Source organism: Variovorax sp. LjRoot84 (assembly GCF_964254305.1).
GTDB lineage: Bacteria > Pseudomonadota > Gammaproteobacteria > Burkholderiales > Burkholderiaceae_C > Variovorax.
This window is the reverse complement of record NZ_CAXUTE020000002.1, coordinates 1,170,736-1,554,292: the sequence shown is the minus strand read 5'-3', so window position 1 is coordinate 1,554,292 and position 383,557 is coordinate 1,170,736. Positions and strand designations below refer to the sequence as shown.

The window sequence follows — 383,557 nt, the reverse complement described above, 5'->3', positions numbered from 1 at the left end:
TGCGCGGGCCTGGACCTGCTCGCGCTCGTGATCGGCAGCGAAGGCATGCTGGCCGTGACCACCGAGGTCACCGTCAAGCTGGTGCCCAAGCCGCGGCTCGCGCGCTGCATCATGGCCAGCTTCGACGACGTGCGCAAAGCCGGCGATGCGGTGGCGGCCGTGATCGCGGCCGGCATCATCCCGGCGGGTCTCGAGATGATGGACAAGCCGATGACGGCCGCGGTCGAGGACTTCGTGCGCGCCGGCTACGACCTCGACGCCGAAGCCATCCTGCTGTGCGAATCCGACGGCACGCCCGAAGAGGTCGAAGAAGAGATCGGTCGCATGAGCGCCGTGCTGTGCGATTGTGGCGCCACCGCGCTCTCGGTGAGCCGCGACGAGGACGAGCGCCTGAAGTTCTGGAGCGGCCGCAAGAACGCCTTCCCGGCCTCGGGCCGCATCAGCCCCGACTACATGTGCCTCGACTCGACCATCCCGCGCAAGCGCCTGGCCGACATCCTGCTCGCGATCCAGCAGATGGAGAAGAAGTACAACCTGCGCTGCTGCAACGTGTTCCATGCCGGCGACGGCAACCTGCATCCGCTGGTGCTCTTCGATGCCAACGACCCCGACGAGCTGCACCGCTGCGAGCTCTTCGGGGCCGACATCCTGGAGACCAGCGTCGCGATGGGCGGCACGGTGTCGGGCGAGCACGGCGTGGGCGTAGAGAAGCTCAACAGCATGTGCGTGCAGTTCACGGCCGAGGAGAACGAGCAGATGTTCGGCGTCAAGCGCGCCTTCGATCCGGCAGGTCTGCTGAACCCCGGCAAGGCCATTCCCACACTGCAGCGCTGCGCCGAGTACGGCAAGCAGGTGTTCCGCGGCGGACAGATGTCGCATCCCGATCTGCCGAGGTTCTAATGGACCGACTGGATCCAGCCCTCAGCCAGATCATCGAGCGCGTCCGCACTGCCGGCGCCGATGCCACGCTGCTGCGCATCCGCGGCGGCGGCACCAAGGACTTCTATGGCGAGCCGCCGCAGGGCGAGCCGCTTTCCACCGCCGCGCTCTCGGGCATCACGAGCTACGAGCCGAGCGAACTGGTCGTCACCGTGCGCGCCGGCACACCGCTGGCGCAGCTCGAAGCCCTGCTGGCCGAACAGGGCCAGTGCCTGCCATTCGAGCCGCCGCATTTCGATGAAGGCGCAACGGTCGGTGGCATGGTCGCGGCGGGCCTGAGCGGCCCGGCGCGGGCCAGCGTCGGTGCGGTGCGCGACTATGTGCTGGGCGCCACCTTGATCAACGGCCGCGCCGAACTGCTCAGCTTCGGCGGCCAGGTCATGAAGAACGTCGCCGGCTACGATGTCTCGCGCGTGCTGGCCGGCTCACTGGGGACGCTGGGCGTCATCGCCGATGTCAGCCTCAAGGTGCTGCCCGTTCCGCCCGCCGAAGCCACCCTCGCATTCGAATGCAACCAGGCCGATGCGCTGCGCCTGCTCAACGGCTGGGGCGGCCAGCCCTTGCCGCTCAACGCGAGCCGCTGGCTGGAAGAGGGCGATACAGGCCGGCTCTGGCTGCGATTGCGCGGCGCGGTGGCGGCGGTGGCGGCCGCCTGTGCCCACCTCGGCGGAGAGCGGCAAGACCCCGCGCAGGCCCAGGCCGACTGGCAGGCTGCGCGCGATCAACGCCTGCGATGGTTCGGCGCGCGCGCCGCGCGCGATCTGTGGCGCCTGTCGGTGCCGCAGGCCGCACCGGTTCTGGCGCTCGAGGGCTCGCCCCTGATCGAATGGCATGGCGCACAGCGCTGGTATCTGGCGTCGCCCGACGAAGGCCCGAAACTGCGCGCGGCAGCCCGCGCGGTCGGCGGGCATGCGACGCTGTTCATGCCCTCGGCCGAGCGTGGCCACCGCGTGCTCGGCCGCTTCGACGCGCTGAGCCCGCCGCTCGCGCGCATTCACCGTGCGCTGATGCGAGAGTTCGACCCCCACGCCGTCTTCGATCGCGCACGGCTCTACCCCGCGGACTGACGCGTAGCCTCATGCAAACCGAACTCGCTCCCGAATTCCAGGGCACCGCCGACGGCCGCGAAGCCGAGGCGATCCTGCGCAAGTGCGTGCACTGCGGTTTCTGCACCGCCACCTGCCCGACCTACCAGCTGCTCGGCGACGAGCTCGACGGCCCGCGCGGACGCATCTACCTGATCAAGCAGGTGCTCGAAGGCAAAGCGCCGACGCGCAGCACGCAGCTGCATCTGGACCGCTGCCTCACCTGCCGCAACTGCGAAAGCACCTGCCCGAGCGGCGTGCAATACGGCCACCTGGTCGACATCGGCCGCAAGATCGTCGACGAGAAGGTGCCGCGTCCGGCCATGGAAAGCGCGCTGCGCTGGACCTTGAAGGAGGCGCTGCCTTCGCCGCTCTTCGGCCCCGCGATGAAGCTGGGCCAGTCGGTGCGCGGCCTGCTGCCGGCCAAGCTCCGGGCCAAGGTGCCAGCGCCTCAACCGGCGGGCGTTTGGCCCATGCGCACGCATGCGCGCAAGATGCTGATGCTGGCCGGCTGCGTGCAGCCCTCGATGGCGCCCAACATCAACAGCGCCACGGCGCGCGTGCTCGACGCGGCCGGCATCGAGGCCGTGATCGCGCCCACCGCGGGCTGCTGCGGTGCGGTGAAGTTCCATCTCAACGACCACGACGGCGGCAAGGCCCAGATGCGCGCCAATATCGATGCCTGGTGGCCCTACGTCGAAGGCGGCGTGGTGGAGGCGATCGTGATGAACGCCTCGGGCTGCGGCGTCACCGTGCGCGAGTACGGCCACATCCTGCGCGAGGACCTGGCCTATGCGGCGAAGGCCGAACGCGTCAGCGCGCTCACGCGCGACCTGAGCGAGCTCTTGCCCGAACTCGTGCCGCTGTTGAAAGAGCGCGTCAACGCACCGTCCGGCGTCGTCGCCTACCACCCGCCATGCACGCTCCAGCATGGACAGAAGCTGCGCGGCGGCGTCGAAGCGAACCTGCGCGCACTGGGCTTCGACGTGCAGATCGCGATGAACGAATCGCACCTGTGCTGCGGCTCGGCCGGCACCTACTCGGTACTGCAGCCCGAACTGGCCTACCCGCTGCGCGACCGCAAGCTTGGCCACCTGAACCAGTTGAAACCCGAGACCATCGTCTCGGCCAACATCGGCTGCATCACGCATCTGCAAAGCGGCAGCGAGATCCCGGTGCGGCACTGGGTGGAACTGCTCGACGAGGCGCTGCGCGACAGCAGTTCCATTCAAGTTTGACCCGCCTCATGAAGGTCGCCTTCGTCAACTGCGCCAGCCTTCGGTCACCCTCCGGCTTGGAAGACCGCACGCCTCCATATTGAAGCCGAATCCCGTGAGAAACGTATGCGACGAGCCCCATGGCAAACCGAAGGACATGAGCCTGACTACAGGTTCTCCCTGGCGAACGAGCGGACCTTTCTCGCCTGGATGCGCACCGCGCTGGCACTCTTGGCGGGCGCGGTGCTGTTCGATCAAGTGGCGACTCGTGTTCCAGATCAAACCTACGTTCCGGCGCTCGCCGTCGCCGCAAGCATCGTTTCCTCGGGAATGTGTGTTCTGGCATTTCGTCGCTGGAAAGCCAATGAGATCGCGATGCGTCATGATCGACCGCTTCCGTCTTCGATTTTCCTCGCTGTGATCGCATTCGTGTTCATGATCGCAGCAGCGATAGTCGCGATCATTCTCGCAAGGCACCTATGAGAGATCCGGGGCTCCAACCAGAACGAACGGTGCTGGCCTGGGGCAGGACTGCGCTCTCGGTTTTGGTGAATGCAGCGCTTTACCTGCGGCTGGGTTTGGAGGGGCACCGATGGGGGCTCACGCTGAGCGGCGTCTTCTTGCTCTTGGGCGCCTGCTTGCTGCGGTGGATTGCATTGCGGCGCAGGAACGAACTGGACGCGGGGGGCGTCGCGACGGCACCCTCCAGCGGATTGATGTCCGTCACCGTCTGTTTGGTACTCGTGAGCGCGGCGAGCGCCTTCGCCGTCGTTTGGCGATGATGGGCGCCATTCGCCATCACAGCAATGGCGCACGTCCACTGGCTCCTGAAATGGCGACTCTGCAGCGGCAGCCGGGACCTGCAAGCGCAAGTTGGCGCGCAGGCTGCGCCGGGTGTGCTGGGCAAGAGTCCACTCTTCCACGTGCAGGTCGTGGTGTGGAGCGCGGTCCATCTGCTCAAGACCAGGGAAAAGGTCGGACCTGCCCTGGGCGCGCCAGAACAGCTCTTAGATTCCAACCTCCGACACCGGAAGTAAATACGCCTGGCACGCTTCCATGCTGGGCTCGACGCCCAGCCCCGGCCGGTCGCCCAGGACGACAGCGCCGTCCTCGAGCACGAACTGCGGTGCGGCCAGCAAGTCGCGCAGCGGGTTGGGATTGGCATCCACCTCCACATAGCCGGGGCCCCCAACGGCGGCCTTCAGATGGAAGGACGCTGTCAGGCCGATGCCGGCACCGAGCCAATGCGGGCAGAAGTGCTTGCCGCTTTGCAGCGTAGCGCGGCCTACTTCGAGGCAGCCACTGAAGCCACCCCATTTGCCGATATCGGGCTGGAGGATGGACATGCCTTCTGCCACGATGAATCTCTCGAACTGCGGCAGGCCTGCGAGGTTTTCCCCGCCTGCGAGCCGCAGTGGCTGCGCGGAGGCCAGTTCGCTCCACTGGGCTGGCGCGGAGTCCGCAGTAATCGGCTCTTCCAGCCATGCCAGGTTGTGCTTCGCCATTCGCCGCCCGGCCTCGACGGCCTGCTCCATGTCCCACGCCTGGTTGGCGTCGACCATGAAAGGCGCGTCGTCCCCGATCACCTCACGCACCGCGCGCAAGTTCGCGTCGTCACGCGCGTGGCCGAAGCCGACCTTGAGCTTGAAGGCGCGGAAGCCCTCCTTGAGTTTCGCCGCCGCGAGCTTCTCAGGATTTGTGGGATTCAGGCCGGACGCATAGACAGGGACGGGCTTAGGTCGGTCCGCATCGTCGGCAGATAGCAGCTTCCAGAGAGGCATGCCGGCACGGCGCGCCACCATGTCCCACACCGCGACGTCCAGCCCCGCGACGATTTGTTGCAGCGGCCCTGGCTCACCCGTCTGGATCGCCAGCACGGCGAGCTTGGCGCTCAGCGCAGCAAAACAGGCTTGCGGGTTTTCCCATTCCTGCCCGTACATCAGCGGCCGCAGGTAGGCCAGCGCCAAGCGTGCACGGTGCTCGGCTCCGACAGTCGGAAAGTTGCACCAAATCTCTCCCCAGCCATGAATGCCCTCGGCACTGGTCACGCGCAGCAGCACCGCGGGCCGTTGGCGCATGATGCCGAACGAGGTCTGCACCGGTGGATCGGCCGGCGCGCGAAATAGGAAAACATCGAGCTCCCGGACCGAGAATGTGGATTGAATTCGAGAAATCATGACCATCTTGCCTTTTCAGAAAAATGAAACGCGACCCGACGGGCACGCTGCGATGAAGGGCTCGATTCGCCCCTCCGTCCGCAGCGGCACCGCGCCCAAATACGGCGTCGTCGCCGACACGCTGCGCCAGCGCATACGCCGCGGCACATGGCCTCCGGGCACCCGCGTCCCTTCCCTGCATTTACTGGCGGAAGAGTTCGGCGTGGCTCGCCTCACTGCGCGACAGGCCGTGCAGGTGCTTGTGCAGGAGGGGCTTCTGTCCGCACGGCAGGGGCAGGGCACCTTCGTGACCGACCTGCAGCCGTCGATCAAGAACATCAAGGTGCAGACGACCCTGCAGGCGCTCAGCGCGATGTACGTGGAGACGCCACCGGACATCCGCACCATCACCGAAACCGTTGGCCCTCTGCCGCCACACAAGGCGCAAGATGACACGCCGTACGTCCGCTTGCGGCGGGTCCACTCGGACAACAATGTGGCGTACTGCGTCATCACCGTTCACATCGACGCGGCGGTGTTTGCACGGGCGCCCAAGCGCTTTCGAAAGCAAGCGGCGATCCCGGTGCTGCTGTCACTCGACGGCATCAGCATTGCCCGAGCGCATCAGACGCTCACCGTGGGCACCGCCGACGCCGAGGTCGCTGCTTTGCTGGCGATACCCGTCAACGCCCCGGTCGCGTTCGTCGAACGAACCTTCGAGAATTCCGGCGGACACATCGTTTACTTCGCTGAGGTGATCTACCGGGGCGAGGCGGTTCGACTCGACATCGAGCTGACTGTCTGAGACGACCGACTACTGTTCGATTTTTGCGGCCTGCACGACCTTGCGGAACTTCTCGCGCTCGGATTTCACGAAGCTTTCGAATTCCGCCGTCGGCATGCCGCTCGGATCGGCACCCTGTTTGCTGAGGGTGTCACGCACTTCAGGCATGGCCAGCACCTCCGAGATGTCGCGCTGGATCTGCTGGACGACTGCATCGGGTGTCTTTGCCGGCACAAACACACCGAACCACTGGATCAGCTCGAACTTTTCGAGGCCCGGCGTCTGCGCGATGGGCGGGATCTGCGGCGCAGCAGCGGCCGCAGCCTTGGACGACACGCCCAGCGCGCGCAGCTTGCCGGCCCGGACCTGCTGCAACGCGGTCGGCAGGCCGGCGAAGCCAATCTCCACCTGGCCGCCCATCAGGTCAGTCATGGCCTGCGCAACACCCCTAAAGGGCACGTGCAGCAGAGACACGCCCGCGAGCTGCTCTACCAGAACGCCGGCGAGATGCTGGGGTGTGCCTGGCCCGGAGGAGGCGTAGCTAACCATCCCCGGATTCTGGCGCGCGTAGTTGAGCAGCCCTGCCATGTCCTTGTAGCGCTTTGATGGCTCCGTGACCAGCGCAAACGGCAGTTTCACCAGGAGGGTGACTGGCTTCAGATCGCGCTCGGGATCGTAGGCCATCTTCTTCATGAAGTGCTGGTTGATGACCACCTCGGCTGTCGCCGACATAAGGATGGTGGTCCCATCCGGTATGGCCTTGGCCACCACATTGGCGCCGATGGTGCCGCTGGCGCCGGCGCGGTTGTCCACCAACACCGGCTGCTTCCAGCGATCTGCCAACTTTTGCGATACCAGGCGAGCGACCGGATCTACGCCGCCGCCCGCCACGTACGGAACGATCACAGTCACCGGCTTTGCAGGCCAGGACTGCGCAAAAACTGGTGCGCTTGCCGCGGCCATCAGAACCAAAGATGCGGCTATTCCAAAAATGTTCATGGGGCTTGTCTCCTTTTGTGCATTGGTAATAGCCACTAGGTGTTGCGGCTGTGCTTTCAAACTGCCGCCAATGCCTCGGCGACCCGCTCGGCAATGTTCATGGCGACACGCAGATTGGATTCCTTGGTCAGCCCCGCCACATGCGGAGTGAGGATGAGGTTGGGGCAGCCGCGCCACGGGTTGTCTGCCCCGACGGGCTCGCAGTCGAATACATCGATCGCCGCACCCCCCAAGTGACCAGCACGCAGGGCATTGGCCAGCGCTCTTTCATCGACAATGCCGCCACGCGCCGTATTAATGAGGATGGCGCCGCGCTTCATGCGCGCAAGTTCGGCCGCATCCAGCATGCCTCTCGTGTGCTCGGTAAGCGGCACGTGCAGAGTGACGGCATCGGCCGTCTCCAGCAATTCCTCCAAGCTACTGGCAGGCCTGCACGGCATGCCAGCAACGGCGGCAATGGCAGGTGTACCCCGCTCGAAATAAACGATCTGCATCCCCGCGGCCATTGCCAGTTGCGCGGTGCGCTGGCCGATGGAGCCGAATCCGATCACCCCCAGCGTCTTGCCCGCGATCTCCGTGCCATTGATGAATGCCTGCCGCGGCCAAAGGCCATCCGCCACTGCAGCCGACGTTTGATAGATTCCTCGCAACAACAGCATGGTGCTGCACAGCACGTATTCGGCCACCGACCGCGCGTTCGCGCCGGCAGCGGGGATGACGGAAATGCCGCGGGCCTCGCACGCGGCGACATCGATATTGTCCAGACCCACGCCAAGGCGCCCCACGACGCGTAAGGCGGGGAACGCAGTCAGCAGCTCCGGATTCACCTGCGTGCGATTGCGCACGATCAACGCGTCGGCATCGCGTGTCTCGGTCAGCAACCGGGGCAGGTCATCTACCAGCTCGGGCGCGTAGAACACATCGTGGCACTCACGCAGTAGATCGACCGCCGGCTTGTCCATCCATTCGGTAACAACGATCCGCGGGGAGCTTGCAGGCATCATAATGTCCATAGGTATGTATCTATGTACCTATTGTAGAGCTGATCGTCGCTCTCCGGATGTATCCATGCCTAGGCTCTTTGCAAGTTTCCTTTAATTGACCAAACAACCCATCCAAGGAACCCATTCATGTCCGATCGACCCACATTGAGAATCGCACTCGTGACCGGAGCCGGCAGCGGCATCGGACGCGCAGTTGCCCAAGGCCTGCTGCAGGATGGCTTGCGGGTGGCGGCGACCCTGAGCAGCAACGACGGCGACGTCGTGCGGCAGTGGGCGCTGAAGGGCAAGGGCCTGATCATGCGCTCGGAATGGGACATCGCCGAGAGCCTGGCCTCTGGGCATCTGGTTCGGGTACTGGAGGACTGGAGCCTGCCGGCCGCCGACGTGGTGGCGCTGGTGGCGCAGCGTCTTGGCATGTCCGCCAGGGTGAAGCTCTTCCTGTCGTTCCTGCAGGAGCGCTTCAAGCCTGCACCACCATGGCGGCCACGGAAGTGAGTGTGCCGCGGGCAAGTAAGCTCGGGGCCCATGAAGCAGCAGGGCACCAAGAAGAAGTCCGGCAAGAGCGGCGCACGTTCCGCCGGAACAGCCGCGGCGCCGGCCCCCAAGACATTCGCCGTGCTGGCGCGCATCGAGTCCGTATGGCCTTCGCTCGGTCCGGTGGGCCAGCGCATTGCCGCCTTCATCGTCCAGAGCCCGCAGGAAGTGGTCCACATGTCGGTGAGCGAAGTGGCGGAGCGCACCGGATGCAGCGAGGGCAGCATCGTCGGCTTTTGCAAGAACCTCGGCGCCACCGGCTTCCAGCAGATCAAGATCGCGCTGGCCCAGGAAACCGTGCAGCCGGTGCAGTTCATCCACGAAGACCTGGAGCCGAGCGACAACGTCGACCTTGCCATCCGCAAGATCTTCCAGAGCAACGTCCAGACCCTGCACGACACCCAGGCAGCGCTGGACGTCCGCGCCATGCAAAAGGCGGTCGACCTGCTCAGGAAGGCTCGGCGCATCGAAATCTATGGCATCGGAAGCGCGGCCACCATTGCCGAGGATGCCCACTACCGCATGCTGCGCATCGGGCTCGATGTCAAGGTGGCGGTCGATTCGCACGTGCAAGCCATCAGCGCCTCGCTCACCGGACCCGGCGTGGCCACGCTCACCATCTCGCACTCGGGCAGCACGCACGAGACCGTGACCGCCACGCGCCTGGCGAAGGAGGCGGGGGCGTCCACCATCTGCATCACCAATTTCGGCAAGTCGCCGATCCAGGCCTTCTGCGACGTGCTGCTGTTCACGATGGCGCGCGAGACCAGCTTTCGCACCGAGGCGATGACGAGCCGACTGGCGCAGCTCGCGATCATCGACGTGCTGATCGCCTGCCTCGCGCTCAGCGACTACGAGAAGTCGGTAAAGACACTGCGGCAGACCTTCGACGTGCTGTCGCTCAAGCGGTACTGAGGCGGCGCGTCCGTGCGCAGCAGCGCGGCCAGCGTTTTCGCCTCGGCCTGAGGCGCGTTTCCCACGAGCATGCAGCGCATGCCCAGCTGCAGTGCGCCGAGCGCGTCGGTCGAGGGGTTGTCGCCGATCACGATCGTGCTGGCCGCCTGCGCGCCCAGCCGGCGCAGGCCTTCCTCGAGCAGCAGCGGCCCGGGCTTGCCGATGATCCGCCAGGGCGCAACGCCGCTCGCGGACACCAGGGCCGCCATCAGCGCCCCGGTTTCCGGCACCACCGTGCCCCCGGGACCGGGATGGTTGTCGTCGCTGTTGGTCACCAGCAGCCGTGCGCCGCCGCGCAGTTGATTGGCCATCGTGCCGAGGCGCGCACGATTGAAATGCGGATCGAGCGCCAGCACCACGAAGTCGGCTTGCGCCTTCACCAGTTCGCATCCGATCGAGAACGCATGGCGCTGCAGCACGGGACTGGCGGCCAGCAGCATGCGCGCATGCGGATGGTCACGGCGCATGTAGTCGATGGTCTGCTCGCCGGCCAGCACGATGTGCTCGGGCTCGACCTTCAGCCCCATGCGGGCGAGTCGCCGGGCCATGCCACGCGCGGTGTGCGTCGAGTTGTTCGAGACGATCACGTAGCGGTCGCGAAACCGCGTCAGCAGTTCGGCCGCGCCTTCGAGCGGCTCGTCTTCGCGGATCAGCGTGCCGTCAAGATCGACGATGAGGTGACGGGCTCGCGCGAGTGAGGCGCCAGCGGATGGGATGGCGCCGTTGCCATTGGACGTGGTTGCAATGCTCATGGTGTTGTGGGTTGCGCTCGCACCGGCCATCCGGTGATGGCCGAGGATTGTATTGAATATTTCTCAGTGTAGATGTCTATTGAAATGAGCTGCATTCATTCTCCTGTCATCTGCGTCTCCTAACCTCGTCGGGGTCGGGCCGGTCGATACGCCGGCCACAGCACCGTAACGAGGAACACCCCCATGAAGAAGCTTCTGACATTCGCCGCCACGCTCACGCTGGCGGCAACTGCCTTGACTTCGGCCGCCGCCCAGGGCGTGGCCGACGGCACCAAGGGACACCCGCTGCGCGTGCTCTTGATCCCGGCGGACGGCGGCACCGAATCGGGCACCAAGGCCGACTACGCGCCCGTCTTCAACGCGATCTCGCGCACCACGGGCCTGCAGTTCGATTTGAAGGTCGGCCAGTCGTACGGCGCCGTCGTCGAAGGCATGTGCCATCAACTTGCGGATATCGCGTTCTTCGGGCCTGTCTCCTACGTGCAGGCGCACAAGCGCGGCTGCGCGCAGTTGCTGGCGGTGGGCGTGGAGAAAGGCGAATCCGTCTACTACGCAGGCATGTTCGCCAAGGCCGATACGCCGATGGCTTCGGTCAAGGACGTCAAGGGCAGGCGCATGGCCTTCGGCGACGTCAACTCGGCATCGAGCTTTACTTTCAGGTTGCCATGCTGATGGATGCGGGCCTCGATCCCATACGCGATCTCTCGGCGATCCGGATGACGGGCAGCCATGCCAACAGCCTGGCCGCGTTGGCGCAGGGCCAGGTCGACGTCGCCTCGCTCTCTTTCGACTCGTACGAGAAGGCCGTCGAACAGGGCGCCATCGATCCGAAGAAGGTCAAGGTGGTTGCCAAGAGCATCGCTATTCCCTACCCGCCGCTGGCACTCAACTCCAAGCTGCCCGAAGGGCTCAAGACACGGCTCAAGACGGCCTTCTCTACCGTCCACAAGGCGCCCGGCGTGACGCCCGACATGATCCGCGGCTACGGCGGCAAGAAGATCGATGCCTTCGACACGAAGTTCTCCGAGGACGAGTTCAACGTCGCGGCCGAGAAGCTGGCATTGCTCACCGACGAGCTCAAGGGCCAGATCCTGAAGAAGGCGGCCGAGCGTTGAATACCTCCGAACCGCACGACACGGCCCGCCCGCCCATGCTGCGCTTCGACTCCGTCGGCATGAGGTATGCGGATGGCACCGTGGCACTCAAGAGCGTGTCGCTGAACATCCCGCACGGCGAGTTTTGCGTGGTGCTCGGGGCCTCGGGGGCGGGCAAGTCCACGCTGCTGCGAATGGCCAACGGGCTCGCGAAGCCAACCAGCGGCACGGTGCAGGTAGCCGGTGTTCACATCGAGGCCCGGTCGCTGGCGGAGATTCGCCCGCGCATCGGAATGATCCACCAGCAGTTCAACCTGGTGCTGCGGTCCACCGTGGCTGTCAACGTGCTCAGCGGCACGCTGCCGGCGCTGCCGGGGTGGCGCGCGATGCTGGGCCTGTTCCCGCAACCCGCGCGGCGCAAGGCCTGCGAACTGGTCGATGCAGTCGGGCTGCAGGAACAGCACCTGAGTCGCCGCGCCAGCGAACTTTCGGGCGGCCAACAGCAGCGCGTCGGCATCGCACGCGCCTTCATGCTCGACCCGCCGCTGGTGCTGGCCGATGAGCCCGTGGCGAGCCTGGACCCCCAGGCCAGTGTGGAAGTGCTGGCGCTGCTCAGGCGCCAGGCGCGCGAGCGCGGCACTACCGTGCTGTGCAGTCTCCACCAGGTGGACCTGGCACGCGCATTCGCCGACCGCATCGTCGCCCTGCGCGACGGTTGCGTCGTATTCGACGGTCCGCCGGACGCGTTCGACGTCTCGGCCTCGCGCGCGATCTACGGCAGGGGCGCCATGCGCCCGGTGGCCGCGCTCCCCGAACTGCATTCCGAGCCAGAGCTGGCGCTGAGAACAGCATGATGGAACAGACCCTGAACCCGACCCTCGGGAGCGCAGAGCGGCGGCCCGCATCCGCATGGGAGATGGAACGCCCCTTCGGAACGCGCACGGTGATCGCCATCGTGCTGGCGTTCATTCTGTGCCTGGTGACGGGCCACCGTGTGGAGATGGACCGCATGCTGGCGCTCAGTGGCGAAGGCATGCTTGCTGCAGTCGGCCTGCGCGAGAGCTCGCAGGTATCGGCCGGCATGGCGCAGATAGCGAACTCGCTGTTTCCTGTCCAGATCTCCGAGCGTACCGAGGTGGCGCGCATCGACAACTTCGATCGAAATCATCTGCCCTGGCTGGCCCATGTGGAGGAACAGGAGACCCGCACGCGTCGCCTCAACCCAGGAACGCTGCAGATGGAGGAAACAGTCGAGCACCGCGAGGTTTTGGTCGAACCGCTGGGCTACCTGTGGCACGTGTCCAGCAAGATGCTCGAAACGCTGGAGATCGCGCTGTGGGCGACGCTGCTGGCGGTGCTGTTCAGCCTTCCCCTCGCATGGTTCAGTGCACGCAACTACACGCTGAATCGGCTCAGCTATGGGCTCGCGCGTGGCCTGGTGAGCATGCTGCGCGCCGTGCCCGAGTTGGTGACCGCGCTCTTCCTCGTGCTGGCATATGGCTTCGGACCGATCGCCGGTGTGCTCGCGCTTGCACTGCACTCGGCCGGCTTTCTCGGCAAGTTCTACGCCGAGGACGTCGAGACCGCCGACGACAAGCCGCAGGAAGCCCTGCGCGCCATCGGCGCCGGCAAGCTCAAGGTGATGCGCTTCGCGGTGCTGCCGCAGCTGATGCCGCAGTTCATCGGCTACACGCTGTACGTGCTCGATCGCAACGTGCGCATGGCCACCGTGGTCGGCCTGGTGGGCGCCGGCGGCATCGGCCAGGAGCTCAAGGGGCGCTACGACATGTACAACTATTCGCACGTCGGAACGATCCTGATCGCGATCTTCCTGACTGTCTTCCTTCTCGACCAGATCGCAGCGCGCATGCGCCGCCGCTTCGCCTGAGGCGGATCCACGCCCCGGACCTCTGCACACCCTCCCCTTTTTCATGGACATCTCTCAACCAAGGAATCCCGCAATGGAACCTGTCTTCCCCACCCGCGGCGTCTGCGCCGCCGCTCTTCTACTGAGCCTCGCCGCGTGCGGCGGCGGTGGCTCCGGCTCCGATGCCGGCGCATTGGGTGCGACGGCACCCGGCAGCGGCCAGGCGCCGGCCGCGCAGAAGCCCAACGGCGCGACGGCCGATGGCTCGACCGCGGACAACGCCTCCTCGCCATCCGTGACCTGGGCGCCCTGATCCGCCCCCTCCTCGTCCCTTCCATCTTCGAATTGCCACCATGACCACGAACAATCCCCAACGACGCGACTTCCTTCGCAAGACCGCCGGCTCCCTGGGCGCCGCGACCGCCCTCACCATGCTGCCGCCCTCCATCCAGCGCGCACTCGCGGTCCAGGCGGACGTAAGGAAGCGCACCATCGAGGACGTCCAGCACATCGTCATCCTGATGCAGGAGAACCGCAGCTTCGACCACTACTTCGGCACCATGCGCGGCGTGCGCGGCTTCGGCGACCGCTTCCCGATTCCGCTGGCGAGCGGCAAGTCGGTGTATTTCCAACCCAACCCCAGCGGCGGCGCGGAGATCCAGCCCTTTCGCCGCGATTCCAGGACCGGCAGGGCGCTGATCGGATCCGGCACGCCGCACAATTTTCCCGATCAGCAGGCGGCGTGGAACCAGGGAAAGATGGATCGCTGGATCCAGTTCAAGAACCAGGCGACGATGGGCTACTACCTGCGCGACGACATTCCGTTCCAGTTCGCGCTGGCCGATGCCTTCACGATCTGCGACGGCTATCACTGTTCCGTCCTCACCGGCACCGACCCGAATCGCATCATCTTCTGGTCGGGCTCCAACTTCAACCCGGAACTGCGCAAGCAGGGCATCAACAGCACGCACGCTGATTCCGAGCCCGTCAACTCGCGCTGCTGGCCCAGCCCGTCCAGATGGGTCGCGGACAGGGCGCAGCAGGCAGACGGGTCGGGTCAGATCGATCCCGCAACGGGTACCTACAACTACAAGTACGTCAACAACGCCTTCAAATGGGCCACGTTGCCGGATGTCCTGCAGAAGGCGGGCATCAGCTGGCACATCTACCAGAACATGAACAACAACTGGACGGGCGCCATGCACGGCTGCCTGGCCTTCCAGAGTTTCCGCACTGCACAGCCGGGTTCGCCGATCTATGAGCACGGCCTGACGGGCGGCCCCGCGACGGCTGACGGCGCTGTCAATTTCCTCGCCCAGCTCAAGCAGGACGTGATGAACGACACCCTGCCGCAGGTTTCGTGGGTGCTGCCCACGCAGGCCCTGGCCGAGCATCCCGGCAGCAGCGAAGGCACTGCCGGCGCCGCCGACTTCATCTCGGACGTGCTGGACGCGCTGACGTCCAATCCGAAGGTCTGGAGCAAGACGGCCCTTTTCGTGACCTTCGACGAGAACGACGGCTTCTTCGACCATCTGCCGATGCCGGCGGTGCCGTCGTATGACGTCAATGGCAACCTGATGGGCAAGTCCACCGTGGCGTTGGACGGCGAGTATTTCGACGCCTCCGTGGGCAACTACCTGAACGTCAATGACACCACCAGCGGCAAGATTCGCCCGTGGGGCCTGAGTTCGCGCGTGCCGATGTACGTGGTGTCGCCGTGGAGCAAGGGCGGCTGGGTCGATTCGCAGGTGTTCGACCACACCTCCGTGGGCATGTTCCTGGAGAAGCGTTTCGGCATCACGGTGGACGCCATCAGCCCGTGGCACCGCGCAGTCTGCGGCGACCTCACCTCCTGCTTCGACTTCGTCAGCCCGAACGACCCGGTCTTCCCCAAACTGCCCGACACGAGCAACTTCCCCGCGATCAATGCGGCGCAGAGGCTGCTGCCCACGGCCCCCGTGACGACTGCGCCCGCCACGCCGCAGCCGCTGTTCCAGGAGACCGGCGTGCGCCCGTCGCGTGCACTCCCCTACGAGCTGCACACCAGCGCGCGGGTGGAGTCGCGCGGCATGCTCTCGCTGGTGTTCGCCAACAGCGGCAAGCAGGGCGCCGTCTTCCACGTCTACGACAAGCTGCACCTGGACCGCATTCCGCGCCGCTACACCGTGGAGGCCGGCAAGACACTGACCGACAGCTGGAACACCGGCGCCTCCGACAGCGGCAAGTACGAGCTCTGGGTCTACGGCCCCAACGGCTTCGTGCGCACCTTCAAGGGCGATGCGCTGTTCCACGACACTGCGGCTTTCAAGCCCGAAGTCCAGATCGGCTACCAGGCCCCCAGCGGCCATCTCTACCTGAGGGTGCACAACAGCGGCAGGGAAGCCGGCCGCGTCACGATCACGGCCAACGCCTACAGCAAGCATGGCCCGTGGACGATGGACATCAAGCCCGGCGAGGCCGAGACGCAGCAATGGAACCTTCAGACGAGCGGCGACTGGTACGACTTCACCGTCAGCGCCGAGAACTTCGAGCGCCGCTTCGCCGGCCGGGTGGAAAGCGGCAGGCCGGGCGTCAGCGATCCGGCCATGGCGCTGCATCTGCAGGGCTGACGCCGAGGGCGCCCAGGGAGGGCGGCTGTCGCTTGTCGCGCGCCCATGGGATTGCATAGGTCCAGACAAAGCAAAATGGCTTGCGAGAAGAGATTCTCGCAAGCCATTGCCTTGTTTGCCACCTTATGAGTCGAAGCGCATGGCGCCTCGCTCATGGTTCATGCAGTCATCGGGTTGCGGTGCCAATCGCGGCCGCCGCGCTGCGCCTTACGGGACGACGTTCCATCGTGAACTGCGGCGGAACCACGGTAGCCTGGAAAACCCGAATATTTCGCGAGCAATGAGGTACCTCAGAACTCGGTCCACTCGCCCGCCGCTTGGCCGGCCACGGCGAGGCGAGGTGAGGCGGGGCTCTTTTCTCGAGGGTTCGCCAGGGGGCTTGGGCGTGGCTTCGGTGCCGCCCCACGCGCGCCGGCCCCGGCGGCGTGCAATGGCTTGATGCGCCCCAAACTCAGTGCAGCGTTGTCCAGCTTGAACACGCCCACCGCTTCGACCAAGCTGCCGGCCTGCTCCTGCATCGACTGCGCCGCAGCCGCCGCCTCTTCCACCAGCGCCGCGTTTTGCTGCGTCACCTGGTCCATCTGCGTGATTGCCTGGTTGATCTGCTCGATCCCCGAGGTCTGCTCCTGGCTCGCCGCCGTGATCTCGCCCATGATGTCGGTCACCCGGCGCACGCTGCCCACGATTTCATCCATCGTTCGGCCGGCTTCACCCACCAGTGCGGTGCCCGCAGCCACGCTGCCGACGGATTCATCGATGAGCCCCTTGATCTCCTTGGCCGCAGCCGCGGAGCGTTGCGCAAGGTTGCGCACCTCGGACGCTCTCGTTGCTCAGAATGAGCGCCGTGCGGTAGGCTCCGCGCCCCGCCGCCTTGGCGTCTTCCACGAGTTTCTTGCGCCAGCGCATCCGCTCGGCGGGCGAATGAACGGGTGGCTCATGAAGCAGCGAGCGGCTGACGTCGAGCAGTTGACGCGACGAGACCAGGCAAAGTGGATGGCGGCCCGTTCGGGCTGAGCCTGATAGGCTTCCCTTTCATGGCGCAGCGCATCTTCCTGATCGACAGGCGACAGAGCATGCCGCCGTCGGCGATGTACGCTCTGGCCTTCTCCAAGGCTAAGGAGGCTGCCCTGAGCAAGGCTTTCTCGGTGCTGGCCCTGTCCAATTGTCGTCGTTTCAAGATTTTTCCCTTTTCAAGTTGGCTTCGCTAGGTGAGTCGTTCGATCGGATTGCAGAGAGAGGGCTGAGCGAATGAGCTTCCCTTCTGCAAAGACCCGAAGCGCATACCTGTGTTCACCTCCCTCCACTCCACCTCCGCCAAGCTTGCCCGGACAGCACCGGCAGCTCTCGTGACCGAGCCACGCTCCTGATCAACAGCTGCCCCAGCACCGCCACGGCGATATTGAGTGCAAGCGCGATGAGGCCTGTGTAGAGCGTGTAGCTGCTCCCGCCAAGCACGAAGGTATGCACCGGCTTGATGCCGTCAGCCAAGGCAAGCCAGCTGCCGCCGGCGATGCCGGTGGCCCAGCCCGCGAGCAGCGCGGGCGCGCGAAACCAGCCGGCGAAGAGGCCGAACACCACCGCTGGAAAGGTTTGCAGGATCCAGACGCCCCCGAGCAGCTGCAGGTCGAGCGCAAACTGCGTCGGCAGGAAGAGGATGAACACCAGCGCGCCGACCTTGACGACGAGCGACACGATCTTCGCGACCTTGGCTTCGCCGGCCGGCGAGATGTCGGGCCGCACATAGGCCTTCCAGAAGTTGCGCGTGAACAGGTTGGCGGCGCCGATCGACATCACCGCGGCCGGCACCAGTGCGCCGATGGCGATGGCGGCGAAGGCGAAGCCGCTGAACCACGGCGGGAACAGCGCGTTGAAGAGCGCGGGCACCACGTCGTTGTTGCTCTTGACCGTGAGATGGGCGGCATGCGCCATATAGCCCAGCAGAGCGATCAGGCCCAGTAGCACCGTGTAGGCCGGCAGGAAGACGGCGTTCTTGCGGATCGTGTTGGCGCTCTTGGCCGCGAAGATGCCCGTCAGCGTGTGCGGGTACATGAAGGCGGCCATGGCCGACCCGAGCGCCAGGCTCGCAAAGGGCAGCATCTGGCCGGGCTTCAGCGTGAGGCCGGTCGCTCCGCCCTTGGCCGTGAAGGCCTCGCCGGCGGCGCGAAACACGCTGCCGTAGCCGCCCAGCTTCATGGGTACCAGCACCACCGCCACCAGCACCACGATGTAGATCATCAGGTCCTTGACGAAGGCAATCAGCGCCGGCGCCCGCAGCCCGGCCGAATAGGTGTAGAGCGCGAGGATGGCGAAGGCGGCCGCCAGCGGCAGCTCGCCCGTCAGCCCCAGCGCCTTGATGACCACTTCCATGCCGACGAGCTGCAGCGCGATGTACGGCATGGTGGCCACGACGCCCGTCACGGCAATCGCGAGTTCGAGGGCGCGTGATCCGTAGCGGCCGTAGACCACGTCGGCCGCCGTCACATGGCCGGCGCGCTGTGCGGCGCGCCAGAGCCTGGGCATGATGATGAAGACGATGGGGTAGACAAGGATCGTGTAGGGCAAAGCGAAGAAGCCATAGGCGCCCACCGCGTAGACCAGCGCCGGAACGGCGATGACGGTGTACGCCGTGTAGAAGTCGCCGCCCACCAGGAACCAGGTGATCCAGGTGCCGAAGTTCCGGCCGCCGAGGCCCCATTCGTCGAGGTGCGCGCCCTTGGCCTCCCCACCGGTCTGCCAGCGCGAGGCGGCGAAACCCATCACCGTGACCAGCAGGAAGAAGAAGACGAAGACGGCCAGCGCGGTCCAATGAATCTGTCCTTCCATCATGCTTCTCCGCTCTCGTACTCGTGCCGATACACGATCCAGATCAGCAGTGCCGTGAGCGGTACCCACAGCAGCTGGTACCAATAGAAGAAAGGAAAGCCGAACAGCGCAGGCAATTCGCTGTTGTAGAACGGCAGCCACAAGAGCCCGATGAAGGGCAGCAAGAGCAGGACTCGCATGCGTGTTGTTCCTCTGTAGTGATTCGTTATGGGTGCGGAAGCGTTTGGGGCGAAGCGCACACCCTCCACGGCCGAAGCCATGGAGGGTGCGCGGCGGCAGTCATGCAGTCATGGGTTACCGATGCCCATCGCCGCCGCGGCACTGCGCGTTTGAGGACGATCGCCCGTGTACTGCGGCGGAATGACGCTGCCTGGGAAGGCTTCGCGGCGCAGGTTCTGATTCGGCGCATGCGCGGCGGCGACGGCTTCGGCCTGCACCTTGGCGCGGTCGGTCGAGGCGGTTACTACCGAGGGCTCGACGGCCGAAGCGCCCTCGGCATACGGGTTCGGGCTGTGTGCGGCGGCGACGGCCTCTGCCTGCACGTCGGCACGGCTGCTGGCCGTGGTCAGCGGATGCACGCCTTCATAGGTCTCGGCGCGGGCGCCGGCGGCAGCGAGAAGGAAAAAGCCGATCGTGGGGATGAGTTTCAAGGTCTTCATTGAACGTCTTTCACAAGTTGTGAGTGAATGCGGAAACGGGGGAGAAGACAGCGATCTCATCCGATGCCTCGTGCGAATGGCTTCGCTTGAGCGGACGATTCCCCGGCGGCCGCGGATGCTTGTTGTCGCACGCGCTGCGAGAGCGCCAGAACCGAGAAAGTCAGACCGCGGCGTCGCGCCGGATCACCCGCAGGAGATCGTCGATGCCGTCCTGGAGAAAGCCCAGCGTGGCCTCGTCGACGAGCCTGCCGTCCACGATCTTCTGGTGGGCCGAGCCGATGACCGTCTGCGGCCGGTGCACCAGCTTCGCCGCGATGGCGGTCAGCACCTCGGTCAACTGGGCCTGCGCGCGGACGCCGCCGGTGAACGCGGTGGACGAGGTCAGCGTCAGCACGGGTTTGCCGCTCAGTGTCGACTGACCGAAGGGGCGCGATGCCCAGTCGAGCGCGTTCTTGAGCACGCCGGAGATGCTGTGGTTGTATTCGGGCGATGCGATCACCAGCCCGTCCGCCGCGCCGATGGCGGCACGCAGGCGGGCTACCGCCTCCGGCGGGGTGGTGGTATCTGCATCCTGGTCGTAGGGCGGCAGGTCGTACAGCGGCAGAATCTGCAGGCTCGCGCGCTCTTCGACGGAGGCCCCGAGGCTCGCGAGGATGGCGGTATTGAAGGAGCCCTTTCGCAGGCTGCCGGAGATGCCGAGAAGGCGGGGCTTGAGAGAGTTGTCGCTCATGAAGCTTTGGCGTTGAGGGATGCGCATGTCGCGCTTTCATTCATTTGCTGCGGGATCGCATCGCTTGCGCGGCTAGCAGGACACCCACCGCGATCCACGGCAGCCCGCCCGCGAGCCATCCATATGAAGCCGGCAGCAGCAGCCCGATCAGGTCATCGATCCAGCAGCCGTAGCTGCACAGCTTCCGGCCGGAGGCAGTGAAGCTCAGGCCCACGAGGAAAGCAGCCGCGGCAACGACGAGTTGAGCCTTCATGGCCGGTTCACTGGCCTGTCCAGCCCCGCCTCGGCGAGTGCGCACAGTGCGATGGCCGACCAGTCGTGGCCATCGCCCGCACCGTGCGAGCGTGCCGCGAGGAAGCGGTCGCGCACCAGGCTCGCCAACGGCATTGGCACCCCGAGCGCTTCGGCGGCGGCCAGCATCAGGCGGTTGTCCTTCTGCCCGAGCGGCAGCGAGAAACCGGCGGGTTCGAAGCGCTGCGACGCGATCAGGGGGCCGTAGATCTTGTAGGGAGCCGCGTTGAAATTCGCGCTGGTCAGCAGATCGACCAGATGCATCGGATCGATGCCCGCCCTGCCCGCCACCGAGCAGGCCTCGCCCAGTGTCTCGATCACGACCGAGAGCATGAAGTTGCCGATCAGCTTCACCAGGTTGGCCTGCGACGGGTCCGCGCCCACGATGCCGACCGACTGGCCGAGCTGTTCCAGCAGGGGCACGGCGACCTTCAGGTCCTCGTCCGAGCCTGCCACCATGATGAAGAGCCTGCGCGCGGCGGCCGCGTCCGGCCTGCCGAACACGGGCGCGGAGACGAAGCCGATGCCTGCATCGCGATGCCTCGACGTGAGTTCTCGCGCGGCCGCCACGCTGATGGTGCTCATCGAAATGTGCAATGAGCCCGGCTTCAGCCCGGCGAGCAGGCCGGCCTCGCCGAAGCTGACCGCGTTCACGGCGGCATCGTCGGCCACCATCGTGAAGACGACGTCGGCCGCATGCGCGGCCTGCGCGGGGCTCACCGCGACGCCGGCGCCCGCGTCGCGCAACGGCTGCGCGGCTGCGGGACTGCGGTTGAAGACATGAAGCGCGTGGCCGGAATCGATCAGGTTGCGCGCGATGGCGGAGCCCATCGATCCGAGGCCGACAAAGCCGATCTGGGTGGCCATGCGATCAGTCCTTCCGCGTCGGCGGCGCCATGAACTCGGGTCCGACAGGGTCGGTGATGTGCCGCGCCAGCAGCGCATCGATGTCGCGCAGGTCGCCGTCGCTCAGCTTCCAGCCGAAGGCTGCATCGACGCCGGCGAGCTGGTCCGGCCGGCGCGCGCCCCAGAGCGCGATCGTCGGACCCTGATCGAGGATCCAGCGTATCGCCAGCGCCAGCACCGACTTGTCGTGGCGCTCGTGCGCGAAGCGCTCCAGCGCATCGACGGCCGCCAGGTACTGGCTGAAGCGCGGCTGCTGGAACTTGGGGTCGGTGCTGCGAAGGTCGTCGCCCGGAAAGACGGTGTCCGCACGCATGCGGCCCGACAGCAGGCCGCGGCACAAGGCGCCGTACGCGAGGACCGTCAGCCCGTGCTGCCTGGCATAAGGCAGCACGTCGTTCTCGATGCTTCGCTCGAACAGGTTGTAGGGCGGCTGTACCGTGGCCAGCAGCGTCTTGCGGCTGAAGCTCTCCATCTGCGACGGCGAATAGTTGCTCACGCCGATGGCGAGGATCTTTCCCTCGCGCCGGAGCCTCTCCAGCTGCGCGGCGGTCTCGTCGTGCGGCACGAGCGGGTCCGGCCAGTGGACCTGGTAGATATCGATGCGGTCCGTGCGCAGCCGGCGCAGCGACTGCTCGACCTCGGTGCGGATGCGTGCCGCCGTCGCGTTGCGCCGCACCGACCCGTTCGGCCAGTCCAGGCCCGCCTTGGTGGTGATCACGGTCTTGTCGCGCAGACCGCCCGCCAAGGCCTCGCCGACGATTTCTTCCGAGTGACCGAAGCCGTAGACCGGCGCGGTGTCGATGAGGTTGATGCCCGAGTCGACGGCAGCGCGGATGGTCGCGATGGACTGCGCGTCGTCCGTGCCGCCCCACATCCAGCCGCCGATCGCCCAGGTGCCGAGGCCCACGCGCGAGACAGGTTTCGCGATGCCTTCGATATGAAGTGTTTCCATGTGATCGTCATGCGTTGAAGGAACGCTTTGAATCTAGTCAAAAGGACGATGAATGGATTTCAACGGTCCATTAAACTGGGCACAACGATGCCCGCCTTTACCCGCTCCGAACTGGCCGATCTGAATGTGTTCATGGCAGTCGCGCGACGGCAAAGCTTTCGCCAGGCTGCCATCGAACTCGGCCTCACCACTTCCGCACTGAGCCACTCGATCAAGAACCTCGAGACGCGGCTGGGCGTGAAGCTGCTCAATCGCACCAGCCGCTCGGTGGTGCCGACGGTGGCCGGTAGCGCGCTCGCCGACAAGCTGGAACGCGGCTTCCAGGCGATCGGCGATGCATTGGCCGAACTGGATGTATATCGCGGCGTGCCCGCGGGGCGGCTTCGCATCAATGTGCCGCGCGACGCCTCCCGACTCCTGCTCGGGCCGATACTGCCCGAATTCTTCGCAGCCTATCCGGACGTCCAGCTCGAGATCACCGTCGAGGACCGCCTGGTCGACATCGTGGGCGACGGCTACGACGCCGGCATCCGCTACGGCGGCACCGTACCGCAGGACATGGTGGCGGTGCCACTGACGCGGCCCTTGCGCTGGGTGGTCGTCGGCTCGCCGGAGTATCTCGCGCGTCACGGCCGCCCTTCGCAGCCCATGGACCTGATGCACCATACATGCGTGCGCATGCGCATCGGCGACAACTCGATCTACAAGTGGGAACTCGGCAGCGGCGACGAAGCTTGCGAGATCGATGTTCCCGGCCCCGTGAGCGCCAACGAGACCGAGACCTCGGTGCAGGCCGCGATCGACGGCGTCGGCCTAGCCTATTGCCTGGAGCGGCGCGTGAGCGAGGAAGTCAAGGCAGGGAAACTGGAGGTCGTGCTGGCGGAGTGGACCGCCATCGGGCCACCGTTCTTCGTCTACTACCCCAGCCGCCGCCAGATGCCGCCGGGGCTGCGCCAGCTGATCGACAGCATCCGCGCAGCGAACCTGCCCTGAGGCTGCGCGAGCGAGGTCGCAGCGCTGTCCACGCGACGCGTTGCGCTCGCTTCGATGAAATTCTCTCAACGCCCCGTTGAATCGCAGCCCTTTGGCTGGAGGAGCGATGGCCGCAGAATTTCCGCTCATTCGAAGCTCGCATCGAAATCCACGGAGCACCATTGAGCGAACACAACGAATCCTTTTTCTCCGTCACCCGACGGGACCTTCTGGTCGCCGGCGCCATCACGGGCAGTGGTCGGTCCATCTTCCTCCGCGCCCCTCAACGAAGCCGCGCTGCCGTCTTCACAGGGCATGCCATCGGCCGTGCCGATCCAACTGGTCGCCAACGGCACGACGCACCAGCTCGAGCTGGACCCGAGGGTGACGCTGCTCGACGCGGTGCGCGAGCATCTGCAACTCACCGGCAGCAAGAAGGGATGCGATCACGGCCAGTGCGGCGCCTGCACCGTGATCGTCAACGGGCGGCGCATCAACAGCTGCCTCAGCCTCGCCGTGATGCACGATGGCGAGACGATCACGACGATCGAGGGCCTGGGCTCGCCCGAGCGTCTGCACCCATGCAGGCGTCCTTCGTCAAGCATGACGGCTTCCAATGCGGCTTCTGCACGCCGGGCCAGATCTGCTAGTCCGTCGCCGTACTGCGCGAAATTCGCGATGGCATACCGAGCCATGTGACGCGCGACTTGCTGGAGGTCGGCTACTCCGACGAGGAGGTGCGCGAAAGAATGAGCGGCAACATCTGCCGCTGCTCCGCCTACCCCAACATCGTCGCTGCGATACGGGAAGTTCATGAGGAGGGAGCGCGATGAGACCCTTCACCTACGAACGAGCGGCAACGGCCGCCGAAGCCGCCGCCGCTGCGGCCCGCGCGCCTGGCGCGAAGTTCATCGCCGGCGGCACCAATCTGCTCGACCTCATGAAGCTGCAGATCGAGACGCCGGCGCACCTCATCGACGTGAATCGCCTCGGTCTCAATCGCATCGAGCCGACGTCGGAAGGAGGACTCCGGATCGGCGCTGCCGTTCGCAACACCGACCTCGCCGCCGACCAGCGTGTGCGGCGTGACTACGGCGTGCTTTCGCGCGCCCTGCTCGCAGGCGCAAGCGGGCAGCTCCGGAACAAAGCGACGACCGGCGGCAACCTGCTTCAGCGCACACGCTGCCCGTACTTCTATGACACCACCAAGCCCTGCAACAAGCGCACGCCTGGCGCTGGCTGCGCGGCCATAGGCGGATTCAGCCGCAATCTCGCGATCATGGGCGTGAGCGACGCCTGCATCGCCACCCATCCTTCCGACATGGCGGTTGCCTTGCGTGTCCTCGATGCGGCGGTCGAGACGGTCGACCCCCAAGGCACCACCCGCTTCATTCCGATCGCCGAACTGCACCGGCTGCCGGGCGACACACCGCACGTCGAAGCCAATCTTCGGCCAGCCGAGTTCATCACCTCCGTGGTGCTGCCCAAGCCGCTCGGCGGCACGCATCTGTACCGGAAGGTGCGGGACCGCAGCTCGTATGCCTTCGCGAATGTCTCCGTCGCCGTCGTCGTGGCCGACGGCGTCCAGCGTTTCGCATTCGGGGGCCTGGCCCACCGACCGTGGCGCGTCGAGGCGGCCGAGCGCGAGACCAGCCCGGAGGCCATTGCCGAGGCGGTGCTCGCCGGCGCTCGCCCGAGCTCTCAGAACGCCTACAAGCTGAAGCTGACCCAGCGCACGCTCGCTGCGGTGCTGCAGGAGGCGCGCTCATGACCGACTACCACTTCGACCGGCCTGCCGGCCTCAACCCGATCGATCAACAAACCGTCGTCGGAAAGCCGCTCGACAGAATCGACGGGCCACGCAAGGTCTCTGGCCAGGCGCCCTATGCGCAGGACTACCGCGAGGGCATGGCGAACACGGCCTACGGCTTCGTCGTCGGCGCCGGCATCGCGGCCGGCCGCATCGCGCGCATCGACACCCGCGATGCCGAGGCGGCCTCGGGCGTGCTGCATGTCATGACGCATCGCAATGCACCCAGGCAGGGCCCGCGCAAGGATGAGCTGGCCCCGCAGCTCGTCGGGCCGCAGGTGCACCATTACGACGAAGCCGTGGCGCTGGTCGTCGCGGCGACCTTCGAGCAGGCGCGTCATGCCGCCAAGCTGGTTCGCGTCTCGTACGTGTCCAGGAAAGGGCGCTTCGACCTCGCGCGGGAAAAGCCCCATGCGGTCAAGCCGCCGGTCACACAGGAGCCCGACAGCGCCGCGGGCGATTTTGCGCGGGGCTTCGCGGCCGCTCCCGCGCAGCTGGACGTGAGCTACACCACGCCCGACCAGAGCCACATGATGATGGAGCCCCATGCCACCATCGCCCGCTGGGAGGGGAATCGCCTGACCGTGTGGACCTCGAACCAGATGGTCCATTGGGCGATTCGTGACCTTGCAGGAACCCTGATGATCCCGAAGGACAACGTGCGCGTGGTCTCTGCCTTTGTCGGCGACGGCTTCGGGGGCAAGCTGTGGATCCAGTCGGACGCGGTGCTCGCGGCGCTGGGCGCGCGAGCCGTCGGACGGCCGGTCAAGCTGGGGCTCGCGCGGCCGCAGATCATGAACAACACCGCTCATCGGCCGGCGACGATCCAGCGTCTGCGGATCGGCACCGATCCCCAGGGGCGCATCCTGGCCATCGGTCACGAGGTCTGGTCCGGCAACCAGGCCGGCCGGAATATCGAGAACGCGGCCCAGCAGACACGGCTGCTCTATGCCGGCAAGGACCGCATGACCTCGCATCGGCTCGCCGAGATGGACTTGCCGGTGGGCCACGCGATGCGCGCGCCCGGCGAGGCGGTGGGGCTGCTCGCGCTCGAAGCCGCGATGGACGAGCTCGCCGAGAAGCTGAACAAGGATCCGGTTGAACTGCGCATCATCAATGACGTGCAGTTCGATCCCGAGAAGGGACCGAACCGGCCCTTTTCGACGCGCAAGCTCGTCGAGTGCCTGCGTCGTGGAGCGGAAGAATTCGGCTGGTCGAAGCGCAATCCCAAGCCCGGCCAGGTCCGCGAGGGCAATTGGCTGATCGGCATGGGGGTCGCCTCTGCCATCCGCAACAACCTGGTGCAGGATTCGGGCGCACGCGTAACACTGCGCCCCGATGGCAGCGTCCTGGTCGAGACGCAGATGACCGACATCGGCACCGGCAGCTACACCATCATCGCCCAGACCGCGGCCGAGATGCTCGGCCTCTCGATCGACAAGGTCGAGGTCCGCCTGGGAGACAGCCGCTTCCCTGCCTCGGCCGGTTCGGGCGGCTCCTGGGGAGCCAACAGCGCCACGGCCGGTGTCTTCGCCGCATGCGAGCAACTTCGCCGGCAGATCGCGCAGAGGGCGGGATTGACCGGCGCCGACCTTAAGCTATCGCGATGGGCAGGTTCATGCCGGCGGCCGGTCGATGTCGCTCGCGCAGGTGGCGGGTCCGGTCGGGATCAGCGCCGACGGCACGATCGTCTTCGGCGATCTGGAAAAGCGATACGCGCAGGCGGGCTTCGGTGCGCATTTCTGCGAGGTGGCCGTCGACCGGTTCACCGGCGAGACGCGGATCCGCCGGCTGCTGAGCGTCGCCGCCGCGGGCCGCATTCTCAATCCCAAGTTGGCGCGCAATCAATGCCTCGGCGGGATGACCATGGGCATCGGCGCGGCGCTGATAGAAGAGTGCGTGGTCGACACCCGCTACGGCTACTTCGTCAATCACGATCTCGCCGAATACCACGTCCCGGTCCACGCCGACATTCCCGACATGGATGTGATCTTCCTCGAGGAACTGGATGACAAGTCGTCGCCGATGAAGGCTAAGGGAGTGGGCGAACTCGGCATCTGCGGCGTTGGCGCAGCGGTTGCGAATGCGGTCTACAACGCGACCGGCGTGCGGGTCCGCAACTATCCTCTCACCATGGACAAACCGCTGGACGGATTGGCCTAGGGGTTGAAGCAGCAGCCCTATCGACCCTACTTCTTGCGCGCGCGCCCCGCGCTCGCGAGCACGAGTGCGTCGCGAAAGCGCGTCACCAGCGCATCGCTTTCGCCTGTACGGCGCCAGATGACCGAGATCGACATGCCGGTGAGGTCTACCGAGACCGGCAGCTTGTGCAGGTGACCCGAAGCCACGTGCCGCCGTACCACCGCCAGCGGCGCCACGGCGAGCAGGTCGGTGGTGGCCACCATGTCCATGTTGGAGTGAACGGACACGGATTCGACGGTAGGCAGAGGAGGCGTCAGCCCGCGCATGAGAAACAGTTCGTCGAACAGCAGGCGCGACGACGACGGCAGCGGCGGCAGGATCCATTGCTGTTCGCCAAGCGTGCGCAGACCCACCGAGCGCTGCACGGCGAGAGGATGGCCGACGCGACACACCAGGCACCTGGGCTCGTCGAACAGCTTGGTCTGCGCGAGCTGCGATCTTCCCGCCGATCGGGCCCACGCCGAGCCGATCCGGCCGACGACGCAATCGAGTTCACCGCGCATCAGCTGGTCCGTCAGCCCGTCGACAGTTCCCTCGGAGATTTCGACGCGCACATGGCCAGCCGACGCGAGGAAGCTGCGCATCGCGCTGGGAATGAGCTCGACCATCGCGATCGTCAGCGCGCCGACGCGCAGGCGCTGCCGCGCGTGCTGCTCCGCGAACAGTGCCTCGTCGCGTGCCGAGTCGACCTCGGCCAGCGCAATGGAAAAGCGGCGCAGGGCCGCTCGGGCGCCCGGCGTCAGGCTCACGCCGCGCGGGCTGCGCTGGACCATCTGGAGATCGAAGATGGACTCGAGTTCTCTCAGCATCGCGCTCACGGCGGGCTGCGTCAGGTTCAGGGCTTCGGCGGCACGCGTGATGGACCCTTCGGTCTCCAGCAAGCCCAGCAGGTGCAGATGCCTGAGCTTGAGATGCCCGTAGGCGAACTGTCGCGTTTCCTGCGTCATGACAAGCCATCAGCTTTTTCTATTGCCTCATAGGAATTATGCGCTTTGACGCGCGCATGAGTTCCCAGAGACTGGGATCCATTCAGGATGGAAGCGCTCTTCTTTTTTCCTGGCCCCTACAGATGCATTTGGGATGAACCATGAGAAAACTTATTGCCGCAGTTTCTGCCCTCGGGCTCGCCGGCCCCCTGGCCCTGGCGCTCGCGCCTGCGCAGGCGGCTGACTACCCCGACAAGCCGATCCGGCTGATCACGCCCTTCCCGCCGGGAGGCGGAACGGACGCGGTGGCGCGCATCGTCGGCGACAAGCTCGCGGAGCTGCTCGGGCAAGCCGTCGTGGTCGACAACAAGGGCGGCGCCGGCGGAAGCCTGGGCACCGAACAGGCGGCGCGCGCGGCACCCGACGGCTACACGCTGGTGCTGGGCAGCAGTGCCACCCACGCGGTCAACCCCAGCCTCTACAGCAAGCTGGGCTACGACCCCATCGCCGACTTCGCGCCCGTGTCGCCGGTGGCGTCGACCCCGCTGCTCCTGATGGTCAGCCCCTCGATGCAGGTGAAGAACGTGGCCGAGCTCATCGCGCTGGCAAAGACGAAGCCGGCCGGCGCAGGCCTGAGCTATGCGTCTGCCGGACCGGGTTCGGCCCAGCATCTGGGCGGCGAGTTGTTCAAGACGATGTCGGGCGCGAACCTGCTCCACGTTCCGTACAAGGGCGCCGGTCCGGCCATGGCCGACGTGCTGGCCGGCCATGTGGACATGATGTTCGACACCATGCCTTCCGCGTTGCCGCAACTGCGCTCGGGAAAGCTGCGGGTCCTGGGGATCAGCAGCGCGGCGCGCAATGCCGGCCTGCCCGATGTTCCGGCCATCGCCGAGGCCGTGCCCGGCTACGAACTCGTGACGTGGTACGGCCTCTTCGCGCCCAAGGGCACGCCGCCCGCCATCGTGGAGCGCCTCAATCGCGAGGTCCAACGCGTCCTTGCGTCCAAGGAGGTGCAGGAGAAGTTCAAGACCGCCGGCATCGACGTCAACTGGTCCTCCTCGGCCGACTTCTCGGCGCTCGTGAAGCGCGAAGTTCCCAAGTGGCGCAAGGTGATCCAGCAGTCCGGAGCGAAAGTTGACTGAAGCGGAGATGCACGGGGCGTCGACGGTGGACGCCATTGCCTGCGAGAACATCGACCGCCTGATGAATGTGGAGATGCGCAGCCGAGGCCTGCCGCGCGGTGCCAAGTGGGCGATGTACCTGATGGCCCGCGAGGCCGCGGGCATGCCACTGGTGCATGCGGCGGCGCGCGAGTTCGATCGACCGCCCGCTCGGGTGCTGCTGGTGAGCGGCGCGGCGGTGCCCGGCCACATGCCGGTGGGCGAGAACGACGGCCCGATCGGCACGGTGGTGCTGGCCCGCGCGCTCGTTGCCCTGGGGCATTCGGTGCGCGTGCTGACCGACCCGGTGGCGGCCGAGCCGTTTCGCGGACTGCTGAGGGCCACCCGACTCGATGTCGAGGTGCTGGAGATCGGATTGGAGAGTCTCGCGATGCAGGAACGGCTGGCCGCGGAGAGCGACATCCTGTGCGCCATCGAGCGGCTCGGCGGCAACGTCAACGGCATCATCTACGGCGCGACCGGCGTCTCGCGCGCGGCTTTTCGCGCCAACCTGGATCGCCTGTTCCACACGGCGCGCGCCATGGGCAAGCGCACCCTCGGCATCGGAGACGGCGGCAACGAGATCGGCTTCGGCAACATTCATGCGCGGCTCTCGGAAGCCTCGCCGCAATTCGCCTTCAAGGACGTCACGCCGTGCGGCGGCGGCGTGTACTCGGCCGTCAAGACCGACGTGCTGCTCGTGGCCAACAGTTCCAACATGGGCGCCAACGCCGTGACAGCCGGCCTGGCGCTGCTGCGCCGGGACCTCTCGCTGTGTCACACGGCCGAAGAAGAGTTCGCGTTGGCGCATGTGGGTGTCGGCTTGGGTTTGATCGACGGCGGCAGCGGCCAGCTGCGGCCCTGGTGCGACGGCATTCCGCCGGCGGCCAATGCGGCCGTCGTCGAAGTGATGCGCACCATCGTCGCCCAGTCGCTGGCGCCGGAAGAAATCCGAAAGTTTTGACGCGGGCAGCCCGCCGCGTCGAGTTCCCGCAACAAGACAGGAGAGATTTTTCATGATTCCCCGCCGCAAGAGCATCGCCAACGTCGACCGGCTGCACACGCTGATGGATGAAGCCGGGCTCGACGCCGTGGTTCTGCGCTCCGGTCAGAACTTCACCTACTTGTCGGGCGTCGTCTACCCCGGCACCCTGGCGCGCCACCAGGATCTCGCGGACTCCGCACGCGCGGTGATGCTGCTTTGGCCCCGTCATGGCGAGCCGGTCATCATCGCGAACAAAACCGCAGCCGGCCTGGCTCAGCGCGATGCGTGGGTCGAGCGTATCGCGCTGTACGAGGGCTATGTCGAATCGCCTTATGCCAAGCTCGCCGACGTGATGCACAAGGTTGGCCTGGCGCACGCACGCGTCGGCTTCGAGAAAGACTATGTGAGTGCCCGCGATTGGGAGTACGTGCAGCACCGGCTGCAGGACCTCGACATGGTGGACTGCACCGAGTTGATGAACCGCGTGCGATGGATCAAGACGCCCGCCGAGGTGCAGATGATCCAGCAAGCCGCGGACCTGCTCGACGAGGTCTATCTGGAGGTTTTCAGCCGGATCCGCCCCGGCGACACGGAACGCAAGATCCATGCGGACATGATCGCCACCTCCCTGGCAAAAGGCTTCGAATGGGCGCATGGCATTCTGAACTCCGACAAGAACACCATCGCCTACGCCGGCGAAAGCGACCGGGTCATTGCACTCGGCGACGTGATCCGCACCGACTACGTGGCCTATCTCGGCGGCTATCCGGGCCACCAGTCGCGCAACGTGGTCATGGGCCCGCCCAGCGCCCTGCAGCGTGAGGAATACCGCATCAACCTGGAGATCTACCGCGCCACCATCGACCGTTGCCGCGCCGGCACGAGAGTGGGCGATCTGCACCAGTTCGTGATGGATGCGTTCGACAGGCGCCAGTGGGCCTACAAGTCGCTGCTGGTAGGCCATGGCGTGGGCGCCTGGTGGCACCAGCAGGAGCCGATCCTGCGGCGCGGCTCCGACATCGTTCTGGAAGCAGGCATGGTGCTCGCACTGGAGCCGCACAAGGACCACTGGCATGTCCAGGACATGATCCTGGTGCAGGAGCATGGCGCACCCCTTCTGCTCTCGTCCAGATTCGCGACGGACGAGCCCTTCATCGTGGGCGCGTGACTGGAAGGCCGCCGATGCGATTGAGCTTGATCGGGACAGGAGCCATTGCGACGCAAGTCCTCGGCCAGTTGGCTTCCCATACGGATGTCCGGATCGAGTCGGTGGTGCGCTCGACACGCGCTCATCAAGCAGGCGAGAAAGCCGAAACCTGGAACGGCGTGCCCGTGTTCAGGGCCGTGCCCTACGAAGCTACCGATCTGGTGGTCGAGATGGCGAGCGACACGGCCGTGACGCAGCACGTCGTGCCGGCGCTGAGGCACGGCATTCCATGCTTCATTTGCTCGGTCGGCGCTCTTGCCGCGCCTCAGGTGCTGGCCGAGATCCTGGCTGCAGCGAAGGCCGGCAGGACCTTCGCGCAGTTGATCACCGGTGCGGTCGGCGCCATAGATGCGTTGGCGGCCGCGGCGATCGGTGGCTTGGACAGCGTCCGCTACACCGGCCGCAAGCCGCCCTCAGCCTGGCTCGGCACACCGGCGGCTTCGGTCGGGCCTCTCGCAGACCTCAGCGCTGCAACGGTGGTATTCCAGGGCAGCGCGAGAGAGGCGTCGCTCGGCTTCCCCAAGAATGCCAACGTCGCATCGACGATCGCGCTGGCCGGCATTGGCCTCGATCGAACCGAAGTGACCCTCATCGCCGACCCAGCCGTGGACTGCAACGTTCACCACCTCGTCGCCCACGGTGCCTTCGGCAAGCTTGAGTTCACCTCGCACAACCTGCCGTCGCCCGACAACCCGAGGACCTCCGGCCTGGTGGCCCACAGCGTGGCGCGCGCGATTCTCAACCAGGTCAGCCCACTCAGATTCTGATGGGCCGACCCGCGGCGCCCGACAGCGGACCTTTGAAAACGCCCACGCCGACCCAGCATGACACCGGATGGTGGGAGGCTGTCGCGCCTCGCGCGCGGGACGCGGACGAAGAGGCCTTGTCCGCCGAGCGCGAGGCCTACGTGAAGCTTCAGCTCATGAAGAGTTTCATGGCGGAACACCGGGAGCGTCAGTTGGTTGCGGCGGGATCGACGCTCCTCCTCGCGGCAATCTCGTGGCGTTACAGTCGGCTCGCTCCCTTGCTCGCCTGGCTCGCAGCCGCCGCACTGGTTGCGCCCATGCACTTGATCGCTGCGACAAGCAATTCCAAACGCTTTTCAACCGCGCACAGGCAGGCGGCGCAAAGCGCCTTCAGCCGGCGTATTGGCCCGCTTTGGGTTGCGACCGCGGTGGTATGGGGAACATCGGTGCTGCTGTTCTTCGACCGAATGCCGATCGGCCAGGAATTCGTCTGCTGGATGATCCTTGCGGGCACGGTGACCTTTCCCATCTACCGCCTGGCGCTGCACCCGCCAGTCCTTCGGCAGTACGTGAACACGCTGTTTGTGGTGATGCTCGGCTGCGTGGCCTACCGGCTCGGCACATCCTCTGCGGACCATCGCTACTACGAACCCTGGTTCCTGACGCTGCCCATCATCCACTGGCTCCTCCTGTTCCGCATTTCCGGGCGCATTCATGCGAATGCCAGGAGGGGATTCGAGCTGGAGTTCCACAAGTATGAGCTGATCAAGACGCTTGGCGACAAGAGGCATGAGGCGGAAGCGGCGGTTGCCGTCAAGAACCGATTCATTGCCACTGCAGCGCACGACCTGCGCCAGCCGGTGCTTGCGATCTCCCTCTATGCCGATCACTTGGTGGAAATGCCCGAGGAGTACCGCACCATCGTGCCCAAGATCGCCAAGGCGGCCGCGGCCATCAACCGGCTGTTCGATTCGCTCTTCGACATGGCGAGAATGGAGAATGGCCAGACGAAGCTGCGCATCTCGACGATCGACATCTCCGAGATCCTTCATGACCTCCTAGTCCAGACGAGCCCATGGCGGCGGCAAAGTCTATCGAGCTGCGGATGCGTGCGGCGCACTTCGAGCTGCGGACCGACCCGGTGCGCATGCGACGCATGATCGGCAATCTCGTTTCCAACGCAATCAAGTACACCCCGCCCGGACGAAAGGTGCTCATGTCCGCTCGCGTCCGCTCTGCAGGCCTCGTGGTGGACATCTGCGATCAGGGCGTCGGGATTCCCGGGGAAGAGCTGGACAACGTCTTTCTCGAGTTCTACAAGGTGGAGAACGCATCGGTCAGCGCCGAAGGCTTCGGGTTGGGGCTGTCGATCGTTTCGCGACTCGCGCGTGCGCTCAACACCCGAGTGAGCCTGCGTTCGGAACTCGGCCGCGGCACCGTCTTTCGCCTTGTCATCGGACATGTGGACGATGACACCGGCAACAACAGCTCGCACTCGTTCGACTGAGGCTTGCTGCGGTTGATCCGCGGCCTCGCGCCTCAGTCCAAGCGACGTAGTGCAGTTTCTTCACCACGCGCCGTTCCCATTCGAGGCCGAGAAGATCGGCGATCGTCAGTCCGCCCAACCGGACCTGAACGGCCGCTGCTCGGAGCATTGTTCGACGCACCTGGTTGCGCCAGATCAGCGTTGGGATGCGACGATCAGCTTGCGCTGCGCCGGATCCTCGAGTGCTTCCTGAATGCAAGCGAGCTGTCCTGCATAGCAACTCCAGGAATCTGGATTCGAAAATATGGCTTCCCAGCTGCCCGGCTTGTGACAGATGTAGTTCTGGTGCGATTCTTCTGCGATGAGAATGCGGCCCGTCCGGAAACCGGACGTCCCCAGTGCCTGGAGCACTGCCAGTTACAACGGCGCATATCCATCAATAGGCAATGAAATCAATGACTTGAAGGGCCTCCCCCGGCCGGCAAAGCTTTGGCATGGTCGTTGCGCCTAGAGAGGCGAGCGACGCGAATCGCATGTCCATTGCAAAGCAAAGGTGCTTTGCTCGAACCGCGTCACTCCTCAGGACCTAAGAGAGGAGCACACCATGAATGCGTCACAACTGGCTTCACGCCCGGGCACCCACTACGAACTGCACTTCCGCCCGCTCTTTCGTGAGCGGCGCGGCTATGCGTTCCCATGCGACCCCGAGGGGCACGTCGACATGGACGCACTCAGCGACAGGGCCCGCAACAACTACCTGTATGCGCGGATGGGCGTTGGACGCGAGTTCTCGGTGCCCGCCGTGCAGCTTGCTGTCGTGGAGTGATCGCCCCAGCGCCTGCTGAATCACAAGTCCGATTTCCGTCGATGAAGCGCTGCGGGCCGAGGCCCGACAGCGCTTCATTCTTTTCGGGTCCTCCGATGCGACAGGCATCGCGCATGGCGGCCTTGAGCATGACCGCACACCGACCGATTTCCGGTCGTTCCGTCCGGCAGTCGAACGTTCCCCACATTGCAAGTTCGATCGCCGTCAGCTCCGCGTAAACCCGAACGCGCTCAACGGAATCAACGACTTAGGGCGACTCGGCCGGTATCCGCACGGTCGTGGCACGGCCGCTGCAAAGGAATGGGCGGGCGAATCGATCGCTCGGGCGGGTTGCCAACCCCAGCAACCCGAATCAATAGTCACCAGGAGACTTACACATGGAAGTGCAATCACAGGTACAGGTGATGGGCATCGATGCCGGGGGCACGATGACCGACACCTTCTTCGTGCGCGAGGACGGGCGCTTTGTCGTCGGCAAGGCACAGAGCAACCCGCAAGACGAGTCGCTCGCGATCTTCAATTCTTCGCAGGATGCGCTGGCGCACTGGAAACGCGAAGTCGATGAGGTCTACCCCGAACTGCTGACCTGCGTGTACTCGGGAACGGCGATGCTCAACCGCGTCGTGCAGCGCAAAGGACTCGACGTCGGCCTGATGGTCAACAAGGGTTTCGAGCATGTGCATTCGATGGGACGCGCGATCCAGAGCTATCTGGGCTACGCGCTGGAGGAGCGCATCCATCTCAACACCCATCGCTACGACGAACCGCTGGTACCGCTGCGGCGCACGCGCGGCGTGACCGAGCGCACCGACGTGCAGGGCGAGGTGGTGATCCCGCTGCGCGAGCACGAGGTACGCCAGGCGACGCGCGAGCTGGTCGCCGCCGGCTCGAAGGCCATCGTGATCTGCCTCCTGCAGTCGCACAAGAACGGTCGCAGCGAGCAGCGCGCCCGCGACGTCTGCCTCGATGAGCTGAAGAAGATCGGCGCGGACATTCCGGTGTTCGCATCGGTCGACTACTACCCGCAGCGCAAGGAGAGCCACCGCATGAACACCACGGTGCTCGAAGCCTACGCGGCCGAGCCCTCGCGCCAGACGCTCCAGAAGGTCAGCGACCGATTCAAGAAGCACGGCGCGAAGTTCGACTTGCGCGTGATGGCCACCCACGGCGGGACGATCAGCTGGAAGGCCAAGGAGCTGGCGCGCACGATCGTCTCGGGGCCGATCGGCGGCGTGATCGGCTCCAAGCTTCTGGGCGAGGCGCTCGGCTACGACAACGTCGCTTGTTCGGACATCGGTGGCACTTCCTTCGACATGGCGCTGATCACGAAAGGCAACTTCGCGATCGTGGCGGACCCCGACATGGCGAGGCTGGTGCTGTCGCTGCCGCTGGTGGCGATGGACTCGGTGGGCGCGGGTGCCGGCAGCTTCGTGCGGCTGGACCCGTACAGCGGTGCCATCAAGCTGGGCCCCGACAGCGCGGGTTATCGGGTGGGCACCTGCTGGCCTGAAAGCGGGCTCGACACGGTGTCGGTCTCGGACTGTCACGTCGTTCTCGGCTACCTCAACCCCGACAACTTCCTCGGTGGCGCGATCAAGCTTGACGTGGAGCGCGCGCGCCAGCACATCAAGGCGCAGATCGCAGACCCGCTCGGCCTTTCGGTGGAGGATGCTGCGGCCGGCGTGATCGAGTTGCTGGACGTGCAGCTGCGCGAGTACCTGCGCTCCAATGTCAGCGCCAAGGGCTACAACCCGATCGACTTCGTGTGCTTCTCCTACGGCGGCGCCGGGCCGGTGCACACCTACGGCTACACCGAAGGGCTCGGTTTCAAGGATGTCGTCGTGCCGGCCTGGGCAGCGGGCTTTTCGGCCTTCGGCTGCGCCTGCGCCGACTTCGAGTACCGCTACGACAAGAGCGTTGATCTCGCGCTCCCGCAGCACGCGGCCGACGGGGAGAAGGCGCGAGCCGCGACGACCATCCAGGCGGCCTGGTCCGACCTGGCCGCCAAGGTGATCGAGGAATTCCGGATCAATGGCTTCAAGCCCGAAGAGGTGATTCTTCGTCCAGGTTACCGCATGCAGTACATGGGTCAGCTCAACGACCTGGAGATCAGCTCGCCGGTCACCAGCGCGGCGACCGCACAGGACTGGGATCGCATCGTCGACGCTTTCGAGGAGACCTACAGCCGCGTCTACGCCAGCTCGGCACGCTCGCCCGAACTCGGCTTCTCGGTCACCGGCGCGATCATGCGCGGCATGGTCATCACCCAGAAGCCGGTGCTGCCCGAGGATCCGAAAGGCGGCCCGACGCCGCCTTCGGCCGCGCGCATCGGTACCCGGTCGCTGTACCGCCACAAGGTCTGGCACGACGCGGTGCTGTGGAAGATGGAAGCGCTCAAGCCGGGCAACACCATCACCGGCCCCGCGATCGTCGAATCGGATGCCACGACCTTCGTCGTGCCGAAGGGCTTTTCGACCACGCTCGACAAGCACCGCCTGTTCCACCTCAAGGAAATGAAGTAAGGAGAGATCACCATGAACATGATGTCCAGCAAAGAACTCGGCTTCGCCGACCTGCTCAAGACCGGCCAGACCTTGAAGGAATTCCGCGACGGCATTCTCGAGCGCACCACCAAGACCGGCCACTACAACGGCCTGCAGCGCCTCGAATTGCGCGAGAAGGACCCGATCCGCTACGAGAAGATGTTCTCCAAGCTGCGTGGCGGCCTGGTGCATGCGCGCGAGACTGCCAAGAAGATCGCCGCCAGCCCGATCGTCGAGCAGGAAGGCGAGCTGTGCTTCACGCTCTACAACGCGGCCGGCGACTGTGTGCTCACCTCGACGGGGATCATCATCCACGTCGGAACGATGGGCGCGGCGATCAAGTACATGATTGAGAACGACTGGGAGGGCAATCCCGGCATCCATCCCGGGGACATGTTCACCAACAACGACTGCGCGATCGGCAACGTTCACCCCTGCGACATCGCCACCATCGTGCCGATCTTCGCGCACGGCAAGCTGATTGGCTGGGTCGGGGGCGTGACCCACGTGATCGACACCGGCGCGGTGACGCCGGGCTCGATGTCCACCGGCCAGACCCAGCGCTTCGGCGACGGCTACATGATCACCTGCCGCAAGACCGGCGTGAACGACACGCCGCTGCGCGACTGGCTGCACGAGAGCCAGCGCTCGGTGCGCACGCCGAAGTACTGGATCCTCGACGAGCGCACCCGCATCGCCGGTTGCCACATGATCCGCGACCTGATCGAGGAAGTGATCGAGGACGAAGGGCTGGAGGCCTACGAGAAGTTCGCCTACGAGGTGATCGAGGAAGGCCGGCGCGGCTTGCTGACCCGCATCAAGGCGATGACGCTGCCGGGCAAATACCGCAAGGTTGCGTTCGTCGACGTGCCCTACAAGCACGAGGACGTGCAGACCTCCAATGCCTTCGCCAAGCTCGACTCCATCATGCATGCGCCGGTGGAGATGGAGATTCGAGCCGACGGTTCGTGGCGGCTCGATTTCGAAGGCGCGAGCCGCTGGGGCTGGCACTCGTACAACGCGCATCACGTGGCGTTCACCAGTGGCATCTGGGTGATGATGACGCAGACCCTCGTGCCCACGCAGCGCATCAACGACGGCGCGTACTACGGCACCGAGTTCCATATGCCGAAGGGCACGTGGATGAACCCGGACGACCGCCGTACCGGGCACGCCTATGCCTGGCACTTCCTGGTCTCCGCATGGACAACGATGTGGCGCGGCCTGGGCCAGGCCTACTTCAGCCGCGGCTATCTGGAGGAGGTCAACGCCGGCAACGCCAACACCTCCAACTGGCTGCAGGGCGGCGGCATCAACCAGGATGGCGAGATCCACGCGGTCAACAGCTTCGAGGCCTCGTCCTGCGGGACCGGTGCCGGCGCCATCAAGGACGGCCTGAACCACGCGGCCGCGATCTGGAACCCGGAAGGCGACATGGGCGACATGGAGATCTGGGAGATGGCCGAGCCGCTGCTGTACCTGGGCCGCAACGCCAAGGCCAACTCCGGTGGCTATGGGAAGTACCGTGGCGGCTGCGGCTTCGAGACCTTGCGCATGGTGTGGAAGGCCCAGGACTGGACGATGTTCTTCATGGGCAACGGCTACATGAACAGCGACTGGGGCCTGATGGGCGGCTATCCGGCGGCCACCGGCTATCGCTTCGAAGCGCACAAGACCGGTCTGAAGGAACGCATCGCGATCGGCGACAGCCTGCCGCTGGGCGGCGACGCCAACCCGGATCTGCCGGACTACGAGAACCATCTGAATGCCGGTGCGGTGGTCAAGCGCGACCAGCAATGCATGACCACCGAGGACTGCTACGAGAACTACGACCTTTACCTGAACTACCTCCGTGGCGGCCCCGGGTTCGGCGACCCGCTGGACCGCGAGACCGACGCGATCGCCAGCGACCTGAACAACAGCCTGCTGCTGCCGGAATATGCGCAGAAGGTTTACGGTGCCGTGGCGACCCGGGACGCCCAGGGCGTGTGGACCGTTGACGCCAGACAGACCGCGCTGCAGCGCATCGAGATCCGCAGGCAACGCCTGGCCCGTTCGATCCCGACGCAGGAATGGATGAAGCTCGAGCGCGAACACGTCCTGACCAAGAACGCCTCGCCGCAGGTACAGCACATGTTCGCAACCAGCTTCGGTCTGTCCAAGAAGTTCGAGCAGCAGTTCCGCGACTTCTGGAACCTGCCGGAGTCCTGGGTGCTGACCGAGGACGAACTCGACGTGCCCACCTACGGCTCCAAGTTCCGCATGGACTTGTCCAAGATGCCCGACGTGAAGACCGTCGTGCTGGTCGAAGAATGAACGCGGTCGATGAGACCCTAAAGGAGATTTGAAATGACTACTTACACCCGCGAACAAGTCAAGGGCCTGGTCGACGGCAAGCTCGACTGGGACACCACGCTGCGCATGCTCTCGATGCCCAAGGATCCGGACCGCTTCGAAAAGTACGTCGAAGCGCTGCAGAAGAAGCTGGATTGGGATGACCGCATTGTCTTGCCGCTCGGCCCGCACCTGCACATCGTCCAGTCGGCCAAGACCAAGAAATGGGTCACCAAGTGCGATTGCGGCCACGAGTTCTGCGGCTGGCGCGAAAACTGGAAGCTGCATGCCAACCTCTACGTACGTCAGACCGAGGAGGAGATGACCGAGGTCTATCCCAAGCTGATGGCGCCGGACACCAACTGGCAGGTCTATCGCGAGTACTACTGCCCTCAGTGCGGGACGATGCACGACATCGAAGCACCCACGCCGTGGTATCCCGTGATCCACGACTTCGAGCCCGACATCGATGCCTTCTACAAGGAGTGGGTGAAGCTGCCGCTGCCGGAACGCGCGAACTGAAAAGCAATTGACCGATGCCCCGCTCGCTCACTGCGATGCGGGGCGTCTTCATTGACAACATCCATCTCGCCCACCGTGGCGGAAAGGAGATCCCATGGGGCGTTGCCCCACCATGGCCATTGTCTCTATCATTCAGAGAGCAGCGCCTGCACCCACGGACGCGCCCACAAACATGCAGGCCGCATTGCACGGCCCGGCGGAGACAAGCATGGAACCACGGGACAAACAGATGTTCTCGACCCCTGGCGACGAGCCGGCCATCATGGCGGCGTGGGAATCCTTCGTCGGTGGAGACGTGCGGCCGACAGAGGCGCTGCGCTCGCTGGTGGACATTTCCTGGCAACGCTGCCAGGAGGCGCAGGTCGATCCGAACCGTCGTGTTGGGCCGCAGCCGTTGTCCGAGCAGGATCTCTTCCTGCTGCGCGAACGCCAGCGCGAGCTTCTGGAAGCCAGCGCCCCGGCCATGGCCTGCGCGCACGACTTCCTCTCGCAAACCGGCACCATGATGGCGTTGGCCGACACCCGCGGCACGATTCTCATGACGGAGGGTGACACGCCGGCGATGGGATTGGCCGAAACCATCCACCTGATGCCAGGCGCAACCTGGAACGAGGCGCTGTGCGGCACCAATGCGATCGGAACGGCCCTCGCCATGGGCCAGCCGGTTCAGATCCACTCTGCCGAGCATTTCTGTGCCGGCATCAAGCGATGGACCTGTTCGGCCGCCGTGGTGCGGCATCCGACGGACGGCGAGATCATCGGCGTGCTGGACGTCTCGGGCCTGTCGCAGACGTACAGCCGGCAGAGCCTGGCGCTGGTGGTCACGACCGCGAACCGCATCGAAAGCCGGCTTGCCATGGTGGAGATGGAGCGCCGCTACCATTTGTTGGAGCACGGCATGGGCCGCTGGAATTCGGGTCGGCAGGAGGGTCTGGTGTTGTTCGATCGGCGAGGCAGTCCGATCAAGGCCAACGAGCATGCGCACATCGCGATCGCGGCCGCTGGCGGTGAGATCGACCTGTCCGGCGCGCACCGGCTGCCCGAACTCGCTGCAGGTCGGCTGGGGCGCGGCGGCCACCGGCGTCAGCTGCCCCTGTGGATCAAGCCCGAGTGGCTCGAGCCGCTGATCGTCAAGGGGGAGCATCTGGGTACGCTTTTGGTGGTGCCGGTGCGCGGCCGCGCGACGCTGCACCCCTCGATGGCGACGCAAGAGGCAAGCCATGGCCAACGAGACAGTGCGGCAGCCGGCGACGCCTTTGCCACCGTCATTACAGCAGACCCGACCATGCTGCAGGTCATCGGCAAGGCGCGGCAATTGGCGCGGTCCCGGACGCCGGTGCTGTTGCAAGGCGAGACCGGCGTGGGCAAGGAAGAGTTCGCGCGAGGCGTTCACGGCTCCTGCGCGGGCCCGTACATAGCGCTCAACTGCGGCGGGTTGTCGCGCGAACTGCTGGCGAGCGAACTGTTCGGGTATGCCGACGGTGCCTTCACCGGCGCACGCAAGGGCGGCATGGCCGGCAAGATCGAGGCCGCCGACGGCGGCACGCTGTTCCTCGACGAGATCGGCGAGATGCCGATGGACATGCAGCCGCATCTGCTGCGGGTGCTGGAGCAGGGAGAGATCTACCGCCTTGGAGAGAACACGCCGCGCCGGGTGAACTTCAGGCTGATCGCCGCCACGCACAGGGACCTGCGCGAGGAGATCGCGGCGGGCCGGTTCCGCATGGATCTGTTCTATCGCATCGCTGTCACCAGCCTGCGCATTCCGCCGTTGCGCGAGCGCCAGGGTGACGTCGCGCTTCTTGCGCAGCATTTCCTGGAACTTTTTCGGAGCGAGCAGGGGACGGAGCCCGAGGTTCTGGATGTGGCGGTGCTCGCGCGATTGGCGTCGTACCGCTGGCCTGGCAACGTACGCGAGTTGCGCAACGTGATTCAGGGAGCCGTGATGATGAGCGAGGCGGAACCACTGACTTGCGAGGCACTGCCCCCCGAACTGTCGGGCCTTGAAACTTCGGGCGCAGCGCACCCCGAAGCGCTGGGCGCCGAGGTGCGCAGCATCGCCGAGGGCGAGGAAGCGTTGATCCGACGCGCAATCATCGCCAGTGAAGGCAACCTCACGCTCGCGGCGCGCCAACTGCACATCGCCAAGAGCACGCTCTACGTCAAGATGCAGCGCTACGGCCTGTCGCGCGAGGTGATGCGCATCGGCGAACCGGCCCACAAGCAGTCTGGCTCTGGCTCCTCATAGCCGTCCCGCGAATGGCCAAGGCTCCCGTCAAGGCCTCCGTCGGAATCGCGCCGGCGTGAGCAGGATCGCTCACACTTGGATGTGTGCATCTAACTGGTCAAGTGCACACATGGACAAGCGAGTCACCTCGAGCAAGGACATCCGGCGCCGGCACAGCGAGTCGCTCAAGCGAGAGCTGGTCGATCTGGGCCTGGAGCCTGGCGCATCCGTCGCGGCCATTGCGCAGAAGCACGGCATCAACGCGAACCTCCGGTTCAACTGGCGCCGGTTACGCCTGCGTTCGGAGAAGTCGAGCAACGAGGCCGAACCAAGCTCGATCCTGTTGCCGGTGACCGTGCAGGCGACTTCGACGCCGGCCGTTTCAAAGTCGTTGCCCACGGACCGGGCCTCGCAAAGCGTGATCGAAATTGACATCGGTCCTGCGCGCGTTCGACTGCGAGGTGCCGTGGACGAGGCCAGCGTACGCCGCGACCTCCGCGCCATCGGCTCGACGCCGACCGCGCTCTTCGCCGAGCGCCTGGAAGGCGTCACCGAAGTGCGCGCCGGCGTGTTCGTGTTCTTCGATCTCGTGATGGCCGGCCTGAACGTCTGCCGCGTGGACGACATCGCCCTGTCGGTGCTGGCCACGGTGATCGGCCACCAGCGTGAAAAAGGCTGGACGATTCTCGACGCCGAATGGATGGCGATGTCGCACGACCGCGGCACAGCCGCGCAGCCGGTGGACCAGGGCTGCGGGCTGGTCTGCGACCCGGACGGGCGGCCGCTGGACGCCAGGCCTGAAGTTCGGTGACTGGTAGAAGATTCATCGAGATTTCGCTCCGGCCTTACCTGTCCTTCACATTTCGCCCTCAGTATCGGAGCTCCTGAATACAACTCCTCGAAGGAGCTGCAATGAAGAAGATGTTTTTCGCATTCGGCGCTGCAGCCGTAGTCGCATTGGCCGCATTGAGCGCTCCTTCTCAAGCACAGCCCCACCATGGAGACCGCGGCCATCGCCCTCGCGTGGTCGTTGTTCCGCCACCCCCGCCGCACCACGTCACACGGCATGGCTATGTACGCCATCACGACTACCGTGCCGACTATCGTCACGACCGCCGTGCCCACTACCGCCACGCACGCCGGGACAGCGACCGCGATGGCGTGCCTGATCGTTACGACCGACGCCCGCACAATCCGTATCGACGCTGAGCGCGGCAGCGCCACCTGGCACAGGCTTTCGATGCCGCATCCCTCGTCAAGGAGTACGAAATGTCCATTCGAGCCGCTGTAGCATTCATGCTGTTTTCCGCCATCGCCTCCCCGTGCGCTCTCGCAGATGACGATGACTCAAAGAAGCGCTGGCGGCGCAACGACTGGCGTAGCGACTGGCGGGAGGACCGCTGGCCTAGGCCTTTGCGAAGTCAAGCAGGAATCGAAGCGAGGGGAGTTCAAGCGAGAGGTCAAGTGCAAGGATGGCATCGGAGCAACGTGGCGCGGGGAATGGAAGGATGAGTTCCGGGGATGGGCCATGCAAGGTCAAGCTCGAGGCCAGCCGCGAGGTGTTCAAGGAAGAGGTCAAGTGCGAGGGTCGCTAACGGCGGAAGACTTCGGGGTGGGACTTCGGAGAGACGATTCGCTCGTAAGCTCGATGCCCGCTGGCGGGCCACAGGCGGACGGCGGACCCGTTTTTCTTCAGTGTTTGTCGATTCCATCACGCCTGGGGAACACTTTCCATCTTTGGCTGTCGGATGAAGGGGGTGCGGAGTTCTTGCCCAGCCAAACCTTGGACAACGCGAACTGCTTGAGCGACCTCGCTCGTGCTGACCGCTACTTTCGCTCTAGCCTCGGCAACCGATGAAGGGCTCTCGCAACTCTTTGACGTCGCTGAGAGTCTTTCTCGTCGCTGCGCGCCAGCTGAACTTCAGCCGCGCCGCAGAGGACCTTCATCTCACTCAAAGCGCTGTCAGCAAACACATTCAGTCGCTCGAAGAACGGCTCGGGTCAGCGCTGTTCAAGCGAACTCCGACCGGGTTGCGAATCACACACGCCGGCGCGGTCTATCTTGAGAAGATATCCGCGGCTTTACGGCTTATCGACGAGGCCGAGGCATTGGTGGCCCGTCCGGAAACCCGCGTCAATCTGAACATCGCGGTATCGCCCTCGTTCGCGCAGTTCTGTCTCATCCCGCGCATGAGGGAATTTTTCGACCTACACCCGGACGTTAGGTTGAACATTCGACCGCGGCTCATGACTCCGCGCGACAGGCAGGAGGGCTTCGACGCTGAAATACAGCTGCACACCGGCCACGTCAGCGGCATGACAAGTTCCTACCTCTGCGGTCGCGAGATGGGATTGGTCATCGCGCCTTCGCTGGCAAAGGCTCATCGGCTCCGGGCCCCCGAGGATCTCTCCTCAGTCACGCTGCTCAAGCGCGCCCAGCGGGGCTATGGATGGGATGAATGGCGAGCAGAGATGGCACCGGGCTGGGACGGCCCAGGCGTCCACGCTCCCGAGTACGAGGGGTTCTCCGTGCTGCTGCCGGCAGTCCTGAATGGACTGGGGGCCGCAATCGTTCCGCTCTGCCTGGTCCGCGAGCATCTCGAGACCGGGGCGCTCGTGCGTCCGTTCGATGAAACGGTGTCTGGGCGGTATGGCTACTACCTCATGCTCCCAAGGCCGAACCAGAGTGGACCGTATCTGGACAGCTTCTGCGAATGGGTTGACAGCATGGCCAAGAACTTGTTGCCACCAGGCCAGGGCAAATCAACGAAGGCGAGACGGCATTCCAGAATGGAATAGCGTATGCCCATTCATCGCTTGGCGCAGTGGGCTTGGGCCAACCAGAATCGTGGAGTTCACCATTCTTGGACGACCATGCGACGCTCACTCATTTCCCTGGTGCCGGCTTTGGCACTTGCCCTCGCGGGCCTCGGCGCCGCTGCGCAGTATCCGGAGCAGCCGGTCAAAATTGTCGTGCCCTACTCTCCTGGCGGCAGCTCCGACGTGCTGGCGCGGGCCGTCAGCGACGAACTGGGCAAGGCCTTGGGTCAGGCGGTCATCATCGAGAATCGACCGGGTGCGGGCTCTCTACTCGCCACCCAGTTTGTCGCCGGCGAGCGTGCTGACGGCTACACGCTCTTGCTCGTCGATGTGCCCTTCACCATCGTGCCCGCTCTGTACCGGGACCGCGCCAAATACAACATCGAGAAGGACTTCGCTCCCATCTCGCTGATGGGTGTCGCTCCGACCTACCTGTTCGTGAACGAGACTTTTTCTGCGCGGTCTCCTGCCGACTTGGTCAGGTCGGCGAAAGCGAAGCCCTCGGCCATATCCATCGGGTCTGGAGGCAACGGCTCGCTGACCCACCTGATGGCGGAACTGTTCATGATTAACACGGGCGTCAAGATGGTCCACGTCCCGTACAAAGGCGCATCGGCAGCCGTGAACGACCTTGCCGCGGGCCAGATTGAGACGAGTTTCACCACGATGGCCAGTGCGAGCGGCCTTTATCGCGCAGGTCGCTTGCGCGCCATTGCGGTTACCAGCGCACAGCGGCAGAAAGCAACGCCCGACGTTCCCACGTTCCAGGAAAGTGGCATTCCGAACATGACCGTGGAGAGTTGGTGGGGGCTGGTTGCTCCTGCAGGCGTCAGCCAGGCGGTCCAGACTCGCCTGGGCGACGCGATGCGGCAGGTGATGAAGTTGCCGAGCGTGCGCATGCGCATGGAGTCGGCAGGCGTCGAAGTGCCAGCCGATACGAGCGCAGGAGTGTTGCGCAAGTTCATCCGCGATGACGCGGTGAGATGGCGAGATGTCGTCCAGCGGGCACAACTCAAGGTTGAGTGAGCAGCCGACAAACAGCAATTGCGCTCTACCATGAACATCTCTCTGAATCGGTGGCTGGATGAGGCCGCTATGGACCCGATGCTGATGCCTGACTTCGAACGCATCTGTAGTTTCGGCGGACGGCTCGCGGGAAGCGGACAGGATTCCGACGCATTGGATTGGACGATTGGCAGGCTGAATGAGGTACGCCGCGGTGCGCGCCGCGTCGAGGTTTCCTACGACGGCTGGGTGTGCGAGAAAGCCGAACTCTTGCTTTTGGGCCGCTCGGAGACCTTGTCTTCCCGGCCGCTCCTGCGTTCAATGGCAACGCCCCCCGAAGGACTCGAAGCGGCCGTCATTGACCTGGGGCAAGGGCGCCAGAGCGATTTCGATGCAGCCGGCGAACAGATTCGCGGACGCATCGTCCTCGTTCGCCACGAGTATCCGTTTTCGCCGACCCACCTGCACCGTCGCAAGAAGTACGACATGGCAGTCTCCCGCGGGGCTGCGGGATTCCTGATTGCGAACAATCTGCCCGAGCAGGGACTTCTATCTGGTTCTTCAGGAAGGGGCCGTGGCAAGCCGGGCATTCCGGCCGCCTACATCGACCGGGAGTCGGCGGACCGCATCGCATCAGCTGGCCCAAACGCACCAATCCGATTGACGATTGCCGGAAAGGAGTTGGAAGGCTCGACCGCGGGCGTCGGCGTACTAGACATCCCTGGGGAGTTCGAGGAACGTGTTGTCATCAGCGCCCACATCGATGGCCACGACCTCGGCGAGAGCGCGCTGGACAATGCCACGGGGGTGGCCACAGCCTTGGCCGCCGCCAGGGCGCTGGCCATGCGGGTCGGGAGAGGAACGAACAGCCTGCGCATCTGCTTCTTCTCCGCGGAAGAATGGGCCTTGTCGGGCTCTGCGGGATACCTGAAGAGTCTTGAAGCCAGTGAGCTCGCGACCTTGAAGCTGAACATCAATCTGGATACGGTCGCTGGCGATGAAAACCTGACTGCGCTGACCAGCGACTTCCCGGGACTTGAGCCCTTCGTGGAGCGGGCCAGTTCTGCTGCGGACCTGCACATCGGTTCTTATTTGCCCCTGATGGCCAATTCAGACCACGCGAACTTTGCAGCGCTGGGCGTGCCAGCAATGCGCTTGCTCGCCGGATTCGACCGGCCATCCTCCAGAGTTAACAACATTCTTTCAGCTGGAGACCGTATGCCGGCAGTGCGCGAGAGCGAACTGCGGCGGGCTCTCCGAGCCACCTCCGCGTTGGCATGGCTCGGCTTGACGGCTTCCAGTAGCGAGTTGACATCCCTTGCGGCACGGAGCTCCTGAACGGAGCACCAGGCGCCAGTCGCTGCGAAAAGACGCGGTCGTCGTCGCTCGATTCCTCAACGGTCGCGCTCGATGGAAGTCTGCAACGCGTTCGTTGTGACGACCGTGCCGCCTCCTATAACCGCCGGCCAGGTGATCATGTTTTTGTACGTTTCTATCGTCACTACCCATGAGTGAAGCTGCAGGCCCCTGTGGGCCAAATCGTTCCTCATCGGGAGCACCACCAGCGCACCATCGCAACGTCGCGCTGCCAAGAGGCATCGACCAGTCACCCTATCGACAGCGAATCCGACACGCTGACGAGCATGTTGCAGTCAGGGAACGCGGGAAGCTCGCATGGGACCTGGCCCTGCAAGTTCGTGCGCGCACGGCCGCACTTGGCTTCACCCGCGTTGGCCTCATTCGGAAGTCCCTCGGAGCTTCTGAGGAGGAAGTGCTTGATGCGCGCGCTGAGTACCGACTGGGGAGGGTACTGAAGGGGCTCGCGCTGCCCGACGAGGTTGAGCTGAAGTCAATTGCAGAAGCACTCGACACGACAGTTGGCGCCTTGCCTCACATTCCGCACATGTTGCGACGCAATAACTCGCAATTACCGGGACGTTTGGGGCCCGGTCAAGGCGCGGGTGGTTGCACGGCGTCGATGAGGCGTTCGGTGTTCTCCTCCCAGTCGCGCAGCATCCTCTTGACCTGACGATAGTTGTCGATCGCCTGGCTCAGGATCTGCGCCTGCTGTTCGCTGACGTAGCGGGCGGTCGGCTTGCCCGCGCGTGTGCGCACCCATTGGTAGTACGGGCCGTGGCGCGCCGCCGGATCGGTGGCGCAGCCGCAGTTGGGCTTGCCGCACTTCATCATGCGCTGGCTCAGCGTGCCCGAACACAGCAGCTCGAATTCACCCAGCGAGGCGCGGATGCCCTGGATGCGTTCGCGCGCGCGTTGCACGCTGCGCTTGGAGGGGATGGTCATGCGCTGCCTGATCTTGATTTGTTTCAATCTTACATATATTATGATGTAAGAAGGATGGCACTTCAACCTCCGCTCTCACCCTCCGCGCTGGGCGTGCTCGCCGAGCGGATGGGTCCCTTACCCTTGGTCAATCACTTCCTGTCGCGCATGGGTCTGCTCGAATTGCTCGAGCACCACGTCCCCACCGCCGACGGCCGCAGCACTGTCTCCCATGCGCAGGCGCTGGGCGTGTTGCTGCGCTCGATCATCGTCGAGCGCGAACCGATCTACCGCCAGCAGGAGAGCGCCAGCGGGTTCGCCGCCGGCCTGTTCGGCGTCGATGCCGCGCAGGCCACCCGACTCAGCGACGATCGCATCGGCCGCGCGCTGGATCGGCTGTTCGACGCCGATCGCGCCGCGCTGCTCACCGGCGTCGTGCTGGCCGTCGCGCAGCGCTTCGGCGTGCGCATGGAGCAGTTGCACAACGACTCGACGTCGGTCTCTCTGTGCGGTCAGTACCGCCAGGCCAGTGGCCGCGGCGTGCGTGGGCGCAGTGCGCCGGCCATAGCCTTCGGTTACTCGAAGGACCATCGCCCCGATCTGAAGCAGCTGCTGTTCATCCTCACCACCGCCGCCGACGGCGGCGTGCCGGTGCAGTTCCGCTGCGCCAGTGGCAACACCACCGACGTGCGCACCCATATCGAGACCTGGAACACGCTGCGCGAGCTGGCCGGGCGCGCCGACTTCCTGTATGTCGCCGACTCGAAGCTTTGCTCGTACGACAACATGCAGCACATCGCGCGCGCCGGCGGGCGCTTCGTGACGGTCATGCCGCGCTCGCGTCAGGAGGATGCGCAGTTCCGCAAATGGATCCAGACCGGCTCGCCGCCCTGGGAGCTGGTGTGGGACCGGCCCAATGCGCGCGAGGCCGACGGTCCGCGGGATCTGTGGTGCGTCTTCAAGCCCGAACTGCCCTCGGCGGAGCTGTACACCATCGTGTGGGTGTGGAGCACGCTGCTGACCCTGCACCAGACCCATCGCCGCCAGAAGCACCTGGCGGCGGCCATCGAACAGCTGAGCGATCTCAAGCGACGCTTGGCCGCTGCCCGCGCCCGGCTGCGCGGCGCCGCGCAGATCGACCTGCAGGTCGCGCAGATCCTGGAGCGCTACAAGGTCGCCCGCTATGTGAAGGTCTCGCGCGTGGTGCGCGAGGAGCACAGCTTCAAGCAGTCACGCCGCGGACGCCCGGGCCCGGACACCGCCTACCGCAAGATCACCCGCCGGCGCTTCGACATCGAATGGACGCTGGACACGCATGCCATCGCCTACGACCAGAAGAGCGACGGTATGTACCCGTTGCTTTGCAACGACCCCAGCCTCTCGCCCGCCCAGGTGCTCACCGCCCACAAGGGTCAGCCATGCATCGAGAAGCGCTTCGAGCAGCTGAAGTCGGTGCACGAGATCGCACCCGTGTTCCTGAAGAACGAGGCGCGCATCGAGGCGCTGTTCACCCTGTACTTCCTGGCCCTGCTGGTGCAGGCGCTCATCGAGCGCGAGTTGCGCCAGGGCATGCAGGCGGCCAACATCGATCAGCTCCCCCTCTATCCCGAGGCCCGGGCCTGTCGGCGGCCCACCACCGAACACATCCTGCGGCTGTTCAGCCTCGCCGAGCGCGTGTCGGTGTTGGCCCATGGCGAGGTCATTCGCGTCTTCCCGCCAGAACTCACCGAGCTGCAGCGCCGAGTCCTCGGCTTGCTGGGAGTGCCCGCCTCAGCCTATCTCGACAAGCCCTGAAGCCGCCTTCCGCTACGACGGAAATTCGGGTTTATTGACAGATTCGATGTGCGGAATGTGAGCCTTGCTGGGCGGGGTTTGCCCTTCCCGGTTGGAGTTGCTGCGCCTCGTGGGGCCATCAAGGCGCAAAGACTCATCGCCTGCCAGGGTACGACTAACAGCCAGCCGCCAGCCGCCAGCCGCCAGCCGCCAGTAGTCATAAAGTCATCTGGTGACGGCGCGGCCACACGACGCAGCGACCATACAAGCGCTGCGAAATGACCGGGAGCATTGGTTTCCAATGACTGCGCCCTTCCAATGAATCGCAGGCAGGGGTGCTGACCTGTCCAATCGAGCTGTCTTCGCCCCTGAGGAGCCCGGCGCTCAGCCAGGCTTGCGCGCAACGGGCATTGGGCAGAACGCGTTTTTTGGTTCCTCGCCACGCAGGTAGCCCGTTTCCTCTTCGTCCGTGGCAGGGCGCACCTCCACGAGCGTTGCCCGCTCCCCGTACAGGTCGCGCAGCTCCGCCACCATCGCCTCGTGCACGTTGACGTTAGGGCGGAACGCCCGAAACCAACGTCGCGGACGACCGTCGTAGTGGAAGTCAATCACCCACGTCACGGAAGTTCGGAGGAACTCAGCCATGGAAAATTGTAGTTCTCCGCCCGCGTGATTCGCAGTAATAGTCCGGCCAGGACCGTTGTTGTCGAAGCTGGCCTGACCTCGGAGCATGCTGACTGAAGAGTGCGTGCCCAGAGATGGTGTGCATCATCAGGAGATCGTGCACACCATGAAGAGTCAAGCAGAGGGCGGTGAACCGTCACGTCGCCATCACGACCGTGCATTCAAGGCGCGACTGATCGAGCTGAGCATGCAACCCGGCGCGTCAGTGGCGGCCATTGCAATGGCCCACGCCATCAATGCCAACTTGTTGTTCAAGTGGCGGCGCGACCGCCAACGCGAATTGACGTCGCTTCATCCGACGCCTGCCGTGCTGCTGCCCGTGCGCCTGGCATCGGCCGGCGAAGATTCGGGTGTCAATGCAAATTCGCCGCTTGCCGCCGACGCTCCGGCTTCGGCTTCGGCCACCGCACTCGTCTGGGCAGAGTTTTGAACACCATCCTTAGACCTCCCGCTCCGATGCCGGTGCGGTCACATGCGCGGCCTCGCGAGCAACGTCTCCCCGTCCAGCGGCTTCCGCTTCGGCTCCAGCGCGCAGGAGCTCGACGGTCTCGTTCGCTCCGAAATGAACCAGTGGGGTCCGCTGATCCGGCAGCTCGGGCTCAAGGCGGAGTGACTCGGGCGCGCCAGGTAGTCGCCCTGGGCAAGGCCCAGTCGGGCGGATGGCGCGACCACTCCTTGAGGAATTCCAGCAGGTGCCGCACGCGCGTCGGCATGTTGCGCCGCGTCGAGAACACGACGTTGATGTCGAGCTCTTCAGGCACGCAGTTGGGTAACAGGGCTTCGAGCGTCCCGGCCTGCAGTTCCTCCGACACCATGTAATAGGGATGCAGCGAGATGCCGGCGCCGAGCAAGGCGCCCTGCTTGATCGCGTCACCCAGGTTGGAACGCACCGTGCCGCGCACGCGCACTTCCTGCGGCGGGTTGCCGGCAAACTTCCACACGCCGGCGCCCGACTTGATGATGTGCACCAGGCAGTTGTGGCGCGCGAGATCCGCTGCGGTGGCGGGCCGGCCGTGCGCCTTCAGGTAGGCGGGCGACGCCACCACCACTTGCGGCGCCTTCAAGAGCGACTGGGCGACATAGCTCGCATCCTCGAGCGAAGGTGCGATACGGATCGAGAGATCGAGCGCCTCGGCGACCAGGTCGGAACGGCCATCGTCATGAACCACCGTCACTTCGATGTCCGGATAGCGATGGGTGAACTGCGCGATCAGCCGCATGAGGTGATAGGCGCCGAACGAGGGCGGCGTGCCGACGCGGATCGCGCCGCGCGGCAGGTGGACGACGTCGCGCACCTCGCCTTCGATCGCTTCGTAGCGCTCGAGCAGGTCGCGCGCTGCTTCTAGGACGCGCGCGCCGGCTTCGGTGAGGGCGACCTGCTTCGAGGTGCGCTTGAGCAATTGCGCGCCCATCGAGACCTCGAGCCAGGCGACGTGCTTGGTGATCGTCGCCCGGGAGAGTGAGAGCTGCATGGCAGCGCGCACGAAGCTGCCGCAGCGTGCGACTTCGGTGAATATCTGGAGGCAGCGAAGACGATCCACGATGGCAAGGTTTCCAAATCGCAAACCTTGGATTGTCAAACAGGGTGCGCCAGTGGGCAAGGCAGTTTTTAAACTGCAGATCACATGACCGCTCATCCATCTTCAATCGTCGCACCGCTGCTCGCCGGGCTGACACAGCAGCTGCACGCGTTCTTCCACGCACTCGACATGCGGCGCTACGACCGGATGCTCGAGCTGTTCACCGACGATTGCCGCTGGCTGCGCCAGGGCCAATGGCTGGAAGGCAAGAATGCCGTGCGCGCGGCGCTCAAAGCCCGCGCGGCCGATGTCGACACCCGCCACGTGCTGACCAACGCCTACGTGAGCGCATGCGAAGGCGAGTCGGCCGAGGTCGAGGCGTACATGACGGCCTATCGCTATCCGGCGGCGGCGCAGCCCGGCAGGGCACTCCCGCCCATCGCCGGCCCGCTGCGCTTCAACCTCACGACCACCGTGTTCCGGCGCGATCCTGGCCACGACTGGCGCATCGCCGAACAACGCATGGTGGCGGCCTTCGCCTTCGTCGAATGAGCACGCTCCCATCCTCCTTCACGCATCGCGGCGCGGCCATGCGGCTGGTGCTGCGCGAAGGCGCCATCGACGACCTTCGCGCCGAACTCGACGCGCTCGGCATCGCGCGGCCGCTGGTGCTGGGCGGCGCCCGCACGCAGCGCTCGGCGCTGTTCGCGCGCGGCGTCGCGGCGATGAATGGCCTGCCGCATGTGCTGGCCGAGCCAGTGCCCGCGCATTCCAGCGTCGAGCTCGTGGAGCGGCTGGCGGCGCGCGCGATCGCCGATGGCGTCGACGGCTTCATCGCCATCGGCGGCGGCAGCGCCTCCGACACCGCCAAGGCGATTGCACTCCTGATGGCCGAGGGCGGCCGCCTTGCCGACCATGCGGTGCGCTTCACGCCGCCGGCTTCGCTGGTCGCGCCGCGTCTCGCTGCGCCCAAGCTGCCGATCGTCGCCATTCCGCAAACCGCCTCCGGCGCCGAAGTCACCGTCTCGCTGGGCGTGCGCGACAGCGACGGCGCCAAGCTGCTGTTCACCGACATCCAGCTCGCGGCCCGCCTGGTGTTGATCGACCCGCTCGCCAATCTCGAGGTCCCGGCCGCGTTGATGTGCGCCACCGGCATGAACGGCCTGGCGCATTGCATCGAAGGCCTGTACGCGCTGGAGCGCTCGCCGTTGGCCGAAACCCTCGCGCTGGACGCGATGGCGCGCTTCGCGGAGGCCTTGCCCGCCGTGCATCGTGAGCCGCAGGATGCGTCGGCGCGCGCGGCACTGTTGTACGCCGCACACTTGTCGGGGCTGGTGTTGGTGAATGCCCGCACCTGCCTGCATCACGCGATCTGCCATGCGATCGGATCGGTAACCGGCGTCGGCCACGGCGATGCCAATGCCGTGATGCTGCCGCACGCCGTCGCCTTCAACGCTCAGGCCGCGGCCGGACCGCTGGCCCGCGCTGCCGCGGTGCTGGGCGCTGTTGAAGGCGCCGCCGGCCTCGTGCGTGCCGTGCGCGAACTGCAGGCCGCCATCGGCGTGCCGACCCGTCTGCGCGACATCGGCGTGCCGCGCGAGTCGTTCGACCGCATCGCCGCCAAGACGATACGCGAACGCGGTCTCTACTACAACCCCCGCCCCGTCGCCGGCGAGAGCGAGCTTCGCGCGCTGCTCGATGCCGCGTACTGACGGCGGCCAGGCTCTCGACGAACTTCACCCACACAAGGAGTCCCACCCATGACCATGCGCATCGTTCCCGGCGGCGCCACGCTCGGCGCCCGCGTTGAAGGCCTCGACCTGTCGCGGCCGGTGTCGGCCGAAGTCTTCGAGCAGTTGCTGCAGGTGCTCGGCCGCTATGGCGTGCTCAGCTATCCGAAGCAGGATCTGAGCGCGGCCCAGCTGCTCGACTTCTCGGCCAATTTCGGCCGACTCGAAGTCAACGTGGCGGGCGCCTACCAGGAGCCGGGCCTGCCCGAAGTCATGGTGCTTTCCAACATCGTCGAAAACGGCAAGCCGATCGGCCTTTCCGATGCCGGGCAGGACTGGCACACCGACATGTCCTACAACAGGATGATCGCGTTCACCAACGTGCTCTACGGTATCCAGATCCCGCATCGCGACGGCCAGCCGCTCGGCAACACCGAGTTCTGCAACATGCATGCCGCTTACGAAGGGCTGCCCGAGGCGTGGAAGACGCGGCTCGACGGCATGACAGTGCTGCACGACTTCGACAAGTTCTGGGAAATGATGCGCCGCGAGCGGGGCAGTACCCGCCCGCCGCTCACGCCGGCGCAGCGCGCCGCCCGGCCGCCCGTGTCGCACCCGCTCTTTCTGCGCCATCCCCTCACGGGCAAGCGCGTGCTGTATGCCAACCCGGGCTATGCGATCCGCATCAACGAAATGGACGAGAAGGAGAGCGACGAGGCGCTCAACTTCCTCTTCGCGCACCAGACCCGGCCCGAATTCCGCTACGCGCATCGGTGGGAGGTCGGCGACGTGCTCATGTGGGACAACATGGGCACGATCCACAACGCGATCCCCGACTACCGGCCCGACGAGCCGCGCCTCATCAAGCGCTGCCAGGTGATGGCCACGCGCTTCTTCCACGACGACGGCACGCCGCGCACGGTGGCCCACACGGAGCTCGAAGCCGCATGACGCGTGGCGTCGCCGCCTGCTACTCGATCGCCGACCTGCGCGCGCTGGCCAGGCGACGGCTGCCGCGCGCCGTGTTCGACTTCTATGACGGCGGCGCCGAGGACGAGCGCACCCTTGCGGGCAACCGCCTCGCCTTCGAGCGCTGGCACCTGGCGCCGCGCGTGCTGGTCGATGTCGCCGGCGCCTCGTCGGCCTGCACCCTGCTGGGCGCGCCCGCCGGCATGCCGGCCGCCATCGCGCCCACCGGCGCGGCCGGCTTCGGCTACCGCGGCGCCGATCTCGCGCTCGCGCGCGCAGCCGCGAAGATGAGCCTGCCATACACCCTGTCGAGCAGCGCCACGACAGCCATTGAAACCATCGCCGACAAGGCGCCCGGCCGCCTGTGGTTCCAGGCCTATGTGCTGCGCAACCGGGACTTCTTCTGGCAACTGATCGAACGCGCCCGCCGAGCCGAGTACGAAGCGCTGGTCATCACGGTCGACCTGCCGGTTGGCGGCAAGCGCGAGCGCGATTTCCGCAACCACTTCTCGATCCCGTTTCGCTTCACGCCGCGCAACATGCTCGACTTCGCCTCGCGGCCACGCTGGGCGCTCGACATGCTGTTGCGCGGCATGCCGGTGATGGAAAACCTGCGCGGCCTTGAAGCCGCTGCCACGAATGCGACCGCCATCGCGTCCTCGGTCGGCCGCAGCTACGACCCGGCCTTCGACTGGCAGCGGCTGGCCGAGGTGCGCGAGCGCTGGCCGCGCAAGCTGATCGTCAAGGGAGTGAGCCGCGGCGACGATGCGCGGCGCCTGGCCGCAATGGGCGTGGACGCCATCATCGTGTCCAACCACGGCGGCCGGCAACTTGACGGCGCCGTGCCCAGCCTGCTGGCGCTGCCCGAGGTGCTGCAAGGCGCGGCCGGCCGCTTGCCGGTGCTCGTCGACGGCGGCATTCGCCGAGGCAGCGACATCGCCAAGGCGCTGGCCCTGGGCGCGCACGGCGTGCTGCTCGGCCGCGCGACGCTGTTCGGCGCGGTGGCTGCCGGCGACGCCGGTGCACAGCGCGCGCTCGACATCCTGCACGATGAGCTGCTGCGGACGATGCGCCTGTGCGGCGCCCCGACCGTGGCGCAACTCTCGGCCGACTTGCTGCGGCCCGCCGAGCCGAACGCGTCGTGGCCCGCCTCCGCGGCCTCGCCGCCGGCCGCCCGCAACGCCGCGCCTCGCGCCAATCGAACGCCCGATCTCGTGAACCCGTGAACCCTTGAACCGTCAAAGGAAAAGACTATGAAGAGACACCACACCCTCCGCCGCCACATGCTGATCGCGACCGCCCTGTGGGGCGCTGCCGGCCTCCATATGCAGGCCCAGGCGCAGAACGACTATCCCAGCAAGCCGATCAAGCTCGTGGTCGGCTACAGCGCCGGCGGACCGACCGACGTGCTGGCGCGCGTGCTGGGGCAGGACATCGGCGCCACGCTCGGCCAGCCGCTCGTGGTCGAGAACAAGCCTGGCGTCAACGGCAACATCGCCACGGAGTTCGTGAAGCAAGCCGCGCCCGACGGCTACACCTTGATCGTCAACACCATCTCGCACAACGTCAATCCGCTGCTGCAACCCGACCGCATCAAGTACGACCCTGTGAAGGACTTCACGCCGATCAGCATGGTCGCGGTGCTGCCGCAGCTCATCGTCGTGGCGGGCGATTCGCCCTACAAGACGCTTGGCGACCTCATCAAGAAGGCACAGACCGGGCCGAGCGTCGTCAGCTATGGGACGGCCGGCGTGGGCGGCTCTGCGCATCTGGCGGCCGCCCTGCTGGAGCAGCGCAGCAAGACACAGATGAACCACATCCCCTTCAAGGGCAACGCGCCGGCCTTGACCGAGGTGATGGCCGGCCGGGTGGACTTCATGTTTTTCCCGATGATCGGCGTGTCTGAGTTCGTCACCAGCGGAAAGATCCGGATCTTGGCCGCGACCACGGCCAAGCGGCACCCCGACTATCCGCAAGTGCCCACCACCGCCGAGCTCGGCTTCCCGGGCTTCGAGGACTATGCGCAACCGATCGGCTTCGTCGGCCCCGCGGGCCTGCCTGCGCCCATCGCCGCCAAGCTCGACGCCGCCATCGTCGCGGCCCTGAACAAGCCCGCCATGCAGGCGAGACTCAAGTCGCTGGGCGCCGAGGTCAAGCATCTCGGGCCGGACCAATACCGCGAGTGGCTCGGCCAAGACCGCACGCGCTGGTCGCAGCTGATCCGCAGCGCCAACATCAAGGCCGAATAAGCCCGGAGCAGCGCATGAAGTGGATCCATTTTTCAGCCCACGGCGCGGCCAGCGCCTACGGAATTCTCGGGCCCGACGACCGCATCCGCGAAGTGCGCGGAACGCCCTTCGGCCCGCATCAACCGACAGGGGCAGTGCACCAGCTGGCCGACGTCAAGATCGAAGTGCCGCTGGTACCGCGCACCTTCTATGCGGCCGGGCTCAACTACGTCAAGCACATCCGCGAATACGCCGAGCTGACCGGCAATCCCGTCGCAGAACCCAAGCAGGCCGACATTGGCTACCGCGCGGTAAATGCGCTGGTCGCGCATGAGGAGGCGGTCGTCATTCCGTCGGACGCGAAGCAGGTCGAGTACGAGGGCGAGGTCGTCGTCGTGATCGGCAAGAAGGGCAAGCACCTGAGCGAAGCCGAAGCGCTCTCGTGCGTGCTGGGCTACACCATCGGCAACGACGTGAGCGAGCGTCTCTGGCAGGCATCGGACCGCACCTTCTGGCGCTCCAAGAACACGGACACCTTCAAGCCGATGGGGCCGTGGATCGAGACCGAGTTCGACCTCGACGCGGCCGAGACCACCGTGCGGCTCAACGGCGAGGTGTGCACTCATTTCCGGACCGCCGACATGCTGTTCGACATCCGCACCTTCATCAGCCGCATGACGCGCTACCTCACCCTCTATCCAGGCGACGTGATCTGGATGGGCACGGACGGCAAGTCGCCGCAGCTGAAGGCCGGCGACGTGGTCGAGGTCGAGATCAGCGGCCTGGGCCGCCTGCGCAACCGCTTCGTGGCGGAGGCGGACGTCCGGGCCGGGTAACCCGCGTCATTGGCGCTCGATGCCCAACGCGCGAATCAGCTCGGTCACCGCGGGCTTTGGTGCGGCGCAGCGCTCGACCGTAGGGGTAACGACAACATTCCCTTATCGATGAAAAATATTCCACGAGGGTAAGACGGTGAAACCGGAAAAGTACGAGGGTCCAAAATGGACGAGTTCCGAGAGATCCGAGCCTCCAAGAATGTCGCGTTTTGGCAAGGGTAGCAATGTCGCAAAGACTTGCGAGGCGGAATGGAGTCAGGCCCGCTCATGAACTCAGTCAAGACGGATCGCAACTCGGCGATCAGTTCGTCCGCCATCCTGTGGCCGGTGATCGTAGAGAAGCCGATGCGTTCGCACGCCTACGCAACGGCATCTGCGATGGCTTGCCTGTCGTCCAGTTATCCAATCGGAAGATATCAATGACGGGGTATCACCCTGAACTCGTGAACAAAAAAGGACGCAACATTCGCACCGCCCATGCACCAAGCAGACCGGGCCGATGGCACGTCATCGATTAAGCAGGCGGGCGATGGGTGTGGGAAGATTGCGGTACGGCTTTTTCGGCGGCGGGGCAAAACTGCCGCGCACCGCCTTGCCGGGCCGCAGCCCGACGAGCGTCTCGGCATGCCGCACCGCGCTCGAGACGCCGTCCACCACCGGCGCGGGCAACTGTCCGTGCAGCGTGCGCGCCAGACCGGCCAGCGGTGCGCCGGCGAGCACCAGCACATCGGCGCCGTCCTCGTCGACCGCCCGGTCGCACAGCGTGCGCAGCGCCTGCGCATGGTCGGCCTGCACGCTGCCGATGTCGGCAAGCGGACGCTCGAGCGCACGGATGCTTGCCAGCCTGCCGATGAGTCCGTTGGCCTCGACCATCTCCCGGTACCAGGCCTGGATGCGCTGCGAGATCGCGATGATCGAGAAGCGATGTCCCAGCAGGCAGGCGCTCGCGAGCGCCGATTCGCTGAGGCCCAGCACCGGCACGGGCAGCGCCTCGCGCAGGCCGGCGAGTCCCGGGTCGCCGAAGGCGGCGACGACGACCGCGTCATGCCCCGCATGGTGCTCGGCCGCGATCTGCGCCGTCGCATAGGCGCCGATCAGGGCCTCGAATCGCGTCTCGATGTAGGCCACGCCGAAAGCCGCGGTCTTCATCGTGAGCTCGGTGCCCGGCGACGCGCTGCGCCTGGCCTCGGCCTCGATCAGCGCCGTCACGCTCTCGGAGATGTTGGGGTTGATGACGAGCAGGCGCACGGCGCTCAACCCCGCTTCTTCGGCAGCAGCGTGGGCGCGGCGCGGGCGAGGAAGCGTCCTGCCCCGGCTCGGCCCGTGAAGCGCGAGCCGTCCCACACCACCTCGCCGCGCGTCAGCGTCATGCCGGGCCAGGCCGACAGGTGCATGCCTTCGTAGGGCGTGTAGTCGACCGCATGGTGCAGCTGCGCGTTGGTGAGCACGAAGTCGCGCTCATCCCAGATCACCAGATCCGCATCGGCGCCGACGGCGATCGTTCCCTTGCGTGGATGCAGGCCGTAGGCCTTGGCCGGGTTCGCGGCCGTGAGCTCGACGAACTTCTGCGGCGTAATGCGCCCGGCCAGCACGCCTTCTGACCACAGCAATGCCATGCGCGTCTCGATGCCGGGAATGCCGTTTGGAATATGGCGGAAGTCGACCTCCTCACCCCCCGGCTTCTTGCCCTCGGTCCCCTCGAACTTGAAGGGTGCATGGTCCGACGAGAACACGGTAAAGAGGCCGTCGGAAAGTCCATCCCATATCACTTCCTGGTTCGCCTTGTCGCGCGGCGGCGGGCTGCAGACGCAGCGCGCGCCGCCGTAGCTGTCGTCGATGCCGAGATCCTCGGCCGTGAGGAACAGGTACTGGGGGCAGGTCTCGGCAAACACCTTGAGCCCATGCGCGCGCGCCCAACGGATCTGCTCGACCGCTTCCCGGCCCGAGACGTGAACGATGAGGATCGGCACGTCCACCAGCTCCGACAGCGCGATGGCGCGGTGCGTGGCCTCGCGCTCGACCAGCATGGGCCGCGAATGGGCGTGGAAGCGCGGCGCGGTGCGGCCGGCGGCCTCGAGCTTCTTCGTCAGCCATTCGATGCAGTCCGCGTTCTCGGCATGGATCATCGCCATGGCGCCGTGCTCGCGTGCGACCGACAGCACGTCGAGAATCTGCCCATCGTCGAGCTTGAGGTCGTCGTAGGTCATGTAGATCTTGAACGAGGCGTAGCCCTCGCGGATCAGCTCCGGCAACTCCTCCTTCAAGACGGCCGGGGTCGGATCGCTGACGATCAGGTGGAAGGCATAGTCGACGTGGGCCCGACCTTCGGCGCGCCGGTGGTAGTCCTCCACCGCAGCGCGCAGCGACTGGCCCTTCTGCTGCGCCGCGAAGGGAATCACGGTCGTGGTGCCGCCGCAGGCTGCGGATCGGGTGCCGCTGTCGAAGTCGTCGGCCATGCGCACCGGCGGCGCCTGCGGCTGGTCGAGATGGCAATGCGCGTCGACGCCACCCGGCGTGACTGAGCGGCCGGCGGCATCGATCTCGCGCGCGCCGGCCGCCAGCCCCAGGCCGAGCTGCACGATGCGGCCATCGCTGATGCCGATGTCGCAGTGAAAGACGTCGCTGGCCGTGGTGGCCTGCGCATTGCGGATGACAAGGTCGAAATCTGCCATGGGTTTGTCTGCTGTTGTCTGGTGATTCTGTGAATGTGGGAGGGCGGTTCAGGCGGCCATCCAGCCGCCGTCCACCATGAGCTGCGCGCCTGTCACGAAGCTGGCGTCGCTGCTCGCGAAAAAGAGCACCGCGCGCGCCACGTCCTCCGGCCGGCCGAGCCGGGGCCAGGGCGTGCGGCGCACGGCGCGGTCCATGACGGCGGGGTCGAGCGCGCGGCCGCCCTGTCCCGTCTGGATCTTTCCGGGCGCGACCGCGTTGCAGATGATTTGCTGCGCGGCATAGTCCACGGCCACTTGGCGCGTGAGGTAGGCGATGCCCGCCTTGCTCACGCCGTAGGCCAGGTCTTCCGGCGCGGCGATCATCCCGTGCTGGGACGAGAGGTTGACGATGCGGCCGCGCACCTCGTCCACCGGCGCCTGCGCCACCATCTGGCGCACGGCGGCGCGGCAGCAGCGATAGACGCCGGAGAGATTGACGTCGAGCACGCGCTGCCAGTCGGCCTCCTCGAGCTCCAGCAAGGACCGCGCGTGGCGGATGCAGGCGTTGTTGACCAGCACGTCAAGGCGGCCGTAGCGCGACACGGTTTCCGCCACCAGGGCATCGACCTGCGCGCTGCTGGACACGTCGGTGGCGATGAAGGCGGCCTCGTGCCGGTCGGCGGCGATCAGCTCGGCGGTGGGAATGCCGCCCTCGATGACTTCGGTCGTCAGGTCGGCGATCACGACGATGGCGCCGTGCGCCGCCAGCAGGCGCGCGATGGCGCGGCCGATGCCGGAGGCGGCCCCAGTCACGATGCAGGCCTTGCCGGCCATGCGTTGTGCTTCAGGCATGTTGTTCCCGCCAGATGAGATAGTCCTGCGCGGCGGCGGGCAGGTCGAAGCGCGGTACGAAGCCGGTGTCCGCCTTCAGCCGCGTGATGTCCATGGGCGCCCGGTCATAGGGCGCGTAGTAGTCGATGGTGACCGGCTCGCCATCGGCGGCCATGCGCCACGCAAAGCCCGGCTTGCGCGCGGCCACCGCATCGCACCAGCTGGCCAGGGGCCAGCTGAAGCCGGCAGCGACGTTGTAGACGGCATGCGGCAGGCGGGGCCGCTCGAGCAGCAGCGCCAGCGCGGCGGCGGCGTCGCGCGCATAGAGCCAGTCCCGCAGGCCGGGCCTGGGCAGCACGGCCGGCATCCGGTCGTCGGCGCAGCGAAGCACCTGCAGCGGCGCGCTCAGCGTATCGCGCACGCCGGTCTCGGCCTCCCATGGACCGAAGCAGGTGGCAAGCCGGCCCACGACGAGATCCAGCCCGTGCAAGGCGGCCATGCGACGCGCCGCCGCTTCCGCGGCCTGCTTGGAGATACCGTACAGGCCTTCGGGCCGCAGCGGCGTCGCGTCTTCGCCCAGGGCATCGGCGCCCTTGCCGCTGGCCCCGTAGACGGAACCGGAACTCAGGTACAGCACGCGCTCCACGCCGCAGTCGACGGCAGCCGACAGCGCGTTGACCATGCCGCCGACGTTCACCTCGAAGATGGAGCCCGGTGCCGCACGTTCGCGCCGCGCATCCGCCGTCACGGCCGCCAGCATCGCCAGGCGCTTCGGTTGGTACCGCCGCATGGCGGCCCGCAACGCATCCGCATCGCGCACGTCGCCGCTCACCGCCGAGAAGCGGCCCGGCAAGGCACTGAACGCCTGCAGTGCCGATGCCCGGGGCGGCGCCATGTCGAAGCCGACCACCTCCCCGCCTTGCGCCAGCAGATGCTCCGCCAGCCCCAGCCCGACGAAGCCGCTCGCACCCGTGATGAATGTGGGCACCTCAGGCTTCCTGGGGCACCGGCTCGGCGCGCAGCAGCGACAGGATGTGCCGCTTGTAGTCGTTGAAGCGTGGGCTGGTCGGGTCGCGCGGGCGCGGCAGGTCGATCTCGATCATCTCGCGTATGCACCCCGGCCGCGCCGACATCACGGCCACGTGCGTGCCCAGCGCCAGCGACTCGTCGATGCCGTGCGTGACGAATACGATGGTGCTGCGGCTCTCGCGCCAGATGCGCACCAGCTCGGCGTGCATGTCCATCTTGGTCTGCTCGTCGAGCGCGCCGAAGGGCTCGTCCATCAGGATCACTTCCGGGTTCATCAGCAAGGCGCGGGCGATGCCCACGCGCTGGTTCATGCCGCCGGAGAGCTCGCTCGGGAAGTGGTTCTCGAAGCCGCGCAGGTTGACCATGTCGATGAAGTGCTGCGCCCTCTTGCGCCGCTCGGCCTTGGGCATGCCGCGCATCGTGAGGTGGAAGGCCACGTTCTCCCAGACGCTGAGCCAGGGCATCAGCGTGGGCTGTTGGAAGACCACGCCGCGGTCCGCGCCCGGCTCGCTCACGACATGGCCGCCGACCGAGACCGTGCCGCTGCTGGGCTTGTCGAAACCGGCGATCAGGTTGAGCAGCGTCGACTTGCCGCAGCCGCTCGGGCCCAGCAGGCACAGGAACTCGTTGCGTCCGACGCTCACGCTCACGTCGTCGAGCGCCTTCACGGCGGTGTTGCGCTTCGGATCGTCGAAGAGGCGCGTGACGTTCTGGATGGTGATGAGGCTCACGGTTTCAGCCCTCCTTGGCTTGCAGGGTCGAGCCGCGCTGCCAGCGCAGAACGTGCGCGGCAATGCGCTTGATGGCGAAATCGCTGAGGAAACCCAGAAGCCCGATGCTGACCATGGCCGCGATCACGATGTCGTAGCGCAGGAAGTAGTAGGAGTCCCACAGCACGTAGCCCACGCCGCTCTTCACGGCCACCATCTCGGCCGTCACCGTGAGCATCCACGCCGAGCCGATGGCGATGCGCAGGCCCGAGAAGATGCTCGGCAGCGCGGCCGGGAACACGATGTGCCGCAGCAGCTTGCCCGGCGTGCCGCCCGTCATCGCGCCGGCGCGCAGCAGGTTGCGGTCGCAGGTCTTCACGCCGTGGATGGTGCTCAGCAGCACCGGGAAGAAGGAACCCAGGAAAACCAGGAAGATGGCCGGCTTGTTCGCGATGCCGAACCAGATGATGGCCAGCGGAATCCACGACACCGGCGGCACCGGCCGCAGGATCTGCAGCACCGGCTCGATCAGCTTTTCGGTGGTGCGCGACCAGCCGATGGCCATGCCGATGCCCACGCCCAGCAAGGTCGCGAGGCCGAAGCCCGCGAAGACCCGGCTCGCGCTCGCCAGCGTGTCAAAGATCCAGTGGCCGCTGTAGGTCTGCGTGTTGCCGTCGGTCGCGAACACCCAGTCCGCCCAGGCCACCAGCACCTGAGATGGCGCGGGCAGCAAGGCGGGCGGCAGGATGCCGGAGCGCGAGAAGATCTCCCAGCCCGCCAGCAGCAGCACGGGTACGATCGCGCGCTCGATGCGGCTGTAGACGCGCGCCGGGAAGGAGCGGGATGCCATGGCCTGCGCCATTTCAGTAGCCCAGCGCGGACTTGGGCTTGCCCGTGACGGCTTCGAGGAAGCTGTAGTCCATGTTCTTGCTGATGCCCGCCGTCACGTCGGTGTTGATGTACTTCAGGTCGCGCATCATCGCGGCGATGGCCACGGCCGATGCGCGGTGCATCTCGTAGTCGGGGTACAGGTTGGCGACCGCGCCGGTGGCGACGGCCTTGTCCAGCCCGGTGACCTTCTGGATGGTGTCGACGAAGAGGCCCTTGTCGGCGGCCATCAGGCCGTTGACCTTGACAATGGAGCGCACGGTTTCTTCCACGCCTTTGCGCTTCGAAGCGATCACGTCGGAACGGGTGACGATCAGGTTGGTGAGCTTGCCGGCCGCCTGGTCATAGGGAAAGGCGAAGAACTTGGCCGCCTTGACCTCGCGGATCTGCGTGGCGAAGGGGTCGACCGAGCAGATCAGCTCCACCTCGCCGCGGCGCAGTGCCTGCACGTGGTCCGAGGGGTTGGGGATGTTGATGAACTGCACGTCCTTGTTGATGTCGATGCCCTGCTTGGCGAAGGCGCCGCGCATGTGGATGTCCTGCGCGTTGCCGCGCGAGGCCGCGACGCGGAAGGGCTTGCCCTGCGCCTTGTAGTCGGCGATGAGCTTCTTGAGGCCGGCCCAGTCGTTCTCGGCCAGCGGCAGGTGGTTGCCCACCAGGATCTGCGAGCCGCCGTTGATCTGGCCCGAGATGGCGACCACGTCGAAGCCCTTGTCCAGCGCGGTGGCGTAGTGCAGGTAGGTGACCTGCGCGACGTCGATGCTCTTGGAGAGCAGCGCCGTCAGCACGTCGTTGCCGGTGTTGAAGCCGATGGCCTCCAGCTTGACGCCGGTGGCGTTCTCCGGCGTCATGGCCAGCGGGGTGCAGTGGGCGCACTTGGCATAGCCGAGCTTGATGGACGGCACGTCCTGCGCCTGGCCCGCCAGCGGCAGCACGGCCGCCACGGCGAGGACGAGCTTCGCGATCATCTTGAACATGGAACTTCCTTTGGATTGAAAAAATGGATTCAGAGGGTGCGGGCCGTGCCTAGTAGCCCAGCGCGCCTTTCTTCTTGCCGAGCGCGACCTCGATGAAGGAGTAGTCCATGCGCTTCTCGAACTCGGCGGCGTTGTTGCCGCTCGTGTACTTCAGGTCCTTCATCATGGTGCCGATGGCCAGCGTGCTCTTGCGGTAGAGGGCGGTGTCGGGGAAGACGTTCTTCAGCGCCTCGCCGGCCACGCCGCGCTCGAGGCCGGTGGACTTCACGATCGCGTCCAGCCAGGTCCACCACGGGAATCTTGCTCATCGATCGTTCCTTGCGTGAAAAAGGTGGTTCAGTAGTGCTTGCCTTCGGCTCCCCACAGCGCGCGGCTCGCGGCCTCGGCTTCGGCGCAGACGGCTTCCATGTCGACGCGGGTGGGCAGGCCGTCCTCGACCAGCACCTCACCCTCGACCAAGACCATGCGCACGTCCCTGCCCTGCCCCGTGTGCACCAGGTTGCCGAGTGGGTTGACGTGCGGGCGCAGGTGCGGCCGGTTGGCGTTGAAGACGACCAGGTCGGCCGCCTTGCCGGGTTCGAGGCTGCCGATCTCGGCTTCCATGCCCAGCGCCCTGGCGCCGCCCATCGTGGCCATGCGGAAGACGTCGTGCGGCTGCCATTCGTCGTCGACGCGGCCTTCCTGCACGCGCGCGGTGACCAGCGCCCAGCGCATCAGCTCGACCATGTCGCCGTGCTGCGTGTCGGTGGCCAGTGCCATGTTGACGCCCGCGCGCTTGAGCATCGGGGTCGGCGCGAGGCGGCCGGAGGTGGCGTTGCACTTGGGGATGTGCACCGCGTGCGCGCCGGCCGCGGCCATGCGGCGTGCATCCTCTTCGCTCACGTAGATGCAATGGCCGCCCATCAGGCGTTCGTTGAGCAGGCCGGTCTCTTCAAGCACCTCGGTGGAGGTCTTGCCCGTGCGCTCCCGCACGCGCTGCACCTCGACCTCGCTCTGGCCCAGGTGCGTGCTGACGCGCAGGTCGTGCGCTTGCGAGGCCGCCGCAACCTCCTTCAGGAAGCCGTTGGAGCAGGTGTCGACGGCATGCGCCGCGAGGTTGACCCGCACGCGCGGATGCCCGGCCCAGCGCGCATGCAGCGCAAGCCCGGCCTCCAGCGTCTTGCGGCCGATGGCCGGGTCGTGGTGCCAGTGGCCGTCGGCCACGCGCGCGAAATCCACGTCATGGATGCGCCAGCTGGGTGCAAGGCGCGCTCCGAGCTCGGCCATCGCCTCCGTTGCGACGTCGGCATGCACGAAATTGTCGCCAATCACGGTCGAGCCGAACATCAGCGCCTCGAGCGCGCCGAGCCGCGCCAGTGCGCGCGCCTGCGCCGGATTCACTTTCGTGCCCTTGGGAATGCCGGACGTGTACGAAGGCGCGAAGCCCAGGTCCGCCGCCACGCCGCGCACCATGGTGAGGATGCCGTGCGTATGCACGTTCACGAAGCCCGGCGTCACGAAGTGGCCCGGCAGCCGCAGCGTGCGCTTTGCTTCCCAGCGCGTGGGCGGCGCGCCCAGCCAGGTGATGCGGCCGTCGCGGATGCCGATCGCGCAGTCGCGGATCTCGGGCTGCGCGGGATCGGCGGTCAGCGCGACGACGTCGAGCAGCAGCAGGTCGAAGAGGGGGTCCGGCATGTCCATGGCCACGGGACATGCAAGCGCCATGCCATTTTGTATCCAATCCCGAGACAAATCGTGTCCAGCATTTCTTCATGCGGAGCGCGGGCAAGAAAACGGCCGCGCGGTCACCCGGCGGCCGTGCAGGAGCGAAGCGTTTTAGCCGAGCAGCGCTTCGGCCAGCCCGATCTCGGCTTCTTCCTCCGCGTGGAGGTTGAGGGATTTCTCGATGTGGTGCAGGTGGTCGGTCATGAGCGCGGTGGCCGTCTTCTTCTGCCCCGCCTCGATCGCGTCGATCAGGCTGGAGTGCTCGTCGTTGGGGCAGGCGGCGCCCGTGGGTGCCTCGAAGGTGAGGATGGCCAGGCAGGTGAGCGGCGTCAGCTCGCGCATCATGCGCACCATGATGCTGCTGCCCGAGAGCTGGGCCAACTGCACGTGGAATTCGCCGGACAGGCGCACCGCCGCGCGGCGGTCGCCATTGGCATGCGCCTGCTGCTCGCGCTTGACCAGCGCGCGCAGCTGCTTGATGGCGCCCGGCGCCTTGCCCTCGGCGATGCGGTCGATGAGCCGCAGCACGATCGCCGGCTCCAGCGTGCGCCGCACCTCGAGCACGTCGTGCGCCTCGTCCGCGCTGGGCGTGGTGACGAAGGCGCCGCGGTTGGGAATGAGCGTGACCAGCTGCTCCACCGCCAGGCGCTGCAGCACGCCGCGCACCTGGGTGCGGCTGACCGAAAACAGCTCCGCCACCCGCTCCTCGGTCAGCTTGGTGCCCGGCAGCAGGCGGTGCTCGACCACGGCTTCGTAGATGCGCTCGTAGATGTCTGTCTTCGATGCGGCGGTCTTCGACGAGGGTCGAAGCGCGCGGCGGGGGGTGGTGATGGCCATGTCTGTGCAGGATGGTACCCGTCAATGCACCTCGGCGAAGAGGCGGCCCCAGCCTTCCACGCGGCGGGTGTCCACGCCGCAGAGGTGCAGCGCCTTCCACACGGCGGTGCTGACGGTGTCGTAGACGGGAACGCCCAACTCGGCCTCCAGCGCGGGCACGAGGTTCGCCGCGCGCAGGTTGGTGCAGAAGGTCGTGATGCATTGCGGGCCGGCGGCGGCGACCTCGCGCACCATCTGCCCGATCTGCTCGGGCGTGACTTCGGAGAACTCGAAGTTCACGTGGCGTCCGAGGTGACGCTCGGCGACGCATTCGAAACCATTGGCACCATAGTTCTGGACGATGCGCGCCTGCACATCCTCCAGGTAAGGCGAGGCCAGTCCGAAGCGCGTGCGCCCCGTCATCTGCATGACCTCGTTGAAGGCCAGCACCGAGGTGCAGGCCGGGATGCCGGTCTCCTGCGTGATGCGCTCACACAAGGCCGGTCGGTCTCGAAGCCGAGCCAGCCGGAGGAGGTGCCGTTCCATGCGATCACATCGACGCGGGCATCCGCCAGCAGGCGTGCCGCCCCGAGGATAGGCGCCATGTCGAACTGGCCGAGCGCCTGCGAGCGAAGCGAGATCTCCGTCACGCGGAAGCGCGCGAAGTGCGCGGAGACCTCGGGGAGGCCGGCCAGCATCGCCGAAGTCAATGGCTCCAGCGCGTTGTTCGACGACGGGGTCAGCATCCCCAGCAGCACGCGCTTCATGGGCTAGACCTTCACCTCGCGGTTGAAACGGTCGATGTACTCGGCGCGGCGCGGGTTGAGCTTGGCCCAGTCCACGCCGTTCATCGCCTCGATGTCCGCCGTGTTCTTTGCGTAAGCCTGCAGGCCCGGGCTGAACACGGCCTTGGAACTCACCGGCGCCACGAAGTACGGCGCGGCGGCCATCTGCGTCTGCACCTCCGGGCTCAGCGCCGCGTTGATGTAGGCTGCGGCCAGGTCCGGGTTCTTCGTGTTCTTCACGATGTGCATCACGCTCTTGATGTGGATCCAGCCTGTGTCCGGCTTCACCAGCGCCACCGGCACGCCCTTGCCCTGCAGGTCGCCGACGTTGTTGTTGTAGTGCACGGAGATGTCGATCTGCCCCTGCTGGAACAGCGTGGCGAGCGAGCCCGGGTTGCTGGCCACGGCGCTGACGTTGGGCAGCAGCTTCTTCACGAACTGGAAGGCGGGCTCGAGGTTTTCCTCGCTGCCGCCGTTCAGGCGCGCGATCTCCACCATCCAGGCCGACATCAGCGTCGAGCCCATGCCGGCCAGGCCGATGCGGCCCTTGTACTCGGGCTTGAGCAGGTCATTCCAGGACTTCGGCGGGTTCTTGATCTTCTCGGTGTTGTAGGCGATGCCGATGATCTGGCCCGAGACAAAAACGCCGAGGCCGCGCGGGTCGACCAGCTTGGAGGGCACGTCCTTCAGGTAGGGCATCTTGTCGACCGGGATTTTCTCGAAGATGTCCTGCGACAGCGCGGCCAGGTAGGGGCCCTCGTCCAGGATGATCACGTCGAAGGGCGGGTTGGCCTTGGAGGCCACGACCTTGGAGACCGTGTCCACCGCGAGCGAGGACACGAGGGTGGTCGAGGCGCCCGTCGCCTTGGCGAAGGCGGGCAGCAGGATGCTGCGGTGCGCGGATTCCCACGCGCCCGGGTAGGTGGTGGCGGAGATCGACTTGCCTTGCGCCTGCGCGAGGCCGGCCTGCGCGGCCCAGTGGGCGGCACCGAGGCTGGCGGCACCCTGCAACAGCCTGCGGCGGGACAGAGACATGCTCATGGAATTCCTTTCTTGGGACGGCGCCTGAGGTCCAGGCGGAGCTTGGGAGCGCAATCTCTGTGCCACCGGGCCTGCCCTCGTACGCACCCCACCGAGCTCCACACGCCCACCACGACGGTGCGCCGCCGCGCGCCAACATGGTCCGCTGCGCACCTTTTTGTGCACAACATGATTTGTGATTGTGTCCAATCTTTCTCCCGTTTGTGTCCATCAACGAGGCGGATCGAGCACGGTTCTCCGCGCGTGGCACGTTTCTTGAGTCGCTGCAGGCATCGCGGCGCATCCCGGCGCCTGCCAACAAGGGGCAACAACGCATGCAAGCTACCGACCGGGCACCCGGCGTCGACGTCGTTCTCGACCAGATCCATCACCGCTATGCCGGATCGACGGCGGTCGAGTCGGTGTCGCTGCAGATCCGCGCCGGTGAACTGGTCGCCCTGCTGGGCCCGAGCGGCTGCGGCAAGACCACGCTGCTGCGCATCGTCTCCGGCCTGCTGCGCCAGACGGGCGGTGCGGTGCGCATCAGCGGCGACGTGGTGGATGCCCTGCCGACCAACGAGCGCGGCGCCGGCATCGTCTTCCAGAACTACGCCCTCTTCCCGCACATGACGGTGGCGGCCAACGTGGCCTATGGCCTGCGGGCGCGCGGCGTGCCGGCCCACCGGGCCAACGTCACCGCCATCGAGATGCTGGCCATGGTGCGCATGAGCGACTACGGCAAGCGCTACCCGCGCGAGCTCTCCGGCGGCCAGCAGCAGCGCGTGGCCCTGGCGCGCACGCTGGCCGTGAAGCCGCGCGTGCTGCTGCTGGACGAACCCTTCGCCGCGCTGGACAAGAACCTGCGGCTGGACATGCAGATCGAGATCAAGCGCATCCAGCGCGAGCTGGGCATTACCACCGTGCTGGTCACGCACGACCAGGAAGAGGCGATGTCCATGGCCGACCGCATCGCGGTGATGAACGCGGGCCGGGTCGAGCAGTTCGACACGCCCGAGGCCATCTACGACCGGCCGGCCACGCTCTTCGTCGCCACCTTCATCGGCACCGCGAACCTGCTGGGCGGCCGGCTCGGGCCGCGCGCGAACGAAGGCTGGCCCGTCGCCTGCGAAGGCGGCGGCGCCCTGCTGCTGGACCGCGCCTCGCCCTGCTCGCGCGCCGGCGCCGTGGTGGTCGCCGCGCGGCCGGAGCACCTGAGCCTGGCCGCGCCATCCGAGGCCGCGCTGCCCGCCACGGTGGAAATGGTGCTGCCGCTCGGCCCCTCGCTGGTCTACGAACTGCTGCTGGCCAACGGCAAGACGGTGAAGGTCACGCAGCCGCGCAATGCCGAACTGCCGCGCTACGCGGCCGGCGACCGCGTGGGCCTGAGCCTCCGGGCGGGCTCGCCAGCTGGTGTCTTCGCGGGTTGACGACGATGGCCGCTTCCGCCCCTTCGTCCTCGCCATCCCTCCCGCTGAGCCTGCCGCTCGGCATCTTCTTCGCCGTCTTCGTGCTGGCGCCGATGCTGCTGCTCGCCTACGTGAGCCTGCACAACGATACCGCGATGACGCAGGCTGGGATCGGCCAATACGCCAAGTTCCTCACCGACGGCTTCAACCTCGGTGTGCTCGGCAGCACGCTGTGGCTGGGGCTCGAGGTGACGGCGCTGAGCCTCTTGATCGGCTTTCCGCTCGCCTACCTCTATACCCAGGTGCCGGGCCGCTGGCAGGGGCCGCTGATGCTGCTGATCATCCTGCCGCTGCTCACCAGCTCGGTGGTGCGCACCTTCGCCTGGGTCGTGATCCTCGGGCGGCAGGGCATCGTCAACACCGCCCTGCTGGACCTCGGCCTGATCGCGGAGCCGGTGAAGCTGCTCTACACGCAGGGCGCGGTGGCGGTGGCACTGGCGCAGATCGAGCTGCCGCTGATGGTGCTGCCGCTCATCACCGCGCTGATGAACATCGACCCGAACCTGCGCCAGGCCTCGCTGGCGCTTGGCGCAGGCCACTGGCGCACCTTCGTGCAGGTGACGCTGCCGCTGTCGATGCCGGGGCTCCTCGCCGGATCGCTGCTGGTCTTCGCCTCCAGCGTGAGCGCCTTCGTCACGCAGACGCTGGTGGGCGGCGGGCAGCAGATGTTCATGCCCTACTACATGTACCAGCAGGCCATCCAGGCCAACAACTACCCCTTCGCCGCCGCGGTCGCCATGCTGCTGCTGGTGTTCGTGCTCGCGGTGGTGGTCGCCATCAACGCGCTCGGGCGCCGCAGCCGGGGGTTCGTCCATGCCTGAAGAATTCGTCTCCGGAACGCTGGTGCCGCCCGCGGTGCCTTCACGCGCCGCTCCCGAATCCGCCTCGGGCGCGCTGGACCGGCGCTCCTTCTGGGCCGTGTTCGGCACGCTGGGCGTGCTCGCGGCCGTGCTGCTGCTGGCGCCGACGGTGGTGGTGCTGGTCACTTCCTTCACCAGCGGCTATTCGCTCAAGTTCCCGCCGCCGGGCTATTCCAGCCGCTGGTACATGGCGCTGTGGAACGAATCGCCGGAACTCATCGAGGCCTTCTTGCTGTCGCTGGAGCTGGCCTTCATCGCGACGGCCGTGTCCATCGTGCTCGCGGTCGCCGCGGCGCTGGCGCTGGCGCGGCGGCGCGAGGCCTGGGCGCGCGCCTTCGAATCGGTGCTGCTGTCGCCACTGATGCTGCCATCGCTGGCCATCGGGCTCTCGCTGCTGATGCTCTTCAACCTCGCGGGCTCCGGGCTCTCCTTCTGGACGCTGGTCATCGGCCACATCGCGATCACCACGCCCTACATCCTGCGCACCACCTCGGCCAGCCTGCTGCAGATGGACGGCAGCCTGCTGGAGAGCGCGCATTCGCTGGGCGCCTCGCCCTTCTACGTGTTCCGCACGGTGACGCTGCCGCTCATCGCGCGCGGCATCGCGGCCGGCGCCTTCATCGGCTTCATGTACTCCTTCGACAACGTGGCGGTGTCGCTCTTCCTGTCGGACGCGCGCAGCGAGGTGCTGCCGATCCGCATGTGGCACATCATCGAATCCAACCTCGACGTGCGCGCCGCCGCCGTGTCGGGCGTGCTGATCGCGGCGACGATGGTGCTGATGGTGGTGCTGGAACGCGTGGCCGGCATCTCGCGTCATTTCCGGTGATGCGCGTCACCGCCCCAGCGCAATCGCAGCGCGAGGTAGTCCTCCTCCAGGATGCCGTCGCGCAGTTCCAGCACGTAGCCGGTCATCGCGCAGAAGGCCTCGATGGAGTAGCCGCCGAGGTCGCTGCGCTGCATGCGCGAATGGCGCAGCGCCAGCACCAGGCGGTGCACGCCGGCCAGCTTCAATGCGCCGGCGCACATGGGGCACGGCTCCATGGTGCAGTAGAGCGTCGCGCCCTCCGCCGCCTGCGGGCCGTGCACCGCGAAGGCCGCGCGCAACACGTCGGGCTCGGCGTGGGCCGTGAGGTCGCCCTGCGTGTTCTGGCGGTTCTGGCCGCGCGCGAGCAGGCGGCCGTCCTTCACCAGCACGGCGCCGGTGGGCCAGTCGCCGCGGGCGTGGGCTTCGCGGGCTTCGGCCAGTGCCATCCGCATCCAGCACAGGTCGGCTTCGTCTTCCGTCATGCCGTTCATGGCGATCTTTCTCCGTGCGATTCAGGAGCTTCCAGATGAGCAAGAAACGAACCCTGCTGCGCAACGCCACCGCGCTGCTGGGCGACACGCTGTCCTTCGACCCGCAGCCGCTCGATGTGCTCGTCGAGGGCGAGCGCATCGCGGCCATCGCGCCCGCCGGCACGCTGGGCGGCGCGGACACCGTCGTCGATCTCTCGCACCGCCTGCTGGTGCCTGGCCTGGTCAACGGCCACCAGCATTCGCACGAGCACTTCCAGCGCGGACGCACCGAGAACCTGCCGCTGGAGCTCTGGATGCACCTCGTGCGCACGCGCATCCCGGTCGCGCTCACGCCGCGCCAGGTGTACCTGCGCACGATGATCGGCGCCATCGAGAGCCTGCGCACCGGTTGCACCACGCTGGTCGACGACATGGCGCTGGGCGCCGCGATCGACCGCGAACGCATCGACGCGGTGCTGCAGGCCTACGAGGACGCGGGCATCCGCGCGCTGGTCGGCTTCGCGATGATGGACAAGCCCATCGTGGACAACTTCCCCTTCGTGGAGGCGCACTTCCCGCCCGCGCTCGCGGCCGAGCTTCGCGCCGCGCCGCGCCCGGCGCCGGAGGACTGCCTGGCGCTGGTGCGCGATCTCGCGAAGGACCACCATCCGCAGCAGCGGCGCGTGGGCGTGCTGGTGTCGGCCTCGGCGCCGCAGCGGTGCACGGAGACCTTCCTGATGGCCGTGCGCGGCTTGGCGGACGAGCTCGCGCTGCCCGTCATCACGCACGTGCAGGAGACGCGGATGCAGGTCGTGACCGGGCAGCTCTTCTACGGCTGCCCCATCGTCGAGTACCTGGACCGCATCGGCTTCCTGAAGCCGGCCACCAGCCTGATCCACGCGGTGTGGCTCAACCCGCGCGAGATCGACGCGCTGGCGCGCGGCGGCGCCACCGCACAGCACAACCCGTGGAGCAACCTGCAACTGGGCTCGGGCGTGCAGCCGGTGCGCGAGCTGCTGGACGCTGGCGTCAACGTGAGCCTGGGCTCGGACGGCTCGTGCTCGACCGTCACGGTCAACATGCTCAACGTGCTGGGGAGCGCCGCCGCCGTGTCGAAGCTCCGGGGCGACGAGCCCTCGCGCTGGCTCTCGGCGCACGAGGCGCTGCATGCCGGCACGCTGGCCGGCGGCCGGGCGCTCGGCTTCGGCGAGGCGCTGGGCTCGCTGCGCGTGGGCGCCATCGCGGACCTGGTGGCCTACCGCACCGACACCGTCACCTTCACGCCCTTCAACGACCCCGTGCGCCAACTCGTGTATGCGGAGCGCGGCGCGGGCCTGGACTTCTCGATGGTGGCCGGCGAGGTCGCCATCGAGCGCGGCGCGCTCGCCCGCATCGACGAGGCCGCGCTGCTGCGCGAGATCGAGAACGAATTCCACACGCTCGCCGGCAAGTACACCGAGGCCGAGGCCTCGGTGGCGCCGGTGCTCGCGGCGGTCGAGGGCATCTACCGCCGCTCGCTGGCCACCGCCATCCCCACCGACACCTATGCCGCGCGGCTGCCCTGAGCAGCGCGGCCCTCCTCCCTTCTCTTCTTCATCTTCAACTCAAGGAACCCTCCATGTCCCAACTCTCCCGCCGACTTCTGCTGGCCGCAGGCGCCAGCACCCTGCTGCCCCGCTTCGCACTCGCCGCCGAAGCGACCACCCTCGCGCAGATCAAGGCTTCCGGCGAGCTGCGCATCGGCTGCGAGGCCGCCTACGTGCCCTTCACCTACCGCCAGGAGGGCAGGATCGTCGGCTACGACGTGGAACTGGCCGAGCTGCTGTGCAAGCCGCTGGGCGTGCGGCCGAACTTCGTCGACACCGCCTGGGCCGGCGTGATTCCCTCGCTCTACGCGAAGAAATTCGACGTGGTGATGAGCTCGATGAGCTACACCAAGGAGCGGCTGGAGCGCGTCGCCTTCTCCATCCCCTACACGGAGGCCTCGCAGTCGCTGCTGGTGCGCGCGGACGACGCGGGCAGGATCAAGGGCATGTCGGACCTCAACGGCCGCGTGGTGGCCGTCAAGCTGGGCTCGCCCGGCCAGATCCTGCAGGAGAAGATCAACGCCAGCCTGAAGCAGGCGGGCGGCGCCGGCTTCAAGGAAGTCCGCACCTTCGACGACCATCCCTCGGCCTACGTCGCGCTCGCGCAGAACCGCGTCGACGGCGTGCTCAACACCCTCGCGACACTGGCCATGGTGCTGAAGGATGCGCCGGGCAAGTACGCCATCGTCAAGGGCATGGGCGGCGACAACTGGGCCGGCATCGCCGCGCGCAAGGAAGACCCGGAGATCGTGCAGTTCCTCGATGCGGGCTTGCGCCGGCTGAAGGCCGACGGCTCGCTCTACAAGCTGCAGGAAAAGTGGTTCGGCTTCCGCATGGAGCTGCCCGACGCCGTGCCTTCGCTCGCCTGAGCCATGGTCTTCGACTGGGTTCTTGTCGAGAAGTCCATCCCGCTGCTCGGGACCGGGCTTCTCATGACGCTGAAGATTTCCTCGCTCGCGATGCTGATCGGGCTGGTGCTGGGCGGCGTGCTCGGCCTGGCGTCGATGTCGCGCTTCGCGCCGGCGCGCTGGTTCGTGCGGGCGTACGTGGACTTCATCCGCGGCACGCCGCTCTTGATCCAGATCTTCCTCGTGTACTTCGCGCTGCCGGTGATCGGCGTGAACCTGCCGGAGTTCTGGGCCGGAGTGATCGCGCTGTCGCTCAACGCGGCGGGCTTCCTGGCGGAGATCTTCCGCGCCGGGCTCGGTTCCATCGAGAAGGGGCAGGCCGAGGCCGCGCGCTCCATCGGCCTCAGGCACCACCAGATCCTGTTCCACGTGCTGCTGCCGCAATCGCTGCGCTCGGTGGTGCCGCCGGCGACCAACGAGCTGATCACGCTGGTCAAGGGCTCGGCGCTGCTGTCGGTGATCTCGGTCTACGAGCTCACGCGCGCGGGCCAGGCGGTGATCGCGGTGCATTTCGCGCCCTTCGAGATCTTCGTGCTGATCGCGCTCTACTACTACCTCACCGTTTCATCGCTCGCGTGGCTGTCGCGCTGGCTGGAAAGAAAGCTCCCCGTATGGTGACGACCGTCCTCGAGGCCACGGGCCTGTGCAAGAGCTTCGGCGCGCGGCAGGTGCTGCACGAAGCGTCGATGAGCGTGAACGAAGGGGAGACGGTGGTGATCATCGGCCCCTCCGGCTCGGGCAAGACCACCTTCCTGCGCTGCCTCAACTGGCTGGAGGCGCCCGACACCGGCCGCATCAGCCTGCGCGGCGAGAGCATCGGCCGCGACGCGCGGGGCCGGGCGCGGCCGGAGGCGGACCTGTCGCGCCAGCGCAGCCGCATCGGCTTCGTGTTCCAGCGCTTCAACCTCTTCGCGCACCTGTCGGCGCTGGAGAACGTGGCGATGGGTCCGCGCCGGGTGCTGGGCCTCACGCCGGCCGAGGCGCGCGAGCGCGCCCGCGAGGAGCTGGCGCGCGTGCACCTGCAGGACCACCTGGACAAGCGCCCGTCCCAGCTCTCCGGCGGGCAGCAGCAGCGCGTCGCGATCGCGCGGGCGCTGGCGATGCGGCCGGAGCTGATCCTTTTCGACGAGCCGACCTCGGCGCTCGACCCCGAGCTCGTGACCGAGGTGGTCGACGTGATGCGCGAGCTCGCGCAGGCCGGCATGACCATGGTCGCGGTGACGCACGAGATGCGCTTCGCGCGCTCGACGGCGGACCGCGTGGTCTTCATGGACGGCGGCGCGGTGGTGGAGCAAGGCTCTCCCTCGCGAATCTTCGATGCGCCGGAGATGGAGCGCACGCGGCGCTTCCTGGCGCACCTGCATGAATAGGCTGACTCGATGACAGGCACCCGCGCATTCGATCTTCTGCTCACCGAACTCACGATCGTCACCGTCGATGCGTGCATGCGCGTCATCGAGCGCGGCGCGCTCGGCGTGACCGGCGGGCGCATCGCCTGGGTCGGCCCGGCGGACGAGCTCCCGCCCGGTGCCACGGCAGCACGGCGCGTCTCGCTGGCCGGCCGCGTGCTGACGCCGGGCTTCGTCAACGTGCACACGCACGCCATCCTCACCATGGTTCGCGGCGTTGCCGAGGACCTGGGCTTCGCGCCGGCCTACACCCCCGGCATCCCTCACGGCCACGACGTGACGCCGGAAGAGGCCGTGGCGCTGGCGCGGCTCGGCACGGCGGAGGCGCTGCTCTTCGGCTCCACGCTGATCAACGACACCTATGTGCATGCGGACCTGACGCTGCCCGCGATGGCGGCGCTCGGCGGCCGCGTCTTCAGCTGCGGCCGCATCCACGACGCCGACTTCTCGCTGATCGGCGACGGCCACTGGGAGCATCATCGCGAAATCGGCGAGCGCACCTTGGGCGAGGCGCTCGAACTCGCCGCGCGCTGGCACGGCAAGTTCGACGGCCGCGCGGGCGTGCAGCTATCGGCGCATGCGCCGGACACCTGCTCCGACGCGCTGCTGCGCGACATCGCGGACGCCTCGCGCCGCCACGGCCTGCGCGTGAACACGCACCTGGCCCAGAGCCGCAAGGAGGTGGTGCAGGTGCTGCACCGCTCCGGTCGCACGCCGCCGCAGTTGCTGGAGGAGACAGGCCTGCTCAACGACCGCCTGCTGGCCGCGCACTGCCTGTTCCTGGACGCGGACGACATCGCCCGCTGCGGCCGCGCCGGCATCCACGTGGCCCACATCCCCAAGGGCAATGCGACGGGCGGAACCCGCGCGCCCACCTCCGCCCTTCGCCGCGCGGGCGCGAACTTCGCGCTCGGCACGGACAACATGCATGCCGACATGGTCGAGGTGCTGCGCTGGGCGCTGGCGATCGGCCGGCTGCAGGAGGACGGCGTCGGCGACTTCTGGCAGCCGGCGGACGTGCTGCGCATGGCCACCATCGAGGGCGCCCGCGCCATGGGCCTGGGCGACGAGATCGGCTCGCTGGAAGTGGGCAAGCGCGCGGACATGGTGGCTTTCGACTTCCGGCGTCCGCACCTGGTGCCCTGCATCAACCCCGTGGGCAACCTGGTCCACGTGGCGCAGGGCCGTGACGTGGAGCATGTGTGGGTCGATGGCGAACGGGTCGTCGAATCGGGGCGGCCGACGCAAGCCGACCTCGACACGATCCTGCGCGACGCGCAGAAAGCGTCGGTCGCGCTGTGGCAACGGGCCAGGGCCTCGGCATGAACAGCGCACGCGATTTCTCCGGCTATCGGTGGAACTACCCTTCGCCGCGCTGGCCGGGCGGCGCCGGGCTGGCCGTCTCCTTCGTCCTCAACATCGAGGAAGGCGCCGAGCTCGCGCTGAGCGCGGGCGACGAGCGCAACGAGAGCCGGCATGAAGTCAACCATGAAGTGGTGGGCGCGCCCGACTTGTGCATGGAAAGCCAGTTCGAGTACGGCGCGCGCGTGGGCTACTGGCGCGTCACGCGCCTGCTGATGGCGCACGGCATTCCGCTCACGCTCAACGCCTGCGCCCGCGCGCTGGAAGCCACGCCCTGGGTGGCCAGCGACGCCAGCGCGCAGGGCTTCGAGATCTGCTGCCACGGCTGGCGCTGGGAATCGCACGCCGGCATGGCCGAGGACGAGGAACGCGCACGCATCGCCCGCAGCGCCGAAAGCATCCGCCGACTGCACGGCCGCGCGCCGGTCGGCTGGCACACCAAGTCCTCGGCTTCGGTGAACACGCGCCGGCTACTGGTGGAGCACGGCGGCTTCCTCTACGACAGCGACGCCTACAACGACGACCTGCCCTACTACGTGCCCGTGGCAGGCAAGCCGCACCTGGTGCTGCCCTACGCCTTCGACACCAACGACATGCGCTTTTTCGACAGCTTTGCCTATGTGCGCGGCGACGACTTCGCGGACTACGCCATCGACGCCTTCGAATGCCTGCTGCGCGAATCGGAGGACGCGCCGCGGATGATGTCCGTCGGCCTGCACACGCGCATCATCGGCCGGCCGGGGCGCATCCAGGGGCTGGCGAAGCTGCTGGCCCACATCCGCCAGCGCGAAGGCGTGTGGTGCGCCACGCGCGAGCAGATCGCGCGGCATTGGCTGGCGAATGTCGAACCGGGAGCTGCGCGATGAAGCTGCTGCTGGTCAACCCGAACATGATGCAGGCCGTGACCGACGCGGTGCTGGCGGCGGCGCGTGCACGTGCCGCACCGGGCACGGAGTTGCTCGCGGTCACGGGCGACTTCGGGCCGCGCGTGATCGGCTCCCGGGCGGAGAACGCGCTGGCGCAGCACGGCGTGCTCGAACTCGTGGCACGGCATGCGGACGGCTGCGATGCGGTGGTGCTGGGTGTGTCGCTCGACACCGGCTTGTGGGCCTGCCGCGAGCTGCTCGACATGCCGGTGATCGGCATGACCGAGGCGGGTCTGCTGGCCGGCGCGACGGTGGCGCCGCGCATCGGCCTGCTCACCTATGGCGCGCGCATGGGGCCCCTCTACCGCGAGCTGGCGGATTGCTATGGCCTGGCCTCGCGGCTCGCGGGCATCGAGGCACTGGACGTCACGCCGCAGCAGACTTTCGACGTGCCGGATGCCGTGCGCGAGGCCGTGCTCGCAGGCGCGCGGCGGCTGGTGGAGCGGGACGGCGCGGAGGCGGTGCTGCTGGCCGGCGCCGCGATGGCCTCGATGGCCGAGGCGCTGCAGCCCGAGATGGATGTGCCGCTGCTCGACGGCGTGGGCTGCGCGGTGGCGCTGGCGCTGGCCATGGTCTCGCTACGGCTGCCCAAGGCCCGGGTGGGCAGCGTCGCCCCCACGGGCGGGCGCGCGGTGGCCGGGGTTTCGCCCGCGCTGGCCGGCCTCTTCGGGAGGACGGCATGAGCGAAGGAACGATGGCCAGCTGGACCGCGCGCGAGCTGGCTGCCCGCGTCTGCGCGGGCGCGCTGAAGGCAGTCGAGGTCGCGCGCTTCTTCATCGCGCGGGTCGAGCGGCTCAACCCGGGGCTCAACGCCATCGTGCAGTTCGACGCACGGCTGGTACTGGAAGAGGCTGAAGCGGTCGACCGCCGCCTGGCCGATGGCGAGGCCTTGCCGATGGCCGGCGTGCCCTTCACCGTCAAGGACAACCTCTGGGTCGGCGGGCGCCGCGTCTCGCAGGGCTCGCGGCTCTTCGACGGCTTCGTGGCCCCTCGCGACGGCTGGGCCGTGGCGCGGCTGCGCAGCCATGGCGCCGTCATGCTTGGCATCACGAACTGTTCGGAATTCGCCTGCAAGGGCGTGAGCTCCAATCTGCTGTATGGCGCCACGCGCCATCCGATGGATCCGTCGCTGACCCCTGGCGGCTCGTCCGGCGGTGCGGCGTCGGCCCTGGCCGCGAGCCTGGGCCTGCTCGCGCTGGGGACCGACGCGGGCGGCTCCACGCGCCGACCCGCGGCGCACTGCGGTCTGGTCGGCCTCAAGCCGAGTGCCGGGCTGATCCCCCACCCCTGGGGCTTCCCGGAGCCGAACTACGGGCTATCCGTGATCGGGGCGCTTGCGCGCAATGTTGCCGACTGCGCGTGGCTCTACGACCACCTGCTGGCTTACGACGCAGGCGATCCGGCCGCGGTGCCGATTGCCGTGGCGCTGCAAGCCGGGCACGCACTGGCGATGCCGTTCCCGGCCAGCCTGCGCATCGCGTGGAGTCCGCGGCTCGGCTGCGACTTCGCCGTCGATGAGGACGTGCTGCAAACGCTGCAGCAACGGGTGGATGCGCTGCGCGCCGCAGGATGGAAGATCGATGACGCGGACCCTGCCTGGCCCGCGGAAGCGCGCGAGTACCCGCTTCTGGCATTGCAGCAGGCCGGGCTGCACGCGCTCTATGGCCATCGGCTCGCGGATGCGCGTGACCGCATCGACCCCGACCTCGTCGCACAGATCGATGCGGGCGCGGCGATCACGCCTGGCGACGTGGCGCAAGCGCTTCGTCTGAGGGAGCGTATCGGCGCCAGCCTGCTGCGCTTCTTCGAGCGCTTCGACCTGTTGCTCTGCCCCACCGCGCCGGTGACCGCATGGCCGATCGATCAGCTCGGCCCTGCGGTGATCGGTGGCAGCCCTTCCGGCCCGCGCGGCCATGCGGCATTCACCCCGCTTTTCAACTACTGCGGCATGCCCGCCTGCTCGGTCCCGGCCGGTCTCGTGCGCGGGTTGCCGGTGGGGCTACAGATCGTCGGGCCGCGCTTCGAAGACGCGCGCGTCTTGCGGTGTGCGGCACAGGTGGAAGCAAGCCAAACTCACTGCGCGCTCGGACGCTCCCCAAGGAGCTCCTGCACCAGCGAGATCCAGTAGGAGGCGCCGATCTTGAGGTGCCGTCGTTGAAGTCGTAGTGCGGGTTGTGTAGCGCGGCGCCCGGCTTGTCGCTGTCCGCACCAAGCCAGATGTACGCACCTGGCTTGGCCTGCAGCATGAAGGCGAAGTCTTCGGAGGCCATGGAAGGATGCACGCCAACTCGAACCCCTTTCGCACCCGCAGTCGCCCTGGCTGCTGCAATGGCACTGTCGACCTCAGCGTGGCTATTCACGGTGGAGGGTACCGGCGCATGTAGTCGACGCTGGCAGTTGCCCCGTTGGCCGCGGCAAGTGAAGTGCTCATTGCTTCGACGCACAGCGGCGTCATGCCGAATGCTCAGCGCGATGCCATGTCGGCGCGAAGCCCGATGGCACGCCCCGATCCATTCACGATGGATGCCTTGCCGGTGCATGAGCTCAGCGGCGTGCCGCACGCTGATGGCGTTGTCGAGTTCTTGTTGACAGCTGCCGCGATCGGCATCCTCTACAAGCTCAATGCGTCGATCGCGGGTGCGGAAGTCGGATGCCAGGGCGAAGTAGGGGTTGCCTGTTCCATGGCGGCGGCGGGCTTGGCGGCTGTGATGGGCGGCACGGCCGAGCAGGTCGAGAATGCAGCGGAGATCGGAATGGAGCACAACCCGGGCTTTACCTGCGATCCCATCGGCGGGCTGGTACAGGTGCCTTGCATCGGATCGCAAGGCATGCTCGACGCGATCCTGAACCGCAGGATCGAAGCATCGAACCGTTTCTCATCTTCGCGCCGGCCCGGTACACCGAAGGAGATCGTCGACCGGCTCAACCGCGAGCTCGTTGCCATCCTCAAGACCAGCACGGTGCGGCAACGGTTCGCCGAACTCGCGCTGGAGCCGGTGGGCGACACGCCGGAAGAGTTCGGCCGCTTCCTCAAGAACGAGGTGGACAAATGGAGCAAAGTCGCCAAAGCGGCCGGCATCACGCCCGAGTAAAAGAGACTGAGGCGATATTGCGGGCCCATCCGAGTTACGCGCGGTCATGTCACCTGGCTGCCATGTCTATCGACAGACAAGCAACTCCTCCACGCGCAATGCAACGTTCAGCACCTTGTCGTCTCGTAGCGTGCCGTGCCAGACCATCAATCCGGCCGGCAACTCCCCCGGTGCCTGGCACGGCAGGGTGAGCGCGCAACCGTCGAGCATGTTGACCACACTTGTGTTGCGTACCAGCAGGGCATTGATGCGGAAGAACTGCTCGTCGCGCTCGGCACCAGGCAGCAGGTCTTCAATGGGAGGCGCGACGATCGGCACGGTGGGGGAGAGCATCGCGTCGAAGCCTTGCAGCGCCATTTCCACTGCAGTGATCCATCCGCGCCGGGCATGCACGAGTTCGATGTAGTTCTCGGCTGTGATCGAAGCGCCGCGCCGGATGCGGGCAACAACGCGGGGGTCATAGTCGGCCTCGCGGCGCTCAAGCCATTCGCGGTGCCAGGCGTAGCTCTCCGCCGCCGCAAAACCGCCGGTGGACTGAAGGCTGCCCAGATCCCGGATCTCGGGCAATGCAATGGACTCGATGCGCGCGCCGGCCCCGCGCAAGGTGTCCAGTGTGTCCTCGAAGGCCCGTGCGACGCCTAGGTCGAGGCCATCGAGCATGAGGGTCTGAGGTACGGCAAGTCGGTATGCGGCCAGCGGTGCGGCGCTGCGCGGCACCACGCGCCCTGAAAGAATCTCGTGAGCCAGGATGGCATCGGGCACGGAACGCGTCATGGCGCATACGGTGTCCAGTGTGGGGGACAGCGGGACCGTTCCATCCAGTGGCACAAGGCGCGCGGTGCTCTTGAAGCCGAGGATGCCGTTGAGGGCGGCGGGCGTGCGGATGGATCCACCCGTGTCCGAGCCCAGGCCGATGAAGGCGGCGCCTGCGGCCACCGAGACGGCCGCTCCCGAGGACGAGCCGCCAGGAATGCGCGCAATCTCCGGATCGCAGGCATTGACCGGCGTGCCATAGTGCGGATTGACGCCCACGGCGGAGAACGCGAACTCCGACATATTGGTGCGCCCGACGAAGGCTGCCCCGGCGGCGCGCAGGCGTGCAACCGCGACACAGTCGCACGCGGCGGGTGCCGTATCGGCGAGCACCTGCGACGCCGCGCGGCTGGGCTGCCCTGCCACGTCGAACAAATCCTTGATGGACACGCCGAGGCCGGCCAGTGGAGCCCGCTGCGCGGTCGGATTCGCCGCCGCGGCACGCGCTTCGTCAAACGTCGTGCTGAGAAAGGCGGCGGCGCATGCGGCCGACTGCGCGGCCGCAATCGATTCTTCGATCTGCTCCATCGCAGTCGTCGAACCCTCGCCTATTGCCCTGCGGGTACCGCAAAGATCTTGCGTCATGCGGCTCATTTGGCGGCCAGTTGCAGATCGGCCGGCAAGCTGCGGTAGTACTGCACCAGCTCGCCGGGCAAGGTCATCCACGCTTGGTCCTTGTGTGCGAGGATGTGCTGCAACGCCCGGCGCAAGCGCGCCAGCCGGAACGGCTGGCCCATGATGAAGGAGTGCAGCGAGATCACGCACACAAGCGGTGTCTCAGCCGAGCGCCGGAGCATTTCGTCAAAGTTCTCTACGATCATGTCGCAGTATTCCGCAGCCGAGTTGTGCCGGTAGGCAATGGCCGGCTGGTCGTTGAGTTCGATCGGATAGGGCACGGAAAGGATGGGTTGTCGGCGCGTGTCGACCCAGAACGGCTGCTCGTCGCAGATGCCCCAGTCAAGCACATACGAGTAGCCCGCCTCCACGAGCAGGTCGGTGGTCACCAGGCTCGGTGTGAGGTAGGGGCTGAGCCACCCTTGGGGCCGGCGGCCATCGGCCTTCTCCATGAGCGTGGTGACTTCCGCGATCATCGCGCGCTCGGTGTCTTCGTCCATCTCGATCTGGCGTTCGGCGTTAGACCGGCCATGTGCGATCAGCTCGTCGCCGCGCTCGCGGTGCGCGGCGATCAGTTCGGGACAGTGCTCGTAGTTCTCCGTATTCACGATCACGCCGACCGGCAGATTCAGTTCATCGAACAGGTCAATGAGGCGCCACGCCCCGACGCGGTTGCCGTATTCACGCCAGAGCCAGCTTCGCTGGCTCCATGGCTGCGTCTGGCGGTCGAGGTCCACGCCGCACTGCACGCCATAGGGAAAGTGTTCGATGTTGACCGCGATGTAGACGGCCAGCCGCTTGTTGCCGGGCCAATTGAACACCGGGCGCTGTTTGATGCCCGAGTACTTGAAGCGGTTGTGGGAAGGAAGCATGGAGGAGGCTTTCGGCTCGGGTCAATCCAACTTGACACCGCTTGCAGCGGCAGTTGCTTTCCACTTGGCCTGGTCCTTCGCCATGAATGCGGCGAAATCGGCGGACGTATTGCCCACAGGCTCGGCGCCCTGCGCTCTGATCTTTGCGGCCATGTCTGGATCGCGCACGCCTTTGGCGATGACGGCGTTGATGTTCGACACCAGCGCGGCTGGCATGTTGCCGGGGCCGAAAAGTGCATACCAGGCAGTGACATCAAAGCCAGGCACGCCGGCCTCGGCGATCGTCGGCACGTCAGGCAGGGCAGATGAGCGAGTTTTGCTGGCGACAGCAATGGCGCGCATCTTGCCGCTTCGCACAAAATTGATGGCCGATGGCATGTTGGCGAAAGTCATCTGGACCTGTCCCCCGACAACGTCGTTCATCGCCGGTGCATCGCCGTTGTAGGGAACATGGGTGATGTCGACCTTGGCCATGGTCTTGAACAGCTCAGCCGTCATGTGGGGGATCGTTCCCGCACCCGCCGACGCGTAGTTCAACTTGCCGGGCTGGCTGCGGACCAACGCCAGCAGTTCCGCCAGGTTGGTTGCCGGCACGGAAGGATGCACGACGAGCAGCATCGGAACTTCCGCGACGATGGAGATGGGCGTGAAGTCCTTGTTCACGTCATAGGGCATCTTGCTGTAGACGATCGGACCGATGGAGTGGGTCGAGATCGATCCGAGCAGAAGTGTGTAGCCGTCTGGCTTGGCGCGCGCCACAACGGTCGAACCGATGATGCCGCCGCCGCCAAGACGGTTCTCGACCACAGCGGTCTTGTCGTACGCGTTCGTCAGGATGAGGCTGCTCATCCGCGCCAGAAAATCGTTGGTGCCACCGGCCGCGTAGGGCGAAATGATGCGCACCGGCTTGGAAGGATATAGGTCGTCCGCGTGAGCGGGCGCGAGAGAAAGAACCGCCAGGCTGGTGACGGAGAGTAAGCGAAGAAGCCGGTTCATGGGTCCAGGGGTCTTGAATAAGTGGTTGCCGAAATGGCGGGTAAATCGCGGCTAGAAGATCGATTTCATGACGTCGTAGAGCGCGTTCTGGCCTTCGAAGCCGATACCTGGACGGTCCGACAGACTCAAGAAGCCGCCATCAACTTTCGAGTCATCGGCAAAGCCGGCAAACACGCCGAATACGTCGGGATAGGCTTCACATCCCCCCAAGCCGAAGCCGGCCACGATCGACAGCGTCATCAGGTTGCCGCCGTGGGGGAAAATGGATTCCCGCGACCATCCCAGTCTGCTTAGCATGTCCAAGGTTCTGGAAAACTGGACAATGCCGTACGACTGCGGTACGTCGATCTGGATGATGTCCCGGTCAGGACGAAGCCCGCCGAAGAGCACCAGATTCCGGATGTCCTGGGTTGAGAAGAGGTTCTCGCCGGTGCCGATGGCACCCGGATAGAACCCTGCGACTTCGGCGAGCAGCGCAAAGTCCGCGGGATCAGTGGGCTCCTCGAACCACCGAAGGTCGTAGGGTGCCAAGGCTTTGGCGTATTCGACGCAGCGCTCGGGCGTGAATCCCGCGTTCGCATCGACGGCGAGATGTTGGCCCCCGCCCAGCAATTCGATCGCCGCTTCGATGCGCCGGAGGTCTTCCGCAACGGACGCGCCACCCACTTTGATTTTCATGGTGGTGTAGCCCTCGTCCATGCGGGACTTGATCTCGGCCAGAAGCTCGGGAATGCCCTTGCCGGGCGCGTACCAGCCTCCCCCTACGTAGCAGGGCACCCGCTCCAGCAGCGTGCCGGCGTTGTACTTTTTGGCAAGCACGCTGTGCAGAGGTTCATCGGCAATCTTGGCCACGGCATCCCAGACCGCGACCTCGATCGTTCCCACCGGCACGGATCGCTCGGTATGGCCCCCAGGCTTCTCCCGCATCATCATCCGTGCGAGGATTTTTTCCGCATTCAGGTTGCTGCCATCGTCGGTCAGCAAGCTCTCGGCAGGTGCCGCGAGAATGCGCGGAATCAGGCGGTCTCGCATCTGCGCGCCGCATGCATAGCGGCCGGTGGAGTTAAAGGAATAGCCGATGACCGGTTTTCCATGGCGCAGCACGTCGGTCTTCACGGCGACAACCGAAGTTGTCATCTCGCTGAAGTCATAGACGGCGTTGCGCAGCGTGGAATTCAGAGGGATCGCGACCTCACGAATTTCAGTGATTTTCAAAACAATGTCCTTGGGTCGAAACGCGCGCCCTGCCGTGTCAGTCGATGGTGATGTTTGCGGACTTGACGATCCGCGTCATTCGGGGAATTTCCGTCTGCAAGATGCTTCGAAACTGCTCTGCAGTGCCCCCGGTGGGCTCGATGCCCAGGTCCAGAAGTCGTTGTCGCACGTCCGGCAACTGGATCGCTTTATTAAAGGCGCCGTTGAGCGTGCTGATGACGGCCGGTGGCGTCTTTGCTGGCACCAGCACGCCCCAGTAGCCAAGGATTGCGGCAGCGCCCAGGCCCGACTCCGCCAGCGTGGGAACATTGGGCAGCACCGGCGAGCGCTTGATGCTTGAGACCTCGATCGCCCTGAGTTTTCCAGCCTTGATCAGCGGCGCGGCGGGGCCGATGCTGGCGATCAAGACGGGCACATGACCCGCCAGGACATCGTTCAGAGCCGGCCCGCCCCCCTTGTAGGAGACGTGTGTCATCTGGATGCCGGCGACCTGCTTCAGCAATTCGCCCGCGATGTGCGTAGAGGTGCCATTACCTGACGACGCGTATTGCATCTCGCCAGGCTTGGCCTTGGCCAGCGCAACGAGTTCCTGGATCGTGTGCACAGGAACAGAGGGGTTGACAACCAGCACCGACGGCGCGGGACCGATCAACGCCACGGGCTGCAGGTCTTTCAGCGTGTCATAGGGAAGTTTGGGTTGCAAGGCGGGATTGGTCATCAGCGCCTGGTCGGACATCAACAATGTGTAGCCGTCGGGCTTGGCGGTCGCGACGAGGTCGGTGCCGATGATGCTGACGCCACCGCCCTTGTTCTCCACATAGACGTTTTGCGAAAGCAGCTTGGACAGCTCTGGCGCCAGGACGCGTGCCAGCGCGTCGGTCGCTCCGCCCGCTGGATAGGGAACGACGAGCCGGATCGCCTTGTTCGGAAAGTCTTGCGCGCTGGCCGGCATCGATACGCCCAAGCCGAGGCCGAGCGACGCGCCAAGCAGCCAGTGCTTGGCATGCACGGCAAGACGCTTTCCGACCTGTTTGGTCTTCGAAGCACGAGATATGTCAGGCATTGGGTTTCCTCGAGGAAGATGGAGACGGGGCCTTAATAGGTGTCGGCCAGCAGCTGCCACGGCGACGCGGATTCGTATTCCATGGCCAGTCCCAGCACCTGCAGGTCGCGTCCGAAGGCTCCCGCCAGCTGCAGCCCGATGGGGAGTCTCGATGCCCCCCGACCAGCGGGAAGACTGATCGCCGGTATGCCGGCAACGTTGACGAAAGTGGCGAACACGGCGGCGCTTCGAGGACCGGCCTCCCGTCCGTCGATCACTTCCGCAAAGGCCTGTCCGATGGCCCATGGCAGTGAGGCCGATGCGGGGCTGAGCAGGACGTCAAATCTGGAGAAGAACGCGTCGACTCCCCGTCTGACTTTCTGAATGGCATCGACCGCGTCCGAATATTCCTGGGCGCTGACCGTTGCGCCGCGCTGCGCAGATGCCCTGGAACTTGCAGAGACCTGAGCCAGCGACTCAGCGGAAAGGCCCACCACCCGCGCCAGGCTGACAGCGGTCAACGTGGACCAGATGCGTTCGATGTCGGCAAGCACGAACGGCATTGCGCCGCTTTCAACGTGATGTCCCAGCGCAGAGAACGTGAGGGCCGCCGCATGCACTTGGTCGTGGACCTCTCTGTCCACTGCGCATCCTTCGACATCCGGCACGTAGCAAATACGCAAACGCCTTTGTTGCCCTTCGGCCAATTGCATTGGCAACGGGTAGTCGTTGAAGGCAAGCGAGCTGCGATCTCGCGGATCGGGCCCGGCGATGAGTCTGAAGATCGAATAGGTGTCCGCAACAGTGCGGGCAGCCGGAGCGACGACCTGAAAATCCATCGCAAGGGCCGGAAACCCGGCACCGCGCGGGATCCGCCCCGTGGATGGACGGAACCCGACGACCCCGGCGTAGGACGCCGGTCGCCGGATGGATCCGCCGGCGTCAGTGCCAATCGCCAATGGGCCGATACCAGCCGCCAGCGCCGCCACGGCGCCCCCGCTGGACCCTCCCGGTGTGAGGTCGAGACGCCAGGGATTGCGGGTCGGCCCGTGCAACAGGTTGTCGGTGTGCGCTGCAAGGGCAAACTCTGGCGTATTCGTTTTCGCGAGCAGATTGGCGCCGCCGGCGCGCAGTCTTTCGATCGCGATGTCGTCGACCTCGGGACGATGGTCGGCGAACAGCCGGCTGCCCCATCTGGCGCCCAGGCCTCGCACATGGATGTTGTCTTTGACGGTGATCGGGAGCCCGTCCAGCGGACCCAGGCTCTCGCCTGCTTTGCGACGCAGGTCGGATTCCGTCGCCGCTTTGAGCGCTGCATCGGCATCGATTTCGATGATGGCGTTAATCGCAGGATTGAAACGTTCATATCGGGAGACAAAGTCTCCGACAATCTCTCGAGAAGACACTTCGCCGTCGGCAAGCAGCCCAATCAGATCCGACGCTGGACGTCGACCTAAATCAGTCATTCATCTGTTCCAGTGATTCAATTTGGCACCTTTACTCAGCGCCGGGTTGGAGATTTTACGTGTCGAATTTGAATGGACCAATGAGGAATTCAATCGAATTTCCATCAGAATTTCCTATCGATTGGGGTACTTATCCGTGCGGGGTTGGCGGGGGGCCTTCTCGCGCCTTGATGCGGCCCTCCGTCGAGGCGACTGCGCGCTCTGGCCCGGTTCCTGCGTACCCCGGCATCGGGGTTCCCGGTTCATCAACAGAATTTGAATAGCGGCTGTTCCGATCAATTTCGCGAATTCATTTTTTATGAAAAGATATTCAATTGCCCAGTTGGAGGCATTCATCTGGATCTGCAAACTCGGGACATTTCGGGCTGCGGCCGACCATTTGAGCGTCACACAACCCACGATTTCATTGCGCATTTCAGAATTGGAAACTGCACTCGGTATAAGTCTGTTTGAGAAATCCGGTCGCGGCGTGACGCTCAGCGCCGAAGGGGCTCTCGTGCGGCGCTATGTCGAGCACGGCATCGGGCTGCTGGATCAAATGGACGGCATGCTTCACTTGGAGCAGCCTTTTGACGGGTTGCTGCGGCTGGGCGCCATCGATGCACTGGCCATGACCTGCCTCCCGGAGGTCGTCGGCATGCTGGAGGCTTCCTATCCCGATCTGCGCGTCAACCTGACCATTGCAACCAGCACCGATCTCGTCGACCTGCTCGACCAAAAGAAATTGGACATTGCCTTTCTGGGGGAGCCGGCACGCAAGGAGAGCTGTTGGTTCGAGTTGATCGGCTCGCTGGAAACCGCATGGGTCGGCGGTGTCGGCAAGTTCGACCAGAAGGCCACGATCGCCCCGGAGGATCTGTATAGGGAACGTGTGCTCACGTTGCAGTCGCCGTCGCGCCTGCACCAGATCATCGACGACTGGTTTGCCAACGAGAAAGCGCCTTCGCCGACGCTGAGTGTGTGCAATGACATCTCGCTCATCACGCGTTTCGTAGCCAAAGGCCTGGCTGTCAGCGTTCTGCCGGTCTGCGTGGTCAGGCAGGAAATCGAAAGCGGGTTGATCGAGAGTTACGTGCCAACCCTTCCGTTACCGGCGTTGCCCCTGTACGTTGCCGGTCAGCCGCCGGCACGTGATGCGAGGGTGGTGGAGGCCGTCAGGAAAATGAGCGACGTGATCGCCGCCGCCGGGATCCTTGCCTGACCAGCATTCGAAGGCGGCGCCGGCATGCCGCGCCGCCGTGAAGATCGCCGTGCGATCGTTCTTCAGCACCTGCAGCCAGCTGCCTGCGTCAGTGCGGCGGCTCTGGTGCAAAAATTGGTCGTGGCCAAGTGACACTGCGAGAGTGCCGCAAAGGTCAGGCCGAAAGCACGGCGCTCCAGATAGCGGGCGTAGCTTGGCCTCGAAGGCGCAGCCTGCGGAGATTGAACTGTCCCTTGCGGATGCGATGTAGCAACTCCACGCCTGCGATCGTCACGGCAGCGCGAGCGAAGACCTGAAGCCGAGCATGGGGTTGATGCGCGACTTCACGCCCCGCTGATCCTGCTCAATCATGTTGTTGAGATATTTGGCTCTGTTGAAAATCAAGTGGGTTGCGGAGCATGCGGGTTGATCGCTTGGAAGTCGAGCTTCCCCGCGATCAGGAAGATGACCGTCTTGATAGTGGACAGGCGCACGAAGCCGGGCGCGCCGCTTGGCGGCCTGGAACAGTCCGTTGATGGCCTCGAGGAAGCCGTTGGTCCGGCGCGTCTGGGTCCAGGCCACGATGCCGTCCATGTGACGGCGCACGAGCGCGGCAACTTCCTTCATCGGTTGGACCTTCGATCGCATGACGCAGGTGCAATGCGCGACCTAATCGCGCAGCACACGGACCAGGGCGCGGCGCTGGTGCTCAGTCATCCATTGGAAGCCCAGGCACTCGCAGGCTTGCTGCTGGTGGTCGAACAGGGTGCGCCCGCGGGCGTACAGCGCGCGCAGCGAAACCAGGTCGGGCGCGGCGATGTCGAGCTCGCGGCCAAGGTGGCGCAGCAACGCGGGCGGCACGGCTCGAACGCTGTTCAGCGGCCGCCCGCTCATGCGCGCGAAACCGATGTGCAGCGCCAGGCCCAACTTGAGGCTATCGCTGCGGCGCCGCGCGATCAACTCTCGCTCGGCGCGGCTGAAGCTGAAGAACGCGTGCAGCTCGAACTCACTGAGCTCGCTTGGTAGGTCACGCAGGCCGAGGTAGGACGTCTGCCAGCCTTGCATTGCCGCGCTCCTTCGCAGTTCGGGGGCCGGACAGATACGCCGCTGCGAAGTGAACAGCAATGCTCGCGAAATCAACGACTTAGCGAACCGACCCCGCCGTTGCTCGAGATCCGAACCGTCAGTTTTGACACCGAAAACAAATCGACCCCTTGTCCTGCTTTTGCCGGCTTGATGGTTCGGGTACTTTTCATGAGGGCCAGTTTAGGCGATTGACATGGCTGTTGCGATAAGAAAGATTATCTCAATAGCATGATTTACCAGGAGCATTTCGTGGCTCAGCCGAGCCGGCCAACCCTTTGCAAGGGGTTTGCCAGTAATGTCGAACGGTCATGCTTGGCGACGGGATCGAACGCCCGCTATCGAGCACCTTCGTACTTCAGCTGTGTGCCCTCAGCTGACCTTCAGCCCGCCGATCTCGCGGCCGCAAAGCAGTCACCCAACGCCGATCAGCCGCAGCCGAAGGCCATCGGCTGGAGCCAATTTGAAGTGACTGACCCAGCGGCGCGCTGGACCGCCGCGCCGGGCGGACCAGCGTTTTGCGCCTACTCGACCAACTACTTGATTGGACGCCGGAATCATTGTCGACGTAGAAGCAACGCCTTCACATCGGACCGAAGAAGTCGAATCGACCAAGACGATGATTGATCGCGTGGAGGAACGCTTCGGCATGAAGCTCGTCATCATGTCAGCGAAGTCACTCGCGCAGGAGCGGCGGCCCAACAACTCAATCGCCGATCGCGTTTTTTCAACGAAATAGGTCGACCACGGTAGGTCACGAGCATAGTCTCAACGACTTCATCTGCAAGTGAGAGCTGTCATTCGAAGGTCGCATCGGGATTCCCGTAGTCGGCCAGTGGCTGGGCCTTCTGCCCTTGCCTGTTCGGTGTCGTGATCTCCTCCTTTTGAGGGGAGCCCGCCTCATGCGCCCATCAATCGACCAAACCGTTTCGCACCGCGTATTGCACCAACTGTGCGTTGCTTGTCAGTCCGAGCTTCCCAAGAGCGCGCGTGCGGTGGGTGCTGATGGTCTTGACGCTCAAGACCATGCTCAATCCGATTTCAGAAATTGATTGCCCTTTGACGATCTTCATCACCACCTGCATCTCGCGCGGTGTCAGCCGTTCATGGGATGAATGGGAGCCGATGTGGGGCAGCTGCTTAAGCACCGTACCAGCCACGCTGGGTAAAGGGTAAGTGCCGCGGCCGACTTCTCGAATTACACGCACGATCTCCTCGGGCTCCGCATTCTTCGACAGATAGGCATTCGCCCCTCCACGCAACGCCAATGCGGCGTAGTGCTCACCCTCGTACATGGACAGCATGATTACCGGCAATCTCGGTTGCTCGGCGCGAATGGCTGCCAAGGTCTCGAGTCCACTGTGCCCTTTGACATTGATGTCGAGCACCACCATGCTATGGGCATGACTTCGGATACTGAGAAGCGCACTGGCGCCGTCCGAAGCCTCACCCGTCACCTGCATGTCCGGCTCGTCCGACAGCAGCCGCTTCAATCCAATTCGGAAGATGCTGTGTTCGTCAACGACGAGTAGTTCAAGCATTGGGTTCGAGATCTTCAGGGGGAGTACAAGGAGCAACAATCGCGCCTCGGCCCGTATTGCCCCTGGCCTTGAGCTTGGAAGTGGTGCGCGCCGCTACCCCTGGCACCGCGGGTAACTTCCGGAAAAGGCCCTGCGCTTGGCTCAGCGCACCGTGGAGGCGTCCTGCCCGAACAGGAGGCTCTTGGACCGTTCGTCGACCACCGGCGCCGAGTTGATCTCGCTGGCGCGCTGGTAGGCCCGCGCAGTGGCCGGGCGCTCTTGCACGCGATCGAACCAGCGCGCGAGACTCGGGAAGTCCCCCAGTCGCTGGCGCTGGCGTTCATGCGGCACCACCCACGGGTAGCACGCCATGTCGGCGATGGAGTACTCGCCCGCAATGTACTTGCGGCCGTCGGCGAGATGCTTGTCGAGCACGCCGTAAAGCCGCGAGGTTTCCTTCACGTAGCGATCGATGGCATACGGCAGCTTCTCGGGCGCGTACTGGACGAAGTGGTGGTTCTGCCCGGCCATGGGACCGAGCCCGCCCATCTGCCAGAACAGCCATTGGAGCGCCACGTTGCGCCCGCGCAAGTCTTGCGCAATGAAGCGCTTCGTCTTGTCTGCCAGGTACAGCAGGATGGCGCCCGACTCGAAGACCGACAAGGGCTCGCCGGCATCGGCCGGCGCATGGTCGACGATCGCGGGAATGCGATTGTTGGGCGCGATGCGAAGGAACTCGGGCGCGAACTGCTCGCCGCGGCCGATGTGCACCGGCACGATCCGATACGGCAGGCCTGCCTCTTCGAGGAACAAGCTAACCTTGTGACCGTTGGGCGTGGTCCAGTAGTGCAGGTCGATCACCTCAGCCTCCCAGCGTCCCGGCTTCCAGCCTGGCGTTCTGCGGAAACAGCGCGCGGCGTGTTTCGTCATCGACCTCCGTCTTGAATGCGTGGCGCGCCTTCAGAGCCTCCGCACGCTGCGCCGCCGGCCGCGCGTTGATCTCGTCGAGCAGGCGCTTGACGTGCGGCAGTTTCTCCCACGCATCGTAGCCCAGCACATAGGGCGCCACGCGCGCCCAGCCCCAGACCGCCATGTCCACGAGGGTGTAGGTGTCGCCGAGCATGTAGCGGTTCGCCGCGAGGCGGTCGTTGAGGATGCCCCAGTGCCGCCAGGCCTCGAATTCGTAGCGGTTCACCGCGTAGGCCTTGGGCTGCGGCGCGACGTGCTTGAAGTGCACCGCCTGCCCCGAATAAGGACCGATACCAGTGGCCACGAACATCAGCCACGAGTGCATCGCAGCGCGAGCGGCGAGCGTGCTTTCGGGCAGGAACTGCCCGGTCTTCTCGGCCAGGTACAGCAGGATCGCATTGCTGTCGAAGACCACTGCGTCGCCATCCACCATGACCGGTGTCTTGGCGTTGGGGTTGAGGGCAGTGAACGCGGGGGCATGCTGCTCGCCCTTTCGGGTATCGACCGGCACCAGCTCGTACGGCAAGCCGGCTTCCTCCAGAAAGAGCGCCACCTTGGCCGGGTTCGGCGAGGGGTGGTAGTAGAACTTGATCACATGACTCTCCTTCAATTGGGTGACAGCAGGAGCTGCCACGACTCCTCGACGAGCCACGAATCTAGAGCACAATCCAAGACGAATAGCATCCATTCGTCCCAAAGAGTAGACTAATCGTCTCGTGTCCGACCGCTTGTCAAACCTGCTTCAGCGCTTCGAATTGAGCGCCCGCGTCTACCACACGGGGGCGCTGTGCGGCATTGCCAACTTCGACGGGCGTGATGGCGTCGGTCACCTGCACTTGGTGCGCCAAGGGCCGATCGAGGTGACCGATCGCAATGGGATCCGGCAAGTGGTGAGCGTGCCGAGCGCCTTGTTCTACCCGCGGCCATTGGCGCATCAGCTCCATGCGGATGAGCGCGCCGGAGCCGACGTGGTCTGTGCCGCAATCGAGTTCGGCTTGGGCGATGAGAATCCGCTCCTGCGGGGCCTGCCGGATCTGCTGATCATCGTGCTGGCTGACATGCCGTCGCTGGACTCGACGCTGCAGCTCCTGTTCAGCGAGGCCATTGCGCAGCGGTGCGGTCACGATGCGGTGGTGGGCCGATTGACTGAAGTGCTGGTGGTTCAGATGTTGCGATTTGCCATCGAGCGGCAGCTCGTCGACAGCGGGTTGCTCGCCGGTCTTTCCGACACCCGACTGGCCAAGGCACTCACGGCCATGCATGCGGATCCGTCGCGCGCCTGGACGCTCGAAGCGCTGGCAGACTCCGCAGGCATGTCCAGGGCCCGGTTCGCGGCACGGTTTGCGGAGGTCGTGGGCATCCCGCCCGGGGAGTACCTGATGCAGTGGCGTATTGGGCTGGCGAAGGCCTTGTTGCGCCGGGGCCGTCCGGTCAAGCAGGTCGCGCTCGAAGTTGGCTATGGCGGCGCGAGCGCTCTTGGACGTGCGTTCAGCCATCTGGTCGGCATGGCGCCAACGCAGTGGCTCGAGCAACAGCACCAGTAGTTCATTTGACGAGCTGCGTGTCCGGATGGCGAAGCTCAGGCAAGTTCTTCAACAGCTCATAGCATGTCAATCCGCAGAAGTGAGCGACGTAGTCCGCCGCCTCGGGGACAAGGACCGCGGACTGCGGCACCTCGCCCAGGCACATCTCGCAGGCAATGCGTTCGGTTTGGAAACTTGGTTGTAGCGTGGACATGCTGTAACTCCTTCCTTCGACAGAAAGCCGGCAAGAGCTTGCGAATCAGTCGCCGCCGAACTTCTCGGGAGAACGAACCGAATTCGTCCTCCCGACACCCGGCGTCATTGAACCGGTGGGAAGTCCACGTCGGTGTCGTTGATGCGATTGAAGGTGTTCGTGAACACCGTCAGCGCGACTGCCAGCGCGATGTCCGCCAGTTGCGTGTCGGTGTAGCCCGCAGCACGGATGGCCGCAACCTCGTCGTCGCCGATCGTGCCGCTCGTTTGCTGCAGCGTGCGCACGAACCTGGCCAGCGCGTCGCGCTTGGCATCGCCGGTGACCTGGCCGATGCGGATCTGCCGTAGCGTGTCCGGCGCGAGGCCCGCCATCCTCCCCAGCATCGTGTGCGCAGCGACGCAGTAGTCGCAGCCGGTCAGTTCGCTCACGAGCAGCTTGATCGTCTCGAGGTCCTGCTTGCTGAGACTGCCGGCCGCCAGTGCGCCTTCAGTGTTCAGCACGGCCTTGAGCGACTGGGGCGCAAGGTGGCCCAGCGCTGCGAACATGTTCGGGATGCTGCCTCCTGCGATCTTCCTAACCTGGGCATAGACCTCGACAGTGGCGCCGGTGGCGGAGGCAACCGGGGGGATGGTGATGCGGCTCATGGTGAAGCTCCGGGATGAAGTGGATGAAGCCCACACTGTAGGGAGCCGATGTGATCTTGCCGAGTCCAAATAGTGTCGATAAGATGCTCGAAAGTATCACATCCACCATCATGTCGTTGCCAACGGACTGGCTCAGCCACCTCCTCGAAGTCATTGCCGTTGCAGGTCGGGTCGAGATCCGATGCGCCTACGGTTCGCCGTGGCGGATCGTGTATGAGCCCTCGCCGTTGGGAGAAATCCCTTACCACGTCGTGCTCGGTGGTTCCGCGGTGCTGGAAGATCCGGCCGGCGGCGCATCGACACTGCTCGGTGCAGGCGACATCGTGTGGCTGCCGCATGGCTCTGCGCATGTGCTCCACGATGGCAGCGGCAAGCGTCCGAAGCGCGCACGCGAGCGCGAAGGACTCAACCTGACCGTCAGCGAGAACACCGGTGCAGGGGAGCGCCTCGACATGCTGTGCGGTCGCTTCATCATCGCGCCGCCGCACAATCTGTTGATGCGGGATTACCTGCCGCCGGCGTTGGTTGTCAGCGCCACGCGGCATGACGCCGCGGCACCAGACGAGACGCGCGCCCAATTGGCTCACCTCGTGCAACTGATGCGCATCGAGTCGTTCGGGGACCGCTTGGGCGGTCATGCGATGCTCAACGCTTTGTCGGCGACCCTGTTCACCTTGACCTTGCGTCTTGCGAGCGGGGCGAGCGATGCGCCAGCGGGCCTGCTGGCGCTTGCGGGCCATCCGCGCCTGGCACCGGCGGTCTCGGCCATCTTCAACGAGCCGGAAAGAGCGTGGACGCTGCCGGACCTTGCGCGTCGCTGCAACATGTCCCGCGCGACGTTCATACGTCAGTTCCAGGACAGCCTGGGGCGCACGGCCCACGACCTGTTGCTCGACGTGCGGATGAGCGTCGCGGCGAACGCATTGAAGAAGCCACTCGCGTCCACGGAGGCCGTAGCGGCAGACGTCGGCTATCAGTCGGTGGCCGCCTTCCGCAGGGCGTTCACGCAGCGCATCGGCATGACGCCAGGGCAGTGGCGTCGCTCCGCCGCCGTGGATCGACAAAGCGTCTGAGGCTCGGCTGTTGAAGGCTTCCCCTCCTGTCTGGGTTGAAGGCCTTACTCCTGCAGCAGGGCCTGGGCAACGTGCTCCGCAAAGGCCCGCACCTTGGCCGAGTGCCGCCGTTCGCGCGGGCTCACGAGGTGAATCGGGATCTCGAGCGCCGGCCAGTCCGGCAGCAGGCGCAACACCTCGCCGCTGGCGAGCTCTGCATCGAAGAGCCAGGCGGGCGCGTAGCCGATGCCCATGCCCGACATTACCGCGGCGCGGATCACCTCGCTGCTGTTGGTCTGCAGGTTGCCCTCCACGCGCACGGTGCGCGTCGTGCCTACCGTGTGGGGTGCTCCGGGGCCGGCCGTGAAGGGCCAGTCGTTGCGCATCGCGATCTCTGTGTAGACGATGCAATTGTGGTCCGCCAAGTCCTCCGGCGCGACGAGGCGCTGCCTCGCCTTGGGTAGCGCGCGCATATAGCGGCGGTGCGCAACCAGCATGCGATGCGTGGTGCCGGCGCGCCGCGCGATGAGGCTGCTGTCCTGCAGCTCGCCGATGCGCACGGCCACGTCGATGCCCTGCTCCACCAAGTCGATGAAGCCATCGCTCAAGCGCAGGTCGATCTTCACCTCCGGATGTTTCTCGAGAAAGGTCTGCACCAACGGCATCAGCTTGAGTCGGCCGAAGCCCACCGAGGCAGCGACGCGCAGCCAGCCGCCGAGCTGCCGCTCGCCGCGGCGCAGCGCCGCTTCGGCCTCGGCGATCTCGTCCACCAGGCGCCGCGCCTGCTCGAAGTAGCGCTCGCCTTCCTCCGTCAAGGCCAGCGAGCGCGTGGTGCGCGTCAACAGCCGGGCGCCAAGCGCCCGCTCAAGCGCCGCTACCTGCTTGCTCACCGCGCTCTGGCTGCTGTCCTGCTCGTGCGCAACGGCGGAAAAGCTGCCCGCCTCCACCACGCGCACGAAGGTCCTCATCGCCTGCAGCTTGTCCATCCTGACGCCTTATTTATGCCTAGTGGGAATCAATCATATGAGCGAAACCCCACTGAATCAAACGATCGGAATCAATCACAGTGAGGCCATCGCAACCCAGTACCCCTTGAAAGGAGCTTCACCATGAACCTGCCCGTCGTCCTCATTACCGGCGCGCTCACCGGCATCGGCCGCGCCACCGCTCTTGCCTTCGCCCGCGAAGGCCATCGCATCGCCGTCAGCGGCCGGCGCGACGAAGCCGGCCAGGCGCTGGCCGCCGAGCTGCGTGCGCTCGGCGCCGAAGCCGAGTTCATCCGCGCCGACGTGCGCTTCGAAGGCGAGGTGCGCAGCCTGGTCGAGCAGGTCGTCGAGCGTTTCGGCCGTCTGGACGTTGCAGTGAACAACGCCGGCACCGAGGGCCAGCTCGGCCCAATCACCGAGCAGTCAACCGACAACTACGACAGCATCTTCTCGACCAACGTGCTGGGCACGCTGCTCTCGCTCAAGCACGAGATGCGAGTGATGCTGGCGCAGGGCGCGGGCGCGATCGTCAACCTCTCCTCGATCGCGGGGCAGGTGGGCATCGCCGGTGCCTCCGTCTACGCGGCCAGCAAGCATGCGGTCGAGGGACTGACCAAGAGCGCGGCGCTCGAGGGCGCGGCGGCGGGCGTGCGCGTCAACGCGGTCGCGCCCGGCCCCGTGGCTACCGAGATGCTCGAGCGCTTCGTTGGCGGCGACCAGCAGGCCAAGGAGGGCTTCCTCGCCACGATGCCGGCGCGCCGCGCCGCGAGCGCGGACGAGATCGCCCAGACCATCGTGTTCCTCGGCAGCGACAAGGCGCGCTACCTCACGGGGCAAAGCCTGGCCGTCGATGGCGGCTACACGGCGCAGTGATGCGCTTTTCCTCACCCCACCCTTGTCTGAAACCTGAAGGAGAACCCTCATGACCACCGCCATCAATGTCCCGACCCGCGACGACGTGTCCCCCGCCAACCAGGCGATCTTCGACCAGCTCAAGAAGAACCTCGGCAAGGTGCCCAACCTCTATGCGACCTTCGCGCACTCCGAGCACGCGCTGGGCGCCTACCTCGCGTTGCAGAACGCCAAGAGCAGCATCACCGGCAAGGCGCGCGAGGTGGTGAACCTCGTCGTCAGCGAGGTCAACGCCTGCGAATACTGCCTGGCCGCGCACACCGTGATCGGCAGGATGCATGGCTTCAACGACGAGCAGATCCTCGAGATCCGCAGTGGCACGGCGGGCTTCGACCCCAAGCTCGATGCTCTGACTCGGCTCGCGAAGAACATTGCGCTCGAGCGTGGCCACGCCGACCCCGCGTTGGTGGATGCCTTCTTCGCCGCGGGCTGGGACAAGGGTCACCTCGTCGACACGATCGTCGCGATCGGCGACAAGACGGTCACAAACTTCCTGCACGGCACGACGCGCGTACCGGTGGACTTCCCGGCTGCGCCGCAGCTCTGAGCCAGGACAGAGGGAGCGCACCATGAACGCCTGCAATCCGGCCGTGCCCGCCACCGCGTCGACGGACGACTTCAGACGGCTCGTCCAGGGCATCGCCGTAGGCCTGCTGGCCGCGAGCATCGGTGCGCTCTATACGGTCTACGCCCGATGGGGCATCGCGCGGGGCCTGCAGTCGCAGGACCTGACCGCCCTGCGCTTCGGCGTGGCCGGCCTCGTCACGCTGCCGATCCTGGTGCTGGTCTGGCGCCGGAACCGGCAGCAACTCAGCGGCCACTGGAAACTGTGGGCCCTGATCTCGCTGCTGGCGGGCACGCCCTTCGGCCTGCTGATGTTCGGCGCGCTGCAGTTTGCACCGGCGAGCCATGCGGCCGTGTTCCCGTTCTCGGCCATGAGCCTGATGGGCATGGTGCTCGGTGCGCTGGTGCTGAAGGAGCGGATCACGCCGCGGCGCGCCGCCGGCATCGCGGCTGTCCTCGTCGGGCTGCTGCTCGTCTCGGGGCTTGATGTCTCCAGCTTCACCGCCCGCACGCTCGTCGGTGATGCGATGTTCATCGCGGCCGGCACGCTGTGGGCCGGGTTCGGCATCGTGCTGCGCAAGCATCGGCTGGACCCGCTGCTGGCCACCGCGGTGATCTCCTTCTCGTCCCTGGTCACCTATGTGCCCTTCTATTTCCTCGCCGTCGGTCCGACGCGACTGCTCGCGGCCAGTTCCGAGGTGTTCTGGACGGAGGTGCTGGTCCAGGGGCTCATCGCCGGCGCCGGCACGCTGTTCACCTATGCACGCATGGTCTCCTTGCTCGGACCTGCCCGTGCCTCCATCTTCCCGGCGCTGGCACCCGGCCTGGCAGCGCTGATGGCCTGGCCCGTGCTCGACCACTTTCCAAGCGCCGTGGAAGCGCTGGGCCTAGCAGTCGTGATGGCGGGGCTCGCCTGGGCGGTGACGGGAGCGACCCGCCGCTAAGGCGGTGATCGCCTGCCACACGCGATAGCTGGCGACGCAGTCCGGTACCGTAGGCGATGGACAGCGCGGTCTGGTACTTGAGGTTGGACGCCGCCGCGATCAGGCGCACGGCCTCGTCGCGGCTGAGCACGACCGGCAGCTTCTGCGGAACACGCACATAGCTCATCCTGGTCATTGCGTCGTCGCGCCCGAGCGTGACCTCGAAGAAGAACCGCAGGGCGGTGATGGTCGCGTTAATCGTGATGGCCGAGACGCCGCGGTCGACCATGTGTGCAACTGGAAGCGCCGCAGATCCTCCACGGTGGCTGTATCGTGCGAGCGTTGGAGAAAGGCTGCGAGGTAGCGCACCGCGCGGACGTAACTGGCCTGGGTTTGGGTCTGAGCTTGCGCATGCGCATGTCATCGAGCATGCGTTGGCGCAAAGGCGAGATGGCTTGGGTGGAAGCGGTCATGGTGGCGCTCCTGTCAAAGGACGAGGCCGATTGCCTCGCTCCTCAACATAGACAGGGGCGCAACGTTTGCCATGTGCCGCAGCCTTCGCGGCGGGCCACCGCGCTAGCGGTTTAGTCCTCGGGCCTCAAGCTCCCCGGACGCGGACGGTTTTCGCGGGTTTCAGGAGCGTGTGCGCACTGACCATGCGGCAGGCAACAATCGGCCAAAAGCCGACGGTCGCGGACAGCTTCTGCCTTCGCCACAAACCATGAACCTCCACTCTCAGCCTGAACTCGGGGCACGGCTTGTCGCCATGGTGCGCTCGTCGAGCAGCTTGATGGCGGCATTGAGGGTGGTGCGCTCACTTGGTTTGAACTCTTGGTGCATCGGCGCCCGGCGCCGTGCGTTCGCTCGTGTGGGACGCGCTCCATGGCTATGAACGGCCTTCAGCGATTGAAGACGTCGACGTCGTCTACTTCGACGACGCGGCAGACGGTCCCGGGCAGGACGCGGACCTTGAACGTCGCCTCCGCGAGGCGATGCCGGCGTTGCGTTGGGAGGTCACGAACCAAGCCACGGTCCACGACTGGTTCGCCAACAATTTCGGGCAGGTGGTACCGCCGGTCCGGTCCCTCGAAGAAGGCGTGGGCACCTGGCCGGAGTTCGCCACATGCGTGGGCGTCAACCTGAATGATGAGGAATCGATTGGGGTCGTGGCTCCACACGGGCTCGACGACCTGTTCGAGCTGCTCGTTCGGCACAACCCGCTCAGAGCGAGCGCCGCTACGTACCGCCAGCGAGTGCAATCAAAGCGGTTCGGCGAGCGGTGGCCGTTGCTTTCGATAGAAGAATGCTGAAAGCAGAATTCGCCCAACAGCCGTCACCGGCCAACACCGGTCGCTCGTGCCCGCCGTCCAGTTCGCGAACACCCTACTAAATTGACGGTAGCGCAGCCAAAACAGTGGACGCGGGGCTTGGACGCGAGCAGCGGCGAGCCCGTGATCGCGTTGCCTACATCATGCGCCCACTCGAAGGCCATTTGTAACGAGATCAGTGCCATAACGAACAGCACGACACCGCGTGGTGAGGTTCAAGATCGGGTCTCCGCGCAGGTTGGCGCTTGGGCGATCGCGCGCAGCGGTCGCATCGAGGGGCTGCGTTCAATGGAGCGTCAGCGGGCGCACGACGGGAGGCGAGAACTCGCGACCCACCATGGCCCGAGCAAAGAAGTAGTTATTGCGTGCGGCCTCGCTCGCACGGTCCAGATCGAGGCGACCGCTCTGGTCGCAGGGGAAGGCGAAGCCCCGGCCTGGCTTGAACAGGGACTCGAAGCGCACTTCATATTCGCTTTGCTCACGCGTCATCTGCAGCATGTCCGTCTCCTTGATGGGCCTAGGACGAATCGGTGTCCTGGTGAGGCAGACATTAAGGGGCCCGCCTCAACGCCGGCTGAAGCTCAACTGAAATCCAGTTCAGGTTGTCTCTTGGGTCTGGAGGGATCTCAACGCCTGGAGCCGAAGCCGGGCAGTAGCGGCGTGCCTTCCGCTTGCACCGCCCGAAGCGCCTTCGGATCGAGTCCAAGCGCGGCGAGAACCGTCGGCGCGACCTGGCTCACCTGGACCGGCGCCCTGTTGACCGTGGGCCTCGCACCAGGGAACGACACCAGCAGCGGCACGTTCGTGTCCTCGTCCAGCATTCCGCCGTGCTCGGCCAGCAGCCCCTTGGCAGCTTCGCCGTCCGCATTGTCCGTGTAGAACGCGCCGAGCACGGGCTGGATCAGGATGTCGGGCGTGCGCGAATCCCGGGCCGGCAGCAGCAGCTCGAGCTGCTCGCCGGCGTAGATCTTCAGGATGCCCGCTTCGTCGGCCTTCGCGCGCAGCGCCGCCACGACCTCGTTCGTGCGGCTTCGATCCTTGAGATACACGAGACCGATCGCGTCCAGCGACGCTTGGGCGAGCAAGCCCGGCGCGACGCTGTTCACCGCATTGCGGATCACGTTGCGATCGATCACGCGGCGCTGCTTGATGTCGATTGGCGACTGGCCGTGCTTCGCGGTCAGCACGATGAGCGTCGAGTCGAAACGCTTCTGCGACTTGAGCTCGCCGACGATGCGCCCAACGGACTCGTCGACGAAGTCGAGCGTCTTCTTCAGCGATTCGCTTGGCGACGCATCGCCATCCTTGTAGCCGTGCGACTTCTGGACGGCACCGAAGCTGATGAATCCCATGCCGAACACGGCGGGCATCCCGACGCGACGGGTGCCGGTGCTTTCCAATCCGCGAATCTGGTTGAGCAGCAGATCGACGCGCCGCGCATCCTGGCCCATGAAGCCCTCCAGCGTCTGCGGAACGCCCTTGCGCTCGAGTGCGCGGCTGTCATCGAGGCCCTTGCCCGAGGGGCCGTTGAGCAGGTCGTTGTACATCTCGTGCTGGTCGATCCATGCGGTGCGCCGGCCCGCCGCCTTCACGACCTCGAACATCGTGTTGACGCGCACGAGCTGATGCGGATAGACCGGCGTGCAGCCCTTGGAAGCATCGCGAGGCAGCTTGGCCGGATCGATGCCGCCACCCGAGTCCTCGCGCTTCATGTCCTTGACCCATTTCTCGTCGACGTAGTACACCGAGCCCCGCGTGCTGCAGTCGGAGCCGGCCGGCGACAGGTCGCGATCGTAGAACGGGCTGTAGATCACGCCGGCCCCGGCACTCGAGCCGCCAGTGGCGAGCGTCAGCAGGCCCGGCGTCGAATCGCCGAGCAGCGGCTGGCGTGCGTTGGTGTAGGTGATCGCGCGCTGCCCGAGCTGCTCCAGGTGCGACCCCGGGTTGTTCTTGACGTAGAGCGCCAGGTCGATGGCGTGCGCGCCGTCGATGCTGATCAGCAGGGCGTGCTTCGCGAGCGCCGGTGCGGAAGCCGATGTCCTTTGTGCGGCGGCGGGGCCGGCCGTCGCCAGCATGAACGCGGATGCGAGGGCTAGGGCGAAGAGTCGGAGTGTCTGCATGACGGGTCCTCGGGTCGATCAGTGGTCAAGCAATGCGCGGCTGCCCTGCACCTGCCACGCACGCAAGGGGATGTAGCTCGCGTGGTCGAGCGCGACCTGCTGTCCTTCGCGGCTCAGAATGAAGCGCAGGAATTCGTCGAGCGCCGGCGTCAGCGGCTTGCCGGGGGCCTTGTTGGTGTTGAAGTAGATCAGGCGGCTGAGCGGATAGCTGGCGAGCGCGACGTTCTCGTAGGTCGGCGCCTGAGGCGGGTCGCCCGGATTGGCAACGACTGGAAGCATTCGCACCGGCGCATCGATATACGCGATGCCGGAATAGCCGACGCCGTAGCGGTCGCCGGCCACGTTTTTGGCCATCGGGAAGACCACCTTTTCAAACTGGATGTCGTCGCGCCATTCGCCGCGCTTGTCGCCCTTGCTCATCACGCGCTGGCGCACGAACTCCTCGAAGCCGTTCCATGGCTTGATGCCGTACAGCTTGACCGGCTTGTCGGCCCATTCGCCGGTGAGCCCGAGATCGCCCCAGGTCGTGATCGCCTTGCCGCCACGATGCCGGGTGGTCGAGTACATCGCATCGATCTGGTCGAAGCTGATCTTCTCGATCGGGTTGTCCTTGTGGACGAAGAAACCTACCGCGTCGAGCGCGCCGTAGTGGCGATAGGAGCCACCCACGACCGGGACGGTGAGCGGGTCGTACCCGAACTTCGCCTTGAAGTTCACGATGTCGTCGGGCTTGAGTTCGCGCGACACGAACACGAAGTCGAGGTTCTCCTTCACCAGCTCGTTCGCGCCATAGCTGCCCGCGAACGGCGGCGCGATGCTCAGCGTGACGCCTGGGTGGTAAGTCTTGAACTTCTCGAACCATTTCTGCACCAGACCGGTCAGCACGTCGGACGATGCGCCCTTGAACGTGCCGGTCAACTTCTCCTTTCGGGGCTGATAGGCGGGAAGCGCCTTGTCGAGCGCCGGCTGTAGGACTTCGGGCGCCGGCAACTGGCGCCCGCGCTTCCTGCTGGCGTCGGCCTGCTCGGGCGTCTGCGGCGCGTTCGTCGGCAGGGCCGGGATGACCCACTCGACCATCGGACGGGTATCGGCGGGCTGTGCAAATGATGCTGCCGCGACAATGCAGGCAGCGACCGACAGCATCGTTTGTCTTGCATAAAGCAATGCATTCATGGGGGAGTCTCCTTGTAGGTCAACAACGACTTCTGCAGACGAGCGCGATGCGCACGCTATTCAACCTTGGCGCGCTGCGCCGCCGCGTCCTTCGCCGACATCGGCAGATAGCCTTGCGGCGAAGCGGCAATCGCCTGCTGACCCTCTCGCGAGAGCGCGAAACGAACGAACTCACGCGCGAGCGGCGTGACCGGCTGCGGCACGTAGATCAGCAGGTGCCGATCGAGCGGGTAACGGCCGGCGACGATGTCCTCGCAAGTCGGCGCGACGGCTTCGGCCCCCGCCGCCGCGGCGATCGGAACGGCGCGCACTGCCGGGGTTGCGCGCATGGCTGCCGCAAAGCCGATCGCCGAGGGGTCCGACGCGACCTTCTCGACGAGCTCGGCGGATTGCGGCACGCCGACCATGCGGGGGCCGAAGTCCGTGTGAGGCATCACCATCTGCTGCAGCTCGAAGGCCAATGCGGTGTCCGGCTGCATGCCATAGGCGTTCAGGCCGCGGCCGGCCCATGCTCCTTGGAGACCGAGCTCGCTCCAGCGTGCGGCGTCGCCCGAGAAGACCTTCGCGACCTGCGCCAGCGTGAGGAAACGAATGGGGTTGTCGCGGTGCACGAAGACCGCGAGCGGGCCGCTCAGCGCCCGGGCGTCCAGCGACGCGTGCGCGATACGGACAGCGATGGGTTCGCTGCGCGCGATCGCCAGGTATTCCTCGAGCTGCTGCGGCGTGAACAGCGCGCCCATCGGCGCGAACGCGGACACGCCGCGGGCCAGCGCGGCCGGTGCGAAACGCGTGCCGGGAAGATCGAGCCTGAAGCGGATGTTCCGATGCGTTGCGCTGAACGACGCGGTGAGCGACTCCAGCATCTCGCGCATGTCGTTGTAGCCGACCACCGCGACGGCGCCGTCCGGATCGAAGTAGCGCGCCCCGGGCGCCAACTCGACCGCGCGCGGCTCGTAGGCCGGCAGCGCCGGATCGATGCGTTCCGCAGGCGAGCCGGCGCACACGCCATCGGAGGGCGGCGCCGCCTGCGCCGCACTGCCGAGGAACAGGCAAAGCACGACGGCGGGGACGCAGAGCTTGGGTTTCATGACCTGGGTTCGTCGCGAGGCGCCTGACGCGCTTAGAAATTGATCTTCGCGTTGAACCTGAGCGCGCGGTCCATGCCGATGCCGTAGGTCCCGTCGGCCACCGAATTCCAGTAGCGCTTGTTGGTCAGGTTGTCGATGCTGAGGCTGAACGACGTCGGGCGGCCGCCGATGCGCGTCGCGTAGCTCAGGCCAGCGTCGTAGAGCGTGGTGCCGGGGAGATAGCCCTGGTTCTGCGCATTCAACGGCCGCTTGGTAATGATCTTCACCCCGGCCCTCACCGTCAGGCCCGGGACCGCCGCCACCCGGTAGGCCACGCCGAAATTCGCATTCCACTTTGGCGTGTTCTCGGGCACCTTGCCGTCGATAAGCGGCTGGCCCGGCGCGTCCTGCTTCGCGTTCAGCCGCAGCACCGCCGCATTGACCTTCCAGTCGCGATTGATCTCGTAGCTGGCCGTCGCCTCGATGCCCTTGTACGAGAGGTTGCCGTTGTAGCCGAAGATGCCGGTCGCCGGATCCGTCACGGCGTTGGCGCGGATGATGTCGAAGTACGAGACGCTGAGCTGCAGGCCCTTGAAGTAGGAGTCGCGGATGCCGATTTCCTTCTGCTTCGAAATCGCCGGCGGCAGGATCTCGTTCGCGTTCGCCGCGTTCGCGGGCGCCGTGGCGCCCGCTTCGAGACCTTCCATGTAGCTCGCAAACAGCGTCGTGGTCGGCCGGATGTCGTACAGCACACCGTAAGCGGGCGAGGTGTGGTACGTCTTCGTCTCGGTGCTGCCGAAGACCTCCTTGTCCTGCACCCTGCGCACGCCAAGCAGCATCTTCAGCTTGTCCGTGACCCCGATTGTGTCGTAGCCATAGAGTCCGGTGTCGGTGCTGCTTTGCATCGGCCTCGGGACCGACGGCCCGATTAGCGGCGGATTGAGCCGGATCGGGTTGTAGATGTTCTGCCTTTGCGCCAGCGTGATGGTGGCGCTCTGCGAGGTGCTCGACTCGCGTTCGCTGCTCGACAGGCCGAGGGTCAGGTCGTGGGTGAGCCCCCAGGTCCTGAACTTCCCGAGCACCTCGGTGCGCCAGAACGTGTTGGTGTAGTCGTTGTCGATCGGCTGCACCGTCACGATGCCGCCGGCGCCGGTGAGGATGTTGTAGTTGCGAATGCGCACCGTGTTGCGGTGGCGCTCCGACTGGGACTGCCCGCCCTGGAGCAGCACCTTCCAGTCGTCGTTCAGGACGTAGTCGGCCCGCCCCTGGATGTTCGTGGTCCTGGGCGTGTAGAGGTTCCAGGTGCCGGACAGCAGGTTTCTCGGACTGGGAACCGGCGTGAGCGGAATGACCCCATTCACGGGCGACAGCAGCGCGATGCCTGCCTGCTCGGGCACGTCGCGCCGGTAGTGCTCGAAGTCGCCCTGCAAGGTCAGGCGCGGCGTGACCCGCACGTCCACGCCGACACTGGCGAAGGATCCGTGCCCGCCCATGTCCCGCACCCCGTTCTCGAGGTGCGTCGCCGACGCATTGACCCGCACGCCGACCTGCTCGTCGGTGCCGAAGCGTCGTCCGAGATCCAGGGAAGCCCCGTACTGGCCGAAGGAATTGCCGGCAGCGCCTACGCTGGTGATGTCACGCGGGCCCGCGCGCTTGGTCACGAAATTGATGATGCCGGCCGGGCTGGCCACCCCGAACATCAACGCGTTCGCGCCTTTCAGCGTCTCCACGCGTTCCTTGTTCTCGGTCGGGTTCGTGATCACGCCAGCGACCGGCAGGCCGCCGTCGAGCCGGTAGTTGGAGAACAGGTTGAGCTTGATGCCGCGGATCGCGAAGGCGTCGTTGGCGCTGCCGGCCGAGTTCGTCGCCTGTACGCCGGCCTGGTTCTTGATGGCCTCTGAATAGCCCTCCTGGGTCTGCCCGATCGCCTGTCCCGAAGCGACCTCCTTGGTCATCGGAAGATTCTGCTTGTTGCCAAGCTCCTGCTTGTTGTACTCCTCGATCGCCTCGGGCTCCTTCGCCATCCCGGTGGCCGGGTACGGGCCTTCGAGCTGGCCCGCGCTCGCGATGCGTTGCCCCATCTCGGCGGCAATCATCGCGGCGCGGCGTTGCAGCGCCTCCTGGCTCGCCGCCGCGCCGAGCGGGAACACGACCCCCAGGGCGCCGACGATGGCGCCGGAAGCATCCTTGACCGGGACCTTGACCTCGAAGCGCGCACCGCGTTCATCGGCCTTGCCGTAGGGCTGCCCGCTGCGAATCACCGCCAGGTCGCCCTCGTCGGCGGGCCGGCCGATGCGGCCGATGTTCGATGCGACGATCGGGTAGTCGGTGCCGGTCCTCGGCGTGCGCGCGTGCAGCGCGATCACCTCGATGCCGGGATGTCGACGCAGCAGGTCGTCGACGAGGAACTGCGCGTAGCTGCGCAGCGGGATGCGCGGGTCGAGCTGCGCCGGCTCCATCAGGCTGCCGGCGCCAAAGATGCGGCGGCTCATCTCGTCGCGGTACTGCCCGGCCTTTTTGACGAGCGCATCCGGGTCGGTCTCGGGCGGGTACGGGAAAGTGAACGCCACACTCCCGATGGTCTGCCGGAAGATGTCGAACAGCTGCACCTGAACGTCCACGTTGCCGTCGCCGCGGCGGTTGATCTCGATGCGCGGCTCGCCGCTCCTGAACACCGCGATCGCGGCGTCGTCGTCGGGACGGCCGATGCGCGCGGGCGACTTCGCCGCGACAATGGCGCCCTGCGTCGCACCGGCGGGCGTTACATGCAGGTCGATCTCGATCAGCTCCGGGTGCATCGCGGCCGTGCTCTCGACCAGCGTCTGCGCGTAGCTGGCGGCGCCGGATGGCGCCGCCTGCCCGACGCCGGGCGGTTGCGGCGCCCGCGACCCATCGGTCTGCGCCTGCGCCAGGGGGAAGGCGGCGATCATCGCCAGCGCCAATGCCGTTTTTTTCGTGCTTCCCATCCTCGTCTCCTACGTCCTTTCTGGAGCGTGGGCGGCCGCACTGAAGGCAGCCTGCCTCGCTCATGAACAAATTTTGAGCTTTCTTTCCGCTGCGCGGGACCCCCGCGGGGGCTGCACTTCAGCGCCCGGCTTCCGCCAGTGCACCCTTCCAGTTCGCGATGAAGGCACGCTGCTGTTTCTCGTCGAGCGCGGCGGCGATCTTCGGATCGATGGGGATCGGCCGTGCAGCCGAGCCGATGCGCTCGCGAAGCTTGGCCGCGGTGTATTCGGCATCGACGTCGTTGCGCACCGCGAACAGCTCGATGGCGTCGCCGATGATCTTCTGGCCGCGCTGCGACAGCAGGTAGTCGGCCCACAGCTTGGCGGCGTTCGGATGCTTCGCGTGCTTGCTGATGAACATCACGCGCGACAGCACCAGCGTGTAGTCGCGCGGCAGCACGACGCCGAGCGACGGCAGCTCCTTCTTGCTGCGCACCAGCGCGTAGGCGCCCATGATGTTGTAGCCGAGCAGGTACTCGCCGGAGTTCACCTTGGAGAGCATCTCGCCGGTCCCGCCGCCCTCCTGCACCCGGGCGCGGCCCAGCGCCTGCAGCAAGGCCGGCAGCCGCTGTCCCTGTGCCTCGTCCTGCACGGCGAACAGGTAGCCCACCCCCGCCTTGGCGATGTCGAACATCGCGACCTTGCCGGCGAACTTGTCGGCGCGCTCGGTGAGCAACTTGGCGAGCGCGGCGCGATCGCGCGGCACTTCGTCCTCGGCAACCTGCGTCTTGTTGTAGACGAACACCACCGGCTCGAAGGTCGTGCCCCAGGCCTGGTCGCGCCAGCGCGCCCACGCGGGCAGATGCGAGGCCTCCGGCGAGGCGTACGACGCGGCGTGGCCGTCGCGCACCAGCATCATCTGCAGGTCCATCGCCGAACTCCACATCACGTCGGCCGACGGCTTGCCCAACTTGAGCTCGCCGAGGAAGCGCTCGGTGATCTCGTTGGAGCCGCTGTTGCCGTCGTACTCGACCTCGATGCTCGGGTACAGCGCCCTGAAGCCCTCGACGAGCGGCGTCGCGGCCTTGTTGCCGAGCACGCTGTAGACGACCACCTTGCCCTCCTTGCGGGCGGCCTCCACGACCTTGGCGTAGCTGGCCGGATAGCCGGCGGGCACCTGGGCGAATGCGCCGATGGCGCAGGCGGCCAGCGTGATGGCGGTTGCGATCGAATGCAGCAGTTTCATCGTGGTCTCGTGGTGGTGTCGGCGCAGGTTACGGAAGCCGGCTGAAACAATCCTGTACCCCGCCTGAATTTGCATTCAGGACCGCGGGCGAGCGCCTGCGCAGCGCCGCCCGCTGGCGCCACGATGCGCGACCGCTGCACCGCGATGCGTGCGGAGCGAACCTCGGCCTCGGCCGCCGCCAGCACCGCCTTGAGCGACTCGACCTTGCCGGCCGCCGTGTCGATCGCGCTCGGCGAGACGAAGTTGGCCCGCCCCAGCTCGACGGCGCGGCGGTGCTCGCGCAGGGCCTCCTGCGCCTGCGCATGGGCGTTGGCCGCGACGGCCTGCACGCGCGCGAGCTGGGCCTCGGCCTCGCTGGCGTCCAACGTGAACAGCAACTGCCCGGCACGCAGCTCGTCGCCCTCGCGGAAGTGCACCTGCAGCACGGCGCCGCTCATCTGCGCGCGGATGTCGACCTGCGCGAGCGGCGTCACGTGGCCCTCGGTCGCGATGCGGATCGGCAGATCGGTCCGCTGCGCCGGCGTGACGGCGACGAGCGGATCGGGCCTGGCCTGCAACGAAGGCGCGGCGGCGTTCGGCTCGGAGGCGGCACGATACGCGAGCGCTGCGGCACCCGAGGCCAGTAGCAAGGCCACTACCGGCGTCACGAGCTTGCGTGCGGAGATCATCTCTTCCTCCAGGCCAGTGGCCGCTAGAGGTCGAGCACCAGGTGAGGCGTGCTGGCGCGCGACACGCACACCAGCATCTTGGCTCCCGCGCTGCGCTCCTGTGGACTGAGGAAGGCGTCGCGATGATCCGGCTTGCCTTCGAGCACCCCCGTGAGGCACGTGCCGCAGACACCCTGCTCGCAGGAAGTCGTGACGCAGACGCCGCGCTCGGCCAGTACGTTGACGATGCTCTTGGACACCGGCACGGTAAAAGTGCCGCCACTTCGGGCCAGGGTCACTTCGAAGGGCTTGCGCTCGCCGGCCAAGGCCAGCGGATTGGCGGCGAAGTGCTCGACGTGCACGGTCCCGGCCGGCCAGGCCGCTGCCGCCATTTCCTCGACCAGGTCCATGAACCCGCAAGGTCCGCACAGATACAGGTGAGCATCGGTGGCGCGGCGCGACAGCAGGGGATGCAGTGTCTCGCGCAGCCGGCCGCGCTCGATCGCGCAGTGGAAACTCACGTGGGGCACGAACTCGGGTGCGGAGAGCGCGGCATGGAATGCGGTCTGCTCGATCGACCGGGTGAAGTAATGCAGCTCGAAGGATGCTCCGATGGACAGCAGGTGGCGCGCCATGCACAACAAGGGCGTGATGCCGATGCCGCCGGCGACCAGCACGTGGTGCCCGGCTGCCGGATGCAGCGCGAAGTGGTTGCGCGGTGCGCTGATGGACAGCAGGTCACCCTCTTCGACGAGTTCGTGCATGGCGCGCGACCCACCGTGCGAGTCGGCGACCCGCTTGACGGCGATCAGGTAGCGGTGCCTCTCGTTCGGATCGTTGCACAGCGAGTACTGGCGCTGCAGGCCATCTTCGATGCTGACATTGATGTGCGAGCCCGGTGTGAACGCGGGCAGCAAGGCTCCGGTCGCGCTGACCAGCTCGAAGGACTTGATGTCGGCTGCTTCGAAGGCGATCCGCTTGACGCCCACGGGCATGAGGGGCACCGCGGCCGCTGCGGCCGCAGGCGACTTGCGACGGCGCAGATTGCTGCGAATTCCCGTATAGGCGAGCACGGGCACCATGAGCGTGCCGAACAGCAGGATCAGCTTCATCGGCCATCCGCCGACAGAGCCGGTGTGGAACGAGATCATCCAGAAGTACAACTTGAAGCCGGGGCTCGCCTTTTCGTATGGCGTGTAGCGCAGGACCTTGCCGTTGTAGGCGTCGAGGAACAGCAGCGAGCGGGCGTTCTCGTGCGACGCGCCGCGCGCGACCATGTAGGCTTCGAGCGGTGCGTTGGGACCTTCCCCGGGGTATTTCAGCAGCGCATGCGCGGGGTTCGGCTCCAGCGCCTGCACCTTCTGCCAGAACGCTTCCATCGACACCCGCGGCGAATCGCGGTCGGCCGGGGCCGACTTCGGCGGCTTCTGCGGCAAGGACGAGCCGGTCAGGGTGTAGAGGCCGTTGCGGTACCACTCAAACACCAGCGGCAGCCCGCTCAGGATCAGCGCAATCAGGACCAGGCTGCCGTAGACGCCGGCGATCCTGTGGCGATTCATGCTGCGCGCGCGGCCCTCCAGCCGTGCATCGAGCTTGAGCGCGCGACCGTAGCCCCCGCGGCGCGGCCACCACATGTAGAACCCGCCTCCGATCAGCACGATGCCGAAGATGATCGCGCACACGCCGGTGATGCTGCGAACCCATTTCTCCTCGCTGAAGCGCAGGATGTGCGTCTGCTCGATCGTCCCGAGCACCCCGCCGTAGCGCGCCCGCTCGTCGATCACGGCGCCGGTGCAGGGATTCATGTAGACGTCGAACTGCGGGTCGTCGAAACGCACCCGCGCTGCCGGCATGCGCGCTGCGCCGGGTTCACCGGCGCTGAGCTTGATGTAGTCGAGCCGACCGCCCGTGTGCGCGGCGCGTGCGGTCTCGCCGAGCACATCGAGCGGCACCCGCTCGCTGCAGGTGGGCACCGTCAGCAGGTCGCGGTTGACGACGGGTTCGAGCTGCGGCCGGAACAGGTTGACCACGCCGGTGAGCGCCATCATCAGGATCACCATCCCGATGGTCAGGCCTGTCCAACGGTGGACCTGGAATATGCATCTGTAGAGATTGGGTTTCATGCTCTTCGTCCTTGATGGCGACTGATCTGCTGGCGCCGGAGGCACTCTATGAGCACCGGCTGTACCGAATCTGTAGCGATCCTGAAACTTCGTTCAGGCTCTGCGGCGGCTGCGCTGTTTACCGGCCGCGGCGCTGCAGACATCATCTCTTCTCATCTGCGGGCAGCGCGCTGAAGTACGCGGCCAGCGAGCGCATCTGCGTCGCGCTCAGCGCCTGGGCCGCAGCGGTCATGCCGTTCGAGCCGCGGCGGCTTCCGTTCCTGTACGCCTGCAGGGCCCCGTAGAGCTCCTTCGCGCCCTTGCCCGCGATGCTCGGTCGCCGCGGGTCGCTCGATATGCCGGCTGCGCCATGGCAGCGCATGCACTGCTGGGCGAGTGTGTCGACATCGGCATCGGCTGCATGCGCCCCGCAGGCCAGCAACGGGCCAAGGAAAAGCTTGGCGGCGGCTCTCTTGAAGATCGGGCTCTTTCGCATGATCGGATTCCTTCGCATCCACTGGAGCCGCGAGCGTAGGGAGCGGGGCTAAAGGCAACCTGTCGCCTGCCTGAACGGAAGTTCAGGCGAGGGGGCATTGCTCGTGCTCAGAATGAGTACTTGAGCCCGACCGTCAGCTTGCGGGCGCGACTGTCGCCGCTTTGAACAGCGAAGGAAAAGTCGCCAAAGAGCTTTTCGGGCCTGATCGCGTAGCGCGCGCCGGTGCCGAACCAGGGTCGCTCGCTGCCCTCGCCGTAGACCTCGAGGCCGACATCGAGGCCTTGATCGCCGAGCCGCTCGACGGCAAGCGCGTACGTGCCCACGGTCTTGCCTTCGAGATGCTTGCGCGCGACACCCAGGTTGGCATGCATGAGGATGCGCCCGTGCGGGACCGAGACGACGAGCGCGGCCGCGGTGCCCGCGCGGCGCATGCCCTGTCCGGAGTGCCGGAGGCCCTCCAGCGCGTAGGCGAGGGTGACGCCGACGCTGTCCTCGGTCAACGGGCGCAAGGCCGTCTTGCCGACCAGCGCGACGACCGTGCTCCTTTCATCGCCTGACCTGAATCGCCCCGCGCCGACGGCGAGCTGCGTGTCGAAGCCGATCCCGCACCCGACCTGGCTCCAGCCACCGCGCTCCGAGGGATCTGGGCGCGCGCGCACGTGCGCGGCGAAGGTCTCCAGTTCGCAGTCGCCGCCGGCGAGGACGCCGGCATCCTCGGTCGTGAACGGCCGACCGGCCCAGGCCGGCAACGAAAGCAGCAGCAGACAGCCGGCGGTGGCGAGCGTGCGCCATGGGGCGTGCCGATCCGCCGGTCTGCTCACGACCCGATCATTCCGGACTTGATCATGACGGCCTGAAGGCGGGTGAACTCGCTCTCGACAAACTTGGCGAACTCATCGCCGGTGATCGGCGCAGGCGTCCATTTGTTCTGCTCGACGGCCTGTTGCCAGGCCTTGGACTTCATTGCCTTAACTATGCCGTCGATGAGCGTCTTGCGCTGCTCGGGCGTGATGCCCGGCGCGCCATAGAGGCCGCGCCAGTTGCTGATGACGACGTTGATGCCCTGCTCCTTGAGCGTCGGCGCATCGACCTCCTTGAGTCGCTCGGCGGAGGTCACGGCGATCGCCCGCATCTTGCCGCTCTTGAGGTATTCCCCGAACTCGGTGTAGGCGCTGCCGCCGACGGTGACGTTGTTGCCGAGGATGGCGGAGACTGCCTCGCCGCCGCCACGGAAGGCCACGTAGTTGATCCTGGCCGGATCGACACCCACCTCCTGCGCGATCATGGCCGCGGCGATGTGCTCGGTCGAGCCGCGCGAGCCGCCGCCCCACTTGACGCTGCCCGGGTCCTTCTTCAGCTGGGCGATGACGTCCTGCATCGATTTCAGCGGCGAGTCGGCGGGCAGCACGAAGACCTGGTCCTCGGTGAGCAGGCGTGCCAGCGGCGTCGCCTGCTGCAGTTGTGCCGGCTGCCTGGCCGAGATGAGGCCGCCGATCATCACCGCGCCCATGATCATCAGCGCGTTCGGATCGCCCTTGGTGCTGTTCACGAACTGTGTCAGCCCAAGCGCGCCGCCGGCGCCGCCCTTGTTCTCGTAGACCACCGTGCTCGCGAAGCCGGCCTCCTGCAGCGCCTTTCCGAGCGCACGGCCCGTGGTGTCCCAGCCCCCGCCGGGATTGGCGGGAATCATCATCTTCATGCTGGCCGCTGCGCTTGCGGGCAGCGGCAGCGCGGCGCAGACGGCCATGGCGGCCATGCTTTTCAGGAAGGTGTCTCGACGCATGATGGGTCTTTCAGGTGTGGGAATAAGGAGAGCGGATTGGATGGATCAGGTCAGGGCGCCGCCTTCAGCGCTTCCTCGACGAACGCGTTGGTGTAGGTGCGCTTGACGTCGACCGGCTTGAACTTCGGATCGAACTCGGCCAGCACGCGAAGCTCGTGCGCCACGCCGTCCGCCGGCATCAGGCCGTTGGTCGCGAACATCGGGAGCGCTTCCTTCATCGCCTTCATGTACTTCTCGCGGTCCTTGCCGCTGACCGCTTCGGGCACGACTGCGGCGATCTGCTCGGGGCTGTGCGTGTTGATGAAGTGCAGCGCGCGCGTGAACGCCTTCGCGAGGTGGCGCGCGATGTCGGGCCGCTCCTTCATGCGCGCGGTCGCCATGAACACGGTGCTGCTCGGGAACGGCACGCCGAACGCCTTCTTCGTGCCCTCGGGCGTCGTGAGGTCGGCGAACACCGTGGCCACGCCCTGCGCTTCGTAGAAGCTCGCGTCCGGCGTCGGCGCGACGACGAAGTCGGCCCTTCCGTCGCGCAGCGCCGCGACGTTCAGGTCCTTGCCGTCGGTGCCGAGCCGCGTGTAGTCCGACAGCTTGTGCCCGCCGGCGAGCACCAGCGCGTTGGCCAGCGTGGTCTTCGACGAGCCCGCGCCGCCGGCGATGAAGTGGCTGCCCTTCAGGTCGGCGAGCGTGCGGTACTTGTCCCTGGCGTGGTTCGCCACCAGCACCTTCGCGCCCGGCGTGACGCCGAGCGTGACGATGGCCTGCGTGTCGCGGCCGATCGACTGGTTGACCGCGTTGTGGTGCCAGTACGCCATCACGGCATCGACGCGGCCGTCGACCAGCATGTCGCCGTGCCAGACGTCGTCGCGTACGTTCATCACCGTGACGTCCATGCCGTCGGCCTTGAGGTACCCCAGCCGCTCGGCGACGACGACCGGCAGGTTGCGTACCGCCTTCCATTCGTCGACCACCAGCACGATGCGCTTGTCGACCGGGAGCGGATCGCCCGACGCGATCGAAGCGAATGTTGCGGCGAGAGCCGCGACGGTCCAGAGGAGAACTTTCTTCATGATGCTGTGCCTTGGTGAGCGATGAGCTGGTTCAGTGCCGCTGAAGAGAGATCACCGTCACGGTGTCCTTGAAGTAGGTGTTCGGGTAGTAGGTCGCCACGTCGGTGTTTCTCTTCTTCGCGGGATCGACCGTTCCTTCCGCGGCAACGAGCCAGACCGTCTTCGTACGCGGGTCCAGCGCCATCGTGCGCGCGTAGGGCCGCGTCGTCGGCACCTCGGCGACCTTGTAGGTGTCGGCGTCGATCTGATCGACGATCGCCAGGTTTGCATCAACGCCGTTGGACGTGTACAGCTTGCGCTGTTCGGCGTCGAAGACCAGCACGTCGCTGCCGCGCCCGATGGGCACCGTCGAGACGACCTTGCCATTGGCGGCATTTATCACCGAGAGCACCGGATCGCGGCCGCGGCAGGCGACGAACACGCGTTCGTTCGCCTGGTCGAAGGCCACGCCGTTGGGCTGATCGCATGGCGCGGGCGTCGGCCATTCGGCGCTGACCTCCCGACGCTTCATGTCGATGCGAAGGACCTTGTTGCGGTCGCGCAGCGCCATGAACATGTTGCCCTTGCCGTCGGACGCGGTGCCCTCGAGCTTGCTGCTGTCCACGTGCATCCGGCCGAGCACCTCCGCACTCCTCGGATCCAGGAACACGGCCTCGTGGGCGCCGCCCGTGGTCACGAGCAGCTGCCGGGTGACCGGATCGTAGAAGCCGTTGTCGGCTTCCTCGGCAAACTTGACCCGCTTCAGCGTCTTGTGCGTGGACAACTCGAACACGGTGGCGGAGCCGTCCGTGTTGATCACGAAGCCGCGATCGAACTCCCGAAGCAGCACGAAGGCGTTCGCGCCCTTCGTGTCGTCGATCGTGCGCAGTACCTTCCTGGCCTTGGTGTCGTACACCAGCGCGCCGTCCTGGCGCAGGGAGAGGTAGAGCAGCGAGGTCGCCGGGTCGAACGCCAGGTAATCCCAGCTGGGTGCTGCCTGACCCTGGATCGTGACTGCGGAGTCGATGCGGTAGAGCGGGCCGGCAGCGGCGCCGGACGCGACCAGCACACCGGACAGCGCAAGGAGGCTGGGCAGCGAGCGGAGGAACAGCTTCATGATGGACGAGGTCTCCTGTGTTTTCATCCTGGATTCGACGGGGTGAACGGTATGGCGGCCGGCTGAAGAGAACCTGTAGCCTTCCTGAATTCCGCTTCAGGAAAGACTGCCGTCGGTCCCAGCCGGGTCGGTCGGGGCATCGGCGGCTGCTCCCCGGTCGTCAGTGGGCGGCCGGGATTGCCGCGCCAACATCGATCGCCGCCGTCGACGAGATGTCGGAGCGGATCGTCTCCTTCACGTCATTGATGCGCTTCCACTCGGGGTCTGCCAGCAGCTTCTGCTTGCCGGCTTCCTTGATGGCGTCGCGGTGCGCGAAGGCGGCCGCGTTGGCGTACTCCATCACGAGCAGCGCGCGGGTCTGGCCGGCGACGGGCTCTCGCTCCACGTACATCGCGTAGCGGCTCATGATGCCCGCGGCGCGCTGCACGTCCATGTTCGGCGCGATGTAGCGCTCGGTATAGAGCTTGTAGTCGCTCACGGAGACATGGGTCGAGTAAAAGCTCGCCACGTGCACGGCCGACGCGGGCGTCTTCGACGGCTGGCCTTCGTGCCGGACCCGCGTGGCACGGCGCACGATCAGCTTGTCGCCGAGCTTCGGCGCCGACTGGGAGCTCCAGGTCTTGAAGGCCGCTTCGTCCGGCAGGTCAACCACGGCGAGCGTGGCGAAGCCCGGCTCCTTCTGGCCCGCTTGGGCCTTCAGCAGCTTGAAGTCGGTCAGCAGCCCGGCCTTGCGCCAGGCCTTGAACTGCGGCGCCATCTCGGAGAGACGCTCGCTGCCGAGCGGCTCCGTGATCACGGCATGCACGGGTTCGGCGCGTGCGGCTGCGGCGCCGATCGCCGTGCCGAGCACCACGCCCAGGCTGCAGAAGAACACTTGGCGCCTGATGGAATTAGTAGGCATGAACCTTCCTTGAAGATGGAATGGGAGGGGCCGGCGCCGCCTTCGCGGAGACGCTGCGCCGGCTCCATGCTCAGCGGCCGGAGGCGACGGTGGCGGCGTTTGTGTCGCTGCTCGCGGAAGCGGCAGCCGCCGACTGGCCCAGCGCCCAGACGAGCGTGTTGCCGTACAGCACGCGCCCTTCGTCGGTCAGGTCGGGAAAGCGGGTCGCGTCCATCGGGAACAGCACGCGGCGCGCCGGTGCGATGTGGTCGTTGGCCATCACGGCGCCCTTCTCGTACGCGAACATCGTGCCGTGGCGCGGCTGGTTGGGGATGCCGGCGATCACCTCCGCCCCCGGCGGAACGACCGCCCACGCCAGGACGCCCGGTGTCTTGAACAGCTTGAAGTTGCCGGCCGGGAAGCCCGCCGCGAGCGGATGCGCGGGACGCACGATCTGCACGTAATTCTCCGGCGGATAGAGGCTTTCCTTGTGGTCGTTGACGCCGTACTCGGTATTGCGCTGCCGCCCCACCATGTTGATCTGGTCGACCGCCTTGGCCTCCATCATCACCAGCGGCGCCGTAGTCTCGGCATACTTGAAGCCGAGCTTGTACTTGTTGATCGACGCCGAGATCAGCACCAGGTCCTTGCCCTTGGCATGCGTGTCGGGCTCCATGTGGTCGACCGCGGTGACCTCGGCGCCGAGCGAGCGCAGCCACGCCAGGTGCGCTTGGTCGGAAGCCTCGTTCGCTGGCCAGGGCATGTCGAATCGGCGCACGAACAGGATCTTCTTGCCGCGCAGCTGCCTCGCGACTTCGGCCTGCGCCTGCGCGAGGTCGGGGCGCTGGACGGGCACGTCGGGCGGGCTCGCGGCCCAGCGCAGCGCGGCATCGAACAGGCGGCGGCCTGAGAACCACTGGCGCGACTTCAGGTCCCGTGCAGCCGGCCCCGTCGCGTCGGTCAGGATCGAGAAGCTGTTGTCGCCGAGGAAGAGCCCGACGCGGCGCGCCGGCGCGCCGGTGTTGCTGGCCATCAGCGAGCCCTTCTCATACGAGAACACCGCGGCCTTGTCAGGGGTGCCTTCGAAGACCACCGAGATGTCCGCCGCGATCGTCGGTCGGCCCCAGGAAGGATCGGTTTCGCCCGCGCTGAACGTGAACGGCGCGATCATGCCCTCGTGCATGCCGGCAGCCTGCAGGATCGGCTTCGCGGCGCTGGTGGCGTAGGCATAGTAGGCCGCATGGTTGGCGTTGTGGAACACCTTCTCGCGCACCACCGAGAAGTCGCGGTGCAGCTCGCTGCCGGTCATGCCGAGCTCGGGGAAGCTGTACGCGTTCCACGTCACCACCGGTTGCGGCGCGTTGCGGTAGCGGTCGCCGAGCACGCGCGCATCGGCGGTCGACGAGATCATCACCAGGTCCTTGCCCTGCGCGGCAGTGGCCGGTTCCTCGGCGCTGGCGAGCGTGACGCTGGCGCCGCGCGACTCGAGGTACTCCTTGATCAGCAGGTCGTCGTTCTTCTCGCCCTTCTTGGCGTCGCTGACGACGAACAGGATCTTCTTGCCCTTGAGCGCGGTGGGCGACACCGGGCCGGCCGTGGCCAGGGAGGCGGCGAGAGCCGCCGAGAGCGCGACCGAAAGCGCGCCGATACGGATGATGGACTTGTTCATGTCGGACCTCTTGCAGCGATTCACTTGTTCAGGACCAGGATGTCGTTGGCGTTGGCCATGAAGGCCTTGCCGCTCTTGCCGTCGACCGCGACCGCGGTGCCGCGCGCCCCGTCCGGCTTGGCCGTGCTCTCGACCGCCACGCTCAGCTTGGCGTTGGCCACGACCGTGAGCTGGCCGTCGGCGGTGGGCACGAACAGGCGCACGAAGCGGTTGGGCTGGTATTGCGCTGCGATGCCGCCTTCGCCCGTCCCGGTGCTCACGTAGCCGACCATCTGCCCGATGTCGGGATCGATGACGACCATGCGGCCGCTGGCCGTCGCCACGTAGACGCGCCGCTCCTTGTCGTCGACCGTGATCGAGGTCGGCTTCGTCGCCGGCCAGGTCGACATCAGGCCCTTGGCCTTCAGCTCGCGCGCGTCGATCACGTGCACGCCGTTCTGCTCTTCGTCGGCGACGTAGATCGCACCGCGCGTGTCCGATGCCACGCCGCGCAGCTTGCCTTTCAGGGCGACGCTGCCCACCGGTTCGCCGCTGTCGGCCGCCAGCACGCTCAGCGCGCCGCCCTTGCCGTGCGAGACGAAGAGCCGCTTGGTCATGGCCTCGTACTCGATGCCGACCGGCTCGCTGCCGCCCGACTTCACCGTCTTCAACAGCTGCACCGTCTTCAGGTCGAACACGACGACCGTGTTGTCGCTCGCGATGGTCGCGAAGCCGCGGTTCAGCTCGGGTGCCAGCGCGATGGCGCTCACCGCGCCGGACACGGCCAGCTTGCCGGTGCGGCTGCCGTTGTCGATGTCGATCGCCTCGATGGCGCCCTGGCGAGCCACGTAGAGGCGCCGGGCATCCGTGTCGGCGCGCAGCGCCAGCACCGGAGCCTGGATGTCGGTCTTGATCGTCGCGGCGACCTTGTAGGCCTCGGCCTTTTTATCGGCCTTCGGTTCGGCGGCGGAGGCCGGCAAGGCCAGTACGAGCGCCGCCGCGATGGCCAGCAGCGAAGGGGTCGGTTGCATGCATATCTCCTGGAGGGGTGAAGAGGCCCGCGCCGCCCGGTCCCCGGGGGCGTGGAGGGGATGAAAGCGGTGGCGTGTCAGGGCTGCGCAGCCGGCGCGAACAGCGCCGCGTGGTTCGGGATGCGTTGCGCCAGCTTGTCGCGGATCTCGGAGGCGGCGAGGAAGAACTCCTTCTCGCTCCTGTTCGTGCCCACCGGGTTCTTGAACACGACCACCGCCAGCCCGACGTTCTGGCCCGCCTTGTCGCGCAGCGGCATCAGGTAGGTCGACTTGCGCGGGTTGTCATCCTGGTTCCAGCGCGGATCGAGGATCGTGTAGCCCTTCGTGATGACCAGCACGTCGACGGCAGACGACACCTTGCCGATGCGGTCGGGAAAGGAGCCGGCGAACATCGTGTAGACGCCCTTGTGTCCGGGCGGCTCGCCCTGCAGCGTCAGGCTCAGCAGCTCGGGATGGCTGGCCATCACGTCGTCGACGAGCGCCTGCGCCAGCATCTTGTGCATCGGCGCCGTCCAGTTCTTCTGGATGGCCGCGGGCTCGGCGGCAAGCGCCGCGGCGGCGGCTAAGACGCCGAGGGCGGCGGCAAGGGTGATCTTCCTGAGCAGTCTCATGGTGGGGTGGTGGGGTGGTGGTTGAACAGTGCACCAAGGTTAGGAGCGCGTTCTGAATCCGAACTAAACGCATTCTGAAAATGCGTTCAGGTCCCTGCTGGTTGTCACCGATGACCAATTGCGCCGGGCGGCGGAACATCGGGCCGACGAGTGTTCCCAGGAGTGCGAGATGAAGGTTTTGATCGTCGAGGACCAGGCGCGCCTCGGCCAGTTCCTCAAGCAGGGATTGATCGAGTGCCGCTACACCGTCGAATGGGCGCGCAGCTGCGCCGAAGCCAACGACGCGCTGGCGCAGACCACTGTCGACGCGATCGTGCTCGACCTCGGCCTTCCCGACGGCGACGGGCTCGACCTGCTGCGCCGCTGGCGCGACAGCGGCTTCAACGAGCCGGTGCTGATCCTGAGCGCCCGCGACACGGTCGAGGACCGCGTGAAGGGTTTGAACCTCGGCGCCGACGACTACCTGCCCAAGCCCTTCAGCCTCGACGAGCTGCAGGCGCGCGTCCGCTCGCTGGTGCGGCGCCAGGCCAGCGTGAAGAAGTCGGTGCTCGAGCACGACGGCATCGAGCTCGACCTTCTGAGCCGCACGGTCAAGCTCGAGGGCAAGCCGATCGAGCTCACGAGCCGCGAGTACGCGCTGCTCGAGATCTTCATGCAGAACCAGGGCCGCATCCTGCCCCGCACGATGATCGCCGAGAAGATCTGGGCCTCGCACTACGACGTCGACACCAACCTGCTCGACGTCTACATGAGCCGCCTGCGCGCCAAGCTCGATGTCGTGCCGGGCAAGAGCCGCTTCAAGACGGTGCGCGGAGTCGGCTACCAGTTCACATGAGGTCGATCGGCGCACGCATTGCGCTGTGGTATGCCGGCGCCGCGACGGCGACGCTGGCCGTGCTGTTCGTCGCCGGCTATGCGCTGCTCGAACGCAACCTGCTGCACGGGCTGGACCTGCTGAACCGCGCGGAGTTCCAGCAGATCGCCTCGCGCCTCGGACCCGAATACGAGACGCTCAGCGAGCCCTTCATCGAGATGCGCATCCGCGAGACGACCGAGTCGGCATCGACGCTGTTCTACATCCTGATCCGCCTGCCCAAGCAGAACGCGATCTTTCGCTCGACGAACCTGAACGGCCACGACATTCCCGACGTTGCGGGCGCCGAGCAGTTCAGCGTCAGGATTCCCGAGGTCGGCGATGTGCGCGCAGCCGAGTTCTACATGAAGCCGTTCGTGGTGATGGTCGCCACGCCGCTGGCGCAGGTGAACGAGGTGATGGCCAGCTACGTGAAGGTGTGCGCTGCGCTGGTGGTGGCGATGCTGGCGGTCAGCCTGCTCATCGGCGCTGGCTTGAGCCGGTTGATCCTCGCGCCGGTGCGGCTGATCCGCGACGCGGCCTTGCGCATCAGCTCGGACAACCTGGGTGAACGCATCGCGGTCGCCGATGTGCGCGATGAGGTGTCCGATGTCGCGCGCCTACTTAATCAAATGTTTGACCGGCTCGAGACGACCTTCGTTCAAATCCGCCGCTTCACCGCAGAGGCCTCTCACGAGCTGAAGACGCCGCTATCGCTGATCCGGCTGCAAGCCGAGCGAATGATCGGCGACGAGTCGCTGCCTGCACGGCACCGCGAGGCCGTGCAGGACCAGCTGGAGGAGATCGAACGCTTGACACGCATCATCGAGGACCTGCTACTGCTGTCGCGTGCCGACGCGCACGTGATGCAGCTCGAGCTGGAGCCCCACGATCCGGACGGCTTCCTGCACGGCTTTGCGCAGGATGCACAAGCGCTCGCGGAGCACGAGGGATTGCGCTTCGAGTGGTCGCACGAGGGACAGGGCGAGGTACCCTTCGACGAGCGCTGGATGCGGCAGGTGCTGCTGAACCTGCTTGTCAATGCGATCCGGGTGTCGCCGCCGGGCGCACCGATACGCCTGATCTCCCGCCTCGACCGGGGCGTTTGGCAGCTGAGCCTCCAGGACCAGGGCCCGGGCTTGACGCCCGAGCAATGCGAGCGCGTGTTCGAGCGCTTCGTCCGATTCGTCGACAACAGCGCCGACGAGAAGGAGGACCGTGGCACCGGCCTCGGGCTGGCGATCTGCCGCAGCATCGTGGGCCTGCATGACGGCACGATCAGCGCGCATCCTGCCGGTCCGCCGGGCACCGGCCTTCAGGTGATGGTCGAGCTGCCCGCCGTGCGCGCGTAGATCGCCCAGATCCGGCCGAGGTCGGCCGCACCATGGACGCCGCCGGTATTTTTCAGTGTCTCAATCGCTTTGTCCTTCTGGCCGGCGAGAAGGTAGGCAATGCCCAGGCGTAGCTTTGCATCCTGCGGCTTCTCGCCCATGCCGCCCTTGCGCATGCCCTGCTCCATCAGCGCCAGACCCTTTGCGAAATCGCCCTGCGTCACGTAGGCGAAGCCGAGGTTGTGCAGCCAAATGCCATCGCGCGCGGCCGTCGCCGCGGCTGCGGCATCGGGCCGGGCCAGCGTCTGCCGCGACTCAGCCTGCTGGCGCAGCGCCTTCGCACGCAGCGCCTCGTGCTCGCGCGCCTGCGCACCCTTGCCGAGTGCGCCCCCGGCGAAGCCCTGCTCGAGTACCTTCACCGCTTCGGCGGGAAAGCCCGCCTGCAGCGCCTGCGTCGCCATCTGGGCGTAGTCGCCCGGAGCGCGCATCGTGCCGGTCAACCACCGCAGGCGCAGCACATCCAGCGTGAGGCGGTGGCCGATGTCGATGCGGTTCTCGAGCCGGTCGAGCAGCTCGGACCAGTAACGCTTGCGCGGATGGTGGACCAGCAGCTTTTCGAGCGTCCATGACACCGCGCTGGCATCACCGAGCTGCGTGTAGCTCCTCTGCAGCAGCAACAGCTGCTCCTCCGACGGGGCCTGGCCCGAACGCTCGGCAACGAGCAGCCCCCGCTGCAGCTCGCGTGCCGCATTGGCGAAGTCGCCGCTGTCGAAGTAGGCTTGCGCCAGCCAGGCGCCCACCTGCGAATCGGCCCCACCTTCCTTCAGGTAGCGCGTGGCCCAGGCGATGACCTGGGCGTGATCATGGCGCTGGTAGTGCACGCCGATCAGCGTGCGCATCGTCGGCAGCCGATCGGCCGGCGCCAAATGAGGCGACGCCAACATGATTTCGTAGGCGCGCGCTGCTGACGCAAGATCGCCGGTCGCGTTCGCTGCCAAGGCACGAAGCTGCTCGACCTCGAAGGTGTCGATGGATGCCCGGCTGGCGCCGTCGACTTCACGCAGCCGGATCAGGACGTCGCGATACCGTCGAGCCTTAAGCAGATCCTGAGCCTCCTGCAACGCCGACGCCGCACCTTCAGCCGTGGTCGTTTCGGGCGCACGATCGCGAACCGCGTGTGTTTGCGGGGGGAGCGTGCCCGTGTGCGCCCCGATATTGGGGGCCAACAGCGCAATCAGGAAAATGGGTGAGCGCAGCATGTTTCGGAACGAACGTACGCGCTGTTCCTGAAACGAACCTGAAATTTCATCTGGCGCGTGGATCGTTTCGGGTGAAACCTTTCGAGCGTGCAGCATGACCGGGTTGTCTCAGGCGGCCATATCTCTGGGGATCTTGACTGCGCCCAGGGATCCTCAAACAAGCGCGGCCGCGCGCCTATTCCCGACCACGTGTTGCTCGAGGTAACGTGAATGGCAGCTACTACGTCGAGCGACCGCTTTGTGCGATCACGAACGACTGCAACGGGCCCAAACCGGTAGGTCGCATCGCTGGATTCGTGGCCAGAAAGCCGTCGCCCGCGCCGGGTGGGTTGTCGGCGCGGCGTCAGTGCTTCCGGTTCGGCCCCGCGAGTTCGTCGAGGCGCGATAGGAACAGTTTGAGAATCGGCGAGGTGTTCGCTTTGCTGTAGCCCACGGCCAGATCGATCGTTGGCGCTTCGCCCTCCAGCGGACGGCTGACCACGGACCAAGGCAGCAGGTTCTTCGCATAGGCGGGCATAAGCGCCAACCCGCGCGTCGACGCAACAAGAGACATGGCCATCGCCATGTTGTCCACGCCGTGGTCGAGCTTGATATCCACTCCCGAGCGCCGCAGGTAATCCTCGGTCACGGCGCGAAGCACGCTGGCTTTGTTCGAACCGCCGATGAAGATCTCGCCGACGAATTCCCGCGGGTGAATCGCTTCGCGGCTGGTGAGGCGATGGTCGCTCGGCATCAGGACGATCAGCGGCTCGTGGTCCACCACCTCGTAGCCCAAGTCGAAGGTCGGTTCGACGCGCAGGAAGGCCACGTCGAGCCGACCTCGGACGAGCGCCTCTGCGAGGTCCGGCGAATAGTCGCTCGAGATCGTGACCTGGATGCTCTTCAGTTCGTCGCGCAGCACATGCATGGCCTGCGGCAGCCAGTTCATCTCATGACCGGTCTGAAAGCCGATCGCGAACGTCTTTCTCGCGGGCTGTGCCGCTCTGCGCGCCGCTTCCACTGCGGCTTCGACCTGGGTCAGCGCCAGCCGCGCATGGACGAGAAAGGCCGTGCCTGCGGCGGTCAGCTCGACGCCATGAACGCTGCGAGACAGTAGCTCGGCCCCGACCTGGTACTCCAAGTCGCGAATCTGCCGGCTCAGCGAAGGCTGGGAGGTGTGGAGCCGGAGCTCGGCGGCTGTCGTCAGGCTGCCTTCCTCGACCACGGCCACGAAATAACGCAAGTGCCTCAACTCCATAGCCACCCCATGCCTGAAAGGTATGCCCCCCAGCTTACGAAGTCTTTTTCTTTCGGGCCACGAGTCCCTAGATTACCCCTCATGGCGGCGTGATGAGCGGTGTCTTGGCACAGAACGGCTCTCGGTCACCCGGCCTGCGGCAACAGTCTTACCTCACAGGAGATAGTCATGAATCAACCCGTTGTTCTCGTCACCGGCGCGCTGACCGGTATCGGCCGCGCCGCGGCTGTCGCGTTTGCAAGGAAAGGCGCGAAGGTGGTCGTCGCCGGTCGGCGTGACGAGGTCGGCAAGGCACTCGTCAAGGAGCTGCGCTCGCTCGGTTCGGAGGCCGAATTCATCAACGCCGACGTCCGCAAGGAGGACGAGGTCCGCGCTCTGGTCGACAAGACCGTCGCACGGTTTGGCCGCATCGACGTCGCGGTGAACAACGCTGGCACCGAAGGCCACGGGGGCCCGATCACGGACCAGACCGCCGAAAGCTACGCCGCGACGTTCGACACGAATGTTCTCGGCGTGATCCTGAGCATGAAGCACGAAGTGCGCGTCATGCAAGAGCAGGGCAGCGGCAGCATCGTCAACATCTCATCGACCTACGGGCACGAGGGTGCGGCGGGGGCCTCAATCTATGTCGGCAGCAAGCACGCCGTCGAAGGTATCACCAAGTCGGTGGCGCTCGAGATCGCCAAGTCTGGAATCCGTGTGAACGGCGTAGCGCCTGGTCCCACGGACACCGGCATGTTGACCCGCTTTACGGGCACGCCGGAGAACAAGGCGGCTCTGGTGACGACTGTTCCGATGGCGCGCCTCGGTCGCTCGGAAGAGCTTGCCGATGCGATCGTCTTCATCGCGTCGGACCAAGCTTCATTCATCACCGGCCATGTCCTCAACGTCGATGGCGGTAAGAGCCGCTGACTGCTTCGCGTGTCGGCTCGAGTGCCGCCGCCAGAAGGATTCTCAATGACCCAGCACACCCACCAGACCGCGCCGACTCAGTTCGTGGACGCGGCAGGTTTTCGGTTCGCCTTCCGCCGCTTCGGCAAGACCGGCAGCGTGCCGCTGGTTTTCAACCAGCACTTCACCGGCACGATGGACCATTGGGATCCTGCCGTGATCGACGGCTTGGCCAAGGATCGAGAAGTGATCCTGTTCAACAACGCGGGCGTTTCCAGCAGCTCGGGCGAAGTGCCGACCACGTTCGAGGAGATGGGCGCCAACGCCATCGCCTTCATCAAGGCGCTGGGACTGAAGCAAGTGGATGTGCTCGGCTTCTCGATCGGCGGCTTCGTCGCCCAGGAGATCACGCTGCAGGCCCCTGAGCTGGTCCGGCGCCTGGTGCTGGTCGGCACCGGACCGCGCGGCGGCCAGAACATGGGGACTCTCACGCCGGAAGCGCAACAGATCTTCGGTGCCACCTACGAGGTGCCGGAGGAGATCTGGCTGAAGGTCCACTTCACCGACTCGGAAGCCAGCCAGGCCGCGGGCCGCGAATTCCTGAAGCGCTTCCTCCGCCGCACCGAAAACCGCGATCCCGCAGTGAACGAGAAAGTGGCGCCCGCCCAGGTCGAAGCAATCGGCAAGTGGGGCGTGCAGCGTGAGGATTCCTATGAGTACCTCAAGACCATTCTGCAACCGACGCTGGTAGTGAACGGCGACAACGACGTGATCATCTACTCGATCAACTCTTGGATCCTGCAGCAGAACATCCCCAACGCTCAGTTGATCATCTACCCGGATGCCAATCACGGTTCGCAGTACCAGTACCCGGGGCGCTTCGTCCGCCACGTCTCGGACTTCCTGTCCGAGTAAGGCTCCTCGGTGCATTCGCTTTCGATTACCGCCATGACCCCCGATACCCTGAAGCTCTACCAATCCCTCGCCTCGCCGAATTCGCGGCGCGTGCGAATTCTTCTTGCCGAAAAGGGCTTGCAGGTTCCACTTGTCGCTGTCGACCTCGGCAAGGGTGAGCAGTCCTCGGAAGCCTACCGGGCGATCAATCCACGCCGGGTGGTGCCAACCCTGGTGCTTGGGGATGGCACCGCCATCGGCGAGGTGCCGGCAATCATGCGCTATCTCGACGAGGCCTTTCCCGAGAAGCTCTTGCTGGGCGCCACGCCCAAGTACAAGGGTCTGATCGCGATGTGGGAGCGGCGCGCCGAGCTGGAAGGCTTCGCGGCGGTGATGGAGGGCGTGCGCAACAGGATTGCCGCGTTGAAGGGCCGCGCCATCGCCGGGCCGCACGACTACGAGCAGATTCCAGCGCTGGTCGAGCGCAGTGCGCTGCGCGTGAAGAACTTCTTCGCTGATCTGAACGAGCGGCTCGCGCAGGTGCCCTTCGTTGCTGGCGAGCGCTACTCCGCCGCGGACATTACCGCCCTGGTGACGGTGGACTTTGCCAAGGCGCTCGAGTTGTCCGTGGCGGCGGATCACGTGGCGCTGAAGCGCTGGTACGAGATCGTGTCCAGTCGTCCCAGCGCCGCCGCCTGATCCCTCGGAGCGAGAGGTCTCCAAAGATCACCTTCAGGAGTTGAAGAGATGAACAGCAAGCTCACCAAGATTCCGGGACCGGATCATCCGATCACCATCACGCCGACGAAAGGCCGGGTCACGGTCGCCGTGAACGGCAAACGCGTTGCTGACACCCGCGAGGCCCTGACCCTGAAGGAGGCGGGCTATCCAGCAGTGCAATACATCCCCCGCAAGGACGTCGATATGACGCAAATGCAACGGAGCTCGCATCAGACGAATTGTCCTTACAAGGGCGACTGCGCCTACTACAGCATTCCGGCCGGCGGGGAACGCTCGGTCGACGCCGCCTGGACCTACGAAAGTCCGTATGCCGCCGTATCGGCCATCTGCGAATACCTGGCGTTCTACCCGGATCGGGTCGACGCCATCGAAGTCGGCGTCGAAGGCTGAGGCTCACGCAAGGAACTCGTCGCCGAACATCGGCAGCCCGCTCTTCGATTCGGCCCGAGTCGCCTCGTCCTGCAGCACATCCCAGTGCTCGGCCAGCACGCCGTCGGCGATGCGCAGGATGTCCACCCCGATCCAGTTCACCGGACGGTGTTCACCCCAGAAGCGGCCGTGGATCATGACGTAGTCGCCCTCGGCCATGATCAGCCCCGGCTCGTAGCGCAGCGACGCCGGCAGGCTCCTGATCAGGTTGAAAAGCCCGTCGCGGCCCGGCGAAATGTGAGCACTGTGCTGGATGTAGTTCGGCGACCAGTAGCGTTCGGCCTTCGCGTAGTCGCGCTGGTTGAACAATGCGTCGAAGGCCTCGAGGACCAGAGCTTTGTTTCTCGCTTCGATGGACAGACTCACTTTCGTTCTCCAGACCTACTTGCGCGCAAGCGGGATCTGCAGGTTCGTCGGCCGGTTCTCTTCCTTGTCGAACCCACGACCGTCCACGTTGCGCGCGCCCCAGAACAGCATGTCGTGGCTCAGGTAGACGAGATCGAATTCCATGAAGTTCTTCCCTTCGGTCAACCCGAACGGGGGAAACGCCTTGCCGAACACACTTTGCGTGTCGTTGACTTGCCACTTTCCGTAGCCAGTGGCGGCCACCTGATTCAGCAGATCGGCAAACCCCTGGATCAGCGGCGCGACCTCGTATCCCTCGTCAGCGACGAAGTCCACCTTTTGCGCCCCTGGAGCGATCGAGTGAGGGCCGCGCCAGATCATGTGACCCCGGATGGCGATTCGGGCGATGGGCACCGCACCGTTCGGGTCTGCCGAATTGACGATGTTCAGCTCGAATCGATCCCCGGCCAAGTACTTGAATTCACGCTTCAGATAGAACGGCTTCAGCGTGCCGTCGGGATTCTTGCTGGCGCTCGGGCGGACCTCCGGGGCGATGCTGGCCCAATCACCGACGAGGGCCTCCTTGATCTGTTCCACGTTCATGACGGTCTGTCCTTCGGGTTTGCGGGAGGGCGATTCGGTCGCTGACGCACAGGCTGCGAGAGTCAACGCCAGCACGAGCGCCAAGAGGCGTGAAATGCGTCGTGTCCACATCTGGAAAGAGTCCTCGCCTGAGAAGGTGCGCAAATTATGAAGCGCGAGCGCCCTGCTCCGTTAGCCCAAATCGGCAAAGCGACACAGCGTCCCAGTCTAGGCTATTCTTCGATTGCAGCGCCGCCACCGAACACCGCATGACACTCAAACTGGACGTATTCGACGACTTCCACGTGCATGGCGCCTCGGCGCCGGAGTGGAATCAACGCTATCTGCAAGTATCGCCGGGGGCCATGCACAGTTCGCTCGCCGAGGTGACGACGGACAGCATCCATGTCTTTCGCAAGTGGATGAGTGAGCGGGTTATTCAACAGGGCTGTCTACCCAACGGCAAGATCTGCTTCGCGATCCCACTTGGGAAGTTCGCTGGAACGCCCCGAATGCAAGGGCACGAAATGCACGAGGACAGCGTCGTCGTTCTTCGCGGCGGCGACGAGTTCACGCTACAACGGCCGAAAGGGATGGAGCTGATGGCGGTGACGTTCGAGCTCGACGAATTTCGTCGCCTGTCTGACGAACGGCCGTGGGCACCGGGCGCCCGGGCTCTACTGTCCCGCTCCGTGCTGCGAGCCCCGGGTCGCGCGATGCAGCGATTGCGGTACGACCTTCTTTCGTTGTTCGATGAGACGTCGACAACCGATCCATGCAAGTCGGAAGCGATCAACGACCAGTCAGTGTCCCGCGGCGTGTTTGAAGCGCTTTGCGAACTGTTCGATGGTGCCGCCGACGCGAGGCAGCCCGTTGGGAGCGCTTCGGCCAGTTTCATCGTCGCGCAATGCCATCGGATGGTGGCAGGCAGCGGGGATTCCCCACCTAGCGTAGAGGAACTGTGCCTGCGCCTTCGCACGAGCCGGCGCACCTTGCAGAACAGCTTCAGGCAGGTCGCCGACGCGACGCCTGTGCACTATCTGCGCTGTGTGAGGCTGAACGCCGTGCGTCGGCAGTTGATGTCGACACGAGCGGTGGACCTGAACATTGCGCAGGCGGCCGCAGACAGAGGATTCAACCATCTGAGCCACTTTGCTCAGCGGTACAAGGCGCTGTTCGGAGAATTGCCGTCACAGACGATGCGAGGCCGCACCTGCGCCAGCTCGCAGGACGGCGACGGGCAGAGCTACAAGGCGTGAGCGGCCTGCACCGGACGGCGGGGTTGGCTGCGTACCGCCGATGTGGCCCGAATCCAGTTCGTCGTTTTCGGCCGGCTTCAGTCTGGACGAGCCGGCCCGTCGCCTTAATTGAGCAGCCCTCTCGACACTGATCAACTCCCCCCGCTTCGCTCAATCACACAGAAGAGGGGCATCTCGCCAGTGGAAAAAAATCGCACGTCAGGCCTTGGCCGCCCGCGCGACCGGTTGCCACGCCAAACCCGCCAGCGCGAGCAGGCAAAAGGTTGCGCCGGCATAGAACGTGACCGACGCCCCGAGTCGATCCCACAACAGCCCGGCGACCACGCTGGCGACCAGCATCGCCGCTCCGCTCACCAGGTTGAAAAACCCGTAGGCGGTGCCGCGCAAATCTGCGGGCGTGGTATCCGCCACCATGGTGGCTAGCAAGCCTTGCGTGATGCCCATGTGCACACCCCACAGGGCGACGCCTGCCAACACGACCCACCATTGATCGCTGGTGGCGAGCACGACGTCGGCCGCGATCAACACGGCCAGGCCGAGCGCCAGCAATTTGGTGTGGCTCATGCGGTCGGAGAGCTTCCCAAAGGGATAGGCCGACAGCGCGTAGATCAGGTTCATCGCTACCATCACGAGGGGCACCAGAGCGACCGCAATGCCGCCTTGCTGTGCTCGCAGCACCAGGAATGCCTCGCTGAACCGCGCCAGCGTGAACACGGCACCGATTCCCACCACCCACCAATACGGCGGGCCAAGCCGCTTCAGGTTTTCTCGGCGGATTGGATTGGTCCGCTTCTCAGCCTGGTGATGTTTCGGCTCCCGAAGGCCGAACAAGAGCAGTGCGACAGCCATCAAGCCCGGGACCACTGCCACCCCGAAGACGGCCCGGAAATCATTGGCCCAGAGCAGCATCAAGCCCACCGCCAGCAGCGGACCGAGGAAGGCCCCCACGGTGTCGATCGACTGGCTCAGCCCGAAGGCGGCGCCGCGCAAGTGCGGCGGCGCAATGTCGGCGACCAAGGCATCACGGGGTGCACCGCGCACCCCCTTGCCGACCCGATCCAGCAGCCGGGCCGTCAGCACAATGCCGATCGTAGGGGCCAGCGCGAACAGCGGTTTGGACAGTGCCCCCAAGGCGTAGCCAAACACGGCCAGCCTTTTTCGCTTGCCGAGATAGTCGCTAAGCGCCCCCGAGAAGACCTTGACGATCAGCGCCGTGGACTCGGCCAGCCCTTCGATCAGACCGACCGCCGAAGCGCTGGCGCCCAAGGTCGAGACCATGAACATCGGCAGCAGGCTGTGGATCATTTCCGACGAGATGTCCATCAGCATGCTGACAAAGCCGAGCACCCAAATGCCGGCCGGAATTTGACGCAGGGTGCTGCTGCTTCTTGTGGTCATGGGTTCCGGCGCAGCATTGCTCTCATAGGGCATGTCAGGCGTGATGGGGGTTGGACCCACTCAGGGCTTGGCATCTCGCTTGGCAGGCCGCTTTGCGGTCGCTTTCTTTGCAGCTGCGGGCCGTGTCGTCAGAACGACCTTCGCGTTCTGCTCACGCTCGAATACTTCGTTGGCGTAGTTCTCCAGCAAGGCCTCGCACTCAACCAGCTGTTGTTCGGCCGTCGTGCGCGCCGGCGCGCCATAGAAATCGACGACCTTGATGCGCTCGAGCCAGTTCTTGAGCTTCTTCAGGTCTTCGTCGTTCTCCTTGATCTCGGCGAAGCTGTAGTGGCCAGCTTGAACCTCTTTCTCAATCTCCTTCTTGTAGTCGTCACACTTTTCGAGAAACTCCTCGTAGTCCTGCTCGCGGTCGCGCTTGAAATAGGCCACGACACGCTCCTCCTGCTTGGCGTCGAGCGCGTGCGTTTCGAAGATCACCGCTTCGCCGCCCGCTTGCTCGATATCGCTTTGCACCGTGCGCAGCTGACGCTGGTGCTCGCTGCTGGTGGGCAGTACACAGATGCTGTTCTGCAGGTAGACGGCGCCCATGCCGCGGATGCGCCTCCAGATGCCGACCCGCAATTTGCTCGGCTCGGCGGGCACCTTGTAGGTCAGGAGAAGCCAGGACGAGTACTTGTTCGGATTCATTGCTAATGTAGCGGTGGTTACATCGCAACTGTAGCAGCTTAGAATCGAATCTGTGATTTCGACGAAGGTGATGCATGAACCATGAGGACGGGCGCGTTCAGGCGCGCGAGAAAGACAACCCGAGCCTGTTTCAGGTTCTAGGTGCCTGGGCCAAGCGCCTCAAGCGTGACGCCGTGATGCTCTGGTTCGCTTGCAGACATCAACGCACGCCCTGGGCCGCAAAGGCCCTTGGTGCGTTCGTCGTCGCCTATGCCCTGAGTCCCATCGATCTGATCCCGGACTTCATCCCCATCCTCGGCTATGTGGACGATGCGCTGCTGCTGCCCGCGTTGATCTGGGTGGCGATCCGGATGTTGCCCCCGGACGTGGTTGAGGAATGCCGCGCACAAGCGGCGGCGTGGATGAGCCGGGACAACGGCAAACCGCGCAGCGTATGGGGCGCCGTGCTCATCGTCGCGATCTGGATCGGCTTCGCGGTGGCCCTTTGGCAATGGCTGCGGTAACGTGCAAAATGCAACGGCGATGAACATCGAGCGCATCAGAACATGGGCCTTCCGCGCGGCACGCAATCTCATTGCGCTGTGGCCGGCAGGATTTCACCGGGAGACGCCGCGATCGGCCAAGGCCATCGCGCTTGTCGTTGTCCTCTATGCAGCGCTGCCGATCGACCTGACACCGGAGTTGCTGCCGCTGCCGAGCTATCTGGACGACCTGGTCATGTTGGCTGGATTGTCCTGGGCGGCGATCCACCTGGTTCCTGCAAACGTCTGGGATGCAAGTTGCGTCCGAGGGGATCATTGGCTCAGGCACGCGATCGCGTGGATCCAAGTCAGAAACGAGGATGTGATTCTGTGCGTCATTCTCGCAGCGCTCGCCCTGTGGTTCAGATTCTGGTTCGGAGAGTGACACGTCGCCGCAGGGCGGCCGCGGTGGGCACGCCAGAGGGATGATTCGACCAGGGCGTTGATTTCGTTTGATGGCCTTGCTGGCGACGCATGGCACATGAGTTCGCGTGTCCTGGCGCTTGGGCTCTCCACGATCAATGCGGTCGCTTCGGCAACGCCTCCGAGTGCGCAGCTCACCAGACCAGCAGGACGATCCGACCGGTCCGTTCCCTCAGGTGCGCCGAGCCCTGTTGAGCGCGAACATCCTGAGCGAGCCGCCGCAGCGGGGCCGCGAAATCGTTTTCTGTTACGGCGAGCGTGATCAAGCCGGCAGGACGCCGCAGGCGCTCGATGGTTGCCATGCCGATCCACAACGGGCGCGGCGGCCCTGCTCCGACGTTGTCGACGACATAGGGCGACGGCCACAGACGCAGCACGATGCGTTCGTCGGCGTTCAGCGCTTTCATGAACGTCATCCCTTGCGCTTCGCCATGGTCGAGCTTCGGCAACACGGCGAGCTGTTCGATCGGCGTGTCCGGCAACAACCACAGCAGCGCCGTCTTCGCGGCCCAGGGCGGGGGGACATGCCATCCCGCGCGGTTCAGAACGCCCCCGACCTCCTCCGCCGGGCCTGCCCATTGAACCGAAAACGGCTCTTCGGCGTCGCCCCCGAGGTCGGTTCGGGCAGAGGCAAGACCACGCCATCCCTCCGCTCGCCAGTCGGCGACAGGTACCGTGTCGCTTCGTGGGAGGTAGGCGTACTGCGCCAGATCGGCGTGGTGATATTCGCCGACAACCCAACCACCGACGAGCGCCAAGGTCATCCCGACCACCATCGACAGCGGCAAGGCAGACACCCTCTCATGTCGCACATGGTTGAGGTAGGCGATGCTCAGCAACGCCACCCAGGCAAGACCCAGACTCAAGCTGGCGAGCACGTCCGAGAACCAGTGAGCGCCCAGGTACAACCGTGAGAACGCGACCAGCGCAATCACCATCGCGGCCGACATCGTGATGGCGATCTTCGTTCCGACCGGTTTGGCCCGCGCCAGCAGGAAGGCCAGGAAGCCGTAGACCACGATGTTCATCGCGGCATGGCCGCTCGGAAACGAAAAGGGATCGATCCCGCTGTAGATCTCGGTCGGTCGCGCGCGACCGAGAGTGAACTTCAGCGTCCAGACGAGCAACTGGGCAAAACCGGCGGCCGCCAGCCAATACCCCAGCGTGCGCCAGCAGCGCTTTGCTGCCAGCCACAACGAGACAGCGCCAATGACGGAAATCACGACGGGGGCACTGCCCAATTCGGTGATGGCCACCATGACGCTGTCGCCCCAGGCCGTGCGAAGCGTCTGCAGCATTGTGTAGACGCGCCGGTCGACCTGCACGAGCGGGTCGTTGGACAGCACGTCTTCGAGCACGCCGAGGAACAGCCAGGTGCTGCCGAACAGCAGCAACGCGGTGACCAGCAGCACCTTCGACTCGGCTCGGGCGGGATCGAACAGGGACATCACGATGCGCGCGGGCGAGTTCGATCTTGTGCTGGCCCAGGCCACAGCGCGATCTCGCCAGCCTCCGATGCGCGGCCGTGCCTGGCGATGCAGGAAGGCGACGACCCAAGCTACGAGCCACAGGGCGCCGGCGACGAGGATCACCAGGACGGCGAGCCGTGAACTCACGGCACCGGCCAGTTGGAGCGAGGCACCAAATAGGAAACCGGGAGCGAGGTGAGCCGCTGCCCACACCAACGCCGACAGGACGTTGAACACGTAGAACTGCGGGGCCTGCAGGCCCGACATGCCGGCGATAACCGGCACGATGGCTCGCAGCGGGCCGAGAAAGCGTGCGAGAAAAACGCTCTTGCCGCCATTCTTCGCAAAGTACGCTTGCCCACGATCGAAAAGAGCGGGATAGGCCTTCATCGGCCACAGCGCGCGAATCCGATCCCGATGGCGGCGGCCGAGCCAGAAGCTGATGCTGTCGCCGGCGACCGCACCGCTCACTGCGGCAACTGCCGTCCACGCCGGATCGAGCGCCTGGAGTCCGACGAGCATGCCACCGACGAAGACGATTGAACTGCCCGGAACGACCGTACCGATCACCGCCAGCGCCTCGAGCAAGGCCGCCGCGAACACCGCGCCGAGCGCCAGTTGCGGGTGCTCCAAAAAATAGCCGATCAGCGCTTGAAGATGTGGTTCCACCAGCGTTCCATTGTCGGCGCCCGGACCGTTCACGGGTGATCGAACGTCGTGATCGGACTTGGCCGTCGTTGCATCAGCGCTGGGCGTCAATCACAAAACCATCAAGCTGAGTACCTTGTTCAGCTTGCCTTCATAAGTGAAACCTAGCATCGCGCCATGCTGAGTTTGAAGCGCCGGGTCCACCTTTCTACGAGCGGCTCTCATGCCGCCTCGCCGCGCGCGCACAACAGCCCGATGGCGTGGCTCTGGCCCGGTTTGATGATCGGGCTTCTGGCGCTGGCTTGGTTCGGCAGCCTGGCGACCCGTTCATTGATTCATCCGGACGAAGGGCGCTACGCCACACTGGCGCTTGGGATGGCACGCAGCGGCGACTGGGTCACCCCACGCCTGAACGGACTGCTCTACTTCGAGAAGCCCCCCCTGCAATACTGGATCGGAGCGCTCAGCTTCCAATGGTTCGGTATCACGGAATTTGCGGCACGCCTTTGGCCCGGGCTGGCGGGCTTCCTGACGGTGTTGATGGTCGGATTCACGGCCGCACGCCTGTGGGGCCGGGAGGCGGGTATCCGTGCTATGGCGATCGCCGCGTCGACAACCTGGATCGTCGTCAACAGCCACTTCCTGACGCTCGACGCCGGCTTGACCTTTTTCCTCACGCTGACTTTGTGCGCCGTGCTGATCGCCGGCAGCGAGCGCTCGAATGCGCGCGCGCGCCGCGGCTGGATATGGCTCGCCTGGGCCGCCATGGCGGCGGCCGTGCTGAGCAAGGGACTGGTGGGTGTCGTGATCCCCGGCGCCGTGCTGCTGCTGGTCAGCCTGTGGCGACGCGACTTCGGGCTGTGGCGCGGCATGCACTGGGTGTCGGGCCTGTTGATCTTCTTCGCCATCGCGGCGCCCTGGTTCGTGCTGGTGTCACTGCGAAACCCGGGCTTTGCGGAGTTCTTCTTCATCCATGAGCATTTCGCGCGCTATCTGACCGAGGTCCACCGCCACGAAGGGGCGTGGTGGTATTACCTGCCGCTGCTGCTGGTCGGCCTGTTGCCGTGGACCGGCGGGCTGCCCTGGTTGCTGCGGAAGAACAAGCTCGACGCCGATCGCGAATCCGACCCGATCACGGCCCGCCATGTGCTGATCGTGTGGTCCGTGTTCGTGCTCGTGTTCTTCAGTGCGTCGGGCTCCAAGCTGCCGTCGTACATCCTGCCGATGTTCCCGGCCTTGGCCCTGCTGTTCGCCTTGCAATTGCGCAACGCGCACCCGTCCGCCCTGCGCTGGCACCTGCTGGCACCGACGCTCGCGTGGATCATTGCCTCGCTGGTTTCCATACAGATACAGAGCGGCCGCTTTGCGTCGGCCGGCACGCCTGCCGAAGTCCTGATGCCATTGGCCTCGGCCGCGCGCGTGGGGGCCGCGCTGTTCCTGGCAGGCGCCGCGATCGCCTGGTGGCATCTCGGCCATCGCCGGGTCACCGCGGCGGTGCTTAGCCTGGCACTGGGCCACTTCATGGCGACCACGGTGGTGCTGCAGGCGCACAACGGGTACGGCCAGCTCAAGAGCGCCGCTCATCTGGCCGCCGTTCTGCGGCCGCTCGTCGATCCCGCCACCCCCGTGTTCGCCGTTCGCACCTATGACCAGACCCTGCCTTTCTACCTCCGGCGCAACGTGGTCCTGGTCGACTACCGGGATGAGTTCGCCCTTGGCCAGCAGCGGGAGCCCGATCTGTCGATCGGAACGCTCGATGAGTTCATGGACCGCTGGCGGTCTCTTCCTCAAGCGGCGGCCTACATGAGCAAGCCGACATGGGTCGAACTGCAGCAGCGCGGCGTACCGATGCGCATCGTGTTCGAAGACCCGAGGCGACTCGTCGTGATGAAGCCATGAAGGCGGTCGACTTCGTCTGGGTCCTCAGCGGCGTGCTGCTCAATGCGGTGGCTCAACTGTTGCTGAAGGCCGGGGCCGGCAGCGCCGGACAGATCTCGCTCTCGGCCGGTGCGCCGGCCCTCTGGCGAACGGCGATCGGGCTCGCGCAGCATCCGTCCATCCTGGGCGGGCTGGCTTGCTACGTGGTCAGCGTCGTCGTGTGGATCGTCGCGCTGTCGCGCGTCGACGTCAGCATTGCCTATCCTATGCTGTCGATTGGCTATGTGCTCAATGCGGGGCTGGCCTGGTGGCTCTTCGGCGAAGACGTCAATCCCCAGCGCTGGCTCGGCATCGGCGTGATCATCGTCGGCGTGGTGCTGGTGGCGCGCAGCGGGAGCACGTCGTGAGCGCACGGCCTTTCCTGCCCTTCACCCGGCCCTCCATCGACGAGCGCACGATCGCGGAGGTGGGCGAGGTGCTGCGTTCGGGCTGGATCACCACGGGCCCGCAATGCCAGGCGCTCGAGGACGCCCTGTCGGAGCGCCTGGGCGGCCGGCCAGTCCGGCTTGTCAACTCGGGCACCGCGGCGCTGGAACTGGCGCTGCGGCTGTGCGGCATCGGCCCGGGCGACGAGGTCGTCACCACGCCGCTGAGCTGGGTGGCCACCGCCAACGTGGTGCTCGCCGTCGGCGCGACGCCGGTGTTCGTGGATGCTGAAGCAGCCACCCGCAACATCGATCTCGATCGGGTCGAGGCCGCCATCACCTCGCGCACCCGGGCGCTGATGCCTGTCGATCTGGCCGGCTTGCCGGTCGATCGCGATCGCCTCCATGCCCTGGCCGGTCGCCACGGCCTGCGGGTGATCGAGGATGCGGCGCAGTCCTTCGGTGCCCGATGGGGGAACCGCGCGATCGGCAGCTTTGGTGACCTGGTGTCCTTCAGCTTCCACGCCAACAAGAACCTCACCTGCGCCGAAGGCGGCTGCCTCGTGCTCAACAACGAGGAGGAGGCGCGCCGTTTCGAAAAGCTCCGGCTCCAGGGAGTGACTCGCCTGCCCGACGGAGGCATGGAGGTCGAGGCCTGGGGCAGCAAGGCCAATCTCACCGATGTGGCCGCTGCCATCGGGCTCGGCCAGTTGCGCCAGGTCGACGGTTTCACTGCGCGCCGCCGCGCACTGGCCGAACGCTACTTCGAGCGCTGGGATGCCTCGCTCGGTTTCGAGCTGCCGCCGGGCGACGCGGCGCATCACGGCAACTGGCACATGTTCCAGCCCTTGCTGCCGCGCAGGCTCGCGGCGCGCCGGGGCGACTTCATTGCCGCCATGCGCGCCCAGGGCATCGGCGTCGGCGTCCACTACCCCGCGATGCACCTGTTCGCTCTGTTCCGAAACCGCGGGCATGCGCGCGGCGATTTCCCGGTGGCCGAAGACATCGGCGCGCGGACCGTGACGCTTCCCTTGTTCCCGGCCATGGCCGACACCGACGTGGACCGCGTCTGCGCGGCCGTGACCGTCGCGGCAGCTTGCACTGCGCTAATCCGAGGCAAGCGATGACGACGCACGATGCGATCCACTTTGCGGAGCCCCAGCCGCTCGACATGGCCGCCCAGACGGCGCTGAGTGTCGTGATCCCGGTCTACAACGAGGAGCCCGGGCTGGCGGCGCTCTTCGCGCGGCTCTATCCGGCGCTCGATGCCCTCGGCATCGACTATGAAGTGGTGTTCATCGATGACGGCAGCCGCGACCGCTCGGCGGCGCTGCTGGCCGCGCAGTTCGAACGCCGCCCTGATGTCACGCGCGTGATCCTGCTGAACGGCAACTACGGTCAGCACCGCGCGATCCTGGCCGGCTTCGAGCATTGCCGCGGCGAGCATGTCGTCACGATCGACGCCGACCTGCAGAACCCGCCCGAGGACATCCGGCTCCTGATCGAGGCGATGGAGCGCGGGCACGACTGCGTGGGCTCGATCCGTCGCGACCGACAGGACTCCGCCTGGCGCCGCTGGGCCTCTATGGCCATGAATCGCTTGCGCCATGGCCTGACGGGCATCGTGATGACCGACCACGGCTCGATGATGCGCGGCTACAGCCGCAACGTGGTGCAGCTGATCAACCAGTGCAACGAGATGAACACCTTCATCCCGGCGCTGGCCTACCAGTTCGCAAAAAATCCGACCGAGGTGACGGTGGGCCACGAAGCGCGCCACGCCGGCGAATCGAAGTACTCGCTGTACAGCCTGATCCGGCTCAACTTCGACCTCGTCACCGGCTTCTCGCTGGTGCCGTTGCAGGCTTTCTCGATGCTCGGCATCGTCGTTTCGCTGCTCTCCGGCCTGCTGTTCCTGATACTGGCCGGGCGACGGCTCCTGCTGGGACCGGAGGAGGGCGGCCTGTTCACGCTGTTCGCGCTGCTGTTCCTGCTGGTCGGGCTCGCGCTGTTCGGCATCGGGCTGCTCGGCGAGTATGTCGGCCGCATCTACCAGGAAGTCCGGGCGCGACCGCGCTACGTGATCAACGCGATCCTGGAGCGCAAGCCATGAGCGGCATCCGGCCCGCCGCGCGCGCAATCGTGTTCGCGTATCACGATGTCGGCGTTCGCTGCCTGCGTGTGCTGCTCGACGCCGGCGTCGAGGTTCCGCTGGTCGTCACCCATGTCGACTCGCCCGGCGAAACGATCTGGTTCGCAAGCGTCGCCTCGGTCGCCGCCGAGTACGGCCTGCGCTGCGTCGCGCCCGCCGATCCCCACGAGCCGGCGTTGCTCGAAGCCGCGCGAGCGATGCAGCCCGACTTCGTGTTCTCGTTCTACTACCGGCAGATGCTGAAGCGCGAATGGCTGAGCCTGCCGCGGCGCGGCGCTTTCAACATGCACGGCTCGCTGCTGCCGCGCTACCGGGGCCGCGCGCCGGTGAACTGGGCGGTCATTCACGGCGAGCGCGAGACCGGTGCGACGCTGCATCGCATGAACGAGAAGCCCGACAACGGCGCCATCGTCGACCAGTGCGCCGTGCCCATCCTCGCCGACGACACCGCGCGCGACGTGTTCGGCAAGGTCACGGTGGCCGCCGAGATCGTGCTGGCGCGCAGCCTGCCGGATCTGCTGGCCGGTACGCAGGTGGAGCGGCCGCAGCAGCTGGCCCTGGGGCGCTACTACAGCGGCCGCCGGCCGGAGGACGGGCGCATCCCCGGGCAGGCGAGCGCTCTGCAGATCCACAACCTGGTGCGCGCCCTGGCGCCGCCCTATCCCTGCGCTTTCTTGCAAATCCAGGGGCGGCGCGTGCTCATCGAACGGACGCGACGCGAGGCCACCGATTCATCGAACGGCACGGCGGCACCGGACGCACTGCAGATGGCGAGCGACGGCAGCGCGCTGTGGCTGCAAGCGACCGACGGCAATCGCCTGCGCGTGCTGGCCGCGCGCTGCGAAGGCGATGCCCAACTGCTGGACGCACGCACTTTCGAGGCGCGCTTCGGCGCGCTCCGCCTGCGTGTCGACGCCTGACACCTCTTCATTGATCCCTCAACGATTGCCCTGCATGCTCAAAGTACTGATCCTCGGTGTCAATGGCTTCATCGGCCACCACCTCACCCGCCACATCATCGAGAACACCGACTGGGAAGTTCATGGCATGGACATGCAGGACGACCGGGTCGCGCCCTGGCTGAAGCACCCGAAGTTCCACTTCTTCGAAGGCGACATGACGATCAACAAGGAGTGGATCGAATACCACGTGAAGAAGTGCGATGTGGTGCTGCCGCTGGTGGCGATTGCCACCCCGGCCACCTATGTGCGCGAGCCGCTGCGCGTGTTCGAGCTGGATTTCGAAGCCAATCTGCCAGTGGTGCGCCAGTGCCTGCGCTATGGCAAGCGCATCGTCTTTCCTTCGACCAGCGAGGTCTACGGCATGTGCGAAGACGAGGAGTTCGACCCGGAATTTTCGAACCTGGTCTACGGCCCGATCAACAAGCCCCGCTGGATCTATGCCTGCGCCAAGCAGTTGATGGACCGGGTGATCCATGCCTACGGCCAGCAGGAAGGGCTGCGCTATACGCTGTTTCGGCCCTTCAACTGGATCGGGCCGGGGCTGGACAGCCTACATGCACCCAAGGAGGGCTCGAGCCGCGTCATCACCCAGTTCCTCGGCCACATCGTGCGCGGCGAGCCGATCCGGCTGGTGGATGGCGGCAGCCAGCAGCGCGCCTTCACCCATATCGACGACGGCATCTCGGCGCTGGTCAAGATAATTGCCGACGAGGGCGGCATCGCCGATGGCAAGATCTACAACATCGGCAACCCGCGCAACAACCTATCGATCCGGGCCTTAGCCGAAGTGATGCTGGCGCTGGCCAGGCAGTTGCCCGAATATCGCGAGGCCGCGAACGCGGTCGAGTTGATCAACGTCGCCTCCGCCGACTATTACGGCAAGGGGTACCAGGACGTTCTGCATCGCGTGCCCGACATCCGCAACACCATGGCGGAGCTGAGCTGGCGTCCCCAGGTCGGCATGCAGCAGGCCCTGAGCGAACTGTTGGCCTACTACCGCGACGAAGCGGCTGCAGCCGTGGATCTGGAGGCCTGAGGGCCGGCGGACGATGGCGCGCATTGCCCTGAAAGTCGACGTCGACACCTGGCGCGGCACGCGCGAGGGCGTGCCGGCCCTGGTGAAGGCCCTGGACAAGGCCCAGGCGCGCGCCAGCTTCCTGTTCAGCCTGGGGCCGGACCACACCGGCCGCGCGGTGCTGCGCGTGCTGCGCCCCGGCTTCCTGCGCAAGGTGTCGCGCACTTCGGTACTCGAGCACTACGGCCTCAAAACCCTGCTCTACGGCACCGCGCTGCCTGGGCCCGACATCGGCCGGCGCGAGGCCGAGCTGCTGCGCAGCGTGCAGGGCGACGGCTTCGAGGTCGGCGTGCATTGCTGGGACCATGTGCGCTGGCAGGACCGACTGCTCGGCCAGAACGACGCCTGGGCCCTGCGCGAAATGGGGAACGCCACGACGCGCTTTGCCGAAGTGTTCGGCGCCTCGGCACGCCTGCATGGTGCGGCCGGCTGGCAATTCAACGAGAGTGCCGCCCGGGCCGAGGTGCTGTTGGGCATCCGGCTGGCTTCCGACACTCGAGGCACCCATCCCTTCCTGCCGGTGGCGGCGGACGGCAGCGTCATCGGCCCGCCGCAGTATCCGACCACGCTGCCTACGCTGGACGAGTTGATCGGCACCGACGGCATCACGCCGGACAACGTGCATCGCCACCTGCTGGCGCTGTGCGAGGACGGCAAGCGCGACCAAGCCTACACGCTGCACGCCGAACTTGAGGGCATGAAGCTGCTGCCGGTGCTGCAAAGACTCATGGCGGGCTGGCGCGCGCAGGGGCATTCGCTGGTGGGGCTGGGCGAGCTGCACGAGGCGCTGCGCGGCACGGCGTTGCCGCGCCATCGCATCGCGCTCGGGAGCGTGCCCGGCCGATCCGGCCTGCTCGCGCTGCAGGGCGGCAAGTTTTAGGGGGTGCCCGCAGGCGCCGGACCGCCCGCAGGCGCCGGACCGCGACCCACGAACAGCGGCGCAATCCGGGCCGGCAGCACGCGCAGCCAGGGATTGCCGGGCGCCCGCGCCAGGCGCAGGTAGAGGAACACGATCCAGGGCAGGCTGAGACCGATCGCGGCATCGCGCATGGCCGAGTTGACGCTGGTCGCGACCAGCAGGATCAGCATGCCGACAAAGGCCAGCCTTCCGGTGAGGTCGCGCCGCCGCCAAGCGACCACGAGGCCCGTCGACACGATGGCCAGCAGCGCCAGCAAGCCTGGAACGCCGGTTTCCGCGCCCATCCAAAGGAAGTCGTTGTGCGGCATGCTGTAGTCGTACAGCAGGTTCGGCCCGCGCCGATGCCATTCGGGCGTCCAGCTGCCGAGCCCGCCGCCGGCCCACGGTTCGTCGAACATCATTCGCGTGGTTTCACGGTACATGTGAAAGCGCACCACCCAGCTGCCTTCCGACACGGCGCCGGCCTGGGCCTCCTCGATCTCCTGCACGCCGAGCCTGAACTTTTCCTGGACCGATGGCGCGTTCCAGACCAGGCCGCCGGCGACGGCGCCGCCGACGCAGAGCGCGATGGCGAGGGCGCGCAACCGGCCGCGCCATTGATGCACGCAGGCCGCGAATATCGCCGCCAGCAGGCCCAGCAAGGAAGTGCGGGACGGCAGCGTGAGCGTCACGATCACGCCCGTCGCGACCGTCATGGCGAACGCGGGGCCGGCCCAGTGCCAGCGATCGCGCGTATCGTTCAGATGCGCCAGGCCGCAGACCGCCGCGGACGCGCCAAGCACTGCGAACAGCAGCGCGTCGTTGATGGACTTGTTGCCTTTCATCACCGTGACGTTGTGCCAGATCGGCAGGTCGGGCAGGCCCGCCGTGTGTGTCAATACGATCGCCACGAGCGCAAAAAGGGCGGCAAGCAGAAACCCCCGCAGCGCCCAGATGGCTTCTTCAAAGGACAGCACCAGGGGGATGGCCAGGGTCGTGGCGATGCGCATGTCGTGCCAAAGGCTCAGCGTGGTTTCGGGATGGTGCGGCCGCAGCGCGAGCACCACCAGCGTCCACATCAGGTAGGCCAGGATCGGCCAGCGCAGCGGATCCATGCGCCATCGCGCTCGACGTTCGCGCCAGCCGGACGAAAAAAGCAATGCGACGATCAGCATGCCGGCCGCAAGATAGTTCGCGCCGACCGGCATGAAGACGACGCAGCCCCACAAGAAGGCGGCGGCTTTGACGAAGCGCGACCGCTGCGGGATCGGAAGGGGTGCGGAAGATAAGCGAGAGCCCGGGGTGCTCGGCTTCGTCATGAATCCCAACTGGTTCAAGGAGCTGTAAAGGACTGCAGCATATTCGCTCAAACACACCGTTTGCGGCCGGTTCGAGTGCCTCGAGGCCGACGAGCATGCCGCCGCCGTTGTCGGCGCCCGGACCGTTCACGGGTGATCGAACGTCGTGATTGGACTTGGCCGTCATTGCGGCAGTAGCTTGGCGTCGATCACAAAACTATCAAGTTGAGCACCTTGTTCAGCTTGCGTTCATAAGCGAGACCGAGCATCGCGCCATGCTGACTTTGAAGCCCTCGATTCACGCTTCTACGAGCTGCTCTTATGTCGCCTCGGTTTTGACGTGAATCGCCGTCTGGAATGCTTGGGTGAATCGTCGGGCGGTCGCCGCAGGGTGCGACGCGGGACCTCAGCCGGCTTGCGCGCGCACCGAATGCGGGAGGCCGCATGAGGGCAGTGAATCTCGCCCTATTCCAGTGGATCGCCGCGGGCTATGACCCCAATCCCTGGCTACTGCCTCTCGCCTGCGCCATCGCGCTCGGCGGGGCCTGGGTGACCGTGGGCCTGATGGGGTGGGCGGTATGGCAGCGTCCTTCAGAGCGCGGCTATGTAATAGCCGCTTTGGTGGTTTCCGCGGCAACCGCCTCCATTGCGCATGCCATCGCGGGGTTGCTCGACCTGCCACGCCCTTTCATGTTGGGCCTGAGCCCTGCCTACATCGCACACGGTGCTCGCGGATCGCTGCCAAGTGCGCACGCAGCCGTGATGTTCACCGTCGCCCTGATCTTTCTGCTGCGCCCTCGACTTCGGGTCTTGGGATTTGCGATGGTCGCTGCAGCCGCCATCACCGGATGGGCGCGGGTGTACGTCGGCGTCCATTTTCCCTTGGACATCGCTGCGGGTCTGTTGGTCGCCGTGGCGGTCGGTACAGCCTTCTCTGTCGTTCAGTGGCTGGGTCGCCGCTCCATCGCCCCGTTCATCGCGCGCGATGACTGCCGTGAAGGCCCGCTGGCCCCCGCGGTCGAAGCGGCCGGCCACTCGCGTGGAGATTCGCCATGAACAATCCATTCAATCGGCCTTAGGTCCGAGCATCTGCGCGCAGACCCCGCCGCGTGCGCTTCGCCAACTTGACGGACGTCACGGACACGGCCTTGCAGGCTCCGGGCCGCGCACACGGCAGCGCCAGACACCCCGGGGCGGCACCCGCGATTCAATCGATCACCCCACTCTTGACCTTGTCACTATGGCAAGGTCTATGTTGCACGCAGTGGCAACAGGCTGTCGTGGAGGTCTTGCGATGCTGCATAGAGTTCAGGTTCGCAGGAGCCTGGAGCAGGAGGTGCTACGGCTTTGCAAGCGGGCGCTGGCCGAAGGGCGATGGGAGATCGCCGAGCCCCTGATGTGCGCGCTGGAGCATCTGGCCAAGTCCGACCCCGACTGTGAGGTCGCGCTCGAGCAGGCGTACCTGTGTATAGGCCGAGGCGACAGCCCTATCGACCAAACCCATTGAGCGTCGGCTCGATTTGACACGCAATAAAAGTCGCTTAAACTGCGTACCAAACAACAGACTTATTGGTTACTCCGAATCTCTTTTGCTTTTTGCACCATGCCCACCCACGCATTCACCATCCGCAAGCTTGCCGACGCGGCAGGTGTCGGTGTGGAGGCGGTGCGCTACTACCAGCGCAGTGGATTGCTGGCGGCGCCGAATCGAGTGGACGGTGGTTTTCGGCAGTACTCCGGCGACGATGTTCGCCGTTTGCGCTTCATCAAGCGGGCGCAAGCACTGGGGTACTCGCTGGAGGATATCGCGCAGTTGGTGTCCCTGAGTACCACGCCCGATCTGGCGCGCGTTCGGGAGATCACGCACGAGCGAGTCGCGGAGATCCGGGAGCGCGTTGCCGACCTGCAGTCGATGGCTTTGGCGCTGAAGGGCCTCGCCGATTGTTGCGTTCGAGCGCCCAAAGGCTCGGCGTGTCCCATCATTGCGGCGCTTACCGAGAGTCAGGACACCGGTGCGGCAACTGCCGGTGATGGCGCAGCCGGGCAGGCAAACACGCCTCGACGTTCGCCCAGGCGCTCGGGAACCGAAGCGCATCACCGCACTGACACGGTGGCAGCATGACGATGACGCGCGATCTCAGGCGATTCGTGTGCCGACTGCTGATCGGCGTGCTGGTCTTTGCCCAGATGGCCATCGCTGCCTATGCCTGTCCCACACTGTCGGCCGCGCCGGAATCTCTCTCCATGGTGGCCATGGATGCTTCCGTCGCGGCGACGCCTGGCGAAGAGGCCGCCATGGTGGGCTGTGACCAGATCGACAACAGCGCCCCCAATCTTTGTGCCGAGCACTGCCGTTTCGGCCAGCAAAGCGCGGACCACACACCGGCGCCCACCGTACCCGCGGCGCTGCTGACCACCCTCTACACCCTCCCTGTGCAGCCCGAGCATCTCGGGCATGTCCGGCCTCCCGCCGACATGGAGCTCGAGCAGGTCGCGGCTTCGCCGCCACTCGCCATCCTGCACTGCTGCTTTCGAATTTGATCTCCTGACGATGCTGGTGCTGTCGGCCTGACCGGCTCGCACCAGCCTATCGGTCGCGCTTGCGCGTGCCCGCGAGTTCCTGCTCGCACCTGCACAAGCCCCGTTCGACCTGATTGCGTTCGTCCACTGGAGATCTCATGTTCATCGACTCTTTTTCTTTCAGCACGCCCGGTGGTGTGATGCTGTGGCGCAAGCTCACCGTTGGCATCGCCGCGATGCTCGCCATGGGCGCCGGCGTAGTACACGCCCAAGCCCTGACCCTTGACCAGGCTCTGCGCCTCGCCGAGAACCGTTCTCGCCTGCTCGTGGCCCAGGATGCCGCCGCTTCGGCCGCACGGAACATGGCGCTCGCCGCCGCACAGCTGCCCGACCCCACGCTCAAGGCCGGCATCAACAACCTGCCGGTCAACGGGGCCGATCGATTCAGCCTCACGCGCGACTTCATGACGATGCGTTCGGTCGGCTTGGCACAGGAATTCACCCGCAGCGACAAGCGCCAGGCGCGTTCCGCCCGCTTCGATCGCGAGGCCGAAACGGCGCAAGCGAAGCGCACGCTCGCCTTGGCGAACCTGCAGCGCGATACCGCTGTCGCTTGGCTGGATCGCTACTACCAGGAGCGCATGCGCGATGCGCTGCTCGCGCAGCGTGACGAAGCACGCCTGCTGATCGAGGCGGCCGACGCTGCGTACCGCGGTGGGCGCGGCTCGCAGGCCGATGTGTTCGCCGCACGCTCCGGGGTCGCGCAGATCGAGGATCGCATCGCACAGACCGAGCGGCAGGTCGCCACGGCCGCCACCCAGCTCTCACGCTGGACGGGTGACGTGGCCGGCCAGGCGCTGGGCGCTCCCCCGAACACGGATGCCGTCGGACTCGACCCAAACAGCCTGGAGCAGGTCCTCGTTCATCACCCGCAAATTGAAGTGATGGCTAGACAGGAGGAGGCAGCTCGCGCCGAAGCGGAGATCGCGCGAGCCAACAAGCATGCCGACTGGAGCGGCGAGCTCATGTACAGCCAGCGCGGATCGGCTTACTCCAACATGATTTCGATCAATGTGTCGATCCCGCTGCAGTGGGACCAGGCCAACCGCCAGGATCGGGAACTGGCGGCCAAGCTGGCGCTGGCAGAGCAGATGCGCGACGAGCGCGAGGAAGCGATACGCGGACACGTGGCGGAGACCCGCGCCTTGTTGCAGGAGTGGCAAAGCGATCGCGAGCGGATCAAGCGCTACGACGACTCACTCATCCCCCTGGCCATGGAGCGCCAGCGCGCCACTCTCGCGGCGTACCGCGGCGGCAGCGGCCTGCTCTCAGCGGTGCTCGAGGCGCGTCGTAGCGAGATCGATACCCGGCTCGAGCGCCTGCGGCTGGCGATGGACGCAGCGCGCCGGTGGGCGCAATTGAACTACCTCGTTCCGGCAGGCCAGGGCCCGGCGGCTGCCAAGTCTTGAGCACGACCACAGACCACAAAGACTCCCATGAAACTCAAACGCCTCATCGCCTTCCTGATTTCCGCCGCGGTCCTGGGCGCCGCCGGCTATGGCCTGTACACGCTTGGCCTGCAGCGCGGCAGTGCGCTCAACGCAGCGCCGAGCTCCAGCGGCGCTTCGTCGCCGCAGGCCGCTGCGCCTGCTGCCGCGCCAGCCAACGAATCGGGCGAGGACGCGACCCGCCGGCACATCGCGGCCGGCATCAAGGCGGGCGACGTCGATCCAGCAAATGGCAGGAAGGTCTTGTACTACCACGACCCCATGGTGCCGGGAAACAAGTTCGACAAGCCGGCCAAGTCGCCCTTCATGGACATGATGATGTCCCCGGTCTATGCCGGAGGCGACGGCGACCAGAACAATGTGACCGTCAGCTCGCGCGTTCAGCAGAACCTGGGTGTGCGAACCGCGGTCGTGTCGGAAGGCACGCTGTCGCCGCAGGTCGCCGCCGTTGGCAGCATCGCTTTCAACGAGCGCGACCAGGTCATCGTGCAGGCACGCGCGACCGGGTATGTCGAGCGCCTGTATGTGCGCGCCACGCTCGACCGCGTGGCCAAGGGGCAGGCGCTGGCGGAGCTCTACGTACCGGACTGGATCGCCGCCCAGGAAGAGTTTCTGTCAGTCCAACGCATGCGCGGCACTGATCTCGCCCCACTGATCGATGGCGCGCGCCAGCGGATGCGACAGGTCGGCATGAGCGAGGGGCAGATCGAACTCGTGGCGCGCAGTGGCCGGACGCAACCGCGGATCACGCTGGTCGCGCCCATTGCCGGCGTGGTTACCGAGCTGGCCGTTCGCGAAGGAATGACGGTGATGGCGGGCGCCACGCTGGTGCGCATCAACGGCTTGTCCACTGTCTGGGCCAATGCCGAAGTGCCCGAGAGCCAGTCGGCGCTCGTGCGACCGGGTGCCAAGGTGCAGGCCAGGAGCCCGGCCGCACCGGGTGAGACATTCGACGGCAAGGTGCAGGCCATCCTTCCCGACGTCAGCCCGACGACGCGCACCCTGAAGGCGCGACTGGAGTTAGCGAACCCGGGCGCGCGGCTGGTGCCGGGCATGTTCGTGTCGATGCAGTTCATGGACATGCGTGCTGAGAAGGTGCTTCTGATTCCGACCGAGGCCGTCATCCAGACCGGCAAGCGCACGGTGGTCATGCTGGCCGAAGAGAACGGACGCTTCCGCCCGGTGGATGTCGAGATCGGCATCGAGAGCGGTGGGCAGACCGAGGTCAAGCGCGGCTTGCAGGCGGGACAGCGGGTGGTCGTCTCATCGCAGTTCCTGATCGACTCGGAAGCGAGTTTGAGGGGTGTCGAGGCGCGCTTGAACAGCGTGCCGGCATCGGGCGCTGCGCCTTCTGGCGCCGCAGCCGCGAGCGCTCCAAGGCACGTGGGCGAGGCCAAGGTGGAAAGCATCAGCAAGGACGCGATGACCTTGTCGCATGACCCCATCGCCACGATGAAGTGGGGCCCGATGACGATGGACTTCAAGCTGCCCACAGGCGGCGCACCGCGCAATGTCCAGACCGGCGACCGGGTGACCTTCGAGTTCTTCATGGACAAGGACGACCTGCCGCAGCTCACCCGAGTGACGCCGATGGCGCCCGAGCCCAAGGCAGCAGCGCCCGCCGCAACCGGAAGCAAGCAATGATCGCCAGGCTCATCCGATGGTCGATCGCCAACCGCTTCCTGGTGTTGCTGGCCACGCTCATGATCAGCGCCTGGGGCGTGTATTCGGTGTCCAAGGCGCCGCTCGACGCGCTGCCGGATCTGTCGGACGTGCAGGTCATCATCCGCACGACCTATCCGGGGCAGGCGCCGCGCATCGTCGAAAACCAGATCACCTATCCGCTGACGACGACGATGCTGTCGGTGCCGGGCGCGAAGACGGTGCGCGGCTATTCGTTTTTCGGCGACTCGTTCGTGTACGTGCTGTTCGAGGACGGCACCGACCTCTACTGGGCGCGTTCGCGCGTGCTGGAGTATCTGAACCAGGTGCAGTCGCGCCTGCCGGCCGGCGCCAAGGCGTCGCTCGGCCCGGATGCCACCGGCGTGGGATGGATCTACCAGTACGCGTTGGTCGACCGCAGCGGTACGCAGGACGCTTCTCAACTGCGCGCCTTGCAGGACTGGTTCCTGAAGTACGAGCTCAAGACAGTGCCCAACGTCGCCGAGGTGGCTTCGGTGGGCGGCATGGTGCGCCAGTACCAGATCGTGCTCGACCCCGACAAGCTCGCCGCCTACAAGATTCCGCATACGAAAGTCGTCGAAGCAATCCAGAAGGCCAATCAGGAGACCGGCGGCTCGGTGCTCGAACTCGGCGAGGCCGAATACATGGTGCGCGCCTCGGGCTACCTCCAGAGCCTGGACGACTTCCGCAAGGTGCCGCTCATGACGACCGACGCCGGCGTGTCGGTGCGCCTGGGTGATGTGGCGCGCATCCAGGTCGGCCCCGAGATGCGCCGCGGCATCGGCGAGCTCGACGGCGAGGGCGAAGCGGCCGGCGGTGTGATCGTGATGCGCTCGGGGAAGAACGCGCTGGAAACCATCGCAGCCGTCAAGGAAAAGCTCAAGACCTTGCAGGCCAGCCTGCCTAGGGGCGTGGAGATCGTGCCCACCTACGACCGGTCGAGCCTGATCGAGCGCGCGGTCGAGAACCTGAGCCACAAGCTGCTGGAGGAGTTCCTCGTCGTCGCGGTGGTGTGTTTCATTTTCCTGTTCCACCTGCGATCGGCCTTCGTTGCAATCGTGTCGCTCCCGATCGGCATCCTGGCCGCCTTCATCGTGATGCACTACCAGGGCGTCAACGCCAACATCATGTCGCTCGGCGGCATTGCGATCGCCATCGGCGCGATGGTCGATGCGGCCGTGGTGATGATCGAGAACGCCCACAAGCACATCGAGCAGTGGAATCACGAGCATCCGGATCACACGCTCGAAGGTGAAGCGCGCTGGCGCGTGATCGCCGATTCGGCAGCCGAGGTGGGTCCGGCGCTGTTCTTCTCGCTGCTCATCATCACGCTGTCGTTCATCCCGGTGTTCACGCTGGAAGCGCAGGAGGGGCGGCTGTTCTCGCCGCTGGCCTTCACCAAGACCTATGCGATGGCGGCAGCGGCGGGGTTGTCGGTGACGCTGATTCCGGTGCTGATGGGTTATCTGATCCGCGGCAGGATTCCCGATGAGAAGACCAATCCGCTGAACCGTTTTCTCATCGCGGCCTACCAGCCGCTGCTGAACGCGGTGCTGCGCTGGCCAAAGCTGACGCTGGTGGGGGCCGCCGTCGTGCTCGTGGTGAGCCTGTGGCCATTGCAGCACATCGGCGGCGAGTTCATGCCACGGCTCGACGAGGGCGACCTGCTCTACATGCCTTCAGCCCTGCCGGGCCTGTCGGCGGGCAAGGCAGGCGAGTTGCTGCAGCAGACCGACCGCCTGATCAAGACCGTGCCCGAGGTCGCCAGCGTCTTCGGCAAGGCCGGACGGGCGGAAACCGCGACAGATCCGGCGCCGCTGGAGATGTTCGAGACCACCATCCAGTTCAAGCCGCGCGACCAGTGGCGCTCCGGCATGACGCAGGACAAGCTGGTCGAGGAGCTCGACCGCGTCGTCAAGGTGCCGGGCCTGACCAACATCTGGGTGCCGCCGATCCGCAACCGGATCGATATGCTGGCCACCGGCATCAAGAGTCCGGTCGGCGTCAAGGTGGCCGGCACCGACCTGGCGACCATCGACCGCCTGACTGGCGAGATCGAGCGTGTGCTCAAGGATGTGCCGGGCGTCTCCAGCGCCCTGGCCGAGCGGCTCACCGGAGGCCGCTACGTGGACGTGAACATCAAGCGCGACGAGGCCGCGCGCTTCGGCATGAACATCGCCGACGTGCAGTCGGTGATCGCCTCGGCGGTAGGTGGCGAGAACATCGGCGAGACGGTCGAAGGCCTGCAACGCTTCCCCATCAACATGCGTTACCCGCGTGAGATCCGCGATTCTCTGGAGAAGCTGCGAACCTTGCCGATCGTCACAGAGCGCGGCGCGCGGCTGGTGCTGTCCGACGTGGCGGACATCCGCATCACCGACGGCCCGCCGATGCTGCGCAGCGAGAACGCGCGGCTGTCGGGCTGGGTCTACGTGGACATTCGTGGCCGCGACCTTCGCTCGGCCGTGCAGGACATGCAGCGCGCGGTGGCGAAGGAGGTGAAGCTGCCGCCGGGCTACTCGGTTTCCTGGTCGGGCCAGTTCGAGTTCCTCGAGCGCGCCACCGCGAAGCTCAAGGTGGTCGTTCCATTCACGCTGCTGATCATCTTCGTGCTGCTGTACCTGACCTTCAAGCGCTTCGACGAGGCGCTGCTGATCATGGCTGCGCTGCCTTTTGCGCTGGTGGGCGGCATCTGGCTGCTGTACCTGCTCGGCTACAACCTGTCGGTCGCGGGGGCGGTCGGATTCATCGCGCTCGCAGGCGTGTCGGCCGAGTTCGGCGTGATCATGCTGCTGTACCTCAAGCACGCTTGGCAGGACCGGATCGACGAAGGCCGCACGGGTAACGCCGATTTGCTGGAAGCCATCCGCGAAGGCGCGGTGCTGCGCGTGCGACCCAAGGCCATGACGGTGGCCGTCATCCTGGCCGGCCTGTTTCCCATCATGTGGGGCAGCGGCACCGGCTCGGAGGTGATGCAGCGCATCGCCGCGCCGATGGTTGGCGGGATGATCAGCGCGCCGCTACTGTCGATGTTCGTCATTCCCGCGGCCTACCTGCTGATGTGCCGACCGGGAGAGCGCAAGGCACGGCGCATCGCGTTCTGGAGGAGGCGTCATGGCATGGCCTGAGCGTCTCCAACGATGCCGCGCGCTGTTGTATGTCGCGCTGTTGCTGTGCCTCACGTTGCTGGGCACGGGAGCCCGGGCATCGGTCGCCACGATGCAGGACGCCGGGCCGGTTGCGATCTCGGTCATGGCCTCGGAGTCCACGCCGATGGCCTCGGATTGCATGCCTTGCGTGCGCTGCTACATCGCTCCGGCGCCATCGACACACGGCATCAGTTGCGAGAGCACGGAACGAGAAGAGCCGGTACTGGCCTGGCCCGTGCAGACAACGTCACCCGCTCCAACATGGTTCTTCGACGCCGGAGGCTGGCGATTGCGATGGCCGGTGCGCATCGCATTTTGCCGGTGGCTGGATTGATCAGATGAAGGTTCCCTCGAACTTTTGCATCTGATCAACCTTAGGAGTACATCGTGAAGAAGCTGCTCATTTCCATCATCGGCGCTTTGGCGCTGGGCGCTGCTTGGCCCGCTCTGGCCGACCCCGACTTTCAAATCATTGAGCGCGCGCGCGCGGCCAGGCAAGAGGCTCTGGTGGCGCAAGCCGCGAGCTCGAGCAAGATGGCGAGCATCGCGGGCAGACCGCTGACATGCCCGCCAGCGCCGCTTGTGCTGCCGCTCGACCATGGGCCGCGGCCGCAAACCACACCCGGGGAAAACCGCCTGCGCAAGGCGCGCTACGAAGCCCAGGTGAAGGCATGTGCGGCCCCCGCGAAGTGAAAGCGCGACGTGATCGTTCCATGCGAGTGCTGAGCGGGTGCTCTGACCCGCTCAGCCAGCGTCATCCCCACATTCTGAACAGGACTTGATATGAAAACCACTCTTGTACTTACCGCAACGAGCCTGCTCGTGTCCGGCGCCTACGCGCAGAGTCAATTGCAAGAGGCTGCGCCGCAGTTCAACAGCAGACCCCAGATCGTGGCGGAGTCCATGAAGGACGCAAGGCCGCGCGGCTTCGTGCCAATCAACGACGGCAGCACAGCCAATGGCGCTGGCTCGGGCGTGATGAAACCCGGCAAAGCCGCATTGACCGGACAGCACTATGCCGATGCACGCGAGGCACGTCCTCATCGACTCCCTCTGCAAGGAGGTACACCGAAGTAGCTCTGTGCCAGACACATACGAATACCAACCACACGCGGCCATCACGGTGGCCGCTCTCTCGGCGGCCTGTCTGAAAGGCGGCCCCAGTTCTTATTTCCAAGGAAACTCATCATGAAACTCGGCTCAACTGCCACGCTGATCGCCGCCTTGTCCTTCTCCGCCGTTGCCTTCGCCCAGTCCGTCGACATGGGGAGCATGAAGATGCAGGACAAGGGCATGAACTGCATGGACATGAAGGATATGAAGGGCATGGACATGCAAGGCATGGATGCCAAGAAGTGCAGCGAGATGATGAAGGGCATGGACAAGAAAGGCACTTCCAAGGCGGCGAAGTCCAAGCCCCATGAGACCGATGCAGTGGTGAAGAGCATCGATGCGGCGCAGGGCAAGGTCACGCTTGCACACGACCCCGTGAAGAGCTTGGACTGGCCTGCGATGACCATGGGCTTTGCGATCAAGGACAAGGCGCTGTTCGACAAGCTGGCTGTCGGCTCGAAAGTCCATGTCAAGTTCGTGAAAGAAGGCGACGGCTACGTTGTCACCTCGGTCAAATAGAGCGGGCCGACACACGGCGGAGAGGACTTTCGAGGATGGCACCGCGGTGGCGATGGCTGCCCGATCGCCATCCCGAGGGATTCTCAGATGAACTTCGCATCGCCGGCGTTGACACGCGGCCTCGCGGTCGCGCTTCGCCACCCGAATCGTGGCGCGCAGCACGGGCTATATGCGCATCCGGCGGACGGCCACGCGGTGTCGGTACTTCGTCCGGTCAGGCGCCATAGGCTCGCCCTCCTGGCTTGCGACGTGCCGTGCCTCCTGCTGATGGAATGCATCGAACCTGGGACGACGATCCTGGGTTGGTGCCGTCGCAGCCGAGCGATCGACGTCGATGGTACGGGGAAGTCTATGAGGAACGATGGACAGGTACGCCTCCTCGACCGCACAAGTGGCCGCAGGGGTCGGTGTCGCCATTCGCTCCAACGCGCAGAGTAAGTGTTCGGCGACCTCGAAGCGCCTTTCGGCGGTCGCTTAGTTGTAGAGCCGTAGCAGCCCCCGTTCCAAGCTGCAGCGAGAATGGACAGCGTGTTTCACAGGGCACCTCCAATGCGGTAGTGCCGAGCCCTGGAAGCACCTTAGACCTTCCCACCAAGGCAAGGTCAAGCGTGCTGGTAGTCAGCTTGACATGCGCCTTGAGGCATCGAAGCACTCGCCCAAGCGCAGACCTGCACCGGCTACTTGCGGCCAATCCATCTACCCTGCGCCTATCAATCAGCCTCGGCAGTTGGGGCGGCTTGGCGAGCGCCGGCGATGGCGCTCAGGCCATCCCCGCAGCATGGCGCCTGCGCCTGGACTGGCGGACACTTCACCGAGCCGAACGAGCAGAACACGCAGCAATCGCCAGGCTTCGGGCGCAACAAGGCCTTGCAGCGCTCGCATTCATAGAAGAACTGGCAGGCATCGACAGGCATCTGCTCGCGCTTCTCGTGGCCGCAGTGCGGACATGTGAGCACCGAGTCGAGAACCGCGGCGCCGTGTGAGCTCTCTGCTCGGGTCATGGGCGCCTCTGTTCGATCGCGCAGTCCTCCGCGTCGCAGCGCTTGTGCGTGGGCGACAGGAGATCCCATAGCGAAACGCCGACCATGAAGGCCAGTCCCGTGTACAGCAGCTCGGCGGTCCACCAATGGCCGAAGAACAGCAGCATGGCCGCAAGGACCATCGCCGGGCCGATCATGCCCAAGATGCTGCGGTGCCACTGGCGGTGACGTAACCAGCCCAAAGCATTGGCGATCAGCGCAACGGCGGCAAACAGCGGCAGCAAGGTGGTGAGAAACAGGCCCTCGTACTCGCTGAAGACGCCAAGGCCCGCTGCAGCGCCGAGGCTCGCCAGGGCCGGAAAACAGGCCGGACACGAGGCGGCAGAGACGATGCTCCCGAGCGCCCCCGCCTTGTCGGCCGCACGCGTGATCCATTCCATCGATCGATTCCTTGTCTGTTCGATGAGCCCACAATACTCCCGTACTCAAGTACGGAGTCAAGCAGTATGAAGCAGCTGATCGACGGCAAATTGAGCATTGGCGCCTTTGCCGAGGCGGCGGGCGTCAATGTGGAGACGATCCGTTTCTACCAGCGCAAGGGGCTGCTGCCGGAACCACAGAGGCCCCGTGGCGGCATCCGGCGCTATGGCGATGCCGATGTGGCGCGGGTGCGCTTCGTCAAGTCGGCCCAGCGCCTAGGCTTCAGCCTCGACGAGGTCGCCGGTTTGCTCACGCTGGACGACGGCACACACTGCGACGACGCGCGCCTGCTTGGCGAGCAGAAACTCGCCGATGTGCGCGCCAAGCTCGCCGACCTGCATCGCATCGAGTCAGCCCTGTCCACCTTGATCGACGAATGCTGCGCGAGCCACGGCACCGTGTCTTGTCCACTGATCGCCGCGCTGCAGGAACAGTAGTCGGGGCCGCGGATCGGATTCCGCGGCGTTCCGCAGACGTCGGATCCAGGGACCCACGTGCAAGCACTGAACAAGCAGCGTCACACGACCCTCAGGATCTCCCAGCGCGGCGTCGCCGAGACAACATAGGGCTCCAGATTCTGGCTCCACTGCTTGTGGGCTTCAATGGCGCCGAGCTTGGTCCACGAATCGTTCAACTCGGCAAGGTCTTGAACGCTGACTTCCAGTTCGATGGTGGACTCCAATGCCCCGATCGAACCGGTCGTGATGCGCAGCTTGTCGGCGCTCCAGCCGACCTGTGCACCGATGTCGCCACACCACTTCTTCAGGGCGTCGATGACGGTTTGCTTGTGCCCGAAGCGGGCGTCGATATGCCAGCGTGCAATCATCATGATGTGTCTCCTTTCAACGTTGACAACAACAAGCCGCCGTCGGTGCGGCATCAGATCCTGGACGGTAGGTCTGAACCTGCGGCATGCCCGACTCTCACAGCATGGATTGCGTATCCGTAGCAAACTCGACAGTACCGCCGTCCCGCGGATCCGACAAGCAAGATCGCAGCGGCCGTGCGAACCTTCAAGGACACCGAGGCAATATGAAACTTCGCGCCATCACCTTCGACACCGGGGGAACCGTGCTCGATTGGCACAGCGGTGTCGTGCGAGCTCTCCACCGGGTCGCTCACCAACAGGATTCGCAAGCCAATTGGCATGCCATTGCCAACGACTGGCGTAGACGCACCATGGCCGCGATCGTCGGCCTAAACCGGCCGACCTTCAATATGGACGATGTACATCGCCGGACCTTCGACGAGTCGTTGGGACGGCTACAACTATTTCCCCGAGAACCCGAAGCTGATGATCGAATGGTTCGACGCGCACATGGGTTGAGCCACACTGTTTTCAATTCGGCGGCTTTGGTGGTGGCAGGTACTGCCCCTTCGACCTTTTCGCCGTGCAACAGTTGTTGTAGCTTCCGGCACTCGGAGCCAAGAGCTCCGATACCGAAACCTCGAAAAATCCGCCATGAATGCCCATGACAGCAGATTGCTACGCGTCCGCGAGGTCCGGGAAGCGCGCGTCACCTCCGTCGAGCTCTTCTTCGACCTGGTCTACGTTTTCGCTGTCACCCAGCTTTCGCACTACCTGCTGGCGAACCTGAGTCCGGCGGGGGCGCTGCAGACATTGATTCTCTGGCTGGCAGTCTTTTATGCCTGGCAGTACACCTCGTGGGCGTTGAACTGGTTCGCTCCCGAAGCGATGCCGGTCCGCTTTCTGTTGTTCGGCATCATGGGGTTGGGGTTGGTGATGGCCGCGGCGCTGCCGCAAGCCTTCACCGGGCGTGGCTTGCCCTTCGCGCTGTGCTACGTGGCCATCCAGGTCGGGCGCACGTTGGTGGTGCTGTTCCTGTTGGGTGGTCGCCACGAACTGACGCCGAACTTCCGTCGCATCCTCGCCTGGTTCTCGCTTTCCGGCGTGCTGTGGATCGCCGGCGCGTTTGCCGAAAGCCAGCTTCGCCTAGCGCTGTGGGGCCTGGCTGTGGTTGGCGAATATGCCTGCATGTCCTTCGGTTTCTGGTTTCCCGGACTGGGGCGATCGCGGAGCACGGACTGGAGGGTCGAAGGCGGCCATCTGGCCGAGCGCTGGCAGCTCTTCGTCATCGTTGCCCTGGGCGAGTCGATCCTGATTACCGGCGCCACGCTCGCCCACGGCAAGGCCTGGGATGCGTCGACTGCGATCGCGTTCCTGGTCGCTTTCCTTGGCAGCCTGGCGATGTGGTGGGTGTACTTCGATACCGGCAGCAAGGCCGCCAGCCACGCCATTGCCCATTCGCACGATCCGGGTCGGCTGGGTGTCCGGTTCGTCTACGCCCATGTGGTTCTGGTCGCCGGCGTCATCGTGTCGGCGGTGGGCAACGAACTGGTGATCGACCATCCGCACGGCTATGTGAGCACCGCCTATGCGGCAGTGCTGATTGGCGGGCCCATGCTGTATCTGCTTGGCAATGCGATCTTCAAGGGGATCGTGTTCGGCCGCCTCCCGCTGTCGCATCTGGTCGGCTTGTCAGGACTGGCGATGCTGACGCCTCTGGCCTACCTCACCGACCCGCTGATGCTGAGCGGCTTGACCACGCTGCTGCTGATCGTAGTGGCGGCGTGGGAGGGCGTGGCTCGACGTCGCTATCGCCAGGCGATCGAATCCTGAGTTTGAAGGTCCGCTTTGAGGGGCAAGTTCGTAGGGCCGCTCCTGGCCGCGAGCACCAGTTCGCGGCCGCGCCTGGCAGCTGACCTTCGGCGTGATCGCCCGGCTGGCCAAGGTCTGCTATCAATCTGAACCGGGAGATCGGCCCAGTTGTACACGCCGTATTCGAGACGCATGAGGAACTCCATAACCGCATGCGCACCTTCTTCCGTACGAAGAAGGTCCCTCGGTCGCGCGCCGTCCAAGACCATGGCAGGCGAGAGAACCCATCTTCTCGCGGCCTCGCGCGTGCCGAGAACATCGACCGCCTTTGACAAGGTGCGCGCCACCATTGCCCTGTGAGTCGGATCCTTCGATACCATTGATCACCTCAGGCGACACCGCCGTGTTGAATTGAAACCAGAATCGACCGCACTCGCTCAGAACCGCCCGCGGCAGCGAACTCTGCTGGCGTTCGGCCGTCAAGATGTTCATGCGGCTTGTTCAACCAGGCATTGGCCTTCGCGCCGAACACCAGCGCGGCGAGAGCCGGTATGTCCATTTGATCGAAGCCTTGCTCCGGGTTCCCCGAGGTGCCGACCTCGACGACCAGTCTAGGGTCGAAGTCCTTGTTCTCGAACTCCCCGTGCCAGTTCAAATAGCCACGCGGGTTGCACACCACCCGGCAGCCATCGACCTGATAGTCGAAGCTGTCATGCGTGTGTCCATGCACCCAAAGCACCGGCACCTTGAAAAACTCGGGCAGCATCTCGTTGACGAAGCCACCAGAGGACCAGTCCTCGGCGAATCGCGGTGCCAGCGACTTGCGATGCGGCGCATGGTGGGTCACCACGACCGTGGGCCCTCCGAATGGCTCGACGAGCTTCCTGCGTAGCCAGGAGCGATGCCGCCTATGGATCTCCAGGGTATCTAGTGGTACCAATCGCCGCGTGCCGCGCGAGTTCGAAGTGTGCGGGTCGTCGACTCGGATGGCGGAGTAGTCAGCCAGGTAGCGCGAGCATTCCGTCATCGAGCGATGCCGGTCAGACAGCAGCCGTACAGGCTGCCCTGCAAAGCCTGCGTTGTCGATGCGCAGGCGAAAGTCGGTCCACAACGTGCAGCCGAGGAAGCGCACGCCGGCAATCACGACCTCGTTGCAATCGAGGAAGTGAACGCCCTGCCCTTCAGCCTGGCGCCGCATCTCGGCCTCTTCCTGCTCCAACGCAGACTCGTAGTACTCATGGTTGCCGGCGATCAGCACGATCGGCCTGTCCCCAAATCGGGCAGGACTGCGCAGCCAGCGCGCGACCACGCGGCCAGGCGCGGCGATGTCACCCGCCAGGATGGCCAGGTCGTAGTCCAGACCCTTCGGAATTTCGAAGGTCTCGAACTCAGCGTGGAGGTCGGAGAGGATCAGGAGTTTCATGTTTCGATCAATGTTATTCGGCCATAGCAGCGGCCAGGACACGCGCAAGCGGCGCTCCTTGCTCGAGGGCCACGCGCGGCGTCAGACCGTCCAGCGCAGGCGCCGGCGTCTCCAGGAAGTCCAGCACCTGCCATGCGTCCTTCGAGCCAAGGCATTCGGCAATCGGCTGAATCGACGCCCAGGCCGACGGTTCGAGCTGCCATCGAGGCACCCTCATCTCCCGGTCTGGGCCGACGACCCCAATGCAGCGGCCGCCGCTGATCCAATTCGCGATGGTCGAGGCATCTACCTTCATGAGCGAAGCTGCCTCATCCACCGTGATCATGTCGGCCGCGCGCGCACGATCGTGGCGATACTTCTGCCCTTCACGAAGCAAGGCTAACGTCTCAGCGGCATTCGCGTAAAGACCTTTGGTCATCTCAGAAGTCCATCTTTGCAAGAAGCATGGAGCTCAACCACCAGGCCAGAATCGAACGCCTTGTTCTCCGTTCTGCCCAATCCACGTAGCCGCGTGGGTTGCACAGCACACGGCAAGAGCCGACCCGGTAGTCGAAGCTTTGGTGCGTGTGACCGTGCACCCAGAGCACAGGCACGTCGAAGAAAGCCTCCGGCAGCTCGATCACGAAGGCGCCCGACACCCAGTCTTCGGCGTAGTGCTGCGCGAGCGAGCCGTGATGTGGGGGATGGTGGGTGTCCATCCTCAACTCCTGACCACAAATGCAGAGATCCCATCGCCGTCGCCATCCTTCGGCCTCTGAGACGTCGCCGGGAGCACCGCGCGCGGCCTGGGGGCATCGAAGTCGTGATCCTCGAAGTGACGACGCCCCTCGTAGGCAGCCGCACCCAAGGCGCGCTCGCTGACCATGCGGATCTGGCGCGGCGTCATCCACGCCAGGCGGCAGATCTGAAGGTCCGTTGGCCGAGCGAACGTTGCCCGCACCTCTTCCCGCGGCACCATGCGTTCGAGCGTTGCCTGGAAGATGCTGTGCGCGAGCACCAGACGAACGTCGACGTCCGGCTCCTCGATGAAGAACTCAAGAAAGCGCGAGCGCACCGGTTCGCTAATGCGCTCGGCGTCGTTTGCCGTGGCCACATAGACCACGTGGCTCGCGTCGAACTCGAAGTCGACACTGACATCCTTCACCTTCGACGCCGTGACCGGCTCGAGCAAGGAGAGCAACGCATCAACCGGGCGGTAGTGGTTGCCACCGTGGGCGCCCTTGTCCAGTTCATCCAGCAGGACTACGGGATTTGCCCTTTCGCCAAGCATGATGAGTTCCCAGAGTGCGCCCACGGCCGAGTTGCCCCAGTGTCGCTCCGACCCGCGCAGGGCCGAGTTGGACTGCGGGTTATCAAACGGTTGCCTGTGGATCGTCGTCTGCAGGACCTCTGCCAGGCGATGTGTGAAGTGCGTCTTGCCGACTCCCGGTGCGCCAAGCAGCAGGATGGGCTGAGGCGTTGCCGGACGGCCCGACAGATCAGCCAGAGCCATCGCACGCTGGATCGCATCGACAACTGCCGCAAAGTTTGGCATCTCAGCAGCGAGCCGCTTGAGATCTTCCCGCCAGGTCGCAACACGCGCGACCGAGCGCCACGGTCCATTGGCCATGGCCTTGGCAAAGTGCTGAAGATCTCTGGTGATGATCTCTCGCTCGACTGCGGAGGGGTGCTTCTTCAACGACTCGAACCGTTCACGTGCCGCATCCCAGTCGAATACCGCGACGGTATCCGGAGGCGCCTGCGGCACCTCGTTTGGGACGGTCAGCGCTTGTGCCGCCTGAAATGGCGTCAGGTTTCTAGCGACTGGGGGCGGTGGAGGCGTTGGAGGCCGGGAGCGCCAATCCTCTTCCACCCTTGCCTTGTGAGCTGCATCTGCTTGAGCTCTTTTGCGTGCAACCTCTTCCCGCAGCAGTCGATCGAGTTCGAGTTGTTCGATCTCGAGTTGCTCGAGCACCCATAGCGGCAAGAGGAGTTCAGAAGGCTCGGAAAAGTCGCCGGCGGCTTTGTGAACGCCGAATCCCGGGGGAACTTTGCTTCGTTTGTTCTTGCTGACCATTCGGGGCTCCTTGGCGGAGCCGACTGGTCAGCTCCTTAAGACGGGGACACGAGGTGGAGGAGAGGCGACGTCGCCGCTACTGCCCTATTCGAGGCACGGGTCGAGGAACCCGAGCAAATCGACATGCGCACAGCCATGCGCGCGTCGATAGCGACGCGTTTGGCGGTGAGGGTCGAGAACTGCAGCATGGCGCGGTCTTGGTAAGGCTTGGGAGCTGGGTGCACCAAAATTCTATCGCCCCTCAAGCCAAAGCCGCAAGCTGCTACCTCCCAGGTCCCACCTAACGTCAAGTCGGTCGCCGCAATAAGCGGCACCCTCAGCCGGTCTTGAGCCCAGGTGCCCTCATACAGCCCCGAGCACGGCAAGCTGAACTACGGATCTCTCGGATCTTCTTGACGCGCGCCCAGCATCCGAATCCTTTCGACGGCAAGTAAGGTCTGCGCGGGCACGATCCCAAATGTCGGATGGCGCTCGTACCCAACGTACAAGGCCCTGCAGATCCGCTTTTCGAACGCCATCCGCTCCCGACGCCTCTGCACACTGGGCGGTTCGGGGGAGCTCAGCCCCAACAACGAGCTACTTTGAACTTCCGCGCATTCCAAGCTCGCTAGCGACCGCCCCCCATTCACCCGCATCAAGGTCGTTCCATGTTTCGGACAGAGGCGAACGAACCCAAATCGGCACTCGATCCGGTAGTGAACGACACGACTTTCGGCGACACACGCTCGGCAAAGCGAGAACAGAGGCACCTTGCTGTCGCCCGTCACAACGCCATCTGGCCGTGCCTGGGCGATGAAGCTGCATCGCCAAGCCATCAACTGGGCGAGTTGATCGGCTGTGGTCGCGAGGAAGCGAGCCGACGACTCCAACTCCCAAGGCCAGCCGAAATCCGGGTCCAACCCGCTGCCCAACCCGAGCAGTCGACGGAAGCCGGTCCATGGAATCCGATGGGCCTTTGCCACCCGTTGCAACCACGAGGTCGCTGCCTCCTTGGGTAGTGGTGCAGGAGTCAAATAGAGACTACCGTGGTGAGGAAACGGACGGCCCTTCATCCGTCGCCGAGCGGCTTCGGCGTAGAGATTGTCAGCGGGCGTCATTCTGGTTGCCCCAGAAACAGCAGGCTCACCGCATGCGTCACGTGCAGCACTTCGACCGTGGATGACTTGGTCAATGCGGCGATCTTGATCGCCTCCCGCCCGATCTTCACCAGCAGCCTCGGACTCGCACCTTCTCGCTTGGCCAAGAATTCAAGCACGGCCTCCACAGCGTCAGCGGTGAACGGAATCGGCGATCCCGCCAAGACCGCGCGGCCGAAGGCTTTCGTCTCGTTCCCCTTGAAATCGAATCGCAGCGTGAGTTCCCCGCTTATCCGAGAAGCCAACTGCTCATCTGACTTCTGCAGTGGTTTCGCTGATTCGATGCCCGCGAGGATCAGGCAAACGTTGGTCTCGTCAACGAGACGCTTCAGGAAATCGCGGATCTCTCGAAGGTGGGCAACCCGGTTGCCTTCGCAGACGTGTTGGACCTCATCGATGAAAATGACCCTGACGTGGGCGGAGCGAATCGCTTCGAACAGAACGTCCACGCGTTCCACGAAAGTCCGCGACGAGGAGATGGGGTAGTCGAGTGCCAAGAGAAGCTGGCGCACGATCGAGTACATGGTCGGACCAGGCAGGAGGGTGATGAGCAACGCAGAGCGCGTCGAGCGCAACCCGGGTCTCGCAGACAATCTGCGGCAAGCCTCCTTCAAGGCTGTGGATTTTCCCGCGCCAGCAGCCCCGAAGAGCCAGACGCCTTCGGCAGGAAGTCCGTGCGCGACGCTCATGGCTGCGTACTCCACTCGTTTGAGAAAGAGTTCGAGGGCAGGCGTCTCGTGGAACTTTTCTGCCATCTGAAGAACCTGAACGGCGGCTTCGAGCCAAGTCGCGCCATCAAAGACAGCCTTCGGTTTGATTTGGGTTTTCATGATCACTCCTTAGAACAAGATGGCATCAAGCACGCCCTGGTTGGAGTTGACGGCGGGCACCGTCGAGACAGCCGATTTCGCCGCAGGGGCCTTTTGGCTCGACTGCTGCATGCGCTCGCTCTTGATCGCCAGCGCGGACTTCTTCTTGCCCAGCCGTCCCGCCTCGAGCTCCTCTTGAATGCGGCGTTGCAGACCTATCAGGGCTGACAGCCGAATCCGCTCACGATTTCTTCTCAGTTCACGACACAGGAGTTGATGCTCCGGCAGCGAGATTCCACCCGCGTAGCCGGGCCACGTGCAATGCGCCCGGATGGGTTCGCGAGTTAGCGGATCCACCACTGATACCTCACCCAGATCGCCAGGGTTGACGAACACGGTGACCTTGGCGCCGTGCCCAATGCGTCGCACCACGGCAGCGAGTTCATCGCTCACGTAGTGGAGGTTCTCCCACCGAATCCCTTCTTGGTTGACGCTGCGCTCGATAGGCATCGCCGTCAGGAGGTCGATGGCTCGGGAATCACAAGGGATTGCAGGTGGGTGATCGGCCAGCCAGGCGGACATCTCCTGCGTGGGGGTCGTTCGGTGCCCTGGTCGCGGAACGCCATTGATGACATTCACGAAGAAGTGGACCAAGATGCGGATCAACGCGCTCAGCGGGATGACCGCCTTGACGTCTGCCTTGTACGATCGAAAAGACTGCACGTCATCGAAGAGCCGGCCGGGCAGCTCATTGGCGATGTACTCCAAGATATATCCATGCAAGCGTTCCACGAAGGGCTTGCCCCAAGGGGTCCGACGCGGCAGGAACTGCACCGCGGAGCCCATCGCGACGGCTGCACGGACAAAGCCTTCGGCGGTCAGATTGGTTCCGCGGTCGGTGGCGATCGTGCCGAAGGGGCCGGTGTACGGCCAAGCATCCAGTGGAAGGTCGGCCTTCTGGAGGTAATGTGTCTTTTCAGTGAGCAGGTTCCTGAGGGTGGCCAGGCTGGTGAAGGTCGAGACGTCGCCACACCACAGGAAAAATGACGGAACAAACCCCGTTCCCCGATCTCTCAAGGATGTCAGGCGCGGAACTCCAAGCGCCCGCGTGAAATCGTCACTCACCACCATCAGCGGCAGGTAGCAGTCGTCCATCTCGCCGATCTCCATGGGATCGACATCGATGTATGCGCCGCGGGAAACGCGATGCGATCGTCGCGCCTCGTCAATCCCTTCTCGCCGCTCTGTCCGCAGAAAGCTATCCAAGCGCGCAACGCGCCGCTCGAAGGTCCGCAACGAGGCAGGAAGTCCTTTGAATGGCCCATTGATCCGCTCATCGTCTTCGCGCAGGCGCAGATAGTGACGATGAGCAGAGGCAATGCTTGGCTGCTCCTGTTTGAGGTAGTGCTCGTCGATCGCGGTATTGAGGAGCCCTTCATCTCGAGCGTCGATACGGTAGCTTCCGGTTGTTGTCCCCTTTCGCTGAGGTGTGCATGCGTATAGAACGTCGCGGTGGCGGCAGACGCTTTGATGGATCGAGACAAGTTGCCACGTCGTGACAGCCTTGAAGCCGCCGGCCTCGCAGGCCTCGGAGACGAGAGACTTGACCGCGGGAGCGTCTTTTCTCAGGTGAAGCCCGGACTTCTTCCAGGTCATATAGGCGAACATCCGACGCGCTTGTTCCCGAAGTTCATGCTCTGTCAGACCGATTAGCATGCTCTCGTGTCCGGTCGGAGGCTTGTCGATGATTTGGATCGAAGTCGAGGTCGCAACGGTCGTCATCTGAGTGATCTCGCCAGCAGCGACGGCATTCCTGAACTCCTCGTGGGTCCACTTGAATAGCTCCCCAGTTTCAACGGCTTCGAACTGCACAAGACCGCTAGGTGCGGAGTGAAAGAGCAGCTGCTGGCCCTGCATTGCGATCATCGTTCCGGTGACGGGCTGAATGAACATGACAGATCTCCTTGAGTTTTGGGCAAACGCGCCTGCAGTGATGCGATCGCCTGCGCAGTCATTTCTGAGAAACGCCCGGGCCGTCGTGCGAGCACGATTGCACCGCGGCGCGCGATCAGGATTCGGAGTTGCTCGACGAGCAAGCAGCGCACGCGACCGTCCGTGAGCCGGCGCAGTCGCAACTGCGCACCGATCGAGAGGGTCACGTGGTAAATGCCGTCGTCGAGCGCGACGACTAGGCCCACCATGTGTTGACGAGGTCAGCGAGCCTGAGCGCAGGCCGTTCGGGCGTCGGCAGCCACAGGTGCGAAGCTCGGGATAGAGGCGCCTTCTCAAGATCCACGGCCAACTCTTGGTTGGCGATGGCTGCATAGACCTTGTTCCACTGAGCGACATCTACGCGATCAAGGAGTTGACCCAAGGTGGTCGTGCGTCGGCCAATGCGTGAGAAGGCATCTGTGGCAATGCCTTCCGGTTCAACCGCCCAGTAGCGTGAGAGCCGCGAGACGTTGCGCGCGAACACGCTATCGGATCTCCATTCCACCAAGCCGAAGCGGTATCGACCTTCCACTTGAAGGTAGCTACCGATGGCTTCGTACTTGCGTCGCAGGACATGCTGCCAATCAAGCATTCCGGCCGGCTTGATTTCGAGGAAGGTCGGCGGACCGTTGTAGGGCCACGCCAGCGCATCGGGGCGGTACTGGCGCTTCTGCATGGTTGAGTCGATCCACTCGATCGGAGGCGGTTTGGCAACGATCCTTAGCAGATCGACAGCCATTCGCAGCGCTTCGAATGTGACGCGCTCGTTCACGCTGGCGAGTTCCGCGTGGACATCCCGGCCAAGCGCCAGAATTCCTGTGGTGGCCCAAGACATGCGGCGCACTTGCGCCAAAGCTGCTTTCATGGGTTTCTCCGGAAAAAGTTGACCCACAGAGAAAGCGCAGCTAGATTTCAGTTCTCTAGGCTGAAGGCTGCCGCTAGCTTTCTCTGATCTAGGCCCCAGCAGCAGCTCCAACTGCGGCTGGGGTCCGGTGAGGATGCTGGTGAATCGCCGTAGTGATCTACCTCCTTTCTTGCCAGGGGGTGCGATGAACGAAGCCCTCGCCTCGCGGACCTGGGATAGATAGGCAAGGGGCTGCCAACACTGAAGCGAAGGCCTGCCCTGGCCAGTTGCTTTCGACAAGTCGACGTGCCCTCGAGGACTGAGCTGCTTGGCAAGTCATGCGCCCAGTATTTCGTGGTCGCCAGTGGCGTCGCAAGTAGCTAAACGCCTCTACTGCTCGACAAAAATGTTGGACTCCGCTGAGGCAGTCTGGCACGGACAATTGGAGAATTCTCCGACTGGCACCGCCGTCTGAACTTCGCAGACGTACTGAAAGCGTGGACAAGAAAACCGGAACATTCCGGTTTTTTTCATAGTTGTTTTCTCTTGTAAGTCCCGTCACCGAGGCGTTTCATGACCAAGAGGAACTTGCTCCTTTTGCTTGTTCAAGCCGGTGGGCTCGCGGAGATGATGCTCTGCAATGCTGCCGCGGCCGCGGGGCTTAGGAACACCACGCAACTGTTGATCTGTCTGCATCTACTCGACGCAACCGGCCACCACACTCAGCGTGCAACGGCGTCGGAGCTTGCGATTCGCATGCGAACGCCAGCGGATCGCGTCCGCAAGCAGGCAAACGCGTTGCTCGCAAGCGGTCACATTCGGCGCCTCACTGACGACGACCGTATGCACGGAGATTGCCATGATCTGCGCAAGCGGCCTTACGTATTAACGCAGCAAGGTTCATGCGCTGCGGCAAGGGGGCTGCATGCAGCGAAAGAGATCGATGCGATCTTCGCGGCGCTCATGCCAACACACTTGGCTGCCGGCCTAGTAACCTTCGACGCTTGGTCGAAGCTCCGCTACGGCGCGCAATGCTCTACACCCCTGATTCCCTCAAGAAGGCGCTTGATTCAGGTCGCCTGATCACAAAGCGCCGCGGCTTCCTACCAGCCAGCGGCCTTCGAGCCTGAGAATGGCCTCGTGATGTCCGGTCTTAGGTCGCCTTGGCATGCCACCCCGCTTGTCGGTGGCTGGCCGCCTCGTCAGGGTCTTTGTAGGGAGCAGTGGGTGCTTGGTCGCCATGCTCCAAAGTGAAGGCGTCAGGCGCGGAGCACATTTCGCGTTTCTGGGGCCATCGAGGCGAGCCAAGGACCGGTGATTGCGTGTTTTGGGTACTGGCGTCGGCTGCCGTGAGGTCCATGCGCCTGGCGAGCGACACGAGGAATCCAAGCAGGCGCTTGTCCGCTTCCAGCCAGCTCCACAGGGCGGTCAAGCGAGCGGCCCCACCTGAGCCTGAACCGCACTGCGGAGGCCGTGAGAAACGGACAAGCCCCTTCAAGCAGCAGCAATCGACCCGCTCGCGGCTTGCCGCATGCGCCGTGCAGAGGCGACCTTGTCGATGACGGAGCGATGTACCACGCATTCACAACTCGGGTCTGCTCGCGTCAGCACGCCAAGAGAAGCCTCCGGTCCGATGACGAGGCTTTCCATCTGAAAGCGCTGCGTGAACTCAGCGTCTGGGTAGAGCAGCGCCTTCAGCGCCTGCGTCACCACAAGCGCCGCCGACGCGGTCGCCACGAACGGAACTGACGGGTTGAATCCCTCCTCAATGCCCAGTCCCAAGGAGCGTGACTGGGCCTCGCCGATGGTCGCGCAGACGGTCTTACCATGCGCCAGCCGTTCACTCAGCCAAGTGCGCTTGGATTCCTCCGCGTCCGAAACATCCTGCTCCGTCAGAGGCCGGCTCAGGTCGGAGCTGAGCGATGTCATGCTGAGCCCGGTCGCCCTCGCTTGAAGCTTGCGTTCGTCGCCGACCGGCAGGCGAAACGAGCACCGCATGCAGGCACCGTGCGGGCGGTCCAGACGATGTGTCATGACCGCCGCGCCGACGGCATTGATGCCTCCGTCGACGAGCACAGAAGGCCAAAGCAATTGGGCGTCGTGCCGGGCGCCAATGTCGTCCAGGCCGTTCAGCACCAACTCGACGGACATGGCGCGCACAAACTCACCCGAGCGCGCGTCCGCCACCAAAGCCTGTTCTCCGGTACAGCGAAGGCCATCAGGACGGTTGAGCCACGCGGCCAAACGCTCGGCCTTCGAGGTGGCGAGCCAGGATTCATCGTCGAGCACGGTGCAGGTGCCCAGGTTCTCGCGCCCGTAGTCTTGCTTGTCGATGATGAGAAGGCGGCCACGCACCGCGAGTTGCGACAGCAGCAGGGCGATGCCGTTGCCGATGGCACCTGCGCCGACCATCACGGTGTCAGGAAGCGAAATCGCGGTGGATAGCGGCGGGCCGAGACCCGTTGGCGACGTGCTCAGCTCGAACAGCGAGAACTGCGTTGCATCGAGCAACGGTGCTTTGTTACGGGGAACTGCGTACACGCGCTTGAAGACCTCGGTGACACCAAAGGATGCCGCCATCAGCGCCGCCATCGGATTGCTCTGGTCGCCGTCCGGAGGCAGGGGCGTCGGCCCGGATGACACACGCGCCACCCACCCGTTCGAGTTGATGGAGGTCCATGGCAGACGAGGGTCGAAACGAGCACCAATGTTGAGGATGGCAGCCGCGGACTCCAGTGCGACCGGAGCGCCTTCGCCTACGATAGTCACCGTGCCTTTGGTCCAGACGCGAGCGGCAAGCTGCCGAACCTCCGTCTCGAAAGCTTCGAGACCGCCCGGCAGCACCACGGTCAAAGGCCCGACGATGCGCGACAGTAGTCGCAGGCTGTTGAGCAGGCACCAGCGCCCGTTCTGGGTGGCGAGCATCTGGCGCTCGCCGGTCAGGATGACCGGCCGAGAAAAGATGATGGCCTCGTCAAGCAGCGAACTTCCCAGGCCTTCAGCAACACCCAGGGGCCGACTCGACGCCACATCGCTAGCGGAATTCATGCCGGCACCTCCAGGTTCACAACATCCACCGTCGCGGCAGAAATCTCGATGCGCCGCGCAACCTCGGCCGTGTCGAGACGTCGGTAGCCGCCACCATCGAAGAGATGGACGCCGCACTCCTCGAGGCCCGAGACCGCACGCTGGGCGTAATGGGGGCACACGACCGACAGGAAGTCCTGGCATCGAATGCCGTACTTCCGATCGACGTCGGACAAGTCGACGAAACGTCCAGGGTGCGAGTGAATTTGGCCCACCAGGTAGGTGCCGAGTTCGTCCGCCAGGTCGGTCAGCCGCGACATTGCATTCCAAGACAGCCGCAGTTGGACTGGCGACGCATGAAAGCCGCCGCCACGCAGCGCCACCAGGTGCGTGACCCGCGCCTGGTTGCCGTCTGAGCTGCCGAGCCAAAGTGCGAGGCCCTCGTTGCCGATGAGACCGTGTGGCCGCATCACGTCGACCGACACATCAAGCAGGTCGGCCGGCAAGGTCCAGGTTGTTTCATGCATCACGGTCCCCTTCCTTGAAACGAGTTGTCCAGCGATGACTGGACATGGAGCAGTGCGTACTGCACCGGCGCCTCGACCTTCGGGAAGGCGTTGGCGGCGGAATGGGCCCACTCGCTGTGCAGACCGTGCCCTTCCGCGGTCCACGGCAGGCAGGCGTCCAGGCAGCCAGGCCGAAACCCGAAGCACTTCGGCCACGCCGCCGGGTTGTTCTCCCCTCCGGTCGTCATGTCGATGAACTTCAGCGACGGCGCCTTCATCAGGTCGTTCCAGCGCAGCCGGGCCTTGAAGAGCTCCTCGGGGTTGCTCAGCGGATGCATGATCGCGAAGACCCCGAGCGGGACGGAGATGTCCCGCTCGAGGCTCCAGCGACATGCCTCTGGCAACGCGAGGACTTCTTCAAGCTGCTGCTCAAAGAGCGCCAGCTCGAAGTCGGTTGCCATGGCGCTACCCCTGGATGAACTGCTCAAGCAACTTCAGTTCAAGCTGGTGCTTGCCCTGGGCCAGATTGCCCAGGGTTTCGGCCAGGTTGCTCTGAATGACGCCATGGGCGGAGAACGCGTATTCCTTGCGTCCACCGTCCACCGGGCCTTCGACGAGACCGAAGTGGTTGAGTACCACCGGCTTGAGGGTCCCCAGCGTTTCCGTCAGGAGTGCTTTGGGGTCGACATAGGGCTTCGGCGAAGCCAGGTAGCGCACACGCAGGACCAGCGTGTCGTGATGGTGAGCGACATCGTCGCCCGCAGATTGGACTGCTTGCATATAAACCTCATGAATGTTGAAAAACACTACGCCGGCTGCCGGGCCGGCACGGACGTTCCTTGACATTGCAGAGGTCACTGCAGACAATCGCTCCCGCCTACCAAGCAAGGATGAACTGTTTACGCAGCGAGTCCTCCGCGGTCGAGTACTCCGGTATTCGGCCGCTTTCTACTTCTGGGGCATAGAACTCCCTTCATGGCTTTCTGCTTGGACAACCCGGCACGTGGCCACGATGCGTGACGTATCGTTCATGCGAGTTGCTCCTCGAAGTACTGGCGCACAGAACCTGCATCGCTTACCAGGCTTGAGAGCAGGCGCCAGTTGCCGGTTTCGTGCCGTAGCCGGCCGGCGATGATGGCCGGATGAACGCCCGCCTCACGGGCGAGGTCGAGAGCGTCGCTCAGTTTGTGCGAGGTGGTCACCGCAGCCTCGGACCACAGCTTGGCTGGTATTAGAGCCTCTTGTGCGCCCGCATCGGCCTCGTCTTCCTCTGTCTCACCCTTTCGGGTCTTGTCTTCGAGGTTGTCGGCGATGAACAGGTGATTCGCACGCAGGTGCTTGGCGACGTGCACGAGCTCATGAAGCAGCGCGAACCAGAAGTTGTCCAATCGGTCATGTCGAAGCGTCAACGCCACGATGGGCTGCTCGCCATCCAGCATCGCGGCTCCATCCAGGTAGGTCTTGGAGAAGTGCTTCTCGAAGACTAGGCAGATGCCGTGTTTGCTGAGGAACTCATGCGCCAGGCGGGGGCCTCCGTCGAAGGCGGAAAGCTTGGCCAGGTCGCGCAGCCATGCGCTCGTGACGCTGCCGGGCTTGAACGTTGCGCGCGGTGGTGACTTGCGGGCCTTGTTCACCACCAGCACGCGCCACACCAGCAAGGCGTGTTCGTCCATGGTGCGCGAACCGCTCTGATGAAGCGGTGCGCGCAGCAGTGCTGGCGCGTGGGCATTTCCGCAAAGCGGGCGCAGCAGCGGCGCGACCAGTTCCTCGGCGTTCTCGCGCAGCTTGGCCAGCCCATACTTGATGCCGCCGAAGCAGCCGCGGTCCATCATCTCCACCAGCGGGAATTTGGTGTAGTCGTAGTCCGGAACCTCTCCGCCGACTTCGTCACCGAGGTCGCCATCGCCAATCAGCGATGCCGCCGGAATCCCTAGCCCCTTGTGCAGGCGGCGCATCATCGCCAAGGTCAGCTGACGCCGGCCGGCCAAGACGTCCGACACCCGTGGCATCGACCCGATATAGGGCACCAGGTCCTTTTTGGTCAGACCCTGTTGCTCGAGGCGGAAGTTGATGGCCTCAATGGGGTCGGTGGGAGGGCGTTTGGCGTGCTCAGCTTCGTAGGCGCCGATGACCAAGCGCAGCAATTCGAACTCGTTTTCCTGTTCGGAACCTGAGTTGAAGTCGCCATCCATCAGGGAGCCCAGGCGCTTGAGTGATTCTTGGTACTCCCCTTGGGTCCTGATGATGCGCACTTGTGAAGTCATGGTGCTGCCTCTCCGTGTGCGGGTTATTTCTTCGACGAGCGGGTCGCGGCCTTCGCCGTCTGGCCGTCGACCCATGCGTTCTGGACAAGGACGATGCCCTTATCGCACCTGACCTTCGTGTCCACCATATACAGACCTTGGAGCAGTCGGAAGACGACGCGCCCGCTCTTGGCAATTTGGGCGGTGATGTAGCGCTCCTGCAGTTGCCGCAAGTTTGTCCAGGTCGCTGCTTCCACTTCACCCCGCCACGCGGCGACGTGCCCGCGGCACTCCGGGTGCGCGGCAGCGAACTCGTTCAGGATGACGACGCCGTAAAGCTGCATGATGGTTCTCAATATGGGGAATCATACTACAGCCCAAAATGGAGAAGCAATATCGGCTTGGGCCTTCTGGGAAAAAGGGAAGTTTAGATTTGGGCCGGCGTCAACTGCCACGGCGCTTGGGGGCGGCATCAGGCTCGGTGCTGGCGCCTGTGGGGCGCGCTGTCCGATGCGCATCTACTACTGCCGCCACAACTGTGGCGCGCTTGGCGACAGTTACTAGTGGCGCAGCGCGCGGGGGCGAGGCGCCCTCTCGACATACCGACCGACTACTCAGTCCGAGCGGATAGCTGATTGTCTCCTCGCCTTCTGGCGGTGTTTCTGTGAAGTCGATAGGAAACGGGCGCGGACAGCCGCGAGCTTGCGAAGTTAGTGCGCGCTTGCACGGTGCCTCCGTACCAACACATCAGTCGTTGGGAGCACGAGGAGTTTCTCGGCCAGCGAGCCCTCCGTCGGCCGCGGGGGGCGAGGCATCTTGAGCTCCGCGGCGACAGCGTTCCGGTTTCCGGCGCGAACAAGCTCGTTGAAGCGCTGCTCCACCTCAGACGCGGTGCGGCCTGATGCCCTCGTCCATGCCAAGAACTTTCCCCATTCCCGGCCGTCCAGTTCTGTATCGGAGTCCCTTATGAACTTCGACTTGGACATACATGCCTCCTCGTTCGACAGGTCTAAAAAAGCGGGTTGCGACGCGCGAACCAACTCGAGGGACGACTGTAGTCGGGGTTCAAGCGCCCGTGGCAACCAATGGCAGGCAGCAAAACTGGGAGCGTCGTGATGAACTTCCGGGTTTGGGCGATTCCTTCCCTGGCTTGGGGTCCCACTTCGGGCAACTCGGCTCCGGGACCCCTGGCGCCGATACCCGATTAAAAGATGGACAGTTCCGTTCGCGATCCGATTGCACCATCTTTTCTGGACCGACCTGGGCGAACGTTCCACGCGCCGCCGGCGGCCGAAGGTCGAACAACCGGCCTCCTATGTCACCGCGGCGAGGTCTTGTCGTTGGAGTTTCTGAATTGCCAGTCGAGTACCAGGCCACGCATTTCTCGCGGAGCATGGCGATCAAGGTGGCCCCTACTCGGGAGCGACTTTGCCAGCAGCAGCTTGCAGCAAAACTCGCCCCGGCCGAGATGAACCCCGGCATAGCCCCCGTGGCCATCGGTCTCCTGGAAGTCCCACTCCTGCCGAAAGAGCAGTCCCGGACCAGTTCGTCCATGATGGCACTCGAACGATCTGCGCGCGCGACACCCGGATCGATGATTGGCGCGAGCAGAAGGTGAAACTGTACTCGCCGCGGGTCCAGCGTTCATCGGCCCTTGGACGGCGGATGTTTTCACCATCCGAGAACTGGAGCACAAACAGTGTCGCGTCGGCTCAACTACTGTGTCGCATGACAAAAGTTAGGGCAAGAATCAGCGCATCTCGGATTCCGTGAAACATTGCGCCTCCCAATTGGAGCAAGAATCCGCAAGACTTTTTCTGAAGTGCGACAACAACTTAGCTTGCGCGCTGTGCCTTGGGCAAAAAATTGTTTCACGGAAATCGGGGCCGGAAAAGCTCTTTGGCAATAGCGGGCTGATAATTCGGTTATTCAGTAACCAAATCCTTCAGGCGGCGCGCATTTGTCCTCTCTACCCATGGATCGTGCTTCAGAACAGGCTGTGGATCTCGGAGAATTCCGCGATGCCGCATGGCCGGAAATCAGCAGTGTCGCGGACCTCGGTCGCATCCTGGTCATCCTGCACGGCGCCAGCGCGCCGTCGGAAGCAATGCTGAAAAAGTGGAGTGCGAGCGGCGAATTCAGGGAATGTCTCATCGCGTCGCGCGGGGAGGCCGACCCGGGCGGTCAGGATGGCGCGAACGCCAAGGGCACCGTGCTGCCTGGCAAACCGGGCCGGCCAGGACTGCGCCTGGCCACGGACAAGGCGATCGCACGGGTCTATGAGTTGTGGCCGCAGCTTGCGGACTCAGACCCGAAGGCCGTCTTCGAGGAAGCCGTGGCGCGCACGGCCCGCCAGCTGTCTGCGGTGCTGCGCCCGCTGATGCACGACCAGGTGGCACCTGCGGCGCCCGCTCACCGATTCCACGAAGCGACGCCCGCGGCCGCGCCGCCCTCGGAGGAACTTGCAGAGTGGCAGCAGCGCATTGAGCAGGTGCTCGTGACGCTGGGTGACGACGTGCGAGAAATGCGGCGCGAGATGGCGCAGTTCGCTGCGCTGCGAAACAACCTGATTACCAGGCTTGACGAGGTGGTGGCGCGTTCCAGAGAGACCTTGCTCGCCACCGCGCGCGCGGACGGAGGGGGCGGCAACCCCATCGTCGAGGCTCGGCGCGACAGGGACATGGGAGTTCTGAAGTCGACGATCGATCAGATCCTGTCGTCGCTCGAGCGTCTCGAGGCGTCTCGCGGCTCGCAGTCATAAGAGGCGTGAGGGTGGTTGCGGCCTAATCGCCGTCGCTGTTCGGAGGGGTGTAGTACGGTACTACACGCGGTTCGGTACCGACGACTTCCCCGCCCGGGTCGCTTCGATCGCGGGGTGTAGTACCGTACTACACCTCCCGATTCGGATATTCGAGGCCAACAAAAAAGGCGCCCAAGGCGCCTTTTTTGTTTGTCCTGCGGGAATCTCTCTTTATCCTTCCGCTACAAACTGCTTGAGCAACCGGGCGAGCTCCAACTGACGCGCCGCGGTCAAGCCGACATGGATCCGGATGGAAGGCCGGGCTTCCCCATCGACCTTCATCGTCGCGATCGTCGTACCCGCCTTCTCGAAAGTCTGAATCGACGGGTGCGACGGGGCCCGCATTGCCGCCTGCGGCGACGTCAGCCGCGCAAAGATCTCCTTCGCGCTCATCGTGCCGCGGTCCGCCGCGATCTCGGCCGCCCGAGCTTCCAATCCCGCGGGGTCGCTCTCCACCGCGGCCTTGAACGCCGTCGACCAGCGAAACTGAAGATCCAGCGGTGACGCGAAGGCCTGCAACACCGCCTGCGGCAGCCGCGCCAGCACCAGCGCCTTCGAGAGATTGGTCGGGTCCACGCCGATCGCGCTGGCCATCTGGCGCAAGGACGGATAGAGGCAGCGGTCCAGCGCACGTGCGTACATCACGCCCTGCTCCCAGGCCGACAGATCGGCACGCTCCCGATTCTCACGCTCCATCTCCTCGAACAGCGCGCGATCGTCCAGGTTGTCCACGAACGCCAGAACCTGCAAGCCCAGCTGCAGACACGCCTCGTGCCGGCGATGCCCGAACACGATCTCGTACTTGGGACCATCGCCCGGACTCGCGATCGGGCGCACCTTGATGGGCTGGATATTGCCCCCGGCCTCCTTGATCTCGCGCTTGAGATCCTCGAAGTCCTCGAGTCGAAAACTCGACTCGTGGCGATTGGCATAGTCGCTGCGCTTGATCTCGCGCGGGTCGAGCAAGCGCGTCGCCTTGGCGCCGTCCCAGGTGTGGAGCTCGGTCACGGCATCGTTCAGGCGCCCCTCGAGTTCCGCCGCCCGCGCGGCTTGCCCGCGCAGCAGGTCGTTCTCCCGCAGGAGCTCGGAACGCTGGTCGTTGGCCAGGGCCATCATGGCGCCCGGCGCCGTCTTCGGCTTGGTGACGTCGGGCGTGGGTGACGCCACCGGCATCAACGATGCGAAGTCGATCTTGGAGGCCTTGTCTTTCAGTCCCATGTCAAACCACCGTTTCCAGAACCTGCCGCTCCGCCACCTGGTGCGCCCACACCGCTTCGATCTGCTGCTCGATCAGCTCGCACATCCGATCGTAGGCAACGCGCGCCCGGGAAAATGTCTTGGAGTTCACCGAGCCGCGCGGCAGGTCATAGACGGTTCCGAACTCCGCGCTGGCGGTCGCCGCCACCGCGGTCTTCGGAATCTCGATCGGCAGCACCTTGTCGCCGTAGCCCTCGAGCACCCACTGGCGCACCACCGAGCTGGCCGTGTCCGAGGCCTCGACCCGCGACAACAGCACATCGATGAACTCGAAGCTCTTGTCCTTGCCGCGGCTTCGGACCAGCTGGTTGCACAGGTCGGAGAACAGGTCCCAGAACTGGGCCGAGCTCGCGAAGTCGAGCGCCGAAGGGGGCAGGGGCATGATGACGCCGTCGGCCGCCATCAGCGCGTTGATCGTCACGTAGCTCAGGGACGGCGGGGTGTCGATCACGATCACGTCGTAGGCCTCGCGCGTCAGGTCCAGGCCGCGGTCCAGCACGCGCCAGAACTCGAAGCCCGCATCCCGCGCCTGGCGCGCCGGCAGGTGGAATTCCGCGCCATAGAGAAGCGGCGCCGCGCAGACCAGGTCGATGTTCGGCCAGTAGGTCGGGCGGATCGCATACTGCAGGTTGTCCTGCTCCCCGGTGAACAGCGACATCGCCGTGTGCTCGGTCTCGACTTCGGCGTCCGGCAGCACCCCGAACAGGGTGGTGGCGGAGCCCTGCGGATCCAGGTCCAGCAACAGCACCTTGTGCCCGCGCATCGAGAGCCCCTGGGCCAGCGTGACCGCCGAGGTGGTCTTCGCCACGCCGCCCTTGAAGTTGGCGACGGTGATCGTGATGCCGGCGGCGCCGTCCGGGCGCAGGTGGTCGGCACGCAGCTCGCGGGCCCAGGCCTGGGCCTCCGCCATCGTCCATTCACGACTGTTGCCATGGATCTCGCCACTGGGCAGGTCGCCGCGCGTGAGCCGGTAAGCTATCTTGGACTTGTCGACCCCGCACAGCTCGGCCAGTTGCACGGCCTTGAGCGTCGGCGCGGTCTTGGTGGCGGTCGGTGCCAGCATCGCAACCCGGATGCGCTCCATCATGCCCGCGACCTTGTGCGCCTGGTGCTCGATGTCCTCGAGATTCTGGCGCCGGATGGTTTGCTTGATGTCCACGAAGTCTGCCCCGGAAGTTGAAGAGTGCTGCGATTATGCCCATCACCTTCGCAAAAACGAAGAATCTTCAACAATCATCCTGCGCGGACGCTGCCCTGTGGCGGCCTTCGTATTCTGTTCTCCATCCACCTCTCCCGAGATTAAAAGATATTGAATACCTTAAAGAGATTAAGCTCCTGGCAAATTCAATTTTATCTTTATAAATCAATAACTTACGAGACAATATTCGCGTACGCCGTCCGGGTTTTGATCGCTTGCGTCCAGCTTCTAATCGCATCTGTCCAGACTCTGATCGGCAACCGTCCAGCCGGTGACGCGATGCCTCGCAGCTTATCCACAGCAGTGCTGAGGCCCCAAAATCTGCCCGTTTGCCTTCGCAAGAGGGCAATGTCCAGGTTCTAACCACCCCAATGACGACCCTCAGAACACGCTGCGAGGCGAACTGTCCGGGTTTTAATCGGGCCGGCTGAAGCGCCTGAGGCAGGGGAGTTCACCAAGTGTCCAGCTTTTAATCGGGCCCCGTTTTGATTGTCGACCCTTCGCGCCCAGCGCGTGAGAGAGGGTGCCGACTGGACGGTGATTCCGCTTGTGTCCAATCGGAGTTGGACATACGATCAGGTCCTCATGAACAGTCAGAAGAACGTCGCGGCACCTGATGCCGACGAAGCGCTCGAGTTGCGCAAGCCGCACGAGATGATCGTGATGATGCCGCGCTCGGCGCGCGTGACGCTGACCGGCCGTCGCATCTACACGGCGCTGCTGCAGATCTCCCAGACGCGGCTGGTGGCCATGCCGGCCATGCCCTCGGCCGACTTCATGTTCGAGGCACCCCTGGCGGCTGTGCTGCGCACCACCGGCTCCAGCGGCAGCGAGCGCACCGCGGCGAAGCGCTATCTGCTGGAAATGCGCAGCCTGGAGGTCGACTGGGAGTCGACCGCGCCCGGGGACGGCGTGAAGTGGCGGGGCTTCTCCATGCTCTCGGAAGTCGCGCTCGAAGTGCGTCGCGGCGAGAACTGGGTCAGCTGGTCGTATCCGCCCACGATCATGTCCGCCCTGCGCGAGCCGCAGCGCTGGGCCACCATCGATCTGGAGGTTCTCGGCAAGCTCGGCTCCTACACGGCCGTGGCGCTCTACGAGATCTGCATTCGCTACCGGGACAATCCGAGCGGGGTCACCAGTCGCAAGCCCGTGGCGTGGTGGGTCGACGCCTTGAGCAACGGCCCGGGCCCCGAGCGGCGCGAGTGGCGCAAGTTCAAGAACGAGCGCGTGAAGGATGCAGTGGCCGAGATCAACAGCGACACGGACCTGGAGATCGAGCTCATCGAACACAAGCAGGGCAGGCTGATCCACGAGGTCCAATTCGCCGTCAGGAAGAAGCGCCAGGCGTCGCTGCCACGGCCTGCCTCGAATCAACCCGTGGATGCCAACCTGATCCTGCGGGCCGAAACACTCGGCATCCGGGAGATCAAGCTCGAAGGCCTGATCAAGGAGTTCGGTGACGACCGTGTCCGCGATCAGATCGCCGTGCTGGAGCGACGCGCCGGCAACAAGAGCCTGCGCGCCGTCGACAACGCTTTCTCCTATCTGCGCTCGCTGCTGCGCAACGAGACGGAGCCCGATGCGCCAACGGGGCCGGCACCCGCCACCCCTTCGCTGCCCGTGGCTGCGCCCGCACAGGCCGCGCCCGCGCAGCCCGCAGCCTCCGACGGGTCGACCTGGTTGCGCGAGCAGATCGAAGCCATGAAGAAAGAGGTCGCCGCCCTGGAGCCGGCCAAGCTCAACGGCTGGGTCAATCGGGCCCTTCAGGATCTGGCGCGCAAAGGCGCACTGAACGCGGTCATCAGTCGCAGAGCTGCGCAGGGAGACGTTCTTCACGGGCTCCTCGGATCAGCAGTGGTCTACGCCTATGCGGATGCGACCTACGGCCCGGACTGGAAGGTCGATCGGCAGCTGTTCGATGCGCCGGCCGGCAAATAGGCCCATTCCCACTGACCTCAGGATCCGGCGCCATGGTCCCGGCTTGACCAACGATTCAGCTACTGCAACCGCTTCCAATGATGTGAGTGCTCACATCATTGGAAGGGCGCTTGAAGGGGGAACAGGCACCCCGGCAATCCGTCCAGTGCTCTTGGGAGATTTTAATTCCGTGATCACGGAACAATGGACTGAGAGACTGCAAGCGGGGATAATTCCGGCATTGCGGAACAATCGACTCTACTCCAGGGCTCCAGAATTAGTTCCGTAAAGGCGGAACTATGACACGCAAGCTTCCTATCCCCGATGAAACCGTTTCCCCCGTGGTGCGGAACCTGGCCGATCTTGGGCGGCTGGTGCGCAACCAGCGCGCTCACGCCCGTCTGCGCATCGACGATGCGGCTTCCCTCAGCCTGGTGTCGCCGGACATGCTGTCGCGACTGGAGAACGGAAAGCCGGTCACCGTGGACAAGTTGATGCTGGTCCTGGAGGGGCTGGGCCTGCGAATACTCGTCGTACCTGCGCGCGCGTTGCCCCGCGTGGAAAGCGCCCTCAGGTCATCCTCCCAGACGACGGAGCGTAGCCATGGATGACTACGCCCTGCATCTCTACGCCGGGGAAGTCTTTGTCGGCGCATTGAAGTTCGACCCCGGGAGCGAGGAATTCGCTCTCGAGTACGACCCCACCTGGGTAAAGAATCCAGCCGGATTCCCGCTGTCACCCCACCTTCCTCTTGCAGGGGATGCATCGTCAGGCACGGTCAAACGCTTTGTAGAGAATCTGCTGCCCGAGGGCAATGCGTTGGACGTTGCGTCGAAGCACTCCAACATCATGAGGAACAACATCTTCGGTCTCATCCGCCATCTTGGACGCGAGACTGCAGGCGCACTGAGCTTCGTCCCCGTGGGACAGAAGCCAGGCGAGGGGGGCCCACAGGCTCGCGAAATACCCTTCGCGGAACTCGACGAGCGCATCCAACGTCGAGCTCAGCAGCCCTTCAGCGTCTGGGATGGCAAGGTGCGCATGTCGGTCGCCGGCTTCCAGGACAAGCTGCTGGTGCTGAAGGACGGCGACAAGCTCTTCCTGGCCGATGGCTCGCTCGCCTCGACGCACATCCTGAAGCCGCAGCCGCTCAGCGAGGCCATGCCCTTCATGGTGGCCAACGAGCACTTCTGCATGAAGCTCGCGAACCGCATCAGCCAGAGCCGCTTCAACGCGGACTATGCCGCCGAAGTGGAGATCCTGAGAGTGCCGTCGGCCGTGCTGGCAGTGAAACGGTTCGACCGCCGCAGGTCCAAGGACTCGGTCGATCGACTGCACATCATCGATGCGTGCCAGGCACTCGACATGTCAGTGACCGCCAAGTACGAGCGGAACATGGGCGAAGGAGAGGATGTGAAGCACATTCGCGATGGCGTGAGCTTCCAGAAGCTCATGGATGTGCGCAAGGACCTGATCGACCAAGCGCTGGGCGTGCAACGAATCGTGCTCTGGGCGGTGACGACGCTCTTGCTGGGCAACAGCGATGCGCACGGCAAGAACCTCTCCTTCTACAGCCAGAACGCCGGTCTCGCAGTGACCGAGCTCTACGATCTGGTGAGCGTCTTGCAGTACAAGAACATCCACCACGATCTCGCGATGGCATTCGGAGACGAGTTCGAACTCAACGGCATCAAGTCGTTCGCGCTTGCGGACTTTTGCGACCGCACTCGCATTCCACGACCCTACTTTGCGCGGGAGCTCACGAAGCTGTGCGAGCTCGCGATCGTGCAGGCCAAGCTGCAGGCCGAGGATTCTGTCTACGTCGACGAAGAAAGAAAGTTCGTATCCGGCCTGGCCAACTTCATTGTGGAGCGCGCGGCAAACCTCCTCAAGATGGCCGGGGACATCCCCAAATTCAAGAAAAATAACTTCTAGCCAGGCACACCCACCAACTGGCCGAGGTGTGGCGAACGAAGAGGGTGAGCAGACCGCTCTCAATCCTGCAACCATGGACCCAGCGGGCCACTTCCTGCGTGACGTCCACGAGACCTCGGCCGGCCGTCTCGACCTCCAGTGTCGTGCTGTTCTGGCGAAGCATGCCGCAGCATCGGCGCTGGCGCGATCGTGCGCACCGAGCCTGGAATGCAGCTGCGACCTGGGGAGGGGCAGGGCGCGGGCGGCGGGCTCCTGCGCCAGACGGCCAGTTCGTCCGAGCACTGGCTCGAACGCCCGTCACGCCCCGACCTTGGACCCAGATACCGCGGAGGCCACCATGACATGCCATCCACCGAGATGCTGACCGACAACGCTTGACAAACAAGTCCTCATAGAAGCCGACCTTCAATGGGAGTCATTTGCCGATCAGGATGGGCTAGATGCGGACGCGTGACCAGAACACAGCGTTCTGCTGTGGGGACAGGCGCTCAGAGCAAAGGACCACCGGCGTGCATCATCGGGATGTATGCGAACACAAGAAGGCTGACGAGCACACCCGCGGTGGCCGCACGCGCGAAGGTCAGAAGGCGTGCCTGACGCCGAAGTCGTAGCCGATGGACCTGCGAGGCTCCATTCCATTGGTGCTGACGTAGGCAGGCTGAGGCAGGATGGCAGGGAGACTCAGCACCAGAGGGGTGACGCCCATCACGGTCGGGTTGTTGTGGCCGTTTCGGATGCCGATGCGCGCCACCGACGCATACAACGCCGTGCGCTTGGACAGGTTGTGCACGTAGCCCAGCGCCAGCTTGTTGACCGAGGCATCGCTGTCCGGCAGGCCGTTGCCGTTCCTGAATTTCACCCGCGCAAACGATGCGCGAATGATGCCTGGGCCCACCGGCACGTTCACGCCGGCGACGAGGCCGTCGTAGAGGTCCGTCGAGCGTGCAGGGAGGGCCGTGGTGCCATCGCGCACATCGCGCACGCGCGACCATTCGCCGAGGACCTTCACCACCCCGAAGTCGTAGGAGCCGCCGATGTTCAAGCTCTTGATCTTCTCGCCACCGGGGGTTGTGCTGGCCAAGGTGCTTTCACCATAGCCCAGCGCCACGTCGGCCTTGCCGTCGGTCCAGCCCAGGCGGCCGCCCGCATAGCGCCCGCGCTCGGACGGACCACCGGGCACGGTGCTGACTTCCACGTTCTCGTGAAGCGCGTACTGCACCTGCCCATAGAGGCCTGCCAGTCCCGGAGGCAAGAAGTAGCTGACCGCATTGCTCGTGCGCAGATAGCTGTCGGTGCCGGCGGACAGTCCCCCGCCGAGCAGACCGCCGGTGGCCAGCGCCCGCGAAGCTGCCAGATTGCTGTTGACCACCGCGATCAGATTGGTGCCGACGCCGTTGACGCCGAAGGGATCGAACACGGCGTCGTTCCAGAAGGAGGCGGTGTAGTCGCGGCCCAGTCGAAGCTCGCCGAAGGGGCCGGACAGGCTGACGGTGGAGCGACGGCCGAAGTTCGAGATGGCGCTGGCACCCGAGTCGTTGGCCATTGGCGCCTCCAGCCAGAAGCTGGCCGCCAGCCCGCCGCCCAGATCCTCGGTACCTCGAAAACCGAACCTGCTGGAGTTGTAGCCCGAACTCGACAGCACCTTCTGGCTTTGCGTCACCTGCCGCGGCAGCGTCGGCCCCCAGGATCGACTCGTGGCGCGGTAGTAGCTGAAACCGGCATCGACAACGCCGAACATGGTGACGGACGATTGCGCGGCGGCAGCTCCCGCAACCGCGAGCGCGCAAAGCGCCAGTGCGAGTTTCTTCATGGATGGGTTCTCCTCACATCGATCAGTGGATTGCAACGGACGTGTCCGTTGCGCTACGTTTGGCGGTCCCGACATGGCCAGCCACCCGCATCAGGGCATCCAGCGCAACAGGGCGATCGCCAGAACTGCCAGGAACACGGTTTCGCCCACCATCAGCACCACCGGCTTGAGGCCGACGGCGACCAGTTCGCGCAGTTGGGTCTTCATGCCGATGCCGGCCATCGCCGCCACCAGCAACCAGCCGGAGAGGTCGCTGCCCATGCGGGTGAGCGACCTCGGCAGCCAACCGGTGCTGTTGAGCGCCACCAGCACCGCGAAGCCGACGGCGAACCACGGCAGCAGCGGTGGCCGGGGGCCGTCGCCTGCCTTCCCGCCGCGGCGCGTGAACGCCACGGCGAGCAGGATCACTGGCAGCAGCGCCGCCACGCGCACCAGCTTGACCAGGGTGGCGGTATCGCCGACCTCCTGCGACATTCCGTAGCCGGCGCCCACCACCTGCGCCACGTCGTGGATGGTGGCGCCGAGGAACACGCCCGCGGTCTGCGTGTCCATGCCCAGCGCGCGCGCAAGCATCGGGTAGAGGATCATCGTGAAGGTGGAGAGCGCCGACACGCCGACCACGGTGAACAGCGTGGCGCGCTCCTTGAGCGGGTGCGGCGGCAGCGCCGCCGAGAGCGCCAGCGCGGCCGAGGCGCCGCAGATGGCGGTGGCGCCGCCGCTGAGCAGGCCGAACAGGATGTTGAAGCCCATCAGCCGCGCCACGATCATCGACACGCAGATGGTCAACACCAGCGAGAACGCGACCACCAGCACCGGGGACCAGCCCAGCGCGATGACCTGCGCCGCCGTGATGCGCAGTCCCAGCAGCGCCACGCCCCAGCGCAACACCTGGCGCGCGGTGAACTCGATACCCGGCTTGCACGGCCCATCGCCGGAGAGGAAGTTCATCGCCATGCCCAGCATGAGCGCGAACAGCATCACCGGCGCACCGTAGTGCTGCGACAAGAAGGTGGCCGCGGCCGCGACCACGGCGCATGCGAGCACGCCGGGGAAGAGCTCGCGCCCGCGTGAATGCCAGCTGGCGAGGGAGAGGCTCGTCACGGGTGCCTCAGGCCTTGGCCAGCAAGTGGTCGCCCCAGGCATCGCGCAGCAGGTTCTTCTGCACCTTGCCGGTCGCGCCCAGGGGAATGCTGTCGACGAACACCACGTCGTCCGGCGTCCACCACTTGGCGATCTTGCCTTCGTAGAAGCCGAGCAGTTCGTCGCGCGTCACTGCATGGCCCGATTTTTTCGCGACCACCAGCAGCGGCCGTTCGTCCCACTTGGCGTGGCGCGCGGCGATGCAGGCGGCCATGGCGACGGCGGGGTGCGCCATGGCGATGTTCTCCAGGTCGATGGAGCCGATCCACTCGCCCCCGGACTTGATCACGTCCTTGCTGCGATCGGTGATCTGCATGAAGCCGTCGGCATCGATGGTGGACACGTCACCGGTCGGAAACCAGCCGTCCACCAGCGGGCCGGTCCCCTCGCCGCGGAAATAGCCCGCAGCGATCCAGGGCCCCCGCACCATCAGTTCGCCCGCGGCCCGGCCGTCGTGCGGCAGCCGCTCGCCCTGGGCGCCGACGATCTTCATCTCCACGCCGAAAACCGCGCGGCCCTGCCTGGACTGGATGGCCAGGCGCTGTGGCGCGTCGAGTGCCTGATGTTGCGGCTTGAGCCTGCACACCGTGCCCAGGGGGCTGGTTTCCGTCATGCCCCAGGCGTGCACCACCTGTACGCCATGGCGTTCCTGGAAGGACTGCACCATGGCAGGCGGGCAGGCCGAGCCGCCAACAATGGTGCGGCGCATGGTGCTGAACTTCAGCCCGTTGGCTTCCACGTGCGCGAGCAGTCCCTGCCACACGGTAGGCACGCCGGCAGACACAGTGACGCCTTCGGCCTCGAACAGCTCGTGCAGCGACTTGCCATCGAGCCGCGGGCCGGGAAACACCAGCTTGGCCCCCACCATGCAGGCGATGTACGGAATGCCCCAGGCGTTCACGTGGAACATGGGCACCACAGGCAGCACGGTATCGCTGCTGGCGTAGCCCAGCGCATCCGGCAGCGCCGCCGCGTAGGCGTGCAGGAGCGTGGAGCGGTGGCTGTAGAGCACGCCCTTGGGCTTGCCGGTGGTGCCGGACGTGTAGCACAGCGACGAGGCACTGCGCTCGTCGAACTCGGGCCAGTCGAACGCGGGCGAATGGGCCTCGAGCAGATCCTCGTAGCACAGCAGGTTCGGGACCGTCGTGGAGACGGGCATGTGCGCGCGGTCGGTCATCGCGACGAAGGTCCTGATGGTCGCCACGTGCGGCGCGATGGCTTCGACCAGGGGAAGGAAGGTGAGGTCGAAGAACAGGATCCGGTCTTCGGCGTGATCGGCGATCCACGCCACCTGATCGGCATGCAGGCGTGGATTGATCGTATGCAGCACGGCGCCCGTGCCCGATACGGCGTAGTAGAGCTCCATGTGGCGGTGGCCGTTCCAGGCCAGCGTGGCCACACGCTCGCCTTGCGCGATGCCATGCGCCGCCAGCGCGTTGGCCAGCCGGCGAGCGCGCCGGCCGAGATCACGATAGGTCATGCGGTGCAGGTCGCCCTCGACGCGGCGCGACACGATCTCCTGGTCGCCGTGCTGGCTCTCTGCATGCGTGAGCAGGCTGGAGATCAGCAGCGGCCGATCCATCATCAAACCGTTCATGGGAAATGCTCTCAGGTTGTTGGAGGCGAAGCAGGCCCGGCGCGGCCCGGACAAGCAGTCGTCGGTGCCGGCGTCGCTCGGGAGGAAATGCATCCGGATGGCCATCGCCATCCGGCGGTTCAGGGCACCAGGACGGTCGATCCGGTGGTCTTGCGCGACTCCAGCGCGCGATGGGCTTCGGCCGCATCCTCGAGCTGGAACACCTGCTTGGGCTCGCTGACGATGCGCCCGGCGAGCACGTGGTCGAACAGTTCGCGGGCCATGTCCAGCATATGGGCGCGCGGCTGGATGTAGTGCACCATCGCCGGCCGCGTGACCCAGAGCGAACCCTTGGCGGCCAGCATCTGCGAGTCGATCACCACCGGGCCCGACGATGTGCCGTTGCTGACCAACGAGCCCCGGGGCTGCAGGCAGCCCAGCGACGCCTCGAGCGTGTCCTTGCCCACCGAGTCGTAGACGACCGGCACGCCCTTGCCGCCGGTGATCTCCCTGACGCGCTGGACGATGTTTTCGCGCGAGGTCACGATGGTGTGGGCGCAGCCGTTGGCCTTGGCGAGCTCGGCCTTCTCGTCGGTGCTGACCGTGCCGATCATGGTCACGCCCATGGCACGCGCCCATTGGCAGGCGATCAGGCCCACGCCGCCGGCTGCCGCGTGGTAGAGGATGGTCTCGCCGCCCTGGAGCGGGAACACCTGACGGAACAGGTACTGCGCAGTCATGCCCTTCATCATCAAGGTGGCGGCTGTGCGGTCCGATACGCCGTCGGGCAGCGGGATCAGCACCTCGGCCGGCATCACGCGCACCTGCGAGTACGCGCCCTGCGGTCCGATCAGATAGCCCACGCGGTCGCCGACCCGGATGTCCGTCACGCCCGGGCCCACGGCTTCGACCACGCCCACTGCATCGGAGCCCAGCCCGTTGGGCAACGCAAGCGGATAGCGTCCGGTCCGGAAATAGACGTCGATGAAGTTCAGCGCGATGTAGCTGTGGCGCACTCGCGCCTGGCCGGGGCCGGGATCCCCGACCTCGACGTCTTCGAGCTTCAAAACATCGGGCGTGCCGGTCTCGTAAAAGCGGATGGCCTTGACCATTTCGTGTCTCCTGTTCTTCAGTTGGGGAGCCCGGCGTGCAACATCTGCCCGCGGCGGCCTCGGTGCTCAGTTGAGCTTGATGTCGAAGGTCTTGACGATGTCGGCGTTGCGGACGTATTCCTCCCGCAGTTCGCTCTGCGCCTGCGCCAGCGAGCGCTCCGGCATCGGCTCGAAGCCGGCACCGATCAGGCGCTCGCGCACCGCTGCGTTCGCCGCGACCTTCTGCAGCGCCGCATGAATCTTCTCGGCCAACGGTGCCGGCATCTGGGACGAGGCGATCACGCCGGTCCAGTTGCTGAAGTTCAGCTGCGGGTAGCCGAGCTCCGCGAGCGTGGGCACGTTCGGAAACTCCGGCAAGCGGGTCTTGGTCGCGACCGCCAGCAGTCGCACCTTCCCGGCAGCGATCAGGCTCCTGGAGGTGACGGCCCCGTCGAACATCAGCGGAACCTGGCCGCCCATCAACTGCGCCAGCGCGGGCGCCGACCCCGGGTAGGGCACATGCTGCATGTCCAGTCCCGCCGTCTTGTTCAGGATGGCTCCGGCGTACTGGGATGCCGTCCCCGCGCTGTAGGAGGCATAGGACACCTGGCCGGGATGCGCCTTCACGTAGGCAATGGCTTCCTTCGCGTCCCTGGCAGGGAACTGGGGCGAACAAATGAAGAGCATCGAGGAGAGCGCCATCAGCGAGAGGGGCTTGACGTCCTTGAGCGGATCGAAGCCGCCCTTGAGCACGTGCGGCACCTCGGTGAGAACGTTGCTGGCCGTCACCATCAGTGCCTGGCCGTCAGCCGGCTGCGAGAGCAGGTACTTCACTGCGATGGCGCCGCCGGCGCCGGGCTTGTTCTCGACCACCACCGGCTGGCCGATGTCGCGCGAGAGCTGATCGCTCACGATGCGCGCCATCACGTCGATGGTGCCTCCTGGCGGCGCGGGCACGATCATCTTGATCGGCTTGTCGGCAAAAGCGAGCGCCGAAGCCGGCACCACCCCCGCGACGGCGACCGCGGCACACAAGGCGAGGCGCAAGAAGTGCTTCATGGTTTTTTCCCGTGCCGCGCTCAGGCGGCCTTGCGCAGGAAGCCCTGCTGGCCGCCATTGCGATTGGGTGCGAAACCGTTGGCCAGCAGCGTCTCTTCCGCCGTGTCGTAGAACACGCCGATCTTGCAGATCTCGCGCGCCTCCCGCGCGGTCGCGATGGGGCGGCCGAATTCACCGGCAATGCGCACCAGCTGCTCGATCTGCGCCACAGTGCCGATCTTTGCGCTGCGCGACTGGTTCCAGAGGTTGTCTTCGGTGCCGCAGCGCACATGCAGGCCCATGGCGATGCCCATCATGTTGATCGGCAACACGTTGAGCACCGAGCTCTCCACCGTCAACATCGCACCATCGGGCACGGCGCGCACGAAGTTGGCGAGGTTGTAGATGTTCGGCGCGTCCATGCCGCCGCTGATGGCCACCCAGTTCATCACCAGCGGGCCTTTGTAGACGCCGCGGCGCATCAGCCGCTCGACCGACTCGAAGCTGTTGATGTTGTAGCACTGGAATGCACTCTGGATGCCCGCAGCCGACAGGCGACGGATGTGCTCCTCGGCCCAGCCGGGCTGGGCAGGCACGGTCATCTCCTTGTAGGCATTGAAGACGGCCGGATCTTCCATCGAAGTGCCCTGGATGTCCCGGGCGTCGAACTGCTCCAGGATGTTCATCTGCGAGGTGTTGATCGTCACCGTCACCTGGTCGGGCTTGGGGTCCAGCTCCGCCAGCATGTGGCGCGTGTCATCGCTCAGCCACTTGGCGGCGGCGCCATCGGTCTCGGGCGCAAAGCTGATGGAGCCGCCCACTTGAACGATCATCTCCGGCACACGGGCGCGCACGCCGGCGATCAACTCGTTGAACTTGGAAAGTCGCTTGGAACCCTTGCCGTCCAATTCGCGCACATGCAGGTGCAGCACGGTGGCGCCGGCCTCGTAGCAGTCCACCGCCTTCTGGATCTGCTCTTCCATCGTCACGGCGATCTCGCCGGGAAAATCGGAGGGCACCCACGAAGGGGCGTAGGGGGCCGCCGTGATGACCAGCGGCTGCTGGTTCTCGGGGAACAGGTGACCGTCGAGGAAGTTCATTGAATGCTCCGGGGAATGTCGTGGGGATGGGCCGACGAGGCGCGGGTCAGGATGTGGGCGTGCCGATGATTCCGGCGCGTTCCATCTTGCGGTGGCAGGGCGGGTAGTCCATCACCGCGTAGTGCTGCGTGGCCCGGTTGTCCCAGATCGCCACGCTGTCGGGCTGCCAACGCCAGCGCACCTGGTACTCGGGAATGGCGGCCTGGCTCTGCAGGTACTGCAGCAGTGAGGACGAGCCCTGAACGAAGTCCTGTCCATAGCGCACGTTGGCCGGCGTATGGAAGTTGGTGAAGTGCGTGGTGAAACTGTTGACGAACAGCACCTTCTCGCCGGTCTCGGGGTGGGTGCGAACCACGGGATGCTCGGCGTCGGGGTACTGGGCCTTGAGCGCCAGCCGCTTCTCGATCGGCATGGCCGCGCCGAATGTCGCCTCGATGCTGTGGCGCGCCCGCAGCGGGGCGATCAGTGTCTTGATGTGCTCGGGCAGCCTTTCGTAGGCCAGCGCCATGTTCGCCCACATGGTGTCCCCACCGACCGGCGGGCACTCGACACAGCGCAGCACGCAGCCCATCGGGGGCACCTCGCGCCAGGTGGCGTCCGTGTGCCAACTGTTCTCGTAGCGATCGTTGGGTGCATCGGGCGTCTTGTAGATGCGCACCAGCCCGGGGTGCTCGGGATCGCTGCCGGCGACGGGGTGGTCTTCCAGTTCTCCGAAGCGGCGAGCAAAGGCCACGTGGTCCTCGCGACTGAATGTCTGATTGCGCAGGAACAGCACCTTGTGGCGCAACAGCGCAGCCTTGATCTCGGAGAACAGTTCGACGCTGCGAACTGCGTCGGCAAGGCTGACGCCATTGAGCTGTGCGCCGATGGCGCACGTCAGCGGTTCGATCTGCATGCTTGTCTCCTTCTTGGTGACTGAACTGTAGGAGTCGCGCTGTATTGGCGCTTTGCAGTTCATGCCATTCGCTTGACATTTGATGCCAGAATCGGCGCACGACTGGAACGCTTCACGATGGCAGCCTTGGTGCGCGCAGCCGCGCTGACGAACTTCTCCGAAGTTGCACAAGAGCTCGGATTCGATCCGGGCGCGGCACTGCGCAGGGCGGGACTGCGCGCAGAGCTGATTCGCCAGCCGGACCAGCTGATCGAAGCGGATCGGGTTGCACGCCTGTTCGAGGATGCGGCCCGCGAGACCGGTTGCGAGTCCTTCGGTCTGCGCATGGCAGCGCGGCGCCAGCTCTCGAACTTCGGCGTCGTCAGTCTGCTGCTCATGCACCAACCCACGCTGCGGCAGGTACTGCTGACGCTGATCGATCACCTGCACCTGCTCAACGAGAGATTGGCGATCGAGGTCGAGGACGTCGGGAACCTGGTCGTGCTGCGCGAGGAGCTGGTTCTTCCGGTCGCCGCGCGCCAATCCATCGAACTGGCGATCGGCGTTCTCTACCGGCTGGGCGAGGGACTTCTTCAGGAGCGCTGGCGACCGACGAGCGTGAGCTTCACGCACCCACCGCCGGCGAACCCGGCGTTTCATCGTCGCTTCTTCAAGTGCCGCATCGAGTTCAATGGCGCCTTCAATGGGCTGGTGTGCCGGGCGGCCGATCTGGATGTGGCCAATTCGGCGGCCGATCCTGTGCTGGCCGAATATGCCAAGAAGATGATCGCGGCGCTGCCCGATGATCGGCAGCGCTCGATTGACCAGGAGGTTCGCAAGGCGATCTACCTGATGCTGCCAACGGGTCGAGCGACATGCAAATCCGTCGCATCCGGCCTGGGGATCAGCATGCGCACGCTGCAGCGAGAGCTCGACGGATGCGGACTCACCTTCAAGGCCTTGATCAGTGAAGTGAGGCAGGAACTCGCGCGCCGCTATGTCGCCAATACCCACCACAGCCTTGGCGAGGTGGCGGCGATGCTGGGCTACACCACGCACAGCGCATTCACCCGGTGGTTCGGCACCCAGTTCGGCTGTTCGCCGGAAAAGTGGCGCACACGGTCGGCGCCTTCGGCAAGCCGTGCCGTCCGCCAGCGCCGTCCGCACGCGGGGCGAGGCGCGGCATAGCGTCTCTGAACGCCGGCAGCTGCAGGCAGTGTCGTGAAAAGCCAAGTGGGCGACGCCAAGCGTCAAGCGGGCCGTGGCGCGAATCCAGAAGATGCAACCGTCCCGCACAACGCGGGCGTCCATCTTTCCACGGAGACCCACATGCACTTTCTCGACGACTCCCTTCTGCCCGAAAACCAGGAACCGCTTGTCATCCAGGCCGCACCCTACGGACCTCAATGGCTTCCGGGCGACTCCGACTACATTCCCGTCTCGATGGCTGACCAGGTCCAGAAAGCGGTGGATTGCTACAACGCCGGTGCCACCGTGCTGCACGTGCATGTCCGCGAAGCCGACGGCAAGGGATCGAAGCGGCTCTCGATGTTCAACGAAATGCTTGATCGCCTGCGCACCGCCGTTCCGAAGATGGTGTTGCAGGTGGGCGGATCCATTTCCTTTGCGCCGGAGAATGAAGGAGACACCGCGAAGTGGCTCTCCGACGACACGCGCCACGGCCTTGCCGAACTGACGCCCCGGCCCGACCAGGTGACGGTTGCCGTCAACACGAACCAGATGAACACTGCGGAGATGAAGACGCCTTCGGATGTCGAAGGTACTTCGTGGGTAGACCTGAAGAACAGCGCCTACCGGGAGATGGTGATTCCCGCGGGCCCCGCGTTCGTGGAGGAGCACATCAGACCGAATTGAGTCAATGACTCGTCGAGGGTCCGGCGATGTACATCGTCCATATTGAAGGTCGGCCGGTTAAGCCCGACGATCGCGGCCATGGTGCGCCTGCGCCAATCGTTGGCGATGGCATGCCAATCGGCTTGCGAAGCCTGTTGTTGGTGAGCGACCCGACGGAGAGCTTGCACGACACCGCTGTGCCAATCGAGCACAGTTCCACCGGTGTCGAAGGTGATGGCGCGAAGTTTCATATTGCCTCGGTGTCCTTGAAGGTTCGCACGGCCGCCGCGATCTTGCTGGTTGGATCCGTAGGCGGGCGGCGCTGTCGAGTTTCTTACTAATAGACCGAGCCAGGCACCGGCCACGTGGGTCGATTGCATTCAACGGGCGGCGCTGAGCCGCGGATGCGTCTCCTCGCCCAACAGGTGTAGCGCGAGGCCCGACAGCCCCATCGCCACGGCCACGAACCAGAACGCGCTCTCGATGTGGCCACCCAGCGCCGCGGCGCCGCCGAGCGCCAGGGCACCGATGCCGTAGCCGAGGTCCCGCCAGAAACGGTAGATACCGATCGCCGAGGCGCGCCAGTTCGGTTGCGCGATGTCGGCAACTGCGGCACTCAGGTTCGGGTAGAGCATCGCCATACCCAGGCCCGCGACGGCGGCCGAGAGGCTCCACCAAGCCGAGCCCGTACCCATCGGCAGCAAGGCCACGCCCACGCCGCAGATCCACATGCCCCAGGTGTTGAGCCGATGGCGTCCGACGCGGTCCGAGAGGCGGCCGGTGATGAGTTGCGCGCCGCCCCAGGTGAAACCGTAGACGCCGACGATCCAGCCGATGCCGGGCAGGCTCACGCCGTGCTGGTGCAGGTAGACCGGCCAGAACACCCAGACCAGCGCGTCGACGAACTTCTCGACCAGGCCGGCCTGGCAGAGCGCGGCCATGCGGCGGTCGCGCCAGCTCATCAGCGCGAATATCTCGCCGGTGGACGGCTGCGCGCTCAGCGTGATCGGATGGCGCGGGCGCAGGTCCTGCGTGGCTTGTCCTGCGGCGTGGCGCCGGGCCTCGGCATGGGCCCAGGGCAGCGTCTCGGCGACTGCCGCCCACGCCAGCAGCGTCGCAAGCCCGATGACGATGACACCGAACCACAGCAGTCCTGCGCGCGGCCCGGCCAGCGCCGCGGCGTAGCCGGTGATCACCGCGGCGAGTGCGACGCCGACATAGCCGGAGAATTCGTTGAGCCCGATGACCAGACCGCGCTGGTCCGCGCGGGTGATGTCGAGCTTGGCCGTCTGTGTCATCGACCAGGTGAGCCCCTGATTCACGCCCAGCAGCAACGTGGCCAGGACGATCCAGCTCCACGAACTCGCGAAGTAGATCAGCGCCGGGATGGGCAGCGCGACCAGCCAGCCGAGGAGCAGCACCCGGCGGCGGCCGATGCGCTCGGCCAGGCGGCCCGCGACGAAGTTGAGCGCGCCCTTGACGAAGCCGAAGGCCACCACGAAAGCCGCCAGCAGCATGAAGGACCCTCGAGGTACGCCGAATTCGCTTTCGGCCAGCGCCGGCACGACATTGCGCATCATGCCGAGGGTCATGCCCACGAACAGCACCTGCAGCAACTGCTGCAGGACCTGTCCCAAATTGGCGCGAATGCCGTATTCCATGGCGCGCGTGGCTCAAGCGCGAACGAGCTCGGGCAGCGCGCCGCGCAGGTTGGCCTCGATGATGTGCGCCATCTCCTGCGGCTGCGGCGCGATGTCACGCGTCAACGCTGCAACGAACTCCTCGCGCGGCATCGACAGCATGGGATTGCAGCGCTTTTCGAAGCCAAGGGTCGACGCCGGCTTGCCCGACAAGCCCACGCCGCAGGCGCTGCCGGCCTGATGGCCCGGGTAGATCTCGAGGTCGCCAGGCAACGCGAGCAGCTTGCGGTGCAAGGAATCGTGCAGCTGTGCCGCCATCTCTCGCTCCCGGCCCGCCAGATCGGGGCGGCCGACCGCACCGACGAACAGCGTATCGCCGGTGATGACGAACCAGGGCTCGTCGCCCCGGCGCAGGTCACGCACCAGCAGGCAGACGCTATCGGGCGTATGGCCCGGCGTGTGCAGCACGTCGACGAGCACGTTGCCCGCGTCGAGCCGTTGCCCATCGGTCAGCGGCGTGAAGTCGAAGCTCACCCGCCCCAGGTTGCTCTCGTGCAGCCAGTAGGCGGCGCCGGCGCGACGTGCCAGCGCGAAGCCGCCGGAGTAGTGGTCGGCATGAACATGGGTGTCGATGACGTGAGCGATCGCCGCGCCCGCTTTCCCGGCCTCGGCGAGGAACCAGTCCTCATCGCCCGCGACGACGTCCACCGCAATGCCCAGGCCGCGCCCCGAGCAACCGAAGAAGTACGAGAGCGTCGCGCCGTCAGTGGCTCGCTGCTTGAAGAACATCGTTGTCTCCCGGCTCAATTCGTTCGGACGCTAGACCTCGACCGGCAACCCGTGCGCGCGCCACTCCGCGACGCCGTCTCTGAGGCGGAACGCCTTGTAGCCCTTCTTGCGCAGCAGCTCCACTGCGTCTCGCGCCATCAGGCAGAACGGGCCTCGGCAATAGGCAACCACGGGGGTGTCCTTCGGCAGTTCGGCGAGCTTCTTCTTGAGTTCGTTCAACGGCAGCGAACGCGCGTGGGGCAAGTGGCCGCTGGCGAACTCATCCGCCGGCCGGACATCGAGAACCACCACCTCACCGGTCTTGGCCCTCCTCAGGATGTCGCGCCGGTCGACGCCTTCGAGGTCATCGCCATGCTCGACGAGGGCCGCCAATGCGGCTTGCAACTCGACCAGCCGTGCCTCGGCCTCGCCGCGAAGCGCCACCCACAGGTCGGCTACCCCCGGGTCCGCCAGCCGGTACAGCACATACTTTCCATCCTTGCGGGTCTCGACCAACTTCGATTGCCTCAGTTCCTTGAGGTGCGCGCTGGCCAGCTTCACGCTGATCTGCGCCTGTGCCGCAAGCGTCTCGACCGCCTTCTCCCTCTGGCACAGAAGCTCGATGAGTTCCAGGCGCTTGGGACTCGACAGGGCCTTGCCCAGGCGGGCGACCTGCTCGTACAGATGGTCTTTCAACTCTCTCATTGACTATATTCCAACAATCGTTAGATTGATTGTAGATAGAACTCTGCGTCGCATCCAGCGTTGACGCTGGCACGTATATACGGCTGTCTGCCCGGTGCGCGCCTGACGCGTCATCGGCAGCGACTTGTTGTTGTCCATGCTGAAAGGAGGCACATCATGATGATTGCGCGCTGGCATATCGACGCCCGCTTCGGGCACAAGCAGACCGTCATCGACGCCCTGAAAACGTGGTGTGGCGATATCGGGGAACAGGTCGGCTGGAGCGCCGACAAGCTGCGCCTCACGACCGGTTCGATCGGGGCTCTTGAGTCCACCATCGAGCTGGAAGTCAGCGTTCAAGACCTTGCCGAGTTGAACGATTCGTGGACCAAGCTGGGCGCCATTGAAGCCCACAAGCAGTGGAGCAAGGATATGGAGCCCCATGTTGTCTCGGCAACGCCGCGCTGGGAGATCCTGAGGGTGGTGTGACGCTGCCTGTTCAATGCTTGCGCGTGGCCCAGAAATCGAGGCCCGCGGGAGGCCGCAGCCGATCGTTGCCCGCTATGGCTCTTCCTGCAGCGCGGCGATCAATGGGCAAGACACCCTGCCGCGGCTCGCGCAGCAGTCGTCAATCAAGGTGGCCAGGACCGACTCGATGCGATGCAGGTCCGCCAGCTTGGCACGCACATCGGCGAGTTTTTGCTCCGCGAGTTGGCGCGCCTCGTCGCAATGCGCGCCATCGTCCAGGGTGAGCAATCCGGCGATCTCGTCGAGGCTGAAGCCCAGGCGCTGGGCAGACTTGACGAATCGGACCCGCGCCACATCGGCCTTGCCGTAGCGCCGGATGCTGCCGTATGGCTTCTCTGATTCCGGCAGCAGTCCGGAGCTGCTGGCGCGCATCCGTCATATCTGGGAAGCGGCACGCATCCAGGCGGCACGTTCGGTGAACACGGCGCATGTGTGCGCGAACTGGCTGATCGGCCGGCAGATCGTGGAGGCGCGGCGCCAGGCGCGCGGGCTACGGTCAGGCGCTGCTGAAGAGCTTGTCGGCACAACTGAGCAGCGAGTACGGGAGCGGATTTTCGGTCAGCGCGCTGCAGTACATGCGCGGATTTTACCTGGCCTACCCCGATCTACTGGCGAATCGACACGCGCTGCGTGTCGATTTCGACCCGCAGACCATCGACGCCCTTGTGATTCAACACGCGGCGCGTGTTGAATCCGGCGCCCATACCCATACCCATACCCATACCGATGCCGATGCCGATGGCGCGTGGCGGGCCGGCACCTTGCATCCCGGGTTGTCGTGGACGCACTACCGCCTGCTCGTCAAGGTGGCGCGGCCCGAGGTGCGCAATTTCTACGAGATCGAGGCCATCCGCAACGGGTGGTCGGCGCGCCAGCTGGAGCGGCAGATCGCCTCGCTGCTGTTCGAACGCCTGCTCAAGAGCCGCGACAGGCAGGGCGTGCTGACACTGGCTAATGAAGGCCAGTTGCTGGCGCACCCAAAGGATGCGATCAAGGATCCTTACGTACTGGAGTTTCTGGACCTGCCGGCATTGCATCGGCTGGTCGAGTCGCAGGTCGAGGAGGCCTTGCTCAACCAGTTGCAGGCCTTCTTGCTGGAGCTGGGCGGCGGCTTTGCCTTCGTGGGCCGACAGCGACGGCTGACGCTGGACGGCGATCACTTCTACCCCGACCTGGTCTTCTACCACGTCAAGCTCAAGTGCTACGTGGTTATCGATCTCAAGGTGGGCAGCTCACCCACGGGGATCTGGGCCAGATGCTGCTGTATGTGAACTACTACGACCGCGAGGTCGCGTCCAAGGACGACAACCCGACCATCGGCTTGATCCTGTGCAGCGAGAAAAACGACGCCGTCGCGCGCTACGTGCTGGCCGACAAGAACGAACAGGTCTTCGCCAGCCGATACCAGTTTGTGCTGCCGAGTGTCGATCAACTGCGCGCCGAGATGCAGCGCGAACTGGAGCACCTCGGGCAGACCGTTCCCGACGAAGAACTCGCGGCCAAGCCCACAAAGCGGCGGAAAAGCACGGGCAAGATCAAAGGGAGAAAACAATGAACTTGTGTGGGACGCCGAGGTGTTTGCGGTCACACTGATGGATGCAGTTGTGGATGACGATGCGGTTGTCCCGCTTTGCGGCTTGCGCGGCGTCCAGCAAATCGCGCTCGACGCCTCGCGGCTCTCCGTTGCGACCATCGCGGCGTTTGCAGGCATCACGGGGTTGCAGTCGCTTGTGCTCTCGGGACGAGCGTTAACCGAGGGTCAGCGTAGCGAGCTCAGTCGATCTGGCCCGGAGATTCTCGAGGTCGACGAGGCGGCCACAACTATACGTCCAACTCGAAGGCAGAATTTGGCATGCAATCGAAGCAGCTTCTCGCGCAGAACATCGAGTTCGGCAACGCCGGCGATATGGACACCCAAGAGACCGGCTGGTTTATCGGATTCAGCGACTGGACCAAGGGGGCATCAATCCACCTCCGCCACGTGCCTGCCGACGAACCTGCTGCTGGGCTATGCGTCAAGTGGTTCTCTCATCCGGCAGGCAATCCAAACGGCGAATTCAAGCCGCTGAGCGACGGGAGGACGATGTCAGTCTTGGCGAGCCCGACCAGCGAATTCAGGATTGAGTTCTCGGTAGCCGCCGACTTCGCGTCGCAGGATGTTATGGCGCACACCCTGCGCCGCCATGGTGACTTTGTCATTTGGGGCCCAGGCCTCTTCCATCGCGCCTTTGGAGTCCAGCCGGCATGCATACTCACCGTCCGCTGGTCTCCGCAGCGATAGACGGCAGCCGGCCAGAAGCGGACATCAGCCGGAGCCCGCGCAGCTTTAGCGTAGGCGGCGTGTCACCCCAACTTGACGTCAGCCCATAGGGTGCGGAAAAGTCACTCCAGTTGACCTTTCGTTTCACCAACTAGTTCAGTTCGATCTTCGCGTCGCGGATCACCTTGTCCCACACGGCGATTTCCTTGTGCACGGCGGCGGCGAGCTGGGCCGAGTTGGCCAAGGCGATGTCTACGCCCTGTTCATCAAACCGCTTCGCCAAGCCCTTGTCGGTTGAGGCCTTGGCCATGGCGATGTAGAGCTGCTCGATGAGCGGTGCCGGTGTGCCGACGGGCACAAAGATTCCGTTCCAGCTGCTGTACTGGAAACCGGGCACTGTCCTGGCAATCAGTGGCAGATTTTTCAAGGGCGTGGCGCCGCTGGGGGCGGTAATGCCCAAGGCGCGTATAGCGCCTTTCTCGATCATGCCGGTGAACGAAGGCATGGTGCCGAACATCCCTTGCACCTGGCCTGAAACGAGATCAGTCATGGCCTGGGCCGCGCCCTTGTAGGGCACGTGGGTGATGCTGATGCCGGCCGCGCGGGCGAACAGTTCGGTTCCCAGGTGGGCAAGGCCGCCCACGCCCGCCGAGCCGAAGTTCAGAGTGCCAGGGTGCGCCTTTGCATAGGCCACGAGTTCACCCACCGTGTGCACCGGCAGCTTGGCGCTGACCACCAGCACGTGCGGCGCAGTGGCGACCATCCCGACGGGCGTCAATTGGCTGAGGATGTCCACGCGGTTCTTGGCCAATAAAGGCTGCGCGGTGATATTGCCCGACGCACAGAAGAACGTGGTGTACCCATCGGCGGGCGAGCGTGCCACCGTGTTGAGGGCGGGCACGCCAGCGCCTCCGCCCATGTTTTCCACCACGAAGGACTGGCCGAGCGTGGCCGTCATGGCCTGGGCAAGGTCGCGGCCCAGCACGTCGGTGGCGCCACCCGCGGCAAACGGGATGACCATGCGGATCGGCCGGTTCGGGTAGGCCCCCTGTGCCCGCGCACCAAACGCTGCGAGGGCTGCAGCCGAAGTGAGGAAGGTGCGACGTGGCAGGTTGCGAGTCATGGCAAAGGTCCTTGGTGGTTGAAAGGTGCCGCATCATGTAGAGGGGCTCCGCATCCGACAATGCGTTTCGTATGGCGTAACAGATCGGCAAGCTTGCCACCATAGCCCGCAGCGTGGAGATCGATATGCCAAGCAAGAAAACCCAGGAAGTACCTGTGCGCACGGCGGCCCTGCTCAAGCAATTGCTGCTGGACAAACCCGTGTCCGTGCCCGGGCAGGAGACGGTGAAGGCAGTGGTGCGGGCGATGTCCATCCTCACGGCCTTCGATGGGGACGAGGTGTACTTGCCGCTGAACGAGCTGGCGCGCCGCACCGGCATGCACAAGCCTACAACGCTGCGGCTCGCGCGCAGCCTGGCTACCGCACGCTTCCTGGTGTGGCGCGAGGACGGGGCCTGGCGCCTGGGCCCGGCAGCAGGCTGGATAGGTTCGCGCTACCAGGCGCAGTTCGATCTGGATTCGGCGATAGAGCCGATGCTGCGACAGCTGAGTGCGCTCACGGGAGAGACGGCCTCCTTCTTCATTTTCGAGGGCAACCTGCGCAGTTGCCTGATGCGCTGCGAGGGGCCGAAGGGAATACAGCACCACATCCGCACCGGCGAGGTTTTTCCGCTGGACCGAGGCTCAGCGGGCCGGGTGATCCTTGCGGCACTGGGGGAACCGGGGGACCTGTACGAGGGCATACGCCGCCAGGGCTTCCACCTGACGCGGGGGGAGGGACGCTCCAGCATCGCCAGCGTGTCGGTGGCAGTGCGGGGGCGGCACGGGGCAGTGCTGGGCTCTGTCAGCAGCTCGGGCCCAATGGAGCGTATGACGGCGCCACGCCTGCGGCGCTACGCGGCTCCGACCCTTATGGCCGCGCGAATGCTGGGAGAGGCGCTGGGCGCCATGCCGGCGACCGCGCTTCGGGCTTCCTGGCACCCCTGAGCGGAGGCTTCCCACACCCCGGCCTGCGTTTCGCTAGACGTAACGGATTGAGGTGCGGGCGCGGCGGGTTGTCCAATGCGAGCCATGAACTCACCAAGACAGCAGTCTGGGCCCGCCCCCAATGCCCGGCGCCACTTGCCGGCCAGCCTGCGGCCCATCCTCAGCCTGGGCGATCTGGAGCCTGCGGCCCGAAGCCGCCTGCCGCGCCCGGTGTTCGGCTACCTCTCGGGCGGGGTAGAGGACAACGTGAGTCTGGATGCCAACCTGGCCGCCTTCCGCCGCTGGATGTTCCGCACCAACGTGCTGGTGAACGTGTCGGACCGGCAGCAGCGCACCCGGTTGATGGGTATGGAATACCAAGCGCCTTTCGGCATCGCGCCCATGGGGCTGTGCGCGCTGTTTGCCTTCAATGGAGACGTGGTCATGGCGGAGGCTGCGGAGGCTGCCGGCATACCGTATGTGTTGAGCGGCGCGTCGCTGACGCGCATGGAGGAGGTGGCGCAAGCGGCGCCCACATGCGGCTGGTTCCAGGCCTACATACCGGGCGATCCGGCGCATATCGAGGGCCTGCTCGAGCGGGTGAAGGCCGCGGGCTTCAAGACTCTGGTAGTGACAGTGGATACCGCCACGCTGGCCAATCGCGAGAACAATGTGCGCGTGGGTTTCTCCACCCCCCTGCGGCCCAGCGTGCGCCTGGCGTGGGACGGGCTGACGCGCCCACGCTGGCTGTTAGGCACGCTGGCGAAGACACTGCTTCACCGGGGCATGCCGCACTTCGAGAACGCCAGCGCGCAGCGGGGTGTGCCCATCATCTCCAGCGGCGTGGTGCGGCAGTTCGGCCTGCGCGACCACCTCTCGTGGGAGCACCTGGCGCTGATACGCAGGTCTTGGCCCGGCAAGCTGGTGGTGAAGGGCCTGAGCGCGGCCGACGATGTGCGGCGCGCTGAGCAGGCCGGGGCTGATGGGGTGATTCTTTCCAACCACGGCGGCCGCCAGCTGGACGGAACTATGCCGCCCCTGCTGGCCCTGCCCGAGGCGGCCCGCGCCAAAGGCGGCATGGCGCTGATGCTGGACAGCGGTGTGCGCCGCGGCACCGATGTGCTGAAGGCCCTTGCGCTGGGGGCAGATCACGTGTTCGTGGGCCGACCCATGGCCTATGCCGCGGCGCTGGCGGGCCGCGCCGGGGTGGCCCATGCCATCACGCTGCTGCGCGACGAGGTGCACCGTGACATGGCACTGCTGGGCGTGAACCGCCTAAACGACCTGGGGCCCGCACGACTGGTGCAGGTATAGGTTCTTCTTTCCTTTCTCGTCTTCTGCTTTATACAAAAGAACCGACATGACCACGCTCCCCGACATCGTCCGCGAAATCACTCGCGTCGCTCCCGACGTAGTAGCACGGGCCGCGACTTTCCAGGCCGCTATTTTGGCCGACGTAGCGGGCCGCCGCGGGACGCTGCATGGCCGCGTGGCGGCAGTGGACGCTCGCATGTCCTGCGCCGGTCCCGCGGTTACGGTAGAGGTGCGCCCGGGCGACAACCTGGCCATCCATGCCGCCATGGCGCTAGCCCGCCGGGCGATCTCCTGGTGGTGGACGGCAAGGGCGACCAGACAGCCGCGCTCATGGGAATGCTGATGCTGAGCGTCTGCAAGAAGATTGGCCTGACCGGTGTCGTGGTGGACGGCGCCATACGTGACCGGCTGGAATTGCTGGAGCTGGGTATGCCAGTGTGGAGCGTGGGCTTCAATCCCGCCGGCCCCACCAAGCTAGTGCCGGGCCGCATTAACCACCCCATATCGGCTGGCGGCTGCGTGGTGAACCCGGGCGATCTAATAGTGGGCGATGCCGACGGCGTCGTGGTGATCGAGCAGGCCAAGGCGCCGGCCATGATGGACCTGGCTGCCGGGAAGATGGCCGACGAGGCCAAGCGCCTAAAAGACATCCACGCCGGCAACACCGAATCGAAGTGGCTGCGCGCCGCCTTGCGTGCCGCCGGAATGCTGAAGGATTGAGAGTGGACTCGCAAACTCCCAAGGGCGGGTCGCAACCTGCCAGCATGTACAACAACGCCTAGCCAGAGCGCGTACGGGGTCAGTACCAAGGCTAATTCCGGTGACTTTCAGCATCGAGTTGGCCCTGTGCGTCATTAAGCTTGGCCTTGACCAACGTCGCCAGCATTGATTGCCGACCACACACGTCGGCTCGATGCGTCGACCAGTTGGAGCCGCGGAACCTGCGGCCAACGACGGACGCCCACCGCGCGCTGGATTGCGTGCCGCCGTACCGCTAGGATTGGTCGACAGCCGTTATCGGAGAGCATTTATCTGACGCCGTGCCGACGCTGATCGAGCGCGCTGGTGTTGCGGCGGCAGATAAACGTCGATGGACTGAACCGCCGCTCCGGGGTGGCGTGCGGGGCTGTTGGGGAATGTAAGGTTCAGACGCGGTGACGGTAGTAGGTGCGGGGTGTGCAGGCGTGAACGTGGGTGCTCAGGCGGCGATTGGTGACGGCCGTTGGGCGGTCGAGGCGCAAGCGATGGGTCGTTCGCGGCATACCGATGGTTCGGCCACACACGTCGGGACGATCCGCACCGCCGTCGCGATGTCGGTGACGGACAAGTTCTTGGACGGTGATGCGCCGGCCGGGTATCACGGCGGACCCCGGCATGCAACGGCTTGCGGTGCAGCGCAGCCGCGCTGGGGTGGCAACACCTGCACGGTACGCCAGTGCCCCAAGCGGCAGTGCGGGCAGCACGAGACTTCGATGCCCGTGACGCGCTGGAGGAACGTGGCGGCGTCCTCTCGAGCCTGGGCATTGGCCGCCGGCATCGACAGCGCCAAGCGGGCCTGCGCCAGGCGCTCGGCCTTGACGGCCGGGCTCAGCAACCCGTAGTGGCGGATGCGCTTGAACCCCGGCGGCAGCACATGCTGCAGGAAGCGAGCGATGAAGGTCGGTCCGTCGATGAGGACCGTTCGCTTGCCGCCATGATCGTCGGCGCGCACGCGCAGTCGCACCCCGTTGGCATCGATGCCGACGATGCGCTCGTTGGAGACTGCCACGCGGTGCGTGTAGCGCGACAGGTAGTCCAACACCGTCTCGGGGCCAGTGAGCGGCGTCTTGGCATACACCACCCAGTCGTGACGCTTGAGCTCGGCCAGCCGTACCTGGCGCATCGCCGGCGTGTTGGCGGGATCGCGGGGCAACTCGCCGGCCTGACTCGCGCGGCGCAGCGCGTCGACGAACTTGCCTCTGAACACGCGTGACAGCGCATGCACCGGGAACAGGAACGTCGGGCTCCGCTTGGGTGCACACCACAGGCCATCGCCGTCCAACCCACCGCAGGCCATCAGCGCGTGCACATGGATGTGGCGGCGCAGGTCCTGCGTCCAGGTATGCAGCACCAGAGTGAAGGCAGCTGTTGCACCGAGCCAGCGCGGGTTCGCGGCGAACTCGCTGAGCGTGGCCGCCGCGCATTGCATCAGCGTGCCGTACGCCCAGCGCGCGTGGAACTGCGCCAGGGCGTTGAGGGCGTGCGGCAGCGTGAAGACCAGGTGGCAGTACGGTACCGGCAGCAACTCGGCAAGCTGGGCCTGGCGCCAGGCGTCGCGGGCGTCGTTCTGGCACTGCGGACAGTGCCGGTTGCGGCAGGAGTGGAACAGCCGCTGCTCCCGTGCGCACTGGTCACAGCGCTGCAATTGACCACCCAGCGCCGGTGTGCGGCAAGCGACGATGGCTCGCCAGGCACGCGCCTGCGGCGTGCTCAGCGTGTGCTGGCGCAGATAGGCCGGCTCGAAGGTGTGCAGCACCTCGGCCAGGGTGGCACTCATCGCGCAGCGGCTTCAGTGCAGCGGCGGTCGCGGTGGCGTCGGCGGTGACGACGGCGCCTTTGGCTCGACCTTGGGCAGATGGGCCAGCAACGCCAGCGCGCTGTCACCGACGCTGTGGCCGGGGCGAGCCATGCGAAGGTAGCGGCTGGTGGTGCTGAGCTTGGCGTGGCCGAGCAACTGGCTGATGCTGTTGAGGTCCACGCCGGCTTCCAGCAGATGTGTGGCAAAGCAGTGGCGCAGCGTGTGGATGCCGCCGACCTTGGCGATGCCCGCAGCGTTGCGCGCGGCGTAGAAGTAGCGCCCGGCGCTACGGGTGTCCAGGTGCTGGGAGGGGTTCAGCCGCGCAGGGAACAACCAGTCCTCGGCCTGTGCAGTGCGTCTGCATTGCCGCCAGTACAGCCGCAACTGCTCGAGCAACTCCGGGCTGAGCAGGCTGTAGCGGTCGTGCCCTCCCTTGCCCGCGATGACGTGAATGCACATGCGGTCGGGCGAGGAGTCGATGTCGCAGCCGCGCAGTTGACACAGCTCGCTCACGCGCAGCCCGCTGGCGTAGGCCGTCATCAGAAGCGTGCGCGCCTTCATGGACATCGGCGCAGCCAGCACCGCTGCCACTTCGGCGCGAGACAACACGTCGGGCAGCCGCTGCGAGGTGTGCCCCATGGGGATGCGCTGGCGTCGCTCGTTCTGGCCGAGCACCTCGCACACCAGAAACCGCACGGCGCTGGAAGCCTGATTGACACTGCTTCGCGCCAGATGCCGCTCGCGCACCAGGTGCAGCAGATAGGCCTGGACCTCCTGGTCGGTGATCAGCTCCGGGGTTCGGCGGTAGTGACGGGCCATCTGCGCGACAACCCTCAGGTAGGACTCTTGCGTGCGTGGCCTGAAGCCGCGCAGCACCATCGCATCGATCATGCGTTGACGTAGTGGTGTCATCGTCGTCTCCGAGTTCCGGGGAACATTCCCCGCAACCAAGGTACAACTCAACTCCGCGCAACGCGATCTGCCCTCGTCGCACACATCCACCGCGTCAGCGGTTTAGTCCAACGGCCATAAGCGGCCATCCAACCCGGCCCGCCCATCCAACGATTCAGCACGATGAACGACGACGACACCTACGACACCGAGCTTTCGCCCGCTGAGGGTGAGCGGGTTGCAAGGCTGCCTCAAGCCGAACTGGCGCTCATCGACGCGGCACTTCTTTCGCAAGTCTCCAACGATTGGAGGAAGGTCGCGCGCGTGGTTGGGATGGCGATGCTGTCGATGCCAGACCGCCCGAGCGGAGTTCCCGACGTCTTCTTCGCGAAGCGGGTCGCGCTGCTCGTCGAGTCTGGCCAACTTGAGTCGCAAGGCAACCTGCGGCGCATGCGCTTTAGCGAAGTACGGCGCAGGTCTGCCTGACGGCTGGCGGCCATGATCGGACGTGCAGTCTCAAGCATCGGCGAGCTTGCAAACGAGCAGCGACTTGGTCAGTCTAAACTGGTGAATGCTCAGGCGGTCTCAAGGAGCGAGCCATGACAACTGCGACCCTGACCCACCGGCTTGCCCACCGCGACGACATTGACGCGCTAAGGGCCTTGATGGACGCCGCAATATCCGAATTGCAGAAGCCGTTCCTCGACGAAAGCCAGATTGCGTCGAGCCGGGCGATCATGGGGCTGGACACTCAGCTCATCGATGATCGAACTTATTTCGTCGTGGACGCGGACGGCAGGCTTGCAGGTTGCGGTGGATGGAGCCGCCGCGCCACCCTGTACGGCGGAGACCAGTCGCCCGGGCGCAGCGCTGTCCTGCTCGACCCGGCGAAGGATGCGGCGCGGGTCCGCGCCATGTACACCCACCCGCAACACACGCGCAAAGGCGTGGGTCGGCTGATTCTCTCGCTCTGCGAGGGGGCGGCGCGGTCCGAAGGCTTCAAGAAGGTGGAACTGATGGCCACCATGGCGGGCGAGCCGCTCTACCGCGCCTGCGGCTATGAGCCATGCGAACGCCTCACGGACGACCGCGGCGGCGTTGCGGTCCCGATCTTGCGCATGAGCAAGCCGCTATGAAGCAATCCTGTTGCACGCCTGAACGGAGGTGCCAAGTACAAGGTCGTTGGGAACGCTCTGCTTCAGCACGGCGGCTATGTCGGCTCAGGTTCGAAGCGCCGTAAGGCGCAACCGGCTACAGTCGGCCATCAGCTGTCGCTGGCGACCGGCGGCTTCCGGGCATCTCGCCCGAGCATGCTTGCCGCGGCGGTGTTGAGCGCGACGGCGCGTCAAGCCGTAGGCCGCTTCAGCACGGCGGCGCCCTTGGCGGCCTCGAGCACGGCGCCGCTCATACGCTTGTACGTTGCGCGGGCCGACCGGGTGCGGTCCGGGCCGTTGCGTAACGCCGCCGGCAACAGCGACGCACGGCGAAGCTCGGCGTCGAGCTCTGCCCAGACCGCATCACAGGCTTGGCCCCAAGCATGCACAGTGGGCCACCAGCGCCTCAGCGGCATGGGCTTGGCGCCCCCGGCCACATCCATCGTGCGCAGGGCAAAGCCGACATCGTGGGCCACGCTGTCGAAGCGCAGCGCCTCGGCCACGCAGAACACCACCAAACTGCGCAGGCCGAACGCCTCGTCGCCATGCACAGTGCCGGCAGCCAGACTGCGCACCGCGTGCTCGAACTTCGGGGAGCTAACCAGAAGCTCGCTGGTGAGACTGCCGTAACGACCCATGTCGGTGGCCAAACCCACCTGCGTGATGTACAGGTCGCTCGGGCGCAGTTGCAGTGGCAGCGCCATGCTCCTATCGGGCGCGGCCACCCGCAGAGCTACTGGCGCCCCGTTGCGGCAGCAGCGGTAAAAGCTGTTGCCCCAGCGGATGATGTTCGTGTCCTCGGTCAGGCGCTCGCGCAGCTGGCCGATTTGCTGAGCCCAGTCGGGGCGAATGACAAGTTCGTGCAACGTGCGCTCTCGTCGGTGTGGAAACCTTAGTCTGCCAGACCTGCGGCGCAGCCCGCAATTCGTGGCTAGCACCAGCGGCGACTCGCCGAAACTGTCATCGGAGTTGATGTTCCCGGTCAGCTGACGTTCGCCAGTGACGCGCCCGTCCAGAAGCTGACGGTCGAGCATGGCTTCCGAAGCGCGTGCGCACTGACTGGAAGACGGGGAAAATCGAACAGATTCAGACGCTCTTTCGACCTCGCGCCTCCGCTTGGATGATGACTTGACCAGTTCAAAACGCCGCGGCAAGGCGAAAAGGGGCCGGACTTTGCTAACCGCCGTAGTCGCATTCCTTTTTTTCGCAGCGTTCGGCGTCTTAGGATTAACACTAGGCTTTGGCAAAGGCGGCATGACTGCTGGCGGGCTTGGCGGTGAGGTATGCCGAGCTACCTGCGTAGCACGAGGATGGCATGGCGGTACGCTGGTTCGTCCAGAGGATTCCTCGAATGCGAGCGGACCTGGACCGAAGACATGCCAGTGTCGATGAGAGCGTGGTGACTATTGACTCCAGTTTCCGTTCAGCACGTCTTGCGAGCCACAGGCGGACCTCCGCAGCGTCCGTCCAAAACACCGTCCGAGCCCTGAAGCGCGTGCGACCGTATGGGTGGCGGGCAACAATCGGCCAGAAGCCGTCGGTCAACTTGAAGGCAGAATCCGCAGCCATAAGTTGCCAGTATGAAATTCGCTGAACCCCGACGTAGGACAATCTTCGACAGCCTGATTTTCCAGCTACTGATGCATAGCGCTGGGATGGGAACGGGATTCGTGTGTCTGTGGTGGAGCCTTCGCGACGCATCTCCACTCCCTTTTGTGGGCTGGCTCGTGGCGATTTTCCCGCTGGAAGTGGCGTCGGTGTACGTCCGGCTTCGCAGGTAAAGTAAAGCGCGAGTGAGTTTCGGTTCTCCATGTAGCGGGCCGCAACCGGCTACAGTCGGCCAAAAGCAGACCCTCAGGTCAACGCGTCGAAGGCAACGCGCTCCTCGACTTGAGGAACGCGATCTCGGTCCTCAATTCCGCCGGCCGATAGGTCTACCAACACGGCATTCGCACACATGCTCCTTCAATTTACGAGGAATGCTTGTACCGCTGCGACGGTTCGCGCAGGGTCTTCCTCGTGAGGGACATGGCCGAGTCCGTCAAACACCTGCAACCGGCTGCCCGCAATGTCCCTGGCAAACAACTGCGCCTGCGACAACGGAATCAAGCGGTCCTGTGCGCCCCACAGCAGAAGCGTTGGTTGTTTGACCTGCTTGATTTGCGACGAGAAGCGCTCGTTGTTCGCTTGAAAGCGATCGCGCAGCGCCTTGCGGTTGCCTTCACGCAATGTGACCTCGTAGTAGCGGTCGATCAGTTCCGGCGTCACCTTGTTTGGGTTGGCATAGACACAATCACGCGCCGGGGCAGCAAATTGCGCATCAACGGAGAACACATCTCTGGCCAAACGAGAACCGTCGGACTCGATGCGTCCAGCGCGGACAAAAGCAGGCCCGCACGAAGCGAGCCAAAACGGTGTGGTTCACCAACAGCGGCTTTGGGCCCAAAGCTCCACCGCTCACAACCGGCTACAGTCGGCCAGGAGCGGACCGTGCGGCTGGCCGCTCTCGGAAACTGGAGTCCTGGATGATGTGATTTGACGGCTGCCCGCCGCGATGCGCGGCTTGCGTCGGAGAACCGTGATTTCAGAGGAGCACACCATGCAAATACGTGACTGGATACGGGCAGCGGTGGTCGGGCTGTGCATCGGGGGCTGTGCGGGAATGCAGGGGGGAGTGAACCAGGAGACGAGAGCCGCCGTGGCACCAACGGGCACGCTTCGAGTCGCATTTCTCCTGGGGCCGATTTATGCGACCAAGGATTCAGCGACCGGCGAACTCAAAGGCGTCGCAGTCGATCTCGCAAAGGAGCTCGCGCGCCGCGTTGGCGTGCCGTTCCAAGCGGTCTTGTATTCCAACCCTCCCGCGCTGATCGGCGGTGCGAAGTCCGGCGAATGGGACGTCGCACTGGCCGGAATCAATGCCGAGCGGGCGGCGGCGATGGATTTCTCAGCGCCTTACATGGAAGTCGAACAGGGTTACCTCGTCCGCGCCGGTGTCCCTGTCGCCACGGCGGCGGACGTGGACAAGGCGGGGATCCGGATCGGAGTGCTCGAAAAATCCGGCGCAGAGCTCCACCTGTCGAAGACCTTGAAACACGCCGAGCTGGTCCGAGTCAATAGCCCTGCCGAAAACTTCGCCTTGCTGGATACCGGAAAGGTCGAAGTGATTGCCGCCACCAAGACGGCCCTCTTCGCCGGAGCGACGAGCCGGCCAGGCTCGCGAGTTCTCGAGGGCCGGATCGTCGTCGAGCCGATCGGCATGGGCGTGCCCAAGGGGCGCAATGCTGCCGCGGCCATGTACGTCGCCAAATACGTCGAGGAGGCGAAGTCAGCGAACCTGGTGGCGGCCGCGATCAAGGGGGCTGGGCTGCGCGGAGTCGCCGTTGCTCCACCCAGGTAGATGCTCTCTAACGGCGGCTTCCCGGAGGTCGAATGTGAGTCGCAGGAAGTCCGGATCGGCCCCGAAGTGCCAGAGGGGCGCAACCGGCTACAGTCGGCCAGGAGCAGCCATTCGTCGCGGCGCCGCAGTTTCCGCACGTGTTGAGAAGCCATTTCCCCATCGAGCGGATACAGTTGCAAGAGGCTACCTTATCGGTCAAACCCTCGGATACCTATGCGCCCCTTTCTCGCCGTATTGCTCGTCCTTTCCAGTTTGCTCCTGACTGCATGCACTACACAGAGGTCTGCACTGAAGAGCGCTTCGTCGTATCAAGTAGGAGCACCCAAGGAAGATTTTGTGTTCGAGAGAAGCCGTGCGATGGTCGTGCTGCGGGCTGGACAATACGATCCAGCGGGACAGGATGACTCTGGAGTGTGGTACGCCGGAAAACCAGAGAACCTTCTGATCATCTATTTGGACTCGCCGAAGAATCGCATAGATGGAAAGTTGGCAACTGCCGTGTATACCGGCGGCGTATTTGTGCCCCACGACAAAACAAAGTCTGCGTCCGGCGAGCGAGAAGTTCTGGATCACTGACCCGGCGAAGGTAGGGCCTCAGAAGGTGGTAAGCAACGCTTCAGCCGACTTTGTTGATCAGCTTATCGTTCAGAACACGGTCAACGGGCCATCGCCTGCCCAAGGTGCAGTAGGAGGCGCCATCGCCGGGGCGATCATTGCCTTTGACGCGCAGGGCTTCAAGTTCCACCCGATCTTGCCGGCTGAGAATGCTCTCTCTCTGGGCGCATGGTTGCGTTCTTCGGAATAGGGATCATCTTGCGATCGCTGTTGGCGCCCTGACACACTCGGCTGGACACGGCCAGAACCCGACGTTCGTTCTCGACCTCTGGTTCATCTCTTCGGGATTCGTCCGCTGTGCGAACATCAGCTCGGACCGCCGCCGTGAGCGGACCTTCACACCCACATGACAAATCAAATCGTTCTCGACGGCGTCGCTAGGCCAACACGGTCCGCACGACTCGGCATCCACGTCAGGGAGCAGCCGTGGGCGACCGAGGAACAAAGAAGGATGCATGGGGCAGAGGCCTGGGCCGTGTCGTACAGCCTGATGGTGGTGATTGACGATGAATCCGGCGAGGATGGAGCACCTTGTCCATTCTGCGAACGCGTTCCCGTTTGGCTTGCGGCCGGCGGCCGCCATCCAACGCTCTCGGAATTGGCTGACCTGTCAATCATCGGAGTCGAAGGGTGGGATGCCTGGCTTGGCAATGACGCGCCGCCCCTTGTGAACAATCGACTGCGGCTACAAGGCTGGCAGGCTCCGGGTCTACTGCGCATGACCTGGAATGCCGAGTACGAGCATAGAGAAATACACGGCGTGCCTCGGGTGGGATGCATGGAGTACAGCGGCACTGTGGAGTTCGAGGGGATTCGGCTGAATGTCGACAGTCCTTCCGATGCGGACCACGTGATAGCGTCTATTTGGGGGGAGCAGCAGCTTCAGCAACTGGAGCGCGAGGACGGCGATTGGCTTGTTCTGCGGGAGCTTCATCCAGCCCTTCAAAGCAAAATGCCGGATGCCCTTGGAAGATGGCTTGCAGGTTTCCCGCCGTTGGCCACGCTACGCCGAAAGCTCTTACCTGTGTCCTACCGACCAAAGGCGCTGTCTTGAGGGCGACGGGCTGCCTTTGGTCGTCAGCCGTCGGCCACAAGCAGTCGGTCACCTTCTGCTGCTCAAGGTCCTTCCAAGATCTGACTTTGTGGGCATTGAAGCCTTCGGATCAAGGTGATCGCACAGCCAGCATCGCCTTCACCTGCTCGGCCGGCCGTTGCCCGCTCGTTCCAGGCGGGAAGTAGCCTACGTAGCGTCCTTCGAGATCCAGCACGTGGGTGAACGAGGTATGGTCGATCATGTATTGATCGCTGGCCGGCATCAGCACTTTCTCGTAAGAGACCTTATACGAGAGGGCGACCTTGCGGATCTCGTCCTCCGTCCCGCTGAGTGCCATAAGACGTGGACTGCGCTCTCTGCATAGCGACCGGTAGGGGCCGGCTTGTCCCGTCGCGGATCGAAGGTGATGAACACCGGCAGGACTCGTGAACCTTCTGAGCCCAGGAACTCAATTGCGTCGGCGAAATTTTTGGGCGGCGTCCCAATAGCCTTGCTGATGCAACTGCATCGCCATCAGCAGGGCTTCTCTGGCGGGCACGAGCGGGGGCCGAATTACTCAACGGACCTCGACGTACCCAGCCATTGGCCAATATGCGTGAGGACGGCATGCTTGACCTCGCTCTCGGCGTCTGTGGTTGCGCGGGTCCTGAGCATCTTGTGGATGAGGGCTTCGCTCCCGGAACGCAGGACTTCTTTCGCATGCTTCGCTTTGCCAATCTGGGTCGCGATCGACCCGGTGCCCATGCAGCTGGTCAGGCCCTTGTCCACTTGAACTTTGTGGATTTCGCTCGCGGTGCCTATCGCAACGACGCCTGTGCCCTCGGTGTCCTCGGTATCGTCGGTATCGATCTCGCCGGGGAGCTTTTCCTTGCTCCGCCCGACAGGGGCCTTGGTTTTCTCACTCAATTGAGTCGAGATCTTCTTGCCGACCTTGCCGTCTTTGCCGGTGTCTTCCTGGCCGAAATAAATCACGCAGTTGCTGGATTTCGTCACCGAGAGAAAACCGGTGCACCCCTTGCACGGTGTGAGCGTCGAGAAGATGACGCTGTTTTCGGGCACCTTGGTCGCCGTGGGATTGTTGCGGAAGTAGGACAGCAGCATGCTGACCTCGGCGTGGCGGAACGACCCGGTGTTGATGCCCGCGGCGAGGATCTGCCCCCGGTCGCTGACGAGCAAGGCGCCCACGTAGTTCTTCAACCCTTCGTAGCCCTCGGCCGAGCTGATGTCCACCAGCGAGTAGGTGGCCAGCATGTAGTACCGAAGCGCGCGGGCCAGGCCCTTCTTGCGGCTGCCGGGCGGGAGGTCGAGGTCTTTGCTAAGGCCTGCCGCCGCTGCGTAGAGGCCGCCGTCCGGGAGGGGGGCTTTCAGCGCGAGTGCAGCAATCTGGCTGGGCCACTTCTTGACGGTTTGCAAGGCCAGTGTCACGCCGACCGCTCCGTCACCCTCGTTGGGCTTCAGTTGGTCCATCAACTTCACCTTCATCTTTGGATAGTGCTTGATCCAAAGCGCATCCGCGCGGTTGGTGTAGACCGTTGCGTAGTTGGACTTCGCCTTGCCCAATATTGCGTTGACCACTGCGGGCCGCGCCAGGTTGTCCGACTTATAGAACTTGAACTCGGTGCCATCAATGTAGCCCGCCACATTTTCGCCGCCCGTCGGGCTCGTGATGGTGGGGCTTTGGCACAACTCGTAGAGCGTCTCCCGCAGGTCTTCTTTTCCGGTGTAGGTGACCCCCGTGTGCCTCAGGTTGCTGCATGCCACGCCTGGTGGCCGGTTGGTTCCGACGAAAAGGGAGCCAGTCTTGGAAGTGTTCGGTTTGTCGAGTTGAACCTTCGGGCCCTTGATCCGCGTGTTGCAAGTGCTGCACTTGAACATATAAAACTGTGGCATGGAGAACCCTCCTGTGAGTCTTGATGCCTGCTTGCAAGAAGTCAGCGTCAGCCAACGAGCGACAAAGCACGCAGCGCCACTGCGTGCACCGAGGTGGACAACAGATCGAGGCACCAGCGCAAGAACGCTGCGGTGATCGACACGCCCGCCTGCGCCGTGCGCCCAAGAGAGCGAAAGATAGCGCCGATCAGCGTCGTCACGTGGGTGGCGATGGTCTCACATGCGGCGGCAGCGCGGCTGAGCAGACAGGCAATCTGGTCGATGACGGTCGCACCCACGGCCAGAGCGGTGCCGATGGCGCCCACCAGCACATCCTTGGCCGGGCATAGCCAGGCGATCGACAATAGCATCCGCCACATGCCTAGTCGCTGGTCGCCGACCATCGTCGGCGCGCCTCGACTCGGGCGCTACCAGCTGTTCGGCAACCTCTTCCCGCGCATCGTCATGACGTCGATCACGCCGTTCGGCCAAGACGGACCCTACGCCGCCATGGCGGGAAGCGAGCTGATCGTCTCGGCGCTCGGCGGCGTGCTTACGCTGTGCGGCGATCCGGATCGGCGCCGGTGAAGGAAGCGCTGCACGCAAACACCTCCCCGCACTTGGTGCCGCGGCGGGTGCGCAGGTAGTGGGTCACCGGCCCCGGCGGCGTGGGCCGCGCCACCGAATGGCGGCTATCTGGCACCGAATCACACGAACTCAAGGACCGCATTGGGCCCCAAGCGGACTTTTTGGTTGGGCTAAAGCTGCCTTTCGCCCCTAGCCTGGATTTCCACGCACCACTATTTGGGTAACGCTGCTCGATAGGAGCAGACCGCTTCTGCTGGTGTTGGTGGAGGGGCCTGGCCCTCCAGCGTTAGCAGTTGGTGCGCCTACCCCATCATCTCGACGGCCCCACGCGGGGCCGTTGGCATTTCTGCATTGCTTGTGCCAGTCCACGCCAATCTCTCGCCAAGCCGCATGCAGCTTGAGGTTCCCGATCTTTGATGGGTACCGATGGGATTGTCGTTGACACCGCCATTCTCCATATAGCACAATGCACGTATGGGTATAGGCGTACCTAAAGATCTAACAGATATCCGACGATTCTTCGCCGAGCCCTCCCATCCCCGCCAGCGCCAGTACGAAGCGCTGCGCGCCTTCTTCGTCGAAGACCGCCCCTCCCACGAGGTCGCCCGCGCCTTCGGCTACACCCCCGGATCCTTCCGCGTGCTGTGCCATCAGTTCCGCCGCGATCCCGATCCGCAGTTCTTCCACTCTCCCAGTCCCGGTCCACGCACCCAGCCGCTCAAGTCCAAGGCCCACGACCTGGCCGTGGCCCTGCGCAAGCAGAACCATTCGGTCTACGAGATCAGTCAGGCACTCAAGGAGCACGGCACGCCCTTGAGTCCCACCGCCGTGCGCGAAGTGCTGCGCGAGGAGGGCTTCGCGCCGCTGCCGCGGCGCGGCGACGACGAGCGACTTGAGCATCTGGGCCCCACCGCTGAGGCGGTGGCCGACGTGCGCGAGTTCGCGCTACAGCCCGGCACGCAGTTCACCACACGCTGCGGTGGCTTGTTCCTGTTCTTGCCCGATCTGGTGCGCCTGCAGCTCGAGGAGATCGCCGCGCGCGCCAAGCTGCCGGGCTCCAGGATGATCCCCTCGTCTCACGCCCTGCGTTGCGCGCTCGCGCTCAAGCTGTGGTCCATCGAGCGCAAGAGCCATGTCATGGCCTTGGTCACCGATCCGGGCCTGGCGTTGTTTTGCGGCTTGAACGTCATCCCCAAGAAGAGCTACCTGTGCGAGTACTCCTCGCGGGTCGAGCGTGAGCGCACCGTCGCGCTGCTGGCGGCCTGGCACCGCGCCGTCACCGACGAGCAACTGTTCGACGCCCACTCTTTCAACCTGGACTTCCACTCGGTGCCGTACTACGGCGACGATCCCCAGGTCCAGCGCCACTTCGTGTCCGCGCGCAGCCGCGCCCAGCCCAGTGTGCTGGCCTTCCTCGCGCAGGACGCGAGCGGTCGCGCCTTTTGCTACTCCAACGCCGATCTGCGCAAGGGTGAGGAGGCCGAAGAGATCTTCCGCTTCATCGAGTTCTGGAAGCGCCAGCACGGCGCGCTCCCGCGGCACCTGGTGTTCGATTCGCGCCTGACCACCTATGCCCACCTGGCGCGTCTGGATCAGTTGGGCATCACCTTCATCACGCTGCGTCGCCGCTCGGCGGCGCTGCTGCAGGAGGTGGCCGATCTTCCCGCCTCGGCCTGGCGCCGTGTCACGCTGGATGTGCCCGCGCGCAAGTACAAGACCCCGCGCGTGTTCGAGCAATCGATCCGCCTGGCCGGGGCCACCTTGCGTCAGCTCTTCGTGATCGACCTCGGCCATGAGCAGCCCACCATCCTGCTGACCAACGACCCTCACAGCTCTCACGCCAAGCTGCTCACCCGCTATGCCCAGCGCATGTTGATCGAGAACGCCTTGTCCGACGCCGTGCGCTTCTTCCACATGGACGCACTGTCATCGGCGGTGGGCATGAAGGTGGACTTCGACATGGCGCTGCTGGTCGTCGCCAGCGGCCTGTACCGGTTGCTCGCGCGTCGCATGCGCGGCTATGCCGATGCCCAGGCTCGCCACATCTTCCGTGACCTCATCGACACTCCCGCCGACGTCTCGGTCACCGACTCCGAGGTCCACGTCCACTTTCACCGCCGCGCCCACTTGCCCATCGTCCTCGCCTCCGGACTGCTCAATACTGCGATCCCCATCCCCTGGTGGAAGGGCTACTCTCTGCGCATGTCGGCGTAACCCTCAGCACCTGACGAACAGGCCACCGCGTTAGGTCAACTACCCTGCGTGAAAATTCAGGCTAGCTAAGCTATGCCTCGCTAGGTTGCCCAAGCGCAGAGGAAAAACCTGTTTCGCCGGGGATCAGCTTATGTGCGCCGGGCTCAGGAAATGAGCCGGGCCGCCGATGAGACTTAGTGCCTGCGCGTGTATCACGTGTATCGCTAGCAGGCAGCAATTACCACGCCCCAGGGGCAGGGCACAGTTTCAAAAAGGCAGTGGAAAACGTGGTAGGTGGCCGGCTGCCTAGCTTCCAACCCCCAGCCAAAATATGCATACGCACATGAAATAGCGTTGCATAACAAAATATGCAACCCTACATATCTCTATGCCAAGATGGCGCAAATGTCGACTGACTTCCCGCTCGTCCCTAACAATGTGAAGACGCCGGTCGAGTTGTCAACCGTAAATACCACCCGGCCCACATAAAGCGTGGTCGTGGGGCCGGGCGGCACGTCCGTTGGAAAGAGAATGAGCACGTTATGCCCTGTGATGACCCAGGTAGAAGTACCGTCGGCGTTGGGCGTTACCTTACTTACTGACCCGTTCGACTTCAAGTTGAGACTGACCGAGGTAGCCAGATTGGTGAACGTCAATTGTGCGCCTCGGCCGGCATTTATCGACTTCACCAAATTGCCGTCTTTGTCGTGAAAGTCCTTGGCCGTACCTTCACCTATGCTCTGAATCCTCAGGTTAAAGCTAGGGCATGCGGTTCCTTTCGGAATATCGACAGTGAAGTCGGCATAAGCGGAGCCTACTAGGCTAAATACGAAAGCGAAGGCAAAAGCAGTCGCCCGCACGGGCCGTCCCGAAGATAAGACTCTCATGGAAATTCTCCTTCGGTGTTGGTGCTGGTGGACGGCAGTGTGATCGCCGAATTTCAAAATGTGAAGCTTATTCTGGTACCGCGCTGGGAACATTCGAGCGCTTTTTGTAAGGATGGTGAAATTTGAAGTCCTGGGAGCAGAGTTGCCCGAAGCTGGACCAAGCCTGAACCGACGAATCTCCATGAAGTCCATGAGGCGACGACTTGACCGCAAGTCTTTCACATCTGAACTGCGAAGCCAAGGTCCGCAGCCGGTGACGGCTGTTGGGCGAATTCTGCTTTCAGCATTCTTCTATCGAGAGCAACGGCCACCGCTCGCCGAACCGCTTTGATTGAACTCGCTGCCGGTACGTAGCGGCGCTCGCTCTGAGCGGGTTGTGCCGAACGAGCAGTTCGAACAGGTCGTCGAGCCCGTGCGGAGCCACGACCCCAATCGATTCCTCATCATTCAGGTTGACGCCCACACATGTGGCGAACTCCGGCCAGGTGCCCACGCCTTCTTCGAGGGACCGAACCGGGGGTACCACCTGCCCGAAATTGGCGAACCAGTCGTGGACCGTGGCTTGGTTCGTGACCTCCCAACGCAACGCCGGCATCGCCTCGCGGAGGCGACGTTCAAGGTCCGCGTCCTGCCCGGGACCGTCTGCCGCGTCGTCGAAGTAGACGACGTCGACGTCTTCAATCGCTGAAGGCCGTTCATAGCCATGGAGCGCGTCCCACACGAGCGAACGCACGGCGCCGGCACCGATGCACCAAGAGTTCAAACCAAGTGAGCGCACCACCCTCAATGCCGCCATCAAGCTGCTCGACGAGCGCACCATGGCGACAAGCCGTGCCCCGAGTTCAGGCTGAGAGTGGAGGTTCATGGTTTGTGGCGAAGGCAGAAGCTGTCCGCGACCGTCGGCTTTTGGCCGAGTCAAGTCTCCTAACGACCCGCTCCTTCGGCGTCAGCGGGCTTCTTTGCGCTACTTGGAAGCATGCATCTAGTAACTTCCGTCGCTTCGCCTGCTTCGTGCTCTCCTCCTCGCTTGACGCAGTCGGCTCGCGTTGTCTTTACTACGTATCGGGATGATATGAACCTCGTAACCCTACCGCTGGACCCTGCCGGCATCATTTCAGAGACTTGCGGTATGGAGCAGGTGGCCCTAACACAGATTTGTTCACCTTTGCATTGCATGTCGCTCATGCATGCTGCGCTTTCAGCAGCGGCATCTTGCGCGAGCGCAATCAGGAGGGCGGCGACGTAGTGCTCGTAGCTGGACATTTTGGCTCCTCCGAATTTGGGCCGGCATTTGCCAAAGCATTGGCGGATCGGAAGCGGGATATCGACAATGAGCTGCTGCCGATGCATAGCGTCACGCACATGAAGGTGGCGCTGATTAAGGTGCGGCGCCATCCTTCTATAGGGTAGGAAGCGAAGGCACAGGCCATGGCGAGAATCCCTAGGGCGAGAGATCCGCCAGCCAGTATTTCTCCTTCTTGGCGCAGGTGAAGAAAGCGCCCAATTAAGAATTCGCCTTTTTCGCGTATTTGGAGGAGTTCGTCGATTAAAGTGTTCCGCTGGAGCCAGCCCAAGCGTACAAAGATGGCTTCGGCGGCCGCGTTGGTTAGTAGCCCTACGACATAAGCCAGTGATGCGATAGGTAACGCCACAACGATCGCCCAAGCCGTGGATTTAGAAACGAACTCTATTGCAAGAAAGAGATTGGTTGCGAAGACGCCCGCAAGCAACAGAAGACTAGTGAGGGCGAGGCTACCCACTGCAACCGCGCCGGAAAAGCCTTGGATGCCCTGCCAGGGTATTTGCATTTGTAGGACTACCTTACTGAGCTGCCACTTGGATGCCCTCCCCATGCTGGATCGAACCGGAGCTCTCCGCTACATAGGGGCCATCAGAGATGTAACCGGGCATTTCGGAGAGCCACATGATTGCCAAGAGGGCCAACACCCATGTTTGCATCAAGCGGCTTGGCGTTGCTCCAACCGTCCGGTTAAGGGCGGTTTTTCTCCCGATTCCCAATGGCGGCTCCTGGCCGTCTGCCGCCCCGAAGGTCGGCGTTGACATCGGCCGAAAGCGGACCCTCAACCCGGAATATTCGGCTCGACCAACTGGGCCAGCGCGAGAAGCGACTCCTGCCAGCCCAGGTAGCACATTTCGGTAGGAATCACATCGGGGATGCCTTCCTGCACGACGGACATTTCGGTGCCGCAGGACACGGGGGTCAGCGTCACGGTGGTCTTCATGGTGCCTGGCAGGTTGGGGTCGTCGAACGTCGCATCGTATGCAATGCGCTGGCCGGGGACAAGTTCCAGGTACTTCCCGCCGAACGAGTGGCTGTGGCCGGTACCAAAGTTGGTGAAGGACATGCGCCAAGCGCCCCCGACCACGGGCTCCATGCTATGGACTTTGCCGGTGAATCCGAATGGTGGCAGCCAGCGCTCGAAAGCGCTGGGTTCGACGAAGGAACGGTAGAGCCGGTCCGGTGAGGTGCGCAGCACGCGATGCAGACGGACGGTGTTGGTAGCCATGGTTGTGTTCTCCTGAAGTGCAGAGGATGACGCTCAACTGACACGACGAATGAGCTTGCAGAAAATCGACACCGAGCGACCCCTGCTCCTGAGACCTGACGCTAAACCGCGCTACCTCTGCTCGCTTTCTGGCGTTCCGAGGCTTGACGCATGCTCCTGATTCTGAGGCCCCAGGGAAAGACCGGTATTGGCTCATGGCCGGCTGCGGACTCTTAGGCGCAATACTGTTCAGATAGAAATCGGAGAGCATTTATCTGACGCCGTGCCGACGCTGATCGAGCGCGCTGGTGTTGCGGCGGCAGATAAACGTCGATGGACTGAACCGCCGCTCCGGGGTGGCGTGCGGGGCTGTTGGGGAATGTAAGGTTCAGACGCGGTGACGGTAGTAGGTGCGGGGTGTGCAGGCGTGAACGTGGGTGCTCAGGCGGCGATTGGTGACGGCCGTTGGGCGGTCGAGGCGCAAGCGATGGGTCGTTCGCGGCATACCGATGGTTCGGCCACACACGTCGGGACGATCCGCACCGCCGTCGCGATGTCGGTGACGGACAAGTTCTTGGACGGTGATGCGCCGGCCGGGTATCACGGCGGACCCCGGCATGCAACGGCTTGCGGTGCAGCGCAGCCGCGCTGGGGTGGCAACACCTGCACGGTACGCCAGTGCCCCAAGCGGCAGTGCGGGCAGCACGAGACTTCGATGCCCGTGACGCGCTGGAGGAACGTGGCGGCGTCCTCTCGAGCCTGGGCATTGGCCGCCGGCATCGACAGCGCCAAGCGGGCCTGCGCCAGGCGCTCGGCCTTGACGGCCGGGCTCAGCAACCCGTAGTGGCGGATGCGCTTGAACCCCGGCGGCAGCACATGCTGCAGGAAGCGAGCGATGAAGGTCGGTCCGTCGATGAGGACCGTTCGCTTGCCGCCATGATCGTCGGCGCGCACGCGCAGTCGCACCCCGTTGGCATCGATGCCGACGATGCGCTCGTTGGAGACTGCCACGCGGTGCGTGTAGCGCGACAGGTAGTCCAACACCGTCTCGGGGCCAGTGAGCGGCGTCTTGGCATACACCACCCAGTCGTGACGCTTGAGCTCGGCCAGCCGTACCTGGCGCATCGCCGGCGTGTTGGCGGGATCGCGGGGCAACTCGCCGGCCTGACTCGCGCGGCGCAGCGCGTCGACGAACTTGCCTCTGAACACGCGTGACAGCGCATGCACCGGGAACAGGAACGTCGGGCTCCGCTTGGGTGCACACCACAGGCCATCGCCGTCCAACCCACCGCAGGCCATCAGCGCGTGCACATGGATGTGGCGGCGCAGGTCCTGCGTCCAGGTATGCAGCACCAGAGTGAAGGCAGCTGTTGCACCGAGCCAGCGCGGGTTCGCGGCGAACTCGCTGAGCGTGGCCGCCGCGCATTGCATCAGCGTGCCGTACGCCCAGCGCGCGTGGAACTGCGCCAGGGCGTTGAGGGCGTGCGGCAGCGTGAAGACCAGGTGGCAGTACGGTACCGGCAGCAACTCGGCAAGCTGGGCCTGGCGCCAGGCGTCGCGGGCGTCGTTCTGGCACTGCGGACAGTGCCGGTTGCGGCAGGAGTGGAACAGCCGCTGCTCCCGTGCGCACTGGTCACAGCGCTGCAACTGACCACCCAGCGCCGGTGTGCGGCAAGCGACGATGGCTCGCCAGGCACGCGCCTGCGGCGTGCTCAGCGTGTGCTGGCGCAGATAGGCCGGCTCGAAGGTGTGCAGCACCTCGGCCAGGGTGGCACTCATCGCGCAGCGGCTTCAGTGCAGCGGCGGTCGCGGTGGCGTCGGCGGTGACGACGGCGCCTTTGGCTCGACCTTGGGCAGATGGGCCAGCAACGCCAGCGCGCTGTCACCGACGCTGTGGCCGGGGCGAGCCATGCGAAGGTAGCGGCTGGTGGTGCTGAGCTTGGCGTGGCCGAGCAACTGGCTGATGCTGTTGAGGTCCACGCCGGCTTCCAGCAGATGTGTGGCAAAGCAGTGGCGCAGCGTGTGGATGCCGCCGACCTTGGCGATGCCCGCAGCGTTGCGCGCGGCGTAGAAGTAGCGCCCGGCGCTACGGGTGTCCAGGTGCTGGGAGGGGTTCAGCCGCGCAGGGAACAACCAGTCCTCGGCCTGTGCAGTGCGTCTGCATTGCCGCCAGTACAGCCGCAACTGCTCGAGCAACTCCGGGCTGAGCAGGCTGTAGCGGTCGTGCCCTCCCTTGCCCGCGATGACGTGAATGCACATGCGGTCGGGCGAGGAGTCGATGTCGCAGCCGCGCAGTTGACACAGCTCGCTCACGCGCAGCCCGCTGGCGTAGGCCGTCATCAGAAGCGTGCGCGCCTTCATGGACATCGGCGCAGCCAGCACCGCTGCCACTTCGGCGCGAGACAACACGTCGGGCAGCCGCTGCGAGGTGTGCCCCATGGGGATGCGCTGGCGTCGCTCGTTCTGGCCGAGCACCTCGCACACCAGAAACCGCACGGCGCTGGAAGCCTGATTGACACTGCTTCGCGCCAGATGCCGCTCGCGCACCAGGTGCAGCAGATAGGCCTGGACCTCCTGGTCGGTGATCAGCTCCGGGGTTCGGCGGTAGTGACGGGCCATCTGCGCGACAACCCTCAGGTAGGACTCTTGCGTGCGTGGCCTGAAGCCGCGCAGCACCATCGCATCGATCATGCGTTGACGTAGTGGTGTCATCGTCGTCTCCGAGTTCCGGGGAACATTCCCCGCAACCAAGGTACAACTCAACTCCGCGCAACGCGATCTGCCCTCGTCGCACACATCCACCGCGTCAGCGGTTTAGTCCAACGTTCATAATCCGACTCCATTGAGGCTTCGATGGACGGAAACGATGGCGAGAACACGCAAGGCGCTGCCGGCGAAGGTTGAGCCGGGGCCAATAACGCTCTCGAGAGACCCGAACTTCGATGCGGCCTGCGGCAGGTGGTGAGCTGCATCCATCGCGTCAAAGCTGATGGCCGCCTCCGGCTCACCAAGTTCCATGTCCCACTCCCTTTGAATGGCCGCGACGAGCTTGCCGGCAGCGGCTTCGAGGGGCGTTCGTGAGCGTGTCATAGGGCGCAAATCTACCTGCATTGCGAGAGTCCGGTCTGGCCGCATTCTGCCTTCCAGGCAGCCAGCCAATCTACTGCACGGCCCGCGCCAACCAGCCATTTCCAAGGATCAAGGGTGAATCACCCTCCGGGCTTCCAGCCTTGATTTCTTCAACCTGACGCCACTGCAGCTTTCCCTTCGACAGCTTGGCCGTGCCCAGTGCAATCGCGCCGTTCCGGCCGCTTGTGACCACAAGTACGGCCGTCTTCCCAACCGCAACACCTCTCACAGGGCCTCCTTCGTTAAGTCGCCCGCAGCCTGCAACGGCCATCGAGTGGGTGCCACTGATGGCGTCTCCAGTCTGCGTCAGAACGAACTCTGCCGTCCCGCATTCCACACTGCGTTGGCGCTCGGCGGGCGTTCGAAGGTCGATGGTCCAGGTCCCGGTGAACGGCTCCGCGGCGACGGAGAAACCAACATGGCCGAGCAGGCCAAGTGCAAGGGTGGCAACCGGCGAGATGAGGCGATTCATACGTCCATTCTGAAGGTCCGGTGATGGCCGCATTTTGCCTTTGACTTCAGGGATGAACCCCAGCCAGCCAGGCGATTCCAGCAGCGGCGTTGGCAACGATTGCCGCTGCCGCGAGTGCAAGGAGATACCAGGCAAAGGCTCGGTCGGCGGCCCGAGTGCCCCGGCCTTGAAGCACGCGCCGAATAGCTACGCGGTCTTCGATGACCAGGCTCAGTAGCGCTAGACATGACACGACGCCGACGACGTGCCAACCCCACAGCGTGGAGAGGGCCGCAACGAAGCAGAGGCCAAGACCCGCAATCCAGAGGACGGTCGCGACGTTCTGCCAGAAGGAGGAGAGGGTTTCGCCAACGCGCATGTTGAGGAAGGATGAAAGTCCGGTCGGGGCCGACTGTAGCCAGCGCGGAAGCGCCTTCAAGGCACCGCTGGAGGAAAACTGGAGGGCCGTGAAGAACTCCCGGTTTTGGCTGCGAATGCTGTCACAGCTCTGTGCCCAGAGCCGAAGAATCGGTCCTGCAGTATGCGGACGGTGACAGCCGTTGGCTCGAGATTTCAAAGCGCTGTCCACAACGGCGCGATATGTACCTGAAGCGTTGTTTTATTGGTGCGACAGCTTTCAGGGTACCGATGAACTGAACCGCTCAATGTCACTTATTTGGCACGCGTTCAATGGACTGATGGCATAGAGTTCGGGGGCCACTTTTGAAATGAGAGCGAGAAACAGGTGCCAATGAAACTCCTCGCGCGGCTCTGCGCCGCTGAGGTTCCAATCCAAGTTTTCGACCAGGACGAGATCGAGAAGCTGGCAGTGCTAAGGTCTGCGGCGCTGGTAGAGGCAGACATTCCTCCGGTGCTTGTGGAAGATGGATGTTGCCGGTACATGGGACCTGCGATCCTCCGGAAGGTGACCAACGAAGGTCACGCTGCAGCCGGAACGCACCAGTGAAGAGAGTCCGCGAACTAAAGACCGGAACCAGCATCGAGCGGCACAGTCGCGAAGAACGGCCTACGGTGGCGCGAGCTGGTGCCAGCAGGTCGCGCCCAGGGACACGTTCGATTAACCCGTCCCATCGGGGAAATTCCTTCTCCACCAGCATTTCGCATTGGGCGTCCTCACGCCCTGCGCATTTCGTAAAACGTAGCTCCCCCGATGTCTGAATTTGACTTGCCCGCGCAGGCGGCTGCGGTTCGCAGCGCTCTTGCTGTCCATGGAATTCGCCGTGCTTTAGCGATGCTCAATGACAGGACGCAGTACCGATACACGGCCATTTACAAGTTGAGCGGCGATTCATTGAAGGCAGAGCACGTCTTTGACCGTGCCTCGGAATATCGAACTTGGTTGAAAGCAGTTCCTCTGGAGAAGAGCTTTTGCCAGCACGTGATCGAGCAGGGCGAGTTCGCGACCAGTCACGTCTCGAAGGATAGGTCTCTGGTCAGCTACCGCCCCTATGTGGGTCTTGTCGAGTCGTACTACGGGCGGCTACTGACACGTGATTCCGGGACACCTTATGGCACGTTCATCCATTTCGATCTGGAGCCACGCACAATCGATGAGGAGGAGGTCGCTTTTCTCCAGCAAGTGACTCCGATGTTTCTCGACTACCTGGAATGACTTGCCTCCAGTACTGGCGCCAGCCTCGAGTGCCAGCTTTCGCTTGCATTGCCGCAGTTCGTCGGAGTTCTCGGGTGGTTTGCATCTCCGCTTGGCTAGGCACGTTCCGCCTTTGTTGCAATCAGCATTTCATAGAATGCCGGCTCGAGCTCCGTCCGCTTCCAAAGGCAAAGGAAGAACCAGGCCTTGCCGACAACGTCCTCCCCGCTACGTCGAAGGAACCCTATCAACGGAGTAGAACTTCGTATAGCCGTTCTGTTTGAGAAACTCGATCACCTCCGACCTGCCGTCCTTGAAAGCACCGAAGTGCTGTTCGAATACGACCAGCGGCGAGCACTCGCGCAGAATCCTTTCCAGCCCCTTGATGGCTTGCGCTTCGCGCCCTTCGACATCGATCTTGATCAGACTGATGTCCTTTAGAGGGCCCCTCCGCTACAGCACAAGTTCCATCTCGACGACTCGCAGCATCGACGCGGAGGCCAGCGGCTCCTCCTTTCCGGTCGCTACGAACCCCGCGTTTTGATAGAGCGCGGAAGGGCCTGGAGAGGCCACGACACTCCACAGCCTAAGCCGTTCGCAGCCAGGCTTGCGGGACCAGCCAATCACTTCATTCAACAAGGCGTTGCCTACTCCGCGACGCCGCCATGCAGGGTCGACCCACATGCCGCCCAAGCGGCCAACGTGGCTGTTCGTCCGGTCGGCAAAGCCATACACCGAGCCAACGACCATTGGTGCCTCACAGGCGAGAAACATCACGTCGCCCAGTTCGGTGACCGAGCGCGTGAGTTCTTCCCAGTATGAAGGCGGTCGCGCCGAGATCTCTGCGTACGTATCTCTGAAAGCGTTCGGCGAATCGCGTAGCGCGCGCAAACGCAGTTCACGTTGAAGGTTCGGCTCGTACGGTTCCAGCATTCGAACTTGCATGGCTTGCCTTCCCCCGGTTCACGGAATGTCCGGATCTGGCCGACTGTAGCCCGACGCTGCATCGGCGCAAAGGGCCCAAAAAACAGTCAAGGGCGGCGGATCAGAGCGGCCATTCGCGATCTTCCCGGCCCACCTCAGTCGCGCTCACCCGGCATAGCGAGAATCAGCTCCTCGTCAATTGCCGTTGCCCTCTGCCCGTCACGCTCACACAATGCCCTGTTGAAGGATTTTCGATTGGGTTGAAATGGCATCTCGACCAAACGTCCTGATCATCGGAGGCGGAATTGGCGGCTTGTTCGCCGCCAATGCGCTGATCGGCCAGGGGCTGCGTGTCTCGGTCTATGAACAGGCGTCCGCCCTGGGCGAGATCGGCGCTGGTGTGTTTGTGACACCGAATGCGGTGCGCCACTTGGAGCGTGTGGGCCTCGGGCCCGCCGTCGAGAGATGGGGTGCGCGAGTCGGTCCCGGCTCCTACTACTTTCGCCACGACGGTACGCCGATCGCCCCGGTGCAGGTGTCGGATGCCTCCGGCTGGAACGCGACCTTTGGCATGCACCGCGCCGACTTTGTCGATTTCCTCGCTGCCAACCTGCCCGCCGGGATCGTCCATACCAGCCATCGTGCTATCGCCTTCAAGCAGACCGACGACGTAGCCCGCGTCGAATTTGCCAACGGCGCCATCGCCGAGGCCGACGTTGTGGTTGCCGCCGACGGAATACATTCCGAACTGCGTTCCTACGTCTTTCCGCCCTCGAAGCCCGTCTTTCACGGCACCATTTCTTATCGAGGTCTGGTCTCGCGGGAGCGCCTGCCGAACTGGCCGATGGACCGCTGGCAAATGTGGGCCGGTCCATCCAGGCATTTCCTGGTCTTCCCTGTTCGTCACGGAACGATGGTCAACTACGTCGGGTTCGTACCGACCGATGAGGAAATGAAGGAATCGTGGTCCGCGCCCGGCGATCCGGCGGTGCTGCGCCGCGAGTTCGAAGGCTGGGACCCGCGCATCGCCGATGTCCTTCAGCAGGTCGACAAGACATTTCGCTGGGCACTCTACGACCGCGAGCCGTTACCGACCTGGACCAAGGGCCGGTTGACGCTGCTCGGCGACGCGGCACATCCGATGCTTCCGCATCTGGGTCAGGGGGCCAACCAGGCAATCGAGGACGGCATGGCGCTCGCCACGATCCTGGCCCAGGTGGACGCATCGGGAGTACCGGCGTCGCTACTTGCCTACGAGCGATTGCGTCGCAAGCGCGTGGCGGAGATTCAGCTTGGTGCCCGACAGAATGGACTGCGTCTCGACTCGACCGACATCGATCTCAGTGCCCGTGACGCGGCGCTCGCCGCGCACGCCGAATTCCGCAAGCGCCTCTACGCCTACGACGTGGTGGCGGATGCGCGCGCCGCCGCGGCCGCGCTGCTGCAATAGATTTCTTCGGCGCCTGCGGGATGCGATGTTGATCTGCCGATGACGGCCGCTCTGTGGTATTTGTTGAGTGGCCATGTACCCGTTCACTGACCGCTTTAGAGCAGTTGGCCCAACTACCGCTTCTGACCGGCTCCGGCCTCACCGGGAGGCGGGAGGGCTGGGCCGCTACAGCTTGCCGATCACTGCCTTGAGATCGTCGACGGCAGCGGGCTTCGGCACGTGAGCGTTGAAACCCGCCTCGAGCGCACGGCGAGCGTCCGCCCGCCGGCCGAAGCCAGACATCGCGATCGCTCTAAGGTCGCGTGTGCGTGGGCGCTTTCGCAACTCGGCAATCAATTGGTAGCCATCCATCTCCGGCATGCCCAGGTCCGAGATCAATAGGTCGTAGCTGCTCGTCTCGAGCAACTCGAGGGCCTTCCTGGCACTGTCCGCCACGTCGACGATCGCACCCTCGAGGCGCAACACCTCGGCAAAGGGAAGCAGGCCTTCGACGAAATCGTCGACCGCGGGCACGCGCCAACCCTTGAGGTCGACCTCGACCGACGCGCCTTCGGGCAACTCGGCCGCTTCGGCATCGTGCAGGGGCAGCCAGACCGTGAAGGTGGAACCTCGGCCCAGACCTTCCGACTGCGCCTGCACCCGACCGCCGTGCGCCCGCGTGAGTTCTTCGACGAGAGCGAGCCCGATGCCCAGGCCGCCGTTGCCCGTTGTCTCGGTGCCGGCCTGATTGAACATGGCGAACACGTGGGGCAGGTGCTCCGGGTCGATGCCGGTGCCCGTGTCGGCAACGACAACCTTGGCGAAACCATCCTCCGCCGCGACGTCGACCTTGATGCTGCCGCCATCCGGCGTGAACTTGACGGCGTTGCTCAACAGGTTCCACAGGATCTGCTCGACGCGAACGCGATCGCCATGGCAGCGCAAACCGGGCTCGGCGCTGCACTCGACCTCGATGCGTTTGCCGGCCGGCTCCCGGGTTACGACGCTCGTCAGCGAGCGGGCGATGTCGCCGATGTCGACGACGACGCGGTTCAAGCGCAGCTTGCCGGTGCGAATCCGTGAAAGGTCCAACAGGTCGTTGATGATGCGCGTTTGGCTGCCGACCGCACGCTTGATCGCGTCGCCGATGCGGCGGACCCCCGAATGATCCGATGCCGCGGGCAGCCGGGACAGCAGTTCGGCATTCATCTGGATCAGGTTCAGCGGCTGCTTCAGCTCGTGCGACATGACCGCCAGGAACTTGTCCTTCAGCTCGTTGGCCATCTGCGCGCTCAGGCTGGCCTTCTTCTCCTTGGACAGCAGGTGCTCCTGCGCGAGTTCCTGTTGCTTGGTGCCGGTCATGTCGCGCGCGATCTTCGCGAAGCCGGGTCCGGCAACGCCATCGAGCGGTGTCATCACACCGCTGGCAAAGAAGCGACTGCCGTCCTTGCGACGATGCCACCGCTCGTTTTCGGCGCGCCCGGCATCTGCGGCGGTCTGCATCTCTTGCTCGGGGATGCCGTGGGCCTGGTCCTCGGCGGTGAAGATGGTGGCGATCGGCCGGCCCAGCATCTCCGCCTCGGCATAGCCGAAGATCCGTTCGGCGCCCGCGTTCCAGGTCGCGACGATGCCCTGCGCGTCAGTCGTGATGATCGCGAAGTCGCGGGTGGTCGCCGCCACCACCTTCAGGCGCTCCTCGCCCAAGCGCACGCGCTCCTCAGCTGCACGCAGCGCCGTGATGTCGAAGTAGTTGAGGATCGCGCCTTCGATCTTGTCCTCGGAGGTGCGGTACGGCAGGATCCGCGCCAGAAAATGCCGGCCATCGCTGCTGGAGACGTGGCGCTCGCTGGCGCGCAGCTCCTTGAACGCCGCGGCCGCATCTTCGGCCAGCTCGGGATACGCCAGCCGACTCGTCATGTCGAAGAGGGAACGGCCCAGATCGGAAGGGATCAGGTTGAACAGGTTGCTCGCATGCGGCGCATAGCGCTTGATGCGCATGGTGCGATCGACGAACACCGTGGCGATCTCCGACGACGCGATCAGGTTCTGGAGATCGTCGTTGATCTGGCCGCGCTCCTCGACCTTCGTCTTGAGCTCGTAGTTGACCGTGACGAGTTCCTCGTTCATGGATTGCAGCTCTTCTTTGCTGGTCTCCAGTTCCTCGGTGGCCGAGCGAAGTTCTTCGTTGATCGCCTGCAGCTCCTCGTTGGACGCCTTCAGCTCCTCGGTCGATGTCTCCGAGCCCTCGATCACCTCTTGCAGGTGCAGCTTCAGCCCATGCAATTCCCGCTCGAGCTGGCGGATTAGGAGGCTCTGCGCAGCGTCGGACGGAATGCCGTCCTGCGGTCGAATGCTCTCCTCGACCTCGTCGAACACCACCAGCGTCAGGCCCGGGGCGACGCCATCCTGCTGGACGGGGCGCACCGTGACGTTCAGGAAGAACTGGCGGCCATCGTGCCGGCTTTGCGCGAGGCGCGTCTCGACGCTGCGGCCGGACTGGGCCGCCTTGAACAGCGCAGCGCGCAGTTCGATCCGGATGTCCTGGCGCACGTTGTTCAGGAGATTGTTCGAGGGTTCGCCGCTGGAGCGTTCCATGAACCGGCCGACACCGTTCGAAAGATGGAGAACGTTGTGGTTCGAGTCCAGCAGGACACTCGGTGGCGAGAACTGCTCGAGCGCGCGCTGGTGCATCTCGGCGAAGCTCGGCACCGACGAGGCCTTGGCCGGCTTTCCGGGCGGCATCGTCTTGCCGAGTGCGCGATCGAGCGGCGCATCGCTGATCAGCGGAAGGTGCCGGCTGGCCGGGTATGTGGGATTGACCCGGTAGATCCGGTTCTTCTTGTCGATGGCTATGAACAGCTCGCCGCCCGCCTCGGTCGACTCCGAGGTACCGAGAAACAGGATGCCCTCGGGCTTGAGCGCGATGCGAAACATCTCCAGCACATGCGCCTGGGCCGGGCGGTCGAGATAGATGAGCAGGTTTCGGCAGCAGATCAGGTCGAGGCGCGAGAAAGGCGGGTCGCGCAGCAGGTTGTGCACCGCGAACAGCACCGATTCCCGGACAGCGCCAGACACTCGGTACCGGTCGTGGTCGTGCACGAAGAACTGCCGCAGGCGCGCGGGGCTGAGGTCCTCCACGATGCCGTCGGCGTAGACGCCCTTGCGAGCCGTTGCGATGGCACGCTCGTCGATGTCGGTGGCGAAAACCTGGATGTCCAGGAGCTTCGACTGGAAATCGGCCTGCTCGCGCAACAGGATGCTCAAAGAATAGGCCTCTTCTCCGGTGGCGCAGCCCGCCACCCACGCCCGGACCTGCTCGCCGGGCGCCTTGTCCTCGATCAGCTTCTGGATCACGTCGCGCTCGAGCGCCTCGAATGCGGCCCGGTCCCTGAAGAAGTTGGTGACGCTGATCAGCATGTCCTGCAGCAGGGGAGTGGCTTCCTCCTTGTGGCTGCGCAGGAAGTCGCGGTAGGCGGGGAGATTGGACAGGCGGTTGACCTGCAGGCGACGCTCGAGGCGGCGAAGCACGGTCGCGCGCTTGTAGTGCCTGAAGTCATGCCGAGTGTAGGAACGCAGCAGGCCCATGATCTCGTGCAGCGCCTGTTCGGCTTGCTCGGTCGCCGCTTCGCCATGCGGTTCGTCGATGTAGGGCGAGACCTGGCTCGCATCGGGCAGGCTGATGCGCTGGGCGTTGCTCCAGATCTCGATCAGGCGTTGCCCCATCTCGGCCACGTGAAGCACCATGTCCACCATGCCGGTGGCGATCGCTGCCGCCGGCATGCCGTCGTGCTCGGCGTCGTCGGGCGACTGCGCCATCGTGATGCCGCCCTGCTCCTTGACCGCCTTGAGCCCGACGGCGCCGTCGCTGCCCGTCCCGGACAGGACGATGCAGACAGCGCGTTCCCTGTGCACCAGCCCAAGGGTTCGAAAGAAGCGATCGATGGCGACGTGCGGCCCCTTGATGCGCTCGCGCTGCCGTCGCGAAAGGGCCCACTGTTGACATTGGCCGGTCAATATTGCCTGCCGCAAAGCAGTCGCTCACTTTGACTTGAGCGGCTGCCGTAGGCATCCGCAGGAACGAGGGGATAGGCGTCACTTGAAGCGCGTGGCCCGGCAACTTTGATGCCACCTACCGCGCGACCTTGGAAGGCAAACGTTCTTACGCGGCGCTCTCGGCGTCTGCCTTCATCAGGCGTTGGAAGTTGCTCTTGAATATGATCCCCGCGTAGTAAACGTGCTCGCGCATGAGCTGCTCCGCACGGCCGCTGTCGCGCTCGAGGACCGCTTCAATGATGCGATGGTGATCGCCATGTGATCGAAGAATCACTGTGTGCTCGACATCCCAGAGCACGATCCGGTCGGACGCATAAGGAATATTGTTGGCCTGTTCCGCGAACCGACCGACCCACGGGTTCGCGGAAGCTTCCAGCAGCGTGTTGTGAAGATCGATGTTCATCTTTTGATAGGGCTCGTGGTCTTCGGGTTGCAGGGAGCCCTTTGCCAGGATGCGATCACCGATTTCGAGGCAGTCGCGCAATCGCTGCGCTTGCAAGTCGCCCAGACCGCGCTGCGCCGCGCTCTTGCAGGCCAGTCCTTCAAGTACGGCACGCACCTCATAGGCCGCCACGATGACATCGAGCTCGAACTCCCGCACCACGTAGCCGCGCTTGGGCTGATGGTCAATCAGGCCTTCGCTGGCGAGCGTCGCCAGCGCTGCGCGCACGGGGGTACGAGACACACCCATCGCTAGCGCAGTCGGAATTTCCTCGATGCGTTCACCGGCCTTGAAGCGGCCGTGAAGGACCCAGTCGCGCAGGGCCTCGGTGACTTGGTGAGACAGTGTTTCCAACGCCGAGCCTCCAGTACTTAAGGGTTCTTGAATTGCCAAGCAAGTATACATGAAAGACCAATTTACGCGATAAATAGGGTAAACCCGCTATATTGTCACTCATCATGTATACATACTGCATTGCTCTCGAGATATGAAAAGCGCATTTTTTTCACAGGAATCGCATGGCAAACAAGGCATCGGACGGCAGGTTGGCAGTGATCACGGGTGGCGGCCGCGGCATCGGAGAAGCGATCGCCCGCCAATTGGCGGCGCAAGGGTTGCGGGTGGTGGTGGCCGACATCGACGGCGCCAACGCCACACGCGTGGCGGACAGTCTGGGCTCGCCGCATGTTGGCCGCACCGTGGATGTGGCCGACGAGCGCGCGGTTGATTCGTTGTTCGACGAGATCGAAGAGAGCGTCGGACCTGTCGCCGTGCTGGTATGCGTCGCCGGCCTGCTGATCCTTCCGGGTGGGGAGCGGCCGATGATCAAGGATATGACCCTGGATACATGGGAGCGCAGCTTCGCGGTCAACACGCGCGGCGCCTTTCTGTGCAGCCGGGCATACCTGCAACGGCGCGAGGCCGCGAATGTCGAGCATGGCCGCGTGGTCTTCTTCGGCTCGGTCGCCGCACAGCTCGGCGGCTATCGATCAAGCGCCGCATACATCGGCGCCAAGTCGGCGGTTCATGGCTACGCAAAAGCCTTCGCGCGTGAAGCCGCGCACCTGGGCATCACATCCAACGTCATCGCGCCCGGCCTGATCGATACCGAGATGCTCCGCAGCACGGTGACCAGCAGCGGTGCGCTGGCGTCGGTGGCGCAGAACATCCCGCTCGGCCGCGTCGGCACCGTGGACGACGTGGCGGCGGCCGTGTGCTACCTGGTTTCCCCCGCCGCTTCCTATATCACCGGCGACGTCATCGACGTCAACGGCGGCTACCGCATGCAGTAGCAGAAGCGTCCCCCGATTCGCTCAACCAACAGGAGACATTCATGAAACTTCTCAGATCCGTCCTTGCCCTTGCCGCTTGCAGCCTCGCGGTCGGCGCAGTCCAGGCGCAGCAGGAACCCGGCTTGACCGACAAGACCATCAAGATCGGCTTGTTCGGCCCGCTGTCCGGCAATTCGATGGCCTATGGCTTCGACGTGATGAACGCCGCCAAGATGTACTACGACAAGATCAACAAGGAAGGCGGCGTCAACGGCAGGAAGATCGAGCTGGTGATCGAAGACGACCGTTGCAATGCCAACGACCTGCTGGCCGCGGTCAAGAAGCTGACGGAGCAGGACAAGGTCTTTGCGCTGAACGGCGGCTCGTGTTCGAGCGCGGTGGTCGGCGCACGGGAATATGTCGAGCGCGCGCAGATTCCGTACGTCATGCTCAACGCTTCGGGCGACGGGGCGCTTTATCCGCCATCCAAGTACATCTACGGCGCTTTCTCGATCTCCCAGCGCGCCGTTGGTGGTTCGATGGTCCAGTTTGCCTCGGAGCACCTGAAGGGCAAGAAGGTCGGCTACATCAACCACGATGACGCCTATGGCGGCTGGAACCTCGAAGCCGCCGATTTCCAGGCCAAGAAGATCGGGGTGGACCTGCAGGTGCAATCCATCAATCCGAATCTCACCGACGTCACGGCGCCGATGCTCAAGATCCGCGCGGGCAATCCGGACGTGCTGCTGATCACGACCTATGCGCGGCCGGTCAGCCTGCTGGTGAAGAAGGCTCATGAGCTCGGCTTCAACAAGCCGATCGTCATCGGCGTCAACGGCACGGCCGACCTGAAGCAGCTGGTCGAGAACGTCGGCAACAAGGAAGCGTTCAAGAACGTCTACATCCAGGAAGTGTTGGCCGACGTTCCCGGCGGCCCCAAGCTCAAGTGGGTGTACGACATGTACAAGACCTACTACCCCGAACTCGCTTCCAAGCCGGGCTATCCGCAGACCTACATGCCCTACGGCATCCCGCCTGCGATGACGGTCGTCAACGCGCTCAAGGCGGCCGGCCCGAACCTGACGCGCGAGAAATTCCTGACCGCGCTGTCGCAGACCAAGTTCGACTCGGGCGTGATGGCGGGTCCGATCGAACTCACCGCGACCGACCATGCCGGCCAGAAGTCGGCCATCTACCTGAAGTTCGACGGCGAGAAACAGACGCTCGTGCCTGGCGCATACCGCAGCCAGTGGACTTATCAGCCCAACAAGTAGCCAACCAGCGAGGAGCGGCCGCGGATGCTGTGAACAGCGCCCGCAGCCGGTGAAACCATGGGTCTCAGTGATATCTGGCTGTTCCTGCAGCAGGGCGTGTTGTCAGGCCTGGTGACGGGCAGCGTCTACGCGCTGCTGGCGATCGCGATCGTCGCGGTCTTCAAGACCACCGATGTGCCCAATTTCGCGCAGGGCGAAATCTTCATGATGGCGGGCTACGTCGCCCTCATGCTGCTGCTCGTCGCGCAACTTCCGTATGCGATCGTCATTCCTTTGACGCTGGTCGTCGTGGCGGGCGGGACCGCGCTCTTCCAGCGCGTCGTGATGGAACGTGTGACGGTTTCCAAGGGCGTCGGCGTCCAGCTCGTGATCGCCACGCTCGGCTTCGCCTACGCGCTGAAGGGCATGGTGCGCCAGACCGGGTTGGGCGACACGCCGCGCTCGCTGCCGTCGCTGGTCTCGGCCGATGCAGTGGTGATCGGAGACGCGGCGCTCACGCGGCTCGACGTCGTCATCTTCATCGTGTCGATGATCGTCATGCTGCTGCTGTACTTCATGTTCAGCCGCACGCGCATCGGCAAGGCCATGCGCGCGGTCGGCATGAATCCGCGCGCCGCGCAGATCGTCGGCATCCGGCTGTCCCGCATCCGGATGCTCGTATGGGCGATGTCCGGCCTGATCTCGGCGATCGCCGCCTTGCTGATCACGCCCAAGGTGCTGATCACTCCCGACATCGCGCACATCGCCATCCTGGCCTACGCGGCGGCCATCGTCGGCGGCTTCACCAGCTTGCCCGGCGCCGTGCTGGGAGGCCTGCTGATCGGCGTGATCGAGAACCTGGTGGGCCTTTTCATCTCGACCAATGCCATCGTGGTCGCACCCTTCCTCGCCATCCTGGTCACCCTGGTGCTGCGGCCCCAGGGCCTGCTCGGCGGCAAGCCGCAGGTGAAAAAAGTATGAAAAACATGACTCCCGACCGCTGGGCGATGCTGTTCGCCGTGGTCGTCCTCCTCGCGCTGCCGTTCGCGGTTTCCGGCTACGTGCTGTACGTCGTCAACCTGTTGATGGTGTTCATCGTACTGGCGCTCGGCATGCATGTCGTCATCGGCGAGGCCGGCCAGTTCGCGCTGTCGCACACGGCCTTCTACGGCATCGGCATCTACACCGCCGGACTGATCAACACGGCCTGGCATCCACCCTTCATCGTGTCGATCCTGGCGGGCGGGCTGCTGTCGGCGGTGCTCGGCTACGTCATCGGCCTGTTGGCGCTGCGCATGCGCGACATCTACCTTGCGCTCGCCACCTTCGCCTTCGGCGAGGCGATGCAATGGGTGTTCCTCAACTGGGAAGGCGTCACGGGCGGCTCGAACGGCATGCGCATGCAGCCCGCCGAGCTGTTCGGTTACAAGCTCACCAACGACCTGCAGGCCTACCCCTTCGTGGCGGTGCTGATGGCGTTGATGCTGTGGCTCACGATCGCGCTGTCCAGGTCGCAGTACGGCTCGTCGCTGCGTGCGGTGCGCGAGAGCGACGTGGCGGCCATGGCCATGGGAATCAACGTCAAGGCGATGAAGCAGAGTGCGTTCGCGATCTCGGCGGCGTTCGCCGGCATCGCGGGGGGCATGTATACGCTCTTCACCTCCTTCATCCATCCGGAAAGTCTCGGCTTCCAGACGACCATCGTCGTGCTGACGATGGTGGTCGTGGGCGGCATCGGATCGGTGCGAGGCGCTGTCGCCGGCGCCATTGCCTTTGGGCTGATCTCCGAGTTGCTGCGGCAGGCGCTGTCGATCCAGGAGGTGATCTACGGCGTGATCCTGATGGGCTTCATGATGTTCAAGCCCAAGGGCCTGTTCGCCGACCGGGCCGGGCGCGTGGCGCGCCAGGTTCCCCAGGTTACGCAGGAGGTACGGTCGTGAGTGCCGCCCGGCCGCCCGAAGGCGCTCGCACCGCAGCCGAAGGCGAAGGTACTCCAATGAGCGCCAACCCCTTCGTCGAAGTCGAGGGCATCACGGTGCGCTTCGGCGGGTTGACGGCAGTCAACGCCCTGTCCTTCAAGGTCGAGCGCGGCACCATCCACGCGCTGATCGGGCCCAACGGCGCAGGCAAGTCGACCACCTTCAACTGCATCTCCCGGTACTACCAGCCCACGGCCGGTCGCATTCGAATCGACGGCCTGGACGTGACGCACCACCGCCCCTCGCGCATGGCGGGGCTCGGCGTCGCGCGCACGTTCCAGAACCTCGAACTGTTCGGTGATCTGAGCGTGCAGGAGAACGTGCTGCTCGGCTGCCATGCGCACAGCGCCAGCACGCTGGGCGGTCTGCTGCGCCGGCCCAACGCCGCAACCCGCGAGCTGGTCGACAGCCTGATCGAACGGGTCGGCCTGACGCACGACCGGAACACGCGTGCCAAGGAACTCGACTTCGGCCACCAGAAGCTGCTGGAGATTGCGCGCGCCCTGGCGCTCAAGCCGCGGCTGCTGCTGCTCGATGAACCGGCCGCCGGCCTGCGCAACAGCGACATCGAGAACCTCGATCGCCTGCTGACCGAACTTGCCCAGCGCGACGGCATCACCGTGCTGCTGGTGGAACACGTGATGCAGCTCGTCATGTCGATCTCCGACCGCATCACCGTCATGTCCTTCGGCGAAAAGATCTCGGAAGGCACGCCGCAGCAAATCAGCCAGGACCCAAAGGTCATCGAAGCCTATCTGGGCAAGGGAGCCGCACGTGTCTGAACCTTTTCTCGAACTGCGCGGCATCAGTGCTTCGTACGGCGCGATACAGGCCTTGTCCAAGGTGTCCCTCAAGGTACCGCAAGGCGGGATCGTAGCCTTGCTCGGCAGCAATGGCGCCGGCAAGAGCTCGACGCTGAACACCATTTCGCACCTGGTCGATCCGACCCATGGCGAGGTGATCTTCGACGGCAAGCCGATCCACCGGCTGCCGTCCGACGAGATCGTCCAGCGCGGGCTGGTGCAGGTCCCCGAGGGACGGGAAGTGTTCAAGGAAATGAGCGTCCACGAGAACCTCGAGCTCGGCGCGTTCCTGCGCCGCAACCGGCGTGAGATGGCGGAAGACTTCGACAAGGTCTATATCATGTTTCCCCGCCTCAAGGAACGTCGGGAGCAGCGCGCCTCGACCCTCTCCGGCGGCGAGCAACAGATGCTGGCGATCGGCCGCGCACTCATGTCGCGGCCGCGGATGATCATGTTCGACGAACCCTCGATGGGCCTGTCGCCCGTGCTGGTCGAACAGATCTTCGAATCCATCCAACGACTCAACCGCGAGCAGGGCCTGACCATCCTGCTGGTGGAGCAGGACGTCCGGCTGGCGCTGACGGTGGCCAGCTATGCCTACATCCTCGAGAACGGCGAGATCAACCTGGAAGGTCCGTCGCAGCAACTGATCAACGACCCCGCCGTGCGGCGCGCGTATCTCGGCGTTTGACGCGCCGAGGCACAAGGAGAAAACAAATGGATTTGCTGAAGAACAAGCTGGCGCTCGTGACCGGTGCGGGCGGCGGTCTCGGCTCGGCCATCGCGCGCGGCTTCGTCCGGGAAGGCGCCCGCGTCATCGTGGCCGACATCCATGCGGACAACGCGGCGGCGGTGGCCAAGGCCATCACCGACGCGGGCGGCGAGGCATGGAGCGTGGTGCTCGACGTCACCGATCGCGCGGCCACGCAAGACTGCGCCGCGCACCTGACCGAGCGCTTCGGTCCGATCGACGTGCTGGTCAACAACGCCGGCATTTCCGGCAAGGCCCGTATCGACGAGCCGGAGGCCGCGGCGGTATGGGACCGGCTCATCTCGGTCAACCTGCAGGGCCTCTTCAACGTCACGCATGCCTTCGTGCCGGCGCTGAAGCAATCGCGCGGCTGCATCGTGAACCTGTCGTCGATCGTCGCTTTCGTGAGTGGCATCTCCTCGGCCGGCTACGTCGCTTCGAAGGGAGCGGTGCGATCGCTGACGCAGGTGCTGGCGCGCGACCTCGCGCCTTTCGGCGTGCGGGCCAATGCAGTGGCGCCGGGATTGATGCTGACCGACATGGTGGCGCCGCAACTGGCGGTGCCCGGCGGCACCGACTGGTACATGAAGCGAGCGCCGATGGCCCGCGGCGGCGAAGTCGACGAGATCGTGGGTCCGGTCGTCTTCCTGTGCTCGTCCATGGCCAGCTACGTCAATGGCGTGGTGCTGCCGGTGGACGGCGGCTTTCTTTCAGCATGAGAACCGGAACGACATGAACAAACCGATTGCATTGGTCACCGGCGGTGCCGGCGGCATGGGACTCGCCACGGTGGAGCGCCTCGCGCGCGACGGCTTCGCCGTGGTGATGGTCGATCGCGACGAAGCGCTCGCACAACGCGAAACGCAGCGCCTGGTCGACCTTGGACTGGACGTGCAATGCCGCGTCCTCGACTTGACGGACGAAGAGGCTGTGCGCAGCCTGGTCCGGTCGCTGCCGCCAATCCAGGCGCTGGTCAACAACGCCGGCATCTTCGACGAACGCAAGTTCCTCGAAGTCTCCAACGCCGACTTCCGCCGCGCCTACGAAGTCAACCTTGTCGCAGTGGCGACGCTGACGCAGGAGGCCGCGAGGACGATGCCCGACGGCGGCCGCATCGTCAATATCGCCTCGCGTGCGTACCTCGGCGCCAAGAACCACCCGCACTACGTCGCATCCAAGGCTGCAGTGGTCGGCTACACGCGGGCCAGTGCGATGGAACTGGCGCCGCGCGGCATCCTGGTGAACGCCATCGCGCCGGGCCTGATCGATACACCCATCCTGCGCGCGCTCACGCCCGAACGGCTGGCCCAGCAACTCGCGCTGCAGCCCACAGGGAAGGCGGGGAAGCCTGAGGACATCGCACAGGCGGTGTCGTTCCTGGTGTCTGCGCAGACGGGGTTCATCACCGGGCAGGTGCTGTTCGTCGATGGCGGCAAATCCCTGGGCGGGTCGGGCGCATGAATGACAGCTCCTGGGATGCCGAGTACGACGTGGTCGTCATCGGCGCAGGCGCCGGCGGCATGGCAGCGGCCCTCACCGCGAACATCGAAGGCCGCAGCGTGCTGCTGACCGAAAAGACGGACCGCGTCGGCGGATCGACCGCGGTGTCCGGCGGCGCCGTCTGGGCGCCGTTGAATGCGCAATCCGCAAAGGTCGGGCATCCCGACACCTTCGAGAAGGTCTGGACGTACATGCAGAAGACGGTAGGCGATGCGGCACCGGCGGCGATGCAGCAAGCCTTCCTGCGCAACTGCGCGGGCATGGTCGACTACTTCGAAAAGAACACGCTTGTTGAGCTGGTGGCGCGCAGCAACTCGCCGGACTACTACCCCGACCGCGAAGGTGCCGCGTTCGGGGGCCGCTCGCTGGATCCCGCGATGTTCGACGGGCGGTCGCTGGGTCGGAATTTCCAGGAGCTGAGGGATCCGCTGCCCGAGTTCCAGGTGCTCGGCGGCATGATGATCAACATGACCGACGCCAAGCACCTGCTTGCGGTCACGCGGTCGTTCGAGTCGTGGCGCGAGGGCATGAAGCTGGTGCTGCGCTATTTCAGCGACCGCTTGCGCGGCTATCACCGCGGCACGCGCCTGGTGTTGGGAAACGCACTTGCGGGGCGGCTGTTCAAGAGCGTGCTCGACCGGGGGATCGAATACTGGCTGAATGCGCCGCTTGAGAAACTGCATGTGGTGGACGGTCGGGTGACCGGGGTCTCGCTGATGCGCGATGGCAAGCGGGTCGCGGTGCGGGCTCGGCGCGGCGTGATCGTGGCGACCGGCGGATTTCCTTGGAGCGAAACGCTGCGCAGCGAACTTTATCCGCAACCGAGCGGCCCATGGTCCATGTCACCGCAGGCCAACCAGGGTGAAGGCATCACGTTGGCCAAGGAGGCCGGCGCCACGCTCGGCACCGGACACGTGAGTCCCGCGTTCTGGGCGCCGGTGTCGATCCTCAAGCGGCCCGACGGCAGCGAGGTCCGGTTTCCGCATCTGGTATGGGATCGCGCCAAGCCGGGGCTGATGGCGGTGAATCAAGCGGGGGAACGCTTCGTCAACGAGTCGACGTCGTACCACGAGTTCGTGCGCGCCATGTACCGGTCGCACGAGATGGTGCCCACGGTGCCCGCGTTCCTGGTATGCGATCATGACTTCATGGAGCGGTGGGGCCTTGGCCTGGCGCTGCCTGGTGGCCGGCCGCGGGAGCATCTTGTGCGTGCGGGCTATCTGTACAAGGCGCAGTCGCTGCGCGACCTGGCTGCGGCATTGGGCATCGACGGGGAGCGTCTCGAGGCTTCGGCCGCGCGGTTCACCCGGTTTGCCGAAAGCGGCAAGGACGACGATTTCGGCAAGGGCAGCACGGCCTACAACCGCTATCTCGGCGACCCGGATCAACAGCCGAATGCCTGCCTCGGGCCGTTGCAGCGCGGCCCCTTCTACGCGGTGAAGGTGTATGCAGGCGACATCGGAACGGCCTGCGGCATCGCGTGCAACGAGCACGCACAAGCGCTGGACGCGCAGGGCCAGCCCATTGTCGGCTTGTACATGGCCGGCAACGACATGCATTCGGTAATGGGCGGCGAGTATCCTGCGCCGGGCATTACCCTGGGTCCCGCCTTGACCTTCGGCTGGATCGCCGGACGCCATGCGGCGAGCTCTCCCGAACTCCATTCCACAGCCGGCGCGCCCTCATGAAAATATACTTCTCCCCCTTTTCGCCCTATGTGCGCAAGTGCCTGGTCGCGGGCCACGAACTCGGCCTGAACGATCGGATTCGGCTCTTGCCCTCCAATGCAGGCCCCATCCAGCGGGACAAGGAGATCATTGCCAAGAATCCGCTCGGCAAGGTCCCCACCTTCATCACCGACGACGGCCAGGTGCTGTACGACAGCCGGGTGATCTGCGAATACCTGGACGATCTGGCCGGCGGCAACTTGTTCCCGCGCACGGGGTCCGCGCGATGGGCTGCGCTCACGTTGCAATCACTGGGCGACGGCATCCTCGACGGCGCGTTGCTGGCTCGCTATGAGGACGTGGCGCGTCCGGAGGCACTACGCTGGAGCGAGTGGCGTGCGGGGCAACTCGACAAGGCGGAAACTTCGCTTGCCCACCTGGATAGCCACCCCGAGATGCTGGAAGGCCGGGTCGACATCGGATCGTTGACCGTGGCTTGCGCGCTTTGGTACCTGGATTTACGGTTTGCGAATTTCGATTGGCGCAGCCGCCATGCCGGTGTGGCTAGCTGGTTCGCCAAGTTCAGCCAGCGGGCGTCCTTGCAGGGCACTTGGGCGCTTTGACCCGCCGTTTTGGTCAAACCGCACCAAAAGAAAATGAGTAAAACGAACGGTGTGGATCGAAAGCCGCTCGCAGCGCAACAAATTTCAGAGGAGCACCTCTCCATTCTTGGTCCAACCTTCCATGGCCAACTTGCAGACGTTGCAGTCACTCGGGATTTCGCTTCCGAGCCCGGCCTATATCCTTGGTGCCGTGTTATTCGGCCTCGTCGGGTTCGTGGCGTATCGTTACGGAAAGCGCGCCGGTCGCCAGCGAAGCAAATGGCTCGGTGTCGCCCTGATGCTCTATCCCTACGCGATTGCACAGACTTGGTTGCTATACGTCGTGGGCGCTGCGCTGTGCGTAGGTGTGCTCATCGACTGCGACTGAGTCTTCGACTTCCAGATTGGGGCAGGAACACGTCGGGGAACTGAACCAAGCTTCAGCGGTATCGAAAGCCATGACGATTCGTGTGGAGTGCTGCGCCGGCCATCGCGGTGAACCGGAACCGTTCGCCTTCTGGCTCGGCGAGCGCCGGCTTGCCGTGCGTGGCATCGTTGACCGCTGGTTTGCGCCAACGCAGCGCTGGTTCAAGGTCGACGCAGATGACGGGCATCTTTACGTCCTCCGATGCGACGAGAAGACCGGAGACTGGGAACTTGCCGCCTTCACGCTCGGGCCCGGCCAAGTCCAGCAGCTACCGTCATGGCTCGAGGCGTTTCTCGTCACGGCTTGCAAGATTGAGCGGTAGCTCCGGACGTCTGCTCTTGGGCCGCATTCTGCCTTCGCGCTGGGCGCCCATCTACAAGCGACCTGTTTCTCGCCCTTGGCGTAACGGGTAGAGCGGCGAGGTGATGATTGCGGAGATTTGATCCGTCAGTTTGCCGGCGAGCGTCTCGGTCCGGGTCCAGATGGCCACGCCCAGATCGGTGCTGAACGCGACCAGTGGCACCCCCTCGGGCGTCGGCGTGAGGTCGCCTTCCTGCTGCGCCTTGGGGTCAGGCGCCAATTGCCGCGCTGGCCAGGAACGCGCTCGAGCAGCCCGAGCTTGCGCAGCGTTTGCTGTGCCAGCGGACGTTCCGGTGCGCCAGGTTGTGGGGCTGGCGCGCACGGCCAACAGGCTTGCGCTCACCGCCGGCCAGGTCGAGCGCTCAGGAGAGAGCCTGGTTCGAGATGCCTTCTTCGTCGATCTGGACGTTCCGATTGGCGGCTCGTGTAGTGGAACCACGAAGGTGCAGAGTCGGCGCCATGACGGGCGGCGAATGAGGCGGCTCAGGGGAGCGAGGTTGCGAGCCCCTTCGTACGATGACTGATGACGAACTCGCGCAGCGAGTGCAGCGCCGGGTTGCGCGAGTCCTCGCGCCATGCCAGATAGATCTCGGCGGTGACGTCCTTGCGCCAGAGCGGCCTCAGCACCACGTTCTCGAAGCCGAGATACTTCGCCGAGGCGGGGACGATGGCGATTCCGATGCCCGAGCGCACCAATGAAACGATCGTATGGGTTTGCCCGATGTGATGCACGTACTCCGGCGAGCGGTCCGTTGCGGGAAACAGATCGACGATCTTGTCGTGGAAGTATTTCCCCTCCCTTTCCGAGTACATGATCATCGGCTCGCCGGCCAGATCTTCGCGGCGCACGCGAGACTTGCTGGCCAACGGATGCCGGGCAGGCAGCGCGAGCACCATGGGCTCTTTCGCGATGCGGTGATAGCGAATGCCCGCCGCCGGCTGCGTCGGCCGCACGAAGCCGAGGTCGATGGTCTCCGACTCGAGCGCGCGAAGCTGGTCTGACGAGACCATCTCCTTCAGCAGGATGCGGATGGCGGGCAATGCCTTGCTCACAGCCGCCAAGAGTTCCGGGATGAGCGCATAGCCGCAGACGGCCGTGTAGCCGACCACAACGCGGCCGGCCTCGCCGCGGGCAGTGCGTCGCGCCATGTCGGCAGCAAGCTCGGTGCGGCGCAGGATCGCCTCGGCTTCTTCACACAGGACTGCGCCGGCGGCTGTGAGGCGCACTCTCCGGCTCGTCCGTTCCAGCAGCTGGGCGCCCACGGCATGTTCGAGCAGCTGGATCTGGCGCGACAGCGGAGGCTGCGTCATGTGAAGCCGCGCCGCGGCGCGGCCGAAATGCAGTTCCTTGGCGACGGCGACGAAGCAGCGCAGTTGGAAGAAGTCAAGCATCGATCCAGATTGTGCATCGATCGATCCAGGATCTGGCTTGGACTTTTATCGATCCGCTTCTTAGACTCCAGTTCAAATCCTCCAGGAGACTTTGCATGCGTCCACTCGTCCTGGGCATCCTTGCCGCAGCGACTGCTGCGTCCTTCGCCGCGCCGGCCACTGCCCAATCATTCCCCGCCAAACCGATTCGCATCGTGGTGCCCGCGACACCGGGTGGCGCGATTGATCTCGCCGCCCGCGTCATCGGCGACAAGCTCGCGCAGGCGTGGGGCCAGCCAGTCGTCGTCGACAACAAGCCGGGCGCCGCGGGCATCTCCGGCACGGACATCGTCGCGAAGGCGCCTGCAGACGGCTACACCTTCGCGCTCGTCGCGAGCAGCCATGCGATCAACGCCACGCTCTACGGCAAGCTGCCGTACGACACGCAGAAGGACTTCACGCCCGTCGCACTCACCCACGTGGTGCCGCTGGTGCTGGTCGTGAACAACAACCTGCCGGCGAAGAGCGTGCGCGACTTCGCGAACTACCTCAAGGCGAACCCGGGCAAGGTGAGCTACGCGTCTTCGGGCAACGGCGGTGCGCCGCACCTGTCGGCGGAGCTGTTCAAGTCGCTGACCGCAACGACGATGACGCACATACCCTACAAGGGCAGCACCGCGGCGCATACGGACCTCATCTCCGGCGAGGTGCAGGCGATGTTCGACACCGTGGTTGCGATCGGACCTCAGATCAAGGCCGGCAAGGTGCGGCCCCTGGGCGTGACCACGGCGAAGCGCTCCGCCGCATTGCCCGAGGTCCCGACGATCGCCGAGTCCGGCGTGAGCGGCTACGAAACGAGCACCTGGGGCGGGCTTATCGCGCCCGCCGGCACGCCGAAGGACATCGTGGCCAAGGTCAACGCGGAGGTGAACCGCATCCTGAAGATGCCGGATGTGCGCGAGCGGCTGCAGGCTTCGGGCGCCGAGCCGGGGAGCGGAAGCGCCGATGACTTCGAACGTTTCATCCAGTCGGAGATGCAGAAGTGGGGACAAGTGGTCAAGGCCTCCGGCGCCACGGCCACACAGTGAAGGGGCAGCCTTGAAGAAGTCATTGATTGCGGCACTGGTCTCCATCTCGGCGGCTGGTGCCTTCGCGCAAACGTGGCCGGCGCGCGCCGTCACGCTGGTGGTCCCATTTCCCCCGGGTGGCGGCACCGATACCGGCGCCCGCATCGTCGCGCAGCAGCTCTCGAAGAAGTGGGGCCAGCCGGTCGTGGTGGAGAACAAGGGCGGGGCGGCGGGACAGATCGGCGCCGAGTTCGTGGCCAAGGCGCGCCCCGACGGCTACACCATCCTCATGGGAAACATCGGAACACAAGCGATCAATCCCGTGCTCTATCCGAAGCTGCCGTACAACCCCGACACGGCGTTTGCGCCCATCGCTCTGGTGGCGGAATTGCCCCTCGCGATGATGGTTCATCCCGGCGTGCCGGCGAGGTCGGCGAAGGAACTCGTCGCGCTGGCCAAGGCGCAGCCCGGCAAGCTCAGCTACAGCAGTTCCGGCGCCGGCGGCGCTCCGCACCTCGCGGCCGAAATGTTCAAGGACGCGACGGGCAGCTTCATCCTTCACGTGCCCTACCGCGGTGGCGGACCTGCGATTGCCGACCTGCTGGCCGGGCACGTCCAGCTTTCCTTCATGACCGTTCTGGAAGCCAGCGGGCACCTCAACGCGGGAAAGCTGCGTGCGCTGGCCGTCACCAGCGACAAGCGCGTGAGTGCGCTTCCTGCCGTGCCCACCCTCGCGGAATCGGCGGTGCCGGGATTCAACAGCATCTCGTGGATCGGGCTGTTGGCGCCGGCGCCGACCCCGCGCGATGTGGTCGAGAAGATCTCCGCCGATCTGCGCGAGGCGGTGGCGAATGACGAAGTGCGGGAGAAGCTGGTTCAGCTCGGCGCCGTCCCAGCCGCGACGACGCCCGATCAGTTTGCGCGGCTGATCGACAACGACCGCAAGCGCTATGCAGAGATCATTCGCGTGCGCAACGTCAAGATCGATTGAAGAAGATGACCGACCGTCCCGTCCTCCTCCAGACCATCGCGCTGCTGCCTTCGCTGGAGCGCGCACTCGCCGAAAGCTACATCGTGCATCGCCTGCCCGGGCGCGGGTCTGAGCGCGATGCCTTTCTCGCCGAGCGCGGCGCGGAGATCACAGGGGTGGTGACATCGGCGGCCAGCGGTGCCGACGCTGGCTTGATCGGCTTGCTGCCCAACCTGCGTGTCATCTCGAGCTTTGGCGTCGGCCTCGATCGCCTGGACGTCACCGCCGCGGCGCAGCGCGGAATACCCGTCGGCTACACCCCGGATGTTCTCAACGACTGCGTCGCGGACATGGCCATGGGACTGCTGCTGTCGGTGGCGCGGCGGCTGCCGGAGGCGGACCGCTACGTACGCGCGAAAGGCTGGCAGGGTGGCGGCCACTCGCCCTTTCCCCTGGGCCGGCAGGTGAGTGGCGCGAAGCTCGGACTCGTTGGCCTCGGCCGCATCGGCCGGACGATCGCCCGGCGCGCGCTGGGATTCGACATGGAAGTTCGGTACCACACACGGCGGGCTGTGGAAGGCGTCGATTGGGCCTATGAACCTCAGTTGCTCGATCTTGCGCGCTGGGCGGACTTCCTCGTGATCATCACAGCGGGCGGTCCGGGTACCCGCCACCTCGTGGATGCCGCGGTGCTCGATGCACTGGGCGCCAAAGGCTATCTGGTGAACGTGGCCAGGGGAACGGTGGTCGACGAAGCGGCCCTTGTCGACGCATTGAAGGGAAAGCAGATCGCCGGCGCCGCCCTCGACGTTTTCGAGGACGAGCCGCGTGTGCCGGTCGACCTCCTCACGCTCGACAACGTGGTGCTCGCACCGCACATCGCGAGTTCGACGGTGCAGACCCGGGAAGCCATGGGCCGAAGGGTGCTGGACAATCTTTCGGCGTTCTTCTCGGGGCGCGCGTTGCCCAGCGCTGCTGCGAGCTGATGCTGCCTCGCCGCGGAACTTGCAAGAACTGAGAGCCTTCGGGGGCGCTTCCATCCCGCCTGTTTGTGCGCCACTGTGTTTTGAAGCATGACGTTGGGTGCTGTGTGTTGGTGCCGATAGCTTCTGGCCAACTTCGTCCGCTCTTGGGCCGGATTCTGCCGCCTATCGGTAGCTGTGCATGACAAAGTTGGGCACGGAGCCTGCTCGGACCTTTCGCTCCCAAATGTCCAACCACGCGCCACCCATCTTCCAGAAGACTCTGCACTGTTGAAAATAGCTAAGAACTGACCCGAACTCCCCGTGCTTCAGCAGCTCTTTTGCGAGCTGCATGCTTGGCCCGAACGAACCGAGTTGAGGCGACCCGCTGGTTTCGCCGGACGCTTTGAGCTCCTGTATACCAAGCAGCAGTTCGTCCTGTCGCACCGCAAGGAGGCCCAGGACGGTGTGAGCAAGGCGCCTAAGTTGCCTCTGCATGCGTCGCGTGAGCGGCTCTCGCTCGCTCTCAGCTTCGAAGCTAGTCCGTTTGCTCGTGCGCTTTGGCATCTTGTTGCGTTCCTAGCCTTCGACCGGCGGCATCGCTTCGAAGCCCGGCAGCGACCGAAGCAGCGCAGTCATCGACTTTGCAGCAAGCGCCGGTACATCCGCAATGTCCACCCACCTAAACTGGTCCACTTCGGGGGTCATCACGCCTGACGCGCGGTGAGGGAAGAAGCTCGTGCATTTGCATGCCGCGATGTCGCAGTTGCGCGTGTGCAGGACGACACGGAAAAGGTGTAGGTCCTTTCGGGAGAGGTAAAGCATGCGCCCAAGCTCCTCCATCGAATCCGCAATCAGTTCGATACCCGTTTCTTCCCGGACTTCGCGGATGGCCGCCTCGCGCGGAGACTCGCCTTCTTCCGCGCCACCCTTTGGGATGTCCCAGTGCTTCTGCCCGGTGGCGTGCGCCAGCAGGAGCTGACCTTGCTCGTTCAGGATGAGCACCCCATAAGAAGTGGTCTTCATTGTCGTTGGGCGCGGCACGGTTTGCGACGTCATGCTGGCCGACTGTAGCCGGCGATCGGCCGAATGTAGCCAGTCCCGGCCGGCCCGCCGCGCAGGAGTCGAGTTTGAGGCACGGGCGACTTTCGAGCACCAGGGCTCTCAGACGAAAGCGGCGTAGTCATGCAGGTCTTTGCATCCATACCCTCGACTAACGAGGGCGGCACGCTGCTCAGAGGTGAACTCGGGCGAGAAGACGACTCTCTCTTGCGTCCAGTTGCTCAGGTGTTTGTGCTCGCGTGCAGCCATGAATCCCGCGACATGCTGGTCGAAGACCTCGAGGGCCGCGTTGTCGTGCGCGCCAGCGGTGCGCTTACAGGAGCCGAAGCGAATACGCTTGCTGGCCTCATCCAGCGCGACAAGGTCTATCTCGATGCTACGGGCCACGTCCCGAGGCCTATTCCAATAACCGAGCCTGAGCTCAGACAGCTCGAAGTCGCCGAGGCCTTTGCGAGACATCTCGGTATGCAGGCCGCGCACCAGCTTTTCGAAGGAGAAGCCCTCGAGAACCTCAAGCCGGCGCAGAGCCGGCGCCAGTGCTTTGTCCAACGGTTTGAGCCGCGCGGCTTCGCGAGCGGGCTTCGCCACTGCAAGCCACGCCTGCAGGAAATTGTCGGCGAGGTAGTAGCGCGCATTTCGGCTCTTGCTGTCCGAGAACACAGGATGGAGCTTGTCCACCATGCGGTAGTCGTTGACGAGCCGGCTGATGTGCGTGCCTAGCGGCGTCTTGTCGTGAGGGTCGTTCAACGCCGTGACCAGGTCTCCATTGCTGCAACCTGCGTGGTCGGCCAGGTAGTGCAATATGGAAACGGCTCGGCCGCGCAGTTCGCGCAGGAACCACGTGTCGGCCTCTTCAGACAACGGGCTGGAGCCGCGCACGAACATTCGGGTCAGCAGCTCTCGAGCGAGGTCCGCCGCGGGTGCCGCGAACAGGTCCTGCTCGAATGCATCGTGATAGAACTTTGGGACCCCTTCGAAGAAGGTCCAGAGCGTGAGCCATCGCTGCGGTTCCTCAACACCTTGGCTACGGAACACCGCCATCAGGTCCTGGAAGTCCCAGTGGTCCAGCCGGATTTGTGCCGTTATGCGCCCATACAGGGGTGCTGCCTTGTCGTCCAGGAGGGCATTCATCTCGGACTGAAGAGAGCCCAGCACGAACAGCCCGCCGCGGCGCAGACCAGCGTTGCGCAGCCGGTCCACCTGCGCCTGAAGGAACGAATTGAACGCATGAAGCTTGGCGCGCGTGAAGTACTGGAACTCATCCAGCACGACAACCATGCCCGCATCGCAGAGCTGGCCGATGGCATCGGCCATTGACGCAAAATCCGTCACGTTTGCCGCAAGCGCCCGTGCATCGTCGCGCTCGCATTCGCCAAGGCTTCGAGCGAACGTGGTTGCGACATCGCGCTCGTCGGAATCGGGCACTTGCATGTACACGAGGTTCGCCCCCAGGCTAGCCTCGCCCTTTGCAAGCTGGCCCAGCAGCGTTGTCTTGCCTATCCGACGGCGTCCCTCGATGCGGCAGAAGTACCAGCGCTCGGCCTCAACAACGCGCCGAAGCTCCGCCAACGGCTCGGTCCGCCCGTAGAAGCCCCACTCAGCCATGTAATTCCTTTAAGATACAAATTTGTATTCTAAATGAAAATGACGGATAAGACAATGATTTATATGGGTTTTTTGGCGGCAGAATCTACCGCCAAGACGGGCCCGCAGGCAGTGAAGCTGTAGGAACTCATCGAACTTTTCAGTCAATCATTCAAGCGGGACGCGCTCTGATGAACTCGCACTTGCCGGGTCGCGCCGGCCGCTTCGGGCCCTGAGCGGCTGTATGCGAGCCCGAAGTCGCCGCCAAAAAGCGGTCGATCAATAAGGCACGATTTCAACGCAGCTTAAGCGGGAGGGTGCCGTCGGGATACTCAACCTGCGGCCACGGCGTCCCCGGCTTCATTGCGCCTCCGCTCTCGCACGCGCGGTTAGAGAGCTTCGCCTTGGTGCGGGACTTTTCACATAGGCTCCGCCGAAAGCTGACATCGCCCGTATGGCCCGAAGGGCCCGAAGGGTACTTGCGCACCGTGTTTCGCAATAGGCTCGTCGCGTGTGCGATCTCGCGTACTGATTCGCCTTGGCGGAACCGCGTCCGCCGGAGTTTGCCAAGCACGCCCATTGTGATCACTCGTGCCCCCAGCCTGGAGCATCGGCGCCGACCGAAAATAGCCCCACTTTCGAGCGCTATGCCGATCCGGCGCCGCGGTTCAGTACTTGGAAATGAATGCGACGATGGCCTCACTGAACCCACCGGGGTTCTGGCGCGGCATGCCGTGACCCGCGTTGCGAATGAGGACACGCTCAGAGTTCCGGAGGCAAGACTGCATCGCGTCGAGGTACTTCCCGTATTGAGGGGGGCTCTTCTCGCCGCCGAGCAAGAGGACGGGCGAGGCAATGCGGCCCGCGTCGGCGCAGGAGTACGGATCGAATCTGTTGCTGGCCATCCCCTTGAGCGTCCAAGCGTTACCTCGAAGTGCCTGACGGCCCGGCTCGGCCAGTGCCTTCCAGCTGCCGGGACCGGCGATCTCGTCCAAATAGTAGGCGAGGCCGTCGTCGACTTTGCCCCGCTCAAACATGGCGACAGCATTGGCAAGCTGTTGTTGCGCCCTTTGTGCCGTGGCCGCGGCGGTGGGATCGGCAGATTCAAAAGCAGACATGCCGTTGCCTCCCTCCGCGATCGTGAGCGTGCGGAACAAGTCGGGATTCGCCGTTGCCGCATAGAGCGCGAGAGAGCCACCCCTGGAATGGCCAACGAGGTGAACGGGGCCGGCGCCGAGCGCGCGAACGAACGCGGCAACGTCAGACGCGTGCTGACGCATGGAGAAGGCTCCACCTTTGCCATCCCATGGTTCCGGGTAGTAGTGGCGAAGGCTCACGGAGATCACCCGGTACTTTGCCGAAAGCGGCTCCATGATCCCGGCGAAGTAGCGATAGTCGAGAGGAGAGCCGTGCACAAGGACAATCGCCTGACCCGCGCCGCGCTCGACATAGGCCATGTCGTAGCCGTTGACCCGCAGGGCCTTCGCGCCTACAGGCAGCTCCCAGGTCCGCGGCGGAGTCTGTGCACACGAAGTAAGCAGCACAGTTGCGACGGTCATCACAGTTGCCAGAGATGCACGCCACATCATCTCGTTCTCCTTGGGTTCAGGTTGGAGTCACACGCGCGCGCTGCGGCTGGGATTCGCTGTCGTCACGCGCAAGTGGCGCCCTCACTGATCGACCAGGCGATTCGCCCTGCTCAGGATGGCCGGCGAAAGCGTCAGCCCGAGTTGTCGCGCCGCATTCGTGTTGATCACCAGTTCCGGCCTCTTGACGATTGCCACGGGTAAGTCGCCCGCCTTCGCCCCGCCAAGGATCTTGGCCACGTAGTCGGCCGCCTGCCGGGTCGATTCGGAGAAGGTCGTCCCGTAATTGAGCAGGCCGCCGCCATCCACATGGTCGATCGGCGAGAGCGTTGGCATCCCGTACTTGGTTGCCAATGCGGCAATCTGCTTGCGGTTTGGCGTGGTGACGGGCGTGGAGATCACAACAACAGCACCTGCGCCGGCTGCCTTGGCAGAGTGCAATTCCTTGTCGAAGTCCGGATTCGGGCCTCTGACCACCTTGAACGTCTGCACCTCCAGGCCAAGCGCGCGTGCGGCGTCTTCGTTCGCCCGGAACAGGTTGGGCGCGGCGCCGTCGTCGCCAAGCAGCGCAACGCGCGTGACGTTCGGCAACACCTCCTTGAGGATCTTCAGTTGTTCGCGGGCTTGCAGTGGATCGAAGGTCGTCAAGCCGGTCACGTTGCCGCCGGGCCGCTCTGCATTGGCCACGAGCCCGAAAGCCACCGGGTCCAGGACGATCTCGAACACGATCGGGATTTCCTTGGTCACGCCGGCCGCCGCGCGAGCTGCGCTGGCCCCGATTGCAACGATCACCTGCGAGTTGGTGTCTACCAGCTGCTTGGCGGATTGCGGCAACAGGTCGAGACGATTGTTCTCAGGCCATCGGCTCTCGATCACGACATTCCTGCCTTGCACGAAGCCGTGGCTCACCAGCGCCGTCGCAAACTCGTCCAGCAGCGAAGGCCCAGAAATTGACGAAGCGCTGGGGCCGAGAAAACCCACCCGGTGAACCGTGGCAAGCTGCTGCGCATCCGCGCGCGAGGGCAGCAGCAAGGCAAGCGCACATGCAATGACAACACCGAACAGCTTGGACATAGGTACCTCCGCCGGTCCCGTCGTGGGATGCGGATTGTACGACTGCGCACGGTGTTCAACCGAGCGTCGGTGGCCATTTCGAGCCCCGGCGTCGCGAGTTCCATGCGATCGCAGGTTAGCCGCCATTAAATACCAGCCCGACCGTAGCGTGAAAGGGAAGTCCGTGTGCAGAAGTCGAGCGCCTCAACCTCCCGATCGAGGCCCTACAACGCTCAGCTTGCTCGTTGCTGGAGGGAAGACGAAATCTCGCTCCTCCAGACCAGCCGGGCGGGACGGACTCCTTGTGGCCGGCTGTAGCCGGTCGCAACCGGGGAGCTTGGGGCCCGAAGCGGCGGTACGTGTCGCTCTGACACTCGAGCGTACGGCACGGGACCCAGGCCACGTCGTCAGAGAACAAGGCAGTACTTGTGGTTCCCATGGTTCTCGAGGTCGCTGCGCAGCGAAAAGAGGTGACCGGTGTTGGTCAGACAAAAGCGATCTTGCCAGCCGAATGATGCTGAAATAGACTTCGCACTGCCCGAGGTGTGAGAACCTCGGCTTCGCCGGCAGCATTGCCGCGACAGCCAGCATAGTCGTATGACCTGGCGCCCGCATCTGCGCTCATGGCGTCGCGGGGAATCACAGCCGTGAAACCCTCTCGTGACGCCTATGACAACAGCCAAGATCCGCACCCTCCGAAGTCTAGCCTTCGCCGCACAGCACGGCCGCTGCATCTACTGCAACTGCCCGATGTGGCTCAACTACCCGCAGGCATTCGCCAAGCGCCTGAGGATCTCGCTCGATGAGGCCAAGCTATTCCGGTGCACCGCCGAGCACAAGGTTGCTCGTAAGGACGGAGGGAAACACACGCGAGGCAACATCGCAGCGTCGTGCTGGGATTGCAATCACCGTCGGCACGCGGACAACCCGAACTGCGCGATGGACCATCTAACGTACTCGATCCACGTCGCCTGGAATGTGAGAGAAGGAACTTGGCGCTAGTGTGGTGCGCCATTCAGATATGTACTTATCTTGTGCTCCTTGCCAGCGCGGCCTTGGCTCGCGTGACCTTGGCCAGGATGTCGTTGGGGCGCCTGGCCGTGGCTGGCCATCCAGCGCGTCACGGCAGCACGGTCGTTGCGGTGCGAAACCCTCCAAGGCGGTCTTGTTTGTCTTACGATCCATCCGTGCGATTCGACCTCACCACGCTAAAGCTCTTCGTCAGCGCGATCGAGCACGGCAGCATCGCAAAAGCTGCAGAGCACGAGCACATCGTCGCTTCGGCGGCGAGCAAACGCATCGGTGACCTCGAGGCCGGGCTCGGAGTCGCGCTACTCGTACGCCAGCACGCGGGAGTCGTCCCGACCGCTGCGGGCGAAGCGCTCGCCCGCCATGCGCGCGAGGTCATCAAGACGCTCGACCGAATACCCGATGCGCTCAGCACCCTTCCTGCAGACGATCAGCCCGATCTCCGGATGTTGGGGAATCAGACCGCGGTTGTCGTCGTGGCCGCGGATCTCGCGAGCTACATCGCGCAGCGGCCCGCGGTGAAGATTCGTCTTGAAGAAGGCCGGAGTCTGCAGATCATTGAGGAGGTCGCGCAAGGGAGCGCCGACGTCGGCATCATCGGCCACTTTCAGCCCATCGACCGGATGCGCGTCGTTCCTTATCGCAGCATTCCTCTCATGCTGGTCATGCCGGTTTCGCATCCGCTTGCCAGCCGCGGGGCGATCTCTTTCGCGGAAGCGCTCGAGTTCGATCTCATCACGCTGGTGCAAGGCACCGCACTCCGCGGCTGGGCGCTGGCAGCGGCAGCCCGCATGGCGCGCAAGCCGAAGTTCACCATGCAGGTCCAGAGTTACGAGGCGATGCGCGCGATGGTGCGGGCGGGTCTCGGTATCGCGGTGATGCCCGCGCCAAACATTCTGCCGTACGAGGATCTCCTGCAGGTGCGCGCGCTGCCGCTCACCGACGATTGGGCGCGCATGCAGCTCTACCTGGTGTGCGCCCCGCGCCCGGCCGCCGCCCCTGCGATCGAGGAACTCCTCGCGCATCTCGCTGCGGGTTGAGCCATCGCGGCCCGCGACGGCCGGCGTTCCGAAAGGTCAGTTGCGAATGAAGCCGGGCGCGTCCAAGCTTGGACGTAGAGCCATCAACCGGGAGTGCAGCAATGCTCCCCCTCATCATCGGTGTTTTGGCGGCCTTGGCAGTCGTCGCCTTCGCTGAGAGAGAAAGGAATCCCCAGTGAACAACATGGTATCCCGGCCGAAATCCGAGTACGACGCGAAGTTCCGGGCCGATCTGGACAAGTTCGTGCAGGTGACCGGCTGGACGCTGCAACAGAAGGTCGCGCTCGCGTGCCGCATCCTCGATCGCGATGGGCACGAGTCCGCGCTCGCGGGCCAGGTTTCGGCGCGCGGGGAGAAGCCCGGCACCTACTGGACGCTCCGCTTCGGGCTGGGCTTCGACGAGGCGCGCGAGAGCAACATCCTGCTGATCGACGACGACTTGAACGTCCTCGCTGGCGAGGGCATGGCCAACCCCGCGAATCGATTCCATCTTTGGATCTATCGCGCCCGTGCCGAGACCAACGCGATCGTGCACACCCATCCGCCGCACGCTTCGGCGCTGTCGATGATCGCGGAGGAACTCATCGTGTCGCACATGGACACCTGCGTGCTCTACGAGAACTGCGCTTATCTCCCCGAGTGGCCGGGCGTGCCGATTGGCGACGAGGAGGGCGAGATGATCTCGACCGCGCTGGGCGACAAGCAGGCGGTGCTGCTCGCGCACCACGGCCTGCTGACTGCGGCGACGACGATCGAGGACGCGGCGGTGCTTGCGTTCTACGTCGAGCGCGCGGCGAAGCTGCAACTTATGGCGCGAGCGGTGGGGCCGATCAAGCGGGTGAAGCCGGAACTCGCACGCGAGGCGCGTAGCTATCGCGGCAGTCCCAAGTACATCGCTGCGACGTTCAATTACCTCGCGCGGCGCGTGCTGCGCGAGACGCCGGACTGCCTGAGCTGACGCAACCAAGGGAGACGATATGACACACCCTTCAATGCACCGAATTTGCGCGGCACTGCTCGCGCTTGCAGCCGCGACGGCGTCGGCGCAGACCTACCCGAACAAGATGATCCGCATCATCGTGCCGTACCCGCCGGGCGGCGGCGCCGACATCACCGCGCGGCCAATCGCCCAGATGCTCAGCGAACGCTGGGGCCAGCCGGTCGTCATCGAGAACCACGGCGGGGCGAGCGGCATGATAGGCGCGGACATGGTCGCCAAGGCGCCGCCCGACGGCTATACCCTCTTGGTCAGCGCCTCGGCGGAAGTCGCGCTCAATGTTGCGCTCTTCCCGAAGATGCCGTACGACCCGGTCAGGGATTTCGCGCCGATCACGCTGGCGACGGTGACCCCCATGGCGCTCGTCGTGCATTCGTCGTTGCCCATCACATCGTTGAAGGAATACATCGCGATCGCAAGGGCGAAGCCCGGATCGATGACGTTCGGTTCGGTCGGCTCCGGTACCCCCCACCACTTCGCCGGCGAGTGGCTGAAGATGCAAGCCATGATCGACATCGTGCACGTGCCGTACAAGGGCTCCGGCCCGTTGATCAACGATTTGCTCGGCGGGCATTCACCAAGCGGTTTTGCCACGCTGCTGCCGGCGATGCAGCATGTGAAGAGCGGCAAGTTGCGCGCCCTGGCGGTGACGACGCAAAAGCGGGTGCCGCTGTTGCCGGACGTGCCAGCGCTCGCCGAAACGCTGCCCGGATTCGACGTCAGCCAGTGGAACGCCGTGTGGGCGCCGGCCGCGACGCCGAAGGACGTGCTCGACAAGCTGAGCGCGGAAATCACGCGCATCGTGCAGTCGCCCGACTACAAGGCGCGCATGTCGGAGCAGGGCAGCGAGGCCATCGGCAATTCGCCATCGGAGCTCGCGTCCTTTCAAAGGGCGGAAATCGACAAATATCGCAAGATCGCGGAGCAGGCGAACATCAAGGTCGACAAGTAAAGGACAGGAAAGTCCAACTCCAAAGGAGAACGCAATGCGCACGACTCTTTGGCTGATGACTGCAATACTTGGACTGCTGCCTACGGGCTGTGCGGGCATCAGTACCGCCCCCACAGCGGAAGCGCGACAGGCGTTGGCTCCAACCGGCAAGCTTCGCGTTGGGCTCTTGCTTGGCAGCCCCACACACGTGATCAAGGATCCCACGTCGGGTGAGATGAAAGGGATCGGATTCGACCTCGGAAAGGAGTTGGCCCGGCGCATGGGGGTTCCGTTTGATCCGGTCCTGTATCCATCAATCCCAGCCCTCCTCGACAGCGGAAGGTCCGGCGCTTGGGACGTCACCTTCTTTGGGTTTACTCCTGGGCGCGCGAAGGATTTCGACTTCGCCAAGACGCACCTGGAAGTCGAATTCGGCTACCTCGTCCCAGCCGGTTCTTCCATCTCAACGATGGCCGATGTGGATCGCCCCGGAATTCGAGTTGCCCTGCAGGAGAGGTCCGGCCCGGATGTCTTCTTCTCACCCCTACTGAAAAATGTTGTGGTGGTCCGGGCATCAAGCAACCCTGCCACATTGGATCTGCTGAAAACCGGGAGAGCGGACGTCATGGGTAGCATCAAGCCAATCCTGTTCGAATTGTCGAATCAGTTGCCCGGTTCTCGGGTTCTCGACGGTCGGCCTGGTATCGATCCGCACGCTATGGCGATGCCGAAGGGACGGGACCTCGGCGTGGCTTACGCGCGCAAATTCGTCGAGAGCGCGAAGTCCGAGGGGCTGGTCAAGGCGGCGATCGAGAGGGTCGGAATGCGCGGCGCCCTTGTGACCACGACGCAATAACGCTCTCTAGCCTCGAGCGGGGCCAGCAGCCGTACGAACGACGCCATGATCACGAACTTGGAAGGCCGTGACGTAGTTCTGCTTTTGGCCGCATTCTGCCTTCCTGGTAATGCCGGAACAGTCGCCGCGGCCGGCCGACTACTTGGAGCTCCCTCGGCCGATGAGGTCCCACGCAAGGCCAGCAACCCAGCCGATACCCACTAACCATGCCCCAGCCTGAACGGTATCAATATCGCCCGGCGCGGCCCAATGGATCACCATCGCGAGCAGCAACCCGGCAAGGGCACCAAGACAAGACCGTGGAGAAACGAGAGCATCAAGCATCTGGGAGCTCCTTGCGAATGACCGTTCCTGGCCGATCGCGCATACAACCAACGTGAGGAATCGGCATCCTCAAAGTTGATGACAGCTCTCGCGCCAGTTGGCTGAAGACACGAACTGCTCTTGTCGACCCATCAGCGACTTCCGTAGTCTTGAGCTCGCCGCCACAAGTCCGCCGCTCGCTTAGCCGCTCTGACCCATGCGCAGCCACCCGAAGACGGCCCGCAGCGCGGAATCAACCTATTCGGGCAGCCCAGCCTTCACCAGCCCCGCGTAGTAACGCTCGCGCTGGGCGCGGCAGAGGTCGTTCGCGCACAGCCGCTCGTCGCGGAACGACGAAATCGTGTAGGAGGGCAGCCGCCGTCTGAACTCCGCCAGCGCCGCGCGCGCGGTTTCCGTCTCGCCCAGGTTCGCTGCCGCCGCGGCGACCCACGAATGAGCCACCGCATGCTGCGGCCGCTCGAGCACCGAGCGCCGCGCCCATTCGAGCGCCTCGCGGTCGCGGCCCAAGTACAGATGCGCCGCCGCGGTGACGACGAAGATGCCGTTGAGATTCGGATCGCGCGGGCTGAGCCGCCGCGCCTGCTCGAGGGCGGCGATCGCTTCATCCTGCCGGCCGAGCGTGCAACGGGCATAACCGAGCCAGAACCAGCCGCTTGCATCGTTGCGATTGAGCCCGATCTGGCGCCCGAGCAACTCCACCGCCTGCTCGGAGCGGCCGGCCAGCGCGAGCGTCGTACCGCGCACGCCGACGACGCGTGCATCGGCGGGATCCAGTTGGAAGGCCTGCGCCGAGAGTCTGTCGGCCTGTTGCAGCCACTGCTCGCGCGTCGCGCCGCGCAGGCTCAGCCAGCGCTGCGACACGTCGTAGTTATAGGTCTGTGCCAGCAGCGCGAAGGCGAGCCCCGACCCCGGGTCGCGCGCGCTCACCTGCTCGAGCAGCCGGCGGGCCTGCTGCAGGGAGTCCGGCGTCGTCCGGTTGAACTGCAGCAGCCAGCGCGCCTGCAGCAACAGGTCCTGCGAGTCGGCACCGGGCCGCGCTCGCGCACGTGCGGTTTCCACCTCCTGCAGCGTCAGGTCCAGCGACCTCGCCACCGTCCCGGTGACTCGGCGGTACAGCGCAGGAAGGTCGGGTAGCTCGCCATCGATACGGTCTGCCCACAGGGCGCGCCCGCTCTCGCCGTCGACGAGCTGCAGGGTCAGTCGCACCGTGTCGCCCTGGCGCACCAGGCCGCCGTCGAGTACATAGCGCACGCCGAGCTCGCGGCCCACGCGACGCGCGTCGACGCTGCGGCCGCGGTAGCTGTCCGCGGTCGCCCGTGCGATCACGAAGCTCTCGGGGATGCGCGACAGGTCGACCGTGATCTCGTCGGTGAGCACGGCGGCCAGCCGGTCCTGCGCCGGGTCGCCGCCATCACTTGCAAGGGGCAGCACGACGATCGACAGGCGAGGCGGTGCGGGTGGCACCACCGGTTCGCTGCGCTGCTGCCACCACCAAGCTAACGCTGCCGCAGCGACGGTGGCAGCCGCGAGGCCGCTCCAGAGCGCGACGGCAGCAGCGCCTCGCCTCACCGGCGCGGCGGCCTCAGCCGCGACCGTGCCAATCGCCGCCCGAGCCGACGAGGACGGCACTGCCGCTTCGCCAGCGGGTGTGGCCGGCCCCGCATCGGCGGCGCGTGAGGCCGGCACAGGCTCGACCGGCGCCGCGAAGAGATACCCGCGCCGTGGCAGCGTCTTAATGATGTGCTGCCCGTGCTCGCCGAGCACCTGCCGGATGTCGGAGACACAGCGCGTCAGCGACTCCTCGCCGACAACGACATCGGGCCAGACGGCGGCCAGGATCTCGTCCTTGCCCACCGGCCGGCCTGCGGCCTCGGCCAGGTAGACCAGCACGTCGAAGCTGCGCGGGCGAAGGTCGAGCCTCCGACCGGCCCGGTGCAGCGTGCGGCAGCCCGCGTCGAGATCGAACTCTTCGAAGCGCAACCGGTTGGCGGCTCGAACCTGCATCTGGTCTCCCCGGCCTGTGGGGGGAATTTTCAGCTTTTTTCACCACGCGTGCCGGTTCCTTCATGACGGCGCGCGAGCTGTGGAGGCGCAATGGCAGCGGCACCCTCACCCGCCATCGGAGGCCCCATGACCCACCGTCGTACTCTGTCCATCGCAGCCACCATCGCTGCCTCGCTTCTGCTCGCGACCCTTGCTTCGAACCCGCGCGCGCAGCCGCCCAACGGCACCCACGCGGCCGTCGACCGCGAAGTGCGCAGCCTGAAGGCGGCCTACCTGCGCTGCGAGCGGGCCGCGACCGAGCGCCTGCTCGGCATGGGCGAAGCGGCGAACTGCTCGGTCATCTACGAAGAGCTGCTCAGGGTCGGCTTCGGCGGCGACTTCAAGCGTCTGCTCGCCTGGTGGCACGCCGAACGTGTCGCCGAGGCGCGCGGCGAGCGCATCGCCACGCCTTGAAGCAGCAGGGCCGGCCGCGCCCGCACTGCGCAGTCACCGCTTCGGCAGAGCCGACCCCGAGTTCAAGACCGATAGTGCGGCCTGAGAACGCACCAGGCTAGGTCAACCGAGCGCCGCGCAGCGGTCGAGACGCCCCAGATCGAGGTATCCCAGGCACCCGGCCGGTGTCGGGATTTGCAGAGGGCGATTGAAGTTCCTTTGCCCACGCATGCGCGGGCGGAGCTGGCCAGTGTCAGCGATTCAAGGCCACCTTTGCGTTGCTACATTGCCGTCGCTGGCGACCGGCCGCTTCTTCTGGCCGACTGTAGCCGGTCGGCGCCCACCCACGGCCCTCGTAGGAAACTGAAATGTTGGCCTTTGGAGATCAGTGAACAGTATGTGCCTTGGCTTTTGAAGCACCCAGGAGCGGTACTGAAATGTTCGCTGCTTTCCAACAGAAGCCGCTGGACAGGTTCAGCCGCCGCGCGGTGGCAGCGAATCCCGCACGACGAAGTACTTGTCGCCTGAGAAGCGCAGGTACCCCTTGGCGACAAGATGCTCAAGGAAGCGAAGCACTTCCGAAATGATGCCGGTCATGGACTCGCCAGCGCTAGCGTCGAATCGCGCCCAGGTCCAGCCGTTCACCGCTGCCGCGGAGAAGCCGTAGTCGCGCTTTCGCGCGTCCGCAAGCGTGCCAACAATCGTTGGCCAGCTCGCCAGCTTCAAAGGGGGCTAGGGCGAAGGCTCGCCATTGCATCGCGATCTCCACGCGGTCCACGCGGCCAACGACGAGACCTGCCGATCGACTGGTGGCGACGCCCGAACCGCTGCGGCCGCAGGAGCTGAAGCCCAAGCCAGAGCGGGCGCGGCCGAAGCAGCCACCGGCCGAGCTTTCGCTGTTCTGGAGTTCGGCCGCCATGACGATGATCTTGAACGTGCCAGGCGCCAGCCCGGGCGACATTGCCCGAGGCCCCGCCGCAGCGCAGGCTGTCTTCGCGAAGGTGGGAGTCACCCCGATGCAAGCCGCCGAAGCATTGCTCAAGCGCGATGGCTTGGCTACGTTGGGCTTCCCGGACGGAGGCGAACCCTCCGCGGACGAATTCGCTGCGGCCGATGCCTTCGACGTGGCGAAGAAGCTGCGATCCTGGCGCGCTGCGCGGGCTGGGCTGATGTGCCCGAGGAAGCACATCTGCGCGTGACGCCCGACGTCTTGTGGCGATCTCGCGAGGCGACGGCCGCCCGACGGAAGTTGGACGTCACCGCCTTCGCCGGTCGGGCTGTTCCAGGTTCGCGCTGTGGCGCTCATCCCTTCGGGACGGCCCGTGGCCGCCTTGCGCATCCCTGACGCGGAGGCGGGAAAGAAGGCAGTCGGGGTGTCTGTGATCCGCGAAACCAGATGTCGGAATCGCAATCGTGAGGACAGCAAGGCCGACCCATAAGGCATGCAGCGCTGACGCAAAGTCTGCGGCGGTGCCCGCTGAACTAGGTGCTCACGAACTTCGGATCCAACTCTTGCACCGCAAACCGCCGGACATGATCGACGAAGGCGCTCACCAACATCGATGAGGTGCGCCGCGCCGGCGTCAGCACGGAGAATTCCGTGACCATGACTGGCTCGAACGGCAGGAAGGTCAGGCCCCTGCCGCGGTGCTCCAGCGCGGTGATCGGGTCGACCAGCGACACGCCGAGGCCGGCAGCCACCATGGCGCAAATGCCGGCCGACACCTGCGTCTCTACCTGTAGCTCGCGCTCGATGCCGTAGGACGCGAAGAGCGCGTCGATGTGCAGCCGCGATTCGATCGCATGCGGATGCGAGACGAAGTGCTCGCCGGCCAGGTCCGCGGGGCGGATCACCTTTTTCCTCGCGAGCCGGTGATCGCTCCGCATCACGCAGACCATCCGGGTCGCGATCAGCTGCTCGCCGTGCGTGCTGGAGTGGCTCATCGGCAGGACGACGAAGCCGACGTCGCAGCGCTCGCCCACCACCAAGTCGACCACGGTTCGTGACGAATGGTTGGCGAGCGATATGCGGATGTCGCTGTGCTCGCGCAGGAACGTCGCGATGGCGCGCGGCAGGAACGACAGCGCCAGCGCCGGGGCTGCAGCGATGCGCAGCGCGCCACGCTGCAGCGAACGTATCTCGTCGGCGGTTCGCGCGATGCGTTCCATGCCGAGCAAGGACCGCTCGACCTCCTCGTTCAGCGCCTCTGCTTCCGCCGTGGGTTGCAGGCGCCCTCGCACGCGCAGGAAGAGCGCGAACCCGACGCTTTCCTCCAGGTCGGCCACCAGCCGCGTGACGGCCGGCTGCGACACGTGCAGCGACTCGGCCGCACGTGTCACGGTTTGCCACTGCATCACGGCGCGAAAGGCTTCCAACTGACGAATCTTCATATGAGCAACTCCATACGCCAATGTTATGGGTTTCCGAAAAAAAACGATTGTTCAGTTGGAGATCGAATGACTAATCTCCGAGCTGCGAGTGAAACCAACCGCAGATTCCATCCTGGTGCACCATAAGCAAAACGCATCATGATGGGGAAAACCCCGACTTCTTGGTGCGCAACAAAGGAAATCCCATGATGCTTCGTCCCGTTTCCGCGGCCGTGAATGTGGCCGTCTCCGCAGCGCTGGCACTCGGCGCCCTGACCGCAGCGACCAGCGCGTTGGCCGATCCCACCACGCTGTATGTCGGCTCCTACGGCGGGTCGACCGAGAAGGCCTTCAAGGAGAGGCTGATCCCCGCGTTCGAAGCCAAGCACAACGCCAAGATCGTCTACGTGCCGGGCAACTCGACCGACACGCTGGCCAAGCTGCAGGCGCAAAAGGGCAAGCAGGAACTCAACGTCGTGCTGCTCGACGACGGCCCGATGTACCAGGCGGTGCAATTCGGCTTCTGCGACAAGCTGGGCAACCCGGCGGTGCTGAAGGACCTGTACCCGGTCGCGCGCATGACCGACAGCGCGGTTGGCATCGGCATCGTCGCCACCGGCATCGCCTACAACACCGAAGCCTTCAAGAAGGCGAACCTGCCCACGCCGGATTCATGGGAAGTGCTGACCGACAAGCGCTTCAAGCAGAAGGTCGCGATCCCGCCGATCAGCAACACCTACGGGCTGCAGACGCTGCTGACCTTCGCCAAGCTGCGCAAGGGCGGCGACAAGAACATCGACCCCGGCTTCACCGCGATGACGCGCGAAATCGGCCCCAACGTGCTGGCGTGGGAGCCCTCGCCGGGCAAGATGACCGAGCTGTTCCAGAACAACGACATCATGTTGGCCGTCTGGGGCAGCGGCCGGGTGCAGGCGCTGAAGGACACGGGCTTCCCGGTGCAGTTCGTCGTTCCGAAGGAAGGCGCGCCGGCCTTGCTGACGGCCGCCTGCCCGGTGGCGCAGAACAGCGCCCCGGCGCTCTCGCAGGCCTTCGTCCAGTATCTCCTGACGCCCGAGGTGCAGGCCATCCTCGCTGACACGCAGGGCTGGGGCCCGGCCAACAGCAAGGCGAAGCTCGAGCCGGCCGTCGCCGCCAAGGTGCCTTACGGCAAGGAGCAGATCGACAAGCTGCTGCCCACCGACTGGACCGTCGTCAACGAGAAGCGCGCCGAGTGGACCAACCGCTGGAACCGCACCGTCGAACGCTGAGCTCGCAACGCCGCTCCTGAACCCGGGCCCCCTTCATGACCTTCCTTCAACTCGATCAACTCGGCAAGGTTTTCGGCGACTTCCGCGCGGTGGAGAGCCTGAGTCTCGAGGTTAAGCGTGGCGAGTTCATCTCGCTGCTCGGCCCTTCGGGCTGCGGCAAGACCACCACCCTGCAGATGGTCGCGGGCTTCGTCGAGCCGACGCGCGGGCGCATCCGCCTCGACGGCGCCGATATCACGGGCATGCGGCCGGAGAAGCGCGGCATGGGCGTGGTGTTCCAGAGCTACGCGCTCTTCCCGCACATGACCGTGGCCGAGAACATCGGCTTCGGCCTCGAGATGCGCGGCATCCCGCGCGCCGAAAAGCTCAAACGCGTCGACGAGACGCTCGAGCTCGTGCGGCTGCCGGGCCTCGGCAAGCGTTACCCGAAGGAACTCTCTGGCGGGCAGCGGCAGCGGGTCGCCATCGCGCGTGCGCTGGCGGTGCGACCCGCGGTGCTGCTGCTGGACGAACCCATGTCGAACCTCGACGCGAAGCTTCGCGAGGACATGCACGTCGAGTTGCGCAGCATCCAGCGCCATCTCGGCATCACCACGATCCTGGTCACGCACGACCAGGTCGAGGCCATGACGATGAGCGATCGCATCGCCGTCATGCATGGCGGACGCATCGTGCAGCTCGCCACGCCGTACGAGGCGTACGAGCGGCCCGAATCGGCGTTCGCATCGTCCTTCCTTGGCAAGACGAATGTGCTCAAGGGCGTGGTCGAAGCGCGCAACGCGCGCTGCTGCGAGGTGCGCGTCGGCGATTCGCTGCTGCACGTGCCGCACCAGGAGAAGCCGCTCGCGCGCGAGGTCAACGTCTACGTGCGGCCCGAGAAGGTAAGGCTCGCGCCGGCCTCGGCCGCGCACGGCATCCCGGCCACGATCCGCACGCGCCTGTTCCTCGGCAACCACTGGCTGGTCGAGGTCGACAGCGCGCTCGGGCCCATGCGCGTGAGTCACCCCAACATCGGCTCGGTGCCGCCGGCCGAAGGCGAGGCGGTCGCCGTGCATTGGCTGGACGACGACCTGCGCCTGCTCGACACGGAGGCCGCGCATGGCTGAGGCCGCCACCGCTCTCGTGACTGGCGCGCCGGCCCGGGCCGCGCCGCCGTCGAAGTCGGTCGAGCCGCGCGCCGGCTCCGCGCCCTGGCTCCTGAGCGCACCCGCGCTGCTGCTGTTCCTCGGGCTGCTGGTGATTCCGCTTGCGCTCACCGCGGTGCTGTCGTTGCACTCGTTCGACGGCACGCGCGGCGTGCTGCCGGACTTCACCGCGCGCAACTACCTCGAGGTCTTCTCGGACCCGTACTACTACGAGATCTTCCTGCGCACGGCCGGCCTTGCGCTGGCGGTCACGCTGCTGTCGGTGCTGTTCGGCGTGCCGGAAACGATCATCCTGTCGCGCATGAAGGCGCCGTGGCGGGGCATCTTCCTGGTCGTCATCCTCGGCCCGCTGCTGGTCTCGGTCGTGGTTCGCACGCTGGGCTGGGCCATCCTCGTGGGCAACAACGGGCTCATCAACGCGGGCCTGCAGGCGCTCGGCCTGACGGACGAACCGGTGCGGCTGCTGTTCACGATGACGGGGGTGGTCATCGCGCTCACGCATGTGCTGATGCCGTTCATGGTGATCTCGGTATGGGCCTCGCTGCAGAAGCTCGATCCGCAGGTCGAGAATGCGGGGCTCTCCTTCGGTGCTGCGCCTTTCACGGTGTTCCGGCGCATCATCCTGCCGCAAATCGTGCCGGGCATCCTGTCGGGCGCGATCATCGTGTTCGCGCTCGCGGCGTCGGCCTTCGCGACGCCGGCCATCCTCGGCGGGCGCCGGCTCAAGGTGGTCGCCACCGCCGCGTACGACGAGTTCCTCAGCACCCTGAACTGGCCGCTGGGCGCGTCGATCGCGATCCTGCTGCTGATCGCCAACGTCATCGTCATCGCCGGCTTCAACCGCTGGCTCGAGCGGCGCTACGCGCAGGTCTTCGAAGGCTGAGAAGGAGCACGACATGCGCAAGAACGGACTGCTCTCTCTCGTCTATCACACGATCTTCATCGCCTTCATCCTGGCACCGCTGGTGGTGGTGGTGCTCGTCTCGTTCACCGGCAAGGGCTACATCTCGCTGCCGACCGACGGCTTGTCGCTGCGCTGGTTCCGCGCCATCGGCGGCGCCACCGAACTGGTCAACGCGTTCTGGCTGTCGCTCTGGCTCGGCCTCGCGAGCGCGACCGTCGCCGTGGTGCTGGCGGTGCCGGCGGCGCTCGCGCTCGTGCGCTACCGTTTTGCCGGGCGCGGCGCGATCGCGGCCTTCTTCATGTCGCCGCTGATGATCCCGCACGTCGTGCTGGGCGTGGCCTTCCTGCGCTTCTTCACCACCATCGGCGTGTCGGGCTCGTTCGTCTGGCTCTCGTTGACACACGTCGTCGTGGTGATGCCGTACGCGCTGCGGCTGGTGCTGGCCTCGGCCACGGGCCTCGATCGCGATGCCGAGAAGGCGGCGCTCTCGCTCGGCGCGAGCCGCATGACCGCGTTTCGTCGCATCGTGCTGCCGCTGATCCTCCCTGGCGTGGTTGGCGGCTGGATGCTCGCCTTCATCCAGAGCTTCGACGAACTCACCATGACGGTCTTCGTCGCCACGCCCGGCACCACGACGCTGCCGGTCGCCATGTACAACCAGATCGCCCAGACCATCGACCCGCTGGTCGCATCGGTGTCGACCGTGCTCATCGCCGGCACGGTGGTGCTGATGGTGCTGCTCGACCGGCTCGTCGGCCTCGACCGCGTGCTGATCGGCAAGGGCTGAGCGCGGTTTGCCCGCATCCGGGCGCTTCCTTTTTTTCTGCACTCCATGAACACAAGTGATTTGATCGTCGTCGGCGGCGGCCTGGTCGGCACCGCGCTGGCCTACGGCGCGGCACGCAACGGCATTCGCGTCACCGTCCTCGACGAGGGCGACGATGCGTTCCGCGCGTCGCGCGGCAACTTCGGACTCGTATGGGTCCAGGGCAAGGGCTTCGGCATGGCGCCGTACGCGCGCTGGACGATGACGTCCGCCGCGCAATGGCCGCAGCTCGCCCGCGCGCTGGCCGACGACGGCGGCGTCGACGTGCAGCTGCGCCAGCCCGGCGGCTTTCACTTCTGCTTTTCCGACGATGAGCTGCAAAGCCGTGAAGAGCGGCTGCGCAGCATCCGCGATGCACTCGATGGCGACTACGCCTTCGAGATGCTGGACCACGCATCTCTCAAGGCGAGGCTGCCCGGCATCGGACCCGCGGTCGCCGGCGCGAGCTACACACCGATGGATGGCCACGCCAATCCGCTCAAGCTGCTGCGCGCGCTGCACGCGGCCTGCCGGCATCGCGGCGTGCATTTCGCGCACGGCAGCCGCGCGACGCGCATCACGCCGCGGGCGAACGGCTTCGATCTCGAGGCGGGCGCGACCACATGGCGCGCGCCGCGCGTGGTGCTCGCGGCCGGCCTCGGCAACCGCGAGCTGGCGCCGCAGATCGGCCTGCACGCCCCGGTGCGGCCCAACCGGGGCCAGGTGCTGGTCGGCGAGCGCGTCGCCAGGTTCCTCGACCATCCGACCACCTACGTGCGCCAGACGGACGAAGGCACAGTCCAGCTCGGCGACTCGCTGGAGGACGTCGGGCTCGACGACGGTACGACCGTCGACGTGCTCAGCACCATCGCGCGCCGCGGGGTGCGCAGTTTCCCGGCGCTGGAGAGCCTGCGCCTCGTGCGCGCATGGGGCGCGTTGCGCGTGATGACGCCCGACGGCTTCCCCATCTACCAGGCATCGACGCAATGCCCGGGCGCCTTTGTCGTGACCTGCCACAGCGGCGTGACCCTGGCTGCCAACCACGTCTTCTCGATCGCGCCATGGATCGCCGGCAGTGCCGGGCACGGCGTCCCGGTCGGCATCGAGTCCTTCGGCGGCGACCGCTTCCTCAACGGCAACGAAACCTTCCACCATGCCCATTAACGTCCGCTTTCGCCCCCTCTTTCCGATCGACGCTTCGCCGCGCGGCGAGCCCACGGTCGGCCTCTACTTCGATGGCCGCGCCATGCGGGCGCCGGTCGGCTGCAGCGTGGCGGCGGCCTTGCTTGCCAACGGCGTCTCGACCTTTCGCACCACGCCCGTGAGCGGCGCGCCGCGCGCGCCCTATTGCATGATGGGCGCGTGCTTCGATTGCCTCGTCGAGATCGACGGGCAACCGAACCGGCAGAGCTGCCTCGTCGCGGTGACCGAGGGCATGCAGGTGAGAACGCAGGCGGGGCTGCGTTCCTTGGATTGCGGCGGGGCCGCCGTTTCCGAGGAGGCCGCGCATGTCGAGTGAGCGTTGCGATATCGCCATCGTCGGCGCCGGCCCGGCCGGCATGTCGGCTGCCATCGTCGCCGCGCGGCTCGGCGCCCATGTCGTGGTGCTCGACGAGCAACGCGCTGTGGGCGGCCAGATCTACCGTGCCATCACCGACGCGCCGGCACGCCGGGTCGACCTGCTCGGGCCGGACTACGCCGCCGGCCGCTCGCTTGCCGAGGCCTTCGCCGCGAGCGGTGCCCGGCACGTCACGAATGCAGCCGTCTGGCAGGTGACGCCCGAAGGTGCGGTGCATTACCTGCATGACGGTGCGACCGCGACACTCCAGGCCGAACGTGTCGTGCTCTGCTCCGGTGCCATGGAGCGTCCGTTCCCGATCCCGGGCTGGACGCTGCCGGGCGTGCTCACCGCAGGTGCCGCGCAGATCCTCCTGAAGAGCGCCGATGTGGTGCCGGTCGAGCCAGTCGTGCTGGCGGGCTGCGGACCGCTCCTCTACCTGCTCGGCTGGCAGTACGTGCGCGCCGGCGTGCCTATCCGCGCACTGGTCGACACGACATCGATCGAGGACTACCGCCGCGCGCTCCCGCACCTCGGCGGCGCGCTTGCCGGCTGGCGTTATCTGAAGAAGGGTCTGTCGCTCATGCGCGTGCTCAAGCGCGCCGGTGTGCCATTCCATACCGGTGCGGAGAACCTCGCCGCGCAAGGCCGGGACGGGGTCGAGGCGCTGCGCTTCACGATCGGCGGCAAGGCCCATCGCATCGAGACCTCGACGCTGCTCCTGCACCACGGCGTCGTGCCGAACACGCAGTTCACTTGGTCGCTACGGGCCAAACACAAATGGGACGATGCGCAGCTCTGCTGGCAGCCCGAGGCGGACGCCTGGGGCGCGCTGGACGTGCCCGGCATCCATGTTGCCGGCGATGGTCTTGGCATCGGCGGCGCGCTGGCGGCGGCGCTGCAGGGCGAGCTCGCGGCGCTCGGTGCGATGCATGCGCTGGGCCGAATCACGCTCGGCGAGCGCGACGGGCTCGCTGGACCGCTTCGTTCGGCGTTGCGCGACCAGCTGCGCATCCGTCCCTTTCTCGATGCCCTGTACCGGCCCAAGAAGGCCAATCGCATTCCGGCCGACGACGTGATCGTGTGCCGCTGCGAGGAAGTCGCCGCCGGCGACATCCGGCATTTCGTGGAGCTCGGCTGCCATGGACCGAACCAGGCGAAGGCCTTCGGGCGTTGCGGCATGGGCCCGTGCCAGGGGCGCCAATGCGGCCTGACCGTGACCGAGCTGATCGCGGACGCGCGCGGGGTGACCCCGGCGGAAGTGGGCTACTACCGAATCCGACCGCCCATCAAGCCGATCTCGCTGGGCGAACTCGCCGGCGCGGATCGAAGCGTGGCATGAAGCGATCGGCGGACGCGATCGTCGTCGGCGGCGGCCTGCACGGCCTGTCGAGCGCGCTGCACCTCGCGCGGCGCGGACTCGAGGTCATCGTGCTGGAGGCCGAATTCTGCGGCCGCCATGCGTCCGGCGTGAACGCGGGCGGCGTGCGCACGCTGGGCCGCCACGTCGCCGAGATCCCGCTTGCGCTGGCGTCGCGCACGCTGTGGCACCACCTGGCAGAGCTCGTCGGCGACGACGCGGGTTTCGCGCCCAGCGGCCAGTTGAAGATTGCCGAAACCGACGATGAGCTGCAGATGCTGCGCGACACAGTCGCGCATCTCCAGTCGCTCGGTTTCGATCATGAAGAACTCGTCGACGCGCAGCAGGTCGGCGAACTCGTGCCCGCCATTGCGCCGCACGTCGTCGGAGGCATCTGGGTTCGCGACGACGGCCATGCCCTGCCGTACCGCGCCGTCACCGCATTCCGCCTCGCAGCCCAGCGCGCCGGGGCCGAAGTGCACGAAGAGACGCGCGTCGAACGCATCGACCATCGTGCCGGTCGCTGGCACGTGGCGACCACGCGTGGCAGCTTCGACGCCACCCATCTGGTCAACACCGCGGGCGCCTGGGCCGGCGCACTCGCCGCGCAGGCCGGCGATGCGGTGCCGCTCGAAGCCGGCGGACTGATGCTCATGATCACCCATCGCGCGCCGCCCTTCGTCACGCCGGTGCTCGGCGCGACCGGCCGGCCGCTGTCCTTCAAGCAATTCGCGAACGGCACCGTGCTGATCGGCGGTGGCCTGCGCTGCGCCGCCGATCTCGACGCGAGACACGGCATCGTCGACATGCCCAAGCTGGCGAGCAGCGCGCGCACGGTGACCGCCCTGTTCCCGCACCTGAAGCCGCTTGGCGTCAACCGCGCCTGGGCCAGCGTCGAGGCCTTCATGCCCGACGGCATCCCCGTGATCGGCCCGAGCCGCGCGGCACCGAACCTCGTCCATGCCTTCGGCTTCTCCGCACACGGCTTCGAGCTCGGGCCGATTGGCGGGCAGATCGTCGCCGAGCTCGTGACGGAAGGCCGCAGCACGCTGCCCATCGAACCGTTCGCCGTCGAGCGCTTCGCGCGTCGAGCGGCTGCATCGTTTCAACCACTCCAAGAAGGAAGTTCATCATGAGCGACATCCAGCGCTACGACTCCAACGCACGCCTTTCCCGCATCGTCGTGCACAACTCGGTGGTCTACGTCGCCGGGGTCACCGCGACCGATCGCAGCGGCGACGCACAGGCGCAGACCGCCGACATCCTCGCCAAGATCGACGGCTACCTCGCGAGCGTCGGCACGAACAAGTCGCGCCTGCTGTCGGTCCAAATCTGGCTGCAGGACATCGAGCGCGATTTCACCGGCCTGAACGCGGCCTGGGCGGCATGGATACCTGCCGATGCGATGCCCACCCGTGCGACCTGCGAGGCCAAGCTCGCGGCGCCGGACCTGCGAGTCGAGATCATTGTGACCGCCGCGTTGTAGCCGGCTTCGGACGCGTTCGGCGTGAACGTGACGGGTGAGGGCGGAATCGCGCCATGCGCTGATGCTTGGCGCCGGTGGTGTGGCCCTCGGCACGCGCTTCTATGCCTCCGTCCTGCGGCGCCCCCACGGCCTGCCATAACCAGCCAAGCTGGGGCAGCGCGAGTCAGCATGCGGTATGTCCTACGACCGCTCCACGGCGCGTCCTACCTTTGCGTGACTCGGCCGATTTCTACATTTGCTGTTGATGTCGGACCTCACGCCGACGTCAAGGAGAAATCACCATGAAAGAACTTCTGTTGATGTTCGCCATTGCGTCATCGTGCCTGGTTGCCGGCCAGGCCGGCGCGCAGGCCACCCAGCCGCCGCCGGCTGCGGCGGTCGATCCGGTCGATGCCGAATACAAGGCCGCCCGCGACAAGATCGCAGCCGACTACAAGGCTGCCAAGGCCCTGTGCGACGCTATGAAGGACAACGCCAAGGACGTCTGCATCGAGGAAGCCAAGGGCAAGGAAAAGGTCGCCAAGGCCGAGCTCGACCAGCAGCGCAAGCCCAGCGACGGCAATGCGCGCAAGGTGGCCGAGGCCAAGGTGGAGGCCGCCTACAGTGTCGCCAAGGAGAAATGCGACGACCAGAAGGGCGATGCCAAGAAAGCATGCGTGACATCGGCCAAGGCAGAAGAGGCGAAGGGCAAGGCCGACATCAAGGCAATGGCGATGAAGAAATGAACGCCGGCGCCTTGGTCTTGATTGATCCGAAGCCATCGAACTGATCGCTGATCAGATCCCGTGAGGTCTTTCAGGCTTCATTTGCCCGCACCGATGCGGGCATTCTTCATGGGCGCCCGCGGGGTGCGCTCCCTTCCAAAAGGGACAGATCCGGATCAGTTTTCGTTCCTGGTCGCGAATGCAGTGTCGGCAAGGCCACCGCGCTAGCCCTTGCGCGGATGCCTCGGCGGAAGACCCCTTGAGGTCGAGCCGGTTGCTAGCGAGATCGCGGTGCGGCGCGGCGACCGGCCTGCCGGACCACCAGCTCAAGTTCAACGTCGATTGGCGCGTCACGCCGGCTTGGGGTGTGGGCGCCCAGTACCGCGCCTACTCGAGGCAATTCGTGCGCGGCAACGAGAACGGCGCGCACACGCCCGATGGTGTCGGGTTCAACGGCAGCGGCCACCTCGGCGGCTATGCGTTGCTCGATCTCACGACGAACTGGAAGCCGGGCCGCAGCGTCGAACTCGTCGCGAAGGTGGCGAACGTGTTCAACCGCCGCTACGCCAGCGCCGGCCAGCTCGCCCGCAACGGCTTCGATGCCGGCGGCGCGGTGTTGCCGCCGGATGCATGGCGCAACGAGCAGTTCGTGGCCCCGGGCGCGCCGCGCGCGGTGTGGGTCGACCTGGCGTTCGTGCTGGCGCAACTACGCTGACGCGTTGACAGCATCCTTCAGGGCTTTGCCTGCCGTGAATTTCGGCACCTTGCTCGCCTTGATCGTCATCGGCTCGCCGGTCGATGGATTGCGGCCGGTACGCTCGGCACGGCTCGCGACGGTGAAATTGCCAAACCCGATGAGCTGCACGGCTTCTCCACGTGCCAGAGCCCGCGTCAGGTTTTCAAGCGCCGAGTCGAGTACACGGCCAGCATCGGCCTTGCTGAGGTTAGTGTCCGCAGCGATCGCGGCGATAAGTTCGGTCTTGGTCAAAACTGAGGTTCCCTCTATGACAACAGATGAGCAGGATAGCTCCATCTGAACTCGTCAGAAGCTTGGAAACGACATACCCGGTGAGGGGTGTGGGACCTATCTGCAGGCGCACCGGGAGCGCGTGTTCGTTTCCATCTCAATAGCCCCGCCGTCGGGAACCCCTTGCCTCGGGTTCCTTGATGCTCACCTTGATGTGTGTGCTCCACCTGCCACGTATCCGGCATGCGGAACGTTCCTGTCTGGCCTGCCCTTCACAACTCGTCCGTCGCTCAGCCGAACTCGTGCGAGCTGGTCAGCATTCGTTGGATCGGCGGCCATCAGCGCTTTGAGGCTGACCCACGTCTCCCAGGTCTGTTTGGGACGTAGCCGCACAGGAAGCGGTCGCTGGTAGTGGTCTGGGGCGACTTGCCCCTTTGCCGTCTCTATCCAGACATGCGTGATCTCTGCATCCTGGGCCAGGGAGACGTTGGTGACGTTTACGAAGAGGGCAACCGTACCTGGCTCGCCATCCTTTCCGAAGAACTGTCCGAGGTGGGTGCGCACCCGTACGTGCGTCGTCAGGCCGAGAATTCGAAACGACCAATCAAGAATCGGAGGTATGACCGAGGTCCAAGACATGTTGTTCCTCACTCTCGCGTGCGCGCCCAGGGGAATGCTCTCGCTCACTTTAACCGCCTGGTTGCGAGATGGCGATGGAGGTTTGCCTCGCCCACACGATCGCGCTGGCAAACGATGGACGGAATCCGCCGATGCCATGAGGCGCTTATGAATGAATGGCTGAACTGCCCCCAGCCTGCCACATCGGCGACCGTCCGCTTCTGGACCGATATCGACCTGATCGATCGTCGCGCCCAAACGCGTCGCCTGCGGGGCAACCCACGCTCCAGAATCGGCCTGGCGAATAGCGCGAGGGCCCCGCACTTGAAGCAATGGAAAGCGACCGGTCCGGACCCTGAACCAGATCGCCCGTAGTCACATGCGCAGCATCTTGCCTGGGTTCATGATTCCTAATGGGTCAAGTGCACGTTTGATGTCACGCATCAGTTCAATAGCCTCACCGTGCTCGACTTCGATCTGGCCTATGCGGTGCAGCCCGACGCCGTGCTCACCGGTGCAAGTGCCGCCCATCCGTATTGCGCGCAGCGCGACACGCTCGGCCAGCGCCTCGGCCTTGCCACGCGCCGTCCGATCCGCGTCGTTGTAGATGATCCCGAGGTGGAAGTTACCGTCCCCCACGTGGCCGACGATCGGTGCGTAGAGCCCGCTTTCGCGGATGTCGGCTTCGGTCTCGGTGATGCACTCGACCAGTGCCGAGATCGGCACGCAGGCGTCGGTTCCCATCGAACTCCAGCCCGGATGCATCGCCAGGTTGGCGTGGTAGCAGGAGTGCCGCGCCTTCCACAGGCGCGAGCGCTCTTCGGGCCGGTGCGCATAGCGGAACCCGCTTCCGCCGTTGTCGCTGGCGAGTGACTGCACCGTCTCGACCTGCTCGGCCACGGCCCCTTCGCTGCCGTGGAATTCGACGAACAGCGTGGGCCGTGCCTCGAACTCGTCGAGTCTCGAGTAGCGGATGCATGCGTCCATCTGCACGTCGTTGAGCAACTCGATGCGCGCCACCGGCACGCCCAGCTGCAGGGTGGCGATCACGGTGTCCATGGCTGCGTGCAGGCTAGCGAACTGGCAAACCGCGGCGACCACGTGCTCGGGCAGGCCGAAGAGGCGCAGCTGGACCTCGGTGATGATGCCCAGCAGCCCTTCGCTGCCTACGTAGAGGCGTGTGAGATCGAAACCCGACGCCGACTTGCGCGCCCGCGAGCCGGTGCGGACGACGCGGCCGTCGGGGGTAACTACCGTGAGGCCCATGACGGTTTCGCGCATGGTGCCGTAGCGCACGGCCGCCGTGCCCGAGGCGCGCGTCGACGCCATGCCGCCGAGCGAGGCGTTGGCGCCCGGGTCCACCGCGAAGAAGAGACCACTGGCGCGAAGGTGCTCGTTGAGCTGCTCGCGCGTCACGCCGGCCTGCACGCGACAGTCCATCGAATCGGTGGAGACCTCCAGCACGCGGTCCATGCGCGAGAGGTCGATGCACACCCCGCCGTGAATCGCCGCCACGTGACCTTCCATCGAAGTGCCGCTGCCGAAGGCGATGATCGGCACCTCGGCGCGGTGGCACAGCCGCGCGGCCGCGGCCACCTCCTCGTTGGTGAGAGGGAACAGCACGAGATCGGGCAGCCCCGGGTCGGGAAGGCCCTCGCCGTGGCTGTGATGCGCCCGCACCGCAGCCGAGGTGACGGCCCGGTCGCCGAAGATCGCCCGGAACTCAGGCAGCAGGGACTCGACCGCGCGTGCGGTCTCGCCGAGGGATTTGTGAAAGGCCATTGCGGATGCTGATGTGATTCAGGCGCCCAGGTAGGCGTCGCGCACGTGGTCGTCGTGCAGCAGTTGGTGGGCCGGGCCCGCTAGGGCGATGCGCCCGCCTTCCAGCACATAGCCGTGGTCGGCAACGCTCAGCGCGGCGAACGCGTTCTGCTCGACGATGACCACTGTGCGACCAGCGCGGGCAATGCGGCGGATGTCCAGGAACATCTCCGTGGTGAGCTTGGGCGACAGGCCCATTGAGGGTTCGTCGAGAAGCAGCACGCGCGGCCCGGCCATCAGGCCACGGGCGACGGCGAGCATCTGCTGCTCGCCGCCGGACAGCACGCCGCCCATCTCATTGGATTTGCGCTTGAGCACAGGGAAGAGCTCGTACACCTCGTCCAGCGTCTCGCTCACGGCTGCCTTGTCGTGTCGACGCACATAGGCGCCGACCTCCAGGTTCTCCTTGACACTGAGCGTCGAGAAGATGCGCCGACGCTGCGGCACGCAGGCGATGCCGGCCGCGACAATCTGCTCGATCGGGCGGTCGTGGATGCTCTGGCCACAGAACTCGACGCTGCCGGCAGTCGGTTTCAGGCGCCCCACGATCAGATTGAGCGTGGTCGACTTGCCGGCGCCGTTCGCCCCGATCACGGCCACGATCTGTCCATGGTAGGCACGTATCGACAGATCGAACAGGATCTGCGCCTTCCCATAGAAAACGTCGACGTGCGAGAGCTCGAGCTCCGGGGGCTGGGCGATCAAGGAAGGAGGCAGATCCGCTTTCATCATTGCTGTCCTCGCGCGGAGGCTGCCTTAGAACCTGACCGCCGAGCGCACGACCGGCTGGCCGCCCTTGATCTCGACGATGTTCACCTGCTTGTTGCAGTCGCCCGCCTGGTCGCACTTGTAGTCGGCCAGCAGGCCGCTGTAACTCACGTTCGGGAAGGCAGCGCGGATCTTCTGGACGTCGGCCGACTTCGCCGCGTTGATCGCCTTGGCCGCGAGTATGGTGGCGTCGTAGTAGGTGGCCGACCACACGTCAGGCGCCATCTTGTACTTGGCCTCGTACTTCTTGACGAACGCCTGCACGGCCGGGTTGGGATCCGTGGGCACGAAGTACGAGGCGCTCATCGAACCCTCTGCCGCACTGCCCGCCAGCTTGAGAAAGGCCTCTTCCGAGAGCACCGCGCCGGCGAACTTGAAGGGCAGGCCGAACTGCTTGGCCTGGCGCAGGATCAGCGCCGCATCGGTGTCGTGCGCCCACAGGATCACCAGTTCCGCGCCGGACTTCTGCAGCTTGGCGAGCTGGGCGGAATAGTCCTTGTCGCTCGGGTTGTGACTTTCCACGGCCACGGGCTTCAGGCCCAGGGTGGCCATCTGCGCCACCACACGCGCCTGGCCCGACTTGCCGAAGTCGTCGTTGGCATAGAAGACAGCCGTTTTCTCGCCAGCCTTGAGCTCCTTCTGCGCGTACTCGATGAGTGCCTTGGCCTGCACGTCGTCGTCCGAGCGCGTGCGGATGACGTAATTGCAGCCACTGTGCGTGATCGCAACGGAGGTGCCGCCGGTGATGGACACTACCTTGCCATTGCAGTACGTTTTCTGCGTCGCCATCTGTGTGACCGAGTAGTGCGGTCCAATCATCACCGGCACCTTGCTCACTTGCATCAGCTTGTTGACGGCATTGATGGCGCCGTTCGGGTTGTCGCCCTGATCATCCTCGAACACGACCTCAAGCGGCTTGCCGAGCACACCGCCGGCGGCATTGATCTCGCTCACCGCAAGCTCCACGCCTTGCTTGAAATTGCGCCCCACCAGCGCCTTGGGGCCGGTCTGGGGCAGCGACACGCCGATCAGCGCGTCGGCCATGGCCGGTGTGGAAAGCAGCAATGCTGCGGCACCGAGCCAGCTGACGCGAGGCAAGGGAATGGAAAGTCTATTCATGGCTTGTGTCTCCAGGTGATGTCTTGACGAAAACGAAGGGGAACGAATGGAAAAAGAGGGCGAAAACCTCACGCCGTGGCCGGCTCGCGCGCCAGCTCCGGAGCCGCTTCCTCGGGAATGCGCTCGCCCAGGTAGGCCTCGATCACCGCAGGGGAATTCATGACCTCCATGGGCCTCCCGTCTGCGATCTTGTTGCCGAGGTTGAGCACGACGACGCGGTCGCACATGTTCATCACCAGCTTGATGCGGTGCTCGACCACCAGGATCGACATGCCCTGCGACCGCAGGTGCTGCAGGATCTGCGCGAGTTCCAGGATCAGGCCGCCGCGCAGGCCGGCGGCAGGTTCGTCGAGCAGCAGCAGCCGCGGCTTGTTCACGATGGCACGCGCCATTTCGACCAGCCGGCTCTGGCCGAAAGATAGGTCGCCGCCGCGGCGGTAGGCGAGATGCGCCACGCCCATGCTGGCGAGCGCTTCCAGTGCGGCCGCGCGGCTGTGCGCCTCGCGCGCGCCCACCTGGTCGAGCGGCGCACGGTAGGCCACCATGACGTTCTCCAGCACCGTCATCGATTCCCACAACCGCACGTTCTGGAAGATGCGCGCCACGCCGCGGCCATGGATGGTCCACGGCGCCAGGTTGTCGATGCGGTCGCTGCCCAGCTCGATCGAACCCTCGACGCCCACCGTGCCCGAGCACGCGTTGATCATGGTCGACTTGCCCGAGCCGTTGGGACCGATGAGCCCGAGGATCTCGCCGCGGCGCACGTCGAAGCTGACTTCATTGAGTGCCTTCACCCCGCCGAAGCTGCGCGAGACGCCGCGCACCTTGAGCAAGGCCTCGCCGCCGACCGCCGCCGGCGCGCGGCCGGCCAACGCCGAGGCTGCGGCGCCTGCCGCAACGCTGAGGTTGAGCGGCGCCGCAGGCGCCTCGCCTACGGCCTCGCGCTTGCCGGTCAGAAACGATCCCAGCAGCCAGTCGCCCACGACGCCCAGGCCACGCGGCGCCACCAGCAGGATCACCACGACGCCGATGCCGAAGGCAGCGAGGTAGTAGGTTTGCAGCCCGCGCAATGCCTCGGGCAGGACCGTGATGACGACCGCGCCGAGAAAGGTGCCAGCGATCGAGCCCAACCCGCCGAGCACCACCATCAGCATCATCTTGATGCTCTCGAAGACCGTGAAGTTGGTCGGCGCCGCAAAGCCCACGAGCAGGACGTACATGGCGCCGGCCAGCGCCGCCCAGGCGCTGCACACCACGAAGGCGATGGTCTTCATGCGACGCGAATCGACGCCCATGGCCTCGGCGGCGATCTCGTCGTCGCGCACGGCCCGCATGCTGCGTCCCGTGCGCGTACGGTGGAAGAACACCGTGGCGGCGTACGCCGCAAAGCACAACGCCAGCAGCGGGAAGTAGAGTTGCCTGTCGATGTTGTCGCCGAGGGAAGGGATGTTCAGTGTCGGGATGTCGCGCATCCCCATCGGCCCGCCGGTCAGCCACTCCTCGTTGAGTGCCACCATGCGGAAGATCTCGTTGAGGGCCAGCGTGACGATGGCCAGGTAGTGGCCCTTGATGCGCGTGCTCACCGCGCCCAGTAGCACGCCCACGGCAGCTGTGAGCAGCATCGCTGCCAGGAGGGCGAGGTACCACGGCAGTGACAGCCGCATCATGAACAGCGCCGTCGCGTAGGCGCCGAAACCCACCAGCGCGGCCTGCCCGAGCACGATCTGGCCGGTGATGCCGGTTGCCACCTGCAGGCCCAGCGCGGCGATCGCGAAAATCCACGCCAGGTTGAGCACGTGCAGGTAGTAGCTGTTGAGGTCCAGCGCGATCGGCATCGCGAGGACCGCGAGCACGGCAACCCACGCCGCGGGGCGCATCCAGGTCTTGGTCATGGCAGCTCCTCAGGCACGGTCGGCATTGCGCTCGGGCAACAGCCCCTGCGGGCGCACGAGCAGGAACACGAGCAGCACGCCGAAGGCGATCGCGTCCTTGTAGGTCGAAGAGATCGTGAAGGCGCCGACGTTCTCGATCACGCCCAGAAGCACGCCGCCGAGAATCGCGCCGGGCACGCTGCCGAAGCCGCCGATGATCATCGCAACGAATCCCTTGAGACCCACCAGCGTTCCCATCTCGGTCGTCACGTAGAAGAGCGGCGCGAGCAGGATGCCGGCCAGCGCGGCCAGCACCGCGGAAAAGGCGAAGGTACCGGCGAGCACGCGGTTCACCGGAATCCCCATGAGCAGCGCCGTCTCTCGGTCCAGCGCGGTGGCGCGCATCACCTTTCCGATGGTGGTGTAGCGCAGGACCAGGTACTGGAGCGCCATCACGACGACGACGACGGCCATGATCACGAGCTGCTGCACCGGAACGCGCAGTCCACCCACCGTTACCACGCCGTCGCCAAACGGGCTGGCATACAACAGCGGCTCGGGCCCGTAGATGATGCGAGCCATCTCCTTGAGGAAGATGCCGAAGCCCACGGTGGCGATGATGGCGACGAGCGCCTTCTGCCGCTGCAGGCGCGCGAACACCAGGCGCGAGAACACCGCGCCGAGCACGGCCATCACCACCGCGGTCAGGATGGCCGCGAGCCAAAAAGGCAGGTGCAGGCTGGTCGTGAAAGTGGCGACGAAGACGAAGGCCGAGAAGGTCAGGAACTCGCCGGCCGCGAAGTTGACGATCGCCATGGTGTTCCAGACGTAGGCGTAGCCGAGCGCGATCAGGGCGTAGATGCAGCCCATCGCGAGGCCGCTGACGATCACTTGTCCGAGCATGTTTGGGGTCTCCGGGAAAGAATGCGCACGCGGTGCGGGCCGAGTGTCAAAGGGCGTCGACCATGCGCAGCAGCGCCACCATGCCGGGGTCCTCCATGCCGATGGTCTTGTCGGCGAACATGCGGGCGCGGCCGATGCGGTTGGGCTTGTGGCGGAAGGCGTCGAGCGCGGAACGCGCCGCGACGCTGGCCACGCGGCGCGCGTCCGCGCTTTCGGGCGATGCGGCCAGCGCCACGTGGATGGCCTGCAGGCCATCGAGCACGGTCTTGTCGCCCAGGCTCGCACCACCGCGTGCCGACAGCGTGCTGACCACCTCTGCCAGTAGCGCCGCGAGCGCCGGATGGTCGAGCGAAGCCACGCCCGCGCAGCGCTTCGCGCTGGTCATGAGCGCGACGGTCAGCAGCGTGCCGAAGCTCGATCCCGAAGCCTTGGCCGATGCCTGCGCGCAGCGCTTGAAAATGCCTTCCAGCGTGTCGGGCATTTCGGGCAGCGCCTGTTCCACCAGCGTGGCGCATTTGTCGAGCGTGGCGCCGAGGTCGGCGTCGCCGAGGCGGCCGTCGAGCGCATTCAGTTCGCGCGCCGCGGCATGCACGCCCGCGCACCAGCGGGGCAGGGCAGCCGCGAGGGTGGCAGCGTCCAGCATCAGCGCACGCTCCAGAAAGGGCAGACCGCCGGGGCGGCCAGCAAGGCTTCAAGTTCCGCGTCGAGCTTCATCACGCTGAGCGACGCGCCGGCCATTTCCATCGAGGTGGCGTAGCGACCCACCAACGGGCGCACGATCGATACGCCGCGGCCTGCCAGCACGGCCGCCACGCGGCGGTAGAGGATGTAGAGTTCCTCGGCCGGCGTGGCGCCGAGGCTGTTGACCAGCACGGTGACACGGTCACCTCGCGCCAGCGTGAGCTCGGGCGTTACGTGCTCGAGCATCTCATCGGCGAGCGCGTTGGCCGACTTGAGCGGTCCGCGCCAGATGCCGGGCTCGCCATGTATGCCCATGCCGAATTCCACCTCTTGGTCACCGAGGGCGAAGGAGGCCTTGCCGGACTCGGGCACCACGCAGGGGCTGAGCGCAACGCCGATCGACCGGCATGCGTCGTTGGCCTTGCGTGCCAGCGCCGCCACGGTCTCCAGGTTCGCGCCGCCGGCGGCCTTGGCGCCCGCAACCTTGTAGACGAGCACGAGGCCGGCCACGCCGCGACGTTTCTCGTGCTGTGCTGCGGGTGCACTCGCCACGTCGTCGGCGACGCGGACCGACGCCACCGGCATGCCCTCGAGTTCGAGCATCTCGGCCGCCATGTCGAAATTCATGCGATCGCCGCCGTAGTTGCCGTAGAGCTGCAGCACGCCCGCGCCGCCATCGGCCGCGCGCATCGCTTCGATGCAGTCGCCCATGCGCGGGCCTGCGAACACGTTGCCCACGGCGCAGCTGTCGAGCAGGCCTTCGCCAACATAGCCGAGGAAGACAGGCAGGTGGCCCGAGCCGCCGCCGGTGACGATGCCCACCTTGCCGGGCACGGCGCCGATGGCGCGCACCACCACGCGGCCGTCCTCCCCGCGGCGTTGCAGTTCGGGGTGGGCCAGGCACAGGCCGTCGAGCATTTCGTCGACGTAGGCGTTGGGGTCGTTGAGGATTTTCTTCACGGTGGTATTCGTCTGTTCGGGGCGCTTCGCGCGCCGTTGCGGACACGGCAGCGCCAGCGCCGGCTCGCGCTCGGGCGCCTGCGCGGGTGAATCTGCTCAGTCGGCCTTGAGGCGGCCGTCCTTGGTGGCCTGCGTGGCCAGCGCGTACTCGGTGTCGAGGATCCGGGCGAACTCCTGCGGTGTGCTGGAGAAGGCGACGCTGCCGAGTTCACGGGCGCTGCTCACTGTCTGGGGATCCTTGATCGCCTGTGCGAGAGCAGCGGCCAGCTTGTCCTGCACGTCCTTGGGCGTGCCGCTGGGCGCGAGGACCCCGACGTACGTCGTGCCGTCGATCTCGCCAAAGCCGAGCTCTGCGACAGTCTGCACACCGGGAAGCGACGGGTCTTGCACCGGGCCCAGTACCGCGAGCGGCTGGAGCGTGCCGCCCTTGATGTGCTGCAGCGAACTGGTGACCTGATCGAAATGCACGTCGACCTGGCCACCGATCAGATCGACCAGCGCGGGACCCGAGCCCTTGTAGCTGACGACCGTGAACTTGGTCTTGAGCAAGGACTCGAGTTGCAGCAGCGCCAGGTGGTTGGGCGTGCCCGGTCCGGAGTGCGCAGCGGTCAGCTTGCCCTCGCCGGAACGGGCGTAGGCCGCGAGTTCCTTGAAGTTCTTGAAGCGGGTCTCGTTCTTGCGGGCGAGCAGCACCATCGAGCTCTTGTTCACCAGACCGATTGGCGCGAAGTTCGAACGGCTGTAGCTGGTCTTGACCATTTCCGGGACCGTGACCACCACGCCGGCACCACACAGCAGCAAGGTGTAGCCGTCAGGCGCGGCGCGGGCGACCTGCATGGCGCCGATCGAGCCGCCGGCGCCCGCGCGGTTGTCGATCACCACTGACTGGCTCAGCACCTTGCCCAGCGCCACGGCCACGGTGCGCGCGACGATGTCGGTGTTGCCGCCGGGTGCGAAGGGCACCACGAGCGTCACCGGCTTGTTCGGAAAGCCTTGCGCCCAGGCCGGCATGCCGAGCATGCTGCTCGCAGCGGCGACCGCGCCGAAATTGAGAATCTGCCGACGTTTGATGTTCATTGGGTTCACCTGTCTCCGAGCGGATGTGACGCGCTCAGGCGTCGAAGCGCAGCACATCGTCCAGCGCCGACTTGATCCGGGCCTTTTGGGCTTCGCTGGTGGGCGGCATGGGTGCGCGCGGCAGGCCGGCGTTGCAGCCCTGCAGCGTGATGGTCGTCTTCAGATTCGCCGGCAGGTTGTCACCGATGACGGCGTTCCAGAACGCCAGCATCGACTTGTGCATCTCCAGCGCCTTCACGTGGTCGCCGGCCTGCACCGTGTTCCACAGTGCCACGCACACGCCCGGCAAGGCGGCGGGGGTGGCGGCGATCGTGCCGTGCGCCCCGAGCGCGAACGACGAGTACAGCAACGCGTCCACGGCCGAGAACACCTTGCAGCCCTTCGGCACGCCGAGCAGGAGGTCGGCCATCAGCTTGAGGTCGCCCTGGCTTTGCTTGATGCCTTGCACGCCGGGCAGGTCTTTCATGAGGCGGATCATCTGTGCCGGGTTCAGGTAGTTCCACGGTATGACGTTGTAAATGATCACGGGAATGTCGACCGCTTCGGTCAGCGCCTTGAAATGGCGGTAGGTCGCGTCCTCGTCGGGCTTGAACAGGTAGTGCACCGGCGTGACCTGCAGCGCGGCGATCGGCAGGTGCGAGATCGCCTTGGCGCGGTTGATCGCGTCACGCGTGCTGTTGGAGATGATCCCGGCCACGATGGGCACTTCGCCGGCGACTTCCGCGGCGGTGATCTCCATGAGGCGCTTGAACTCGTCGATCGTCAGCGTATGGCCCTCGCCGCTGCTGCCACCGGGACAGACGCCGTGAACTTTCTTGTCGAGGTTGAAGCGGATGACCTTGCGGAAGGCAGCCTCATCGATGCTGCCGTCGGCGGTGAAAGGTGTGACGAGCGGCGGAATGACGCCGGTGAGTTCAAGACCCATGAAAGAGTGCTCCGATGTGTGATGAAGACAATGAATACAGGCGTCTGATATCCTGCTGTGATGCAACTATACCCTGTCTAACATGTTAGTCGTATGCTAGTATTTACCCTAGACGATTGACGTCGCTGCCGCAGCACCTGCGCCACGTACCATGATTGATATGAACACCATTGCCATCGCTCGCTCCGAACTGTCGAAACGCCAGGCGCACAGCGGCCTCGAATCGGAGCCGGTGAACCAGCGCGGCCGCGCCTACGAGGGCTTTCGCCAGCAGATCATCGATGCGCGAATTCGACCCGGGCAGTTCGTGTCACAGCGCGAGCTCATGGAACTGCTGGAGATGCCGCTCGCTGCGGTGCGCGAGTTGGTGCCTCGGTTGGAGGCGGCCGGCCTCATCAAGACGGTACCGAAACGGGGCCTCCAGATCGCCAGCGTCGACATGAAGCTGATCCGGAACGCCTGGCAGGTGCGGGCAATGGTGGAGCGCGAAGCGGTGGTCCACTTTGCGCGGGTCGCCAACGCCGAGACGATCGCGGGCCTCATCGAAGCCCACGAGGCCATCCTGGAACGCGCACTAAGACCCCATCCCGACGCTCAGCTCGAGAAGGACGCGCAGGCGGTCGACTGGGGCCTCCACGACTCAATGGTCGATTCGATCGGCAACGAGATTCTGTCGGAGATCTACCGGGTCAACAGTCTTCACGTGCGTCTGATCCGCTACGACGCCGACTCCATGCGCCCGATTCAGGTGGTGCCCGCGATGCGAGAGCACCTTGAGTTCCTGCATGCACTCGCCGCCAAGGATGGCGAACGCGCGCTCGACCACATGATGGCGCATATCGAAGCGTCCAAACACCGGGTGCTGGCCGGCATGCTGCGGGTGGGTCAGCTGCCGGGATCGGTCTAGCGATGGCACAACGGCGCGCAGGATCGGTGTGCGCTCGCTCTGCGTGGTGGCCCCAGGGAATTTCTGCGACAAGCTGTCGCAGTACTTCGGGCCGGGAATGTTCTTCGTACAGCCGCCGCATGTCCCAAACATTGCGACCGAGAAGCCCTGCGTCGCCGGGGAATGAAGCCCGAACATGCGCGAAATCCGTTCGACGATTCGACTGACCCCAGCCCCGCGAGCGCGGCTGTTCCACGACGGCCCTGCCAATATCCCGGTATAGCGAAATCAGCTCTCGATTGACTACGCCGCAGACGTCGCGCTGCCGCTATGCGGGCCCTCAGTCCGCCCTGCCGCATGCGCCACAGGCTCGCCGCCGAGAAACCGGCCCCGCCGTGGGCTAGCCATCAAACATGGTCTATGCCGCTCCACGCCGGTGCGTTGGCGCAGACCTTGCGCAGCAGCCGCTGCAACTGCTGACGCTCTTCGGTCGTCAGGCATTCCATCATTGCCTTCTCGCGTTCAACCAGCCCAGGCATGAATCGGTTGTGCATCTTGCGGCCGGACGCCGTGATGAATATGACCTGCCTGCGCTGATCGATCTCGTCAAGCTCCCGTCGGATCAACCCCTTCTTCTCCAGCGTGGTCACGGCGCGGCTGATGTTGTTCTTCAGGTGTCCGGAAAAGTCGCAGATGTCTGAAGCGGAAATGCCGTCTCTGAAGTACAGGAAGATCAAGGAAAGAATCTCCGGCCTCGTCAACCCGTACTTTGCTTCGATGGACCGGAACGACGGTTCGCGGTACGAATTGATCATGTACCCGAGCTTGTAGGCGTACGGAATCGCAACGCCTTCCAGGATGTCGCTCAGGGGTCGAGAGGTCGTCATCGTCTTGTGTGTTTCAAACAATGCGTGGGGAATCTGCCGGAGGTACTAGTTTCGATGCTACCAACCGCCGCTCTCGGCCGCGAACTCAGTAAAGCGGGAAAACACCGACTTTTAATTGGTTCCATATGGAACTACCATGGGTCTCGGATTCTTCACGAGAACTTGCATGTCCCGGAGCCTGTGTGATGCGTCGACGTCGTCCGTGCGAACGGCCCGATCATGCCTTTTCCTGGGCACTGCTTCGCACCCCGTGTATGTGGATCATCTGCCCCCGGCATGCGTCGGCCGCCATCTCCTGCCGGTCGTGATGATTCATGGAGGGTTTCATACGGGCGTGTCGTATCTGGGCACGCCGGACGGCCGTGACGGATGGGCGCAGCTGTTCGCGGCCCGAGGGCATGCCGTGCACGTGCCCGACTGGCCGGGTCACGGGCGTTCCCCTGGCGTCGAGAATCTCGTTCGCCTAACGACGCACGACGTAGCCACTGCGCTCGCGACGGTGATCGACGCGATAGGCCCGGCGATCGTCGTGGCCCACTCTGCAGGGGGGCCCATCGCGTGGTGGATCGCGCAGCACCATCCAGACAAGGTGGCGGCCATCATCGGCATCGCGCCCGGGGCGCCCGCGAACTTGCTCAATCCCTTGCCCGACGATCCCGCGGCCATCGAGACCATGCGCCATGACCGTGAGGCTGGTTGTCCCGTGTATTCGCCCTTGGATCGACCCGTGTCGGCCGATCGCACATTCATAAACGACTTCTGGGCGAGCAGCCCAAGATTCCCTCGAGATGCATTGGAAAGCTACGCGGCCTCAGTGGTGCCCGACAGCCCGATCGTCCTGAATGAGCGGTTCAACATCGGAGGCAGAGGACTTCAGCTGGCAAGCCTGTCCGTCGTAGGCCAGAGACCGATCCTGATCGTCACGGGCGAGCACGATGCACGTCATCCAAAGTCTGTCGACCAGGCGCTTGCCCGCCGTCTGAATGCCGATTTCACCTGGCTCCCGGACATCGGCCTGAATGGCAATGGGCACATGTTGATGATCGAAAGCAATAGCCACGAGGTTGCCTCGGTTCTGATCAGGTGGCTTGAAAGCAGGAATCTTTGACAGCGTCCGATGACGGCCGTCCACACAAGGAGACAACAAACATGAAGCACCTCATGACTCGCCGCGCTATTCTGGCCGGCCTGGCCACTTCCGCTGCCACGACAGCGCCCCTGAGCGCGTTGGCTCAAACCGCTGCATATCCTTCGCGGCTCATCAAGATCATCATGCCGTGGAATGCAGGAGGTGGCGGCGACGTGTTGGTTCGCGCGATGACGCCGTCGCTGGCGCAACGCCTCGGACAATCCATCATCGTGGAGAACCGGTCGGGCGCGATAGGCACGATCGGCAGTCTCGCCGCTGCTCGCAGTCCGGCCGACGGCTATACGTTGGTGTATGGAACGGCAGATTCGCATTCGATAGCGCCGCACATCCTGAAGACTCCGCCCTACGACTCGAAGAAGGAGTTCGTGGCCGTGGCCCCCATCGGTTTCACGCCCCTGGCGCTGATCGTCCCCGCCTCTCATGCAGCGAAGACGCTCACTCAGTTCCTGCAGATCGCCAAAGAGGCGAAGGACCCCATGACCTTCGGATCCTGGGGGCAGGGCAGTTCCGGCCAGATCATCATGGAAGCACTCAAGCAAAAGACGCGAGTCGATCTGCTGCATATCCCCTACAACGGAACAGCGCCGCTGATGCAAGCACAGCTCGCGGATCAGGTGAACTGCACGATCGTTCCAGTGCTCGTCGCCGAACAGTATCTTCGTGCGGGGCGTGTTCGCAGCCTGGCAATTACGGCACGCGAGCGCCTACATAGCTTCACCGACATTCCAGTACTCAAGGAGTTCGGGGTGGTGGCCAGCGACAATTATCTTGAGCGGCCGCCGCTCAAAGTAGTTGACGCCGGGCAGGGTGGAGATCGACATGGGCCCGTGGTTGGGGTTCCTCGCTCCGGCTGGTACTCCTGCTGACATCGTCAACAAGCTCAATGCAGCAATTACCGCAACGATGGCGGAACCTCAGGTCGCTGAATTCATGAGCAAGATGGCGATAGTCATTGAACAAATGACCCCCGACGCTTACCAGCGCTTCTACAACAGCGAGTTCGATCGCTGGGGGGCATACATTCGTACAGCAAAGGTGACTCTCGATCGGTAGTGGACCTCGCGCTGTAGGGCAGACTACTCGGGTGTGTTGGACGGCCGGGTCCAAGCTTGCCCGTGCCCACTCCGACAAACTTCGGGAACGCAGCGGAAGCAATCCTTGGCCCGGTCATACCAAACTTCGACAGTCGGCTGAGGCCACGGGGCGCGGTCACGTCCACCGGAACCCGGCGACGCCACTACCTCGAAGGCTCCGTCAGGAACTACGCGGCATATGTGCGCTCCCTCGCTTCGAGCATCGCCGGCCCGGTGGTCCTGGTCGGGCACTCCTATGGCGGCACCGTGATCGCCAATGCGGCGAATGGCCAGCAGAACATCAAGGCCCTGGTCTTCGTCGGCGCCTTTGCGACCGACAAGGGCGAGACGGTGATCGAACTGTCGGGGCGCTATCCGGGCGGCACGCTCGGCGCGGCGCTCGCTCCCGCGGTCCTGCTGGCCGATGGAGGAAAGGACCTGTACATCGAGCAATCCAAGTTTCATGCCCAGTTCGCGGCCGATGTCCCGGCGCAGAGCGCCCGCTTGATGGCGGCGACGCAACGTCCCATCGCCGAGGCGGCACTGATCGAGGCGTCTGGCGAGCCGGCATGGAAGTCGATCCCGTCCTGGTTCATCTACGGGACGGCAGACAAGAACATTCCCCCGGAAGCGATGAAGTTCATGGCCGTTCGCGCGGGCGCCCGCAAGCTCGTGGAGCTCCCGAACGCGTCTCACGTTCCGAACGTCAGCCATCCGGCCGAGATCGCCAATCTCATCGACGAAGCAGCGACCACCAGGTAGCGTTGGCTCGCCGCGTCACCCTAGCCCTGTCCGTGGGTGGCGCGGGCGGTCCTCCAGTCGTGGCCGAACCCTCGTACGCCGCAGCCGCCGCACGTACGCGGCGGCACTACGTCGATGTCGATGGCGCCGGCCGCGCCGCCGACGCCTTGATCGCTCACCTGCGCGAGCGTGCTGGTTCAGAGATCGCTACCGAAGGAAGACACAGTTGCATCGACCGGTTGAATCCGCAATGCCAAGGCGAAGTTGGCCGGGGTGGGCGACGAGCAGGGTCGGCCCCAACGCTGCCACGTGCTGCATGACCGCAACGCGGCGGGAGGCGATCGCTAGCCTGGAATGTTCAAGCTATCAACTCGGATTGCCGCGCAGCGGTGGATATCGCCAGGGCGGGCATTGGCCCGAGGCGCAGATACTAATAGACGGAAACGTTTGCGCAAACGTTTCCGTCTCAGGTGTTTCCCTGGCATGTCCTGGCTGACAACCCGGTCCAGATCGTCGCCCGCGCCGCAGATCAGGCCGGAAGAATCCGCCTCCTGGCAGTCACAACCGCGAAGAGAAACTCGCTGTTTGCACACATGCCAACGCGTTGGAAGAGGCGGGAGGTCCTGCGATGGACGCGTCCATCTGGTACCCATGGTGGGTCCCGGCGGCGGCGCCGGAAGACATCGTGCTGCGTCTGAGGCGCGAGATTCAGACAACGCTTAGGGAATCGGCGGTTCGTGAAGCTTGGCGGTCACAGGGCGCTGAAGTGCCAGAGATCTCTGATGAGGCACTCGCGCTAGGCTTGAGTACAACTTGGCTGCCGCGCGCTCCGCCCAGTTCCTCGGGCTGGGAGGCACCGACGATGAAAGTGAAGTTCGAACGGTATGGAGCTCGGCAAAGCGCGGCGCCTCCTGCATACTGTACGCGTATATGGGGTATCCATTTAGCTCCAGCGCCCAGAGATATATGGATGCACATCCAGTAATCTACGCCACTTCCACCGATTTGGGGATGTTGTCCACGACACCGCGATAGGTCAGCGGATCTGTGACGACGGCCTGCTCGAGCAGCCGGTAGAACAGCAGCCCTCGCGAGCGCGAGGCCCGGCGATTGAAGCGAAAGACGAATTCGTCGAGATAGGCGTCCAGGTGCGCCGGCTGCACGGCGCCCTGGTGCGTGCCCAGCACCCAGCGCTTGACCAGTGCGGCCACGCGGTGAACGCCGACCATGGAGACGTGCGCGGGAACGTCGGAGCCCAGATGGACAGTGCGCTGGTGCACATAGCCCAGATCCGCGAGATCGCGGTAGGCGGCCGAGCCGTCGGTGCGCACCTGTGAGCCAGGCTCGATGTTGGCCAGCACGAAGGGGATGACCTGCTCGGTCGAGTCGTTCTGGATGCGCTCGAGCCGCAGCCGGCTGAAGCCCTTGGGCTCGTGCAGCTCCACGGCGATCACCACAAGTGTCTGGTGCGTCTGGCTTTTTCGACCCTTGCCCCGCCCGCGGGCGGCAAGCTGCTCGCGATCGCTGATGGCCAGATACGTCTCGTCGACCTCCACGATTCCGCTGAGCCGTTCGCGCTCGGGCCGCACCATCGCCCGGCGCAGGCGGTGCAGCATCGCCCAGGCCGTCTGGTAGCTGCCCAGGCCGAGCACGCGCTGCAGTCCGAGCGCGCTGACGCCATGCTTCTGGTTGGTGACGTACCAGGCGGCGGCCAGCCACACCCGCAGCGGCGTGCGGGTCTTCTCGAAGATGGTGCCCGCGGTCACCGTGCTCTGGGTCGAGCAGCTTCGGCACATCAGCCGTGCGCGGCTGGAGCGATAGGGCTCAGCGGCCACCCCGCAGCGCGGACACACGAAACCTTGCGGCCAGCGCAGCCGCTCCAGGTAGCCAAGACAGGCCTCTTCGGTGGCGAACCAGTCCAGGAACTGGTTCCAGTTGACCGGGTAGTCTTCTCCCGCCTTGGGGACTAATATATGGATGTCCATCCAGTGATGCTAGTCAAACTGGAGCTAAATGGATACCCCATACGCGTATCCAGTATTGATGCATCTGCGGCCTCACACCTGCGTGTCGGGTTTTCTGCCTTTCGTGAGCGAGGAGCACGCTTAGCGTCGCGAAGTTTGAACCCGACCGATATTGATGTCGGGAATCCTGACCTTGAGATCGATTTCGCGGTCACTAGATCGATCCGCATCGGCGCTATAAAAAGCGACATAATATTTAAATAAAGATAAAATTTACGACAAACGAGCCGCGGCGATCGAATTGGGCCCACAAAATGCGACACGACATCCTCTACCTCAACGCTGAACTGAGCCCCGCTGAGCAGCGCGCCGTGCAGCGTCGGGTCGCGGCGGGCGAGCTGCTCCGCGTGCGAGCTGGTATCGCGACGCCGCTGCCAGAAGCAGAATGGCCGGCGCTCTTCAGGCGCGAGAAGGCCAGAGTCCTGGCCGCCCTCGTTCCGGACGCTGTCGTGGCATTCCGTAGTGCCTTCGACGGCATGGCAGGCAGCACCGTCTACCTGGCCGCCGGCTATCGGCGAGTCGTTGAACTGCCTGGGCTCAGGGTCTCGATATCGGAAGGGCCTGGCCCTGTGGACGGCGATACGAAGATCCAGGGACGCCAGCTTTACTATCCGAGCAGGGAGCGCATGTTGCTCGATGCCATGGCGCCGCCGCCGCGCGACAACGATCCGGCATACCCCAGGAACATCAGCGCCGAGGAACTCGAGGAGCGCCTCATCTCGATATGCGACTCACGCGGCGAGCAGGCCTTCCTTGAGCTGCGCGATCGTGTGAAGGTAGTCGGCGGGCTGCTGAAGACACCCAAGACGCGGTTGGAAGAGATGGATCGCCTGATGGGTGCGATCCTTGGCACGCGGCCTGACCGAAAGATGGCCACGACTCAAGGCACGGGCCGTGCAAGGGGCTATGACGCGCCCCGCATGGATCTGTTCCACAAACTGGTCCAGGTCCTGAAGGTGGAGGAACTGCCACGTTTCGCGGACGTAGCAGGGACGGTGCCAGCGACCACCAATTTCGCCTTCCTTGAGTCGTACTTCAGCAACTTCATCGAAGGCACCGAGTTTGAGATCGGCGAGGCCCGTGCGATCGCGCTCGAAGGAAGGATCAGCGCTTTACGCCCGAAGGACTCCCACGACATCAAAGGCGTGTTCGATCAGGCGCGCGATCCTGCCTGGCGCGCGCGCAGCATCACCGCCATCAAGACCTTCGAAGAGACCTTGCGCGAGCGACACGCCTTGATGATGGCCGCCCGGCCCGAGGTGCTGCCGGGCGAGTTCAAGGTCACGCGAAACGTTGCGGGCAACACGACATTCGTCGAGCCTCGGCTCGCAGTGGGCACCCTGCGCGAGGCGGGGCTGCTTATGCACGACATCGATGCTGGTCTCCCGCGCGCGCTGCTGGCGATGTTCATCATCTCCGAAGTGCACCCCTTCAACGATGGAAACGGCCGCTTGGCGCGCTTGGTCATGAACTCAGAGCTGAGCGCGGCAGGCGAGGCACGGATCATCGTCCCGACGCTGTATCGCGAGCAGTACCTCGACTGTCTGCGGGAGCTCACGCGCGCGGCGAGGACTGAACCCTACCTCGGTGCGATGACGAATATCCAACGCTGGACGGCAGCCTTCAGCTACGAGGATCTGGATGTCACGATCGATCTGATGACGCGGTGCAACGCATTCGAGAAGTCCCTCATCAAGCACCAGCTCCTTTGGCCCGATGCCGTCGACGACGATCGAGAGTCGCAGCCGGATAACGCAGCGGCGCCGGGTGGTTGAGCCATGACATGCTGTTGCCGAAGAGCGCCGCGCTCGAGGTGTGCGGCCCGCGCGCATTGGTTTGGGCACGCTGAGCGCTGGCGAAAGCGATCCAGATGCTCGAAGACGCAATGCTCGACGAAGGCGCTTGGCCGGTTCAAAGCCGGGCGCTCGGGAGTCACATGGAAGAAAAGCACTCCGCAAGAAAAATGGAAGCGAACTGCTGGGTGGTCGAGCCATCTGGCAGCGTGAGTTCGACACGTAAGCGTGCTGCTTCTCGAGGTCTCAATGGTGGCATCGGCAACGACGAAGTGGCCTTCGCTAAGGCGAAATGTGGGGCGTCAACCGATGCTGCTAGCGACGACCTTCCACCTCGGGCGGGTACGGACTCAACGGCGGTCACTCAGTATCTGAAGGGCATGCTGAAATGACTGGTTCTGGCCGAAACGTGAATCCGAAGTCGTTCCAGGAAGCCGCCTCTCGGTACGTTCTTCAAACAGGGCGAGTAGTTGGTGAATCGGGCGCCCCGGCTGATCGCTTTGCCGTTTGCGCGACGATCAGATGACATGCCCGATAGACGCCTCGATCAGATCTCAGTTTGCTCGGATGGAGTGTCTCGACCTAGGAACGAACAGCCGCTTCGGAGCGGGCCGTACAGCCGCAATGGGCCCAGAAGCAGCCGTCCTTGCCGAACACTACGACAAGTGATTCTCCGGCCAAGAGGCGGGCCCGCAACCGTGAGGTTCCCATTTCCACATCGTCACCAAACTCAAGGCGCTCGATACGCTGAACGGATGCTTGATTGAGCCCGAGACGTGTTCGGGAATCGAAACGGCGCATGAGTTTGTATGCGCCTCTCGCCCTTACGGCGTCGAGCCAGTGGATGTCATCCGCGTAGTGGGCAAGTTCAGCGATGCGCCAATCCACCTTCGCGTCAGAATTACTCAGTAGTCGATAATTTAGGCTACAAAATTCACCGCGGCGATCGGTTTGATGATCCAATAGTGCATGAAGCGAGATGGCCGCACGCTGGATCACAAAACGCTTGAAGAGATTCGCCTGATGGCGGTGGAGCGAGTTCGCGACGGGGAGAAGCCATCTGCAGTGATTGCCGCCTACGGTTTCAGCCGCACAACCATCTACAAATGGCTGAAGGCCTCGTCGGGTCGAGGCAAGGGACTCAAGGCATTGCGCGGCACGCGCGGCACCGGGCGACCACGGACGCTGAGTGCCGCGCAAGAGCGCCAAATATTTCGTTGGATCAATGGGCGCGACCCGCGACAGTACGGACTGGACTTTGGGCTGTGGACACGCGCCATTGTCGTGGCGCTGATCGAGCAGAAGTTCGGCGTGAATATGGGGGTGACCGCAGTCGGTGCGTTGCTGGCCAAGCTCGGACTGACCCCGCAAAAGCCGCTGCAACGCGCCTACCAACGCGATCCTCAAGCCATCGAGCGCTGGCAGCGTGAAACCTACCCCGGCATCGCCACGGCTGCGAGGCAAAGTGGTGCCGACGTCTACTTCTGGGACGAATCGGGCTTTCGGGCTGACACCGTGCACGGCAAGACCTGGGCGCCCATGGGCAAGACCCCGGTTATCGAGCGGCCCGGCCAACGCCAGTCGATCTCCGCGGCATCGGCCGTCAACGCCAGGGGTGGATTCTGGTTTGCGACTTACCAGGGTGCGCTCAATGCCGAACTGTTCATCGAATTGCTCAAGAAGATGATGAAGGGTCGCAGCAAGCCGGTGCACTTGGTGGTCGACGGATTGCCGGCCCACAAGAAAGCCAACGTGCGCGAGTACATCGAATCCACTCAGGGCAAGCTGAGCATGCACATTCTGCCGGGCTACGCACCGGACCTGAACCCGGACGAACTGGTCTGGAGTCACGTCAAACGTACCGGCGTGGCTCGCAACCCATTGCGAGCTGGCGAGAAACTCGAAATCCGCGTCGACCAGCAACTGCGCAACATGCAGAAGAATCGCCGGCTTGTTCGATCATTCTTCGAAGCGCCCTCTGTCGCCTATATTTCCGACTGCTGAGTAAAGCCGAACTCTGAACGCGCGCCTCGTAAGTCGTTGAAACCAATAGGAATGGGCAAGGGGAGGTGGAGGGTGGGTCGATTTAGCCAAGAAACCCTGACAGATTTCGTGGTCTGACCGCCAATGCCGCTCCCGCCAGCCGAGTCAGTTGGCTTGGGGGAACCTGACCGAGAAAACAGGCGCTCGCGCTATTGCCAGTACGGCTAGCCACAACTGTCGGAACTTCACCGCCCAGCGGCCCGTCAAACTCATTTTGACGTGCGCCTTCTGGTCGCGCGCAAGCGCATTGGGATGCACGAAGGCGCCCGGCTCTGTCGGTTGCAAGGAGAGCGCGCGCATGGAAAAGATGCTTCACCTGCTCGAGACTTTTACCGCCCGCGGAAGCGATGGCCAGACCTACCGTGTCCAGGTCTATGAACACCTCGCCCGTCTCGACGCGGTTCCCGACACGCAAGGACAATGGGAGCCGACGGGGCTCACCGAATACAAGCTGGCGGATGGTCGGCATGTCGGCGTTGACAAGGATGGCGTGATGACGTTGGCCGGCACGAGGATGAGGCTGAATCGCGACCCTTCCCCGCAGGACCGAGAGTGATGCCCGCGTGAGCGGGAGTTGTGGTGGATTCCTCGGGCGCTACACGGCCGTCTTGTTCGAACGCCTCGAGGCCGGAGCCGATGACAGGGCTTCTGTTCAGTCTGTTTGTGACGGCGTCGAAAGGCGCCTTGCGACCAGGGCTGTGTGCAGACGCGTTGATCGACCAAATTGAGGCAACGCGACTGAGCACGCCGACGCTGGGTAACCCCAACCCGAGGAGAGGACCATGCCTACCGAGAAAAGGCGCCCGATCGCCCAGTTCGAGCCCGGCTCCTACCGGGTGAATCCGCCAAAGAATGCGAAGGAGGTGATCGCCCTCGTGCGGGAGCACGGAATCCAGATCGTCGACCTCAAGTTCACCGATCTGCCTGGACTGTGGCAGCACTTCTCGATCGGGCTGCCGGAACTCAACGACGAGTTGTTCGATGACGGCATCGGGTTCGACGGCTCCTCGATCCGCGGTTTCCAGGAGATCCACGAGTCGGACATGCTGCTGCAGCCGGACCCGACCACCGTATTCATCGATCCGATGTGCGAGACCCCGACACTTTCGATGATCTGCAACGTGATCGACCCGGTCCTCAAGGGGCCCTACTCGCGCGATCCGCGATTCGTGGCTCGCAAGGCCGAGCGCCATCTGAAAGCCACCGGGGTCGCGCAGACCTGCTACTTCGGCCCAGAGCTCGAGTTTTTCATCTTCGACTCGATCCGGTTCGAGCAGAACACGCATTGCGGCTACTACTACGTCGATTCGGTCGAGGGCGCCTGGAACTCGGGCCGGGACGAAGGCGCGTTCGGCGGCGGGAACCTCGGTTACAAGCCGCGCTACAAGGAAGGCTATTTCCCGGTGCCCCCGCACGACACCCTTCAGGACATCCGCTCGGAGATCGTGCTCGGACTGATGAACGCGGGTGTGCAGGTCGAGATCCACCACCATGAGGTGTCGACCGCGGGCCAGAATGAGATCGACATGAAGTTCGCGCCGCTCGTGCGGATGGCCGACAACGTGATGGTCTACAAATACTTCGTCAAGAACATCGCGCGCCGGCACGGCAAGGTTGCCACGTTCATGCCGAAGCCGCTCTTCGCTGACAACGCGAGCGGCATGCACTGCCACCAGAGCCTGTGGAACGACAAGCGCAATCTTTTCTACGACGCCAAGGGTTGGGCTCTGACCTCCGAGCTGTGCCGCTGGTACATCGGCGGGCTGCTCAAGCATGCGCACGCGCTGATGGCGTTCTGTGCGCCGACCACCAACTCCTACCGCCGGCTCGTACCGGGCTACGAGGCGCCGGTGAACCTGGTAATGTCGCAGCGAAATCGCTCGGCCGCGGCGCGTATTCCGATGTATTCGGACTCGCCGAACGCGAGGCGCGTCGAGTTCCGTTGTCCGGACCCGACGGCGAATGCCTACCTCGCGTTCGCAGCAATGCTGATGGCCGGCCTCGACGGGATCGCCAACAAGACCGACCCGGGCCCGCCGCTCGACAAGAACATCTACGAGCTATCCCCTGAAGAGGCAAAGAACATCGCGAAGGTCCCTGGATCGCTCGAGGAGTCACTGCGCGCGCTGGAGAAGGATCACGACTTCTTGATGCGCGGAGACGTGTTCACCACGGACCTGATCGAAACCTGGCTCGAATACAAGTGGAAGCACGAGGTCGATCCCGTGAGGTTGCGCCCGCACCCGTGGGAGTTCTATCTCTACTTCGATGCCTGAGACCCAGCGTGAAAAATTGGCACGGAGACAAAGAACGTCCTATCTGAGCTGGTGGCAATTGGTGAGGACGGCCGGCGTTTTCGAAAGGCCGCCGCTTGCGCTGCGGTGATCAGCTCCTTGGGGTTCGACCACATTGCGGCCTCGAACCTCTCCGGCCGAGGGCGTCGCCGCTCTTCGATATTGGCACTTCAGGGCGACTGCACTTGACCGATTGTTCATGGACGCCAGTTTGTGTGCATGCGCTTCAAGGCGGGTGCTCCCAATCCCAACAGAGATTGTTGTGCGCGCGCCGCGAAGGTCAGCTTCTATGGGGACTCTTTAGTCAAGTCTTTTTTAGCATCGCATCGATAGGAAGCGTTATTTCATGGCGGCCCCGGGTGTTGCTGAGCGGATGAGACAGTGGCGTGGCATGGGTGATGCGTCCACCTGATCCGAGGTCGGGGTATGGCGAGCGTTCGAGCCAGTGCCCGGACGAACTTCTATCCGTGCAGGGCGTGCAAGCCCTGCACCTCATGCTGCATGCGCGCGAAGCGCACTGGCAAACCCCGGTTACCGACGCGCCCCTTCTTTCGCATCGGTCACTTCTGTGCAGTGACCCGCTGACCTTGCGGGCGCGTCGACCTTTGATCATGATGATGCGTTCCTTGGCAAGCCGTGCTTCAGTGTGAGGGCTGGCAGGGCCTCAAGCGGTGGCTGGCTTGAGCGTCGCCCCGGCCGGAATCTCGCCGTTCTGCAGATAGCGCCACAAGACGATCACCAGTTTTCTGGCCATGGCCACGATGCCAACGCGTCGCATGCGCTTGCCTGCGCCAGCGAAGCGCCGGTTGAACCACTGGGTCAATGCGCTTTCGGGCTGCAGGCGCAGCCAGCTCCAGGCGAGTTCGATCAGCATCGTGCGCGCTCGCTTGTTGCCTGCCTTGCTGATGCCTTGCTCGATCTGGCTGTCGCCGCTGGCGTAGGGCGTGGGAGTCAGCCCCAGGCAGCCGGCCAGCTCGCGCCGGTTGGCGAAGCGCCGCCAGCCGAACAACTCCTTGACCAACACCCAGGCGCCCTTGGGTCCGATGGCGCGCAGCTGCGCCAGTTGCGCCACCAGCGGTTGCTTGCCGTCGGCCAGTTCCAAGCGCCGCGCAGCCTCCAGCGCCTTCACTTGCTGCTTGACCAGAGTCAGCCGCGCGCTCTCCCGCTCGATCTCGGCGCGCAAGACAGGCGGCACCTGCTCGCCATGGCGTTCCCACCAGCGCGCCCAGTCGCGTCCGCCGATGATGACGTGCGGGCGCAGGTTGTGCAGCACGAGCAGCGAGCCGATGCGGTTCATGTGTGAGGTGCGCTCCTGCGTCAGTCGGGCGAGCTCGCGGTGCGTGCGGCGCGCGTCCTCGTCCTCGGGCGTGGGCTCATGCACCACCGACCACACACGCTCGCCGCGATGATGGCGCAGCAGCATCGCCAACAGCTTGTCGCCATCGATCCGGTCGGTCTTGGCCCGCCTGGCATGTCGGTTCACCTCGATGCTGGAGGAGTCGACCACGATGTTGTCGATGCCCTGCTCGATCAGCCAGCGGTGCAGCCACCAGCCGTCGCGGCCGGCTTCATAGCAGGAGTGCACCTTGGCCTGCGGCTCGAGCTTGCAGCGCTCCCGGGCCTTGCGGATGCAGTCCGCAACTGCGGCCGTGTCGCCGGCGTCCACGTTGTATCGGCTCGAGCCGCGGTGGCCATCGCTCGCCGTCACCTTCCAGGACTTGTCGCCGAGCTCCAAGCTCATGTACAGATCGCCCGCGATCGCCGTATCCTTGCCTTGTGGGACTGTCTGGGTTGTCGACATTTCCATCTCCTTCGCACAAAGAGGTTGGGAAGTTCCGTTCTAGCTCAACGGGTCTACCTCGGGGAGTCCCACATAGCATCTATCGGGTGCGGATTCAACCGGTCGATGCGGCCGGGTCACCAACTCTGGCGGCGCAGCACCTGGAGCAGTACGCGCCGCGGCGCAGCGCCGGCAACTGTTCGTGGTGGTCGTGAGCGACGGCCGGTGGCGCGCGCACCGTGACGCTGCGCGGTCGGCGGCTAGACGCACTCTGCGATCGCCCGCCGATGCCGTAGGCCAGCACGCAGACGCGGTCGGACATCGCGCCCGAGCGATGCCTGGGGGCGGCCTCATCGCAGAGCCTGCCTCGCAGCAGCGATGAACGGTTCGACAAAGGGGCTGTCCAGATCGTGGCGCCGGCAGACAGCCACGTCGAAGCCTTCGCTGACGCCCTTCAGCTTCCGGAAGGCGACACCCGGAGGACGGCCAACCGCAGCGCATGCCGGAACCAGGGCATACCCCTCACCAGCGAGCACGAGAGCCAGTGCGGCGTGCACGGTCTCCACACGTTCGACCACCTGCATCGTCACCTGGTGCCGGCGAAGCAGTGCGGCCACCAGCGACGTGTCCGCGTTCTCCTTGAGCTTGGGCAGGGCGACCAGCTTCTGGCCCTGGAGCCGTTCGATGGGGACCGAAGCGAGACGCGCGAGCGGCGCGCGTGCAGGCATGGCGAGCCGCAGCGGCTGCATGCCGACGATGGTGTTGGCCACTTCCACGCGCTGCATCGGCGGCATGCACAAGCCGACGGACACCTTGTGATCGACGATCTGGGCCTCACAAGTGGCGGCACTCATCTCGACGAATTGCAGTTCGACTTCGGGTAGGGCGCGATGTAAGAGCGGGACGAGCTTGGGCAGGACGGCGTAACCCAACGAAAACATGTAGCCCACCGCCAGCAGGCCGCGTCGTCCGGAGCCGATCGCGCGCGCGGCCTCGTAGCCGTCGTAAGCCAGGGCCAGGGCTTCGCGAGCGCGCGCGAACAGGGCGCTCCCCGCGTCGGTGAGCCGCATCCCCGTCGATTCGCGCAGGAACAGCGCAGTCCCTACCTGGGCCTCCAGGTTGCGGATCTGGACCGACAACGGTGGCTGCGCCATGTGCAGCCGCTGGGCTGCCTTGCCCACGCTGCGAGCTTCCGCCACGGCCACGAAGTAACGCAGGCTCTTGAGGTCCATGCCCATACGCTTCTGATATGAGCGGATTGTGAACGAGTATTGGACCGTGCGGCAGCCGGATGGCACCCTTCGGCGCATGCCGGCTGGATGTGCCGGTGTCTGACAGAGGAAGGTTGGATGGCCGAAGAGTTTTGCTTTTGGACAGCAGTACGCCTGCGCGAAGCGATCGCGCACCGTGAAGTCTCTCCCGTCGAAGCGACCCGGGCCGTGCTGGATCGCGCGACACGGCTGCAGCCGAAGCTCAACTGCTTCATCACGTTGTGCCCCGACGAAGCCATGCGCGATGCGAAGGCTGCGGAGCAGGCAGTCATGCGGGGCGAGCCCACCGGACTGCTCCACGGCATTCCGTACGCCTGCAAGGACCTGGTCAATACGAAGGGCGTGAAGACCACCTTCGGTTCGCTGCTGTTCGCCGACAACGTCCCGACCGAGGACGCGGCAGCCATCTCCCGGCTGCGGCAGCACGGTGCCATCCTCGTCGGAAAGACGACCACGTCGGAGTTTGGCGCCAAATGCCTGACCGATGCACCCTTGTTCGGACGCACGCGCAACGCATGGCACCCCGAGCGCACGAGCGGCGGATCGAGCGGCGGCGCAGCGGTGGCGGTGGCGACTGGACTTGCCCCGATCGGGATCGCAACGGACGGCGGAGGCTCCACCCGGATTCCGGCAGCCTGCAACGGAGTCGTCGGCCTGAAGCAGTCGATCGGGCTGGTCCCGCATTCGCAGGCGGAGGACGCCATCGGCAATCTCACCTACGTCACACCGATCTCGCGTACGGTCGCCGACACCGCCCTCATGCTGCAGGCCATGGCGGGCGAGCATCCCTGCGACCCCTGGTCTGCCGGCGCCCGGGCGGAAGACTATCTCAAGGACATGCGCTCCGTGGCTGACTTGCGGGGCAAGCGCATCCTGTTCGCGGGAATGCCGCCCGGCAGGCCCATGGCGTCCGACGTTGCTTCCTGCTTTGGATCCGCACTGCAGCTCCTGGCGGAGTTGGGCGCGGAGTTGGCCGAGATGGGGCCGTCGACAGACTTCGACGTCGAGCCACTTTGGCGCACCATCAATCACACGGTCTGGAAAGCACGGTTCGGGAAGATGGCCGAGGAGCAGCCGGATCAGCTGACCCCCTCCCTCCTTCAGCAGCTCGCGCTCGCGAAGGACTACACCGCCGTCGACTACCAGAAGGCGAACTTCGCTCGCACTCGCCTCTTCCGGCATGTGCAGGACTTGCTGCGTGACAACGACTTCATCGTGGTTCCCACGCTGGCACGGACCGCCGTTCCGATCGACCAGGACCTGTTCGGCAAGCTCGAGATCGATGGACGGCTCTTCGACGAGGTGCGGTCCAACTGGTTCCCGTGGACCATGCCGTTCAACCTGACCGGCCACCCCGCCATCACGCTGCCCTGCGGCTTCGGCAGCGACGGACTACCGATCGGCCTGCAGTTGGTAGGGCGCCTGCGCCGGGAGTCGGATCTTCTTGCCGCTGCGGCGGTATTCGAGGCTGCCAGGAATATTGTGTCCCGCTGGCCGAACGAGGAGGTGTGGTGATGAACGTGATTCGGATTTTCCTTTCCGCCGCGTGGATCGCGGCGATCGCTGCCGTTGCAGCCGGCCCTGCGCAGGCGCAAGCGCCTGCGCGGGCATCGGTCGGAGGCGCCCATCCGCTGCGTCTCGTCGTCGGATTTCCGCCCGGAGGCGCGCTCGACACGCTGGCACGGGCGCTCGCCGAGCAGCTGCGCCTCGGCGGCGAGCCACAGGTCATCGTGGACAACAGGCCCGGCGCCGCCACGCGGATCTCCATCGAGTATGTGAAGCGCGCCCCGCCCGATGGCAGGACCGTGCTGCTGTCTTCCAACGCCCCGATGGTCATCTTCCCGATGACCTACAGGCAGCTTGCCTATGACGTCGATCGCGACTTCGTCCCCGTGGCCCATCTCGTCGAAGTTCCCACGGTGATCTCCGCCGGTGCGGACCGGCCCTACAAGACCTTGCAGGACTACGTGAGCTGGGTGCGCGCCAACCCGTCACAGGCGAGCGTGGGGCTCACCAACCTCGGCGGGACGCTTCATTTCGCCGTCCTCGGCATGGCCAAGACCGTGGGTGTTCCGCTGACGCCCGTGGCGTACAAGGGTGGCGCACCGCTCGTGGCGGACCTGATCGGCGGGCACGTTCCCTTGAGCGCGGACGCCCTGGCCAGCCAGCTGGAACTCCATCGCGCCGGCAAGGTGCGCATCCTGGCGGTCTCCGGCACGCGCCGCAACGCATCCCTGCCCGATGTCCCGACCGCGCGCGAGGCCGGCATCGATGCCTTCGACCACGCGAACGCCTCCTACAGCGCCTTCGTTCCTGCAGGCACGCCTGCGGAGGTCGTGCAGCGCCTGGAGCGGGCCTTCGTGGCCGCGATGCAGCAACCGCAGGTCCGCAGCGCGATGGCGCGCGCAGGTCTGGAGGCGACGGGCCTGCCTGGCGCCGCGGTGAAACGCACGCTGAGCGCGGAGCGCGACTTCTGGCGTCCCGTGGTGCAAACCTCGGGATTCCGCAGCGAGGAGTGATGGCGTCACGGGCGCCCTTCAACCGAAGGAGATCACGATGCGCAGAGCGATCAGCAAGACTTCCGCATGCACGCGCCGCCGTGCAGGCGTACGCACTCTGGCCCTGTTCCTTGCAGCATGCGTGATGCCGCTGGGACCAGCGGCTGCCGCGGGCTATCCGGAGCGTCCGGTGACGATCGTCTCGGCGTTCCCCGCCGGCGGTATCGTGGATGTCATCGCACGCCGGCTCGCGCAGCATCTCTCCGAGCGCTTCAAGCAGAGCTTCATCGTCGACAACCGCGCGGGTGCCGCCGGCAGCATCGGCTATTCGGCCGTGGCGCGTGCGGCGCCCGATGGGTACACGCTGGTCGTGGCCAGCGGCCCGACGACCATGGCGCCGCCCGGCTCGGCGACCCCCTCCTGGCAGCCGCAAACCGCGTTCAGCGCGATCGGGATGATCGGCACGATCCCCCAGGCGATCATCGTGAGCAACGGATTGCCGGTCCGCTCACTGCCTGATCTGGTCGAGTTCGCCAAGGCGCGGCCGGGCCAGGTCAACTACGGCTCTGCCGGCGGGGGCACGACGCCCTTCTTCACGATGGAGTTGCTCAAGAGCCAGCAGAAGATCGAACTCACGCACGTGGCCTATCGAGGCCAGCCGGAGGTCATGACGGACCTGGTGCGGGGCGAGATCGGTGTCACCGCGATGACCGTGCCCCTGGTCGTCCAGCAGGTTCGATCGGGCAAGATCAAGGCGATCGCCGTCACTTCGAGCACCCGGGTCCCGTCGCTGCCGGACGTGCCGACGGTCGTCGAACAGGGCATGCCCGACCTGGCCATCTCCAATTGGTTCGCCCTGATGGGGCCAGCTAGGATGCCGCCGGAGGTCGTGGCCACGCTGGCCCGTGCCCTGTCGGAGGCGCTCGCGGCTCCCGATGTCCGGGCCAGCCTCGGAGACCTGGGGCTGGTCATCCAGCCCGCACCGCCGGCCGAGACACAGGCTTTCGTGCAGGCGGATCTCGCCCGCTGGATCGCGATGTCCCGATCGCTCGGCACCGAACCCACCCACAGCAAGGAGACAACGAAATGAACAACGATATCGCGCAACTTTCTTCGCATGCCAAGCCTGAAGGCATGGATGCCGCCGAGTGGCAGTTGCGCTGCGACCTCGCCGCCTGCTACCAGCTGACGGATCTCCATGGCATGTCGGACCTGGCCTCGACCCACATCTCCGTGATGCTGCCGGGGCCCGAACATCACTTTCTCGTCAATCCGCTGGGCACCCTGTTCGACGAGATGACGGCATCGGCCCTGATCAAGGTCGACCTCGACGGCCGCGTGGTGCAGGGGGACCCGTCACTGCTCAACCCCGCCGGGTTCATCATCCACAGCGCCGTCCACATGGCGCAGACGGAGTTGGTGTGCGTCATGCACAGCCACACCCGTGCGAACAACGCGATCGCGATGCAGGCCATGGGTCTGCGGCCCCTGAGCCAGAAGGCCTGCGTCATGCTGGACTTTCTCGGCTACCACGACTACGAGGGCACGGCGCTCGACGAAGACGAGCGCGAGCGCCTCGTGCGTGACCTCGGCCCCGAAGGCCGTGTGCTGGTCCTGCGCAACCACGGCGCCCTGACGGTGGGCCGTAGCGTAGCAGAGGCCTTCTGCTGGATGCTGCGCCTGGAGACGGCATGCCAGTACCAGATCGATGGACAAGCCGGCGGAGTGCCACTCCACGAGCTGTCCGACGCCACCATCCGGCACACCCGCGCCCAAGGCCGCAAGATGCTGGGGCCCGGCGGCTTCATGGAAGTCGGCAAGCTGGAGTGGCCGGGACTGCTGCGCAAGCTGGAGCGCGAGCGCGGGGCCTCCTACCGGACTTGAGCAAGGGCGCGCGACGCCGGCGCCGGGGCGCTACAGGATGGAGAAGGAAATCGACTTCGCCACCGCGTCGCGGATGTGCCGGATGCGCTCCCGGTTGAGTCGTTCGGCACCTTTGGCGTCGCCGCGCACGATCGCGTCCAGCAACTTCTCATGCTCCTCGATGGCAGCTTCCATGCGCCCCGGCAACAGCGCGGTGCGGCTGCCCGTCAGACGCAGGCGGTTTTCGATCGCCATGACATGCTCCGACAAGGTGGCACTGCCGCAGCATTCCACGAGCGCACGCCGGAACGCCAGCGCCTGATCGAGGTACGCGCCGACGTCGCTCTTCCTGGCGCTCGCGGCCAGCTGCTGCAGTGATTTCTTCAATCGTTGCAGGTGGAAGCTGTCCATGTTTTCCGTTGCAAGCCGGGCCACCAATCCTTCGAGGACTTCACGGATGTCCAGCAGCTCGATCACTTCTTCCGGGCTGAGCTGGGTCACCGTGACGCCCACGAAGGGCGTGCGGCTGACCAGGCGCTCCACTTCCAGCTGCCGGATCGCTTCCCGGACCGGCGTGCGGCTCACTTCGAGATCGGCCGCGAGATCCTGTTCCGTGAGCTTCGACCCCGGCTTGAGCTCCCCGCTCAGGATCGCGGCGCGGATCCGCTCGCAGACCTGCTCGGCCGATAGCGGCTGCGGACCGCGCTTGCGCAATGCGTTGGACTTCTCTGATGTCATGCAATCGTTATACAAGAGATGGCGGGCACTTCAGCCACCCGAATATTCGGGCGCGATGGCCGGCATCTGCAGCACGAGCAGGTGAACGCCGCTTGCCCCGGCGGCGCAGCCACCTGCATCTTCACCAGGTGAAAGAAAGCGGCTTTCCCATGCCTGCAGCCACCGCTGCGGGGTTTCGAGCGCTCCGGCAAGGACGAGCTGGAACTGGCCCGAGCCGCGCGCTTCGATCGGCTCGAGTGGCGACCAAGGCGGGAGCTGCAGCGCATAGGCCTCGAGGCCGTCCTGCGGCGCGATCAACGGGACCCGGCGCGCCGATGCCAGGCCGCGAAGCGCTTCCAACGCCAAGGGCTCGTGCACCGGCCCATGAGCATTCCGTTTCGGTCCGCGCGGCAGCCTGTCCCGTGCGGCCGGGAGGAAATTCGCGCCCGTTTCGTACACCGCACGAATCGTGAAATAGCTCAGGCCGGCAGGGCCTGCCACCAGCGGCCCGTAGCCCGTGAACGCGCCGGCATAGTGAACCGACCCGGGGCCCACGGCGTGCGCACCCAGGGTGCCGCTGCCCTCCTTGACCACCTGGAACTGGTTCTGGGTGTGGAAGTGCGGCGCCAGCACGGCATTCGGCGGTTGCTCCACGAGGAAGACGGTCGGAGACAGCCCCGGGCCGCGATCGCTTTGCATCCACTCGCTTCGATGGAAGCTGAAGCCGTTCTCCAGCACACGACGGTGCCGGGTTTCGCCCGCGAGGGCGGCGCAGCCGAGTGCGATCATCGCCTCACTCCAGCCTGGCCCCGGAGCCCTTGATGACGGTGGCCCAGCGATCGACTTCGACCCGCACGAAGCTCTTGAACTCCGCAGCCGATTTGAATCGGGGCCGCGCTCCCAGGCCGATGATCCGCTGCGAGAAGTCCGGCGAGCGCACGATCTTCGCGAGCTCTTCGCTGACCTTGTCGACGACGGCCTTGGGCGTACCGGCGGGCGCGAGCAACCCGACCCACGGCACCAGATCGAAATCGGACAGGCCGCTCTCCGCCACCGTCGGAATCGAAGGCAGCACCGAAATGCGCTCGCTCGAACTCACGGCGATCGCGCGCACCCTCCCGCCCGCCAGGAAGGGTTGGGCCGCGGCGTAGGCGTCGAACGAGACCTGCACCTGGCCTGCGGCCAGGTCGGTGAGCGACTTGGCCGCGCCCTGATAGGGCACGTGCGTCATCTCGATGCCGGTGCGTCGCATGAGCTCCGACATGGCGAGGTGCGATACGGAGCCGTTGCCCGGCGATGAGTAATTCACCTTGCCCGGGTTCGCCTTCGCGTGCGCGATCAGGTCCTTCAGCGACTGGATCGGCAAGGTGCTGTTCACCATCAGCACGAGCGGAGCGTCATAGATCAGCCCGATCGGTTCGAAGTCCTTCAGGCTGTCGTACTGCACGTTCTTGTACAGGAATGGATTTCCGGCGATGGCCGCGGATGCCGACAGCGTCATGACGCTTCCATCGGCGGGCATGCGCGAGACGGCCGCGAGAGCGACACTGCCGGAAAGGCCGGGCATGTTTTCCACGATCAGGGTCCGGCCGATCGTCGGTCCCAGGCGCTCGGCGAGGACGCGGGCGACGACATCGACGGACTGGCCTGGCGGATAGCCGACGATCAGCTTGCCGGTGTCCTTTTGCGCGAAAGCGGTCGTGCCGGTGAGCAGCAGCGCGATGATCCCGCTGTTGAAGATGCGGCGGCTGTTTGTCATGCTCGTCTCCTTGTCCGGTTCGCTCAGTTGCGCGCGGGCTGTGCAGCGCCGAGCATCTGGATGATGGAAGAAAAGTCGAGTCGCCCCTTCCCTGCGGCGCAATGCATCGCATAGACAGAGGCGGCCGCCGCGCCGAGAAGGGCAGGGGAGTGACTCGCGACCGCGGCCTGCTCGGCGAGTCGCAAGTCCTTCAGCATCAGTTCGGATGCGAAGCCACCCTCGTAGCCGCGATTGGCAGGCGCAGCCGGCACCAGGCCGGGCTCGGGTGCATAGCTCGTGAGCGCCCAGCATTGTCCCGACGAGGTCGAAGCGATCTCGAAGAACTTCTTCGGATCGAGGCCCAGGCGCTTGGCCAGGTGCAGTGCCTCGGACACCGCGAGCATGGAAATGCCCGCCAGCATGTTGTTGCAGATCTTCGCGGCCTGTCCTGCGCCAGCCGCACCGGCGTGGATGATGTTCTTGCCCATCACACGCAGGAGCTCGAGGGCGCGCGCGAAGGCGGTCTCCGTGCCGCCCACCATGAAGGTGAGCGTCCCCGCAGCAGCGCCGCCGACGCCACCGGAGACCGGAGCGTCGAGGGTGACGAGGCCTTTCTCGCCCAGGGTGGCGTGGAAGGCAGCGCAGGACTCGACATCGATCGTCGAGCAGTCGATGACGAGTGCGCCAGGTACGAACGGCAGCGCCTTGCCATCGAGCACTTCCAGCACGTGGCGCCCGCTGGGCAGCATCGTGATCACGACTTCGGCGCCGGCGACCGCTTCCTCGACCGATGCGCGCCGCTGCAGCCCCGCGTCGTGCGCCCGCTCCATGGAGCCCGCGTTCACGTCGAAGCAGCGCACCTCGTGCCCTGCTTCCTTCAAGCGGCATGCCATGGGAAAGCCCATGTTGCCCAGCCCGATGAATCCGATTGCAGCCATACTTGTCTCCTTTTTCGAAAACCAGGACCAGGCTCAGGTCATGTTGATGAGCACGGTCTTCTTGTGGGTGAAGTGGTCCAGCATGGCTTCCAGCGAAGCCTCGCGTCCCAGGCCGGATTGCTTGACGCCGCCGTAGGACAGACCAGGCTGGACGACGATGTTCTGGTTCACCTGCACGAACCCGGCTTGCAACCGCCGGGTGGCATCCATGGCCGTTTTCAGGTCCCGGGTCCAGATGGTCGCTGCCAGGCCGTAGTCGCTGTCGTTCGCCAGGGTCACGGCCTCTTCGTAGCTGGAGAAGCGGATCACGCAGGTCACCGGCCCGAAGATCTCCTCGCGTGCGAGGCGGGAGGCGTTGTCGAGCCCGGTGAAGATGACCGGCCTCACGAACAGGCCCCCTCGAAGTGCGTCGTCGGCGGGCAGTTGGACACATTCATGAGCCTTGGCCCCGGCTTCCGAGCGGCCGCTTTCGATGTACCCCAGGACCTTGTCGAGCTGGGAGCGCGAGATCATCGTGCCGATGTCCGTCGCCTCATCCAGCGGGTCGCCCATCTTCATCGCATCGACGCGCGCCTTGAGCATGGCGACGAACTCGTCGTGGATCTTCTCGTGCACGAGGATGCGGCTGGCCGCGGTGCAGCTCTGCCCCTGGCGGGTGAAGCGCATGCCGCTGACCGCTCCAGCGACTGCCTTGGGGAGGTCCGCGTCGTCCATCACGATCATCGGGCTCTTGCCGCCCAGTTCGAGGGTGACGGGAATCAGCTTCTCTCCGGCGGTGCGCGCGACGATGCGGCCGGTCTCGACGGAGCCGGTGAAGGTCACCTTCCCGACCTCCGGATGCGCGACCAGGGGCGCGCCGCAATCGGGGCCAAAGCCGGAGACGATGTTCAGGACACCCGGAGGAAGGTTCTGGTTGAGGATCTGGCACACCCGCAGGACCGCCAGCGGGGCCTCCTCGGCAGATTTCACGACGACCGTGTTGCCCGCCACCAGCGCCGGCGCGATCTTCAGCGCCATCAGCATCATGGGTGCGTTCCACGGGATGATCACGCCCACCACACCGATCGGCTCGCGCTGGGTGAAGGTCAGCATGTCAGGGCTGAACGGGACGGTCTCGCCCTTGAGCTCCGAGCCGAGGCCGCCGTAGAACTGCAGCGCGTCGGCGACGACCGAAGCCTCCACGCGGCTCTCGGTGCGCAAGGCCTTGCCGGTTTCCAGCGCGACCAGACGCCCCAGTTCCTCCACGTGCTCGGCGAGCAGGCGAGAGCACTCGGCCAGGAGGGTGCCGCGTTTGCGCGCGGCCATGGCAGCCCACGCAGGCTGGGCCCGGGCCGCGGCGGCCACGGCCTGCTCGACGTCGCTCGCGTCACTATGGGCGGCGTGGCCGATCTCGCGTCCGGTGGCGGGGTTGATGACCGGGAACGTGCGCCCCGATCGTGCGCCGACCAGTTCTCCGCCGATCAGGTTGTAGCCACTGATGGCGCGAGCGAGCCGGTGCGGATCCGTATCCGCCGTCAAGTTGTGTGGGGCCATGCTGCGTCTCCTTTCAGTTCGTCGTGCCGGCCAGCGGCGGCCAACGCTTCTTGACCTTGATCACCCGGGCGCTGCCGCGGCGCACGAAGCGGCGCGTGTCGTCGGTGCTGGCCTGGTAGTCCCAGACCGGCTGCTTCGCGTCGGGCAGCGAGTTGATGAACTTGCGCCTCGCCTGGCTGGCGAGCACCTGCCGCGTGATCGCCTCGGGATCCCAATGGGAGAGCACGCGCTCCTTGAGTTCGGCGAGGACCTGCGGCTGCTGCTGCGCGATGTCGACGAGTTCGTTCGGATCGGCCTCCATGTCGAACAGCAGGTCGGGATGGCCGTGCGTATAGACGTACTTGTACTTGCCGCGCCGCAGCATGCAGCAGGGACCGGTCACCCCTTCGGCCGTGTATTCGACGAAGGCTTCCGCGTCGCCGCTGCGATCGCCCGTGGCGATCAACGGCAGCAGGCTGTGGCCGTCGATCGGTTCGACCCAGGTCGCAGAGGTCCCCTCGGTGGCGTACTGCACAAGCGTCGGGAGCAGGTCCACGTGCGAGACCGGGTCCGCGATCCGGCGCGGCTTGCGTGCCCGGGGATCGAATACGAGCAGGGGCACCTTGGCCGACCAGTCGAAGAACACGCGCTTGAACCACATGCCGCGTTCGCCCAGCATGTCCCCATGGTCCGAGGTGAACACCACGATCGTGTTGTCCTCGAAGCCCGCGCGCTTCAGCGTTTCCAGCAGGCGCCCGACCTTGTCGTCGATGTAGCTGACCATCGCGTAGTAGGCGTGCCGCGCGCGCCTGACTTGCTCGTCGGTCGCTCCTTCCTTGTCGAGCCCGTGGGAATACTGCACCCACTGGCTCAGCTTGTCGCGCTCGTGCATCGGCATGTCGCCGACATTGGGCAGGTTGATCTCTTCCGGCTTGTACCGATCGAGGTATTCCGGCGGGACGTGGTACGGCGGGTGGGGATGCGTGAACGAGACGCACATGAAGAAGGGCTGCTCGTCATCGCGTGCGAGGTCGTACAGGCGCTGGATCGACTTGGCCTCCACTTCCTCGTCGTAGTCGAGTTGCAGGCTGCGAAAGCACGGTCCGGCTTCGTCCACCGTGCTCAGGTTGTGGCCCGGCGAGTAGAAGCTGAACTCGCCCTCGGCCCAGTCGGCCGCCCAGCCGAAGTCCGCGGGATAGATGTCGGTGGTGAGCCGCTCATCGAAGCCGTGCTTCTGGTCGGGCCCCACGAAGTGCATCTTGCCGCTGAGGATGGTCTTGTAGCCCTGCTGGGCCAGGTAGTAAGGCAGCGTCGGCGTGTCCGCCTGGAATTCGCAGGCGTTGTCGAAGGCGCCGATACGCGTCGCGAACTGGCCCGCGAGGAGCGAGAAGCGCGCCGGCGCGCAGAGCGGGAAATTGCAATAGGCGTTGTCGAAGACGGCAGACCGCTTGGCGAGCGCCTGCAGGTGCGGCGCCTTCACGACATGGTTGCCGTGGAAGGGCAGGGCGGGCGCCGACAGTTGGTCCGCCATGATGAAGAGGATGTTGGGTTTGCGCATGGGGCTCCTTAATTGCACAACGGTTGCATTACGGTTGTATGCAATATAGACTGGCTTCCGCGATGTGACAAGTGGAGAAAACGTGACCGACCCAATTTCCCTGCCCCTGTCCGGCGTGCGCGTCCTGGATCTCACCCGCGCGCTGGCCGGGCCTTTCTGCACGATGATCCTTGGCGACCTCGGCGCCGATGTGATCAAGGTCGAGCCAGCCGGCGGCGACATGATCCGCGAGTGGGGGCCATTCGACCGCGGCACCAGTGCGTACTACCTGAGCGGAAACCGCAACAAGCGCGGCATCGCCGTCAACTTCCGCGACCCTGCGGCGCTGGACCTGTTGCGAGAGCTGGCGGGAAGCTGCGATGTCGTCGTGGAGAACTTCCGGGCTGGCGCCATGGAAGCGATGGGCCTCGCCTACGAAACGCTGGCGGCCGCGAATCCGCGCCTGATCTACGCGAGCGTGACCGGCTTCGGCCGCACGGGACCGGCCAGCGGCCGTCCGGGCTTCGACCAGATCGCCCAGGGCTATTCAGGCCTGATGAGCGTCACCGGCAGCGCCGAGTCCGGTCCGGTGCGGGTCGGGGTGGCCATTGGCGACCAGACCGCCGGCATGTGGTGCGCGATCGGCGTGCTCGCCGCCATCGCGGAACGGCACACGACCGGTCGCGGCCGGCGCGTGGAAACTTCGCTGCTTGCCGGCCTGGTCGGGCTGATGAGCGTCCAGGCGCAGCGCTACCTGAGCCTCGGCGAGGTGCCGGCGCTCGCCGGGAACACGCACCCAGTCATCGCCCCGTATGGTGTCTTCGAAACAGGCGACGGCCCCTTGAACATCGCGCCGGCGACAGCGGAGATGTGGAAGCGGCTTTGCGACGTGCTCGAACTGCAGCAACTGGTCGACGATCCTCGCTACGCAACCAACGCCGCGCGGATGGAGCGCCGCGTCGAACTCAAGGCCATCATCGAGGCGAAGTTGAAGGAGCGCAGCCGCCGCGAATGGAGCGAGCGGCTCCTCGCGGCGGACATCCCGGCCGGGCCCATCAACAACCTGGCCGACGTCTTCGGTGATGAGCAGGTGATCCATTCGCGGCTCGTGGAGGAGATGCAGCACACGCAGCTCGGCGCGATCCGGCAGGTGGGCAGCCCGGTCACGTTCGACGGCCGCCTGGGCGGATCGATCCGCCGCGCACCGCCCGTCCTGGGGGAACATACGTTCGAGGTGCTTCGCGAACACGGATATGCGCAACGTGACCTGGAAGCGCTCGCTCGCAAAGGCGTCGTCGTGCAGCATGCGCAGGGAGCGAGCGCATGAACATCGGCTCGGCACCCACGCTGGAGATCGTGGACTCGGTGGCGACCATCACGCTGCGCCGTCCCGCGCAGCACAACCGCATCGATCCGGACGACCCTGCGGTCCTCCTGCGCCATCTCGATGAAATCCGGGCCAATCCCTCCGTGCGGCTGCTTGTTCTCACCGGCGAAGGCGAGAAGACGTTCTGTTCGGGATACACGCTCGGGCAGATCGGCGCGCGCCTGGATCGATCCTTCGAGGACATGCTCGATGCGCTGGAGTCACTGGAGATTCCTACGCTGTGTGCGCTCAACGGCAGCGCCTATGGCGGGGGCACCGACCTGGCGCTCGCGTGCGACTTCCGCATCGGTGTTCGCGGTTGCAGGCTGTTCATGCCCGCCGCGAGGTTCGGATTGCACTACTACCCTGGCGGGCTGCGACGCTTCGCCGCGCGGCTTGGCTGCTCAGCGGCCAAGAAGATCTTCCTCACCGGGATGACCATGGAGAGCGAGGAGCTGCTTCGAACCGGGTTCCTGACGGAGTTGGTGGAGCGTAGTGAGCTTCAGTCGCGCGTCGACATCTACCAGGACCACATCGCGCGCTGCGATGCGCAGGCGGTCCGCTCGATGAAGCACCACATCAACGCCATTTGCGCGGGCGAATGGGACGAGGTGTCAGGCCGGACTGCTTACGAAGCGTCCCTGAGGTCGGAGGAAGCCGGCAGACGGCTGGCGGAGCTGGCGGGGAGGTAATTGCCGGGCGCCGACGAGCGCAGCCAGAAGGGAAGAAGTTTCATCGGCGGCGGCAGCTACGCACTTTCGAATCAGACCGTTCGACGGACTTCCAACTGCATGCTCTCCGAAGATTCCGAAGAACCTGCTTTGGGCGGTCCGCCCCGGAGGTCCGGTCCCGGCCGTATTCTTCCGTCGCACTGCGGCCGGAGAACTGGCAAGCCCGCTACGGTCGCTCGCATTGCAGCCTATGGTCTCCCATCCACGCCCTGATGCGCGCAAGCCGCTCTTGCGTGGAGAGGTCGCCCTCAAGATTGAGCACCGGACAGCGACGAGCAGACAGCCAAGCCCGCTGCTTCGCGAGGCTTCGTCCTTCTGACGGCCCTTCATCGTACTGTGCTGCCCACTCAAGGAATGTCGGATTCGCCTTTCCGAAGCGCTGAAGCTCGCGCTCGCGAAGGCGCTCCAAGCGAAGCGCGGTATCGACGTAGAGAAAGACGACGAAGTCGAAGACATCCTCTATCTCGACACCCCACGCGGTGACCGAGCCCGAGCGCACAGCGATATCGCTGCGGCTGAACTCGGTTAGGAGTAAAGAGCGCCGCTCCTCGACCGGGCGCCGGGCTTGAAATGGCGGATCGGAGGGAGCCCAGAAGAAGTCGTCAGCATCCAGAAAGGCACCTCCAAGCTCGCCGGCCAGAGCTTTCCCCAGTGTGGACGTACCCGACCCAGACGCGCCGGTGACATGGATGAGCATTCTTCGCGGGTCACTATCCGACGCCTGGACTCTACGGTGGTTCAATCGTGGCGGTGCACAGAACGTCGGCTTCTTCTGGCAGGTGATGGCTGTTGGCCGATTGTTGCCGGACCAGAGGTCAGTGCACAACGCTAAGCGCTGCGCGGCTCCTGAATGATGCGGACCTCGCCCGCCCGCTCGGGGTCAGCACCGAACCATCACCAGCTTTGCGATTTCTTGTCCATACGGCTCGCGGCAGGTGAGTTGCCGCTCGCATCTTGCTGTGGAAAAGATGGCAGGCGTCGCACCAGCATGGCGTGCTGCACTGCACTGGCCCAGCGCATACAAAAGTGCTTCTACCAATGAGGAAAGGGCATTGTGCACTGCACCAAAACACGAATGTCAAGGCCTTGTTTTCCCCTTGATCGGTGCATGACTCTGTGGATAACCCACTGAGCATCTCGTCGGAGCCGCATTCTGCTTGGCTTTCATTGCAGTGCTCATCGAACGAGCAACCCCATTCGCAATTCAAGTTCTGTGTAGGACCCGAAGACCCTCTTGCGGAACGTAAGGCAACAGTTCTCACGGAGGGCCTCCCCGCCAACTGAGCAGCTTGGGCACGCCGTCACTGCCTGCCTTCAGGATACGCGTGAGCTCGTGTGGGTCGAGCTCCGATGAAGCTATCCTGCTCATCACGTTTTCAAAAGGAACCTCAGTTTGAACAAGACCGAACTCATCGCCGCGATCGCCGCGGACACAAGCCTCAGCAAGGCCGATGCTGGGCGCGTACTCGACTCGGCACTTGAAAACCTGACGCGGGCTCTGGCACGTGGAGAAGCCGTGCAGCTCATCGGGTTTGGCAATTTCACCGTCGCGAGCCGTGCCGAGCGCACCGGCCGCAATCCATCGACCGGCGAGCCGATGACGATCAAGGCGAGCAAGGCGCCGAAATTCACGGCGGGCAAAGCATTGAAGGATGCGGTCAACGCGTCAGCGTAGTCGCTGCCAGCTCGAACGCCGGGCGCGACGAATGCGAGGTCCAGCAGTATGTAGACCGAGGAGGCTCGCGCCATCAAGGGCCTGCGTCGGTTCGAGCCAGATGGCATCGGCCGCCTATGTCAAACCTGAAGGAGATGACATGGTCACCTACGTTGGCTTGATGAGCTTCACCGATAAGGGTCTGCAATCGATCAAGGACACGACCAAACGAGCCGCCGCCGCCAAAGAGGCCGCGAAGAAGTCCGGCGTCACCATGCGGGAACTTGTATGGACCATGGGAGAGTACGACCTTGTTTCCATAATTGAGGCAGAGGACGAGCAGGCGTTGGCGGCGTTCAGTCTCGCCACGGCCATGCAGGGCAACGTGCGCCTTCAATCGCTTCGCGCGTTTTCGAGCAACGAAATGGACGCGATCCTGGCCAAGCTTCCGTAGCTGCGCGCTGATAAACGGCCGGGTGCAAGTCCCGGCGCCAGTTCCAGAACCCGCCCACCGAGGCGGGTTTGTCATATCTGAGCTTGCTTGTGCAGCGGATCGTCAAATTTTCGGCCGAACTGTGCAGTAGTTCCGATCCGGAGGGCTGCCGCGTAGCTTCCAGTGCGCGGGGTCGTTGAACGGCGCCGCCAAAGCGCCCATGATGAAATCTCTCAGTGGGAACCCTTCTCCAAGGTCGACCAACGACCTCTTGCCCTGACCGGAAACGGCCGGGGCTTTTTCGTTGCCACCGTCAAAATCGAGGTCATGAGTGGATCGAGAGCGGACGAGGTGCGGACGTGCGATTGCAGTTGGAGTGAGACGACTCTACCTGCGCCAAGGAGATAGGACTCATCTCAATGGGGGGGAGCCTCTTCCTGTTCGACGGGGGGTTCGTTCCGCAGCTCCGCCATGTCGCACCGTCGTTGCAGGCCGAGGAGTGAGGTCTGCGCTTCTTGCCGGAAGCGAGGCAGCGTTTGCTTGATTCATCCAGTGACGGGACGCGGCTGCGGATTCAGCCGGTCGATGCAACACACTAAAAACTGCGTAGGCAGAAGGAGTGTTGCAGATGAGGCAAAGGCCTCGGATCTACTACACGGACAGCCAGAAGCAGCGTGGGCGCGTCCGGGCGACAAGCAGCCTCAAGCGTCGGTCTGCTCGGCCATTTCAACAGCCCAGCATTTCTGCCATGCGGCGTTGAAGGTCAGCAAAGTTCGCGCGCACTGCATCTGCCAACGTAGGCAACAGAGGATTCGGATCCGCCTTTCGCCTCAGCAAAACAAGCACCTCGCTGGCGGCCGGTCCCCGCAGGCTGCAAAACCTCGTGCCCGCCACTCCAAGCAACGCGCACGAAGACGGCACCAATGCCACGCCGAGCCCGGCACCGACCAGATCGAGCACGCCGTGCACCGTGCTCGCTTCGTAGCGGATGCGCGGGCTGAAGCCGGCCTTTGCGCAGAGGTAGATCGACTGGTCGAAGTACGCTGGTCCTCGGTGCCGGGTGAAGGCGACGAAATCGTGGTCCGCGAAGCTGCGCAGTTCGACCGGGTTGCCGGCACGGCGTGCTTGCTGCGGCGTCAGCGCAAGGCAAAAGGGATCGGCCATCTGCGCCGCGACCGTCAGCCGCGGATGGTGCGGCTTGCTGCGTGCGATCCCGGCATCGAGATGACCCGCGGCCACCGCCTCCGCCTGCTCGCTGCTGATCATCTCGCGCAGTTCGATATGCAGCGCCGGATGCTCCTTCTTGAGATGCCGGACGAGCTTCGGCAGCACCGTGCTGCTGGCCGAGGGCACGAAGCCGAGAGCCAAGTGGCCGCTGCTGGCGCTTCCCGTCACAGACTCCTTCATGCGCGCCGCACGGTCGAGCAGATACCGCGCTTCCGGCAGCAAGGACTCGCCTGCTGTCGTCAGGCGTACGCCTTTGGGGTGGCGCACAAAGAGCGCAGTGCCCATTTCTTCTTCGAGCTGCCGGATCTGCACCGACAGCGGTGGCTGTGCGATGAACAACTTTTCCGCGGCCCGGCTCAGGTTGCCTGTTTCGGCCACGGCCACGAAGTAGCGCAGGTGCCTCAGTTCCATGGTCATGAAAACTCCATATCCAGGAGATATCAAATCCATAGCGTATCGGTGTTTGGCGTATCGAACGCCAGCGACCAGAATTCGTCCATTCCAGGCGCAAGAGCGTCGCCCACTGAACGGAGACACACATGAAGAAAGCTCTCGCCCTGCTCGCGGGTTGCGCATTTGGCCTGGCCGCGTCGGCCCAGAGCTGGCCCACCAAGCCGGTCAAGCTGGTCGTGCCGGCGCCAGCCGGCAGCTCGCTCGACTTCATCGCCCGCACGCTGGGCGACAAGCTGCGCGAGCGCTGGAAGCAGCCGGTCGTGGTCGACAACAAGGCTGGTGCAGGCGGCATGCTGGGCATGACCGCCGTTGCCAAGGCTCCGGCCGACGGCTACATCCTGGGCGTTGGCTTCAACGGTCCGATCGCATTCGGGCCGCACATGTACAAGAAGATGGCTTACGACCCTGCCAAGGAGCTGCTGCCGATCGTGCTCACCTCGTCGCAACCCAACGTGCTGGCGGTTGCGGCCAGCAACCCCGCCAGGACCTTGCCCGAATTCGTCGCCTGGGCAAAGAAGCAGGGCGGGAAGATCAACTACGCCTCGGTCGGCGCCGGCAGTTCTTCGCACCTGACCATGGAGCTGTTCAAGAGTGCGGCGGGTTTCGAAGCCACGCATGTGCCGTTCGCCGGCTCGCCACCGGCCGGTATTTCGGTAGCGTCCGAAGAGACACAAGCTCTGTTCACCGTGGCTCCTGCGCTGCTGCCGCTGATCCAGGGCGGCCGCATTCGCCTGCTGGCAGCCACCAGCCTCCAGCGCACCGAGACCATGAAGGACCTGCCGACGGTCGCCGAGGCGGGCTATCCCGGCTTCGAAGCCTTGGCGTGGAACGGCCTGTTCAGCGCCGCTGGCACGCCGCCGGAACTGGTGCGCCGCATCAATGCCGACGTCAATGAGGTGATGAAGGACAAGGACGTGCGCGACGCCTTCGCAAAGCAGGGTTTGATCCTCGGCGGAGGCTCGCCCGACGAGTTCAAGACCTTCATCGCGGCCGAAAGCCTCAAATGGGGCGCCATCGTCAAGAAGGTCGGCATCAGCATCGACTGACACCGGAATCAAGCACCATGCAAGCTTTGCGCAAGACACGCCCGGAAGCGGGCCTCGAACTGGTGGACATACCGGCTCCCGTGCTGGAAACCGATTCCAGCGATGTGCTCGTGAAGGTCAGGGCCACCGGCATCTGCGGCAGCGACCTGCACGTAGACGACTGGACGCCCAGCTATGCCTTCATCACCCAGAGCATTCCTGTCACGATCGGGCACGAGTTCGTCGGGGTTGCGCAGACCGGCCCCTTGGCCGGCCAGCGCGTGGTCGTTCGTCCCTCCGTGACTTGTGGCGTCTGCACCGCTTGCGCCACGGGCGACCACGATGGCTGCGAGAAGCGCCGCGGCATCGGAATGACGCGCGATGGCGCCTTCGCGCCCTGGGTCCGGGTCCCGTTGCGCAACTGCGTGCCCGTGCCCGCGAGCCTGAGCGACGAGCTCGCAGCGCTCACGGAGCCGCTCACCATATCGATGCAGGCGCTTCGCATCGCAGGAGACGTAGCCGGCAAGCGCGTGCTGGTGATGGGCCCGGGCACCATCGGCCAGGGGATCGCTGCGCTGGCACGCCGTGCCGGTGCCACGCAGGTAGTGGTCAGCGGCTTCGACGACGCAGCCCGATTCGACGCACTGCGCCGGATGGGCTTCGATGCATTGGTCGATGTGGCAACTCAGCCGCTGGCCGAAGGCGCCCGGCCGCACACGGGCGGCGAGCCCTTTGATGTCATATTCGAAGCGACGGGGGTGCCCGAAACCATCACGGAAGGCCTGGCGCTGTTGCGGCGCAATGGAATCGTGGTCGTCACCGGCATCCATGCCCGCCCGCTTCTGCTCGACCTGACACCGATGGTGCGCAACCAGCAACAAATGCGCGGCTCGTTTCGTCCGCCCGAATCCGATTGGCCTCTGGCCCTCGAACTGATGGGCGAGATGGATGCTGTCATGCGCCCGATGGTCAGTCATGTCTTGCCGTTGTCGCAAGCCCGCGAGGGGTTTGCGCTGGCGCACGCGAAGGCGGCGAGCAAGGTGCTCCTGAAGCCGGAAGCACGCGATGAATGACGATATAGCCGGCACGGGCGCCGTGTTGGCACTATGGAACGACGTCACGCCCGACGTGGATGTCGAGTACAACGCGTGGCATGCAAGCGAGCACGTGCCCGAGCGGTTGACGGTCCCAGGCATGCTGTGGGGCCGGCGCTATCGACGCTTGTGCAACAGCGCTGCGCCACGCTACCTCACGATCTATGGCATGCGCGACGCGCAGGTCTTGGAAAGCGACGCCTATCGCCTTCTGCTGAGCCGGCCTACACCGATGAGCGCGCGCATGCGCCCGCATCTGTGCAACCTGTCGCGTTGGGTGTGCGATGTTCGCGAGGCGCTTGGATTCTTCGCATCAACCAACCTGGCCGTGTGGACGTTCGATGCGGAAGATGCGGCTCGCCTGCGCGCAGATGAACACGCATCCCGCACCCATGACTTGCTGCTCGCCCAGCGATCGCCCGACGCAGCGCCGCTGCCCTGGCTGACCGGCGCACAGGCGCAAGCGATCGAGGGAAGCTGGCTGTTGGCCATGGGAATGCCTGAGCGGGCGATGGCTTCACCGCAGGCAATCCCGGGCGCAATCTTGTACAGCGCCCTTCCGGTCAAGCCAGCTTTGCCCCGTCTCTGAGCAGTCGTTCGCGCAGTGCCGGCATCGACACGGCACGGACCTTCCCTTGCTGCTTCGACTGCGCCGCCATCGCAGCCGCCACGCCGGCTGCCTGGCCTACGGCCATCGAGATGGTCATCACACGGATCGCCGCGTGCGCGCTGTGCGTCGCCGAGACGCCGCGCCCGACCACCAGCGCGTTGTCGAAGCCGACCGGAATCAGGCTGCGGTACGGGATCTGGTACGCGTGGTCGTCACCGAGGCCTTCGTAGCGCAGTTCGCCGCCGGCGGCCGGATGGATGTCGATCGGATACGCGCCGGCGGCAATCGCATCGGGAAACTGTTCCGGACGCAGCAATTCCTCGCTGGTCAAGACGTGGTCGCCGACGATGCGCCGTGTTTCGCGAACACCGACCTGGGTGCCGAACGCACGCAACTGGCCTCCCTCGCAACCCGGGACGCATTGCCGCAGGTACTGGGCTGCGTTCCAAGCCTGCCGTCGGCCTTCGATCTCGGCGGCACCTAGCGCCATCGCGTCCGTGGCGTCGATGCCGAGGCGGCTGATATTGAACCAGCCGTCGTTGCTGAACGGATCACGGCTGGAATGCAAAGCGGCTCGCGCCAGCCGACCGTCGTCGTAGCCACGGCGCGCCAGGGTGGCGACTTCAGCCTTCGGCAGCGCGTCGAATCGCGCAAAGTCGATCGGTCCGAAGCGAAACATCATCGTGGCCGGCTGCAACGCCTCGCCTTCGTCGAGTTGGAGGAAGGTGGCGCCAGCGCGTTTGAGCGCATCAATATCGCCGGAAGCGTCGATCAGCACTTGCGCACGCAGCTCGACCACGCCACTCTTGGTCAGCGCGTGCACGCAGTCGATGCGCCGACCGGTCACGCCGACGTCGAGCACGCTGGCGTGCAGCAGCGGGCGCACGCCGGCCTCCTGGACCATATCGTCCAGTACCAGCTTGAGCACTTCGGGCGCGTATTCGACACGGTCCATCTTGTGGCCCGTCGACATCACGAACGTCGCGTGCTCGCCGGCGCCGCCGTACCGCCCAAGCCGCGTCACCACTTCGTCGGCCAAACCCGCGACCACCCGGCGGCCGTTGGCGGTTTGCCAGCTGTTGAATTGCGCGACGGCGCCGGCCGTGGCATTGCCGCCGAGAAAGCCGTAGCGTTCCACCAGCACCACCGAAGCACCGGCGCGTGCGGCCGCGACCGCCGCCATCGCTCCCGCAACGCCACCACCGCAGACAACCACATCGGCGGTCATCGTGGAGGCGATGCGATAGCCGAAGGCTTCGTCGCTCATCACGAGTCCGCCTTGATGCCGCGCGCCTTGATCACCTGCTGCCAGCGAGCACCCTCGGCTTTCAGGTACTGCGCTGTGGCATCGCGACCGCTGACGACGGGCTCGACGCTCAACGCGGCGAAACGCGTCTTCACGGTATCGGTCGCCAACGCCTGAGTCAGCAGGGTCTCGAGACGGGCAAGGCCCTCCTTGGGAATCGTGCCTTTCGGCGCGACCAGCGCGGCCCAGCCTTGCACCTCGAGGCTGGGCTGGCCCAGCGATCGCAGTGTCGGCACGCCCGAGAGTTCGGCCACCGGCGCAGGCGAAGACACAGCCAAGGCGCGCAGCCGGCCCGCGCGGATGTGCACGATCACGCTCGGCAGGTTGAGAAAGCCGCACGACACCAGCCCGCCGATCAGGTCGGGCAGGAGTGCGCTTTCACCTTTGTAGGGAACACTGGTGATCGCGGTTTGCGTCTGGACCGCGAACAACTCAGCCGTCAAGTGCGCCAGCGTGCCGTTGCCGCTGTTGCCGGCGGTCACCGTGCCCGGCCGTGCCTTCGCTTCGGCGACCAGATCAGCAAAGCTGGTGATCTTCGACGACGCAGGCACGACCAATACGAGCGGCTGCGCCGACACCATGCCGATCGCGTCGAAATCGCGGGCCACGTCGTAGGTGATCGAGGGATTCAGCACCGGGTTGATCACCATGCTGTTGCTTCCCATGAGGAGCGTGTGGCCGTCCTTGCTCTGCGCAGCGGCCATCACGCCGATAGCGCTGCCGGCACCCGGCCGGTTCTCCACGATGACGCTCTGCCCGAGCTTCGGCGCCAGCACCTCGGCCAGCACGCGCGCCGAACTGTCGGCGCCACCACCTGGCGCGAACGGAACGATGATGCGCACCGTCTTGCTCGGCCACGCCTGCGCAGCCAAGCCACTTCCAGCATGCGCGGCCGTGAGGGCAAGCGCGACGGTGGAAAGCATCGTGCGTCGGTTCACTGTCGGAAGGTGGTGGTCCATTCGCCTGTCTCCAAATCTGGGGCCGTTCGATCGATCATAGGAAGCGGCGCCTCCTTCCGCCAATACCAAGATCGGACGTTCCCATAACATCGAGTTATCCGGAGGCCACATGAACTTGAGACAGATCGAAGTGTTTCGCGCCGTGATGCTGGCCGGCTCCGTCACAGACGCCGCGCGCTTGCTCCACGTCTCGCAGCCCGGCATCAGCCGGATGCTGGCGCACATCGAGCTGCAACTGGGCCTGCGGCTGTTCGAGCGCACGAAGGGCCGGCTGCTGCCGACACCGGAAGCGCAGGCCCTCTACGCAGAAGTGTCCGAGGTGTATGGCGGCATCCGGCGGGTGACTGAGCGCGCCGAGGAGCTCAAGTCGGGTGCGCGACTGTCGCTGCGCGTGCTCGCCAGCCCGAGCACCGCACTGGTCGCCGTGCCACGCGCCGTGGCATCGCTGGCGAACGAATATCCGGCGGCCAGGATCTACCTCGAGACGCTGCCGACCCGCGAGATGTTGAGCCGCCTGACCAGCCGCGAAGCAGACGTCGCGATCTCGACCATCCCGACCGACAACGCGCTGCTGACATCGAAACCGGTAGGACAGTGGCGCCTCGTCTGCGTGTTCCCCAGGGGCCATGCGCTGTCGTCGAAACGCTTGCTGCGTCCCAGCGACGTGCTGAACGAGCGTCTGATCTCGTTCAGCCGAGACACGCCGCAGGGCCGCATCATTGCCGACTGGTGCGCCAGCAGCAAGGTGGAGGCAGCGTCATCGGTCGAGGTGCGCTCCGGGCAGATGGCCTGCGCGCTGGCGGCCTGCGGCGCCGGCGTCGCGATCGTGGACGACCTGACGGCGCGCGCCTGCCGCAGCGACGAACTGGACTTCCGGCCCATCGTCGGTAGTCCGTCGCTGGGCATCTTCGCGCTCACGCACGAGGGCTTCGCGCCTTCGATGCTCGGCAAGCGGATGGTCGAACTGGCTGCTGCCTCGTTGAAGCAGGTCGGCCGCGACTGAAGACAGCGTCAGCGCGCGGCGTGCTGGTAGCCCACTCTTTGGGTCGGCGTCAGCGCGCCGAAGCTCGGCCATGCAAGCAGCACGCCTTGCCGTTCCAGTGTGCGCTGGAAGTCGTCGAGGAGGACATCGTCGGCGCGCACAGTACGCGGCGATACCTTGCGCGCCTGAGAGAACGCAGCCAGCGTGCCCGCAGCTTCGCCAATGCTCCATTCCGTGGCGTGCTCGCGATAGGCGCCATTGGTGATGCGCGTGGTGCCGAGGTTCTTGCAGGCTGGCAGCAGATTCTCGACGCGCACCGGCAGCAGCGCCCCGAGGGGAATCTGGAACGGGAACGAATCGATGTCGACCGTGTTGCGACCGCGCGTGCTTGGATGCAGGTCGATGCGATAGGCGCCGATGCCCACGCTGTCGGCAAAGCGCTCGGCGCCCGCCTTTCCCGGCCGTGCCGCAACGCCGATGTGCTGTTCCAGAACCGTGAACTCGGCCTGGATGCGCCGCCCTTCCCGGTAGTAGGCTTGCTTGGCCAAGCCGTCGGTGGTGCCCAGCACGTCGCCCCGCAGCCGCAGACCTTTGTAGCCCTGGCCGCCGTCATGGCGAGGGGCGTCGGTCTGCATCCAGTAGAAGAAGGCCAGGCTGAATTGGCGCGCTTCTTTCAACGCCATCGCCTGCGCATCGGGCGCGACGCCGACGATCGGCTTTTCCCAGTAGTCCATCTGCGGCCAGTTGGCCAGCGTGATGTCGCTGGCATAGCTGCCCGGCGTGAAATGCTGGCGATAGGCGATGCGCCGTGCGTGCCACAGGTCGTACAGCGACTCGGCGTCGGTCGGCCCGACGAACAGCGGACGCTCGCGCGGCTGGTGCGTCACGAAGTCGCTCAGGGTCCAGCTCAGCTGCGGGCCAGGCCAGCAGTCGAGCTGCAAGGTCTTCAGGCGCTCGTAGCCGACGGGTTTGTCGATGGTGTGGTCTTCATTCGGCAGGTAGTCCGCGGCCAGGCACCAGGTGATGGCCTGCTGGTCGAATGGGTCCGTCTCGGGCAGCGCGTGCAGCTCGTTCGTCTGCGACTGCGCCTCGGCGCCGAACACATGCTCCACGCCGGCCATTTCCAGCAGATCGCCGATCTCGGTGGCATCAATGAAGTGCGGTGCAGTCAGTACACGGGCCAAGTCGCCTTCAATGTCGTGCACATGCACCGCGCGGATGCGGTCGCCATCGGATTCAACCTTCAGCGTGCGGTGCTTGCGCAGCACCGACACACGGCCGGCGGCGATGTGCGGCGCCAGCAGCTCGTCGATCGCCTTCACCGCGACCCACGGTTCATGGCACAGCGAACTGACGTTGCCTTGCCCGGGGTTCAGGCGCACGCGCGCGCGGGCTGCTTCGGTGAGTGGCATGTGGCGCCGGTAGTAGGCGCGAATCGTTTCGCGGAATGTGGCGTAGCTCTGCGAGGCCGTGAGGCATTCGATCCAGGGGTGCTCGTCCGGCGGCACGGCCTGAGACGTCAACTGGCCACCGAGCCAGTCGAGCTCTTCGACCAGCACGACGCACGCGCCGAGCCGCGCGGCCGCCAGCGTCGCGGCCACCCCGCCCAGCCCGCCGCCGATGACGACGACGTCTGCTGTATGTTCAGCGCCGGTCATGCGCGGCTTACTCTGCCTTGATGCCGAGCTTGCGGATCGCGTCACCGTAGCGCTTCGTTTCGCTTTCGATCAGCTTGCCAAATTCGGCGGGACTGCCGGATGCAGGCTCGACGCCCAGGCTCTCCAGCTTCTGCCTGGTGTCCGGATCGCTGAGTACGGCGTTGACTTCCTTGTTCAGCCGCGCAATCACCGCCGGCGGCGTGCCGGCCGGCGCCAGGATGCCGAACCAGCCAGTGACTTCGAAACCGGGCAAGCCCTGCTCGGCAACCGTTGGCACGTCGGGCAGCACGCTCGATCGCGTCCTGGTTGTCACCGCCAGGGGCCGCAGCTTGCCCGACTTGATGTGCGGGAGCGCGCTCGAAGGGATGTCGAAGCCGACATCGACCTCGCCCGACAGCAGTGCTGTGAGCGCCGGGCCAGAGCCCTTGTACGGCACCATGACCATGTCGATCTTCGTCTCGCTCTTCAGGAACTCGGCCGCGAGGCTGGTGGTGGTGGCGCCGCCGCCGCCCGCCGCATAGTTGAGCTTGCCGGGACTCTTGCGCGCAGCATCGACAACGTCTTTCATTTGCTTGTACGGCGTCGACGCCGGAGCGACGATGACGACCGGCGAGGCGCCCACCTTCGCCACAGGGTCGAAGCTCTTTTGCGTGTCATAGCTCAGCTTGGGATACAGGGCGCTGCTGCCGGCATGGCCGCTGGTCACCATCAGCAATGTGTAGCCGTCGGGTTTCGCTGCGGCAACCACGGCGGTTGCGATCGTGGCGCCGGCACCCGGCCTGTTGTCGACAATGACGGTCTGGCCCAGCGGGCCGCCGAGCTTTTGCGCCACCAGCCGCGCCAGAATGTCGGCCGAGCCGCCGGGTGCGAAGCCGACGACCAGGGACACAGGCTTGGAGGGATAGTCTTGCGCGTGCGCGGTGCACAGGAGGAGCGTGGCGCCGGCAACGAGAAGGCCTTTCAACAAGGGGCGGATGACTTGGTTCATGTCTTGTCTCTTTCTAGGGAAGGATGGGCACGGTGGCGCCGGACTGCAGCGACGATCGCGCAAGTTCAGCGACGCTCTGCAGCTGGAAAAAATCGAGGTACGCCGGAAGCTGATGGTCGAGCATCGGTCGTCGCGGGGTGGATTGGCAGGCCTCGCTCTACCGAGCGCCTGAGGAGCTCCGTGGTGGCCGGCTCCATGATCACATCGACCACCAATGTGCCCGGGGCGAGCGAAGCCGGGTCGATCGGGAGTGCGTCGCTCACCTTCATTCCTAGAGGTGTCGCGTTGATCACGACATCGCACAACACGCCGGAGGTCGATCGCAGCGGCTCGTCTCGCAGATGGGTCGAGGGGAGCACCGCGTTCATCATCGAATGCTAAGGTTTGCACTGAATGCGGTCGAATACCAATCTTGCCCAATGTCATAACGCCGTGTTATTCGCTCGTGTTTGCATCTTCGCCTGCTGCCGCTGCTTGGACGGCAACGACGCGCCACGCGCAGGCGCGCGCAAGGATGAGAACCGTTAGGCCGCATCTCAGGAAGGGACTACCCGGCTCGGGCACGCATCAGCGTTTCGTGGCAACAACTGGCGGACCATCCGCTGGTCACGGTCCAACCGGGCTACGTTGGACTACGAATCGCTTCATCAAGCTGGCGAGAAACCGGCGGGCGGTCCGACTTTGACTGGGTGGTACGTAGCTGGAAGCACGGTCCGCTACCTTGGTCGCGGTCGGCGCGTGGGAAGCCAGCGGACCGGTCGTGCAGAGCCGACGTGCGCGCTGCCTTGGCCGAATTGGCGTGTCAGAAGGTCGCCAAGTCGTGCGTCACGCGCCGGGACCTTCGGCGATCGTCCGTTCGGGAGCCTCGGCCACCAGTTGGCCGAGCAGTGCGTCGACGCGCAGATCGTCGAGTTCGAACACGCTCACTTGATGACCGGCCCGACTCAGCTGCCACGCGAGCAGCTGACCCAGCAGGCCGGCGCCGGCGATGCCGATGGAACTCTTCATTTCATCACCAGGCCGCCATCGACGAACAGCACCTGGCCCGTCATGAAGCGGCTCCATTCGGAAGCGAGAAACAGCACCGGGCCGGCAACGTCCTCGGGCCGCGCGATTCGTCGCAGCGGGGTTGCGGCGATCAGCGACTCACGAAATTCTTCCCGGGTCGCGCTGCTGGCCTGCGTCGGGTAGACCAGGCCAGGGGCGACGCAGTTGACACGGATGCCGAGCGGCCCCAGTTCGGCGGCCAGGTTGCGGCTGAAGCCGACCAGCGCCGACTTGGCGGTCGTGTAGTCGTGGTACGGAATCACCGGCCGCTCGACCAGGTCGCTGACGATGTTGACGATGCTGCCCTGAGTGCGGTGCCTGAAGTGCGGCAGCACGGCCCTGCAGACGTTGTATGCGCCGCCGACGGCGCCATCGAACTGCGCCTGGTAATCCTGCCACGCCATGTCGCCGAACAAGGTGCGGCGCTGCGGGTCGAATGAATACGGCCGGAAGGCGTTGTTGACCACCACGTCGATGCGGCCCGCTGCATCCAGGGCCTGTTCCACCATGGCCTGCACGGCCGCGCCCGAATTGACGTCGGCCTTCACAGCCCAGGCGTCGCCACCGGCCGCCTTGCAATTTGCGACCACATCGGCGGCTGCGGCGTCGTTGCTCAGGTGGTTGACCACCACCGTCGCGCCTTCGCTTGCGAAGGCCTGCGCAATGGCGGCGCCGATGCCACGGCTCGCACCTGTGACCAGCACCACCTTGCCATCGAACTTCATGGTGTCTACCTTCATCGCGCCGGCAGCAGTTCCGTGCTGACCACGTCAGAGACCTTGATGTCGTGCCCGATCAGGCCCAGCTTGCGGTAGGCGTCCGCGGCCTTTTGCAGCGACTCCAGGTCGAAGGCACCAAGACCGTTTTTCCCGGTGGTGGCCGACACGGAGGCGGCATTGCGCAGGCGGATCACTTCCAGGTTGGTGGGGCGGTCGGTACCGTCGATGGCGTGTTTCACCGCCAGGCCAGCCGCCTCGTCGGGGTTGGCGATCATCCACGCCGCGCTCTCGCGATAGGCTTTCAGGAACCGCTTCAGCAATGGCTTCTTCTGCTGGTAGACCTGTTCCCGCACCACGAACAGGTCGCTCGACACGTTCAAGTAGTTGCGCACCTCCATCACGTTGACGTCGCCCAGCCCCTTACGCTTGCCCACCAGCAAGCCGGTGTCGGTGGCAGCAGTCGCATCGACCTGGCCTTGCAACAGCGGCGCGAAGTTCAACAGCCCGGTGACGACGATGGTGACGTCGGATTCGGACAGGCCGGCCTGGTGCAGCAGCACCAGCAGGTTCTGGCGGGTGCCGCTGGACAGGCTGTAGACACCGATCTTCTTGCCCTTTAGGTCGGCCGGGCTGGTGATGTTGGCGGACTTGAGCGAGACCACGTTGAAGACGTTCTGTGGGTAGATGTCGTAGATCGCCCGCAGCTTCTCGCCCTTGTCGAGGGCCGAAAAGAACGCACCCGGATCGGTGAAGGCCACGTCCGCCTGTCCCGTGAGGATGTTGCGGATCGCGTCGCCCCCGCCGGCGCCCGACACGTAGGCCAGATCGATCCCGTTGGCCTTGAAGATGCCCTTGTCGGGCTCGACCAGCAGGTGCGTGATCTCGGTGATCGGCTTGCTCCAGCCGGCCACAGTGATCTTCTCCAGCGTGTCGGCAGCGTTCGCCCCGCCTGCGGCTACCAAGGTGAAAAGCGCAGCGGTTGCCAGCAGCGCGGAACGGCGTGCGATGGATTTGTGCATGGACGTTTCCTTCATGAGATTCGGGTGTAGGGCAGCAGCAGTCGTTTCTCGACCGCGAGCGTGACTTGGTACAGCAGCAGGCCGAGCGCGGCGATGACAACCAGCACCGCGAACATCAGCGGCGTGTCCATCATTCCCTGCGAGGCGATGATCAGCGCGCCGAGCCCCTGGCTGGCGCCGATGAACTCCCCGACGACCGCCCCGACCAGCGCGAGCACCACCGCCACCCGCAGGCCCGCCAGGATGCCGGGCAGGCCGGAAGGCAGCTTCAGGCGCAGCAGTGTCTGACGCCGCGTGGCGCCTAGCATCCGAAACAGCTCGAGCCGTTGCGGGTCGACCTGCTGCAGGCTGGTCACGGTGTTTTCCATCAGGGGGAAAAAGCAGATCAGCGCCGTGATCACCACCGTCGACGTCATGCCGAAGCCGAACCACACGATGAAGAGCGGCGCCAGCGCCAGCTTGGGGATGACCTGGCTGATCACGATGTAAGGCTTCAGCACGCGTTGCAGCAGCGCCGACTCGGCCATCGCCACGCCGCTGATGAAACCAATCAAGCAGCCGGTGAACAGCCCGAGCACCAGCTCGAGGCCGGTCGTGCGGATGTGGGGCCACAGGTAGCCGGTGGACAGGCCCATCCAGAGCGACTTCATCACCGCCGAAGGCGCCGGCAGGACCAGGGCCGAAACGCCGGAGCCGCGCGACGCCAGCTCCCATCCCGCGAGCAAAGCGAGCAGAAGCGCCCAGGAGCAGAACTGCGTGCGCGCGGAGGTCAGCTTCATACCGTCGCCATGTCCATCGCGTCGCGCACTTGCGCGCAGTGCAGGTTGAAGGCTGCGCCGTACCGCATTGCCGGCGCGCGCGGTTTGCTCACCTCGACGCGGACGTCCTGCACGATCCGGCCGCTGTCCATCACCGCGACCCGGTCGCCCAGATACACCGCCTCGGAGATGTCGTGCGTCACGAACAGGACGGTGGTGCGGCGCAGGCGACACATGTGCAGCAGGTCGTCCTGCAGCTCGCCGCGAGTGATCGCGTCCAGCGCGGCGAAGGGTTCGTCCAGCAATAGCAACGCCGGCTCCAGGATCAGTGCGCGCGCCAGAGCCGCGCGGCTTTGCTGGCCGCCCGACAACTGCCGGGGGTAGTGCTGCGCATGGGCCGACAGACCGAGCAGCGCCAGCAACTGCTGCGCCTTGTCGATCTCCCGGGCGGTTGGCTTGTGTTGCAGCGACACCGGCAGCAGTACGTTGTCGATCACGCGATGCCACTCGAGCAGGGTGGGCGACTGGAACACGAAGCCGAGCTGCGGTCCGGGCGCAACCACCTCCCTGCCCTGCAACCGGATGCTGCCCGTTTGGGGATGCAGCAGGCCCGCGGCGAGCTTGAGCAAGGTCGTCTTGCCGCAGCCGCTGCGCCCGACCAGGCAATGGAACTCGCCTTCCGCGATGCGCCAGTCGACGCTGCGCACCACCGGCGGCCAGCCGGGGTAGGTGAAGCCCACCTTGTCGATGTCGAGGAAGCTCACGAGCGCTCCTAGTCCGCGTACGGCGCCAGCTTGTCGGCTGCAAGTTCTGCCGACTGCTCGATCTCGACCATCCGCACCAGGTCCAGCAGGTTGAACCGGCCGTCGTGATGCCAGCCCGCCTCCGGCGAGGTCATCGAGCCGATGGCGGTGATGCGGGTCACGCCGGCTGCTCCCAGCAACTCCGACAGCCGGAACAGTTCAGCCGGTGCTGCCGCCACGCCCGCCGTTTGCAGGAACGGGGGGTGCGCTTCCACTTGCGCGATCACCTGTTCCAGCGAGTCGACCGCGACGACTTGGAGACTCCGGTTCAGCGCCGTGGGCGCCAAGGCCCATGCTTCATCGGCGTAAGCGACGCCAAAGGCCGCGCCGTCCTCGCCGATCAGCTCGCTGACAAACTCGCCGCCCGCCGACATCGACTGCAGCTCGATGGCTTGCCTCCATCCGGCCACGGCGGCTGAATCCTCCAGCGCCAGGGCCCGGCGCGGGAAACGGTTCTGCAGGTTGGCGAGCTCGCTGGCGAGGTACTGCGCGAATTCGCGCGGCGACACCTTGCCGCCGCGTTCCACGTAGAAGACATGGGGCGAATAGCAGCCCTGCTGGTCGTAGCGCATCACGTCCCAGGCGGCCAGTCGTGCCGTCGCCGGCGCGCGCAGAGTGTCGAGGGCCGCGGCGCTCACCAGGCCGAAGCCCAGCTTGTGGCCGTACGGCAGAAAGCGCGTCGTGACCGGCAGCCGACGGCGGATCTCTGCCAGCGAATCGTTGGCGCCGTAGGCGAGCACCGTGTCCGCCTCGGCGTAGAGGGCCGACGCCTGTTCCTCCTCGCCGCCTTTCCACCACACCACGGCCAGGCAATCGGCCAGCGGCGGGTGGACCTCGGCCAGCAGCCGAGCGAACAGGCCCGCGAACAGCGGCTCCGCGCTTGGCAGCTTGCCGATGTTGCCGGCCTTCACCAGCAATCCGCAGACCAGGCTCCACAGCGGCAGGGCCGGAACGTTGCCGGCCCAGCTGTGAACCAGCAGATCCGGCCCGAACGCCCTGGCCGCGCCGCCCTTGGGTCGCGGCTGGAACTCGTCCAGCACTTTGGGATTGGCGAAGTCTTCGGCGACGAAGCGGTGCAGTTGCGGCTCGCGAAAGGTCTTGAAGAAAGCCGTGAGTCCCAGGCGAACCATATCGGCGTCGTAGCCGCTGACGATCGGCAGCAGCCGGTCGGCCTGTATGCGGTAGGCGTCGGCCGGGTCGAGCAGGCGGGCGATCGCGCGATCCACCACGGCCACGATCTCCGACACGGTCATCGTCTTCAGATGGAGGCGGCAGGCCTGCTTGACCCGCAAGGCGAGCGCGGTCATCTGTTGCGGGCTCAACACGGGCACGGCGACTTCGAGCCGCGTGGCGCCCGATTCGAAGACCAGAAGCTGCCACTGCACTTCCGCCGGCGCCAGGCCAGGCAAGTAACCGGCAGCCGCGTGCAGCGTCGTCATGCCGCTGCCGCCCGGATGAATTCCTCCACCGCCAGCGAGCAGCCCTTGGCCTGCGCGCCCTCGGCGCGACCGAGCAGCAGGAACCCTCCGTCGGCTGCCAGGCCCACGTCCTCGGTCAGGATGGTGGTCACGGAATTGAAGTTGGCAAGGTCGCAATGGACCAAGATACCGCGTTCGCCACGCGCGACTTCGCGGCTCGTGAGCGGGTCGACCAGGCGGGAGCGGATCCAGTGCGGCCCCGACTTCACCGACGGCACGGTAGCATTGCCCGCGTCGTAGAATTGCGTGCTCAGCTCGGTCATGCCGTACATGTTGATGCACTGCGATCGTTCGATGCCGAGCCGGGCGGACAGCTCCGCATAGAAGGCGTCGAGTGGCAGTTCGCGCGACTGTCCCTTGTAGCCACCCGTGTCCAGGACCCGGCTGCCCGCCGGCAGGCGGAAAGATTTTCCACGCTGCTTGAGCTCGTCGATCAGGTGCACGAAGCTGTAGCTGGCGCCGAGCAGGGCGTAGGGCAAGCCGTGGCGTTCAGCGTCCGCCAGCGCATCGCACAGGCCGGGACTGTCCAGTCCCTGCGGGCTCACGAAGTAACGACTCTCCTCGGTGCCGAATTCACTCAGAGCGAGCGCAAGGTAGTGGGCCAGCGAGGAATTGGGCAGCACGGTTTCGGTGGGGAACAGGATCCCCAAGCGCATCCGGCCGCTGCCGTGCATGAACCGACTCGAGAAGTTGCGGATCATCGACCGGTCGTAGACCGCCAGCGTCGGATGATGATGACGGCCCTTCACCTCGCTGCGGGTCGTGCCGCTGGTCATGAAGACGCGGTCCGTTGCGGCCGGCGGCTCGCACCGTAGGTCCAGCTCCTTGAAGGCGTCGATCGGCACTGCCGGGATGTCGCTCCAGCGCTTCACATTGCGCAGGGTCGCGCCGCGCCGCTGGCAGAAGCGTCGGTACGCCTGATTGTTGCCGTACTGATGGGCGAACAGGCGTAACGCCAGCCGATCGAAGTCGTCGTCGGTGCACCCGTCCTGCTCGATGAAGGCGAGGACGTCAGCGACAATTTCGCCGGTTGCACTCGTGGCCCCGGCGGTGTTGTGTCCTGGATGGTTTGACATTCAATTCAGCCGCTGGAGCCGCATCGCTTCGGGCGCGTGCCCATGGTTCAACGGTCCGCCGGAGCTGGCGATAGACAGCACGCGCGGGTACCGGAAAGCATGGGACACAACACCCGCCGTGTGCGTGGGCCGCTCTGCAGAGGTGTTGTTCATGAGGACTCCTTCGTGACCGTCGAACGGATGCTCCGAAGGGCCACCTTGACCTAGGCAGGATTCGCCGATGGGTCAAGGTGAAAGCTCTTCTTCCGCCGGCATTAACCGGTTCAAGTTCGCGGGTTTGAATCTCAGCACTGTCGCGTGCACCCCGGAGCGCGATTGATTTTACATGTGCCCCACGCGTGCCGCTGCACGTGTCCATTGGGCGGCGCGCCGCCAGCCGCTCGCCCAGCTGCCGCACGAAGGCCGGCGTCGCACGGAACTGGCTCCTAGCTCTTCTTCCCGCCAAGCAGCAGAAGCGCGATCTCGGGGCCGTGCAACAGGGCGAGCTGCGCCGCAAGGCCACTGCCACGCTCGCCGAGGCGACCTGGCGCTGCAACATCTTGCGCGAGCGCGACAGCTGCCTGGTGCAGCAAAGCGCGCCTGCGCACGACGAGGCGACGCTCGGCGTGACGGACGCGAAGATCGTGCGCGCCGCCGAAGGCATCGCACTCGGGCCGGAGGCCAAACAGGCCGCTGTCGCGCTTGCTCTGGTCTACCCCGTCACGGCGCGGGGGGTGATCGGGGCAGGTACTCGGCCGCGTGCTCTTGCAGACCCACCAGCCAGTAGCGCGCGTCCGTTGCATCGCCGTGATAGGCGGCAGGCAGCCATGCACCCCATCTGCCGTACTCGGCTTGAAGTTCATCAAGCGGCGGACATGTCACGTCACCGGCTCGCTCCTCGAGCGCTCGTGCCAGCACCGGCCGCCAAGTGGTGGGCAACTCGATGGTGGGCAGATAGGTCGCCGCCATCCTTGCGGCTGTGCGCGGCAGGTGCTCAGCCTCGGCGCGAAGCACACGCAGTACGGCGAACTCGTGCAGGGTTGGGGGTCTGGGCGAACTCATGGGCGTTATCCGGCAGGGTTGAGACACGAGCCCGGCCGACGATCAATGGAACTTCCGGACTGTACTCAAGGTAGAAGGTCCGCGCGTACGAACGCAGGCGAAATGGCGAACTACCCCGCATGCTTTTCACCAGAGTGGCTGTCGGCATCCAGACCCAGCCCGCTACAGCCGGGTTGACATCGAGCACGAGGAAGAGTCCGACGCAGCGTCACAGGCGCTGAGCGGCGAGATGTGGCCACCGCCCTTCTGGCCCACGGTCTTACGCCTATAGTTCACGATCACGTGGTCGCCGCCGCGCGTGAGGTTGTCTGCCCAGGTCAGCGCGGATGGTCTGCTTGGAACGCGCATCGTCAACGACGTCAACTCTTGTGACGAGCGGCATGCGGGCGCAGCATTGCGTCAAACTGGCGCAACTGGTAACCGAAGTCCCGAACCTGCTGCCCAAAGGGGCTGCGGCCAGCGGACCTTTCGGCCTTCCAACAAGACGGTGCGCCACGTCGGTTGTCACCCCCCGAAACTCGAGGACGCTGGCCCGAGGCTCTTGGTCCAGGCGCGCTACCAGGCGATCGGCGCCGCTCCGAAGGCCACGAGCTTCGCGTTGACCGCTGCGAACGGATTCGGCCCGTTGATGAAGCCTGGGGCCACCGGGTGCGGCAGCGCGACCTCGCCGGCCCGCGTTTCCCAGGTGCCCGCCTGGGTGGCAGCCAGCTTTACGCCTTCGTTGGCGAGCAGCTTTTGTGCAAGTTGGCCGAGGCAGAGGAAAACCACCTGTCCGCTCGTTCGCGTCGCCATCGATCGCAGCACCTGGCCGACCACCGGCCGCCAGAAGGGGATGTGGCCGCGCGTCTGCTCCGGCGCGCCGCCGGACTGGTAGCGCGTGATGGTGAGCCCGGCATTGAGGAAGAGCACGCCCTGCGTCTGCTGCAGCTTGTCGAAGAGGGCGCGCGGCGATTCGAGCGCGACGGCGGGCGTCGCGATGTGGCGAACGAAGGTGGTCCAGCTCATCTTCAGCACGGCCGGATCGTTGGTGCGCGCCGCGACCATCATGCGCAGCAGCACTCGCAGGCTGTTCGCGACCGACGCGGCGGGCAGACCCCAGGCGTCGATGTCACCCTGCTCGAAGGAGCGGCCGGTCGCGCGGCTCAGCGCGGGGTAGGGGTCCTGGCCGATCAGGACGCAGCGCACCTTCGCGGGCGCGAGGCCGTCGAAAGCGCGGAACACGTGGGCATCGGCGCGCGCGCCGGGCAGAGGCTTGTCGCGCCGCGACGGGTAGATGGGCTGCAGGTCGTCGTAGGTGAGCGCGCTGCCGACGGCAGTCGGGTTGGGGCTGGCGCCGGCGAGCACCGAGCGCCAGGCGGGCGTGAGGTCGTTGCGCCAGTTGATGGTGAAGTCGTTCAATGCGTCGCGCAGGAGGGCCATGGTGCGGCGGCGTTCACGACCAGAGGTCGCGCAGCCCCTCCTTGATCGTGTCAGGGACGTTCCTCTGCGTGTCCAGCGCGTCGAGGTAGCCGGGATCGTCGACGACGGTCAGCGCATCGATGGCGAGCGGCATGACGGCGGCCGAGAGCTTCTTCGTTTCCGCGAACACCGGCCGCATCGCCGCGGACCGCAGCGTGCGGCCGCCCGGCACACGCACCGGCAGGTTGGCGCGCAGCTCGACGCCAGTGTCGAGGATCTCGTCGAGCGCCAGCCGCCAGGTGTTGGCGCCGGCGCGCGCCATCGCCATCGGCGAGATCGGCCGCGGGCGCTCGGCCCTGCGCGCGAGCGCGGGCAGACCACGCAGCGCGCGGGTCAGGCGATCGCCTGCGGCGGAGAGCGTGAGGTTCTGCGTCAGCGGATCTTCGCCCGGGTGCGCAAGGAACAGCATGTGGTTGGCGCCGCCGATCTTGAGCGTCTCGCCGGCAAAGCCCAGCTTGCGCATCAGCGCTGCGTCGCCGATGCGACCGACGCCGTTGATCATCACGAGCGCGAGGTCCGACTCCTTGGCGCGGATGAGTTGTTGGTAGGGGTCGCCCGCCGTGCCCTCGACCACGAGGAGATCGGCGCGCTTGCCCACCTCGATGGTGCCGACCACGCGGTCCCAGCCGAGCAGCCCGGCCGGCTCGCGCGTGACCATCGCGACCAGTTCGCGCGCCGTGAAGATCCCGCCATTGGCCTCGCTGAAAATGTGCGCGACCTTGAGCTCGTTGAGCAGGTTGCGGCTGCCCGAGGGCGCCCAGTCGCAGCCGAGCGAGATCGGCACGCCGGCCGCCTTGGCCGCGGCGATGTCGGCGGTGCGGCCGTACAGCAGCATGTTGCTGAAGGGCGACCACACCATGCTGCCGCCGTTGGCTGCGAGGACCTCGAAGTCCGGCGCCTGCAGCGCCGCCGCGTGGATGCCGCAGAGCGAGGGCGTGATCGCCCAGCTGGCGCCGCCGATCTGCAGCGACTGGAAGGCGCGGCGCGCGGTCGCGTCGGTGCCTTCGGAGAGGTGCAGCAGGTAGCAGCTCTTCTCCTTCTTCAGCCGCGTGAGAAAAGTCTGCGCGTCCTTGGCCGCCACGTCGGGCACGCGCGTCGAGGCCGCGGGCAGCGAGGCTTCGTCGTCGGTGGCCTCGACGTTGCGCACCACGCCGCGGAAGTAGCGCCGGATGCCCGACTGGTTCGCCAGCGTGATGCCCTGGCCGGTGGTGGTGCCGCCGACCAGCGCCTTGGCCTCGACGTAGCGGCAGATGGACGCCAGCAGCTCGGGCGTGGCCGCGAGCGTCTGCATCGGCGCGGAGATCTTGCTGTGATACTCGGCGTGGCGGCCCCACTGGCCGCGGTTGCTGAACTTCTTCGGCACCTGCCACAGCGGCAGCACGTTGTAGGGCATGTGGTTGTGCAGGTCGATGAAGCCGGGGTAGATCGTGCCGCCCGTGGCGCTCACCGCCGTGTTGCCGAAGCCCGCGGGCGCCGGCGCCGTCGCCTCCTGCACCGCGACGATGTCGCCGTTGTGCGTGTAGACGCGGCCGTTGGCAATCACCTCGGCGTTGCCGTTCATCGTGACGACGCGACCTTCGAGCACGACCCTCGGGCTGTCCGCCGGATCGATGGGCTTCTTGGTGGCCATCGTTCAGTCGTCCCTGCCCGCGGGCCGGATGTTGATGCCGTGCGAGCGGTCGAGCCGCAGCGGAGCCGCGCCGATGGTGGCGCGCGCGCCGCCCTGCGGGCTCGACGACGGGCCTTCGGTCTGCGCCCAGTTCGCGATGCCGTTCTGCAGCTGCAGCGAGTAGTCGAGCGCGAGCGCGTTCGAATCGAAGGGCGTGCCCGACTTGATGTTGCGGAAGTACAGGCGCAGCGTCGCCGCCGTTGCGCCGGCCGGCGGTATCGCCGCGCGCGTCGGGCGCGAGAGGTTGGTCTGCACCTGTGCCGTCGAATGGCACGACAGACAGGACGAGCGCGGGTTGTCCACCGGTCCGTTGAGCCGTTTCTCGAAGCCCAGGTGCTGCGGGATCTGCAGGTCGGCGTTGATCTTGGTCTGCTGCAGCGCCTGGCCGCTCCCCACGCGGGTTGGGTCGTTGCCCCACATGAGGCCGACGGGCACCAGCTTGTCCCAGGGCGTCGCGCCGGGCGCGTTGCCGTCGTAGACGAAGGTGCCGAAGACCCAGCCCGTGGTCGAGGCCGCACGGCTATCGCGCACCGCCACGTCGACCTGCAGCAGGCGCAGCGTGGGCCGCGGGTTGGTGTTGTGGCTACGGTTGATGTCGGCCTGCCATTCCACCGAGCCCGCGAGGTAGGGCACCTGGCTCACCGGCGCCTCGGTGAAGATCAGCTTGACGCTGACGGCGCCCACCGGGAACTTCGCGACACTCGGGTTCGGTGCGTCCGGGTCCTTCCACACGCGCCCTAGCGTGTAGCCACCGCGCGGGTTGTAGACGCTGACGGCCCAGTTCTCGAAAGTGCCCGTCTGGGTCGGGGCCAGTTCGCCGGGGCGCGAACTACGCTCGCGCGTGAGTCCGCGCACGAACTCGCGGCCGGCCGCGCCGACGTGCATCCACGGGGCGTGGTACCAGCCGCGCGTCGTGTTGTTCTGCACCACGAAGTCGACCTGCTTGTTGCCCTCCAGCGCGTAGTCGAGCACCGCCTTGATGTACTCGTTGGGCTGGGTGCGGAAGTCGAAGCTCATCCACGGGCGCGAGCCGACGGCGGGCAGCGTCTGCGGGTAGTCCTGCTTCAGCTTGAAGACCGGCCCGGCCCAGCCCGCCGGCGGCGTGTCGCGGGCGTCGGGAAACTGGGCCGACGCTGTCGCGCAGCAGAACGACGAGACCGCGACGAGTGCGGCCCAGGAGATGCGGAAAGTCAAGAGCGTGCTCCTTGTTGTTGTGTGAGCCGTGTCAGCGGCGTGCCTCCACGCGCCGCTTCTGCAGCAGTTCCTCGCCGCCGAAGCCGAACAGTTCGACCACCTTGGTGCCGGCCGGGTACGGCACGACCACCGGCGCGCGCGCGCGCAGGGCAAGGCTGCTGCCCGGATGGCCGTCGAAGAGCACGTCCAGCCGCGTCAGCCCGGCGTGCCGCACGGTGATCTCGCGCGCGGTCTTGCTCGCCTCGACGATCAGGCTGCTTCGGCGCTGCCGCTTGAGGAGCTCGAAGCAATGGGCCAGCAGGTCCGGGTTGCCGGCAAGCAGGTCGTCGCGCGTCATCGCGTACGGCGTGCCGCTGATGCCGACGTCCTCGATCGGCAGGCCTTCCGACGGGCCCGCGCGGGTCGCGCGACGGAACGCGAAGGACATGCCGATGCCGTCGGGCAGCGTCGGCAGCTCGAAGTCGGTGCCGGCCATCAGCAGGCGCAGATCCTCGTAGTCCCAGACGTTCGCGCCGCCGGCACCGGTGGCCTCGCCGACGCAGACGAAAGGGCCGATGCCGTTGTCCACGAAGCCCGCGCTGAACAGATCGCCGGAGGAGTAGGTGGTTGAGTCAGCCACGAGAACGACCGGCCCGCCGTACTGCTGGCCGATCGCGTTGCACTCCGCGAAGCTCGTGATGGGCAGCGGCTGCGAATACAGCTCGCCGTTGCGCACCGCCGCTTCGAGCGACTCCTTCCACGGCCCGAGCTCTCCTTCCATGCCCGGCAGTGCGGCGAGCGTGCGCGTGAAGGCGGTGCACAGGATCGAGAAGCGCGTCGGCTGGATCGGCTTGGGCGTGAAGAGCTGCAGCGCCGATTCCGCCGCCAGGATGTAGCCGCCCGGGTTGCCGCGCACGTCGATGATGAGCCCGTTGTCCGGCAGCAGAGGGATGAGCCGTTGTAGCTCGGGGATGAAGTCCTCCGGCGGGACGTCGAAGCCGTAGATGCGCAAGTAGGCGATGGCTCCGTCCGGCTGGGCCAGCGACGTGGCCTTGAGCGTGCCCGTGAGCTCGGTCGCGATGACCTTGGCGGTCGGCGCCTTGCGACCGGACGACGACTTCGGTGTCGGCTGCGCACTGGCCTGCTCGCCGGTCAACGCGCCGGGCGCGAAGAGCAGCATCTTGGCGCGGCGCGCGATCGCTGCCGCCGGATCGACCGCGCGCGTGTGCCGCAGGCGCGTGGCCGCGCGGCCGGTAGGTCCGCTCGGCAGCATCTCGTCGATCTCGCCCGGGTCGACGACGCGCCAGGGTATCTTGATCTCGCGGGGCGAACCCGTCGGAGCGCCGTCGGCCGCGCTGCTGCGGTAGCCGACCACGACCCAGTATTCGTCGGGCGGCGGGCCGTACTGCAGCGAGCGCAGGGTCAGGCTCTGGACCGACCAGGCGCGCTGGCTGTCGGTGCGTCCGCCGACCTCCTCGTCAGCGTGTCGGCGCACGGCCTTGTCGATCGGCACGCCGTTCCAGAACTCCAGCACCACACCTGGCTTGAAGGCCGCGTCCAGTCCGGCGGCGACGCGAGTGACGACGTAGGTCGGAGAGGCGGCAGGGCCGAACATCTCGACCAGGAAAGGCAGGGCCGCGACCTTGGTCGACAGGCTCGCCGGGCCGGCGTAGCGCGTGTGCGCATCGCGCAGTCGCGTCACCACGTCGGCCAGCTCGATGTGGAATTCGTCGCTCGACAACTGGTCGACCTGCGTGCGCAGGATGCGCAGCCGCTGCACCGGGTCGACGCCGTAGCGCGCGCGCTTGAGCGGCAGGTGCGCGAACACACCTTCGATGACGCGCTCGACACCGTCGACGAGCTTCAGCCGCTCGGCCCTCGTCAAAGAGGACGGTGACAGAAACGGGCCGGTGAACGCGCCGGCGGCGCCCCTTGACGGCGCTCGCCCGGCCCGTGTTGGCGCCGGCGCGCCGACACGACCCACCGCCTTCGCGGCGCGCGCAACTCGTTTCCCGCTTGCTGGCGCAATGGGCGCAGACTCGATGACCTCGGCGAGCGCGATACCCCGCTGCGCAGCGGCCAGCCGGTCTCCGACCATGATCACTCCTCCAGTTCGCAGCTTGGCGATTTCCGCCGAGGGACGCCCACGCCACCTCCAACTCCCCGACGCGCATCGTGACGTGCCGCGGGCCGTGGCGCATCAGACAAAGGGGATATGTCCGAAGCCCAATCGCCTGCCGCTGCCACTGCATGGCTTCGCGATGAAGAGGTAAGCCTGGTGGAGGAACCCCGTGACTCGGGAGTCGCTCGGCATGAGTTCGCAGACCAAGTGACCGTCGAGCGATGTCTCCAAGAATCCCGAAGGGCTGCGCTGAAGGCACGGGATGCGTGACTCCACATGAGGACGAAGATGCGCGCCGCACGCAGCGCGAACTGGCGCGGCTGACACGCAGCGCACCGCACCCAGGAACCGTATCGACTCGTTGCGGGTGCTGCACAACCTGCAATCGAGCGTGAGCATCGGCGGGAGCGATGGGGCAGGCTGGTGGTGGCGCCATACCCGACCTCGGATCACGATCCATCACCCATGCCAGCCACTGAAATGCCGCGCGTCGATTTGTTGACCGACAACGCTTGACATACTGCGTCGACAACGCACCGGCCGACCACGCGGGGTCTGGTCGAATCCGTGACGAGGACGGCCCGAAGCCTGAGCGTTCATCCGTATGATCTCAGGCACTTCTCGCCTCCATACTGGGCGAACAAATGAAGCTGGATCCGTTCGTCTGCGTCGATGAAGTACCGTTCTCGGCCACGAGAGAACAGATCGTGAAGATGCGAGGCAATCCCGCGAGAACGCACCGAAACCAAGTCGGGCTCAATGAACTCGACTACGACTCGGTCGTCTTTCGTTTCCAGGACTGCGGCAGGCTGGAAGCGATCACCATGCAAGCTCCGGTGGTCCATATCGGCAATCTGTCCGCGCCGTTCACTGCGCCTGCATCCTTCGTCCGAACCACCGATCCGTCTGCGTTCGGGAAGGCAGGCTTTCTCATTTCCCCCAGTTTGGGTTTGCCTTCGATGCAGACGAACCTTACCGGGTCACCGCACTGAGAGGTAGCCAGTCACGGTTACCCCGCCAAGGCGCGCATTCGACCCGATGCGGTCAGACCTTGATCAAGATCAAGGCCGAGTCGCCAAACAAGCCCAGAATGGGACGGTCCCTTTTGACGATTGTGGAGGCGACTCATGGACGACGAGATCAGACGGAAGGTCCTGGCGCTGTTGGATCAACATCGAATCATGACGGTTGCGACGCTGCGCCCGGATGGCTGGCCGCAGGCAACGACTGTCGGCTACGTGAACGAAGGCCTGACGCTGTACTTTCTCTGCGGGCTGGACAGTCAGAAGGCAAAAAACCTGGCGCGAGATGATCGACTCTCGCTGACGATCGACCACGACACGGCGGATTTGATGGCGATCACCGGCTTGTCGATGGCCGCACGTGCGCATGCGGTGGATGATCGGGCCGAAGCGGAGAAAGTCTTGCGCCTGCTACCTCTGAAATACCCTGAGGCGGGGCCTCTGCCGATGAAGATGCCAAGCCCGGACGAGGTTCGCCTGTTCCGCGTCACGCCCTCGGTCATTTCCGTGCTCGATTATTCCAAGGGCTTCGGGCATACGGATCTCATCATTTGCTGATTGCGTCAATCTCACTGCCCTGATGTCCGCCAAGACCCGGATGTTCTTCGAACCCGCATGGCCACATCCGGACATTCAGCACAGATGTGGCTCTGACCTGCCGAAGCCGGGCCAGAGGCGGGCGCTGACCGCTGTCTGGCCGATCGCACCTGTGCATTGCGTCACGCCTCGGCGCGCAAGGCGCGTTTGAGCTCTTCCTCGCCAACGTCACGCGCCGCTGCGAACCCTGAGATCTGGCGGCCGTGATTGACATGAACTGCGACAAACCGGAAATCGCTCAGCTGCGTCATGGGCTCTGCCTCAGGAAAGCGCGCCAAGTATGCGGCTCGGCACAGCTCCCACTCCGGCCCGTTGCTCTCCAGCACGTCGGCGTCGCCCCCCAGAGTCGCGCGTGGAAGCGCATGCACCGGCTCACCAGGCAGCTCGTGCTGCATGACAAGCACAGATACCTTGGACCTGTCTCGAAGGTAGCGCGTATGGGCGGCCAAGTCGCTGACATGAATGATCAGGCATCCAAGAGATGGCTCCACCGCGAACGGGATCATGGAAACAAACGGCGCTCCGTCATCACCCACAGTGCCTAGGGCGGCCGTACGGCGCGAATGCAATAGCATCCGCAGCTCGTCGGTCAAACTGGATTCACGAGGCATAGGTTCCCCCTAACATTCGCGGCAAGCGCAGTGATTCTGACCGAAGCTTGGCGAATCAGGCAGTGACACGGCGCGACAAGCTTGACGACCTGGATGTAGGAAGGCAGCGAACATTTCAGTGCGGCTCTTGGTGGTGATCGAACGTCAGCAAGCGGCGATCGCCCACCTGCCGGAACAGGACTGGTCGCTGCGCGTGACCTTGGGCTATCGCCGCGGCACGGACGGCGAGTGGCAGCTTGCGCACCGGCATGCGGATCCGCTGGTGCACGGGATCGATCTGGAGAAGGCGGCGGCCAATGCGCGGAGTGCATGACGGGCGTGGCGACATGAGCGCGAGCCCGCGCCAGCGCTGGGAGTGCGGGCGGCGCGCCCATGCGCCAGCCGCACTCCGCGTCCGGCGCGCCTTTACGACAATGAATCCGCGGGCTTGCTCGTCAAGCCAGTCAGCTCCTTGGGAATGGGCGCAACGATCAGCTTCCTGGTACCCAGGATCAGCAGGTTGCTGCCATCCGGCGTGAGCCGCATCTTTGGCCGGTAGCAGTCGTAATTGGGATAGCTGGCCGTCTGGCAGCCCGGCATGTCGGGAACGGTGAAGCTCCCGACCAGGGGCAGGTTGAGCTGCGTGCCGGCCTGCGCACTGGTGTCGAAGACCTGGACGACAGGCGGCGACGAATCACCGGGCTCGACGGCGTAGGTCAGCACGTACGCACGGCGCCCATCCGGAGACATCTGAGCTGCCCTGACGCCCTTGGGCGGAGGAGGGATCCTGCCCACCGTGCCGAAGGCCCGGTCATAGACCGTGTTGCCCATCATCAGGAAACGATCGCCGTTGGCGCTCAGGCTCGTCAGGTAGTAGAAGAAGGTCAGCCCGACGGGATTCGGTCGCATGATGTCGTCGGACGCATCCATGTAGAGCATCGGCGGCTGCGGCGATATGGCGGCCGACTGCGTCACCATCAACCGGGATCCATCGCCAGACACCGCGAAGAACTGGCTCCCGTAGCAGTGGGCGCAAGCGGGCGATGCGTTTCCGAAGGTGGAAGTGCGCAGATCGAAGTAGCCCAATCCGTGCCAGCCGGTGCCTGTGCCCGTGGACATCCACAGCTTGCCATCGTTGGTGAAGGCGATGCCCACTTCCTCCATGTTCCCCTGGTCGCCGATGCCGGCAGGAGAGGCATGGCTGCTTTTCACACTGAAGCCCGCCAGGTCGACCAAGTTGACCTTGCCGCTGGCATCGGTCGCGGCCAGCACGCTGCCATCGGTCGCGAGAGCGATGTCGCTCAAGCCCGGAATGGAGAGTGTCGAGCCTGTCCAGCCCGCGGCGCCAGAGCGGAATCGCACGATGGCACTGAGACCGGCTCCGCCGTAAGGGGTCGGATACGAGGCGTAGATATCGCCATGCGCGGCGTCGTACACCATGGTCTTGGGAACGCCGAGGCCACTGGTGTCCAGCGCGGCGTACACCATGGTCACGGTGAGCGTGTAGCTGACCGTCCAGGGCGAGCCGACGTAGTTCACCGCGCAGGCCGAGTCAGGACAGGCCTGAAGGACCAGCGTGCCCTTGTAGACGCCGGGAGGCAGGCCGGTCTTGGGCTTGATGGCGATGCGCGCAGACCGGCTCGTGACGGACACCTGTGCGTTCTCGAGGTTGGGATCTGTTTGCCCACTGGGCGACGTCACGCGCACGAACAGGCCACTGGACGGCGTGCCTTCGGCAACGGCATTGACGACCGCCTCGCTGGGCGTGGTGGCCCCCATCTGGTAGGTCATCGTCAGCGTGGCCGTGTCGAAGGTGACCTTTAGGCTGCTGTCCGGCGTCGGCGTCGGCGTCGGCGTCGGCGTCGGCGTCGGCGTCGGCGTGGACGTCGGCGTGGACGTCACGCCCGCCACGGGAACGAAGCCGCCACCCCCGCCGCCTCCACCTCCGCCGCCGCACGCGCTCGCCAGGAGCAACGCCCCGACGCCAAGCAGCCTGATCAGCACGGCCGAGGCCCGGCCACGCCTGAGCCCCCGAGTCACTTGCATGCTCAGATACATCTCCATACCCTCAAAAGCAACATTTAAACTTTAATTCTTACATATAACGGTTGCTCTGAATACATAGGTACTACGAAAGTCGAATGTGCTGGTGCGCGTCAAGCCAGAGCCTGCTGCCCCAGCCGCTCCGGCAAGCTTCAGGCGCCTGCTCTTCACTCAGGAGATCGAGCGGATGGCATTGCTCGGCGCCGCGAGGGCCGAGCGCAAAGGCTCAGCGGGATGTTCTGCGCCGGCAGGTAGACCAGGCCGGTCTGCGGGTTGAAGGACATCGAATGCCAGTTGTGCGCGCCGAAGGGGCCGGGAATGCTGTCGCCGGGCTTCTCGTTCTGGCGCGCGGCGGCCACTTCGATCGGGCGGCCTTAAGGACTTCACCCTGATTGCTTACACGCTGAGCGCCTTCGACCCGTCGGTGCGTGTCCCCGCGCCGCGGCGCTGACTCACATCTGGTTGTAGGAGCGCCTACCCTGCTTGCGGGGCCAAGGCGCGGCGGCTGTTGCTGCTTTTGCTGGCGCCGGTGAGAGGTTCCCCTTGAATGGCGGGCCAGTGTTCTTCCAGGCCATTCCATCGTTGGGTGGCTGCCTAGCGACCGATCGGCGAAGTTCAGCTTCCTCGATCCGTTGGGCGGCGGCCTCCCGGGCTTTGAGTTTTTCGGCGCGCTCGAGCTGAGTGACCTCACGCTTGTTCAGTGCAATCTCGCGCTCGTTCAGCCCTTGCTCCCGCCGATTCAACTCCTCTTGATCCGTCCGCACTTGGTTGACCAGCGACCGGCGATCGGCTTCAAGCTGACCACGGAGTGCCGTGACCTCCCCCTGCATCCGCGCTTTTGCGACTCGCACGGAAGCCTTGGAAAGCATCACGCCCACGACGGCTCCAATGGCGACGGCGGCGGCGCAGGCCTGGATTTCAGCGAGTGGGTTGGACATCGGAGGAGGTGGCGGGTTGGTGGAAGGCAGCGGCGTTTGTCGGTTGCTGGCTCGGCCTCACGCGGCGAACAACCTATCGGAGTTCACGATTGGCCCTGTATCGTTGCGTCAACTGATCTCCCACACCGATGTTCCCGCACAAACGTAATCCTTTCGGTTTCGCTTCAAAAACACTGGTCGCAATCGCGCTGGCAAGTGGCCTTTTCGCTCTGGCTGTTCCAGCTGCCGCCTGGAACCTTGGCCCCCTGGTCACCAAGCACCTTCCTGGCGCAGCTCGTGACCAGGTCGGCGTCCCGGTGGCGCTGCCCGGCGGCCGCAACTTCAGCGCCTGCCCCAACCTCTTCCCGCAGCAGGCCCCGCTGAATGTCGCCTCTGTCAGTGCGGAGTGGAAGCCGACCGCGCTCTGCTCGACCAATTTCGCCGTCCTGTATTCGGGTCTCAGCAAGACGCCGCTGGTTGTCGTCGAACGGCTGAGCCGCGCACAGATCGATGACGCCAAGGACGAACAGCGCACCGAGCAGTTCTTTCCTGATCCGCGGCTTCCCGCCGGCGCTCGGGCCGAGCTGTCCGACTATGTGGGCTCCGGCCTAGATCGCGGGCACATGGCGCCAGCGGGCGATCAACCGGATCAGCAATCCATGGCGCAGTCGTTCGCCTTGTCGAACATGATCCCCCAGGACCCGACCAACAATCGGAAGATCTGGTCGAAAGTGGAGAAGGACGTGCGCAAGTTCGCGCGCCGCGCGCAGGGTGCCGTTTATGTCTTCTCAGGACCGATGTTCAACGGGCCTCGCCGCACGATCGGCGCGAACCGCGTGTGGGTGCCTTCGGCCATGTTCAAGCTGGTCTACGACGAGGCCTCTGGACGCTCGTGGGCATACATCCTCCCGAACACGGCGGACGCTCGGATCGAAGCGCCGATGGACTATCAGGCGTTCGTGAAGGCAACCGGCTGGAATCTCCTGAGCGCCGACGCAGCGCAATCGCGCCGCGGCGCGGAATTTTGAATCGGCATGCGGGCCGTGCATCAGTCCGAAAGGGGCGAGCGAAATGAAAATTTGCACGAAGTGCGCAGTCGCCAAGCCGTACGCGGAATTCGAACGGCACAAGACGACCAAGGATGGCTTTCACACTCACTGTAGAGCGTGCTGCGCCGAGCAAAAGCGTGTGTATTACAAAGCCAGCAAGGAAACTATCGATGCCAGGAACAAGGTGCGATTTGACCCCGTCCGGCACCGCACTTACGCCTTGGCCGCGCGTGCCATCGCAGGAGAAAGCGCAGGGGGATCAAGCAGCAATGAGGCAAAGCGCTGCTGTTCTTCCATCGACCATCGGTCGATTCGCGCGCGGTGAAGATTCCCTGCCGGAGGCTTTGGGCGAACAGCCATGGCCGATGTCGTCGCGACCGCAAAGAGATGCCGCGAATCGATTGAGTTGAAGGCTGGGCGCCCACCGGCTGCACGCCGGTGCCGGGCTGTTCCAGGTTCGCGCGGTCGCGCTCATCCCCTCACGGGGACGTGCCTCTCGGCCCGCCTTGCGCATCCCTGGCGCGGGATTGGGAGCGGTTGCGTCCCGGGGGTTGGTGAGGGTGGGGGAGGGCTTGCCTGTGTGCCCTCAGCGTACCCCACCGTTCTCGCGTTCAAGGCCCTGCGCGCGCTTCGCGTGCTCGGCGCGTGCCGCGCGCCTGCGGCGGCCTTGAGCGCTGCGCTGCGGCGGGGTGGTCCGGGGTCACGCAGGCAATCCCGCCTGTGTCACCCACAGGAGTTCACCATGACCGCATCCTTCGATCTCACCGCCCAGCAACGCCGCATCGTCGATGCCTTGCGCCCCATTCTTGGCGTAGAGGCCGAGGCGCTGTACGAAGCTCATGGCCGTTCGCTGCACAAGCTCGCCGCCTTCGCGCGCGACTCGTCGCTGCCCGGTTGCCGGCGCCTGGCGACCAGCCTGGCGCTGGCGCAGGAGCTGCTGGCCGAGGAGATGGCGGCCGCGCCGGTGTTCGACTCGCCGGCGGCGGTGGGCGATTTCCTGAAGCTGCACTTTGCCGGGCAGCCGTACGAGAGCTTCGTGGTCATGTACCTCGACGCGCAGCATCGGCTGATCGCGATCGAAGATCTCTTTCGCGGCACGATCGCCCAGACCAGCGTGTACCCGCGCGAGATCGCGCGCAGGGCCCTTCATCACAACGCGGCCGCCCTGATCGTGGCGCACAACCATCCAAGCGGTGCGGCCGAGCCGTCGCGTGCGGATGAAGTGCTGACGAAGGCGCTTGAGGCCTCGCTCGCTCTGCTCGACGTTCGCGTGCTCGATCATTTGGTCATCGCCGGAACCCAGGCGAGTTCGCTCGCACAGCGCGGGTTGATGTAGCGGCAGGGGCTTCGGCCCTTTTTTCTTCTGGCTCGCCGCATGACGCGGCTTCGAGGCCTTGCACATGAGTGGCCGCTGAAGCGCGGCCACCTGGCTGGGACGCGGCGATCGAGCACGGGTATGCGTCGAATGTCTGGCTGACCTACAAGCAGGCATCGAGCATGGGCGCGCAGGTTCGCAAGGGCGAGCGCGCGGTGATGTGTGCGCACTTCGAACGCAAGGCACGCAAGGGGTCGGATGCAGATGGCGCTGCGTCGATTCAGGACGGCGAGGAAGAGGGCAGGGCGGAGCAAGCGCCGCGCGGTGGCGCGCTGCTGGCCAGGCCGTTCTGGGTCTTCAACGTCGCGCAGATCGACGGGTTGCCGTCGGACGTCATCGAGCTCTGTCTCGATCCCGTGAAATCACCGCGGGGGCCGGTGGAGGGCGCCTTGCGCCTGCTCGGGGGTTGCGATGCGACGATCCGGCACGGCTTCGAGCGCGCGATGTACCTGCCGGAGCTCGACGAGATCCGTCTGCCGTGGCCGAGCCGCTTCACCAGCGCCGAAGCGTGCTGCGCCACCTCGCTGCATGAATTGGTTCACTGGACCGGACATCCGAGCCGGCTGAATCGGCAGTTCGGCAAACGCTTCGGCGACGCGGCCTATGCGTTCGAGGAACTGGTGGCCGAGCTCGGCTGCGCGTTCGTGATGGGGCACTGCGGCCTGGTCGACGCGACCATCGAAGGGCATGCCGCCTACCTGGACAGCTGGCTGCAGGTGCTGAAGAACGATCGCACGGCGATCTTTACTGCGGCACGGCATGCCGGCGCCGCCTTCGAATTCATCCTGGCCAGGGAGATGCCGTCCCTCGGCTTGACTGCGATGTCCTCGTGAGAAGAGTGAGCCGCAATCGCCGTGGGGCGGCCTGGCGAACCGCTGGGGGTTCTTCATCCTGGCGTACGGCCGCCTCCCGGGCCATCGACGATGCGTTGCGCCGCTCCTGCCGTCGGCCCCAAATCCGCGGCGGGGCCTACCTCACTCGACGGCCGGCGCTTTCGATCTCTTGAGCGACCACCCGAGATTCAGTCCCGCCGCGGCCGTCAGGATCGCGGCGGCGCCGACCCCTTGCACCAGCTCCAGTCGATGGTCGAAGGCCACCATGTCCACGCCGATCGCGACGATGGGGTAGACGAAAGACAGCGCGCCCGCCACGTGCGTCGGCAGCTTCTGTATCGCGCCGTAGAGCAGCACGAACACCAGTCCGGTGTAGACCACGCCCATGACGATATAGCCTCCCCACACCCGGCCATCGGCGGTGAGCGCCGAGAGATTGGCAAAGGGCGCGATCATCAAGATGCCCACGCACACCTGGGCGAGCGCAATCATGTGCGGCGGCGTGCCGCTGAGCTTCTTCGTGATGATGGCGGCCACCGCATAGAAGAAGGCCGCGCCGAGTGCCATGAGGACACCGGAGACATACGCGGTGCCGGTGTAGCTGGCCTCGGGTTTCGCCTGGACGACGAGAAGCACCCCGACAAAGGCAACGCCCAGCCACGTCAGTTTGGTCGCGGTCAGGCGTTCGCCAAAGAAGAGCGCGCTCAGCGCGACCAGCATGAAGGGCTGCGTGTTGTAGACCGCGGTCGCGATCGAGATCGATGCCCGTGAGAACGAAGCGAAGATCAGCAGCCAGTTGAGGACGATGGCCGCCCCTCCCAACGCTGCCCAGCAGAACAGGCGAATCGAGAGTTTGCCGCGCAGCATGCCCATGGCCGTGCAGACGACCAGCAGGGCGGCCGCGCCGAACACGCAGCGCCAGAACAGCAGATCGATGATCGGCTGTCCAGAGCGCAGAACGAACCAGCCAAGGGTTCCAGAGATCACCATGGCAGTGGTCATCTCGATCGTGCCGCGTGTGTTCTTGTTCATCTACGAGGGAGCTGCCAGCTGAAGTGCCGGCTTGAGCGCAGTGGTCGATGCGATGCCCCCGGAGGCACTGCCTGGCCATACTAGTGCCCAACCCTGACGAAGACCTGAGCTGTCCATCCAGGGGTGCTGCCCACGGACCACAAAGGCTGTAAGGATGTGAAAAACTCCCATCGAGCGTTGCCTCCTCGCATCTCGTCCCTGTGGGGCTGGCTCTGTGCGCTGCTACAAAGTTCACAGCTGGTGACGACCGAGGCCGTCATCTTCATTCGATCGGCTGATGGGCGACTACGATGAATTGAAGCGAAGGGCGCGTGCTCGCGGGCGCCCTTTCTAAACCGCTGCGCCTGAATGAAGGAGGAAACATGAACTGGCAATCAGAGTCGCTGACGTGCGGGCCTGCCGCGCGCCCCAAACATACCCAGGAATGGCAACGCGCGTTCGTCGCCGAGTGGCAACGGCTTGCAGAAGGATGCGCCGACCTGGAGCAGACCGCCGACCTTGCCCTTGAGCTGTATGCCACCCGTGGCACGCGAAATCCTGTCGACATTGCACGCGAGGCGTGGGGAGCTCCAGTTGGAGGGTGATGCGTGCGAGCCTTTACGCGATCCGGCTGAAAGCGACGCATCTCGACCAAACTGGAGGATCGTTCGAGATGTCCATGTTGGAAAGCTTGCTGGGGACTCGAGAGAAGGCGCCGCAGGGATGAGTGCGCCTTGGCGCTTGGTACGGTCGGTGATCTCTCTACCAGCAGGGTCTGTCCTATCCAAGATCAAATGCGGACGCGAGCTGCTGCGTCTCTATCGGCGCGTCGATCACCCGAGCCGGCATGCGACACCCGCGCTTCGCGGACTCGTGGGACGACTCCCTGCACGAGGAATGAAGCAGATCTGATCAAGGGTTTCTGCTTCGAGGGTAGCCGGGTGGCGTGACGCCGTTGTGCTTGGGCGCCCCAATCGAAGCGCGGAGGACGACGAGACAGATTGAATTCACAGCGTGACCATCTGGAAGCCGGCAGCGATCCTGTCGGCTTTTTCTCGCCTGCGTTCTCGTCCCGTGTTCGGCATGCCGAACGCTGAGTCCTTGTGTCGCTTTGAGGGCGGGGCCAGTGTCCGAGGTGCACGGCTGGATCGTCGACACCTCCATCGAGTGCGACCGCCAGCGCTTCGCCGGCTTCCTGAAGGTGTCGCTCGAGGAGATGCCGATCGCGCTGCGCGACGATGCGGCGCTGCTGCACGACCCGGACCAGCTGTTGCCTGCCGACGCGGGGCGCGCGCTTGACGAAGTGGGCGAGCTGGACCTTGAGGCCGCGGTGCGGACGCTCTATCCGCAGGGGTTCTCGGCGCGGCGATTCGTCACCGTGATCGAAGAAGAGACCGTCTGGCGATCGGTCTGAAACTGGCGCACCGCTTCGATCGATTCCCAGTTTCTTGCCATCGCCGGGGCATTCATCGATAGCGCCCGATGTGTTCGCCGTGCTGCTTCAGTTGCGCCGCCCGCTCGAGAGGAGGTGTGCTGGCAACGCGAGAGATCCTGAGTCTGCGCGGATGCGTCCCGCTGCGCGGCCGGGCTGAACGATAGGTTCTTGCTCCGGAGGCGCGCCGATTGAATGGCGCCTAGCGATTCGACTGGCCGGCGCTGCCCGTGACCTTGTGTGCCGCGACATCATTCATCGTGGACCCGAATCCCCAGTCGATCCAAATGGGTTCACGCGTGCTTGCGTTGCGTTTGCGGCTCAACCCAATCGGGGGTAGACGGCCCGCACTACTTCCTGAAGCTGGCGCGCGGAGGGCAGCTTTCCCTTCATCTCGGCCGGCAGCTTGCCCTGGAGGTGGTACTCGGCCACGCCGATCGGGTTCGACTTGCTCTTCAGTGCGAACTCCACTTCGAGGTTGTCCTTCTCGGCGCACAGGATGATCCCGATCGATGGCGCATCGTCCGGCGCGCGCTCCTTCTCGTTGAGGAGGTTGAGATAGAAATCCATCTTGCCGGCGAACTCCGGCTCGAAGGGCCCGATCTTCAGTTCGATCGCCACCAGCGCCTTGAGGAAGCGGTGATAGAAGAGCAGGTCGATGAAGTACTCCTTGCGCCCGAGCGAGAGTCGATACTGGCGCCCGACGAAGCAGAAGCCGTAGCCCAGCTCGAGGATAAAGTCGCGCAGCTTGTCGATCAGGTGGTCCTCCAGCTCGCGCTCCTTGATCTCGCGCCGGATGCCAAGGAATTCCAGGTTGTAGCTGCTCTTGAGCGCCTCCTCGGCCTGCTCGGCAAAATGCTCGGGTAGCGCCAGCGCGAAGTTGTGCACCTTGCCTTGGGCCAACGACCGCTCGTAGGCCTGCGCCTTGATCTGGTTGAGCAGCACGTTGCGGCTCCAGCCGAAGCGCGCGGTGGCCTTCAGGTAGAAGAGCCGCCGCGCAGCATCGTCGAGCTTGGAGAGCAGGTTGACATGGTGGCCCCAGGGCACCGCCTCCACCATTTCTCGCACCGCCTGTGCGAGTTGACGATGGTCGACGGCCGTCAGCGCCTTGGGACCTTGGATGCGTTTGGTAGCGCGCTCTCTTTCTCGCACAAGCTGTGCGAGAAACTCCGGCGCGGTGTAGGTCTCGTGAAACTGGCGCATGCGCCAGAGGCTCGCCGCTGAAAAGCCAGTCGTCCCGGGGAAGGACGCCTTGAGATCGCGCGCCAGCCGATCGACCACCGCGTCGCCCCATCCCCGGCGTGCCTGCTGTTCGCGGATGGCTTGCCCGATGTCCCAGTACAGAGCCACCAGCTCGCGGTTGACGGCGCGCGCGGCCGAAAGCCGCGCACCGTCGATGCGGCGTTTCAGATCCTCGGCGAAGCGAGCGTAGTCGAACAAGGTGGGAGCGGCGGTAGACACCCGGGAAATGTAGTGCCTCGTGGTCGTCCGGTGCGCCGATGCGAGGGGCCGGGAGCTTCGGCGCCCTTGCGGGCTGCCGGCACGCGACGCACTCGCGCTGCTGCGCGAGGACGCGATGGTGGTCGCGGTGGCTGCCGGCAACCTCGGGCACGGCGTGGTGCTGAGTCATAAGGAACGGCAGCGCCTGCTGGCCTGCGCCACCAGGGTGCGGCGCATCGCCGACCAGGTGGACGCGGACGCCCGGCGCCGAGCGCGTCGAATCCTTCCTCCGGCACGCGGCCGGTCGCGGGCGCGGCCTCAAGACTGCTGGTCCGCCTCGCTTCGCCTCGTGCTGGCCCGAAGAGAGGAGAGAGAAGAGAGGGGGTGGGTGGGGCTGGCTTGCTGCGACCTTGAGGGTGGCACACCGTTCTCGCCGTCATATGGCCCGGCGTTCGGCGGACTTGCTCTCCGCCCTGACATAGTTCTCGCTCTTGTACTGGTCTGCATTCATTTCCCTTTACGCGTCGCGTTTCTTCTTGAGGTAGTTCGCATACGCCCAGCGGTTCCGGATCTTGGGCTTGCGAGCTCGCGTCGAGGCTTTCCTGGGCTTGTCGCCATTGGTCGAGCGCACACCGGGATCAGGCTGAGCATGTGCCCGATCCGTGCGCCACGATCTCGAACCGCTCTTGGGCGTCGCCGTGCATATCGGTTCGATTGGGTGAAGATTGCGCAGATGCCGCGCCCTTGCGTGTCCTGCAGCTTGCCATTGACATGCGCACCGTCGCTGCAGTCGGCCGCCAGGACCACCAACGCCGGCACACCTGCGTTTGTTAGGGGTGCCTGGTACTACTGCCGCAGCTCATCCACTTCGGCGGGCGTCCGTCGGGTCGTGGTCGAAATCAAGCCCCTGCGGGAACGAAAGATCGATGCCCCAGGCACGGTAGTACGCGGCCAGATCGTCGAGGCGGACGTGCTCCACGTCATCGGCACGGATCCTGGCGAGCGTACGGCACCAATAACGGCACATGCAGGGTCCTATCTTTTTCTCCTCGGCCATTGCTTCTCGTTGAGCGGCTTGCGCGACCACCCCCGGACTGGTCGCGAGCGTGGTTCAACTCGCGTTGACCGGGAACCCTCCTTCTAGAGGAGGCGCTCCAGCGTCCACGTCCATCGCTTCGCTGGTCTTCCAGGATTCAAGTCGACGAATCGACTCGGCCAGCCTTGGGCGGTTCACCTTGAATTGATCGCATTCTTTCAAGACTCTGGTTCTTTCAGCTTAATCTGAATTAAGTATTCGTTGATCGCGTGGAAGAGCCGCAACGTCTTCGAACTAAGTTGTTAATTCGAATGGCGTCATAGAGCCGTTATTCGATATCGCGCGGCCACGACGTGAAGTTGTGCCTGTCTTTGAGCCTTTGATTTGGCGCAAAAGAGATCGGTGAGCCGACAATAACACCAGTCCAGACATCTATTGAAACAATAGAAGGCAACACTATGAAGGCTTCTGTCGCAGCGAACTGCGGCGACGACGCGCAGCGCATGCAGCTTACCTAAGTACTCAAAAGAACCGATGACAAATCGGTTGCAGCTCTGACGATCGAATCGCAGTGGCACCGCGAAGAGGAAAGGCGACACGTGGGCGTTCTCTTGAAGAACGATAAGGCTGTCGCCGCGGTCCAGTTGGGTTCGATGTCCGGCGGCCTCAGGCCCCACACCACGTACAGGGTCGAGCACGGACAACGTGCCACATCCCTCTAGCCCACGCGGCGATCAGCCCCTCCCGTTCCAGCAGTTTCTTTACCCATTTCTTTGCGCCCTTTGGAGGCGCAGGGGACTTCTTTTTTCTCGTCCACAGGTTGACCAGGAGATTCAGTGTGAAAAAAATCAACAAAAGCGCGCTTCTGCTTTTTGTTGCAGCAGGTGCACTCGCGGGCTGCGGTGGGGGCGGAAGTGGCCCAGGCGGCAGCTTCGCTCTCCCTCAAAGCACCGATGCGTCGACAGCTTCGCCGGCTGCATCGGCAGTCGAGCCCGCCGCAGACAAGGAGGCAGAGCTCAGCAAGCTCGACTCAAGTTGGGTCGAGGTCGCCAACGAAGGCCAGGCGTTCAACCTGGCCTCGTTGACGGAGGTGCAATACGGCGCGAATTCGGCCTGGACGAGCAAGATGCTCGCCGGCACCGTGGTCTGCAACAACGCAACCTTCGGCCGCGACCCGCTGGAGTACGTGGCGAAGGCGTGCTATGTGCAAACCCCGCCTGCTCCGCCCCCTCCCACCGCCCCTGCCGCGGGAACCTGGCTCGCCGAGGAAGGTTCCTCATTCACCGTGCCCGCCCCCACATTGGTGAAGTACGGCGCCGACTCGCGCTGGATCACCCAGTCGGTCACTGGAACAGCAGCGTGCACGAACACGTTCTTTGGTGGCGATCCCGCGTTCATGACGGCGAAATCATGTGTGTCGGCCGGTCCTGCGCCTGCACCTGCGCCCGCTCCCGCTCCCGCTCCGGCCTCGGCCCCGGCCCCGGCCCCCGCCCCCGCGCCTGCTCCCGCGCCTTTACCCATCGCCGGAGACGTGGTGGACAGTTCCGGCGCCATCGTTGCGAATGCCTACGACAACATCGCCTACAAGTTCGGCCAGTCCGAGGGCGTGGCGTACCGATTCGGGCCGGCGGCGGCCAGGACCGGCGTCAACACGCTTTCTCTGCGGGCCGACGTGGGCGCGATCAACCACGGCCCAGGCAATGATCTTTACTACCAGCTCGGTGCGGAAAACACCTTCGCGAGCAACCTGTACGTGAGCATCCATGGCGCAGCGATCGGCACGCCCGCCAGTGGGAGCTCGTTGTCGAACTCGGTCGCGTGGTTCCAGTCGCAGGCGACCGACCGGGTGACCTTCATGCAGCGCCCGCAGTTGCTGTGGCAAGACCGGCGAATACTGCCCACGTCGATCGATGACTACTACGCCGCAGGCGTGCTGTCGCCGAACGACCCGGCGGACCTGCCCATCGTCGAAGATCGCGGCGAGAACGCCGCGGACAGCCCCTCGACGCGCCTCTCGCTGATTGCGACACAGGGCAGCCCGACGAAGGCGGCAACGATCTTCACCGTCGGCACGTTCACCGCCCAGAACCGTGCCAGCGTCAAGCTGGCCATCGGCAAGGTGCCGACCGCCATTTCCGTGACCGGGGGCGGCGAGTTCGCCTTCGTCACCGTGTGGGACACCATCAGCCACAAGGGCCAGGTCGCTGTGATCTCGCTCGGTGGCAGCTGCCAGGGCTGTACGCTCAATGGTCCCAAGTACGACTGGTGGCACGACTGGATGGACATGGTCCACCCCGGCTTCTTCAACCAGGGCAACTACATCTTCATGAAGGTGCTCGGCTACGTCGATCTGCCCGCCAACATGAAGGCCCCGACATCCATCAAGGTGACGACCGGCATGCACCCGTATGCGGCTGTCGTGTACACCGGCAACGGTGGCTTGTCGGGCATGGCAAAGGAAGCCTCTCCGATGGCCGACAACCGGGCGAAGCTCCTGCCGGGCGGCGAGTACTACGAGAAGTACGCCAAGGGCGGCGTGGCGGTGGTGGCCTCGAAGTCGGAGAAGACCCTGGCCTTTCTCGACCTCGGCCCGCTCTTCAAGTACACGAATGACATGTACCTGGGCAGCGCTGCGAGCAACCTGGAAACGCAGAACGTCGGGCTCGCCGCCAACCAGTGGCCCTACCTGCTGGCAGATCGCCCACAGGCCACGCCGACGATCATCAAGACGATCACGCTGGCCGACAAGCCCACAAGCATCCTGACGACCTCGACCTACAGCTACTGGAGCAAGGACGACCGCGAACGCATCTCGCCGGACAGCCCGTACTGGAAGACCGTGCCGCGCTATCCACGCGCCTGGATCGCCACCGAGAACGGCAAGGTGCACATGTACTCGCTGGGGCAGTACGTGCAGGGCCCCAAGCCGGCGGTCGGCACGCCCGCCGAGGTCGCGGAAGTCGGCGTGGTGACGGGCCTGGGCAGCAACATCACGCACCTCGCCGCGGCCAAGGACTACCCGAGCCAGGACGATGCCATCAACACGATGCTGATCTTCACCGATCGGGCCAATCGCAAGTGGGGTTGGCTCAAGTTTGCCGACGACGGCAACAGCGGCACCATCCTGCGCACCATGGAGGACTCGCGCGTCGACCCGATCATGGTGACGATGTCCGACAACTACTCCACGCGGGGCAACATCGTCAGCGTGGCGAACTACAGCGGCCAGAGCATCGACAACTACCGGTTCGGTGACCTGATCTATCCCGATACCAACTTCTGTTCCGCGCCCGGTGTCTGCCCCACGCTGGCATCCACTGGCGAGTACGCTGGCAAGCTGGCCCTGCCGTTCAAGCCGTTCGCGGTGCACGCTTCGAACGTGCCGTGACGCGCTGAGTTCATCGCCGATCCCGAGGCGCCGGCAGCGATGCTGCCGGCTTTCTTGTTTTTGAGCTGTGCGCGTGTCGTGTTCGGCGTGCCGAATGTTTGATCCATCGATGCAGATTGCTGGGTGTTCGGCACGCCGAACAAGACTGCGGAACGTTGACCTGGGGAGCCGCAGCTGCGATGCGTTGCACGACTCGATGATCGGGCTGTTCGGCATGCCGAACGCGGAGCGCTTGTTCGAACCCAGCAGCCATGCGCTCTGCAGCCCGATGTGCTGCGCAATGGCGCCGCCACGCATTGAACAGGCCCGATGGTTTCTTCCTTAAGCCGCTGTCGTAGCCGCGGCGCACTGAGGCCGCCGCCATGCGCACCGGCGCGCGCCCGTACACCCACACGCCCAACCCGCGGCGGCGCTTCGCCAGCATCCCCTTGCCCGCTGCCTCGGGCGCCCGGGCGACCTCAGGGGCCTGACTGCCGCCATGCACCGCTACCTGGAACACCTGGGCGTCAAGGGCTATACCCCGGTGGGCCGGCACAACGCCGAGCGCTACATCCGCGAGTTCACCGCCTGGGCCGATGCGCGCGGCGTCACGCATCCGCAGCAGGTCAGCCGCGCCGTGCTCGAGCGCTACCAGCGCTGGCTGTACCACTACCGCAAGAAGGACGGCGAGCCGCTGGCCTTGATCAGCCAGAGAGGAAAAATCATCCCCTTGCGCGGCTTCTTCAAGTGGCTCACGCGGGTGGGCGAGATCCCGGCCAACCCGGCGTCCGACCTGGACCTGCCGCGCCAGATCAAGCGCCTGCCGCGCGCGGTGCTCACCGCCGCCGAGGCCGTGCGGGTGCTGGCCAGCGTTGACATCGGCACGCCGATCGGCCTGAGGGACCGCACCATGATGGAGGTGCTCTATGCCACCGGCATGCGGCGCATGGAGATCGCTGCGCTGGCGATCGACGACATCGATGCCGAGCGCTGCGTGGTGCTGATCCGCCAGGGCAAGGGCCAGAAAGACCGGCTGATCCCGCTGGGCGAGCGCGCGCTGCACTGGGTGCGGCTGTACCTGGACGAGGCGCGCGAGCAGTTCGCCTTGGACCAGCACGACCGGACCCTGTTCCTGGGCAACGAGGGCAACCCGCTGGCCTCGACGTGGCTGACCACCCTGGTGGCCCAGCGCGTGGCCGCCGCCGGCATCGACAAGCGCGGCGGCTGCCACCTGTGGCGCCACACGATGGCCACCCTGATGCTGGAGGGCGGCGCCGACATCCGCCACATCCAGGCGATGCTCGGGCACGTCGAGCTCTCCACCACGCAGATCTACACGCAGGTGGCGATCCGGAAGCTGCTGCAGGTGCATGCGATGACGCACCCGGGCGCCAAGCGGCGCCTCAGGGGCCGGCAGATGGCGCTGGACGTGGGCGAGCCTCAACCCGACCCGCACAACGCCGCCAGCGCGTTCCTGGAGGCGCTGGCGCGCGAGGCCGACGCGGACGGGGAATGACACGCAGGACGCACGCATGCGCCAACATGCACCCGAACTGCATCTGATCTGTACTCAAGTTGCATCCTTGCCACGCTCCCCTGACCTACCCGCGACGCGCCTTCTTCAGGGGCAAGCCGAGAATGGGTTGATTCGAGCGGCGAAGTGCGCCGCCCTTCCATGAAGGCGCCAACGTGTCCTTCACTCCCTCAAACAACTTCGGCAGCGTGATCTCCAGGCAGTAGCAGAGCGTGGCCAGCGTGAGCAGCGAAGGGTTGATGTGTCCTCGCTCGATCTTGGAAATACGGGAGCGCTCGACTTCCGCGTCGAAAGCCAGTTCGACCTGCGTCATGCCAGCTTCTTCGCGAAAACGCCTGAGATTGCCGCCCAGAGCGAGAGTGACGGCGTTGGGCAGCGCGCCCCGCACACCGGCGTTCTTCTTCGTTCTGGGAGGTGCTGTCATGGACGGCACAGGCTCCCTGAATGTGCCTGTGGAGGAAACGTCTTAAACGACACATAATGGATTCCCCTGCATGTCCTGGACAGCACCGAATCCGAATCACGCCATGTCGAGCCGCGAGAGCCATTACCGTCGCGGGCAAGCGTTCTTGCGCAACGCGGCCGGGCTCTCGACTGCCCAGAGCGTCCTCGCATGAAAAGCAGCCAACTCGCCTCACCGCTCCCGCTGCCCGACCCCTGCGGCTGCCGGCATCGGTGACGCGCATCCAGCCGCTGCGCGAGGGGCCGCCCGCGCGCAGCAGGCCCGCCTCCCTGCTCGGGAGCCAGGTGCGCGCCCTGCGCATGGCGGCTGGGGCCTCAGGTGGTGAGCTGGCTGCGCGCTGCGGCATCTCGCGCTCCATGCTCTCGCGCATCGAGCGCGGGCTGGTCTCCGCTTCCGTCGAAACCCTGGACCGCATCGCCAGCGGCCTGGGCGTGCCGATCTCGCGCTTCTTCGGCGACCAGCCCAGCCGCACGGACTTCAGCCACGTGCGGGCGGGGCACGGGATCCAGGTGGACCGGGTCGGTGCCGTGGCCGACTACCGATACGAGTTGCTGGGGCATCTGCTGTCGGGCAACCTGTTCGTGGAGCCCTACCTGGTGACGCTGCTGCCGGGGGCCGAGCCTTACGTGACCTTCCAGCACCCCGGACTGAAGTTCCTGTACCTGCTCTCGGGCGAGGTGCGATACCGCTATGGGGCGAAGGTGGTGGAGCTCGGCGCGGGGGACTCGCTGCTCTTCGAAGCCTGCGCGTTGCATGGCATCGAGGCGATCGGCACGCAGCCCGTCACGTACCTGTCGGTGGTGTTCACTCTGCGCGATTAGATTGATGACGTGCAGGAGCGCGACGACTGGGGGGCGCTCATGATCGTGCGAAGCACGGCCGCAGAGGTACAGAAAGGGTACACAAAGGATGCAGTTGGGCTACACCCCTGGACGCATGCGCGTCGTGATGTGACGCTCTCGAAGCGATCGTGCCGATCGTTCGAACGGGGTGCTCGAAGGCGCGGCGCCGAATGCGTTTGCTTAATTGTTAAGCAGCCCAGCCCCCATACGCCATACGCACCTACCAGGTGCCCGGCAACCCGCACGGTTGCTCGATTGTTCGGTGTTACTTGCTCGGCAAGAGGTCACACCGATCGGGCGCAAGGCCGCATGCAGCCTTGACCCTGAGGTGTTACCGGCTTCCTGGGTGCGTCCGTCGGTCCTCACGCTGCAGCTGCCAGCGCGAGGACTGCGGCACGCGCGCATCGCGTGCGCGCTATGGCTGCTGCACCAGTTGCTCCATGGCCTGGCGCACGGTCAGGATGGCGATGCCCTGAAACTGCCCGAGCGTGAGCAAATGCCGATCGCCCGAGACGATGAGCCGAGCGCGTGCGGCCACGGCGGCGGCCAGCACGGCATCGTCGTCGGGGTCATCCTGGATGGTGGGCGCGATCGTGGCCGGGCGCACCAGGCTCGCCAGCGTGGCGTAGCCATGCACGAGTTGCTCCAGCGTGAGGCCGGAGGCGGCGATCTTCTTGGCGAACTTGCGGCGCGCGAGGATGCCACTGAGCTCCTGCAGCCGTCCGGTCGGCAATCGCCTGCTTCAGCAGCGCCAGCGCGGCTTCCGCGTCCAGAGACGCCTTCAGCGGTTCCCAGTATCGGGGTTCGTAGGCCTGGAAAGGCACGTCGTTGGCCGGTTCCGAGGCAGCGTCTCGATCCTGGTCGATAGCGAAATCGCCGATACGCACGGCCTTGGTTAGCATCATGCGCATGACATCCGGCAGTTCCATGCCGCGCTCAGCCGCCATCCGATGCGCTTTCTCCTCGATGTCGCGATTGATGCGGAAACGGATGAGGCGGCTGTCCATAGCGATGCAGGTTATAGCAGCCAGCGCCGATCCGCTTCCCGGGGCTTCGGCAGGAGAGCGCAGTGGCGGCTATTCGCGGACGCCTTGCAACGCAGCAGCGGTCACGCGTCATTGGCTTCAGATGCGGGGCTTTGACAGGTCGCCAACGCCGGACCTTCGCGGTCGAGGGAGAAAACTCGGCCCAAGTGCTTCTCGACGAGCGGTCCTGCGACGAAGTACTTGCTAAAAAAAAGCGACAAAAAGTGCGTGCGTGTTCTCGGCGCGCGCTAGACGTCGCTCGGCGCCGTCATACTCGCCTCCCTACGACAACGAGGAAATCTATGTCAGCAGGCGGTTTTCACGTGCATGGCCCGCACGACCACGAACTCGAGCACGCTAGTGCGCATGGCCCCTCTGAATCAACTTCTACAGAAAAGCCTGGCCGCAGGAACATGACCAGCCAAATCGCCGTATGCACTGCTGTCATCGCCACAGTGGGAGCGATCTTTGCGTACATGGGAGGTCTAACTCAAGCCAACGCGGGCCTCTACAAGAACAACGCTGGCATGAAGAAGACCGAGGCTTCAAACCAATGGAACTACTTTCAGTCGAAGAGCACGAAGCAGTCGCTTGCTGAGTTCGCCAGGGACATGTCGCCCGATGACCGCAAGCAAGGCTGGCAGACGAAGGTTTCGCGGTATGAACAAGAAAAAGCTGAGATATTGCTCGTGGCGCAGAAGCTTGAGGCAGACGCAACCGATTGGGACCAAAAATCGGAGGCGCAAATGCACCAGCACCATCGTTGGGCGCAAGCGACCACTGCGCTACAGGTCTCCATCGCTTTGGCTGCCATGGCGTTGCTCACAAGGAGAAAGTGGTTGGAGTGGGGGATGCTCGCAGTTGCAGGCGTTGGCCTGGTCGTTGGCGCTCTAGCAGCAATGCACATTTGAACATTGCGCGAGCCTCGCGATAGCCCTCTACGTGGGGCGTTGGGCCGGAAGCTCAAAGAGAACGAACTGCTGCAGTCGGGCCGACCGTGGCCGCATAGGACCCAAAGAGCTGGCTGTTCACGATTCTCGAATGATGCTGTTCGGCGGCGCACGAAGCGAGCAGGAACGCGGGATCGCAGCTCTGGCCGGGCGACGACGGCTGGATGCTGCCGCGCACGTCCCATTTCGCGATGATGCAGATGAAGCGCGGGTCAGTTCGCGCCCAATAAAGGATTGGTCGACCGCAGATCCGATTTCGCCTGGGCGTCAACAGTCAGGCCGGCTGCGACTTCGTCGGCCCAGACCTTGAAGCCCTCGAGCGTGTTCGGGCCGAACGTTGTGGATAGCGCGACATCGCAGGCGTCGCGCCCGCGTGCAATCAGCACGCGGCCGATACGCGGTGTGTTGTTGCGCGCGTCGAAGGTGTACCAGCGGTCGCCGAGATAAGCCTCGAACCAGCCCGCGAAGTCCATTGTCCCGTATGGTGGCTCAGTGCCAACATCGCCAAGATAGCCGGTGCAATAGCGCGCCGGTATGTTCATGCAGCGGCAGAACGCGATCGCCAGGTGAGCGTAGTCACGGCACACGCCGTGGCCTTCCTTATAGGCGTCCAAGGCGGTGCGCGTTCGGCGCGCGTGCTGGTAGCCGAACTCGATGTGTCGGTGCACGAAATCGCAGATCGCCTGCACGCGCGCCCAGCCGGTCGGGCTCGAGCCGAACCGCTGCCACGCAATCTCGGAGAGCTGGTCGGTCTCGCAATAGCGGCTGCCGACGAGGTAGACCAGCGTCGATTCCGGGAGCTGTTCGACCGGCGTCTGCGTGGCCCAAGGAGCAACAACATCAGGCGCGCCGGTGTCGTTGACCAGCGCATCAGTGCTGAGGACGAAGCGGCCCTGCGGCGCGACGATGCGACTGCACCAGTTGCCGAACAGATCGCGGTATGCGGTGATAGGCACCGAGGGACTCGTCACGAGGTAATCAGGCCGCACCAGATCGGACGCACGCGAATAGTGGACGCTCAATGCCAGGATCATCGGTGTCGGCTGTGGGAACTGATACGCCATCTCGAAACCAACGCGGATCTGCATGCTCGCTCCTGTTGCTTCTCTGTTCGCACGCAACCGACGTGCCACCATCGCTGACTATCGCCGGTTCGCCTGCCGATACCGATGACCTGATTCTCCTCCCATGGCGGATCCGATGGCCTAGCCAATACGACAGCCCTTCCAGCGGGTGCTACGTCGGTTCACGGAAGTGATAGCGCCGATGTGTTGAGCCGGGTGCTGCACCAGTTGCGCCGGATGGAGGAGTGCGAGGCGTGGTAACGCGCGACACGACGCGCTACTACCTCGCGGCCGACGCGTACCTGGACGAAGCTGGCGACCAGCAACTGGACGAACGTCTCGCCATGCTGGCCGGCGACGCGTGAAGGAGGTGCATATGACGCTTTGCCCGATTGCCATAGCCGTCGGCTGCAAGAAATGTCCGGCATTCTCGATCTGCCCCTTGAAAGGCGTGATCGCTCCGCCGAAAGTGCCGGTGAGCTCTTCCGAGACTGTCACACTTGAAAAGCTAGGAAGATCAACAGCTTGCGCGCAGAGGTTTCACAGTTGCGCGACCCCGTTCTTCGAAATTAAGGCTGCGGTGACCCCCGTCTTGAACGGCTGCTAACTGAAGATCCGAACAGCCGTTGTGGGCCCACAGACGACGGTCGATGGCCACGATTCGAGGACACAAGCTGCCGTTCGCCGCGGTGAAGAGAGGCACCCCGCCGCTCGCGCTGGACTAACAGCGCGTGTCAAGTCGGTTTTGAATCGCCACCGCCTGAGCTTGTCGTATTCAGTCGCTCTTGCCGAGGTACAGGCGCATTGAAAGCCGCTGCACCAAGTTCCCATACGGCGGATAGAACAGCCCCACCGGAAACCATCGCCGCCGCTTGAACACCGACTTGGCATGCGAGAGCTCGCGGAAGCCCTCCGGCCCATGGTAGGTGCCCATGCCCGAATTGCCGGTGCCGCCAAACGGCAGATCGTGCTGGAAGACATGCCAACCCCAGTCATTGAGCGTCACGCCTCCGGCATGGGTTTGTCGAAGCACGCGCCATTGCTCGGCGCTGCTCAAGCCGAAGGCATAGAGCGACAACGGCCGCTCGCCCCGCCGCACCAGCGCGATCGCATCGTCGAGGCGGTCGTACTCCAGTACCGGCAGGATCGGCCCGAAGATCTCTTCCTGCATCAACTGCATGCGGTCGTCTACGCCAGTCACGACGGTCAGCGCCATCTGGCGGCCGGCGCCCTCGACGTCGCCACAGGACAGCAGGGTTGCACCTTTGGCTCGGGCGTCATCGAGCAATTGCCGCAGCCGCGCCGCGTGGCGCTCGGTGACGATGCTGGTGTATTCGGGGTTGCCACGGATGGTCGGGTACAGCTTGCCGAAAGCATCGCGCACCGCGGCGGCGAATTCGGCGGCCTTGCCACGCGGCACCAGCGCGTAGTCGGGCGCGACGCAGATCTGCCCTGCATTGAAGGACTTGCCGTGGGCGATGCGCAGCGCCGCGTCGCGCAGGTCGGCATCGGGGCCGACGATGGCCGGCGATTTCCCTCCGAGTTCGAGCGTCACCGGCGTCAGGTTGTGGGCCGCCGCACGCATGACCTCGCGGCCGACCCTTGGCGAGCCTGTGAAAATCAGATGGTTGAAAGGCAGCGCGTTGAAGACCTGCGCGGCTTCGACGGCGCCGCCGAACACGGCCACCTCATCTTCGGCAAAGCATTCGCCCAACATCGTTCGCAACAGCGCGGTGGTCCGCGGGGAGAACTCCGAGACCTTGACCATCGCCCGGTTGCCGGCGGCCAACGCCGCAATCAGCGGTCCAATGGTCAGGTACAGCGGGAAATTCCAGGTGCCGATGATGCCCACCACGCCCTTGGGTTGGTATTCGACCCAGGCGCTGTTGGTGAGGAACAGCAGTTCGGTGCTGCGCCGGCGCAGCTTCATCCATTTGCCCATGTGGGACAAGGCGTGTCGGGCCTCCAGGATCGGGCCCATCACCTCTACCAGCTTGGTCTCGGCACCGGAGCGAACGCCGAAATCCGCGTTCACCGCCGCGACGATTTCGTTCTGGTGGCGGCGCAGCGTGTCGATCAGCCGGCGCAACTTGGCCTTGCGCGCCGCGAGCTCGGGATACGGGGCGGCCTCGAAGGCAATGCGCTGCGTATCGAACAGACGGTGCATGCGCTGGATTTCCGCCGCATCGGCAGCGTGGAGGGTGATCGGGGTCGGGACGGCATTCATGGTCAGTGCTCCGTGCCTCATGCCGCTTCGCGCAGTTCGCGGCGCAGGATCTTGCCGACCGTGGACTTGGGCAACGCCTCGACGAAGCGCACGATCCTGGGCACCTTGTAGGCGGTGAGCTGTTCGCGGCAATGAGCGATCAGCTCGGCCTCGCCGAGCGTGGCGTTCGCCGCCTTGACCACGAACAGCTTGACCGCTTCGCCCGTCTTTTCGTCGGGCACGCCTACGCACGCGCATTCGACGACATCCGGGCAACCGGTGGCAATCGCCTCGATCTCGTTGGGATACACGTTGAAGCCAGAGACGATGACCATGTCCTTCTTGCGATCGACGATCTTCAGAAATCCCTGCGCGTCGAAGCTGCCGATGTCCCCGGTGCGGAAGTAACCGTCGGCGGTGAATGCGGCCGCGTTGGCCTCGGGCTGCTGCCAGTAACCGCTCATGACCTGCGGCCCCTTGGCGCAGATCTCGCCGGCCTCGTCGATGGCGACTTCGCGCCCATCGTCATCCAGCAGCTTGATGTCGGTCGAGGGCATCGGCAACCCCGTGGTGCCGGTGAATTCGTGCACCGAGGCCGGGTTGAAGGTCAATATTGGAGAGGTCTCCGACAGGCCGTAGCCCTCCCGGATGAAGGTGCCGGTGAGCGCCCTCCACTTGTCGGAGACCGCAGCGATCACCGCGGCGCCGCCGCCAGCGGCTAGGCGCAGGTTGGACCAGTCGATCTCCTTGCTTCGCGGGTGCGCCACCAGCCCCGCGTAGAGTGTGTTCACGCCGATGAAGACGCTCGGACGCGCTTTCTCGAACGTGTCGAGGAAGCTGTCGAAGTCGCGGGGGTTCGGCACCAACCAGTTGTCGGCACCGACCGAGAAGTAGCTGATGAAGTTCACCATCAACGCGAAGATGTGATAGAGGGGGATCGCCGTGACGATCACCTCCTCGCCCGGCCGCAGGACCTCGGGCATGAAGGCCTTGAACTGCTCGGTGTTGGCCACGAGGTTGCGGTGCGACAGCGCCGCCCCCTTTGACAAGCCGGTGGTGCCGCCGGTGTACTGCAAGAACAGCAGGTCGTCCCCCTCGACGTCGACCGGCGTGAAGGGCAGTCTGGCGCCTTCGGCCAGCGCATCGGTGAAGGCGACGGCGCCCGTCAGGCGCGCGTCCACCGGTGGGCTTGGCAGGGCGACGCCGCTGCCGTCGCCCACGCTGACGGTGACGACGGTCTTCAGCCGGGTCTTGGCCACTACCTCGGCCACCGTGGCGGTGACGCCGCTGAAGACGACAAGCGTCTCGACACCGGCATCGTTGAGCTGGTGCTCGAGCTCGCGTGGTGTGTACAAGGGGTTGACGTTGGCCTGCGCGGCGCCGGCGCGAATGATGCCGAGGAAGGCGATCGGGAAGGCCAGCAGGTTGGGCGTCATCACGGCGACGCGATCACCTTTCTTCACGCCCAGCCTGCCCTGCAGGTAGGCCGCGAAGTCCCGCGAGAGACGGTCAAGATCGCCGTAAGTCAGCGTCTGGCCCGCGCAGCGCATCGCAGGCCGATCGGCGAAACGCCTCATCGCTTGTTCCATCATGTCCACCACCGAGCGATAGGCGTCGGGGTTGATTTCCTTGGGCGTGCTGCCGTAGCTGGCTTGCCAATGTCTTTGGGTCATCGTGGTTTCCTGAAATGAGGGTGGTGCCGCGTATGCGGAGATGTGCGCCATGCTCGGACCGGCACTCATGTCTTGCTCACAGCCGCGGGCGCTTCCTGCCTGGCATCGCCATCGACCTCGGCCTCTGCGTAGGCCCGACCGCCGGGCACCAGGGCCGAGTGCGCGCGCCGCGAATGGATCAGGGGATAGAACATCTCCACGAACCAGCGCTCCTTGCCGAAGACCAGGTCGTCCTGCAGGCCGACCTTGGGCGGATAGCGACGGGTGATCTTGGCTGAGCCGAAGAGCAGATCCCAGACGAACAGGAGGTTCCCGAAGTTGCCCTTGTAGTGCCCGATGCCGTCGTCGTTGGTGAGCGCGTGATGCGCCCAGTGGGTGGCGGGCGTCACCACGGTCCGTTCCAACACCCAGGCGAGCGGGTGCAGCCACCTCACGCGGTACAGCGGCGCGTCCCACGGCACCGCGCTGTGCGCGCCCAGGATCACCGCGAGCTTGACAACGATGTAGACCAGATAGGCGTTGCCGAAGCCGAGGTAGATCAGCACGCCGGAAGCCCACAGGCCCGGCATCATCAGGTAGTAGAAGAAGTTGTTGCGGTAGGTGATGCGGATGCTCATGTAGTGCGCCGTGTGATGCGCACGATGCAGCGGCCACAGCAGCGGCGAGTGCGAAACGCGGTGCCACCAGTACTGCGTCATGTCGTCGGCCACCAGCAGGATCGCGCCCATGGCCCACCACGGCAGATGGGCCCACGCGTCGCGCTGCTCCGGCATGGCAAGCGCGCTCAGCTTGGCCGTCACCGCGAAGATGAACGGCTGCGACACCGCCAGCAGCGCGAGGAACATGAACAGTTCCAGCTTGGTGTCATCCGACGTGGCGTGGAAGTGTTCGTGCTTGCGGGAGCGGATCTCCAGCACGGCAAAAACGAGAATGATCGTGACCAGCACGATGTTCTGGACGAGGTTCACCAGGTTGTCTCCTTGGCTATGAATGCGGGCCGGGTCCTGTGTCTGAACGCCGGGGCTCTGTGAGGCGCGATTGTTCTGGTGATCACCGGTTGAGTCCAATGCATATTGAAGCCAAAATCAATGCACTGAATGCAATTGCGAACAAGGAGCCGCCCCATGGACCTCAAGCGCTGGGCACATATCGTCGCCGTCGCGGACCGGCGAAGCTTCATTCGCGCTGCCGAACAGGTGCATCTCAGCCAACCGGCCCTGACCCGCAGCATCCAGGCGGCGGAAGCCGAGCTGAGACTGCAGTTGTTCGACCGTGGAACTAACGAGGTGGTCGCGACGCCTGCCGGTGAATTTGTCGTCGCACGCGCCCGGCAGCTCGTATTCAACAGCCGCTGCCTGGAACGCGACGTCGAGCTCTATCGCAGCCGCGGCCTGGGCGACACGGCGTTCGGCGTCGGCCCATTTCCCGCAGCGACCTTCCTGGCGCCGCTGCTGACGGCGATGCGGCGTGAGTTCCAGGGCATCAACCTGCGCGTCGAGATCAGCAATTGGCAGCTGCTGCTGAAGCGCCTGCTCGAGGAGGACATCGAGTTCTTCGTTGCCGACACCAGGGATTTGCCTTCGGACCCCAACCTGTATGTCCGTGCCCTGCGCCGCGAGCCGGGGGGCTTCTACGTGCGCGCCGGTCACCCTCTAACGACGCGCAAATCCGTCACGCTGCAACAGCTCTGGTCGCACGGCGTCCTTTCGGTGCGGCTGCCAGCCGGCGTACGCGCAGTGGTTACCCGCCTGCTTGGCCTCGGGTCGTCGGCCGAACTCTCCTTGGCTCTTGAGTGCGACGACGTCGAGGTACTGAAACAGGTGGCGCTCGCCAGCGACTCGGTGCTGGCCGCACCGGATGCAGCGGTTGCGCAGGAAGTCGCGGCTGGCAGGCTTCACGCGCTGGAAGTCACGGGCCTGCCATCCCAATCATCGGAAATGGGTGTCGTCACACTACGGGGCCGCACACCGTCGCCGATGGCCGAGCTGATCATCGGTCGGCTACCGACCACGGGCGCCCCAGCGCAAAGGTGAAGTCATGACCCGAAGACCCTTAGTCGCGCTTTGGGGCCCGCCTTGCCGCCGGGAAAGGCGCATTTCTGTGTCACCCGAAAAGCCGACTGTCACGGGCGACTGCTTCTGGCCGACTGTAGCCTGTCGCTCGCTTGGCGCTTCGGGCCCGTTGTTTGAAAAGTCAGTCGGACTGTTGTCATCGCAAGAATCGACAGTCTTCCGGTGGCCCTCGGGCAGCACTAAGCCAGTTCCTCGTAGCGGGCCAATAGTTGCGCGTCGCAGCGCGCAGCATCAATTTGGTCGACGAAGTCGAATTCATAGGCGCTGTCTTCTTCTCTTTGCTTGCCCGCGTCGTCAACCAGGCCCTGAAGGGCGTCATGTAGGACCGTGTAGTCGTCCAAGATGAGCGCGATCCGCACTTGCCAAGCTAGGCTGTATCGAACTTGGCGATTTTCTTTTCTTGCAAGGGCTACTGCCTCTGCACAGCGAGTCAGCGCTTCATCACCAGAGCCCGGAATGTTCGCGAGCGCATACGCGAGACTCGCAAGTAGGATCGGCTGAAGTGGCAGCGATTCGAGCTGGCGCCTCAGGTAATGCAGCTCAGGCTCAGGATTACTAGCCCTTGAACATTCTCCGAGGATCAGTACAAACATCAGGTGCTTTTCATCGAGCGTAGTCGCTTGATTCAACAACCCTTCAAGATAACCAATGCTGCCCGGGATCTCCCCGAACTCGGAAGGAACACGGGACGAACGACGCTTTGCAACCTGGCTTCCGAGAGCTGTTATGTCCATCATCTATTTTCTCCGCGGTGAGATTTGCGCTGACCAGTGGCGTGCGGTATCTAAGGCTGTGTGCCAGCTCTCCAAGGTCTCGTTGAAGGCCAGTGGTTGGATTCTGCGTGCCCGCCTTCGCCGATTGTTTATGGAGACCCGGTTTGGCGCACGCGCTTCGCCGCCCGCATCCCAAGATCATCCGAGACTGTTGTGCGCGCACCGAAGGTCCGCCATGTGGCGGACTGAAGCTCATCGACGAACGACGGCTCATGGCCGCCAGCCGCCCTGACGGTCAGATTAGCCTGGCCCCTTCATGCCGACCAGCATCTTGTCCATGATGGGGTCGATTTTGAAGGCCGCATCACGCCACTTGTCTGGGCTGATACCGCCACCGCCAAAGACACCGGACGGCAGGGCGTACGTGGCCTCGCCGACTAGTTCGCGGTCGCGATAGAGCGAGATTCGCGCGTCTAACATGAACGCCTTCAGGTCCCATCGCCGCGACGCCGCATATGTCACTCGGTATGGACAGGGAGCAGGAGAAGCATCGAAAACGCGCGTCGCGATGCCGTTGCGCCTGAAGGCTTCTTCAATTGCAGGCAGCAGGTCCTCAACGTACACGTCAGCGTTGCGCTCAATGCAGACGGTCTCAATCTTGGTCGCCGTGACGGGCCTGACCGTTGTCGTACTGGAGCAGGCAACCAAAAGTGCTGCGGCGCTGAGAATGGATAGACGCGAAGCACTCATTGATATCCTCGGTTCGATGGATTGCATGTCTGCAAAGAGCGCCGAATGGCGCCTGGAGGCTGCTTTTGATAGACCTTAGCAAACGCACCGACTGTCCCGGTACTTGCCGCCAGGAAAACTGGACTTGCGTGACGAAGTTCCGCTTCTGGCCGTCTCCGGCTGCTTGGCGGCATTCTGCCGTTCCCGCAATGGCCGCGGAGCCTCGCGCCCGCGCGCCCTCACGGCATCGCTCAGGTACCTGGCGTCGCCGCAGGCATAGGCACAGGCAGATGCAAATAGAGGGAGGTCTCTCCAGGCTGCGAGCGCAGTGTCAGCGTGCCGCCCAGCGCGGCGGCGCGCGCGTGCATGTTCGTCAATCCTCTGCCGGCGAACTTGGCGTTTGCATCGAAGCCACAGCCGTTGTCGCATAGTTTGACCTCGATGGCTTCACCCGTCGCGCCATCCGCACCGCCAATGGGCACCAGTCGCGCATTCAGGCTGGCCCGCGTCGCCGCCGAGTGCGTCATCATGTTGGCGAACGCTTCGAACAGCAGCATCTGCATCTGGTGAGACTCGCGCGCGCTCCAGCCTGCCATCGTCGGCATGCAGCTGACATCCCAGTGCAGATCGATGCCGACGGCCTGCAGGCGCGGCCCCAGCCTGTAGCGCACGCTGCCCAGGCTCGAGGCCACGTCTCCCTCAGCATGCATGGCGTCCACTGTGAGCTTGAGCTGGTCCACCGCGTCGCGCAGGTGTAGCGCGACGTCCTCGCGCGCCGCCCCCGGATGCTGGGCCATCCGCAGCAGCCCCACGAGTTGTCCCCCAAAACCATCGTGCAGATCCTGCATTAGGCGCTGACGTTCCTCCAGCGCGCCGCGCGCCTTCTCTCCCTCTCGTTCGCGCGCGAAGGCAGCCTCCAGAGCGGCGTTGCGCTCGGCGAGTTCCGCCTCCAGCGAGGCGTTCATTTCCGCCATCGCCCGGGCGTCCTTGCGCATGCGCTCGGCGATGACCCAAGCCAGCGAGACGGCGAAGCCAACCCAGGCGAAGCGGATCCAGGGCACCATCGCGTAGGCTTGGGGTGAGGTGCGCATGACCCATATGTCGCGCGCAGCGCACAGCACGATCAACACCACGGCCAAGCCCAGCACGCGGTGCTCCAGCACGGCACTGCGCCGCGTCACGCGCAACACGACGACCATCATCGCCAGTCCAGCCACGAGGTTCAGCCCCTGCCACAGCGGCATCAGCCACAGCCAAGGCACCATGATGCCCAGTCCGGCCGCAACCGGCGCCAGCCAAGCCATCAGGCCCAGGAGGCGCGCCAGACGGGTATCGTCGCGTCCCACCACGGCCAGGGCGAAGCGACACAGCAGAGGCACCGCTGCCTGGAAGGCCGCCAGCGGTAGCACACCCCACCAGGGCCAGGGCAACGGCGCATGCGCGAACAGCACGCGTGCCGTCTGCACCGACCACAACAACTCTCCCAGACCGTAGTAGAGGTAGATCGATTCGCGCTGGCGCAGCCAGACCAGCAGCGACAGCGCCCCCAGCACGCCACTCACGATGGCGATGAAGCGCCCACCGCTGACTTGCCAGAACAGGGCACGTTCGTACAACGGAAGAATCTCGGCCTCGCGGCCCACCACCACCGGGGACAGCCCGCCCTGCCGTGCAGCCTGCGCCGCGATGACGATTTCCACGCGCTGCGGTGACGTTAAGCCCGAGGCAGGCAGCACAAAGTACTGCGGCGTAACGGAGGCATCGTCGTAGGGCCCCGGTGGGAAGGCGCCAAACCGCGTCAGTTCCTGGCCGTTCACCGACACACGAAAACTGTTGCCCAGGCGCGGCACGAACAGCGCCAGAGGCGTGGTGGGATCGGCAGCCGATATCTCGAACGCAAACCGCGCCTCACCATCGACCGCACCTTGCCGCTGATCCCAGTGATAGGGCAGTGCCACGGTCTGCGGTTCCTGGACCTGGGCCGGCGCTTGGCCGCGCAAAGTCAGCGTGAGCTGTGCCTGCTCCACAAGCGTCACGGCCCGTGCTGAGACGCCCCATCCCAGTCCCGCTACCGCGAACATCAGCAACAGCAGGCGCCATCCGAGCGCTTCATTTCGTCGACCCATGACGCGGCCAACTGTAGCAACATTTTGTTGCCAAACCGCAGCTCCGAATCATTCGACGCCGCGTGGCCACACGACCGAGCACGGGCAAGGTCAGCTACGAGTACTGACCGACCGCTTCTATGAGGACTTGTTTGTCAAGCGGTGGCGGTCAGTGTATTGACGGATGCATGATGGCCTCTGCACTGCATTGAGTTTGCGGACGGGGTTTGGCTCGGGAGATGCACCAAGGGCCGAGGTTGGGGTGTGACGAGCGTTCGCGATGGTGCTCCAACCATTTGGCCCAATCACGCCCGCCGATGACGACGTTCGGGCGCAGGTTGTGCAGCACGAGCAGCGAGCCGATGCGGTTCATGTGTGCGGTGCGCTCCGTCGTCAGCCGAGCGAGCTCGCGATGCGTGCGGCGCGCATCTTCGTCCGGCACGCGAAGGCCTTGCGTTGCTCCAGGGAATGCTGTTGTGCGGCACCTGCGGGCGGGCGGTCATAGTGCGCTATCAAGGCAACGGCGGCATCTATCCCACCTACCAATGCACTTGGAGGCGCCGCGAAGGACTGGCCACGAAGAACTGCTTCAGTGTGCGCACCGATCTGCTCGACGACGCCATCTGCGCAGAGATATTCAAAGCCCTGAAGCCAGCCGAACTCGAGTTGGCCTTGGCAGCCTTGAACGACCTTGAGCAGCGCAACCAAGCCGTCATGCGTCAGTGGCACATGCGCATCGAGCGCGCCGAGTATGACTGCGCATTGGCCAAACGCCGGCTATGAAGAAGTCGACCCGTCCAATCGCCTGGTCGCCGCAAGCCTTGAGCGTCGCTGGAACGAAGCCATGTTGCACATCGACGAAGTCAAGTCCGAAGCCGCAAATTTCCAGACCCAGAGGGCCCACGTCGTGACGCCCGAGCAGAAGACGAAGGTTCTGGCTCTGGCTCGTGATCTGCCGCGCGTCTGGCGCGCTGCGACGACCCAGTCGAAGGATCGCAAGCGGATGCTGCGACTGCTCATCCGCGACATCACGGTCGAGAAGCTCGCAGATGCGAGACAGGTCGTTCTGCACGTTCGCTGGCAAGGGGGTGCCTGCACCGACACCACGGTTCCTCTCCCAAGCCCGATCGCAGACCAGATGCTTTACCCGCGCCAGATCATCGAACGCATACGAGAACTGTCAAACCGGCTCTCTAATCCACAGATCGTCCAGGCCTTGAATCAAGAGGGCCTTCGCAGTCCGCGCGGACTGCCGATTACGCAGGCGATGATCAAATGGATCCGCATTCGTTACGCCGTGCCTTCCGTCTGTCTGATGCGTCCAGAAGAGCTCACTGCCGGGCAACTTGCCGATCGCCTATCCGTGAGCGTCTATTTCGTTCGCTACTGGATTAAACGCGGCGTGATTGATGCGCGCCATCTCGGCGCACAGGGCCCCTGGTGGATCACGATCACCGATCAACAGGAGCAGCAACTCCGTGATCGCATACGCACCTCAGGTCACTTGAAGAACCATCGCGAGACGCTGCCCGACGCCTATCATCCCAACACTCAATCGTGAGGAGTGCTTTATGAAGCCACCATCACGATGCCCACTCTGCGCATGCGCTTGCCCCCACCAGCGAAGCGCCGGTTGAACCACTGGGTCAAGGCGCTCTCGGGCTGCAAGCGCAGCCAGGCCCAGGCGAGTTCGACCAGCAGCGTACGCGCTCGCTTGTTGCCGGCCTTGCTGATGCCTTGCTCGATCTGGCTGTCGCCGCTGGCGTACGGCGTGGGTGCCAACCCCAGGCAGCCGGCGAGCTCGCGCCGGTTGGCGAAGCGCCGCCAGCCAAACACCTCCTTGCCTAACACCCAGGCGCCCTTGAGCCCGATGGCGCGCAGCTGCGCCAGTTGCGCCACCAGGGGCTGCTTGCCATCGGCCAGTTCCTGGCGCCGCTGGACGTCTATCGCCTTCACCTGCTGCTTGACCAAAGCCAGCCGCGCGCTCTCGCGCTCGATCTCGGCGCGCAAGACAGGTGGCACCTGCTCGCCGTGACGCGCCCACCAGGCGGGCCAGTCGCGACCGCCGATGATGACGTGCGGACGCAGGTTATGGAGCACGAGCAGCGAGCCGATGCGGTTCGTGTGGGCGGTGCGCTCCTGCGTCAGCCGGGCGAGCTCGCGGTGCGTGCGGCGCGCGTCTTCGTCCTCGGGCGTGGGCTCATGCACCACCGACCACACCCGCTCGCCGCGATGATGGCGCAGCAGCATCGCCAGCAGCTTGTCGCCATCGATCCGTCGGTCTTGGCCCGCCTGGCGTGCCGGTTCACCTCGATGCTGGAGGAGTCGACGACGATGTTGTCGACACCCTGCTCGATCAGCCAGCGGTGCAGCCACCAGCCGTCGCGGCCGGCTTCATAGCAGGAGTGCACTCTGGCCTGCGGCTCGAGCTTGCAGTGCTCCCGGGCCTTGCTAATGCAGTGCGCAACGGCGGCCGTGTCGCCGGCGTCCACGTTGTACCGGCTCGGGCCCCGGCCGCCATCGCTTGCCGTCAACTTCCACTTCTTGTCGCCGAGCTCGAAGCTCATGTACAGCTCGCCCTGGATCGCCGTATCCTCACGTTGTGGGACTGCTTGGGTTGTCGACATTTCCATCTCCTGCCAAGAAGTTAAGGAAATCCCGTTTTAGCCAAACGGGTCTCGCTCAGGTAGTCCCACATAGCATCTTTTGGCCGCATTCTGCCCGTCGCCCGGACGTCAGCTACCGACCTGCTCGACTGGGACGTAGAAAGCCCAGACGTTTGCCGAGACCTCGCCGGCCGCGAACTCGACGGCGCGCCCGGCGACCTGAATCGTATAAACCATCAGCCTATGGCTCTGAGATTGGTGAGCTGGATGCGGAAGCTCAACGGCAGCTTCCTGGACGCGCTGCCAGCTTTGCGTCCACGGATTGGGGCCGCCGATGTCGATGGGGTCGCCCTCTGCGACGACACCCGCTGGCTTCCATTTCTTCATCTGCATGCGAATAGACCCTGCTTTTTGGGCTGCGCCAGGCGGGCGCCGTCAATGTCTGGTTGTGGCCCAATACTGTTCGATTAGGGCATAAAGCTCCTGAATCGACGCGGTATGTGGGAGTCGGCTGGCCTGGGTCGGGGTCCAGGCGGGCCGATGATCTTGGGCGTGCAATCGATGGGCACGCGCGTCGGCGCGTGGCGATCGTATGATGCGTAGGGCGAGTGGCGCCGCTTGAGCATCCGCGGCGAGCGCTTGTTCAGCGTTCGCGTGGCGCGGATCCGGGCGCAGGCTTCGAGCAGTTCATCGAACCATCGTCGTCGACGCCTCGGGCGCGCTGGGGGGAAAGGCCCCGGAGCGGGGCTGTGCGCGGCGTAGCAGCTGCACATGCCCTGTGAAGGACAGCTCGGCGTGCGGTATTCGGTGCCGCGTTGCGCCCTGATGCAACAGCCAGCGCACCGAGTAGTGCGCCAGCACCCAGCCATAGAACTCCTGGCGTACGAGCTCCGCGGTCTTGCTGCGCAGCACGCGCCGGCTCTGCCGCAGGTGCGTCTTGAGCTCGTCGAACACGCCCTCGATTTCCCAGCGCTGGTGGTACAGCGCTGCCAGTTCCAGCGCCGGGGCGATCTGCGGGTCCAGCAACGTGGTCAGCAGTCGGTAGCGCGGTTGTGCATCGGTCAGTCCCGGCAAGGCGTATTCGATGACACGCACCACGATGGCTTGGCTCATCGCCTCGCTGCGGCTCACACCGGTGGGATGGATGGCACTGAGGTACGAACCGTCGTCGAGCATGCGATGCACGGGCAACTGGCGGTTGCCCACGCAGCGCCAGAGCAACTGCGCCCCGGTGGCTTGCGCCTGCTGCCAGTGCTCGAAGCCATTGAACCCCCGGTCCGCCATGCACAGCATGCCCGGCTCGAGCCGGGCCAAGAGCGGCTGGAACAGCTCCCATTCGCCGCTGCGGTAGGGCCCCAGGTTGGCGCCCAGGATCGCGTGCGTGGCGCACTCCACCAGGACCATGCATCGTGCCTGCGGGTAGCCAGCGTGGCCGATGCGGCTGCCCGGGTAGCCGAACTGCGCCGCGTTCTCCGCCTCGTCAGGCAGCTCGAAGGTGCTGCCGTCAATGGCCACCAGCCTCAGGCCGGCATAGAACGCGTGGGGATGCGCCTGGGCGTCGGCCATGGGCACACAGCAGCGCTCCACCAGTTCACACATCGGCGCCGCACCGATCTTGCTGCGCAAGCCGCTGATCGAGGACTTGGTCACCCGGGGCGGTTCGGCAGCGCCGGCGGCCCACGCCAGGCCCTGCGACACGGCGGCGAACACCTCCTCGTAGGCGGCCTCGGGGTACAGGCTCAGAGCCATGCAGTAGTACGCCCCTGCCACCGCCGGGAAACTGCGCACGCGCTGCGAGTTGCAGCCGTGGGCGTCGAGCACAGCGTTGACGACCTCGGCCGGCACCACCCGCGCCAGCAGGCTGGCGCTCAGAAAGTCAGCCAGCCTTGCTCCGCTGCCCAGGACCGCCTTGGTTCGCGCCATGCTCGACTCCGTCGTTGCGACGGCAGTCATTTTACATCAGATTTCTCTATCAGAACAGTATTGGGTTGTGGCCGCATTCTGCCCTTGGCCAATTCCCACAGCACGCGACTTCTTACTCTCTCTCGCGCTCTCGCTGCTCCGGCTCTGGCTTGTCGCTTGAATGGTCTTCTGGAATCGGCTGGTCCTTGTATGTGGCTTTTGCTTTGCGCCAACCCAGCGGATCGTTGGTGAAAGGAGGGGGCAGCCCGAGCGCATACGCCTGGCCACTGTATCCAGCTACGGCCATACAACCAAGGCCCATTGACGCGCCCGTCCATCTCATCCATACCATGGGTAGAAACGCCACCGAGCCGAACAAGACCAGCACTCCGATCAAGAACAGGAGCGCAACGCCAAGGCCCGTCAATTTCCTTTCAGCTAGAAGCAATCGTGTGATGCTTTTCATCTTGAGTTCGCTCCTGGACGGCCGAATTGTTGGTTTAACCATTGCTGCAGGGATTGTTGTTGCCCGATGGCTAGTACAGGTAGCCGATGCCGGCGCAAGCGAGGGCGATGACCGTCCAGTAGCCCAGGCGCTGCCTCTCGACAGGGCGTCATGCCTCTCCTTGCTCATGTCAGGAACTTCCATTGGGCTCTCGAAGTTGCGCTTCTTGAACGGATTGGCGGGGAGAACGGAAGGTCCGGTCTTGGCCGAATTCTGACTCACGGCCGACGGGCGCCCCAACCCTGGAATTGGTAGTAGATGTTCATTGCTTCCTCGTGGGAATCCGCCCAGAACACCCAGACGCAGTGGCCCTGGCCGAAGATTTCCGCAGAGAGCTCGCGCGCAGGATTTCCATCAGGGCCAGCCGGAACGCACGAGGGCAGCCAGTCACCCGCGACATCCGGATTGGCATGCATCCAGACCTCGTGGAGGTCGCCTGATGGTCGGTGCTTTTGCGTCGGCATTTGGAAAAGGGAGGCGCGCGCCTCCGGGTACTTGCTTGTGACGGACTGTAGCCAGCGCGAGCGCGCCCGCAAGGCACTGCCGGAGGAAAACTGGAGAGTCGTGACGGACTTCCGGTCTTGGCCGACTGTAGCCGGTTGGCACCCTTTGCCGCTGTTCGTTTCGCCGATAGCACACGTTGCCCGCCTTTGTGCCTTGGCTGCGAACGCCGCGATCCTGAGTGGAAGTCGCAGCGCCCGCGGCGCACTACTCGATGTAGTGGGCGTAGTTGCGGTCCGTCAAGCAAGGGTAGCTGGACGTGTGCGGATGCGGGTCCGACCACCGCGGGGGGCCGTAGGGGTCGCCGATGGGGCTGCCGACGCCGCTGGTGTCGTCCTTGTACTCGATCCGGGTGGAGGTGATCACGTTGCCGATGGCCGCGTGTTGCAGCCTCACCTTGTCCCAGTCGACCTCCTCGCCCGGCGCCAGCCGCTTGTTGGCCAGGCCTTCGGTATAGGTCCGGCCGAGGACCGTGTACTCGAACCTGGTGACCTTGATCGAGGCCGCCTTCCTGTTCTTCGCGAATACGTCCGGCTTGCATGTGAGATCGGCCGCGCCGGCCTGCGGCGTGGCACCGAACGAGACGGCGAGCGCCGCGACAATTGCGACCAGGGCGCCGCGATGCGCCAACGGCGCGGTATCTTTGCTGAAGACTGACATTTGAATCTCCTTGGATTGGGCCGGTGGCTGTGGGACCCATGTCGTGCCCGGCTACGAACGACATCGGCATTCATGTGCGCTGCCACTCGGGCGACGCCGCTGGCTTCTTCAATGTGATTGCCTTGCGGGTGACAGCAGCGCCGGAAGTCGCCGTGTGATCGAGTTGCAGTTCATGACTCCAAAGGTATTTGGAATCACCTCGATTCGGAATCCCACCGCAGGGGGGGATGCGCCTCGGTGTAGAGGCTGGCCGCTTCAGCCGACTGCGATGGGCTGATCCGCCGACAGGCGCTCGACCAGCTGATGGTGGCTGTTGATTTCGAGCCGCGCGTAGATTGCCTTGAAGTAGTCCTTCAAGGTGTTCGGCGTGATGTTCAACCGCCGCGCGAGCTCGGCGTTGGGCACGCCTTTCGCACTGAGCAGCGCGATCTCCTTTTGCCGCGTCGACAGTTCCGTCGCATTGACGCGTTCCAGCAGGTGCGCTTCGAACGGCACAAGTTGCTCGATCAGGATGCCGATGCGGTCGGACGGTCCGCGCGAACCGCTGAGCCGATAGCCGCGGAACACGAACTCGCCCCAGCCGTTGCGCCGCACCAGCGCCGGCAGCTCGGCGCCGGCCACGTTTTCGTCGATGCGCTTGCGCAGCAGCAAGACAATGTCTTTCAGCGCGGTTCGCATTTCGCCGAGATCGCCATGCGCCACTTCGGCCTCGTAGGTGATGCTGTCGACCAGCGCAAAAACGGCCAGCTGATGGGCCTGCCGCGACCATTCGATCACGTCCCCACCTGCGTCGCAGACGATCAGCGCCGACTGCCCTGCGGCACGGATGAATTTCGGCGCACGCGACACGTCGACACGCATCGCGTGGGCCACGTAGGGCAACACGCGGGCGAGCAGCGACTCCTCGGCGGCAGTGAAGTCGGGATCGTCGCGATTGCGGATCAGCCCGAAGTTGCCGTAGGGGCGCATCGAATCGCGCACGATGCCATCGAGAAACCACTTGTAGCCATAGCGCTCGAACAGGGCGGCGTAGCTCGCGGTTGCGTCGAATCCGCTGTCCCACCAGAAGCGCAGGTTGCCGGTCGGTTTGCCGAACAACACCAGGTCCTGGTAGGTCATGCCAGCGTCGATCTCGTACTGCTTCCGGTGCAGGATGATCCACGCCGCACGGCGCGGCTGGAAGGTGTCGGACCAGGCGTTGATGACTCGCCCGCTTTCGTTCGACCAGATGAACTGGCAGGCGGCCATTGGGATCGACGCGCGGAGCTCGGCAATGACCATCGGCATGAACGAACGACTCGGCAGCCCGGCACAGCAGATCTGCCGGACCTTCGTGATCGTCGAGATCTGCTTGCTTTCCATCGCAGGCATTAAAGGCCGTTTCGCACCGATTGGCCACGGGCCCGAACGGCCTAAATCTTCTCGCCTATAGGCAGTCCGAAGCGACTTCGCCTATGCCACAGGCCTGCGCATCGGCGAATTGGTGGTCGCCACGCTGGGACAAATCGAAGTCGATGCACATGGCGATCACTGGCTGCATCTGGTGGGCAAGGGCAGCAAGGCGGGCAAGGTGGCGCTGCCGCCGTTGGCGCGCTCGGCCCTCGACCGGTACTTGATGCAACGCCAGCTATCGCACCCGCCGGCGCGCTGGGACCCGAAGACTCCGCTGATCGCCAGTCTCGTGAACGACTGCGCCGCCGGCATTACGGCCACGCGCCTGTGGGCCATCATGCGGCGCTTCTTCACCAAGGTGGCCGAGGTCATCGAGCAGGAGGCTCCGTCCACGGCCGAGAAGCTGTGGCGCGCCAGTCCGCATTGGATGCGCCGCACCCACGCGGCGCACGCGCTCGCGCGTGGGGCCGAACTCACCACCGTGCGCGACAACCTGAGGCACGCCTCCGTCTCGACGACCTCGATCTACCTGCACGGCGATGAGGTCAAGCGGGCTCGGCAGATGGATGCTGCGTTCGGCGTACCGACCGCGCGATAGCAGCGTACGACCCAGTCATGCGCAAAACCGGGTTTGACCGGTGCTCTTGATGAAAAGCGTACCGATCTGCATGAAAAGGTCGGGCTTCGGAAGGATGTCAGTTTCCTAAGTGATCGTCGGCGTTGAACTTTTTTTGCGAAGCGTATCAATCTGCACGGAAAGGACGATCACCTCTGCTGGAGCGGGTCAATGCCACCGAGCTGACGATACGACAGAAGGAGCTCGCGCTGCTCAGTGCCAAGGGGGCTGCCCAATGTCGAGGAGGCGCGCCGACTGAACATCACGCCCAACACCTTGAAGGACTACTTCAAGGCGATCTACGCGCGGCTCGACACCAACGGCCACCAGCAACTGGTGGCGCGTCTGTCGGCCGATCAGCCGACGCGATCGGCTGATCGGCCGACAGCCTTTCCCGAGGCCGCATTCCCCCCTGCAGTGGGATTCGGCGCGAGGCGTTTCCAAATACCTTTGGAGGCATGAACCGCACGCCGATCACACGACTTTTCTTCTCCGCACTGCTGCGGGCGTGCGTCAGCGCCGGCCCCAAGGCCGCCAGCACCGACCTCTACCTACCGGCCGCGCGACACACATTCACCGAACTCGCCCACGGCGCTTTCTACACCGACGACGGCCACCTGCAGCGCGAGGTGAAGCTGCTGATCCGGCAACCCATCGCCGCCTCCGCGCCGCTGCGCCGACCTCGCCTTTCTCGACGGCCATGCGCGGCAATTGCCGGCCGCTTGCGCTGGCTGCAGAACAACCGCTTCGAACAGGTCAGCGGCGGCGTCGCCGAATGGCAGCGAAAGTTATCGGCTTCCCAATCCCGAGGCCGTCGACAGCCGGCGGCGACCTCGGTCCCCACTCTACCGGCCCATCAACCCAAAGGTAAGCATCATGACCATCCTCAACGACATCGCAATCGGATTCGACAACTACCTGCAGGACGAAGTCGTCGTCAGCATCGTGGATGTTGCGCTGGCAGACGGCACTGCGGGCGTGATCAACATCAACGAAAAATGGAAGTTCAAAGTCAAGGTCGAAAACACCGGCCACATCAACATGACCGACGTCAGCTTGCGGGTCGCCGGCTCGAACGGCGCCATGATCAGCACCAGCCTCAACGGCAGCTATTTCGGCGGCCTGACCACCGGCTCATACACCGTGAACGGTGGCAGCAGCATGACGAGCAGCTACTTCTACTTCGAGGCGCCTGCCAGCGCCAAGCCGGCGGGCACCGTGCTCGTGGTGGGGCACGTGGCCAACTGGACGGGCAACTGGGACCACATGTTCAACAACCACACCCCCGACGGCAGCGACGTGGCCCCTACGGGTAGCTACGCGGCCCAAGTTCATCCGTAGCAACGCATGGCGAACGCGGGCGGCTGCATCGACTTGCTCGGCTACGCCGCGGCGGCGCTGGTGTTGGCGACGTTCTCGGCGCGCTCGATGACGGCGCTGCGCAGCCTTGCGATCGCCAGCAACCTGCTGTTCATCGCCTACGCAGCGCTAACCTGGCTGCCGCCGGTTCTGGCGCTGCACGCCTTGCTGCTGCCGCTGAACCTCTGCTGCGGGCTGGCCCAGGCGCTGCGAGATGACTTACTGTAACTGTTCGCCCATGGGCCGGAGCATACGCAGCGCCTCATCGGCAATCTCACAACCATGGGCAGCTGACGCGGAGGCGTCTGGGTTCATCGCTGCGCGGTCGTGACGCACTCCCTCGGTCATGCCGGCAATCAGACCCGGCTGCTGCTCAAGGCGTTGCAGCAACCCATGGAGCACGTAAACGCATGTGCCGATACGAGGGTTGCGGAACGTCGCCGGTTGTTAGCCGCGAGAAATCCGCCGTGAGGCAAATTACCGCTTACACCGTGCTCGGCGCCATGCGACCATCGCGCAGCGCGCCGTCGAACCTGCGCAATCTCCGATATCGCGCCATTGGAGCTTCGCTTGTGCGTTGCGCTTACGCCGCTTTGGGCCGGTCGCCGTCCGCGAATTCGTGGACGCGCGCGGGATCGACTTCGTAACTGGTAGCCATGCTGCCAGTGTCAACCCTCTTCCACCCGAGCCAGATACCTCTCCATCGTTCGACGCCAAGCGGCCCGAGACAAGCAACGGTCGCGATAGTTCCGGACGTTTCCATAGGGCTCCAGCAACCGTTCGTCCCTGACCTCGGTGAGCACATGCGACATGAGGATGTCGGCCACCGTGAAAGTGTCGGTGGCCACGAACTCACGGCCCTCCAGCCAGCGCTCCAGTCCGGTGAACAAGCGTTTCGCCCAGCCCACCATGAACTGCCTGGGCTTGGCCGCGCCTGCGTCACTGTCGGAAGTCCAGTCGATGAAGAGCATGCTCATCAGCGGCAGTTCGACCGAGTTCATTGCTGCCAGGCACCAGCGGACAACCTGCGCCTCGCCCGCGGGATCGCTTGGGATCAACTTATTCGCCTTCTTCGCAAGGTAGATCAGAATCGCCGCCGATTCGGACAGCACGATCCCGTCGTCATCGATCGCCGGAATCTGCTCGAAGGGACTCAGCCTGCGGTAGGCATCCGTATTGAGTTCATGCGCCGGATGGTCCATGCCGACGAGCTCGAACGGCATCTGCATTTCTTCGAGTGCCCACAGAACCCGCAGGTCCCGGGTGTGGCCGCGGGCGACCGAGTTGACGCGTGAGAATCCATAGACCTTGAGCATGGTTCTACTCTCCAGCGTGTGCCGTCGACTCAAGGGCAGGGGGCAATCTTGTGAACGATGCCTTGGGATCTCGCGCCTTGTTGTTGTTACAACTGGGCTGCTAGCCGAACGTCGGCTTCTATGAGGACTCGTCTGTCACGTACAGCACCGGGCTCCCTTGCGGTCCATCGCCATGACGGCATGCGCCCAAAGCGAAGTGGCTGGAACCAAAATCCGGTGATGAAGACAGGCAGGACCTTCCGGGGTCAATCGCTTCGCGATTCAACGCCGGCTTGGCCAGGGCATGTCCGCTCGATGGATAGACCCCACCGGTATTGTAGGAACGCAGCGAACATTTCAGTACCGCGCCTGGGTGCCTCAAAAGCCAAGGCACATACTTTTCACTGATCTCCAAAGGCCAACATTTCAGTTTCCTACGAGGGCGGGCCGTGCGCCGAAAGAAATCTATTGCAGCAGCGCGGCCGCGGCGGCGCGCGCATCCGCCACCACGTCGTAGGCGTAGAGGCGCTTGCGGAATTCGGCGTGCGCGGCGAGCGCCGCGTCACGGGCACTGAGATCGATGTCGGTCGAGTCGAGACGCAGTCCATTCTGTCGGGCACCAAGCTGAATCTCCGCCACGCGCTTGCGACGCAATCGCTCGTAGGCAAGTAGCGACGCCGGTACTCCCGATGCGTCCACCTGGGCCAGGATCGTGGCGAGCGCCATGCCGTCCTCGATTGCC

Annotated in this window: 366 protein-coding genes, 23 pseudogenes and 1 riboswitch (1 of these 390 cut by a window edge); of the genes and pseudogenes, 190 read left to right on the top strand and 199 right to left on the bottom strand. The window is 65.1% G+C overall.

Going from position 1 to position 383,557, the window contains the following annotated elements; translation table 11 throughout:
* The 5 genes from ACSQ9I_RS38300 to ACSQ9I_RS38280 all read left to right on the top strand — a co-directional run.
* The coding region (locus tag ACSQ9I_RS38300; protein WP_436317075.1) for an FAD-linked oxidase C-terminal domain-containing protein at positions 1–900 on the top strand (900 nt) is incomplete at its 5' end.
* Positions 901–908: 8 nt separating this feature from the next.
* On the top strand, positions 909–2,006 hold the full coding sequence (gene glcE / locus ACSQ9I_RS38295) for a glycolate oxidase subunit GlcE (RefSeq protein WP_436317123.1): 1,098 nt from the start codon (positions 909–911) through the stop codon (positions 2,004–2,006).
* Between the two features lie 11 nt (positions 2,007–2,017).
* Positions 2,018–3,262, top strand: coding sequence for a glycolate oxidase subunit GlcF (gene glcF / locus ACSQ9I_RS38290; protein ID WP_436297155.1), 1,245 nt, complete (start codon positions 2,018–2,020; stop codon positions 3,260–3,262).
* Between the two features lie 105 nt (positions 3,263–3,367).
* Positions 3,368–3,724, top strand: a complete 357-nt coding sequence (locus ACSQ9I_RS38285) for a YidH family protein (RefSeq protein ID WP_436297156.1) — start codon at positions 3,368–3,370, stop codon at positions 3,722–3,724.
* Entirely contained in the window at positions 3,721–4,023 is a 303-nt protein-coding gene (locus tag ACSQ9I_RS38280) for a DUF202 domain-containing protein (protein ID WP_436297157.1), read from the top strand. The genes ACSQ9I_RS38285 and ACSQ9I_RS38280 overlap by 4 nt, the downstream gene beginning before the upstream one ends.
* Before the next feature lie 225 nt (positions 4,024–4,248).
* On the opposite strand, the gene ACSQ9I_RS38275 is transcribed toward ACSQ9I_RS38280, so the two are convergent.
* Positions 4,249–5,424: a mandelate racemase/muconate lactonizing enzyme family protein gene (locus tag ACSQ9I_RS38275; RefSeq protein WP_436317074.1), complete on the bottom strand. Its 1,176-nt coding sequence runs from the start codon at positions 5,422–5,424 to the stop codon at positions 4,249–4,251.
* On the opposite strand from ACSQ9I_RS38275, the gene ACSQ9I_RS38270 reads away from it, so the two are divergent.
* Positions 5,417–6,202: a GntR family transcriptional regulator gene (locus ACSQ9I_RS38270; RefSeq protein ID WP_436297159.1), complete on the top strand. Its 786-nt coding sequence runs from the start codon at positions 5,417–5,419 to the stop codon at positions 6,200–6,202. The two genes, ACSQ9I_RS38275 and ACSQ9I_RS38270, sit on opposite strands and share 8 nt — an antisense overlap.
* Before the next feature lie 9 nt (positions 6,203–6,211).
* Here ACSQ9I_RS38270 and ACSQ9I_RS38265 read toward each other — a convergent pair whose 3' ends face one another.
* Both ACSQ9I_RS38265 and ACSQ9I_RS38260 read right to left on the bottom strand, forming a co-directional pair.
* Positions 6,212–7,180, bottom strand: coding sequence for a Bug family tripartite tricarboxylate transporter substrate binding protein (locus tag ACSQ9I_RS38265; protein WP_436297160.1), 969 nt, complete (start codon positions 7,178–7,180; stop codon positions 6,212–6,214).
* A gap of 56 nt (positions 7,181–7,236) precedes the next feature.
* On the bottom strand, positions 7,237–8,181 hold the full coding sequence (locus ACSQ9I_RS38260; protein WP_436297161.1) for a hydroxyacid dehydrogenase: 945 nt from the start codon (positions 8,179–8,181) through the stop codon (positions 7,237–7,239).
* A gap of 129 nt (positions 8,182–8,310) precedes the next feature.
* Between ACSQ9I_RS38260 and ACSQ9I_RS38255 the strand changes: the two genes are divergently transcribed.
* Entirely contained in the window at positions 8,311–8,679 is a 369-nt protein-coding gene (locus ACSQ9I_RS38255; protein WP_436297162.1) for an SDR family NAD(P)-dependent oxidoreductase, read from the top strand.
* Between the two features lie 30 nt (positions 8,680–8,709).
* Positions 8,710–9,633, top strand: coding sequence for a MurR/RpiR family transcriptional regulator (locus ACSQ9I_RS38250; protein ID WP_436297163.1), 924 nt, complete (start codon positions 8,710–8,712; stop codon positions 9,631–9,633).
* On the opposite strand, the gene ACSQ9I_RS38245 is transcribed toward ACSQ9I_RS38250, so the two are convergent.
* Positions 9,570–10,424, bottom strand: coding sequence for an HAD-IIA family hydrolase (locus tag ACSQ9I_RS38245; protein WP_436317073.1), 855 nt, complete (start codon positions 10,422–10,424; stop codon positions 9,570–9,572). The genes ACSQ9I_RS38250 and ACSQ9I_RS38245 overlap by 64 nt on opposite strands.
* Positions 10,425–10,607: 183 nt before the next feature.
* Here ACSQ9I_RS38245 and ACSQ9I_RS38240 point away from each other — a divergent pair.
* From ACSQ9I_RS38240 to ACSQ9I_RS38220, 5 genes and pseudogenes are all read left to right on the top strand, one after another.
* A pseudogene (locus tag ACSQ9I_RS38240) lies at positions 10,608–11,539 on the top strand (phosphate/phosphite/phosphonate ABC transporter substrate-binding protein).
* On the top strand, positions 11,536–12,372 hold the full coding sequence (gene phnC, locus ACSQ9I_RS38235; protein ID WP_436297166.1) for a phosphonate ABC transporter ATP-binding protein: 837 nt from the start codon (positions 11,536–11,538) through the stop codon (positions 12,370–12,372). The pseudogene ACSQ9I_RS38240 and the gene phnC overlap by 4 nt, the downstream one beginning before the upstream one ends.
* A complete protein-coding gene (phnE, locus tag ACSQ9I_RS38230) occupies positions 12,369–13,406 on the top strand; it encodes a phosphonate ABC transporter, permease protein PhnE (RefSeq protein ID WP_436297167.1) in 1,038 nt (345 codons plus the stop codon). Before phnC ends, phnE begins: the two co-directional genes overlap by 4 nt.
* A 73-nt stretch (positions 13,407–13,479) precedes the next feature.
* Positions 13,480–13,698: a hypothetical protein gene (locus ACSQ9I_RS38225; RefSeq protein WP_436317072.1), complete on the top strand. Its 219-nt coding sequence runs from the start codon at positions 13,480–13,482 to the stop codon at positions 13,696–13,698.
* Positions 13,699–13,738: 40 nt separating this feature from the next.
* Entirely contained in the window at positions 13,739–15,994 is a 2,256-nt protein-coding gene (locus ACSQ9I_RS38220; protein ID WP_436317071.1) for a phosphocholine-specific phospholipase C, read from the top strand.
* 290 nt (positions 15,995–16,284) lie between these two features.
* On the opposite strand, the pseudogene ACSQ9I_RS38215 reads toward ACSQ9I_RS38220, so the two are convergent.
* Positions 16,285–16,824, bottom strand: a pseudogene (locus tag ACSQ9I_RS38215) (methyl-accepting chemotaxis protein); the annotation flags it as partial.
* Positions 16,825–17,028: 204 nt separating this feature from the next.
* Here ACSQ9I_RS38215 and ACSQ9I_RS38210 point away from each other — a divergent pair.
* Positions 17,029–17,202: a hypothetical protein gene (locus ACSQ9I_RS38210; RefSeq protein ID WP_436297170.1), complete on the top strand. Its 174-nt coding sequence runs from the start codon at positions 17,029–17,031 to the stop codon at positions 17,200–17,202.
* 82 nt (positions 17,203–17,284) lie between these two features.
* Here ACSQ9I_RS38210 and mctP read toward each other — a convergent pair whose 3' ends face one another.
* The 7 genes from mctP to ACSQ9I_RS38175 form a co-directional block, all read right to left on the bottom strand.
* A complete protein-coding gene (mctP, locus tag ACSQ9I_RS38205; RefSeq protein ID WP_436297171.1) occupies positions 17,285–18,817 on the bottom strand; it encodes a monocarboxylate uptake permease MctP in 1,533 nt (510 codons plus the stop codon).
* Entirely contained in the window at positions 18,817–18,996 is a 180-nt protein-coding gene (locus tag ACSQ9I_RS38200) for a DUF3311 domain-containing protein (protein WP_436317070.1), read from the bottom strand. Before ACSQ9I_RS38200 ends, mctP begins: the two co-directional genes overlap by 1 nt.
* Positions 18,997–19,104: 108 nt before the next feature.
* Positions 19,105–19,476 carry an alpha/beta hydrolase gene (locus ACSQ9I_RS38195; RefSeq protein ID WP_436297173.1) on the bottom strand — a complete coding sequence of 124 codons (372 nt, stop codon included), beginning with the start codon at positions 19,474–19,476 and terminating at the stop codon, positions 19,105–19,107.
* 160 nt (positions 19,477–19,636) lie between these two features.
* A complete protein-coding gene (locus ACSQ9I_RS38190) occupies positions 19,637–20,206 on the bottom strand; it encodes an NADPH-dependent FMN reductase (RefSeq protein ID WP_436297174.1) in 570 nt (189 codons plus the stop codon).
* A 40-nt stretch (positions 20,207–20,246) separates the two neighbouring features.
* A complete protein-coding gene (locus ACSQ9I_RS38185; RefSeq protein WP_436297175.1) occupies positions 20,247–20,459 on the bottom strand; it encodes a hypothetical protein in 213 nt (70 codons plus the stop codon).
* Entirely contained in the window at positions 20,456–21,364 is a 909-nt protein-coding gene (locus ACSQ9I_RS38180) for an NAD(P)-dependent oxidoreductase (protein WP_436297176.1), read from the bottom strand. Before ACSQ9I_RS38180 ends, ACSQ9I_RS38185 begins: the two co-directional genes overlap by 4 nt.
* A gap of 4 nt (positions 21,365–21,368) precedes the next feature.
* Positions 21,369–22,355, bottom strand: coding sequence for an aldo/keto reductase (locus ACSQ9I_RS38175; RefSeq protein WP_436297177.1), 987 nt, complete (start codon positions 22,353–22,355; stop codon positions 21,369–21,371).
* An 87-nt stretch (positions 22,356–22,442) separates the two neighbouring features.
* Between ACSQ9I_RS38175 and ACSQ9I_RS38170 the strand changes: the two genes are divergently transcribed.
* The 4 genes and pseudogenes from ACSQ9I_RS38170 (at position 22,443) to ACSQ9I_RS38155 (ending at position 27,300) form a co-directional block, all read left to right on the top strand.
* On the top strand, positions 22,443–23,348 hold the full coding sequence (locus tag ACSQ9I_RS38170) for a LysR family transcriptional regulator (protein ID WP_436297178.1): 906 nt from the start codon (positions 22,443–22,445) through the stop codon (positions 23,346–23,348).
* A gap of 209 nt (positions 23,349–23,557) precedes the next feature.
* Positions 23,558–24,160: pseudogene (locus ACSQ9I_RS38165) on the top strand (2Fe-2S iron-sulfur cluster-binding protein).
* Positions 24,157–25,098 (top strand): FAD binding domain-containing protein, encoded by a 942-nt coding sequence (locus ACSQ9I_RS38160; RefSeq protein WP_436297179.1) that lies wholly within the window; start codon positions 24,157–24,159, stop codon positions 25,096–25,098. Before ACSQ9I_RS38165 ends, ACSQ9I_RS38160 begins: the two are co-directional and overlap by 4 nt.
* Positions 25,095–27,300 (top strand): annotated as a pseudogene (locus ACSQ9I_RS38155) (molybdopterin cofactor-binding domain-containing protein). Before ACSQ9I_RS38160 ends, ACSQ9I_RS38155 begins: the two are co-directional and overlap by 4 nt.
* Positions 27,301–27,326: 26 nt before the next feature.
* Here ACSQ9I_RS38155 and ACSQ9I_RS38150 read toward each other — a convergent pair.
* Positions 27,327–28,286, bottom strand: coding sequence for a LysR substrate-binding domain-containing protein (locus ACSQ9I_RS38150; protein WP_436297180.1), 960 nt, complete (start codon positions 28,284–28,286; stop codon positions 27,327–27,329).
* Between the two features lie 140 nt (positions 28,287–28,426).
* On the opposite strand from ACSQ9I_RS38150, the gene ACSQ9I_RS38145 reads away from it, so the two are divergent.
* From ACSQ9I_RS38145 to ACSQ9I_RS38075, 15 genes and pseudogenes are all read left to right on the top strand, one after another.
* Entirely contained in the window at positions 28,427–29,410 is a 984-nt protein-coding gene (locus ACSQ9I_RS38145; protein ID WP_436297181.1) for a Bug family tripartite tricarboxylate transporter substrate binding protein, read from the top strand.
* A complete protein-coding gene (locus tag ACSQ9I_RS38140) occupies positions 29,403–30,392 on the top strand; it encodes a glutamate cyclase domain-containing protein (RefSeq protein ID WP_436297182.1) in 990 nt (329 codons plus the stop codon). Before ACSQ9I_RS38145 ends, ACSQ9I_RS38140 begins: the two co-directional genes overlap by 8 nt.
* A gap of 52 nt (positions 30,393–30,444) precedes the next feature.
* On the top strand, positions 30,445–31,581 hold the full coding sequence (locus ACSQ9I_RS38135; protein WP_436297183.1) for a M24 family metallopeptidase: 1,137 nt from the start codon (positions 30,445–30,447) through the stop codon (positions 31,579–31,581).
* A 14-nt stretch (positions 31,582–31,595) separates the two neighbouring features.
* A complete protein-coding gene (locus ACSQ9I_RS38130; RefSeq protein WP_436317069.1) occupies positions 31,596–32,387 on the top strand; it encodes an aspartate dehydrogenase in 792 nt (263 codons plus the stop codon).
* Positions 32,388–32,503: 116 nt separating this feature from the next.
* Positions 32,504–33,526, top strand: a complete 1,023-nt coding sequence (locus ACSQ9I_RS38125; protein ID WP_436317068.1) for a sensor histidine kinase — start codon at positions 32,504–32,506, stop codon at positions 33,524–33,526.
* Positions 33,523–33,873: a sensor histidine kinase gene (locus ACSQ9I_RS38120; RefSeq protein WP_436297187.1), complete on the top strand. Its 351-nt coding sequence runs from the start codon at positions 33,523–33,525 to the stop codon at positions 33,871–33,873. Before ACSQ9I_RS38125 ends, ACSQ9I_RS38120 begins: the two co-directional genes overlap by 4 nt.
* Before the next feature lie 583 nt (positions 33,874–34,456).
* Entirely contained in the window at positions 34,457–34,678 is a 222-nt protein-coding gene (locus ACSQ9I_RS38115) for a hypothetical protein (RefSeq protein ID WP_436297188.1), read from the top strand.
* A 377-nt stretch (positions 34,679–35,055) separates the two neighbouring features.
* Positions 35,056–37,200 (top strand): hydantoinase/oxoprolinase family protein, encoded by a 2,145-nt coding sequence (locus ACSQ9I_RS38110; protein WP_436317067.1) that lies wholly within the window; start codon positions 35,056–35,058, stop codon positions 37,198–37,200.
* 12 nt (positions 37,201–37,212) lie between these two features.
* Entirely contained in the window at positions 37,213–39,537 is a 2,325-nt protein-coding gene (locus ACSQ9I_RS38105; protein WP_436297190.1) for a hydantoinase B/oxoprolinase family protein, read from the top strand.
* A 33-nt stretch (positions 39,538–39,570) separates the two neighbouring features.
* Positions 39,571–40,077, top strand: a complete 507-nt coding sequence (locus tag ACSQ9I_RS38100; protein WP_436297191.1) for an acetone carboxylase subunit gamma — start codon at positions 39,571–39,573, stop codon at positions 40,075–40,077.
* Between the two features lie 208 nt (positions 40,078–40,285).
* Complete coding sequence (locus ACSQ9I_RS38095; RefSeq protein WP_436297192.1) at positions 40,286–42,325, top strand: sigma-54-dependent Fis family transcriptional regulator; 2,040 nt, start codon at positions 40,286–40,288, stop codon at positions 42,323–42,325.
* A 79-nt stretch (positions 42,326–42,404) separates the two neighbouring features.
* Positions 42,405–43,091 (top strand): annotated as a pseudogene (tnpA, locus tag ACSQ9I_RS38090) (IS66-like element accessory protein TnpA); the annotation flags it as partial.
* Between the two features lie 1,067 nt (positions 43,092–44,158).
* Positions 44,159–45,103, top strand: a complete 945-nt coding sequence (locus tag ACSQ9I_RS38085; RefSeq protein ID WP_436297194.1) for a LysR substrate-binding domain-containing protein — start codon at positions 44,159–44,161, stop codon at positions 45,101–45,103.
* 75 nt (positions 45,104–45,178) lie between these two features.
* The gene (locus tag ACSQ9I_RS38080; RefSeq protein ID WP_436297195.1) at positions 45,179–46,150 is read left to right on the top strand and encodes a tripartite tricarboxylate transporter substrate binding protein; all 972 of its coding nucleotides are present in this window, start codon (positions 45,179–45,181) and stop codon (positions 46,148–46,150) included.
* 30 nt (positions 46,151–46,180) lie between these two features.
* On the top strand, positions 46,181–47,467 hold the full coding sequence (locus ACSQ9I_RS38075; protein WP_436317066.1) for a M28 family peptidase: 1,287 nt from the start codon (positions 46,181–46,183) through the stop codon (positions 47,465–47,467).
* Positions 47,468–48,079: 612 nt separating this feature from the next.
* Here the strand turns inward: ACSQ9I_RS38075 and ACSQ9I_RS38070 are convergent.
* The gene (locus ACSQ9I_RS38070; RefSeq protein WP_436316033.1) at positions 48,080–48,430 is read right to left on the bottom strand and encodes a DUF6788 family protein; all 351 of its coding nucleotides are present in this window, start codon (positions 48,428–48,430) and stop codon (positions 48,080–48,082) included.
* A gap of 54 nt (positions 48,431–48,484) precedes the next feature.
* Between ACSQ9I_RS38070 and ACSQ9I_RS38065 the strand changes: the two genes are divergently transcribed.
* Positions 48,485–50,203 carry an IS1634 family transposase gene (locus ACSQ9I_RS38065; RefSeq protein ID WP_436317065.1) on the top strand — a complete coding sequence of 573 codons (1,719 nt, stop codon included), beginning with the start codon at positions 48,485–48,487 and terminating at the stop codon, positions 50,201–50,203.
* Between the two features lie 363 nt (positions 50,204–50,566).
* Here ACSQ9I_RS38065 and ACSQ9I_RS38060 read toward each other — a convergent pair whose 3' ends face one another.
* Positions 50,567–50,827 carry a hypothetical protein gene (locus ACSQ9I_RS38060; RefSeq protein WP_436297197.1) on the bottom strand — a complete coding sequence of 87 codons (261 nt, stop codon included), beginning with the start codon at positions 50,825–50,827 and terminating at the stop codon, positions 50,567–50,569.
* Positions 50,828–50,912: 85 nt separating this feature from the next.
* Between ACSQ9I_RS38060 and tnpA (ACSQ9I_RS38055) the strand changes: the two genes are divergently transcribed.
* Positions 50,913–51,296, top strand: a complete 384-nt coding sequence (gene tnpA, locus ACSQ9I_RS38055; RefSeq protein WP_436297198.1) for an IS66-like element accessory protein TnpA — start codon at positions 50,913–50,915, stop codon at positions 51,294–51,296.
* A 42-nt stretch (positions 51,297–51,338) separates the two neighbouring features.
* Positions 51,339–51,479: a hypothetical protein gene (locus ACSQ9I_RS38050; protein WP_436297199.1), complete on the top strand. Its 141-nt coding sequence runs from the start codon at positions 51,339–51,341 to the stop codon at positions 51,477–51,479.
* On the opposite strand, the gene ACSQ9I_RS38045 is transcribed toward ACSQ9I_RS38050, so the two are convergent.
* Complete coding sequence (locus ACSQ9I_RS38045) at positions 51,466–52,503, bottom strand: LysR substrate-binding domain-containing protein (RefSeq protein WP_436317064.1); 1,038 nt, start codon at positions 52,501–52,503, stop codon at positions 51,466–51,468. The two genes, ACSQ9I_RS38050 and ACSQ9I_RS38045, sit on opposite strands and share 14 nt — an antisense overlap.
* Here ACSQ9I_RS38045 and ACSQ9I_RS38040 point away from each other — a divergent pair.
* From ACSQ9I_RS38040 to ACSQ9I_RS38015, 6 genes are read left to right on the top strand one after another with little or no spacing between them, the layout of a single operon-like run.
* Complete coding sequence (locus ACSQ9I_RS38040; RefSeq protein WP_436297201.1) at positions 52,492–52,938, top strand: nuclear transport factor 2 family protein; 447 nt, start codon at positions 52,492–52,494, stop codon at positions 52,936–52,938. The genes ACSQ9I_RS38045 and ACSQ9I_RS38040 overlap by 12 nt on opposite strands.
* Positions 52,935–54,098, top strand: a complete 1,164-nt coding sequence (locus ACSQ9I_RS38035; protein WP_436297202.1) for an iron-containing alcohol dehydrogenase family protein — start codon at positions 52,935–52,937, stop codon at positions 54,096–54,098. Before ACSQ9I_RS38040 ends, ACSQ9I_RS38035 begins: the two co-directional genes overlap by 4 nt.
* A 48-nt stretch (positions 54,099–54,146) precedes the next feature.
* Positions 54,147–55,067: a TauD/TfdA dioxygenase family protein gene (locus ACSQ9I_RS38030; protein WP_436297203.1), complete on the top strand. Its 921-nt coding sequence runs from the start codon at positions 54,147–54,149 to the stop codon at positions 55,065–55,067.
* Positions 55,064–56,311: an alpha-hydroxy acid oxidase gene (locus ACSQ9I_RS38025; RefSeq protein WP_436297204.1), complete on the top strand. Its 1,248-nt coding sequence runs from the start codon at positions 55,064–55,066 to the stop codon at positions 56,309–56,311. The genes ACSQ9I_RS38030 and ACSQ9I_RS38025 overlap by 4 nt, the downstream gene beginning before the upstream one ends.
* Before the next feature lie 27 nt (positions 56,312–56,338).
* Positions 56,339–57,334, top strand: coding sequence for a Bug family tripartite tricarboxylate transporter substrate binding protein (locus ACSQ9I_RS38020; RefSeq protein WP_436297205.1), 996 nt, complete (start codon positions 56,339–56,341; stop codon positions 57,332–57,334).
* 14 nt (positions 57,335–57,348) lie between these two features.
* Positions 57,349–58,149: a fumarylacetoacetate hydrolase family protein gene (locus ACSQ9I_RS38015; protein ID WP_436297206.1), complete on the top strand. Its 801-nt coding sequence runs from the start codon at positions 57,349–57,351 to the stop codon at positions 58,147–58,149.
* A 507-nt stretch (positions 58,150–58,656) separates the two neighbouring features.
* On the opposite strand, the gene ACSQ9I_RS38010 is transcribed toward ACSQ9I_RS38015, so the two are convergent.
* The 12 genes and pseudogenes from ACSQ9I_RS38010 to ACSQ9I_RS37955 form a co-directional block, all read right to left on the bottom strand.
* On the bottom strand, positions 58,657–59,397 hold the full coding sequence (locus ACSQ9I_RS38010) for an aspartate/glutamate racemase family protein (RefSeq protein ID WP_436297291.1): 741 nt from the start codon (positions 59,395–59,397) through the stop codon (positions 58,657–58,659).
* A gap of 5 nt (positions 59,398–59,402) precedes the next feature.
* Positions 59,403–60,821, bottom strand: coding sequence for a dihydropyrimidinase (hydA, locus tag ACSQ9I_RS38005; protein ID WP_436297207.1), 1,419 nt, complete (start codon positions 60,819–60,821; stop codon positions 59,403–59,405).
* Positions 60,822–60,869: 48 nt separating this feature from the next.
* Positions 60,870–61,652, bottom strand: a complete 783-nt coding sequence (locus ACSQ9I_RS38000; RefSeq protein ID WP_436297208.1) for an SDR family NAD(P)-dependent oxidoreductase — start codon at positions 61,650–61,652, stop codon at positions 60,870–60,872.
* Complete coding sequence (locus ACSQ9I_RS37995; protein ID WP_436297209.1) at positions 61,645–62,619, bottom strand: NAD-dependent epimerase/dehydratase family protein; 975 nt, start codon at positions 62,617–62,619, stop codon at positions 61,645–61,647. Before ACSQ9I_RS37995 ends, ACSQ9I_RS38000 begins: the two co-directional genes overlap by 8 nt.
* 1 nt (position 62,620) lies before the next feature.
* Positions 62,621–63,391: an ABC transporter ATP-binding protein gene (locus tag ACSQ9I_RS37990; RefSeq protein ID WP_436297210.1), complete on the bottom strand. Its 771-nt coding sequence runs from the start codon at positions 63,389–63,391 to the stop codon at positions 62,621–62,623.
* A 4-nt stretch (positions 63,392–63,395) separates the two neighbouring features.
* Positions 63,396–64,220, bottom strand: coding sequence for an ABC transporter permease (locus tag ACSQ9I_RS37985; protein ID WP_436297211.1), 825 nt, complete (start codon positions 64,218–64,220; stop codon positions 63,396–63,398).
* Positions 64,221–64,233: 13 nt separating this feature from the next.
* Positions 64,234–65,235 carry an ABC transporter substrate-binding protein gene (locus ACSQ9I_RS37980; RefSeq protein ID WP_436297212.1) on the bottom strand — a complete coding sequence of 334 codons (1,002 nt, stop codon included), beginning with the start codon at positions 65,233–65,235 and terminating at the stop codon, positions 64,234–64,236.
* A 49-nt stretch (positions 65,236–65,284) separates the two neighbouring features.
* Complete coding sequence (locus ACSQ9I_RS37975) at positions 65,285–65,503, bottom strand: hypothetical protein (protein ID WP_436297213.1); 219 nt, start codon at positions 65,501–65,503, stop codon at positions 65,285–65,287.
* 68 nt (positions 65,504–65,571) lie between these two features.
* Positions 65,572–66,909 (bottom strand): amidohydrolase family protein, encoded by a 1,338-nt coding sequence (locus tag ACSQ9I_RS37970; protein WP_436297214.1) that lies wholly within the window; start codon positions 66,907–66,909, stop codon positions 65,572–65,574.
* Between the two features lie 141 nt (positions 66,910–67,050).
* Positions 67,051–67,776 (bottom strand): GntR family transcriptional regulator, encoded by a 726-nt coding sequence (locus ACSQ9I_RS37965; RefSeq protein ID WP_436297215.1) that lies wholly within the window; start codon positions 67,774–67,776, stop codon positions 67,051–67,053.
* Between the two features lie 21 nt (positions 67,777–67,797).
* Positions 67,798–68,522, bottom strand: a pseudogene (locus ACSQ9I_RS37960) (maleate cis-trans isomerase family protein).
* A 3-nt stretch (positions 68,523–68,525) separates the two neighbouring features.
* Positions 68,526–69,575 carry an ABC transporter substrate-binding protein gene (locus ACSQ9I_RS37955; RefSeq protein WP_436317063.1) on the bottom strand — a complete coding sequence of 350 codons (1,050 nt, stop codon included), beginning with the start codon at positions 69,573–69,575 and terminating at the stop codon, positions 68,526–68,528.
* Between the two features lie 320 nt (positions 69,576–69,895).
* On the opposite strand from ACSQ9I_RS37955, the gene ACSQ9I_RS37950 reads away from it, so the two are divergent.
* Genes ACSQ9I_RS37950 through ACSQ9I_RS37940 form a run of 3 tightly spaced genes read left to right on the top strand, consistent with a single transcriptional unit; the run spans position 69,896 to position 72,715 of the window.
* Entirely contained in the window at positions 69,896–70,987 is a 1,092-nt protein-coding gene (locus tag ACSQ9I_RS37950; protein ID WP_436297217.1) for an ABC transporter ATP-binding protein, read from the top strand.
* A gap of 5 nt (positions 70,988–70,992) precedes the next feature.
* A complete protein-coding gene (locus ACSQ9I_RS37945) occupies positions 70,993–71,847 on the top strand; it encodes an ABC transporter permease (RefSeq protein ID WP_436297218.1) in 855 nt (284 codons plus the stop codon).
* On the top strand, positions 71,840–72,715 hold the full coding sequence (locus tag ACSQ9I_RS37940) for an ABC transporter permease (protein ID WP_436297219.1): 876 nt from the start codon (positions 71,840–71,842) through the stop codon (positions 72,713–72,715). Before ACSQ9I_RS37945 ends, ACSQ9I_RS37940 begins: the two co-directional genes overlap by 8 nt.
* Here the strand turns inward: ACSQ9I_RS37940 and ACSQ9I_RS37935 are convergent.
* The gene (locus ACSQ9I_RS37935; RefSeq protein ID WP_436317062.1) at positions 72,703–73,185 is read right to left on the bottom strand and encodes a nucleoside deaminase; all 483 of its coding nucleotides are present in this window, start codon (positions 73,183–73,185) and stop codon (positions 72,703–72,705) included. The genes ACSQ9I_RS37940 and ACSQ9I_RS37935 overlap by 13 nt on opposite strands.
* Positions 73,186–73,220: 35 nt before the next feature.
* Between ACSQ9I_RS37935 and ACSQ9I_RS37930 the strand changes: the two genes are divergently transcribed.
* The 8 genes from ACSQ9I_RS37930 to ACSQ9I_RS37895 are packed head-to-tail and all read left to right on the top strand — an operon-like array spanning position 73,221 to position 81,483.
* Positions 73,221–74,729, top strand: coding sequence for an amidohydrolase family protein (locus ACSQ9I_RS37930; protein WP_436317061.1), 1,509 nt, complete (start codon positions 73,221–73,223; stop codon positions 74,727–74,729).
* A 53-nt stretch (positions 74,730–74,782) separates the two neighbouring features.
* The gene (locus ACSQ9I_RS37925; protein WP_436317060.1) at positions 74,783–75,619 is read left to right on the top strand and encodes a transporter substrate-binding domain-containing protein; all 837 of its coding nucleotides are present in this window, start codon (positions 74,783–74,785) and stop codon (positions 75,617–75,619) included.
* A 3-nt stretch (positions 75,620–75,622) separates the two neighbouring features.
* On the top strand, positions 75,623–76,276 hold the full coding sequence (locus ACSQ9I_RS37920) for an amino acid ABC transporter permease (RefSeq protein WP_436317059.1): 654 nt from the start codon (positions 75,623–75,625) through the stop codon (positions 76,274–76,276).
* A complete protein-coding gene (locus tag ACSQ9I_RS37915; protein ID WP_436317058.1) occupies positions 76,270–77,028 on the top strand; it encodes an amino acid ABC transporter ATP-binding protein in 759 nt (252 codons plus the stop codon). The genes ACSQ9I_RS37920 and ACSQ9I_RS37915 overlap by 7 nt, the downstream gene beginning before the upstream one ends.
* Before the next feature lie 9 nt (positions 77,029–77,037).
* Complete coding sequence (locus ACSQ9I_RS37910; RefSeq protein WP_436317057.1) at positions 77,038–78,393, top strand: amidohydrolase family protein; 1,356 nt, start codon at positions 77,038–77,040, stop codon at positions 78,391–78,393.
* Positions 78,390–79,295, top strand: coding sequence for a polysaccharide deacetylase family protein (locus ACSQ9I_RS37905; protein ID WP_436317056.1), 906 nt, complete (start codon positions 78,390–78,392; stop codon positions 79,293–79,295). The genes ACSQ9I_RS37910 and ACSQ9I_RS37905 overlap by 4 nt, the downstream gene beginning before the upstream one ends.
* Positions 79,292–80,038 carry an aspartate/glutamate racemase family protein gene (locus ACSQ9I_RS37900; protein ID WP_436317055.1) on the top strand — a complete coding sequence of 249 codons (747 nt, stop codon included), beginning with the start codon at positions 79,292–79,294 and terminating at the stop codon, positions 80,036–80,038. Before ACSQ9I_RS37905 ends, ACSQ9I_RS37900 begins: the two co-directional genes overlap by 4 nt.
* A complete protein-coding gene (locus ACSQ9I_RS37895; protein ID WP_436317054.1) occupies positions 80,035–81,483 on the top strand; it encodes an amidase in 1,449 nt (482 codons plus the stop codon). The genes ACSQ9I_RS37900 and ACSQ9I_RS37895 overlap by 4 nt, the downstream gene beginning before the upstream one ends.
* Positions 81,484–81,517: 34 nt before the next feature.
* Here the strand turns inward: ACSQ9I_RS37895 and ACSQ9I_RS37890 are convergent.
* A pseudogene (locus ACSQ9I_RS37890) lies at positions 81,518–81,895 on the bottom strand (M20/M25/M40 family metallo-hydrolase); the annotation flags it as partial.
* 27 nt (positions 81,896–81,922) lie between these two features.
* Here ACSQ9I_RS37890 and ACSQ9I_RS37885 point away from each other — a divergent pair.
* A pseudogene (locus ACSQ9I_RS37885) lies at positions 81,923–82,186 on the top strand (L-serine ammonia-lyase, iron-sulfur-dependent, subunit alpha); the annotation flags it as partial.
* 327 nt (positions 82,187–82,513) lie between these two features.
* On the opposite strand, the gene ACSQ9I_RS37880 reads toward ACSQ9I_RS37885, so the two are convergent.
* From ACSQ9I_RS37880 to ACSQ9I_RS37855, 6 genes are read right to left on the bottom strand one after another with little or no spacing between them, the layout of a single operon-like run.
* Positions 82,514–83,845 carry an amidase gene (locus ACSQ9I_RS37880; protein ID WP_436317053.1) on the bottom strand — a complete coding sequence of 444 codons (1,332 nt, stop codon included), beginning with the start codon at positions 83,843–83,845 and terminating at the stop codon, positions 82,514–82,516.
* Between the two features lie 5 nt (positions 83,846–83,850).
* Positions 83,851–84,747, bottom strand: coding sequence for a polysaccharide deacetylase family protein (locus ACSQ9I_RS37875; protein ID WP_436297229.1), 897 nt, complete (start codon positions 84,745–84,747; stop codon positions 83,851–83,853).
* Positions 84,748–84,768: 21 nt separating this feature from the next.
* On the bottom strand, positions 84,769–85,743 hold the full coding sequence (locus tag ACSQ9I_RS37870) for a Bug family tripartite tricarboxylate transporter substrate binding protein (protein WP_436297230.1): 975 nt from the start codon (positions 85,741–85,743) through the stop codon (positions 84,769–84,771).
* Between the two features lie 51 nt (positions 85,744–85,794).
* A complete protein-coding gene (locus tag ACSQ9I_RS37865; protein WP_436317052.1) occupies positions 85,795–86,958 on the bottom strand; it encodes an enolase C-terminal domain-like protein in 1,164 nt (387 codons plus the stop codon).
* Positions 86,959–86,995: 37 nt separating this feature from the next.
* Entirely contained in the window at positions 86,996–88,021 is a 1,026-nt protein-coding gene (locus ACSQ9I_RS37860) for a tripartite tricarboxylate transporter substrate binding protein (protein ID WP_436317051.1), read from the bottom strand.
* A gap of 32 nt (positions 88,022–88,053) precedes the next feature.
* Entirely contained in the window at positions 88,054–89,466 is a 1,413-nt protein-coding gene (locus ACSQ9I_RS37855) for an amidase (RefSeq protein WP_436317050.1), read from the bottom strand.
* Positions 89,467–89,788: 322 nt separating this feature from the next.
* On the opposite strand from ACSQ9I_RS37855, the gene ACSQ9I_RS37850 reads away from it, so the two are divergent.
* A complete protein-coding gene (locus ACSQ9I_RS37850) occupies positions 89,789–90,667 on the top strand; it encodes a LysR family transcriptional regulator (RefSeq protein WP_436317049.1) in 879 nt (292 codons plus the stop codon).
* Positions 90,668–90,821: 154 nt separating this feature from the next.
* On the opposite strand, the pseudogene ACSQ9I_RS37845 reads toward ACSQ9I_RS37850, so the two are convergent.
* The 3 pseudogenes from ACSQ9I_RS37845 to ACSQ9I_RS37835 form a co-directional block, all read right to left on the bottom strand.
* Positions 90,822–91,039, bottom strand: a pseudogene (locus ACSQ9I_RS37845) (DDE-type integrase/transposase/recombinase); the annotation flags it as partial.
* Positions 91,040–91,047: 8 nt separating this feature from the next.
* Positions 91,048–91,306 (bottom strand): annotated as a pseudogene (locus ACSQ9I_RS37840) (transposase); the annotation flags it as partial.
* 12 nt (positions 91,307–91,318) lie between these two features.
* Positions 91,319–91,711: pseudogene (locus ACSQ9I_RS37835) on the bottom strand (DUF4158 domain-containing protein); the annotation flags it as partial.
* A gap of 477 nt (positions 91,712–92,188) precedes the next feature.
* Between ACSQ9I_RS37835 and ACSQ9I_RS37830 the strand changes: the two are divergent.
* Positions 92,189–92,381, top strand: a pseudogene (locus ACSQ9I_RS37830) (IS5/IS1182 family transposase); the annotation flags it as partial.
* A 259-nt stretch (positions 92,382–92,640) separates the two neighbouring features.
* Here ACSQ9I_RS37830 and ACSQ9I_RS37825 read toward each other — a convergent pair.
* The 3 genes from ACSQ9I_RS37825 to ACSQ9I_RS37815 all read right to left on the bottom strand — a co-directional run bounded on the left by ACSQ9I_RS37825 (position 92,641) and on the right by ACSQ9I_RS37815 (position 94,813).
* The gene (locus ACSQ9I_RS37825; protein ID WP_436317048.1) at positions 92,641–93,270 is read right to left on the bottom strand and encodes a response regulator; all 630 of its coding nucleotides are present in this window, start codon (positions 93,268–93,270) and stop codon (positions 92,641–92,643) included.
* 141 nt (positions 93,271–93,411) lie between these two features.
* A complete protein-coding gene (locus tag ACSQ9I_RS37820; RefSeq protein ID WP_436317047.1) occupies positions 93,412–94,110 on the bottom strand; it encodes a glutathione S-transferase N-terminal domain-containing protein in 699 nt (232 codons plus the stop codon).
* Between the two features lies 1 nt (position 94,111).
* The gene (locus ACSQ9I_RS37815; RefSeq protein ID WP_436317046.1) at positions 94,112–94,813 is read right to left on the bottom strand and encodes a glutathione S-transferase family protein; all 702 of its coding nucleotides are present in this window, start codon (positions 94,811–94,813) and stop codon (positions 94,112–94,114) included.
* A 121-nt stretch (positions 94,814–94,934) separates the two neighbouring features.
* Between ACSQ9I_RS37815 and ACSQ9I_RS37810 the strand changes: the two genes are divergently transcribed.
* Positions 94,935–95,762, top strand: coding sequence for a cupin domain-containing protein (locus tag ACSQ9I_RS37810; protein ID WP_436317045.1), 828 nt, complete (start codon positions 94,935–94,937; stop codon positions 95,760–95,762).
* Position 95,763: 1 nt separating this feature from the next.
* Here ACSQ9I_RS37810 and ACSQ9I_RS37805 read toward each other — a convergent pair whose 3' ends face one another.
* Both ACSQ9I_RS37805 and ACSQ9I_RS37800 read right to left on the bottom strand, forming a co-directional pair.
* A complete protein-coding gene (locus tag ACSQ9I_RS37805) occupies positions 95,764–95,955 on the bottom strand; it encodes a DUF3330 domain-containing protein (protein WP_436317044.1) in 192 nt (63 codons plus the stop codon).
* 104 nt (positions 95,956–96,059) lie between these two features.
* On the bottom strand, positions 96,060–96,599 hold the full coding sequence (locus ACSQ9I_RS37800; RefSeq protein WP_436317043.1) for a carboxymuconolactone decarboxylase family protein: 540 nt from the start codon (positions 96,597–96,599) through the stop codon (positions 96,060–96,062).
* 83 nt (positions 96,600–96,682) lie between these two features.
* Between ACSQ9I_RS37800 and ACSQ9I_RS37795 the strand changes: the two genes are divergently transcribed.
* Positions 96,683–97,672: a cupin domain-containing protein gene (locus ACSQ9I_RS37795; protein WP_436317042.1), complete on the top strand. Its 990-nt coding sequence runs from the start codon at positions 96,683–96,685 to the stop codon at positions 97,670–97,672.
* A 44-nt stretch (positions 97,673–97,716) separates the two neighbouring features.
* Here the strand turns inward: ACSQ9I_RS37795 and ACSQ9I_RS37790 are convergent, their stop codons facing one another.
* Positions 97,717–98,637, bottom strand: coding sequence for a LysR family transcriptional regulator (locus ACSQ9I_RS37790; protein WP_436317041.1), 921 nt, complete (start codon positions 98,635–98,637; stop codon positions 97,717–97,719).
* Between the two features lie 123 nt (positions 98,638–98,760).
* On the opposite strand from ACSQ9I_RS37790, the gene ACSQ9I_RS37785 reads away from it, so the two are divergent.
* From ACSQ9I_RS37785 to ACSQ9I_RS37775, 3 genes are read left to right on the top strand one after another with little or no spacing between them, the layout of a single operon-like run.
* On the top strand, positions 98,761–99,510 hold the full coding sequence (locus tag ACSQ9I_RS37785) for a glucose 1-dehydrogenase (RefSeq protein WP_436317040.1): 750 nt from the start codon (positions 98,761–98,763) through the stop codon (positions 99,508–99,510).
* Between the two features lie 49 nt (positions 99,511–99,559).
* A complete protein-coding gene (locus ACSQ9I_RS37780; protein ID WP_436317039.1) occupies positions 99,560–100,096 on the top strand; it encodes a carboxymuconolactone decarboxylase family protein in 537 nt (178 codons plus the stop codon).
* Between the two features lie 22 nt (positions 100,097–100,118).
* The gene (locus ACSQ9I_RS37775) at positions 100,119–101,057 is read left to right on the top strand and encodes a DMT family transporter (RefSeq protein ID WP_436317038.1); all 939 of its coding nucleotides are present in this window, start codon (positions 100,119–100,121) and stop codon (positions 101,055–101,057) included.
* Positions 101,058–101,091: 34 nt separating this feature from the next.
* Here the strand turns inward: ACSQ9I_RS37775 and ACSQ9I_RS37770 are convergent.
* Positions 101,092–101,509: pseudogene (locus tag ACSQ9I_RS37770) on the bottom strand (tyrosine-type recombinase/integrase); the annotation flags it as partial.
* A gap of 381 nt (positions 101,510–101,890) precedes the next feature.
* Between ACSQ9I_RS37770 and ACSQ9I_RS37765 the strand changes: the two are divergent.
* Positions 101,891–102,346: a nucleotidyltransferase family protein gene (locus ACSQ9I_RS37765; protein ID WP_436317037.1), complete on the top strand. Its 456-nt coding sequence runs from the start codon at positions 101,891–101,893 to the stop codon at positions 102,344–102,346.
* A 303-nt stretch (positions 102,347–102,649) separates the two neighbouring features.
* On the opposite strand, the gene ACSQ9I_RS37760 is transcribed toward ACSQ9I_RS37765, so the two are convergent.
* The 17 genes from ACSQ9I_RS37760 to ACSQ9I_RS37680 form a co-directional block, all read right to left on the bottom strand.
* Positions 102,650–102,862 carry a hypothetical protein gene (locus ACSQ9I_RS37760; protein WP_436317036.1) on the bottom strand — a complete coding sequence of 71 codons (213 nt, stop codon included), beginning with the start codon at positions 102,860–102,862 and terminating at the stop codon, positions 102,650–102,652.
* Between the two features lie 128 nt (positions 102,863–102,990).
* On the bottom strand, positions 102,991–104,484 hold the full coding sequence (locus ACSQ9I_RS37755; RefSeq protein WP_436317035.1) for an alkaline phosphatase family protein: 1,494 nt from the start codon (positions 104,482–104,484) through the stop codon (positions 102,991–102,993).
* 18 nt (positions 104,485–104,502) lie between these two features.
* Positions 104,503–105,657, bottom strand: a complete 1,155-nt coding sequence (locus tag ACSQ9I_RS37750; RefSeq protein WP_436317034.1) for a PstS family phosphate ABC transporter substrate-binding protein — start codon at positions 105,655–105,657, stop codon at positions 104,503–104,505.
* 56 nt (positions 105,658–105,713) lie between these two features.
* Positions 105,714–106,745 carry a substrate-binding domain-containing protein gene (locus ACSQ9I_RS37745; RefSeq protein WP_436317033.1) on the bottom strand — a complete coding sequence of 344 codons (1,032 nt, stop codon included), beginning with the start codon at positions 106,743–106,745 and terminating at the stop codon, positions 105,714–105,716.
* A 32-nt stretch (positions 106,746–106,777) separates the two neighbouring features.
* Complete coding sequence (locus tag ACSQ9I_RS37740; protein ID WP_436317032.1) at positions 106,778–109,690, bottom strand: TonB-dependent siderophore receptor; 2,913 nt, start codon at positions 109,688–109,690, stop codon at positions 106,778–106,780.
* Between the two features lie 118 nt (positions 109,691–109,808).
* A complete protein-coding gene (locus ACSQ9I_RS37735) occupies positions 109,809–110,915 on the bottom strand; it encodes an ABC transporter substrate-binding protein (protein ID WP_436317031.1) in 1,107 nt (368 codons plus the stop codon).
* Positions 110,912–111,583, bottom strand: coding sequence for an efflux RND transporter periplasmic adaptor subunit (locus tag ACSQ9I_RS37730; RefSeq protein WP_436317030.1), 672 nt, complete (start codon positions 111,581–111,583; stop codon positions 110,912–110,914). Before ACSQ9I_RS37730 ends, ACSQ9I_RS37735 begins: the two co-directional genes overlap by 4 nt.
* A 23-nt stretch (positions 111,584–111,606) precedes the next feature.
* Positions 111,607–113,685 carry a PepSY domain-containing protein gene (locus tag ACSQ9I_RS37725; protein WP_436317029.1) on the bottom strand — a complete coding sequence of 693 codons (2,079 nt, stop codon included), beginning with the start codon at positions 113,683–113,685 and terminating at the stop codon, positions 111,607–111,609.
* A gap of 142 nt (positions 113,686–113,827) precedes the next feature.
* Complete coding sequence (locus tag ACSQ9I_RS37720; RefSeq protein ID WP_436317028.1) at positions 113,828–114,160, bottom strand: c-type cytochrome; 333 nt, start codon at positions 114,158–114,160, stop codon at positions 113,828–113,830.
* Positions 114,161–114,267: 107 nt separating this feature from the next.
* Positions 114,268–114,981, bottom strand: coding sequence for a hypothetical protein (locus ACSQ9I_RS37715; protein WP_436317027.1), 714 nt, complete (start codon positions 114,979–114,981; stop codon positions 114,268–114,270).
* The gene (locus tag ACSQ9I_RS37710) at positions 114,978–115,943 is read right to left on the bottom strand and encodes a Bug family tripartite tricarboxylate transporter substrate binding protein (RefSeq protein WP_436317026.1); all 966 of its coding nucleotides are present in this window, start codon (positions 115,941–115,943) and stop codon (positions 114,978–114,980) included. The genes ACSQ9I_RS37715 and ACSQ9I_RS37710 overlap by 4 nt, the downstream gene beginning before the upstream one ends.
* Positions 115,944–115,993: 50 nt before the next feature.
* Positions 115,994–117,010, bottom strand: coding sequence for an ABC transporter substrate-binding protein (locus tag ACSQ9I_RS37705; RefSeq protein WP_436317025.1), 1,017 nt, complete (start codon positions 117,008–117,010; stop codon positions 115,994–115,996).
* A 31-nt stretch (positions 117,011–117,041) separates the two neighbouring features.
* Positions 117,042–118,106 (bottom strand): YncE family protein, encoded by a 1,065-nt coding sequence (locus tag ACSQ9I_RS37700; protein WP_436317024.1) that lies wholly within the window; start codon positions 118,104–118,106, stop codon positions 117,042–117,044.
* A gap of 160 nt (positions 118,107–118,266) precedes the next feature.
* Positions 118,267–119,007 (bottom strand): hypothetical protein, encoded by a 741-nt coding sequence (locus tag ACSQ9I_RS37695; RefSeq protein WP_436317023.1) that lies wholly within the window; start codon positions 119,005–119,007, stop codon positions 118,267–118,269.
* A 70-nt stretch (positions 119,008–119,077) separates the two neighbouring features.
* Positions 119,078–120,655, bottom strand: coding sequence for a hypothetical protein (locus ACSQ9I_RS37690; RefSeq protein WP_436317022.1), 1,578 nt, complete (start codon positions 120,653–120,655; stop codon positions 119,078–119,080).
* A 20-nt stretch (positions 120,656–120,675) separates the two neighbouring features.
* The gene (locus ACSQ9I_RS37685; protein ID WP_436317021.1) at positions 120,676–121,665 is read right to left on the bottom strand and encodes a YncE family protein; all 990 of its coding nucleotides are present in this window, start codon (positions 121,663–121,665) and stop codon (positions 120,676–120,678) included.
* Between the two features lie 77 nt (positions 121,666–121,742).
* Positions 121,743–122,276 (bottom strand): hypothetical protein, encoded by a 534-nt coding sequence (locus tag ACSQ9I_RS37680; protein ID WP_436317019.1) that lies wholly within the window; start codon positions 122,274–122,276, stop codon positions 121,743–121,745.
* 169 nt (positions 122,277–122,445) lie between these two features.
* Here ACSQ9I_RS37680 and ACSQ9I_RS37675 point away from each other — a divergent pair, with 169 nt between their 5' ends.
* Entirely contained in the window at positions 122,446–123,111 is a 666-nt protein-coding gene (locus tag ACSQ9I_RS37675; RefSeq protein ID WP_436317018.1) for a winged helix-turn-helix domain-containing protein, read from the top strand.
* Positions 123,108–124,481: a sensor histidine kinase gene (locus ACSQ9I_RS37670; protein WP_436317017.1), complete on the top strand. Its 1,374-nt coding sequence runs from the start codon at positions 123,108–123,110 to the stop codon at positions 124,479–124,481. Before ACSQ9I_RS37675 ends, ACSQ9I_RS37670 begins: the two co-directional genes overlap by 4 nt.
* On the opposite strand, the gene ACSQ9I_RS37665 is transcribed toward ACSQ9I_RS37670, so the two are convergent.
* The gene (locus ACSQ9I_RS37665) at positions 124,445–125,815 is read right to left on the bottom strand and encodes a tetratricopeptide repeat protein (RefSeq protein ID WP_436317016.1); all 1,371 of its coding nucleotides are present in this window, start codon (positions 125,813–125,815) and stop codon (positions 124,445–124,447) included. The two genes, ACSQ9I_RS37670 and ACSQ9I_RS37665, sit on opposite strands and share 37 nt — an antisense overlap.
* Positions 125,816–126,062: 247 nt before the next feature.
* Positions 126,063–126,956 (bottom strand): LysR substrate-binding domain-containing protein, encoded by an 894-nt coding sequence (locus tag ACSQ9I_RS37660; RefSeq protein ID WP_436317015.1) that lies wholly within the window; start codon positions 126,954–126,956, stop codon positions 126,063–126,065.
* A 168-nt stretch (positions 126,957–127,124) separates the two neighbouring features.
* On the opposite strand from ACSQ9I_RS37660, the gene ACSQ9I_RS37655 reads away from it, so the two are divergent.
* The 4 genes from ACSQ9I_RS37655 to ACSQ9I_RS37640 are packed head-to-tail and all read left to right on the top strand — an operon-like array spanning position 127,125 to position 129,872.
* Complete coding sequence (locus tag ACSQ9I_RS37655) at positions 127,125–127,868, top strand: SDR family NAD(P)-dependent oxidoreductase (protein ID WP_436317014.1); 744 nt, start codon at positions 127,125–127,127, stop codon at positions 127,866–127,868.
* 45 nt (positions 127,869–127,913) lie between these two features.
* Complete coding sequence (locus ACSQ9I_RS37650) at positions 127,914–128,762, top strand: alpha/beta fold hydrolase (protein ID WP_436317013.1); 849 nt, start codon at positions 127,914–127,916, stop codon at positions 128,760–128,762.
* A 33-nt stretch (positions 128,763–128,795) separates the two neighbouring features.
* Positions 128,796–129,440, top strand: coding sequence for a glutathione S-transferase family protein (locus ACSQ9I_RS37645; protein WP_436317012.1), 645 nt, complete (start codon positions 128,796–128,798; stop codon positions 129,438–129,440).
* Positions 129,441–129,488: 48 nt separating this feature from the next.
* Positions 129,489–129,872, top strand: a complete 384-nt coding sequence (locus ACSQ9I_RS37640) for a DUF427 domain-containing protein (protein WP_436317011.1) — start codon at positions 129,489–129,491, stop codon at positions 129,870–129,872.
* 3 nt (positions 129,873–129,875) lie between these two features.
* Here the strand turns inward: ACSQ9I_RS37640 and ACSQ9I_RS37635 are convergent, their stop codons facing one another.
* Both ACSQ9I_RS37635 and ACSQ9I_RS37630 read right to left on the bottom strand, forming a co-directional pair.
* Positions 129,876–130,277 (bottom strand): nuclear transport factor 2 family protein, encoded by a 402-nt coding sequence (locus ACSQ9I_RS37635; RefSeq protein WP_436317009.1) that lies wholly within the window; start codon positions 130,275–130,277, stop codon positions 129,876–129,878.
* 15 nt (positions 130,278–130,292) lie between these two features.
* Entirely contained in the window at positions 130,293–130,859 is a 567-nt protein-coding gene (locus ACSQ9I_RS37630; RefSeq protein ID WP_436305511.1) for a hypothetical protein, read from the bottom strand.
* Between the two features lie 248 nt (positions 130,860–131,107).
* On the opposite strand from ACSQ9I_RS37630, the gene ACSQ9I_RS37625 reads away from it, so the two are divergent.
* Entirely contained in the window at positions 131,108–132,097 is a 990-nt protein-coding gene (locus ACSQ9I_RS37625; RefSeq protein WP_436317007.1) for a helix-turn-helix domain-containing protein, read from the top strand.
* 198 nt (positions 132,098–132,295) lie between these two features.
* On the opposite strand, the gene ACSQ9I_RS37620 is transcribed toward ACSQ9I_RS37625, so the two are convergent.
* Positions 132,296–133,495 carry an MFS transporter gene (locus tag ACSQ9I_RS37620; RefSeq protein ID WP_436317006.1) on the bottom strand — a complete coding sequence of 400 codons (1,200 nt, stop codon included), beginning with the start codon at positions 133,493–133,495 and terminating at the stop codon, positions 132,296–132,298.
* A 60-nt stretch (positions 133,496–133,555) separates the two neighbouring features.
* Complete coding sequence (locus ACSQ9I_RS37615; protein WP_436317005.1) at positions 133,556–134,182, bottom strand: Chromate resistance protein ChrB; 627 nt, start codon at positions 134,180–134,182, stop codon at positions 133,556–133,558.
* 74 nt (positions 134,183–134,256) lie between these two features.
* Between ACSQ9I_RS37615 and ACSQ9I_RS37610 the strand changes: the two genes are divergently transcribed.
* Positions 134,257–134,685: a YkvA family protein gene (locus tag ACSQ9I_RS37610; RefSeq protein ID WP_436317004.1), complete on the top strand. Its 429-nt coding sequence runs from the start codon at positions 134,257–134,259 to the stop codon at positions 134,683–134,685.
* Positions 134,686–134,704: 19 nt separating this feature from the next.
* Complete coding sequence (locus ACSQ9I_RS37605) at positions 134,705–135,088, top strand: YkvA family protein (protein WP_436317002.1); 384 nt, start codon at positions 134,705–134,707, stop codon at positions 135,086–135,088.
* Between the two features lie 172 nt (positions 135,089–135,260).
* Here ACSQ9I_RS37605 and ACSQ9I_RS37600 read toward each other — a convergent pair whose 3' ends face one another.
* On the bottom strand, positions 135,261–137,297 hold the full coding sequence (locus ACSQ9I_RS37600; protein WP_436317001.1) for a VTT domain-containing protein: 2,037 nt from the start codon (positions 137,295–137,297) through the stop codon (positions 135,261–135,263).
* Between the two features lie 123 nt (positions 137,298–137,420).
* Here ACSQ9I_RS37600 and ACSQ9I_RS37595 point away from each other — a divergent pair, with 123 nt between their 5' ends.
* The 7 genes from ACSQ9I_RS37595 to ACSQ9I_RS37565 are packed head-to-tail and all read left to right on the top strand — an operon-like array spanning position 137,421 to position 144,615.
* Positions 137,421–139,142 (top strand): glycosyltransferase family 39 protein, encoded by a 1,722-nt coding sequence (locus tag ACSQ9I_RS37595; RefSeq protein ID WP_436317000.1) that lies wholly within the window; start codon positions 137,421–137,423, stop codon positions 139,140–139,142.
* A complete protein-coding gene (locus ACSQ9I_RS37590; protein WP_436316999.1) occupies positions 139,139–139,528 on the top strand; it encodes an SMR family transporter in 390 nt (129 codons plus the stop codon). Before ACSQ9I_RS37595 ends, ACSQ9I_RS37590 begins: the two co-directional genes overlap by 4 nt.
* Entirely contained in the window at positions 139,525–140,673 is a 1,149-nt protein-coding gene (locus ACSQ9I_RS37585) for a DegT/DnrJ/EryC1/StrS family aminotransferase (RefSeq protein WP_436316998.1), read from the top strand. The genes ACSQ9I_RS37590 and ACSQ9I_RS37585 overlap by 4 nt, the downstream gene beginning before the upstream one ends.
* 44 nt (positions 140,674–140,717) lie before the next feature.
* A complete protein-coding gene (locus tag ACSQ9I_RS37580; protein ID WP_436317122.1) occupies positions 140,718–141,659 on the top strand; it encodes a glycosyltransferase in 942 nt (313 codons plus the stop codon).
* Positions 141,656–142,618: a formyltransferase gene (locus ACSQ9I_RS37575; RefSeq protein WP_436316997.1), complete on the top strand. Its 963-nt coding sequence runs from the start codon at positions 141,656–141,658 to the stop codon at positions 142,616–142,618. The genes ACSQ9I_RS37580 and ACSQ9I_RS37575 overlap by 4 nt, the downstream gene beginning before the upstream one ends.
* Positions 142,619–142,652: 34 nt before the next feature.
* Complete coding sequence (locus tag ACSQ9I_RS37570) at positions 142,653–143,696, top strand: bifunctional UDP-4-keto-pentose/UDP-xylose synthase (protein ID WP_436316996.1); 1,044 nt, start codon at positions 142,653–142,655, stop codon at positions 143,694–143,696.
* Positions 143,697–143,709: 13 nt separating this feature from the next.
* On the top strand, positions 143,710–144,615 hold the full coding sequence (locus ACSQ9I_RS37565; RefSeq protein WP_436316995.1) for a 4-deoxy-4-formamido-L-arabinose-phosphoundecaprenol deformylase: 906 nt from the start codon (positions 143,710–143,712) through the stop codon (positions 144,613–144,615).
* Here ACSQ9I_RS37565 and ACSQ9I_RS37560 read toward each other — a convergent pair.
* Positions 144,612–145,841, bottom strand: a complete 1,230-nt coding sequence (locus tag ACSQ9I_RS37560; RefSeq protein ID WP_436316994.1) for an O-antigen ligase family protein — start codon at positions 145,839–145,841, stop codon at positions 144,612–144,614. The genes ACSQ9I_RS37565 and ACSQ9I_RS37560 overlap by 4 nt on opposite strands.
* On the opposite strand from ACSQ9I_RS37560, the gene ACSQ9I_RS37555 reads away from it, so the two are divergent.
* From ACSQ9I_RS37555 to ACSQ9I_RS37500, 12 genes are all read left to right on the top strand, one after another.
* Positions 145,840–145,980 carry a hypothetical protein gene (locus ACSQ9I_RS37555; RefSeq protein WP_436316993.1) on the top strand — a complete coding sequence of 47 codons (141 nt, stop codon included), beginning with the start codon at positions 145,840–145,842 and terminating at the stop codon, positions 145,978–145,980. The two genes, ACSQ9I_RS37560 and ACSQ9I_RS37555, sit on opposite strands and share 2 nt — an antisense overlap.
* 395 nt (positions 145,981–146,375) lie before the next feature.
* Positions 146,376–146,987: a phosphatase PAP2 family protein gene (locus ACSQ9I_RS37550; protein ID WP_436316992.1), complete on the top strand. Its 612-nt coding sequence runs from the start codon at positions 146,376–146,378 to the stop codon at positions 146,985–146,987.
* Positions 146,988–147,225: 238 nt separating this feature from the next.
* Positions 147,226–147,438: a hypothetical protein gene (locus ACSQ9I_RS37545; protein WP_436316991.1), complete on the top strand. Its 213-nt coding sequence runs from the start codon at positions 147,226–147,228 to the stop codon at positions 147,436–147,438.
* Positions 147,439–147,534: 96 nt separating this feature from the next.
* A complete protein-coding gene (locus tag ACSQ9I_RS37540; protein ID WP_436316990.1) occupies positions 147,535–148,053 on the top strand; it encodes a MerR family transcriptional regulator in 519 nt (172 codons plus the stop codon).
* Positions 148,050–148,472, top strand: a complete 423-nt coding sequence (locus ACSQ9I_RS37535) for a hypothetical protein (protein WP_436316989.1) — start codon at positions 148,050–148,052, stop codon at positions 148,470–148,472. The genes ACSQ9I_RS37540 and ACSQ9I_RS37535 overlap by 4 nt, the downstream gene beginning before the upstream one ends.
* Before the next feature lie 179 nt (positions 148,473–148,651).
* Positions 148,652–149,920 (top strand): TolC family protein, encoded by a 1,269-nt coding sequence (locus ACSQ9I_RS37530; protein WP_436316988.1) that lies wholly within the window; start codon positions 148,652–148,654, stop codon positions 149,918–149,920.
* 27 nt (positions 149,921–149,947) lie between these two features.
* Entirely contained in the window at positions 149,948–151,603 is a 1,656-nt protein-coding gene (locus tag ACSQ9I_RS37525; protein WP_436316987.1) for an efflux RND transporter periplasmic adaptor subunit, read from the top strand.
* Entirely contained in the window at positions 151,600–154,770 is a 3,171-nt protein-coding gene (locus tag ACSQ9I_RS37520; protein WP_436316986.1) for an efflux RND transporter permease subunit, read from the top strand. The genes ACSQ9I_RS37525 and ACSQ9I_RS37520 overlap by 4 nt, the downstream gene beginning before the upstream one ends.
* A complete protein-coding gene (locus ACSQ9I_RS37515) occupies positions 154,757–155,125 on the top strand; it encodes a hypothetical protein (RefSeq protein WP_436316985.1) in 369 nt (122 codons plus the stop codon). The genes ACSQ9I_RS37520 and ACSQ9I_RS37515 overlap by 14 nt, the downstream gene beginning before the upstream one ends.
* A 53-nt stretch (positions 155,126–155,178) precedes the next feature.
* Complete coding sequence (locus tag ACSQ9I_RS37510) at positions 155,179–155,484, top strand: hypothetical protein (RefSeq protein WP_436316984.1); 306 nt, start codon at positions 155,179–155,181, stop codon at positions 155,482–155,484.
* A 90-nt stretch (positions 155,485–155,574) separates the two neighbouring features.
* Positions 155,575–155,868 (top strand): hypothetical protein, encoded by a 294-nt coding sequence (locus ACSQ9I_RS37505; protein ID WP_436316983.1) that lies wholly within the window; start codon positions 155,575–155,577, stop codon positions 155,866–155,868.
* 111 nt (positions 155,869–155,979) lie between these two features.
* Positions 155,980–156,423 carry a copper-binding protein gene (locus ACSQ9I_RS37500; RefSeq protein WP_436316982.1) on the top strand — a complete coding sequence of 148 codons (444 nt, stop codon included), beginning with the start codon at positions 155,980–155,982 and terminating at the stop codon, positions 156,421–156,423.
* Positions 156,424–157,133: 710 nt separating this feature from the next.
* On the opposite strand, the gene ACSQ9I_RS37495 is transcribed toward ACSQ9I_RS37500, so the two are convergent.
* Complete coding sequence (locus ACSQ9I_RS37495; protein WP_436316981.1) at positions 157,134–157,424, bottom strand: GDCCVxC domain-containing (seleno)protein; 291 nt, start codon at positions 157,422–157,424, stop codon at positions 157,134–157,136.
* A complete protein-coding gene (gene merC / locus ACSQ9I_RS37490) occupies positions 157,421–157,843 on the bottom strand; it encodes an organomercurial transporter MerC (protein ID WP_436316980.1) in 423 nt (140 codons plus the stop codon). Before merC ends, ACSQ9I_RS37495 begins: the two co-directional genes overlap by 4 nt.
* A 66-nt stretch (positions 157,844–157,909) precedes the next feature.
* Here merC and merR point away from each other — a divergent pair, with 66 nt between their 5' ends.
* On the top strand, positions 157,910–158,320 hold the full coding sequence (gene merR / locus ACSQ9I_RS37485) for an Hg(II)-responsive transcriptional regulator (protein ID WP_436316979.1): 411 nt from the start codon (positions 157,910–157,912) through the stop codon (positions 158,318–158,320).
* Between the two features lie 80 nt (positions 158,321–158,400).
* Here merR and ACSQ9I_RS37480 read toward each other — a convergent pair whose 3' ends face one another.
* A complete protein-coding gene (locus ACSQ9I_RS37480) occupies positions 158,401–158,712 on the bottom strand; it encodes a hypothetical protein (RefSeq protein WP_436316978.1) in 312 nt (103 codons plus the stop codon).
* 633 nt (positions 158,713–159,345) lie between these two features.
* Between ACSQ9I_RS37480 and ACSQ9I_RS37475 the strand changes: the two genes are divergently transcribed.
* On the top strand, positions 159,346–160,524 hold the full coding sequence (locus ACSQ9I_RS37475) for a low temperature requirement protein A (protein WP_436316977.1): 1,179 nt from the start codon (positions 159,346–159,348) through the stop codon (positions 160,522–160,524).
* Here the strand turns inward: ACSQ9I_RS37475 and ACSQ9I_RS37470 are convergent.
* The 9 genes from ACSQ9I_RS37470 to ACSQ9I_RS37430 all read right to left on the bottom strand — a co-directional run bounded on the left by ACSQ9I_RS37470 (position 160,500) and on the right by ACSQ9I_RS37430 (position 168,784).
* On the bottom strand, positions 160,500–160,853 hold the full coding sequence (locus ACSQ9I_RS37470; RefSeq protein WP_436316976.1) for an antitoxin Xre/MbcA/ParS toxin-binding domain-containing protein: 354 nt from the start codon (positions 160,851–160,853) through the stop codon (positions 160,500–160,502). The two genes, ACSQ9I_RS37475 and ACSQ9I_RS37470, sit on opposite strands and share 25 nt — an antisense overlap.
* Before the next feature lie 38 nt (positions 160,854–160,891).
* Entirely contained in the window at positions 160,892–161,926 is a 1,035-nt protein-coding gene (locus ACSQ9I_RS37465; protein WP_436316975.1) for a metallophosphoesterase, read from the bottom strand.
* A gap of 13 nt (positions 161,927–161,939) precedes the next feature.
* A complete protein-coding gene (locus tag ACSQ9I_RS37460; RefSeq protein WP_436316974.1) occupies positions 161,940–162,344 on the bottom strand; it encodes a helix-turn-helix domain-containing protein in 405 nt (134 codons plus the stop codon).
* A 1-nt stretch (position 162,345) separates the two neighbouring features.
* Positions 162,346–162,624, bottom strand: a complete 279-nt coding sequence (locus tag ACSQ9I_RS37455) for a hypothetical protein (RefSeq protein ID WP_436316973.1) — start codon at positions 162,622–162,624, stop codon at positions 162,346–162,348.
* 2 nt (positions 162,625–162,626) lie between these two features.
* Entirely contained in the window at positions 162,627–163,982 is a 1,356-nt protein-coding gene (locus tag ACSQ9I_RS37450; RefSeq protein WP_436316972.1) for an AAA family ATPase, read from the bottom strand.
* A 371-nt stretch (positions 163,983–164,353) separates the two neighbouring features.
* Complete coding sequence (locus ACSQ9I_RS37445; RefSeq protein ID WP_436317121.1) at positions 164,354–165,034, bottom strand: TniQ family protein; 681 nt, start codon at positions 165,032–165,034, stop codon at positions 164,354–164,356.
* A gap of 41 nt (positions 165,035–165,075) precedes the next feature.
* Positions 165,076–165,948 carry a TniB family NTP-binding protein gene (locus ACSQ9I_RS37440; protein WP_436316971.1) on the bottom strand — a complete coding sequence of 291 codons (873 nt, stop codon included), beginning with the start codon at positions 165,946–165,948 and terminating at the stop codon, positions 165,076–165,078.
* A 9-nt stretch (positions 165,949–165,957) separates the two neighbouring features.
* On the bottom strand, positions 165,958–167,880 hold the full coding sequence (locus ACSQ9I_RS37435; protein WP_436316970.1) for a Mu transposase C-terminal domain-containing protein: 1,923 nt from the start codon (positions 167,878–167,880) through the stop codon (positions 165,958–165,960).
* Between the two features lie 235 nt (positions 167,881–168,115).
* Positions 168,116–168,784, bottom strand: coding sequence for a hypothetical protein (locus ACSQ9I_RS37430; RefSeq protein WP_436316969.1), 669 nt, complete (start codon positions 168,782–168,784; stop codon positions 168,116–168,118).
* A gap of 552 nt (positions 168,785–169,336) precedes the next feature.
* Between ACSQ9I_RS37430 and ACSQ9I_RS37425 the strand changes: the two genes are divergently transcribed.
* Complete coding sequence (locus ACSQ9I_RS37425) at positions 169,337–169,846, top strand: hypothetical protein (RefSeq protein ID WP_436316968.1); 510 nt, start codon at positions 169,337–169,339, stop codon at positions 169,844–169,846.
* A gap of 411 nt (positions 169,847–170,257) precedes the next feature.
* Here the strand turns inward: ACSQ9I_RS37425 and ACSQ9I_RS37420 are convergent, their stop codons facing one another.
* From ACSQ9I_RS37420 to ACSQ9I_RS37395, 6 genes are all read right to left on the bottom strand, one after another.
* Positions 170,258–171,811 carry a ThiF family adenylyltransferase gene (locus ACSQ9I_RS37420; RefSeq protein WP_436316967.1) on the bottom strand — a complete coding sequence of 518 codons (1,554 nt, stop codon included), beginning with the start codon at positions 171,809–171,811 and terminating at the stop codon, positions 170,258–170,260.
* On the bottom strand, positions 171,808–172,296 hold the full coding sequence (locus ACSQ9I_RS37415; RefSeq protein ID WP_436316966.1) for a hypothetical protein: 489 nt from the start codon (positions 172,294–172,296) through the stop codon (positions 171,808–171,810). Before ACSQ9I_RS37415 ends, ACSQ9I_RS37420 begins: the two co-directional genes overlap by 4 nt.
* Before the next feature lie 20 nt (positions 172,297–172,316).
* Positions 172,317–172,757 (bottom strand): hypothetical protein, encoded by a 441-nt coding sequence (locus ACSQ9I_RS37410; RefSeq protein WP_436296653.1) that lies wholly within the window; start codon positions 172,755–172,757, stop codon positions 172,317–172,319.
* 4 nt (positions 172,758–172,761) lie between these two features.
* Positions 172,762–173,076: a hypothetical protein gene (locus ACSQ9I_RS37405; RefSeq protein ID WP_436316965.1), complete on the bottom strand. Its 315-nt coding sequence runs from the start codon at positions 173,074–173,076 to the stop codon at positions 172,762–172,764.
* Positions 173,077–173,324: 248 nt separating this feature from the next.
* Complete coding sequence (locus tag ACSQ9I_RS37400; protein ID WP_436316964.1) at positions 173,325–174,560, bottom strand: ImmA/IrrE family metallo-endopeptidase; 1,236 nt, start codon at positions 174,558–174,560, stop codon at positions 173,325–173,327.
* A 23-nt stretch (positions 174,561–174,583) separates the two neighbouring features.
* Positions 174,584–174,883, bottom strand: a complete 300-nt coding sequence (locus ACSQ9I_RS37395; RefSeq protein WP_436316963.1) for a hypothetical protein — start codon at positions 174,881–174,883, stop codon at positions 174,584–174,586.
* Between the two features lie 1,655 nt (positions 174,884–176,538).
* On the opposite strand from ACSQ9I_RS37395, the gene ACSQ9I_RS37390 reads away from it, so the two are divergent.
* Entirely contained in the window at positions 176,539–177,300 is a 762-nt protein-coding gene (locus tag ACSQ9I_RS37390) for a hypothetical protein (protein ID WP_436316962.1), read from the top strand.
* 210 nt (positions 177,301–177,510) lie between these two features.
* On the opposite strand, the gene ACSQ9I_RS37385 is transcribed toward ACSQ9I_RS37390, so the two are convergent.
* Both ACSQ9I_RS37385 and ACSQ9I_RS37380 read right to left on the bottom strand, forming a co-directional pair.
* Complete coding sequence (locus tag ACSQ9I_RS37385) at positions 177,511–178,455, bottom strand: ParB/RepB/Spo0J family partition protein (protein ID WP_436316961.1); 945 nt, start codon at positions 178,453–178,455, stop codon at positions 177,511–177,513.
* A 103-nt stretch (positions 178,456–178,558) separates the two neighbouring features.
* On the bottom strand, positions 178,559–179,755 hold the full coding sequence (locus ACSQ9I_RS37380) for a ParA family protein (protein WP_436293141.1): 1,197 nt from the start codon (positions 179,753–179,755) through the stop codon (positions 178,559–178,561).
* A 624-nt stretch (positions 179,756–180,379) separates the two neighbouring features.
* On the opposite strand from ACSQ9I_RS37380, the gene ACSQ9I_RS37375 reads away from it, so the two are divergent.
* The 3 genes from ACSQ9I_RS37375 (at position 180,380) to ACSQ9I_RS37365 (ending at position 183,646) form a co-directional block, all read left to right on the top strand.
* Positions 180,380–181,732 (top strand): hypothetical protein, encoded by a 1,353-nt coding sequence (locus tag ACSQ9I_RS37375; protein WP_436316960.1) that lies wholly within the window; start codon positions 180,380–180,382, stop codon positions 181,730–181,732.
* Between the two features lie 278 nt (positions 181,733–182,010).
* Positions 182,011–182,322: a helix-turn-helix domain-containing protein gene (locus ACSQ9I_RS37370; protein WP_436293139.1), complete on the top strand. Its 312-nt coding sequence runs from the start codon at positions 182,011–182,013 to the stop codon at positions 182,320–182,322.
* Entirely contained in the window at positions 182,315–183,646 is a 1,332-nt protein-coding gene (locus tag ACSQ9I_RS37365; RefSeq protein WP_436316959.1) for a HipA domain-containing protein, read from the top strand. The genes ACSQ9I_RS37370 and ACSQ9I_RS37365 overlap by 8 nt, the downstream gene beginning before the upstream one ends.
* A 580-nt stretch (positions 183,647–184,226) precedes the next feature.
* Here ACSQ9I_RS37365 and ACSQ9I_RS37360 read toward each other — a convergent pair.
* From ACSQ9I_RS37360 to ACSQ9I_RS37330, 7 genes are all read right to left on the bottom strand, one after another.
* Entirely contained in the window at positions 184,227–185,456 is a 1,230-nt protein-coding gene (locus ACSQ9I_RS37360; protein ID WP_436316958.1) for a porin, read from the bottom strand.
* A 90-nt stretch (positions 185,457–185,546) separates the two neighbouring features.
* Positions 185,547–186,557: a YeiH family protein gene (locus ACSQ9I_RS37355; RefSeq protein WP_436293136.1), complete on the bottom strand. Its 1,011-nt coding sequence runs from the start codon at positions 186,555–186,557 to the stop codon at positions 185,547–185,549.
* Positions 186,558–186,564: 7 nt separating this feature from the next.
* On the bottom strand, positions 186,565–188,193 hold the full coding sequence (locus ACSQ9I_RS37350) for a 3-(methylthio)propionyl-CoA ligase (RefSeq protein WP_436316957.1): 1,629 nt from the start codon (positions 188,191–188,193) through the stop codon (positions 186,565–186,567).
* 119 nt (positions 188,194–188,312) lie between these two features.
* Positions 188,313–189,284 carry a quinone oxidoreductase family protein gene (locus ACSQ9I_RS37345; protein ID WP_093111857.1) on the bottom strand — a complete coding sequence of 324 codons (972 nt, stop codon included), beginning with the start codon at positions 189,282–189,284 and terminating at the stop codon, positions 188,313–188,315.
* Between the two features lie 66 nt (positions 189,285–189,350).
* Positions 189,351–190,322 (bottom strand): Bug family tripartite tricarboxylate transporter substrate binding protein, encoded by a 972-nt coding sequence (locus ACSQ9I_RS37340; RefSeq protein ID WP_436293134.1) that lies wholly within the window; start codon positions 190,320–190,322, stop codon positions 189,351–189,353.
* 20 nt (positions 190,323–190,342) lie between these two features.
* Positions 190,343–191,401 (bottom strand): 3-keto-5-aminohexanoate cleavage protein, encoded by a 1,059-nt coding sequence (locus ACSQ9I_RS37335; protein WP_436293133.1) that lies wholly within the window; start codon positions 191,399–191,401, stop codon positions 190,343–190,345.
* A 46-nt stretch (positions 191,402–191,447) separates the two neighbouring features.
* Entirely contained in the window at positions 191,448–192,296 is an 849-nt protein-coding gene (locus tag ACSQ9I_RS37330) for a TauD/TfdA dioxygenase family protein (RefSeq protein WP_436293132.1), read from the bottom strand.
* 117 nt (positions 192,297–192,413) lie between these two features.
* On the opposite strand from ACSQ9I_RS37330, the gene ACSQ9I_RS37325 reads away from it, so the two are divergent.
* The 3 genes and pseudogenes from ACSQ9I_RS37325 to ACSQ9I_RS37315 all read left to right on the top strand — a co-directional run bounded on the left by ACSQ9I_RS37325 (position 192,414) and on the right by ACSQ9I_RS37315 (position 194,470).
* Entirely contained in the window at positions 192,414–193,463 is a 1,050-nt protein-coding gene (locus tag ACSQ9I_RS37325) for an AraC family transcriptional regulator (RefSeq protein WP_436316956.1), read from the top strand.
* Between the two features lie 141 nt (positions 193,464–193,604).
* Positions 193,605–194,141, top strand: a pseudogene (locus ACSQ9I_RS37320) (3-keto-5-aminohexanoate cleavage protein); the annotation flags it as partial.
* Between the two features lie 35 nt (positions 194,142–194,176).
* Entirely contained in the window at positions 194,177–194,470 is a 294-nt protein-coding gene (locus ACSQ9I_RS37315) for a hypothetical protein (RefSeq protein ID WP_436293130.1), read from the top strand.
* Positions 194,471–194,509: 39 nt separating this feature from the next.
* On the opposite strand, the gene ACSQ9I_RS37310 is transcribed toward ACSQ9I_RS37315, so the two are convergent.
* Genes ACSQ9I_RS37310 through ACSQ9I_RS37300 form a run of 3 tightly spaced genes read right to left on the bottom strand, consistent with a single transcriptional unit; the run spans position 194,510 to position 197,242 of the window.
* Positions 194,510–195,790, bottom strand: coding sequence for an MFS transporter (locus tag ACSQ9I_RS37310; protein WP_436293129.1), 1,281 nt, complete (start codon positions 195,788–195,790; stop codon positions 194,510–194,512).
* Between the two features lie 12 nt (positions 195,791–195,802).
* Positions 195,803–196,558, bottom strand: a complete 756-nt coding sequence (locus tag ACSQ9I_RS37305; RefSeq protein WP_436293128.1) for an MBL fold metallo-hydrolase — start codon at positions 196,556–196,558, stop codon at positions 195,803–195,805.
* Between the two features lie 30 nt (positions 196,559–196,588).
* Positions 196,589–197,242 (bottom strand): ArsR/SmtB family transcription factor, encoded by a 654-nt coding sequence (locus ACSQ9I_RS37300; protein ID WP_436316955.1) that lies wholly within the window; start codon positions 197,240–197,242, stop codon positions 196,589–196,591.
* A 156-nt stretch (positions 197,243–197,398) separates the two neighbouring features.
* Between ACSQ9I_RS37300 and ACSQ9I_RS37295 the strand changes: the two genes are divergently transcribed.
* Positions 197,399–197,710 carry a hypothetical protein gene (locus ACSQ9I_RS37295; protein ID WP_436293126.1) on the top strand — a complete coding sequence of 104 codons (312 nt, stop codon included), beginning with the start codon at positions 197,399–197,401 and terminating at the stop codon, positions 197,708–197,710.
* A 72-nt stretch (positions 197,711–197,782) separates the two neighbouring features.
* On the opposite strand, the gene ACSQ9I_RS37290 is transcribed toward ACSQ9I_RS37295, so the two are convergent.
* On the bottom strand, positions 197,783–198,121 hold the full coding sequence (locus tag ACSQ9I_RS37290) for a MerR family DNA-binding protein (protein ID WP_436316954.1): 339 nt from the start codon (positions 198,119–198,121) through the stop codon (positions 197,783–197,785).
* Positions 198,122–198,264: 143 nt separating this feature from the next.
* Between ACSQ9I_RS37290 and ACSQ9I_RS37285 the strand changes: the two are divergent.
* A pseudogene (locus tag ACSQ9I_RS37285) lies at positions 198,265–199,304 on the top strand (PDDEXK nuclease domain-containing protein).
* 297 nt (positions 199,305–199,601) lie between these two features.
* Positions 199,602–200,030 carry a hypothetical protein gene (locus tag ACSQ9I_RS37280; RefSeq protein ID WP_436316952.1) on the top strand — a complete coding sequence of 143 codons (429 nt, stop codon included), beginning with the start codon at positions 199,602–199,604 and terminating at the stop codon, positions 200,028–200,030.
* 130 nt (positions 200,031–200,160) lie between these two features.
* Here ACSQ9I_RS37280 and ACSQ9I_RS37275 read toward each other — a convergent pair whose 3' ends face one another.
* Entirely contained in the window at positions 200,161–201,132 is a 972-nt protein-coding gene (locus ACSQ9I_RS37275; RefSeq protein ID WP_436293122.1) for a Bug family tripartite tricarboxylate transporter substrate binding protein, read from the bottom strand.
* Positions 201,133–201,257: 125 nt separating this feature from the next.
* Here ACSQ9I_RS37275 and ACSQ9I_RS37270 point away from each other — a divergent pair, with 125 nt between their 5' ends.
* The 3 genes and pseudogenes from ACSQ9I_RS37270 to ACSQ9I_RS37260 all read left to right on the top strand — a co-directional run bounded on the left by ACSQ9I_RS37270 (position 201,258) and on the right by ACSQ9I_RS37260 (position 204,071).
* Complete coding sequence (locus ACSQ9I_RS37270; protein WP_436293121.1) at positions 201,258–202,058, top strand: IclR family transcriptional regulator; 801 nt, start codon at positions 201,258–201,260, stop codon at positions 202,056–202,058.
* An 84-nt stretch (positions 202,059–202,142) separates the two neighbouring features.
* Positions 202,143–203,351, top strand: coding sequence for an alpha-hydroxy acid oxidase (locus ACSQ9I_RS37265; RefSeq protein ID WP_436316951.1), 1,209 nt, complete (start codon positions 202,143–202,145; stop codon positions 203,349–203,351).
* Positions 203,352–203,397: 46 nt separating this feature from the next.
* Positions 203,398–204,071: pseudogene (locus ACSQ9I_RS37260) on the top strand (RraA family protein).
* A gap of 637 nt (positions 204,072–204,708) precedes the next feature.
* On the opposite strand, the gene ACSQ9I_RS37255 reads toward ACSQ9I_RS37260, so the two are convergent.
* Positions 204,709–205,887, bottom strand: coding sequence for an IS91 family transposase (locus ACSQ9I_RS37255; RefSeq protein WP_436296795.1), 1,179 nt, complete (start codon positions 205,885–205,887; stop codon positions 204,709–204,711).
* Positions 205,888–205,899: 12 nt separating this feature from the next.
* Positions 205,900–206,820 carry a tyrosine-type recombinase/integrase gene (locus ACSQ9I_RS37250; RefSeq protein WP_436296796.1) on the bottom strand — a complete coding sequence of 307 codons (921 nt, stop codon included), beginning with the start codon at positions 206,818–206,820 and terminating at the stop codon, positions 205,900–205,902.
* A 162-nt stretch (positions 206,821–206,982) separates the two neighbouring features.
* Between ACSQ9I_RS37250 and ACSQ9I_RS37245 the strand changes: the two genes are divergently transcribed.
* Positions 206,983–207,285 carry a DUF3658 domain-containing protein gene (locus tag ACSQ9I_RS37245; RefSeq protein ID WP_436316950.1) on the top strand — a complete coding sequence of 101 codons (303 nt, stop codon included), beginning with the start codon at positions 206,983–206,985 and terminating at the stop codon, positions 207,283–207,285.
* A 113-nt stretch (positions 207,286–207,398) separates the two neighbouring features.
* Positions 207,399–207,935, top strand: coding sequence for a GNAT family N-acetyltransferase (locus ACSQ9I_RS37240; protein ID WP_436316949.1), 537 nt, complete (start codon positions 207,399–207,401; stop codon positions 207,933–207,935).
* Between the two features lie 209 nt (positions 207,936–208,144).
* Here the strand turns inward: ACSQ9I_RS37240 and ACSQ9I_RS37235 are convergent, their stop codons facing one another.
* Both ACSQ9I_RS37235 and ACSQ9I_RS37230 read right to left on the bottom strand, forming a co-directional pair.
* Complete coding sequence (locus ACSQ9I_RS37235; RefSeq protein ID WP_436316948.1) at positions 208,145–208,987, bottom strand: hypothetical protein; 843 nt, start codon at positions 208,985–208,987, stop codon at positions 208,145–208,147.
* 931 nt (positions 208,988–209,918) lie between these two features.
* Positions 209,919–210,287 carry an alpha/beta fold hydrolase gene (locus ACSQ9I_RS37230; RefSeq protein ID WP_436316947.1) on the bottom strand — a complete coding sequence of 123 codons (369 nt, stop codon included), beginning with the start codon at positions 210,285–210,287 and terminating at the stop codon, positions 209,919–209,921.
* Between the two features lie 265 nt (positions 210,288–210,552).
* On the opposite strand from ACSQ9I_RS37230, the gene ACSQ9I_RS37225 reads away from it, so the two are divergent.
* From ACSQ9I_RS37225 to ACSQ9I_RS37215, 3 genes are all read left to right on the top strand, one after another.
* Positions 210,553–211,353, top strand: coding sequence for a transporter substrate-binding domain-containing protein (locus ACSQ9I_RS37225; protein WP_436316946.1), 801 nt, complete (start codon positions 210,553–210,555; stop codon positions 211,351–211,353).
* A 478-nt stretch (positions 211,354–211,831) separates the two neighbouring features.
* Positions 211,832–212,158, top strand: coding sequence for a hypothetical protein (locus ACSQ9I_RS37220; RefSeq protein WP_436316944.1), 327 nt, complete (start codon positions 211,832–211,834; stop codon positions 212,156–212,158).
* A gap of 285 nt (positions 212,159–212,443) precedes the next feature.
* On the top strand, positions 212,444–213,022 hold the full coding sequence (locus ACSQ9I_RS37215) for a hypothetical protein (protein ID WP_436316943.1): 579 nt from the start codon (positions 212,444–212,446) through the stop codon (positions 213,020–213,022).
* Positions 213,023–213,131: 109 nt separating this feature from the next.
* Here the strand turns inward: ACSQ9I_RS37215 and ACSQ9I_RS37210 are convergent.
* From ACSQ9I_RS37210 to ACSQ9I_RS37200, 3 genes and pseudogenes are all read right to left on the bottom strand, one after another.
* A pseudogene (locus tag ACSQ9I_RS37210) lies at positions 213,132–213,436 on the bottom strand (SCO family protein).
* 138 nt (positions 213,437–213,574) lie between these two features.
* On the bottom strand, positions 213,575–214,912 hold the full coding sequence (locus ACSQ9I_RS37205) for a hypothetical protein (RefSeq protein WP_436316942.1): 1,338 nt from the start codon (positions 214,910–214,912) through the stop codon (positions 213,575–213,577).
* A 47-nt stretch (positions 214,913–214,959) separates the two neighbouring features.
* Complete coding sequence (locus tag ACSQ9I_RS37200; RefSeq protein WP_436316941.1) at positions 214,960–215,262, bottom strand: hypothetical protein; 303 nt, start codon at positions 215,260–215,262, stop codon at positions 214,960–214,962.
* 7 nt (positions 215,263–215,269) lie between these two features.
* Here ACSQ9I_RS37200 and ACSQ9I_RS37195 point away from each other — a divergent pair, with 7 nt between their 5' ends.
* Positions 215,270–215,479: a CoA transferase gene (locus ACSQ9I_RS37195; protein ID WP_436316940.1), complete on the top strand. Its 210-nt coding sequence runs from the start codon at positions 215,270–215,272 to the stop codon at positions 215,477–215,479.
* 474 nt (positions 215,480–215,953) lie between these two features.
* On the top strand, positions 215,954–217,693 hold the full coding sequence (locus ACSQ9I_RS37190) for a hypothetical protein (protein WP_436314384.1): 1,740 nt from the start codon (positions 215,954–215,956) through the stop codon (positions 217,691–217,693).
* A gap of 365 nt (positions 217,694–218,058) precedes the next feature.
* On the opposite strand, the gene ACSQ9I_RS37185 is transcribed toward ACSQ9I_RS37190, so the two are convergent.
* From ACSQ9I_RS37185 to ACSQ9I_RS37145, 9 genes are all read right to left on the bottom strand, one after another.
* Positions 218,059–218,559: a hypothetical protein gene (locus tag ACSQ9I_RS37185; RefSeq protein ID WP_436316939.1), complete on the bottom strand. Its 501-nt coding sequence runs from the start codon at positions 218,557–218,559 to the stop codon at positions 218,059–218,061.
* A gap of 280 nt (positions 218,560–218,839) precedes the next feature.
* Positions 218,840–219,424 (bottom strand): nucleotidyltransferase family protein, encoded by a 585-nt coding sequence (locus tag ACSQ9I_RS37180; protein WP_436316938.1) that lies wholly within the window; start codon positions 219,422–219,424, stop codon positions 218,840–218,842.
* A gap of 361 nt (positions 219,425–219,785) precedes the next feature.
* Complete coding sequence (locus tag ACSQ9I_RS37175; protein ID WP_436316937.1) at positions 219,786–220,367, bottom strand: hypothetical protein; 582 nt, start codon at positions 220,365–220,367, stop codon at positions 219,786–219,788.
* Positions 220,368–220,640: 273 nt separating this feature from the next.
* Complete coding sequence (locus ACSQ9I_RS37170) at positions 220,641–221,087, bottom strand: SRPBCC family protein (RefSeq protein ID WP_436316936.1); 447 nt, start codon at positions 221,085–221,087, stop codon at positions 220,641–220,643.
* A 579-nt stretch (positions 221,088–221,666) separates the two neighbouring features.
* Positions 221,667–222,845 carry an IS91 family transposase gene (locus ACSQ9I_RS37165; protein ID WP_436296795.1) on the bottom strand — a complete coding sequence of 393 codons (1,179 nt, stop codon included), beginning with the start codon at positions 222,843–222,845 and terminating at the stop codon, positions 221,667–221,669.
* A 12-nt stretch (positions 222,846–222,857) separates the two neighbouring features.
* The gene (locus ACSQ9I_RS37160; protein ID WP_436296796.1) at positions 222,858–223,778 is read right to left on the bottom strand and encodes a tyrosine-type recombinase/integrase; all 921 of its coding nucleotides are present in this window, start codon (positions 223,776–223,778) and stop codon (positions 222,858–222,860) included.
* A gap of 114 nt (positions 223,779–223,892) precedes the next feature.
* Complete coding sequence (locus ACSQ9I_RS37155; RefSeq protein WP_436316935.1) at positions 223,893–224,156, bottom strand: hypothetical protein; 264 nt, start codon at positions 224,154–224,156, stop codon at positions 223,893–223,895.
* A gap of 70 nt (positions 224,157–224,226) precedes the next feature.
* Complete coding sequence (locus tag ACSQ9I_RS37150) at positions 224,227–224,667, bottom strand: hypothetical protein (protein WP_436316934.1); 441 nt, start codon at positions 224,665–224,667, stop codon at positions 224,227–224,229.
* A 46-nt stretch (positions 224,668–224,713) separates the two neighbouring features.
* Positions 224,714–225,223, bottom strand: coding sequence for a hypothetical protein (locus tag ACSQ9I_RS37145; protein WP_436316933.1), 510 nt, complete (start codon positions 225,221–225,223; stop codon positions 224,714–224,716).
* Positions 225,224–225,817: 594 nt separating this feature from the next.
* On the opposite strand from ACSQ9I_RS37145, the gene ACSQ9I_RS37140 reads away from it, so the two are divergent.
* On the top strand, positions 225,818–226,279 hold the full coding sequence (locus tag ACSQ9I_RS37140; protein WP_436316932.1) for a hypothetical protein: 462 nt from the start codon (positions 225,818–225,820) through the stop codon (positions 226,277–226,279).
* A 207-nt stretch (positions 226,280–226,486) separates the two neighbouring features.
* Here ACSQ9I_RS37140 and ACSQ9I_RS37135 read toward each other — a convergent pair whose 3' ends face one another.
* Both ACSQ9I_RS37135 and ACSQ9I_RS37130 read right to left on the bottom strand, forming a co-directional pair.
* Entirely contained in the window at positions 226,487–226,684 is a 198-nt protein-coding gene (locus tag ACSQ9I_RS37135; protein ID WP_436317120.1) for an FkbM family methyltransferase, read from the bottom strand.
* A 27-nt stretch (positions 226,685–226,711) separates the two neighbouring features.
* Positions 226,712–227,203: a GNAT family N-acetyltransferase gene (locus ACSQ9I_RS37130; RefSeq protein WP_436316931.1), complete on the bottom strand. Its 492-nt coding sequence runs from the start codon at positions 227,201–227,203 to the stop codon at positions 226,712–226,714.
* A gap of 244 nt (positions 227,204–227,447) precedes the next feature.
* Here ACSQ9I_RS37130 and ACSQ9I_RS37125 point away from each other — a divergent pair, with 244 nt between their 5' ends.
* A complete protein-coding gene (locus ACSQ9I_RS37125) occupies positions 227,448–228,632 on the top strand; it encodes an FAD-dependent monooxygenase (protein WP_436316806.1) in 1,185 nt (394 codons plus the stop codon).
* A gap of 165 nt (positions 228,633–228,797) precedes the next feature.
* On the opposite strand, the gene ACSQ9I_RS37120 is transcribed toward ACSQ9I_RS37125, so the two are convergent.
* Both ACSQ9I_RS37120 and ACSQ9I_RS37115 read right to left on the bottom strand, forming a co-directional pair.
* Positions 228,798–232,523, bottom strand: coding sequence for a CheR family methyltransferase (locus ACSQ9I_RS37120; RefSeq protein ID WP_436316930.1), 3,726 nt, complete (start codon positions 232,521–232,523; stop codon positions 228,798–228,800).
* 247 nt (positions 232,524–232,770) lie between these two features.
* Positions 232,771–233,460 (bottom strand): GntR family transcriptional regulator, encoded by a 690-nt coding sequence (locus ACSQ9I_RS37115; protein ID WP_436316929.1) that lies wholly within the window; start codon positions 233,458–233,460, stop codon positions 232,771–232,773.
* 164 nt (positions 233,461–233,624) lie between these two features.
* On the opposite strand from ACSQ9I_RS37115, the gene ACSQ9I_RS37110 reads away from it, so the two are divergent.
* From ACSQ9I_RS37110 to ACSQ9I_RS37055, 12 genes are all read left to right on the top strand, one after another.
* Positions 233,625–234,398: an SDR family NAD(P)-dependent oxidoreductase gene (locus ACSQ9I_RS37110; RefSeq protein WP_436307471.1), complete on the top strand. Its 774-nt coding sequence runs from the start codon at positions 233,625–233,627 to the stop codon at positions 234,396–234,398.
* A gap of 41 nt (positions 234,399–234,439) precedes the next feature.
* Positions 234,440–235,651, top strand: coding sequence for an ABC transporter substrate-binding protein (locus ACSQ9I_RS37105; RefSeq protein WP_436316928.1), 1,212 nt, complete (start codon positions 234,440–234,442; stop codon positions 235,649–235,651).
* A 57-nt stretch (positions 235,652–235,708) separates the two neighbouring features.
* Complete coding sequence (locus ACSQ9I_RS37100) at positions 235,709–236,611, top strand: branched-chain amino acid ABC transporter permease (protein WP_436307473.1); 903 nt, start codon at positions 235,709–235,711, stop codon at positions 236,609–236,611.
* The gene (locus tag ACSQ9I_RS37095; RefSeq protein WP_436310348.1) at positions 236,608–237,570 is read left to right on the top strand and encodes a branched-chain amino acid ABC transporter permease; all 963 of its coding nucleotides are present in this window, start codon (positions 236,608–236,610) and stop codon (positions 237,568–237,570) included. Before ACSQ9I_RS37100 ends, ACSQ9I_RS37095 begins: the two co-directional genes overlap by 4 nt.
* A 56-nt stretch (positions 237,571–237,626) precedes the next feature.
* On the top strand, positions 237,627–238,391 hold the full coding sequence (locus tag ACSQ9I_RS37090; protein ID WP_436307475.1) for an ABC transporter ATP-binding protein: 765 nt from the start codon (positions 237,627–237,629) through the stop codon (positions 238,389–238,391).
* Positions 238,384–239,103 carry an ABC transporter ATP-binding protein gene (locus ACSQ9I_RS37085; protein ID WP_436307476.1) on the top strand — a complete coding sequence of 240 codons (720 nt, stop codon included), beginning with the start codon at positions 238,384–238,386 and terminating at the stop codon, positions 239,101–239,103. The genes ACSQ9I_RS37090 and ACSQ9I_RS37085 overlap by 8 nt, the downstream gene beginning before the upstream one ends.
* Before the next feature lie 26 nt (positions 239,104–239,129).
* Positions 239,130–239,882 carry an SDR family NAD(P)-dependent oxidoreductase gene (locus ACSQ9I_RS37080; RefSeq protein WP_436316927.1) on the top strand — a complete coding sequence of 251 codons (753 nt, stop codon included), beginning with the start codon at positions 239,130–239,132 and terminating at the stop codon, positions 239,880–239,882.
* A gap of 13 nt (positions 239,883–239,895) precedes the next feature.
* Entirely contained in the window at positions 239,896–240,624 is a 729-nt protein-coding gene (locus ACSQ9I_RS37075) for an SDR family NAD(P)-dependent oxidoreductase (protein ID WP_436307478.1), read from the top strand.
* Positions 240,625–240,653: 29 nt separating this feature from the next.
* The gene (locus ACSQ9I_RS37070; protein WP_436316925.1) at positions 240,654–242,351 is read left to right on the top strand and encodes an FAD-dependent oxidoreductase; all 1,698 of its coding nucleotides are present in this window, start codon (positions 240,654–240,656) and stop codon (positions 242,349–242,351) included.
* Positions 242,348–242,953 carry a glutathione S-transferase family protein gene (locus tag ACSQ9I_RS37065; RefSeq protein WP_436316924.1) on the top strand — a complete coding sequence of 202 codons (606 nt, stop codon included), beginning with the start codon at positions 242,348–242,350 and terminating at the stop codon, positions 242,951–242,953. Before ACSQ9I_RS37070 ends, ACSQ9I_RS37065 begins: the two co-directional genes overlap by 4 nt.
* A 121-nt stretch (positions 242,954–243,074) precedes the next feature.
* Positions 243,075–243,320, top strand: a complete 246-nt coding sequence (locus tag ACSQ9I_RS37060; RefSeq protein WP_436316923.1) for a hypothetical protein — start codon at positions 243,075–243,077, stop codon at positions 243,318–243,320.
* Positions 243,321–243,390: 70 nt separating this feature from the next.
* The gene (locus tag ACSQ9I_RS37055; protein ID WP_436316922.1) at positions 243,391–243,681 is read left to right on the top strand and encodes a hypothetical protein; all 291 of its coding nucleotides are present in this window, start codon (positions 243,391–243,393) and stop codon (positions 243,679–243,681) included.
* Positions 243,682–243,732: 51 nt separating this feature from the next.
* Here ACSQ9I_RS37055 and ACSQ9I_RS37050 read toward each other — a convergent pair whose 3' ends face one another.
* Positions 243,733–243,939, bottom strand: a complete 207-nt coding sequence (locus ACSQ9I_RS37050; protein WP_436316921.1) for a hypothetical protein — start codon at positions 243,937–243,939, stop codon at positions 243,733–243,735.
* Between the two features lie 263 nt (positions 243,940–244,202).
* Complete coding sequence (locus ACSQ9I_RS37045) at positions 244,203–245,111, bottom strand: LysR family transcriptional regulator (RefSeq protein WP_436293096.1); 909 nt, start codon at positions 245,109–245,111, stop codon at positions 244,203–244,205.
* 95 nt (positions 245,112–245,206) lie between these two features.
* Here ACSQ9I_RS37045 and ACSQ9I_RS37040 point away from each other — a divergent pair, with 95 nt between their 5' ends.
* The 3 genes from ACSQ9I_RS37040 to ACSQ9I_RS37030 are packed head-to-tail and all read left to right on the top strand — an operon-like array spanning position 245,207 to position 248,113.
* On the top strand, positions 245,207–246,178 hold the full coding sequence (locus tag ACSQ9I_RS37040; RefSeq protein ID WP_093110702.1) for a tripartite tricarboxylate transporter substrate binding protein: 972 nt from the start codon (positions 245,207–245,209) through the stop codon (positions 246,176–246,178).
* Between the two features lie 10 nt (positions 246,179–246,188).
* Positions 246,189–247,148 (top strand): Bug family tripartite tricarboxylate transporter substrate binding protein, encoded by a 960-nt coding sequence (locus ACSQ9I_RS37035; RefSeq protein WP_436316920.1) that lies wholly within the window; start codon positions 246,189–246,191, stop codon positions 247,146–247,148.
* 5 nt (positions 247,149–247,153) lie between these two features.
* Entirely contained in the window at positions 247,154–248,113 is a 960-nt protein-coding gene (locus tag ACSQ9I_RS37030) for a 2-hydroxyacid dehydrogenase (protein WP_436317119.1), read from the top strand.
* 555 nt (positions 248,114–248,668) lie between these two features.
* Here the strand turns inward: ACSQ9I_RS37030 and ACSQ9I_RS37025 are convergent.
* The 4 genes from ACSQ9I_RS37025 to ACSQ9I_RS37010 all read right to left on the bottom strand — a co-directional run bounded on the left by ACSQ9I_RS37025 (position 248,669) and on the right by ACSQ9I_RS37010 (position 253,395).
* Positions 248,669–249,148, bottom strand: coding sequence for an NUDIX hydrolase (locus tag ACSQ9I_RS37025; RefSeq protein ID WP_436316919.1), 480 nt, complete (start codon positions 249,146–249,148; stop codon positions 248,669–248,671).
* A gap of 105 nt (positions 249,149–249,253) precedes the next feature.
* Positions 249,254–250,756 carry an ATP-binding protein gene (locus ACSQ9I_RS37020; protein WP_436316918.1) on the bottom strand — a complete coding sequence of 501 codons (1,503 nt, stop codon included), beginning with the start codon at positions 250,754–250,756 and terminating at the stop codon, positions 249,254–249,256.
* 647 nt (positions 250,757–251,403) lie between these two features.
* Complete coding sequence (locus ACSQ9I_RS37015) at positions 251,404–252,324, bottom strand: alpha/beta fold hydrolase (RefSeq protein WP_436316917.1); 921 nt, start codon at positions 252,322–252,324, stop codon at positions 251,404–251,406.
* 81 nt (positions 252,325–252,405) lie between these two features.
* Complete coding sequence (locus tag ACSQ9I_RS37010; protein ID WP_436316916.1) at positions 252,406–253,395, bottom strand: ABC transporter substrate-binding protein; 990 nt, start codon at positions 253,393–253,395, stop codon at positions 252,406–252,408.
* Between the two features lie 648 nt (positions 253,396–254,043).
* On the opposite strand from ACSQ9I_RS37010, the gene ACSQ9I_RS37005 reads away from it, so the two are divergent.
* The 5 genes from ACSQ9I_RS37005 (at position 254,044) to ACSQ9I_RS36985 (ending at position 258,227) form a co-directional block, all read left to right on the top strand.
* On the top strand, positions 254,044–254,376 hold the full coding sequence (locus ACSQ9I_RS37005; RefSeq protein WP_436316915.1) for an HNH endonuclease: 333 nt from the start codon (positions 254,044–254,046) through the stop codon (positions 254,374–254,376).
* A 185-nt stretch (positions 254,377–254,561) separates the two neighbouring features.
* Positions 254,562–255,443: a LysR family transcriptional regulator gene (locus ACSQ9I_RS37000; RefSeq protein WP_436316914.1), complete on the top strand. Its 882-nt coding sequence runs from the start codon at positions 254,562–254,564 to the stop codon at positions 255,441–255,443.
* Positions 255,444–255,618: 175 nt separating this feature from the next.
* Positions 255,619–256,401, top strand: coding sequence for an aldolase (locus tag ACSQ9I_RS36995; protein ID WP_436304378.1), 783 nt, complete (start codon positions 255,619–255,621; stop codon positions 256,399–256,401).
* A 106-nt stretch (positions 256,402–256,507) separates the two neighbouring features.
* Entirely contained in the window at positions 256,508–257,392 is an 885-nt protein-coding gene (locus ACSQ9I_RS36990) for a Bug family tripartite tricarboxylate transporter substrate binding protein (RefSeq protein ID WP_436316913.1), read from the top strand.
* Positions 257,393–257,426: 34 nt separating this feature from the next.
* A complete protein-coding gene (locus ACSQ9I_RS36985) occupies positions 257,427–258,227 on the top strand; it encodes a transporter substrate-binding domain-containing protein (protein ID WP_436316912.1) in 801 nt (266 codons plus the stop codon).
* 561 nt (positions 258,228–258,788) lie between these two features.
* Here ACSQ9I_RS36985 and ACSQ9I_RS36980 read toward each other — a convergent pair.
* Positions 258,789–260,555, bottom strand: coding sequence for a winged helix-turn-helix domain-containing protein (locus ACSQ9I_RS36980; RefSeq protein ID WP_436316911.1), 1,767 nt, complete (start codon positions 260,553–260,555; stop codon positions 258,789–258,791).
* A gap of 126 nt (positions 260,556–260,681) precedes the next feature.
* On the opposite strand from ACSQ9I_RS36980, the gene ACSQ9I_RS36975 reads away from it, so the two are divergent.
* The gene (locus tag ACSQ9I_RS36975) at positions 260,682–261,008 is read left to right on the top strand and encodes a hypothetical protein (protein ID WP_436316910.1); all 327 of its coding nucleotides are present in this window, start codon (positions 260,682–260,684) and stop codon (positions 261,006–261,008) included.
* Positions 261,009–261,461: 453 nt separating this feature from the next.
* On the opposite strand, the gene ACSQ9I_RS36970 is transcribed toward ACSQ9I_RS36975, so the two are convergent.
* Positions 261,462–261,584, bottom strand: a complete 123-nt coding sequence (locus ACSQ9I_RS36970; protein WP_436316909.1) for a hypothetical protein — start codon at positions 261,582–261,584, stop codon at positions 261,462–261,464.
* Positions 261,585–261,796: 212 nt separating this feature from the next.
* Between ACSQ9I_RS36970 and ACSQ9I_RS36965 the strand changes: the two genes are divergently transcribed.
* A complete protein-coding gene (locus tag ACSQ9I_RS36965; protein ID WP_436316908.1) occupies positions 261,797–262,186 on the top strand; it encodes a hypothetical protein in 390 nt (129 codons plus the stop codon).
* A gap of 283 nt (positions 262,187–262,469) precedes the next feature.
* Here ACSQ9I_RS36965 and ACSQ9I_RS36960 read toward each other — a convergent pair whose 3' ends face one another.
* The gene (locus tag ACSQ9I_RS36960) at positions 262,470–263,378 is read right to left on the bottom strand and encodes a LysR substrate-binding domain-containing protein (protein ID WP_436316907.1); all 909 of its coding nucleotides are present in this window, start codon (positions 263,376–263,378) and stop codon (positions 262,470–262,472) included.
* Between the two features lie 185 nt (positions 263,379–263,563).
* Here ACSQ9I_RS36960 and ACSQ9I_RS36955 point away from each other — a divergent pair, with 185 nt between their 5' ends.
* The 11 genes from ACSQ9I_RS36955 (at position 263,564) to ACSQ9I_RS36905 (ending at position 273,302) form a co-directional block, all read left to right on the top strand.
* On the top strand, positions 263,564–264,625 hold the full coding sequence (locus tag ACSQ9I_RS36955) for an ABC transporter substrate-binding protein (RefSeq protein WP_436316906.1): 1,062 nt from the start codon (positions 263,564–263,566) through the stop codon (positions 264,623–264,625).
* A 35-nt stretch (positions 264,626–264,660) separates the two neighbouring features.
* The gene (locus tag ACSQ9I_RS36950) at positions 264,661–265,731 is read left to right on the top strand and encodes an ABC transporter ATP-binding protein (RefSeq protein ID WP_436316905.1); all 1,071 of its coding nucleotides are present in this window, start codon (positions 264,661–264,663) and stop codon (positions 265,729–265,731) included.
* Entirely contained in the window at positions 265,724–266,653 is a 930-nt protein-coding gene (locus ACSQ9I_RS36945) for an ABC transporter permease (protein ID WP_436316904.1), read from the top strand. The genes ACSQ9I_RS36950 and ACSQ9I_RS36945 overlap by 8 nt, the downstream gene beginning before the upstream one ends.
* A 13-nt stretch (positions 266,654–266,666) precedes the next feature.
* Positions 266,667–267,461 (top strand): ABC transporter permease, encoded by a 795-nt coding sequence (locus ACSQ9I_RS36940; RefSeq protein WP_436293085.1) that lies wholly within the window; start codon positions 266,667–266,669, stop codon positions 267,459–267,461.
* 45 nt (positions 267,462–267,506) lie between these two features.
* On the top strand, positions 267,507–268,643 hold the full coding sequence (locus tag ACSQ9I_RS36935) for an NAD(P)/FAD-dependent oxidoreductase (RefSeq protein WP_436293084.1): 1,137 nt from the start codon (positions 267,507–267,509) through the stop codon (positions 268,641–268,643).
* On the top strand, positions 268,633–268,998 hold the full coding sequence (locus ACSQ9I_RS36930) for a (2Fe-2S)-binding protein (protein WP_093110676.1): 366 nt from the start codon (positions 268,633–268,635) through the stop codon (positions 268,996–268,998). The genes ACSQ9I_RS36935 and ACSQ9I_RS36930 overlap by 11 nt, the downstream gene beginning before the upstream one ends.
* A complete protein-coding gene (locus ACSQ9I_RS36925) occupies positions 268,988–270,379 on the top strand; it encodes an FAD-dependent oxidoreductase (protein ID WP_436293083.1) in 1,392 nt (463 codons plus the stop codon). Before ACSQ9I_RS36930 ends, ACSQ9I_RS36925 begins: the two co-directional genes overlap by 11 nt.
* The gene (locus ACSQ9I_RS36920) at positions 270,376–271,533 is read left to right on the top strand and encodes an NAD(P)/FAD-dependent oxidoreductase (RefSeq protein ID WP_436316903.1); all 1,158 of its coding nucleotides are present in this window, start codon (positions 270,376–270,378) and stop codon (positions 271,531–271,533) included. The genes ACSQ9I_RS36925 and ACSQ9I_RS36920 overlap by 4 nt, the downstream gene beginning before the upstream one ends.
* A complete protein-coding gene (locus tag ACSQ9I_RS36915) occupies positions 271,530–271,883 on the top strand; it encodes a RidA family protein (RefSeq protein ID WP_093110670.1) in 354 nt (117 codons plus the stop codon). The genes ACSQ9I_RS36920 and ACSQ9I_RS36915 overlap by 4 nt, the downstream gene beginning before the upstream one ends.
* Positions 271,884–272,164: 281 nt before the next feature.
* Positions 272,165–272,608 carry a hypothetical protein gene (locus tag ACSQ9I_RS36910; RefSeq protein WP_436316902.1) on the top strand — a complete coding sequence of 148 codons (444 nt, stop codon included), beginning with the start codon at positions 272,165–272,167 and terminating at the stop codon, positions 272,606–272,608.
* Between the two features lie 253 nt (positions 272,609–272,861).
* Positions 272,862–273,302, top strand: coding sequence for a TonB-dependent receptor domain-containing protein (locus ACSQ9I_RS36905; protein WP_436316901.1), 441 nt, complete (start codon positions 272,862–272,864; stop codon positions 273,300–273,302).
* On the opposite strand, the gene ACSQ9I_RS36900 is transcribed toward ACSQ9I_RS36905, so the two are convergent.
* The 11 genes from ACSQ9I_RS36900 to ACSQ9I_RS36850 all read right to left on the bottom strand — a co-directional run bounded on the left by ACSQ9I_RS36900 (position 273,294) and on the right by ACSQ9I_RS36850 (position 284,297).
* On the bottom strand, positions 273,294–273,575 hold the full coding sequence (locus ACSQ9I_RS36900; RefSeq protein WP_436293079.1) for an HU family DNA-binding protein: 282 nt from the start codon (positions 273,573–273,575) through the stop codon (positions 273,294–273,296). The two genes, ACSQ9I_RS36905 and ACSQ9I_RS36900, sit on opposite strands and share 9 nt — an antisense overlap.
* Before the next feature lie 183 nt (positions 273,576–273,758).
* Positions 273,759–274,241, bottom strand: coding sequence for a hypothetical protein (locus ACSQ9I_RS36895; RefSeq protein WP_436316900.1), 483 nt, complete (start codon positions 274,239–274,241; stop codon positions 273,759–273,761).
* Positions 274,242–274,547: 306 nt separating this feature from the next.
* Positions 274,548–275,954 carry an FAD-binding oxidoreductase gene (locus ACSQ9I_RS36890; protein ID WP_436316899.1) on the bottom strand — a complete coding sequence of 469 codons (1,407 nt, stop codon included), beginning with the start codon at positions 275,952–275,954 and terminating at the stop codon, positions 274,548–274,550.
* Positions 275,955–275,972: 18 nt separating this feature from the next.
* Positions 275,973–276,725, bottom strand: a complete 753-nt coding sequence (locus ACSQ9I_RS36885) for an ABC transporter ATP-binding protein (RefSeq protein WP_436316898.1) — start codon at positions 276,723–276,725, stop codon at positions 275,973–275,975.
* A 24-nt stretch (positions 276,726–276,749) separates the two neighbouring features.
* Positions 276,750–277,880 (bottom strand): ABC transporter substrate-binding protein, encoded by a 1,131-nt coding sequence (locus ACSQ9I_RS36880; RefSeq protein WP_436316897.1) that lies wholly within the window; start codon positions 277,878–277,880, stop codon positions 276,750–276,752.
* Positions 277,881–277,948: 68 nt separating this feature from the next.
* Entirely contained in the window at positions 277,949–279,772 is a 1,824-nt protein-coding gene (locus ACSQ9I_RS36875) for a branched-chain amino acid ABC transporter ATP-binding protein/permease (protein ID WP_436316896.1), read from the bottom strand.
* Positions 279,773–279,781: 9 nt separating this feature from the next.
* Entirely contained in the window at positions 279,782–280,654 is an 873-nt protein-coding gene (locus ACSQ9I_RS36870; RefSeq protein WP_436316895.1) for a branched-chain amino acid ABC transporter permease, read from the bottom strand.
* 46 nt (positions 280,655–280,700) lie between these two features.
* Positions 280,701–281,297: a DAK2 domain-containing protein gene (locus ACSQ9I_RS36865; RefSeq protein ID WP_436316894.1), complete on the bottom strand. Its 597-nt coding sequence runs from the start codon at positions 281,295–281,297 to the stop codon at positions 280,701–280,703.
* A complete protein-coding gene (locus ACSQ9I_RS36860; protein WP_436316893.1) occupies positions 281,297–282,295 on the bottom strand; it encodes a dihydroxyacetone kinase subunit DhaK in 999 nt (332 codons plus the stop codon). Before ACSQ9I_RS36860 ends, ACSQ9I_RS36865 begins: the two co-directional genes overlap by 1 nt.
* A gap of 96 nt (positions 282,296–282,391) precedes the next feature.
* Positions 282,392–283,372 carry a Bug family tripartite tricarboxylate transporter substrate binding protein gene (locus ACSQ9I_RS36855; RefSeq protein ID WP_436316892.1) on the bottom strand — a complete coding sequence of 327 codons (981 nt, stop codon included), beginning with the start codon at positions 283,370–283,372 and terminating at the stop codon, positions 282,392–282,394.
* 34 nt (positions 283,373–283,406) lie between these two features.
* Complete coding sequence (locus ACSQ9I_RS36850) at positions 283,407–284,297, bottom strand: dihydrodipicolinate synthase family protein (RefSeq protein ID WP_436316891.1); 891 nt, start codon at positions 284,295–284,297, stop codon at positions 283,407–283,409.
* 160 nt (positions 284,298–284,457) lie between these two features.
* Here ACSQ9I_RS36850 and ACSQ9I_RS36845 point away from each other — a divergent pair, with 160 nt between their 5' ends.
* Complete coding sequence (locus tag ACSQ9I_RS36845; RefSeq protein WP_436316890.1) at positions 284,458–285,204, top strand: GntR family transcriptional regulator; 747 nt, start codon at positions 284,458–284,460, stop codon at positions 285,202–285,204.
* 49 nt (positions 285,205–285,253) lie between these two features.
* On the opposite strand, the pseudogene ACSQ9I_RS36840 reads toward ACSQ9I_RS36845, so the two are convergent.
* Positions 285,254–285,493 (bottom strand): annotated as a pseudogene (locus ACSQ9I_RS36840) (DUF1016 N-terminal domain-containing protein); the annotation flags it as partial.
* Positions 285,494–285,590: 97 nt separating this feature from the next.
* Positions 285,591–286,070, bottom strand: a complete 480-nt coding sequence (locus tag ACSQ9I_RS36835; RefSeq protein ID WP_436316889.1) for a MarR family winged helix-turn-helix transcriptional regulator — start codon at positions 286,068–286,070, stop codon at positions 285,591–285,593.
* Between the two features lie 256 nt (positions 286,071–286,326).
* Here ACSQ9I_RS36835 and ACSQ9I_RS36830 point away from each other — a divergent pair, with 256 nt between their 5' ends.
* The 4 genes from ACSQ9I_RS36830 (at position 286,327) to ACSQ9I_RS36815 (ending at position 289,055) form a co-directional block, all read left to right on the top strand.
* A complete protein-coding gene (locus ACSQ9I_RS36830) occupies positions 286,327–287,178 on the top strand; it encodes an alpha/beta fold hydrolase (protein WP_436316887.1) in 852 nt (283 codons plus the stop codon).
* Between the two features lie 41 nt (positions 287,179–287,219).
* Positions 287,220–288,086, top strand: a complete 867-nt coding sequence (locus ACSQ9I_RS36825; protein WP_436316885.1) for a Bug family tripartite tricarboxylate transporter substrate binding protein — start codon at positions 287,220–287,222, stop codon at positions 288,084–288,086.
* Positions 288,040–288,273, top strand: coding sequence for a tripartite tricarboxylate transporter substrate-binding protein (locus tag ACSQ9I_RS36820; protein WP_436316884.1), 234 nt, complete (start codon positions 288,040–288,042; stop codon positions 288,271–288,273). Before ACSQ9I_RS36825 ends, ACSQ9I_RS36820 begins: the two co-directional genes overlap by 47 nt.
* A gap of 62 nt (positions 288,274–288,335) precedes the next feature.
* The gene (locus ACSQ9I_RS36815; RefSeq protein ID WP_436316883.1) at positions 288,336–289,055 is read left to right on the top strand and encodes an alpha/beta fold hydrolase; all 720 of its coding nucleotides are present in this window, start codon (positions 288,336–288,338) and stop codon (positions 289,053–289,055) included.
* A 965-nt stretch (positions 289,056–290,020) separates the two neighbouring features.
* On the opposite strand, the gene ACSQ9I_RS36810 is transcribed toward ACSQ9I_RS36815, so the two are convergent.
* Positions 290,021–291,019, bottom strand: coding sequence for an IS1595 family transposase (locus tag ACSQ9I_RS36810; protein ID WP_436316881.1), 999 nt, complete (start codon positions 291,017–291,019; stop codon positions 290,021–290,023).
* A 293-nt stretch (positions 291,020–291,312) separates the two neighbouring features.
* Here ACSQ9I_RS36810 and ACSQ9I_RS36805 point away from each other — a divergent pair, with 293 nt between their 5' ends.
* The 5 genes from ACSQ9I_RS36805 to glnA all read left to right on the top strand — a co-directional run bounded on the left by ACSQ9I_RS36805 (position 291,313) and on the right by glnA (position 297,170).
* A complete protein-coding gene (locus tag ACSQ9I_RS36805; RefSeq protein WP_436316880.1) occupies positions 291,313–292,833 on the top strand; it encodes a Fic family protein in 1,521 nt (506 codons plus the stop codon).
* 95 nt (positions 292,834–292,928) lie between these two features.
* Complete coding sequence (locus tag ACSQ9I_RS36800) at positions 292,929–293,243, top strand: hypothetical protein (RefSeq protein ID WP_436316879.1); 315 nt, start codon at positions 292,929–292,931, stop codon at positions 293,241–293,243.
* A gap of 577 nt (positions 293,244–293,820) precedes the next feature.
* Positions 293,821–294,855, top strand: coding sequence for an IS630 family transposase (locus tag ACSQ9I_RS36795; RefSeq protein ID WP_106561526.1), 1,035 nt, complete (start codon positions 293,821–293,823; stop codon positions 294,853–294,855).
* Between the two features lie 337 nt (positions 294,856–295,192).
* Complete coding sequence (locus tag ACSQ9I_RS36790; RefSeq protein WP_436316878.1) at positions 295,193–295,450, top strand: hypothetical protein; 258 nt, start codon at positions 295,193–295,195, stop codon at positions 295,448–295,450.
* A gap of 226 nt (positions 295,451–295,676) precedes the next feature.
* Positions 295,677–297,170, top strand: coding sequence for a type I glutamate--ammonia ligase (glnA, locus tag ACSQ9I_RS36785; RefSeq protein ID WP_436316877.1), 1,494 nt, complete (start codon positions 295,677–295,679; stop codon positions 297,168–297,170).
* Positions 297,171–297,852: 682 nt separating this feature from the next.
* On the opposite strand, the gene ACSQ9I_RS36780 is transcribed toward glnA, so the two are convergent.
* Together ACSQ9I_RS36780 and ACSQ9I_RS36775 are read right to left on the bottom strand one after the other, a co-directional pair.
* Positions 297,853–298,989: an IS110 family transposase gene (locus ACSQ9I_RS36780; protein ID WP_436316876.1), complete on the bottom strand. Its 1,137-nt coding sequence runs from the start codon at positions 298,987–298,989 to the stop codon at positions 297,853–297,855.
* 329 nt (positions 298,990–299,318) lie between these two features.
* Positions 299,319–300,200 carry a LysR family transcriptional regulator gene (locus ACSQ9I_RS36775; RefSeq protein WP_436316875.1) on the bottom strand — a complete coding sequence of 294 codons (882 nt, stop codon included), beginning with the start codon at positions 300,198–300,200 and terminating at the stop codon, positions 299,319–299,321.
* 117 nt (positions 300,201–300,317) lie between these two features.
* Here ACSQ9I_RS36775 and ACSQ9I_RS36770 point away from each other — a divergent pair, with 117 nt between their 5' ends.
* From ACSQ9I_RS36770 to ACSQ9I_RS36755, 4 genes are read left to right on the top strand one after another with little or no spacing between them, the layout of a single operon-like run.
* Positions 300,318–301,754, top strand: a complete 1,437-nt coding sequence (locus tag ACSQ9I_RS36770; RefSeq protein WP_436316874.1) for an amidase — start codon at positions 300,318–300,320, stop codon at positions 301,752–301,754.
* Positions 301,754–302,758: a tripartite tricarboxylate transporter substrate-binding protein gene (locus ACSQ9I_RS36765; RefSeq protein WP_436316872.1), complete on the top strand. Its 1,005-nt coding sequence runs from the start codon at positions 301,754–301,756 to the stop codon at positions 302,756–302,758. The genes ACSQ9I_RS36770 and ACSQ9I_RS36765 overlap by 1 nt, the downstream gene beginning before the upstream one ends.
* Before the next feature lie 37 nt (positions 302,759–302,795).
* Complete coding sequence (locus tag ACSQ9I_RS36760) at positions 302,796–303,827, top strand: Bug family tripartite tricarboxylate transporter substrate binding protein (protein ID WP_436316871.1); 1,032 nt, start codon at positions 302,796–302,798, stop codon at positions 303,825–303,827.
* Entirely contained in the window at positions 303,824–304,621 is a 798-nt protein-coding gene (locus ACSQ9I_RS36755) for a class II aldolase/adducin family protein (RefSeq protein ID WP_436293046.1), read from the top strand. Before ACSQ9I_RS36760 ends, ACSQ9I_RS36755 begins: the two co-directional genes overlap by 4 nt.
* 30 nt (positions 304,622–304,651) lie before the next feature.
* Here ACSQ9I_RS36755 and ACSQ9I_RS36750 read toward each other — a convergent pair whose 3' ends face one another.
* The 6 genes and pseudogenes from ACSQ9I_RS36750 to betC all read right to left on the bottom strand — a co-directional run bounded on the left by ACSQ9I_RS36750 (position 304,652) and on the right by betC (position 311,063).
* Positions 304,652–305,314 (bottom strand): GntR family transcriptional regulator, encoded by a 663-nt coding sequence (locus ACSQ9I_RS36750; RefSeq protein ID WP_436316870.1) that lies wholly within the window; start codon positions 305,312–305,314, stop codon positions 304,652–304,654.
* A gap of 54 nt (positions 305,315–305,368) precedes the next feature.
* Positions 305,369–306,106 (bottom strand): hypothetical protein, encoded by a 738-nt coding sequence (locus ACSQ9I_RS36745; protein WP_436316869.1) that lies wholly within the window; start codon positions 306,104–306,106, stop codon positions 305,369–305,371.
* A gap of 4 nt (positions 306,107–306,110) precedes the next feature.
* A complete protein-coding gene (locus tag ACSQ9I_RS36740; RefSeq protein ID WP_436316867.1) occupies positions 306,111–307,076 on the bottom strand; it encodes a Bug family tripartite tricarboxylate transporter substrate binding protein in 966 nt (321 codons plus the stop codon).
* A gap of 23 nt (positions 307,077–307,099) precedes the next feature.
* Positions 307,100–308,005 (bottom strand): annotated as a pseudogene (gene mmsB, locus ACSQ9I_RS36735) (3-hydroxyisobutyrate dehydrogenase); the annotation flags it as partial.
* Between the two features lie 21 nt (positions 308,006–308,026).
* The gene (locus ACSQ9I_RS36730) at positions 308,027–309,526 is read right to left on the bottom strand and encodes an aldehyde dehydrogenase family protein (RefSeq protein WP_436316866.1); all 1,500 of its coding nucleotides are present in this window, start codon (positions 309,524–309,526) and stop codon (positions 308,027–308,029) included.
* Positions 309,527–309,539: 13 nt separating this feature from the next.
* Positions 309,540–311,063 (bottom strand): choline-sulfatase, encoded by a 1,524-nt coding sequence (betC, locus tag ACSQ9I_RS36725; RefSeq protein ID WP_436307510.1) that lies wholly within the window; start codon positions 311,061–311,063, stop codon positions 309,540–309,542.
* A gap of 82 nt (positions 311,064–311,145) precedes the next feature.
* On the opposite strand from betC, the gene ACSQ9I_RS36720 reads away from it, so the two are divergent.
* Positions 311,146–312,369: a CaiB/BaiF CoA transferase family protein gene (locus tag ACSQ9I_RS36720; protein WP_436316865.1), complete on the top strand. Its 1,224-nt coding sequence runs from the start codon at positions 311,146–311,148 to the stop codon at positions 312,367–312,369.
* A complete protein-coding gene (locus tag ACSQ9I_RS36715; protein WP_093110635.1) occupies positions 312,366–313,100 on the top strand; it encodes an enoyl-CoA hydratase/isomerase family protein in 735 nt (244 codons plus the stop codon). Before ACSQ9I_RS36720 ends, ACSQ9I_RS36715 begins: the two co-directional genes overlap by 4 nt.
* Positions 313,101–313,305: 205 nt before the next feature.
* On the opposite strand, the gene ACSQ9I_RS36710 is transcribed toward ACSQ9I_RS36715, so the two are convergent.
* Complete coding sequence (locus tag ACSQ9I_RS36710; protein ID WP_436316864.1) at positions 313,306–313,836, bottom strand: hypothetical protein; 531 nt, start codon at positions 313,834–313,836, stop codon at positions 313,306–313,308.
* A gap of 696 nt (positions 313,837–314,532) precedes the next feature.
* On the opposite strand from ACSQ9I_RS36710, the gene ACSQ9I_RS36705 reads away from it, so the two are divergent.
* Both ACSQ9I_RS36705 and ACSQ9I_RS36700 read left to right on the top strand, forming a co-directional pair.
* Positions 314,533–314,814 carry an HU family DNA-binding protein gene (locus ACSQ9I_RS36705; RefSeq protein ID WP_436316863.1) on the top strand — a complete coding sequence of 94 codons (282 nt, stop codon included), beginning with the start codon at positions 314,533–314,535 and terminating at the stop codon, positions 314,812–314,814.
* Positions 314,815–314,953: 139 nt separating this feature from the next.
* Positions 314,954–315,247: a GYD domain-containing protein gene (locus ACSQ9I_RS36700; protein WP_436316862.1), complete on the top strand. Its 294-nt coding sequence runs from the start codon at positions 314,954–314,956 to the stop codon at positions 315,245–315,247.
* A 705-nt stretch (positions 315,248–315,952) separates the two neighbouring features.
* On the opposite strand, the gene ACSQ9I_RS36695 is transcribed toward ACSQ9I_RS36700, so the two are convergent.
* Complete coding sequence (locus tag ACSQ9I_RS36695) at positions 315,953–316,864, bottom strand: LysR family transcriptional regulator (protein WP_436317118.1); 912 nt, start codon at positions 316,862–316,864, stop codon at positions 315,953–315,955.
* A 128-nt stretch (positions 316,865–316,992) separates the two neighbouring features.
* On the opposite strand from ACSQ9I_RS36695, the gene ACSQ9I_RS36690 reads away from it, so the two are divergent.
* The 3 genes from ACSQ9I_RS36690 to ACSQ9I_RS36680 are packed head-to-tail and all read left to right on the top strand — an operon-like array spanning position 316,993 to position 319,614.
* Positions 316,993–317,952 (top strand): Bug family tripartite tricarboxylate transporter substrate binding protein, encoded by a 960-nt coding sequence (locus ACSQ9I_RS36690; protein WP_436316861.1) that lies wholly within the window; start codon positions 316,993–316,995, stop codon positions 317,950–317,952.
* 17 nt (positions 317,953–317,969) lie between these two features.
* Complete coding sequence (locus ACSQ9I_RS36685; protein WP_436316859.1) at positions 317,970–319,004, top strand: zinc-dependent alcohol dehydrogenase; 1,035 nt, start codon at positions 317,970–317,972, stop codon at positions 319,002–319,004.
* A 22-nt stretch (positions 319,005–319,026) separates the two neighbouring features.
* Positions 319,027–319,614, top strand: a complete 588-nt coding sequence (locus ACSQ9I_RS36680; RefSeq protein ID WP_436316858.1) for a hypothetical protein — start codon at positions 319,027–319,029, stop codon at positions 319,612–319,614.
* On the opposite strand, the gene ACSQ9I_RS36675 is transcribed toward ACSQ9I_RS36680, so the two are convergent.
* Both ACSQ9I_RS36675 and ACSQ9I_RS36670 read right to left on the bottom strand, forming a co-directional pair.
* A complete protein-coding gene (locus tag ACSQ9I_RS36675; RefSeq protein ID WP_436316857.1) occupies positions 319,589–320,902 on the bottom strand; it encodes an FAD-dependent oxidoreductase in 1,314 nt (437 codons plus the stop codon). The genes ACSQ9I_RS36680 and ACSQ9I_RS36675 overlap by 26 nt on opposite strands.
* Positions 320,902–321,900, bottom strand: a complete 999-nt coding sequence (locus ACSQ9I_RS36670) for a Bug family tripartite tricarboxylate transporter substrate binding protein (RefSeq protein WP_436316856.1) — start codon at positions 321,898–321,900, stop codon at positions 320,902–320,904. Before ACSQ9I_RS36670 ends, ACSQ9I_RS36675 begins: the two co-directional genes overlap by 1 nt.
* 109 nt (positions 321,901–322,009) lie before the next feature.
* On the opposite strand from ACSQ9I_RS36670, the gene ACSQ9I_RS36665 reads away from it, so the two are divergent.
* The gene (locus ACSQ9I_RS36665; protein WP_436316855.1) at positions 322,010–322,903 is read left to right on the top strand and encodes a LysR family transcriptional regulator; all 894 of its coding nucleotides are present in this window, start codon (positions 322,010–322,012) and stop codon (positions 322,901–322,903) included.
* Between the two features lie 8 nt (positions 322,904–322,911).
* On the opposite strand, the gene ACSQ9I_RS36660 is transcribed toward ACSQ9I_RS36665, so the two are convergent.
* From ACSQ9I_RS36660 to ACSQ9I_RS36590, 15 genes are all read right to left on the bottom strand, one after another.
* Positions 322,912–324,540 (bottom strand): FAD-dependent oxidoreductase, encoded by a 1,629-nt coding sequence (locus ACSQ9I_RS36660; protein ID WP_436316854.1) that lies wholly within the window; start codon positions 324,538–324,540, stop codon positions 322,912–322,914.
* A 7-nt stretch (positions 324,541–324,547) separates the two neighbouring features.
* Positions 324,548–325,528, bottom strand: coding sequence for a Bug family tripartite tricarboxylate transporter substrate binding protein (locus ACSQ9I_RS36655; RefSeq protein WP_436316852.1), 981 nt, complete (start codon positions 325,526–325,528; stop codon positions 324,548–324,550).
* A gap of 825 nt (positions 325,529–326,353) precedes the next feature.
* Positions 326,354–326,536, bottom strand: coding sequence for an NAD(P)-binding domain-containing protein (locus tag ACSQ9I_RS36650; RefSeq protein WP_436307527.1), 183 nt, complete (start codon positions 326,534–326,536; stop codon positions 326,354–326,356).
* Positions 326,533–327,300, bottom strand: coding sequence for an SDR family oxidoreductase (locus ACSQ9I_RS36645; RefSeq protein WP_436294275.1), 768 nt, complete (start codon positions 327,298–327,300; stop codon positions 326,533–326,535). Before ACSQ9I_RS36645 ends, ACSQ9I_RS36650 begins: the two co-directional genes overlap by 4 nt.
* 11 nt (positions 327,301–327,311) lie before the next feature.
* Positions 327,312–328,313 (bottom strand): ABC transporter substrate-binding protein, encoded by a 1,002-nt coding sequence (locus ACSQ9I_RS36640; RefSeq protein WP_436316851.1) that lies wholly within the window; start codon positions 328,311–328,313, stop codon positions 327,312–327,314.
* Positions 328,314–328,324: 11 nt separating this feature from the next.
* Entirely contained in the window at positions 328,325–329,092 is a 768-nt protein-coding gene (locus ACSQ9I_RS36635; RefSeq protein ID WP_093110601.1) for an ABC transporter permease, read from the bottom strand.
* Positions 329,089–329,835, bottom strand: a complete 747-nt coding sequence (locus ACSQ9I_RS36630; RefSeq protein WP_093110599.1) for an ABC transporter ATP-binding protein — start codon at positions 329,833–329,835, stop codon at positions 329,089–329,091. Before ACSQ9I_RS36630 ends, ACSQ9I_RS36635 begins: the two co-directional genes overlap by 4 nt.
* Positions 329,836–329,843: 8 nt before the next feature.
* Positions 329,844–331,313 carry an acyl-CoA reductase gene (locus ACSQ9I_RS36625; protein WP_436316850.1) on the bottom strand — a complete coding sequence of 490 codons (1,470 nt, stop codon included), beginning with the start codon at positions 331,311–331,313 and terminating at the stop codon, positions 329,844–329,846.
* Positions 331,310–332,428, bottom strand: coding sequence for a long-chain fatty acid--CoA ligase (locus tag ACSQ9I_RS36620; protein WP_436294279.1), 1,119 nt, complete (start codon positions 332,426–332,428; stop codon positions 331,310–331,312). The genes ACSQ9I_RS36625 and ACSQ9I_RS36620 overlap by 4 nt, the downstream gene beginning before the upstream one ends.
* A gap of 223 nt (positions 332,429–332,651) precedes the next feature.
* Positions 332,652–332,745, bottom strand: a riboswitch (TPP riboswitch).
* 382 nt (positions 332,746–333,127) lie between these two features.
* Positions 333,128–333,469: a hypothetical protein gene (locus ACSQ9I_RS36615; protein ID WP_436307531.1), complete on the bottom strand. Its 342-nt coding sequence runs from the start codon at positions 333,467–333,469 to the stop codon at positions 333,128–333,130.
* 162 nt (positions 333,470–333,631) lie between these two features.
* On the bottom strand, positions 333,632–333,817 hold the full coding sequence (locus ACSQ9I_RS36610; RefSeq protein ID WP_436316849.1) for a phytochelatin synthase family protein: 186 nt from the start codon (positions 333,815–333,817) through the stop codon (positions 333,632–333,634).
* Between the two features lie 207 nt (positions 333,818–334,024).
* Positions 334,025–334,888, bottom strand: coding sequence for a hypothetical protein (locus tag ACSQ9I_RS36605; protein ID WP_436316848.1), 864 nt, complete (start codon positions 334,886–334,888; stop codon positions 334,025–334,027).
* Positions 334,889–334,901: 13 nt separating this feature from the next.
* Entirely contained in the window at positions 334,902–336,557 is a 1,656-nt protein-coding gene (locus ACSQ9I_RS36600; protein ID WP_436316847.1) for an amidohydrolase family protein, read from the bottom strand.
* Positions 336,558–336,560: 3 nt separating this feature from the next.
* Entirely contained in the window at positions 336,561–337,790 is a 1,230-nt protein-coding gene (locus tag ACSQ9I_RS36595; RefSeq protein ID WP_436316846.1) for a hypothetical protein, read from the bottom strand.
* Between the two features lie 31 nt (positions 337,791–337,821).
* The gene (locus ACSQ9I_RS36590; RefSeq protein WP_436316845.1) at positions 337,822–339,867 is read right to left on the bottom strand and encodes a S41 family peptidase; all 2,046 of its coding nucleotides are present in this window, start codon (positions 339,865–339,867) and stop codon (positions 337,822–337,824) included.
* A 668-nt stretch (positions 339,868–340,535) separates the two neighbouring features.
* Between ACSQ9I_RS36590 and ACSQ9I_RS36585 the strand changes: the two genes are divergently transcribed.
* Together ACSQ9I_RS36585 and ACSQ9I_RS36580 are read left to right on the top strand one after the other, a co-directional pair.
* Positions 340,536–340,883, top strand: coding sequence for a hypothetical protein (locus ACSQ9I_RS36585; protein ID WP_436316844.1), 348 nt, complete (start codon positions 340,536–340,538; stop codon positions 340,881–340,883).
* A 135-nt stretch (positions 340,884–341,018) separates the two neighbouring features.
* Positions 341,019–341,471: a pyridoxamine 5'-phosphate oxidase family protein gene (locus ACSQ9I_RS36580; protein WP_436307536.1), complete on the top strand. Its 453-nt coding sequence runs from the start codon at positions 341,019–341,021 to the stop codon at positions 341,469–341,471.
* Positions 341,472–341,632: 161 nt separating this feature from the next.
* On the opposite strand, the gene ACSQ9I_RS36575 is transcribed toward ACSQ9I_RS36580, so the two are convergent.
* On the bottom strand, positions 341,633–342,103 hold the full coding sequence (locus ACSQ9I_RS36575; protein WP_436316843.1) for a HugZ family protein: 471 nt from the start codon (positions 342,101–342,103) through the stop codon (positions 341,633–341,635).
* A gap of 145 nt (positions 342,104–342,248) precedes the next feature.
* Here ACSQ9I_RS36575 and ACSQ9I_RS36570 point away from each other — a divergent pair, with 145 nt between their 5' ends.
* Positions 342,249–342,434 carry a hypothetical protein gene (locus ACSQ9I_RS36570; RefSeq protein WP_436316842.1) on the top strand — a complete coding sequence of 62 codons (186 nt, stop codon included), beginning with the start codon at positions 342,249–342,251 and terminating at the stop codon, positions 342,432–342,434.
* Between the two features lie 92 nt (positions 342,435–342,526).
* On the opposite strand, the gene ACSQ9I_RS36565 is transcribed toward ACSQ9I_RS36570, so the two are convergent.
* From ACSQ9I_RS36565 to ACSQ9I_RS36555, 3 genes are all read right to left on the bottom strand, one after another.
* Positions 342,527–344,146: a hypothetical protein gene (locus ACSQ9I_RS36565; RefSeq protein WP_436316841.1), complete on the bottom strand. Its 1,620-nt coding sequence runs from the start codon at positions 344,144–344,146 to the stop codon at positions 342,527–342,529.
* A gap of 164 nt (positions 344,147–344,310) precedes the next feature.
* Positions 344,311–344,502, bottom strand: coding sequence for a hypothetical protein (locus tag ACSQ9I_RS36560; protein ID WP_436316840.1), 192 nt, complete (start codon positions 344,500–344,502; stop codon positions 344,311–344,313).
* A 93-nt stretch (positions 344,503–344,595) separates the two neighbouring features.
* Entirely contained in the window at positions 344,596–345,081 is a 486-nt protein-coding gene (locus ACSQ9I_RS36555) for a hypothetical protein (protein WP_436316839.1), read from the bottom strand.
* A gap of 128 nt (positions 345,082–345,209) precedes the next feature.
* Between ACSQ9I_RS36555 and ACSQ9I_RS36550 the strand changes: the two genes are divergently transcribed.
* The 3 genes from ACSQ9I_RS36550 (at position 345,210) to ACSQ9I_RS36540 (ending at position 348,317) form a co-directional block, all read left to right on the top strand.
* Positions 345,210–346,088: a DNA/RNA non-specific endonuclease gene (locus ACSQ9I_RS36550; protein WP_436316838.1), complete on the top strand. Its 879-nt coding sequence runs from the start codon at positions 345,210–345,212 to the stop codon at positions 346,086–346,088.
* 763 nt (positions 346,089–346,851) lie between these two features.
* Entirely contained in the window at positions 346,852–347,445 is a 594-nt protein-coding gene (locus ACSQ9I_RS36545) for a JAB domain-containing protein (RefSeq protein ID WP_436316837.1), read from the top strand.
* Positions 347,446–347,513: 68 nt separating this feature from the next.
* Complete coding sequence (locus ACSQ9I_RS36540; protein ID WP_436316836.1) at positions 347,514–348,317, top strand: ArdC family protein; 804 nt, start codon at positions 347,514–347,516, stop codon at positions 348,315–348,317.
* A 141-nt stretch (positions 348,318–348,458) separates the two neighbouring features.
* On the opposite strand, the gene ACSQ9I_RS36535 is transcribed toward ACSQ9I_RS36540, so the two are convergent.
* Positions 348,459–349,349 (bottom strand): DMT family transporter, encoded by an 891-nt coding sequence (locus ACSQ9I_RS36535; RefSeq protein WP_436316835.1) that lies wholly within the window; start codon positions 349,347–349,349, stop codon positions 348,459–348,461.
* 362 nt (positions 349,350–349,711) lie between these two features.
* Here ACSQ9I_RS36535 and ACSQ9I_RS36530 point away from each other — a divergent pair, with 362 nt between their 5' ends.
* Complete coding sequence (locus tag ACSQ9I_RS36530) at positions 349,712–349,933, top strand: hypothetical protein (protein ID WP_436316834.1); 222 nt, start codon at positions 349,712–349,714, stop codon at positions 349,931–349,933.
* Positions 349,934–350,463: 530 nt separating this feature from the next.
* Positions 350,464–350,742 (top strand): hypothetical protein, encoded by a 279-nt coding sequence (locus ACSQ9I_RS36525; protein WP_436316833.1) that lies wholly within the window; start codon positions 350,464–350,466, stop codon positions 350,740–350,742.
* A 339-nt stretch (positions 350,743–351,081) separates the two neighbouring features.
* On the opposite strand, the gene ACSQ9I_RS36520 is transcribed toward ACSQ9I_RS36525, so the two are convergent.
* A complete protein-coding gene (locus ACSQ9I_RS36520; RefSeq protein WP_436316832.1) occupies positions 351,082–352,200 on the bottom strand; it encodes a PDDEXK nuclease domain-containing protein in 1,119 nt (372 codons plus the stop codon).
* Positions 352,201–353,059: 859 nt separating this feature from the next.
* Positions 353,060–353,257 (bottom strand): hypothetical protein, encoded by a 198-nt coding sequence (locus ACSQ9I_RS36515; RefSeq protein WP_436316831.1) that lies wholly within the window; start codon positions 353,255–353,257, stop codon positions 353,060–353,062.
* A gap of 1,513 nt (positions 353,258–354,770) precedes the next feature.
* Between ACSQ9I_RS36515 and ACSQ9I_RS36510 the strand changes: the two genes are divergently transcribed.
* Positions 354,771–356,624 (top strand): hypothetical protein, encoded by a 1,854-nt coding sequence (locus tag ACSQ9I_RS36510; protein ID WP_436316830.1) that lies wholly within the window; start codon positions 354,771–354,773, stop codon positions 356,622–356,624.
* A gap of 463 nt (positions 356,625–357,087) precedes the next feature.
* A pseudogene (xerC, locus tag ACSQ9I_RS36505) lies at positions 357,088–358,119 on the top strand (site-specific tyrosine recombinase XerC); the annotation flags it as partial.
* An 85-nt stretch (positions 358,120–358,204) separates the two neighbouring features.
* Here the strand turns inward: xerC and ACSQ9I_RS36500 are convergent.
* The gene (locus tag ACSQ9I_RS36500; RefSeq protein ID WP_436316829.1) at positions 358,205–358,561 is read right to left on the bottom strand and encodes a helix-turn-helix domain-containing protein; all 357 of its coding nucleotides are present in this window, start codon (positions 358,559–358,561) and stop codon (positions 358,205–358,207) included.
* 323 nt (positions 358,562–358,884) lie between these two features.
* On the opposite strand from ACSQ9I_RS36500, the gene ACSQ9I_RS36495 reads away from it, so the two are divergent.
* Positions 358,885–359,421, top strand: a complete 537-nt coding sequence (locus tag ACSQ9I_RS36495; protein WP_436315832.1) for a helix-turn-helix domain-containing protein — start codon at positions 358,885–358,887, stop codon at positions 359,419–359,421.
* 436 nt (positions 359,422–359,857) lie between these two features.
* Here the strand turns inward: ACSQ9I_RS36495 and ACSQ9I_RS36490 are convergent, their stop codons facing one another.
* The gene (locus ACSQ9I_RS36490) at positions 359,858–360,175 is read right to left on the bottom strand and encodes a putative toxin-antitoxin system toxin component, PIN family (protein WP_436316828.1); all 318 of its coding nucleotides are present in this window, start codon (positions 360,173–360,175) and stop codon (positions 359,858–359,860) included.
* 594 nt (positions 360,176–360,769) lie between these two features.
* On the opposite strand from ACSQ9I_RS36490, the gene ACSQ9I_RS36485 reads away from it, so the two are divergent.
* A complete protein-coding gene (locus ACSQ9I_RS36485) occupies positions 360,770–361,378 on the top strand; it encodes a DUF4337 domain-containing protein (protein WP_436294300.1) in 609 nt (202 codons plus the stop codon).
* A 251-nt stretch (positions 361,379–361,629) separates the two neighbouring features.
* Here the strand turns inward: ACSQ9I_RS36485 and ACSQ9I_RS36480 are convergent, their stop codons facing one another.
* From ACSQ9I_RS36480 to ACSQ9I_RS36465, 4 genes are all read right to left on the bottom strand, one after another.
* The gene (locus ACSQ9I_RS36480; RefSeq protein WP_436316827.1) at positions 361,630–362,505 is read right to left on the bottom strand and encodes a transglutaminase-like domain-containing protein; all 876 of its coding nucleotides are present in this window, start codon (positions 362,503–362,505) and stop codon (positions 361,630–361,632) included.
* 751 nt (positions 362,506–363,256) lie between these two features.
* A complete protein-coding gene (locus ACSQ9I_RS36475) occupies positions 363,257–364,708 on the bottom strand; it encodes a coniferyl aldehyde dehydrogenase (protein ID WP_436316825.1) in 1,452 nt (483 codons plus the stop codon).
* 17 nt (positions 364,709–364,725) lie between these two features.
* On the bottom strand, positions 364,726–366,360 hold the full coding sequence (locus ACSQ9I_RS36470; RefSeq protein ID WP_436316824.1) for an AMP-binding protein: 1,635 nt from the start codon (positions 366,358–366,360) through the stop codon (positions 364,726–364,728).
* 65 nt (positions 366,361–366,425) lie between these two features.
* Complete coding sequence (locus ACSQ9I_RS36465) at positions 366,426–367,331, bottom strand: sterol desaturase family protein (protein ID WP_436317117.1); 906 nt, start codon at positions 367,329–367,331, stop codon at positions 366,426–366,428.
* A 153-nt stretch (positions 367,332–367,484) separates the two neighbouring features.
* On the opposite strand from ACSQ9I_RS36465, the gene ACSQ9I_RS36460 reads away from it, so the two are divergent.
* Positions 367,485–368,393, top strand: coding sequence for a LysR family transcriptional regulator (locus ACSQ9I_RS36460; RefSeq protein ID WP_436316823.1), 909 nt, complete (start codon positions 367,485–367,487; stop codon positions 368,391–368,393).
* A gap of 218 nt (positions 368,394–368,611) precedes the next feature.
* Here ACSQ9I_RS36460 and ACSQ9I_RS36455 read toward each other — a convergent pair whose 3' ends face one another.
* The 4 genes and pseudogenes from ACSQ9I_RS36455 to ACSQ9I_RS36440 all read right to left on the bottom strand — a co-directional run.
* Positions 368,612–369,169, bottom strand: coding sequence for a hypothetical protein (locus ACSQ9I_RS36455; RefSeq protein ID WP_436316822.1), 558 nt, complete (start codon positions 369,167–369,169; stop codon positions 368,612–368,614).
* 276 nt (positions 369,170–369,445) lie between these two features.
* Positions 369,446–369,895, bottom strand: coding sequence for an Sbal_3080 family lipoprotein (locus tag ACSQ9I_RS36450; protein WP_436316821.1), 450 nt, complete (start codon positions 369,893–369,895; stop codon positions 369,446–369,448).
* Positions 369,896–370,125: 230 nt separating this feature from the next.
* Positions 370,126–371,961, bottom strand: coding sequence for a hypothetical protein (locus ACSQ9I_RS36445; RefSeq protein WP_436316820.1), 1,836 nt, complete (start codon positions 371,959–371,961; stop codon positions 370,126–370,128).
* A 289-nt stretch (positions 371,962–372,250) separates the two neighbouring features.
* Positions 372,251–372,415: pseudogene (locus ACSQ9I_RS36440) on the bottom strand (IS110 family transposase); the annotation flags it as partial.
* Between the two features lie 20 nt (positions 372,416–372,435).
* On the opposite strand from ACSQ9I_RS36440, the gene ACSQ9I_RS36435 reads away from it, so the two are divergent.
* Together ACSQ9I_RS36435 and ACSQ9I_RS36430 are read left to right on the top strand one after the other, a co-directional pair.
* Positions 372,436–372,762: a zinc ribbon domain-containing protein gene (locus ACSQ9I_RS36435; RefSeq protein WP_436316819.1), complete on the top strand. Its 327-nt coding sequence runs from the start codon at positions 372,436–372,438 to the stop codon at positions 372,760–372,762.
* 61 nt (positions 372,763–372,823) lie between these two features.
* On the top strand, positions 372,824–373,540 hold the full coding sequence (locus tag ACSQ9I_RS36430) for a hypothetical protein (RefSeq protein WP_436316818.1): 717 nt from the start codon (positions 372,824–372,826) through the stop codon (positions 373,538–373,540).
* A gap of 14 nt (positions 373,541–373,554) precedes the next feature.
* Here the strand turns inward: ACSQ9I_RS36430 and ACSQ9I_RS36425 are convergent.
* The 7 genes and pseudogenes from ACSQ9I_RS36425 to ACSQ9I_RS36395 form a co-directional block, all read right to left on the bottom strand.
* A pseudogene (locus ACSQ9I_RS36425) lies at positions 373,555–374,606 on the bottom strand (IS110 family transposase); the annotation flags it as partial.
* A gap of 108 nt (positions 374,607–374,714) precedes the next feature.
* Positions 374,715–374,978: a hypothetical protein gene (locus ACSQ9I_RS36420; RefSeq protein WP_436316817.1), complete on the bottom strand. Its 264-nt coding sequence runs from the start codon at positions 374,976–374,978 to the stop codon at positions 374,715–374,717.
* Between the two features lie 294 nt (positions 374,979–375,272).
* Positions 375,273–376,508, bottom strand: a complete 1,236-nt coding sequence (locus ACSQ9I_RS36415; protein WP_436316816.1) for an IS4 family transposase — start codon at positions 376,506–376,508, stop codon at positions 375,273–375,275.
* A gap of 112 nt (positions 376,509–376,620) precedes the next feature.
* Positions 376,621–376,953 carry a hypothetical protein gene (locus ACSQ9I_RS36410; protein WP_436316814.1) on the bottom strand — a complete coding sequence of 111 codons (333 nt, stop codon included), beginning with the start codon at positions 376,951–376,953 and terminating at the stop codon, positions 376,621–376,623.
* A gap of 257 nt (positions 376,954–377,210) precedes the next feature.
* Positions 377,211–377,408 carry a hypothetical protein gene (locus ACSQ9I_RS36405; protein ID WP_436291313.1) on the bottom strand — a complete coding sequence of 66 codons (198 nt, stop codon included), beginning with the start codon at positions 377,406–377,408 and terminating at the stop codon, positions 377,211–377,213.
* Positions 377,409–377,700: 292 nt separating this feature from the next.
* A complete protein-coding gene (locus ACSQ9I_RS36400) occupies positions 377,701–378,153 on the bottom strand; it encodes a hypothetical protein (RefSeq protein WP_436316813.1) in 453 nt (150 codons plus the stop codon).
* A 255-nt stretch (positions 378,154–378,408) separates the two neighbouring features.
* Positions 378,409–379,440, bottom strand: coding sequence for a response regulator transcription factor (locus ACSQ9I_RS36395; protein ID WP_436316812.1), 1,032 nt, complete (start codon positions 379,438–379,440; stop codon positions 378,409–378,411).
* Between ACSQ9I_RS36395 and ACSQ9I_RS36390 the strand changes: the two genes are divergently transcribed.
* The 5 genes and pseudogenes from ACSQ9I_RS36390 to ACSQ9I_RS36370 all read left to right on the top strand — a co-directional run bounded on the left by ACSQ9I_RS36390 (position 379,427) and on the right by ACSQ9I_RS36370 (position 381,748).
* Positions 379,427–379,585, top strand: coding sequence for a hypothetical protein (locus ACSQ9I_RS36390; protein ID WP_436316811.1), 159 nt, complete (start codon positions 379,427–379,429; stop codon positions 379,583–379,585). The genes ACSQ9I_RS36395 and ACSQ9I_RS36390 overlap by 14 nt on opposite strands.
* Positions 379,586–379,597: 12 nt before the next feature.
* Positions 379,598–380,143 (top strand): annotated as a pseudogene (locus ACSQ9I_RS36385) (tyrosine-type recombinase/integrase); the annotation flags it as partial.
* 294 nt (positions 380,144–380,437) lie between these two features.
* Positions 380,438–380,623, top strand: coding sequence for a hypothetical protein (locus ACSQ9I_RS36380; protein ID WP_436316810.1), 186 nt, complete (start codon positions 380,438–380,440; stop codon positions 380,621–380,623).
* Between the two features lie 414 nt (positions 380,624–381,037).
* Positions 381,038–381,502: a hypothetical protein gene (locus tag ACSQ9I_RS36375; RefSeq protein WP_436316809.1), complete on the top strand. Its 465-nt coding sequence runs from the start codon at positions 381,038–381,040 to the stop codon at positions 381,500–381,502.
* Between the two features lie 6 nt (positions 381,503–381,508).
* The gene (locus ACSQ9I_RS36370; protein WP_436316808.1) at positions 381,509–381,748 is read left to right on the top strand and encodes a hypothetical protein; all 240 of its coding nucleotides are present in this window, start codon (positions 381,509–381,511) and stop codon (positions 381,746–381,748) included.
* A gap of 440 nt (positions 381,749–382,188) precedes the next feature.
* Here the strand turns inward: ACSQ9I_RS36370 and ACSQ9I_RS36365 are convergent, their stop codons facing one another.
* Together ACSQ9I_RS36365 and ACSQ9I_RS36360 are read right to left on the bottom strand one after the other, a co-directional pair.
* Positions 382,189–382,836, bottom strand: a complete 648-nt coding sequence (locus tag ACSQ9I_RS36365; RefSeq protein ID WP_436316807.1) for a glutathione S-transferase family protein — start codon at positions 382,834–382,836, stop codon at positions 382,189–382,191.
* Between the two features lie 444 nt (positions 382,837–383,280).
* Positions 383,281–383,557 carry the end of an FAD-dependent monooxygenase gene (locus ACSQ9I_RS36360; protein ID WP_436316806.1) on the bottom strand. The gene runs 908 nt beyond the window's last position, so the window shows 277 of its 1,185 coding nt (coding positions 909–1,185); its start codon lies beyond the right edge, outside the window — the gene reads right to left on this strand; its stop codon occupies positions 383,281–383,283.

What these genes read in the sequence shown, in the direction of transcription:
- glcF (WP_436297155.1), top strand. Translation starts at nt 2,018, where the DNA reads ATGCAAACCGAACTCGCTCCCGAATTCCAGGGCACCGCCGACGGCCGC.
- ACSQ9I_RS38285 (WP_436297156.1), top strand. Translation starts at nt 3,368, where the DNA reads ATGCGACGAGCCCCATGGCAAACCGAAGGACATGAGCCTGACTACAGG.
- ACSQ9I_RS38280 (WP_436297157.1), top strand. Translation starts at nt 3,721, where the DNA reads ATGAGAGATCCGGGGCTCCAACCAGAACGAACGGTGCTGGCCTGGGGC.
- ACSQ9I_RS38270 (WP_436297159.1), top strand. Translation starts at nt 5,417, where the DNA reads ATGACCATCTTGCCTTTTCAGAAAAATGAAACGCGACCCGACGGGCAC.
- ACSQ9I_RS38275 (WP_436317074.1), bottom strand. Translation starts at nt 5,424, where the DNA reads ATGGTCATGATTTCTCGAATTCAATCCACATTCTCGGTCCGGGAGCTC.
- ACSQ9I_RS38265 (WP_436297160.1), bottom strand. Translation starts at nt 7,180, where the DNA reads ATGAACATTTTTGGAATAGCCGCATCTTTGGTTCTGATGGCCGCGGCA.
- ACSQ9I_RS38260 (WP_436297161.1), bottom strand. Translation starts at nt 8,181, where the DNA reads ATGCCTGCAAGCTCCCCGCGGATCGTTGTTACCGAATGGATGGACAAG.
- ACSQ9I_RS38255 (WP_436297162.1), top strand. Translation starts at nt 8,311, where the DNA reads ATGTCCGATCGACCCACATTGAGAATCGCACTCGTGACCGGAGCCGGC.
- ACSQ9I_RS38250 (WP_436297163.1), top strand. Translation starts at nt 8,710, where the DNA reads ATGAAGCAGCAGGGCACCAAGAAGAAGTCCGGCAAGAGCGGCGCACGT.
- ACSQ9I_RS38245 (WP_436317073.1), bottom strand. Translation starts at nt 10,424, where the DNA reads ATGAGCATTGCAACCACGTCCAATGGCAACGGCGCCATCCCATCCGCT.
- phnE (WP_436297167.1), top strand. Translation starts at nt 12,369, where the DNA reads ATGATGGAACAGACCCTGAACCCGACCCTCGGGAGCGCAGAGCGGCGG.
- ACSQ9I_RS38225 (WP_436317072.1), top strand. Translation starts at nt 13,480, where the DNA reads ATGGAACCTGTCTTCCCCACCCGCGGCGTCTGCGCCGCCGCTCTTCTA.
- ACSQ9I_RS38220 (WP_436317071.1), top strand. Translation starts at nt 13,739, where the DNA reads ATGACCACGAACAATCCCCAACGACGCGACTTCCTTCGCAAGACCGCC.
- ACSQ9I_RS38210 (WP_436297170.1), top strand. Translation starts at nt 17,029, where the DNA reads ATGGCGCAGCGCATCTTCCTGATCGACAGGCGACAGAGCATGCCGCCG.
- mctP (WP_436297171.1), bottom strand. Translation starts at nt 18,817, where the DNA reads ATGGAAGGACAGATTCATTGGACCGCGCTGGCCGTCTTCGTCTTCTTC.
- ACSQ9I_RS38200 (WP_436317070.1), bottom strand. Translation starts at nt 18,996, where the DNA reads ATGCGAGTCCTGCTCTTGCTGCCCTTCATCGGGCTCTTGTGGCTGCCG.
- ACSQ9I_RS38195 (WP_436297173.1), bottom strand. Translation starts at nt 19,476, where the DNA reads ATGAAGACCTTGAAACTCATCCCCACGATCGGCTTTTTCCTTCTCGCT.
- ACSQ9I_RS38190 (WP_436297174.1), bottom strand. Translation starts at nt 20,206, where the DNA reads ATGAGCGACAACTCTCTCAAGCCCCGCCTTCTCGGCATCTCCGGCAGC.
- ACSQ9I_RS38185 (WP_436297175.1), bottom strand. Translation starts at nt 20,459, where the DNA reads ATGAAGGCTCAACTCGTCGTTGCCGCGGCTGCTTTCCTCGTGGGCCTG.
- ACSQ9I_RS38180 (WP_436297176.1), bottom strand. Translation starts at nt 21,364, where the DNA reads ATGGCCACCCAGATCGGCTTTGTCGGCCTCGGATCGATGGGCTCCGCC.
- ACSQ9I_RS38175 (WP_436297177.1), bottom strand. Translation starts at nt 22,355, where the DNA reads ATGGAAACACTTCATATCGAAGGCATCGCGAAACCTGTCTCGCGCGTG.
- ACSQ9I_RS38170 (WP_436297178.1), top strand. Translation starts at nt 22,443, where the DNA reads ATGCCCGCCTTTACCCGCTCCGAACTGGCCGATCTGAATGTGTTCATG.
- ACSQ9I_RS38160 (WP_436297179.1), top strand. Translation starts at nt 24,157, where the DNA reads ATGAGACCCTTCACCTACGAACGAGCGGCAACGGCCGCCGAAGCCGCC.
- ACSQ9I_RS38150 (WP_436297180.1), bottom strand. Translation starts at nt 28,286, where the DNA reads ATGACGCAGGAAACGCGACAGTTCGCCTACGGGCATCTCAAGCTCAGG.
- ACSQ9I_RS38145 (WP_436297181.1), top strand. Translation starts at nt 28,427, where the DNA reads ATGAGAAAACTTATTGCCGCAGTTTCTGCCCTCGGGCTCGCCGGCCCC.
- ACSQ9I_RS38135 (WP_436297183.1), top strand. Translation starts at nt 30,445, where the DNA reads ATGATTCCCCGCCGCAAGAGCATCGCCAACGTCGACCGGCTGCACACG.
- ACSQ9I_RS38130 (WP_436317069.1), top strand. Translation starts at nt 31,596, where the DNA reads ATGCGATTGAGCTTGATCGGGACAGGAGCCATTGCGACGCAAGTCCTC.
- ACSQ9I_RS38120 (WP_436297187.1), top strand. Translation starts at nt 33,523, where the DNA reads ATGATCGGCAATCTCGTTTCCAACGCAATCAAGTACACCCCGCCCGGA.
- ACSQ9I_RS38115 (WP_436297188.1), top strand. Translation starts at nt 34,457, where the DNA reads ATGAATGCGTCACAACTGGCTTCACGCCCGGGCACCCACTACGAACTG.
- ACSQ9I_RS38110 (WP_436317067.1), top strand. Translation starts at nt 35,056, where the DNA reads ATGGAAGTGCAATCACAGGTACAGGTGATGGGCATCGATGCCGGGGGC.
- ACSQ9I_RS38105 (WP_436297190.1), top strand. Translation starts at nt 37,213, where the DNA reads ATGAACATGATGTCCAGCAAAGAACTCGGCTTCGCCGACCTGCTCAAG.
- ACSQ9I_RS38100 (WP_436297191.1), top strand. Translation starts at nt 39,571, where the DNA reads ATGACTACTTACACCCGCGAACAAGTCAAGGGCCTGGTCGACGGCAAG.
- ACSQ9I_RS38095 (WP_436297192.1), top strand. Translation starts at nt 40,286, where the DNA reads ATGGAACCACGGGACAAACAGATGTTCTCGACCCCTGGCGACGAGCCG.
- ACSQ9I_RS38085 (WP_436297194.1), top strand. Translation starts at nt 44,159, where the DNA reads ATGAAGGGCTCTCGCAACTCTTTGACGTCGCTGAGAGTCTTTCTCGTC.
- ACSQ9I_RS38080 (WP_436297195.1), top strand. Translation starts at nt 45,179, where the DNA reads ATGCGACGCTCACTCATTTCCCTGGTGCCGGCTTTGGCACTTGCCCTC.
- ACSQ9I_RS38075 (WP_436317066.1), top strand. Translation starts at nt 46,181, where the DNA reads ATGAACATCTCTCTGAATCGGTGGCTGGATGAGGCCGCTATGGACCCG.
- ACSQ9I_RS38070 (WP_436316033.1), bottom strand. Translation starts at nt 48,430, where the DNA reads ATGACCATCCCCTCCAAGCGCAGCGTGCAACGCGCGCGCGAACGCATC.
- ACSQ9I_RS38065 (WP_436317065.1), top strand. Translation starts at nt 48,485, where the DNA reads ATGGCACTTCAACCTCCGCTCTCACCCTCCGCGCTGGGCGTGCTCGCC.
- ACSQ9I_RS38060 (WP_436297197.1), bottom strand. Translation starts at nt 50,827, where the DNA reads ATGGCTGAGTTCCTCCGAACTTCCGTGACGTGGGTGATTGACTTCCAC.
- tnpA (WP_436297198.1), top strand. Translation starts at nt 50,913, where the DNA reads ATGCTGACTGAAGAGTGCGTGCCCAGAGATGGTGTGCATCATCAGGAG.
- ACSQ9I_RS38050 (WP_436297199.1), top strand. Translation starts at nt 51,339, where the DNA reads ATGCGCGGCCTCGCGAGCAACGTCTCCCCGTCCAGCGGCTTCCGCTTC.
- ACSQ9I_RS38040 (WP_436297201.1), top strand. Translation starts at nt 52,492, where the DNA reads ATGACCGCTCATCCATCTTCAATCGTCGCACCGCTGCTCGCCGGGCTG.
- ACSQ9I_RS38045 (WP_436317064.1), bottom strand. Translation starts at nt 52,503, where the DNA reads ATGAGCGGTCATGTGATCTGCAGTTTAAAAACTGCCTTGCCCACTGGC.
- ACSQ9I_RS38035 (WP_436297202.1), top strand. Translation starts at nt 52,935, where the DNA reads ATGAGCACGCTCCCATCCTCCTTCACGCATCGCGGCGCGGCCATGCGG.
- ACSQ9I_RS38030 (WP_436297203.1), top strand. Translation starts at nt 54,147, where the DNA reads ATGACCATGCGCATCGTTCCCGGCGGCGCCACGCTCGGCGCCCGCGTT.
- ACSQ9I_RS38025 (WP_436297204.1), top strand. Translation starts at nt 55,064, where the DNA reads ATGACGCGTGGCGTCGCCGCCTGCTACTCGATCGCCGACCTGCGCGCG.
- ACSQ9I_RS38020 (WP_436297205.1), top strand. Translation starts at nt 56,339, where the DNA reads ATGAAGAGACACCACACCCTCCGCCGCCACATGCTGATCGCGACCGCC.
- ACSQ9I_RS38015 (WP_436297206.1), top strand. Translation starts at nt 57,349, where the DNA reads ATGAAGTGGATCCATTTTTCAGCCCACGGCGCGGCCAGCGCCTACGGA.
- hydA (WP_436297207.1), bottom strand. Translation starts at nt 60,821, where the DNA reads ATGGCAGATTTCGACCTTGTCATCCGCAATGCGCAGGCCACCACGGCC.
- ACSQ9I_RS38000 (WP_436297208.1), bottom strand. Translation starts at nt 61,652, where the DNA reads ATGCCTGAAGCACAACGCATGGCCGGCAAGGCCTGCATCGTGACTGGG.
- ACSQ9I_RS37985 (WP_436297211.1), bottom strand. Translation starts at nt 64,220, where the DNA reads ATGGCATCCCGCTCCTTCCCGGCGCGCGTCTACAGCCGCATCGAGCGC.
- ACSQ9I_RS37980 (WP_436297212.1), bottom strand. Translation starts at nt 65,235, where the DNA reads ATGTTCAAGATGATCGCGAAGCTCGTCCTCGCCGTGGCGGCCGTGCTG.
- ACSQ9I_RS37970 (WP_436297214.1), bottom strand. Translation starts at nt 66,909, where the DNA reads ATGCCGGACCCCCTCTTCGACCTGCTGCTGCTCGACGTCGTCGCGCTG.
- ACSQ9I_RS37965 (WP_436297215.1), bottom strand. Translation starts at nt 67,776, where the DNA reads ATGGCCATCACCACCCCCCGCCGCGCGCTTCGACCCTCGTCGAAGACC.
- ACSQ9I_RS37955 (WP_436317063.1), bottom strand. Translation starts at nt 69,575, where the DNA reads ATGTCTCTGTCCCGCCGCAGGCTGTTGCAGGGTGCCGCCAGCCTCGGT.
- ACSQ9I_RS37950 (WP_436297217.1), top strand. Translation starts at nt 69,896, where the DNA reads ATGCAAGCTACCGACCGGGCACCCGGCGTCGACGTCGTTCTCGACCAG.
- ACSQ9I_RS37945 (WP_436297218.1), top strand. Translation starts at nt 70,993, where the DNA reads ATGGCCGCTTCCGCCCCTTCGTCCTCGCCATCCCTCCCGCTGAGCCTG.
- ACSQ9I_RS37940 (WP_436297219.1), top strand. Translation starts at nt 71,840, where the DNA reads ATGCCTGAAGAATTCGTCTCCGGAACGCTGGTGCCGCCCGCGGTGCCT.
- ACSQ9I_RS37935 (WP_436317062.1), bottom strand. Translation starts at nt 73,185, where the DNA reads ATGAACGGCATGACGGAAGACGAAGCCGACCTGTGCTGGATGCGGATG.
- ACSQ9I_RS37930 (WP_436317061.1), top strand. Translation starts at nt 73,221, where the DNA reads ATGAGCAAGAAACGAACCCTGCTGCGCAACGCCACCGCGCTGCTGGGC.
- ACSQ9I_RS37925 (WP_436317060.1), top strand. Translation starts at nt 74,783, where the DNA reads ATGTCCCAACTCTCCCGCCGACTTCTGCTGGCCGCAGGCGCCAGCACC.
- ACSQ9I_RS37920 (WP_436317059.1), top strand. Translation starts at nt 75,623, where the DNA reads ATGGTCTTCGACTGGGTTCTTGTCGAGAAGTCCATCCCGCTGCTCGGG.
- ACSQ9I_RS37915 (WP_436317058.1), top strand. Translation starts at nt 76,270, where the DNA reads ATGGTGACGACCGTCCTCGAGGCCACGGGCCTGTGCAAGAGCTTCGGC.
- ACSQ9I_RS37910 (WP_436317057.1), top strand. Translation starts at nt 77,038, where the DNA reads ATGACAGGCACCCGCGCATTCGATCTTCTGCTCACCGAACTCACGATC.
- ACSQ9I_RS37905 (WP_436317056.1), top strand. Translation starts at nt 78,390, where the DNA reads ATGAACAGCGCACGCGATTTCTCCGGCTATCGGTGGAACTACCCTTCG.
- ACSQ9I_RS37900 (WP_436317055.1), top strand. Translation starts at nt 79,292, where the DNA reads ATGAAGCTGCTGCTGGTCAACCCGAACATGATGCAGGCCGTGACCGAC.
- ACSQ9I_RS37895 (WP_436317054.1), top strand. Translation starts at nt 80,035, where the DNA reads ATGAGCGAAGGAACGATGGCCAGCTGGACCGCGCGCGAGCTGGCTGCC.
- ACSQ9I_RS37880 (WP_436317053.1), bottom strand. Translation starts at nt 83,845, where the DNA reads ATGACGCAAGATCTTTGCGGTACCCGCAGGGCAATAGGCGAGGGTTCG.
- ACSQ9I_RS37875 (WP_436297229.1), bottom strand. Translation starts at nt 84,747, where the DNA reads ATGCTTCCTTCCCACAACCGCTTCAAGTACTCGGGCATCAAACAGCGC.
- ACSQ9I_RS37870 (WP_436297230.1), bottom strand. Translation starts at nt 85,743, where the DNA reads ATGAACCGGCTTCTTCGCTTACTCTCCGTCACCAGCCTGGCGGTTCTT.
- ACSQ9I_RS37860 (WP_436317051.1), bottom strand. Translation starts at nt 88,021, where the DNA reads ATGCCTGACATATCTCGTGCTTCGAAGACCAAACAGGTCGGAAAGCGT.
- ACSQ9I_RS37855 (WP_436317050.1), bottom strand. Translation starts at nt 89,466, where the DNA reads ATGACTGATTTAGGTCGACGTCCAGCGTCGGATCTGATTGGGCTGCTT.
- ACSQ9I_RS37825 (WP_436317048.1), bottom strand. Translation starts at nt 93,270, where the DNA reads ATGCTTGAACTACTCGTCGTTGACGAACACAGCATCTTCCGAATTGGA.
- ACSQ9I_RS37805 (WP_436317044.1), bottom strand. Translation starts at nt 95,955, where the DNA reads ATGTCCACGCTACAACCAAGTTTCCAAACCGAACGCATTGCCTGCGAG.
- ACSQ9I_RS37800 (WP_436317043.1), bottom strand. Translation starts at nt 96,599, where the DNA reads ATGAGCCGCATCACCATCCCCCCGGTTGCCTCCGCCACCGGCGCCACT.
- ACSQ9I_RS37795 (WP_436317042.1), top strand. Translation starts at nt 96,683, where the DNA reads ATGCTCGAAAGTATCACATCCACCATCATGTCGTTGCCAACGGACTGG.
- ACSQ9I_RS37790 (WP_436317041.1), bottom strand. Translation starts at nt 98,637, where the DNA reads ATGGACAAGCTGCAGGCGATGAGGACCTTCGTGCGCGTGGTGGAGGCG.
- ACSQ9I_RS37785 (WP_436317040.1), top strand. Translation starts at nt 98,761, where the DNA reads ATGAACCTGCCCGTCGTCCTCATTACCGGCGCGCTCACCGGCATCGGC.
- ACSQ9I_RS37780 (WP_436317039.1), top strand. Translation starts at nt 99,560, where the DNA reads ATGACCACCGCCATCAATGTCCCGACCCGCGACGACGTGTCCCCCGCC.
- ACSQ9I_RS37775 (WP_436317038.1), top strand. Translation starts at nt 100,119, where the DNA reads ATGAACGCCTGCAATCCGGCCGTGCCCGCCACCGCGTCGACGGACGAC.
- ACSQ9I_RS37760 (WP_436317036.1), bottom strand. Translation starts at nt 102,862, where the DNA reads ATGCTGCAGATGACGCGTGAGCAAAGCGAATATGAAGTGCGCTTCGAG.
- ACSQ9I_RS37755 (WP_436317035.1), bottom strand. Translation starts at nt 104,484, where the DNA reads ATGCAGACACTCCGACTCTTCGCCCTAGCCCTCGCATCCGCGTTCATG.
- ACSQ9I_RS37750 (WP_436317034.1), bottom strand. Translation starts at nt 105,657, where the DNA reads ATGAATGCATTGCTTTATGCAAGACAAACGATGCTGTCGGTCGCTGCC.
- ACSQ9I_RS37745 (WP_436317033.1), bottom strand. Translation starts at nt 106,745, where the DNA reads ATGAAACCCAAGCTCTGCGTCCCCGCCGTCGTGCTTTGCCTGTTCCTC.
- ACSQ9I_RS37740 (WP_436317032.1), bottom strand. Translation starts at nt 109,690, where the DNA reads ATGGGAAGCACGAAAAAAACGGCATTGGCGCTGGCGATGATCGCCGCC.
- ACSQ9I_RS37735 (WP_436317031.1), bottom strand. Translation starts at nt 110,915, where the DNA reads ATGAAACTGCTGCATTCGATCGCAACCGCCATCACGCTGGCCGCCTGC.
- ACSQ9I_RS37730 (WP_436317030.1), bottom strand. Translation starts at nt 111,583, where the DNA reads ATGATCTCCGCACGCAAGCTCGTGACGCCGGTAGTGGCCTTGCTACTG.
- ACSQ9I_RS37725 (WP_436317029.1), bottom strand. Translation starts at nt 113,685, where the DNA reads ATGAAACCCAATCTCTACAGATGCATATTCCAGGTCCACCGTTGGACA.
- ACSQ9I_RS37720 (WP_436317028.1), bottom strand. Translation starts at nt 114,160, where the DNA reads ATGCGAAAGAGCCCGATCTTCAAGAGAGCCGCCGCCAAGCTTTTCCTT.
- ACSQ9I_RS37710 (WP_436317026.1), bottom strand. Translation starts at nt 115,943, where the DNA reads ATGCGTCGAGACACCTTCCTGAAAAGCATGGCCGCCATGGCCGTCTGC.
- ACSQ9I_RS37705 (WP_436317025.1), bottom strand. Translation starts at nt 117,010, where the DNA reads ATGAAGAAAGTTCTCCTCTGGACCGTCGCGGCTCTCGCCGCAACATTC.
- ACSQ9I_RS37700 (WP_436317024.1), bottom strand. Translation starts at nt 118,106, where the DNA reads ATGAAGCTGTTCCTCCGCTCGCTGCCCAGCCTCCTTGCGCTGTCCGGT.
- ACSQ9I_RS37695 (WP_436317023.1), bottom strand. Translation starts at nt 119,007, where the DNA reads ATGCCTACTAATTCCATCAGGCGCCAAGTGTTCTTCTGCAGCCTGGGC.
- ACSQ9I_RS37690 (WP_436317022.1), bottom strand. Translation starts at nt 120,655, where the DNA reads ATGAACAAGTCCATCATCCGTATCGGCGCGCTTTCGGTCGCGCTCTCG.
- ACSQ9I_RS37685 (WP_436317021.1), bottom strand. Translation starts at nt 121,665, where the DNA reads ATGCAACCGACCCCTTCGCTGCTGGCCATCGCGGCGGCGCTCGTACTG.
- ACSQ9I_RS37680 (WP_436317019.1), bottom strand. Translation starts at nt 122,276, where the DNA reads ATGAGACTGCTCAGGAAGATCACCCTTGCCGCCGCCCTCGGCGTCTTA.
- ACSQ9I_RS37675 (WP_436317018.1), top strand. Translation starts at nt 122,446, where the DNA reads ATGAAGGTTTTGATCGTCGAGGACCAGGCGCGCCTCGGCCAGTTCCTC.
- ACSQ9I_RS37670 (WP_436317017.1), top strand. Translation starts at nt 123,108, where the DNA reads ATGAGGTCGATCGGCGCACGCATTGCGCTGTGGTATGCCGGCGCCGCG.
- ACSQ9I_RS37665 (WP_436317016.1), bottom strand. Translation starts at nt 125,815, where the DNA reads ATGCTGCACGCTCGAAAGGTTTCACCCGAAACGATCCACGCGCCAGAT.
- ACSQ9I_RS37660 (WP_436317015.1), bottom strand. Translation starts at nt 126,956, where the DNA reads ATGGAGTTGAGGCACTTGCGTTATTTCGTGGCCGTGGTCGAGGAAGGC.
- ACSQ9I_RS37655 (WP_436317014.1), top strand. Translation starts at nt 127,125, where the DNA reads ATGAATCAACCCGTTGTTCTCGTCACCGGCGCGCTGACCGGTATCGGC.
- ACSQ9I_RS37650 (WP_436317013.1), top strand. Translation starts at nt 127,914, where the DNA reads ATGACCCAGCACACCCACCAGACCGCGCCGACTCAGTTCGTGGACGCG.
- ACSQ9I_RS37645 (WP_436317012.1), top strand. Translation starts at nt 128,796, where the DNA reads ATGACCCCCGATACCCTGAAGCTCTACCAATCCCTCGCCTCGCCGAAT.
- ACSQ9I_RS37640 (WP_436317011.1), top strand. Translation starts at nt 129,489, where the DNA reads ATGAACAGCAAGCTCACCAAGATTCCGGGACCGGATCATCCGATCACC.
- ACSQ9I_RS37630 (WP_436305511.1), bottom strand. Translation starts at nt 130,859, where the DNA reads ATGAACGTGGAACAGATCAAGGAGGCCCTCGTCGGTGATTGGGCCAGC.
- ACSQ9I_RS37625 (WP_436317007.1), top strand. Translation starts at nt 131,108, where the DNA reads ATGACACTCAAACTGGACGTATTCGACGACTTCCACGTGCATGGCGCC.
- ACSQ9I_RS37620 (WP_436317006.1), bottom strand. Translation starts at nt 133,495, where the DNA reads ATGACCACAAGAAGCAGCAGCACCCTGCGTCAAATTCCGGCCGGCATT.
- ACSQ9I_RS37615 (WP_436317005.1), bottom strand. Translation starts at nt 134,182, where the DNA reads ATGAATCCGAACAAGTACTCGTCCTGGCTTCTCCTGACCTACAAGGTG.
- ACSQ9I_RS37610 (WP_436317004.1), top strand. Translation starts at nt 134,257, where the DNA reads ATGAACCATGAGGACGGGCGCGTTCAGGCGCGCGAGAAAGACAACCCG.
- ACSQ9I_RS37605 (WP_436317002.1), top strand. Translation starts at nt 134,705, where the DNA reads ATGAACATCGAGCGCATCAGAACATGGGCCTTCCGCGCGGCACGCAAT.
- ACSQ9I_RS37595 (WP_436317000.1), top strand. Translation starts at nt 137,421, where the DNA reads ATGCTGAGTTTGAAGCGCCGGGTCCACCTTTCTACGAGCGGCTCTCAT.
- ACSQ9I_RS37590 (WP_436316999.1), top strand. Translation starts at nt 139,139, where the DNA reads ATGAAGGCGGTCGACTTCGTCTGGGTCCTCAGCGGCGTGCTGCTCAAT.
- ACSQ9I_RS37580 (WP_436317122.1), top strand. Translation starts at nt 140,718, where the DNA reads ATGGCCGCCCAGACGGCGCTGAGTGTCGTGATCCCGGTCTACAACGAG.
- ACSQ9I_RS37575 (WP_436316997.1), top strand. Translation starts at nt 141,656, where the DNA reads ATGAGCGGCATCCGGCCCGCCGCGCGCGCAATCGTGTTCGCGTATCAC.
- ACSQ9I_RS37570 (WP_436316996.1), top strand. Translation starts at nt 142,653, where the DNA reads ATGCTCAAAGTACTGATCCTCGGTGTCAATGGCTTCATCGGCCACCAC.
- ACSQ9I_RS37565 (WP_436316995.1), top strand. Translation starts at nt 143,710, where the DNA reads ATGGCGCGCATTGCCCTGAAAGTCGACGTCGACACCTGGCGCGGCACG.
- ACSQ9I_RS37555 (WP_436316993.1), top strand. Translation starts at nt 145,840, where the DNA reads ATGAAGACGACGCAGCCCCACAAGAAGGCGGCGGCTTTGACGAAGCGC.
- ACSQ9I_RS37560 (WP_436316994.1), bottom strand. Translation starts at nt 145,841, where the DNA reads ATGCCGGTCGGCGCGAACTATCTTGCGGCCGGCATGCTGATCGTCGCA.
- ACSQ9I_RS37550 (WP_436316992.1), top strand. Translation starts at nt 146,376, where the DNA reads ATGAGGGCAGTGAATCTCGCCCTATTCCAGTGGATCGCCGCGGGCTAT.
- ACSQ9I_RS37545 (WP_436316991.1), top strand. Translation starts at nt 147,226, where the DNA reads ATGCTGCATAGAGTTCAGGTTCGCAGGAGCCTGGAGCAGGAGGTGCTA.
- ACSQ9I_RS37540 (WP_436316990.1), top strand. Translation starts at nt 147,535, where the DNA reads ATGCCCACCCACGCATTCACCATCCGCAAGCTTGCCGACGCGGCAGGT.
- ACSQ9I_RS37535 (WP_436316989.1), top strand. Translation starts at nt 148,050, where the DNA reads ATGACGATGACGCGCGATCTCAGGCGATTCGTGTGCCGACTGCTGATC.
- ACSQ9I_RS37530 (WP_436316988.1), top strand. Translation starts at nt 148,652, where the DNA reads ATGCTGTGGCGCAAGCTCACCGTTGGCATCGCCGCGATGCTCGCCATG.
- ACSQ9I_RS37525 (WP_436316987.1), top strand. Translation starts at nt 149,948, where the DNA reads ATGAAACTCAAACGCCTCATCGCCTTCCTGATTTCCGCCGCGGTCCTG.
- ACSQ9I_RS37520 (WP_436316986.1), top strand. Translation starts at nt 151,600, where the DNA reads ATGATCGCCAGGCTCATCCGATGGTCGATCGCCAACCGCTTCCTGGTG.
- ACSQ9I_RS37515 (WP_436316985.1), top strand. Translation starts at nt 154,757, where the DNA reads ATGGCATGGCCTGAGCGTCTCCAACGATGCCGCGCGCTGTTGTATGTC.
- ACSQ9I_RS37505 (WP_436316983.1), top strand. Translation starts at nt 155,575, where the DNA reads ATGAAAACCACTCTTGTACTTACCGCAACGAGCCTGCTCGTGTCCGGC.
- ACSQ9I_RS37500 (WP_436316982.1), top strand. Translation starts at nt 155,980, where the DNA reads ATGAAACTCGGCTCAACTGCCACGCTGATCGCCGCCTTGTCCTTCTCC.
- ACSQ9I_RS37495 (WP_436316981.1), bottom strand. Translation starts at nt 157,424, where the DNA reads ATGACCCGAGCAGAGAGCTCACACGGCGCCGCGGTTCTCGACTCGGTG.
- merC (WP_436316980.1), bottom strand. Translation starts at nt 157,843, where the DNA reads ATGGAATGGATCACGCGTGCGGCCGACAAGGCGGGGGCGCTCGGGAGC.
- merR (WP_436316979.1), top strand. Translation starts at nt 157,910, where the DNA reads ATGAAGCAGCTGATCGACGGCAAATTGAGCATTGGCGCCTTTGCCGAG.
- ACSQ9I_RS37480 (WP_436316978.1), bottom strand. Translation starts at nt 158,712, where the DNA reads ATGATGATTGCACGCTGGCATATCGACGCCCGCTTCGGGCACAAGCAA.
- ACSQ9I_RS37475 (WP_436316977.1), top strand. Translation starts at nt 159,346, where the DNA reads ATGAATGCCCATGACAGCAGATTGCTACGCGTCCGCGAGGTCCGGGAA.
- ACSQ9I_RS37470 (WP_436316976.1), bottom strand. Translation starts at nt 160,853, where the DNA reads ATGGTGGCGCGCACCTTGTCAAAGGCGGTCGATGTTCTCGGCACGCGC.
- ACSQ9I_RS37465 (WP_436316975.1), bottom strand. Translation starts at nt 161,926, where the DNA reads ATGAAACTCCTGATCCTCTCCGACCTCCACGCTGAGTTCGAGACCTTC.
- ACSQ9I_RS37460 (WP_436316974.1), bottom strand. Translation starts at nt 162,344, where the DNA reads ATGACCAAAGGTCTTTACGCGAATGCCGCTGAGACGTTAGCCTTGCTT.
- ACSQ9I_RS37455 (WP_436316973.1), bottom strand. Translation starts at nt 162,624, where the DNA reads ATGGACACCCACCATCCCCCACATCACGGCTCGCTCGCGCAGCACTAC.
- ACSQ9I_RS37450 (WP_436316972.1), bottom strand. Translation starts at nt 163,982, where the DNA reads ATGGTCAGCAAGAACAAACGAAGCAAAGTTCCCCCGGGATTCGGCGTT.
- ACSQ9I_RS37445 (WP_436317121.1), bottom strand. Translation starts at nt 165,034, where the DNA reads ATGAAGGGCCGTCCGTTTCCTCACCACGGTAGTCTCTATTTGACTCCT.
- ACSQ9I_RS37440 (WP_436316971.1), bottom strand. Translation starts at nt 165,948, where the DNA reads ATGAAAACCCAAATCAAACCGAAGGCTGTCTTTGATGGCGCGACTTGG.
- ACSQ9I_RS37435 (WP_436316970.1), bottom strand. Translation starts at nt 167,880, where the DNA reads ATGTTCATTCAGCCCGTCACCGGAACGATGATCGCAATGCAGGGCCAG.
- ACSQ9I_RS37430 (WP_436316969.1), bottom strand. Translation starts at nt 168,784, where the DNA reads ATGAAAGCAGCTTTGGCGCAAGTGCGCCGCATGTCTTGGGCCACCACA.
- ACSQ9I_RS37425 (WP_436316968.1), top strand. Translation starts at nt 169,337, where the DNA reads ATGACCAAGAGGAACTTGCTCCTTTTGCTTGTTCAAGCCGGTGGGCTC.
- ACSQ9I_RS37420 (WP_436316967.1), bottom strand. Translation starts at nt 171,811, where the DNA reads ATGAATTCCGCTAGCGATGTGGCGTCGAGTCGGCCCCTGGGTGTTGCT.
- ACSQ9I_RS37410 (WP_436296653.1), bottom strand. Translation starts at nt 172,757, where the DNA reads ATGGCAACCGACTTCGAGCTGGCGCTCTTTGAGCAGCAGCTTGAAGAA.
- ACSQ9I_RS37405 (WP_436316965.1), bottom strand. Translation starts at nt 173,076, where the DNA reads ATGCAAGCAGTCCAATCTGCGGGCGACGATGTCGCTCACCATCACGAC.
- ACSQ9I_RS37400 (WP_436316964.1), bottom strand. Translation starts at nt 174,560, where the DNA reads ATGACTTCACAAGTGCGCATCATCAGGACCCAAGGGGAGTACCAAGAA.
- ACSQ9I_RS37395 (WP_436316963.1), bottom strand. Translation starts at nt 174,883, where the DNA reads ATGCAGCTTTACGGCGTCGTCATCCTGAACGAGTTCGCTGCCGCGCAC.
- ACSQ9I_RS37385 (WP_436316961.1), bottom strand. Translation starts at nt 178,455, where the DNA reads ATGATGGCCCTGGCCAACGACCAGCGTTCCGAGCTCCTGCGGGAGAAC.
- ACSQ9I_RS37375 (WP_436316960.1), top strand. Translation starts at nt 180,380, where the DNA reads ATGAACAGTCAGAAGAACGTCGCGGCACCTGATGCCGACGAAGCGCTC.
- ACSQ9I_RS37370 (WP_436293139.1), top strand. Translation starts at nt 182,011, where the DNA reads ATGACACGCAAGCTTCCTATCCCCGATGAAACCGTTTCCCCCGTGGTG.
- ACSQ9I_RS37365 (WP_436316959.1), top strand. Translation starts at nt 182,315, where the DNA reads ATGGATGACTACGCCCTGCATCTCTACGCCGGGGAAGTCTTTGTCGGC.
- ACSQ9I_RS37360 (WP_436316958.1), bottom strand. Translation starts at nt 185,456, where the DNA reads ATGAAGAAACTCGCACTGGCGCTTTGCGCGCTCGCGGTTGCGGGAGCT.
- ACSQ9I_RS37350 (WP_436316957.1), bottom strand. Translation starts at nt 188,193, where the DNA reads ATGAACGGTTTGATGATGGATCGGCCGCTGCTGATCTCCAGCCTGCTC.
- ACSQ9I_RS37345 (WP_093111857.1), bottom strand. Translation starts at nt 189,284, where the DNA reads ATGGTCAAGGCCATCCGCTTTTACGAGACCGGCACGCCCGATGTTTTG.
- ACSQ9I_RS37340 (WP_436293134.1), bottom strand. Translation starts at nt 190,322, where the DNA reads ATGAAGCACTTCTTGCGCCTCGCCTTGTGTGCCGCGGTCGCCGTCGCG.
- ACSQ9I_RS37335 (WP_436293133.1), bottom strand. Translation starts at nt 191,401, where the DNA reads ATGAACTTCCTCGACGGTCACCTGTTCCCCGAGAACCAGCAGCCGCTG.
- ACSQ9I_RS37330 (WP_436293132.1), bottom strand. Translation starts at nt 192,296, where the DNA reads ATGCAGATCGAACCGCTGACGTGCGCCATCGGCGCACAGCTCAATGGC.
- ACSQ9I_RS37325 (WP_436316956.1), top strand. Translation starts at nt 192,414, where the DNA reads ATGGCAGCCTTGGTGCGCGCAGCCGCGCTGACGAACTTCTCCGAAGTT.
- ACSQ9I_RS37315 (WP_436293130.1), top strand. Translation starts at nt 194,177, where the DNA reads ATGTACATCGTCCATATTGAAGGTCGGCCGGTTAAGCCCGACGATCGC.
- ACSQ9I_RS37310 (WP_436293129.1), bottom strand. Translation starts at nt 195,790, where the DNA reads ATGGAATACGGCATTCGCGCCAATTTGGGACAGGTCCTGCAGCAGTTG.
- ACSQ9I_RS37305 (WP_436293128.1), bottom strand. Translation starts at nt 196,558, where the DNA reads ATGTTCTTCAAGCAGCGAGCCACTGACGGCGCGACGCTCTCGTACTTC.
- ACSQ9I_RS37300 (WP_436316955.1), bottom strand. Translation starts at nt 197,242, where the DNA reads ATGAGAGAGTTGAAAGACCATCTGTACGAGCAGGTCGCCCGCCTGGGC.
- ACSQ9I_RS37295 (WP_436293126.1), top strand. Translation starts at nt 197,399, where the DNA reads ATGATGATTGCGCGCTGGCATATCGACGCCCGCTTCGGGCACAAGCAG.
- ACSQ9I_RS37290 (WP_436316954.1), bottom strand. Translation starts at nt 198,121, where the DNA reads ATGCGCGCCAGCAGCTCCGGACTGCTGCCGGAATCAGAGAAGCCATAC.
- ACSQ9I_RS37280 (WP_436316952.1), top strand. Translation starts at nt 199,602, where the DNA reads ATGCAATCGAAGCAGCTTCTCGCGCAGAACATCGAGTTCGGCAACGCC.
- ACSQ9I_RS37275 (WP_436293122.1), bottom strand. Translation starts at nt 201,132, where the DNA reads ATGACTCGCAACCTGCCACGTCGCACCTTCCTCACTTCGGCTGCAGCC.
- ACSQ9I_RS37270 (WP_436293121.1), top strand. Translation starts at nt 201,258, where the DNA reads ATGCCAAGCAAGAAAACCCAGGAAGTACCTGTGCGCACGGCGGCCCTG.
- ACSQ9I_RS37265 (WP_436316951.1), top strand. Translation starts at nt 202,143, where the DNA reads ATGAACTCACCAAGACAGCAGTCTGGGCCCGCCCCCAATGCCCGGCGC.
- ACSQ9I_RS37255 (WP_436296795.1), bottom strand. Translation starts at nt 205,887, where the DNA reads ATGAGTGCCACCCTGGCCGAGGTGCTGCACACCTTCGAGCCGGCCTAT.
- ACSQ9I_RS37250 (WP_436296796.1), bottom strand. Translation starts at nt 206,820, where the DNA reads ATGACACCACTACGTCAACGCATGATCGATGCGATGGTGCTGCGCGGC.
- ACSQ9I_RS37245 (WP_436316950.1), top strand. Translation starts at nt 206,983, where the DNA reads ATGAACGACGACGACACCTACGACACCGAGCTTTCGCCCGCTGAGGGT.
- ACSQ9I_RS37240 (WP_436316949.1), top strand. Translation starts at nt 207,399, where the DNA reads ATGACAACTGCGACCCTGACCCACCGGCTTGCCCACCGCGACGACATT.
- ACSQ9I_RS37235 (WP_436316948.1), bottom strand. Translation starts at nt 208,987, where the DNA reads ATGCTCGACCGTCAGCTTCTGGACGGGCGCGTCACTGGCGAACGTCAG.
- ACSQ9I_RS37225 (WP_436316946.1), top strand. Translation starts at nt 210,553, where the DNA reads ATGCAAATACGTGACTGGATACGGGCAGCGGTGGTCGGGCTGTGCATC.
- ACSQ9I_RS37220 (WP_436316944.1), top strand. Translation starts at nt 211,832, where the DNA reads ATGGAAAGTTGGCAACTGCCGTGTATACCGGCGGCGTATTTGTGCCCC.
- ACSQ9I_RS37205 (WP_436316942.1), bottom strand. Translation starts at nt 214,912, where the DNA reads ATGCCACAGTTTTATATGTTCAAGTGCAGCACTTGCAACACGCGGATC.
- ACSQ9I_RS37200 (WP_436316941.1), bottom strand. Translation starts at nt 215,262, where the DNA reads ATGCTATTGTCGATCGCCTGGCTATGCCCGGCCAAGGATGTGCTGGTG.
- ACSQ9I_RS37195 (WP_436316940.1), top strand. Translation starts at nt 215,270, where the DNA reads ATGCCTAGTCGCTGGTCGCCGACCATCGTCGGCGCGCCTCGACTCGGG.
- ACSQ9I_RS37190 (WP_436314384.1), top strand. Translation starts at nt 215,954, where the DNA reads ATGGGTATAGGCGTACCTAAAGATCTAACAGATATCCGACGATTCTTC.
- ACSQ9I_RS37185 (WP_436316939.1), bottom strand. Translation starts at nt 218,559, where the DNA reads ATGAGAGTCTTATCTTCGGGACGGCCCGTGCGGGCGACTGCTTTTGCC.
- ACSQ9I_RS37180 (WP_436316938.1), bottom strand. Translation starts at nt 219,424, where the DNA reads ATGAACCTCCACTCTCAGCCTGAACTCGGGGCACGGCTTGTCGCCATG.
- ACSQ9I_RS37175 (WP_436316937.1), bottom strand. Translation starts at nt 220,367, where the DNA reads ATGCAAATACCCTGGCAGGGCATCCAAGGCTTTTCCGGCGCGGTTGCA.
- ACSQ9I_RS37170 (WP_436316936.1), bottom strand. Translation starts at nt 221,087, where the DNA reads ATGGCTACCAACACCGTCCGTCTGCATCGCGTGCTGCGCACCTCACCG.
- ACSQ9I_RS37165 (WP_436296795.1), bottom strand. Translation starts at nt 222,845, where the DNA reads ATGAGTGCCACCCTGGCCGAGGTGCTGCACACCTTCGAGCCGGCCTAT.
- ACSQ9I_RS37160 (WP_436296796.1), bottom strand. Translation starts at nt 223,778, where the DNA reads ATGACACCACTACGTCAACGCATGATCGATGCGATGGTGCTGCGCGGC.
- ACSQ9I_RS37155 (WP_436316935.1), bottom strand. Translation starts at nt 224,156, where the DNA reads ATGACACGCTCACGAACGCCCCTCGAAGCCGCTGCCGGCAAGCTCGTC.
- ACSQ9I_RS37150 (WP_436316934.1), bottom strand. Translation starts at nt 224,667, where the DNA reads ATGAATCGCCTCATCTCGCCGGTTGCCACCCTTGCACTTGGCCTGCTC.
- ACSQ9I_RS37140 (WP_436316932.1), top strand. Translation starts at nt 225,818, where the DNA reads ATGTCTGAATTTGACTTGCCCGCGCAGGCGGCTGCGGTTCGCAGCGCT.
- ACSQ9I_RS37130 (WP_436316931.1), bottom strand. Translation starts at nt 227,203, where the DNA reads ATGCAAGTTCGAATGCTGGAACCGTACGAGCCGAACCTTCAACGTGAA.
- ACSQ9I_RS37125 (WP_436316806.1), top strand. Translation starts at nt 227,448, where the DNA reads ATGGCATCTCGACCAAACGTCCTGATCATCGGAGGCGGAATTGGCGGC.
- ACSQ9I_RS37110 (WP_436307471.1), top strand. Translation starts at nt 233,625, where the DNA reads ATGGCAAACAAGGCATCGGACGGCAGGTTGGCAGTGATCACGGGTGGC.
- ACSQ9I_RS37105 (WP_436316928.1), top strand. Translation starts at nt 234,440, where the DNA reads ATGAAACTTCTCAGATCCGTCCTTGCCCTTGCCGCTTGCAGCCTCGCG.
- ACSQ9I_RS37100 (WP_436307473.1), top strand. Translation starts at nt 235,709, where the DNA reads ATGGGTCTCAGTGATATCTGGCTGTTCCTGCAGCAGGGCGTGTTGTCA.
- ACSQ9I_RS37095 (WP_436310348.1), top strand. Translation starts at nt 236,608, where the DNA reads ATGAAAAACATGACTCCCGACCGCTGGGCGATGCTGTTCGCCGTGGTC.
- ACSQ9I_RS37090 (WP_436307475.1), top strand. Translation starts at nt 237,627, where the DNA reads ATGAGCGCCAACCCCTTCGTCGAAGTCGAGGGCATCACGGTGCGCTTC.
- ACSQ9I_RS37080 (WP_436316927.1), top strand. Translation starts at nt 239,130, where the DNA reads ATGGATTTGCTGAAGAACAAGCTGGCGCTCGTGACCGGTGCGGGCGGC.
- ACSQ9I_RS37075 (WP_436307478.1), top strand. Translation starts at nt 239,896, where the DNA reads ATGAACAAACCGATTGCATTGGTCACCGGCGGTGCCGGCGGCATGGGA.
- ACSQ9I_RS37065 (WP_436316924.1), top strand. Translation starts at nt 242,348, where the DNA reads ATGAAAATATACTTCTCCCCCTTTTCGCCCTATGTGCGCAAGTGCCTG.
- ACSQ9I_RS37060 (WP_436316923.1), top strand. Translation starts at nt 243,075, where the DNA reads ATGGCCAACTTGCAGACGTTGCAGTCACTCGGGATTTCGCTTCCGAGC.
- ACSQ9I_RS37055 (WP_436316922.1), top strand. Translation starts at nt 243,391, where the DNA reads ATGACGATTCGTGTGGAGTGCTGCGCCGGCCATCGCGGTGAACCGGAA.
- ACSQ9I_RS37045 (WP_436293096.1), bottom strand. Translation starts at nt 245,111, where the DNA reads ATGCTTGACTTCTTCCAACTGCGCTGCTTCGTCGCCGTCGCCAAGGAA.
- ACSQ9I_RS37040 (WP_093110702.1), top strand. Translation starts at nt 245,207, where the DNA reads ATGCGTCCACTCGTCCTGGGCATCCTTGCCGCAGCGACTGCTGCGTCC.
- ACSQ9I_RS37030 (WP_436317119.1), top strand. Translation starts at nt 247,154, where the DNA reads ATGACCGACCGTCCCGTCCTCCTCCAGACCATCGCGCTGCTGCCTTCG.
- ACSQ9I_RS37025 (WP_436316919.1), bottom strand. Translation starts at nt 249,148, where the DNA reads ATGACGTCGCAAACCGTGCCGCGCCCAACGACAATGAAGACCACTTCT.
- ACSQ9I_RS37020 (WP_436316918.1), bottom strand. Translation starts at nt 250,756, where the DNA reads ATGGCTGAGTGGGGCTTCTACGGGCGGACCGAGCCGTTGGCGGAGCTT.
- ACSQ9I_RS37015 (WP_436316917.1), bottom strand. Translation starts at nt 252,324, where the DNA reads ATGATGTGGCGTGCATCTCTGGCAACTGTGATGACCGTCGCAACTGTG.
- ACSQ9I_RS37010 (WP_436316916.1), bottom strand. Translation starts at nt 253,395, where the DNA reads ATGTCCAAGCTGTTCGGTGTTGTCATTGCATGTGCGCTTGCCTTGCTG.
- ACSQ9I_RS37005 (WP_436316915.1), top strand. Translation starts at nt 254,044, where the DNA reads ATGACAACAGCCAAGATCCGCACCCTCCGAAGTCTAGCCTTCGCCGCA.
- ACSQ9I_RS36990 (WP_436316913.1), top strand. Translation starts at nt 256,508, where the DNA reads ATGATCCGCATCATCGTGCCGTACCCGCCGGGCGGCGGCGCCGACATC.
- ACSQ9I_RS36985 (WP_436316912.1), top strand. Translation starts at nt 257,427, where the DNA reads ATGCGCACGACTCTTTGGCTGATGACTGCAATACTTGGACTGCTGCCT.
- ACSQ9I_RS36980 (WP_436316911.1), bottom strand. Translation starts at nt 260,555, where the DNA reads ATGCAGGTTCGAGCCGCCAACCGGTTGCGCTTCGAAGAGTTCGATCTC.
- ACSQ9I_RS36975 (WP_436316910.1), top strand. Translation starts at nt 260,682, where the DNA reads ATGACCCACCGTCGTACTCTGTCCATCGCAGCCACCATCGCTGCCTCG.
- ACSQ9I_RS36970 (WP_436316909.1), bottom strand. Translation starts at nt 261,584, where the DNA reads ATGACCGGCATCATTTCGGAAGTGCTTCGCTTCCTTGAGCATCTTGTC.
- ACSQ9I_RS36960 (WP_436316907.1), bottom strand. Translation starts at nt 263,378, where the DNA reads ATGAAGATTCGTCAGTTGGAAGCCTTTCGCGCCGTGATGCAGTGGCAA.
- ACSQ9I_RS36955 (WP_436316906.1), top strand. Translation starts at nt 263,564, where the DNA reads ATGATGCTTCGTCCCGTTTCCGCGGCCGTGAATGTGGCCGTCTCCGCA.
- ACSQ9I_RS36950 (WP_436316905.1), top strand. Translation starts at nt 264,661, where the DNA reads ATGACCTTCCTTCAACTCGATCAACTCGGCAAGGTTTTCGGCGACTTC.
- ACSQ9I_RS36945 (WP_436316904.1), top strand. Translation starts at nt 265,724, where the DNA reads ATGGCTGAGGCCGCCACCGCTCTCGTGACTGGCGCGCCGGCCCGGGCC.
- ACSQ9I_RS36940 (WP_436293085.1), top strand. Translation starts at nt 266,667, where the DNA reads ATGCGCAAGAACGGACTGCTCTCTCTCGTCTATCACACGATCTTCATC.
- ACSQ9I_RS36935 (WP_436293084.1), top strand. Translation starts at nt 267,507, where the DNA reads ATGAACACAAGTGATTTGATCGTCGTCGGCGGCGGCCTGGTCGGCACC.
- ACSQ9I_RS36930 (WP_093110676.1), top strand. Translation starts at nt 268,633, where the DNA reads ATGCCCATTAACGTCCGCTTTCGCCCCCTCTTTCCGATCGACGCTTCG.
- ACSQ9I_RS36925 (WP_436293083.1), top strand. Translation starts at nt 268,988, where the DNA reads ATGTCGAGTGAGCGTTGCGATATCGCCATCGTCGGCGCCGGCCCGGCC.
- ACSQ9I_RS36920 (WP_436316903.1), top strand. Translation starts at nt 270,376, where the DNA reads ATGAAGCGATCGGCGGACGCGATCGTCGTCGGCGGCGGCCTGCACGGC.
- ACSQ9I_RS36915 (WP_093110670.1), top strand. Translation starts at nt 271,530, where the DNA reads ATGAGCGACATCCAGCGCTACGACTCCAACGCACGCCTTTCCCGCATC.
- ACSQ9I_RS36910 (WP_436316902.1), top strand. Translation starts at nt 272,165, where the DNA reads ATGAAAGAACTTCTGTTGATGTTCGCCATTGCGTCATCGTGCCTGGTT.
- ACSQ9I_RS36890 (WP_436316899.1), bottom strand. Translation starts at nt 275,954, where the DNA reads ATGGCCTTTCACAAATCCCTCGGCGAGACCGCACGCGCGGTCGAGTCC.
- ACSQ9I_RS36885 (WP_436316898.1), bottom strand. Translation starts at nt 276,725, where the DNA reads ATGATGAAAGCGGATCTGCCTCCTTCCTTGATCGCCCAGCCCCCGGAG.
- ACSQ9I_RS36880 (WP_436316897.1), bottom strand. Translation starts at nt 277,880, where the DNA reads ATGAATAGACTTTCCATTCCCTTGCCTCGCGTCAGCTGGCTCGGTGCC.
- ACSQ9I_RS36875 (WP_436316896.1), bottom strand. Translation starts at nt 279,772, where the DNA reads ATGACCAAGACCTGGATGCGCCCCGCGGCGTGGGTTGCCGTGCTCGCG.
- ACSQ9I_RS36870 (WP_436316895.1), bottom strand. Translation starts at nt 280,654, where the DNA reads ATGCTCGGACAAGTGATCGTCAGCGGCCTCGCGATGGGCTGCATCTAC.
- ACSQ9I_RS36865 (WP_436316894.1), bottom strand. Translation starts at nt 281,297, where the DNA reads ATGCTGGACGCTGCCACCCTCGCGGCTGCCCTGCCCCGCTGGTGCGCG.
- ACSQ9I_RS36855 (WP_436316892.1), bottom strand. Translation starts at nt 283,372, where the DNA reads ATGAACATCAAACGTCGGCAGATTCTCAATTTCGGCGCGGTCGCCGCT.
- ACSQ9I_RS36850 (WP_436316891.1), bottom strand. Translation starts at nt 284,297, where the DNA reads ATGGGTCTTGAACTCACCGGCGTCATTCCGCCGCTCGTCACACCTTTC.
- ACSQ9I_RS36845 (WP_436316890.1), top strand. Translation starts at nt 284,458, where the DNA reads ATGAACACCATTGCCATCGCTCGCTCCGAACTGTCGAAACGCCAGGCG.
- ACSQ9I_RS36835 (WP_436316889.1), bottom strand. Translation starts at nt 286,070, where the DNA reads ATGACGACCTCTCGACCCCTGAGCGACATCCTGGAAGGCGTTGCGATT.
- ACSQ9I_RS36825 (WP_436316885.1), top strand. Translation starts at nt 287,220, where the DNA reads ATGAAGCACCTCATGACTCGCCGCGCTATTCTGGCCGGCCTGGCCACT.
- ACSQ9I_RS36820 (WP_436316884.1), top strand. Translation starts at nt 288,040, where the DNA reads ATGGGCCCGTGGTTGGGGTTCCTCGCTCCGGCTGGTACTCCTGCTGAC.
- ACSQ9I_RS36810 (WP_436316881.1), bottom strand. Translation starts at nt 291,019, where the DNA reads ATGGACATCCATATATTAGTCCCCAAGGCGGGAGAAGACTACCCGGTC.
- ACSQ9I_RS36805 (WP_436316880.1), top strand. Translation starts at nt 291,313, where the DNA reads ATGCGACACGACATCCTCTACCTCAACGCTGAACTGAGCCCCGCTGAG.
- ACSQ9I_RS36800 (WP_436316879.1), top strand. Translation starts at nt 292,929, where the DNA reads ATGCTCGAAGACGCAATGCTCGACGAAGGCGCTTGGCCGGTTCAAAGC.
- ACSQ9I_RS36795 (WP_106561526.1), top strand. Translation starts at nt 293,821, where the DNA reads ATGAAGCGAGATGGCCGCACGCTGGATCACAAAACGCTTGAAGAGATT.
- ACSQ9I_RS36790 (WP_436316878.1), top strand. Translation starts at nt 295,193, where the DNA reads ATGGAAAAGATGCTTCACCTGCTCGAGACTTTTACCGCCCGCGGAAGC.
- glnA (WP_436316877.1), top strand. Translation starts at nt 295,677, where the DNA reads ATGCCTACCGAGAAAAGGCGCCCGATCGCCCAGTTCGAGCCCGGCTCC.
- ACSQ9I_RS36780 (WP_436316876.1), bottom strand. Translation starts at nt 298,989, where the DNA reads ATGTCGACAACCCAGACAGTCCCACAAGGCAAGGATACGGCGATCGCG.
- ACSQ9I_RS36775 (WP_436316875.1), bottom strand. Translation starts at nt 300,200, where the DNA reads ATGGACCTCAAGAGCCTGCGTTACTTCGTGGCCGTGGCGGAAGCTCGC.
- ACSQ9I_RS36770 (WP_436316874.1), top strand. Translation starts at nt 300,318, where the DNA reads ATGGCCGAAGAGTTTTGCTTTTGGACAGCAGTACGCCTGCGCGAAGCG.
- ACSQ9I_RS36765 (WP_436316872.1), top strand. Translation starts at nt 301,754, where the DNA reads ATGAACGTGATTCGGATTTTCCTTTCCGCCGCGTGGATCGCGGCGATC.
- ACSQ9I_RS36760 (WP_436316871.1), top strand. Translation starts at nt 302,796, where the DNA reads ATGCGCAGAGCGATCAGCAAGACTTCCGCATGCACGCGCCGCCGTGCA.
- ACSQ9I_RS36755 (WP_436293046.1), top strand. Translation starts at nt 303,824, where the DNA reads ATGAACAACGATATCGCGCAACTTTCTTCGCATGCCAAGCCTGAAGGC.
- ACSQ9I_RS36745 (WP_436316869.1), bottom strand. Translation starts at nt 306,106, where the DNA reads ATGATCGCACTCGGCTGCGCCGCCCTCGCGGGCGAAACCCGGCACCGT.
- ACSQ9I_RS36740 (WP_436316867.1), bottom strand. Translation starts at nt 307,076, where the DNA reads ATGACAAACAGCCGCCGCATCTTCAACAGCGGGATCATCGCGCTGCTG.
- ACSQ9I_RS36730 (WP_436316866.1), bottom strand. Translation starts at nt 309,526, where the DNA reads ATGGCCCCACACAACTTGACGGCGGATACGGATCCGCACCGGCTCGCT.
- betC (WP_436307510.1), bottom strand. Translation starts at nt 311,063, where the DNA reads ATGCGCAAACCCAACATCCTCTTCATCATGGCGGACCAACTGTCGGCG.
- ACSQ9I_RS36715 (WP_093110635.1), top strand. Translation starts at nt 312,366, where the DNA reads ATGAACATCGGCTCGGCACCCACGCTGGAGATCGTGGACTCGGTGGCG.
- ACSQ9I_RS36710 (WP_436316864.1), bottom strand. Translation starts at nt 313,836, where the DNA reads ATGCTCATCCATGTCACCGGCGCGTCTGGGTCGGGTACGTCCACACTG.
- ACSQ9I_RS36700 (WP_436316862.1), top strand. Translation starts at nt 314,954, where the DNA reads ATGGTCACCTACGTTGGCTTGATGAGCTTCACCGATAAGGGTCTGCAA.
- ACSQ9I_RS36695 (WP_436317118.1), bottom strand. Translation starts at nt 316,864, where the DNA reads ATGGAACTGAGGCACCTGCGCTACTTCGTGGCCGTGGCCGAAACAGGC.
- ACSQ9I_RS36690 (WP_436316861.1), top strand. Translation starts at nt 316,993, where the DNA reads ATGAAGAAAGCTCTCGCCCTGCTCGCGGGTTGCGCATTTGGCCTGGCC.
- ACSQ9I_RS36685 (WP_436316859.1), top strand. Translation starts at nt 317,970, where the DNA reads ATGCAAGCTTTGCGCAAGACACGCCCGGAAGCGGGCCTCGAACTGGTG.
- ACSQ9I_RS36675 (WP_436316857.1), bottom strand. Translation starts at nt 320,902, where the DNA reads ATGAGCGACGAAGCCTTCGGCTATCGCATCGCCTCCACGATGACCGCC.
- ACSQ9I_RS36670 (WP_436316856.1), bottom strand. Translation starts at nt 321,900, where the DNA reads ATGGACCACCACCTTCCGACAGTGAACCGACGCACGATGCTTTCCACC.
- ACSQ9I_RS36665 (WP_436316855.1), top strand. Translation starts at nt 322,010, where the DNA reads ATGAACTTGAGACAGATCGAAGTGTTTCGCGCCGTGATGCTGGCCGGC.
- ACSQ9I_RS36660 (WP_436316854.1), bottom strand. Translation starts at nt 324,540, where the DNA reads ATGACCGGCGCTGAACATACAGCAGACGTCGTCGTCATCGGCGGCGGG.
- ACSQ9I_RS36655 (WP_436316852.1), bottom strand. Translation starts at nt 325,528, where the DNA reads ATGAACCAAGTCATCCGCCCCTTGTTGAAAGGCCTTCTCGTTGCCGGC.
- ACSQ9I_RS36650 (WP_436307527.1), bottom strand. Translation starts at nt 326,536, where the DNA reads ATGAAGAGTTCCATCGGCATCGCCGGCGCCGGCCTGCTGGGTCAGCTG.
- ACSQ9I_RS36645 (WP_436294275.1), bottom strand. Translation starts at nt 327,300, where the DNA reads ATGAAGTTCGATGGCAAGGTGGTGCTGGTCACAGGTGCGAGCCGTGGC.
- ACSQ9I_RS36640 (WP_436316851.1), bottom strand. Translation starts at nt 328,313, where the DNA reads ATGCACAAATCCATCGCACGCCGTTCCGCGCTGCTGGCAACCGCTGCG.
- ACSQ9I_RS36635 (WP_093110601.1), bottom strand. Translation starts at nt 329,092, where the DNA reads ATGAAGCTGACCTCCGCGCGCACGCAGTTCTGCTCCTGGGCGCTTCTG.
- ACSQ9I_RS36625 (WP_436316850.1), bottom strand. Translation starts at nt 331,313, where the DNA reads ATGACGACGCTGCACGCGGCTGCCGGTTACTTGCCTGGCCTGGCGCCG.
- ACSQ9I_RS36620 (WP_436294279.1), bottom strand. Translation starts at nt 332,428, where the DNA reads ATGTCAAACCATCCAGGACACAACACCGCCGGGGCCACGAGTGCAACC.
- ACSQ9I_RS36615 (WP_436307531.1), bottom strand. Translation starts at nt 333,469, where the DNA reads ATGAGTTCGCCCAGACCCCCAACCCTGCACGAGTTCGCCGTACTGCGT.
- ACSQ9I_RS36610 (WP_436316849.1), bottom strand. Translation starts at nt 333,817, where the DNA reads ATGCGCGTTCCAAGCAGACCATCCGCGCTGACCTGGGCAGACAACCTC.
- ACSQ9I_RS36605 (WP_436316848.1), bottom strand. Translation starts at nt 334,888, where the DNA reads ATGGCCCTCCTGCGCGACGCATTGAACGACTTCACCATCAACTGGCGC.
- ACSQ9I_RS36600 (WP_436316847.1), bottom strand. Translation starts at nt 336,557, where the DNA reads ATGGCCACCAAGAAGCCCATCGATCCGGCGGACAGCCCGAGGGTCGTG.
- ACSQ9I_RS36590 (WP_436316845.1), bottom strand. Translation starts at nt 339,867, where the DNA reads ATGGTCGGAGACCGGCTGGCCGCTGCGCAGCGGGGTATCGCGCTCGCC.
- ACSQ9I_RS36585 (WP_436316844.1), top strand. Translation starts at nt 340,536, where the DNA reads ATGAAGCTGGATCCGTTCGTCTGCGTCGATGAAGTACCGTTCTCGGCC.
- ACSQ9I_RS36580 (WP_436307536.1), top strand. Translation starts at nt 341,019, where the DNA reads ATGGACGACGAGATCAGACGGAAGGTCCTGGCGCTGTTGGATCAACAT.
- ACSQ9I_RS36565 (WP_436316841.1), bottom strand. Translation starts at nt 344,146, where the DNA reads ATGCAAGTGACTCGGGGGCTCAGGCGTGGCCGGGCCTCGGCCGTGCTG.
- ACSQ9I_RS36555 (WP_436316839.1), bottom strand. Translation starts at nt 345,081, where the DNA reads ATGTCCAACCCACTCGCTGAAATCCAGGCCTGCGCCGCCGCCGTCGCC.
- ACSQ9I_RS36550 (WP_436316838.1), top strand. Translation starts at nt 345,210, where the DNA reads ATGTTCCCGCACAAACGTAATCCTTTCGGTTTCGCTTCAAAAACACTG.
- ACSQ9I_RS36545 (WP_436316837.1), top strand. Translation starts at nt 346,852, where the DNA reads ATGACCGCATCCTTCGATCTCACCGCCCAGCAACGCCGCATCGTCGAT.
- ACSQ9I_RS36535 (WP_436316835.1), bottom strand. Translation starts at nt 349,349, where the DNA reads ATGAACAAGAACACACGCGGCACGATCGAGATGACCACTGCCATGGTG.
- ACSQ9I_RS36530 (WP_436316834.1), top strand. Translation starts at nt 349,712, where the DNA reads ATGAACTGGCAATCAGAGTCGCTGACGTGCGGGCCTGCCGCGCGCCCC.
- ACSQ9I_RS36515 (WP_436316831.1), bottom strand. Translation starts at nt 353,257, where the DNA reads ATGGCCGAGGAGAAAAAGATAGGACCCTGCATGTGCCGTTATTGGTGC.
- ACSQ9I_RS36500 (WP_436316829.1), bottom strand. Translation starts at nt 358,561, where the DNA reads ATGACAGCACCTCCCAGAACGAAGAAGAACGCCGGTGTGCGGGGCGCG.
- ACSQ9I_RS36485 (WP_436294300.1), top strand. Translation starts at nt 360,770, where the DNA reads ATGTCAGCAGGCGGTTTTCACGTGCATGGCCCGCACGACCACGAACTC.
- ACSQ9I_RS36480 (WP_436316827.1), bottom strand. Translation starts at nt 362,505, where the DNA reads ATGCAGATCCGCGTTGGTTTCGAGATGGCGTATCAGTTCCCACAGCCG.
- ACSQ9I_RS36475 (WP_436316825.1), bottom strand. Translation starts at nt 364,708, where the DNA reads ATGAATGCCGTCCCGACCCCGATCACCCTCCACGCTGCCGATGCGGCG.
- ACSQ9I_RS36470 (WP_436316824.1), bottom strand. Translation starts at nt 366,360, where the DNA reads ATGACCCAAAGACATTGGCAAGCCAGCTACGGCAGCACGCCCAAGGAA.
- ACSQ9I_RS36460 (WP_436316823.1), top strand. Translation starts at nt 367,485, where the DNA reads ATGGACCTCAAGCGCTGGGCACATATCGTCGCCGTCGCGGACCGGCGA.
- ACSQ9I_RS36455 (WP_436316822.1), bottom strand. Translation starts at nt 369,169, where the DNA reads ATGATGGACATAACAGCTCTCGGAAGCCAGGTTGCAAAGCGTCGTTCG.
- ACSQ9I_RS36450 (WP_436316821.1), bottom strand. Translation starts at nt 369,895, where the DNA reads ATGAGTGCTTCGCGTCTATCCATTCTCAGCGCCGCAGCACTTTTGGTT.
- ACSQ9I_RS36430 (WP_436316818.1), top strand. Translation starts at nt 372,824, where the DNA reads ATGTTGCACATCGACGAAGTCAAGTCCGAAGCCGCAAATTTCCAGACC.
- ACSQ9I_RS36420 (WP_436316817.1), bottom strand. Translation starts at nt 374,978, where the DNA reads ATGCAGATGAAGAAATGGAAGCCAGCGGGTGTCGTCGCAGAGGGCGAC.
- ACSQ9I_RS36415 (WP_436316816.1), bottom strand. Translation starts at nt 376,508, where the DNA reads ATGGCGCGAACCAAGGCGGTCCTGGGCAGCGGAGCAAGGCTGGCTGAC.
- ACSQ9I_RS36410 (WP_436316814.1), bottom strand. Translation starts at nt 376,953, where the DNA reads ATGAAAAGCATCACACGATTGCTTCTAGCTGAAAGGAAATTGACGGGC.
- ACSQ9I_RS36405 (WP_436291313.1), bottom strand. Translation starts at nt 377,408, where the DNA reads ATGCATGCCAATCCGGATGTCGCGGGTGACTGGCTGCCCTCGTGCGTT.
- ACSQ9I_RS36400 (WP_436316813.1), bottom strand. Translation starts at nt 378,153, where the DNA reads ATGTCAGTCTTCAGCAAAGATACCGCGCCGTTGGCGCATCGCGGCGCC.
- ACSQ9I_RS36390 (WP_436316811.1), top strand. Translation starts at nt 379,427, where the DNA reads ATGACCATCGGCATGAACGAACGACTCGGCAGCCCGGCACAGCAGATC.
- ACSQ9I_RS36395 (WP_436316812.1), bottom strand. Translation starts at nt 379,440, where the DNA reads ATGCCGATGGTCATTGCCGAGCTCCGCGCGTCGATCCCAATGGCCGCC.
- ACSQ9I_RS36375 (WP_436316809.1), top strand. Translation starts at nt 381,038, where the DNA reads ATGACCATCCTCAACGACATCGCAATCGGATTCGACAACTACCTGCAG.
- ACSQ9I_RS36370 (WP_436316808.1), top strand. Translation starts at nt 381,509, where the DNA reads ATGGCGAACGCGGGCGGCTGCATCGACTTGCTCGGCTACGCCGCGGCG.
- ACSQ9I_RS36365 (WP_436316807.1), bottom strand. Translation starts at nt 382,836, where the DNA reads ATGCTCAAGGTCTATGGATTCTCACGCGTCAACTCGGTCGCCCGCGGC.